The 450,396-nt window shown below is 65.5% G+C and carries 409 protein-coding genes, 7 tRNA genes and 2 pseudogenes (2 of these 418 running past the window's edge); 234 read left to right on the plus strand and 184 right to left on the minus strand.

Annotated features, from left to right (window positions below):
• Positions 1-403, plus strand: partial view of a LysR family transcriptional regulator gene (locus AASM09_RS08285; protein WP_049430092.1) — the 3' end only. Its footprint begins 503 nt before the window's first position; only the last 403 of its 906 coding nucleotides appear in the window; the start codon falls outside the window, past its left edge; the stop codon is at positions 401-403.
• A gap of 50 nt (positions 404-453) precedes the next feature.
• Complete coding sequence (locus tag AASM09_RS08290; RefSeq protein ID WP_049430091.1) at positions 454-954, plus strand: DUF4952 domain-containing protein; 501 nt, start codon at positions 454-456, stop codon at positions 952-954.
• A 98-nt stretch (positions 955-1,052) separates the two neighbouring features.
• Here the strand turns inward: AASM09_RS08290 and AASM09_RS08295 are convergent, their stop codons facing one another.
• The 4 genes from AASM09_RS08295 to AASM09_RS08310 form a co-directional block, all read right to left on the minus strand.
• Positions 1,053-1,454: a DUF3037 domain-containing protein gene (locus AASM09_RS08295; RefSeq protein WP_049430090.1), complete on the minus strand. Its 402-nt coding sequence runs from the start codon at positions 1,452-1,454 to the stop codon at positions 1,053-1,055.
• A complete protein-coding gene (locus AASM09_RS08300; protein ID WP_049430089.1) occupies positions 1,432-2,208 on the minus strand; it encodes a HipA family kinase in 777 nt (258 codons plus the stop codon). Before AASM09_RS08300 ends, AASM09_RS08295 begins: the two co-directional genes overlap by 23 nt.
• A gap of 70 nt (positions 2,209-2,278) precedes the next feature.
• Positions 2,279-3,697: an XVIPCD domain-containing protein gene (locus AASM09_RS08305; RefSeq protein WP_049430088.1), complete on the minus strand. Its 1,419-nt coding sequence runs from the start codon at positions 3,695-3,697 to the stop codon at positions 2,279-2,281.
• A gap of 12 nt (positions 3,698-3,709) precedes the next feature.
• Positions 3,710-4,216 carry a hypothetical protein gene (locus AASM09_RS08310; protein ID WP_238378681.1) on the minus strand — a complete coding sequence of 169 codons (507 nt, stop codon included), beginning with the start codon at positions 4,214-4,216 and terminating at the stop codon, positions 3,710-3,712.
• Between the two features lie 569 nt (positions 4,217-4,785).
• On the opposite strand from AASM09_RS08310, the gene AASM09_RS08315 reads away from it, so the two are divergent.
• The 3 genes from AASM09_RS08315 to AASM09_RS08325 all read left to right on the plus strand — a co-directional run bounded on the left by AASM09_RS08315 (position 4,786) and on the right by AASM09_RS08325 (position 8,254).
• Positions 4,786-5,115, plus strand: a complete 330-nt coding sequence (locus AASM09_RS08315; RefSeq protein ID WP_049430086.1) for a hypothetical protein — start codon at positions 4,786-4,788, stop codon at positions 5,113-5,115.
• Between the two features lie 156 nt (positions 5,116-5,271).
• Positions 5,272-7,734 (plus strand): S9 family peptidase, encoded by a 2,463-nt coding sequence (locus AASM09_RS08320; RefSeq protein WP_100443799.1) that lies wholly within the window; start codon positions 5,272-5,274, stop codon positions 7,732-7,734.
• Between the two features lie 199 nt (positions 7,735-7,933).
• Positions 7,934-8,254, plus strand: coding sequence for a hypothetical protein (locus AASM09_RS08325; RefSeq protein WP_049427564.1), 321 nt, complete (start codon positions 7,934-7,936; stop codon positions 8,252-8,254).
• Positions 8,255-8,267: 13 nt separating this feature from the next.
• Here the strand turns inward: AASM09_RS08325 and AASM09_RS08330 are convergent, their stop codons facing one another.
• Positions 8,268-9,251, minus strand: coding sequence for a hypothetical protein (locus AASM09_RS08330; RefSeq protein WP_049427606.1), 984 nt, complete (start codon positions 9,249-9,251; stop codon positions 8,268-8,270).
• Between the two features lie 138 nt (positions 9,252-9,389).
• Between AASM09_RS08330 and AASM09_RS08335 the strand changes: the two genes are divergently transcribed.
• Both AASM09_RS08335 and AASM09_RS08340 read left to right on the plus strand, forming a co-directional pair.
• A complete protein-coding gene (locus tag AASM09_RS08335; RefSeq protein ID WP_049427566.1) occupies positions 9,390-10,355 on the plus strand; it encodes a DUF2268 domain-containing putative Zn-dependent protease in 966 nt (321 codons plus the stop codon).
• 49 nt (positions 10,356-10,404) lie between these two features.
• Complete coding sequence (locus AASM09_RS08340) at positions 10,405-11,193, plus strand: SGNH/GDSL hydrolase family protein (protein ID WP_049427567.1); 789 nt, start codon at positions 10,405-10,407, stop codon at positions 11,191-11,193.
• Here the strand turns inward: AASM09_RS08340 and AASM09_RS08345 are convergent.
• Positions 11,168-12,052, minus strand: coding sequence for a LysR family transcriptional regulator (locus AASM09_RS08345; RefSeq protein WP_049427569.1), 885 nt, complete (start codon positions 12,050-12,052; stop codon positions 11,168-11,170). The genes AASM09_RS08340 and AASM09_RS08345 overlap by 26 nt on opposite strands.
• Before the next feature lie 105 nt (positions 12,053-12,157).
• Here AASM09_RS08345 and AASM09_RS08350 point away from each other — a divergent pair, with 105 nt between their 5' ends.
• The gene (locus AASM09_RS08350) at positions 12,158-13,291 is read left to right on the plus strand and encodes an agmatine deiminase family protein (RefSeq protein WP_049427571.1); all 1,134 of its coding nucleotides are present in this window, start codon (positions 12,158-12,160) and stop codon (positions 13,289-13,291) included.
• Between the two features lie 6 nt (positions 13,292-13,297).
• Here the strand turns inward: AASM09_RS08350 and AASM09_RS08355 are convergent, their stop codons facing one another.
• Positions 13,298-13,843, minus strand: coding sequence for a thioesterase family protein (locus AASM09_RS08355; RefSeq protein WP_049427573.1), 546 nt, complete (start codon positions 13,841-13,843; stop codon positions 13,298-13,300).
• A 69-nt stretch (positions 13,844-13,912) separates the two neighbouring features.
• Between AASM09_RS08355 and AASM09_RS08360 the strand changes: the two genes are divergently transcribed.
• On the plus strand, positions 13,913-14,488 hold the full coding sequence (locus tag AASM09_RS08360) for a TetR/AcrR family transcriptional regulator (RefSeq protein ID WP_049427574.1): 576 nt from the start codon (positions 13,913-13,915) through the stop codon (positions 14,486-14,488).
• Positions 14,489-14,522: 34 nt separating this feature from the next.
• Here AASM09_RS08360 and AASM09_RS08365 read toward each other — a convergent pair whose 3' ends face one another.
• Positions 14,523-14,846, minus strand: coding sequence for a hypothetical protein (locus tag AASM09_RS08365; protein WP_049427576.1), 324 nt, complete (start codon positions 14,844-14,846; stop codon positions 14,523-14,525).
• Positions 14,847-15,051: 205 nt separating this feature from the next.
• Between AASM09_RS08365 and AASM09_RS08370 the strand changes: the two genes are divergently transcribed.
• The 4 genes from AASM09_RS08370 (at position 15,052) to AASM09_RS08385 (ending at position 18,129) form a co-directional block, all read left to right on the plus strand.
• Positions 15,052-15,831, plus strand: a complete 780-nt coding sequence (locus tag AASM09_RS08370; protein ID WP_049427577.1) for a hypothetical protein — start codon at positions 15,052-15,054, stop codon at positions 15,829-15,831.
• A gap of 52 nt (positions 15,832-15,883) precedes the next feature.
• Complete coding sequence (locus AASM09_RS08375; RefSeq protein ID WP_049427578.1) at positions 15,884-16,729, plus strand: hypothetical protein; 846 nt, start codon at positions 15,884-15,886, stop codon at positions 16,727-16,729.
• Positions 16,729-17,400, plus strand: coding sequence for a hypothetical protein (locus AASM09_RS08380; protein ID WP_152906552.1), 672 nt, complete (start codon positions 16,729-16,731; stop codon positions 17,398-17,400). Before AASM09_RS08375 ends, AASM09_RS08380 begins: the two co-directional genes overlap by 1 nt.
• A 210-nt stretch (positions 17,401-17,610) precedes the next feature.
• Positions 17,611-18,129, plus strand: a complete 519-nt coding sequence (locus AASM09_RS08385; protein WP_049427580.1) for a hypothetical protein — start codon at positions 17,611-17,613, stop codon at positions 18,127-18,129.
• Positions 18,130-18,175: 46 nt separating this feature from the next.
• Here the strand turns inward: AASM09_RS08385 and AASM09_RS08390 are convergent, their stop codons facing one another.
• From AASM09_RS08390 to hutI, 6 genes are all read right to left on the minus strand, one after another.
• The gene (locus tag AASM09_RS08390) at positions 18,176-20,287 is read right to left on the minus strand and encodes a TonB-dependent receptor family protein (RefSeq protein ID WP_049427581.1); all 2,112 of its coding nucleotides are present in this window, start codon (positions 20,285-20,287) and stop codon (positions 18,176-18,178) included.
• Positions 20,288-20,475: 188 nt separating this feature from the next.
• Positions 20,476-21,912, minus strand: a complete 1,437-nt coding sequence (locus AASM09_RS08395; protein ID WP_049427582.1) for a serine hydrolase domain-containing protein — start codon at positions 21,910-21,912, stop codon at positions 20,476-20,478.
• A gap of 200 nt (positions 21,913-22,112) precedes the next feature.
• Positions 22,113-23,780 (minus strand): urocanate hydratase, encoded by a 1,668-nt coding sequence (gene hutU / locus AASM09_RS08400; protein WP_049427583.1) that lies wholly within the window; start codon positions 23,778-23,780, stop codon positions 22,113-22,115.
• Positions 23,777-24,631: an N-formylglutamate deformylase gene (gene hutG / locus AASM09_RS08405; protein WP_049427585.1), complete on the minus strand. Its 855-nt coding sequence runs from the start codon at positions 24,629-24,631 to the stop codon at positions 23,777-23,779. Before hutG ends, hutU begins: the two co-directional genes overlap by 4 nt.
• Positions 24,628-26,169: a histidine ammonia-lyase gene (gene hutH / locus AASM09_RS08410; protein WP_049427587.1), complete on the minus strand. Its 1,542-nt coding sequence runs from the start codon at positions 26,167-26,169 to the stop codon at positions 24,628-24,630. The genes hutG and hutH overlap by 4 nt, the downstream gene beginning before the upstream one ends.
• Positions 26,166-27,389: an imidazolonepropionase gene (hutI, locus tag AASM09_RS08415; protein WP_049427589.1), complete on the minus strand. Its 1,224-nt coding sequence runs from the start codon at positions 27,387-27,389 to the stop codon at positions 26,166-26,168. The genes hutH and hutI overlap by 4 nt, the downstream gene beginning before the upstream one ends.
• 67 nt (positions 27,390-27,456) lie before the next feature.
• Between hutI and AASM09_RS08420 the strand changes: the two genes are divergently transcribed.
• The 4 genes from AASM09_RS08420 (at position 27,457) to AASM09_RS08435 (ending at position 30,261) form a co-directional block, all read left to right on the plus strand.
• Positions 27,457-28,827, plus strand: coding sequence for a formimidoylglutamate deiminase (locus AASM09_RS08420; RefSeq protein WP_049427591.1), 1,371 nt, complete (start codon positions 27,457-27,459; stop codon positions 28,825-28,827).
• A gap of 27 nt (positions 28,828-28,854) precedes the next feature.
• Positions 28,855-29,583, plus strand: coding sequence for a histidine utilization repressor (gene hutC / locus AASM09_RS08425; RefSeq protein WP_049427593.1), 729 nt, complete (start codon positions 28,855-28,857; stop codon positions 29,581-29,583).
• Between the two features lie 94 nt (positions 29,584-29,677).
• Complete coding sequence (locus AASM09_RS08430; RefSeq protein WP_049427608.1) at positions 29,678-29,860, plus strand: type II toxin-antitoxin system HicA family toxin; 183 nt, start codon at positions 29,678-29,680, stop codon at positions 29,858-29,860.
• An 8-nt stretch (positions 29,861-29,868) separates the two neighbouring features.
• A complete protein-coding gene (locus tag AASM09_RS08435; RefSeq protein WP_049427595.1) occupies positions 29,869-30,261 on the plus strand; it encodes a type II toxin-antitoxin system HicB family antitoxin in 393 nt (130 codons plus the stop codon).
• A gap of 119 nt (positions 30,262-30,380) precedes the next feature.
• Here AASM09_RS08435 and AASM09_RS08440 read toward each other — a convergent pair whose 3' ends face one another.
• The 3 genes from AASM09_RS08440 to AASM09_RS08450 form a co-directional block, all read right to left on the minus strand.
• Complete coding sequence (locus tag AASM09_RS08440; protein WP_049427597.1) at positions 30,381-31,415, minus strand: restriction endonuclease; 1,035 nt, start codon at positions 31,413-31,415, stop codon at positions 30,381-30,383.
• Between the two features lie 237 nt (positions 31,416-31,652).
• Entirely contained in the window at positions 31,653-32,144 is a 492-nt protein-coding gene (locus AASM09_RS08445; protein ID WP_049427598.1) for a phasin family protein, read from the minus strand.
• 80 nt (positions 32,145-32,224) lie between these two features.
• The gene (locus AASM09_RS08450; RefSeq protein WP_005417302.1) at positions 32,225-32,500 is read right to left on the minus strand and encodes a polyhydroxyalkanoic acid system family protein; all 276 of its coding nucleotides are present in this window, start codon (positions 32,498-32,500) and stop codon (positions 32,225-32,227) included.
• 125 nt (positions 32,501-32,625) lie between these two features.
• Here AASM09_RS08450 and AASM09_RS08455 point away from each other — a divergent pair, with 125 nt between their 5' ends.
• The 4 genes from AASM09_RS08455 (at position 32,626) to aroA (ending at position 37,370) form a co-directional block, all read left to right on the plus strand.
• The gene (locus AASM09_RS08455; RefSeq protein ID WP_049427599.1) at positions 32,626-33,432 is read left to right on the plus strand and encodes an FHA domain-containing protein; all 807 of its coding nucleotides are present in this window, start codon (positions 32,626-32,628) and stop codon (positions 33,430-33,432) included.
• Between the two features lie 217 nt (positions 33,433-33,649).
• Positions 33,650-34,735, plus strand: coding sequence for a 3-phosphoserine/phosphohydroxythreonine transaminase (serC, locus tag AASM09_RS08460; protein ID WP_049427601.1), 1,086 nt, complete (start codon positions 33,650-33,652; stop codon positions 34,733-34,735).
• Positions 34,736-34,786: 51 nt separating this feature from the next.
• Entirely contained in the window at positions 34,787-35,986 is a 1,200-nt protein-coding gene (pheA, locus tag AASM09_RS08465; RefSeq protein WP_049427602.1) for a prephenate dehydratase, read from the plus strand.
• A 76-nt stretch (positions 35,987-36,062) separates the two neighbouring features.
• Positions 36,063-37,370, plus strand: a complete 1,308-nt coding sequence (gene aroA, locus AASM09_RS08470) for a 3-phosphoshikimate 1-carboxyvinyltransferase (RefSeq protein WP_049427604.1) — start codon at positions 36,063-36,065, stop codon at positions 37,368-37,370.
• A gap of 291 nt (positions 37,371-37,661) precedes the next feature.
• On the opposite strand, the gene AASM09_RS08475 is transcribed toward aroA, so the two are convergent.
• Together AASM09_RS08475 and AASM09_RS08480 are read right to left on the minus strand one after the other, a co-directional pair.
• Positions 37,662-38,234, minus strand: coding sequence for an energy transducer TonB (locus tag AASM09_RS08475; protein WP_049430059.1), 573 nt, complete (start codon positions 38,232-38,234; stop codon positions 37,662-37,664).
• Positions 38,235-38,353: 119 nt separating this feature from the next.
• Entirely contained in the window at positions 38,354-38,992 is a 639-nt protein-coding gene (locus AASM09_RS08480) for an energy transducer TonB (RefSeq protein ID WP_049430060.1), read from the minus strand.
• Positions 38,993-39,105: 113 nt separating this feature from the next.
• Between AASM09_RS08480 and serS the strand changes: the two genes are divergently transcribed.
• Positions 39,106-40,386 (plus strand): serine--tRNA ligase, encoded by a 1,281-nt coding sequence (serS, locus tag AASM09_RS08485; RefSeq protein WP_049430061.1) that lies wholly within the window; start codon positions 39,106-39,108, stop codon positions 40,384-40,386.
• A gap of 249 nt (positions 40,387-40,635) precedes the next feature.
• On the opposite strand, the gene AASM09_RS08490 is transcribed toward serS, so the two are convergent.
• Together AASM09_RS08490 and AASM09_RS08495 are read right to left on the minus strand one after the other, a co-directional pair.
• Positions 40,636-40,992 (minus strand): variant SH3 domain-containing protein, encoded by a 357-nt coding sequence (locus AASM09_RS08490; protein WP_049427676.1) that lies wholly within the window; start codon positions 40,990-40,992, stop codon positions 40,636-40,638.
• Positions 40,993-41,198: 206 nt separating this feature from the next.
• Positions 41,199-41,786 (minus strand): FMN-dependent NADH-azoreductase, encoded by a 588-nt coding sequence (locus tag AASM09_RS08495; protein ID WP_100443801.1) that lies wholly within the window; start codon positions 41,784-41,786, stop codon positions 41,199-41,201.
• A 135-nt stretch (positions 41,787-41,921) separates the two neighbouring features.
• Here AASM09_RS08495 and AASM09_RS08500 point away from each other — a divergent pair, with 135 nt between their 5' ends.
• A complete protein-coding gene (locus AASM09_RS08500; protein ID WP_049429058.1) occupies positions 41,922-42,914 on the plus strand; it encodes a LysR family transcriptional regulator in 993 nt (330 codons plus the stop codon).
• Between the two features lie 54 nt (positions 42,915-42,968).
• On the opposite strand, the gene AASM09_RS08505 is transcribed toward AASM09_RS08500, so the two are convergent.
• Positions 42,969-44,042 carry a DUF4241 domain-containing protein gene (locus AASM09_RS08505; protein ID WP_049429059.1) on the minus strand — a complete coding sequence of 358 codons (1,074 nt, stop codon included), beginning with the start codon at positions 44,040-44,042 and terminating at the stop codon, positions 42,969-42,971.
• 196 nt (positions 44,043-44,238) lie between these two features.
• On the opposite strand from AASM09_RS08505, the gene AASM09_RS08510 reads away from it, so the two are divergent.
• The 6 genes from AASM09_RS08510 (at position 44,239) to AASM09_RS08535 (ending at position 49,877) form a co-directional block, all read left to right on the plus strand.
• A complete protein-coding gene (locus tag AASM09_RS08510) occupies positions 44,239-45,699 on the plus strand; it encodes a site-specific integrase (protein WP_049429754.1) in 1,461 nt (486 codons plus the stop codon).
• 345 nt (positions 45,700-46,044) lie between these two features.
• Positions 46,045-46,560 (plus strand): hypothetical protein, encoded by a 516-nt coding sequence (locus AASM09_RS08515; RefSeq protein WP_049429753.1) that lies wholly within the window; start codon positions 46,045-46,047, stop codon positions 46,558-46,560.
• Positions 46,561-46,916: 356 nt separating this feature from the next.
• Positions 46,917-47,999, plus strand: a complete 1,083-nt coding sequence (locus AASM09_RS08520) for an ankyrin repeat domain-containing protein (protein ID WP_049429751.1) — start codon at positions 46,917-46,919, stop codon at positions 47,997-47,999.
• A gap of 66 nt (positions 48,000-48,065) precedes the next feature.
• Positions 48,066-48,770 (plus strand): hypothetical protein, encoded by a 705-nt coding sequence (locus AASM09_RS08525; protein WP_049429750.1) that lies wholly within the window; start codon positions 48,066-48,068, stop codon positions 48,768-48,770.
• A gap of 51 nt (positions 48,771-48,821) precedes the next feature.
• Positions 48,822-49,055: a hypothetical protein gene (locus tag AASM09_RS08530; protein ID WP_049429749.1), complete on the plus strand. Its 234-nt coding sequence runs from the start codon at positions 48,822-48,824 to the stop codon at positions 49,053-49,055.
• 159 nt (positions 49,056-49,214) lie between these two features.
• Positions 49,215-49,877: a hypothetical protein gene (locus tag AASM09_RS08535; RefSeq protein WP_152906588.1), complete on the plus strand. Its 663-nt coding sequence runs from the start codon at positions 49,215-49,217 to the stop codon at positions 49,875-49,877.
• A gap of 187 nt (positions 49,878-50,064) precedes the next feature.
• Here AASM09_RS08535 and AASM09_RS08540 read toward each other — a convergent pair whose 3' ends face one another.
• Positions 50,065-51,015, minus strand: coding sequence for a DUF6216 family protein (locus AASM09_RS08540; RefSeq protein WP_152906587.1), 951 nt, complete (start codon positions 51,013-51,015; stop codon positions 50,065-50,067).
• A gap of 362 nt (positions 51,016-51,377) precedes the next feature.
• On the opposite strand from AASM09_RS08540, the gene AASM09_RS08545 reads away from it, so the two are divergent.
• A complete protein-coding gene (locus tag AASM09_RS08545; RefSeq protein ID WP_049429746.1) occupies positions 51,378-51,992 on the plus strand; it encodes a hypothetical protein in 615 nt (204 codons plus the stop codon).
• A 529-nt stretch (positions 51,993-52,521) separates the two neighbouring features.
• On the opposite strand, the gene AASM09_RS08550 is transcribed toward AASM09_RS08545, so the two are convergent.
• Positions 52,522-53,535 carry a toll/interleukin-1 receptor domain-containing protein gene (locus AASM09_RS08550; protein ID WP_049429744.1) on the minus strand — a complete coding sequence of 338 codons (1,014 nt, stop codon included), beginning with the start codon at positions 53,533-53,535 and terminating at the stop codon, positions 52,522-52,524.
• 166 nt (positions 53,536-53,701) lie between these two features.
• Here AASM09_RS08550 and AASM09_RS08555 point away from each other — a divergent pair, with 166 nt between their 5' ends.
• Complete coding sequence (locus AASM09_RS08555; RefSeq protein WP_049429743.1) at positions 53,702-54,034, plus strand: GrlR family regulatory protein; 333 nt, start codon at positions 53,702-53,704, stop codon at positions 54,032-54,034.
• 804 nt (positions 54,035-54,838) lie between these two features.
• Here AASM09_RS08555 and AASM09_RS08560 read toward each other — a convergent pair.
• Complete coding sequence (locus AASM09_RS08560) at positions 54,839-55,780, minus strand: LysR substrate-binding domain-containing protein (protein ID WP_049429742.1); 942 nt, start codon at positions 55,778-55,780, stop codon at positions 54,839-54,841.
• 127 nt (positions 55,781-55,907) lie between these two features.
• Between AASM09_RS08560 and AASM09_RS08565 the strand changes: the two genes are divergently transcribed.
• The 5 genes from AASM09_RS08565 to AASM09_RS08585 all read left to right on the plus strand — a co-directional run bounded on the left by AASM09_RS08565 (position 55,908) and on the right by AASM09_RS08585 (position 60,810).
• On the plus strand, positions 55,908-56,468 hold the full coding sequence (locus tag AASM09_RS08565) for a hypothetical protein (RefSeq protein ID WP_049429741.1): 561 nt from the start codon (positions 55,908-55,910) through the stop codon (positions 56,466-56,468).
• A complete protein-coding gene (locus AASM09_RS08570) occupies positions 56,461-56,787 on the plus strand; it encodes a hypothetical protein (RefSeq protein WP_049429740.1) in 327 nt (108 codons plus the stop codon). Before AASM09_RS08565 ends, AASM09_RS08570 begins: the two co-directional genes overlap by 8 nt.
• Positions 56,788-56,796: 9 nt before the next feature.
• Positions 56,797-57,648 carry an MBL fold metallo-hydrolase gene (locus AASM09_RS08575; protein WP_049429739.1) on the plus strand — a complete coding sequence of 284 codons (852 nt, stop codon included), beginning with the start codon at positions 56,797-56,799 and terminating at the stop codon, positions 57,646-57,648.
• Positions 57,649-57,786: 138 nt separating this feature from the next.
• Complete coding sequence (locus tag AASM09_RS08580) at positions 57,787-58,944, plus strand: SMEK domain-containing protein (RefSeq protein ID WP_100459806.1); 1,158 nt, start codon at positions 57,787-57,789, stop codon at positions 58,942-58,944.
• 751 nt (positions 58,945-59,695) lie between these two features.
• Positions 59,696-60,810, plus strand: a protein-coding gene (locus AASM09_RS08585; protein WP_180848931.1) for an IS3 family transposase whose coding sequence is annotated in 2 segments (ribosomal slippage) — positions 59,696-59,948 and positions 59,948-60,810 — 1,116 coding nt in all. Because the reading frame shifts where the segments join, the coding sequence is not laid out codon by codon here.
• Positions 60,811-61,016: 206 nt separating this feature from the next.
• On the opposite strand, the gene AASM09_RS08590 is transcribed toward AASM09_RS08585, so the two are convergent.
• Positions 61,017-62,099 (minus strand): DUF3800 domain-containing protein, encoded by a 1,083-nt coding sequence (locus tag AASM09_RS08590; RefSeq protein WP_049429735.1) that lies wholly within the window; start codon positions 62,097-62,099, stop codon positions 61,017-61,019.
• A 74-nt stretch (positions 62,100-62,173) separates the two neighbouring features.
• Positions 62,174-63,565, minus strand: coding sequence for a site-specific integrase (locus tag AASM09_RS08595; protein ID WP_049429734.1), 1,392 nt, complete (start codon positions 63,563-63,565; stop codon positions 62,174-62,176).
• Between the two features lie 601 nt (positions 63,566-64,166).
• Here AASM09_RS08595 and AASM09_RS08600 point away from each other — a divergent pair.
• Positions 64,167-64,451: a hypothetical protein gene (locus AASM09_RS08600; protein WP_080355038.1), complete on the plus strand. Its 285-nt coding sequence runs from the start codon at positions 64,167-64,169 to the stop codon at positions 64,449-64,451.
• A 131-nt stretch (positions 64,452-64,582) separates the two neighbouring features.
• Positions 64,583-65,341 carry a hypothetical protein gene (locus tag AASM09_RS08605; RefSeq protein WP_152906586.1) on the plus strand — a complete coding sequence of 253 codons (759 nt, stop codon included), beginning with the start codon at positions 64,583-64,585 and terminating at the stop codon, positions 65,339-65,341.
• Positions 65,342-65,347: 6 nt separating this feature from the next.
• Here AASM09_RS08605 and AASM09_RS08610 read toward each other — a convergent pair whose 3' ends face one another.
• The gene (locus AASM09_RS08610; protein WP_049429732.1) at positions 65,348-65,782 is read right to left on the minus strand and encodes a hypothetical protein; all 435 of its coding nucleotides are present in this window, start codon (positions 65,780-65,782) and stop codon (positions 65,348-65,350) included.
• Positions 65,783-65,902: 120 nt separating this feature from the next.
• Here AASM09_RS08610 and AASM09_RS08615 point away from each other — a divergent pair, with 120 nt between their 5' ends.
• Positions 65,903-66,634: an ankyrin repeat domain-containing protein gene (locus AASM09_RS08615; protein WP_049429731.1), complete on the plus strand. Its 732-nt coding sequence runs from the start codon at positions 65,903-65,905 to the stop codon at positions 66,632-66,634.
• A gap of 27 nt (positions 66,635-66,661) precedes the next feature.
• Here AASM09_RS08615 and AASM09_RS08620 read toward each other — a convergent pair whose 3' ends face one another.
• A complete protein-coding gene (locus AASM09_RS08620) occupies positions 66,662-67,291 on the minus strand; it encodes a hypothetical protein (protein ID WP_049429730.1) in 630 nt (209 codons plus the stop codon).
• A 223-nt stretch (positions 67,292-67,514) separates the two neighbouring features.
• Positions 67,515-70,478 (minus strand): TrlF family AAA-like ATPase, encoded by a 2,964-nt coding sequence (locus AASM09_RS08625; RefSeq protein WP_049429729.1) that lies wholly within the window; start codon positions 70,476-70,478, stop codon positions 67,515-67,517.
• A gap of 212 nt (positions 70,479-70,690) precedes the next feature.
• Between AASM09_RS08625 and AASM09_RS08630 the strand changes: the two genes are divergently transcribed.
• The 3 genes from AASM09_RS08630 to AASM09_RS08640 all read left to right on the plus strand — a co-directional run bounded on the left by AASM09_RS08630 (position 70,691) and on the right by AASM09_RS08640 (position 72,891).
• Entirely contained in the window at positions 70,691-71,056 is a 366-nt protein-coding gene (locus AASM09_RS08630; protein ID WP_343368946.1) for a hypothetical protein, read from the plus strand.
• Positions 71,057-71,746: 690 nt separating this feature from the next.
• A complete protein-coding gene (locus tag AASM09_RS08635) occupies positions 71,747-72,715 on the plus strand; it encodes a MobA/MobL family protein (protein WP_080355037.1) in 969 nt (322 codons plus the stop codon).
• On the plus strand, positions 72,715-72,891 hold the full coding sequence (locus AASM09_RS08640; RefSeq protein ID WP_065428079.1) for a DUF3606 domain-containing protein: 177 nt from the start codon (positions 72,715-72,717) through the stop codon (positions 72,889-72,891). Before AASM09_RS08635 ends, AASM09_RS08640 begins: the two co-directional genes overlap by 1 nt.
• Positions 72,892-73,106: 215 nt before the next feature.
• Here the strand turns inward: AASM09_RS08640 and AASM09_RS08645 are convergent, their stop codons facing one another.
• From AASM09_RS08645 to AASM09_RS08655, 3 genes are all read right to left on the minus strand, one after another.
• The gene (locus AASM09_RS08645) at positions 73,107-73,316 is read right to left on the minus strand and encodes a hypothetical protein (protein ID WP_080355036.1); all 210 of its coding nucleotides are present in this window, start codon (positions 73,314-73,316) and stop codon (positions 73,107-73,109) included.
• 86 nt (positions 73,317-73,402) lie between these two features.
• Positions 73,403-73,795, minus strand: coding sequence for a hypothetical protein (locus tag AASM09_RS08650; RefSeq protein ID WP_049429726.1), 393 nt, complete (start codon positions 73,793-73,795; stop codon positions 73,403-73,405).
• 42 nt (positions 73,796-73,837) lie between these two features.
• The gene (locus AASM09_RS08655) at positions 73,838-74,149 is read right to left on the minus strand and encodes a hypothetical protein (RefSeq protein WP_049429725.1); all 312 of its coding nucleotides are present in this window, start codon (positions 74,147-74,149) and stop codon (positions 73,838-73,840) included.
• Positions 74,150-74,278: 129 nt separating this feature from the next.
• Here AASM09_RS08655 and AASM09_RS08660 point away from each other — a divergent pair, with 129 nt between their 5' ends.
• Complete coding sequence (locus AASM09_RS08660) at positions 74,279-74,614, plus strand: helix-turn-helix domain-containing protein (protein ID WP_049429724.1); 336 nt, start codon at positions 74,279-74,281, stop codon at positions 74,612-74,614.
• Between the two features lie 472 nt (positions 74,615-75,086).
• Here AASM09_RS08660 and AASM09_RS08665 read toward each other — a convergent pair whose 3' ends face one another.
• The 3 genes from AASM09_RS08665 to AASM09_RS08675 are packed head-to-tail and all read right to left on the minus strand — an operon-like array spanning position 75,087 to position 81,167.
• Positions 75,087-77,288, minus strand: a complete 2,202-nt coding sequence (locus AASM09_RS08665; protein WP_049429723.1) for a DEAD/DEAH box helicase — start codon at positions 77,286-77,288, stop codon at positions 75,087-75,089.
• Between the two features lie 4 nt (positions 77,289-77,292).
• On the minus strand, positions 77,293-78,591 hold the full coding sequence (locus AASM09_RS08670) for an ATP-binding protein (RefSeq protein WP_100443804.1): 1,299 nt from the start codon (positions 78,589-78,591) through the stop codon (positions 77,293-77,295).
• Complete coding sequence (locus tag AASM09_RS08675) at positions 78,588-81,167, minus strand: TerB N-terminal domain-containing protein (RefSeq protein WP_238378683.1); 2,580 nt, start codon at positions 81,165-81,167, stop codon at positions 78,588-78,590. The genes AASM09_RS08670 and AASM09_RS08675 overlap by 4 nt, the downstream gene beginning before the upstream one ends.
• A 965-nt stretch (positions 81,168-82,132) precedes the next feature.
• On the opposite strand from AASM09_RS08675, the gene AASM09_RS08680 reads away from it, so the two are divergent.
• Positions 82,133-83,086 carry a DUF2971 domain-containing protein gene (locus tag AASM09_RS08680; protein WP_049429720.1) on the plus strand — a complete coding sequence of 318 codons (954 nt, stop codon included), beginning with the start codon at positions 82,133-82,135 and terminating at the stop codon, positions 83,084-83,086.
• Between the two features lie 499 nt (positions 83,087-83,585).
• A complete protein-coding gene (locus AASM09_RS08685) occupies positions 83,586-85,211 on the plus strand; it encodes a MobA/MobL family protein (protein ID WP_049429719.1) in 1,626 nt (541 codons plus the stop codon).
• A gap of 58 nt (positions 85,212-85,269) precedes the next feature.
• Here the strand turns inward: AASM09_RS08685 and AASM09_RS08690 are convergent, their stop codons facing one another.
• On the minus strand, positions 85,270-85,674 hold the full coding sequence (locus AASM09_RS08690; protein ID WP_049429718.1) for an H-NS histone family protein: 405 nt from the start codon (positions 85,672-85,674) through the stop codon (positions 85,270-85,272).
• Between the two features lie 543 nt (positions 85,675-86,217).
• On the opposite strand from AASM09_RS08690, the gene AASM09_RS08695 reads away from it, so the two are divergent.
• The 4 genes from AASM09_RS08695 (at position 86,218) to AASM09_RS22185 (ending at position 90,120) form a co-directional block, all read left to right on the plus strand.
• Positions 86,218-86,814 carry a hypothetical protein gene (locus tag AASM09_RS08695; RefSeq protein ID WP_080355034.1) on the plus strand — a complete coding sequence of 199 codons (597 nt, stop codon included), beginning with the start codon at positions 86,218-86,220 and terminating at the stop codon, positions 86,812-86,814.
• Positions 86,815-87,369: 555 nt separating this feature from the next.
• On the plus strand, positions 87,370-87,819 hold the full coding sequence (locus AASM09_RS08700; RefSeq protein WP_152906585.1) for a hypothetical protein: 450 nt from the start codon (positions 87,370-87,372) through the stop codon (positions 87,817-87,819).
• 1 nt (position 87,820) lies between these two features.
• The gene (locus AASM09_RS08705) at positions 87,821-89,464 is read left to right on the plus strand and encodes an adenylosuccinate synthetase (RefSeq protein WP_100443806.1); all 1,644 of its coding nucleotides are present in this window, start codon (positions 87,821-87,823) and stop codon (positions 89,462-89,464) included.
• 47 nt (positions 89,465-89,511) lie between these two features.
• Positions 89,512-90,120, plus strand: a complete 609-nt coding sequence (locus AASM09_RS22185) for a DUF7002 family protein (protein WP_430523913.1) — start codon at positions 89,512-89,514, stop codon at positions 90,118-90,120.
• A 297-nt stretch (positions 90,121-90,417) separates the two neighbouring features.
• Here AASM09_RS22185 and AASM09_RS08710 read toward each other — a convergent pair whose 3' ends face one another.
• Both AASM09_RS08710 and AASM09_RS08715 read right to left on the minus strand, forming a co-directional pair.
• Positions 90,418-90,675: a helix-turn-helix transcriptional regulator gene (locus AASM09_RS08710; RefSeq protein WP_238378684.1), complete on the minus strand. Its 258-nt coding sequence runs from the start codon at positions 90,673-90,675 to the stop codon at positions 90,418-90,420.
• A 422-nt stretch (positions 90,676-91,097) separates the two neighbouring features.
• A complete protein-coding gene (locus AASM09_RS08715) occupies positions 91,098-91,868 on the minus strand; it encodes an abortive infection family protein (protein ID WP_049429714.1) in 771 nt (256 codons plus the stop codon).
• Positions 91,869-91,955: 87 nt separating this feature from the next.
• Between AASM09_RS08715 and AASM09_RS08720 the strand changes: the two genes are divergently transcribed.
• Positions 91,956-97,613, plus strand: coding sequence for a DUF3320 domain-containing protein (locus tag AASM09_RS08720; protein WP_049429713.1), 5,658 nt, complete (start codon positions 91,956-91,958; stop codon positions 97,611-97,613).
• Positions 97,614-97,749: 136 nt separating this feature from the next.
• Here AASM09_RS08720 and AASM09_RS08725 read toward each other — a convergent pair.
• A pseudogene (locus AASM09_RS08725) lies at positions 97,750-98,124 on the minus strand (integrase); the annotation flags it as partial.
• 424 nt (positions 98,125-98,548) lie between these two features.
• On the minus strand, positions 98,549-101,302 hold the full coding sequence (locus AASM09_RS08730) for a UvrD-helicase domain-containing protein (RefSeq protein WP_049429711.1): 2,754 nt from the start codon (positions 101,300-101,302) through the stop codon (positions 98,549-98,551).
• Between the two features lie 298 nt (positions 101,303-101,600).
• On the opposite strand from AASM09_RS08730, the gene AASM09_RS08735 reads away from it, so the two are divergent.
• Positions 101,601-101,993: an ankyrin repeat domain-containing protein gene (locus tag AASM09_RS08735; protein ID WP_049429710.1), complete on the plus strand. Its 393-nt coding sequence runs from the start codon at positions 101,601-101,603 to the stop codon at positions 101,991-101,993.
• A gap of 88 nt (positions 101,994-102,081) precedes the next feature.
• Here the strand turns inward: AASM09_RS08735 and AASM09_RS08740 are convergent, their stop codons facing one another.
• Both AASM09_RS08740 and AASM09_RS08745 read right to left on the minus strand, forming a co-directional pair.
• Positions 102,082-102,402, minus strand: coding sequence for a hypothetical protein (locus AASM09_RS08740; RefSeq protein ID WP_049429709.1), 321 nt, complete (start codon positions 102,400-102,402; stop codon positions 102,082-102,084).
• A gap of 146 nt (positions 102,403-102,548) precedes the next feature.
• On the minus strand, positions 102,549-103,538 hold the full coding sequence (locus AASM09_RS08745; protein WP_049429708.1) for an MDR family oxidoreductase: 990 nt from the start codon (positions 103,536-103,538) through the stop codon (positions 102,549-102,551).
• Positions 103,539-103,640: 102 nt separating this feature from the next.
• Between AASM09_RS08745 and AASM09_RS08750 the strand changes: the two genes are divergently transcribed.
• The 3 genes from AASM09_RS08750 to AASM09_RS08760 all read left to right on the plus strand — a co-directional run bounded on the left by AASM09_RS08750 (position 103,641) and on the right by AASM09_RS08760 (position 106,404).
• Complete coding sequence (locus tag AASM09_RS08750) at positions 103,641-103,988, plus strand: winged helix-turn-helix transcriptional regulator (protein WP_049429707.1); 348 nt, start codon at positions 103,641-103,643, stop codon at positions 103,986-103,988.
• Between the two features lie 198 nt (positions 103,989-104,186).
• A complete protein-coding gene (locus tag AASM09_RS08755) occupies positions 104,187-105,050 on the plus strand; it encodes a Smlt3025 familytype IV secretion system inhibitor (RefSeq protein ID WP_049429706.1) in 864 nt (287 codons plus the stop codon).
• Between the two features lie 31 nt (positions 105,051-105,081).
• Positions 105,082-106,404, plus strand: coding sequence for a Smlt3024 family type IV secretion system effector (locus tag AASM09_RS08760; protein WP_049429705.1), 1,323 nt, complete (start codon positions 105,082-105,084; stop codon positions 106,402-106,404).
• Positions 106,405-106,473: 69 nt separating this feature from the next.
• Here AASM09_RS08760 and AASM09_RS08765 read toward each other — a convergent pair whose 3' ends face one another.
• From AASM09_RS08765 to AASM09_RS08800, 8 genes are all read right to left on the minus strand, one after another.
• Complete coding sequence (locus tag AASM09_RS08765) at positions 106,474-106,671, minus strand: hypothetical protein (RefSeq protein ID WP_080355030.1); 198 nt, start codon at positions 106,669-106,671, stop codon at positions 106,474-106,476.
• Positions 106,672-106,786: 115 nt separating this feature from the next.
• Positions 106,787-107,164: an EF-hand domain-containing protein gene (locus AASM09_RS08770; protein WP_049429704.1), complete on the minus strand. Its 378-nt coding sequence runs from the start codon at positions 107,162-107,164 to the stop codon at positions 106,787-106,789.
• Between the two features lie 27 nt (positions 107,165-107,191).
• Positions 107,192-107,584 (minus strand): hypothetical protein, encoded by a 393-nt coding sequence (locus AASM09_RS08775; RefSeq protein ID WP_049429703.1) that lies wholly within the window; start codon positions 107,582-107,584, stop codon positions 107,192-107,194.
• 90 nt (positions 107,585-107,674) lie between these two features.
• Complete coding sequence (locus tag AASM09_RS08780; RefSeq protein ID WP_049429702.1) at positions 107,675-109,636, minus strand: MacB family efflux pump subunit; 1,962 nt, start codon at positions 109,634-109,636, stop codon at positions 107,675-107,677.
• Positions 109,633-110,823, minus strand: coding sequence for an efflux RND transporter periplasmic adaptor subunit (locus tag AASM09_RS08785; RefSeq protein WP_049429701.1), 1,191 nt, complete (start codon positions 110,821-110,823; stop codon positions 109,633-109,635). Before AASM09_RS08785 ends, AASM09_RS08780 begins: the two co-directional genes overlap by 4 nt.
• Before the next feature lie 135 nt (positions 110,824-110,958).
• Positions 110,959-111,552 carry a hypothetical protein gene (locus tag AASM09_RS08790; protein WP_343368952.1) on the minus strand — a complete coding sequence of 198 codons (594 nt, stop codon included), beginning with the start codon at positions 111,550-111,552 and terminating at the stop codon, positions 110,959-110,961.
• Positions 111,553-111,672: 120 nt separating this feature from the next.
• Positions 111,673-113,049, minus strand: a complete 1,377-nt coding sequence (locus tag AASM09_RS08795) for a sensor histidine kinase (protein WP_049429699.1) — start codon at positions 113,047-113,049, stop codon at positions 111,673-111,675.
• A complete protein-coding gene (locus AASM09_RS08800; protein WP_049429698.1) occupies positions 113,049-113,723 on the minus strand; it encodes a response regulator transcription factor in 675 nt (224 codons plus the stop codon). The genes AASM09_RS08795 and AASM09_RS08800 overlap by 1 nt, the downstream gene beginning before the upstream one ends.
• A gap of 210 nt (positions 113,724-113,933) precedes the next feature.
• Between AASM09_RS08800 and AASM09_RS08805 the strand changes: the two genes are divergently transcribed.
• On the plus strand, positions 113,934-114,215 hold the full coding sequence (locus AASM09_RS08805; protein ID WP_049429697.1) for a hypothetical protein: 282 nt from the start codon (positions 113,934-113,936) through the stop codon (positions 114,213-114,215).
• 58 nt (positions 114,216-114,273) lie between these two features.
• On the opposite strand, the gene AASM09_RS08810 is transcribed toward AASM09_RS08805, so the two are convergent.
• Complete coding sequence (locus tag AASM09_RS08810) at positions 114,274-116,415, minus strand: TonB-dependent siderophore receptor (protein WP_343368956.1); 2,142 nt, start codon at positions 116,413-116,415, stop codon at positions 114,274-114,276.
• A 74-nt stretch (positions 116,416-116,489) separates the two neighbouring features.
• The gene (locus AASM09_RS08815; RefSeq protein WP_049429695.1) at positions 116,490-117,134 is read right to left on the minus strand and encodes a TetR/AcrR family transcriptional regulator; all 645 of its coding nucleotides are present in this window, start codon (positions 117,132-117,134) and stop codon (positions 116,490-116,492) included.
• Between the two features lie 82 nt (positions 117,135-117,216).
• On the opposite strand from AASM09_RS08815, the gene AASM09_RS08820 reads away from it, so the two are divergent.
• Positions 117,217-118,740, plus strand: coding sequence for an FAD-dependent monooxygenase (locus AASM09_RS08820; protein WP_049429694.1), 1,524 nt, complete (start codon positions 117,217-117,219; stop codon positions 118,738-118,740).
• Between the two features lie 8 nt (positions 118,741-118,748).
• Here AASM09_RS08820 and AASM09_RS08825 read toward each other — a convergent pair whose 3' ends face one another.
• From AASM09_RS08825 to AASM09_RS08855, 7 genes are all read right to left on the minus strand, one after another.
• On the minus strand, positions 118,749-120,452 hold the full coding sequence (locus AASM09_RS08825; protein ID WP_100443810.1) for a hybrid sensor histidine kinase/response regulator: 1,704 nt from the start codon (positions 120,450-120,452) through the stop codon (positions 118,749-118,751).
• Between the two features lie 182 nt (positions 120,453-120,634).
• Positions 120,635-120,883 carry a hypothetical protein gene (locus tag AASM09_RS08830; protein ID WP_005410137.1) on the minus strand — a complete coding sequence of 83 codons (249 nt, stop codon included), beginning with the start codon at positions 120,881-120,883 and terminating at the stop codon, positions 120,635-120,637.
• Between the two features lie 97 nt (positions 120,884-120,980).
• On the minus strand, positions 120,981-121,226 hold the full coding sequence (locus tag AASM09_RS08835) for a hypothetical protein (protein ID WP_049429692.1): 246 nt from the start codon (positions 121,224-121,226) through the stop codon (positions 120,981-120,983).
• Between the two features lie 123 nt (positions 121,227-121,349).
• Positions 121,350-121,643, minus strand: coding sequence for a hypothetical protein (locus AASM09_RS08840; RefSeq protein WP_343368957.1), 294 nt, complete (start codon positions 121,641-121,643; stop codon positions 121,350-121,352).
• An 86-nt stretch (positions 121,644-121,729) separates the two neighbouring features.
• Positions 121,730-122,374, minus strand: coding sequence for a hypothetical protein (locus AASM09_RS08845; RefSeq protein WP_049429690.1), 645 nt, complete (start codon positions 122,372-122,374; stop codon positions 121,730-121,732).
• A 133-nt stretch (positions 122,375-122,507) separates the two neighbouring features.
• Positions 122,508-122,984, minus strand: a complete 477-nt coding sequence (locus AASM09_RS08850; RefSeq protein ID WP_049429689.1) for a membrane protein — start codon at positions 122,982-122,984, stop codon at positions 122,508-122,510.
• Positions 122,985-123,076: 92 nt separating this feature from the next.
• Positions 123,077-124,315, minus strand: a complete 1,239-nt coding sequence (locus tag AASM09_RS08855) for an NADH:flavin oxidoreductase/NADH oxidase family protein (RefSeq protein WP_049429688.1) — start codon at positions 124,313-124,315, stop codon at positions 123,077-123,079.
• An 89-nt stretch (positions 124,316-124,404) separates the two neighbouring features.
• Between AASM09_RS08855 and AASM09_RS08860 the strand changes: the two genes are divergently transcribed.
• Positions 124,405-124,884 carry a MerR family transcriptional regulator gene (locus AASM09_RS08860; RefSeq protein ID WP_049429687.1) on the plus strand — a complete coding sequence of 160 codons (480 nt, stop codon included), beginning with the start codon at positions 124,405-124,407 and terminating at the stop codon, positions 124,882-124,884.
• 16 nt (positions 124,885-124,900) lie between these two features.
• Here AASM09_RS08860 and AASM09_RS08865 read toward each other — a convergent pair whose 3' ends face one another.
• Both AASM09_RS08865 and AASM09_RS08870 read right to left on the minus strand, forming a co-directional pair.
• A complete protein-coding gene (locus AASM09_RS08865; protein ID WP_049429686.1) occupies positions 124,901-126,109 on the minus strand; it encodes an MFS transporter in 1,209 nt (402 codons plus the stop codon).
• Between the two features lie 125 nt (positions 126,110-126,234).
• The gene (locus AASM09_RS08870) at positions 126,235-126,654 is read right to left on the minus strand and encodes an HD domain-containing protein (RefSeq protein WP_012480647.1); all 420 of its coding nucleotides are present in this window, start codon (positions 126,652-126,654) and stop codon (positions 126,235-126,237) included.
• Between the two features lie 130 nt (positions 126,655-126,784).
• Here AASM09_RS08870 and AASM09_RS08875 point away from each other — a divergent pair, with 130 nt between their 5' ends.
• The 20 genes from AASM09_RS08875 (at position 126,785) to AASM09_RS08965 (ending at position 145,978) form a co-directional block, all read left to right on the plus strand.
• Positions 126,785-127,042, plus strand: coding sequence for a hypothetical protein (locus tag AASM09_RS08875; protein ID WP_005410128.1), 258 nt, complete (start codon positions 126,785-126,787; stop codon positions 127,040-127,042).
• Between the two features lie 36 nt (positions 127,043-127,078).
• A complete protein-coding gene (locus tag AASM09_RS08880; RefSeq protein WP_005410127.1) occupies positions 127,079-128,758 on the plus strand; it encodes a type IV secretory system conjugative DNA transfer family protein in 1,680 nt (559 codons plus the stop codon).
• Positions 128,759-129,182: 424 nt separating this feature from the next.
• Complete coding sequence (locus tag AASM09_RS08885; RefSeq protein WP_049429685.1) at positions 129,183-129,629, plus strand: hypothetical protein; 447 nt, start codon at positions 129,183-129,185, stop codon at positions 129,627-129,629.
• A gap of 89 nt (positions 129,630-129,718) precedes the next feature.
• The gene (locus AASM09_RS08890) at positions 129,719-130,765 is read left to right on the plus strand and encodes a virB8 family protein (RefSeq protein WP_049429684.1); all 1,047 of its coding nucleotides are present in this window, start codon (positions 129,719-129,721) and stop codon (positions 130,763-130,765) included.
• Entirely contained in the window at positions 130,762-131,541 is a 780-nt protein-coding gene (locus AASM09_RS08895) for a TrbG/VirB9 family P-type conjugative transfer protein (protein WP_033833167.1), read from the plus strand. Before AASM09_RS08890 ends, AASM09_RS08895 begins: the two co-directional genes overlap by 4 nt.
• Positions 131,538-132,791 (plus strand): TrbI/VirB10 family protein, encoded by a 1,254-nt coding sequence (locus AASM09_RS08900; RefSeq protein WP_049429683.1) that lies wholly within the window; start codon positions 131,538-131,540, stop codon positions 132,789-132,791. The genes AASM09_RS08895 and AASM09_RS08900 overlap by 4 nt, the downstream gene beginning before the upstream one ends.
• A 14-nt stretch (positions 132,792-132,805) precedes the next feature.
• Positions 132,806-133,849: a P-type DNA transfer ATPase VirB11 gene (virB11, locus tag AASM09_RS08905; protein WP_033833165.1), complete on the plus strand. Its 1,044-nt coding sequence runs from the start codon at positions 132,806-132,808 to the stop codon at positions 133,847-133,849.
• A 3-nt stretch (positions 133,850-133,852) separates the two neighbouring features.
• Positions 133,853-134,818 (plus strand): lytic transglycosylase domain-containing protein, encoded by a 966-nt coding sequence (locus tag AASM09_RS08910; protein WP_049429682.1) that lies wholly within the window; start codon positions 133,853-133,855, stop codon positions 134,816-134,818.
• 73 nt (positions 134,819-134,891) lie between these two features.
• On the plus strand, positions 134,892-135,314 hold the full coding sequence (locus AASM09_RS08915) for a TrbC/VirB2 family protein (RefSeq protein WP_033833163.1): 423 nt from the start codon (positions 134,892-134,894) through the stop codon (positions 135,312-135,314).
• The gene (locus tag AASM09_RS08920) at positions 135,307-135,615 is read left to right on the plus strand and encodes a type IV secretion system protein VirB3 (RefSeq protein WP_012480639.1); all 309 of its coding nucleotides are present in this window, start codon (positions 135,307-135,309) and stop codon (positions 135,613-135,615) included. The genes AASM09_RS08915 and AASM09_RS08920 overlap by 8 nt, the downstream gene beginning before the upstream one ends.
• Positions 135,616-135,699: 84 nt before the next feature.
• On the plus strand, positions 135,700-138,147 hold the full coding sequence (locus AASM09_RS08925) for a VirB4 family type IV secretion/conjugal transfer ATPase (protein ID WP_049429681.1): 2,448 nt from the start codon (positions 135,700-135,702) through the stop codon (positions 138,145-138,147).
• A 51-nt stretch (positions 138,148-138,198) separates the two neighbouring features.
• Positions 138,199-138,999 (plus strand): hypothetical protein, encoded by an 801-nt coding sequence (locus AASM09_RS08930; RefSeq protein WP_157805848.1) that lies wholly within the window; start codon positions 138,199-138,201, stop codon positions 138,997-138,999.
• A gap of 74 nt (positions 139,000-139,073) precedes the next feature.
• The gene (locus AASM09_RS08935; RefSeq protein ID WP_049429679.1) at positions 139,074-140,231 is read left to right on the plus strand and encodes a type IV secretion system protein; all 1,158 of its coding nucleotides are present in this window, start codon (positions 139,074-139,076) and stop codon (positions 140,229-140,231) included.
• A 14-nt stretch (positions 140,232-140,245) separates the two neighbouring features.
• Positions 140,246-140,764: a DUF4189 domain-containing protein gene (locus tag AASM09_RS08940; protein WP_238378686.1), complete on the plus strand. Its 519-nt coding sequence runs from the start codon at positions 140,246-140,248 to the stop codon at positions 140,762-140,764.
• 110 nt (positions 140,765-140,874) lie between these two features.
• Positions 140,875-141,420, plus strand: a complete 546-nt coding sequence (locus tag AASM09_RS08945; protein ID WP_080355029.1) for a DUF4189 domain-containing protein — start codon at positions 140,875-140,877, stop codon at positions 141,418-141,420.
• A 32-nt stretch (positions 141,421-141,452) separates the two neighbouring features.
• On the plus strand, positions 141,453-141,995 hold the full coding sequence (locus AASM09_RS22190; RefSeq protein WP_080355028.1) for a DUF4189 domain-containing protein: 543 nt from the start codon (positions 141,453-141,455) through the stop codon (positions 141,993-141,995).
• Positions 141,996-142,172: 177 nt separating this feature from the next.
• Entirely contained in the window at positions 142,173-142,697 is a 525-nt protein-coding gene (locus AASM09_RS08950) for a DUF4189 domain-containing protein (RefSeq protein ID WP_049429678.1), read from the plus strand.
• A gap of 317 nt (positions 142,698-143,014) precedes the next feature.
• A complete protein-coding gene (locus AASM09_RS08955) occupies positions 143,015-143,551 on the plus strand; it encodes a hypothetical protein (RefSeq protein ID WP_010484878.1) in 537 nt (178 codons plus the stop codon).
• Positions 143,552-143,608: 57 nt separating this feature from the next.
• On the plus strand, positions 143,609-144,613 hold the full coding sequence (locus AASM09_RS08960) for an XVIPCD domain-containing protein (protein ID WP_049429677.1): 1,005 nt from the start codon (positions 143,609-143,611) through the stop codon (positions 144,611-144,613).
• A gap of 96 nt (positions 144,614-144,709) precedes the next feature.
• A complete protein-coding gene (locus tag AASM09_RS08965; protein WP_414488771.1) occupies positions 144,710-145,978 on the plus strand; it encodes a hypothetical protein in 1,269 nt (422 codons plus the stop codon).
• Between the two features lie 54 nt (positions 145,979-146,032).
• Here AASM09_RS08965 and AASM09_RS08970 read toward each other — a convergent pair whose 3' ends face one another.
• From AASM09_RS08970 to AASM09_RS08980, 3 genes are read right to left on the minus strand one after another with little or no spacing between them, the layout of a single operon-like run.
• Positions 146,033-147,361, minus strand: a complete 1,329-nt coding sequence (locus tag AASM09_RS08970; RefSeq protein WP_049429675.1) for an XVIPCD domain-containing protein — start codon at positions 147,359-147,361, stop codon at positions 146,033-146,035.
• Complete coding sequence (locus tag AASM09_RS08975; protein ID WP_049429674.1) at positions 147,358-148,011, minus strand: hypothetical protein; 654 nt, start codon at positions 148,009-148,011, stop codon at positions 147,358-147,360. Before AASM09_RS08975 ends, AASM09_RS08970 begins: the two co-directional genes overlap by 4 nt.
• A 43-nt stretch (positions 148,012-148,054) precedes the next feature.
• Entirely contained in the window at positions 148,055-148,726 is a 672-nt protein-coding gene (locus AASM09_RS08980) for a hypothetical protein (RefSeq protein WP_049429673.1), read from the minus strand.
• A 259-nt stretch (positions 148,727-148,985) separates the two neighbouring features.
• Between AASM09_RS08980 and AASM09_RS08985 the strand changes: the two genes are divergently transcribed.
• Positions 148,986-149,492 (plus strand): GNAT family N-acetyltransferase, encoded by a 507-nt coding sequence (locus AASM09_RS08985; RefSeq protein WP_049429672.1) that lies wholly within the window; start codon positions 148,986-148,988, stop codon positions 149,490-149,492.
• Positions 149,493-149,513: 21 nt separating this feature from the next.
• Here the strand turns inward: AASM09_RS08985 and AASM09_RS08990 are convergent, their stop codons facing one another.
• The 3 genes from AASM09_RS08990 to AASM09_RS09000 form a co-directional block, all read right to left on the minus strand.
• Entirely contained in the window at positions 149,514-149,720 is a 207-nt protein-coding gene (locus AASM09_RS08990; RefSeq protein ID WP_005410107.1) for a hypothetical protein, read from the minus strand.
• Positions 149,721-149,778: 58 nt separating this feature from the next.
• The gene (locus AASM09_RS08995) at positions 149,779-150,216 is read right to left on the minus strand and encodes an acetyltransferase (protein WP_049429671.1); all 438 of its coding nucleotides are present in this window, start codon (positions 150,214-150,216) and stop codon (positions 149,779-149,781) included.
• A gap of 68 nt (positions 150,217-150,284) precedes the next feature.
• Positions 150,285-151,052 (minus strand): NAD(P)H-dependent oxidoreductase, encoded by a 768-nt coding sequence (locus tag AASM09_RS09000; protein ID WP_343368966.1) that lies wholly within the window; start codon positions 151,050-151,052, stop codon positions 150,285-150,287.
• A gap of 78 nt (positions 151,053-151,130) precedes the next feature.
• Here AASM09_RS09000 and AASM09_RS09005 point away from each other — a divergent pair, with 78 nt between their 5' ends.
• From AASM09_RS09005 to AASM09_RS09025, 5 genes are all read left to right on the plus strand, one after another.
• Complete coding sequence (locus AASM09_RS09005; protein WP_049429669.1) at positions 151,131-151,490, plus strand: winged helix-turn-helix transcriptional regulator; 360 nt, start codon at positions 151,131-151,133, stop codon at positions 151,488-151,490.
• 76 nt (positions 151,491-151,566) lie between these two features.
• On the plus strand, positions 151,567-152,091 hold the full coding sequence (tadA, locus tag AASM09_RS09010; RefSeq protein ID WP_100443812.1) for a tRNA adenosine(34) deaminase TadA: 525 nt from the start codon (positions 151,567-151,569) through the stop codon (positions 152,089-152,091).
• A gap of 75 nt (positions 152,092-152,166) precedes the next feature.
• Positions 152,167-152,739, plus strand: a complete 573-nt coding sequence (orn, locus tag AASM09_RS09015) for an oligoribonuclease (RefSeq protein WP_049429668.1) — start codon at positions 152,167-152,169, stop codon at positions 152,737-152,739.
• Between the two features lie 106 nt (positions 152,740-152,845).
• Complete coding sequence (locus AASM09_RS09020; protein ID WP_014647556.1) at positions 152,846-153,718, plus strand: EcsC family protein; 873 nt, start codon at positions 152,846-152,848, stop codon at positions 153,716-153,718.
• 171 nt (positions 153,719-153,889) lie between these two features.
• Positions 153,890-155,005 (plus strand): alkene reductase, encoded by a 1,116-nt coding sequence (locus tag AASM09_RS09025; protein ID WP_049429757.1) that lies wholly within the window; start codon positions 153,890-153,892, stop codon positions 155,003-155,005.
• Between the two features lie 89 nt (positions 155,006-155,094).
• On the opposite strand, the gene AASM09_RS09030 is transcribed toward AASM09_RS09025, so the two are convergent.
• The gene (locus tag AASM09_RS09030) at positions 155,095-155,922 is read right to left on the minus strand and encodes a mechanosensitive ion channel family protein (protein ID WP_430523914.1); all 828 of its coding nucleotides are present in this window, start codon (positions 155,920-155,922) and stop codon (positions 155,095-155,097) included.
• 210 nt (positions 155,923-156,132) lie between these two features.
• Positions 156,133-158,511 carry a phosphoenolpyruvate synthase gene (gene ppsA, locus AASM09_RS09035; RefSeq protein WP_049429666.1) on the minus strand — a complete coding sequence of 793 codons (2,379 nt, stop codon included), beginning with the start codon at positions 158,509-158,511 and terminating at the stop codon, positions 156,133-156,135.
• Positions 158,512-158,655: 144 nt separating this feature from the next.
• On the opposite strand from ppsA, the gene ppsR reads away from it, so the two are divergent.
• The 5 genes from ppsR to AASM09_RS09060 all read left to right on the plus strand — a co-directional run bounded on the left by ppsR (position 158,656) and on the right by AASM09_RS09060 (position 162,956).
• Complete coding sequence (ppsR, locus tag AASM09_RS09040; protein ID WP_006452040.1) at positions 158,656-159,477, plus strand: posphoenolpyruvate synthetase regulatory kinase/phosphorylase PpsR; 822 nt, start codon at positions 158,656-158,658, stop codon at positions 159,475-159,477.
• Positions 159,478-159,656: 179 nt separating this feature from the next.
• The gene (locus AASM09_RS09045) at positions 159,657-160,166 is read left to right on the plus strand and encodes a DUF1249 domain-containing protein (protein ID WP_049429665.1); all 510 of its coding nucleotides are present in this window, start codon (positions 159,657-159,659) and stop codon (positions 160,164-160,166) included.
• 42 nt (positions 160,167-160,208) lie between these two features.
• Positions 160,209-160,697, plus strand: a complete 489-nt coding sequence (locus tag AASM09_RS09050; RefSeq protein WP_049429664.1) for an NUDIX hydrolase — start codon at positions 160,209-160,211, stop codon at positions 160,695-160,697.
• A gap of 143 nt (positions 160,698-160,840) precedes the next feature.
• Entirely contained in the window at positions 160,841-161,458 is a 618-nt protein-coding gene (locus tag AASM09_RS09055) for a DUF2239 family protein (RefSeq protein ID WP_049429663.1), read from the plus strand.
• A gap of 133 nt (positions 161,459-161,591) precedes the next feature.
• On the plus strand, positions 161,592-162,956 hold the full coding sequence (locus AASM09_RS09060) for an MATE family efflux transporter (protein ID WP_100443813.1): 1,365 nt from the start codon (positions 161,592-161,594) through the stop codon (positions 162,954-162,956).
• 82 nt (positions 162,957-163,038) lie between these two features.
• Here the strand turns inward: AASM09_RS09060 and AASM09_RS09065 are convergent, their stop codons facing one another.
• Positions 163,039-163,683 (minus strand): class I SAM-dependent methyltransferase, encoded by a 645-nt coding sequence (locus tag AASM09_RS09065; protein WP_049429662.1) that lies wholly within the window; start codon positions 163,681-163,683, stop codon positions 163,039-163,041.
• A gap of 350 nt (positions 163,684-164,033) precedes the next feature.
• Here AASM09_RS09065 and AASM09_RS09070 point away from each other — a divergent pair, with 350 nt between their 5' ends.
• From AASM09_RS09070 to AASM09_RS09115, 10 genes are all read left to right on the plus strand, one after another.
• A complete protein-coding gene (locus tag AASM09_RS09070) occupies positions 164,034-164,648 on the plus strand; it encodes a CDP-alcohol phosphatidyltransferase family protein (protein WP_049429661.1) in 615 nt (204 codons plus the stop codon).
• Positions 164,649-164,670: 22 nt separating this feature from the next.
• Positions 164,671-165,765 (plus strand): class III poly(R)-hydroxyalkanoic acid synthase subunit PhaE, encoded by a 1,095-nt coding sequence (phaE, locus tag AASM09_RS09075; RefSeq protein WP_049429660.1) that lies wholly within the window; start codon positions 164,671-164,673, stop codon positions 165,763-165,765.
• A complete protein-coding gene (locus AASM09_RS09080; RefSeq protein WP_049429659.1) occupies positions 165,762-166,829 on the plus strand; it encodes a class III poly(R)-hydroxyalkanoic acid synthase subunit PhaC in 1,068 nt (355 codons plus the stop codon). Before phaE ends, AASM09_RS09080 begins: the two co-directional genes overlap by 4 nt.
• Before the next feature lie 33 nt (positions 166,830-166,862).
• A complete protein-coding gene (locus tag AASM09_RS09085; protein WP_049429756.1) occupies positions 166,863-167,231 on the plus strand; it encodes a YfeK family protein in 369 nt (122 codons plus the stop codon).
• 67 nt (positions 167,232-167,298) lie between these two features.
• Positions 167,299-167,502, plus strand: coding sequence for a PspC domain-containing protein (locus tag AASM09_RS09090; RefSeq protein WP_014037612.1), 204 nt, complete (start codon positions 167,299-167,301; stop codon positions 167,500-167,502).
• Positions 167,499-167,951, plus strand: coding sequence for a hypothetical protein (locus tag AASM09_RS09095; protein WP_049429658.1), 453 nt, complete (start codon positions 167,499-167,501; stop codon positions 167,949-167,951). The genes AASM09_RS09090 and AASM09_RS09095 overlap by 4 nt, the downstream gene beginning before the upstream one ends.
• A 720-nt stretch (positions 167,952-168,671) precedes the next feature.
• Positions 168,672-168,887, plus strand: a complete 216-nt coding sequence (locus tag AASM09_RS09100) for a hypothetical protein (RefSeq protein WP_005410085.1) — start codon at positions 168,672-168,674, stop codon at positions 168,885-168,887.
• A gap of 207 nt (positions 168,888-169,094) precedes the next feature.
• Positions 169,095-171,482: a Tex family protein gene (locus AASM09_RS09105; protein WP_049427237.1), complete on the plus strand. Its 2,388-nt coding sequence runs from the start codon at positions 169,095-169,097 to the stop codon at positions 171,480-171,482.
• A gap of 208 nt (positions 171,483-171,690) precedes the next feature.
• On the plus strand, positions 171,691-173,880 hold the full coding sequence (locus AASM09_RS09110; RefSeq protein ID WP_049427236.1) for a PAS domain S-box protein: 2,190 nt from the start codon (positions 171,691-171,693) through the stop codon (positions 173,878-173,880).
• 80 nt (positions 173,881-173,960) lie between these two features.
• A complete protein-coding gene (locus AASM09_RS09115) occupies positions 173,961-174,245 on the plus strand; it encodes a hypothetical protein (RefSeq protein WP_238380338.1) in 285 nt (94 codons plus the stop codon).
• Here AASM09_RS09115 and AASM09_RS09120 read toward each other — a convergent pair.
• The gene (locus tag AASM09_RS09120; protein WP_005410081.1) at positions 174,187-174,477 is read right to left on the minus strand and encodes a putative quinol monooxygenase; all 291 of its coding nucleotides are present in this window, start codon (positions 174,475-174,477) and stop codon (positions 174,187-174,189) included. The two genes, AASM09_RS09115 and AASM09_RS09120, sit on opposite strands and share 59 nt — an antisense overlap.
• Positions 174,478-174,538: 61 nt before the next feature.
• Positions 174,539-175,639, minus strand: a complete 1,101-nt coding sequence (locus AASM09_RS09125) for a DUF5694 domain-containing protein (RefSeq protein ID WP_049427234.1) — start codon at positions 175,637-175,639, stop codon at positions 174,539-174,541.
• A 96-nt stretch (positions 175,640-175,735) separates the two neighbouring features.
• Here AASM09_RS09125 and AASM09_RS09130 point away from each other — a divergent pair, with 96 nt between their 5' ends.
• Positions 175,736-176,338, plus strand: a complete 603-nt coding sequence (locus AASM09_RS09130) for a GNAT family N-acetyltransferase (protein WP_238378688.1) — start codon at positions 175,736-175,738, stop codon at positions 176,336-176,338.
• Between the two features lie 255 nt (positions 176,339-176,593).
• Positions 176,594-178,420, plus strand: coding sequence for a methyl-accepting chemotaxis protein (locus tag AASM09_RS09135; RefSeq protein WP_100443814.1), 1,827 nt, complete (start codon positions 176,594-176,596; stop codon positions 178,418-178,420).
• Here AASM09_RS09135 and AASM09_RS09140 read toward each other — a convergent pair.
• Positions 178,417-179,856, minus strand: coding sequence for a GGDEF domain-containing protein (locus AASM09_RS09140; protein ID WP_049427447.1), 1,440 nt, complete (start codon positions 179,854-179,856; stop codon positions 178,417-178,419). The two genes, AASM09_RS09135 and AASM09_RS09140, sit on opposite strands and share 4 nt — an antisense overlap.
• Positions 179,857-180,057: 201 nt before the next feature.
• Positions 180,058-180,143, minus strand: a tRNA-Leu gene (locus tag AASM09_RS09145).
• Positions 180,144-180,275: 132 nt separating this feature from the next.
• Between AASM09_RS09145 and AASM09_RS09150 the strand changes: the two genes are divergently transcribed.
• A complete protein-coding gene (locus tag AASM09_RS09150) occupies positions 180,276-180,656 on the plus strand; it encodes a response regulator (protein WP_049427448.1) in 381 nt (126 codons plus the stop codon).
• Positions 180,657-180,666: 10 nt separating this feature from the next.
• On the opposite strand, the gene AASM09_RS09155 is transcribed toward AASM09_RS09150, so the two are convergent.
• Entirely contained in the window at positions 180,667-181,623 is a 957-nt protein-coding gene (locus AASM09_RS09155) for an SOS response-associated peptidase family protein (RefSeq protein WP_049427450.1), read from the minus strand.
• A gap of 77 nt (positions 181,624-181,700) precedes the next feature.
• On the opposite strand from AASM09_RS09155, the gene AASM09_RS09160 reads away from it, so the two are divergent.
• Positions 181,701-182,117, plus strand: coding sequence for a GNAT family N-acetyltransferase (locus tag AASM09_RS09160; protein WP_049427453.1), 417 nt, complete (start codon positions 181,701-181,703; stop codon positions 182,115-182,117).
• A gap of 140 nt (positions 182,118-182,257) precedes the next feature.
• On the opposite strand, the gene AASM09_RS09165 is transcribed toward AASM09_RS09160, so the two are convergent.
• From AASM09_RS09165 to AASM09_RS09195, 7 genes are all read right to left on the minus strand, one after another.
• Positions 182,258-182,333, minus strand: a tRNA-Glu gene (locus AASM09_RS09165).
• A 47-nt stretch (positions 182,334-182,380) separates the two neighbouring features.
• A tRNA-Ala gene (locus AASM09_RS09170) sits at positions 182,381-182,456 on the minus strand.
• A 45-nt stretch (positions 182,457-182,501) separates the two neighbouring features.
• Positions 182,502-182,577 (minus strand) — tRNA-Glu (locus AASM09_RS09175).
• A 49-nt stretch (positions 182,578-182,626) separates the two neighbouring features.
• Positions 182,627-182,702, minus strand: a tRNA-Ala gene (locus AASM09_RS09180).
• Between the two features lie 184 nt (positions 182,703-182,886).
• Positions 182,887-182,962: transfer RNA gene (locus tag AASM09_RS09185), tRNA-Glu, on the minus strand.
• Between the two features lie 54 nt (positions 182,963-183,016).
• A tRNA-Ala gene (locus AASM09_RS09190) sits at positions 183,017-183,092 on the minus strand.
• 103 nt (positions 183,093-183,195) lie between these two features.
• A complete protein-coding gene (locus tag AASM09_RS09195; protein WP_049430557.1) occupies positions 183,196-183,594 on the minus strand; it encodes a heavy metal-responsive transcriptional regulator in 399 nt (132 codons plus the stop codon).
• A 187-nt stretch (positions 183,595-183,781) separates the two neighbouring features.
• Here AASM09_RS09195 and AASM09_RS09200 point away from each other — a divergent pair, with 187 nt between their 5' ends.
• The 7 genes from AASM09_RS09200 to AASM09_RS09230 all read left to right on the plus strand — a co-directional run bounded on the left by AASM09_RS09200 (position 183,782) and on the right by AASM09_RS09230 (position 193,223).
• Positions 183,782-184,849 carry a GlxA family transcriptional regulator gene (locus AASM09_RS09200; RefSeq protein ID WP_100443815.1) on the plus strand — a complete coding sequence of 356 codons (1,068 nt, stop codon included), beginning with the start codon at positions 183,782-183,784 and terminating at the stop codon, positions 184,847-184,849.
• A gap of 81 nt (positions 184,850-184,930) precedes the next feature.
• Positions 184,931-185,734, plus strand: a complete 804-nt coding sequence (locus AASM09_RS09205) for a TlpA disulfide reductase family protein (RefSeq protein WP_049430553.1) — start codon at positions 184,931-184,933, stop codon at positions 185,732-185,734.
• 30 nt (positions 185,735-185,764) lie between these two features.
• Positions 185,765-186,607 (plus strand): thiol:disulfide interchange protein DsbG, encoded by an 843-nt coding sequence (gene dsbG / locus AASM09_RS09210; protein WP_049430550.1) that lies wholly within the window; start codon positions 185,765-185,767, stop codon positions 186,605-186,607.
• Positions 186,608-187,120: 513 nt separating this feature from the next.
• A complete protein-coding gene (locus tag AASM09_RS09215; protein ID WP_049430548.1) occupies positions 187,121-188,554 on the plus strand; it encodes a DcaP family trimeric outer membrane transporter in 1,434 nt (477 codons plus the stop codon).
• A 76-nt stretch (positions 188,555-188,630) separates the two neighbouring features.
• Positions 188,631-189,983, plus strand: a complete 1,353-nt coding sequence (gene adiC, locus AASM09_RS09220) for an arginine/agmatine antiporter (protein ID WP_049430545.1) — start codon at positions 188,631-188,633, stop codon at positions 189,981-189,983.
• A 20-nt stretch (positions 189,984-190,003) separates the two neighbouring features.
• Positions 190,004-192,292 (plus strand): Orn/Lys/Arg decarboxylase N-terminal domain-containing protein, encoded by a 2,289-nt coding sequence (locus AASM09_RS09225; protein WP_049430543.1) that lies wholly within the window; start codon positions 190,004-190,006, stop codon positions 192,290-192,292.
• A 28-nt stretch (positions 192,293-192,320) separates the two neighbouring features.
• Positions 192,321-193,223, plus strand: coding sequence for a cation diffusion facilitator family transporter (locus AASM09_RS09230; protein ID WP_049430542.1), 903 nt, complete (start codon positions 192,321-192,323; stop codon positions 193,221-193,223).
• A 260-nt stretch (positions 193,224-193,483) separates the two neighbouring features.
• Here the strand turns inward: AASM09_RS09230 and AASM09_RS09235 are convergent, their stop codons facing one another.
• From AASM09_RS09235 to AASM09_RS09270, 8 genes are all read right to left on the minus strand, one after another.
• Positions 193,484-194,197: an energy transducer TonB family protein gene (locus tag AASM09_RS09235; protein ID WP_100443816.1), complete on the minus strand. Its 714-nt coding sequence runs from the start codon at positions 194,195-194,197 to the stop codon at positions 193,484-193,486.
• Positions 194,190-194,990, minus strand: coding sequence for a ChaN family lipoprotein (locus tag AASM09_RS09240; protein ID WP_049429231.1), 801 nt, complete (start codon positions 194,988-194,990; stop codon positions 194,190-194,192). Before AASM09_RS09240 ends, AASM09_RS09235 begins: the two co-directional genes overlap by 8 nt.
• Positions 194,977-197,448 carry a TonB-dependent receptor gene (locus AASM09_RS09245; protein ID WP_100443817.1) on the minus strand — a complete coding sequence of 824 codons (2,472 nt, stop codon included), beginning with the start codon at positions 197,446-197,448 and terminating at the stop codon, positions 194,977-194,979. The genes AASM09_RS09240 and AASM09_RS09245 overlap by 14 nt, the downstream gene beginning before the upstream one ends.
• Before the next feature lie 64 nt (positions 197,449-197,512).
• Positions 197,513-198,439 carry a FecR family protein gene (locus AASM09_RS09250; protein WP_100443818.1) on the minus strand — a complete coding sequence of 309 codons (927 nt, stop codon included), beginning with the start codon at positions 198,437-198,439 and terminating at the stop codon, positions 197,513-197,515.
• On the minus strand, positions 198,436-198,945 hold the full coding sequence (locus AASM09_RS09255; RefSeq protein ID WP_049427146.1) for an RNA polymerase sigma factor: 510 nt from the start codon (positions 198,943-198,945) through the stop codon (positions 198,436-198,438). The genes AASM09_RS09250 and AASM09_RS09255 overlap by 4 nt, the downstream gene beginning before the upstream one ends.
• Positions 198,946-199,124: 179 nt before the next feature.
• Positions 199,125-199,349 (minus strand): hypothetical protein, encoded by a 225-nt coding sequence (locus tag AASM09_RS09260; RefSeq protein WP_049427144.1) that lies wholly within the window; start codon positions 199,347-199,349, stop codon positions 199,125-199,127.
• Complete coding sequence (locus AASM09_RS09265) at positions 199,346-200,047, minus strand: glutamine amidotransferase (protein ID WP_049427143.1); 702 nt, start codon at positions 200,045-200,047, stop codon at positions 199,346-199,348. Before AASM09_RS09265 ends, AASM09_RS09260 begins: the two co-directional genes overlap by 4 nt.
• Positions 200,044-200,817, minus strand: coding sequence for a YggS family pyridoxal phosphate-dependent enzyme (locus AASM09_RS09270; RefSeq protein WP_049427141.1), 774 nt, complete (start codon positions 200,815-200,817; stop codon positions 200,044-200,046). Before AASM09_RS09270 ends, AASM09_RS09265 begins: the two co-directional genes overlap by 4 nt.
• 76 nt (positions 200,818-200,893) lie before the next feature.
• On the opposite strand from AASM09_RS09270, the gene ptsJ reads away from it, so the two are divergent.
• The gene (gene ptsJ / locus AASM09_RS09275; protein ID WP_049427140.1) at positions 200,894-202,180 is read left to right on the plus strand and encodes a transcriptional regulator PtsJ; all 1,287 of its coding nucleotides are present in this window, start codon (positions 200,894-200,896) and stop codon (positions 202,178-202,180) included.
• A gap of 102 nt (positions 202,181-202,282) precedes the next feature.
• On the opposite strand, the gene AASM09_RS09280 is transcribed toward ptsJ, so the two are convergent.
• The 7 genes from AASM09_RS09280 to AASM09_RS09310 all read right to left on the minus strand — a co-directional run bounded on the left by AASM09_RS09280 (position 202,283) and on the right by AASM09_RS09310 (position 210,978).
• On the minus strand, positions 202,283-202,789 hold the full coding sequence (locus AASM09_RS09280; RefSeq protein ID WP_049427137.1) for a hypothetical protein: 507 nt from the start codon (positions 202,787-202,789) through the stop codon (positions 202,283-202,285).
• A gap of 81 nt (positions 202,790-202,870) precedes the next feature.
• Positions 202,871-205,981, minus strand: a complete 3,111-nt coding sequence (locus AASM09_RS09285; protein WP_100443819.1) for an error-prone DNA polymerase — start codon at positions 205,979-205,981, stop codon at positions 202,871-202,873.
• A gap of 6 nt (positions 205,982-205,987) precedes the next feature.
• The gene (locus tag AASM09_RS09290; RefSeq protein ID WP_049429046.1) at positions 205,988-207,397 is read right to left on the minus strand and encodes a Y-family DNA polymerase; all 1,410 of its coding nucleotides are present in this window, start codon (positions 207,395-207,397) and stop codon (positions 205,988-205,990) included.
• Between the two features lie 9 nt (positions 207,398-207,406).
• Positions 207,407-208,021, minus strand: a complete 615-nt coding sequence (gene imuA / locus AASM09_RS09295) for a translesion DNA synthesis-associated protein ImuA (protein ID WP_049429045.1) — start codon at positions 208,019-208,021, stop codon at positions 207,407-207,409.
• Between the two features lie 220 nt (positions 208,022-208,241).
• Complete coding sequence (locus AASM09_RS09300) at positions 208,242-209,249, minus strand: cyclase family protein (RefSeq protein ID WP_049429044.1); 1,008 nt, start codon at positions 209,247-209,249, stop codon at positions 208,242-208,244.
• 35 nt (positions 209,250-209,284) lie between these two features.
• Positions 209,285-209,935: a DsbA family oxidoreductase gene (locus AASM09_RS09305; protein ID WP_049429043.1), complete on the minus strand. Its 651-nt coding sequence runs from the start codon at positions 209,933-209,935 to the stop codon at positions 209,285-209,287.
• 92 nt (positions 209,936-210,027) lie between these two features.
• Positions 210,028-210,978: a LysR family transcriptional regulator gene (locus AASM09_RS09310; protein ID WP_180849033.1), complete on the minus strand. Its 951-nt coding sequence runs from the start codon at positions 210,976-210,978 to the stop codon at positions 210,028-210,030.
• A 141-nt stretch (positions 210,979-211,119) separates the two neighbouring features.
• Between AASM09_RS09310 and AASM09_RS09315 the strand changes: the two genes are divergently transcribed.
• A complete protein-coding gene (locus tag AASM09_RS09315) occupies positions 211,120-211,998 on the plus strand; it encodes a sterol desaturase family protein (protein WP_238378689.1) in 879 nt (292 codons plus the stop codon).
• Positions 211,999-212,007: 9 nt separating this feature from the next.
• Here the strand turns inward: AASM09_RS09315 and AASM09_RS09320 are convergent, their stop codons facing one another.
• Together AASM09_RS09320 and AASM09_RS09325 are read right to left on the minus strand one after the other, a co-directional pair.
• Positions 212,008-212,712, minus strand: a complete 705-nt coding sequence (locus AASM09_RS09320) for an AraC family transcriptional regulator (protein ID WP_100443820.1) — start codon at positions 212,710-212,712, stop codon at positions 212,008-212,010.
• A gap of 166 nt (positions 212,713-212,878) precedes the next feature.
• Positions 212,879-213,313 (minus strand): VOC family protein, encoded by a 435-nt coding sequence (locus AASM09_RS09325; RefSeq protein WP_049429041.1) that lies wholly within the window; start codon positions 213,311-213,313, stop codon positions 212,879-212,881.
• A gap of 337 nt (positions 213,314-213,650) precedes the next feature.
• Here AASM09_RS09325 and AASM09_RS09330 point away from each other — a divergent pair, with 337 nt between their 5' ends.
• Complete coding sequence (locus AASM09_RS09330) at positions 213,651-216,446, plus strand: beta-glucosidase family protein (protein ID WP_080355000.1); 2,796 nt, start codon at positions 213,651-213,653, stop codon at positions 216,444-216,446.
• Between the two features lie 180 nt (positions 216,447-216,626).
• Here the strand turns inward: AASM09_RS09330 and AASM09_RS09335 are convergent, their stop codons facing one another.
• Positions 216,627-217,532: a LysR family transcriptional regulator gene (locus AASM09_RS09335; protein WP_049429040.1), complete on the minus strand. Its 906-nt coding sequence runs from the start codon at positions 217,530-217,532 to the stop codon at positions 216,627-216,629.
• 105 nt (positions 217,533-217,637) lie between these two features.
• On the opposite strand from AASM09_RS09335, the gene AASM09_RS09340 reads away from it, so the two are divergent.
• The 3 genes from AASM09_RS09340 (at position 217,638) to AASM09_RS09350 (ending at position 221,514) form a co-directional block, all read left to right on the plus strand.
• Entirely contained in the window at positions 217,638-218,996 is a 1,359-nt protein-coding gene (locus AASM09_RS09340; protein ID WP_049429039.1) for an MFS transporter, read from the plus strand.
• Positions 218,996-219,382, plus strand: a complete 387-nt coding sequence (locus AASM09_RS09345) for a DUF4440 domain-containing protein (protein WP_049429038.1) — start codon at positions 218,996-218,998, stop codon at positions 219,380-219,382. The genes AASM09_RS09340 and AASM09_RS09345 overlap by 1 nt, the downstream gene beginning before the upstream one ends.
• A 221-nt stretch (positions 219,383-219,603) precedes the next feature.
• Positions 219,604-221,514: a CocE/NonD family hydrolase gene (locus AASM09_RS09350; RefSeq protein ID WP_049429037.1), complete on the plus strand. Its 1,911-nt coding sequence runs from the start codon at positions 219,604-219,606 to the stop codon at positions 221,512-221,514.
• Between the two features lie 122 nt (positions 221,515-221,636).
• Here the strand turns inward: AASM09_RS09350 and AASM09_RS09355 are convergent, their stop codons facing one another.
• On the minus strand, positions 221,637-222,590 hold the full coding sequence (locus AASM09_RS09355) for a helix-turn-helix transcriptional regulator (protein WP_049429036.1): 954 nt from the start codon (positions 222,588-222,590) through the stop codon (positions 221,637-221,639).
• Positions 222,591-223,037: 447 nt separating this feature from the next.
• Between AASM09_RS09355 and AASM09_RS09360 the strand changes: the two genes are divergently transcribed.
• From AASM09_RS09360 to AASM09_RS09390, 7 genes are all read left to right on the plus strand, one after another.
• The gene (locus tag AASM09_RS09360) at positions 223,038-223,796 is read left to right on the plus strand and encodes an SDR family NAD(P)-dependent oxidoreductase (protein WP_049429035.1); all 759 of its coding nucleotides are present in this window, start codon (positions 223,038-223,040) and stop codon (positions 223,794-223,796) included.
• A 126-nt stretch (positions 223,797-223,922) separates the two neighbouring features.
• Positions 223,923-224,375, plus strand: a complete 453-nt coding sequence (locus AASM09_RS09365; RefSeq protein WP_049429034.1) for an MgtC/SapB family protein — start codon at positions 223,923-223,925, stop codon at positions 224,373-224,375.
• A 232-nt stretch (positions 224,376-224,607) separates the two neighbouring features.
• Positions 224,608-226,266 (plus strand): L-lactate permease, encoded by a 1,659-nt coding sequence (gene lldP, locus AASM09_RS09370; protein WP_049429033.1) that lies wholly within the window; start codon positions 224,608-224,610, stop codon positions 226,264-226,266.
• A gap of 53 nt (positions 226,267-226,319) precedes the next feature.
• A complete protein-coding gene (gene lldR / locus AASM09_RS09375) occupies positions 226,320-227,084 on the plus strand; it encodes a transcriptional regulator LldR (protein ID WP_049429032.1) in 765 nt (254 codons plus the stop codon).
• Positions 227,085-227,088: 4 nt separating this feature from the next.
• Entirely contained in the window at positions 227,089-228,228 is a 1,140-nt protein-coding gene (gene lldD / locus AASM09_RS09380) for an FMN-dependent L-lactate dehydrogenase LldD (protein WP_010485059.1), read from the plus strand.
• Positions 228,225-229,925: a D-lactate dehydrogenase gene (dld, locus tag AASM09_RS09385; RefSeq protein ID WP_049429031.1), complete on the plus strand. Its 1,701-nt coding sequence runs from the start codon at positions 228,225-228,227 to the stop codon at positions 229,923-229,925. Before lldD ends, dld begins: the two co-directional genes overlap by 4 nt.
• Positions 229,926-230,035: 110 nt before the next feature.
• Positions 230,036-230,920: a hypothetical protein gene (locus AASM09_RS09390; protein ID WP_100443821.1), complete on the plus strand. Its 885-nt coding sequence runs from the start codon at positions 230,036-230,038 to the stop codon at positions 230,918-230,920.
• A 128-nt stretch (positions 230,921-231,048) separates the two neighbouring features.
• Here AASM09_RS09390 and AASM09_RS09395 read toward each other — a convergent pair whose 3' ends face one another.
• Positions 231,049-231,345 carry a hypothetical protein gene (locus tag AASM09_RS09395; RefSeq protein ID WP_049429030.1) on the minus strand — a complete coding sequence of 99 codons (297 nt, stop codon included), beginning with the start codon at positions 231,343-231,345 and terminating at the stop codon, positions 231,049-231,051.
• A 170-nt stretch (positions 231,346-231,515) separates the two neighbouring features.
• Between AASM09_RS09395 and AASM09_RS09400 the strand changes: the two genes are divergently transcribed.
• On the plus strand, positions 231,516-232,172 hold the full coding sequence (locus tag AASM09_RS09400) for a hypothetical protein (protein WP_049429029.1): 657 nt from the start codon (positions 231,516-231,518) through the stop codon (positions 232,170-232,172).
• A 68-nt stretch (positions 232,173-232,240) separates the two neighbouring features.
• Positions 232,241-233,020 carry a CDP-diacylglycerol diphosphatase gene (locus tag AASM09_RS09405; RefSeq protein WP_049429028.1) on the plus strand — a complete coding sequence of 260 codons (780 nt, stop codon included), beginning with the start codon at positions 232,241-232,243 and terminating at the stop codon, positions 233,018-233,020.
• On the opposite strand, the gene AASM09_RS09410 is transcribed toward AASM09_RS09405, so the two are convergent.
• Positions 233,017-233,616, minus strand: a complete 600-nt coding sequence (locus tag AASM09_RS09410; protein WP_049429027.1) for a GNAT family N-acetyltransferase — start codon at positions 233,614-233,616, stop codon at positions 233,017-233,019. The genes AASM09_RS09405 and AASM09_RS09410 overlap by 4 nt on opposite strands.
• Positions 233,617-233,833: 217 nt before the next feature.
• On the opposite strand from AASM09_RS09410, the gene AASM09_RS09415 reads away from it, so the two are divergent.
• Together AASM09_RS09415 and AASM09_RS09420 are read left to right on the plus strand one after the other, a co-directional pair.
• Positions 233,834-236,560 carry a TonB-dependent receptor plug domain-containing protein gene (locus tag AASM09_RS09415; protein WP_049429026.1) on the plus strand — a complete coding sequence of 909 codons (2,727 nt, stop codon included), beginning with the start codon at positions 233,834-233,836 and terminating at the stop codon, positions 236,558-236,560.
• Between the two features lie 230 nt (positions 236,561-236,790).
• Entirely contained in the window at positions 236,791-237,144 is a 354-nt protein-coding gene (locus AASM09_RS09420; RefSeq protein WP_238378691.1) for a hypothetical protein, read from the plus strand.
• Positions 237,145-237,172: 28 nt separating this feature from the next.
• On the opposite strand, the gene AASM09_RS09425 is transcribed toward AASM09_RS09420, so the two are convergent.
• Positions 237,173-237,814 carry a hypothetical protein gene (locus AASM09_RS09425; RefSeq protein WP_049429025.1) on the minus strand — a complete coding sequence of 214 codons (642 nt, stop codon included), beginning with the start codon at positions 237,812-237,814 and terminating at the stop codon, positions 237,173-237,175.
• A 182-nt stretch (positions 237,815-237,996) separates the two neighbouring features.
• On the opposite strand from AASM09_RS09425, the gene AASM09_RS09430 reads away from it, so the two are divergent.
• Positions 237,997-239,157 carry an amidohydrolase family protein gene (locus AASM09_RS09430; protein ID WP_049429024.1) on the plus strand — a complete coding sequence of 387 codons (1,161 nt, stop codon included), beginning with the start codon at positions 237,997-237,999 and terminating at the stop codon, positions 239,155-239,157.
• A 50-nt stretch (positions 239,158-239,207) separates the two neighbouring features.
• On the opposite strand, the gene AASM09_RS09435 is transcribed toward AASM09_RS09430, so the two are convergent.
• Together AASM09_RS09435 and AASM09_RS09440 are read right to left on the minus strand one after the other, a co-directional pair.
• Positions 239,208-239,645: a DUF3806 domain-containing protein gene (locus AASM09_RS09435; protein ID WP_049429023.1), complete on the minus strand. Its 438-nt coding sequence runs from the start codon at positions 239,643-239,645 to the stop codon at positions 239,208-239,210.
• Positions 239,646-239,860: 215 nt separating this feature from the next.
• A complete protein-coding gene (locus tag AASM09_RS09440; RefSeq protein ID WP_049429022.1) occupies positions 239,861-240,742 on the minus strand; it encodes a LysR substrate-binding domain-containing protein in 882 nt (293 codons plus the stop codon).
• 122 nt (positions 240,743-240,864) lie between these two features.
• Here AASM09_RS09440 and AASM09_RS09445 point away from each other — a divergent pair, with 122 nt between their 5' ends.
• The 5 genes from AASM09_RS09445 to AASM09_RS09465 all read left to right on the plus strand — a co-directional run bounded on the left by AASM09_RS09445 (position 240,865) and on the right by AASM09_RS09465 (position 246,407).
• Entirely contained in the window at positions 240,865-241,566 is a 702-nt protein-coding gene (locus AASM09_RS09445; protein WP_049429021.1) for an ankyrin repeat domain-containing protein, read from the plus strand.
• Between the two features lie 52 nt (positions 241,567-241,618).
• On the plus strand, positions 241,619-243,076 hold the full coding sequence (locus AASM09_RS09450) for an amidohydrolase family protein (RefSeq protein WP_049429020.1): 1,458 nt from the start codon (positions 241,619-241,621) through the stop codon (positions 243,074-243,076).
• Between the two features lie 127 nt (positions 243,077-243,203).
• Positions 243,204-244,259 carry a sensor histidine kinase gene (locus AASM09_RS09455; RefSeq protein ID WP_238378693.1) on the plus strand — a complete coding sequence of 352 codons (1,056 nt, stop codon included), beginning with the start codon at positions 243,204-243,206 and terminating at the stop codon, positions 244,257-244,259.
• Positions 244,256-244,987 (plus strand): LytR/AlgR family response regulator transcription factor, encoded by a 732-nt coding sequence (locus AASM09_RS09460; protein WP_049429018.1) that lies wholly within the window; start codon positions 244,256-244,258, stop codon positions 244,985-244,987. Before AASM09_RS09455 ends, AASM09_RS09460 begins: the two co-directional genes overlap by 4 nt.
• Before the next feature lie 97 nt (positions 244,988-245,084).
• Positions 245,085-246,407 carry an acyl-CoA thioesterase/bile acid-CoA:amino acid N-acyltransferase family protein gene (locus tag AASM09_RS09465; protein ID WP_049429017.1) on the plus strand — a complete coding sequence of 441 codons (1,323 nt, stop codon included), beginning with the start codon at positions 245,085-245,087 and terminating at the stop codon, positions 246,405-246,407.
• A gap of 7 nt (positions 246,408-246,414) precedes the next feature.
• Here the strand turns inward: AASM09_RS09465 and AASM09_RS09470 are convergent, their stop codons facing one another.
• Positions 246,415-247,344 carry a LysR family transcriptional regulator gene (locus AASM09_RS09470; protein WP_049429016.1) on the minus strand — a complete coding sequence of 310 codons (930 nt, stop codon included), beginning with the start codon at positions 247,342-247,344 and terminating at the stop codon, positions 246,415-246,417.
• Positions 247,345-247,437: 93 nt separating this feature from the next.
• On the opposite strand from AASM09_RS09470, the gene AASM09_RS09475 reads away from it, so the two are divergent.
• The gene (locus tag AASM09_RS09475) at positions 247,438-248,628 is read left to right on the plus strand and encodes an MFS transporter (RefSeq protein WP_049429015.1); all 1,191 of its coding nucleotides are present in this window, start codon (positions 247,438-247,440) and stop codon (positions 248,626-248,628) included.
• A 554-nt stretch (positions 248,629-249,182) separates the two neighbouring features.
• Here AASM09_RS09475 and AASM09_RS09480 read toward each other — a convergent pair.
• Positions 249,183-249,836 carry a response regulator gene (locus AASM09_RS09480; RefSeq protein WP_049427795.1) on the minus strand — a complete coding sequence of 218 codons (654 nt, stop codon included), beginning with the start codon at positions 249,834-249,836 and terminating at the stop codon, positions 249,183-249,185.
• Positions 249,829-252,858: a sensor histidine kinase gene (locus AASM09_RS09485; RefSeq protein ID WP_049427793.1), complete on the minus strand. Its 3,030-nt coding sequence runs from the start codon at positions 252,856-252,858 to the stop codon at positions 249,829-249,831. Before AASM09_RS09485 ends, AASM09_RS09480 begins: the two co-directional genes overlap by 8 nt.
• Before the next feature lie 96 nt (positions 252,859-252,954).
• Here AASM09_RS09485 and AASM09_RS09490 point away from each other — a divergent pair, with 96 nt between their 5' ends.
• The 7 genes from AASM09_RS09490 to AASM09_RS09520 all read left to right on the plus strand — a co-directional run bounded on the left by AASM09_RS09490 (position 252,955) and on the right by AASM09_RS09520 (position 259,734).
• Complete coding sequence (locus tag AASM09_RS09490) at positions 252,955-253,287, plus strand: hypothetical protein (protein WP_049427791.1); 333 nt, start codon at positions 252,955-252,957, stop codon at positions 253,285-253,287.
• 50 nt (positions 253,288-253,337) lie between these two features.
• The gene (locus AASM09_RS09495) at positions 253,338-253,781 is read left to right on the plus strand and encodes a helix-turn-helix transcriptional regulator (protein ID WP_053091927.1); all 444 of its coding nucleotides are present in this window, start codon (positions 253,338-253,340) and stop codon (positions 253,779-253,781) included.
• Positions 253,778-254,434: a hydrolase gene (locus AASM09_RS09500; RefSeq protein ID WP_049427787.1), complete on the plus strand. Its 657-nt coding sequence runs from the start codon at positions 253,778-253,780 to the stop codon at positions 254,432-254,434. The genes AASM09_RS09495 and AASM09_RS09500 overlap by 4 nt, the downstream gene beginning before the upstream one ends.
• A 2-nt stretch (positions 254,435-254,436) precedes the next feature.
• Positions 254,437-254,862 (plus strand): DoxX family protein, encoded by a 426-nt coding sequence (locus AASM09_RS09505; RefSeq protein WP_049427785.1) that lies wholly within the window; start codon positions 254,437-254,439, stop codon positions 254,860-254,862.
• A 119-nt stretch (positions 254,863-254,981) separates the two neighbouring features.
• Complete coding sequence (locus tag AASM09_RS09510; protein ID WP_180849041.1) at positions 254,982-256,829, plus strand: amidohydrolase; 1,848 nt, start codon at positions 254,982-254,984, stop codon at positions 256,827-256,829.
• Positions 256,808-258,091, plus strand: a complete 1,284-nt coding sequence (locus tag AASM09_RS09515; RefSeq protein WP_049427782.1) for an alginate export family protein — start codon at positions 256,808-256,810, stop codon at positions 258,089-258,091. Before AASM09_RS09510 ends, AASM09_RS09515 begins: the two co-directional genes overlap by 22 nt.
• Positions 258,085-259,734, plus strand: coding sequence for an MFS transporter (locus AASM09_RS09520; RefSeq protein ID WP_049427780.1), 1,650 nt, complete (start codon positions 258,085-258,087; stop codon positions 259,732-259,734). Before AASM09_RS09515 ends, AASM09_RS09520 begins: the two co-directional genes overlap by 7 nt.
• A gap of 123 nt (positions 259,735-259,857) precedes the next feature.
• On the opposite strand, the gene AASM09_RS09525 is transcribed toward AASM09_RS09520, so the two are convergent.
• On the minus strand, positions 259,858-260,682 hold the full coding sequence (locus AASM09_RS09525) for an alpha/beta fold hydrolase (RefSeq protein ID WP_049427779.1): 825 nt from the start codon (positions 260,680-260,682) through the stop codon (positions 259,858-259,860).
• 186 nt (positions 260,683-260,868) lie between these two features.
• Here AASM09_RS09525 and AASM09_RS09530 point away from each other — a divergent pair, with 186 nt between their 5' ends.
• Positions 260,869-261,264 (plus strand): DUF4124 domain-containing protein, encoded by a 396-nt coding sequence (locus tag AASM09_RS09530; RefSeq protein ID WP_049427777.1) that lies wholly within the window; start codon positions 260,869-260,871, stop codon positions 261,262-261,264.
• Between the two features lie 75 nt (positions 261,265-261,339).
• On the opposite strand, the gene AASM09_RS09535 is transcribed toward AASM09_RS09530, so the two are convergent.
• From AASM09_RS09535 to AASM09_RS09595, 13 genes are all read right to left on the minus strand, one after another.
• Complete coding sequence (locus AASM09_RS09535; RefSeq protein ID WP_012480553.1) at positions 261,340-262,053, minus strand: DUF2968 domain-containing protein; 714 nt, start codon at positions 262,051-262,053, stop codon at positions 261,340-261,342.
• 99 nt (positions 262,054-262,152) lie between these two features.
• Entirely contained in the window at positions 262,153-264,306 is a 2,154-nt protein-coding gene (locus AASM09_RS09540; RefSeq protein ID WP_100443822.1) for a TadG family pilus assembly protein, read from the minus strand.
• Between the two features lie 8 nt (positions 264,307-264,314).
• Entirely contained in the window at positions 264,315-264,773 is a 459-nt protein-coding gene (locus AASM09_RS09545) for a DUF3613 domain-containing protein (protein ID WP_049426682.1), read from the minus strand.
• Positions 264,770-265,660, minus strand: coding sequence for a Flp pilus assembly protein TadD (locus AASM09_RS09550; protein WP_049426683.1), 891 nt, complete (start codon positions 265,658-265,660; stop codon positions 264,770-264,772). Before AASM09_RS09550 ends, AASM09_RS09545 begins: the two co-directional genes overlap by 4 nt.
• On the minus strand, positions 265,660-266,595 hold the full coding sequence (locus tag AASM09_RS09555) for a type II secretion system F family protein (RefSeq protein WP_049426684.1): 936 nt from the start codon (positions 266,593-266,595) through the stop codon (positions 265,660-265,662). The genes AASM09_RS09550 and AASM09_RS09555 overlap by 1 nt, the downstream gene beginning before the upstream one ends.
• A gap of 28 nt (positions 266,596-266,623) precedes the next feature.
• The gene (locus AASM09_RS09560) at positions 266,624-267,580 is read right to left on the minus strand and encodes a type II secretion system F family protein (protein WP_049426685.1); all 957 of its coding nucleotides are present in this window, start codon (positions 267,578-267,580) and stop codon (positions 266,624-266,626) included.
• Between the two features lie 2 nt (positions 267,581-267,582).
• Positions 267,583-268,932 carry a CpaF family protein gene (locus AASM09_RS09565; protein ID WP_049426686.1) on the minus strand — a complete coding sequence of 450 codons (1,350 nt, stop codon included), beginning with the start codon at positions 268,930-268,932 and terminating at the stop codon, positions 267,583-267,585.
• Positions 268,917-270,173 carry an AAA family ATPase gene (locus AASM09_RS09570; protein ID WP_049426687.1) on the minus strand — a complete coding sequence of 419 codons (1,257 nt, stop codon included), beginning with the start codon at positions 270,171-270,173 and terminating at the stop codon, positions 268,917-268,919. The genes AASM09_RS09565 and AASM09_RS09570 overlap by 16 nt, the downstream gene beginning before the upstream one ends.
• A gap of 28 nt (positions 270,174-270,201) precedes the next feature.
• Positions 270,202-271,557, minus strand: coding sequence for a type II and III secretion system protein family protein (locus AASM09_RS09575; RefSeq protein ID WP_049426688.1), 1,356 nt, complete (start codon positions 271,555-271,557; stop codon positions 270,202-270,204).
• 18 nt (positions 271,558-271,575) lie between these two features.
• Positions 271,576-272,613: a Flp pilus assembly protein CpaB gene (cpaB, locus tag AASM09_RS09580; RefSeq protein ID WP_049426689.1), complete on the minus strand. Its 1,038-nt coding sequence runs from the start codon at positions 272,611-272,613 to the stop codon at positions 271,576-271,578.
• 23 nt (positions 272,614-272,636) lie between these two features.
• Positions 272,637-273,113: a TadE/TadG family type IV pilus assembly protein gene (locus AASM09_RS09585; RefSeq protein ID WP_049426690.1), complete on the minus strand. Its 477-nt coding sequence runs from the start codon at positions 273,111-273,113 to the stop codon at positions 272,637-272,639.
• A complete protein-coding gene (locus AASM09_RS09590) occupies positions 273,110-273,655 on the minus strand; it encodes an A24 family peptidase (protein ID WP_049426691.1) in 546 nt (181 codons plus the stop codon). Before AASM09_RS09590 ends, AASM09_RS09585 begins: the two co-directional genes overlap by 4 nt.
• 89 nt (positions 273,656-273,744) lie before the next feature.
• Positions 273,745-273,945 (minus strand): Flp family type IVb pilin, encoded by a 201-nt coding sequence (locus tag AASM09_RS09595; protein WP_049426692.1) that lies wholly within the window; start codon positions 273,943-273,945, stop codon positions 273,745-273,747.
• Positions 273,946-274,638: 693 nt separating this feature from the next.
• On the opposite strand from AASM09_RS09595, the gene AASM09_RS09600 reads away from it, so the two are divergent.
• From AASM09_RS09600 to AASM09_RS09615, 4 genes are all read left to right on the plus strand, one after another.
• Positions 274,639-275,619, plus strand: a complete 981-nt coding sequence (locus AASM09_RS09600) for an AraC family transcriptional regulator (protein ID WP_049426693.1) — start codon at positions 274,639-274,641, stop codon at positions 275,617-275,619.
• Between the two features lie 235 nt (positions 275,620-275,854).
• The gene (locus tag AASM09_RS09605) at positions 275,855-281,401 is read left to right on the plus strand and encodes an ESPR-type extended signal peptide-containing protein (RefSeq protein WP_100443823.1); all 5,547 of its coding nucleotides are present in this window, start codon (positions 275,855-275,857) and stop codon (positions 281,399-281,401) included.
• A gap of 61 nt (positions 281,402-281,462) precedes the next feature.
• Entirely contained in the window at positions 281,463-282,299 is an 837-nt protein-coding gene (locus AASM09_RS09610; RefSeq protein ID WP_049427169.1) for an OmpA family protein, read from the plus strand.
• 122 nt (positions 282,300-282,421) lie between these two features.
• A complete protein-coding gene (locus AASM09_RS09615) occupies positions 282,422-282,712 on the plus strand; it encodes a DUF6959 family protein (RefSeq protein ID WP_014037513.1) in 291 nt (96 codons plus the stop codon).
• Positions 282,713-282,797: 85 nt separating this feature from the next.
• Here the strand turns inward: AASM09_RS09615 and AASM09_RS09620 are convergent, their stop codons facing one another.
• The gene (locus AASM09_RS09620) at positions 282,798-283,625 is read right to left on the minus strand and encodes a class I SAM-dependent methyltransferase (protein WP_049427167.1); all 828 of its coding nucleotides are present in this window, start codon (positions 283,623-283,625) and stop codon (positions 282,798-282,800) included.
• Between the two features lie 63 nt (positions 283,626-283,688).
• Here AASM09_RS09620 and AASM09_RS09625 point away from each other — a divergent pair, with 63 nt between their 5' ends.
• A complete protein-coding gene (locus tag AASM09_RS09625; protein WP_049427164.1) occupies positions 283,689-284,090 on the plus strand; it encodes a MerR family transcriptional regulator in 402 nt (133 codons plus the stop codon).
• Positions 284,091-284,163: 73 nt separating this feature from the next.
• On the opposite strand, the gene AASM09_RS09630 is transcribed toward AASM09_RS09625, so the two are convergent.
• The 3 genes from AASM09_RS09630 to AASM09_RS09640 all read right to left on the minus strand — a co-directional run bounded on the left by AASM09_RS09630 (position 284,164) and on the right by AASM09_RS09640 (position 288,899).
• Positions 284,164-284,880 carry an MgtC/SapB family protein gene (locus AASM09_RS09630; RefSeq protein WP_049427162.1) on the minus strand — a complete coding sequence of 239 codons (717 nt, stop codon included), beginning with the start codon at positions 284,878-284,880 and terminating at the stop codon, positions 284,164-284,166.
• Between the two features lie 102 nt (positions 284,881-284,982).
• A complete protein-coding gene (locus AASM09_RS09635) occupies positions 284,983-286,755 on the minus strand; it encodes a chloride channel protein (RefSeq protein WP_049427174.1) in 1,773 nt (590 codons plus the stop codon).
• A 62-nt stretch (positions 286,756-286,817) separates the two neighbouring features.
• Positions 286,818-288,899, minus strand: coding sequence for a TonB-dependent receptor family protein (locus tag AASM09_RS09640; protein WP_100443825.1), 2,082 nt, complete (start codon positions 288,897-288,899; stop codon positions 286,818-286,820).
• A 135-nt stretch (positions 288,900-289,034) separates the two neighbouring features.
• Here AASM09_RS09640 and AASM09_RS09645 point away from each other — a divergent pair, with 135 nt between their 5' ends.
• Positions 289,035-289,955 (plus strand): M14 family metallopeptidase, encoded by a 921-nt coding sequence (locus AASM09_RS09645; protein ID WP_049427612.1) that lies wholly within the window; start codon positions 289,035-289,037, stop codon positions 289,953-289,955.
• 68 nt (positions 289,956-290,023) lie between these two features.
• Here the strand turns inward: AASM09_RS09645 and AASM09_RS09650 are convergent, their stop codons facing one another.
• Positions 290,024-290,875: a LysR family transcriptional regulator gene (locus tag AASM09_RS09650; RefSeq protein ID WP_100443826.1), complete on the minus strand. Its 852-nt coding sequence runs from the start codon at positions 290,873-290,875 to the stop codon at positions 290,024-290,026.
• 160 nt (positions 290,876-291,035) lie between these two features.
• On the opposite strand from AASM09_RS09650, the gene AASM09_RS09655 reads away from it, so the two are divergent.
• The 4 genes from AASM09_RS09655 (at position 291,036) to betT (ending at position 294,367) form a co-directional block, all read left to right on the plus strand.
• Positions 291,036-291,389 (plus strand): SMR family transporter, encoded by a 354-nt coding sequence (locus AASM09_RS09655; RefSeq protein ID WP_019659945.1) that lies wholly within the window; start codon positions 291,036-291,038, stop codon positions 291,387-291,389.
• Positions 291,389-291,712 carry a DMT family transporter gene (locus AASM09_RS09660; protein ID WP_049428414.1) on the plus strand — a complete coding sequence of 108 codons (324 nt, stop codon included), beginning with the start codon at positions 291,389-291,391 and terminating at the stop codon, positions 291,710-291,712. Before AASM09_RS09655 ends, AASM09_RS09660 begins: the two co-directional genes overlap by 1 nt.
• A gap of 96 nt (positions 291,713-291,808) precedes the next feature.
• Entirely contained in the window at positions 291,809-292,189 is a 381-nt protein-coding gene (locus tag AASM09_RS09665) for a VOC family protein (RefSeq protein WP_049428416.1), read from the plus strand.
• 198 nt (positions 292,190-292,387) lie between these two features.
• A complete protein-coding gene (gene betT / locus AASM09_RS09670) occupies positions 292,388-294,367 on the plus strand; it encodes a choline BCCT transporter BetT (protein WP_049428418.1) in 1,980 nt (659 codons plus the stop codon).
• Positions 294,368-294,474: 107 nt separating this feature from the next.
• Here the strand turns inward: betT and AASM09_RS09675 are convergent, their stop codons facing one another.
• Positions 294,475-297,102 (minus strand): TonB-dependent receptor, encoded by a 2,628-nt coding sequence (locus AASM09_RS09675; RefSeq protein WP_049428470.1) that lies wholly within the window; start codon positions 297,100-297,102, stop codon positions 294,475-294,477.
• Positions 297,103-297,335: 233 nt separating this feature from the next.
• Complete coding sequence (locus AASM09_RS09680) at positions 297,336-298,313, minus strand: zinc-binding dehydrogenase (RefSeq protein ID WP_049428420.1); 978 nt, start codon at positions 298,311-298,313, stop codon at positions 297,336-297,338.
• A 433-nt stretch (positions 298,314-298,746) separates the two neighbouring features.
• Between AASM09_RS09680 and AASM09_RS09685 the strand changes: the two genes are divergently transcribed.
• The 4 genes from AASM09_RS09685 to AASM09_RS09700 all read left to right on the plus strand — a co-directional run bounded on the left by AASM09_RS09685 (position 298,747) and on the right by AASM09_RS09700 (position 303,066).
• The gene (locus AASM09_RS09685; protein WP_049428422.1) at positions 298,747-301,125 is read left to right on the plus strand and encodes a ribonucleoside-diphosphate reductase subunit alpha; all 2,379 of its coding nucleotides are present in this window, start codon (positions 298,747-298,749) and stop codon (positions 301,123-301,125) included.
• Between the two features lie 109 nt (positions 301,126-301,234).
• The gene (locus AASM09_RS09690; protein ID WP_049428423.1) at positions 301,235-302,275 is read left to right on the plus strand and encodes a ribonucleotide-diphosphate reductase subunit beta; all 1,041 of its coding nucleotides are present in this window, start codon (positions 301,235-301,237) and stop codon (positions 302,273-302,275) included.
• A gap of 25 nt (positions 302,276-302,300) precedes the next feature.
• Positions 302,301-302,768: a flavodoxin gene (locus tag AASM09_RS09695; protein ID WP_080354987.1), complete on the plus strand. Its 468-nt coding sequence runs from the start codon at positions 302,301-302,303 to the stop codon at positions 302,766-302,768.
• Positions 302,740-303,066 carry a thioredoxin family protein gene (locus AASM09_RS09700; RefSeq protein WP_049428425.1) on the plus strand — a complete coding sequence of 109 codons (327 nt, stop codon included), beginning with the start codon at positions 302,740-302,742 and terminating at the stop codon, positions 303,064-303,066. Before AASM09_RS09695 ends, AASM09_RS09700 begins: the two co-directional genes overlap by 29 nt.
• A gap of 188 nt (positions 303,067-303,254) precedes the next feature.
• Here the strand turns inward: AASM09_RS09700 and AASM09_RS09705 are convergent, their stop codons facing one another.
• Positions 303,255-304,586: an Nramp family divalent metal transporter gene (locus tag AASM09_RS09705; RefSeq protein ID WP_049428426.1), complete on the minus strand. Its 1,332-nt coding sequence runs from the start codon at positions 304,584-304,586 to the stop codon at positions 303,255-303,257.
• A gap of 117 nt (positions 304,587-304,703) precedes the next feature.
• Between AASM09_RS09705 and mntR the strand changes: the two genes are divergently transcribed.
• On the plus strand, positions 304,704-305,174 hold the full coding sequence (gene mntR / locus AASM09_RS09710) for a manganese-binding transcriptional regulator MntR (RefSeq protein ID WP_006372477.1): 471 nt from the start codon (positions 304,704-304,706) through the stop codon (positions 305,172-305,174).
• 114 nt (positions 305,175-305,288) lie between these two features.
• On the opposite strand, the gene AASM09_RS09715 is transcribed toward mntR, so the two are convergent.
• The 3 genes from AASM09_RS09715 to fabR all read right to left on the minus strand — a co-directional run bounded on the left by AASM09_RS09715 (position 305,289) and on the right by fabR (position 308,913).
• Entirely contained in the window at positions 305,289-305,837 is a 549-nt protein-coding gene (locus tag AASM09_RS09715; protein ID WP_049428428.1) for a thioredoxin-like domain-containing protein, read from the minus strand.
• On the minus strand, positions 305,827-307,986 hold the full coding sequence (locus AASM09_RS09720; protein ID WP_049428430.1) for a TonB-dependent receptor plug domain-containing protein: 2,160 nt from the start codon (positions 307,984-307,986) through the stop codon (positions 305,827-305,829). The genes AASM09_RS09715 and AASM09_RS09720 overlap by 11 nt, the downstream gene beginning before the upstream one ends.
• Before the next feature lie 270 nt (positions 307,987-308,256).
• A complete protein-coding gene (fabR, locus tag AASM09_RS09725; protein WP_049428432.1) occupies positions 308,257-308,913 on the minus strand; it encodes an HTH-type transcriptional repressor FabR in 657 nt (218 codons plus the stop codon).
• Between the two features lie 92 nt (positions 308,914-309,005).
• On the opposite strand from fabR, the gene AASM09_RS09730 reads away from it, so the two are divergent.
• Both AASM09_RS09730 and AASM09_RS09735 read left to right on the plus strand, forming a co-directional pair.
• On the plus strand, positions 309,006-310,076 hold the full coding sequence (locus AASM09_RS09730; RefSeq protein WP_049428434.1) for a ferredoxin reductase: 1,071 nt from the start codon (positions 309,006-309,008) through the stop codon (positions 310,074-310,076).
• An 11-nt stretch (positions 310,077-310,087) separates the two neighbouring features.
• Positions 310,088-311,236, plus strand: a complete 1,149-nt coding sequence (locus tag AASM09_RS09735; protein WP_049428436.1) for a fatty acid desaturase family protein — start codon at positions 310,088-310,090, stop codon at positions 311,234-311,236.
• A 5-nt stretch (positions 311,237-311,241) separates the two neighbouring features.
• On the opposite strand, the gene AASM09_RS09740 is transcribed toward AASM09_RS09735, so the two are convergent.
• From AASM09_RS09740 to AASM09_RS09760, 5 genes are all read right to left on the minus strand, one after another.
• Entirely contained in the window at positions 311,242-311,577 is a 336-nt protein-coding gene (locus tag AASM09_RS09740; RefSeq protein ID WP_049428438.1) for a tetratricopeptide repeat protein, read from the minus strand.
• A complete protein-coding gene (locus AASM09_RS09745) occupies positions 311,577-312,152 on the minus strand; it encodes a flavin reductase family protein (RefSeq protein ID WP_049428439.1) in 576 nt (191 codons plus the stop codon). Before AASM09_RS09745 ends, AASM09_RS09740 begins: the two co-directional genes overlap by 1 nt.
• Complete coding sequence (locus AASM09_RS09750) at positions 312,149-312,778, minus strand: superoxide dismutase (protein ID WP_049428441.1); 630 nt, start codon at positions 312,776-312,778, stop codon at positions 312,149-312,151. The genes AASM09_RS09745 and AASM09_RS09750 overlap by 4 nt, the downstream gene beginning before the upstream one ends.
• A gap of 381 nt (positions 312,779-313,159) precedes the next feature.
• Positions 313,160-314,680 (minus strand): thioredoxin family protein, encoded by a 1,521-nt coding sequence (locus tag AASM09_RS09755; protein WP_049428443.1) that lies wholly within the window; start codon positions 314,678-314,680, stop codon positions 313,160-313,162.
• 119 nt (positions 314,681-314,799) lie between these two features.
• Positions 314,800-315,249 carry a GNAT family N-acetyltransferase gene (locus AASM09_RS09760; RefSeq protein WP_049428445.1) on the minus strand — a complete coding sequence of 150 codons (450 nt, stop codon included), beginning with the start codon at positions 315,247-315,249 and terminating at the stop codon, positions 314,800-314,802.
• A gap of 66 nt (positions 315,250-315,315) precedes the next feature.
• Here AASM09_RS09760 and AASM09_RS09765 point away from each other — a divergent pair, with 66 nt between their 5' ends.
• From AASM09_RS09765 to AASM09_RS09805, 9 genes are all read left to right on the plus strand, one after another.
• Positions 315,316-316,251, plus strand: a complete 936-nt coding sequence (locus tag AASM09_RS09765; protein ID WP_049428447.1) for a TIGR03571 family LLM class oxidoreductase — start codon at positions 315,316-315,318, stop codon at positions 316,249-316,251.
• Between the two features lie 154 nt (positions 316,252-316,405).
• Positions 316,406-316,717, plus strand: coding sequence for a DUF3817 domain-containing protein (locus AASM09_RS09770; protein ID WP_032129991.1), 312 nt, complete (start codon positions 316,406-316,408; stop codon positions 316,715-316,717).
• 153 nt (positions 316,718-316,870) lie between these two features.
• Entirely contained in the window at positions 316,871-318,067 is a 1,197-nt protein-coding gene (locus AASM09_RS09775; RefSeq protein ID WP_049428448.1) for an MFS transporter, read from the plus strand.
• Entirely contained in the window at positions 318,064-319,257 is a 1,194-nt protein-coding gene (locus AASM09_RS09780) for an isochorismate synthase (protein WP_049428450.1), read from the plus strand. The genes AASM09_RS09775 and AASM09_RS09780 overlap by 4 nt, the downstream gene beginning before the upstream one ends.
• Positions 319,254-320,906: a (2,3-dihydroxybenzoyl)adenylate synthase gene (locus tag AASM09_RS09785; protein WP_049428453.1), complete on the plus strand. Its 1,653-nt coding sequence runs from the start codon at positions 319,254-319,256 to the stop codon at positions 320,904-320,906. The genes AASM09_RS09780 and AASM09_RS09785 overlap by 4 nt, the downstream gene beginning before the upstream one ends.
• Positions 320,906-321,538, plus strand: a complete 633-nt coding sequence (locus tag AASM09_RS09790) for an isochorismatase family protein (RefSeq protein WP_049428455.1) — start codon at positions 320,906-320,908, stop codon at positions 321,536-321,538. The genes AASM09_RS09785 and AASM09_RS09790 overlap by 1 nt, the downstream gene beginning before the upstream one ends.
• Positions 321,538-321,795: a phosphopantetheine-binding protein gene (locus tag AASM09_RS09795; RefSeq protein WP_049428457.1), complete on the plus strand. Its 258-nt coding sequence runs from the start codon at positions 321,538-321,540 to the stop codon at positions 321,793-321,795. The genes AASM09_RS09790 and AASM09_RS09795 overlap by 1 nt, the downstream gene beginning before the upstream one ends.
• Positions 321,792-325,682 carry an enterobactin synthase subunit F gene (locus tag AASM09_RS09800; protein WP_343368989.1) on the plus strand — a complete coding sequence of 1,297 codons (3,891 nt, stop codon included), beginning with the start codon at positions 321,792-321,794 and terminating at the stop codon, positions 325,680-325,682. The genes AASM09_RS09795 and AASM09_RS09800 overlap by 4 nt, the downstream gene beginning before the upstream one ends.
• Complete coding sequence (locus AASM09_RS09805) at positions 325,673-326,431, plus strand: 2,3-dihydro-2,3-dihydroxybenzoate dehydrogenase (RefSeq protein ID WP_049428461.1); 759 nt, start codon at positions 325,673-325,675, stop codon at positions 326,429-326,431. Before AASM09_RS09800 ends, AASM09_RS09805 begins: the two co-directional genes overlap by 10 nt.
• 113 nt (positions 326,432-326,544) lie before the next feature.
• Here AASM09_RS09805 and AASM09_RS09810 read toward each other — a convergent pair whose 3' ends face one another.
• The 7 genes from AASM09_RS09810 to AASM09_RS09840 form a co-directional block, all read right to left on the minus strand.
• Complete coding sequence (locus AASM09_RS09810) at positions 326,545-328,002, minus strand: esterase-like activity of phytase family protein (RefSeq protein WP_049428463.1); 1,458 nt, start codon at positions 328,000-328,002, stop codon at positions 326,545-326,547.
• 21 nt (positions 328,003-328,023) lie between these two features.
• Positions 328,024-330,342 carry a TonB-dependent receptor gene (locus AASM09_RS09815; protein ID WP_049428465.1) on the minus strand — a complete coding sequence of 773 codons (2,319 nt, stop codon included), beginning with the start codon at positions 330,340-330,342 and terminating at the stop codon, positions 328,024-328,026.
• A 266-nt stretch (positions 330,343-330,608) separates the two neighbouring features.
• A complete protein-coding gene (locus AASM09_RS09820; protein ID WP_219632098.1) occupies positions 330,609-331,073 on the minus strand; it encodes a YrhA family protein in 465 nt (154 codons plus the stop codon).
• 280 nt (positions 331,074-331,353) lie between these two features.
• Positions 331,354-331,731: a DUF2894 domain-containing protein gene (locus AASM09_RS09825; protein ID WP_049428469.1), complete on the minus strand. Its 378-nt coding sequence runs from the start codon at positions 331,729-331,731 to the stop codon at positions 331,354-331,356.
• Positions 331,721-332,359 carry an OmpA family protein gene (locus AASM09_RS09830; RefSeq protein WP_005409939.1) on the minus strand — a complete coding sequence of 213 codons (639 nt, stop codon included), beginning with the start codon at positions 332,357-332,359 and terminating at the stop codon, positions 331,721-331,723. Before AASM09_RS09830 ends, AASM09_RS09825 begins: the two co-directional genes overlap by 11 nt.
• Complete coding sequence (locus AASM09_RS09835; protein ID WP_100443827.1) at positions 332,356-334,620, minus strand: DUF802 domain-containing protein; 2,265 nt, start codon at positions 334,618-334,620, stop codon at positions 332,356-332,358. Before AASM09_RS09835 ends, AASM09_RS09830 begins: the two co-directional genes overlap by 4 nt.
• 10 nt (positions 334,621-334,630) lie before the next feature.
• Entirely contained in the window at positions 334,631-335,284 is a 654-nt protein-coding gene (locus AASM09_RS09840) for a DUF3348 family protein (RefSeq protein ID WP_049428010.1), read from the minus strand.
• A 146-nt stretch (positions 335,285-335,430) separates the two neighbouring features.
• Between AASM09_RS09840 and AASM09_RS09845 the strand changes: the two genes are divergently transcribed.
• Positions 335,431-336,351 (plus strand): M14 family metallopeptidase, encoded by a 921-nt coding sequence (locus AASM09_RS09845; protein WP_049428008.1) that lies wholly within the window; start codon positions 335,431-335,433, stop codon positions 336,349-336,351.
• Here AASM09_RS09845 and AASM09_RS09850 read toward each other — a convergent pair.
• The 7 genes from AASM09_RS09850 to AASM09_RS09880 all read right to left on the minus strand — a co-directional run bounded on the left by AASM09_RS09850 (position 336,255) and on the right by AASM09_RS09880 (position 342,252).
• Positions 336,255-338,066, minus strand: coding sequence for a phosphoethanolamine transferase (locus AASM09_RS09850; protein ID WP_049428006.1), 1,812 nt, complete (start codon positions 338,064-338,066; stop codon positions 336,255-336,257). The genes AASM09_RS09845 and AASM09_RS09850 overlap by 97 nt on opposite strands.
• A 73-nt stretch (positions 338,067-338,139) precedes the next feature.
• Positions 338,140-338,526 (minus strand): diacylglycerol kinase, encoded by a 387-nt coding sequence (locus tag AASM09_RS09855; RefSeq protein WP_049428003.1) that lies wholly within the window; start codon positions 338,524-338,526, stop codon positions 338,140-338,142.
• A gap of 59 nt (positions 338,527-338,585) precedes the next feature.
• Positions 338,586-339,818 (minus strand): sensor histidine kinase, encoded by a 1,233-nt coding sequence (locus AASM09_RS09860; protein WP_100443828.1) that lies wholly within the window; start codon positions 339,816-339,818, stop codon positions 338,586-338,588.
• On the minus strand, positions 339,815-340,489 hold the full coding sequence (locus tag AASM09_RS09865; RefSeq protein WP_049426806.1) for a response regulator transcription factor: 675 nt from the start codon (positions 340,487-340,489) through the stop codon (positions 339,815-339,817). The genes AASM09_RS09860 and AASM09_RS09865 overlap by 4 nt, the downstream gene beginning before the upstream one ends.
• 118 nt (positions 340,490-340,607) lie before the next feature.
• Entirely contained in the window at positions 340,608-341,138 is a 531-nt protein-coding gene (locus AASM09_RS09870; RefSeq protein WP_049426805.1) for a nuclear transport factor 2 family protein, read from the minus strand.
• A 36-nt stretch (positions 341,139-341,174) separates the two neighbouring features.
• A complete protein-coding gene (locus AASM09_RS09875; RefSeq protein WP_238378696.1) occupies positions 341,175-341,543 on the minus strand; it encodes a hypothetical protein in 369 nt (122 codons plus the stop codon).
• A 115-nt stretch (positions 341,544-341,658) separates the two neighbouring features.
• Positions 341,659-342,252 (minus strand): hypothetical protein, encoded by a 594-nt coding sequence (locus AASM09_RS09880; protein WP_238378697.1) that lies wholly within the window; start codon positions 342,250-342,252, stop codon positions 341,659-341,661.
• A 497-nt stretch (positions 342,253-342,749) separates the two neighbouring features.
• Here AASM09_RS09880 and AASM09_RS09885 point away from each other — a divergent pair, with 497 nt between their 5' ends.
• On the plus strand, positions 342,750-343,067 hold the full coding sequence (locus AASM09_RS09885) for a hypothetical protein (RefSeq protein ID WP_100443830.1): 318 nt from the start codon (positions 342,750-342,752) through the stop codon (positions 343,065-343,067).
• A 49-nt stretch (positions 343,068-343,116) separates the two neighbouring features.
• On the opposite strand, the gene AASM09_RS09890 is transcribed toward AASM09_RS09885, so the two are convergent.
• From AASM09_RS09890 to AASM09_RS09910, 5 genes are all read right to left on the minus strand, one after another.
• A complete protein-coding gene (locus tag AASM09_RS09890; RefSeq protein ID WP_049426764.1) occupies positions 343,117-343,464 on the minus strand; it encodes an RcnB family protein in 348 nt (115 codons plus the stop codon).
• A gap of 134 nt (positions 343,465-343,598) precedes the next feature.
• The gene (locus AASM09_RS09895) at positions 343,599-345,035 is read right to left on the minus strand and encodes an efflux transporter outer membrane subunit (RefSeq protein ID WP_049426763.1); all 1,437 of its coding nucleotides are present in this window, start codon (positions 345,033-345,035) and stop codon (positions 343,599-343,601) included.
• Positions 345,032-345,916 carry a biotin/lipoyl-binding protein gene (locus AASM09_RS09900; protein ID WP_049426762.1) on the minus strand — a complete coding sequence of 295 codons (885 nt, stop codon included), beginning with the start codon at positions 345,914-345,916 and terminating at the stop codon, positions 345,032-345,034. Before AASM09_RS09900 ends, AASM09_RS09895 begins: the two co-directional genes overlap by 4 nt.
• 1 nt (position 345,917) lies before the next feature.
• A complete protein-coding gene (locus AASM09_RS09905) occupies positions 345,918-346,127 on the minus strand; it encodes a DUF1656 domain-containing protein (RefSeq protein ID WP_049426761.1) in 210 nt (69 codons plus the stop codon).
• A gap of 4 nt (positions 346,128-346,131) precedes the next feature.
• A complete protein-coding gene (locus AASM09_RS09910; protein ID WP_238378698.1) occupies positions 346,132-348,093 on the minus strand; it encodes an FUSC family protein in 1,962 nt (653 codons plus the stop codon).
• Positions 348,094-348,163: 70 nt separating this feature from the next.
• Between AASM09_RS09910 and AASM09_RS09915 the strand changes: the two genes are divergently transcribed.
• The gene (locus tag AASM09_RS09915) at positions 348,164-348,958 is read left to right on the plus strand and encodes an AraC family transcriptional regulator (protein WP_049426760.1); all 795 of its coding nucleotides are present in this window, start codon (positions 348,164-348,166) and stop codon (positions 348,956-348,958) included.
• 18 nt (positions 348,959-348,976) lie between these two features.
• A pseudogene (locus AASM09_RS09920) lies at positions 348,977-349,965 on the plus strand (RHS repeat-associated core domain-containing protein); the annotation flags it as partial.
• Between the two features lie 1,000 nt (positions 349,966-350,965).
• Here the strand turns inward: AASM09_RS09920 and AASM09_RS09925 are convergent.
• Positions 350,966-351,145 carry a hypothetical protein gene (locus AASM09_RS09925; RefSeq protein ID WP_152906546.1) on the minus strand — a complete coding sequence of 60 codons (180 nt, stop codon included), beginning with the start codon at positions 351,143-351,145 and terminating at the stop codon, positions 350,966-350,968.
• A 112-nt stretch (positions 351,146-351,257) separates the two neighbouring features.
• On the opposite strand from AASM09_RS09925, the gene AASM09_RS09930 reads away from it, so the two are divergent.
• Together AASM09_RS09930 and AASM09_RS09935 are read left to right on the plus strand one after the other, a co-directional pair.
• Entirely contained in the window at positions 351,258-352,475 is a 1,218-nt protein-coding gene (locus AASM09_RS09930) for a S1 family peptidase (protein WP_065428059.1), read from the plus strand.
• A gap of 697 nt (positions 352,476-353,172) precedes the next feature.
• Positions 353,173-353,508 carry a DUF6984 family protein gene (locus AASM09_RS09935; protein WP_049426758.1) on the plus strand — a complete coding sequence of 112 codons (336 nt, stop codon included), beginning with the start codon at positions 353,173-353,175 and terminating at the stop codon, positions 353,506-353,508.
• Between the two features lie 45 nt (positions 353,509-353,553).
• On the opposite strand, the gene AASM09_RS09940 is transcribed toward AASM09_RS09935, so the two are convergent.
• Positions 353,554-353,928 carry a hypothetical protein gene (locus AASM09_RS09940; RefSeq protein ID WP_049426757.1) on the minus strand — a complete coding sequence of 125 codons (375 nt, stop codon included), beginning with the start codon at positions 353,926-353,928 and terminating at the stop codon, positions 353,554-353,556.
• A 564-nt stretch (positions 353,929-354,492) separates the two neighbouring features.
• Here AASM09_RS09940 and moaA point away from each other — a divergent pair.
• From moaA to AASM09_RS09995, 11 genes are all read left to right on the plus strand, one after another.
• Complete coding sequence (gene moaA, locus AASM09_RS09945) at positions 354,493-355,473, plus strand: GTP 3',8-cyclase MoaA (RefSeq protein WP_100443831.1); 981 nt, start codon at positions 354,493-354,495, stop codon at positions 355,471-355,473.
• Positions 355,474-355,481: 8 nt separating this feature from the next.
• Positions 355,482-356,477, plus strand: a complete 996-nt coding sequence (gene moaCB, locus AASM09_RS09950) for a bifunctional molybdenum cofactor biosynthesis protein MoaC/MoaB (protein ID WP_100443832.1) — start codon at positions 355,482-355,484, stop codon at positions 356,475-356,477.
• The gene (locus AASM09_RS09955; protein WP_100443833.1) at positions 356,477-357,730 is read left to right on the plus strand and encodes a molybdopterin molybdotransferase MoeA; all 1,254 of its coding nucleotides are present in this window, start codon (positions 356,477-356,479) and stop codon (positions 357,728-357,730) included. The genes moaCB and AASM09_RS09955 overlap by 1 nt, the downstream gene beginning before the upstream one ends.
• Positions 357,730-357,990 carry a MoaD/ThiS family protein gene (locus tag AASM09_RS09960; RefSeq protein ID WP_005413671.1) on the plus strand — a complete coding sequence of 87 codons (261 nt, stop codon included), beginning with the start codon at positions 357,730-357,732 and terminating at the stop codon, positions 357,988-357,990. The genes AASM09_RS09955 and AASM09_RS09960 overlap by 1 nt, the downstream gene beginning before the upstream one ends.
• A gap of 3 nt (positions 357,991-357,993) precedes the next feature.
• Positions 357,994-358,482, plus strand: coding sequence for a molybdenum cofactor biosynthesis protein MoaE (locus tag AASM09_RS09965; RefSeq protein ID WP_100443834.1), 489 nt, complete (start codon positions 357,994-357,996; stop codon positions 358,480-358,482).
• Positions 358,483-358,563: 81 nt separating this feature from the next.
• Positions 358,564-359,112: a molybdenum cofactor guanylyltransferase gene (gene mobA / locus AASM09_RS09970; RefSeq protein ID WP_049432823.1), complete on the plus strand. Its 549-nt coding sequence runs from the start codon at positions 358,564-358,566 to the stop codon at positions 359,110-359,112.
• A complete protein-coding gene (locus AASM09_RS09975) occupies positions 359,109-359,474 on the plus strand; it encodes a hypothetical protein (protein WP_049432820.1) in 366 nt (121 codons plus the stop codon). The genes mobA and AASM09_RS09975 overlap by 4 nt, the downstream gene beginning before the upstream one ends.
• A gap of 66 nt (positions 359,475-359,540) precedes the next feature.
• Positions 359,541-360,317: a helix-turn-helix domain-containing protein gene (locus tag AASM09_RS09980; protein ID WP_049432817.1), complete on the plus strand. Its 777-nt coding sequence runs from the start codon at positions 359,541-359,543 to the stop codon at positions 360,315-360,317.
• Between the two features lie 22 nt (positions 360,318-360,339).
• The gene (gene modA, locus AASM09_RS09985) at positions 360,340-361,083 is read left to right on the plus strand and encodes a molybdate ABC transporter substrate-binding protein (protein ID WP_100443835.1); all 744 of its coding nucleotides are present in this window, start codon (positions 360,340-360,342) and stop codon (positions 361,081-361,083) included.
• A 3-nt stretch (positions 361,084-361,086) separates the two neighbouring features.
• The gene (gene modB / locus AASM09_RS09990) at positions 361,087-361,770 is read left to right on the plus strand and encodes a molybdate ABC transporter permease subunit (protein ID WP_019659885.1); all 684 of its coding nucleotides are present in this window, start codon (positions 361,087-361,089) and stop codon (positions 361,768-361,770) included.
• A complete protein-coding gene (locus AASM09_RS09995; RefSeq protein WP_049429305.1) occupies positions 361,760-362,428 on the plus strand; it encodes an ATP-binding cassette domain-containing protein in 669 nt (222 codons plus the stop codon). The genes modB and AASM09_RS09995 overlap by 11 nt, the downstream gene beginning before the upstream one ends.
• An 87-nt stretch (positions 362,429-362,515) precedes the next feature.
• Here the strand turns inward: AASM09_RS09995 and AASM09_RS10000 are convergent, their stop codons facing one another.
• The 4 genes from AASM09_RS10000 to AASM09_RS10015 form a co-directional block, all read right to left on the minus strand.
• Positions 362,516-364,045 (minus strand): diflavin oxidoreductase, encoded by a 1,530-nt coding sequence (locus AASM09_RS10000; RefSeq protein WP_049429304.1) that lies wholly within the window; start codon positions 364,043-364,045, stop codon positions 362,516-362,518.
• The gene (locus tag AASM09_RS10005) at positions 364,042-364,470 is read right to left on the minus strand and encodes a PAS domain-containing protein (protein ID WP_005409905.1); all 429 of its coding nucleotides are present in this window, start codon (positions 364,468-364,470) and stop codon (positions 364,042-364,044) included. Before AASM09_RS10005 ends, AASM09_RS10000 begins: the two co-directional genes overlap by 4 nt.
• Before the next feature lie 227 nt (positions 364,471-364,697).
• A complete protein-coding gene (locus tag AASM09_RS10010; protein ID WP_005409898.1) occupies positions 364,698-365,012 on the minus strand; it encodes an AzlD family protein in 315 nt (104 codons plus the stop codon).
• Positions 365,009-365,740 (minus strand): AzlC family ABC transporter permease, encoded by a 732-nt coding sequence (locus tag AASM09_RS10015; RefSeq protein WP_049429303.1) that lies wholly within the window; start codon positions 365,738-365,740, stop codon positions 365,009-365,011. The genes AASM09_RS10010 and AASM09_RS10015 overlap by 4 nt, the downstream gene beginning before the upstream one ends.
• Before the next feature lie 127 nt (positions 365,741-365,867).
• On the opposite strand from AASM09_RS10015, the gene AASM09_RS10020 reads away from it, so the two are divergent.
• The 16 genes from AASM09_RS10020 (at position 365,868) to AASM09_RS10095 (ending at position 393,908) form a co-directional block, all read left to right on the plus strand.
• The gene (locus AASM09_RS10020; RefSeq protein WP_005409896.1) at positions 365,868-366,332 is read left to right on the plus strand and encodes an Lrp/AsnC family transcriptional regulator; all 465 of its coding nucleotides are present in this window, start codon (positions 365,868-365,870) and stop codon (positions 366,330-366,332) included.
• A 460-nt stretch (positions 366,333-366,792) separates the two neighbouring features.
• Entirely contained in the window at positions 366,793-367,473 is a 681-nt protein-coding gene (locus AASM09_RS10025) for a TonB C-terminal domain-containing protein (RefSeq protein ID WP_049431526.1), read from the plus strand.
• Positions 367,474-367,489: 16 nt separating this feature from the next.
• On the plus strand, positions 367,490-368,020 hold the full coding sequence (locus AASM09_RS10030) for an RNA polymerase sigma factor (protein ID WP_049431529.1): 531 nt from the start codon (positions 367,490-367,492) through the stop codon (positions 368,018-368,020).
• A gap of 69 nt (positions 368,021-368,089) precedes the next feature.
• Positions 368,090-369,070, plus strand: coding sequence for a FecR family protein (locus AASM09_RS10035; protein ID WP_049431532.1), 981 nt, complete (start codon positions 368,090-368,092; stop codon positions 369,068-369,070).
• Positions 369,071-369,128: 58 nt separating this feature from the next.
• Positions 369,129-369,680, plus strand: coding sequence for a hypothetical protein (locus AASM09_RS10040; RefSeq protein WP_049431535.1), 552 nt, complete (start codon positions 369,129-369,131; stop codon positions 369,678-369,680).
• 144 nt (positions 369,681-369,824) lie between these two features.
• The gene (locus AASM09_RS10045; RefSeq protein WP_238378699.1) at positions 369,825-370,382 is read left to right on the plus strand and encodes a hypothetical protein; all 558 of its coding nucleotides are present in this window, start codon (positions 369,825-369,827) and stop codon (positions 370,380-370,382) included.
• 57 nt (positions 370,383-370,439) lie between these two features.
• Positions 370,440-370,877 (plus strand): type II secretion system major pseudopilin GspG, encoded by a 438-nt coding sequence (gene gspG / locus AASM09_RS10050; protein ID WP_049431540.1) that lies wholly within the window; start codon positions 370,440-370,442, stop codon positions 370,875-370,877.
• Positions 370,878-370,886: 9 nt separating this feature from the next.
• On the plus strand, positions 370,887-371,792 hold the full coding sequence (gene gspK, locus AASM09_RS10055; RefSeq protein ID WP_049431544.1) for a type II secretion system minor pseudopilin GspK: 906 nt from the start codon (positions 370,887-370,889) through the stop codon (positions 371,790-371,792).
• The gene (gspL, locus tag AASM09_RS10060; RefSeq protein ID WP_049431547.1) at positions 371,789-372,952 is read left to right on the plus strand and encodes a type II secretion system protein GspL; all 1,164 of its coding nucleotides are present in this window, start codon (positions 371,789-371,791) and stop codon (positions 372,950-372,952) included. Before gspK ends, gspL begins: the two co-directional genes overlap by 4 nt.
• A complete protein-coding gene (gene gspM, locus AASM09_RS10065; RefSeq protein WP_049431550.1) occupies positions 372,949-373,476 on the plus strand; it encodes a type II secretion system protein GspM in 528 nt (175 codons plus the stop codon). The genes gspL and gspM overlap by 4 nt, the downstream gene beginning before the upstream one ends.
• Positions 373,473-375,854, plus strand: coding sequence for a type II secretion system secretin GspD (gene gspD, locus AASM09_RS10070; RefSeq protein ID WP_049431553.1), 2,382 nt, complete (start codon positions 373,473-373,475; stop codon positions 375,852-375,854). Before gspM ends, gspD begins: the two co-directional genes overlap by 4 nt.
• Positions 375,851-377,284 (plus strand): type II secretion system ATPase GspE, encoded by a 1,434-nt coding sequence (gspE, locus tag AASM09_RS10075; protein ID WP_049431556.1) that lies wholly within the window; start codon positions 375,851-375,853, stop codon positions 377,282-377,284. Before gspD ends, gspE begins: the two co-directional genes overlap by 4 nt.
• 7 nt (positions 377,285-377,291) lie before the next feature.
• A complete protein-coding gene (gene gspF, locus AASM09_RS10080; RefSeq protein ID WP_049431561.1) occupies positions 377,292-378,491 on the plus strand; it encodes a type II secretion system inner membrane protein GspF in 1,200 nt (399 codons plus the stop codon).
• Positions 378,492-378,937: 446 nt separating this feature from the next.
• On the plus strand, positions 378,938-380,122 hold the full coding sequence (locus tag AASM09_RS10085) for a substrate-binding domain-containing protein (protein ID WP_049431563.1): 1,185 nt from the start codon (positions 378,938-378,940) through the stop codon (positions 380,120-380,122).
• A 48-nt stretch (positions 380,123-380,170) separates the two neighbouring features.
• Positions 380,171-381,352: a substrate-binding domain-containing protein gene (locus tag AASM09_RS10090; RefSeq protein ID WP_238378701.1), complete on the plus strand. Its 1,182-nt coding sequence runs from the start codon at positions 380,171-380,173 to the stop codon at positions 381,350-381,352.
• A 190-nt stretch (positions 381,353-381,542) separates the two neighbouring features.
• A complete protein-coding gene (locus AASM09_RS10095) occupies positions 381,543-393,908 on the plus strand; it encodes a filamentous haemagglutinin family protein (protein WP_343369000.1) in 12,366 nt (4,121 codons plus the stop codon).
• A 262-nt stretch (positions 393,909-394,170) separates the two neighbouring features.
• Here AASM09_RS10095 and AASM09_RS10100 read toward each other — a convergent pair whose 3' ends face one another.
• The 3 genes from AASM09_RS10100 to gspH are packed head-to-tail and all read right to left on the minus strand — an operon-like array spanning position 394,171 to position 395,587.
• On the minus strand, positions 394,171-394,785 hold the full coding sequence (locus AASM09_RS10100) for a PulJ/GspJ family protein (protein WP_049431585.1): 615 nt from the start codon (positions 394,783-394,785) through the stop codon (positions 394,171-394,173).
• Positions 394,782-395,117: a type II secretion system minor pseudopilin GspI gene (gene gspI, locus AASM09_RS10105; RefSeq protein ID WP_219632006.1), complete on the minus strand. Its 336-nt coding sequence runs from the start codon at positions 395,115-395,117 to the stop codon at positions 394,782-394,784. The genes AASM09_RS10100 and gspI overlap by 4 nt, the downstream gene beginning before the upstream one ends.
• A gap of 23 nt (positions 395,118-395,140) precedes the next feature.
• Positions 395,141-395,587, minus strand: coding sequence for a type II secretion system minor pseudopilin GspH (gene gspH / locus AASM09_RS10110; protein ID WP_049431571.1), 447 nt, complete (start codon positions 395,585-395,587; stop codon positions 395,141-395,143).
• 104 nt (positions 395,588-395,691) lie between these two features.
• Here gspH and AASM09_RS10115 point away from each other — a divergent pair, with 104 nt between their 5' ends.
• Positions 395,692-396,153, plus strand: coding sequence for a general secretion pathway protein (locus tag AASM09_RS10115; protein WP_180848964.1), 462 nt, complete (start codon positions 395,692-395,694; stop codon positions 396,151-396,153).
• A gap of 90 nt (positions 396,154-396,243) precedes the next feature.
• On the opposite strand, the gene AASM09_RS10120 is transcribed toward AASM09_RS10115, so the two are convergent.
• Positions 396,244-396,579: a hypothetical protein gene (locus AASM09_RS10120; RefSeq protein WP_343369001.1), complete on the minus strand. Its 336-nt coding sequence runs from the start codon at positions 396,577-396,579 to the stop codon at positions 396,244-396,246.
• Between the two features lie 201 nt (positions 396,580-396,780).
• On the opposite strand from AASM09_RS10120, the gene AASM09_RS10125 reads away from it, so the two are divergent.
• The 6 genes from AASM09_RS10125 (at position 396,781) to AASM09_RS10150 (ending at position 403,570) form a co-directional block, all read left to right on the plus strand.
• On the plus strand, positions 396,781-398,403 hold the full coding sequence (locus AASM09_RS10125) for a ShlB/FhaC/HecB family hemolysin secretion/activation protein (protein ID WP_049431590.1): 1,623 nt from the start codon (positions 396,781-396,783) through the stop codon (positions 398,401-398,403).
• Positions 398,404-398,440: 37 nt separating this feature from the next.
• Positions 398,441-400,225: a DUF2341 domain-containing protein gene (locus AASM09_RS10130; protein WP_049431576.1), complete on the plus strand. Its 1,785-nt coding sequence runs from the start codon at positions 398,441-398,443 to the stop codon at positions 400,223-400,225.
• Positions 400,226-400,235: 10 nt separating this feature from the next.
• A complete protein-coding gene (locus AASM09_RS10135; RefSeq protein ID WP_005409874.1) occupies positions 400,236-400,649 on the plus strand; it encodes an ExbD/TolR family protein in 414 nt (137 codons plus the stop codon).
• A gap of 39 nt (positions 400,650-400,688) precedes the next feature.
• Positions 400,689-401,354: a cell envelope integrity protein TolA gene (locus AASM09_RS10140; protein ID WP_100443836.1), complete on the plus strand. Its 666-nt coding sequence runs from the start codon at positions 400,689-400,691 to the stop codon at positions 401,352-401,354.
• A 42-nt stretch (positions 401,355-401,396) separates the two neighbouring features.
• Positions 401,397-403,142: a putative porin gene (locus AASM09_RS10145; RefSeq protein WP_049430240.1), complete on the plus strand. Its 1,746-nt coding sequence runs from the start codon at positions 401,397-401,399 to the stop codon at positions 403,140-403,142.
• Positions 403,143-403,240: 98 nt separating this feature from the next.
• Positions 403,241-403,570, plus strand: coding sequence for a hypothetical protein (locus AASM09_RS10150; protein WP_049430241.1), 330 nt, complete (start codon positions 403,241-403,243; stop codon positions 403,568-403,570).
• A 94-nt stretch (positions 403,571-403,664) separates the two neighbouring features.
• Here AASM09_RS10150 and AASM09_RS10155 read toward each other — a convergent pair whose 3' ends face one another.
• On the minus strand, positions 403,665-404,063 hold the full coding sequence (locus tag AASM09_RS10155; protein WP_049430243.1) for an OsmC family protein: 399 nt from the start codon (positions 404,061-404,063) through the stop codon (positions 403,665-403,667).
• Between the two features lie 400 nt (positions 404,064-404,463).
• Between AASM09_RS10155 and AASM09_RS10160 the strand changes: the two genes are divergently transcribed.
• The 9 genes from AASM09_RS10160 (at position 404,464) to AASM09_RS10200 (ending at position 414,863) form a co-directional block, all read left to right on the plus strand.
• Positions 404,464-404,967, plus strand: a complete 504-nt coding sequence (locus AASM09_RS10160; protein WP_049430245.1) for an RNA polymerase sigma factor — start codon at positions 404,464-404,466, stop codon at positions 404,965-404,967.
• An 82-nt stretch (positions 404,968-405,049) separates the two neighbouring features.
• Positions 405,050-406,006, plus strand: a complete 957-nt coding sequence (locus tag AASM09_RS10165) for a FecR family protein (protein WP_049430246.1) — start codon at positions 405,050-405,052, stop codon at positions 406,004-406,006.
• A gap of 182 nt (positions 406,007-406,188) precedes the next feature.
• The gene (locus AASM09_RS10170) at positions 406,189-409,311 is read left to right on the plus strand and encodes a TonB-dependent receptor (RefSeq protein ID WP_049430248.1); all 3,123 of its coding nucleotides are present in this window, start codon (positions 406,189-406,191) and stop codon (positions 409,309-409,311) included.
• A 54-nt stretch (positions 409,312-409,365) separates the two neighbouring features.
• Positions 409,366-410,130, plus strand: a complete 765-nt coding sequence (locus AASM09_RS10175; RefSeq protein ID WP_049430250.1) for a Slam-dependent surface lipoprotein — start codon at positions 409,366-409,368, stop codon at positions 410,128-410,130.
• A gap of 90 nt (positions 410,131-410,220) precedes the next feature.
• Positions 410,221-411,675 (plus strand): surface lipoprotein assembly modifier, encoded by a 1,455-nt coding sequence (locus AASM09_RS10180; protein WP_049430251.1) that lies wholly within the window; start codon positions 410,221-410,223, stop codon positions 411,673-411,675.
• A 136-nt stretch (positions 411,676-411,811) separates the two neighbouring features.
• Positions 411,812-412,216 (plus strand): response regulator, encoded by a 405-nt coding sequence (locus tag AASM09_RS10185; protein WP_049430253.1) that lies wholly within the window; start codon positions 411,812-411,814, stop codon positions 412,214-412,216.
• Positions 412,217-412,225: 9 nt separating this feature from the next.
• The gene (locus tag AASM09_RS10190) at positions 412,226-413,821 is read left to right on the plus strand and encodes a sensor histidine kinase (RefSeq protein ID WP_049430256.1); all 1,596 of its coding nucleotides are present in this window, start codon (positions 412,226-412,228) and stop codon (positions 413,819-413,821) included.
• Between the two features lie 70 nt (positions 413,822-413,891).
• Positions 413,892-414,233, plus strand: a complete 342-nt coding sequence (locus AASM09_RS10195; RefSeq protein ID WP_049430257.1) for a type II toxin-antitoxin system prevent-host-death family antitoxin — start codon at positions 413,892-413,894, stop codon at positions 414,231-414,233.
• A gap of 3 nt (positions 414,234-414,236) precedes the next feature.
• Complete coding sequence (locus AASM09_RS10200; RefSeq protein WP_100443837.1) at positions 414,237-414,863, plus strand: AAA family ATPase; 627 nt, start codon at positions 414,237-414,239, stop codon at positions 414,861-414,863.
• A gap of 97 nt (positions 414,864-414,960) precedes the next feature.
• Here AASM09_RS10200 and proP read toward each other — a convergent pair whose 3' ends face one another.
• Positions 414,961-416,451: a glycine betaine/L-proline transporter ProP gene (proP, locus tag AASM09_RS10205; RefSeq protein WP_049426853.1), complete on the minus strand. Its 1,491-nt coding sequence runs from the start codon at positions 416,449-416,451 to the stop codon at positions 414,961-414,963.
• A 475-nt stretch (positions 416,452-416,926) separates the two neighbouring features.
• Here proP and AASM09_RS10210 point away from each other — a divergent pair, with 475 nt between their 5' ends.
• Positions 416,927-417,343, plus strand: a complete 417-nt coding sequence (locus AASM09_RS10210) for a host attachment family protein (protein WP_010485385.1) — start codon at positions 416,927-416,929, stop codon at positions 417,341-417,343.
• Positions 417,344-417,406: 63 nt separating this feature from the next.
• Here AASM09_RS10210 and AASM09_RS10215 read toward each other — a convergent pair whose 3' ends face one another.
• Positions 417,407-419,350, minus strand: a complete 1,944-nt coding sequence (locus AASM09_RS10215; RefSeq protein ID WP_238378703.1) for an autotransporter outer membrane beta-barrel domain-containing protein — start codon at positions 419,348-419,350, stop codon at positions 417,407-417,409.
• A 690-nt stretch (positions 419,351-420,040) separates the two neighbouring features.
• Between AASM09_RS10215 and AASM09_RS10220 the strand changes: the two genes are divergently transcribed.
• Positions 420,041-422,392, plus strand: a complete 2,352-nt coding sequence (locus AASM09_RS10220; RefSeq protein WP_049426855.1) for a GH92 family glycosyl hydrolase — start codon at positions 420,041-420,043, stop codon at positions 422,390-422,392.
• Between the two features lie 135 nt (positions 422,393-422,527).
• On the opposite strand, the gene AASM09_RS10225 is transcribed toward AASM09_RS10220, so the two are convergent.
• Positions 422,528-423,901 (minus strand): sensor histidine kinase, encoded by a 1,374-nt coding sequence (locus tag AASM09_RS10225; RefSeq protein WP_049426856.1) that lies wholly within the window; start codon positions 423,899-423,901, stop codon positions 422,528-422,530.
• Positions 423,894-424,568, minus strand: coding sequence for a response regulator (locus AASM09_RS10230; RefSeq protein WP_049426858.1), 675 nt, complete (start codon positions 424,566-424,568; stop codon positions 423,894-423,896). Before AASM09_RS10230 ends, AASM09_RS10225 begins: the two co-directional genes overlap by 8 nt.
• A 62-nt stretch (positions 424,569-424,630) precedes the next feature.
• Between AASM09_RS10230 and AASM09_RS10235 the strand changes: the two genes are divergently transcribed.
• Genes AASM09_RS10235 through AASM09_RS10245 form a run of 3 tightly spaced genes read left to right on the plus strand, consistent with a single transcriptional unit; the run spans position 424,631 to position 430,121 of the window.
• Positions 424,631-425,878: a TolC family protein gene (locus AASM09_RS10235; RefSeq protein ID WP_049426860.1), complete on the plus strand. Its 1,248-nt coding sequence runs from the start codon at positions 424,631-424,633 to the stop codon at positions 425,876-425,878.
• Positions 425,875-427,047 (plus strand): efflux RND transporter periplasmic adaptor subunit, encoded by a 1,173-nt coding sequence (locus AASM09_RS10240; protein ID WP_049426861.1) that lies wholly within the window; start codon positions 425,875-425,877, stop codon positions 427,045-427,047. Before AASM09_RS10235 ends, AASM09_RS10240 begins: the two co-directional genes overlap by 4 nt.
• A complete protein-coding gene (locus tag AASM09_RS10245) occupies positions 427,044-430,121 on the plus strand; it encodes an efflux RND transporter permease subunit (protein WP_100443838.1) in 3,078 nt (1,025 codons plus the stop codon). Before AASM09_RS10240 ends, AASM09_RS10245 begins: the two co-directional genes overlap by 4 nt.
• A gap of 165 nt (positions 430,122-430,286) precedes the next feature.
• Here AASM09_RS10245 and AASM09_RS10250 read toward each other — a convergent pair whose 3' ends face one another.
• Entirely contained in the window at positions 430,287-431,030 is a 744-nt protein-coding gene (locus tag AASM09_RS10250) for an SDR family oxidoreductase (protein ID WP_049426827.1), read from the minus strand.
• A gap of 106 nt (positions 431,031-431,136) precedes the next feature.
• On the opposite strand from AASM09_RS10250, the gene AASM09_RS10255 reads away from it, so the two are divergent.
• Entirely contained in the window at positions 431,137-432,060 is a 924-nt protein-coding gene (locus AASM09_RS10255) for a LysR family transcriptional regulator (protein ID WP_049426826.1), read from the plus strand.
• Here AASM09_RS10255 and AASM09_RS10260 read toward each other — a convergent pair.
• The 5 genes from AASM09_RS10260 to AASM09_RS10280 form a co-directional block, all read right to left on the minus strand.
• Positions 432,049-433,416, minus strand: a complete 1,368-nt coding sequence (locus AASM09_RS10260; protein ID WP_049426825.1) for a heavy metal sensor histidine kinase — start codon at positions 433,414-433,416, stop codon at positions 432,049-432,051. The two genes, AASM09_RS10255 and AASM09_RS10260, sit on opposite strands and share 12 nt — an antisense overlap.
• Complete coding sequence (locus AASM09_RS10265; protein WP_049409535.1) at positions 433,413-434,111, minus strand: heavy metal response regulator transcription factor; 699 nt, start codon at positions 434,109-434,111, stop codon at positions 433,413-433,415. The genes AASM09_RS10260 and AASM09_RS10265 overlap by 4 nt, the downstream gene beginning before the upstream one ends.
• A gap of 45 nt (positions 434,112-434,156) precedes the next feature.
• On the minus strand, positions 434,157-435,041 hold the full coding sequence (gene copD, locus AASM09_RS10270; RefSeq protein WP_049426824.1) for a copper homeostasis membrane protein CopD: 885 nt from the start codon (positions 435,039-435,041) through the stop codon (positions 434,157-434,159).
• 10 nt (positions 435,042-435,051) lie between these two features.
• The gene (copC, locus tag AASM09_RS10275) at positions 435,052-435,429 is read right to left on the minus strand and encodes a copper homeostasis periplasmic binding protein CopC (RefSeq protein ID WP_049426823.1); all 378 of its coding nucleotides are present in this window, start codon (positions 435,427-435,429) and stop codon (positions 435,052-435,054) included.
• Positions 435,430-435,544: 115 nt separating this feature from the next.
• Positions 435,545-436,075, minus strand: a complete 531-nt coding sequence (locus tag AASM09_RS10280; RefSeq protein WP_238378705.1) for a helix-turn-helix transcriptional regulator — start codon at positions 436,073-436,075, stop codon at positions 435,545-435,547.
• Between AASM09_RS10280 and AASM09_RS10285 the strand changes: the two genes are divergently transcribed.
• Positions 436,039-436,389 (plus strand): TonB-dependent receptor, encoded by a 351-nt coding sequence (locus AASM09_RS10285; RefSeq protein ID WP_238378706.1) that lies wholly within the window; start codon positions 436,039-436,041, stop codon positions 436,387-436,389. The genes AASM09_RS10280 and AASM09_RS10285 overlap by 37 nt on opposite strands.
• Positions 436,390-436,446: 57 nt before the next feature.
• Here the strand turns inward: AASM09_RS10285 and AASM09_RS10290 are convergent, their stop codons facing one another.
• Positions 436,447-436,920 (minus strand): MerC domain-containing protein, encoded by a 474-nt coding sequence (locus AASM09_RS10290; RefSeq protein WP_049426821.1) that lies wholly within the window; start codon positions 436,918-436,920, stop codon positions 436,447-436,449.
• A gap of 32 nt (positions 436,921-436,952) precedes the next feature.
• Here AASM09_RS10290 and AASM09_RS10295 point away from each other — a divergent pair, with 32 nt between their 5' ends.
• The 8 genes from AASM09_RS10295 to AASM09_RS10330 all read left to right on the plus strand — a co-directional run bounded on the left by AASM09_RS10295 (position 436,953) and on the right by AASM09_RS10330 (position 443,582).
• Positions 436,953-437,486 (plus strand): ZrgA family zinc uptake protein, encoded by a 534-nt coding sequence (locus AASM09_RS10295; protein WP_049426820.1) that lies wholly within the window; start codon positions 436,953-436,955, stop codon positions 437,484-437,486.
• The gene (locus AASM09_RS10300) at positions 437,483-438,178 is read left to right on the plus strand and encodes an ATP-binding cassette domain-containing protein (protein ID WP_049426819.1); all 696 of its coding nucleotides are present in this window, start codon (positions 437,483-437,485) and stop codon (positions 438,176-438,178) included. Before AASM09_RS10295 ends, AASM09_RS10300 begins: the two co-directional genes overlap by 4 nt.
• A complete protein-coding gene (locus tag AASM09_RS10305) occupies positions 438,171-439,424 on the plus strand; it encodes an ABC transporter permease (RefSeq protein ID WP_049426818.1) in 1,254 nt (417 codons plus the stop codon). Before AASM09_RS10300 ends, AASM09_RS10305 begins: the two co-directional genes overlap by 8 nt.
• A gap of 2 nt (positions 439,425-439,426) precedes the next feature.
• Positions 439,427-439,978: a DUF3299 domain-containing protein gene (locus AASM09_RS10310; RefSeq protein ID WP_049426817.1), complete on the plus strand. Its 552-nt coding sequence runs from the start codon at positions 439,427-439,429 to the stop codon at positions 439,976-439,978.
• Positions 439,968-440,588, plus strand: a complete 621-nt coding sequence (locus AASM09_RS10315) for a DUF3299 domain-containing protein (RefSeq protein WP_049426816.1) — start codon at positions 439,968-439,970, stop codon at positions 440,586-440,588. Before AASM09_RS10310 ends, AASM09_RS10315 begins: the two co-directional genes overlap by 11 nt.
• Complete coding sequence (locus AASM09_RS10320; protein WP_049426815.1) at positions 440,588-441,334, plus strand: hypothetical protein; 747 nt, start codon at positions 440,588-440,590, stop codon at positions 441,332-441,334. Before AASM09_RS10315 ends, AASM09_RS10320 begins: the two co-directional genes overlap by 1 nt.
• A gap of 150 nt (positions 441,335-441,484) precedes the next feature.
• A complete protein-coding gene (locus AASM09_RS10325) occupies positions 441,485-443,017 on the plus strand; it encodes an MFS transporter (protein ID WP_049426814.1) in 1,533 nt (510 codons plus the stop codon).
• A gap of 4 nt (positions 443,018-443,021) precedes the next feature.
• Positions 443,022-443,582 carry a TetR/AcrR family transcriptional regulator gene (locus AASM09_RS10330; protein WP_049426813.1) on the plus strand — a complete coding sequence of 187 codons (561 nt, stop codon included), beginning with the start codon at positions 443,022-443,024 and terminating at the stop codon, positions 443,580-443,582.
• 49 nt (positions 443,583-443,631) lie between these two features.
• Here the strand turns inward: AASM09_RS10330 and AASM09_RS10335 are convergent, their stop codons facing one another.
• Positions 443,632-444,513, minus strand: a complete 882-nt coding sequence (locus AASM09_RS10335) for an AraC family transcriptional regulator (protein WP_049426812.1) — start codon at positions 444,511-444,513, stop codon at positions 443,632-443,634.
• Positions 444,514-444,619: 106 nt separating this feature from the next.
• Here AASM09_RS10335 and AASM09_RS10340 point away from each other — a divergent pair, with 106 nt between their 5' ends.
• Complete coding sequence (locus AASM09_RS10340) at positions 444,620-445,156, plus strand: carboxymuconolactone decarboxylase family protein (protein ID WP_049426811.1); 537 nt, start codon at positions 444,620-444,622, stop codon at positions 445,154-445,156.
• A 171-nt stretch (positions 445,157-445,327) separates the two neighbouring features.
• Here AASM09_RS10340 and fdhD read toward each other — a convergent pair whose 3' ends face one another.
• Entirely contained in the window at positions 445,328-446,167 is an 840-nt protein-coding gene (gene fdhD / locus AASM09_RS10345) for a formate dehydrogenase accessory sulfurtransferase FdhD (RefSeq protein WP_049426810.1), read from the minus strand.
• Positions 446,168-446,411: 244 nt separating this feature from the next.
• Here fdhD and AASM09_RS10350 point away from each other — a divergent pair, with 244 nt between their 5' ends.
• Positions 446,412-448,697, plus strand: coding sequence for an FdhF/YdeP family oxidoreductase (locus AASM09_RS10350; protein ID WP_100443839.1), 2,286 nt, complete (start codon positions 446,412-446,414; stop codon positions 448,695-448,697).
• Between the two features lie 482 nt (positions 448,698-449,179).
• Positions 449,180-449,719 carry a DUF411 domain-containing protein gene (locus tag AASM09_RS10355; protein WP_080354973.1) on the plus strand — a complete coding sequence of 180 codons (540 nt, stop codon included), beginning with the start codon at positions 449,180-449,182 and terminating at the stop codon, positions 449,717-449,719.
• Positions 449,720-449,837: 118 nt separating this feature from the next.
• On the opposite strand, the gene blaL1 is transcribed toward AASM09_RS10355, so the two are convergent.
• Positions 449,838-450,396, minus strand: the 3' portion of a protein-coding gene (blaL1, locus tag AASM09_RS10360) for a L1 family subclass B3 metallo-beta-lactamase (protein ID WP_049427757.1). 314 nt of this gene lie beyond the right edge of the window; the window shows 559 of its 873 coding nt (coding positions 315-873); its start codon lies off the right edge, out of view — the gene reads right to left on this strand; the stop codon is at positions 449,838-449,840.

Below are 450,396 nucleotides of genomic sequence, written 5' to 3' on the forward strand. Positions count from 1 at the left end.
GCCAAGCTATCTGGCTTCGCGCCCGGCCATCACCCATCCCAATGACCTGAGCCGGCACGAGTGCCTGGGCTTCGCGCATTCGATCATCCGCACACGCTGGAGTTTCCGCGATGCCGATGGCAGCGTGCTGACCGTGCCCGTGTCCAGCCGTTTCATGGTCAACCAGGCCGAGCCGTTGTTGACCGCCGCGGTGGGTGGGTTGGGGCTGATCCTGCAGCCGCACGAGATGCTGGCCGCCGCACTCGCGCGTGGTGAACTGGTGGAAGTGCTGCCGGCGTTCGTGCCAGTGTCGACCTGGATCAATCTGCTGTACCCGCGTGATCGCCAGCTGACGCCCAAGCTGCGCAGCTTCCTGGATTTCTGCGTGGCACGTTTCAACGAGCAGACGATGGCGCGGCGATAGCGCGGCATCGGTTAGCATTCCTGCCACTGTCTGCGAAGGATCGCCCTGTGATGTCTCTTCCGCTGCCGGAGCTTACCGTTGGCTTCCTGCTGCTGGCGGCGTTGTCCGGCGGCAGCGAGATCGTGGAGCAAACCCCTGCGCAGGCGCTGGCCGAGTGGGAGCTGCAGGGACGTGCTGACGGCCTGGCGCGACCGGACACCCGCTGCCAGGATTTCCTGCAGGCGATGGGGCGGAAGCCTGCAGGCCTGGAATACGTAGGCTGCAGCCAGGACGACACGTCCTACATCAAACCGATGCAAGCCCACTACCGTGTTGCAGGTGCCCGTGCCGAGCAGGTCGAAGCGTATCTGCACACGACATTCGGCATGCCGATGCTGCGTTACACCTGCTGTGGCTGGAGCAATGGCGGGCCCTACAGCTGGCGCGAAGGTGCAGACACGGTGAGGTACCAGATCGGGATGGGCATTGAATCGCTGCCGCATCAGCGGAGCGAGTGGAAGCGCATCGAAGCATTCGACGTAACGGTTGAGGTGCTGCGGCAGAGTCCCTAGCGTGGATGCGGTAGGTGGATCCTTGGTCCAGGATGCGTGCAGCTGCTTCTCTGCACTGAGCTGGCGTATTCGGTTCTGATGGGCACGCCGGATCGACGTTACCCGGTCGGTGCCGGCACCCGTACCATCTTCGTCATCAGATGCTCCACCACGCCTGCAGGATCGGCAGTACGACCGACATGCGTGCTCGACATCTGCACAACCGAGCTGCGCTTGGCGGTGAGGAAATGGAAGCGCGCGCGTGCCGGCAGCTGCGCAATCGGCCCGGCCGTGGCGTCACCGCGGCAGATCGCCACGATCGCATCCAGCCACGGCTGCAATGCCTCCTGGTCCAGCGCCGGCGCGAATGCGCGCAGGCGTGCCGGATCGATCTCGATGGCTGCTTCCAAGTGCCGTGCACCGGGACAGGACACGATCACCCCGACATTGATGAACTCTTCGCGTTCCACCCGCGGTACCACGCGGATGACCGCATAGTCATACGTGTGCAGCGTGGGCACGGATGGCCTCCTGCACGAATACCGCACGCACTTTCAGGCGGTGCTTGAGATAGTCGATGTAGCCCTGCCGATAGGTCTGCGGGCTGTCGAACGCCGGCTCGCCCACCAGCCAGCTGTCCGGCACCAGGCCGACGATGCGCTCGATCTCGGCATCGGTCAGGCGTGCAGCCAGCTCGGCATCGACCTCGGCGATGCGGTTGGCGAACGACAGCAGCACATGGTCGCGGATCAGCACGAAGGGCTTTTCGCAGGCATCGCCGGCGTTGGCCCAGTCGTGATGGAAGTACATCGCCGCACCGTGGTCGATCAGGTACAGCTTGCGGTGCCAGACCATCAGGTTGGGATTGCGCGTGGTGCGATCGACATTGCTGGTGAACGCATCGAACCAGACGATGCGCGAGGCAAGGTCGACATCCACCGGCATCGCTGCCGGGTCGTAGTTGATCGCGCCGGGCAGATAGTCCAGGCCCAGGTTCAGGCCCTCGCTGGCGCGGATCAGCTCCTGGATCTCCGGGTCCGGTTCGGTGCGGGCGAACTCGCGGTCCAGCTCCACGAACAGGATTTCTGGAATCGGCAGACCCAGCGTGCGCGCCATTTCGCCGGCGATCAGCTCGGCGATCAGCGCCTTCGGGCCCTGGCCGGCGCCACGGAACTTGAGCACGGCCATGCCATCGTCGTCGGTCTCGACCACGGCGGGCAGGGAGCCACCTTCCCGTAACGGGGTGATGTAGCGGAGGGCGTGTACGGTGCGCATGGACGCATTCTAGCGTGCTGCCGGGACGGGAGCGCCGGGCAACGCCGCGGCGGCTCCTTGCCATCTGCCCTCAGTGCGACAACGCGCTGCGCTGCTGTTCCTGCACCTGGGTGCGGGTCTGTTCCTGCGAGGCCTGTCGCTGGTTGACCACGGCAAGCGTATCCAGGCTGTCCTGCACCGGGCGTTGCGTGGCCTCGGCGGTGGGCGATGACGCGCGCAGCGAGGCCGGATCGTCCAGCGGCCCCTTCACCACGAAGATGTTCTGCGCGGCGCCTGCACCATCGGTCTGGCGGCTGAGCACCACATGGTCGACCCGGTCCAGCCCGTTTTCGCGGGCCAGCACCAGCAGGCTGGCGCTCAAGCGTTCGCTGGAGGCATCGAAACTGCGTCCATTGGCAGCATCCAGCTCCGCTACCTTGCCGCGGATCTGCTCGTGCAGCGAACGGTCGCGACCATCCATGAGCGGCATCTGCACGCCAGCGCCCGCTGCCGCATGCTGTGCGGTGATGGGCACATGGACGTGTGTGCCCTCGGTGTGGTCGAAGTAGTGCAGCGTCGACGGCGAGGTGCTGGTATCGAAGTAGGGCTGGCGTAGGGGCGAGCCCTCGCCGAGGTTGAGCCCGTTCTGCTCCAGCAGGCGCTCGTCCAGCCCCAGCTTCTTCATGTTCACTTCCATCCGGCTCACACCGTCGGGCGCCGGATTCGCGGCCTCGTATCCGCTGACCAGTTCGATCGCCTGGACGCCGTAGAAATTCTGGTAGTCCGAATTCCCATGATGGCCCAGGCCGGTGCTGACGCCCTGATCGTAATAGTGCTTGGCCATTCCCTCGATGTTGGCTGCGGTGGGGGAGATGGTCAGGTCCGCATTGAGGGTCAGCTCCGGGTGCGGTGCATAGGTGATCGGCGGCCCGGGTCGCGACTGTATGACGTCTGTTGAGCGGGGGCTGGCTTCATACAGGTCGCGCAGGGTAGCGTCCGGGTCGTTGGCGCGTACCTGGCTGACCAGCGCATTCCAGCCTGCGATGTTCGAAGAGGCCTCATCGCGGCGGTTGGCCGCGAGCAGGGTGCCGATCGCCTCGGTGTAATCATGGCTCGTGGTACGGCCTGCGATCTGCTCCACGTCGGCATCGAACTGCACGTAGGCACGCTCGACATCTGCATCGTTGAAGCCGTGCTGGATCTCGTGTCCGAGCACAAAGGCAACCTCGGCCGCGTCGAACCTGTCCGGCGCCGCAGGGGTCGACAGGCTGCTGGCGGGCAGGTTTATGGATTTCGTGCCCGTCTCGTAGGTGCCCCCGGCATTGCTTGCAGCGGGAAGCAGTTCGAAGCGTTCCAGGTAGCCTGCCGCGATGGCTGCGTCCACCTGCTTTGCTAGTACAGGCGAACCCGCGATGACGCTGCGCAGGTTGTCGACCTGGTCGCTGGTGACGTCGGTCTTGCCGGCGAATTCGCCCAGCAGGCGTTCCGTTTCTGCGGAAAGGGTCGTCATTGATGGCTCCCCTTACTGCACGGTGACAAGACGCACGCAGGCATGCGTGGCGTCGCCGAGGGCGTGGGGGTTCTCGGGCATCGTGTCGACCTTGATGCTCAGCTGCGGTCGATCGAAGCGGTCGTAGATCACCCGGCCGTGTTCGCCGCGCACCGTCTCGCGCTTGAAGCCGGCGGCATCCAGTGCCGAGGCGAAGTGGTTGAAGTCGACCTGGCAGATCGCCGCAGCCGACGCCTTGCGGTCGCTGCTGGTATCGATGAAGTTCAGGTCCAATCGCGTGCCGGCTGCACCATCCTGCTTCACTTCCAGGCCATAGCCCCATTCCGGCGTCAGCGTGCCGCCATAGCCGAAGTGGCCGGGCCCGAAGGTCTGCGCCGGTGCCTGCATTGCGGCGGACAGGCGTTCGGCGGTCAGTTCGCGCGTGGACGTCGTTGCCTTGATCAGGTCCAGAAGGCGCGACAACAGTTGCTCGGCATTGAGCGGGGAGGGCGAAGTGGTCTCGGATACGGATGGGGCCATGGTGTCGGTTCCTTGAGAAGTCGGCATGCGGTCGGCGGCATGTGCGCAGGCGCTGAGCGTGGTCACCGTCAGTGCGAGCGTCCACGGTCGTATGAATGCGTACCGGGGCATGAGCGTTCCTTGCAGATGAAGGCTGACCCTAGGGGGCGCTGGGTGAAGCAGAGGTTAAGCGCAAGCGAGGCCCCCGATACGATACAAAAGGTGAACGGGTGCGCATTCTTCACTTGACCCTGCCGCGCGCGATGTCAGCATCAGGTCCGTGGAGCTTCAACCTCGCGTGTGACCTTCAACAGGAGGCCGTCATGCAACAACTGCGCAGCTGTCACGCTTTATCCCGCATGCAATGCAACGCGTGGTGTTGATCCTGGTCTGATACGGCCACTCTGCCGGCACGGATGGCCGCCACCCGCAGTACCTGCCACCGTTCACCCGACGCGGATCCGGCATTCTCGTGCCGGCCCTGCAACACACACATATGCACGCCAGATTGCTCTCTGCGTCGCCGACGGCGGTCGCAGCGCGGAGGCTGGCGTGTCCATGATGATCCTGCAGGCTTTGGAGGTGCACTGATGAGCGACCAATACGAAAGAATGCTGCCGGCCCTGGACGACGCCAAGGTCGAAGAAATGATCGGCAAGCTGGTGCTTGTCGGGGTAACCCGCTACGGCGGCGACGGCCAGGTGCAGGGGCTGGAGCAGTACGCAGGAACGGTACTGCGCATCAGCGCCGATGAAGGCGTGGTGCTGGCCGATGAGAATGATGGCCACGAGCGTTACCTGCCGCCGATGCTCGACCAGTACCTGCCGGCCCAGCCGGGCGAGTACCGGATGAGCAACAGTGGCATGATCGTGATCGACCCGGATTATCTGGCCACTTGGGACCTGCACGCCCAACAGTAGCGCCGGGCCCTGCCCGGCAGGTGCTGCCCCACCAGCGGCAGCGCTTTTGCCCCATCCGGCCACTAGCCCTTCCGGCCCATTCACGACAACCCCTGCGGTGCTAGATTCGGGCCCTTGCCCGTTTCCGGGCTCCCATTCACACCCCAGGGGATAAGGATGCTCATCCGTCGTACCTCTCTGGCGGCGGCCGTTGCCGTTGCCACCTTCGGCCTGCTGGCCACTGGCCCGGCGCTTGCCGATTACGCAAAGCCGCCGGAACGCCTGCTCAAGGTGCTGAAGGCGCCGCCGCCGCCGGCGCCGAACGTGGCCCCGGGCGGCCAGCGCCTGTTGCTGACCACCGCGCAGACCTACCCGTCGATCAGCCGCGTTGCCCAGCCGTACCTGAAGCTGGCCGGTGTGCGCCTGGAGCCGAAGAACCGCAGCCGCCATGACACCCCCGGTGGCTACGGCATTCCGGCCTGCGTGGCTGACTTCACCCTGGTCGATATCGGCAGCGGCAAGGAGACCAAGGTCAACCTGCCGCAGGGCTGCGCCACCGGCGCGCTGTGGTCGGCCGATGGTAGCCACTTCGCGTTCCAGAATGCGGTCGATACCAGCGTGCAGCTGTGGGTGGGCGATGCCGCCACCGGGCAGGTGAAGCAGATCCCGAACGTGCAGCTGAACCCGATCTTTGGCAACACCGTGCAGTGGCTGGGTGGCAGCCAGAACCTGCTGGTGAAGCTGGTGCCGGCCAACCAGGGCCCGGCGCCGTCCAATGGCGGTGTGCCGACCGGCCCGGATGCGCAGGAGTCGCTGGGCAGCAGCGGCGAGAGCAGCACCTATGAGGCGCGCGATACGCTGACCAGCGTGCATGACGAGAAGCTGTTCGCCTACTACGGTGCCTCGCAGTTGGCCGTGGTCGACACCGCCGCCGGCAGCGTGCGTCCGGTCGGGCAGCCGGCGCTGTTCAACGACGTCAGCGCCGCGCCCGATGGCGTGCATGTGCTGACCGAGTCGATCAAGGCACCGTACTCGCATGCGGTGACCTACCAGCGCTTCGCCAACGACGTGGCCGTGCTGGATATCGCCAGCGGCAAGTCCACGCCGATCGCCAGCCTGCCGCTGGCCGACCGCGTGCCGGTGCACGGCGTGCCGGAAGGCCCGCGTGGTTTCGACTGGCGTGCCACCGATCCGGCCACCTTGGTCTATGCCGAAGCGCTGGACAAGGGCGACTGGAAAGTCAACGTGCCGCATCGCGATCGCGTGCTGATGCTGAAGGCACCTTTCAACGGCAAACCGACCGAGATCACCCGCACCACGCAGCGCTTCGAAGGTTTTGCGTGGACCGCCGATCCGGCCGTGGCGTTCCAGTACGAGAACGACGAGAACCGCCACTGGATGCAGACCCGCGTCGTCGATGTGGATCAGCCGAAGAAGGAAGGGCGCCTGCTGTGGGACATGTCCAGCGACGAGCTGTACGCCAACCCCGGCAATCTGGTGTTCACCCGCCTGCCGAATGGCGCCCAGGTCGTGCGCCGTGAGGGCAACCATGTGTTCCTCAGCGGCCGTGGCGCGTCGCCGCAGGGCGATCGTCCGTTCCTGGACCGCCTTGACCTGGGCACGCTGAAGAGCGAGCGCCTGTTCCGCAGCAGTGCCGACGCCTACGAACAGTTCCTCGGTTTCAGCAGCACGCCGGGGCGCTACCTGACCTGGCACCAGTCGGTGATCGATCCGCCGAACGCCTTCATCCGCCAGCAGGGTGAGGCGGTGGCCGACGCGAAGGCCGGCGAGGCGCAGTTCGCGTCCACCGCCACCGCGCTGACCAAGCTGGTCGACCCGACCCCGGAAGTGCGCCAGATCAAGAAGCAGCTGGTGACCTACAAGCGGGCCGATGGCGTGGACCTGTCGTTCACCCTGTACACGCCGCCGGGCTACAAGGAAGGCCAGCGTGTGCCGGCGATCCTGTACGCCTACCCGGCCGACTTCGCCAACGCCGCACAGGCGGGCCAGGTATCGGGTTCGCAGCAGACCTTCACCCGCCTGCAGCCGTACCGCCTGATGCTGCTGGCCGGCTACGCGATCATCGACAACGCCTCGTTCCCGATCGTGGGCGACCCGAAGAACGCCTACGACACCTACCTGGAGCAGCTGGAAGCCGATGCCAAGGCTGCGGTGGACAAGGCCGTGGACATGGGCGTGGTCGACCGCAACCGCATCGGCGTGACCGGCCACAGCCACGGTGGCCTGATGACCGCCAACCTGATCGCCCACACCAACCTGTTCAAGGCCGGCGTGGCGACCAGTGGCTCGTACAACAAGACCTTCACCCCGTTCGGCTTCCAGAACGAACGCCGATCGGTCTGGCAGGCGCAGGACGTGTACCTGAAGGCCTCGCCGTTCTTCTATGCCGACAAGATCAAGCTGCCGCTGCTGCTGGTCCACGGCGAAGACGATGCGAATCCGGGCACCGAGCCGTTCCAGTCGCGCAAGCTGTACCAGGCGATCCGCGGCAACGGTGGTACCACTCGCCTGGTGATGCTGCCGAACGAGCCGCACTGGTACACCGCGCTGGAGTCGAACGAGCAGCTGGTAGCGGAAATGCTGAACTGGTTCGATACCTATGTGAAGAACGCCAAGTAAGGGAACAGGAAGGCCACCTCCGGGTGGCCTTCCTGCATCCTGTAAAGCAGAGCCCACGTTCGGCTGCCCGTTCGCCTGCAAACAGCAGCAAGTGCTCTGCAATCAACTGTGGAGACTCGGTAACGACGTGTTACCGGCACATTCGCATGCCATGCAAATGGTCTAGGCTGAACCTGTAAGTCCGTCCCGGGTCGGTGCAATGAAAGCCATCCTTCTTGCTGCAACGTTGTCGTTGTTCCTGGTCTCAACTGCGGGTGCTCAGTCGCTGCCCGCCGAACTGGCGGAGCTGGGGATCATCGCCGGCATGCCTTACGCCAAGGCCAAGCGCCTGCTGGACGCGGCCGGTTGGCAGGTGAAGCCGGTGGAGGGCGCGCCGGAGTCGCTGGAAGGCTTTCCGGAAGTCGGATGCCAGAAGGGTGGGAAGCAGTGTGCGACGACTTTCGAGAAGGGCGGACAGCAGGTCGCGGTGCGGCTGGGCACTACCCTGGCAGGGCAGCCGTTCGTGCAGGGCGCTGATTGAGCGCCTGCTGCGCTCACGCCAGCGGCAGGCGGTCCTGCGCGTGCGCCAACCGGTCGTGCAGTTCGCGCACGTGCTCGGCCTTCGCATGGATGCGCGTGGTATCACCGAAACTTCGCAGATAGGCGCAGGCGGCAAAGCCAGCGCTCTTCTTCTCGTATTCGGCAATCCAGGCCAGGCGGTCCGGGTTGTTGGCCTGTTCGGCTGACCACGCGGCCACCGGTGGGCGGATGCGGTACTTCAGGCCGACGCGCCACGGCTTCGGTGTCAGTCGCGCACGGAAGCAATGCTGCAGCCGGCACATGCGCGCGTAGAGGGCGTCGGTGCCCAGTGCCTTGAAGAAGGCCTGCAGCTGCTCGTCCTCGGGGGAGAACGTGGCATGCATGGCCAGCACGCGTAGTCCGGCCGGCGTGCGGTACGCGCGCAGATGCCAGTCCGGATGCTGTTCGCTGAAGGTCGCGACCCGCTGCAGCGCTACACCTTCGGCGCCACCGGCCGCGGCCAGGCGCCGCTTGCGCTGCATCAGCATCGCCGTGTTGACCAGCAACACCGCCGCCACCCCCAGTACCAGTCCCACCAGCCAGTGCCAGAGCAGGGTGCCGATGATGGCGCCGGCGAACAGCAGCACTGCCGCGATGATTGCAGGCAGCACGCAACCTGCCGGCGGCTGCGCATGGTCGATGTCGGCGAACAGCACGTCAGGGGTATTGAGGCAGAGCGCACCGTAGCTGTTGCGGGTGATGATGACGTCACCGTCGCGCTGCACGATCTGCTCGCGGATCGGAACGCCTTCCACGCCGTAGTTGCTGCGCACTTCGCGACGCGGCAGCACCTGCCCGGCAAGAATGGCATTGAGTGCTTCGTTGGCACGGCGGTCGGCGTGACCCTGGGCTTGGGCTGGGCCTTCGTCGGACCAGCCAAAGCGGCGCACCACCACCGGCCGGCCACGGAAACGGGCCTGCAGGCGGGCTTCGGCCCAGTACGCGGGAACGATCATCATCGTGCGGTGCTCCATCTTCCATGGCAGGTGCCGAAGCGAGTCTGGCACAGCGCCGGGGCGCCCGCATCCGCCTGCTGCAGTGGGCCGGGCGGAGTGATAGATTGCGCGCTTCGCATGCACTCCACCAAGGACGGAGCGATGTTCATTAACCTGCGCGGCCTGTTAGCCCTGGCCTGTGCCGGGGCGATGGGCGCGGCCACCGCAGCGGTACCGGCAGGGCCGCAGATCCTCACCGAGGATGCCAGTCGTTTCTATGCACTCTATGACAGCGCTGGCGGCAAGCCGAGCGTTGCGCAGCTGCGTGGATACATGGCGGAGGGTTCGGCCGGCCTGGCCGAGTTGGCCAAGGCACGCCGGGTCACTCCGGAGCGGATTGCCGAGTCCATCGCCAGCCAGCCGGAGCTGTATGCGCAGGGGCGGAACTGCCTGGCCGAGCTGCCGGCGGTCAAGCAACGGCTGGTACAGGTGTTCGCCAACCTGCAGGCGATCTACCCGCAGACCCGGTTCCCGCCAGTGACCATCGTGGTGGGCCGCGGCCGTCCTGTAGGGCTGACGTCGAAGAGCGGGGTGATCATCGGCCTGGAAGCGTTGTGCGCGGCCGACTTCATGCATCCCAATGTGCAGGACCGCTTCGTGCACGTGATCGCACACGAATACGTGCACATCCAGCAGACCGGCCTGACCGACTTCGAGCCGGGTGACCCGCAGGCGACGGTGCTGCGTGTTTCGCTGGGGGAGGGCATCGCCGAGTTCATCGCCGAGTTGATTTCCGGCAACGTGGGCAACGGGCGCCACGCGGCTTGGACCCGTGGCCGCGAAGTACATATCGAAAGCGCGTTCGCGCTGGATCTGGACAGCACCGATCTGTCGCCATGGCTGTACAACTACAAGCCGGGCTCGCAGGAGCCTTACGACCTGGGGTACTGGGTGGGTTATCGCATCGCCAAGGCCTATTACCTGCAGGCCAAGGACAAGCGTGACGCGGTGCGAGCGCTGATACAGCAGGACAACCCGAAAGCGATCCTGGCCGCCAGCGGCTGGACGCCGGGCATGTGGATGCCGGCAAAGGTCACGGGTGTGGCGGCGCGTACGGCTGCACGCTGAGCGCAGCACAGGGCGCTAGACTGCTGAAGTTGATTTCAGGAGTACCCGCATGCGTGGACCTGTTGAGCTTGCCGCCGTGGCTGTCGTGACGCTGGGCCTTGCGTTGGTTTCTCCGCTGGGTGCCGCAGAAACTGTCGCAGTCAATCCACTGCTGCTGACGCCTGTCGAGCAGTTGCGCCCCGACGAGGTTCGTTTCATGCAGCAGCGCTTGGCCGACTGGCCGCAGCTGCAGCACTATCGCGACGCCAACGCACGGTTGCCTGCCGCAGTACCCGGGCAGCCACGCGTAGTGTTCTTCGGCGATTCCATCACCGAAGGCTGGGGCAAGGATGGCAGCGCTGGATTCTTCCCCGGCAAGGGGTGGCTCAATCGTGGCATCAGCGGCCAGACTACGGCACAGATGCTGGTGCGGTTTTCCCAGGACGCGCTGGCGCTCAAGCCGCACGTGGTGGTGATCCTGGCCGGCACCAACGACATCGCCGGCAATACCGGCCCATCCACGCAGGGGATGATCGAAGACAACCTGCACGCGATGATGGAGCTGGCCCGTGCACATGGCATCGCCGTGGTGCTGGCCTCCGTGCTGCCGGTGAGTGAGTACCCGTGGATGCCGGGCATCACGCCTGCGCCGAAGGTGCGCGCATTGAATACGGCGTTGAAGCGCTATGCCGAGGCGAAGCAGCTGGTCTATCTGGACTACTACACGCCGATGGCCAATGCGGCTGGTGGCCTCGATCCGCAGCTGGCCGAGGACGGCGTGCATCCCACCGCGAAGGGCTATGCGGTGATGGCGCCGTTGGCCGAAGCGGCGGTCAAGCGCGCGCTGCAGCAGAAGTAGCTCCCGCGGGCAGACTCGCCAGCAGCCACTCGCAGAAACTGATCACCAGCGGATCGGCCGCGCTGTCCTGGTGCACCAGCCAGCTCCAGCGCGGGCCGCGCACGCGCGCCTCATCCAGCGGTAGCAGCAGGCCTTGATCGCAGGCGCGAGCCGCCAACAACTCGCTGACCAGGGCGATGCCCAGCCCTTGGCAGGCTGCATCCAGCAGCTGCCCGGGCTCGGAGAAGTTCATGCCTTCGCGGCGCTGGCCAACATCGGCGCCCCCCTGTACCTGCCACTGGCTCCAATCCATTTCGCGCTCGCCATGCAGGGTCAGGCGTTCATGCACGGGCGTGGCCAGCAGGTCGGGATGGCAGGCCGGAAAGAGGCGATCCTGCAGCAGCACGCGATGCTGGCACTGGGCCTGTGAGTCCAGGTCGTCGCGTACCGCCACGTCCAGCGTCTGCGTGGTCATGTCCGGCGCGTCCTCGCTGGTCAGCAGCCACAGGTCGGCGTCGGGATGCAGGCGATGGAACCCGGCCAGGCGTGGCACCAGCCAATGGCGCGCAAAGGCCGGGCTGGTGTTGACGATCAGTTGATTCGGCTTGCGGTACTGATCGAGCCGGCGGATGCCACTGGCCAGCTGCCGCAGCAGGGACTGGGTGGTTTCCAGCAGGTCGATGCCGGCGTCGGTGAGGGTGACGCTGCGGCCCTGCCGGAAGAACAACGGCTGCTGCAGCGAGGCTTCCAGGCCCCGGATCTGCTGGCTGATGGCCGACTGGGTCAGATGCAGTTCCTCGGCTGCCCTGTGGAAACTACCCAGGCGGGCGGCGGCCTCGAAACCACGCAACGCGTTCAGCGGTGGCCAATGCTTGAGCATTTCAGGTAAGTAAAACTGTTCAATTGATGGCTGAAGCTATCGTTTGTTCTTATGGATGGGCAAGCGCAGCATAGCTTCCATCCCACACCGGCCCTGGAGCCCGTCATGAGCAGCCGTCGTCACTTCCTCACCCAGCTGGCGGGCGCCGCCGGTCTTGGCGGCCTGGCCGCCCTCGGTCTGGCGGGGTTGCCGGCTCGCGTGGCTGCGGCGGGGCCGGGCGCGGGTATCTGGCGGATGCCCGACGAGCATGGCCCCCAGGAGCGCGTCTTCCTGGCCTTTGCTGCGCAACCGCGGGTCTGGGGTGCGCAGGCCGACGCGGTGAACACCGCCGTCGCCCGCCTGGCCCGCACCATCGCCCGCTACCAGCCGGTCAGCGTGCTGTGCCGCCCGGCGCAGCGGAAGCTGGCGCAGGATCGCTGCGGCCGCGACAACATCGAGTTCCTCGAGGTGCCGCTGGATGACATCTGGGTGCGCGACTACGGCGGTTGTTTCGTCACCGATGGCAAGGGCGGGCTGGGCCTGGTTGATTTCAACTTCAACGGCTGGGGTGGCAAGCAGAGCGCACGCAACGATGGCGCGGTGGCGCCGTGGCTGGCGCAGGTGACCGGTGCCACGCTGCTGGAAAGCGATCTGGTGGGCGAGGGTGGTGGCATCGAAGTCGACGGTCATGGCACCGCCATCCTCACCGAGAGCTGCTGGGTGAACCGCAACCGCAATCCCGACTGGTCGCGCGCGGATATCGAGGCCGAGCTGAAGCATCACCTTGGCCTGCGCAAGGTGATCTGGCTGCCCGGTATTGCCGGCGAGGACATCACCGATGCGCACGTGGATTTCTACGCACGCTTCGTGCGCCCCGGCGTAGTGATCGCCAACCTGGACAATGATCCGGAGTCCTACGATCACGACCTGACCCGCGAACATCTACAGATCCTGCGCGAGGCCACCGATGCCGATGGTCGTCGCCTGCAGGTGCACACGTTGCCGCCACCGCTGGACGGGCGCGACAACGTGCATACCCGCCACAACGACGACCTGGCGATGGGCTACGTCAACTACCTGCCGATCAATGGTGCGGTGGTCGCGCCGCAGTTTGGCGACGACGCTGCCGATGGCTACTGCCGTGAACTGCTGGAGGATCTGTACCCCAGCCGGGAGATCGAGCCGGTGGACATCGACGCGATTGCGGGCGGCGGAGGTGGCATCCATTGCGTGACAAAGAACATGCCGAAGGTCGGGTGACGCGCTTCAGGCGTGGTCCTGCTTCAACGCGGCATCGGCCGCCAGCAACGCCTCGGCGGCCGCGCTGAGTGGCGGCGAGGGCGGGGCGACCACGCCGATCGCTTCCATCATCTTTGGCATGCCCAGGAACTGGCGTGAGCGGCGGTCGTAGATGCCGGTGACCAGCAGCGCGCGCGTGGCGATCTTCTGCTCAGCGCCGATCAGTACGCGCTGCTCCATGATGCCGCGCGAACCGACCCAGCCCACCAGGCGCGTTTCCAGGGTGAAGCGCTGGAACGGCTTCAGCTCGCGACGGAACTGGATGGTGCCTGCGCCGACGATCGGTGCCCACTTCTCGCGCAGCGCCACCCGGCCCAGGCCCATGCGCAGGATCAGGTCCAGCCGGCCCAGGTCGAAGATGTTCCAGTAGCGGCCGTTGGTCATGTGCAGGTTGCTGTCCAGATCGTTGGGCAGCACCCGGAACTGCAGGCGAGACACCCCGAACGGGGCCTCCAGCTTGGGCCGGTACAGGCTGCACAGCAGCAGGTGGAGCAGGCGGAACCAGAGATTCATGGCTATGACGACTGTTATAGAACGGCCGGTACGCTAATCTATGACGACTGTCTTAGCAAGGCGATCACCGTGAGCCCACGACCCTCTGATGCCCCGCAACGGGTGATTGATGCCGCAGCACAGATGCTGGCGCGGGTAGGCCTCAATGCCACCAGCATCCGTGAGGTGACCAAGCTGGCCGAGGCGCCGCTGGGCTCCACCTACCACCACTTCCCGGGCGGCAAGCAGGAACTGCTGGCGCGCGCCACCTACATGGCCGGCGACAAGGTGGAGGCGCTTCTCGTCGAGCTGTTGAAGGGCGGGGCCGTGCTGGGCCTGCGGCAGTTCCTGGCAATGTGGCGCGAGCGCCTGCTGCGCTCCGGGTTCCGCGCGGGCTGCCCGGTCCTGGCCGCGGCAGTGGAAGAGCCGGTGGAAGCCGTGCCCAGCCAGCCACGTGTTGCCGCTGCCGAAGTGTTCGCGCGCTGGCAGGGGCATCTCGCCGCAGCCTTCATTGCCGACGGCCACGATCCTGCGGCGGCGGATGGACTGGCCAGCCTGGTGATCGCCAGCGTGGAAGGCGCCGTGGCGATGTGCCGCGCACTGCAGGACATCGCCCCGTTCGACCAGGTCGCAGCGCAGTTGCTGAAGGCGACCGCGCCGCCCTGATCCGGCTATTCGTGTGCGGGAGACGCGCGGCAGGTCATCTGAAGATCACCAGGTAACCCCAGCCGAGCACGATGGGCAGGAAGGCTGCGACGGCCGACGCGCCCAACCAACGAAGGTAGCTGCGGGAGGCGGGCGCTCCCTGCCGCTTGAGGGCCCAGGCATTCGCCGGGAGCACCAGCAACGCCTGCACCGCAAAGGTGACCACGGCGGCAAGCCAGGCCACCAGGACGCCGAGGCAGCCATCGCTGAAGCAGCGGCTACCAAACCACGAACCCCAAGCGGCGAGGCCAATCATTGGAACGAACATCACGAGCGCGGTGGCGCGGGTGAACTGGGAGGCCTGCATGCCGTGGCGCATAGTTCTTCTGGTGGAAAATCATAATCCAGCCGCCGGCGCGCGGGTACAAGGCCGGCGCCAGTCCGGCCCGTGGCAGATGGACCCACGGCCCCATCGCGCTAGAATCCGTCCACCACCGCCTACGCGTGCCCGGCAAGGATGTCCGCATGCAGTATCAGGTTTCTGAGGTCCCTGGCCGCGATGCCTCCCGTCTACGGGTGGCGGCATGAAGAACTCGCGCCATTTTTCCATCAGTGCATTGAAGCTGCCCAGGAGCCGTGGCGGTGAAGTCGTGCGTGCGCGGCGGCACCTGCAGCAACGTGGCTGGCCCCGTCTGCAGATGGCCTTGATCGTTGCGTTGACTGGAGCCGCCGGGTTCCTTGCCTCGCATCTGCTGCGACTGGCTGGCGTCGACGCAATGCTGTTGCGCTACCCGATGGCGGTACTGCAGGCCTACGGCGTGTTCCTGCTGCTGATGTGGATCTGGATCCGTTGGCGCTGGGACGACGTGCTGGATGGCCTGTCGTCGGAGGTGGGTGGAGGCAGCCCATCGGCACACGGCGGCGTCGCCGAATCACCGTGGAGCAGCGTCGGTGGCCGTTCCGGCGGTGGCGGTGCGTCTGCCTCGTGGAATGAGTCGGCACCGCCGAGCGAGGTCGAGGTGAGCGAAGTGCCGCTGGCCGGGCTGGCTGAAGACGAAGCGGGCCTGCCGTTGCTGGCCCTCCTCGGCATCGTCGCGCTGGTGGCCGCCGTCCTGCTGGCCAGCGTGTGGGTGGTGTGGTCGGCGCCGGTACTGATGGCCGAACTGCTGGTGGACGCGGCCATTGCCGGTGGCTTGTACCGGCGCATGCAGGGCATGCAGGTGCAGGGATGGTGGCGGGTATGCGTGACGCACACGATCTGGCTGCTGCTCGGCCTGCTGCTGTTCTTTGCTGTGCTGGGTTGGCTTGCGCAGGAACTTGTGCCGGGTGCGAGCCATCTGCTGCAGGTCATTCAAGCGCTGTAGCGCCAGGTTACCGGCCGATATCCCAACCTGCGTCATCTCTTCCAGGAACTTCATGCGACAGCGCATTGCACGGAAGCGCATCCTGACGACAGCGGTCGTCCTGTTCGTGACTGCTGGCGCAGCGCTGATGGCCAGCGTGCGTCCGCAGTGGCGGCAGGACACCGGCCCGCCGCCGATCAACCTGGGAACTGCACAGATGCAGGCCGAAGTGATGGCAGAGCTCATCGACCTGCGACCGACACCACCAGGAAGTCCGCCCCTACCACCGACTCCAATCAAGGCAGTCTCCTTCCCGATGCTGACCGGTAACAGTGGGTTCGCGACCGCGGCGGTGCCGCTGGACGACGTCGAGCCAGCACACTTCGAGCCGCGCGGCTCGGAGCCCGACATGCCATTTGCCGTGATGGAATGGACTGCGCCTACCTGCGGTGAAGGAGATCCCGCCCCTGTCTGCCAGGTTCGTCACAGCGTCTTCGAGTGGCGCGATGATGACAGCGCGGCGTCCTTTCAACTGCAGCAGCAGCTGGAGTCGATGCTGCAGGTTGTGAACCGTCGGGCTGTGCGGGTACCCGACCTCGCGTTTGAGCTTGCACACGTGCGGGCGCAGCGGATGACGTGGGACGAGCTTCAGCAACGACGCGCGCGCGGTATCGAGGGATGCATGGGCGGACCGGGCAATCCGGATCTGGGCGTTGTCTATCTGCAGCGTCCTGTGTTCAGCCTGGACGGGAACTGGGCAATGGCATCGATCGCCTCGGATCTGTGCAGTGGAGGAATGGCGATGCGCGACCTCCACCTTCTGCACCGCAGGAAGGGCGGATGGGAGCGCATTCGAGTGGAGCCTGTCCGCCATATGAGCTTTGGACACGGCCTGTGGCCCGCGTTGGCGGAGTCGTGATGACAGTTACCTCGTTCAAGCCAGACCGCGACTGCCAACAACGGATCGCCTGGCGACGCATTGCATCGCTGGCGGCGGCGCTGTCGGCTTTGGCTCTCATGGCCGGAATCTGCAGCCTGCGCCCGAGGTGGCAGCAGGAGAGCGGTCCGCCACCGGTCAACCTGGGAACAGCGCAGATGCAGGCGGAGGCGATGGCGCTGGCGATCCGGCAGAGGCCGCCATTTCCCCTTCCACCCGCATTGCCGCAGCCAACGCCAGTTCTGCCAACCTCGCTGAGCGCGGTGCCCACCGCACCGCAGACGCCGTCCACGCGCGTCGATCAATGGCGCCCGCAGGAGCAGCCGCAGTTGACCGACGCGGTGGGGGAGGACATCTACGTGATGGAGCAGACCTTGCCCTATTGCTGGCCGGGCAGCAGTGCCTCCACCTGCCAGGAGGTGGACGATCGGTCCTGCCGCTGGACGACCGGTGGCCGCCGGACATCCATGCGCTGCGGTTGCGCCTGCAGGCGGACCTGGTTCCCGCCAATCGCCGTCCCACGCCAATGCCTGTGGCCGCATTGGCCGGTGCGCAGCGGATGGACGGCGCAGAGCTTCGAGCGCTGCGGGAGCAGGGGTGCGCGGCAACGGTGCATGGGCGGACTCGGACATACGACCACTTCGCCTATCTGACCCGGCCCGTTTTCAGCGTCGATGGGCAGTGGGCTATGATCGCGGTCGCCTGGGATTCGTGTTCCGGCGATTTCGTCTATCGGGAGCTTGTCATACTGCATCGGGAACAGGGACGCTGGATGGCCGAACCCCCGGAACGAGCTCTGGGCGGCGTATGGGACGGCCGCGTACTGCGGCCCTGGACGTACAACCACTGACGAGGAAGAGCGCATGGATGTCGCTGCACGCAGGAACAGGACGTTGTTTCGTTGGATCATGGTGACGCTGCTGGCAGTACTGATGCCGTTTGCAGCACTGGCTGAGCCCGCAGCCGGGCAGGCCGCTACCGCCGAAGCCGCTACCGCCGCGGAGGAGGCGCAATGCCGCGCCTGCAGCTATGAGCGTATCGGGCACAAGGTCGATATCGGGCTGGTTGCACTGGTGTCGCTGCTGGTGGTGGGCCTGCTGATCGCGGCGTCGCGGGAATGGGGCACCACGTCGCAGCGCTGGACCTGCCGCACGCTGTCCCTGTTGCTGGTGGGTGTCGGTGCGGCGTTGCTGTGGTGGGCTGGCAGCGTCGTCTACCTGGGCTACAACCCGTGGCAGGAAATGGCCGCCCCCGTCGATGGCTCGCTCACCTCGACACTGCTCAATACCTCACCGAAGTGGCTGGCGGCGCTGGTGTTGATTGGTTTCGCGCCCTCCATCTGGAAGCGCAGCGAACGCCTGCCGGCCTGGCGTATCGGCTGACCCTGGAATGACGGCGCCGGATCACATCCGGCGCCGCCTGAGGCGATCAGTCAAAGCGCCAGCGCACGCCGGCATAGACGCCACGGCCTTCGCCTGGCGTCGAGCGCGCGACATCCTTGCCGGCGTCGTCGTAGCCCGGCGTGACCGTGGCCGCGTAGTGGCGGTTGCCGATGTTGCGCATCTCCGCCCACGCCTGCCAGCGGCCACCGGGTGCGTCGTAGCCGATGCGGCTGCCGAAGATCACATGGCTGTCGGCCCAGTAGCTGTTGGCGTAGTCCACTGCGATGCGCGAGGCGTATTCGGTGTTCAGTGCAGCATAGAGGCCCGAGGCGTGATCGAAGCGCAGCTCGGCCTGGTAGCTGTGGCGCGGCAGGCCCGGCAGGCGGTTGCTGCCGAAGCGCGCGTCGTGGCGGTAACGGAAATCACTGAAGGTGTACGCCTGGCGCAAGGACAGGCGCCCCGGCGCGGCCTGCCACAGCGTGCTGTCCAATCCGGCTTCGATGCCACGGTGCACGGTGGGGCTGGCGTTGTTCTCTGCGATGAACAGGTTCGGTACCGGTTGCAGCTCCACGCTCAGCAGCTCGTGGTTGACGTGCGCGTAGTAGCCGGTCAGTTCCCAGCGCCCCAGCACAGCGTCGCCGCGCGCACCCAGTTCCAGCGTGGTGGCGGTCTGGTTCTGCATCGGTACCGGCGCGCGCTGGCGGCCGGTGGAGGGGCCATTGCCCGGCCCGAAGTACTGGTTCGAGCCCCAGATCATCGACCACGGATGCGGTGCTTCCACCGAGCGGCTGAGGTTGCCGAACCACTGCGTCTGCGCGCTGTGCTGCCAGGTGAAGCCCAGCCGCGGCGCGTAGTCCCAGTCATGATCGCGCAGTCGACCGCCGCTGTTTGGCCAGGTCACCTGCACGTCGCGGCGGGTGTTGATCAGCGCCAGCCCGGTCTGCATGCGCAGGCGGTCGTTGAAGGTGAGGATATTGCTGACGTGCAGCGTGCTGTCGGTGCCGTGGTGGCGGAAATCACGCGTGCGCGTGCCGGCGGCATAGCCGTTGCTGGCAAAGCGCAGCGACTCGCGCACGTCGGCGTCCAGGTCGTGGGTGACGCGCAGGCCGACCATGGTTTCACTGTCCAGCCCGAACAGCCGGTGGCGGTGGCGATAGTCCAGCGTGGCGTTGAGGTTGGCGTAGTCCAGTTGCTGGCGGTACAGGCTCTCGTTCAAGTCCATCGGGTACGTGTGATAGACCAGGCCGGCCTGCAATGAGGAGTCCTCATCGATCTGCAGCGTGGTGACATTGCCCACCCAGGCGCTGCCGGGTTGCGGGCGGCGCGCATCGATGGCCAGGTTGGCTGGATTGGCCGCATGCGGATCGTTGCGGATCTGGTCGCGGGTCAGGCGCCCGGGCGTTTCGTGGTTGGTTTCGCGATAGCGCACGAAGAAGCGCGTCTGCAGGTCGGGCGTGATCTGCCAGCCGATGTTCGCCATCGCACCTTTACCGTCGCCACGCGCATGGAGCTGGTAGCCGTGGAATTCGGTATCGGTGTAGGCCAGGAAGTAATCGACGTCGCCGCTGACACCGCCCCAGCTGAGACCGCGCTTCTGGTAGCCACGGCTGCCGGCCTCGTAACGCAATTGCACGCCAGCCGAATCACGGCCGTTGCGGCTGACGTAATCGATGGCACCGCCGAGTGCCAGCGCGCCACGTTCGAAACCATTGGCCCCGCGCAGCACCTCCACGCGCGACAGCCACAGCGGTTCCAGCAGTTCGTAGGGCGTGCCGCCCGGTCCGGTCAGCGGCAGGCCGTCGATCGCCACGGCGATGCCCGAGGCATGCGCGCCCGGCCCGCGATTGATGCCCGAGCCACGGATCGAGATCTTGGTGCCCTCGTTGCCCGGCGACTGCGCGCTGATACCCGGTTGGTAGGCCAGTACATCGGCACTGCTGGACAGTCGACTGTCGGCCTTGGCCACGTCGATGACGTTGCTGGCGCCAGGCACGCGGTTCAGCGCCTCGCGCGCCTGGGCACTGGCATCGGCGGCAGCGGTGACCCGTACGGCATCAAGGGTGGTGGCCTGCGGTGCGGCGACGGCAGTGGAAGCCAGGCCGAGGGAAACTGCCAGGAACAGCAGGGACGGGGTGGGGCGGTGAGACGGGAGCGACATGCGGGAATGCTGTAAACCACGAAAGTGGCGCGCAAGTTAACAGGTCGCGGACGGTACGTCACCCATCACCGACGTATGGGGGCGGGTGCGCCTGTAGAGCCGAGCCCATGCTCGGCTATCGCGCGCAGCGCGGGTTTCCTTCGCTCGAAACGAAGAGCAGCCGAGCATGGGCTCGGCTCTACAGAAAGTTACGGCGAGGGCTTGGCCAGCGCTTTGGCCTTTGCATACAGCCGATCAGCCGCTTCTCTTTCGCCCAATGCCGCATGGCACTCAGCCAGGCTGTCCCACGCGTTGGCCGAATCCGGATACAGCTCGGCGTTGAGCGCGAACACTTTCAGTGCTTTGCTGGCACCCAGACTCTCGCGGATGGCATAGCCACTGGCGTTGATCGCACGTTCCAGCTCGCTGCCCGTCACCCGATTGTCATCGCGCAACCAGCTGCGTATCGCCTGGGCACCGCCAGCGTCATCATCCAGCGCATACGCGATCAGCCGCTCGGACAGCACCGCATGCGGAAACTCCTCGGGCGCGACCACCGCCATCGTGCTTTCCACCAGCGTGCTCGACCACACATTGCGCGCACTGCCATTGGTCAGGTACACGAATACCCAGTAGCCATTCGCCAGCGTGCCCTTGTAGGCCAGCCGCGCACGCACTCGGGTGCCGCCATCATGGCCGACCTGGGTGTAGCCGTCGCTGCGGGTGGTGTCCCAGCCGGTGGAGAAGAAATTTCTGCCGCCGCCGGTCAGCTTCTGCGGCTGCCACAGCGTTTCCAGCGTGGCTGTGCGCAGCAGCTTGCCGGTGGCCAGTGCCTGCAGGAAAAGGTTCATGTCACCCACGGTGGTCTGCAGATCGGCATGGCCCCAGCCGTAGTCCGGCCAGGGATCTTCATTGGCCGTCTGTAGTTGGCCGTCCTTGCCAATGTAAGGAACTGCCGCGAGCTGGGCCGGTACGCTGGCCACGCCCCAGGAGGTGCTGGCCATCTTCAGCGGCTGCAGGATGCGCTCGCGCGCGATGGCCGGGAAGGGTTTGCGATAGTGCGCTTCCAGCAACGCCGTCAGCACCAGGTAGTTGGCCTGGGTGTACTGCACACGGCTGCCGGTGGCGAACTGCATCGGCGCGGCCGCGGCGACCTTCAGGGCTGCCGCAAGATCCGGCGCGACGCCACTGTAGCCCTTGCTGATCCAACGGTTGTCGACGCGGTCGTAGTACTCGCCGATGCCCGAACTGTGGTTGAGGAAGTCGCGCACCGGGATCGTCTGCCATGCGGCCGGCAGGTCCGGCACATAGCGGCTCGCCGGCGCATCCAGATCCACCTTGCCCTGATCGACCAGTTGCATCACCAGCGTGCTGGTCAGCAGCTTGGCCATCGACTGCGCGGCGAAGATGGAATCGAGGGTGGCCAGTGCATGGCTGGTGGGATCACGATCGCCGCTGGCGCCCTGGTAGAGCACCTGACCGTTGTGGGCGACCAGCACCGACTGGCCGGCAATGCCGTAGCGCTCGCGATTGGTCTGTAGCTGCGCGTCCAGCTGCGCGGTGAGCCCCCCTGGAACGTCACGGGCCGAAGCGGGCAGGGCGATGGCCAGGGCACAGAGCAATAGGACAGCAAGCGTGCGGTACATCGCGGTGTTCCGTCAGCGGCGATGGCGCATCTTGGTCACGGTGGAAGAGCAGGTCAAGCAGGTAGAGCCGAGCCGATGCTCGGCTGACTTTGGGCCAGACGTCGTGCACTCGGAAAAAATCGAGCCGAGCATGGGCTCGGCTCTACAGGTAGTTCCGGTAGCGCCGGGCCATGCCCGGCGGCAGTCGTGCAGGGATGCGATCAGCCGAGGATTCCCGGCAGATCCAGTCCCTTTTCCTTCGCGCAGTCGATCGCGATCTCATAACCCGCATCGGCATGGCGCATCACGCCAGTGGCCGGGTCGTTCCACAGCACGCGGCCAATCCGCTTCGCCGCCGCTTCGGTGCCATCGCAGACGATGACCATGCCGGCATGCTGCGAGAAGCCCATGCCGACGCCGCCACCGTGGTGCAGTGAGACCCAGGTCGCGCCGCTGGCGGTATTGAGCAGGGCGTTCAACAGCGGCCAGTCGGACACGGCATCGGAACCATCGGCCATCGCCTCGGTTTCGCGGTTCGGCGATGCCACGCTCCCGCTGTCCAGGTGGTCGCGGCCGATCACCACCGGTGCCTTCAGTTCACCGTTGGCCACCATCTCGTTGAAGGCCAGGCCCAGACGATCGCGATCACCCAGGCCGACCCAGCAGATGCGCGCCGGCAGGCCCTGGAACTTGATCTTCTCGGCGGCCATGTCCAGCCAGCGGTGCAGGTGCGGGTTGTCCGGAATGAGTTCCTTCACCTTGGCATCGGTCTTGGCGATGTCTTCCGGGTCGCCACTCAGCGCCGCCCAGCGGAATGGGCCGATGCCACGGCAGAACAGCGGGCGGATGTAGGCCGGCACGAAACCGGGGAAGTCGAAGGCATTGGCCACGCCTTCTTCCAGCGCCATCTGCCGCAGGTTGTTGCCGTAGTCCACGGTGGGTACGCCCAACGCGTGGAAACCGAGCATGGCGCGGATGTGGTTGGCCATCGACGCGCGCGCGGCCTTCTCCACTTCCTTGGGGGCGGACACGCGCTTGTCGTCCCACTGCTCGACGGTCCAGCCCTGCGGCAGGTAGCCGTTCACCGGGTCGTGCGCGGAGGTCTGGTCGGTCAGCAGGTCCGGCTTCACGCCGCGGTTGAGCAGTTCGGCCAGCACGTCGGCAACGTTGCCGAGCAGGCCCACCGACTTCGGCGTTCCGGCCTTGCACGACTCCTCGATCAGGCGCAGCGCTTCGTCAAGATTGTCGGTCCAGGTGTCCAGATAGCCGGTGCGCAGGCGCATGTCGATGCTGCTCTTGCGGCACTCGACGGCCAGGCAGGAGGCGCCGGCCATCACGGCAGCCAGCGGCTGTGCACCGCCCATGCCGCCCAGGCCACCGGTGAACAGCCACTTCCCGGTCAGGTCGCCACCGAAATGCTGGCGGCCCATTTCCACGAAAGTCTCGTAGGTGCCCTGCACGATGCCCTGCGCGCCGATGTAGATCCAGCTGCCGGCGGTCATCTGGCCGTACATGGCCAGGCCCTTCTTATCCAGCTCGTTGAAGTGGTCCCAGTTGGCCCAGCGCGGAACCAGGTTGGAGTTGGCGATCAGCACGCGCGGCGCATCGGCATGGGTGCGGAACACGCCCACCGGCTTGCCGGACTGCACCAGCAGGGTCTGGTCGTCGTCCAGGCGCTTGAGCGTTTCGACGATGGCATCGAAGCTCTCCCAGTCACGCGCGGCGCGGCCGATGCCGCCGTACACCACCAGTTCCTGCGGCCGCTCGGCCACGTCCGGGTGCAGGTTGTTCATCAGCATGCGCAGCGGCGCTTCGGTCAGCCAGCTCTTGGCGTTGAGCGTGGTGCCGGTCGGCGCGGCGATGGTGCGGGACGGGTCGTTGCGGGTCATGCGGCGCTCCGGTTCGTAGCGAATTCAAGGCAGGCGTTGAGCACCTGCGCCAGGGTGTGGCGCAGTGGTGCGGCGTGGTCGGGGTCGAGCGGGGTGGGCCAGCTGTGCTCGTCCACCTGGTCGGGCAACGGTTCGTGCATGTAGCCGCGGCAGGCCAGCTCCATCTGCAGGCTGTGCACGCCGCCGGCGACGTTGCTGTAGTGGCGGGTGATCCAGCCGCCCTTGAAGCGGCCGTTGCGCACCTGGCTCATGCCGCTGATCTTCAGCAGGTTCTCCACCACGTCGCTCAAGGCGTTGTCGCAGGAGGTGTCTGGTGCGCCGGACGGGCCGGCGGTACCGAGGTTGAACTGCGGCAGTTCGCCGTCGAACAGGTGCGGGATGTGCGAGCGGATCGAATGCGCGTCGTACACCACCACGGTGCCGTGGCGTGCACGCAGGCGGGTGATCTGTGCGGCCAGCGCATCGTGGTAGGGCAGGAAATACGTGTCGCGGCGACGGGCGATTTCTGCGTCGTCCGGTTCGCGCCCGGCGTGGTACAGCGGCTGGTTGTCGAAGGTGGTCAGCGGGCACAAGCCGGTGGTGTTCTGGCCCGGGTACAGCGACACGCCGCTGGGATCGCGGTTGAGGTCGATCACCGAACGTGAGATCGCCGAGCGCACTGTGGTCGCGCCCATGCCGCGCACGAAGTCGTACAACTCGTGCACCCACCAGTCGGCGTCGCGGCGTGCCAGCCACGGCGAGTGGTAGTCGCCGATCAGGTCGTGCGGCACCTCGCTGCCGGTATGCGGGAAGCTGACGATCAACGGGGCGTCGCCCTCGTGCACCGTCAACCATTCGGGATGGGTGTTCATGCCTGCGGTTCCACGGTCGGCAACAGGTCGGTCAGGCCACGTGCCAGCGCGCCGCTGCGCACCAGGTGGGTGGCGGTCACCATGTCCGGGTGGAAGTAGCGGTCTTCTTCCAGCGTCGGCACCTGGGCACGCAGGGTGGCGCGCACGTTCTCGAGCGCGGCGCTGGAGCGCAGCGGGGCATGGAAATCACAGCCCTGCGCGGCGGCCAGCAGCTCGATGCCGATCACGTTGGCGGCGTTCTCGGCCATCTGCATCAGGCGGCGTGCACCGTGCGCGGCCATCGACACGTGGTCCTCCTGGTTGGCCGAGGTGGGGATCGAATCGACGCTGGCCGGGTAGGCGCGCTGCTTGTTTTCCGAGACCAGCGCGGCGGCGGTCACCTGCGGAATCATGAAGCCGGAATTCAAACCCGGGCGCGGGGTCAGGAAGGCCGGCAGGCCGGACAGCGCCGGGTCCACCAGCATCGCCAGGCGGCGCTCGCTGATCGAGCCGATCTCGCACACCGCCATCGCCAGCATGTCAGCGGCGAAGGCCACCGGCTCGGCGTGGAAGTTGCCGCCAGACAGTGCTTCGCCGGTATCGGTGAATACCAGTGGATTGTCGGACACGCCATTGGCTTCGATTTCCAGCGTGGTCGCGGCCTGGCGGAGGATATCCAGCGCCGCGCCCATCACCTGCGGCTGGCAGCGCAGGCAGTACGGGTCCTGCACGCGCACGTCGTTGTCGCGGTGCGATTCGCGGATGTCCGAGCCCTGCATCAGCGTGCGGAGCGTGGCGGCGGTGGCGATCTGCCCGCGCTGGCCACGGATGGCATGGATGCGCGGATCGAACGGCGTGTCCGAACCCTTGGCCGCTTCCACCGACAACGCGCCGGTGACCAGTGCCGCCTGGAACACGGTTTCGATGTCGAACAGGCCGGCCAGCGCATAGGCGGTGGAGAACTGGGTGCCGTTGAGCAGCGCCAGGCCTTCCTTCGCGCCCAGTTCGATCGGCTGCAGGCCGGCACGCGCCAATGCGTCGGTTGCGGGCAGGCGTTCGTCACCGATGAACGCTTCGCCCACACCCAGCATCACGCTGGCCAGGTGCGAAAGCGGTGCCAGATCGCCGGAAGCACCCACCGAGCCCTGCGCCGGCACCACCGGCAGCACGCCCTTGACCAGCATCGCTTCCAGCAGCAGCAGCGTTTCCTCGCGGATGCCCGACGCACCCTGCGCCAGGCTGACCAGCTTCAGCGCCATCATCAACCGCACCACGCTGGCCGGCATCGGCTCGCCCACGCCGGCGGCATGCGAGAGCACGATGTTCCGCTGCAGGGTGGCCAGGTCTTCGCGCTCGATGCGCACGCTGGCCAGCTTGCCGAAGCCGGTGTTGATGCCATACACCGGCGCGCCCTTGGCGACGATGGCGGCCACCGCCGCAGCGCTGGCGCGCACCACCGGCAGCGCAGCCGGGTCCAGTGCAAGCGGCGCACCGCGATAGACCTGCCGCCACTGGGCGAGAGTGACATGGCCGGGGCGAAGAACCAGGGTGTTGCTCATGTGTTGCTCCAGGAGGCAGGCAGGTCGGGCTGACCGCGCACCACGCGCGCGTGCAGCGGGTTGAATCCAATGCGATAGACCAGATCGGCGGGGGCGTCGATGTCCCAGATCGCCAGGTCGCAGTCCATGCCGACAGCGAGTCGGCCGATGCGCTCGCCATGGCCCAGCGCGCGCGCCGCTTCACGGGTGAAGCCGGCGATGCACTCGTCCACGGTCAGGCGGAACAGGGTGGCGCCCATGTTCATCGCCAGCAGCGGGCTGGTCAGTGGCGAAGTGCCCGGGTTGCTGTCGGTGGCCAGTGCCAGTGGCACGCCGGCCGCGCGCAATGCAGCGATCGGCGGCAGGGTGGTATCGCGGGTGAAATAGAAGGCGCCCGGCAGCAGCACGGCCACGGTGCCGGCGGCGGCCATCGCGGCGATGCCAGCGTCATCCAGATGTTCAATGTGGTCGGCGGAGAGCGCACCGAAGCCGGCCGCCAGTTCGGCACCGTGCTGGTTGCTCAGCTGTTCGGCGTGGATCTTCACCGCCAGCCCGTTCGCCCTCGCTGCCTCGAACACCTGTCGCGCCTGCGCCGGGGAAAACGCGATGTTCTCGCAGAACACGTCCACCGCTTCGGCCAGGCCTTCGGCAGCGATGGCCGGAATCATCACGTTGCACACCTCGTCGGTGTATTCCTGCGCCTCGCGGCCCGGCGGAATCGCGTGCGCGCCGAGGAAGGTGGTGACCACGTTGACCCGGCATTCCTCGCCCAGTGCGCGCGCAACCTGCAGCTGCTTGCGCTCGTCGGCCAGGGTCAGGCCGTAGCCGGACTTGATCTCGATGGTGGTCACGCCTTCGGCGCGCATCGCCAGCAGGCGTGGCCGGCTCTCGCTGGCCAGCTGCCCGGGCGTGGCAGCGCGGGTGGCGCGCACGGTGGAGACGATGCCGCCGCCGGCACGGGCGATGTCGGCATAGCTGACGCCCTGCAGGCGCTGCTCGAATTCGTTGGCGCGGTTGCCGGCGTAGACCAGGTGGGTGTGGCAGTCGATCAGGCCCGGCGACATCCAGCGACCCTCGCCGTCGATGCGGGTGGTCGGCTGCAGGTGGGTATCGCTGCCGGCGGCACCGACGTGGACGATGCGCCCGTCCGCGCAGGCCAGTACGCCATCGCGGATGACGCCCAGGCCCTCGCCGTCGAGGGTGATCAGGTGGACGTTGGACCAGAGGGTATCGACGTGCATGGCATCCACAACGCGGCTGTGCTTATATGTCTATACAATATAGGCGTCCATTTCGGGTTGTCCAGCCATGTCCGATTCGCGTTCCCAGCTCAGTTTCCATGCCACCTACGCCCTGCTGGCCCAGGGCTGGGCCCGCGATGTCCGGCTGCAGGTCCAGGACGGCCGCATCACGGCGATCAGCATGGGGCAGGGCGCGCAGGACGGTGACACCCGCGTCGGCATCCTGGTGCCGGGCCTGCCCAACCTGCACAGCCACGCGTTCCAGCGCGGCATGGCCGGCCTGACCGAGATCGGCGGCGGCGACGGTGACAGCTTCTGGAGCTGGCGCGAACTGATGTACCGCTTCCTGGCCCACCTGCGCCCGGACGCGGTGCAGGCCATCGCCGCCCAGGCCTACATGGAAATGCTGGAAAGCGGCTTCACCCGCGTCGGCGAGTTCCACTACCTGCATCACGATGCCGACGGCCAGCCGTATGCCGATCGCGCCGAGATGAGTGCGCGCATCGCTGCCGCCGCCGCGCAGACCGGCATCGGCCTGACCCTGCTGCCGGTGTTCTACGCCCACGCCGATTTCGGTGGCGCGCCGCCGAATCCGGCGCAGCGCCGCCTGATCCATGATGTCGAGGGCTTCGCGCAGCTGCTGGACGCGGCGAAGCCGGCGTTGGACGCGCTGCCCGACGCGGTGCTCGGCATCGCCCCGCACAGCCTGCGCGCGGTCACCGGGGAGGAGCTGGACGCGCTGCTGCCGCTGACCGATGGCCCGGTGCATATCCATATCGCCGAGCAGATGCGCGAAGTCGAGGCCTGCCTGGCCTGGAGCGGCCAGCGCCCGGTGCAGTGGCTGTACAACCATGTGCCGGTGGATGCGTGCTGGTGCCTGGTGCATGCCACCCATATCACCGATGACGAGCGCGCGGCCATCGTGGCCAGCGGTGCCGTGGCCGGGCTGTGCCCGATCACCGAGGCGAACCTGGGCGACGGCCTGTTCCCGATGCAGGCCTTTGCGCGCGAGGGCGGCCGTTTCGGTGTCGGCTCCGATTCCAACGTGTTGATCGATGCCGCCGAAGAACTGCGCCTGCTCGAATACGGCCAGCGGCTTACCTTGCGCGGGCGCAACGTGCTGGCCCCGGATGCCACCCGCAGTACCGGTCGTTTCCTGTTTGAAGGCGCACTGCACGGTGGTGCGCAGGCGCTGGGCGTGGCTGCTGGCCTGCAGGTCGGCGCCAGCGCCGATCTGGTTGAGCTGGACGCCGCGCACCCGGCGTTGCAGGCGCGGCAGGATGACGCATGGCTTGACAGCTGGGTGTTCGCCGCACGTAATGGCGCGCTGCGATCGGTCTGGCGACATGGCCGCCAGTGCGTGGCCGAGGGCCGCCACCTGCAGCGCGAGGCGATCACCACCGCCTTCGCCGCCGCCCTGAAGGGCGTGCTGGGCTGATCGCCTCCGCCACCGGGACCCCATTACGTGAAGGCCAGCAAGTCCGCCACGCTCAACCAGCGTATCCGCAGCGATCTGGAAAGCCGCATCCTCAGCGGGGAGTGGGCGCCGGGCTTCCGTATTCCCTACGAGCACGAGCTGATGGAACAGTACGGCTGCTCGCGGATGACGGTGAACAAGGTGCTGACCGCGCTGGCCGAGAGCGGCATGATCGAGCGTCGCCGTCGTGCGGGTTCGTTCGTAGCGCGGCAGCCGCCGCACCTGGAGCAGGTGGCGCTGGAAATTCCCGATATCGCCATGGAGGTCGGCTCGCGCGGCCACCTGTACGGCTACCGGCTGCTGCAGCGCGAGCTGCGCCTGGCCGAAAGCAGCAATGCCGGCGAGGTGGAGCTGGCCGGCCAGCAGCAGCTGCTGGCGATGCGCTGCCTGCATCTGGCCGATGGCCGCCCGCTGGCACTGGAGCATCGCCTGATCAGCCCCGTCGGCGTGCCCGAGGTGCTGGAGGTCGATTTCAGCACCACCGCGCCTGGCAGCTGGCTGCTGCAGAACGTGTCGTGGACGCGCGCGCAGCACCGCATCAGTGCCTGGGGCGCGGACACCGCCAGCGCCCAGCTGCTGGACGTGAAGCCCGGCACCGCCTGCCTGGTGATCGAGCGCCTGACCTGGCGCGGCGAACAGCCGATCACCCGCGTGCGGCAGGTGTTCCTGGGGGATGCCTGGGACCTGGTGGCGCGCTTCGCGCCGGGCGCGCGATAGGGATTCCATCCACGCATGGCGTGGATCAACGGGTCTGGAACGGCTGTCGTCTTGAACTCTGTTGATGCGTGTGTACGATGTGTATCGTCCCTGCATGAAGAGCAGGGACCTCATCCGGGATCTGGAGGCGGCAGGTTGGACCTGTTGCAGGATTCGGGGATCCCATCATGTATTCGTGCACCCGCACCGGTCCCACATCATCACCGTGCCTCACCCCCAAAAGGATCTGGGCAAGGGTCTGGTGCTGGCGCTGCGGAAACTGGCAGGACTGACGTAGGAGGTCCCATGCGCTATCCAGTCTTGATTGAGGCCGGCGATGAACGCACCGCGTGGGGTGTCATCGTTCCCGATCTGCAGGGGTGCTTCTCGGCGGCCGACACGCTTGACGATGCACTCAGTGCGGCCGAGGAATCTGCGCTTGCCTGGATCGATGCGGCCCTGGATGAGGGGCGCTCGATTCCGAATCCTTCTGCGCCACAGAAGATCGTCGCCGAGGCTCCCAGTGGTACGGCCTGGATTCTTGCCTACATCTGCATTGATCCATCCCTGCTGGACGACACCATCGAGCGGGTCAACATCAGCCTGCCGCGTCGCATCCTGGCGAGGCTGGATGCGCAGGCCAGGGCGGCCGGCGAATCCCGCTCCAGTTACATTGCGCATCTCGCGGCGTTGGGCTGAGCAGGCGCCATGTAGAGCCGAGCCCATGCTCGGCTGCTGTTCGCGTGATGGGCGATGAGTCGGGGGATTCGTGCATCGGGATTCAGTAGATCCACGCCATGCGTGGATGCTCGCCCCCATCAATACGTGGCGCATTGCCGCCAGCGTACCGGCTCATTCACGCCGGGGCGGGCATTGAGCTGGATGCGCACGTTGCGCAGCGCGGGATAGCGCAGCACTTCCTCGCACACGCGTGGCCACACGGCTTCCAGTTCACCGGTGCGGTTGATCGCCAGGGTCTGCCGGGTCAGCCAGACACCGCTGGCGATACCAGGCTTGCCGGCCAGGGCGCGGGCCAGATCGGCCTGGAAGCGCTCCAGGGTGGCCGCGTCCGGATTGGGATTGCTGCGCTCATCGGTGGCCGCCGCCGTCGGCGAGGGCGCCGCAGTGATGGGCGATGCAGCCTCGCTCGCTTCGGGTGCTGCGTCGGCTGCGGGGGCGTCCGCTGGCGACGGGGCAGTCTCCACTGGCAACGGGGCAGTCTCCCCCGGCGCTGGGGTAACGGGCGCGGTGTCCTCCACATGCAGGCCCTGCAGGCCGAGCCCGACCAGCAGGCCCAGCGTCACCGAACCCAGCGCGGCGATAGCGATGCGGCGCAGCGCCTCATGCCGCGCACGGGTGCGCACGCGCGATTCGATGTCCGCCGGCAGGTAGGGTTGCAGCAACGGCCACAGGCGGGGGCCATCAAGGACTTCCACCGCCTGCTTCTCGGCAGCGCTGCGGCCATCGCGTTCGATCCGGCCTTCGGTCAGCAGCACGCCACCCTTGGCGCCGGCCAGGCGCGCGGCGGCGCCCAGTTCGTTCACCGCGGCGGTACCAATGCGATAGGCCAGGCCGTGCTTGCACGACACCAGCCAGGTGTTGGGGCCATCGCTGAGCAGGAAGTCGCTGCTGGGCTCGCGTGATTCTTCGGTGGTATCGCTGAGTTCACGCAGGCCGCGCTGTTCGCGCAGCATGCGCTTGACCAGCACCGAGAATTCGCGCCAATGCATGCCGGCCAGCGCCTGCAGGCCCAGTTGCATCTCCTTCTGCCGCCGCTTGATCCACCACAGATAGACAACGGCCAGGGAACAGGTAAGCAGGGCCGACAGCAGGGCCAGGATCCAGGGAAGCATGCAGGAGGTGCGCGGAAGGGGCGAATGCGGAAGACGACAGTGTAAAGGTCGCACTATCCGGCTGGGTCAGGACGTTCCTGACAGGAAGCGTGACGGAACGCTCAGATCGGCATATGGCAGGCACGAAAAACCCGCCAATCCTGAAGCCGTGAGGGGAGGGAACAAACGGCAGCCGAAGCGATTGGCGGGTTGCTCGCGATTGTCAATCAAAATTTATTGCATTGCAACAATCGATGTTCAGGGCACGCTGCCCGGCGACTGATGGCTGCCCGGTGCGGGGGCATCGGCGCCCGAGGCCGCACGGTTTTCCAGCTTGGCCAGCCGCGCGTGCAGGGCGTCGATACGGGCTTCCAGCGCGGTCACCTCGTCGGCAGTGGGCACGTGCAGGCGCTTGAGCACGCCCTGCACCTGGTCGTCGAAGGCCTTTTCGACCTTGTTCCAGGTGCCGGAGGCCTTCTCGCGGGCCTCATCCAGTGAGGTTTCCACGTTGTCGCGCCAGCCCGGACCCTGTTCGCCATTGCGTTCACGGCGGCGGGCTTCCCAGGCTTCGCCTTCCTTCACCAGGCCATCGAAGAAGCGGCTGCCCTCGGCCTGTGCGCGGCCCAAGGCCCCCAGGCCGGCCAGCCAGACCTGCTGGGCCGAGTCACTGAGCTTGCGCGAGAAGCGCTCGGCCTGGTCACCGAACGAGGCGTCGTCGTTGCGGCGGTCATCGTTTTCGTACTGGTTCATCGCACTTCCCGTGGGAGTTGGGCCTGGCCCGAGAGTAGCGCGCGTTGGCGTTGCACGGCCGTGACGGCCGCCGCCGGGGTTCAGCCCAGCTTTTCCTTCAGCACGCGCTGGATCTCGCCTTCGACCATGCCTTTCATCGCCGATAGCAGGAAGCCCAGCTTGGCGGTCACGCGCACAGCGCCCGGCTGCAGTTCGATCGCGCCATCCACGCCGCTGCCGGAAAAGTTCAGCACGTCGGCGGTCCAGGACGACTTCAGGCCGAAGCGCTCGGACAGCTTGGCGGCAACCTGTTCGATCGCGGCGCGTGCCTGTGCGTCGGGCAGGGCGTGGGCGTGGCGGACATCGATGGTGGACATGCGGGCTCCTGGCGCAGGGCGGGGATGATCTATGAGGGCGAGCATTGTGCGCATCGAGGGCCGTCGCGCCAAGCACTCATCGCAGGTTCTTCTTCGTTGGCGGCCAACCTGCTAGGCTGCGCCGCGTGCAGAACCTGCTTGTTCACTTCAGTCAACAACAACAGCCCGACCAGCCGCTGCGGCCCGGGGTGCAACGCATCGTGCGCCAGGCCAACGGCAGCGTACGGCTCGGCGACGCCGGCCACGGCGCCCTGCTGCTGGCGCAGTTCTGCATGGATGATCGCGGCCTCTGGCTGCAGGTCGGCAACGGTATCCGTGGCATCCACGTGAATGGTCGCCCGGTGCGCCGCATGGCCCTGCTGCGTGCGGGCGATGCGGTGTACGTGGACGGCGTGGAAATGGTCCTGCAGGGTGAGGTGGAAAGCCTGCTGCAGGCGCCCGCACCGAAGAACGACGACGGCAACGATGAGCAGCAGCGTCTGCTGCGTGGTGTCGGCGGCCTGCATCATGGCCGCAGTTTCACCCTGTCGCGTGCCCGCCTGGTCGGTCGCGGCAGTGAGGCCGACATCGCCATCGACGACCCGGCCTTCGCCGAACAGCACGCCCGCGTGGAAGTGCACGGTGATCGTGTGTTGCTGCGCGACCTCGGCAGTGCCGACGGCACCCGGGTCAACGGCGTGGCCGTGCGCCACTGCTGGCTGCAGGCCGGCGATCAGGTGGTGTTCGATGGCCAACACCGTTTCGTGCTGGAAGTGCCGCATGATCCACGTCGGCGTCCGCTGCCGGCCGAGGACGAGTCCAGCGAGGACGCGGAACAAGCGCCGGTGCTGCCTGCTGCACCGCGCAGGGTCCGGCGCTGGCCGTGGCTGCTGGCCAGCGCCTTGTTGCTGGCGGCAGTGCTCAGCCTGCTGCTCTGGTTCGGCGCGCGCTGATCCGCATCCGCCGGGTCCGCTCTGGTGGGTGCCGACCTTGGTCGGCACGCTCCTCCGGCGGGCATGACGCCTGACGGCGTACGCCGACCAAGGTCGGCGACTACCGGAGCATTGCTGCGGGCCAATGGATTCCAATGAAACCAAATTTCCCTTGCGCCACAAGGCCGCAAGGCTGGTGCACTGCGGCATACTAGGGGTCTTGCCCCACAGGTGTGACATGACGCGCGCGTTCAACTTCAGTGCCGGCCCTGCAACCTTGCCGGAATCGGTCCTGCGCCAGGCGCAGGCGGAAATGCTGGACTGGCACGGTTCCGGTGCCTCCATTGTGGAAATGAGCCATCGCGGCGCGGAATTCATGTCGGTGGCCGCCGAGGCCGAGGCCGACCTGCGTCGCCTGCTCGATATCCCCGACGACTATGCGGTGCTGTTCCTGTCCGGTGGCGCCACCACTCAGCAGGCGCTGATCCCGCTCAACTTCGCCGCCCCCGGCCAGCGCGCCGACTATGTGGTCAGTGGCCACTGGGGCAAGACCGCGGTCAAGCAGGCCGGTGTCTACGTCGACGTCAACATCGCCGCCAGCAGTGAGGGCGACGGATACCGCACCTTGCCGCCGCGTGCCGATTGGCAGCTCTCGCCCGGTGCGGCCTACGTGCACATCACCGCCAACGAGACCATCCACGGCGTCGAGTTCCGTGATGTGCCCGACACCGGCAACGTCCCGTTGATCGCCGATTTCAGTTCGTCCATCGCCAGCGAGCCGCTGGATGTGCGCCGCTACGGCGTGATCTACGCCGGCGCGCAGAAGAACCTCGGTCCGGTCGGCATCGCGGTGATGATCATCCGCCGTGACCTGCTCGAACGCAGTGGCCAGCCGCGCGCGGACATCTTCGATTACCGCTCGCACGTCGCCCGCGATTCGATGCTCAACACCCCGCCGACCTGGAACTGGTATCTGGCCGGCCTGGTGTTCAAGTGGATGCTGGCCGAGGGCGGCGTGACCGAGTTCGCCAAGCGCAACGCCGCCAAGGCCGCGTTGGTATACGGCGCCATCGACGGCTCCGGCGGCTTCTACCGCAATGAGGTCGCACATGCGGCCCGTTCGCGGATGAACATCCCGTTCTTCCTGCCCGATGCCGAACTCGACGCCCGTTTCGTCGCCGAAGCCAAGGCTGCCGGCCTGCTGGCGCTGAAGGGCCACAAGGTGGTCGGGGGCATCCGGGCCTCGCTGTACAACGCCATGCCGCTGGCCGGGGCCGAGGCGCTGGTCGCTTTCATGGCCGATTTCCAGCAGCGTCACGGTTGAGCAATGAATGGCGCGCACCGTCGGGTGCGTGCCCCGCAACAGGGAATTCCGATGGCAAGCAGCAAATCCAGCAAGAAGGCGCCGAAGAAAGCCGAACCGGCCAAGGACAGCGCGCCCACCAAGGCGAAGGGCAAGGCCAAGGCCGCGTCGAACCCGGCGCCCACCCTGGCGCCGCTGGCGCTGGCCGATGTGCGCTCGAAGATCGACCAGATCGACCGTGACATCCAGAACCTGATCGCCGAGCGCGCGCGTTTCGCCCACCAGGTCGGCAAGGCCAAGGGCAAGCTGGCCGCCGCTGTCGACTACTACCGCCCCGAGCGCGAAGCACAGGTGCTGCGCATGGTGGTCGATCGCAATGAGGGGCCGCTCAGCGACGAGCTGCTGGTGCACGTCTACCGCGAGATCATGTCGGCCTGCCTGGCCCAGCAGGAGCCGCTGAAGATCGGCTACCTCGGCCCGGAAGGCACCTTCAGCCAGCAGGCCGTGCTCAAGCACTTCGGTCGCTCGGCGCTGGGCCTGCCGATGGCCAGCATCGAGGAAGTGTTCCAGGAAGTGGAAGCCGGCAATGCCGATTTCGGCGTGGTGCCGGTGGAGAATTCGGGGCAGGGCACCATCCAGATCACCCTGGACATGTTCCTGACCTCCAACCTGAAGATCTGTGGCGAAGTGGAGCTGCGCGTGCAGCAGTACCTGATGTCGCGCAGCGGCCGCATCGAAGACATCGAGCGCATCTACGCGCACCCGCAGTCGTTCATGCAGACCTCGGCGTGGCTGCGTGCGAACCTGCCGAAGGCCGAAAAGATCCCGGTGTCGAGCAATGCCGAGGGTGCACGCCGTGCGCGCAACGCCGACGACGCGGCGGCCATCGGCGGCGAGAGCGCCGGCCATGTGTACGGCCTGAAGAAGGTGGTCACCAAGCCCATCCAGAACGATGCCGACAACACCACCCGTTTCCTGGTGGTGGGCCGCAACATCTTCCCGACCTCCGGCCACGACCGTACCTCGGTGCTGGTGTTCATCCATGACAAGCCTGGTGCGCTGTTCGACGTGCTCAGCCCGTTCGCCCACCATGGCATCAGCATGAACCGCATCGAGTCGCGCCCGTCGCACCACGGCAAGTGGGAGTACGGCTTCTTCATCGACCTGGCCGGCCACATCGACGACGCGCCGATGCAGGCTGCCCTGGCCGAACTGGAAGCGCACTCGGCGCAGATCAAGGTGCTCGGCTCCTACCCGGTGGCCGTGCCCTGAGTGCTGCTGCGGCGGCAACGGCCGCCGCTCCCTGATGCATCGCCGGCACTGCCGGTGTTTACGGAATGATCGAACGATGAGCAACGCGCAACACTGGATTGCCCGCAAGGGCCAGCCGCTGCAGGGCAGCCTGACCATTCCCGGCGACAAGTCGGTCTCGCACCGCTCGGTGATGTTCGCCGCGCTGGCCGATGGCACCTCGCATATCGAAGGCTTCCTGGAAGGCGAAGACACCCGCGCCACCGCGCGCATCTTCAGCCAGCTCGGCGTGCGCATCGAAACGCCCAGCCCGTCGCAGCGGATCGTGCATGGCGTCGGCGTCGATGGGCTGAAGGCCCCAGACGCACCGCTGGACTGCGGCAATGCCGGTACCGGCATGCGCCTGCTGGCCGGCCTGCTGGCAGGCCAGGCCTTCGATTGCACGCTGATCGGCGATGAATCGCTGTCGGGCCGCCCGATGCGTCGCGTCACCGGCCCGCTGTCGCAGATGGGCGCGAAGATCGACACCCAGGACGACGGCACGCCGCCGCTGCAGGTGCATGGCGGCCAGTCGCTGCACGGCATCGACTTCGCCTCGCCGGTGGCCAGCGCACAGATCAAGTCGGCGGTGCTGTTGGCCGGACTGTACGCGCAGGGCGAAACCCAGGTGACCGAACCGCATCCGACCCGTGACTACACCGAGCGCATGCTGTCGGCGTTCGGCGTGGATATCGAATTCTCGCCGGGCAAGGCGTGCCTGCGTGGCGGCCAGCGCCTGCGTGCCACGGACATCGTGGTGCCGGCCGACTTCTCGTCTGCGGCGTTCTATCTGGTGGCCGCCAGCATCATTCCCGGCTCCGAACTGCGCCTGAAGCAGGTTGGCCTGAACCCGCGTCGCACCGGCCTGCTGCACGCGCTGCGCCTGATGGGCGCGGACATCACCGAAGAGAATCCGGCCGAGCAGGGGGGTGAACCCGTTGCCGATCTGGTGGTGCGCTACGCCCCGCTGAAGGGCGCACGCATTCCGGAAGCGCTGGTGCCGGACATGATTGACGAATTCCCCGCGCTGTTCGTGGCGGCCGCGGCCGCAGAAGGCCAGACCGTGGTGAGCGGTGCGGCCGAGCTGCGAGTGAAGGAATCCGATCGTCTCGGTGCGATGGCCACTGGCTTGCGCGCGCTGGGCATGCAGGTGGACGAAACCGAAGACGGTGCCACCCTGCACGGTGGCGTGCGCTTGGGCAGCGGCACCATCGAAAGCCACGGCGACCATCGCATTGCCATGGCGTTCGCCATTGCCGGCCAGATCAGTGACGGCGAAGTGCGCATCAACGATATCGCCAACGTCGCCACGTCGTTCCCGGATTTCGACGGCCTTGCGCGCAGCGCCGGTTTCAACCTGGCCTGACCGGCACCGCAACCGCCGGGCGTGGCCCGGCGCTACCGGACACGGTGTGGGTAGCGCCGGGCCATGCCCGGCGGATCGCATTCCGCGGTAGCTGCCGACCTTGGTCGGCACGTTCACATCACCCGGTAGGTGCCAACCTTGGTTGGCACGTTCACATCGCCCGGTAGGTGCCGACCTTGGTCGGCACGTTCACATCGCCCGGTAGGTGCCGACCTTGGTCGGCACGCTTTTCCGCATAAAAGGACGGAGGCCGAAGCCTCCGTCTAAACATCACGAACCCCTCGTCCGCGATCAACGCTGCTCGGTACGGAAATCCACCGGGACCCGCACCACGCTGGCGATGGCACGGCCTTCGTGCATCGCCGGCTGGAACTTCCAGTTCTGCACAGTGCTCAGCACTGCGCGGTCCAGATCGCGACTGCGCTCGCCGCTGCGCGAAACGATCGCGGCATTGGCGACGTTGCCGCGGGTATCGACACTCAGGCTGGCGATCACGCTGCCCTGCACGCCACTACGCAGCGCGGCGGCGGGGTAGGTGGGCATGCGGTTGCTGGCCAGCGGCCGGGCCTCACGATTGCGCACTACCGGGGCGGCCTTCCGCGAAGCAGTAGCGGGGGCTGCCTGGGGCGCGGCAGGGGCCGCTGCATCCGTCACCGCTGCCTCCTCGGGGGCGGGAAGCATGCGCTCACCAACTGGCGCCGGTGCCACGTCTTCCTGGTTCGAATGACGCAGCCAGAGCAGGGCGGCCGCAAACATCGCCACGATCAGCGCGATCCACATCCAGGGCGACGTGGGTTTGTGCTGCAGGTTGGAATCTTCCTGCAGATGCGGCGAATGAAGGTCTTCGTGGGTGGTGGCAGCCATCGCTAACTCCTTCCGTCAATGGACGACATGGGAAGTGTTGCGCGAGCCACGGACGAGAAGTGTCAGCATTGCGTCAACGCCACCGGCAGGGTTCAGTTTGCCTGCCGGGAAGCGTTCAGTTACTGCGTCTTGAAGTCGAACGGCACTTCAATGCTGCCGGGGACGGCCTGGCCGTTGCTCTGCGCCGGAGTGAAGCGCCAGCGGCGCACGGCGTCTGTGGCGGCACGGTCGAGCTCGCGTGAACCGCTGCGCTGGATCACCGTGGCGTTGTTTGGATAGCCAGTGGCGTCCACGTCCACCCGCACCACCACGGTGCCGGTCTCGCCAGCGCGCAGCGCGGCAGCCGGGTAGGCGGGTGGCGGCGACTGGCCGGCAATCGGCATCGGCTGGCTGTTGCCGGTGGCCGCCGGCGCAGGGCCCGGTGCGGCCGGGGTTGCTTCAGCGATGGGGGCAGGCGGCGGTGGGGCCGTTTCGACCAGCTTGGGTGCTTCTTCCTCTACCGGGGCCGGCTTGGCATCGGGCATGTCGCTGGAACCGGCCGCAGCGGCCAACGGCTCCGGCAGGGGCTCGATCTGGGCGGTTTCCTGCGGGGTCTGCGCGGCAGGATCGGCGCGGAAGAACTCCTTGTCGCGACCGGTCAGCCAGACCAGCACGAACAGCAGCACGCCCACCCCGAAGGCGATACCGGCGATCTTCAGGGCATTGCGCGGGATATGCACAGTGAACGACTTGGCGGACGACGAGCGGGGTGCAGACATGGACCGGACCAGTACGGAATGGCTCGATTCTGCCACGGCGGGAATGAACCGGGCGGCAGAAATCCGTATAACAAGCGATAATCCCATTCCTGATACCCACCACGACACCTGCCATGCTTGATCCAGCCCTGCTCCGCCACCAGCCCGCCGACCTCGCCGAACGCCTGCGCACCAGCCGTGGCTTCGAGCTCGACGTGTCTGCCCTGGAGTCCCTGGAGGCCGATCGCAAGCGCATCCAGGTGCGGACCCAGGAGCTGCAGAGCCTGCGCAACAGCCGTTCCAAGGCCATCGGCCAGGCCAAAGCCAAGGGCGAGGACGTTTCGGCCATCATGGCCGAGGTTGCCGCCTTCGCCGACGAGCTGAAGGCCTCGGAAGTGGCGCTGGACGAGCTGCGCGAGAAGATCGAAGCGATCTCGATGGGCATTCCGAACCTGCCGGCCGATGACGTGCCGGCCGGTGCCGACGAGAACGACAACGTCGAGCAGGCGCGCTGGGGCACCCCGCGCCAGTTCGATTTCAAGGTGCTTGACCACGTCGAACTGGGCGCCCGCAACGGGTGGCTGGACGGCGAGACCGCGGCCAAGCTGTCCGGCTCGCGCTTCACGGTGCTGCGCGGCCCGATCGCGCGCCTGCACCGTGCGCTGGCCCAGTTCATGGTCGACCTGCACACCGGTGAGCACGGCTATGAGGAAACCAACGTGCCGCTGCTGGTCAACGCCGATTCGCTGCGCGGCACCAGCCAGCTGCCGAAGTTCGAGGACGACCTGTTCAAGACCGCCGTGGGCGACTCCACGCGTTACCTGATCCCGACCTCGGAAGTGCCGCTGACCAACATCGTGCGCGATGAGATCGTCGACGCCGAGCGCCTGCCGCTGCGCATGACTGCCCACTCGATGTGCTTCCGCGCCGAGGCCGGCAGTGGTGGCCGCGACGTGCGCGGCATGATCCGCCAGCACCAGTTCGAGAAGGTCGAGCTGGTGTCGATCAGCCGCCCGGAAGACAGCGACGCCGAACACCAGCGCATGACCCGTTGCGCCGAAGTGGTGCTGGAAAAGCTGGGCCTGCCGTACCGGAAGGTGCTGCTGTGCACCGGCGACATGGGCTTCTCGGCCATCAAGACCTACGACCTGGAAGTCTGGCTGCCGTCGCAGCAGACCTACCGCGAGATCTCCTCGTGCTCGAACTGTGGTGACTTCCAGGCCCGTCGCATGCAGGCGCGCTGGCGCAACCCGGCCACCGGCAAGCCGGAACTGGCACACACCCTGAACGGCTCGGGCGTGGCGGTCGGCCGCGCGATGATCGCGGTGATGGAGAACTACCAGAACGCCGATGGCAGCATCACCGTGCCGGAAGCGCTGCGCCCGTACATGGGTGGGCTGGAAACCATCGCCTGACAACCGGCGCGTTGCGCCGCCGCCGAGCATAGGCTCGGGCGCTACAGATCCATGTAGAGCCGAGCCTATGCTCGGCTGCTCCTGCCCATCGCCAGTCGCATTGATTGTCGGGGCTCCGCGCCGCCGCCCGAGCATAGGCTCGGGCGCTACAGATCCATGTAGAGCCGAGCCTATGCTCGGCTGCTCCTGCCCATCGCCGGCCGCATTGATTGTGGGCGCTCGGCGCCGCCGCCGAGCATGGGCTCGGCGCTACTGGGTCTCTGTTGCCCGCAGCTTCTCCAGGGGTACCCATCCCGGTTCGCCGGTCTCCGGCACGCACCACGCCCAACCATTGAGCGTGCGCAGCCCACGCAGCAACTGCCCGGGATCCACATCCAGTTCCCGCGCGCAGTAATCCTCCGTGGCAAACGCGTCACCCTGCGCATCGCGACCGATCACCGGTGCCGGCACGAATCCGGGCTGCTGCCCCTCGGCCTCGCACAGGAACCAGTCCTTCCAGCCCTCCGGGCCTTCATAGCGTTTGCCCACCGTCAGCGCCTGGCCGCGGCGCAGGGTGATCGGGTGTGGAAATTCGCTGCGGTGCGCAGTGGTCACGATGTAGTTCATGGCCCACTGTACCGTTTCCGCCGGGCATGGCCCGGCGCCACCTTCCGGATCCGATAGCGCCGGGCCATGCCCGGCGGGCGGGAATCGGTCCACAAAAAAACGGCCCCGCAGAGCGGGGCCGTCAGGGTGGGCCGGGATGGGGGAGGGGATCCCGGCCCGCGTTCAGCGCCTCGACGAGGAGAGAGCGGCGCCGAACGCTGGAACGCTTATGCAGCGGCGGCTTCAGCCGCTTCGTGCGACGGCAGGGCCGCCAGCGCGCCGGCGATGGCGTCTTCACGGTGCTGCGGCGAGTAGGCGATGCCCTCGGCGCGCACGAACTCGATGTCGTTGATGCCCCAGAAGGCGAACGTCTGGCGCAGGAACGGCTCTTGGAAGTCGGCCGGCGAATCGGTGTAGATGCCGCCGCGGCTGCTGACCACGATCACGCGCTTGCCGCCGGCCAGGCCGATCGGGCCGTTCTCGGTGTACTTGAAGGTGCGCCCGGCCACGGCCACGCGGTCGATCCAGGCCTTCAGCGTGGACGGGATGCTGAAGTTGTACATCGGCGCGCCGATCACCACGATGTCCGCGGCAAGGAACTGCTCGAGCACCTGTTCAGCATCGGCGGCCTCCACCGCATCCGCCTTGGCCAGCGAACTGCTGCGCAGATGCGGTACCGGATTGGCGTCAAGATCGCGATAATCGACCTGCAGGCCTTCGATCTGCTGCTTGAACCGGGCCACCACGGCGGCGGTCAGGTGGCGGGAGACGGAGTTCTCGCCAAGCACGCTGGCGTCGAGATGCAGAAGCTTCATGGCAGTCACCTATGTTCTTATGTTCTGGAAGGAAGAAGCGGGTAGGCCCCGCCGACGGAGAGAACGATAGGTTGTTGCAAAGGCGGGATAAAGGTGATTGAATGCCACGTATTGTTCTAGATATGGAACTCGGGCATGCATGACCTGAATGATCTGTACTACTTTGCGATGGTGGTCGACCACGGTGGATTTGCCGCCGCCGAGCGCGCGCTGGGCATCCCCAAGTCGCGCCTGAGCCGCCGCATCAGCCAGCTGGAGACCGACCTGGGCGTGCGCCTGCTGCAGCGCTCCACGCGCCGCTTCGCAGTCACCGACGTCGGCACCAGTGTGCACCGCCACGCGCAGACGATGCTGGCCGAGGCGCAGGCCGCCCGCGAAGTGGTCGACCGCCTCAGCGCGGAACCGCGTGGCGTGGTGCGTGCCAGCGTACCGGTGTCGCTGGCGCAGATGCAGCTGCCCAAGCTGCTGCCCAAGTTCCTCGAGCAGTACCCGAAGGTGCGCCTGCAGCTGAACATCAGCAACCGCCGCGTGGACATCATCAATGAAGGCTACGACGTGGCCCTGCGCGTGCGTTCGCGCCTGGACGACGACGGCAGCCTGGTGATGCGCAGCTTCGGCCAGGTGCAGGAACTGCTGGTAGCCAGCCCTAAATACCTGGACCGCGCTGGCCGCCCGAAGGACCCGGAAGAGCTGACCCAGCACGTCACCCTCAGCATCAGCGAAGACGAGGCACGCCAGCGCTGGGAGCTGCATGGCCCGGAAGGCGAAGTGCGCCGGGTCGACCTGCAGCCACGCGTGGCCGGCTTCGACTTCCCGCTGCTGCAGAGCATGGTCAAGGACGGTTTCGGCATCACCATGCTGCCGGAAACCGTGTGCGCCGATGCCGTGCGCAATGGCGAGCTGGAAGTGGTGCTGCCGGACTGGTCGCTGCCGCAGGGCGTGTGCCACGCCGTGTTCGCCTCGCGCCGCGGCCTGTTGCCGGCGGTGCGCGTGTTCATCGACTTCCTGGCTGAGCACCTGCCGCCGCAGCTGGAGGCCTCGCGCCTGCATTGCGATGGAGCCTGTGAGAAGGCCAAGGAGCGCATCAAGGCCAGTGCACTGGGTGCGCTGGCGGTGGATGCGGGCTGAGAGAGCTGAATGGTAGCGCCGGGCCATGCCCGGCGTTGCTGTTTCCGGGGTCGATCACTTCCGCCCGAACAGCCGGCCCCAGAAACTGCGTTGAGGTGCCGGCATCGGCGTGGGGGTGATAGCCACCACCGGCGCTTCCAGTACTGCCATCAGCTCCGCGCTGCGCGGCTTCTTCAGGAAGTGCGCGTAGTCCAGATAGCTGGTCACTTTGCTCATGTGCAGGCGCTCCGGCATCGCCGGCAACGCGCCGCCCTGCAGCAGCACCCGCAACGCCTCCGGGCGGTCCTGCCGGATCGCCTCGAACACCGCGGTGCCGCCGCAGCCCGGTTCGATCTGATTGGCGCGCTGCGGCGCATCCTTCAACAGGTCGCGCAGCGCATCCGCGTCGTCCCGCTCCACGGCCTCCACCAGCCGCGCCAGCGCTTCCGCTTCTTCAGGTGGAAGGTTGTCGCGATAGGCCTGGTCGGCGATCTCGCGCTCGTCGCGCCCGTCACCGCCCTGGATGCACAAGAAATCGGTCACCAGGGCAACTGGAATGCCGGAGGTATCCAGCGCCCAGTAGCTCGGATACACACCGTCGCCCCAGCCGCTGGTGAATACGACCAGGCCGTGTGGCGAGTCCTCGCCCCACGGACGGTACTCGGCGCCTTCATCCAGACCGTCGTGGTCGATCAGCGCATCGGACCACGCGCTGTCTTCGTCGCCATTGGCCTGTTCGATCAGGGCCAGCAGTGCCTGCTGGGTGTCGGTGTCCATGAAACAGCCGATGCCGGCGTCGACCGGATAGCCGATGAAGCTGTCCTCATCCAGGCCGGTCAGGTCCTGCGTGGTCCAGCGCGCCATCTGCCAGTGCAGGGCAGATGCCGTGAGGGCTTCGCGGGGCTTGAACCAGACCACGGCCAGTGCCGGGCGGCCGCTGTGCACGATGATCTCGACCGGATGCCGGCCCAGCGGGGCGGTGTAGTCGGCCAGCGCCGGCGCCTCGGCCTGGACCAGAGGATCGCAGACCACCAGATGCCCGCTGCTGACCGGCAGGTGACCGGCGAACGTGCGGTGCAGGGCCACTGCGGCCAGCTGGGTGTCGTCCAGCAGGGTGGTGCGCAGGTTGGCCAGATCGAGGTGGGCCATGGGGGATCCGATTGCAGTGGAGGCCCCACCGTGCCGGATGCGAAGGGCGGGGGCAAGGGTGGTCTTGGGCAAATGGCCTTCACGTGCGAGAAATCCCACTCTCTCCGCCAACATCCATATAAGCTATTGATTTAATTTAACTTAGTTTGGATTTCTGAGTCTGCCGGCGGGACACAAATCGGGACACATCTCCCGAATGCGCATCCCCCATCACCTCATCCGCACCCCCTCCGGCACCTACGCCTTTCGTCAGCGTGTGCCCAGCGACTTGCATGCCATCATCGGCCGCAAGCTCATCAAGCAAACGCTTCGAACGTCGAACGTAGCGTCAGCCAGACTGCGCGCGATCGTCTTGGCATCAGGCTATGCTCAGGCCTATGGCGTGTTGAGGGATCAACGGGTGGACCGGTTTAGCAAGAAGGATCTGGAGTCGCTCGTCGAGCGATTGAGTGGCGGCGGAGATCGGCGTGATCTGACGCTTCATCGGACGCAGGCTGCGGACGGCACCATCACGGAACGCTGGCAGATCGACAGCGAAAACGATGTCCGTCTGTTCCGGCAAGCGCACAACTTCGCGACGGCGGCAGAGGTGGCGGCCATTGGCATGCTCGACCCCGAGCCGACGCCCGTTCGCGAGCCGCGTCCTCAGGTGAGCGAGACGATTTCGTTGGAGAAGGCGCGCGATGCGTGGCTGGCAAGCATCAAGCCGCGCACGTTGCCCAAGACATACACGATCAAGACAGCCGCAGTAGAGTCGCTCGTTGCGTTCCTGGGGCCTAAGTCAAGGATCCACACTGTCACTAGGCCAGACCTGGCGCGCTGGTATCAACACCTTCGTGACGGCGGGGCGTCGACGCCAACACTGACGAACAAGCAAAGCTATGTGGGAGGAAAGGGCGGCTTCTTTGACTGGGCCATCGCCTCTGGCTACTTCCCAAAGGGTGACAATCCCGCGACCGGGCATGTGAGCTATTCGCTGCGGGAGAAGCGCGCTCGGCGGAAGCTTGGCTTCAAGGCGTACGACCGTGATCAGATCCAAACGATCTTCTCGCCCAGCAACTTCGAGAAGCTCTCTGAGAATGCTCGATGGGCGTCGCTCCTTGGCCTCTACACAGGCGCACGAGCGTCGGAAGTGGGGCAGCTCTTGATTGCAGACATCTTGTTGGAAGGAAAGCTCCCTTGCATTCGAATTTCCGACGAAGGTGAGAACCAAAAGGTCAAAACGGAGGTCAGCCTTCGAACGGTTCCTCTTCATCCGGATCTCTTGGCACTGGGCTTCATGGATTGGGTTGCAACGCGCAAAGCAGTAGGTCACAAGCGTCTGTTTCCCCAGGCGAAGGGCGACGCGCTCAATGGTCAAGGCAATTGGATCACGAAGGCGTTTAGCCGACACTTGGCTACAATTGGCAAGGACTGGCCGAAGGCAAAGCGGGGCTTTCATTCATTGCGAAAGACCTTTATCCAAGAGCTGCAAACGCTCGGTGTGGCATCCGAGCTGCGCGCTCAGATCGTGGGGCATGAGCTCGATGACGAGCATCACGCCACTTACAGCCGCGCATTCACTGCGAAAGAGAAGCTTAACGGCATGGGAAAACACTCGCCAGGACTAGCGTCGTTGAACTACGAGTTGCGTCTGCGAACGCCAGTCAAGGGTTAGTGCCGAACTTTGGGCGTTCTGGGCTCGGAGCAGAGCGAGGCTTACTTGAACGGTAAGGCGATCTTGCAGGGCTTGAAAACGGCCGGCGACATCGAGGCGCTTCGGACCCACGACCTACGTCGTACCTTTGCTACAGTGACCGAGGAAGTGGTTCCTTGCGCGGTCATGAAGCGACTTCTGACTCACCGCAACAGGCGGGAGGTCACACGGGCCGCTATACCGGGGCGGACGATGCGCGGCTGCTGGAATAGATGACGGGTATCGAGCGAGTGATGCTGGGCTCGGATCCGGTGCTGCTTGCCATTTTGACCTAAATACCTAACTAGACCAGTCAAGGAGGAGCCAATGGGAAGCAAGGTTGTGATCGTAAGACTCGAAGTGCCGGATGCCGGCGAAGAGCTTTCTGCTCTTGAGCTGACTTGGGCTCCCGGCACCGACCAAGGGGATGGTTGCGATTTCCAGTTTGTCAGCGACTGGGATGCTAGTCGTCTCGTGCTCGAGACTCCGTTAGAGTGGGTTGCCGGTAGGCAGGTTCAACCGGGTGATGAGTCCGTGGCTGACGCTTGGGATGCATTTGGGAATAAACTTGGCCAAATCAGTGGGAAGCAACTCGAGGTGGTGACCCATCAGTGGGCATCGGCCGACGGGAGCTACATCGTCAGGCGCGTGAGCTTTCTCAAGGGAGGAAAGTGGATACTCCCTAAGACTCGTTTCGTCGTGCTGCCCAGTGCGGGGAGCGGGATTGTAGGTATTTACGCAGAGCCAGCCCTTGCTGTGGCCGAAGCCGAGGCGCAGGCTGAACAGCTAAAAAATTCACTGAGCCTTGAAAGCAATCAAACCAGCGGGCCACAGGGGATCTAGGCTTAGAGGTTGTCAGGCGGAGGCTGGCCGGGCGTCCGATTGGGCAGAGCCTTCGTCACGTCCTGATCCTTCCACATCGTCACGTAGGCCGGCTCCCAATGACGCCGATGCGAGCGCCAATGCTCGATACAAAGTTCAGTGGCAAGATCCGCCTCGCGGCGGGCGTCTCTGGCCGGCAAGCGAGAAAGCGCAGCGATGTATGCGCTGTTCCAAAATTCTTCGATGTTCATAAGTAGTTGAGAAGTTGATGTTCACCGTTTCTAAGGCAAAGCGCGCATCTGTCAAATATTGAACGCTTGGCAGGTCTACTCCTCTTTGAGCCTTGACGAAGTCAATATTGGCGATACGTTGGAAGGATGAGCAGCAAGAACAAAGAACAGTTCTATCGAGGACTTAAGAGGGCGATCCATGCGGGCGATTTGGGCGCGATCGTATCTCTCTGCGAGAAGCAAAAGGATGCAGACGAGGCGGCTCGAAATGCCATTGTCTTGGCGATCAGACTGGATCGTGACAATGTTATTGAGCAGCTCCTGCCGCTGCTGACGGCCTCCTGGCAGAGCGAGCCACTGAACGAAGCCGCTAAGTCTGGCAGGACAGAGTGCGTGGCGAGGCTGTTGCCGTTCTGCAACGTCGAAAGTGGAGATGCGCTTATCCTCGCAGCGAGACATGGGCATGTTGATACCGTCAAGCTGCTTATGCGCTCTTGCAGCCCTTTAGAGGGCGACTCCCAAGCGCTATATGAGGCCTCGCTTCATGGACATGCCGATGTCGTTTTACAATTGGTTTTGTTCTCGAATGCTAAGGCCAGGGGCAGTCGAGCACTGATCGCTGCTTGCAGGGCAGGTCATCTGGAAGTGGTCAGGCACCTTCTACCGTTCTCGTCCAAGATCCAATGCGCGCAGCGGGGACTTGAAGCTGCGGCAGAGCATAATCATGAGGCCGTTATCAAGTTCCTCATCGGCGCCGGACTTCCCGATCCAGAGGACACTTACTCCTTAGGGTTGAACATTTCAGCTGCTAGGGGGCATGCCCCGTTGGTCCGAACTCTGCTTTGGGCTATTGTCCGGACCGGCTTTACCCCACGCGACTTCGGCCAGGAGGCCTTATTCGTTGCAGCCAAGAACGGTCATGCGGAGGTGGTGAAGTCGGTAATGGAGTTTGCGCATAAAACTGCTTATCCCGAAGCGGCCCTATACGCTGCATTGCGCGGTGCACACGATGAGGTGGCCGATTTATTGGTTCGTCGGGTCAGTCTGGACCACGTGCGTGAACTGATCTCAGACGAGGATGTCGAGGTGAGGCTCGATCGATCAATCGCAAGGGCTGGTGCCGCGGCGCAGAAGAAAGAACTGCGATTCAACGAGAAGAGTCGGGAAAGAGAGTGTGACGCGGCGGCGGGAGGCCTGCCCCAAAAGCCCCATCCTGCGCGCAGACTGTGATGCGACCTTTAAGGCATAATTTGCGTGGATTCAGAGTGGTGTTGGGTCCGGGGAGGGCTCGAACTAATGACACTGATTAGCAATCAAGACAGCTTGGAAGAGGGGTTCATTCGCTCTGCCTTAGAGATCATCGCCAACACCGGGAGAAGGTCGGCCATCGTGGCGCGGTCAGACCATCAAACGGTCCGTCAGCTGTTGGATCAGGCGCCAAGCAGCACGCGCTTCACGCAGTCAATGGCTGAGTTCTACTTGACCATCCCGCGGCGGCAATTTGAAGCTCTAAAGCGCGCACATTCCAACCCGTTCGCGCAGAGTGTGGGTCGTCCGAAAATGATCAGCAAAGGCGAGCTTTTGACTTGGTTCGGCCGCGTGAATAAGTCTGTGCATGCCATTGCAGGCGAACTGGAAGGACGTCTTGGCAGAACGCCCAACGGAACTCCCTTTATCGTGATGCGCGACAAACATAAGAAGATCAATCGCATCATCTCGCATGCCGGCATCACAACCCTGGATCTAGACGCGATTGAAGAGGCTTTTGCACACGGCGCGAAGATCGCGGCGCTTGGCGTTGGTCAAGCATTGACTCTGCCGTGGGCTGACCTTGCCGAGAAGCGCCTATGGCGACAAGCCTATCGAATCCATATCGACCGAGCTCATGCAGAAATGGTAGCGCTCTTGGATAGGCAGGAGCTCGATGAAGCAACGGTCATAGGACCTGATCGACCGTCAGGTGGACGGTACGGTTCCGTACTCGATGGTCCAAGGGACTAACTGTAACTTTGTTTCCGAAGCCGGGCAGGGTGTTCGGCAAGGAGAAGTCACATGAAGTACGAAGTCGAGTTCAATGGTCTGGCGCAGTGCGCGCACTATTTGGAAGTCGAAGCTGAAAGTCCGGAAGACGCCTTGAGGATGGCCAAGGAGGCGGTCCTGTCGGATGCGTCATTTGCCATCGAGGAGTGGGTGAATGAGCCCACCATCGAGAGCTTGAGCGAAGATGGCATGCTCATCGCAAGCAACTACGAGTTGGACATCGCGAACGTGGAAGACTACGAATGACCGAGAGGGCTCTTACCCGCATCGGTCCCAAGGGTTGAATTGAAAGCCTTTGCCGTGCATGTCCTCGCGTTGCGGCTCTCTTTTTCCGGCAGGTCGCAGCTTTCAGGGGGGCGCTGGAGCACACGTTGACAGTTAGGGACGTTAAGTTAACGTGGATGAATGGATCAAGCTTCGAATTCCGACAGATCGGCGACTCCGTCTGATCTTGAGCAAGGCCAAGACGAGGAACAACGCCGCCGTCTGTTGATTGCAGTGGTGAGGGGCGACTGTTCTGCTGTGAGGCTGGCGCTGGCATCTCTGTCGGATGGGAGGAGCGTGCAGCATGCGTTGAGAGTGGCCGCAGGTCTGGGCCATGCCAATATTGCCTCAATGATCATTCAAAATGCGCTTCCCGATGCCGCCGATGCCCTGGATGGGGCGTTGGCGGCAGCGATCAAGGACAGTCAGATCGCGACCGGCCGCCAATTGCTTTTCGAGGCATCACGGTTCGCTGAGCGACCTGCGTTGGTGAAATCAATTTATGCCGCTGGAAGTGTCGGGGCTGTGGATTTCATCGATGAGATCATGTTGGCGTATCGTCCGCCCAACAAGTCGCTTGTCTCCGCGTTTCGTGTTGCGCTGCTCGAGAAGAGGTGGCCGGCTGCCGTGCATATCTTCGATGCGGCCGATGCCAGGCTATTTGATCGGTGGATAGCGGAGGACGACCGGAGTTGCATGGATGCGTGCCGCGCACTTCGGCAGTCCGATGCTGTCCGGGAAGAGTTGGATCATTGCACCAAGCCTCCAGTAATAGGGCACAAGCTGCCACAGCGGAGAATTTGAACGGGTCCCCAAAGACGCGTGAGAGGGGCTGCCAGCACTCTTATTACAAGGAGCCGAGGCCGCGCTGGCTCCGCTCTGGTTGACTATGCCGATCGCTGACAGCGCTTCCCTCGAGCGCTGCAGTGGAGGTCACACACTCCCATCGGTACCGTGACGACCGCCCAACAGCCACCTGGGTTGCCTTGAGTCAGTGTCCGCGACGAGCGCCTCCGGCGGGAGGCTTAAGGGTGTCCGTTTTTATGCCAACTCGCCAATCCAGCCATGCTCCGCACTTCAGCAGCATGACCAGCCTATAGCGGCTTCTGCCGGACGGGGCGTCAGTCTGTATTGAGGGCTGTGGCAGGGAACGAGCAAGAGCACGGATTGCAAAAGCGCGCCTGAGTGCGTCGAAAAGCATGAGACAGGTCCACGCCAGAAACGCTGAGGCAAATAAGAAGGTCAGGCGTTGTTCGCGAACTGACTTCATCAGTTCCGCGGACGTTCTCGGATCTGCCCAGATGTCACAGAGGATATCTGGGTCGGCTGGGCGAAATCCACCCGCGCCTTGGTCTTCGTACTTGACTTTCGAGGTATCTGCGCAGGACGCCACGGAGAGGATCGGGCGCTCTCCTGATAGGGCAGGCTTGGCAATCTGTGCTTGGTCCTTCCCGAGCCAAAGCCAAGTTCCGGTGGTATTGAGTGAGACGAGTAGCCTCTGCTCGGTTGCACCGTACGCGAGGATCCACGTGAGCCAGAAGCACGCAAAGAGCATCAGGCCGCAAAGGGCAATACCGATTCCGCGCGGGCGTTTCTTTTCGATGACCGTAAAGTTATCAAGATCGAACGCACTGCCTGCCAAGCCAACTAGGTCAAGCGGCACGTTACGCGCTTGTGCCTTCCCGATGATCTTCTTAGCATCCACCAGCGTTCGGGCAGGAATTCCGTAAGTGAGCCGAAAAACCGCAAGAGCAGAGTAGTCCGAGAGATTTTTCTTAACGAAAGGGTCCTGGATGTCGTCCCGGCTAATGAACAACCTCAGCAAACGATTGTTCAATGGGTGCAGCGAACCAGCTCGCCAGCAAATATGTAGCGCTGCCGCGACTAACCCAAGCGCCGAAAACCACTCTGGTGCTCCAGAGTAAATACTATCCCAATTCATCCTAACGTCCTGTTTGTTTTGCGATTGGAAGGTTTTATCTCCTCCCGCTATCGGCACAGGCCAGGCGGAACTTTAGATCGTTTTCGGGGAGGCGACTGGGGGCGTGGACCGCATGGCCCGGAGAAGGCGATCGTCTTGGCTAGCGTTTTGTGCGTGAGAAAAAGCTTGCCATAGGCCTATGTCCGCCTTTGGCCTTTTCACTTTGGCTCCCCCAGATGAGTGCTTTCTCAACGTGCTCTTCCACGGGTTTCAGTTGGTCGCCAACCGCGCTGATACTACCTAGTAAGAGGACGGAGGCGGATCCGGGTGGACAGCTAAGTTAGCTGGGCGATAGTCTCCGTCTTTTGATCAGTGGCGATCCTATGAGTATTCTCAATGTGTTGCTGCGCCCCGACCAACTCCTTGTTGCGGTCGATACGTGGGCCGAGGACGCGCTGACGCATAAGTCATCAGTGGGCGCCAAGCTGCTGCTGATCCCGCAGCACAACCTGGTGCTGGCCAGTCGCGGCTCCGCCCAGTTTTTCTTGAAGATCTACGAACTCTGCCTTCTAGCCAGCTTCCGTGCCGACTTCACCATGGAGCAGCTCATGGCCGAGCTCGGATTGGTCATGGACCATCTTTGGCCGGACTATGTTCGGGCGGCAGCGGAAGCGGGCATTGCTCGGGACATCTTGCATAGTGAGCTTGTTTTGGGCGGCTGGTCGCCGAAGAACAGCCGGATGATGGCAACGGCCTATGCCAAGGATGTGGGTGATGGTCCGGCACGGGTGCAGCCATTGGAAGGCGGCGTTGCGTCACCTGGGGAGCCACTGCGCGGGCGGCAAGATAGCTTCGAGCTCGGGGCCGTCCTTGAAGCCGGCCGACTGCAAATGGCCTACCTCAACGACAGCGTGGGTCGGACCGTTGCTGGGGGGCGCCTGGTAGTCGCCGATCTTCGTAAGGGGCAAGCGACCATCACCGATTTGGCGGAGCTGTAGTGCCGCCTTATCGCTCGACCAGGGGTTTATGGAGTTCGTTTACCGAGAGGATCCAGGCTGCGCATCAGGGCCCTGTCCGATCTGCCAAAGGACCCGCTTTTCGTATCCGCTGCCGAGAACGACCTGCCACTTTGCGAATCCGGCGGAAAGGCCTCCCGTCGGAGGTAGGTCGCTCTCAAGGACAATGGCATCGAAGCCACCGAACCCTTGAGCTTTCGCCCTCGCCTAGAGGGATGTCCCCTCTCTGACTAGGTTGCCAGGCAAAGCGCGGGAATAGTCTGCGTTGAACACGCTCGTCTCATCGATTTCGATGCGAACTGCAGGAAATACCAGTCCAACCCAGCCGTTCGCACCGTCTGCCTCGAACCAAGTGAAATGGTGGCTACCAGTCAGGATCAGGACAGCTGTGTTGCCCAACTTGGAAGTGCCTATAAGCAGGGCCTCTTCTGAGCGGTGCCTCGGGAGGATGAGCGAAAGAGCGGCGCAGGAACTCGCACTAGATACCGTGAACTCGCTGGTCGATATCATCTCAGCGCCTGTGTGGATGGTTGCTACGGCTTTGAAGGGGGCCAATGAGCTGTTCCCAGAGCATCTCGGCCGCACCCTCTTGAGTCAGCTTTTGACCCCGACTCGACCCATACGCGGACATGCCCATGCTGGTGAGGAACAGGGATTGATCATCGCAGTCAACCGATAGTGATTCGTTGTAAGAATTGCTATCAAGCGTCTCTCCTTGAATGTAGTTGATGCCCCCGAGCATTCCCCCCAGGTAGATCGTTGCCCGAGCAACGTCGTTCCCCTCGTGGTAAATCGTGGAGAAGAAGCGGTTGGCGTCGATTCGACGGAACGAGCCTTCGTAGGCCGGGTTGCGTTCTTGGAGTTCGTCGAGCGAGTTCTCGAAGTGCTTCGCGATGTATTCGAAGGTCTCGGCCTTGAACTTATCTCTGTCCCGCTGAGTGAAGGCCTTGGCGAGACGCAAATTGCTCGACCTCGGGCCATGCTTGCCTTGAGCGCTGCTTTCAGTGCTAGCGGTGCCGGCTGTGACTGGAGAGGCCTGTGCCAAGGGTTTGTTGAACGCAACTGGCTTGATCTGTTTGGCCGCGCGCTGTCTGGCGGCAGCTCGAACGGCTTGGGCCACATCCAAAAATGCTTCGTCGATATCCGCCCATTTTTTCACGGGTTTGCCATCCTTCGGGGTCGCCATTAGCTTCCCAAAAGGTGCGTGGTGCCAGTCGCAGGCTCTGAGGATGACGGGGATGACGGTTGCCTCACCGAGTTCATGCCGTTCCAGGGCCCGGGTCATCTCCTTGTCATAGCAGTAGTCCGACGCAATGAAGTCCGGACTTACAAGAAGAAGGATGATTTCATCGCTATTGATGTGCTCATCGATCGTCTTATCGATCTCCTGGCCGGCATTGATGCGGCGGTCATGCCAGGTCTCAATGATCCCTTGGCGCCTGAGCATTGATAGCTGCTTTTCTAGCTGGTCGCGGAGGTCTTCATCTGTATGGCAATAGGAAAAGAAGACGGTGGGCAAGGTCATGCTCCTCTACGTGCTGGGCGAAGACTCGTGAACTCGATTCTATCCAAAGCGGGGATTTCGGGTCATTGGACTGCTCGATGTGCCTTTCAGTATGGCTGGTGGCAGTCGCGGCTTGTGAGACTGAGCAGTGATCTGATTGCTTTTCCTACCCAGTGGAGGCGCGGCAATGAAAGACGGCATTTACCATGTTCGTTTCTCGTCGAACATGCAGGGAGTGGGCGAAGGCATCGCTGTATTTAAAGGTGGCAGCGTCAACGGCGGTGATTCCGGATACACGTATTCAGGATCCAAGCAGGGCGACGGCGCTGGGTTTACGGCCGAGCTGACCATCAAGCGCTGGGATCCGGGCTCCGAATCCGTGTTTGGCGGGCTCGACCAGTTCGAACTCGAGTTCCGGGGCCATGCCACGGAAGCCGGCTTTAGTGCAAAGGGCAGCATCGTCGGGCGCTCTGAAGCCACCTTGGTAGTGGAAGGGCGCTACTTGACCCCTGCGCTCTGAGCGACACCAACGAGAAAGCCCCCAACCTGAGGGCCTTCTTTGATCTGCCGGAGCTGCTTCGAATTGGATCGCTGTGCCACGAGCGACAGAAGCGTGTGCTTCGTTAGTGGCGAGCATCCGTATTGTCAGTCATTTCGTTCAGCATCAAGCCGGTGATCGATCGGGTGTTTTCCTTCTCTGAAGCGCCTGCTGCGTTCGAGCGGCTTCAGGAAGGGCCATTCGGGAAGGTGGTCGTTCAAATTGCATGACCGTGTGACGCCGATCAGCCAGTGGAAGTTGGCCGGTCCCGACTTCTTTATTGTAGGTGACGTCGCGAATGTGCCCTGGAATTGAGGCGATGAGAGGCAGGCTGCCAATGTGGAAAGCTGTATCCTCACAAGTGCGTTCGGATGAAGCCGGCCGTACAGGACACGCCAAACGCTCAGTAGTTTACGCCGCTTAATCCGCGTTTTAACCGTCAGTGATCTGAGGAGCGCAAGTGATGGCAATCAAGCCTGGCCCCAAGCCTATCGCCAAGTCAACTGGCAAGCCCGATCAGCGTAGAAGGGATAACAAAGCTACGCCGGGAAACACAGACGCCCTTAAGCCTCACAAGCATAAGAAGGGTAGTTGAGCCTGCCGCTCAACCAGTCAGTGTGCGTTCGTTTCGCTTACGCGCGCCCGGCCAGTGGTCGGGCGCGCTTAACGATCCGCGGGCAGCGCTTTGGACCAGGTGTTCCAAGGCACTGGCTGGGATCTTCAACCCCGTTGCGGAGTATTCCCAACCAGGACCGCTACTGGCCTATAGCTGATTGGTAGCGATATTCACGAATGTCCTGCAAGCGCCCTGGTTGCTTGTCCGTCAAGTCCGCTTTCCGTCCGAGCCGTGCGGGCCTCCTCCAGCAACCAGTGCGAAAATGCTAGTAGTGGGCCCGTAGTTAACCCGATTGGCTCTGGCAGCACTAAACAGAACGTCTTGGACACCGCCTCGCCTTGCGGCCATGGCGCCACCAGCTGCCCTTGCACGAGCTCTGCCTCCACATAGAGGCGAGGCACCAGGGCGACCCCGAGGCCTGCAAGCGCTGCTTCAATCAACATCGCATGAAGGTCGTAGCGTGCACCCACCGCTGGGTTGGTGAGGGGTATCCCTGAGGCCTTCGCGTAGCGCCGCCAAGCATCGGGGCTCTGTCGTCGGTGTAGCCGCGGCAGTTGGTCCAGTAAGACGCGAGCCTCTGCGCCTTTGATGAGCGCGGGATGGCACACCGGCACCAGCACTTCCTGCAGCAGCGGGTAAGTGCGCATACCCGCCCAGGCTGGGTGCTCGAAGTGCACGGCTGCGTCGAATCCACTGCCGGCAAGCGCGAACGGGTCAGTGCGCTCGCAAAGGTGCACGGTGATGTTCGGATGCGCGCGGCTAAACGCGGGCAGGCGAGGGATAAGCCATCGCAACGCGAAGGTGGGCGTTACGGCAATGTCCAGGCTTGCAGCGTCCTTCGGTTGGCCCATCAGGTATTGGCTGTCCCGGTCCAAGCGGTCCAGCGACTCGCGGACTTGGGCGGCGTATCGCTCGCCATTGGGCAGCAGGCGGACGCGATTGCCGACCCGCTCAAATAGGGGGACCCCCAGGAAGGATTCCAGCCTGCCGATCTGGCGGCTGATGGCCCCCTCGGTGAGGGAAAGCTCTTCCGCTGCCCGAGCAAAGCTGCCGTGGCGGGCGGCGGCCTCGAAGGCGGTCAGGGAGGTGCTGCTGGGAATCTTCCTGCGCATGGGGATTCAGCGTGATCTTTTGTCACTGAAGCATACCGAAACGTCGATTTGATGTGGGCTAATGTAGGGCTAGCATGACGGGACATCAACAAGGGCAACGCGCACAAGCCGGCCCAGGAGTGTTCCCATGATCTACACCGTCGAATGCAGCTATTCCGACTCCGCCAGCGAGGAGCAATGGAACGATTTCTACAGCCTGCACAAACTGCCTGCGCTCATTTCCGTGCGGGGATTCCACACCTCGCAGCGCTTCAGGGCATGTGGTGCAGCGTGCCCGACCTACCTTGCCCTTCACTCGATAGACGGCATGGAGGTCCTGCAGGGGGACGAGTATGCCCGGAAGGGAGGGGGCAACTTCGCACGCTGGCAGCAGCACATCACCGACTGGCATCGCAACCTATACAGTGGCTTGGATCGGGCCCCCGCCGTCGAACAGGGCGATTACCTACTGGTGAGTCGCGTCGGCCCTGAGCCGCTCATTGAGATGGGGACTGCATTCGAGGCCTTGCATGCGGTTGCGCTCGATCACGCGCCCGCAGCGCTCTGGCTTTCGAGCGTCCCGGCCGGGCAAGTCCCGGTCGTGGAGTCCCTTCCTGGCGGTGTGCACGCTTATACGCCCATGACAGCACAACTCAAGTGCTTGTCCGAGGCAGGCCGGTCAGGGGCGGAGCCGCACCCAAATGCCTAGGCTCTCGATCTACTTCACCGAGGAGCGGATGCCGGCGAAGGACAGTCTGGACGCGCTCACTGAGCGATGCGCGGTGCTGTTCGCGGACGTGCTTGGTGCTGCGTTGGACAATGTCCACATCCTTTACCTGGTTGCGCGTCAGGGGCGGGGCCATCCGGCGTCTGCGGAAATGGCCTACCGACTGGGTCCGGAGAGGACGCCCGAGCTCATGGACGAATTCATGCGGCAGCTCGATCTGGCCATCCAAGACCATGCAGGGCTGACGGCGCGCATCCGTTGCTTTGGCTACGCCAATGATTCCCTTCACGCGCGAAACTGACGAGCGGCCATGAACGCATCCATCATTGAACGGGCTCTGCCCACCCTCCAGATCGGTGACTTCCTGATCCAAGCGATCAGCGATGGCCATCTGACCGCCAGTCTGGATCTGCTCTCCCACATCGATCCGGCCGAGGCCGAGCAGCTACAGCTGAAGGCCGGGGTCAGCGACCCGTCCTCGATCCACGTCAACACCTACCTGGTGCGGGGGAAGGGCCGCACGATCCTCATCGACGCCGGTGCCGGGGGGATCAAGGGCTGGGGAGGGGAGTTGAGGGGCAATCTATTGCGAGCCGGTGTGCAGCCCACGGATGTGGATACGATCTTGCTCACGCATGCGCATCCTGATCATGTTGGCGGTCTACTCGATGCTCAAGGTCACCCCGTCTTCCCCAATGCGGAGCTGCTCATACACCCACGCGAGCTGTCCTTCTGGGAGGACGACGGCAACCTTGCCCGCAGCAATGATCGTGCCCGGGGCAACTTCCTGCTCGCACGGCAGGTGTTCGCCGGATATCGCCGCAACTTGCGCTTGTTGGCCGAGGGCGATGTACTGCCCGGTATCAGTATGGTTCCGCTTTCAGGCCATACGCCAGGGCACACCGGCTATCGGGTGGAATCGGAGGGCCGCAGTGCGTTGATCTGGGGTGACATCGTGCATTTTCCCCACATCCAAATTGCCCGGCCCCACGTATCCATCGCATTCGACCAGGATCCGCAGCGGGCTGCGGCGGCCCGTTCTGCGCTTTTGGATATGGTCAGTGCAGATCAGTTGATGGCGGCCGGCATGCACTTGGGTGAGCTGGGGTTTGTTCGCATTCAGCGCATCGGAAGAGGTTATTCCTTCACATACGCCGGATGAAGAAGGACTGGTTGTTGTAAGGTCTGCGCCGCTCTTGGCCGAAAGCGGCGGCGCCGACGCAAGAGGGCACCACCAGAATGCTAGCGTCCTCTCTCGACCCGTAACGGACACCAGCATTTCAATCCTTTGACCTTATGGATGCTGCGCCAGCTATCAAGTACTCTGCTGCAGAAGATCCAGCCCTACAAGGTAGGCCGGTTGAGTTACGACAGAATTGTAGCCCTGTCACTGAAGAGAGAATCAAGGTGCATTGGAATGATAACTAGGGGTTTCTATATTGGAGAGGTTATCGATGAGCTCTCAGTTGTCGCAGGTCAGGTTTCCATACGCAATAAGCTAGGGCTGACGGACCTATCGACGCTTACTGAGAACTTTTTCCGTGACCTTCTCAATGCAATTCACAGTAGTTCGCTCATCAACCTTAACGAAGAGCGGTCCAACTCGCCTGGCCTCGATCTCGGCGATGACGTATCGGGCCTAGCGATCCAGGTAACAGCCACAGCCAGCGCGACGAAGGTCGAGAAGACACTTGCTAAGATTACCCCCGACCATCAAACGCGATACAAGCGTTTCGTGGTGTTGGTAGTTGGAAAGAAGCAGGGCTCTTACTCCATTGACGAGCAGGCCGCTAAGCGCCTTGGGTTTGCTAAAGAGCGCGACATTTGGGACGTAGATGATCTCGCCCGGCAAATCGTTGCGCTTGACATTGCTCGCCTGGAGGCCGTACACCGGCTGATTCGGAAGGAAGTGGGGAGGCTTAAAGTTGATCTCGAAATCCCGGACGCCGATGGCAAGTACCCCACGAGCGGCTACGATCTCTGGGAGCAGCGAGTTAAGCCAAAAGTAGGTGATGGGAGTGCCTTTCGAACGTTCGTTGCACAATCGGCAGAGGTGAGCGAAGAAGAGATTGAAGCAGATCTGCCTAAGGAGATTAGACTTTTAGCAAAGCGGCTTTCCCGGCTGCCTCGAGTCACACGTGAGTTCTTAGTCATGCTCCTCACGCGCCAGACAAATCGGGATTCAGGGCGGTTCCATCCGCCGTGGATGACGTTACTGTACGACACAGTCAAGCGCGAGTTTCGGGGTGACGATTTAGATGGTGAACTCGGAATCCTCGAGGAAGAGGGGTTCGTTGAAGTGCGGGTTGAGGATCGTCACGAGAATGGTCCGCCTGAGATCGGCGTCCGGTTCCCAAGTAAGTGCGAGGATCTATCGCACTCCCTGCTGAGCTTCATAGATGAAAAGGGCCTCAGCCTGCGCACAGTGATTGGTGAGGTGGACTTCTCTGCTTTTTAATTGCGAGAGGTCTGCGCCGTGCTCTTCGATTGTTGAATCAGTCGTCGCACCGAATGTCCGCTTCTGGCCGATAGTGGACACGGCGGAGGGGTTAGGGCGCTCCCCATGTCATTCACTCAACCTGCGCCGCCAGAGCTAATTTGTGTGGTCAATAAGCCAGTCAGGCTACGGCGCGCAAAGTCCTCCTGGGACCGTTGCGCTTTGAAGGTTCTTCCTCTTATTTGAGCGTGGCTACTTCCCGATGCTCAATGCAGTAGCTGCCCGAAGCCCGACACCGCTCTGCTTGGCTCGCGGTGACCGTCACCGCGGTCACGTCCAGACCAGTGGAGGCGGCTCGGAGTTGCTGAGCGCGAGGTGGGTAAGCTGCTTGCATACAGCACAGTGGATAGAGGGGACGGACTCTGGCCGCACCTAAGTGTGCGCAATCTGATCGAAGAGGTTCGAAGCAGCGAGATGGAAAGTGCGTTGGTGATCGAGCTGTTTAACAAGCGGGGGATTCACACCCGCTCTAGAGACGGAGGGAGGTGATCAGGAGCGAGAGCTCGCAAGAGATGCATCAGACTTGGCGAAAAAATTGCAAGGTAGTTGGCCCCGAACCGCCCAAGTTCTTCGTGAACGCGCCGCGGACTGGATCCGTCATGCAGAATTAGAGGACAAATGGGCTGCCGAGCAAAGGATCCGTAAGCTCCCCCGGCAGCCTGACACCCAATAAGTAGAACTTTCTGGCATCTTTAACTAGCCAGGAGGTTGCATGCGCACATCAAAATTCAGCGAGACGCAGATCATCACGATCCTCAAGCAGGGCGATGCCGGGCTTGCGGTGAAGGATCTATGTCGACAAGCCGGCATCAGCACGGCGACGTATTACCAGTGGAGGAGCAAGTACGGTGGCCTTGAGGCATCCGAACTTCGTCGGGTCAAGGACCTCGAAGCTGAGAACGCTAAGCTCAAACGGATGTATGCGGAAATGGCGCTGGACAACGCGGCGCTGAAGGACCTGATCACAAAAAAACTGTAGGGCCGGGTCAGAAGCGTGAGGCAGTGCGTTTCCTCACCGAGGTGCACGCGCGTCCCCTGAGCCGGTCCTGCGGTTACGTGGGCTTGTCTCGTGCGGCATGGTATGCGCCGCCACTGGACTGGACCGTGCGCGATTCGGAGTTGATCTCGGCATTGGCCAGGCTGGTCGAGGAGCGGCCAAGTCGAGGTTTCTGGAAGTGCAGTGATCAACTGCGCAAGAAGCGGCCAGATTGGAACCCGAAGCGGATCTATTGTGTGTACAAGGCGATGAAGCTCAACCTGAGAAGGGCCGCCAAGCGACGCCTGCCAAAGCGCGAGCGGGTGCCGCTGTATGTTCCCAAGCACCCCGATACCGTTTGGTCCATGGACTTCATGAGTGACGCGCTGGCCTGCGGCAAACGATTTCGAACATTCAATGTGGTCGATGACTTCAACCGCGAGGTGCTGCACATTGAGGTAGATACCTCGCTCAACTCCGGCCGCCTGGTCCGCGTGTTCGAGCAGCTCAAACGTGATCACGGATTGCCGCAGGTTCTACGATCGGACAACGGCCCTGAGTTCCTGGGCGAAGCATTCACTCAGTGGGCCAAACTCAGCGGCGTGGCGCTGCAATGCATCCAACCTGGCAAGCCCAACCAGAACGCCTTCATCGAACGCTTCAACCGCACCTTCCGCGAGGAGGTGCTAGACCAGCACCTCTTCGCTCGCCTCGAGGACGTGCGCGAGGCAGCGCATTGGTGGATGATCGATTACAACGAGATTCGTCCACATGACTCACTCAGCGGCATGAGCCCCGTGGAGTACCGTATCGCCTACGCCAGAAGCTCTACTTTAGAAATGTCTGCTTGACGGGGGCGCTTACGGATCAGCCTTTGACGTGTCCTACTCAGGGAGTACCTTTGTTAGTGCCCTGCTTTGCGCAAAGCAAGGAGGTAACTGGGCTGTGTGAAGCAGGGTCGATCTAGCGCCAAGCGAAGCCATTCATATGCTCACTGTGGCTCTGTAGATTAGCCGCGTTGTCCACCTTGGCTGATGGTCGGCAGGGCAAGTGAAGTTCAGGGAAAAATGCATTCCTTCGTCGGAAGAACTTGGTTGATGCCAAGGGGCACGGCAGGGGTGGTCAAGTCAAAGATCTTCTCAAACGCTAGGCGATGGGCATCGCTCGGTTTCCGGCCAGCCTTACGGTCTCGGTAGAAGCGCATGATCAAGCCCGCGATGATGTCGGCGACTTGAACCCCGGCACTTAGCTTCGAGCTGGAAAATTCGAGTTGGGCGCGTTCCACAAAGCGGTAGTCAGCATAGGGGGTGAAAGGTAGCTTTTTCAGTTCTCCGACTCGCTCGGCCTGTTTGAGACTATCCAGCAGAGTGCGCGCATACTGCTGCTGCTCGTCGTGAACAAGCGTGACGTCTGCGAGTTTCCTTGTAAGCACTAAATTGATTCGGGCATAGAGGTTGGCAAGGGATGTCTGGTTCGGGAGCATCCACACTGGCTGCCTGCGCTTTGCGAGATCCGGTGAGGGTAAGAAATCCAGATGTGCCTGCGGGTTGACGTCTCGCGCAATTTTGTAGCGTATTCCCGCGTCAATGACGACTTCCTTTAGAAAGCGCTCTGTATTAGACAGGCTGGCATCAGCCTTAGATATGAGCGGCTTGAGTAGGCGTCCGAAGAACGTCATAAGCGAATGGTCAGTAGGGCTTATGCAAGCTTCGATAAAGCCTTCTAACGCCTCATCGGAAGCCAGCTCGGAAAGCGCGTCTGCCGCTTGATTGCTGAGTAGGTACGCGCCATGCGGCCCTAGGCCTTCATAGTCATGGCGAGCCAGCGTTGCGATCACCATATGCGTACAAAGGTAAAAGCGCTTGTCTACGACTTCGACAAGGATGGGTGCCTTGTTCATGCAGAGCCAGTCGATCAGCTCACTTACGAAAGCTTCATGATGCAAATGCTCAGAAGACTTGAGTTCACCATTTCCGATCCCGTGTCGCTTCCGGAGCGCCATAAGTTCGCGCTCTAGGTCGCCCTGATCTGCAATGCCAACACTAGCTAGGACGAAGTAGGGTTGTCCAGCAAAGTCCAGGTCAGTCCCGGAATTGACTACGTCGCCAGTGTGGCCACTTTCATCGATGTAGAAGCGCATCTGGCGTCCTCGCTAATGGTGTCGCATTGTAATCGTATGCGATAGGGATGGTCTGCGCGCGTCACTAGTCGAGGTTACGGATACATCCTCGCTTCCTTGCCCAATCGTTCCTTGAACTGACCCTTCAGATAGATAGGCAGCGGCGCCGAGGGCTGGTATTGAGCCAGCGCTTCAACCTGGATCTTCCTGATATTGCTGGCCGACTTGTGCACATAATTGTCCTGGAGCACCGGTGCCTTTTTGTTCAGCGAGTGGCCTGTAATCAAGGCGATGTGCTCAACCGGCACTCCTTTGGCATCGAGCTCAGTGGCCAGCGTATGGCGGAACGCATGCGAGCCGATACCTTTGGCAAACCCGACACCTTTTAGGTAGCTGCCAAACTGATTGACGAAGCCTTGACTGTAGCGTCCGGTGACCTTGCCGGTCTTTTTGGAAACGCTGGCGGATAGGTGTGGGAAGAGGCGGGGGTGTCCACAGGCTTTGATGTCAGCCAAGAAATCCATGAAGCCTGCTTGGATCAGGCTGGCGTGGATTGGGACCTTGCGGATCGCGCTCTTGCCCTTGATGCTCTGGCGACTTCGGCGCCCCGTGCTTTGGGCGAGATCCTCATCCACGGTCCTTTGCACAGAGAAGCACCACACGCCGTGGTCTTGAACGATATCAGCCACCTTGAGCTGGGCGATCTCATTGATGCGCGCCCCTGTATACAACGCAATGAGCGGACACCACCAGCGGTGGGGATATTTCTTAGCCCATGGGAGGAATGTCTCGGGGTTGAAGATCTTCTGGACCTCCCCGGTGGAAAGCAGTCGCTCGGGCTCATCTTGATCGATCAGTAGCTCTTCTCGTGCTGGCTTGAACGCATCCATTGGTGAGTGGGGAATGGCGCGGGCTTTGACTAAGGTGTTGAAGAAGGAGGCTAGGAAGCGGCGATGGAGTTCAAGGGTGGAGTTAGCCGGCTGCGGTCGTCCTTGGCTCTGGCCCTGGGCGATCAGTAGTTCAGGAGTTAAGCCCCTACAGGCAGGGTTTGTCATGAAGTCATGAGGCGCCCAGCGCAGCAGATCCCACATCTGATAGATGTGCGTGTGATCGATCCGAGAGGCAGAAGTGTTGCCGGTCACTCGTTGCAAAATGGCAAGCGTCCGTTGGTAGGCATCGATGGTGGTGGTGCGAAGGTTCTGCCGTTCCTTGTCTTTGAGGAAGTCGTCGACCTCTTCTGAAAGAAGCCTGGCGGGGGTGGCTAAGGGCAGGGGCTCCGGATAGCGGGTACCGTTTCGCCGTAATCGGCGGATCTTCTCACTGTGGTCGTAGGTCGCTTGAACCAGATCCTGCAGATGAAGCGCGCCTGCGCGATCTTGAATCACCATATCGCCAAATTCGACGTTGCCGATACGTATGCTGCGGATATAGAGCTGCCCCGTAGGCTTTTGTAGATAGTGATTAAGTTGAGGGTGTTGAAAGTGCATCTACGATCCAATTGCAGAAGGTAGATCTTTGATAAGGTGGCTCAGATTTCTGTCAATCCAAAATCATGGCAAAAATTTCAAGTTCAAGGACGACTTAGGCAATGCAAAAATGTGTCTCGAAAGTTTCGGGAGTTATGAGGTGAGTTTTGTCTTATTCTTTGGCGGAAGGTTATATGCGACATGGCTTCCGCCTGCGCCTGGTCGGTCAAAACCATATATGCGCGTGTAGTGTTTAAAAGTAATAAATTAGGGGAAATGGAGATATTTCTCTCATTTTTAACTGAGCGACAGATAAACGAAGGGTCGGCTGCCTTAAGTAATTCTTCTTAAGAAGACAGTTAGGCAATCCCAAAGAAGGCACTAGAGTTCCGTACTTAGGGAAACCGAGCGTTCGCTAGCTTTACGACATAACTGCTTGCAAAACTGACCTCGGACGCGTGCGCTAGGCCGGACTCGGACGGAGGGCGTTCTAGCGATGGGGCAAGGGAGTTCTATCCCTACATCAGGTGGACGAGGGGCGGTTCGATACCCTGGTTGATAATCTGCCCGTGCCAGCGATAGTATCGGCATTGCACATGAGTGCAATCAAGGGATGTAGGACATGGCAGTCTTTGTTGTGACTTGGAACTTGAACCGAGAGCGGACGAATTACGATCAGGCGCGTCGTGCATTCGTGACGCACCTCGAACGGCACACAAATCGAGCCGACTCGGGACTCGAGTCGGTAAGATGGATATCGACTTCGTGGACTGCAGAGCAGCTTTACAGCGATCTCGCTCAGAAGCTCGACAAAAATGACCGAATTTTTATTTCAAAAGTGCGTTCGGGTGATTACACAGGATTTTTAGACCAGGCCACCATCGATTGGCTTCTGCCTAAGGTTTGAGCGCTGGCATGGCTGCTTGGGTGCGCCAACACCCGGCCAACGCTAAGTCACCTGCTTGACAATTGCACGTGCTGCGGTAGGTTCGGCTGATGGTCCCTCAGTGCAAAGAAAAGGCGAGCGCGGCATCAGAGTTGAGTCAGGTCGCCTCGGAGTTTAGTTCCAATTATCCCCAACGCTCACCTGTGGGCGTCGCCTGCATGGCGCGGGAGAGTTGGTCGCTTGCAGCACCAGAGGCCTCTAGGCCTTGGAGCGATCCGCGCTACGGTGGCTTTGATATTGAGCCATCCCGCAGCGGTCTGTTGCTTCAACAGGCGTGTCGACGGGGCGAATTGGATGCCGTCATTGCGATGCGCCCTACGGCTTCGCTAGTTGAGGCGTCTTTACACGCTCTTCCGATTGCTGTAAATGCCGGGCACATTGAGGTTGTGCGCGAGCTTCTCAGCTGGCCACTGCCTGACAAAGAGGCCATCCTCATTCGTGTCATCGCGTCCATCGCGGAATCTGGCCAAGCCGAGATGGTGCGTTATCTGGTGCAAACAGCGTTGGAATACGGATATTGCCGTCCGCTCCAACTTAGAACTTTGTTTCAGGCTGTGACGAGCGTTGGGGACCTGGCGCTTTTCTACGAGCTTGCTGATCGAGTTGGGTCCGACGTCGATTGGCTGTTCATCATGTTTGTCGCCGCAGAACGCAAGCATTGGACCTGCGCCGCGCTTGCTTGGGAACGCTGCGAAGATAGAGATCTAGAGGGAATAATCTCAGACAAGCAGACGAGTCAACTGTACGAAGAGCTTGGGCGGCAACAGGCAGCTCGAGACGCCCAAGAGTTGCAGGCGGCTTCGGGGTTCAATGGCATTGGCGCTGGGCAGTTGCGGGTTCGCCGAATTTGAATTAGTTCAAATCCGATATTTCGGGTGGCTCTGCTGGAGGGTGCTAAGCGCTGCGGCAATGTTAGTGGCATCTTTAAGAGAAATTCGGCGATCCAGGAACCCCTCAAAGAGCGTTGAGATATCCTTAATGCTCAGGCCCGCTCGCTGCGCAGCACCGAGGATGTTGAGCCACGCTGACGGTTTTTCTAACCGGTCGATTGACCATTTTAGGAGTCCGAGCTTGAACTCCATCTCCTCATCAAGCTCAGCATCTAGATCAGCCAGACGCTTGAGTGCGTCAAGCCTTTCCTGCTGTTGAGAGTGGCCTCTAATCATCCAATGGATCATAACGGCCGCATGAAAAGACGTGCACTTCCACTCTTCTAGAACTTCCGCAAAATCGCGCCAGCTATCACTCAATCTGGTTCCCAGAAAGGCCTCAACTTCGCTCACGTAGCTCATAGGTCCATCCTTGTTGGGTTCGAAGGAGTGTAGCCTACCAATTTTCCTGGTTTAGCTATGTGAGATGCCTCTCTTAGTTGACAAGCTGTCCGCTTCGGATAGGTTGGCTGCGGAGCCGCCATGCACAATATCCTCATCGATCCCCCGCGAATCGCCTATTTGAAGATCCATCACCAGGAACTTCGCACCTTTCATGATCGGCCCAAATACTGGCCTGCGCTGCGGGATGCGCTCCTTACAAGAGATGAGCCCAAAGCGATGCCGCTACTCGATAACTGGTATCTGAGCTCTTGCGCCCAGGAGACCTTATGGATGGCAGCAACCCTGCGCCTTGAGAACGTTTTTGCCTATGTTGCCAAGGATCATTACCCCGCTATGTGGGGATCGCTGCATCTTTGTATGGCGTGTCTTGCGGGTGACGAGTATGCCGTTGGGCTCCTCGCGCCCTTCACTAAGGGGAGTGGGTGGGATGATCCACTGATTTGTGCGGCGCGAAGTGGCAACGCCGCTCTGGTTCAGTCAATCTTGCCCCAATGCGACGCTCACGCTCATGCAAGCCAAGCTCTTGTGGAAGCGTGTGGCGTGGGTTCACTCGAAGTGGTGCAGCTCCTACTTCCGCACTCGTCGCAGATTGCTGCGGCGGCTAGGGCACTCCCACTTGCTGCGGCGCGTGGAGAGGTCGGCATCGTTGCTGAGATATTGGCCTCGCCGCTGCCCGACCGGCAGACGGCGTGCTATCGCGCCTGGGAGTATGCCGTGAAGTATCGGCAGACCGCCTGCATCGAAATGCTCAACGAGGATGCGAGAGCATTGCCGCACACTGGGCTAGCCGCGTTACGGCCAAGCAAATAAGCCGAAGGATGATGAGCGCGGCTGCTCCTAGCCTCGGGTAGGTCGGCTCATCGCTTCAGCTTTGGCTCGCTTCTTTTCGCCCCGCAAGTGCATGTCCATGAAATCTATCGCGATGGGACTCAGTCCATCTAGCTCAGCAGTATGGCGCTTGAGCTGGTCGAGCAACCGAGCTCCTCTGTCGACGTAGACTTTTACATCGAAGAGGGGTTCGCAGTTATCACGATAGATGGCGATTGCCTCGCAGTATTGGCCAAGGAGAATTGCAAAATCATTCAGAGCCGACCGTGTATCCGGTCCCGAAGAGCTCTCCGGTATGCTTCCATTATTGAGAATGCCGCGAAGCGTCAGCTCGCTTCCATCGTTGCCCTTGATCTTGCGGTCAAGCAGTTCGCCTAGATCACTGTAGATCCCGTCAAGCCACCGCAGATGTTCCCCCGCCATCTTTGCAGACGCGTCTTGCCTAATGGCTTCGGTCTGGTTCCTAAGGGTCGCGACAACGGCCAGAAGAGCCAGAAAGCTAAGCAACGGGCCCGTCGTGCTACCAAAGAAGGCGCCAAACTTATCAATGCTCACAGGTTCGGAGCCTGATAGATAGAAGAGGGTGGGCACGAGGAGACATAGCACTCCCAAGATGGCGAAGCTGATGATGGTTGCCATTACGGGCTTTCCTGTTTCAAATGAGCTCTTATCCTAGGAAACAACCTGGATATCGGGTGGTACGAGACCGCTTCGGATTCTCTGTTGCCAGGCTAGGAACGTGGTCAGCTTCAAAAATGCCAGAGTGAACTTTGCGGCGGCTAACTCAACTCTCCATGGGCCCTTGGGGCGAATCTCGTAGTCACCCTCCGGTTGTCGGTCGAAAGGCACCATCGGGAATGGGCTACCTCTCTAAGCGCACGCGCAATCTCCGGGCTCGCTCCTTGAATGCGGCTTCCCCGCCTTTAAGAATGTCGCATACGGCTTTCCGGATGACTGAGGACTCAAGACCGCCAGTGGTGTAGGTGATTCGGGGAAGCCCTCCTGAGCCGTCATGCTGGGACTCGGCGATGATGACTTGGTCGGCATCGGTGTTGATGACCAGGTTGGCGTTATGCGTGACCATGATCACTTGCCGGGTGGCCTTGGCCTGGACGAACAGCGACACAAGCTCGTCAAACACTGACTTGGGGTCCAGGTTCTCTTCGGGTTGATCGATGATGAGTGGGCGATCATCAGCCTCGTCCAAGGCGAGGTAGAGCAGGAGCAAGACAATGCCCCGGGTCCCCGGAGAGAGCTTTCGGATGTCAATGCCATCGTAGGTGATCTCATAACGAACCCGCAGGTGGTCGGTACTATAAAGCCATCGGGCAAATCGCTTCAGCCACGCCCGGAACTCCTCTGGTGCCTGGGGATTGAAGGGGGCGTGCGCAAGCAGGTTCTTCCAATGAGTCGTGACGAACGTGGTCATGGCTGCGCGGACGTCGGCCGCAGATCCTGTTTCCCACGCGACCAGGAAGACTTCCTTGGCAGTTTTGGTGAAGGCGCCGATTCCTTGGAAGCTTCCCGTCTTACGGCGATCCAGCAATCCTTCCTCTGCTTCGGCAGCCCATGCGTCTACATCGGCAATTCGGCGGACGGAAAGGCCGAGTTTGGCTAATGTGCCGGAGGATGCCGCGAGGCGGGTCAGAAGCGGCGAATAGAGCTGTTCCAAAGCCAGTTGCTCGTTGATGACGGCTTGGATCGCCCGCTCATAAGCGTTTTCTCTCTGGGTTTGAAGGAGCTTCCGGCGATCAGCAGCGCCCTTTGCATCCTCCAGTCGCTGTTCGATACCGTTGAGCGCGGTTTGCTCTTTGCTGATGCGGTCAGTCAACGCGGTATATTGCTTCTGCGTCAGTTGATCGGCGGTAAAAAAGGCCGCAAGCCGGGAAATTTCTGACTCGAGCAGCGCCAATGGGAGGCTGTCGAGCGAGGCATCGTCGGCGATGTAAGGGGCTTGGGGGTCGTGGGGCACCGGCGGCACGCCGGTTAGTTTTGCGATTTCGGTATCTGCCCATGCAATGTAGCCTTGCAAGTCCTGATCGACGTTGCCCTTATGCACGAGAAGGAAGGCGTCCCACTGTGCGTCTCCCATGCCATTGGCAGCATGGCGCGCGCGAAGCTGCCGGAGCAGCTCAGGTGAACCCGTAGCGCGTGTGGACGCCACCTCGCCTTGAAGGGACGTGAACGACCGGCGCTGGTTGCTGAGGTTCTGGATATTGGTTCTCAGCGCCTGAGCAACCCCGCTCAGTTCGGTGTGCCTTTGGAGCTGCGCTTGGGTGTCTTGCAGTGTGAGCTTGCTCCGGTCCGCCATGTAGCCAGCAATGACCTGCTTCTTCTGCTCAACCTGTGCAGTCAGGCTAGCAACGGTAGCTTCCTTTTCCAGCTCCAACGCAACTGCGTCGGAGATCTGAGAAATCGCCAGCTCTTCTCGATCACGTGCTTGCCTAAAGAGCTGTGTCTTCTGATCTCGAAGTTCTGCAAAATCACTCGCGAAGTTGGTTTCGCTCGGGTCGTGAGACTGAAAGACCACGCGTTCAATCTCTTCCACCAAGCCATCCGAGGCACCCGAGGCTGAGCAGAGCTCGTCGACGAACTGCTGAGACAGGTAGCGCGCCTTTGGAAAAGACACAGCGTCAGGCCGGTAGGCGAGGGGCCGTTGATCATTGGACCCGCCTCCCCACGTCAAGTTGACCGATGCCCCGCCAAGCAGGCTTCGCGCCCGCACGAGAAAGGACGCGCTGGCGTTCTCATTAGCGTTCCATCCCTGCACGGGAATCGAATCGCAGCCTGCTGCGATGATATCGGCTAAGGCCGTCTTACCGGAGCCGCGCGAGCCGATGATCGCCACGAGCCCAGGGTTCAGCGGCACTTCGGGCGTTTGGAACCCGGGAGCGCCATGGATGCTGACGTGGGTGATTACATGCGAAGGCATGGCTGACTTGGGCGGTGTCTCCCCAACGTAAGCACGGCCTTCGGGATTGATGCAAGCTTGGCGAAGTGCATCGAACGATGCTGCACCCTTGATCCAGGAGTAGCGGTTGCCCACGGGTTGACCAACGGTGTTCAATGCGTGGGCATCACTGCCATGGAGGCAAGGTTTGCATGCATCGTAGGTGGCGATGATTTGGTCTTTGCTCAGTGCCTTCTGGCCGAGCCAGAACTCGCGTTGAGAGGGGTTGCTTGAGAAGATGATGTGGGCGAACTTCTCGATCTCTCGCCGCACGGTGACGTCGGCCGCTTGGTTCAGCCCACTGGTCCCGTCGCCAGAGGCCCCAGCGACGGCAATCAAGATGTTGTCCTTGGCCCAGGTGCTATCGACGTAAGACTGTCGAAGTTCAACGAAGCTCACCCGGAACTGGATGGCGCCGTTGCGCAACGCAGCCAGGTCGTCCGAGATGCTTGGGTCGGCCTTTCTGCCTAGGCGGATAAGATCTTGCCGGTTACAGCTAAAGCGGTCGCCGTAAGCAGAGAACGTAAGACGTTCCAAAAATCGACCAGCTTCATGGACATGGTCTGGATCGTTAGGACTGATCAACAGATGGGCGTTGACGTAGCCTGACTTGGCATGGACGTCCAGCCGGATTTCAACATTCGGAAAGACGAGGGGGATTTCTACCAGCCTTCCCTGCGCCTTTGCGGCGAGAACGTGCTCGTAGCTATCCAGCAAGTAGTAGTTTGTAACGCCCAAGGCATCGATAGGGGGAGAGGAGGCCTCCAAGGCATCCAAGTAGTTATCCCACGATCCGGAGCCATACTGATCGTTAAGCACCGTGCCAGGCGTGTGGACATGCGGATCCCATCTACGCCACTCAGAACCTCGTTCCATCCCTCTTCCCCTGTTTGGCCACTCCGGGCCCCTATGGGGATCATATCCCTTGCTCGGTGCCAACGGGACCCAGATGGTTAGGGGCTATCCAGCCGCTGGCCCTAAACCGCCGTAAAGGACCGGCAAGCCCATCCGGGGTATCGCCACCTGAGACCGTAGCAACCTAAGCTAGCCACGTCGCTCCCAGATCGGGGGCTTTGAGGGACTCAGGGATGCAGTTGCTGAAGAGAGAGGCTGTGCTGCTGGCGTTGGCGCCGGCCTTGGGCATGCTCGGTGTGTATGCGTATGAGTCAGGCCGTTACCGGTTCCTTAAAGTGCCATCGATGCTGATCGATTTGCCGATCAACCGCCTGCTGATGGGCGGCGTGGCGATCGCAGTGCTCGTGACTCTTTTGCTAATGGTCATTGGGGTGCTGCTTAAATGGATGGTTGGTCGCTCCTGGTTTGCGCGGTTCCTGACGATGTTCTGTGGTCTTCTATATTTTCCTCGGTCTCCCGGCCCTTCTCTATTCAACGACAATGCAAGGGGCCCTGTCTTCGTTGATCGTTCCGGTCTGCTTCGCGCTATCGGGGGTTAGTGAGCCGGAGAAAAAGGTCACAGCGAATGATGAGGACCGGAAGGTGCTTCCATGGTTGCCAGACGCTCTGTTCCTTGCGTTCGGAGCGCTCCTGACATCATGGCTAATTAGTGGGTTCGGGTTCTGGAACGAACGGATGGGAGGAGGCCGGCTGTGCCAAAACGGGTCGTTGGTAGCTGGAGCTTATCGAGACAACCTGATCCTCAAGGCTCTGCCAAGCCCTGGCGCAGAACTGGACGAAACCGTGACGCTCGTTCCAGCAGCTGGCGCTGCGTTGCGTGAGTGCAATCCTTCCTTCATTGGAGGAAGAGGTATTTCAGCTGGTGATCCACCCGGCGATAAGCGCTTGAAGAGTGCGGCTAGGGAGTCGCAAGACAGCGAGTGAGAGAGTCGTCGTTGTGATAGCCGTAACAACGGAAACCGGGAGCACGTGCTCGCGTTGCAGGCGCGAGCTGCATACGTGCGGCCAGCGCACACGCCTTAATAGCGAGGGCTATATGAGAAAATTTGCCTGTGGAGCGTTGTTTTTCGTGATACCGATTCGTGCGTTTTGGTGAGGTTTGCGAACTGAGTCGGCCAGGCAAATGAATCCCTCCTAGGCAACTAAAGCACTTAAAAATAAGGATTTACGAGCTATTGCGCTTCCTAAATCTTGAGCCATAACCAATGGACTAAGACAGAGGAAGCTTCATGACAATCGAACACACACGCATCAAAACGTACAGCCGGGCCAAGGGCCATTCGGCGATCGCAGCCGCTGCCTATCGAGGGGGATTTTTGCTTATTGACCCCAAATCCGGCACCAAGCACGACTACCGAGGCAGGGCTGGCATCATCCAAGCCTGTTGCTTAGCACCGCCACGTTCGCCTGCTTGGGTCCATGACCCGCAGCGCCTCTGGGCCGCAGCAGAGGCAGCAGAGCGTCGCCGTAACAGCACCGTTTGCCGTGATTTCACCATTGCATTGCCGCACGAGCTCGATGACCGCGAGCGTTGGGACCTTGTTCTCGACATTTCGCATGCACTGATCGAGAGATACGGCTTTGCGCTACAAGCGAGCCATCACCGGCCAACCAAGGACGATCCTCGCTACTTCTATGGCCACCTTCTGGTGACGACCAGACGCATGGAAGCCTCTGGGCTGGCTGCGAAGACGCGCGTCCTGGACGGGCGAATCAATGGCTACGGTGAGGTGCTGTGGATTCGAGCAATGATCTCTGAGCGCATCAATGCGCATCTCGGTCTAGGCGGGCCCCAGGTTGAGCGTAAGACCCGGGATCTAGCGGAGGGCCTTGCCACGCGTCGGGGCGAGGGAGTCGTTGGCGACGAGCAAGCGAGCTTTGAGCAACTCTTGGGCCGCTACCGAAAGGAGGGCAAGCTTCTTCCCGTCCCAGCGGGCCACACGGCTGAGCGGGCGCGTGGCGAACAGTCCAGGGCGCTCCCCATGGTTGCCGGTATACCTTCTCCTTCGCTCCCGTACAGCCCTGCCACTGACGCACTCCCGGTGCTACCCAGTGAGCTGCCTGATGCGGCTCCGGAGTCCAATAGACAGGTAGGGGAAGACCTACCCTGCAAAGCGGGCTCACCCGACTGGACGAGCGCAGAAGGCGGAGAGACTGTGGAGCGCCTCACACTTCGGGGCGACACGGAGATTTTTTAATGGCAGATAATCTGGAAAAGCGCGGTCCGCCCGACGGAATCCGCATCAATGTCAACGAAGATTGGGAGCTGCGCGACTGGTCCCGGCACTTCGATGTCACCCCGGCCAAGCTGAAAGAGGCCGTGGCCGCCGTCGGCGTCATGGCCAAGGACGTCAAGCGCTTCCTGGGCAAATAAGTCCCCTTCGCAAAGGTTGGAGAGGAGGGCGGTCTCATCCGCCCTTCTTGCTGCGCCGATGCCGGCATAGTGCCTCAGGAATGAGTGCTGCAACGCCCCAATGACAATTCAGGATCAGCTGCGCCGAAGGGAAGATTCTGCAGCCGCCTCATTCAATTGAACAGAGAACGGCTCTACTTCGACTGAGGCTGTGGTTGACCGCTGCCCTGAGCGTTTCAGTGCAAGTAGGGCCTACGGAGCTCCGCCAAAAGCTCAGGCAGTGCCACAACACCGTCCAAATAGGCATGGAGTGCGTTGGCCATATGCTGGTCCACGCCAAAGCCGGCAGCGTGTTGATCTGCAATCCAGCTTTCCACGTGAGCATGACGCAGTTGAGATTCCTGTTCGTCCAGGAGCGTCGGTGAGCGGGAAAAGTCTTGTTTCATGCGAAGAATCCGATTGGTGTCCTGACCTGATTCGTAGCAGAGAACGTTTTTCCGTCAAGCCCCATTCCACGCCTGCAACCTGAGTGTCACAGCATCGCTCTGTCGTTGATGGCTTGGTTCAAAAGTTCATACCAGCAATTCATCTCGCTCTCGCTAGCAAACTTGATCGTCCACACGGGATGATCAACATCGCGAACGCTAAGCGTCAGCGTGCCTTGGCGCCTGGAGTTGTGCCAGTGTTTTTCCCACGTACGCACATCGCTCAGCGGGTAGATCTTCGTTTCCCGAGTCGTGCGGAGCTTGATCCGGGAGCGGGCCATAGACAGCGCCAGAGCGCTATTGCTATCGAAGTAGGATTGGTCGAACTCCGCCGCGAACGCTGCTTGGTCACCGCGTGACTTGAGAGTCCTGCCCACGGCTACGGCGACAAGTGCGCCGGCGCCCAGCACGAGCAAAAGGAAGAATGTGCCGACAGTCATTTGAGCTCCTCGGATGCAAGGGGGAGATTAGGGGGCAGAGGGTTACTGGCCCCTGCCAGTGATCTTCCATGTGTCGCCGACCTCGGTGAAGGTGTAGACACCATCCATTTGGTTCCCGAAATCCCGCCCCATTGCTTCGATCTGAGCTGAAACATCGCAGTTATAGCTCGGGGCGCCCTCGGCCTTCACGCACTTGCCGCTCCTAAATTCCTGAATCTTCGCCTTGTCGTTGCTGTTGTCCTGAACGTATTGCAAGAACGCGGCTTCCCGTTCGTCCTGGGACGGACCGCTTCCCGAACAAGCGGCAAGGCAGGCAGACAACACGCCGACGACGGCCAGACGGAGCTTGAACATGACGGGTCCTTTTGGTGCGATTGGGGCAGTGCCATAGCCCGGGGTTGCAGGCCGATCAATAATACGATAAACGTAGTATACGGGCAACGTAATTTACGGCGAACGTAGCTTACGTTCATCCTTGAGAGCATGAATGCTCCCAAAGCCCCCAGTGTCCGTGTCGTCTTCGCCGCTCGCTTGAAGGAACAGCGGCAAGCTAACGGGCTCAGTCAAAAGGCCTTAGGAGTGGCGATGGGACTGCCAGAAGATGTGGCCGGGGTACGGATCAACAGATACGAACGCGCGGTACACGATTGCGACAGCGAGACCGCCCAGAAGCTTGCGCAGGCGCTTGGGGTGTCAGTGGCCTATCTTTACGCGGAGACCGACGAACTCGCTGAGTTGATTCAGGAGTTCACGCGCCTGCCCGAGTCGGAGCAGCGGGCGATCGTGCAGGAGCTTAAGAAACGATCTGCCAAGCTCTGACGCGACCAGTGACACCGTCAGACGCCTAGGGGCGAACTGCCTAGGGCGCGTGGCGGCTTGGATCGATAGGCGCGGCAGGCAAAAAAGGCGGCAGTTGGTTGATGTCGGATGGCGGGCTACATCCCTTGCCCCGTCCCTTCAACGCCGTGAGCCAGCTACTGATCACGGTTGCTGCGGCTTCTCTGAAATGCCAATGTCTCTTTAGCAATTTTCCTGGCCCGCACGAAGTGGTGGATGCCTCGATAAGGTATTCCACAGCGAAATCAAAGTTGCCCGCTCGCCGGTTCCTCTAGATCTGGGCATTTTCACGTTGAACCACCCAGAAGCATAGCCAAGTGCCGAGCGCTAGAGGATCCTTGTACCGAGGGCGGCCGCGCCTATGTGAGAGCGCTCCAATCGTGCACGTATTTGGAGCGGAGGAGGCGGACCGAAGCAGCTCGCCATCTCCGCTAGGGGCGGGTGGCATCCGGCCTTACTTCGCTGCCCTGGAATGGGAGCTAAGGTTGAACGTCTTCCCGAGCCATTCCATTGCTTCGTGCAAGTTCAAGTGTAGGCTCGCGTAGGACTTCCTGAGCAGGGTGGGGGACAGGAGTCCGTCCCATTTTTGACTTGCCATGTTCTTGGCATCGGCCAGCAGCGTGTCAATGGTGGGGGCCGGTTCGGCGGCGATCTCTGCCAAGAGCTTCGAGATATCGTCCATGTTCTCCGACCCGCGCTTGATCTCGACTCCAAGTTTTCCTGACTGCGCCCTGAGGCCTTTGGCGTTCAGAAGGCAGGCGATGGCTTCGTTTGCATCATCACCCAGCCAGGTCAACAGCAGCCACTCGCTGCCCTGATTGATCAAGGACGCAGAGTCCAACGTATGCTTCGCATAGGTCACTTGCCCCTCATTCAAGAAGCGTTGCGCAGTGACGTCGAGAAAACGCGGTTCGATCTGCCCTCGGTAGAGGGCGCGCATCGTTTGGCGGATTTTCGTGTGGACGCGCCCGCCGCTGCCGCTGAACAAAGGTGGCGTTCCACCCTTGGAAGGGGCGACATAGATGGACTTATGGGCTTCATCGATCTCCTCGACGAGCCAGGTGCGCCCGCCAAACAAGATGCGTTGGCCGACTGTGAGCATCTGCGAGATGGGCAGTGTCCCAAGCGACTTGCCCCCAGCAATGATCCGGAACTCCTCATCGACGGTAAAAGCGGCGTAGAAAGAGTAGTGGTTGACGATCTTGTCGCCCACGGGGCCGTGAAGCAGAAGTCCCGATCCGTCTTGCATCAGCACGTCTTGTTGGCCTAGATGCCGAAGAAGCTCAATGAACGCGGCCGATGAGATCCCGTCGAAGGGGGCACCCTTGGCGCAGAGCATGCTGTAAGCCTGCGCTGCTTGGAGCCCACCGTACTGGGCAATGACCGACAACAGTTGTTGAATCAACGTAGACATATGCGCCCCGTTGGCGATCGGTGGCTCAAACCATTTCTCGATGAGCAACTGCACGACCGCAATGGCGTGAACGGTATCGAGCCGGAGTCGGGTTGGGAGATCTGACTCGGCGTCTATTGCGTTCTCGACCACATACGCACGCAAGATGGCCGGCTCACCTTCACGGCGCCCGGAACGCCCCATCCTCTGACGCAAGCTGGCAACCGAAGGCGGAACCCCGATCTGGGCGACGCTCTTCACGGCGCCAATGTCGATTCCCAACTCCAAAGTGTTGGTGCAAATGGCTGTGGCGGGCCGCTCTTTTTGTTTGAGTGCGGCCTCTGTGTCTGTCCGGATCTCCTTCGAGAGACTGCCATGATGAGGCCAGAACTCACGCGGCCTATTGGCACCTTCGCTCAGCTCATTGAGCAGGTAAGTGTAGCGCTCAACTTCGCGCCGACTATTGGGGAAAATCAGGTTGCTGCTGCCGGCCAGGTTCGCATAGAGGTGTGCTGCGATTGTCTTGGATGAGCTGTCTCCGCTCTGCGTGCCAGCGTGCGGGATCGGCTCCTCGAAGCCTTTGACAACAAGTTGAAGCTCAGAGCCAGTGCCGGGTGCATCAACGATGGCTGCTTGGCCGTTGGGTCGCAAGAACCGGGCAGCAGAGCTTAGATCCCCTAAAGTCGCTGAAAGCCCAACGCGAGGTACCGTGCGGCCAATCACAAGTTCAATGCGGTGCATCAACGATTGAAGCTGTTTGCCGCGCTCGGTGCCGATAAAGGCATGAAGCTCATCAATGACAAGGCATGAAAGAGACTTGAAGATGCCTGCAACAGCGGTTCCGCGGTTGCAGAGCATTGCCTCGAGCGACTCCGGTGTAATCAGCAGCACGCCAAGCGGCTTCTTGAAAAACCGTTGCTTGCTGGTTGCGCCGATATCGCCGTGCCATGGCCATACGGGGATGTCCAAGTTCTCGCAGAGTCGTTCCAGGCGACCGAACTGATCATTGATGAGCGCTTTCAGAGGACTGATATAGATGATCAGCCCCGGCGCTGGGCATTCCAAGAAATGCGTCAGTGCCGGGAGGAACGCGGCCTCCGTTTTGCCGGACGCGGTGCTCGCCGCGACGATCACATCTCGATCACCTGGAAGGATGAGCGGTATGGCCATTTCTTGGACATCACGCAGCGCCTCCCATTGCTCCGCCCACAAGTAGCGTTGGATTTCTGGATGAAGGAGGTGGAAGGCGCTGGATTGGCTCATGGGGTCAGAGCTTAAACGAGCTTAGCTCGTCATCGGTCTGCACATCCAAGTCAGTGTCTCCTCCGTGGTCTTCCGCAACTTCCACCGAGCCGATCAGGGACTGCCAAGTCACCCCTGGGTTCTGTTCAAGAACTGCGAGGAGGTTGATGAAGGCGGTGATGGTGGTTCGAGGAGTGCGGAAGAAGCTCTCGCCAAGGCGCTTGGAGCAGTGCGCCATAAACTGTTCGATGGCCTCGTTGGGCAGCAAATACTTCGCTTCATCGCCACTGGCGTAGACATGACGGATCTTGGTCAGCAGCACGTAGAAGTCTTCCGCCGTGAGGCTGGAGAGGCGCACAACCGGCCCGCTGAAATCGACAAGCCCGTTGCCGGTGAACGTGTTTTGCGCCAGTCGGCTTTGCAGGGCCTGATAGCTATAGACGCCGCGCCTGGTGTCCATGAGGAATTCCGGCGTCCCACCCAGGACAAAGCCAAGGCCAACCGCCGTTCCTTGGAGAGAGTCATTGAGCATGCGGAGCAGTTGCTCGTAGTTCGAATTGCGCGCCTGTGCGTTCGCGAGCTTGTAGAGGTTGACGAGCTCATCCAGACAAACCAGAAGTCCACTAAAGCCTGCCAAGCGCACGAAACGTCCCATCAGTTTGAGCTGATCATAGACAGAGGCATCGTCAACGATAGTGCGAACCCCAAGCGCGGCTCTGGCGTCTGTGCGGGTGGCGAACTCGCCTCGAAGCCAACGTATGGCATCGGATTTAAGTTGCTCGTTGCCTTCATCAAAGCCTCGGCAGTAGGCGGCAATGACATCGGCAAAGTCATAGCCGTTCACAAGCTCGGTCAATTGTTCGAGCTTGGCTCTGAGGACTTGTTCGGTCGGCACTCCTTGCGCCTTGGCATCGGCCTTTGCGGTGGAGATGAATTTCTCCACCACACCGGCCAGTGCACCTCCCTCAGGCTTCGTTCGCGTCGCGAGATTGCGCATCAGCTCGGCGTAAAGCGATCGGGCCTGTCCGCCGGAGGCGTGGAGGCGCCGGTCGGGGTTGAGGTCAGCGCTGGCCACCACCAGCTTTCGTTCCATCGCAATGGCGCGAACCAAGTTGAGGAAGAAGGTTTTACCAGCGCCATATTCGCCAATGACCAATCGAAATGAGGACCCGCCATCGGCGAGGCGATCAATGTCGCTCACAAGGGTTTCCACTTCACGCGCGCGCCCGACTTGGATGAGGTGTTGTCCAGCACGAGGGACAACACCGGCGCGAAGCGACTGGACCACGGCATCCCGGTCCTTACTGCGAATGGGGCTACTCATTGCTCAATCTTCTCGATGAATTCAGGGTTGATCTCCAAAGGATCATCGCCTTCGGAGAAGGGAAGGTCGTAGGCGTCGAAAGAGGCGTCGTTGATTTGCTCCAACGCGCCATCAAGCATCAACTCCAAGTCCGAAGCGGTATCTTGGAGCTCTGCCCGGGTCCAAGTAGGGCGCGACAACATCAGGCGAAGCAGCGCTCTGTGAGCGTCATCCAGGCCAAGCAAACCGGTTTCCGCTGGCTCTTCCTCGACCACCGTGAGGCCAGGTGGAGGAGCCGCTGGGTCAGGGAGCTCTTCGGCAAAGATGTTGGCCAAGAGGGCGGAGACTTTCGCAGTGTCGCGTTGGAGTGTTGCAATCCTCTCTGGGTCAAGACGAAAACCTGTTGCATCTGGTGCGGCACTTGCTCGGCGAGCAGTAGGTGCATGCACATCGCTAAAGACGCGCTTGGGCTCAACGCCTAAGGTCTTGTAGACCTTCTCTAAGAACCGCACTTCCTCCGGTGAAACCATGCCGTCAACTTGCGCCAAGTTGGCCATGGCTGCGGCGATCGCTTCCTTGGTGTTTTGACCCAACGGATCAAGCTTCTTCTTCAAAGAAGCAAGGTTAATAGGGGCGACCGACAGGAGGAGAAGATGCGCCCGGAGCCTGCGATGGTCCGCGGCACTGAGGTGGCTCCAAGCGTCAATCTCCCCAGTCAGGTGAGCGAGTTCTTCGGTGCTAAACGAGCCGTCCGATTGCGCAACCGTTGACGCCAGTTGTAGAGTTAGGAGCGCCGTCTGGTAGGCGTCAGTGTCCGCCTGGTGCGTTTGGTCGGGCAACATGGCAAAAAGCACCACGTGGTCATCGATACCCGGTATGCGGGCGCCTTCAAGGACATTGGGCTCGATGCCAATGTGCGCCGATTCCAGAGCCCGCGCCAGATCTCGAACCTTTTCCCGTCCGAGCGCGCCTGAAAGGCCTCCGAGACGGTCAAGCACGTCGGACAAGGGAAGTGTGATCGTCGCCTCGCCCGTGTCAGCGTAGAGCTTAGCTAGGGCTATTCGAGGTGACTCCGGCCAGATGCTTGGCGGAAGCAAGAGCAATCCATCTAAGGTGTCTTTTGCCTCGGGCGTTTTGCCAATCAGTCGGCTAAACGATCCGAGTTCCTGGGCGCACTGATTCACAATCGACGTAAGGGTGTTCAGTGGTGCGCGTAGTGCGGTGACATCGGGGATGTCGCCAAAGGACTTGGTGACAGTCGTGCCATAGAGCCCGGGCGAGGTGGCTTGCCTAGCAAATTTCAGCTTGGTCTTGTTCTTAGTAAGGACGAGCCCTGGGCCAAAGAGTTCGCGGTACCGTTCTAAAAAGAGTCGGTCGAATTCGGTCTCACAGCGCGTTGCAGCTGTGCGGATGGAGATGGCAGGATTGAGTCTTGCCCATGCAAGGGCGAGGGGCCCCGGGATGGGGGCGCGATCTACGGAACACTGACCGAGTGCTAGACGGATGGTGAAAGGCAGATCGATGCTGCGCTCGAAGGAGGGCAGCGGCTGCAAGTAGAGCTTTTCTGTTGCGGAATCAAGCTCCATCCAGTCGAGCAGGCTGTTGACTGAGATCCTCAGAGAGCTATGAGTCGTGCCATACACCTTATCGAGCTGGCGCAATGCAGATTTAATCACCGGCCAGTCTCGCTTGCTCCCGCTGCCCACAGCGGCATCCAGTAAGACCCGGCGCTCGATACCATAGAAGAAGAGGTGCACATAGCTGAGGGAGCACTCAGGATCGGTGCGGTCGGACGCAAGCCAAGTTAGATAGCCTCGCCGTTCCGTCGGCGAGAGCTCAGCATAGCTCTGTCGATATCCCGCATTCAGCACGCGATAGCTGCCGGTCGGAGCCACGGCCAGAACGCCGTTGACCAAGCTCGGCTCGTTTCCGCCGTACTTGGTCGGGAGCTTCACCCCCGTATAGAACAACCCACCGCGAATGGTGAGGCCGGCGATTTCGATGCTGTCCTCAGGACCGAGCCAGCGTGTGGTGGCCCATCCCTCGGGCGGACGGGGCACGGAAAACTTGCGCTGCTCCGCCCCCGTCGTCGCTATCCTGTGGAGTTCGTCTTGGCTTGCGCCTGACCTTGGTGCCGCGCTGGCCAGTGCGGCCTGGGTTGACACTGCTGGGAGCGGTGGCGGCATTGGCACAGTCGGAGCTTCCGCCACTGGCAGAGTTTGGCTTTTTTTTGTCTCAGAAGCTGTGGGGGTCTGATGGCCCTCTTTGGGGCGAGGCCGAGTAAAAGAGGGCACAATGATCAAGGGATCCTCGTCGCCGGAAGATTCAGAGCGAGCGACGGCGGAGCTAGCTTGGCGCTCGGCGACAGCTTTCATCGCGACGGCAAGGTTTCCCAAGGTGTCCCTGGCCGGAGCAATGCTACGCATCGCCTCGCGATCGGCCCTTGCCGATTGAGATTGTCTTTCAGTGACCGCGGTCATCGCAGCCGCGAGGTTCCCCAATTCAATTTTTTGCGGGGTTTTTGCGTCCGGCGCCACGTCTGGCTGGACCAGCTGCCGAGTCGATGAAGCGACGTCGCCGACAGTCTTCCCTTCCATCGTACGCCCGCTGTCCTTTGTTCCACGCTCAATGGGGCGTGGCCCCACGTCCCCACCATCCGGGGCCGGTGGCGTGGTGACTGTTGGGGGCAGAGGTTTTCGACGCGGAGGGGTTCGGGTCAGTTCCGCTAATGTCGGCTGGTGGTCTGTGTCTGCCGCCGGGGCGGGCACCTTATTCGATTGCCAGCGAGAGTAGACGTAAAACACGCCCCCGACCAAGGTGACGACGCCGAGCGTGATCCAAACTTCTTTCGGGACGAGAGCGATCAGGACCAAGATGCCAACGATCAAAGCCCCGCCCGATTGCTTCCTTGACGCCATGTGGCCCCCTGCCTCCGGCTTTCCTTCAATCTCTATTGTATGCCTACGGCATTTGAACTCCAGCCTAGCGCTACTGGAGGACGAGCGTTACCTGGCAAAGAGCCTCCAGGGGGGGCGACGAGTGAAAAATGAACGGACTCAGCCGTGTTTCTCGTAGCAAGCGGGCTTGATCAGGGAGCTTAGGCAAAATATACCTGACAATGATAGGCCGAAGGTGCTGGCCTAGACGTGCATTGGACGGAGTCGAGCCCAGACAGGAGACTGCTGCGTGGGCCTCTCTCTTGAATACACGTAGCCAGCGCGGCAGCTGCGTCTCCTGTCTGTGCTCCGAAAGCTGCCCCACAGAGAGATCGAGGGGCCGGCCGCCCTGAACGGCCGCTTTGACGAGCCAGGCCCCAGCCTTCTCGGCGTCCGCCGAATGGATTACCTCGATCTCGTTAACAGAAGTGTGAATGTAAGGCCAGAGCTGGGGGCGGGCAATCTCTGTTTGAGGCCTCAGTTGCCCCGTTTCTCAAGGAACTGATACCGGTGAGGCAAGGGAGCGAATACCGGGCCACGAGTCCCCGCGCGCACGATATGCTTGGTCCGGCTCCCATGTAAAATGGTCTTACTTACTTATGCAGGCAAAGATCAGGGAAAGATATATGCCAAGCGACAACCGGGTTCCCAAGCGGCTTTACAAGTATCGGAGTTTCAGCAACTGGACGCTGTCGATGTTGGTCGACGACAAAATCTACTATGCCGATCCCCGAACCTTCAACGATCCGCTGGATGCAAAGCCGAATCTCGCTCCCGATCTAGACAATGCGGGGCTCGAAGAAGTTCTGGTTAGGCTCATAGAAGGGCGCGTTCATGAGGAGATGAAATCCGCCGCCAACGCCATACGCTACAAAGGGCCAAAGACAATTAGTCACATTGCCCGGCAAAGTCTGAAAGCAGCAGAGAACCGGATTGCTAGCATTCGCTACTATTCAACGGATCCTGAGCTAAAGGGGTGCGATCCGGTTCAGCGACTTCTCGCGCTGGACATTGAGGAGGAACTTCTTCGGATTTATACGAGGGGCATAGTTTCCTTGGCTGAACGCGCGACCTGTCCGCTGATGTGGAGCCACTATGGCGACCAGCATCGAGGGATATGTCTTGGATATTCGGTTCCGGACAGTGCAGTCGATGTCAGAAAAATTCGGTACGGAGGAAGTCGGGCCGTCCTAGCGAGCGATGTCGCTGCAATGCTGGCAGGAGACGACCTTGCTAGACAAAGGGTCGATGAAGCCGTTCTGCTCCGCAAAGCCCGGCCATGGGCATATGAGCGCGAGTGGCGCTTGATCGGAAAGCAAGGCGCGCTGCCATCACCTTTGGAGCTACAAGAGGTCATCTTTGGCATGCGTTGTGATTCTGCTGTGGTGTACGCGGTCATTCAGGCACTTGCCCCGCGTAGTCGACAGGTTCGCTTCCATGAGATCAGGGAACAGCGCAGCAAATTCGTGCTCACCAAGCGGCAGGTTGATGTTGATGAGGTTGCAAACTCTAGGCCGCATCGAAGTCGGGAACTATTGGAGGGTCTCGATGATTTCCAAGTTCAAGCCACTCTGGGGTAGCGGTTGCTCGAATGCTAGAGCTACTCTTGGTGTTCTCAGGTTGTTTTTCATGCTTTCGCAAGCATTCTGCCCATTGAGCATCGATGCGTCTAAGCTGTATGTGGTGCACGCATTTTTCGAGCGGATTGGCTGACGATGCTTCGGCACGTAGCCTGGATTTCGAAATGGTTGATAGCATCCGCGTACAGCTTTGGTTAATTTTATTTTTTCGCATCCCCTAGGTTTTTGTCGAAATGTTCTAGCGCCAAATCCTAAGCGCCAACTGCGTTCTGAACGGGGGACGGCAATAGCGCACTGATGGAATTTTCGATTCTCGAAATTCCGTGCGCTGCCTGCCGGCAGTGCGGCGGCCGCTGGCCTCCTCGTGCCTCGCTCCGCGAGACACAAAGCAAGGCAAAACCCTGTGATTTCGCGCACGAAATCGCCGGTGTTATGAAGGCCTAGACGAATAACGCAAATGGCCTTTTGTTGGCTTCTCCAAAAATGAATAGGAGAAGTTGTGGCAATTTATCACTCACACATGAAGTCGTTTGGCCGAGGGAAGGGCGATAGCTCGGTGGCCGCCGCCGCTTATCGGGCAGGCTTTGACCTGGTCGATGAAGCAACGGGCCTGTCGCACTCTTACTCGCGCCGGCACGGCGTTGATCACGCCCAGATGCTCGCCCCCAAGGGTGCTCCGGCCTGGTGCTTGGACACGCAAAAGTTCTGGAACGCCAACGAGGCCGCCGAGACACGCAAGAATGCCTTAGTCGCCCGGGAAGTAGAGGTGGCTCTGCCACAGAGCTTAGATCAAGCACAACGGAAGGCCTTGGCTCTGGACCTGGGGCAGCTCTTGGTGGATCGCTATCAAGTCGCCGTGTTGGTGGCGATCCACACGCCTAGCCGAAACGGGGACCAGCGCAACCATCATGTGCATCTTTTGATGTCTGCACGGCAAGTTGGCCCAGAAGGCTTTGGCAAGCGCGCAGCTGCTGAATTCGATGGGCGGCAAGGGCAGGGCAGCAATGCCGTCAAGGAGCTGCGCTTAGCGATTGCAGCCACCATCAACAGGCATCTCGACATTGCCGGCATCCAGAAGCGGGTTGATCCTCGAAAGTTGAAGACCCAGGCGCGAGAAGCGGCACTAAAGGGCAACTTTGAACTTGCGAGGGAGTTGACGCGCACTCCAGGCAGGCACAATGGGAAGGTCAAGACAGCCCTAGAGCGAAAGAGCCGCCTCACTTGGTCTGTCCAAGGCCTTGGCGGCAAAGATGCGGCGATGAAGCTTGTCGCCACCATCTCGGCACACCAAGCAGCATTGATAAACGATCCGAAGGTGCCAGAGGGTCATAGCCACGCCGCTGCCTTGCGCGATCGAGCAAATGCGGAAGACAGGCTCAGACCTCAGCAGGGCAGGGCAAGTCACCCGCGTGATGTCGTGCAGAGAGTGCGGGAGCATCTTCTGGATCGCAGGCCTATCGCCGCGCGGAGCTTCGATCAGTACAGCCAGCAAACCCTCCATTTGAGTCGGGTGCAGCGGATCACGAGAGCATCAGGGCGCGATGCCGAGATTCTCAATGCAGAAGCCAAGCTTATTGAAGACTGGCTCGAAGCGCAGCGAGAGGTTGCCCAGGACTCTCTAGAACTCCTTCGGAGCATCCCGGGGATCCAGATCGAGCCTGAGTTCCAAATCGCTCATGCCAGCATCTTGTGTCGGCGTGTCGATGACTACGCAGGCAAAACGTTCACTTTCGAAGACACTGAGGTCCTGGCCCGCTCCTTGGCCAAGTATGCGCACATGATGGCGCGGCCGCATCGGGCGCGGATGGCGCTACTTGATGCTCAGGCGAAGCTATCGGAGCACGCCGATGCACCGAAGACGCAAGTTGCGGCGCGTGCCCGCCAGCGGGTCTACCGCGCGAAGACCCACGTGTCACCGAGGATTGCGGCGATCCAGCGTTGGCGTATTGATCAGGCCAGGAAACGCATGACTGAGGCAAAGGACGTGTTGGACAAGCACTTCATGGATACCATAACGGCAATCTTGCCAAATAATCCACGCCGAGATGTCGCTCCACCGCCCGCTCGCACTGATGAAGCGGGGAACTGGGAGCATAAGATGAAGGGGCGGCGACCGACGTTCTAAGTGGCTTGGAAAAGCACTGGCAAAAAAGATCCCCGGGAATGGGGATCTTTGCTGACTATTAGCCCGGATAAGCGGGGAATTTCTCGTCAGGGTGCTTGGACTTCCACTCTTTGTATGCAGCCGTGCCTTGCCACGCCGCGAACGAGCGAGGGGTGCGGCCTCTGCCCGACCAGGTCTCCTGGGTGTGGGGCAGCCAGTATTTCTGCGCGACCGCCTTTTTTTCACTAAAAGCCCTTTTCTGGCGAGCCGAGCCATTAGAAGAGCTCCCAACCTGGCTAGCAATATCAGCCTTCTGCTTGGTAGTGAGGTGCTGGCCATAGCGAGTCAACAGATCGGAGATTTGCAGGAACGCGTCAGATGCTTCATCTTCAATGAGCTTCGCCTCCTGCTCTTCCAACTTGCGCAGTTCTTCGGTCAGTTTGGCTTTAGCGGAAGCTATTGAATCCAGGGTCGGTTTGCTCATGGTGCCTATCCATTTTAACAAGCAGGCATTGTTCCATTTTCCAGCCTAATCGTAAAGAAGCGCCAAACTCAGGTCCGCCGAGGCATCGCTTTTCGAGTCAAACAGGGATGGTGCGTTTGGGACAACAGCCGTTAATCTGCTTTGAAGAATCGGTGCTCGCAGGCATGTTCTTTCATTCCGCGCTTGGAGCTAGCTGGAGAAGCCCATCCTGCGGCAGCGCGTAGGATATCCATCTCTTCTTCTTGACCTCACCTGAGGTCTGGCTTACACTTCGCGCAAGGAGAAGTCAACATGGTAGCGAAAAAAAAACTAACATCGTTTGCCCTGGAGAACGCGTTGGCCGTCTCTCGGTCCGCGGCGACCGGGAAATTCGTTCGCTTGTCTGACCCGGAGATGGCACCTCGTTTAAAGGCAACCTCCCTGAAGTTGGCGTCCGATAAGGATGCTGCTTTGGAATTTTTGCGCGGGATTGGCGTGAGCACTCCAACAGGCAGGCTTACGAAGCGCTACGGTGGATGAATTTAAAGGGCAAGGAGCGCCTTTATGTGGGAGCTTTACAAGCGCCACTCTTCGTTTGTTCTAGGCTTTCATGGCTGCACAAAGGAAGTAGGTGAGCAGATTCTATCCGGATCTAGTTCACTGAAGAGTAGTGCCAACGATTATGATTGGCTTGGCCCTGGTATATATTTTTGGGAAAATAGTCCTGAAAGGGCCTTTCAATTCGCTTCTGAGGCGGTTGTTCGTGATCCAAGAACGACAAAAGGTTCCATCAAAGAGCCGTTTGTCGTGGGCGCTATTATTGATTTAGGTCTTTGTTTTAATCTTTTGGATAGTGGTGCTTTGTCGGAAATGAAGGTGGCGCACGGCATTTTTAGTGACGCGCTTGTGGCAAGTGGGGCCAAGTCACCGCAAAACGTATCGGGTCCTGATCGTCGGGCGCGATATTTAGATTGCGCAGTCATAAAGACTATGCAGAAGTTGCGGGACGACCAAGGAGTTCCCCCATATGACACACTGCGGGGCGCCTTCTGGGAAGGTCAAGAGCTCTATCCAGGTGCAGGCTTCTCTGAGAAGGGGCATGTTCAGATAGCTGTGGTTAATCCTCGAAGCATCTTGGGCTACTTCAGGCCAATAGCGTAGGCGCGAGAAGTGAATTGAAGAACGCCTGCCGATAAAGCCTGTGCTTTATTTGAATTTCACAAATTTAAAGACTGGATTAAAGCGCTATTTCCAGCGATAGAAAGTTTTTGGTTAATTCCATTCGAAATTGTGCTTCTGGTCGTCAGGAGTTATTTCAGGGCAAGCCTGAGGTGGTATAGATGGGTCGGCTGGTTGTACCCAAGTAGCGTCTGGGCCGACCCGTGGCTTGCTTTGCGCAGTATAGATATGGAGCGCCAGCATGGCGGCTGGCCCAATTGATGGCGCGCCAAATTGCCCTGATGTAGTCAGCGGGTTCCTCTAAGCGCCGGCCGCTTGGAAGCGTGTAGGTTTTTTCCTACGCAACGAAAGCCTTAGTCCATTATCGTTGCTATACCTACAGGTGTCATGGCACGATCGCGTTGCCAAGATTTGGCAGTGGATTGCGACGCGGGGGGCGTCCTAGAGATGGCCAATAGCAAAGTCTTGCTTTTAAGCGGGCCGTTCAGTGTGGGTAAGTCCTCCCTGACCAAGGAGCTTACGGAGAGGCATGCTTTCATGAAGGTCAGCACAAGCAGTTATCTAAACGCGCTTATTCCTGACGCCGTTTCGCTCGATGCAGTAAAGCTGAGGCGTGCACAGCAGATCAAGGGCGACCAACTGGATGACGAGACAGACTTTGGTTGGGTCGTTAGGCCAGTCACTGTCAATGCTTTGCTAGCCAATCCGCTCATCGATAGATGGATCGTCGATGCCGTCCGAAAATCGAGACAAGTCACTCATTTTCGAGACGAATTTGGTGGGGCTGTCTATCACGCCCATCTCCATGCATCGGACGTCTTACTTCGCTCTCGATACGCAGGTTCAGATCAAGACTACGCGGCCGCCGTAGCTCATTCGAATGAGCAAAGCGCCCGCGGCCTCGGCGTCATCGCTGACGTTGTGATAGATGTGGATGGTCTTTCTCCTGCCGACCTCGCTCTACGCATTGTCCAGGAGATGCCTTGACATGAATCAGCATCGAGTTGTCTTGATCACGGGTAAGCTTGGTGCGGGCAAGACAGGCTTGGCTCGAGCGTTGTCAGAGAGATTTAATTTCCAGCTTTTGCCGCCTGACCTGAGCGTGCAAGCAGAGAGGTCTTCCGAAGCTGCGACTTCGCCAGGTGGTGACGAGGAGGGAAACCGGCTCATTGACCGCGTTGTCGCCGCGCTCAGCTCCCTTGACGATGGGCAGCTTGGTATCGTGATAGATGGTGCTCTGTCGTCGCGAGTCGTCAAGCAGCTCCGGTCGCAGTTTAGAAGTCAGCTAACGCACGTACATCTCTATGCATCGTTAGAAAGACTGCATCAGATGTATCTTTCCGGCGAAGGGTCTCTCCCAGGCGCGTTGACCTATGATGAAGTTGATTCACTAGAAGAAGGCGAGGTTGAGCTCCTCAAAGCCGATGCCGATGTTCGAATTTCCACAAACCGATCAGACCATGGAGACACGCTCGTTCGTGTTGCCGCGCACTTGCATCTGCTTACGCCTCCTGACGTCAAGTGTGTGGATGTGCTTGTGGGAGGGCAATATGGGAGCGAAGGGAAGGGCAACATCGTTGCCTACTTGGCCAATGAGTATGACGTCCTCGTCCGAGTCGGTGGCCCAAATGCCGGCCACACGGTCGCGAACGCGGCCGGCAAGGCTGTTCACCATCAGCTTCCGTCTGGCGCGAGCTTCTCGACGGCGCTCCTTGTGCTGGGACCAGGTTTCACCATCAATGTTGAAAAGTTGCTGGAAGAGATCAAAAAGTTTGGTATTGCCGCGCATCGCGTAGCGATCGATCCACAGGCCACGATCATTGAGCAAGACGACATCGATGAGGAATGCCAAGGTGTAGTTGGCGCGATCGCATCGACCGGCAGCGGAAGTGGTGCGGCAAAAGCACGGCGAATAAGGTATCGAGGAGCACTAAGTTCGCCGGTAAGGCTGGCAAGGGACATCCCGGAGCTAGCGCCCTTCATTAGAGCCACCGAGCAGGTCTTAGAGAATGCGTACCGCTCGGGTCACTCGGTATTGCTTGAGGGCACGCAAGGAAGTGCTCTGAGTCTTTATCATGGCGCGTACCCCCATGTAACTTCTCGCGACACCAATGTTGCTGGTTGCTTGGCAGAGGCTGGAATATCACCCAGTCGCGTACGGAGGATTTTGATGGTGGTCCGCACGACACCCATCCGAGTGGCTAATCCGGATGGGGATGAGGGGCGAGTGTCTGGAACCTTGAAGAACGAGACAAGCTTTGAAGTTATCTCGCAAAAGGCTGGTCTTGTCCCAGAGGAGGTCATTGGGGCCGAAATCACCTCTACGACCAAACGGAAGCGCCGTGTCGGTTGGTTTGAGTGGGCTGAGTTCCGACGCGCTTGCAACCTCAATGCGCCGACGGACATAGTTCTCACGTTCGTTGATTACTTGGATGTGAAGAATACTCAGGCGAGGCGGTTCGACCAGTTGGCGGACGACACGATCAAGTTCATTGAAGAGGTCGAGCGGGTTGCACAGGCACCCGTATCACTGATCAATACGCGCTTCCCGCAAAAGGATGCGGACTTTGAAGACCTGCGGTCTATCATTGACCGAAGAAACTGGACTGCTCGTTCTGAGCGAGGCGCATAACTGTGGAAATCAGCCATCTCATAGCTAGGTATCCGCGTATTTTTCATATGGCAAATGCTGGCTCTTGGCCGAGCATTCACGCCAGAGGACTGCTCTCTGCAACTGCCGCGCTGGACAGACTGAATGTCAGTGGCCCTCTACGTGCAAAATTTGAAGATCGGCATCGTCCCGAGATGGCGTCGATACATCCAGGGCTTTCGGATGACATCGTGTTGCGGGACCAGAAGCCGATGCCACCCAGTCGGATCGAGAGGGCATTGCCGCCTGATCTAACTGCCGCTGACTGGTATCGCTTGATCAATGGGAAGGTGTTCTTTTGGGCGCAGAGAGAGCGCTTGCTCCGGTTGCTAAACTCATATGGCGAGTTCGAGCACGACGTGTTGACTGTGGACACTACAAGTCTACTGTCGAGCCATGCGTCACGCGTTCGCCTTTGTCACATGAACTCAGGGAACACTTGGCCGATGCCCCATCCACGTGATGCCTCCATCTTCAAGCCTATTGATGAGTATCCCGTGAGGCCTAGTGGATTGCCGCAAAAAGAGGTTGTGGAATTGGTCATCGAGTATGGCGTTCCTGACATCAAAGATCATGTCTTGGCAGTTACTCGGATGCGAGGGTTGGAAGAGCTTGGATCACTATGGCGGCGCACTTAGGTGAATCATCCAGCCAGGAGGTAAGCTGACTTCCTGAGAAGGCATCTTCACTACGAAAAGCTGACTAGCCATGATGGTCCGCTGGCTAAGGATGTCATCTCCGGATACGTTGCTTTGGCCCGCTCGCCGGTCGTAAACTTGAAGGACACTCACCAGGACACAGTCCGGTTTGAGTTCTGTAGGCAGATCAATGGCTTAGGCTCGGGCACGTTTAGTCCCACTCTCTCCGCCACTGATTTCAAAAGGCCCCTGGACACAGGGGCTTTTCTGTTTCTACGGCCTTCGCTACCCGCCCGCTTACCCATTCACCTGCAAAGATCGATTCTGCACGATCTGCTGCCGAACCCGGCCTTGCGCCTCGGATTGTATCCAGAGTGCGCGGCGTCCGATGCGGATAGAGCGCGGGAAGCGGCCGGCCTTGATCTCTCCGCAGATAAAGGTGGTGTCCATACCGGTCATCTGGCTCACGTGATCAAGCGATAGCAGCTCTTCCAGTCTTTCAGCCGCGCCCATGATGGCCTCCCCAAGCTGGAACTGCAGAACGATGTCGATCATCGGCCAAGGCAATGATAACGCTCAGGCGATCTCAGATCTCAGATCTCAGCACCAAGGTTACCCAGCATGACGAGACGATCACGTCGCAGGCAGGGCTGATCATTGCTTTGCGCAGCGATGTGACCGATGTGGCTGGAAGGACTGCGGCCAACACCACCGCATTGCAGCAGCTGACGACGCGCGTCCCGTCGCCTACTTCCAGGCTGTCAGCGAACCCAGGGCAGAGTCCACCCTGGTGATGGCACGATTGCCCAAGGAAGCACAGGAGGAGCTGGTGCACCGAATGCGCGAGTTCGCTAGAAGGGGGGCGAGAGCTCAGCAAGGTGAGTGTGTCAATCAGTGATAACTGGCGCAGTCTAAGTGGATCTTTCGTCCCAGCCTCTCAACATCAGGCCGCTGACGGTAGACTGTCGGCTGCAGTCCTACGTATTGCGATCAGTCACGATTTTGCTATCTAGGTATTGAATGATGCTGCGGGTTAGATTGATGGCAAGCAGCGCCTCATCGCGTTCGACAAGCTGATCGTTGGCGTGAGCTAGGCTCCCTCTGTTACGGAGCGGATTAAGCGAATCTAGGATATTTCCGATGGAAAAGACAATCTTGCGCATTGCGTCGTCTTGGACGCCCATATCGCGCAGCGCAGGATGGCTTTCTCGCATCAGTTTAAAAACTTGAGTGACTCCAGGATCTGCTGGCAGCGAAGCCAGGTTCAGCCCTGCCGATTGGCATACCGTTTTCAAATAACCATGGAGGGCCGTGTGAACGCGATCCAAGGCACTCACTGGACCCTGCACCTCCAGCAGCGATGCAGCATCGGCCAAGGCTTGACGCACCAGCTCGCTAGCTAACCTGGGTGACGTCGGCTCTACGGCGGCTACTTGGTTGCATCGCTTTGCCATGGCAAGCAGCTTCGAACGTGCATCTAGGGTCCGCTGGACCTCTGACCCCACCGGAAATCGGCGGGCAACGCCTCGCACTATCGCCGCCTGAGTCTGCGGATCGGCGGAAGAGAGCACCGCCAAGAAGCGTTGCCGCGTGGTGCCCGGATAGTCTTCCGGATCGATCGTTAGGTCGCAATAGGCGGCATAGAACTCACGGTGGGATGAATAGGTGAAATCGCCCAGGTAACCGCCTGACACGCCAATGTAGTGGCTGATGATCCAATGTATTTCAGTCGGGCGTAGGCCTTCCATGGATACCTTTGGTCGCCGGCTGGAAGGCCGGCCCAGATGGAGGCACTATAGCCTTGGCGCCCAGTTCCGGGCCATAGGGGGGGAGACATGGATAAGTCGTTTGAGGAAGGGACGGTCGACGCCCCGGAGAGCGGATCTGTGCTCCGGGAGCGAGGCTCGCTGATTGACAAGGTCAATCGGGCCCGCCTCGAGCTGCTGGACCTATCGACCCGCAACCGGTTGCTTAGCGTCCCTAGGTCCGGCCACGCTAAGACGGTGGAAGTGGTCAATGAGCTCGCGAAGGCGATGTATCAGACGCTCGTCATCGATGGAAAGCGCTTCACTTTCGCTGCAGGTAGGGCCGACCCAAAGACAGCCGCAGACGATGCCGTAGGCGAGGAAGGCGATCAGTCCGACTCAGCCGGCGCCGTCCAGGTAAAGGGTGTTGATGCGGAAGCTGACCTCACGCTTGTCGAGGATGAGCTGGACGACCTCGAACTTCTGGCGCAGCCGAACTTAGAGCTGGACGAGCAGGGGCGCCGCGTTAGCCACTGGGACGCCCAGTTGATGACGCGCTTGACACCGACCGGCTTGCAGAAGCGACTCTTAGATCTTTACGTTGATGCCCGCACGCTTCAAGAAGAGCAGGGCATCAACGTGCTCTACCTCGGTATTGGCTATCTAAAATGGCGTGCGCCGACCACCCCTAAGATCGACCGATATGCTCCACTCGTGCTGGTGCCCGTCGCGTTGGAGCGCAGCAACGCAGGCGAGAAATTCCACCTCAGATGGCAGGGTGATGAGATCGTCGCCAACCTGTCGCTCCAGCTCTTCCTGCAACGTCAGTTTGAGATGAAGCTGCCAGAAATCGATGAGTTCGAAAGCCTCGACATCGATGACTACCTGTCCAAGGTTGCGTCCCTGATTGAGGGTAAGCCTGACTGGGCAGTCGTGCCGGACGATGCGGTATTGGGCCTATTCTCGTTTGCGAAGTTCATGATGTATCGGGATCTAGACCCTGCGAGCTGGGAGCAGTCTGGTGGCTTAGGAGCGCTCCCTGCACTTCGGGGCGTAGTTTCGGATGGATTTCCCGGCGCTGCTATTTCGACAAGCGAAGAGGACATTGACGCCACTGTAAGCCCGGAACATATGCGCCATGTCGTCGACAGCGACAGCTCCCAGTCCCTCGTTGTCCATGACGTACTCAAGGGGCGGAGCATCGTCGTTCAAGGGCCGCCGGGAACCGGCAAGTCTCAAACCATCGCGAATGTTATCGCGGGGGCAATTGCCGATAAGAAGCGCGTGTTGTTCGTGGCGGAGAAATTGGCGGCTCTAGAAGTTGTGAAGAGGCGCTTGGACCAAGTTCGACTCGGCGCCGCCTGTCTTGAACTTCACAGCAACAAGGCGAACAAGCGAGCCCTGCTGGAAGAACTTCGGCTCACATGGAACTTGAGCCCGCTGGCCAATGAGGACAGCGGGCCGATCGTTCGTCAGCTCACTGAGCGACGCGATTTGCTTAACGCCCATGCCTCGCGCCTGCACCAAGAAATGCTTCCGTCGAGACTGACGCCCTACGAAGTGTTCGGCAACCTTGTTCGGCTGCGTCGGGAGGGATATGTCACGGCCCGCATCCGGCTTGATTCGCCGCTCGAGTGGGCGTGGGACAGGGTAGAGGAAAACCAGAAGCTGCTTCAGGACCTGTGCGACCGAGTCCTTGCAATGGGTATCCCCGACCAGCACGCCTGGGCCGGTGTCGGGAATGACGCGCTGCTGCCGAACGATCGGGACCGGTTGATTGGGGAGATCGCTGAACTCGCCACTACTCTGGAGGAATGGAGGCAACGCACTGTCGAACTGACCAGCGCTCTCGACCTTACGTTCTCGGACAGCCTAGATGCGCCACAAGCCGCAATTGACCGAACCAAGGTTCTGCTGACGGCACCGGCACTCGGACCCGGTGCACTCGCCGACGCGTCTTGGGAGACTCCTTCGGGCCTCGAGAGCCTGGTCGAAGACGTTCGGCGTGCGCAGGAGCTGCGCCGAACTTGTAACGAATTTGCGGCCGATTCGGCAGTTGAACGCGTATGGGAGCAAACGAGGCAAGAGTTGTCGAGTGTTCCTGGTGACTTCGTCCTCGTCAGGGAACTGTCTGTGATGCGCGATGCGCACCAGAAGCTGTCAGGCATGGGGTCTGACCTAGAACGTCTAGCCCAGTTGGTAGGGGAGCAGCGGCCGCTAACATTCGAGGTAATGGCTCATGTCTGTGCGCTTGCGGAGCGCGCCAGCTCAGCGCCACAGATTGATCGCGATGCTTTGGTTGCTCGTATTTGGGAGCGAGGCGTTGATTCGGTCCAGAACTTGGTCGAATGGGTGCAACAGGTCCAGGCAGCCCGCCGTGAACTAAGTGAGGTGTTCCGCGACTCTGCATGGTCTTCCAACTTTGAGGGCGCTCGGCTGCAAATCGCCAGTCGTACCGGGAGCTTCTTGCGCTTTTTAAGCGGCGAGTGGCGTGCCGCAAATCGGCTGGTCCGCGCGCAGCTGCGAAATCCAAAGCTTCCAGCTGATCATTTGTTGCCAGCACTGGACAAACTCCTTGACGCCCAGGCAGCGCTCCGCCGGCTCGACGAGGGAAATGCTCAGGGTGAAGAAGCGTTCGGCGCCAACTGGGAGCGTGATCGTTCTGATGCCGCTTTCTTAAGAGGCGTTGTAGCTTGGATGCGTGGCATGCGCCCGCTTGGGCTGGGTGCGCGCGAGCAAGTCGCCGCCATTGGTGATAAGGGCTTAGCGGCTGAGTTGGCGGCTCGCCTTGGCCCGGGACTGGCCGAAGTCCAAGCCCTTTTGTCTCCCATACATGAATCATTGCTCACTAGCGGGCAGATGCTGTGGAGCGCGGTAGAGTCCTCGCTTCCAAGGGTCCCGCTGCATCGATTGTTAGACGACACGGCCCCGTTCGAACAGGCAATTTCGGCGTGCGATTCGCTGAATAACGCTAAGGCGATGACCGTGTCACTGGCCCTCGAACGCATCGACGCTCTGACCAGCACTCAGGCGGCACTTGCCGCACTGGCTCAAGTCGACCGGCAAGGCGAAGCCGCGTTCGGTGACCTGTGGCGAGGCTTCGCTTCGGATGCTGCTGCGCTCCAAGATGCTTGTCTCTGGATGACTACCAACGCTGACTTGAGGATGCTGGCCTCGCGCACCGTCGACGCCCAGCAGATGCTTGAGCAGGCGACAAATCAGCTTGAGGAAGCTGAAAGGCTGGACATCGAGCTTTCTGAGCTATTCACTATTTTACGATTTGCAGGCAACGACGAGGTCGCATCGAATACCGCTGACGTCTCCGTGAATGCCGCGATAGGCCAGCTCAAAGCGTGGGAAGCAGATCCGGAAGGGCTCCCGCAATGGGTTGCTTACATAGCTCAAGCAAATGTGGCCAAACGACGTGGACTGAAGAACTTCGTCGATGCGCTGGCGACCGGTGTCTTAACTCCTGATGAGGCTCGGGGCACGTTCGATCTAGCCTATTATGAGGCGGTTCTGTCAGCAATGGTGGCGCGGGCCCCTGAACTGGCGACGTTCGACGGTAAGAAGCAGACCGAGCTTGTCGAGTCGTTCTGCGAGCTAGATCGAAGCCGCATTGACTTGGCTCGGAGGCAGGTTTCCCGCTCGCATCGCGAGCGAATCCCGTCGAAGAACGGGGCGGCGGGCCCTGTGGCGGTGATTCTCGGCGAGATGGCGAAGAAGAGAAGCCACCTCCCTATTCGCCAACTGATGGTGTCGGCGGCGCCTGCCATCCAAGCACTCAAGCCGGTTTTCATGATGAGCCCGCTGTCGGTGGCGCAGTTTTTACCCCCAGGTGCGGTGGAATTTGATCTTTTGGTCATCGACGAGGCTAGTCAGGTCCAGCCAATCGACGCCTTGGGTGCCATTGCCCGCGCCAAGCAACTGGTCATCGTAGGCGACGAGCGTCAATTGCCGCCCACGCGGTTCTTCTCAAGAGCTCTGGGCGATTCGTCCACACATGTGGATGAGTCCGCAGCGCCGGCGGATGTTGAGAGTATCTTGGGACTTTGCCTCGCGCGGGGGCTACCGGACAGAATGCTCCAGTGGCACTACCGAAGCCGCCACCAGTCTCTAATTGCGGTGTCCAATAGTCAGTTCTACGAGAACAAGCTAGTGATCGTGCCAAGCCCATACACGAGTGAGGCGGGCGTGGGTCTGCGGTTCCACCACCTGCCCGACGCCGTCTATGATCGTGGTGGCACTAGCACCAACGCGCGTGAGGCGAAGGCTGTTGCCATGGCGGTCATTGCTCACGCACAAACGACACCGCATCTTACCTTGGGGGCTGCCGCTTTCTCGACCCAGCAACGGCGGGCAATCTTTGACGAAGTGGAGCTGCTGCGTCGCCAACATCCTGAGACCGAAGGTTTCTTCACGGCACACGCCCACGAGCCGTTCTTCGTCAAAAGCTTGGAGAACATCCAGGGCGACGAACGCGATGTCATCTTCATCTCTATCGGCTATGGCCAAGATTCGCGCGGCGGCGTGAGCATGAACTTCGGACCGGTCAGCAGCGAAGGCGGTGAACGACGTCTCAACGTGCTCATCAGTCGCGCCAAACAACGATGTGAGGTCTTTTCGTCCATCACTGACGAAGACATCGATCTCAGTCGAGGCAAGGGCAAGGGCACTGCTGCACTCAAACTGTTCTTGCACTATGCCCGCACAGGGCGCCTCCATATCGCCGACGAGGCTGTCGAACAGCGCAAAAGGACGTTTGAGCAGGAGGTTGCAAAAGCGCTCATCGCTCGTGGCTACGACCTTCACATGCATGTGGGGGTGGCCGGCTTCTTCGTCGACATTGCCATCGCCGATCCGGAGAGGCCAGGGCGCTACATCATTGGTATCGAATGCGACGGAGACTCCTACCGAAGGTCCAACGGTGCGCGTGATCGAGACCGTCTACGTGACCAGGCGCTCCGTGATAAGGGCTGGCAAGTCCACAGGGTATGGAGTGCGGAATGGTTCCTCAGGCCTGCCGCGGAACTTGATGCCCTGGTGCGCGTCATCGAGCGTTCAAAACTGGAGCCGGACCCCTTTGAGGCAGAGACGGTCTCTCGATCACGCGCCGTTCCAGTCAACATCGAGAGCGTGGAACACGACGACTTCGTCGAAGTGGGTCTGGTTAGCTCTGACGAGCTGCCCAGCACCGAGCCTTATGTGGAAGCCAACTTCGCGGTGCCCAGTCAGCAACAGGAGCTGCATGCAGTTCCTGCAATGCGGATGGCAGGTTTTGTGCGCGACTTGGTTCACGTCGAGGGCCCGATCCATCGGTCAGAGGCCGTTGTTCGAATTCGTTCTCTATGGGGCTTGCAACGAGCCGGAGGGCGCATCCAGAGTGCGGTGGATGAGGGCATCCGGCGGGCGGTTGAAGACGGTCTGGTGTTGCAGGATGGGGAGTTCCTCCTGTGGCCCGGTCGCGCTGTTCGAGTGAGGGACAGAAGCTGCGTTCATTCTCTGAGCTTGCGTCGACCTGAGTTGCTTCCACCCATGGAGATGGATGTCGCGATCTTGGAACTGGTGCGCGAGAACTTAGGGGCATCATTGGATGAAGTAGCGCTTCACGTGTCGCGCCGGCTGGGCTTCCGAACGACGAGCGCGCAGCTGCGTGCTGCTCTAGTGGGTAGGGCCGAAACACTTTTGGCGCGCGGTGTCTTGGTCCTGCGGAATGGATTGTTGGCGGAGCGACCTATTCAACAGTGAGCGTGCTGGAGCTGCTGTAAAGAGAGGGGGAAGTAGGCAATGCTGGTCTTAGTCACCCGCCACTGACGGCGGAGCCCAGCGGTGGGAAAAAGGGAGGGCAAAGAGGTCAAGGAAAGAACTTGCTGGAGTCGGTCAATCATTTGGCGAACTGCCCCTCCTGGTATCGCGGCAATTCCACCTTGGGCCGATACAGCTCCATGGCGCTGATCTGCTTGCTCCGGGTCACGTACGGTTTCTTGTGGAGGTAGTGCTTGCGCAGCACCTGGACCCGATCCCGGGGAGCAGTGCTGTGGCCGGTGACCAGCGCAATCTCCCTCTCCGGAGCATCGTTGACATCCAATTCGGTAGCGAGGGTATGGCGGAAGGTATGGAAGCCGATTCCCTTGGCAAAGCCTAAGCCTTTCAGGTAGCGGCCGAAGTCCACCACGAATTGCTGGCCGTAGCGAGCGTTGGTCTCTCCCGTCTTGCGGTTCACGCCGGCAGAGAGGAGGGGGAGCACCCGCGCATGCCCAAGGAGGGCGACCAACGGAGTCATGGCATGAAGATTGGATTCAAGCTTTCTGTTGCTGTTGCGGCCTGTGCGTTGACCTTTGGAATCAGTAGCGCCACGGCGAAAGCCCCTGGCCCTTGTTCCGTCTGCGAGGTCCAATACATTGCATGCGAGGCGTCAGGTACAGACTTGAGTATCTGTATCCGGAACTATATGCAATGCTTGCGTCTGAACGGCTGCATTATCCCGTAATAAGACGCGGCGAGGACGTGTGGGGACCTTGCGATACCCTGCAGCCTCGCCACCATCCAGACAAAAGCCTCGGTCCTGCCGGGGCTTTTTCGTTTCCGGAAACGCCATGCCGCGCATCATGCCGGGGGCGAAACCGAGACGGCGCCTGTGTGCCCTGATGCAGGTAGGCGCATGTGGATGGAGCGGGTTGTATTCATCCCCGGCGCCCACCCTTCGGCTTGTTATGGCACAGCGGATAGCTGGAGCACGATCTGAAAGCCCCGTGCGGCCCATTGCGGTCCACGAACACGCCCACCTTGCACACCGGGCAACGTTCTTCGTGGATGGCCACGCCAGACAGGCTCGTCACTTCCACCGCGCCGTCCCGCATCAGCTCATCGAGGAACGGCGAACGTTTCCCCAGCAGAGTGAACATCGCAACCGACCGCCGCGCTCGCGTCAGCGCCACATAGAACAACCGCCGTTCTTCGCTCAGTGGATAGGTGTCGCCATCCGGCATCGCCAGCGAAAGCACCGGGTCGTCCGACCGCAGGCTGGGGAAGCCTCGGTGGATCATCCCTGGCAGAATCACATAATCCGCCTCGCGCCCCTTCGATCGATGTGCGGTCAGAAACTCCACGTCCATCGTGCTGCCGAAGGCAGTCTTCCAATCCGGTGGCACCGCGCTGCGATCGGCGCGATACCGCCCCAGGATGAATACAGTCGCGCGCCCATTGCGGCCCTGCGGCACCGCGCCTGACAACAGCTGCTGATGCAGCCTGGCGAGGTACTGGCGAACGCCATCCTGCAGCTCCTCGCGACGATTCATCTGGAACGCTTGCAGCACTGGCCCCATTGCCGGTGCGGCAGAACGAACCGCCTTGGCAATCTGCGCTGGATTCCGGCTGACGAAACGGCTGGACGCATCGCAGAGCGCCTGGGGGCAGCGGAATGTCTGCTCCAGTTTCAGCACCTGGCCATGGCCCATCCACTCGCGGAATCGGGTCATCACCGAAACGTCGGCACCGGCGAAACGATTGATCGACTGCCAGTCATCGCCCACCGCAAACAGGTAGCGCCCCGGTTTACTGACCAAGGCGCGGCATAGGCGAGCGCGGGCGCGCGAGGCATCCTGGAATTCGTCCGCCATCACCAGCTCGTAGGGCGATTCATAGCGACCCTGTTCCAGCAGTCCGGCCGCCATGTTGAGCATGTCTTCGAAATCGATGCCGTGCTCGTCAGCCAGTGCGTTGTCCCAGGCCTGGAAAACAGGGCTGGCGATTTCCAGGAAGCGCCGATGCCGTTCCTTGAACTGGTCTTCGGGCATCTGTCGCAGGCGCTCGGCCATATCATCCAGCGTCAGGCAGTTGCTCTTGGCATGGGCAATGAAGGTGCGCATCAAGCCGATCAGGTCCGCGTCCGGCATGGGCTTCGCGCCCTGCTCGGGCAGCTCGCGGTCGGGGTTGGGGTCGAGTTCGACACCGGACTCGCCAAGCCTCTCCGCAAGATTCTGCAGGGCATGTCCACTGCGCAGGCCAAACGAAGTGGTCTCGACAAGGGCCGTGCCGTGCGCCGCATGCTGCTGACGCTTCCAGTGCATGCCTTCGGCGTAATGGGCGAAGTGCGCCGGCGGTTGGTCATCGGCATCCAGCGCAAAGTGCTCGTGATACAGGCCGGCGTCCGGGTAATAGAAGTCGGGGCGATACTGGCGATGGGTGTCGGTTGCCGTATCGAAATCGTAGCGCCGCTCGTAGTCGTACGTCACGCCGTTGTAGAAGAGCCAGTCGGCGATCACGCACTCTTCCAGGCTCTTCACCCGCTCACCCTGCAGGGCGCGGATGTAGGGCGTGCCATCGTGGTCGTAGCCGTCGGCCTCCATTTCCGCGCCGAATGGCGGCAGGTCACGCCCGAACACCAGGCGGAACATGTCCCATTGGGTGCGGAAGTGGGTCGAGCGGTCCTTCAGGTCGTCCACCAGTTCGGCCAGCTTGTTGAAACCCAATGTGGCGTCAGTGGCCCATTCCGGGATATCGGGCTTGCGCCCCGTGGCTTTGACGATGATGGCCAGACCCAGGGCGTGGAAGGTCCGGGCCTCAACCACGCTGTCGCCCATGCCGAGCCGATCGAAAGATCGCTGCGCGCGCTCCTCCAGCTCCTTGGCAGCGTCCTTGTTGAAGGCGAGCATCACGATGCGTTCGGGTTCGACAAAGCCGCGGTCAATGGCGTAAGCGGCCTTGGCGACCATGGTGGAGGTCTTGCCGGAACCGGCCGCGGCCACGACCTGGACTCGGTTGTCGAAGCAGATGACGGCGCGGGACTGTTCCTCGGTCAGCGGCTTGCTCTCGACCCGGTCCAGGAAGTCCTTGGCCAACACCAGCTCACGCCGGGTCATGGCCTCGTTGGCTTCGGCCCAGGCAGCGGACCAATCCAGGTTCCAGTCGCGCAGGGCGTCCAGCGCTGCGCGATGGCTGTCCGCGTGCAGGTCTTCATGCACGTCTTCATCGCGGAACAGCTGCTCCAGCTCCGGCGGATGCAGGGACAGGGCGGAGCGCTTCGCCAGCAGCGCCTGCTGCTGCTCGTGGGTGATCCAGCGGCGACCGGCATTGCCCCGGTCGATGAGGGCGTCCGCGTCGTTCAACCACGACTGGATCTGTTGCAGAACGTTGTCGAACAGGGCCTTGCGCCCACGCGTGGTTCGCGCAAAGAGGACGTGTTGCAGCGCAGCCGCAAGCCGCGACGCTTGTCCGTTGGGGAGCCCGTCTACGCACAGCCCAGAAGCATCGCCGGTCTGGAGCTCGACCCGTGACCAGAAGACCCCTCGCTGGACCTGCACCTTCTGCTCATCATCCACGCGCAGCCGGTACTGCTGGCCGGAGACACTGAGTTCAACGTACTCGCCATCAAGCCGCAGCGACCAATGGGGTGAACGGGTCACACGCCGGCCCCAGCCCGAGGAGCACCATTCCATAGACATCCAGATATTGCCTTGCAAGTGTCAATAGGGCTTATTGAGCCCCTAAGCCCACATGATAAGGGGCTTGGAAGCCGCCTGTGGTCGTCAGCTCGCGGATTGACCTCGGTAAGGGCTTCGCATACGCAGGAAGTGGTCTGTGGAGTCGCGGGGTGTCGCGCTTATCGCGTGCGTCCCGGATGTGCGCTCCGTACGTGCCACTATGCACCTGTGCAATGGTGTGCCACGATCCGGCGGCTCACTGCATGTTGAGTGGAAGCGGTGCTTGGAGAAGGGCTTGGGAGGGAATGCCCCGATGAATGCAGTGGATCCGGAATTGAAGAGGTTGCTGGCAAGGTTCGATGAGTGCCACACCTTCGAAGGCTGCCAGTTGACCAGTCCGGAAAGCCATGGGATCGACGACGATACGCCGCTGCATATAGCGGCGTTCAATAACGAAGTGGATCTACTCAAAGAGTTGATGCCGTTCGTCACCAATATCGACGTACTCGGGGATATTGGATTGACCCCGATGGCGAACGCGGTGATTAGTGAAAGCCTCGAGGCCGTTGTCTACCTTCTCTCCTGTGGTGCGGACCCCATGATCCTGGATGAAGTGGGCGATTCGGTGCTGGAGATCATGAAGAGGAGACCCGTCTTCAATCAGTTGGTTGAGCAGATCGAGAGCGAGCTGCCGGGGGCGGTTTGAGGCGGGCGAGGTGTGGGTGCTGGAGCGCGCTCGTGGCTCCGCAACCTGGGGCAGGCCGAGAAGATCACGGTGCTAGGATCGCGTGCCATCACTCGTAGGCGCGATCCTGCTTCGTTGGCGGTACTTCGACTACATCACCACGCCGGATCAGCTCATCCAGATCCACCGCCGAAGCGGCCAGGGCATCCTGTGCATCGAAATCCCACTTGTCCTTGTACTCGCGTGCCAGCAGGTCGCAGACCGCCTTGGCACGCGGATAGGCATCGTCCTTGCCCTCGCTCTGCTTCAGCGCATCGCGATGGATCTGGCACAGCATGAGCTGGTGCGCATCTTCGGCGCGCTCGCGCTCCCAGGTGATGTCGGGCAGGCCCGAAAGCGCAGCGGCAAGCGCGAATGCGGTCATTGGCATGTCAGGTGTCCAGGCGGCGATGGGAACCCGAGCGTATGCGAGCGGCGTTGGCTTGAGGCCACCGCCGCCCGCGTCGTTTCACTGCGTGTTCACCATTCGCCGCAGCATGGAAACTGCATCAAATGCAGTTGATCCAGACGATCTGCTCACGCATTCACATCCACCACAATCCGCCCACGCACCTTGCCCGGGATGATCTGGTCGTAGACGTCCAGCACCTCGGCAAGCCCGATCAGCTGCACGGTGCTTTCCAGCTTCTGCGGGTCCAGGTCGGTGGCAAGCCGGTCCCATGCACGCTGGCGCACGGCCTGCGGCGCATTCACCGAATCCACGCCAGCAAGCGTCACGTTGCGGAGAATGAAGGGCAATACCGAGCCATGCAGCTCATCACTCTGCGCCAGCCCGCAGGCGGCCACTGCGCCTCGGTATTTCGTCTCGGCAATGGCGTTGACGAGGGTGGGGCCACCCGCCACATCGACCACGCCGGCCCAGCGCTCGGCACTCACGGGCCGCTCGCGCGGTTCTGAAAGCTGCGCGCGGTCGATGATCTCGGCGGCGCCCAGGCTGTGCAGATACCCGGCGTGTTCAGGTCGCCCGGTGGCAGCCACTACGCGATAGCCAAGCTTGGACAGGATCGCCACCGCAATCGAGCCGACGCCGCCGTTGGCGCCGGTGACCAGCACATCGCCCTTCCCGGGCGTCACGCCTGCATCTTCCAGTGCCAGCACGCACAGCATGGCGGTATAGCCTGCTGTGCCGATGGCCATTGCGTCGCGGGTGCTCAGGTTGGCGGGAATCCTGTTGAGCCATTCGCCGCGAACACGGGCACGCTGGGCGAGGCCGCCGTGGTGGCCCATGCTGAGATCCCAGCCGTTCAACACCACGCGGTCACCGGGTTGGAAACCGGCATTGCCCGATTCCAGTACAACGCCAGCCAGATCGATGCCAGGGATCAACGGGAACGTCCGGATCACCGGGCGCGTGCCGGTGAGGGCCAGCGCGTCCTTGTAGTTCAGCGTGGAGTACTCGACCTGCACCAGCACGTCGCCATCCATCAGGTTGGCTTCATCGAAATCGACCAGCTCCGTGGATACGCCGTCGTTGGTTCTGCGCGTCAGCAGTGCCTTGAAACTCATGGTGCGGTCTCACGTTCAGTGGATGAGCCCATGCTAGGCTCGCACCGTTATCGCAACAAGAACGATGATTTTCCGTAGGTACTATGGTTTTCCGGAGTATGCATGCGTAGCAGGCGTTGGGACGGCAAGAGCGGTTGCGCGGTGGAAGTCACGCTGTCGGTGATGGGCGGCGTGTGGAAGCCGATCATTCTGTTTCACCTGATGACAGGCAAGCGACGCTTCATGGAGTTGACGCGGCGTGTGCCCAACGCCACCCAGTCCATGCTGACCAGCCAGCTGCGGGAACTGGAGGCTGACGGCGTGGTGATCCGCCACGTGTACCCGGAAGTACCGCCGAAGGTGGAATACGAGCTTTCCGAATTCGGGCGCACGCTGGTGCCGGTACTGCTTGCCATGCGCGAGTGGGGTGAAACCTATCGCGGCCATAAAGGCACGAACAGCGACGGCTGAGGCGTGAAGCGGCGAGCCGAGCGTCGCCGCCATGGCGCTTGAACCCCTGCAGCATTCCGGAGGCCGCGGCAATAGCCGAAGTACTGCAGGCAGCGCATGTGGAGCGCTGCCTCGCTCCGTGAAGGGCGGTGATGCGGTTCCTGTTCCGTTGACGCCCGGTTCCCTATAGTGGCCCCGGAACCCTGCAATGGAATGCCCATGCACGTGATGTCCCCCAGCCGTTGCCTGACGCTTGCACTTGCCGTCGTAATGAGTGCCGGCGCGTGTGCACGGCCACCGTCCACCGAAAACGAAAGGAATCCCGCCATGTCCGGCGCAACCCAGACCGGCCGCACGATCAACGGTCACACCTATACCGATGCCCCCGTGGACGTGAAGCTCGGGCCGAACACTTTCCGCATTCCGGCCAACTACCTGGACAGCCAGATCGCACCGTGGCCGGGCGAGGGGGTGACGCTTGTCATCGAGTGGCCGGACATGACGCCGACGGCGCCGGGTGCCCGCGCCAATCCGCGCACGAATGATTTCCGGAAGGAGATTCCCATTCGGATCAACTACGTTGATCGCGTTCCCGTCGAAACACTGCTCTCAAGGCTGTCGTCAAATGAAGCCATCACGGAGGAGGGTTCTGTGGAAAGGGAGGATCCCAGGGACCGTCTCGACCAACGCGTCGCACAGCCGGAGACCTTGGGCCTGACGCCCTATGCAATCGATGAAGCGAAGATGGTGGTGTACGCGAAGAAGCATGAGGCGCGGTACGGAAAGCCGCCTGTCCGCAATCCCGCCTACGAGAGAGACTGGTACATCGCACGCCAGGGCGACGGCCGGATCAGCTCGTTCGTCAAATGTGACGGCGAGGAATTCCGACGCGACGGCGTGCGGCTGGAGGGGCGCGAGGTGATCAGTGAGCCTGGGGAAGTAGCAGCCGGCTGCGTTCATTACTTCGTGGACATCGACAACAAGCTGTCCGTCAGCCTGGACTACAAGAGAGCGTTTCTGAAGGACTGGAAGCGCATGGAAGAGGCCGTCAGGGACGTCATCGCGCGCACCCGGTCCAAGTGATCGGTGATTCAAGGAAGAGAAGAGGCAGGGTATGAGTGGATTGACCGAACGCGATCTGAGCGTCCTTGGAAACTATGCCAGAGACGGCAACCGCGAGCTTTACTGGAACTACCTGTCGCAACTGCCGGGAGCCGATGGGTACGGGACACTGGCACTGGGTGTTGTACGCAATGACAGCCTGCCGGGACGCGTCGCGAACACCTATGCACAGAACTATGCGAAGACCCAGCAGGAAGAGGGATCCCGGTTTTCAAATGCACAGTTGACCGAGCGGCAATGGGAGTCCTTTGGGCAGACCCTGCTCGAAAGAGATCTTGAGTTGCGGCAGCAGTGGATGAACGAGCGCCGCCCAGACCTGGCACTGAATCTCCCCGGCAAGGATGTGATGCTGGCCCACGACCGTGCATTTGAACGGCATGAACTCGATCCCAACTGCTGGACGCCGCGCGTGTTGCTGCAGGCGGCTGAACAGAAGAGCGGCCACGAGAAGCTGGAACAGATCTGGACCAACATGCTCAACAACGACTACGCCGGCGGCCCGCGCGTGGGCAACACCAGCGTCGATGCCATCAGCCAGATGGGATGGGCGAAGGGCGGCCAGTACCTGACCCGGTTGAGCGTGCTGGAAGCCACCCAGATACTGGAAGGGCGCTCGGCGGTCGATCCGAACGTCATCGGTGGCAACAGCTACTACGCGATGTACTTCGAGGCGGACAGGAAATGGGCCAGCGTCAGTTCCGGCGGCGGCCACGTGTCGATGCGCGAGATCACCGACCCCACCCGCATCGCCGAGCTCAACGACGCTCGCGACGTCCGCCTGGAGCGACAGGAGAAACGTACCCGGTTCCACCCGGATGACCCGTATCGGACCATAACCCGCAGCCCGCTTACCGCAGCAGTGGACGACATGCCTGATCCCTCGTTGGCACCGACTCGCCTGGCCGACATCCGTCCAGGCCACCGTGAGTACGCACTGATGCAGCAGGTACGCGAAGGCGTGGCCGCGATCGATGCCAGCGCCGGGCGTACCCACGATGAGGACAGCGAGCGTCTTGTGGCGAGCGTGATGGCGTTGGCCCGCCGCAACCAGCTTGAACGTGCCGACCATGTGCTGCTGAGCGCCCAGACCGCCGACAGTCCCGCAGGGCGGAACGTGTTCGTGGTGCAGGGCGGGATGAACGATCCCGCGCACCTGCGCGTCTCGATGCCCACTGACGTGGCGGTGCAGACCCCGGTTGCGCAGTCGCTGCAGCAGATCGAGGCCGCAAGCCTGGACCGCCAACCGGCGGCTGTGCAGCGGCATCAGGACATTGACGTGCAGGCCCGCGAGAGCCCTGGGATGCGGATGGGGTGAAATCACAGCGCCGGGCCGCCAATGCCAGCCCCCGGATGGGGGCCGGCACGCATCACGGCAACGCGTGACTTACGGGATGGTGCAGCCGCTGTTTCTCAGGCAACGTGCAAACGCCGGGTAGCAGACGTTCTCACCATTGCCCGCCGCCAGACAAGCATCGTAGGCGGTGTAGCACGGGGTACAGCGGGACTGCGCGGAGGCACTGCCGATTCCCAGGGTCAGTGCAGCAGCCGCAATAGCAACAGACAGCTTGAATCCAATCTTCATGCTTCACTCCGTTGATAGCCCTCCTTGGGCACCTCGGAGGCTATCGTGGGAAGAGGGTGTATTCAACCCGCACTGCGTCCGGATGGGCATCCATCCTCAGCGCCCCGCCCCGGATTTACTTTGTTGGCGCGTCTGAAGTCTGTGCGGCCACCATGGCCTGCTGCATTTCCTTCAGCGACAGATAGCCATCACCATCGGTGTCCAGGCCCGCAAAGTACTTCGCGATCTCCGGCACCACGGTGGCCTCCTCTTTGCTGATCCTTCCGTCCTTGTTGGTGTCCATGGCAGTGAACGCAGCGTCGATCGAATCCGCCTGCTTGCTGAAGCGTCCCTGCTGGAACTTCGTGTACTCGGCCTTGTCGACGCGTCCATCCTTGTTGGCATCCATCGCGGTGAACGTGGAATCGATGTAGGCCTGTTTCGGGTTGGCCGGTGCGGCCCCGGCAAGCAATGGGGTAGCGCACAGGGCAATCAACAGAGCAGTTCTGGTCATGGGGTGTTTGTCCTTGTTGAGGGTCAATCAGCGGCAGGGATAGGTGTAGCCGTCGGCGCCGCGATAGGTATCGTTGCGGCGGTCGTAGTTGCCGTAGCGGTTCATGCAGTAGTCGGCGCGTTCGCGGGTCTCGCGTTCACGCTTGGCGGCTGCGGCGATCACGCCGGCCACCACCGCCGCACCCACCACGCCCACCACCACGCCGGTGGCTTTGGCGTCATGCCGGCGCTCGCGTTCCCGCTCACGTTCGCGTTCACGACGCTCCCAGGCATCACGATCGCGATCACGGTAGTCCTGGTTCCACTGCGGGGCGTAGCGATCGCCTCGTTGCGCATGGGCGTCGCTGGAGTAGGGCAACAGCACAAGCAGTTGTACGGTTGCTGCCAGCAGTAGTGCGGTTCTTCCTGGTTTCAGAAACATCGTCCAGCTCCTGTGCGGACATTGTTGGTAGCTGCAGTACACATCGCAGACATTGCGCGAACCTGCCGTCACTGCTGGCAGATGCCGTGGCTATCGAACCAGTGCTTCCACCGGGTCCAGCTGGGCAGCGCGGCGTGCGGGCAGGAAGCCGAAGCCAATACCAATCAAGCTGGAACAGGCGAATGCGGCCAGAATCGAATGGACGGAGAACACCAGGCTGAAACCCGCGTCGGCCAGTTCCAGGGCCGCGCCCAGTGCCAGGGCCACGCCGATGCCGAGCACGCCACCGAGCAGGCAGACCAGCACCGATTCGATCAGGAACTGCTGCAGGATGTCGCTGCGGCGCGCGCCCACCGCCATGCGCACGCCTATCTCGCGGGTGCGCTCGGTTACCGACACCAGCATGATGTTCATCACGCCGATCCCGCCGACCACCAATGCGATGGCCGCGATGGAGCTGATCATCATGGTCAGGATGCCGGTGGTCTGTTCGATGGATTCACGGATCTGCGCGTTGTTGCTCATGTAGAAGTCGGTGCTGCCATGGCGCCGCGTCAGCAATCGTGCGATGGCCTGCTCGGCCGCTTCCATGCTGATCGCATCGGAAACGCGTACGGTGATGCTGGACACATGGCTCTGCCCCAGCATGCGTGCCATGGCGGTGGTGTAGGGCAGCCATACCCGCAGCAGTGACGCATCGCCGGCAGCACCGGCATCCTTCTTCACCACGGCCACGATGCGCACAGGCATGTTGCCCAGCAGCAGGGTCTGGCCGATGGGATTGTCCGCAGCAGCGAAAAAGCGGGCGCGGGTATTGGCGTCGATCACCACGACCTGCTGGTAGCCGCTCACACCCGGTGGGCCGAAGAAGGCACCTTCGCCAAGCTTCAGGCCATGCACGCGGAAGTACTGCTCGCTTACGCCCTGCACCTGCACGCTGGCCGAGCGGTTACCGCGCAACGCGGTGCCGGTGGTGGCAACGCCGGGCGTGGCGCTGTCGACGAACGGCTGCCGGGCCAGGGCCACGCTGTCGCCGGGGGTGAGCGTTTCCACGCGCGCCGAGTGCAGGTCGCCAAAGCCGGATCCGGGATAGATCTCGATGGTGTTGGTGCCAAGGGAGGCGATGTTGGACAGGATGGCCTGCCGTGCGCCGGTGCCCAGCGCTACCACCGACACGACCGATGCAATGCCGATGATGATGCCGAGCATGGTCAGGAAGGTGCGCATGCGATGCGCATTCATTGCGCGCAGGGCCATGCGGAAGGCTTCAGCGAACCGGTCCCGCCAGACCTGCCAGCCGCCCGTCGTGCGCTGGGGCACGGCGGGCGTCGCCACGCCCGCTGCCGAAACAGTGCCGGTTGCACGATCATCCACAATCCGACCATCGCGTATCTCGATGATGCGCTGCGCATGTTCAGCTACGGCCATGTCATGCGTTACCAGCACCACGGTATGGCCCTCGGCATGCAGTTCGCCGAGGATCTTCATCACTTCCTTGCCCGAATGTGTGTCCAGCGCACCTGTGGGTTCGTCGGCGAAGATCACCGCGCCGCCATTCATCAGTGCGCGCGCAATCGAGACGCGCTGCTGCTGGCCACCCGACAGTTCACCAGGAAGATGCTGCATGCGCTCGCCCAGGCCAAGCCGCGACAGCAGCGTGGCCGCGCGCGCATGGCGTGCCTCGGCAGGCATGCCGGCGTAGATCGCGGGCACTTCCACATTGCCCAGTGCAGTCAGGTCGGTCAGCAGGTGATAGCGCTGGAAGATGAAGCCGAAATGCTCCCGGCGCAGCTCGGCCAGTTCATCGGGCGACATCTGCGCAGTCTCGCGCCCGTCGATCTGATAGATGCCAGTAGAAGGGCGATCCAGGCAGCCCAGTATGTTCATCAGCGTGGACTTGCCCGAGCCGGACTGGCCGACGATGGCGACCAGTTCACCTGCATGGATGTCCAGGTCGATGCCGTCGAGTACCACCAATGTCTGCTCGCCTGCAGCAAACTCGCGGCGTACGCCGCGAACGCGCAGCAGTGGCTCGGTCGTGGTCGTACTCATTTCGGCTGCACGGGTGCGATGGTGGCTTCGTCGCTGGCCTGCGCCAGCACGACCTGTTCGCCTTCCTTCAGCCCGCTGCGCACTTCTACCTGGATCTGATCGTCCAACCCGGTGGTGATGCGCCGGGTGCTGGCATGGCCGTCGGCGCCACGTACCAGCACGCTGTAGCTGCCATCGGCGGCGCGCGCGCCCAATGCGGCCGAAGGAATGGTCAGTACGTCGTTGGCGCGGCCCAGCACGATGCGAACCTGCGCGGTCATGTAGCTGCGCAGGCGTCCGTCGGCGTTGTTCACGTCGAACTGGCCGTTGTAGTACATGGCCGCGCGGCTGCCGCCCGACGCTGCTGGTGAAGCCAGGCTGGAGCTGTCTTCATTGGTGATCGATTCCGGGGCTGGTGCGATATCGCGCAACGTGCTGCTGTAGCGGCGGCCGGCATCACCCAGGATGGTGAAGAATGCTTCCTGGCCAACCGAGGTGTGAACGACGTCGGCCTCGGAGATTTCCGCGTATACCGTCATCACGTCCTGGTTGCCCAGCATCACGATGGTCGGTGCACTCTGTACTGCGTTCACGGTCTGCCCCTGGCGCGCGACCACGGCCAGCACGGTGCCGTCGGTGGGAGCGGTGATGCGGGTGTACTCCAGATTGGTTTGTGCGATATCCACATCGGTCTGTCGCCGCACAACCTCACCGTCCAGGGCAGCAATCTGTTCCCGGGTGGCATCGACCTTGGCCTTGGCTGCATCGAAGTCGGCGCGGGCCACCAGTTGCGAGGCCACCAGTTGCTGCTGCCGATGCAGTGCCAGCTCGAACTGGCGCAGGTCGGTGGCCAGCGCATCGCGGTTGGCGCGGGCAGTGCGCTGTGCGGCCTGCGCGCTCAGCAATGCATTGCGCTGGGTACGCGAGTCGATATCGGCGATGGGATCGCCTGCTTTCACCTTGTCGCCCAGCTTTACGTGCAGGGTATCGATGCGGCCGGAAACCTGGGCGCCAACGCTTACCAGTCGCGAGGGCTTCAATGTGCCGGTGGCTTCCACCACCTGTTCGATGTTGCCGCGACCGACCGGCGCAACCTGAAGTTGCGGTGGTGGCGCGGGCCGAAACCATGCAAACAGAATCAGTGCGCTGCACAGCAGGGTGGCAGCAACGATGAGCGCACGGCGACGCTTGCGCGGTACGGCGCTCATCGGAGCAGCATCCAGAAGAGACGGTTCATTGGTGGTCCTCGCGACAGAAGAAGCGCACGTCTGTCGTGACAGACGTGGATGGCCGTCGAGTCTCGATGCGCTGGGTTGCGTGAACCTTGCGGGTCTATCGCTGTGTCAGCCTGCGGCAAGAAGGGCAATCAGTGCCATGGCGATGAACTGCAAGGCGCTACCGAGCACCAGCAACGCGTTGCGCAGCCGCTGGCCTGCCATTCGCGCACCGAAGAGTTGACTCACCGTGCCGGCCAGCAGCCAGAAGAACGGTGAAACAGGCAGCTTCGCCATCCCTGCACCGATGGCGATCAGAAGTGAACTGGCGATCATTATTCCGGCGGCGTGGCCATCCAGAAAGCGCACTATCGGCGGAATCGCGTGCGTGGTTGCCGCTCGCCACGCCGCCAACCCATGCAACGCAGCATGCACTGTGACGAACAGGAACACGGCGGCGGCCGCCGCTGCACTGGCGTGCCGATACGTAGAAGCCACCAGCGCAATGCCGGGAAGCAGCAGAAACAAGGCGCCGAACAGCCGCATCAATGCGCCAGCGCGCTCGACGTCGGGAATTGCCCGCAGCCAACGCGGCCAATGTTCCAGGCCGAGCGCGCGGCCATTGCGTGGGCGGCGATTCCATGCAGCAGCCGTGATGTCTGGCGAATTCGGCGGTGGCACGGCGCGGGTGGAAGAGGAGGGTGGAGGAGCTCCCTGGGTCACATGCAGGCTTCCTGTCAGATCGGAATGCGGTGGCACGGCAGCTGCCACTCCCCCGATGCTGTGCAGCGAACATTGCCGCAACCTTGCCTGTCCTCGCGGCCGTCCACGCACGGACAGGCGTCAGTTATCCTCGTGCATGCGACGTTCCCGGTTCTCCGAGGGTGGCGAGTGGGTCACGCCGGGATGCAGTGGAAACTCAACACGGATCAAAGCACCACCGCCAGGAGCATCCAGAATCGTGACGCGGCCGCCATGACGGTCGATCACCTGACGTACGAGGTTCAGCCCCAGGCCCGCGCCTGTCTGTCGTGGCCGCAGCCGCTGGAAGGGTTCGAAGACGCGCTCGCGCTGGTCGAGCGGTATGCCGGGGCCGTCGTCCTCAACCTCCAGGCAGCTGCCCTGCACGCGCACGACGATCTGGCGCCCGCCATGCTCGGCAGCATTCAGTACCAGGTTGGAGATCACACGTTCCACCGCGCCGGTCTCGCCCAGCACCGGGAAGTGGGGTTCCACCGCCACGGCTACGGACTTGTCTGACTGGATCAACAGCGGCGCCAGATCAGCGACCACCCGTTTGGCCACCCGCGCCAGGTTGATGGTCTCCTTCGGCCCGTCCTCATCCATGCGGTGCAGATCCAGCAGCTGCTCTGCCAGCGTCGCCAACCGTGCCACTTCCACGGCCAGGCTGCGCGAGGTGGCATCGTCGGCCGCATCGACCTTTACCCTCAGAATCGCAATGGGTGTGCGCAGCTCATGTGCGGCGGCGGCAATGAAGCGGCGTTGCCGTTCGTGCCCTTCGTCCAGCCGGTCCAGCGCTTCATTCACCGCTGTCACCAACGGAGCGATCTCTACCGGTACAGCGGTTTCTGTCAGGCGGACACCGCGGCGGCTGGCGGAGATGTTGCGGGCTTCCTGCGCGATGCGCTCCACCCCGGCCAGGGCCCGTCTCACGATGACCGGTGTCAGGACGATGGTGGCCAGGCCCAGCAGCAGGAAGATCGGCAGGGTGATGATGTGTGCCGCCAGCGCCATCTGCCAGGTCAGCGTATCGGTTTCGCCGTGGGCCATGATGGTCAGCTTGCCGGCCGGGCCGCTGTGCTGGCGGACCACGACGGCCAGGCCATCGCTGCGATCGCGGCCACGCAGGTCGCCAAAGGGGATGCCATCCAGTGCACCTACCAGCGAGGCATAGGCCGACGGCACAGGTCCGAACGTAACGTGGTGGCCGTGCTCATCCTCGGCGATGAACCATGCGCCGGGAACGGTTTTCAGCAGTTCGGTCAGTTCCGGCGTGTGCTGCACGTACAGCTCGCCATTGCGGTCGCGGTGCACCGCCTCGGCGGCGACCGGCGCGAAGGTCTGGATGCTGTAGTAGCCACCGCTGTCGGCACGTATCAGCACCATCAGCAGCGCGAAGAACGCTACCAGCAATGCCAGCAGCTGATAGATCAGCGTTTTGACGATCAACGGGCGCTTCAGCGATGGACGACGCGCCATTACTTGGCTTCCCGCATCAGATAGCCGACGCCCCGGATGGCGTGTATCTCTACTCCTGCGTCGGCATCGGCCAGCTTGCGGCGAAGGCGCGAGACATGCGAATCGAGCGTGTTGGAATGGATGCCGTCATCGAATCCATACACTGCCATTTCAATCGACTCGCGCAGCACGGTGCGGCCCAGCCGCCGGGCCAGCGCGGTCAGTACACGGATTTCGCGGCGCGGCAGCTCCAGCCGTTGCCCGCCCACGCTGGCCTCGCCCGAGGCGGGATCGAACAGGAGCCGGCCGATGCTTATCGGCTCTACCTGCATGCCGCCCGGCCGGCGCCCTGCAGCGCGGATGCGGGCGAACAGTTCCTCCAGTGCGAAGGGCTTGGCCAGATAGTCGTCCGCGCCCTCATCCAGGCCGGCGATGCGGTCCGGCAGCTGCCCCAGCGCGCTCAGCACGATGATCGGCACCCCAGGGTTGCGATCGCGCAGCAGTGAAATCAATCCCAGGCCGTCGCCGTCGGGCAGCGTGCGGTCCAGCAGCACCAGGTCGTGCGATCCGTACAGGGCCGCTTCGCGGGCCAGCGCCAGGGTGTTGGCCAGGTCCACCACATAGCGCTCGCGCTGCAGGGCGGACTTCAGGGTGGCGGCCAGTTCGGCTTCGTCTTCGATCAGCAGGATGTGCATCGGCAGGGCTTGCGCAGGAAGGGGGCGTGGCCGGGCGGTTCGGCACGCGCCGGCACCGTATTACAGGAACATTGCGTGAACATGGCGTGCCTTCCGGATGCCCCGCAGGTCCCTTGTGCCGCATGAAAAATGGCATCGGCGCAAGGTTCGCGCAATCCGGGCACTCCAGCCTTGGCGCCCTCCCGCCGATCCCCAACCCCTGGAGTACCCATGAAGTTGTTCGTTCCGTTGTTGTTCGTGACCGCGCTGAGCGGCTGCACCACCGCCAGGATGACCGTCACCCCCGATGGCCGGCGTGGCGTCTCCATCGATTGCAGCGGCTCCAGTTCCTGGAGTGGCTGCTACGAGAAGGCCGGGCAGATGTGCCCCGGTGGCTATGTGGTCTTCAGCAAGGATGGCGACGACGGCAACGCGATCGCGGTGGGCAACAAGAACGGCTTCACCTCCACCCAGATGGCCACCCGCTCGATGCTGGTGGCCTGCTCGCACTGACGCCAGCAGGGGAGGTGGGCAGCCACCTCTCCCTGTCATCATGGTTCGCAGCCCTGCCTCAGAAGCTGTAGGCCGCCTGCACATACACCCGTCGTGGCTCGCCGGGGAAATGCCCGTTGCGTTCGATGAAGCCACTGGCCGCATATACCTTGTCGAACAGGTTCTTCACATTGGCCTGGAACTGCCATTGCTTCCACGTCGTCTTCCAGCTCATGTCGAACACCGTGTAGGCCTTCACCGCCTGCCCATCCAGGCTGACACGCTCGCCCACATGGTCTGCTCCGAAGCCGATGGCGGAGTTGATTGCCGGCAGGTCGTAGCGGGTCCACAGGCCCAGCTTGTTGCGGGGCGCATTCGCGAAGCGGTCGCCGGAGGCGTTGGTGATGCCGTTCGGGCCGGCGTCCTTCACCCGCGCATCGTTGTAGCCGTAGGTCAGGTTCAGCACCCAGCGCTCGGTGAGGTCGGCCAGCAGGTCCAGCTCCATGCCGGTACTGCGCACCAGGCCCAGCGCGGCCAGCTGGTTCACGCCACCGATCACTTCGCCGGTGGCCTGCACGATGTTGCTGCGGTCGATCCGGTAGGCCGCCATGTTCAACGTCACGCGGTCGGCCAGCAGGGACTTCATGCCCACTTCCCACTGCTTGCTGCGCTCGGCATTGAACGGTCCGCCGGCCGCCGGATTCTGGTTGGCGGCACTCTGCGGCACGAAACCACTGGCGACGTTGGCGTAGAAATTCATGCCTTCGCGCACGGTGAACGTGCTGCCCAGCCGCCAGCTGATGTCGTTGCCATCCACGCTGCTGCCGGCGATGCGATCCTCATCCTTGAAACCGTCCCAGCGCAGCCCGGCCAGCACATGCCAGCGCGGGCCCAGTGCCAGCTCATCCTGCAGGTAACCGCCATAGCGTTTGCTGCGGGTGGACGTGCTGCGCCAGGGCAGGGCGCCCAGGGTGTAGTCATGCCAGGTGCTGGCGCCGTACACCGGATTGAACAGGTCGATGCCGCGCACCGGCCCTGCGCCGCGCGCAAGGTCAGCGCTGTTGGCGGTCTGTGCAGTGAAATCCGCATCCAGCTGGTACACATCGGCGCCGAACAGCACCTTGTGCTCCACCGCGCCGGTGGTTACCCGCCAGACTGCATTGCCGTTGGCAGTGAACGCCTCGTTGTCACGGATCTGGTTGCGCAGCTGTCGGGTCATCCATTCGGCCACACCATCGCGGTCGCGATCGATCAGGCCCATCGGCTCGTGGTACATCTGGTGTTCGTTGTTGCTGAACCAGCGGGCGGCGAAGTCCACGTCCAGGGTATCGAGCGGCGCGAAGCGATACTGTGCCAGCGCCACCTTGGCGCGCATGTCGAGAAAGTCGCTGGCTTCGTTGTGGTTCCACCGGCGGTCGGTCAGGAACGTGCCCGCATCGTTGACCGGTACGCCGCGCAGGCGGTTGCCGCCAAGATTCTGGGTGATGTCGGTGAACTGCAGCACCAGTTCGCCGGTCCGGCCCCCGTCGAAGGCCAGCGAGGCATCGCCGATCACACTCTCGCTGTCGGTGTTCCAGCGCACGCCCTTTTCATTGTCGGCATAGAGCCCGGCGCGATAGCGCACGCTGCCGGTGGCATTCAACGGCCCGGTACCCTCGATCGATCCGGCACGGAAGTCGTTGTCGCCCAGCTGGATCTCGATGCGGCGCTCGGCAGCGGCTTTGGGCTTGCGGGTCACATAGTTGATGACGCCACCGGCATCTCCGCCGCCATACAGCGCTCCCGCCGGGCCCTTCAGCACCTCCACGCGCTCGATATTGAACAGCTGCGGCACCGAGAAGCCTGCATAGGGATCGCCGCGCAGGCCGTCATACAGCACGTTCTCCTGGCGGAAGCCGCGCAGGGTCACCCCGGCATAGCTGAAATAGCTGATGCCGCTGATGCTGCGATAGAGATCGGTCACCTGGCGCGCGGCCTGGTCGTCGATCAGTTCACGCGGGATGACCTGGACCGACTGAGGGACCAGTTCCAGCGGCGTATCCGTGCGGGTGCCGACTGCGGCATCGTCCACCCGATAGAGCGTCTGTGCACGTCCGCGGACTTCGACCTTGTCCAGGTCCCTGGGTGAGGTCGTCGAGGTGTCGGCAGCCTGGGCGAGGGATGCCAGGGGCAGGGCCAGTGCCAGGCACAGGGTGCGTTTCTGGGTCGTGGGGAGGGGCATGGGCGGAGGTTCGCGTGGATGCAAATGAGAAAGAGTAGCATTTGCAACACTTCGTGACCTATCCCCCGAATGCGTTATGGACGCGCGCCGGGATCGGTATAGGGGGTGCCAGCCAGGGCCACCAGTACTCCGGTGCCACCGCGCACGATCAGCTGCAGCATGGCCTGGCGTGGATCCTCGCCCTGCAGCTGGCTCGCCAGTCCTTTCTCATAGGCTGCCACCACCGAGGCCAGCAGCATGGCGGCGCCCAGGCGCGCTTCGGCGTCGCTCTCCGCTCGCCCGATCGCCTCGGCCATCCATTTCGCCAGATCGTCCGTCAGCTGCGCCTGCAGGCGCCGGGCATGTGCGGTCAGTACCGGGCTGTCAGCGACGGTTGCCCAGAATGCAGCGGCGCCAGCATTGATGCGCAGCAGCGGATGGGCCGCCTCCAGCAACTCGCGCACGAGTGACTGGAAGGCCGCCAGCGGGGTCATGCCGGTGCGCGCCGCCATGCCCTCGCGCAGCAGCGCACGTGCTTCCTCGTCGCGGTCGAAGACAAGGTCTTCCTTGCTGGCGAAGTAATTGAAGACCGTCTTGCGTGATACCCCCGCAGCCTCGGCGATCTCGGACATGGACACGGCCTCGAAGCCGCGCGCGATGATCAGCCCGGTGGCGACGTCGGAAATCGCTTGTCGGGTCTCGGCTTTGCGCTGATCGCGGCGGCCTGGGAGCGGGGTCATGGGCGGTTCACTTGTGAAAACGTACACCGAGTGTAACATTTGACTTGCCGGAGCGCCGGCCCGGCGCTCACGAGGAATCCCCATGCTGTACGACGTCGTCATTGCCGGTGCTGGCCCGGTTGGCTTGTTCCTGTCCTGCGAACTGGCCAATGCCGGGTGTTCGGTGCTTGTGCTGGAACAGGCCGGGTCCGCCGACTCGCCGTTGAAGCGCCTGCCATTCGGGCTGCGCGGCCTGAACACCCCCACGCTGGAGGCACTGGATCGGCGCGGCCTGTTGGACGCAGTCGCCGCGGCGCAGGTGCTCAAGCCCGACAAGGGCGCGCCGCCGCCCGGCACCGCCCATTGGTTGGCACAGCCGCGCGCGCTGGGTGGTCACTTTGCGGGTATTCCGTTCGCGCTGGACAGCGTGGACACCGGGCGCTGGAACTGGCGCCTGCCGACGCCGGTCGGCACCCAGATGGCGATTGAGCTGCAGGCGCTGGAAAGGGTCCTCGCCGAACGTGCGAGCGCGCTGGGCGTCTGCATCGAACGCGGGCGCGCGGTAGAGGCCGTGCAGGCTGGCGAGGCGGAGGTGGTCATTGAGACTGCTGACGGAGTCGTACGCGGTCGTTGGCTGGTCGGCTGCGACGGTGGCCGCAGCACCGTGCGGAAGCAGTGCGGCTTCAGCTTCGTCGGCACCGATCCGGAATTCACCGGCCATTCGCTGCTGGTTGAGCTGGAAGATCCTTCGGTGCTGACGCCGGGCCGGCAGAACACCGCGCAGGGCATGTTCAATTTCAATCCGCCGGGCGTGCTGGCGCTGGCCGATTTCGACGGAGGGGCTGGCCATCGCGCGCCCCTCGATCTGGACGCTGCGCAGGCTTTGCTGCGGCGCGTGTCCGGTTGCGATGCAACGATCACGGCCCTGCATCTGCACAGCACCTGGACCGATGGCGCGCGCCAGGCCAGCGCCTATCGCAAGGGGCGTGTCCTGTTGGCGGGCGACGCTGCGCATGTGCATTCGCCACTGGGCGGACAGGGCCTGAACCTGGGCATCGGCGATGCGATGAACCTCGGCTGGAAGCTGGCCGCCGTGGCGCGGGGCAAGGCCGATGAGGCGCTGCTGGACAGCTATCAGGCTGAGCGCCATCCAGCGGGCGCCAAAGTACTGGACTGGTCACGCGCACAGGTTGCGCTGATGCGTCCCGGGGCCGGTTCGCGCGCGCTGGCAGCGATCATGGCCGACCTGGCTGGCACCCGCGATGGGGCCACGTATCTGGCCGAGCGGATCTGGGGTGTTTCGCAGCGGCTGGATCTTGCTGGAGAGCACCCGCTTGTCGGCAGGAGCGCGCCTGACTTCCGGTTGGCCGATGGCCGCCGCTTGGGCGAATTGCTGAGAACGGGGCAGGGGGCGCTGCTTGTCTTCGACCGGGCATCTTCGTTATCGCAGTTTGCCCAACGCTGGCTGCCTCCCATCGCCTGCGCCGCAAATACTGGAGATGCGGCATCGGGCCTGGGAGCAGTGCTGGTGCGCCCGGATGGCATCGTCGCCTGGGCCTGCGGCGCAGGGGCGGATATGTCCGGCATCGATTCAGTGCTTGCTTCCTGGCCCGGTTCGACGCGGTGATCTGCCGGCTAAAGCGCAGTCACCATCGCCTGTGAGCGGCAACTGGCCTCGGTCATCACCGAGGCCAGCTGCTTCAGGGAGTAGGGCTTGCGCAGCAGCGTGAAACCGTGGCCTGGATCGCGGGCCAGCAGTTCGCTGTAGCCACTGGTGAGGATGATCGGAAGATCGGGCAGGCGGCTGCGGATGGTGCGGGCGAGATCCAGCCCATTGGTCCCGGGCATGACCACGTCGCTGAACACCACGTGGAAACGCGCAGCGTCGCGCGCGAGCTCCGCCAGTGCCTCGTCGGCATTGCGCGCGAGCACGACGTTGTACTCAAGCTCGCGCAGTGCCCCGACTGCAAACTCGGCCACATCCACGTTGTCTTCCACCACCAGTACGCACAATCCGTGGCCATGCAGCAGCCCCTCTTGCGCGGTCGGCAGCTCGATGGTGGCGTTTTCCTGCGCCAGCGGCAGATACAACGTGAAGCGCGTACCGACACCTGCCTGGCTCTGTACGTCCACTTCGCCCTCGGACTGTTTGACGAAGCCGAACACCTGGCTGAGGCCAAGCCCTGTGCCTGCGCCCACTCCCTTGGTGGTGAAAAATGGCTCAAAGATCCGATCCACCACGGATGGATCGATACCGGCGCCGGTGTCGCTGACGCTGATCGCAGCAAAGTCGCCTTTCATCGGCGCCGCGAACCGGACGGAAGGCACCGATGTCAGCTGTTCCACATCGATCGTCACCTTGCCGTGGCCGTCAATGGCGTCGCGCGCGTTCACCGCGATGTTGATCAGTGCGGTGTCGAGCTGGGTCCGGTCCAGCAGCACCGGCAATGGGGCGTCGGGCAGGTTCACCGACACGGAGATGCGTGCACCCAGCACTGTGGTGATGATGTCCGAAAGCGCGCGTACGCTCTCGCAGAGGTCGAACACCTGCGGCGACAGGCTCTGTCTACGCGAGAACGCCAGAAGCTGGGCGGTCAGGCGAGTGGCGCGGTCGGCGGCGGTTTCGATGGCCTGTACATAGCGCAGGCGCGCATCTCCGGCTGGCCAGGTATGCAGCAGCATGTCCACGGAACCGGTGATCACCTGCAGCAGATTGTTGAAGTCGTGGGCAACGCCGCCGGTCAGCTGGCCGATGGCCTCCAGCTTCTGCGACTGCCGCAGCTGTTCGCGGGCGCGTACCAGTTCAAGGTGGGCCTCGCGTGCCTGCTCGGTGATGGCCGCCACCTGGCGCGTGTGCCGGTCGCGCTCGATCACCCGCTCGGTCTGCTCGCTGACGACGCAGATGATGCCGGCCACGCCTCCGCAACCGGCACGCAGCGGCGAGTAGGAGAACGTCCAGAATGTCTCGCGCAACGTGCCATCACGGTCCATCATCAACGGCATGTTCTTGAAACTGCGGCTTGTGCCGCCGAAGGCATCGTTGACAGCATCGACGACTTCGGCCCAGACGTCCGCCCAGACGTCTTCCAATCGGCTGCCCATGGCGCCGTGCAGCTTGCCGCCCAGCATGGGCAGGTAGGCATCGTTGAAGAAGAACGCCTTGTTGTCGCGGCCCCATGCGATCCACAGCGGCTCCGGAGAATCCAGGATCATCGCCAGCAGAGCGCGAAGTTCGGGAGGAGCGTTGATCGCGTCGGTGGAACGGGCCCAGTCGCTGTCCTGCAGCAGTCGGTAGGCGAGTTGATCGGGTGCCGAGACAGGAAGGGGGAAGGGATGCATGGCCGTGCGCGAAGAAAGGTGCCGCAGCTTAGCCGAGGTGATGTCATTGCGCCCTGCACAGCTCCTTTGCCCTGGCTGTCATCGGCCCTGCGCAGCGGACGAGGTGGCTCACGGGGCGCCCTCTGACTGCATCATCATCCCTGCGCCAACAGCCTGCGTCGTGGCACCGTCGTACTGCAGCCTCAGACACCCAGAAGCGAATTCACCTGCCAATCGGCAACCCGCGCATGGCTCACCGCCTGATGACTGCCGCATCCGTCGCAGCGGAACAAGGCGCCGCCCGGCAGCTGGACCAGATTGTCTTCGCTGGCCGAGCGGGTTTCGGAGCAATGCCGGCAGATGACGGTGAGCGCCGTAATGCGCTCCACCCCGCCAGACAGGTCGAACACAGCTTCAAAGGCATGGATGACAGGGTGACCAGTGGCCGGCATCGGGAAAGTCGTCGTGATTGGGAGGCCTTATCCTGCCCCCCCGATCGTGACGGGCTGGTCATCCGCATGCATTGGAGCGATCAAGATGCCCGGCGGCTCAGAGATCCTTCTTCTTGCCGCTCAGGTCGATCGGCCTGTCACTGCCCTTGCGCTCGCTCGACCACACTTCCATGCTCTTGTTGCAGCGGCTCTCGCGGGCAGCCACTTCGGGCGGCAGGTCCTTCAGATGCGGCGACTCCTGGCAGGCCTGGTGCATGTTGCTGTCGTCATACGTGGCGCAGGCGCTGAACGTGACCAGGGCAATGGCGGTGAGGGAGACGCGAAGCAGGGGCTGCAGGTTCATGGGGGTCTCAGGTAGCGCCGGGCTGGCCATGCGATTCAAATCCGCGACCCCGGGCACGAGCAATCCGTCCAACCGCACTTGTTATTCTGTAACATATGCGCGATAGTCCGGCGCCTGCTGCTGTCAGGCGACGCAGATCATCAGGATCATGCTCAGCGCCAGCATCAGCACGAATACGCGCCGGCTCAGCGCAAGGCAGGCCAGGCAGGCGGCCAGTGCCCAGGCAGCCAGCAGCGCGCAGGCCAGCAGCCACAGCCCGATCACGATCAAGGATCCGGTCGCCAGCGCCGACAAGGCGATGGCCTTGTACAGAGCCACGCCCAACACGCTGCCCAGCACGCCCGCCTGCAGGGCGATGGCATCGTGATGTGCGGGTGCGGGTGCGGGTGCGGGTGCGGGTGCGGGCGCGTGAAGCATTGTGACTGGATGGTTCCAAGCGTGAGCGGCGCGCGTACTGTGCCCGAATACACATCCACGCCATGTGTACTTCGCCGACGACGCGATCAGTGACGGCGGCGCGACAGCAATAGCCCAATGCCCACCACGGGCACGATCCCAAGCATCGGTGCTTTGTACAACGGCCAGCCATGCAGTACGCCCGTGATCACCAGTGCCGCCGTCGCCAGCAACAGGCCCGCACCCCAGACGCGTGCGGGCCAGGCACCGAAGAAGTGGCGACGTTGCGGAGCCGCGGCAGCGTTTGCGGGCCGATCTGCGAGCGCCTCTGCCAGTGCGTCCCGGAAGGTTGGGAAATCATGCATCGATGCCCGTGTGCGCTGCAGCAGCACGCTCGGTCCATCGATCAGGATCAGATCGACATGATCGTCCAGGTTGTAGGACCGGATCTGCTTGAACGGGAGAGGAGGACGGTGCTGGAATACCAGACGATCCTGTTCCAGTACCACCCGGTCCCGTTGTGGGGAATAGACTACGAAGCCGAGGATCAGCGGCGACAGCGTGAGAATCGCTGCCGCGCCCAGTGCCGGAAACGGCCCAAGTTCGGGCGCGACGGCGACCAGGAGTATTGCCAGTGGTCCGGCTCCGGCGGCAACGATGGCGTACTGGTGATAGCGCCTGAAGATGCGTACTTCGCTGCCGATTTTCCGCGGCCGGGCGGGGAGACGGGAGCGGGCGGTGGGCAACTTCATGGACTGTGTTCGATCACGGCTTTCCGGCAAGAAAGCGTGGCGTCGCGTTGCAATGAAGTCCATACAACTATTCCGAATCCGCCCTCGCTGGACCTCTATGTGCGTCTTCGCGCGCCTTCTCCCACGCATCTGTTCAGTCGAACTCGCCCTCCGCCGATTCCAGTCGCTGCCGGTACGCCGCCCGGTGCTGGTACAGGCGCTGGCACTCGGCGGACCGGTGGATCCGGCTGGCCGGTTCGTTGGCCACCGAGTCGCACATCCGCGCGATGTGGTTGTTGGCCGCAAGCTCGGTGACGAAGAACACGGCAGTGACGCCGGTGCCGAGCAGCACGACATAGAGCAGGCGGCTGAGCCAGCGCGTGCGCTTGCGCTCGAAGTGCTGCTGGAGGGTCAGGTCGAAGCGGATGATGCTGAGCACGATCCAGATGATTGCGACGAGGAAGCAGATCGTGGGCAGCAGGCCGCGCCAGAGTCCTGCTTCGAACACCGACTCGCTGTAATGGACCGCTGCGCCGGCACCGGCGATGGCGATCGCCAGTGCCCAGTTGCGGCCCAGCGAGAGCAGATCATCGAGCAGCTTTTCGCGGTTCTTGGTCGGTCCTGCTGCCACGGTGGTTCCTTCTGCCTGCTGCGACCGGCGACGGACTGCCGCAGGTCATGCAGATGGTGGAGCATCGCTGCAGTGATGAGAAGCCCGCCCGCTCAGCATCCACCTGCGCGTGCACGGATCCAGCGCCGGTAGCGGCGAGCCCGGCATTTGCCGGCGGCCTGCGCCAGCAACAGCGCCCACGCCGGCGAGACGCCGGGCGCAGTGGGGCGGCGCTGGCTGAGCCGACCCAGTTGGTATTTCACTGCCGCCATGTGTGCGCTGGCCGCCAGCGGCTTGCTGCGCCAGTTGATGTTGCGCAACGCCGGTACCGGGTCGCGGCCCTGCTGCCAGTGCTGCGGCAGATCCGGCTCGATCGCCAGCGCGGTGGCGATGCCGACCATGGCCACGCCGCTGGCCAGCACCTGTTCTGCCACCTCGCGGCGGCGGATGCCGCCGGTGACCATCAGCGGCATCGTCGCCACCGTGGCGATCTCGCGCGCGAATTCGAGGAAGTACGCTTCGCGGGCCACGCTGCGTTCGTCGCGTGCGGCGCCGGTCATGGCCGGCATCTCATAGCTGCCGCCGGACAGTTCGACCAGATCCACGCCGAGGGGCGCCAGCATCTCCACCACGGCGCGCGCGTCCTCGGGCGAGAAACCGCCGCGCTGGAAGTCGGCGGAGTTGAGCTTCACCGCCACTGCGAACGTAGGCGCCACGCTGGCGCGTACGCCCTGCACGATCTCCAGCAGCAGGCGCGCACGGTTGTCCAGGCTGCCGCCCCAGCGATCCTCGCGACGGTTCGACAGCGGCGACAGGAACTGGCTGAGCAGGTAGCCGTGCGCCGCATGGATCTCCACGCCGCTGAAACCGGCGCGTTCGGCCAGCTCGGCGCTGCGGATGAAGCGCGCGATCACTTCTTCAATGTCGGCTTCGCTAATCGCCTTTGGCGGCGCGAACTGCTTGGACAGCGCGCCCATGTCCAGTGGCACCGCCGAAGGTGCAAGGGCCGGTTGGCCAAGCGCGGCCGGCATCTGCCGACCGGGATGGTTGATCTGCATCCACATCTGCGCCCCCCGCGAGCGTGCTGTCCTTGCCCAGGCGCTGAAGCGGTCGAGATGGCGATCATCTTCCAGCACCACGCCGCCGGGGCCGGTCATGGCGCGGCCATCAACCATCACGTTGCCCGTGATGATCAGCCCGGCGCCGCCGTCGGCCCAGCGCTGGTACAACTGCAGCAGCGCTTCGGAGGGGGCGTGGTCGGCGTCGGCCATGTTCTCCTCCATCGCCGCCTTGGCGATGCGGTTGCGGATGAGGGCGCCGGAAGGCAGCGCCAAGGGCGAGAACAGCGACATCGGACAGCTCCAGGACAGGGGAATGGCGCTACGCTAACCTTCAAGTTTTATTGAAGGTCAATGGGTTCCGATGTCGAGGATTCAGGCGGATGAAGATCGGTGAGCTGGCCCGGCGCACGGGCCTGGCGGCGTCACGCATCCGCTTCTATGAGGAGGCAGGGTTGCTGGTCGTCCAGCGGCAGGCCAACGGCTACCGCGACTATCAGGAGCAGGCGGTGCTGCTGCTGGAACTGATTACCGGTGCGCAGCGCGCCGGCTTCAGCCTGGAGGAGATACGCGCCCTGCTGCCGCCAGACATGGGCCAGTGGCAGCACGACGCATTGATCTCGATGCTGCAGCAGAAGGTGGCCGACATCGAGGCGCTGCAGTTGCGGCTGGTACAGAGCCGGACGCACCTGCTGGCCCTGATCGAGGACATCCAGGCGCGGCCGGACGGGATTGACTGCGCGGCCAACTCGCGGCGGGTATTGGACCGTGTGAAACGTGGCGAGCTGGCGCGACCGACGCTTGCAGCCGGCGACGTGGCAATGCTGCGGCCGGGACGCCGCCGCCGCATGGGCAGCGGCTGACGACCCGGCGCCGTGTTCAGTGGCTGCCGGCGGTGGCCTTGCGCTTCCTGTCCAGCATCACCGCCACGCACCACAGCAGCAGGCCGCCGATGGCAGTGGCGGCACCGACATAGCCGGTGCTGGCCGGGCTGAAGCCGGCACTGATCGCCATGCCGCCCAGCCACGGCCCGAGCGCATTGGCGGTATTGAAGGCGGCATGGTTGGAGGCGGCGGCCAGGGTCTGTGCTTCGCCGGCCACGTCCATCAGGCGCGTCTGCAATACTGCGGCCAGCGCGCCCATGGTGCCGACGGTGATGATCATCGGACCGATGGTCCACACCGATTGCGCGGCCAGCGGATACAGCAGCAGCATCACGATCGACCACAGCAGCACCACCGCGGCGGCCTTGAAGTGGAACTTGTCGACCAGCCAGCCACCGGCGATGTTGCCGATGATCGCGCCGATGCCGAACACGCCCACCGCCAGCGGCATCCACGATTCGGCCACGCCGGTGACCTGCACCAGGGTCGGTGCCAGGTAGGTGAACACGCAGAACATGCCGGCGAAGCCAACGGCGCCGATCGCCAGCGCCAGCCACACCTGGGTGGTGTTGAAGGCGCGCAGTTCGCGCATCGGCGAGGTACGAACCTCGTCCGGGTCCGGCAGCAGGAAGCGCGCGATCATCGCCACGGTGGCGACGGCCAGCACGCTGACCAGGGCGAAGGCGGTGCGCCAGCTCAGCTGCTGGCCCAGCCAGGTGGTCAGCGGATTGCCGACCAGGATCGCGATCGACAGGCCCAGCAACACGCGCGACATCGCCTGGCCGCGCTGGCCGGCAGGGCTGATCGCGGCGGCCACCAGCATCGCCACGCCGAAGTAGGCGCCATGCGGCAGGCCGGCGACGAAACGCGCAATGAGCATCGTGCCGTAGTTCGGCGCCAGTGCGCTGGCCAGGTTGCCGACGGCATAGAAGCCCATCAGTGCCAGCAGCAGCTTGCGGCGAGGGAAGCTGGCGCCGACGAAGGCGAGGATCGGGGCGCCGACGACCACGCCGATGGCGTAGGCGCTGATCAGGTGGCCGACCTGGGTTTCGGAAATCGACAGGCCGCGGCTGATCTCCAGCATCAGGCCCATGCTGGCGAATTCACTGGTGCCGATGGCGAAGCCGCCCAGCGACAGGGCAAGGATGATCAGGGTGCGCTGACGGGGCGTCAGCCGCGCAGCCAGGGAAGAGTTGGGGCTCATGCGGGGCGCGATGGGGGCGGGGAGCCGGTCATTGTACTGCTGCACCGCAACAAGGGCAGCAGCACTCAGGGTAAATCAGCGTTTGATCGGTGACACGTTCGCCCACCGGCCACCGCGCGGCGCGATCAGATGCCCAGCGCTGCCCGGGCGTGCGCATACTTGCCGCGCAGGCGCCCGGCCGTCGCCGCGTCGAGCATCGCCAGGCGCTGCGGATCGGCGTTGTCATCCAGATCGGCCTGCTTCACCTTCAGTGCCAGCGGGTGGGCGGCAATGCGCGCGTAGTAGCTGTCCGCGTCGGGGGCCGCGTCGCGGTTGAGCAGGTGCACCGCCTCGCGCAGCGGGGCGGGAAAGACCTCGATCTGTGCGGCAAACGCCGGGCAGTCTTCGGCTACGTCATGCAGCCAGGCCACCACTTCGGCGTCATCGTCGCCGCGCACCGCGGCCGCCACCCGCGCCACATGGCAGATGTAAGGCTGGCCGGCCTTGTCCGTCTGGCCCGCGTGGGCCTCGGTGGCCAGCGTGCGTGCAAGTGCTACCCAGTCCATTGCAGTCTCCTTGGATATCCGCAGACAGTTTCGCGCAGAAACCGTAGCGCTTGTGCATACGCCGATGACACTGCGATGGGCATCATGGCGGGGCAGGGGACGCAGTGTTGCCCCGACAAGGAGGAATGCGATGCAGGAATTCAGGCATGTGCTGGAAACCCGTGGCCGCTATCAGCTGGTAGCAGTGTCCTACGAGCCGGTGTACGCTCCGGGCGATGTGGTCGGCCATGCGGTCGTCGCCGACGATGGGGATCGTCTGACCGACCTGGTATCACTGGCCGAAGCGCGCCAACTGCTGTTGCAGCGGGTGCGTGAAGAGGGCGAAGAGCCCGGGCTGGAGAACGAAAACAACCTGCGGAAGAAGGCGTCGCGCTGGCGCCGCCGCTAGGCCGTCGCGCCCTCGTGCGCATCATGGAGGATTCGGGTGTTGCCCAGTAAGAAGTATCTGCTCATCGCCATCGTCACGCTGGCGACCCTGCTGCTTGGTTTCGTGTTTTCCGGCTACCTGACCCTGTTGTTCCTGGGGTTGGACACCAAGCTGTTCACCTGGAACACGTACTACCAGTACTACCACGCCATCGGCCAACCGCAGGTTGCGCCGTTCGTGGGCAAGATCAAGTGGGCCGGCTACGTGGGCTTCGGCTTGCCGCTGCTGGTCCTGCTGGTGACCGGTCTGGTGCTGCTGCTGAAGAAGGACAAGCGCTCGCTGCATGGCGACGCGCGTTTCGCCACCGGCGCCGACCTGTCCAGGCATGGCATGTTCAAGAAGACCGGCCAGAGCATCGTGGTCGGCAGCCATGGCGGCAAACTGGTGCGGCTGGATGGTCAGCAGTTCGTGATTCTTGCGGCACCCACCCGTTCAGGCAAGGGCGTGGGCGTGGTCATCCCGAACCTGCTGGAATACGGCGAATCGCTGGTGGTGCTGGACATCAAGCAGGAGAACTTCGACCTGACCAGCGGCTGGCGCGCCAGCCAGGGCCAGGAGATCTACCTGTTCAATCCCTTCGCCGAGGATCGGCGCACGCACCGCTGGAACCCGCTCAGCTATGTCTCCGATGATCCGGCATTCCGGGTGTCGGACCTGATGAGCATCGCCGCGATGCTGTATCCGGACGGCGCCGAGGACCAGAAGTTCTGGGTCAGCCAGGCGCGCAACGCGTTCATGGCCTTCACCCTGTATCTGTTCGAAAACTGGGACGACGAGCGCAGCAGCGGCTTCCCGGGCGGCTCGGGCACGCCGACGCTGGGTTCTGTCTACCGGTTGTCATCCGGCGATGGCACCGATCTGAAGAAGTACCTCAAGGCCTTGTCGGAGCGTTCGTTCCTCAGTGGCAACGCGCGATCGGCGTTCGCCAACATGCTGTCCCAGGCCGACGAGACCTTCGCCTCGATCCTGGGCACCTTCAAGGAACCGCTCAATCCCTGGATCAACCCGGTGCTGGACAAGGCCACCAGCAGCAACGACTTCCTGCTGACCGACGTGCGCAAGAAGAAGATGACCATCTACATCGGCATCCAGCCGAACAAGCTGGCCGAGAGCCGGCTGATCATCAACCTGTTCTTCAGCCAGCTGATCAACCTCAACACCAAGGAACTGCCCAAGTCCAACCCGGACCTGAAGTACCAGTGCCTGCTGCTGATGGACGAATTCACCTCGATCGGCAAGGTCGAGATCATCGCCTCGGCGGTGTCCTACATGGCCGGTTACAACATCCGCCTGCTGCCGATCATCCAGAGCATGTCCCAGCTCGATGCCACCTACGGCCGGGAAGTCTCGCGCACGATCATCACCAACCACGCGCTGCAGATCCTGTACGCGCCGCGCGAGCAGCAGGACGCCAACGACTATTCGGACATGCTGGGCTACACCACCATCCGCAAGAAGAACGTCACGCACGCCCGCGAGAAGACCCACAGCTTCACCGAGGAGCGGCGGGCACTGATGCTGCCGCAGGAGCTGAAGGCGATGGGGCCGGACAAGGAAGTGTTCCTGTACGAGGGCATACCGCATCCGGTGAAGTGCGACAAGATCCGCTACTACAAGGATCGCTACTTCACCTCGCGGCTGCTGCCGAAAGTCGACGTTCCAATGCTTAACGTCTAATTCACGTCGTTAAATTTGTGACGTAGATTCATATTCACTGACGTGAAAACGTGAGTTGAGTCAAGAATTCGGCATTTGTTCATAGATTTTCAGACTTGTCTGACATGGAATTGACGCGTGGTTGTGCGACCCTGTGCATGCCGTTCAGAAATGTGTGATGGATGGCAGATGTTGTAGAGCAGGGTGGCCAGGAGTTTGTGCCATGAAACATGGATGGTTTCGACGTTGGTGAGGTATGCGGGTGTGTCGCCGGGAGTGTCTGGCGGCCCCGCGACTTGGTTGGCAGCCGTTGGCTGCAGGGGAGCCGGAGTGGGTGTGCTGCCAGTCAGTGCGTCGCTCCGATTCCGGCGTGCGCGACGCAGCGCCGGACGACCAGGGGACCAATGCTCGGGACTGCTTTTTCGTACGTCAAAGTGAAGCCCGTATGAATCAGGCGTTTATCGCGAAAATGTCCATCGCCGCAGTGGCGGCGTTGATGGTGGCCGGTTGCGCCACCAAGTCCGCTCCCGATTTTGGAGGCCGCTGGAAGCCGGTGAACCGCTTTGCTGCGGAAACCACCGAGATCCCGCTGTACTCCAGCTACGTCTACCAGGCCTCGCCGATGGATGGCACGCTCAAAGCCATGCTCGAGCGCTGGGCCAAGGATTCCGGACGCACGCTGGATTACCGCCTGAGCTCGGACTTCACCCTGTACGGCGCGGTCTCCAACATCGGCACCACCAACGCTCAGCAGGCCGTGATCGATCTGACGGCGGCCTATGCAGCGCAGGGCATCTCCGTCTCCATCGTTGGCAACCAGATCGTTGTGCAGAGCGCTGGCTCGACGCCGACCGCGTCGGCACAGGGCGCTGATTCCAACAGCGGCACCTGAGTCCACCTCGAAATCATCGAACGTGCCGCTCCCCGCGCCTGTCGCAGGGGTGCCACGCCCATTGATGTTTCAGCAGTACGGAAGAATCCATGTTCCGCAAGAAGGATCCCGGCAATAGTCCCAAGGTCGAGCAGTCGGTCGCCAAGGCGGTCAGCTACGAGATCACCGTGGCCGACATGGCGCGTCGTAGTGAGCGCCGTGCCTGGTGGGTCGCCACCGGCTCATTGCTGATGTCGCTGGCACTGGCTGGCGGCTACTACTACATGCTGCCGCTGAAGGAGAAGGTGCCGTTCCTGGTGATGGCCGATGCCTACACGGGTACCGCTACTGTGGCGCGCCTGAGGGGTACGTTCCAGGGCGAGACGATCACCACCAATGAGGCGGTCAACCGCAGCAATGTCGCCCAGTACGTGCTGGCGCGCGAGTCGTACGACTCCGCAGTGATGGGGTTGCGCGACTGGGAGCTGGTGTTCGTCATGTCCAGTGATGCCGTCGCCGCAAGCATGAAGCAGCGCTATGCCAGCAACAATCCGCAGAATCCGTTCGTGATGTACGGCCGGGGCAAGGCGATCAGGGTCAAGATCCTCAGCATTACCCCGCTGGGCGTGCAGGCGAACGGCAGCTTCCGTGGCGCGTCCGTGCGCATCCAGCGCAGCCTGCTCGACAAGCGCAGCGGTGCATCGACCTATCTGGACAACCAGCTGGTCACCATGCGCTTCCAGTACAACCAGAATCTGGCGCTCTCCGAACAGGACCGCGTGCTCAATCCATTGGCGTTCCAGGTCACGGAGTACCGTGTCGACAACGACTATGCGCGCGGCGTGCCCGTGCCGGATGACGGTGCCATGCAGCAACAGGCCCAGGATGCTGCGCAACAGGCACAGCTCGCTGCACAGCAGGCGCAGGGCATGTACGTTCCGAACAATCCGGCCGCTGCCACCATGATCGATCCCGCCACCGGTCAGCCTGTCGCAGTGCCGGCCAGTGGGCAGATGCAGCCGATGCAGGGTGCGCCCATGCAGGGGCAGCCGGTCCAGGGGCAGCCGATGCCGGGGCAGGGCGCGCCGGGACAGCCGGCAATGATGCCGGCACCGAACCATTCCACCGGAAATGCTGATGGAGCAAGCAACCGATGAGTAGTCGAAAAATCAGGGGAAGCGCGTGGGCGCTGCTGTCGTTGCTGTCGCTGGTGTTTTCCAGCGCGGCGATGGCGCAGGCAGTTGACCACTACGAGTATGAGAAGGACCGCATCTACCCGGTTCGCACCGGCCTGGGCCTCACCACCCAGATCGAGCTGAGCCCGAACGAGAAGATCCTCGACTACAGCACCGGCTTCAGCAGCGGCTGGGAACTCACCCGTCGCGAGAACGTGTTCTATCTCAAGCCGAAGAACGTCGACGTCGACACCAACATGATGGTGCGTACCGAGACCCATTCGTACATTTTCGAGCTGAAAGTCGTTGCCACCGACTGGCGCCAGCTTGAGCAGGCCCGTCGCGCCGGCGTGCAGTACAAGATCGCCTTCGTCTATCCGAATGACACTGTGTTCGGGCCTGCCCAGGCAGCGGTCGAGGAAGAGGCGCAGCCGCTGCTGAGCACCGAGCTGGCCAAGGACCGCCAATACAACTTCAACTACTCCTATTCGACCAGCAAGGCGAAGAAGATGGGGTGGCTGATCCCGGTCAACGCCTACGACGATGGCCGTTTCACCTATCTGAAACTGCCCAACTCGCCCGAATACAAGACCGGCATCTTCCCGGCCGTGTTCGGTCGCGAGAAGGAGTACGGCGAGGATTTCGTGGTCAACACCACGGTTGAGGGCAATACGCTGATCGTGCACGGGACCTACCCGTACCTGGTCATCCGCCACGGCGACTTCGTCGTCGGCCTGCGAAGGAATGTGAAGAAATGAGCCAGCAGAACACTCCCGGCAACGATCCAAATCCGTCTCCGTACGGGCAGGGCCCTGCGGCTCAGGAGCCACCGACGAACCCGTATTATGGGCATGCGCAGGCCGAGGCAACCCCGGACCTGGATGCCAGTGCCCCGCAGCTTCGCTCTGCGGAAGAGCAGCGCTTGAACCGCAAGGCGCTGTTGTTCCTCGGCGGCATCCTGGTGTTGTTGCTGGCCATGGGCTTCCTGCTGCTGCGCAAGGGCAAGGAAGACGCTGAAGAAGTCAAGGCGCCGCCGCAGGTTGCACGTTCGAGCACCCCCGACCTGCCGATCATTGCACCCTCCGCGATTCGCGAGGCCGCCCGGGAAGCCGCCGAACCCATTCCGATGCTGCCGCCACCGCCGCAGGAAACGATGGGCCCGACGTTCATTCCTCGTGCCGAACCCGAGCGCGAGGTCGAGCGTGGCCCGAGTCTGCTGGATCGCCGCATTGCCGGTAGTGGTGGCGCAGGCGTGGGCACGGGCGATGCTGGCGGCCAGGCCGCAGCAGGGGACAACGACGATCCCTACATGCAGGCCACGTTGGCTGCGCTGCAGGCGCAGAACGGCAATGCTCCGCCGGCCAAGGTGCGCCGCGGGCCTGACGTGGAGGATGTGTCCAATGCTTCCTACATCCGCAGTCCCGATGCACTGCTGGTGCGTGGCACTTATCTGCGTTGTGTTCTCGAGACCCGCATCATCACCGATCTTGCAGGTTATACGTCGTGCCTGTTGACCGAACCGGTGTACTCGATCAACGGCCGCAGCCTGCTGCTGCCCAAGGGGTCCAAGATCTACGGTGCGTACGGTGGTGGTCCCAAGGGCAAGCGCGTGGAAGTGATCTGGGATCGCATCACCACGCCCAATGGCATCGACGTGGCCATGTCCAGCCCGGGCGTGGATCAGCTGGGTGGTGCCGGTCATCCTGGCCAGTACAGCGCGCACTGGGGCAGTCGCATTGCATCGGCGCTGATGATCAGCCTGATCGCCGACGCCTTCAAGTACGCCGCAGCCGAGCATGGCCCGGAGTCGACGACGGTTTCCAGTAATGGTTTTGCCGTTCGTTCGCCCTATGAAAGCGCCACCGCGCGCACGATGGAGCGTCTCGCCAACGAAGCCCTGACCAGTTCGAATCGCCCGCCGACTGTCACCATCAACCAGGGCACCGTCGTGAACGTCTACGTCGCAAAGGACGTCGACTTCACCAACGTGCTCAACCCGCGCCGGTAACCCGAAGAACAACCATGGACGCCGAAGTGTCACCCCTCGCCCTCGTTTCCAGCGACTTCCTGCGCTATCAGTACGAAGTGCTGGGCATCGCCGAGTACATGACATCCCCGGAAGTGACGGAAATCTGCATCAACCGTCCCGGTGAGCTGTACCTGGAGACCCGGGCGGGGTGGCAGCGGGTGGAGGTGCCGGGCCTGACGTTCGAGCGGGCCCGGCAGTTCTGCACCGCCGTGGTGAACGAAAGCAACACCGGCCAGCGCATCACCGATGCCGATCCGGTCGTCTCGCTCACCTTCCCGACCGGGCAACGTGCGCAGTTCGTGATTCCACCTGCCTGTGATGCCGGCAAGGTCTCGATCACGATCCGCCTGCCGTCCAAGCACACCAAGTCGCTCACCCAGTACCACGAGGATGGCTTCTTCAACCAGATCCTGGAACAGGATGGCAGTCTGAGCGAGCAGGACCGCGAGCTGCTGGAACTGCGCCAGCAGCGCGAGTACGCAGAGTTCTTCCGTCGTGCGGTGATGTACCGCAAGAACATCGTGGTCTCCGGTGCGACCGGTAGCGGCAAGACCACCTTCATGAAAGCGCTGGTCAATCATATCCCGGACAACGAACGCCTGGTCACGATCGAGGACGCGCGCGAACTGTTTCTGACCCAACCCAATGTGGTGCACCTGCTGTACTCCAAGGGTGGGCAGAGCACCAGCAATGTCAGCGCAAAGAGTTGCATGGAAGCCTGCCTGCGCATGAAGCCCGAGCGCATCATCCTGGCCGAGCTGCGCGGTGACGAGGCGTTCTACTTCATCCGCAACTGCGCATCGGGCCACCCGGGCTCGATCACCAGTTGCCATGCCGGTAGCCCGGAGCAGACCTGGGACCAGCTGGCGCTGATGGTGAAGGCCTCGGCCGAGGGTTCTGGCCTGGAGTTCAACGTCATCAAGCGACTGTTGATGATGACCATCGACATCGTCGTGCATATCAAGGCGCATGCCGGCTCGCGCTACATCACCGGCATCGACTTCAATCCTGGGCGTGCCCAGGGGCAGGAGGGCTGACCAATGCTGCCAGGACTGGAAATGATGGCGTGCCCGGAAATGGCCGTCTCGATGGACGTGATGCAGCACGTCATCAACGTGGAATCGTCGCGCAACCCCTATGCCATCGGTGTGGTCGGCGGCGCCCTGGTGCGCCAGCCCAAGGCCCTCGACGAGGCGCTGGCCACCGTTCGCATGCTGGAGGAGAAGGGCTACAACTTCTCCATCGGTCTGGCCCAGGTCAACCGCTACAACCTGGGCAAGTACGGGCTGGATTCCTACGAGAAGGCCTTCCAACAGTGCCCGAACCTGCAGGCTGGTTCGCGCATCCTCGCCGACTGCTACAAGCGCTCCGGTGGTGACTGGGGCAAGTCGTTCAGCTGCTACTACTCGGGCAACTTCGAGACCGGCTTCCGTCACGGGTACGTGCAGAAGATCTACGACTCGATCCGCCGCGGTCAGCAGGTCGCAAGCAATGGCGTCGCGCCGATTGACGTGGTCAGCCGTGGCGAGCGTCGGGTGGTCAGGGTCGAACATCATCCGCAGACAGTCTCGCCGGCCCAGACGCGCATCGTCGCCCAGAGCAGTGCGCCGGTGTACGTACCGTCCAATGACCCGGCCCGGGCCTACACCGTCTACCCATCAACCGGTGCGATGGCCCGCAGCAGCCTGCTGAACATCGCCGACCAGGCGGTATCGCGCGTGGTGCTGGGTTCGGTCGATCGAATGATGCAGCCACAGGCGCAGGGCGGAAACGACATGCCGCAGCAGGCTCCGCAGCAGTATCAGCAGCCTGGTGCGGCTCAGGGTGGGGCAGCCATGCCGCAACAGCTGCCCGGGATGGCTGCTGGCGCGAATGCGCCGGTGATGCTGCGCCCCTGGAACGAGCGCAACGCGCCGGCAGCGGACACCCAGAATTTCTACAACGCACCGGCACCCCGTGCGCCGGTGCAGCAGATTCCCGCAGGGGATGCGGCCTTCGTGTTCTGACGAAGTCGTGGTGCGACCGGTCCCCCGGCTGGTCGATTCAGTTGTGTTAGTCCATCAACAAGGAAATCAATCCATGAAGCGATTCAATCTCGACCTCGTCCAGGCCCAGCGCACGCTGAAGACCATGCTGATGGCCGTCGCATTCGCAGGTGCTGTGTTCGCTCCCCAGGCCCTGGCAGGCGGTACCGACTTCGGCGGCACCGATGGCAAGGTCTGCGGCTTCTTCTCCAACATCAACGGCCTGCTGAACATGGCCTCTATCGCCGTGGTCACGATCGCCGTGATCTTCGCCGGTTACCAGATCGCGTTTGCCCACAAGCGCATCGGTGACGTGGCCCCGATCCTGATCGGCGGTGTGCTGATCGGCGCGGCAGGCCAGATCGCGCGCATGCTGCTCGGCAAGGAGGCTGGCAGCTGCGACAAGGTCGGTGGTGGCGACGGCGCTGGCATGGCGTTTGAAATGATCAAGCACGCCGTCCAGTACTACAGTGCATAAGAACGTCCTGTTCCGGGGATGCACGCGCCCAGCGATGTTCCTGGGCGTTCCCTACCTGCCATTTTTCATGGTGGCGGGCGGGTTGTTGCTGCTGAGCATGTACACGAACTTCTGGTTTCTGCTGACCATCCCGGTGGCCATCTTCATCATGCGGCAGATGGCCAAGCGTGACGAGATGATCTTCCGCCTGCTGGGCCTGCGCCTGATGTTCAAGCTCAAGGTGCGCAACGTGCAGGAGCATGATGGCATGTGGGTGTTCAACCCGAATCACTACCGCAACAAGCCAGCCCCCAGGGATTGAGGGCTGGATCCGGCCAGGCGGGCGTTGAACGCCCGCTTGGCCAACTCCGCATCTTTGCCGGCAGTACCTTTTGGAAGCAGTCGTATGTTCAACCCAGATACCTCCATCAGCGAATTCATCCCCTTGTCGTCGCACGTGGCTCCGAATGTGGTGAAGACCACGGGCGGCGACTACCTGTTGACGTGGCACCTGGAAGGGCTGCCGTTCGTGGGGCGCGAAGAATGGGAGCTTGAGCATCGGCACAACACGTTCAACCGGTTGCTGCAGACGCTGCGCGCGCCGGATTTCGTCAACGTTGCCTTCTGGGTGCATGACATCCGGCGCCGTCGCACGCTGAAGGGAAAGAGCTACTACAAGCAGCGCTTCAACCAGGACGTGTGCGACCAGTACATGGGCATGCTGTCCTCTCAGCGCATCATGCAGAACGAGCTGTACCTGACGATGATCTATCGCCCGGTGGTGGCGGGAAAGCGCTTCGTGGAGAAGTCCGCGAACGTGGACAAGCTGCGCGCCGAGCAGGAGCAGGCTGTCGAGAAGCTGATGGAGCTGGCCGGCAACGTCGAGGCGGTGATCCGCGACTACGCGCCGTACCGGCTCGGCATGTACGAAGCCAAGAACGGCGTGGTGTTTTCCGAAACGCTGGAGCTGTTCGGCTACCTGATCAACCGCATCGATGAGCCGGTGCCGGTACTGTCGGCGCCAGTGAAAGACTATCTTCCGGTCAGCCGGCACATGTTCTCGGCCAAGACCGGCGATTTCGTGATCAATACGCCCAATGGCGTCAATCATTTCGGCGCGATCCTGAATATCAAGGAATATGCCGAGGGGACCTATCCGGGCATCCTCAATGGTCTGAAGTATCTGGACTACGAGTACGTCATCACCCATTCGTTCAGCCCGATGGGGCGCCAGGACGCATTGAAGGTGCTGGACCGGACCAAGGGCATGATGATCTCCTCGGGCGACAAGGCGGTCAGTCAGATCGTCGAACTCGACCAGGCGATGGATCATCTGTCGTCAGGCAACTTCGTGCTGGGCGAATACCACTTCATCATCGCGGTGTATGGCGACAGCCAGGCGAAGCTGTCGCAGAACGTGGCCTCGACCCGTGCCGAGCTGTCCAACGCCGGTTTCGTGTCGACCAAGGAGGATCTGGCAGTTACCTCGTCGTTCTATTCGCAGCTGCCAGCCAACTGGCGCTTCCGCACGCGGCTGGCCAACGTCAGCTCGCTGAATTTCCTCGGTCTGTCGCCGCTGCACAACTTCGCCACCGGCAAGCAGCACAACAACCCGTGGGGCGACTGCGTGACCACGCTGCAGACCACCAACGGCCAGCCGTACTACTTCAACTTCCATGCCACCCATCCATCCGAGAATTCGCTGGGTGAGAAGGCGATCGCCAACACCATGGTGATCGGCAAGTCCGGTACCGGCAAGACCGCGCTGATCAACTTCCTGCTCAGCCAGGTTCAGAAGTATGAGCCGTCACCGACCATCTTCTTCTTCGACAAGGACCGTGGTGCGGAGATCTTCGTGCGTGCCTGCGGTGGCAATTATCTGGCTCTGGAGAACGGTGCGCCGACTGGCTTCAACCCGTTCCAGTGCGAGAACAACGAAGCGAACGTGCAGTTCCTGGCCGACCTGATCAAGGTGCTGGCCGGCAAGCGCGAGTACAGCGCCCGCGAGGAAGAGGACATCTACCGTGCGGTGGAGAGCATGCTCGATACGCCGATGCATCTGCGCAGCATGACCAACTTCCAGAAGAGCCTGCCCAACATGGGCGACGACGGCCTCTATGCGCGCATGCGCCGTTGGACTTCGGGCAATTCGCTGGGTTGGGTCTTCGACAATCCGATCGATACGGTGGATCTGAGCAAGGCCAACATCATCGGCTTCGACTACACCGACATCATCGACAATCCCGAAGTGCGCGTGCCGGTCATCAATTACCTGCTGCACCGCCTGGAATCGCTGATCGACGGTCGACCGCTGATCTATGTGATGGACGAATTCTGGAAGATCCTGGACGGCGAGGGTGGCCTGAAGGAGTTCGCGAAGAACAAGCAGAAGACCATCCGTAAGCAGAACGGCCTGGGCATCTTCGCCACGCAGAGCCCGGAAGACGCGCTGAAGAGTGATATCTCCGCTGCCCTGATCGAGCAGACCGCCACGCTCATCCTGCTGCCGAACCCGAACGCCAGCAAGAGCGACTACATGGATGGCCTGAAGTTGACCGAGGCGGAGTTCAAGGTGGTCACGGCACTGGACGAGCGCTCGCGCTGCTTCCTGGTCAAGCAGGGCCATGCTTCCAGTGTCTGCCAGCTCAACCTGCGTGGCATGGACGACATCCTGTCGGTGATCTCGGCCTCGACCGACAACATCGACATCATGCATCGGGTGCTGCAGACGGCTGCAGTCCGCAATCGGATCACTGTGGACGAACTCACGCCGGAACAGTGGCTGGAGGACTTCTACAAGAACCGAAAGGGCTCTGGTAAAGCCAAGGCCTCTGCCGAAACCGATGCGGCTTGAAAGCCCTGGATCAGACAGCGCCGAATGAAATCCATTCCCCTGGAGAAGAACATGAGCATGACATCCCGAAATCACAAGCGCCACCGCGGTCTGCGTCAGAAGCGCCTGGCAGCCATCCTGCTGGGGAGCATGGTCATGTTCTCCACCACGTCGGTTTCGGCCGGTGGTTACCCTGTCTTCGACCTCAGTAATCTCATGCAGGCACTGAAGGACTTTGCCCAAGGGAAGGCGCAAATGAAGGCTGACGGGCTGGAGTACGCGGCTCAGGTAACTCGGTGGAGAAGGACGTTCCAGGAGTACCAAAATGCGCTTGTCCAGATCCAGGGCATGATCAACAACTTCGGCTTGCCGCCAGGCGCCACATTGGAGCGGGTTCCAGACGACTATATGGTCGCCGACCTCTGCCGTACGTCGGCGGGCTTCAGCGCTGGCAGCCTGCTGAAGAAGTTTGTGCTGGATACCTCCGGTGATCTCTACGCGCAGCAGCAGCAGCTGTGCGTCAACATCCAGATGATGGAAAACCGGAAGCGCAACGAGACGGTGGATTTCATCGAGAAGACCATTCCCAGCATCAACGCGTCGTTGTCTGAGATCATGGGCTGGCGAGGCGGCGCCGATGGCAATCTTGCGGGAACTCTTTCGGCCGTGAACAGTGACTCCCTGCGTACGGCAAACGATATTTCCAAGCTGCAGCAGGAGTGGGAGGCGCGCATGCGGTCCTACGACGCCTATCAGGAGTCAATGAAGGCCAATCAGCGCGTGCTGGCGCGCGTGGCATTGAAGGGCAAGCCGGGCGTCATCTCGCAGCTGGTCAAGACGGCTGCATTGGAAGGCGCTTTGCACATCGACTGACGTCGCTTGGGGCAGGTGCATAGGCACCGGCTCCATGAGGTTGTCCGGTAGGGATACATCAAGGGATTGCGGAAATGATCAGGTCGATTGCCAATTTTGATTTCAATGGCGGATTCCAGGATTTGATGGGGCACGTTGCACGTGTCCAGTCGATCGGGGATTTCGTGTTCTTCAAGTTCATCTTCGACTTCCTGCGAAAGAAGATAAACAAGTTCGGCATCGACATGATGGGGGAAATGATGCAGTGGGTCGGCGGCATCGCCCTCACGCTCATGACCCTGTGGGTGCTGGTGCAGGGCTTCCGCATCGTGACCGGCCGCAGCCGGGACTCAATGATGGTATTGGTGACCAATATGGCGCGTGCGGCGTTGATCGTCAGCGCGGCCACCACGATGGGCGCTTTCGGCACCAACCTGCAGAGCTTCCTCACCCACGACGTCAAGGCAGAAATCACGAAGGTCGTGACAGGCTCGAACGAGTCACCCGAAGCTCAGATCGACAAGAGCCTGGCATGGATGCAGGTGGCGCTTTCCAGTATCGACGCCATCCAGATCATGAATGACGGGGAGCTGCTGGAGGACAAGAAGCGGGCACTGTTCTTCATCGGCATGGGCACCGCAGGTCCAGCCATCACCGCTGGTGCGATGCTGATGCTGTATGAAATCGCCATGGCGCTGTTCATCGGCTTTGGCCCTCTGTTCATCCTCTGCCTGTTGTTCGACCAGACCAAGCAGTTGTTCCAGCGTTGGCTGTTCTACGGCATCGGCACGATGTTCTCCATGGCCGTACTTGCAGCGATGGTCTCCATTGCACTGGATATGGTGGTACGTGTAGCGGCCACTTTCTGGACCACAGCGCTGGTGCAGGAGTTCATCCTCAAGGAAAGCATGTCCGACGGCATGACCAGCCAGGCAATGCAGCAGGGAGGCATGGGCCTGATCCTCACCGCGTTGATCCTGACTACACCCCCAATGGCAGCGATGTTCTTCCAGGGTACCCTGGGCACCTTCATGGCATATTCGCAGATAGGTGGTGGCGCCAGTGCCTCGCCGAGTGCTGATGGTCGTCCGCCGGGCATGTCGGCTCCGCCGCCGGCGGCTCCAGAGGCCGCGTCGGGCCACAATGCAGCAAATCCTCAGAACAGTCTGGGCCGAGTGTTTGACGGCACGGGCGGGGCGGGAGGAACCACACCTGGTCAACGTGGCGCGGCGAACGCCAATCAAGGAAATTAGAGGCTGGACTGACGATGAGCGCCAACGGTTTTCTGAAATATCTTTGCTTGTCTTTCGTGTTTATGGGTTCTGCATACATCAATTCTGCGTTAGCAGAAGGTCGCTGCCCTCCGGGCCAGTATCCGATCGGCGATCAGGGAGTGGGCGGCTGTGCTCCCATCCCTGGTGCAGGCCGGAGCGCGCCTGATGAGAATCCCGGGCACTGGGTTAAGACGTGGGGAGCCGTTGCGGGATCCATGAATGGCGATGCGGGTGCATCGACTGGCCATCAGGCCAAGGCCTCGGCCGAGCAACAGGCGATCGAGCGCTGCGGTCACTGGGGAGCAACTGATTGCAAGGTTCTGTACACCTATTACAACCAGTGCTATGCGTCCATCAGAACCGGCCGGCCGGACAATGGAACGATGTTCAACGCGGGTGCTACCAAGGAACAGGCGCTGGAAAGGGCGACGCAGGATTGTCGGAATTCGGGAAGCCAGGAGTGCACGTTCGTCCACTCGGACTGCACCAAGCCCTTCTTTCAGGAGGGCTGATATGGCAAATCATATTGCCTCCCGTTCTTTGGATGTCGCTTGAAGCACTGCGGAAGGCTTCAAGGAAGATGACGGGTGCGGAGCATCAGACCACCGAGTGATCAACAGTGATGTCCAAAAAGTCTTGGCAATGGCCGGATTCAAGCATCTGGGTAACATTTCTTGGGTTTTTGACGCTGGCGTTTGCCGTGCTCGTCGTTACTGAAAATGCCAATGCCGAAGGCCGTTGCCCTGGGGGCCAGTACCCGATTGGTGGCCAAGGCGTTGGAGGCTGCGCACCCATACCCGGCGCGGCTCAGAGCGCCCCGCAGGAGAATCCCGGGTACTGGGTCAAGACATGGGGTGCAGTCGCCAGCTCGCCTGGAGGAGATGCAGGTTCTGCCACTGGGCATCAGGCCAAGGCTTCGGCAGAGCGCCAAGCCGTCGAGCGATGCCGGCAGGGCGGAGCTACCGACTGCACAGTCGTTTTTACCTACTACAACCAGTGCTATGCGGTTGTCCGGGCTGCACGACCGGACAATGGCATGAGATTCAACACCGGGGCGACGAAAGAACAGGCGCAGGAGCGGGCAACCAAGGACTGCAAGGATTTGGGAAGTCAGGCTTGCTCCGTTTTCCATTCTGACTGTACCAAGCCGTTCTTCCAGCAAGACTGATCGGTTGTGACATCACACGGAGATTCAAGGCAATGGCCGACTTCAAATCTCTGCGTGGTGATTCAGCTTTCGTGATTTCTGCTCTGCTGTTCGCTGCATTACTTGTTGCCAGCAACGCCAGTGCCGAGGGCCGATGCCCTTCCGGCCAGTACCCCATCGGCGATCAAGGGGTTGGTGGGTGTGCCCCGATTCCTGGGGCAGGGGCGACTGCCCGCGACCCCGGGCCCGCGAGTCAGTGGCATAAGACGTGGGGGGCGATTGCGTCGTCCGACGCGACCGCAGATGCGGGTGTTGCAACGGGCCGGCCGAGCAAGGAGAACGCGGAGCAGTTTGCTCTGGCAGACTGCGGTAGGCGCGGTGCTTCCGATTGCCGAGTCATCTACACGTATAGAAACCAGTGCGTTGCATGGTTGGTTCCCAATAGCCAGGGCGGGGCTTCCCGCGCCGGTCTTGCCAGCGCCAAGGACTCCGCCGAAGCGCGGAAGTTTGCCCAGCAGTCGTGCGTCAACACCGATGGAAAGGCGTGTCAGGTTGCATACGAGGACTGTACGAAGCCGGTCTATGAGTCATTCTGACCCGTTGATCGGATTGTCGGACTGGCAGCCAGTGCAACTCGAGATGGCGGCGAAAAGCTTCATGTGTTTGGGTGCAGCTCCGTTTGTTCTCTTGGCTCCAGCATCGGCTGTGGGCAACGATCATCTGCTCAGGCCGTCCCACCTCCCACAATGGGCAGCAAAGGAATGAGTCTCCCCATGAAACGGATCCACCTCGCTTTTCTTCCGTGTCTGCTGACTGCAGGCCTGCTGCCGTTCACTGCGCTTGCCGAAGGCAACTGCCCGCAGGGCATGTATCCCATCGGTGGCCAGGGTGTACAGGGCTGTGCGCCCATTCCGGTGAGCAGCTCAGGATCCCCGTACAACAATCGCCCCAACTGGGCGCAGACCGTGCGCGGCGTGGCGATGGATGCCCGCGGCGACACCTTCATCAGCAACTCGATGCGCTCGCGGGGCAAGGCAAAGCGTGCATCCATGAAGGAGTGCAAGGAGTTCGGGAAAGGCGAATGTAGGTTGGCGACCCTGTTCCAGGCGCAATGCGTGGCGGTCGCCCACGCGGGTCTGGGCACGGAAACCACCAGCGTCGCCACCGCCATGTCCGAACAGGGAGCGGTCGTTGTCGCGATGCAGCAATGCAGCGCGAAGGCGGCATGGAAGCAGCTGCCGCAGGGTCAATGCGGGATCGCCAGAACGGCCTGTACGGCGGATCTGTTCATCAGGTAAGGCGCCATTCACGCTAAGCCCCGTTTTCTGTGATCAATTCCGCTTTTCGATTTCCTCGCACTTCGACGCGGCAGAACACCTCGCGGTAAGCTCCCCGCGCGTCATGAAAATGACGCTCCAGTGCCGCCGAATGCAGGAGTTCTTCCGTCCAATGAGGACGCTGTCAGCCCCTGCATCGGGTGACGCTCGCCATCATCGCGGTCTTGCCGTACGCAAGGCTATGATCCCTGTCCGCGCAGGCGCGGATAAGCCGGAACGCGTTCCGGCTGGGCAGGGAGGCGGGCATCGGCATGACCACATTGAAGGAGTGGGAGGGGATGGAAGACAGGGTTGGCGCACACATGGACGATGCCCTGGCATTCGTTCCGTCCGGTGCGAACCTGCTGGAAGCTGTCAGGGGCGAGCTCAACGGCGATGGCATCGAGTATCAGCTGCTGGTCATCGACCAGCCGACGCCGGAAGGGCTGGTGCCCGGCCAGCACGGACCGAACCGGGTGCTGCTGTTGCTGCGCGGTGACGGGCGCGGGCGTTGGCAGCTGGCCGCGCGCAACGACAAGCTGGTGCCGTGTTCCACCCGAGGTGGCCTGGCCGGCGACCCTTTTGCGTATGCAATGGTCGAGGAAGGCACCTTCAGCGTGATCACCAACGGCGGTAGCCGCGAGCGCTGGAGCAGCACCTACCGGTTCCGCTATGCGCCTGCGGACAAGGCCTGCTGGGTGGATGGGGTGAGACGCAAGGTCGTGGATATCGAGACCGAAGCGACCAACATCCGGGATTACTCGGTGGCGGAGCTGGGCAGGGTGCGGTTCGAGGACTTCGACCCGTCCAGCGTCGCCGAGGTGTCGCTTCCATGAGCCAAGCTCCAACCGGCGGAAGGGAATCCGCGCTGATGAAGATTCAGGAGTTGCACTGTGTCGACCGATAGAGAGTCGCAGCTGTTGCGACAGGCGACCAAAGCCGGCATCGACTCCCCGCTTGAACTGGCCAATTTCATGGCCCAGGCAGGGCACGAGTCGCGCGGCTTGAGCCGGCTCAACGAGAGTTTCAACTTCACCCGGGGAATCTCGCAGATCCCGGTGGAGGCTGCGTGGCGCAATGGCAACGCTGCGCTGGAGAGCGCCCGCCAGGAGGCGCTGCGTGGTCGCCCGGAGAACCTGGCCGAACTGATGTATGGCGGCCGCATGGGCAACGATGCGCCCGGTGACGCGCTGAAGTACCACGGCCGCGGCTATCTGCCATTGGTCGGCAAGGAGAATTACGAGCGTGCCGGCAAGGCGCTGGATCTGGACCTGGTGAATCACCCGGAGCTGGCCGCGCAGCCCGAGTACGCAGGCCGTATTGCCGTATGGCAGTGGCAGACACGGGTGCCGGAGGGGGCGCGCCATGATGTGCGCGAAGCAACTTATGCGCTTAATGGCGCGCTCAATGGCATCGAGGCGCGCCGGCAACGATTTGAGGTCTGGCAGCAGAAGTTGACGCCGGACGTGATGGCGCGACTGGATCGCGGCGAAGTCGGTGCACCGGCGCAGACCGTTGCACGCGACATGTCGCATGCCGGTGAGCCCGGCAATGCGTTGTTCGAGGATGCGCGCCGGCACCTGCAGCAGATGGGGCCACAAAGTGGACTGCGCAGTGCACAGGAGCTCGACAATACCGCTGGCGTGTTGGCGCTGGGCGCGCAGAAGGCCGGCCTGTCGCGCATCGATCATCTGCTGGCGGGCAACGACGGCCGTACGCTGTTTGCAGTGCAGGGCGCGCTGGGTGATCCGGCCATGCTGCGTGCGTCTGTTGATCGGGAGCAGGCCTCCCAGCAGCCACTGGCGCAGAGCAGCCAGCAGTTGGCGGCCAGCGTTGCGCAGCAGGATCCGACGGCCGCGCTCGCGCGCGAGCAGGAGCAGCGTTCTCGATCCCTGTAATGCCGATGCCGGCGGGCAGGGTGCCCGCTGGCGCTTTACGTACGACGCGTGGCGCCCTGTGGCGCCGACATGGAAACCAACCCGTAAGGACACCACATGCGAATCGTTCCCTTGAATGCCCGGCAGGCCGCTGCCCGCTGCAATGCATCCGCGCGCCGCCTGCCGCCGCTCTGGCTGCTGTCACTTGGACTTGCCGCAGCGTCGGCGCAGGCTCAGGAGGCATCGGTACCCGTCGCTGAGGCGCCCCTCGCTGTCGAGGCGCCCGTTGCCCCACCTGCAGGGGCGGCGCCCGTTGCAGCGCCTGTGGCGGCCGAAGCCGTTGTCGCGGCGCCGGCTCCCGAAGTACCAGCTGCCGTGACACCTCCTGCGGCACCTGGGGTGGACGCGCAGCCGGCGCCGGCTGCGGACCCGGCGCCCGCGCCCGTTGCGCCGGCAGTGGCGGCGCCTGTGGCTGTACCGCCTGCCACCGTCGAGCCAGCCGTTCCGGCGGTAGCACCCGCACCGCCCGCATTGGCCATCGTGCCGTTGCCGCCCGAGCAGGCGACCGAGCGCGCGCTTGGCGCCCGCTGTCCCGTGGACCTGGCCGGGCGACTCGCGACCCAGGGCGACCTGCTGATCGGCGCCTGCCAGGGCAGGATGCCGGCGCATCTGGCCGCGCTGCTGGTCGCGCTGCCCCAGCAGGACATCCACCTGCCGCGCAGCTGGCGCGAGCGTGAGGTGCAGCAGAAGGCGTGGTTCAAGGCGGTGCCGGGCTACGGCCAGCGCCCGGACTTCATCGTGCGGATGGGTGACATCTGGGTGCGTTCACTGGAAGGGCGTGACGCCGACAGCACGTTCTACCTGGTGTCGGCGCCGTTCACCTGCAGCGACCGGGTCGCCAACCGCGATGAGTACGGCGCGGAGCCGGTACGCGTGCCTGCGGGGGATTGCCGCGAGGCCTATGTCAGCCAGCGTGTGTACCAGGTGCGTGGCGATGCCGCACCGCGGGACGTTACCGCCGAGGCGATGCCGGCCATGCCGCCGTTGACGGAAGCCGATCGCGCACGCCAGTTGGCGCGCGAGGGCCGGATCACGCTGGATCACAGCAAGCTGCAATATGGCCCGGCCATGCGCTGGTTCGTGCAGTACCCGGAGACCGCCCAAAAGGGTGGCCCGCGTGCGTTCAGTGACTGGAACCGTGAGCACCTGGCATTCGTTGTCTGGACCGGGGACCGATTCGAGTTGCGCGAAAAGGTTCCGCGCAGCCAGTGGCCCTGCGACCCGGTGGCGCCGGGGGATCGCGCTTGTGGCGGCTTCCCGGATTCCGGCCCGGATCTGTTTGTGACGGCCGGTACCTCCGCGCCGATGGCTGCCTCCGGTCCCTGAGCCGGAGTGCCGACGTGCAGCGGGAGCCGGGCTGACCGGCTCCCGCGCAGTCCATCAGGCCTGCATGCTGCGGGTCTGGTTCCGCTGCTGTTCCAGCTGCTGGTCGCGCTCCAGCGCAACGCGCTGGTCGGCGGCCTGCTGGTCGATGCGCTGGCTGCTCTGCTCCAGCGGCGTGTTCATCGCCATGGTCGTGTCCACCGACACGCGCAGGTGTGCCGGGTCGCCGCCCTGGCCCTGCACCGCGAAGCTTCGCGAGGCATCGGCATTCATGACCACCTCGTCGATGCGCTTGCCGCCTGCCGCGTGCATTTCGGCGGCGAGGCTGCCCGCCAGCTGAGTACTCATCACGTCCGGCACGCGCCCGACCCGCACGTCATGAGCATGCACGCCGCGGATCGCGTCGTTGAACAACGGGTTGCCCAGGTGGTTGGCATCGTCCATGCGCAGCATGCTGGTGTGATGGCCGTTCTTCTCCGCTTCGCGGCGTGCCGGTTCACCGGGCTGCAGCGGGCCGCGGATGTGGTCGTACAGATCGATGGCGCCGCCCGGGATGCCGCGTGCCGCGCGGGTGACACCGCGACGCAGTGACTCGACGTCATCGCGGTACTCCTCGATCATCTTGGCGTTGTCTTTCGCCAGCTTCTGCGTTTCCGGATGCTTCAGCACCGAGCCTTCGTCGAGGAAGTTGCCCAGTTTGTGCGCACCGAACGAGCTGCCTGCTGCAATCAGCGGGCTGTCCGGGATCAGGGCGCGCATCGGATGGTTGCTGAAACCGTTTGCGGCGAGTGTCTTGATTTCATCCGGCTTCGCATAGATGCGGACCTGGCCGAAATGCGGCGACGCGGCGCTGACCGGATCGGAGGCCATGACGTGGTTGATCATGGTGTTGCCGCCTTCCGGAATGCGATAGCTGAGGCTGACCGCGCCGTAGGCATTGAAGGTCTCGCCCTTGACGTTGAAGTGGTGCGAGGTGATCTGGGCGAGGGCGCCGCCGAGGGAGTGGCCGGTGACGGTGACTTCGGGTGGACGCTGCCCGAGATCCTGCCCCTCCTTCTTGGCGTAAGCGAGGGCGCGTTGAGTCAGCGCGATGGCGTCCGGAGCCTGCACGTTGGTGCGGGCAACGACCATGCCACCATCGGTCAGAATCGCATCGCGTGCGATTTGTTCGGTGCCGCGATGTGCGACGACAATTTCATTGGTGTCGACTCGCTGGTAGATCGTTCCCTGATAACCGTTCAGTCGATTATCAACGTGCTCGAGAATCTTGTACTTGTGCCCGTTGATCGGGACGATCTCTTCTTGACCAGGTGCACGACGACCGACCGCATAATCCTTGTATGCATCTTCGGACAGCGCTGCATAATCTTGGCTGTTGAGGCTCATTGGCGGACCTCGCTGGCTTCAAGCGAAGCGGAGAACAGCGCATTCCTCAGTTCCGGGCGGAACTTGGTGGGATCTTCCTGGCCGCTTGCGCCGTAATCAGGAATCTCATTCACGCGCGGATAGTCTGCGCGAGGATAGTGGCGAGTCTCGGTCTCGCCTTTGACAAAGGGTGCTGCCTCAATGAACGACAGGAAGCGGGTTTCACCCTCGGCGCCGGTGGCTTTCAGCATCGCGCCGGCGCCGCTGAATTCCCACTTGCAGACGCCACGACCGTAGTAGTCCTCATCCAGCATCCGGTCGAGGTACACGGTGCCGCGATACTCGCCCTCAGCGACCTTGCGCAGCTCCACCGGTTCCTGGCTGGTAATGCGGGCGGCAGTGCCGGTGGCGGGTTCGATGTGGCCGCACTGGTCTTCGTTGGTGACGTCGTACTGCGCCACGCCTTCGACCACCGCGAAATCGCCGGGGGCATCCTTCAGGCGCAGTACCAGTTCATAGGCCTTGCGCGGGCTGGGGTTGAGCTTGGCGAGGCCGCGCCCACCCTGGGCGACATCGGCTTCGGCAGCGGCACGTTCCTGGTTCATGGCGGTCTCCGGGTTGCAGGCGGTCAATAGAAGCAGAGCAAGGCACGGAATCATCTTGTGGCGCAATGTCGGCCTCCTTTGGGGGTAGAGGGATGGTTGAACTGGCAGCTCATTGCACAAGCTTCTGCACAGTGGTGGTGGTTGAGAACAGCGCGTCGCGCAGATCTTCGCTGTACCCCGACGGATCTTCCTCGCCACTGGCGCCAAAGTTGGCGACAGTGTCGGCGCGCGGATAGATAAGGTTTGGGTAATAAAGCGTAAGAGGTGAGTCGCTCTCCATGCGCTCCTTGTCGATGAACGTCAGGAATCGCGTATCCGCCTCGCCGGTCGTAGCGCGCAACATCGCGCCAACGCTCGTCAGTGCCCAGTGGCACGTGCCGCGCCCGTAGTACTCCTCGTCCTGCATACGGTCCAGGTAGAAAGTGCCGCGGTATTCGTTCTCACCGACCTTGCGTAGCTCGACGGGTTCCTGGCTGGTGATGCGCCCTGCAGTACCTGTCGCAGGCAGGATCCGACCACAATCTGCGTAGTTGCTGACGTCGTACTGGGCCACGCCCTCAACGATCGCGAACGGGCCCGGCGCGTCCTTCAGTGTCAGCACCAGCTCATAAGCCTGCTTCGGTGCGGGATTGAGCTTGGCCAGACCGCGTCCGCCCGCGGCGACATCGCGCTCCGCGTCTGAGTAAGGCGAGCACGCCGCCAGTGCCAGCAGCAGGGTCGCCGGCAGCCAGCATCGTGCGCTGCGCGATGGCGTTGCCGTGCTCAAAGCGTGTTCCTGCATCGTGCATCCATGTCCATATATCCTTCCCTGGTGACAGGTTTCCCGATTATGGGGTGCCCGGGAAACCCGGCGCCACCCGCGAGCGGGCATGGGTGCCAGAAATTTGACGCATTCAGGATTGGGCGGTGGCGTGGAAGCGCTTGCGGCACAGTCGATTTGCCGGCATCGGAACGACTGCGCACCGCATTCGACATTCTGCCGCCGTTCTGTGACATCGATCATTAATTCACGCGATCATCACCAAGCGAAGTCTTCCACCATGAACTACACGATCCGCCCCGAATCCACTGCCCACCACGCCGTCATCCATGCGCTCACCGAGGCTGCCTTCCGCCAAGCCCCGCACAGCAGCCACACCGAGCAGTTCATCGTCGATGCGCTGCGTTCGCGTGGGGAACTGAGCATTTCGCTGGTCGCCGAAGCCCAAGGCCAGGTGGTCGGACACATTGCGCTGTCGCCGGTCACCATCAGCGATGGAAGCACAGGCTGGTTCGGCCTGGGCCCGATCTCGGTGCTGCCCGCGTGGCAGGGGCAGGGCATTGGCGCGGCGCTGATGCGCGCGGCACTCGACGCGCTGCGTGGACTGGGCGCACAGGGTTGCGTGCTGCTGGGTGAGCCGGCGTATTACGGTCGCTTCGGCTTCCGTGCCGAGCCAGGCCTGGTGCTGTCCGGTGTGCCTGCGGAGTACTTCCAGGCGCTCTGCCTGCAGCCTCCACTGGCGCAGGGCGAGGTGCAGTACTCGCCGGCCTTCGAGGCGACGGCCTGATCCACGGCGAGCGCGTGCCCGTCAGGGCGCGCGCCAGACGGTGGGTTCGGGTTGTGGCTTTGGAATGCGATAACCGCCGATGTGTTCAAGCAGTTCATTGGTACGGCGCTGCTCGACCAGTACCTCACGCAGCAGGTTGCGCACGGCGAAGATGGCGAATGGCACCAGGATCCAGACCAGGCTGATGCCCAACGCAAACAGGGTCAGCAGGGCTTTTGCACCATCCATGCACGGCGTTCCTTGGTCGAAAGCAGCCACGCTAGCACGTGACCGCTGCCGACGGATGTCAGCCGTTATGCCGAAGATGGATCAGCGGATACGGGCGCCCCTGCGAATCGAGCGGTGAGCGACCGGTTTCGACGAAGCCCATGCGCAGATAGAAGCCCACGGCCTGCGCGTTCTGCGCGTTGACGTCGGTGCTCAGCTGTGGGCAGAGGGTCAACGCGTGCTGCAGCAGTTGGCGACCAACCCCGGTGCCACGCACGTCCGGATCAATGAACAGCGCTTCCATGTGGGTGCCGTCGATCAGCATGAATCCGAGGGGGCGATCCTGTGCGTCGACAGCAACGGTCATCGGCGCCTGCGGCAGGAAACCGGCCACTTCGGCATCGATGGCCTGGCGGTCTTCGGCACTGAGGAAGTCGTGGGTGGCGTCGACGGCGCGACGCCAGAGGTCGACGAGGGCGGCGCCTTCGTCGGCGCGCGAGGGGCGCAGGTTGGTCATGGGTTCACCAAGGTGCTTCGGAAGAGTGCGAAGTATGAGGCTTTCCGGTAACGCCTGCAGGCGAAGATTCATCCCGCGTCGCGGTGGCGGATGAAGGGGCTGTGCGCAGCTGCGTCGGCGCGCAGCACCACCCCATCCTCGAAATCATCGCTGTCGTTGAAGGGCACGGTCGGCCATCGTTGCCAGCGTGCCAGCCGCTCGCGGTAGTCGCTGGTGGCCGCCGCCATTGCTTTGTCGTGCGCCTGCACGCGATCCGCTGGCAGCCCGGAACGCACGCCGTGCACCACGAATGGTTCCATCACTTCGAAGCCGACGTAGCGCAGGCTGTACATCAACGGCCACAGCAGCAACCGGGTGTCGCCCTCGCGGCCGTCCACCGCGCATGCCCGCGCCGACGAGCCGGTGGTGACGCTCAGCAACGTGCGCTTGCCCTGCATCACGCCGTGCTCGTGGCGCTGCCGGCTGTTGTACATCGGCCCGTAGACGAGCACGCGGTCCAGCCAGCCCTTCAGCATGGCCGGAGCCGCGAACCACCACAGCGGGAACTGCAGGATCAGCAGGTCCGCGGCCCGCAGCATTCGCAGATGGCGCTGCACCTCGGCGGGCAGCTGGCCCTGCTCGGCGCTGTGCCGCTGTTCGCGTTGGGCGTCGAAGTGGTCGGGATGCAGGCGATGCGGATGGTGGTCAGCCGCTTCCAGCGGATCGAAGCGATCCGCATACAGGTCGATCACGTCCACCTGCAGGTTCTCATGCCGCAGCTGCTCGGCGGCCTGCGCGGCCAGATGTGCATTGAACGAGCGGGGCTCGGGGTGGGCAAGCAGGATCAGGGCGCGCATGGGGCGAGGGGCTCATGGAGTGTGCGACCATCCTCGCGATGCCGGCCTGCCCCGGCAATTACGCACCTTGAGGTAACCATGGCCTGTCCCGGAGACGTGTATGCCGCCGACTGCTCCGCACGCGATGCGCTTGCGCTGATTTCAGGCAAGTGGGTGATGCTGCTGCTGCCGGCATTGGCGCAGGGCCCGCTTCGTAACGGCGTGTTGCTGCGGAAGATCGAAGGTATCTCGCAGAAGGTGTTGACCCAGACCCTGCGACAGCTGGAGCGCAATGGCCTGGTCGAGCGTTGCGAACGGGGCAGCAGGCCGCTGCATGTGGAGTACCGGTTGACCGAGGTTGCGCGCGGCCTGGTCGACACGCTGGCTGCCCTGGACCGCTGGGCCGAGCACAACTTTCCTGTGCTGGACGCCGCCCGTGAGCGCTTCGACGCGCGTTAGCGGCGCCTGCACGACCCCGGGGCGTACAATGCGGCCCCGGCGGCCATCCTGGCCCAGTTGAAAAGCGAGAACCGCCATGACCGATGTCCTGGGTGTACCGGTGCACGACGCCGATGAACACTGGATGCGCCATGCACTGGCCTTGGCCGAGCGCGCACAGCGTGACTTTGACGAGATCCCGGTTGGCGCGGTGCTGGTAAGCGCCGATGGCCAGCTGCTGGGCGAGGGCTGGAACCTCAATATTGCCTCGCACGATCCCAGCGCGCATGCCGAGATCGTGGCCATGCGGGCAGGGGGGAAGCTGCTGGCCAACCATCGCCTGCTGGGCAGCACCCTGTACGTGACCCTGGAGCCGTGCGCGATGTGCGCGATGGCGGTCGTGCATGCACGGGTATCGCGCTTGGTCTACGGCGCCAGCGATCCAAAGACCGGTGCGTGCGGCAGCGTGTTCGACCTGCTCGGTGATGCCCGCCACAACCACCGGGTCGAGATCCACGGCGGGGTGCTGGCCAAGGAAGCCAGCACGCGCCTGACCAATTACTTCCGTGCCAAGCGCGGCAAGCCGCCGCTGCTGCTGGAAGACCACGTCGGCGAGGGCTGAGGGGCGAACGGGTATGATGGGCGCCTCTTTCCTTCACCGGTAGGCCGCGCGCCTGCCCAGCAACGAGGCGACACAATGGCGGACACCGGCGCGGCCAACGAACGACTTATCTGGATCGACCTGGAAATGACCGGGTTGGACACCGACAACGATTCGATCATCGAGATCGCCACCGTGGTCACCGACGCCCAGCTCAACGTGCTGGCCGAAGGTCCGGAATTCGCCATCCATCATCCGCTGGAAACGCTGGAGGCGATGGATGAGTGGAACCGCAACCAGCATCGTCGTTCGGGCCTTTGGCAGCGCGTGGTGGACAGCACCACCACCCTTGGCCAGGCCGAGGCGCAGACGGTGAACTTCCTGGCCCAGTGGATTCCTGCCGGCCTGTCGCCGATGTGCGGCAACTCGATCTGCCAGGACCGCCGCTTCCTGCACCGCCAGATGCCGCGCCTGGAGAAGTACTTCCACTACCGCAACCTGGACGTGTCCACGGTGAAGGAACTGGCCAAGCGCTGGGCGCCGACCGTGGCCGCCGGCGTCGGCAAGAACAGCAACCACACTGCCCTCAGCGATGTGCATGACTCCATCGCCGAGCTGCGCCACTACCGCCAGTTCATGGGCGCGCTGTCGGGGCTGCCGGTTGCCTGATGCTGTCACTCGTTGGGGTCGGATCCCTTTCCTGCGGAAAGGGCTCTGACCCCTCTGTCGTACCCCGCGACGAACCGTTCAACTCCCTGGCGCTAAGATCGGCGCCATGAACGAGCCCATCCTGCTCCCCCGCGACATCGCCCACGACGCCCGCGACTGGTCCGACCTGCAGCGGGCGGTGGCCCTGCTGGAAGCGCCGACCCTGACCGCGCGCATGGCCAACCTGGTCGGCACGCCGCTGGAGTTCGCGGTGAAGGCGCTGCCCAGCTCGGTCTCCAATCGCATCCATGGTGCCGTGCAGGCGGCGCTGTCCAAGTCCGCGCAGGCCGCGCTGTGGAGCATGGACAACACGCCGGGCAAAGGCGCTTCAACCCGTTGGCACAAACTGGCGGCGGCCACCTCCGGCGCGGTCGGCGGGGCGTTCGGCTTCGCGGCCTTGTTCATCGAGCTGCCGGTGTCGACCACCATCATGATGCGCGCGGTGGCCGACGTGGCCCGCAGCGAGGGCTTCGACCTGTCCGAGTTCAGCACCCGCCAGGCCTGCCTGGAGGTATTCGCGCTGGGTGGCAACTCGCCGCGTGATGACGCCAGCGAGACCGGTTACTACCTGGCCCGCGGCTTCACCACCGACGTGATGCGGCATCTGTCGGCCGAACTGGCCGGGCGTGTGGTGACCGGCCGTGACCTGACCCTGGGCGTGGCGCCGAAGGAAGCCGGCAAGCTGCTGGCGAAGATGGTGGAGAAGGTGGCGGCGCGTTTCGGCGTAGTGGTCACCGAGAAATTCGCCGCGCAGGCGGTGCCGATTGTCGGTGCCGCTGCCGGGGCAACGCTCAATACCATGTTCACCGACTACTACCAGGACATGGCGCGTGGCCACTTCATCGTGCGCCGGCTGGAGCTGAAGTACGGGGAAGATGTGGTGCGCACCTGCTATGACCGGGTGGCACATGGTGGCGTGTTGATCGAGCCGACGCTGTAACCGGCTTTGGGGTCGCTTTTGGGGTCAGAGCCCTTTGCGTTGCCAAGGGATCCGACCCCTGGGCAGGCCATCCTTGCCTGCCGGGCACAACTGTTTTGCCACGACACGCCTGTTGCCTTTCGCAGGCGGTCCCCATTCTTGCTGGCACTCCCCCTGCAAGAGATGTCCGCCATGTTGTTCACCTCCCACCGTCTGGGCCCGCTGACCCTGCCCAACCGCATCGTGATGCCGCCGATGACCCGCTCGCGTGCGGCTGCCGGCAACGTTGCCACCGCCGAGATGGCGACCTATTACGCGCAGCGTGCCGGTGCCGGCCTGATCGTCAGCGAAGGCACCCAGATCAGCCCGCAGGGCCAGGGCTATGCCTGGACGCCGGGCATCCACAGCCCCGAACAGGTAAAGGGCTGGCGGCAGGTGACCGATGCGGTGCACGCCGCCGGTGGCCGCATCTACGCGCAGCTGTGGCACGTCGGCCGCGTCTCGCATGTGGCCCTGCAGCCCGATGGCGCGGCGCCGGTGTCGTCCTCGGCATTGCTGGCCGAAGGCGTGAAAGTGTTCGTCGACCCGACAGGGGCAGGTCCCGAAGCCGGCGTCGGCGAGATGATCCAGCATTCGATGCCGCGTGCGCTGCGCGCCGACGAGATTCCGGGCATCGTCGCCGATTACGCGCAGGCCGCCCGCAATGCGCTGGAGGCGGGCTTCGACGGCGTCGAACTGCATGGCGCCAATGGCTACCTGATCAACCAGTTCATCGACTCGCAGGCCAACCAGCGCACCGACGGCTACGGCGGTTCGCTGCAGAATCGGCTGCGCTTCCTGCGCGAGGTGGTGCAGGCGGTAGTCGCAGTGGCCGGCGGTGATCGCGTTGGCGTGCGCCTGGCGCCGCTGACCACGCTGCAGGGCGCGGTGGACGATACGCCGCAAGCGACATATCTCGCTGCCGCGCACCTGCTCGGTGAGATGGGGGTGGGCTACCTGCACATTGCCGAGGCTGATTGGGACGATGCACCGCCGATGCCGGTGGCCTTCAAGCAGGCGCTGCGCATGGTCTACCCGGGCACGCTGATCTACGCAGGCAAGTACACCGCCGATCGCGCCGGGCAGGCGCTGGCCGAAGGCTGGGCCGACCTGATCGGTTTCGGCCGGCCGTTCATTGCCAACCCGGACTTGCCGGAGCGTCTGCGTCTGGGGGCGGAATTGAACCCGCCGGATCGGGCGACGTTCTTTGGCGGTGGTGCGGTGGGCTTCATCGACTACCCGGCGTTGGAGGAACGCGCCGTCGCCTGATCGGGGAGGTTGCCGGCCAGTGGTCGGCACTACCGGCGCATGGAAATGGGGTGGGTGCCGACCCTTGGTCGGCACTCTCCCGGGATGGATCAGGGCTTGTCGCGCACCAGCGCATCCGCCTCGACCACGCCGCCATCCTTGCCATGCAGGTACAGGTGCATGTCCTGCTGCGGATACGGAATGTTGATACCGGCCTTGTCATAGCCCAGCTTCAGCTGTTCCAGCAGCGTCACCTTGGTGCCGAACCAGTCGGCCGACTTCACGTAGCAGCGGATGCCCAGGTTGATCGCATGCGCTCCGAGTTCGTACACCACCACGTCCGGTGCCGGCGTCTGCAGCACGCGCGGGTCGGCCTTCATCAGTGCCAGTGCGGTGTCGCGTGCCAGCTGGATGTTGTCTTCGTAGCCGATGCCGATCACCAGTTCGACGCGGCGGGTCGGTTCGGCGGTGAGGTTGATGATCGGTGCGGCGGTGATCAGCGTGTTCGGGATGGTCGTGTGCTGGTTGTCGGCACCGGTAAGGACGGTCTGGAAGATGCGCACTTCGCGCACCGTGCCGGTCTGCCCGGCCACGGTCACTACGTCGCCGACACGGAACGGGCGCAGCGTCACCAGCATCACGCCCGAGGCGATGTTGGACAGCGAATCCTTCAATGCCAGACCGACGGCCAGGCCAGCGGTGCCGAGCACGGCCAGCAGCGGGGTGATCTTCACGCCGAGCGTGTCGATGGCCAGCAGCGCCACGATCACCAGTGAGGTGGCATAGACCACGTTGCGCAGGAAGGTGCCCAGCATCGGGTCCACGCCCATGCGCGCTGTGGCGCGCGGCATCGCGTTGGACAGGCGACGCGCCACCCACAGGCCGACCAGCAGCACCACGATGGCGGCGAGCAACGGCACGCCATAGGTTTCCAGCAGGCGTTCCCAGTCGAGCGAGTGGAACCAGGGCGTTGCGGCGGGGGCGGCGGGTGGGAGCTGCTGCGGCGATCATGCGGACATCCTTTGCTGCGAAGGGCAGGGCGTGCGTGCACGCCAGAAACACGAAGCCCCGCAGAGGCGGGGCTTGCGTGCAGCAGCAGTATGGGCTGACGCCGATGAACACGACGTCAGCCTGCGGCCATCAGTGCATCAGCCGTTGGCCTTCAGCTTGGCCAGGCGCAGCCAGGTGTCGACCACGGTGTCCGGGTTCAGCGACACCGATTCGATGCCTTCCTGCATCAGCCATTCGGCCAGATCCGGGTGATCGGACGGGCCCTGGCCGCAGATGCCGACGTACTTGCCCTTGGCGCGCGCAGCCTTGATGGCCATCGACAGCAGCTTCTTGACCGCCGGGTTACGTTCGTCGAACAGGTGCGCCACGATCGACGAATCGCGGTCCAGGCCCAGGGTCAGCTGGGTCAGATCGTTGGAGCCGATCGAGAAGCCATCGAAGATCTCCAGGAATTCATCGGCGAGCAGTGCGTTGGACGGCACTTCGCACATCATGATGATCTTCAGGCCGTTCTCGCCCTGCTTCAGGCCGTTCTGTTCCAGCACCTCGATGACCTTGCGGCCTTCTTCCAGGGTGCGCACGAACGGAATCATGACCCACAGGTTGTCCAGGCCCATTTCGTTGCGCACGCGCAGCACGGCCTTGCACTCCAGCGCGAAGGCGGCCGAGAAGCTCGGGTCGACGTAACGGCTGGCGCCGCGGAAGCCGATCATCGGGTTTTCTTCGTGCGGCTCGTAGTTGCTGCCGCCGATCAGGTTGGCGTACTCGTTGGACTTGAAGTCCGACAGGCGCACGATCACGGCGTTCGGTGCAACCGAGGCGGTGAGGGTGGCGATGCCTTCGGCCAGGCGGTCCACGTAGAAGCTGACCGGATCACCGTAACCGGCGATCTTCTCGTCGATCTTCTTCTTGGTCGCGGCGTCCTGGCGGTCGTATTCCAGCAGCGCATTCGGATGGATGCCGATATGGCTGGCGATGATCATTTCCAGGCGGGCCAGGCCGATGCCGGCGTTCGGCAGCTGGCCGAAGTCGAAGGCACGTTCCGGGTTGGCCACGTTCATCATGATCTTCAGCGGTGCCGGCGGCATGTTGCCCAGATCGGTGGTGGTGCGCTCGAAGCCGAGCTTGCCTTCGTAGATGAAGCCGGTATCGCCTTCAGCGCAGCTGACCGTGACCAGCTGGCCATCTTCGATGACCTTGGTGGCGTTGCCTGAACCAACCACCGCCGGCACGCCCAGCTCGCGCGCGATGATCGCGGCGTGGCAGGTACGGCCACCGCGGTTGGTGACGATGGCTGAAGCGCGCTTCATCACCGGTTCCCAGTCCGGGTCGGTCATGTCGGCGATCAGCACGTCGCCCGGCTGCACGCGGTTCATGTCGTCCAGCGTCTTCACCACGCGGGCCACGCCCGAACCGATCTTGGCGCCCACGGCACGGCCTTCGGCCAGCACGTTGCCGCCCTTTTCGGTCAGCGCGAAGCGCTCGATCTGGGTGGCGTGGCTGCGCGACTTCACCGTTTCCGGGCGTGCCTGCACGATGAACAGCTTGCCGCTGACACCGTCCTTGGCCCACTCGATGTCCATCGGGCGGCCGTAGTGCTTTTCGATGACCAGCGCCTGCTTGGACAGCTCCTGCACGTCCTCGTCGCTGATCGAGAAGGTGTTGCGCAGTTCGACCGGGGTATCCTCGATCTTCACGCGCTCACCGGGGACATCCGAATACACCATGCGGATCGCCTTGCTGCCGAGCGAGCGGCGCAGGATCGCCGGCTTGCCGGCCTGCAGGGTGGGCTTGTAGACGTAGTACTCGTCCGGGTTCACCGCACCCTGCACGACCATTTCGCCAAGGCCGAACGAGGAGGTGACGAACACCACGTCGCGGAAGCCGGACTCGGTGTCCAGGGTGAACAGCACGCCGGAGGAACCGACGCCCGAACGCACCATCAGCTGCACGCCGGCGGACAGGAACACGTCCTCGTGCTTGAAGCCGTGGTGCACGCGGTAAGCGATGGCGCGGTCGTTGTACAGCGAGGCAAACACTTCCTTGACCTTGTGCACGACGTCGTCGGCACCGGTGACGTTGAGGAAGGTTTCCTGCTGGCCGGCGAAGGAGGCATCGGGCAGATCCTCGGCGGTGGCCGACGAACGCACGGCAACGGCTACGTCGCCACCGCCGTTGTCGGCGCTCAGCTTGGCGTAGGCGGTGCGGATGTCCTGGTCCAGCTGCGGCTGCAGCGGGGCATCGATCACCCAGGTGCGGATTTCCTTGCCGGCCGCGGTCAGCGCGTTGACGTCCTCGACGTCCAGCGTGGCCAGCTTGTCGAAGATGCGCTTGGACAGATCGTTGTGCGCGATGAAGTCCTTGAAGGCTTCAGCGGTGGTGGCATAACCGCCCGGCACCGAAACGCCCAGACCGGCCAGGTTGCCGATCATCTCGCCCAGCGACGAATTCTTGCCGCCTACGCGGGCCAGATCGGCCAGACGCAGTTCGTGCAACCACAGGATGTTCTCGTTCAAGCGCGATGCTCCGTTTGGCCATCGCCCGAGGCGGGCTGAGTGGCCGCGTCCGTAGGAAGAAGCCGATATGATGCCGGGCAGAGCACCGTCGGCACAAGCTTGTGCTGGCGGCCTTTTTAAGCTTTGTAGGGGGTAAAAGCGCGCATGTCGACCATCCGTCCGGTGTTCTACGTTTCCGATGGAACCGGTATCACCGCTGAAACCATTGGGCATAGCCTGTTGACCCAGTTCTCCGGGTTCAGCTTCATTACCGACCGGATGTCGTTTGTCGACGACCCCGAAAAAGCGCGTGAAGCCTGTGCCCGGATCCAGGCGGCGGGGGAGCGGTACCAGGTCCGGCCGATCGTGGTGAACTCCTGCGTGGACCAGAGCCTGAGCCTGATCCTGGCCGACAGCGGGGCACTGATGCTGGATGTGTTTGCGCCGTTCATCGAGCCGCTGGAGCGTGAACTGGCCAGTCCGCGCCTGGCCCGGGTCGGCCAGGCCCACGGCATGGTCGACTTCGATACCTACCACCGCCGCATCAACGCGATGAACTTCGCCCTGACCCACGATGACGGCATCGCGGTGAACTACGACGACGCCGACGTGATCCTGGTGGCGGTGTCGCGTGCCGGCAAGACGCCCACCTGCATCTACCTGGCCCTGCATTACGGGGTGCGCGCGGCCAACTACCCGCTGACCGACGAGGATCTGGAAAGCGACCGCCTGCCGCCGCGACTGCGCAACTACCGGCGCAAGCTGTTCGGCCTGACCATCGACCCGGACCGCCTGCAGCAGATCCGCCAGGAGCGCCGCCCGAACTCGCGCTACGCCAACCTGGACACCTGCAAGCGCGAGGTGGCCGCGGCCGAGGTGATGTTCCAGATGGAGCGGATCCCGACCCTGAGCACCACCCACACCTCGATCGAGGAGATCTCCAGCAAGGTGCTGGCCACGCTGGGGCTGCAGCGCGAGCTGTATTGAGGCGCGCGCCCAGTGGATGCTGGGCCCTGTCGAGCCGAGCCCACGCTCGGCTGCCCTTCGGCCAGAACCCGGTGGCCCAGCCGAGCATGGGCTCGGCGCTACAGCGGTGACAGCGACCGGCGGGTTGGCTGTGCCTCGAACCGCCCCCACGTTGAAGCACCAACGTGTAGGATCGACCCATGGCCCGAGCCTTGCCCCGTACCGAACGCATTCCCCGCCTGAGCCGGCTGAGCTGGCTCATGGGCCTGTACGCGGAAAACTACCGCCATCTGGTGCGCCTGTTCGAACCGGCCGGACTGGCGGCGGGCAGCTACATTTCCTCGATCGGCGACGGCCTGGACGTGCGCCTGGACGTGATCGAGTGCCACCGCTACACGGTGGAGCTGCGCCTGACCTACGATCTGGCCGACCCGGTCACCGGCGAACCGGATCCGTCGGCCTATGTGCGCCTGTACCGTGACGCGCGCCAGGCCGAGACCACCCATTGCTACGTCGGCCGCCGCTGGCAGGACACCATGGGCCTTTACCCGCCGCCAGCGGAGCTGATCAGCCACCGCATGCGGATGAACACCTTCCTTGGCAAGTGGCTGGAATACCTGGCCGAGCGCGGCCACGGCGTGGCCACCCTGCGCCGTGATCCCGATGGCGCGGATACGCCTGCCGAACGCCGCCTGTCGCTGGTGCGCTGATCGGCCATAATCCACGGCTGACCTGCTGCTGGATGCTGCCCCATGCCGTATACCCCGATCGTCGCCACCCTGGGCTACGTGCTGTCGCCTGATCGTCGCCAGGTGCTGATGATCCATCGCAACACCCGTCCTGGTGACCATCACCTGGGCAAGTACAACGGCCTGGGCGGCAAGATCGAGGCGGACGAGGACGTGGCCGCCAGCATGCGCCGCGAGATCCAGGAAGAGGCCGGCATCGACTGCACTGGCATGCGCCTGCGCGGCACCCTCAGCTGGCCGGGCTTCGGCAAGCACGGCGAGGACTGGCTGGGCTTCGTGTTCGTCATCGATACCTTCGAAGGTACCCCGCACGGCGGCAACGACGAAGGCACGCTGGAATGGGTCGACCTGGAAAAGCTGGACACGCTTCCGATGTGGGAGGGCGACCGCAACTTCCTGCCGCTGGTGTTCGACGCCGACCCGCGCCCGTTCCACGGAGTGATGCCGTACAAGGACGGGCGCATGGTCAGCTGGTCCTACAGCCGCCTGTGAACCAGGGAATCGGATCGGTGCCAACCATTCCGGTGGGTGCCAACCTTGGTGGGCACGCTCTCCCGGTTTATTAATACCCGGGTGATATTGACGGGCGCAAATTGCCCGGGCAATATTTGTGCATCACCCCTGTTGCCATTGCCATGCCCACGTCCCGACTGCCCCCCTTCAGCTGCTTCGACGGCCATCGCCTGGTCGTTTCCGGTACCCCGGAAGTGGCCGCGCTGGCCCTCAAGCAGCTGCGCGCCGGCAACGCGGCCGGACCATTGCTGGTGTTCGACAACGCCACCGGCCGCACCCGTGATTTCGATACGCGCGGTAGTGACGCAGAGCTGCTGGCGCGAGTGGCCGATGCGCTCCCGTCGGCCGTGGAAGCGGATGCCGAAACCGCTCTCGCAGGCGAACCTGCCGCCCCACGTGGTCGTGGACGCCCGAAGCTGGGCGTGGTCGCACGCGAAGTGACGCTGCTACCGCGCCATTGGGCGTGGTTGGCCGAACAACCAGGTGGCGCCTCCGTGGTCCTGCGCAGGCTGGTGGAAGCGGCCAGCCGTGCGGGTGCCGACAAGGACCGGCAGCGCCGCGATGCCGAGCGTGCCTATCACTTCCTGCAGGCCATTGCCGGTGATCTTCCCGGCTTCGAGGAGGCCATCCGCCTCCTGTTCGCGCATGACCGCGTGGGCCTGGAAGCGGCGTTGCACCGCTGGCCCGGGGACGTGCGCGATCACGCCCTGCAGCTGGCCTTCGATACCCCACCTGTTTAAGTACTGACGACCGACCCAGGGCGCCGTGGTTGAACGGCGGCGCCGCTTGATCGCGGGCGATTGCCCGCTTCCCTCGTGCTTGCTTTGCTGGCGGAAACGCCGGGCAGGGCAGCGCCTTGCCCAGAGAAACCCCATGAGCCCTTCTGCACACGCGACACCTCCGATTGCGCCGCCGCTGTCGCGCACCTACCTGGCCCTGCTGCTGCCCATGCTGTTGACCAATGCACTGCAGCTGGCCGCCGGCACGCTGGACAACGTCTACCTCGGCCATCTGCTCGGAACGCAGGCGGTGGCTGCGGCCGCTGCGTTCTTCCCGGTGTTCTTCCTGCTGATGGCCCTGGTGATGGGTCTGGCAACAGGCGCAATGGTGCTGATCGGCCAGGCTTGGGGCGCCGGCCAACTGCAGCGGGCACGCGCGGTGGCCGGCAGCGCGGTGGCGCTTGCCCTGCTGTTGTCACTGCTGGTGATGGGCGTGGGCGGCGTGTTCGCGCCGCAGATGCTGGCGGCACTGGGGACGCCGGCGCCGGTCCTCGGCGAGGCCATCGTCTATGCGCGGGTGCTGCTGCTGAGTGCGCCGGCGTTCTTCCTGTTGTGGCTGGCGACGGCCGTGAGCCGCGCGGTGGGTGACGCAAAGACGCCGCTGCACGCGCTGTTGCTGGCGACCGCGCTCGGCCTGCTGTGCACGCCACTGCTGATCCTCGGCTGGGGCGGCCTGCCGCAGCTGGGCGCGGCCAGTGCCGCGGTGTCGGCCGCATCTGCCTCGCTGCTGGCGCTGGTCTGGTTGCTGTGGCGCTGGCATCGCCTGGGGCATCCGCTGGCGCCAGGGCGTGAACTGCTGTGGGCCATCCGTTTCGATGGCGCGATCATTCGTTCGATGCTGCGCATCGGCGTGCCGTCCTCGCTGCAGATGCTCAGCCTGGCCATTGCCGAGATCGTGTTGCTCGGCTGGATCAACCGCTATGGCTATACCGCCACGGCGGCCTATGGTGCGGTCAACCAGTTGATGAGCTGGGTGCAGTTGCCGGCCATGTCGCTGGGCATCACCGCCACCATCCTCGCCGCGCATGCGATGGGGGCAGGGCGTGCGGCACGATTGCCCGCCATTGCCCGCACCGGCGTGATGCTGGGCCTGGCGATGCTGACGGTCGTGGTGCTGCTGGTGATGGCGCTGGCGCCGTGGCTGACCGGCCTGATCCTGGCGGCACCGGAGGTGCGTGAACTGGCCACGCTGCAGCTGCGCACGGTGGCGTGGGGCGTGCTGGCGATGGGCGTCACCACGGTGCTGGTCGGCGTGATGCGCGGCAGCGGGACTGTGCTGATGCCGGCGTTGCTGGGCGTGACAGCGGTGCTGCTGCTGGAGCTGCCGTTGGCGATGTGGCTGCAGGCGCGGCACGGGCTGGCCGGCCTGTGGTGGGCGTGGCCGCTGGGACTGGTGGCGATGCTGCTGTTGCAGGCGCTCTGTTTCGCGCGATGGCGGCGACGGACGCAAGGTGGGTAGTGCCGGCCGCTCGATCGGATCGCACCCGGCGATAATCAGCGCCGATTCGGGTCGGGTAGCGCCGGACCATGCCCGGCGGCAATCAGCGCCGATGCGCCAGCAGCAGGTGGAAATGCTTCTCCCGCGTCTGCCCGTCATTGCCGGCGGCGGTTTCGCGATGGCTGCGCCAGGCCGAGACGTTGAATCCCGATACGCGCAGGGCCAGCTCCACTGCGTCCAGCTCATGCAGCTGGAAATCGGCGGCGAACGGCAGGCTGCGCATGAAGGCCGAATCGCCGAACGCCAGGCATAGCCGGCCTCCCCGGCGCAGTACGCGCGCCAGTTCGTCCAGCACCGGGGCCAGGTTGGGCCAGAAGTACAGGGTGTTGACCGCCAGTGCGGCATCCACGGATGCCTCGTCCACCGGCAGCGCATGGGCATCGCCCAGCCGCATCGCCGCCCGGTCGCCCAGGCCGGCACTGGCCAGCCGCTGGTTGCCGGCCTCGACCATGGCGGCGGACAGTTCAACGCCCAGATATTGGCTGCCCGGCGCCTGCATCAGCTGTGGCGCGAAGGCCGCATTGCCGGGGCCGATCTCCAGGATGTGCTCGCCGGCCGCCACCGACAGCAGCCCGATCGCGGCCAGGTTCAGGGCGCTGTTGCTGCGGTTCATCGAGTCGGCCACCGCCAGCGCGGCGTCGCCATGTGGCTGCCGCAGCTGCGCGGCCAGGGTGGAAGCATCCAGCATCGTCGTCGTCCATCGAAGAGATTCGGACGTGGCGGCGGCGGGTCCGCCGGTGACGATAGCGCTGACCTTGCGGCTTGGGAAGTAGGGAAACCCCGCTGCGGGGTGATGAGGAAATGTCCAGCGTCGCAGTCGGTGAGAGCTGGTTGTCCACAGGGGGTGTGGATTACGCGTGGGCAACTTTGTGGATAAGCCGCGACAGGCGCCACCCCCCTAGGCTGTCAAGATGGGTGGCGAAAAATTCACCGCTGGTGAGGGCGGGTGAGGGCATGGTGAAGAATGGGCCTGGCAGGCGCTGTCACCCATGGCGGTGCTCGCGGTAACCTGTGGGCCTTGATGCTCCGTGAGACTCCATGAAACGTCACTTCTCGATGCTGCGCGAATTCCAGCTGGCCGACTGGTTCACCCTGGCCAATGCTTTCTGCGGCACCGGTGCGGTGTTCGCCGCGATGCGTTTCCTGCAGGACGGCGAGCGCGGCTACCTGCTGTTCGGCATGGCGCTGATCCCGCTGGCCTTCATCTTCGACGCCCTCGATGGGCGCATCGCGCGCTGGCGCAAATCCAGCTCCACCCTGGGCCGCGAGCTGGACTCGCTGTCCGACGTGATCTCATTCGGCGTGGCCCCGGCGGCGCTGGCCTATGCATGCGGCATGCAGGGCGGCTGGGACTGGCTGGTGCTGAGCTACTTCGTCTGCTGCGGCGTCAGCCGCCTGGCGCGCTACAACGTCACCGCCGAGGCGCTGGCCGGCGACGAGGGCAAGGTCAAGTATTTCGAGGGCACGCCGATCCCGACCAGCCTGGTGCTGGTGATCGTGCTGGCCATCGCTGCCGGTACCGATGCCATCGGCCAGGACCTCTGGTTCGGCCAGTGGCAGATCGGCCCTTGGCAGCTGCACCCGATGGTGCTGCTGTTCGCCCTGTCCGGGTCGCTGATGATCAGCAAGACCCTGCGCATTCCCAAGCCATGAGCCAGCCCTGCGGAGGCCTGCGATGACCAGCTCGGCCCACGACGCCGGCAGCAGCGATTTCGAAGCCCTGGCCCGGCAGTACTTCGGTGCCTGGGGCGATGCCCTGCGCCATGCGACCACGCCCGGTGCACCGGCCGGTGATGACCCCGGCAGCTGGCAACGGCTGTTCGACTGGTGGGGCCAGCTGCTGCCCGAACAGGGGCAGGGTGCGCCGGAAGATGCCGTGCGCCGTTTCCGCGAACAGGCGGGTAGCTGGTACGGCACGATGCAGGAAGTGGCGGCACGTTTTGCTGGCCGCGACGCCAGCAGCGCCGATGTGGCCCAGGCCTGGCGCGAGGCGGTGCAGGGGCAGGGCGACGGCATGCTGCAGTGGATGCTGCAGGGCGCTCGGGGCAGCACCCACGCCGGCGCCGCCGTACCCGAGTTCGCCGCGTGGCTGCAGCAGTTCCAGCTGCAGGCCGGCCCGTGGCTGCAGAGCCCGGCATTCGGTCCCGGCCGCGAACACCAGGCGCGCTGGCAGGCCCTGCTGCGTGCGCAGGAGGAATACCAGCAGCATTCGCGTGCCTACGTCGAGCAGATCAAGCAGGCGCTGGACGAGGCCTTCGCGTTGTTCGAGCAGCGCCTGGCCCAGCACGAGCAGCCCGGCAGCCAGCTGACCAGTGCCCGCGCGATGTTCGACCTGTGGATTGAAGTGGCCGAGGAGGCCTACGCCAAGGTCGCCATGTCCGAGCCGTTCCAGCAGGTGTATGCCTCGCTGGGCAACGCACAGATGCGACTGCGCGCCGGCCTGCAGCGCGAGGTGGAACAGATGAGTGAGCGTATCGGCTTGCCGACCCGCAGCGAGATGGACGCTGCGCATCGCCGCATTGCCCAACTGGAGCGCAGCCTGCGCCGCCTGCAGGCGCAGGTGGCGGTGCTGGCGGGCACTGCCGCGGTGGATCCGGTGTCGCAGCCGGCACCGGCAAAGGTGAAGCCCGTGGCACGCAAAGCTGCGAAGAAGGTCGCACCGGCGAAGAAGCCGGCCGCGAAGAAGGCGCCGGCGAAGAAAGCATCGGCGAAGAAAGCATCGGCGAAGAAGGCTGCCGCACGCACCACCGCACGGGCGCGTGACCGATGAAAGGACCGCTGGGCTTCAATGCCGATGACCTGATGCAGGAGACCCTGGCCATGCAGCGCAAGCTGATGGAAGGGCTGAAGCTGCTGCCGCAGGTGGAAGACGTGGACTATGGCGTGACCGCCCGCGAGGAAGTCTGGCGCGACGGCAAGGTGGTGCTGTACCGCTTCGTCGGCGAACAGGCCCCGACCCGCCGCACGCCACTGCTGATTGTCTATGCGCTGGTCAACCGGCCCTACATGGTCGACCTGCAGGCCGACCGCTCGCTGGTACAGAAGCTGCTGGCGCTGGGCCAGGACGTCTATGTGCTGGACTGGGGCTACCCGGACCGCTCCGAGCGCTTCCAGACCCTGGAGGACTACCTGCTGCGCTACATCGATGGCGCGGTGGATGCGCTGCGCGCGCGCAGCGGTGGCCCGGTGGACCTGCTCGGCATCTGCCAGGGCGGCGTGTTCGCGCTGTGCTATGCGGCACTGCGCCGGCAGAAGCTGGGCAAGCTGATCACCATGGTCACCCCGGTTGACTTCCAGACCGCCGACAACATGCTCTCGCACTGGGCACGGCAGGTGGATGTGGATCTGCTGGTCGACACGCTGGGCAACATCCCGGCCGATCTGATGAATGCCAGCTACCTGATGCTCAAGCCGTTCCGGCTGAACGTGCAGAAGTACGTCGGTCTGCTCGACATCCTGGATGACAAGGCCGCGCTGGAGGATTTCCTGCGCATGGAGAAATGGATCTTCGATTCGCCGGATCTGGCGGGCGAGGCGTTCCGTGACTTCATCAAGCAGTTCTACCAGGGCAACGGGCTGGTGAACGGCACGGTGCGGATCGGCGAGGAAGCGGTGGATCTGTCGCAGGTGACCCTGCCGGTGCTGAACATCTATGCCGAGCAGGATCATCTGGTGCCGCCGGATGCATCGCGCGCGATGCGTGGGCGCCTGGGCACCGACGACTACACCGAGTCCAGTTTCCGTGGCGGGCATATCGGCATTTACGTGTCCGGCCGCGCGCAGCGCGAAGTGCCGGCGACGATTGATGACTGGTTGAAGGCGCGTGACCTGTAGAGTCGAGCCATGCTCGACTGACCTGGGGGGATGATGACGTACCGGATTCTTTTGATTTTTGCGGCACTGCTGGCAGTGCCGCTTGCCCACGCCGCACCCAGTGCGGATGCACAGCGCGAGATCGCCCAGCTGATCTCCAGCCTTGATGGCTCGCAATGCAGGTTCCAGCGCAACGGCAGCTGGTATGACGGCAGTGACGCGCGTGCGCACCTGCAGCGCAAGTACGACTATCTGCTGAAAAAAAACCAGATCGACAGTGCCAAGCAGTTCATCGAGCGAGCCGCCAGCCAGAGCAGCATGAGCGGCAAGCCGTACCGTATCCAGTGCCCGGGACAGCCTGAACAGAGTGCAGCTGCCTGGTTCGGCGCACGCCTGCAGGCGCTGCGCCATCGCACGCCGTAGATATGGGGGCGGTGTAGAGTCGAGCCATGCTCGACTGGCTCTGCCCGCAAGCTGAGGAGACACCGCCATGAACACCACGCCCAAGACGCTGTCGCGTTCATTGAACGACCGCATGATTGCCGGCGTGATGGGCGGCATCGCCCACCGCTTCGGCTGGAACCCCACGCTGGTGCGGATCGTGTTCGTGCTGGTCTCGATCGGTTCGGCGGCCTTCCCCGGCATCCTGGTCTACCTGATCCTGTGGCTGCTGATGCCGAACGAGGCCGATTGAAGACTGCCCCGGAGCCCTGGCCGATCTGGCTGCGCGCGCTGCAGGTGCTGGGCGCGGTGTGGACGTCACCCAATTCCCTGATCGGCGTGATCGGCGGCCTGGCCGGCATGCTCGGCGGCGCGACATTGCGCTGGAGCGGCCGTGACTGTGCGCTGGTGTTCGACCGCTGGCCATGGGGGCCGGGTGGGGCGATCACGCTGGGCAATGTGATCCTGCACACCGGCCAGGACCTGGGCATTTCGTGCCGGACCTATGCGCATCAGGCGGGGTGGGGCGTGGAGCCGCTGATCCGGCTGGACGACCACGAACGCGCGCACGTCTACCAGTACATGGTGCTGGGGCCGCTGTACCTGCCGGTGTACCTGCTGTGTGGCGGGGTGAGTGCGCGGAATCCATTCGAGCGCGCGGCCGATTATTTCGCCCGGTACGGGCGTGGCTGGTGGCCGTAGTTTCCAGCCAACGGCGCAGCCCCTCGTGACGTGGTCGCGGAATGCGTTTCATGCGATTGGGCCGGGCAGGATGGGTTCGCGGGACACGCCGTAAACCCATCCATGGGGGCTCGATGGCGCCATCCATGGCGCCAACGGTCCCGCGAACCCACCCCGCCCGGCCCCTGACAGTTTCCGTGCGCGTCCAGCCACGGAGAAGAAAAAGAACAGCAGAAGCGGGTCGCGCGCTGCGCTTGCTCGTGTAGAGCCGAACCTGCGCTCGGCTCCACAAAAAGCGGCCAGCCCGGCTGCTTTTGCTTTTGATCTTCTTTTTTCTTCTCCGTGGGTGGCGGCAGGCACCAGGAGCGTGTCAGCGGCCGGGAGGGTGGGTAGGGCGGGGTGTCCGCGGCATGGATGCCGCGGCCAAGCCCCCAGGGACGGGTTCACGGCGTCCCCGGCCTACCCACCTTACCGGCCAGCCCCCAGGAAACCGGCTTTCCGCGACCAACCAAACCACCCACGAGGGGCTGCGCCGTTGGCTAGAATCCCCGCGATTCGTTAGCCGGAGGTTAAAGATCCGTAAGCATTCTGCTGCGATCCCGCCGTCATCTCCATGCAACCGATCGTCATTAGACTTCGTGACGTTCCAGTCAGGTTCGACGCGGTAAGCTCTCCCTCGATGAGCTCGCAGCATCGCTCATCGAGTGCAGTACGCAGTAGCAATTTGGAGGAAGACATCACATGGCAATCGTTCTTTATGTCGGTGGTAGCAAGGATGGCGAGAAGGGCGTGGTGCCCTACGGCTTCAGCAAATCCCGCGCCGACACCGCGCTGGGGCCGGAGTTCTACACGGAGCGGTTCATGGAACTGCAGGGTGTCGGCAAGGTCCGCCTGATGGCCCTGGAAGGCATGCGTGACGAGATCGTCATGCAGCGCGCCGCCCGCCACTACCGCTGACCTCCGCAACACGCGGCAGGGCGCGCCCACCATCGCGCGCCCGCGCCGGCATCCCAGCCCCGGGCCAGTCCGAGCCCGCTCTCCGCCAGGATGCCGGCGTCCAATCCGGCCTCGCCGCTGAACCTTGCCCCCTGTCAATGCCTTGTCCGGCTGCGTCGTCGATTGCCAGAATGGGGTCTTCCCGTAACGCGGCACAGACCTGAAGCAATGCACGACGCCAAGAACGCACAGAGCGCGCTCGCCCAGCAGATCGCCCAGACCATCGCCGACGAGATCGGTGCCCAGTCCGCCCAGGTACGTGCCGCCGTCGGCCTGCTCGACGAAGGCGCCAGCGTTCCGTTCATCGCGCGATACCGCAAGGAAGTGACCGGGGGCCTGGATGACACCCAGCTGCGCAACCTGGAAGTGCGCCTGACCTACCTGCGCGAGCTGGAAGACCGTCGCGCTGCGGTGCTGGCCAGCATCGGCGAGCAGGGCAAGCTGAGCGACGAGCTGCGCAACGACATCCTGGCGGCCGATACCAAGAGCCGGCTGGAAGACCTCTACCTGCCGTACAAGCCCAAGCGCCGCACCCGGGCGCAGATCGCCCGCGAGGCGGGGCTGGAACCGCTGGCCGATGGCCTGCTGGCCGACCCGACGCAGGACCCGCAGGTCTTCGCTGCCGGATTCGTCGACGCCGGCAAGGGCGTGTCCGACACCAAGGCCGCGCTGGAAGGCGCGCGCGCGATCCTGATGGAGCGCTGGGGCGAAGACGCCGCGCTGGTCGGCGAGCTGCGCACCTGGTTGGGCGACACCGGCGTGATCCGTGCCCGTGTGGCCGAGGGCAAGGAAACCGAGGGTGCCAAGTACCGGGATTATTTCGAGCACGCCGAATCGCTGGCGAAGATCCCCTCGCACCGGCTGCTGGCGCTGTTCCGTGCGCGCCGCGAGGAGATCCTGTTCCTGGAGCTGGACCCGGGCAGCGATGCCGAGGCGGGTCACCTGTACGCCGAAGGACGCGTGGCGTGCAAGGCCGGCATCTCCGACCAGGGCCGTGCCGCCGACCGCTGGCTGCTGGATGCGTGCCGCCTGACCTGGCGCGCCAAGCTGCACACCCATCTGCTGCTGGACCTGTTCAACCAGGCCCGCGAGAAGGCTGAGGCTGAGGCCATTGCGGTGTTCGGCGACAACCTGAAGGACCTGCTGCTGGCGGCACCCGCCGGCCCGAAGACCGTGCTCGGGCTGGACCCGGGCATCCGCACCGGCTGCAAGATCGCCGTGGTCGATGCCACCGGCAAGCTGGTCGCCACCGACACCATCTACCCGCACGAGCCGCGTCGCCAGTGGGAGCAGTCGCTGCAGACGATCAAGCAGCTGTGCGCCAAGCACAACGTGGAACTGATCGCGATCGGCAACGGCACCGCCAGCCGCGAAACCGACAAGCTGGCTGGTGAAGCGATCAAGGCCGCTGCCAACCCGAAGCTGCAGAAGGTAGTGGTCAGCGAGGCCGGCGCGTCGGTGTACTCGGCCTCCGAGTTCGCGGCCAAGGAGTTCCCGGAGCTGGACGTGTCGCTGCGTGGTGCGGTATCGATCGCACGTCGCCTGCAGGATCCGCTGGCCGAGCTGGTCAAGATCGAGCCCAAGGCGATCGGCGTGGGCCAGTACCAGCATGATGTGGACCAGTACCGCCTGGCGCGGGCGCTGGACGCACGCGTGGAGGACTGCGTGAACGCAGTCGGGGTGTACGTGAACACCGCCTCGGCCGCGCTTCTGTCTCGTGTGTCCGGCCTGTCGGCCACGGTTGCCGAGAACATCGTGCGGCATCGTGACGACAACGGCCCGTTCAAGCGCCGCAAGGACCTGCTGAAGGTCGCGCGCCTGGGCGAGAAGACCTTCGAACAGTGCGCCGGCTTCCTGCGCATCGCTGACGGTGACCAGCCGCTGGATGCCTCGGCGGTGCACCCGGAAGCCTATCCGGTGGTCGAGCGCATCGTCGCCAGCACCGCGCGCCCGATCAAGGCGCTGATCGGCGATGCTAGCTTCCTGCGCGGACTGAAGGCCGAGCAGTTCACCGATGACACCTTCGGTGTGCCGACCGTGCGCGACATCCTGAAGGAACTGGAGAAGCCGGGCCGCGACCCGCGTCCGGAGTTCAAGGCCGCGCGCTTCGCCGAAGGCGTGGAGGACATCAAGGACCTGCGCGAAGGCATGGTGCTGGAAGGCGTGGTGAGCAACGTGGCGGCATTCGGTGCCTTCGTCGATATCGGCGTGCACCAGGACGGCCTGATCCACATTTCGGCGCTGTCCGATACGTTCGTGAAGGACCCGCGCGACGTGGTCAAGGCTGGCGACATCGTCAAGGTGAAGGTGCTGGAAGTGGATGTGCCGCGCAAGCGCATCGCGCTGACCCGGCGCCTGGACGACACCCCGGGGCAGGCCACCAGCCGCCCTGGCCAGCGCGAGGAGCGCGGGCAGGGCCAGGGGCCGCGCCGTGACGCAGGCGGGCAGAACCGCGGGCCGAACCGGGGCCAGGGCAACAGCGGGCGGCCCGCGCAGTCGGCGCCGCCGGCCAACAACGCCTTGGCCGAGGCCTTCGCCCGGGCCAAGCGCAGCTGAGGTCCGTGCCCCCCGTCACGGTTGATCCGCGACGGGGGACTTGTCGGTTTTCCCCGTGATTGCGCACACTTGCGCTGGAGGGGAGGCGTTCGGCCCCCCCGCTGTCGCTGGGGAGGGCCATGACGCCAGCACGACCCGCCGTCTTCGTTGCACGCTGCAGCGCATTGCTGCGGCCAACGCCTGCCTGCGCGGGCCGGGGGCAGCGTTGATGGCGGGCCAGGGCACCAACGGCAACGGGTTGCTGGAGCGTCGCCTGCAGGAGCTGGCCGAAGAGCGTCGGCGGCTGGCGATGATCATCGATGGCACCGCTGCGGGCACCTGGGAATGGAACGTGCAGACCGGCGAGATGCGGGTCAACGCGCGCTGGGCCGAGATTGTCGGTTACCGCCTGGAAGAGCTGGAGCCGATCTGCCAGAAGACCTTCCTGAAGCTTGTCCATCCCGATGACATAGCGCTGTCCGACGCGGCACTGGACGAGCATTTCGAGGGACGCACCGACAACTACGCGTGCCTGCTGCGGATGCGCCACAAGAACGGCCAGTGGATATGGATCCAGGACCGTGGCCGCGTCTTCGAATGGGACGGGCAGGGCCGGCCGCTGTGGATGGCCGGCGCGCATGCCGACGTGACCGAACTGCAGCAGGCCCGCCATGATGCGGCCGAGACCCGTCAACGCCTGCAGGCTGTGGTCGATGCCTCCGATGAGGTGGCGGTGATCGCCACCGATACCGATGGCACCATCACCCTGTTCAATACCGGCGCGCAACGCCTGCTGGGCTACAGCGCGGCCGAGGTGGTTGGCCAGCGCCGGCTGGATGCCTTCCACGATCCGCAGGAATTGAACGCCTGGCTGCGACCGCTGGCCGATGCCGCTGGCCATCTGCCAGGCGTGTTCGAGGCACTCAGTGCGCGTGCCGATGGCCAGACCTATTCGCGGCAATGGACGCTGCTGCGCAAGGACGGCCAGCCACGCCAGGTACGCCTGTCGATCAGCCGCATGGACGGTGCCGACGGTGCACGCATCGGCTATGTCGGCATGGCCATCGACATCACCGAGATACTGCAGGCGCGAGCCGAGGCACGCTTGTCCGCGGAGAAGTTCGCTGGTGCGTTCACCTCGGCTGCGCTGGGCATGGCGCTGGTGTCGCTGGAAGGGCGATGGCTGGACGTCAACGATGCGCTGTGCCGGATCCTCGGCTATCCGCGGGAAGAGCTGCTGCAGGTGGATTTCCAGCGCCTGACCCATCCCGATGACCTGCAGACCGACCTGTCGCTGGTGCAGGACCTGCTGGCTGGGCGGCGCAGCCACTATCACCTGGAGAAACGCTATCTTGATCGCGACGGCAAGGTGATCTGGGCCCGGTTGTCGGTATCGCTGGTGCGCAACGAGCATGGCGAGCCGTTGCATTTCGTGTCGCAGATCCAGGACATCACCGCCCAGCGCAGCAGCGAGCAGCGGCTGTTCGAAAGCGAACAGCGCAGCCGCATCACCCTGGATGCCGTGGCCGACCTGGTGCTGAGCGTCAGCCTCGATGGCCGTATCGACTACGCCAACGCCGCCGCGGTACGCACGCTGGCCGGCGATGGCGCGTTGTCGCTGGCCGGGCACAAGGTGCAGGATGTGCTGGCGTTGACCACCGAGTATGCGCCGGGTTCGGTGCTGGACGTGTCGGTACTGCTGGATCCGGAAAGCAACGCGGTGGACCTGCATGCCGACCTGCTGCTGCGCCTGGGTACCGCCACGGTGCCGGTGGACCTCACCCGCGCCTGGTTGCGCGATGACGAGGGCCACGTTCGCGGCGCGGTCTGGGTGCTGCGCGACGATACCCAGCAGCGTGCCCGCCAGCGCGAGGCACGTCATCTGGCAGAGATCGACCCGCTGACCGAACTGAGCAACCGCCGTGGCTTCGAGGTGCACCTGCAGCAGGCGATCACCCGCGTTGAACGTACCGGCCAGGCTGCGTCGCTGATGTACATCGATCTGGACAGGTTCAAGCCGATCAACGATACCTGGGGCCATCTGGCTGGTGATGCGGTGCTCTGGGCGGTGGCCAGCGTTCTGCGTCACGGGGTGCGCGATTCGGATGTGGTGGCGCGGCTGGGCGGCGACGAGTTCGCGGTGATCCTGTCCGGCTGCACGCCGCGTCGTGCCGCCCGCATTGGCGGTGAGCTGCTGCACACTCTGGCGTCGCTGTCGATTCCGTGGGACCAGAACCGGTTGCGGGTAGGGGCCAGCATCGGCATCGCGCCGCTGGCCGGCGGGATGAGCGTGGACCAGGCGGTGGCCGCGGCCGATGCCCAGTGTTACCGGGCCAAGGCGATGGGCCGCAACAACGTGCAGGTGCAGGGCGAGGCCAGCGAGCTGCCGGGCGACGATACCGACGCGGCCGAGGGTTGATCTCATCCAGTGAGAAGGCGGGCGCGAATACTCCGCCCACTTCCTCTCGCACAGGTGATCCCATGAATGTCTGGAACCCGATGACGGTGCGCACCTTCGCCCCGGCCATGGTCGGTTGGTGCCTGACCCTGGCCGCCTGGCTGCGGCTGGAGGAGGTGCGTGAAGATCGTCTGGCCCAGGCAATGTTGCCGGTGCTGCAGGGAAGCGTGCTGGCGCTGCTGGCCCTGACCCTGGCGTGCACGATGGTGGCCAGCCTGGTGCTGTGGCGGCACAGTCGGCGGGATCACGGTTGCGTTGATGCCGGCACTACAGAGGCGCAGCATCCATCAGCAGGAACCGGCATGGCGCGCGCTGGAAGGCATTGATCTGCGGCACCAACCGCTGGAAATGCTCGCTGGCGCAGTGGATGTCCAGGGCGGCGCGGTCGGGCCATTGCTCGATGAAGACGAAATGCCCGGGATCCTTCTGGTCCACGAACAGTTCATAGCCAAGGCAGAGCGGCTCGCGCTGCGTGCACGCGACCAGTTCCCGGTACAGCGGAAGCACGGTGTCCACGGCGTCGGGATGGATGAAGTCTTCGGCGATGACCTTGAGCATGCGGGCACCTGTGGATGTGGCCCTGCAGGATAGTGCCGGCAGGTGGCCGGCACCCATCCTGTCAACGCAATACTGCGTCCGCACTGACCAGCTGCACATCGTGCATCTGGTTGAGGTAGGCCTCGTAGTAGCCCTTGTGCGAGGCACCGACAATGGTGAGCATGCGGGTGCCCGGGTGTTGGCCGAGCACGTCGCGCATGTTGGCGACCATGCGCAGGTTGCGGGTTTCCCAGTAGCCGAGGTAATTGCGCCCGAAGGCCTCGGGTGACGGCTCGACCAGGGCCGCGCCGAAGTCGCTGTGGTAGGCGGTCATCGCCGTTTCCGGTGCGTTGTAGTTGCGATAGAGCGCGAGCATTCCATCGGGTTTGGCCAGATTGGCGTGCAGCGGTTCGTCGGCGGCGAACCGCGCCGTGGTTGCCGGGTTGTCCCAGGCCGCCTGCAGGGCCGCGCCATAGGCCTTCTCCTTGTCCTTTGCAGTGGGCGCGTCGGCAGTGTGGTCATCGACCGACCACAGCCGTTCCAGGCCCAGGCGTGCAGCGAGGACGCCGGCGATCATGCCGGCCTCGTCGCGCCTGGCAATGCGCTTGTCAAGGAACTGCACCAGCTCCGGCGTCAGGCTGTCGGCGGCGCGACGTTCGTCGATGGGCAGGCGCAGCCATTGCACCACCGCCGAACCGTTCTCGCCTGCGGCCAGGAACACGGCCGCAAGGCGGCGGCGCTGGGCCGGCGTCGGGGCTTTCGGCCATTGCGCGAGGAGGCGCTCCATCTCGGCATTGGCACTGGGAACGTCCAGCCCGGTCGCGGCCTGGGCCGGTGCCGGGTCGATGCAGTAGGTCTCGACACTGTCAGCGTAGCGGGTGGGGTTGCGGCGCATGAAGTCGCACTGCAGGCCGGACAGGTTCTCCACGGCGATGGCATTGGGCTGCCATGCCTGCAGGCGCTCGAGCAGAGGCTCCAGCAACGGCTGCAGAATGTCCGGTGTGAAGGCCTTCGGCAGGCCGGACAGATGCGGGCTGCCCAGCACCAGCACCTCGTTGGGGCGGCCTGCGGGCGGCCCCTTCAGCTGGTCGGGATGAAAGGCCGGCCGATAGGTGGCATCGGCGGCAAGCGCGCCGGTGCTGCACAGGCCGAGGATGAGGACGCTGGCCAAGCGAACGAACATACGATCTCCTTGTAAACGAACGTCCTGCGGATCGCTGCATGCTCGCCATTTTCGCCCGGCAGGGAACCTCCCGTTGGTCATGCAAACCTTTTTGCCTTGAGTTGCATCGATCTGCCGAGCGATGCTGTACTCCTTGCCCGGGCAATGCAGAACATGACATCCGATCACTGGAGCATCGACAGTCCGCGGCTGTGCCTCCGGCCATTTGCGTCCGGTGACGCTGACGAGGCATTTGCGGGCATCACCCCCGGGCTTACCCGCTACATGGCCTTCGAGCCACCTCCGTCAAAGGAGGCATTTGCCGCCGTCTGGCAGGCGTGGCTGCCTGCCATTGCCGATGGGACCGACATCACGTTCGTGATCCGCAGGCGCGTGGATGGCGTGTTCCTGGGACTGGCCGGCCTGCATCGCACCGTTGATGCAGAGCCCGAACTGGGTATCTGGATCGCCGAAGCAATGCATGGCCATGGCTACGGGCGGGAAGCAGTGGCGGCGGTGTGGTCTTCGGCGTCGCAGCGGCTGTCATGCGCGGCGTTCCGCTATCCGGTGGCCGAGCAGAACCGGTCCAGCCGTTCGCTTGCCGAGTCCCTCGGTGGAGAGCCTGTAGCACGTGAGCAGGGCGTGAAGTACACGACGATCATCTATCGCCTTCCTGCTGCAATGCACGAAGTTGCGACGGACGTCGCGGAATCCCGCTAAAGCGGCCGACCGCATCGCCGATATCCCCTCTGGATCCCGCTCCAGTCGCCCGCTGCAGGACCCCAGGCTGCCCCCGATGGGCGGCCCGCGCTGTGTGTTCCGCCGCTCCCAGATGCCGATCGCACCCGCACCAGACGTTCTTGCCAGCCGCTCGAGAGGTGCCTGCCGGTACCTGTAGTCCTTAGCAACTGAAGTTGCCGCCGGGCATCCTGCCCGTCGGGTCGCAACCCTTTGTCGGACACCGAGGATCAGACAATGCTCATTCCAGGCTTCACGGCGGGCGCGCAGGCGCCGGCCGAGCTGCATACCCGTTGGTCGCCGTGGCGCGCGCTGCTGGGCGCCCTGGCCCCGCAGCATCGCGCCAGCAACGAGCCGGCAGCGACCGACCGTGCCGAACTCGAGGCGCAGGTCGCGGCGCTGCATCGCGTGCAGGCGGTCATCGAGTTCGCGCTCGATGGCACTATCCTGCAGGCCAATGACAACTTCCTGCATGCAGTGGGCTACCGGCTGGAGGACATCCAGGGCAAGCATCATTCCATGTTCGTCGATCCCGAGCAGGCGCGCAGCGCCGAGTACCGTGACTTCTGGGCGCGGTTGGGGCGCGGCGAATATGACGCAGGGCAATATCGACGCTTCGGCAAAGGCCAGCGCGAGATCTGGATCCAGGCCTCCTACAACCCGGTGCTGGACCGCCAGGGGCGGCCGTACAAAGTGGTCAAGTTCGCCACCGACATTACTGCACAGAAGCTGCAGGCGGCCGATTCGGCCGGGCAGTTGGCGGCGATCGGTAAATCGCAGGCAGTGATCGAATTCAGCATGGACGGGCGCATTCTCTCGGCGAACGAGAACTTCCTCGAGGTCACCGGCTACGTTCTCGATGAGGTGCGTGGACAGCACCACTCGCTGTTCGTCGAACCAGGCCATCGCAGCAGTGACGAATATCGCCGGTTCTGGGAGAAGCTCGGGCGCGGCGAATACGATGCCGGGCAATACCGGCGGCTGGGCAAGGGCGACCGCGAGGTCTGGATCCAGGCCTCCTACAACCCCATCCTCGACCTCAACGGCAAGCCGTTCAAGGTCGTCAAGTACGCCACCGACATCACCGCACAGGTGCATGAAAACCAGGCCATGCAGCGCGCCGTGGCGCAGACCCGCGAGGTGGTGGCCGCTGCGAAGCAGGGTGATCTGACCCGGCGCGTGGCGATGGCCGACAAGCAGGGGCCCATCGCCGACCTGTGCGACGGCGTCAATTCGCTGGTCGAGGCGATGGCTGCGATCATCGGCCAGATCAAGTTCGCCGCCGATACCATCGCGGTGGGGGCGACCGAGATCGCGCAGGGCAACAGCGACCTGTCGCAGCGCACCGAGCAGCAGGCGGCCTCGCTGGAGGAAACCGCGGTGTCGATGAAGGGGTTGGCCGAGACCGTGCAGCGCACCGCCACCAACGCGCGCCAGGCCAGCCAGCTGGCCGGCGGTGCCGCCGATGTCGCCGCGCGCGGCGGAAGCGTGGTGCATGAAGTGGTCGAGACGATGGCGGTGATCAACGCCTCCTCGCGGCGCATCGTCGATATCATCGGAGTGATCGATGGCATCGCTTTCCAGACCAATATCCTGGCGTTGAACGCAGCGGTGGAAGCCGCACGCGCAGGCGAACATGGACGAGGATTTGCCGTGGTCGCCACCGAGATCCGCGAGCTGTCCCAGCGCTCGGCCAGTGCCGCCAAGGAGATCAAGCATCTGATCGATGAGTCGGTGGCCAACGTCGGGGCTGGCACCGCCCAGGTGGAAAGCGCGGGCCGCACCATGGACGAGATCGTGACCAACGTCCGCCGGGTCAGCGATCTGATGACCGAGATCAGCACGGCCTCGCAGCAGCAGAGCGACGACATCCAGCAGATGAACCATGCGGTCGACCTGATCGACCAGGGCACGCAGCAGAACGCTGCCCTGGTGGAGGAGGCGTCGGCGGCGGCGCGCAGCATGGAGGAGCAATCGGCACAGCTGCTGCAGACCGTGGCCGGTTTCCGCGTGCAGGATGGTGCAGGGCATCTGCATGGCGGGGCAACCCTGCGGGTCGTCTAGGCAGGCGGGCCGACAGGTTCGTCGGAGGACTGCATGGCCGAGGAAAGGTGCACACGGTTGCGCCCGGCATGCTTGGCCCGGTACAGGGCCTGGTCGGCACGGCCGACCAGGTCTGCCGGCGCGGACTCATCGCTGGCGGGCTGCCAGGCCACGCCCACGCTGATGGTCACATGGCCCTCGGCAGCGGGCAGTGCGGCGCTTTCGACCGCAGCACGCAGGCGTTCTCCCAGATGCAGCGCGTGCATCGCCTCGGGCGATGGCAGGGCTGCGATGAACTCCTCGCCGCCATAGCGGGCCAGCAGGTCGTCACCGCGCTGCAGGCAGCCGTCGAGGATGCTGGCGACGGCACGCAGGCGCCGATCACCTTCCGGGTGCCCGTAGGTGTCGTTCAGCTGTTTGAAGTGGTCGATGTCGATCATCAGTACCGCCAGGCCCTGGCCCTGGCGCCGCGCGCGGCGGTGGGCCCCATCCAGCGACTCATCGAAGCTGCGCCGGTTGCCCAGCCCTGTCAGTGGATCGCGCCGTGCCAGCGTTTCCAGTTCGTCGCGCTGGCGCTGGATCTCGATCTGGCTCAGCACGCTGCGCAGGGCGTAGCCCAGCATCGCACCGATGAAACCTACCGCGGCCAGGCTCGGCTGCAGGCGCGCGACCAGCAGCGCGACCATCATCAGCAGCAAGGGCAGCATCAGTGGTACGCCGGCATCGACGATGCGTCGCAGGCTGCGGGATATCTCCACTGCCGGATAGCGGCGGTGGCTGCCGGCCAGGACGGCCAGCAGCACGAACAGCCCGCTGATCAGCAGGTCGCCCCAGCTGCCGTCAGGTGTCTGCGGCTGGCAGGTGTTGATGTAGAGCGCCAGCAGGAAGTAGCCCAGCGCGTAGATCGCAAGTGTGCGGAAGAAATCGCGGCGGTCGGGATTGTCCTCGGCCAGGAAGCGGATCAGCGCGAAGCAGAACACCAGGCTGTTCTGCACGCTGCTCATCGTGTTCAGGCACTGCGTCCATAGCGCGGTGTTGAGAGGCGCCATGGCCCGCGTATGCAGGTAGTACAGCAGCCAAAGCAGGGCAATGATCGCAAGGTCCACCGCACGGATGAAGCGATTTCCGCCGCCCGGGCTTGCAGCTACGTAGGTCAGGGGGATCCGGTAGAACACGTACAGGATCAGTGTGGAGACGGTCATCTGCGCAGGGGCGAGGCCGGCCACATTGCGGTACAGCAGGGCCAGCAGGGCGAGTGAGAACAGGCCGACGGCCGCGCCGAGCAGCCGCCACTTGCAGGCCGCCTGGCTGACACGTGCGCGCCGCACGCAGGCCAGTGCGGCCAGCAGGGGGGCGGTGATCAGCAACAGGTAGGAGCCGACAGGGTCCTGCGGGCCGACCAAGGCGATGACGAGTGCGTGCGTGACCAGAAAAAACAGTGCAGCACGCAGCGTCATGCATTCCCCCGCCCCCGGATCCGGCGGGATCACGATAGGCAGATGTACGTGAGGCTGGCAAGAAAAGTGTGCACTGCGTCTAGAAGCAATGCTGCCAGCGGTCGCAGTTATGCGTCAGCGCAGTGACACCGGGGCGGCCAAATGGGCATACGTCGCCTGGAAAAGCAAAAGGCCAGGTCATGGACCTGGCCTTTGATGCTGTGGTGCCGGTGAAAGGACTCGAACCTTCATGGGGTTACCCCCGGCTGATTTTGAGTCAGCTGCGTATACCATTCCGCCACACCGGCAGGCAGCGTGTGAGTGTAACCGAGGAGGGCAGGGCTTTCATAGGGGCAAGGCAGATCGAGGCGTTTCCTGTCGGCATCGGCTCTGTGATGGCTATACTGCGCCGGCTTGAATGCCTCCAGGAGCCATAGCCGATGACAGTGTTGCAGGACCTGAGGGTGCTGGTGGTCGAGAACGACGAGATGAGTGCGGCCCTGCTGCAGATGCAGCTGGTGCATGCCGGCGCGACCGTGGTCGGGTTGGCGGCGAGCGTGGCTGAAGCATTGCGCATGCTGGAAGACTCGGCCCCGGATGTGGCCCTGCTGGACTATCGCCTGGCCCGCAACGAGACCAGCGAGCCAGTGGCGGCAGCATTGTCGGCGCGTGGCGTACCGTTCGTGCTCGCCACCGGAATGCTGGCTGAGCAGCTGCCCGAGTCGATGCTGGCCGGAATACTGCTGGTCAAGCCGTATCTGTCGGCGGATCTGACCCGGGCGCTGACCCGTGCGGTGGGCCGTTCCAGCGCAACGGCGTGAGAATGGCGCTTCAGCCGGCCTCCTCGTACACGTAGCGGATGTCCTCGCGGTCGTCGAGGATGCGGTACTGCCCGGCCAGGTTGTCCGGATCGGGATTGAGCCACGCATCGAGATGCTCCCTGCGGATCGGTATCACGCCGCGATCGTGACCGGCCGCGGCGACGTCGCGTGGCGGGGTATCGGTGATCGTGGCGAACGAGAGCAGGCGTCCTTCCGGTCCCTCCCATTCCGCCCAAAGGCAGGCCAGAAGCAGGTCGCGGGGCGGGTCGGGGCGGAACTCCAGCACCACATCCTGTTCCTTTTCCGCGGCGCCAAGCGCGCGCCCTGTGATGGCGTGGCGTGGCACGTGCTCATAGAACGCCCGCACCACCACCACGCCGTGGCGAAGGCCGAACGCACCGCGCCAGTAGCCTTCCAGGCTGTCACGTCGTGCGTTGTAGGTGCCGGGGTAGAGCGCGTCGTTGCGTGCAGGTTTGTCAGGCAGCCGGCACTGGTAGCGCATCGGCTTGATCACGCGCTGGCCGTTCTCTGTGACCATCACCGGCGCGTAGGTACCGGGGAAAATGCGGTTGTCGCGCGGCAGTAGTTGTACCCGGTGCAGGTCTTCGAGCCGGGCCTGGGCGCGCTCAATGCGGTTGCCGGCCACGCGCAGGTCGTTGCGTGCCTTCTGGGTGGGGCGGGTGGCCAGCGTTGCGTGAGCGATATCGCGGCGCTCGCGTTGGCGGGCCAGCTCCGCCTCCAGGTCCTGGCGCTCCTGCGCATGCCATTGCTGGATCTTCGCTACGATGTCACGGCCCTGCTGGGTGCGCGCGCCGGCAAAACCGTCGTCCATGGCCTTGGGGGTTTTCGGTCGCTTCTTGCCGGGGTCGTGCGCGTACAGTTCGGCGAACTCCTCCAGCGACAGGATGGCACCGAACTCGCGGACCAGCGTGGCGTAGTCGGCACGGATCAGGGCGGAATAGCACATGGGAACTCTGCAGGCCTGGGTCGCAGTCGCTGCGACGTGGATGCGGCAGGATAGCCCGACCTACAGGGAGATACCGCATGAATGATTCCGTCAGCTGCCAGTTCCGTGAGGCAGTCCCCACGGTTGAAGACTACTGCCGGCTGCGTGTGCTGGCCGGCCTCAGTGCCAAGAGCCAGGAGGCGGCGACGCGCGCACTGCCCAACACCCTGTATGGCGTGTGTGCCTACCAGGGCAATGAGCTGGTAGCGATGGGCCGCATCGTGGGTGATGGCGGTTGCCACCTGCAGGTCTGCGATATCGCCGTGCTGCCACGGCTGCAGGGACAGGGGCTGGGCAAGGAGGTGATGCGCCGCCTGGATGGCTGGATGCAGGCGAACCTGCCGCCGTCGGCGTACGTCAGCCTGCTCGCCGATGGTGAAGCGCATCGGTTGTACGCTCAGTTTGGTTTCGCGCCGACAGCGCCGGCGTCGATCGGGATGTATCGCCGGTTCTGAGGAGTGATGGCGGTGAGGCCATCCACGCACGGCGTGGATCTACTGCAGCGCCCGGGTAGATCCACGCCATGCGTGGATGGCGCCTTCCCATAAATCGCAGGCAAAGAAAAACCCCGGCCTAAACCGGGGTTTTCAAGAATTGGCGTCCCCACGGGGATTCGAACCCCGGTCGCCACCGTGAAAGGGTGATGTCCTAGGCCTCTAGACGATGGGGACGCACGAAAACTTCAAGTTGTAGATGCTTCGACGGCCTAATGTCGAAGTGGTGGAGCCAAGCGGGATCGAACCGCTGACCTCCTGCATGCCATGCAGGCGCTCTCCCAGCTGAGCTATGGCCCCATTAAACTCCGGATGATCTGCCGGGAGCAGAGTCCGTTTTGAAACTGGCGTCCCCACGGGGATTCGAACCCCGGTCGCCACCGTGAAAGGGTGATGTCCTAGGCCTCTAGACGATGGGGACGCACGAAAAACTTCAAGTTGTAGAACTTTCGACGGCCTAATGTCGAAAGTGGTGGAGCCAAGCGGGATCGAACCGCTGACCTCCTGCATGCCATGCAGGCGCTCTCCCAGCTGAGCTATGGCCCCGTGTTACCGAGCCGCCTATCATACCTGCGTGTTCACGTTTGTGGAAGCTTTTTTTGAACTTTTTTCGTTCCGGTTCAACCGTAGCCACGAGGGCAGGGGAACCGCAACGCCACAACCTGAATGCCGGTAGGCGGTGAACAAAAAAGACCCGGTTATCGGCCGGGTCCTCGTTGTTCGTGATGAGTGGCGTCCCCACGGGGATTCGAACCCCGGTCGCCACCGTGAAAGGGTGATGTCCTAGGCCTCTAGACGATGGGGACGCAATTCTCATCAATGTTCTGTAGCGACCTTTCGACGGCCTAATGCCGAAAGATTGGTGGAGCCAAGCGGGATCGAACCGCTGACCTCCTGCATGCCATGCAGGCGCTCTCCCAGCTGAGCTATGGCCCCACGTCGCTGAGGAGCGAAATAATAGCCTTGCCCCAGGGGGTTGGCAAGCATTTGTTGCACTTTTCTTCACGTGCGTTGCAATGTCGATCTGCGCCAGGGATGTCTATGCGTTGTCGTCGGTCAGCGCCGCCAGGATCGGGCATTGGTCGAGCGTGCCGTGACCGGGGCATGCATCGACCAGCTGCGAAAGCGCGGTATGCATGCGCTGCAGTTCGGCCATCCGTTGTGAAATGTCCTGCAGGCGGGCCTGGGCGGTGTCGCGCACGCTTCCCATGTCCTGCCGGTGGTGATCGCTGAGCGCCAGCAGTTCGCCGATTTCCTCGAGGCAGAAGCCCAGCGCTTTGGCGCGGCGGATGAAGCGCAACCGGCGCAGGTCCGGCTCGCCGAAGATGCGGTAGCCGCCAGCCGAGCGCGCCGCTGTCGGCAGCAGCTGCTGCCGCTCGTAATAGCGGACCGTATCGATCGGCACGCCCGCCTGGCGGGCCAGTTGTCCAATGTTCATGGCAGTTTTCCAGCGGATCCTGCCGATCATTGTGAAGCCTGGAGTCTGGTCTAGAGTCAAGGCTTGAGCCCGGCGCGCGCATTCAGCCCACTTTGCAACTTTCTTCATAGCCCCGCAGATGGGCCTGTTCCTACCCTTCGCCTGAACCGGCCGTTCGATGGCCTGCAACGAACCGAGGAGGTGGTCTGTGGAGGGAGTCAGGAACGAAGCATTCGTCGAGGTTGCGGTGGTCGAATACCCGGGAGGGGACCCCTCCGCCGCCTCGGTGCTGGCCGAAATGGCCCACGTCGCAAACCGCCTGGCCCAGCAGCAGCGCCGACCGTTCAAGCGTGTGCTTGTCACCCGCTGGATCGTGCCCGCCAGCCAGACCGGTGTACATCGCATCGCGGGTGCTGAAATGCTTGACGCCGCCATTCCTGCGGTAATCGCGGTTCCCGGCCAGATCAGCCCTGGAGCCTGCCTGCGCGCCGAGGAGGTCCTGCTGGACTGGTTGCGGGCCCACTATGACGGTGGCAGCCTGCTGGCTGCCGCCAGCGATGGGGTCGGCGTGCTGGCCCGTGCGGGACTGCTGGCTGGAAGAACGGTCAGCGGCCCCGATCTGGGGCGACATCCAGGGTTGCAGGCGCAGGCGGTGAGCTGGGTCCCCAGTGAGCGGGCGCTGGTCGACGACGGTGATCTGCTGACGGTCGGCGGATCGCAGGCCTGGCGGTTCCTCGGCCTGCGTCTGCTGTACCGGCTGCACGGGCAAGGCGTGGCGAGCGCGGTCGCGCAACAGCTCGGGATCGTCGTGCCCGCGGGGATCCAGCAGGATCTTGAGCGGTTCAGTGCCAACTTCGCCCACGGTGACCGCGACGTACTGAAGGCCCAGCGCTGGCTGCATACCACTGCGGCACGAGGAGCCACGCTGGCCGCAATCTGCGAAGTTTCCGGATTGGAACCGCGAACCTTGCAGCGGCGCTTCCTCCGGGCGACCGGTCTGCGGCCGATCGAGTACTGCCAACGGCTGCGCATTGCCAAGGCGCAGACCCTGCTGCAGCAGGGCGCAGGCATCGAAGAGGTGGCCTGGGGTGTGGGCTACGCTGATCAGAGCGCGTTCCGGCGTCTGTTCCTCCGCATCGTGGGCATGACACCGGCCAACTATCGTCGCCACGTCAACTGCAAGCGGCGGGAGCGGCCGTTGATGCCGTCGGTGGCCGGAAGCCTGCGTGGCCTGCAGACGCCCCCCGGCATGCAGTTGGGGCGGAGTGCGGCCTGATGACAGGCGGCGGGCGAGCGCTTGCAACCTGGGCGCGACGCTTTGACCATGCAGGCAAGTGCAACTTGAACAGGTGGGCTGATGTCGAGTGTTGGACCGGTACCGATGCCGGTGGTGTTGATCCTCATGTGCACGTTGCTGGCCATGATCGTTGCCCGTCTTTGGCCGCGCAGGGCAGCAGGAATGCCGCTGCCGTCGGCAGCAAGCATGGTGCTGGACATGCTGCTGATCGGCCTGCTGTGTGGTCGTATCAGTTTTGTGGTGCTGAATTTTGCGCTCTATCGATCGGAACCCTGGAGTATTCTGCAGGTCACCGATGGTGGCTATCACCTGACGGTGGTGCTGGTGGCCGGGCTGGCGTGGGGATCATGGCGTCTGCGGCCGTGGCGTCAGTTGCGTGCACCGGTACTGACAAGCGCACTGGTGGGTGTGCTGCTCTGGGCCGCTGGTGGTCAGCTGCTGTCGGCCTGGCAGGAGCGGCAGATGCCATTGCCGACGCTGCAGTTCGCGGACCTGCAGGGCGGAACGGTTGATCTGCAGCAGTTCCGGGGCAGGCCGGTGGTGCTGAACCTGTGGGCCACATGGTGCGGCCCCTGCCGACGGGAGATGCCGGTGCTCGCAGCGGCACAGCAGGCACATGGCAACGTGCAGTTCGTATTCCTCAATCAGGGCGAAACCCTGGATGAAGTCCAGGTCTTTCTTGCCGGTGAGCGACTGATGCTGGGCAATGTGCTGCTGGATGATGAAGCGGCTGCTTCAACAGTGCTGGGTGTGCAGGCTTATCCTTCGACACTTTTCTTCGATGCCGATGGGCGCCTGCGTGAATTGCACCTGGGCGAGCTGACCGCGGCCGGTCTTGAACACAAACTGCGCCGGCTGCGGTAGCCTGCGCGGGCATCTCACTACGGAGTTCCCATGTTGTCGACTTCCCTGCGCACCGCCCCGGCGGTGCTGTTGCTGCCGGTCATGCTGGCATTGGCCGCCTGCAGCCAGGCACAGACGCCGCCGGGCAAGGCCGCCGCGGCACCGGCGACGAGTGCCCCTGCCTCTGCCGCCAAAGGCGACCGTCCTGCAGTGCTGAAGGGCATCGAAAAGCACGGCTTCGAGGTCGTTGCCGAGTTCGATGCGCCGGGTGGCCTGCGTGGTTTTGCGGGTGTGGTGGGTGGTCAACAGCCTGCAGCGGCCTATGTCACTGCCGATGGCAAGCACGTGCTGGTGGGCAGCCTGTTCGATGCCGAAGGCAATGATGTGGCTGCCGAAGCGGTCGAAAAGCTGGTCGCCACACCGATGTCGGCCAAGATGTGGACCAAGCTCGAAGCCAGCGCATGGGTGCGTGACGGCAAGGCCGACGCGCCGCGCGTGATCTATACCTTCAGCGATGCCAACTGCCCCTACTGCCACAAATTCTGGGAAGCAGCGCGGCCGTGGGTCGATGCCGGCAAGGTGCAGCTGCGTCACATCATGGTGGGTGTGATCCGCGAGGACAGCCCGGCCAAGGCCGCCGCCATCCTCGCCGCGCGTGATCCGAGCGCGGCGCTGCTGGAGAACGAACACCAGTTCGACCGTGGCGGCATCAAGGCGCTGCCGAACATCAGCCGCGAGATCGCAGGCAAGCTTGATGCCAACCAGGTCCTGATGCTGGAGATGGGCTTCCAGGGCACGCCAGGCATCCTGTTCCAGGATTCACAGGGCCAGGTGCAGCGCCGCGCCGGACTGCCGCAGGGCGACGACCTGACGACGGTGCTCGGCCCGCGTTGATCCGTGCCGACATGTTGATGTAGCCCACAGGCCCGCATGGCGACATGCGGGCCTGTTGCGTTCTGTGCCCCAGGCGGACACAGCCGCTTGCGCATGACCTGTTCGAGGTCACGTCTGAATCGTGACTGAGATCAAGCATCGCGCCTTGATTCCAATCAAGGCCAGAAACGACAGGTGGATTAGCCTTTGACGCATGGAATACAGCGTCAACGCGCCATGGATGCCGCGCCAAGGCTGCCCTGATGCGGGCAGTGCGGCACAGCCATTCACGACACTCTCACTCCCTGCTTGTTACCCAGACCGCTGCGGTCGCCACCTCTCTGGCAGCGCGGCCTTGATGGAAGCGACATGGGTGCAGGCAGGGCAGTGTCATCGTCCTGTTGCCTGCCGCGCGCAGGCTGGCCGATGTCGTCGACGCAGTACCCGCATTTCCAGCAACGGCAACGCGAAGCCGGGGCGGCGCATGCGTGCGCTCCGGAACCGTGATGCGAGTGTTCGTCCGGGGAGGATGCAATGCGTTTGGCAGTACTGAGTCTGGCGTGTCTGGGGGCACTGGCGATCACGCCGGCGTACGCCCAACAGGGTGATGCGGGGGATGCGCAGGCATTGCGGCGTGAGATCGCCGCAATGCGCCAGGCGCTGGAAGGCATGCAGCAACGGCTGGACCGGCTGGAGCAGCGCGATGCTGTGCCTGCGCAGGCAACAGCCTTGCCTGAAACGGGGCCGATTGCCTCCGCTGCCCCTTCCGATGTGATCCATCGCACCCAGGTGCCGGGTGTGGCGCAACCGGTACTGCCGCAGCGCGATTCGGTCGCTGATCCGTCCACCGCGGCATCGCGACCGGACAGCGCCGCTGGTCCGACCGATCCAGACCTGAAGGGGTTCTTTGCGATCCCGGGCACCGATACCGTGATCCGCATCGGTGGCTACGCCAAGCTGGATGCCATCGCCGATTCGCGCGCGGCTGGCGACGAGGACCAGTTCATTCCCTCGTCGATGCCGGTGGGCGGCAGCCACCGCGATGTCTCCAACTTCAACATCCACGCCAAGCAGACCCGCTTCAGCTTCGAGGCGCGGCGCCCGACCACGCACGGCAACCTGCGCTTCTACCTGGAGAACGACTTCTTCGGCAGCAGCGACGGCTACGAGTTCCGCCTGCGTCATGCCTATGGCCAGCTCGGCAATACCTATGCCGGTTATGGCTATTCCAGCTTCATGGACCCGGACAGCCTGCCCGACACGCTGGATTTCGCCGGGCCCGGCGGCGCGGGCTATCTGCTGGTGGCCGGCATCCACCACAGCTTCGCGATGGGCAAGGGCAACACCCTGACCGTGGCGGCTGAAGACCCGAAGACCGAACTGGCCGGTGCCAGTGATGAGCGGGCTGCGGTGAACCGTCTGCCGGACGTAACCGTGACCGCACGCATGGAGCGTGACTGGGGCCACCTGCAGCTGGGCGCGGTGGCGCGCAACCTGGCCTATGACGGCGAAGGTGAGCGCGACCGGCGCATGGCAGGCGGCCTGCAGCTGAGCGGCTCGGCATCGGTGGGCGAGCGCGACCTGCTGCTGTTCGGTGCACTCGGTGGCCGCGGTCTCAGCCGCTACACCGCCGACCTGACCGGCTCCGGGCTGGACGCGGTGGTCGGTGCCGATGGCCGTCTCGACGCGCTGGACCTGCACGGCGGCTTCGTTGGCTACACCCATTACTGGTCCGGGCTGTGGCGATCGAACCTGATCTTCGGCCAGCTGACCCTGGAGCGTAACCCCGCATTGGCCGCCGACGCATTCCGGCAGAGCCGCTACGGCGTGTTCAACCTGATCTGGAGCCCGGCGCCCTCGTGGACCATGGGCATGGAGCTGCTGTACGGGCGCCTGGAACAGCAGGGCGGCGCGCGCGGCGACACCGTCCGGGTGCAGGGCAGCCTGCAATACAACTTCATCAAGTAAGCGCCAGCGGCGTTACGCCAGCGCAACCGTCCCCACGCCCGGCCGCACCGGGCTCATGCCAGTACAGGAGATTGTCATGGCAGAAGCAAAGAAAATCGGGGTGGTCGGAGCCACCTTCCTCGTCGCCGGCAACATGATGGGCTCAGGCGTGTTCCTGCTGCCCTCCAGCCTGGCCAAGATCGGTACCGCCTCGATCTGGGGCTGGCTGATCACCACCGCGGGCGCGCTGCTGCTGGCCTTCGTGTTCGCCAAGCTGGGCAAGCTGGCACCGAAGGCGGGCGGTCCGTACGCATACGCGCGTGACTGGTTCGGCCCGTACATGGGCTTCCAGACCAACACCATCTACTGGTTCGCCAACTGGATCGGCAACGTCGCCATCCCGATCGCGGCGGTCGGCTACTTCAGCTACTTTTTCCCGATCCTGTCCGAGCCGCTGGTGCGCTGCATCGCGGTGCTGATCCTGGTGTGGGCGCTGAGCTTCGCCAATGTGATCGGCCCGGCCTTCGTCAGCCGCGTGCAGACGGTCACCACCAGCTTTGCGCTGGTCCCGATCCTGGGCATCGCCATCTTCGGCTGGTTCTTCTTCGATGCCGATATCTTCAAGGGCGCCTACAACGTGTCCGGCGAGTCGAACTTCGGCGCGATCTCCAGCGCTGCGGCACTGACCCTGTGGGCGTTCATCGGCGTTGAATCGGCGTCGGTGACTGCGGGCGTGGTCGAGAACCCGGAAAAGAACGTGGCCCGTGCCACGCTGGCCGGCGTGTTCCTGGCCGCGATCGCCTACATCGCCAGTTCCTCGGTGATCATGGGCATGGTGCCCAATGGCGAGCTGCAGACCTCCGATGCCCCGTTTGCGCTGGCTGCGGCCAAGGCGGTGGGCGGTTGGGGCGGTGCGCTGGTCAGCCTGTGTGCCTTCATCGGTGCGGCAGGCTCGCTCGGCGGCTGGATCCTGCTGACCGCACAGAGCGCCAAGGCCGCCTCCGATGACGGCCTGTTCCCGAGCATTTTCAGCAAGACCAACAAGGACGACGTGCCGGTCAAGGGCGTGCTGATCGTGGCCGTGCTGATGACCCTGGCGGTGCTGGTCACCTCCACTTCGGAAACCGCGTCTGCCCAGTTCGACGTGATCACCTCGGCGGCGGTGGTGCTGACCCTGCTGCCCTACATCTACTCGTGCGTGGCCTGCTACTTCGTGGTCGAACGCTCGCACACGATCATCCATACCGGCGCGTTCTGGACGCTGACCAGCCTGACCGTCGTGTACTGCCTGTGGGCGATCTACGGCTCGTCGGGAACCATCGTGCAGTACGCGTTCCTGTTCGTGCTGTTCATCACCGTGTTCTATCCCTTCTTCAGCGAGGAGCGCCGCCAGCAGCGGCAGCGCGCCCGCGAGGCTTCGGCGATCAGTGCCGGCGCCCAGCGTTCCTGAGTTAGACAAGGAGAATCAACGTGTACTTCAAGTCCCTGGACTATCCGGTCATTGTCATCGACAACGACTACGAGTCGCCGCGCATCGGCGGCATCCTGATCCGTGCCCTGGTTGAAGAGCTGCGCAGCAATGACCAGCGGGTGCTGTGTGGCCTGAACCTGGACGATGCCCGTGCCGGTGCCCGAACCTACGTGGCGGCGTCGGCGGTGCTGATCTCGATCGACGGCAGCGAGGAAGTGGATGGCGAGTTCCAGCGCCTGACTGCGTTCCTGCGCGAGCAGAGCGCGCGCCGCGCCAACCTGCCGGTGTTCCTGTACGGCGAGCGCCGCACCATCGAGAAGGTGCCGAGCAAGCTGCTCAAGTACATCCACGGCTTCATTTTCCTGTTCGAAGACACCAAGAGCTTCATCTCGCGGCAGGTGATGCGCGCGGCCGAAGACTACATGAAGAACCTGCTGCCGCCGTTCTTCAAGGCGCTGATCCACCATGCGGCCGAGTCGAACTATTCCTGGCACACGCCGGGCCATGCCGGCGGCGTGGCGTTCACCAAGTCGCCGGTCGGTCGTGCATTCCACCAGTTCTACGGTGAGAACACCCTGCGCAGCGACCTGTCGATCTCGGTGCCGGAGCTGGGCTCGCTGCTCGACCACACCGGCCCGATCAAGGACGCCGAGAACGAAGCGGCACGCAACTTCGGTGCCGACCATACCTTCTTCGTGACCAACGGCACCTCCACCGCCAACAAGATCGTCTGGCACGGCACGGTGGCCCGCGGCGACGTGGTGTTCGTCGACCGCAACTGCCACAAGTCGCTGCTGCACGCGCTGATCATGACCGGCGCGGTGCCGGTGTACTTCACCCCCAGCCGCAACGCGCACGGCATCATCGGCCCGATCAGCCTGGACCAGTTCACGCCGGAATCGCTGCAGCAGCGCATCGCCGCCAACCCGCTGGCCAGCAAGGCCTACCAGGCTGGCTCCAAGCCGCGCATCGCGGTGGTCACCAACTCGACCTATGACGGCCTGTGCTACAACGCCGAGAAGATCGCCGACGAGATCGGCAGCGCGGTCGACTTCCTGCACTTCGATGAAGCCTGGTACGCCTATGCCGCGTTCCATCCGTTCTACGAGAACCACTACGGCATGGCCAAGGGCAAGCCGCGCGAGCAGGATGCGATCATCTTCACCACGCATTCCACGCACAAGCTGCTGGCCGCGTTCTCGCAGGCGTCGATGATCCACGTGCGCAATTCGGCGCAGCGCGACTTGGATGCCGAGCGCTTCAACGAGTCGTTCATGATGCACACCTCGACCAGCCCGCATTACGGGGTGATCGCGGCCTGTGATGTGGCGTCGAAGATGATGGAAGGCGACGCCGGCCGTTCGCTGGTGCAGGAAATGCATGACGAGGCGATCGCGTTCCGTCGCGCGATGCTGCACGTGCGTGACGACCTTGGCCGCGATGACTGGTGGTTCAGCGTGTGGCAGCCCACCAAGGTCGAACGCAGCCTGGACAAGGGCGATACGCCGGCACCGCTGGTGGCCAAGCGCGAGGAGTGGTACCTGCAGCCGGATGCGCACTGGCATGGTTTCGAGAACCTGGTCGACGACTATGTGCTGATCGACCCGATCAAGGTGACCCTGCTGACCCCGGGCCTGGCGATGGACGGCAGCATGGGCAAGCTGGGCATTCCGGCGGCGGTGCTGAGCAAGTTCCTGTGGGGCCGCGGCATCACTGTGGAGAAGACCAACCTGTACTCGGTGCTGTTCCTGTTCTCGATGGGTATCACCAAGGGCAAGTGGAGCACGCTGGTCACCGAACTGATGGCATTCAAGGAACTGTACGACCGCAACGCGCCGCTCAGCCAGGCACTGCCGTCGCTGGCGGCCGACTATCCGAACGCCTACGCTGGTTGGGGCCTGCGTGACCTGTGCGATGCGCTGCATGCGTTCAACCAGGAGTTCTCGGTGGCCAAGGTGATGCGCGAGATGTACGTGGACCTGCCGACGCCGGTGATGACCCCGGCCGATGCCTACAACCACCTCGTCAAGGGCGAGATCGAGCGGGTCGACATCGAGCAGCTCAGTGGCCGCGTCGCGGCGACCATGCTGGTTCCGTACCCGCCGGGCATTCCCACCATCATGCCGGGCGAGCGTTTCGGCGACAGTGACGAACCGATCATCCAGTCGCTGCGCATCGCCCGCGAGCAGAACGCGCGCTTCCCGGGCTTCGAGTCGGATGTGCACGGGCTGATCATCCAGCAGGACGGCGACGTGACATCGTACAAGGTGGAGGTGCTGAAGGCCTGACCGGCGACGGTCGGCCCTTTGGCGAACGATGGATACCGCGCGCGAGCAACGCATCCTGAAGTTCTCGATCGGGGTCACCATCGCGGTCAGCGCGGTCGGCTTCAGCGGTGGCCTGCTGGTGGGATCGCAGGCCATCCTGTTCGACGGCGTGTACAGCCTGGTCGACGTTGCCCTGACCCTGGTGTCATTGTCGGTGCTGCGACTGGTGGCGCGGGAACAGAGCCCGCGCTTCCAGTACGGCTACTGGCACCTGGAGCCGATGGTCGAGGCACTCGGTGGGGTGATCCTGTCGTTGGCCTGCGTCTATGCGCTGGCCAACGCGGTGATCGGTTTGACCACGGGCGGGCACGAAGTGAAGTTCGGGCCTGCGCTGTGGTGGGCAGCATTGCTGAGTGCCAGCAACCTGGCGATGGCCGCGTTCGTCGCGCAGCGTGCGCGGCGCCTGCGCTCGGCGTTGTTGTGGCTGGACGTGCGTGGCTGGCTGTTGGGTGGGCTGATGAGCCTGGCGGTGGTGCTGGCCTTCGTACTGGCACTGGCGTTGCACGGCGGCGAGTGGCACCACTGGGTGCCTTACCTTGATTCGATCGTGCTGGCATTGATCAGCCTGGCGGTGCTGCCGGTGCCGGCGCGCAGCGCCTGGAAAGCCATGCGCGAGGTGCTGCAGGTGGCCCCGGACGATCTGGACCGGCGCGTGCAGCAGGTGATGCAGGCGTTCGTGGCCGAGCACGGCTATGCCGGATTCACCAGCCATGTGGCGAAGATGGGGCGCATGCGGTTCATCGAGATCCATGTGCTGGCTGACCCGACGACGCCGTTGGGTTCGGTGGGCGCGGTCGATGCGATGCGCGACGAGATCGCGGTACGCCTGGATGCCCGTGGCGGCACGTTCTGGCTGACCATCGATTTCACCGCCGACCCGGCGTGGACGTAGCCCCGCTTCTTTGGCACCGGGGCCTCGCCCGGCCAGGTTCCGTTCCCCTGTAGAGCCGAGCCCATGCTCGGCTGCCGTTCGCATGGAGCAGCCGAGCATGGGCTCGGCTCTACAACTGCCGTTCGCATGGAGCAGCCGAGCATCGGCCCGGCGATACAGCACGCTGCGATCGTTGCGCATGGCGGACTGCTCTGTTGCGCGGGGTGTATTTGACCTCAACCCGGGTTGAGGTCGCAGACTGCCTCGCAGCTCCACAGCGCCTAGCGCAGGTAGTACTCCACCGGTACCACCAGTTCCTGAGGTGCCTTCAGTTCATCGGGAATTGGGGGGAGTGGCTGGGCGCGACGGAAGGTCTGCAGGGCTGCGTCATCGAGCATCGGCTGGCCACTGGACTGCTCCAGCCGCAGGGCCAGCAGGCGACCTTCGCGGTCGATGCTGGCCCTGACCCAGGCAGTGCCCTGCTGCCGGCGCGAGCGCGCGGCGGCGGGGTAATAGCGGTAACGTTCCAGCCGCGCCATCAGGCGGGCTTCCCACTGGTCGCTGGCGGCGCCGGCCTGGAAGTCTGCCGGTGGCGCGTCCGGAGCGGGCGGCGCGGCCGTGATCGATGCCGGTGCGGGACTTGCATCGGTCGCGGCCGCAGGCGGGGCGACCGGCACTGGCTGGCGGCCCGTGCCACCCGTTTCGCTGGCGGCCTGCTCTCCGTCGCGCGCCGCCGTAGACTTGGGCGGCGGCGGTGACTTCGTGGGCTGCGAGGCGCGGGCCTGCTGCGCCTGGCTGGGGGTTTCGGCCTGGCGCTCCTCTACCGGCTGTGGCGGCGTGGCCGGTGCCAGCAGGCGCAGGCTGATGCGCACGTCCTGCTCCGGCGGCGGCAGCATCGGCGGCATCGCGACCCAGTGCACCAACAGCAGCAGTGGCAGCAGATGCAGGACGACGGTGATCGCGATCGCCTGCCAGTGTTGGCCGCGCTCACTCATCGTCCAGCACCCACAGCAGATCGGCATCAGCTGCATCGACGGTTTCACCCGGTGAAGCCAATGCGATCACCAACGCAGGCGTATCCGGTGACAGGTAGCCCGGTACCCCGGTACCGCGCAGTACATGCCAGCGACCTGCTACCAGCAGCGCCGGTGCGGGCGCGTCGAGCAGCACCTGCGCCATGCGCGTGTCGCGGGCCTGTTGTACGGCCAGCATCCCTTCCAGCATCGGTGCCGCGTCTGCGTGCTGGGCCAGCACCACCGCCGACAGGCGCTGGCGGGCAGCGGCCACTGGGAATCGCACGCCCTCGGTCGAGGCCAGCAGCGCGTTGACCTCGGCACGCGACAGGTTGCCACCGAACAACGGCGTGCCTGCATCGGCAGCCTCCCGTACCAGCCCGCCATACGCGGCCCACGGCCAGCGCGCATCCCAGTCCAGCAGATCCTGCAGGCGTGCACCCTCGGCATGGGTGCCCCTGGCCAGCCAGCGCTGCACCCGTTGCAGGCGCGGCTGGCGCTCGCTGGCAATCATCTCCATCACCAGCGCGCCTTGCGGGCGCACCTGTTGCAGGGCATGCAGCAGCCAGCGCTGGGCCGCATGGTCTCCGGCGAGGTCATGGCGTTCACCCAGCAGCAGCCGCTGCGCATTGGCCGCACGCTGCACGAATGCGGCCTCGTCCAGATGCTGGCCGCTGGCCAGGTCGGTCACCGTGCCGGGCATCGACTGGGCGCCAGCCACGCCCGCCAGCGCCAGCAGGCACAGCGGCAACCAGCGACGGCTAGAACGCCACATTGATGCCCATCGAGACGGTGCGGCCACGGCCGTTGCCGCGGTCCAGGATCGGGCTGAAGATGCTGTCGATCGAGGCATTGTTGTCATAGGACTTGTTCTGCAGGTTTTCGATGTTCAGCCACAGCGTGGTATTGGCCTGTGGCTTGAAGCTGGCGTAGAAGTCGAGCAGCACACCGGTGCCGCCGGTCTTGCGGGTCTGGAAGAAGTCGTAGCCTTCCTCGGTGGGCCCGGAGTATTCGGCGCGCAGGCCGGCCTGCACGCGCTGCTGCCACCAGCGGCCGCCCACGTCCAGCGTCCAGTAGCGGTCGGGCAGGGCGGTGATGTCTTCCAGGTTGACGAACTCGATGGCCGGTGCGCTGGTGCGCGAGCGGGTCCAGCTGAGCGTGGCGTGGTAGTGCTCACTGGCGTAGTGCGCTTCCAGCTCGATGCCGCGCATGCGTACAACGCCCGGGTGGTTCATCCAGCGCGTGGTGGTGGTGAAGTCGTCTGCATCCAGCACATCGGTCCAGGCATTGAGCTGCGGATCGCTGTCGATCGGCACCACGAACGGCTCCAGTTCCGGCGGATGCACGATCAGCAGGTACTGCGGCTTGATGTAGTCGCGGATGCGGTTGTCGAAACGGGTGATGCGCAGCTGCGCCAGGTCACCGTCGACCAGCAGCGAATCGGTGCTGAGGTTGGCACCGAACTGCAGGTTGCGTGAGCGCTCGCGGCGCAGGAACGGATTGGCACCTACGCCGTCGGCATCACTCATGCCCTCCAACGGGATCTTCTCGAAGAACATCTCCTGCACACGCGGCGGCCGCGAGGTGCGCGAGACTTCAGCGAACAGCTGCAGCCAGTCGGTGGCCTGCAGTGAGAGTGCCAGGCTGGGGCTGAGCGCGCGCTCGCTGCGGCGCACGTCGATGTCGCCGCCATGGATCTCCGTGCATTGGCCCGGCACGTCGGAACACACCGGGATATGGCCGCGGATGCCGTATCGATCCTGGCGCAGGCCAGCGGTCAGCGCGTAGATGTCGTATTGCAGTTCCAGGGTGCTGAACACGCTGTCGAGCTTGCTGCGGCCCTGTGGGTTGGCACCGCGCAGGATAGGGGTGTCGGCCACGTAGATGTCCGACTGATGCTTGATGCCGGTGTTCCACCGCGCCTGCAGGGCGCCGATATCAAAGCGGCTGGTGTTGTCGACGGTCCAGCTGCTCAGGCTGCTGTGGGTGCGGCGGCCGATGTAGCTCGAATCCTCCACCGGCGGGTAGAACAGCCGGGTCTTGTTGCTGGCGAAGGTGGCACGCAGGTCGATCCACGGCGTATAGGGCGTGTAGTGGTAGCTGGCGCGCTGGTTGCGCGCGGAAATCTGCCACGGGTAATTGTGGTAGAAGTCGTTTTCGTAGCGCATGTGGCTCAGGTCCAGCCGATGCTGGTCGCTGGGCTGCAGGCGGGCTTTCAGCAGCCAGCTGCTGGGCTGCTGGCTGCCCGGGTCGGCAGCGTTCTTCTGCCCACGGGCGGTGGCGTATTCGCTGCTGTGGCTGCTGCTGGCAGCGGCCAGCAGGCCGAACTGGCGATCACCGCCGTCCTCGCTGTGGCGCCAGGCGCCGGCGAAGGTGCGGCCGCTGCCATAGCCGTTGTTGCCATGCCGGTAGCCCGCGCGCAGGCCCCAGTCGCGACCCTCGCCGAGCAGATCGTCGATATCGAGCGTGCGGAAGTTGGCACTGCCGGCCAGCGTACCAGCGCCGTCACCGCCAGCGACCGCACCGCGCTGCACGTCCACACCGGCCAGCAGGAACGGATCGACGTAGGCGAAGGGGCCACCCGAGCCATGGCCGGCATTGTTGCGGAAGGTCTGGGTGACACCGTCGATCATGGTGTTGACCCGGCCGGCACCGGTCATGCCGCGGATGTTGACCTGCAGGCCCGGTTGGCTGCGCGAATGGAAGCTGTGGGTACCGGGCATCGAGCGCAGCAGGCTGTTGCCGTCCTGGCGTTCGGCCATCGCCAAGCGCTCGCTACCGACAGTGGGTGCGAAGCCATCGTGGGTGGCCGGCACGTACTGGCTGGCTCCGCTGCCCGGTGCATTGCCGTGCGCGGTGTCGCCCTGCACACGCAGCGGGCCGGTGCGGCGGCTGCCGTCGCGGCGTTCGGCCGGCGCCGGCTCCAGGGTGGCGCGGCGTGCATGGATGAAGCGCGGACGCAGGCCGCTGCCGGCCAGCAGGTGCGACAGGGCCTGCGCATCGTCGAAGTCGCCGCGCAGCGCGGGCGCGGCATGACCGGCGGGAAGCGCCGCGCCGACGACCAGATCGATACCGGTCAGCCGGCTGTAGGCATCCAGTGCGGCAGGCAGTGGCTGGGCGGGCAGGTCATAGCTGCGCGTGGCGGCCTGTGCATGGGCACTGGTCGGCAGCAGTGGGACGGTGCCGGCGCAGGCCAGCGACAGGGCAAGGACAAGGGGGCGGGGGCACAGCATCGGGGGCTCCAGGGGTTGACGCAGAGCGTCGTCATCCTGGGTAGACGCGGAACGAGGGCCGATGTCAGGGTGCACCGCGTTGTTCCCGTCGCGGCGGCAGCCACACCTGCATTCCTGCGCCGATCCGCAGCACGCGCACATGCAGCTGCGCGGCCAGCTGGTCGCGGTTGCCGGCCGCATCATCAGCACTGCCGAGCAGAGTGACCGGCTGCTGGCGCAGGCGGGCGCCGACAATCCAGGTGCGCCCGCCATGCCAGCGATCCAGGCCCTGGGTCACCTCGGCAAGCGGAGCGGACACCCAATGCAGCCGTCGCTCGCGCCAGGCCATCGCACCTGCATCGGCGGCATGCGGCAGGGCCGCCGTCTTTCCGTCGAAGCGCAGCTGCTGCCCTTCGGTGGCCTGCAGGTTGCCGCTGCCGCCGTCCACGCGCACGCGATGCTCGGTGACCGTGACCACGCTGTCGTCACGCTGCACGGCCAGATCAAACGCGGTGCCCAGCGCGGTGACGGTACCGTGCGGTGTGTGTACCTGAAACGGTCGCGCAGCGTCGACGCTGACCTGGAACCAGGCCTGGCCGCGCTCCAGCTGCAGCTGGCGACGCTGTGCGTCGATGCGGACATGCACTTCGCTGCCCGGCGACAGCAGTACATGCGAACCATCCGCCAGGGTTTCGTCACGGATCTCGCCGGACGCGGTGCGCAATACCTGCGCAGCAGGCGGTGAGGCATGGCGGCTGTACAGGCCGAGCGCACACAGCAGCAGCACCGCAAGGCCGGCTTCACCCAGGCGGCGGCGCTGCCGTCGTTGTTGTTGCCGCTGCAGGCTGGGCATCGTCGCACCGGCCTGCCACAGCTGCTGCAGGTGCAGGTACTGCGCGGCATGGCTTGGATCGGCCCGGCACCATTGCTCGAACGCGTTCTCGTCGCGGTCGCCGTCGTGCCCATCCAGCCACCAGCGGGCAGCTTCGCGCGCAATGGCCTCCTGGCTCATGCGCCGGGTACCTGCTGCAGGGCGACCAGGGCGCGCAGCAGATGGCCATGCGCGGTCTGCCGGCTGATGCCGAGCTGGCGGCCGATCTCGGCCAACGCCATCTGTTCCACGCGGGCCAGCAGGAACACCTGCCGCGCGCGCGGCGGCAACGCGGCGATGATGGCATCGAGATGGCGCAGCTGTTCGGCATCAAGCAGGCGCTGTTCCGGCAGGGGCGCAGGATCGGCGATGGCATGCAGCTGGGCATCCTCCAGCGCCTCTTCGCGACGACGCTGGCGTTGCCGATAGTGGTCGACGATCAGGTTGTGGGCAACGCGATACAGGTATGCACGGCCATTGCTCAGCAGACCGCTGGCGGCGACTTTGACGACACGCAGCCAGGTTTCCTGGACGACGTCATCGGCGTCGCTGCGTTGCGGGAGTTTACGGCGGACATGGGCGTGCAGCGGCCGGTAATGGGCCGCGCACAGATGCGCGACATCCGTCGGTTCGACAGGCGTGGACACGGGGCGGGCGACAACTGGGAAAGGGAACAGCCCGCGGCGGCAAGGGCAGCGGCTGCACCTTACAGCAAAAGAGAATCATTTGCATCCATGTGCGATGTGCGTCGACGGGTGGTGGTTGCCGCGTGGCAAGGTCAGCAGGCTGGAAAATTGGCATGCGGCCAGCACTACCGTGACGATCGTCAGAGATCGCGGTACTGGATCTGCGCGGCCAGCACACGCAGTCCGTCGGCATTGCTGGACAGGATGCGCTCTTCGCCGACCCCCTTCTGCCGCTTCAACTGGAAGCCCTGGTGGGCAGGCAGCTGCGCGGCGATGCTGTCCATGCGCTGCAGGGCATCAGGTCCGCTGCAGTCGAAGTGGCCCCAGTAGGCGCCGTTGCGGTGGATCTGCAACCGGTAGTTCATCGCGGTATCTCCTGCAGGTCCTGCAGCCAGTGGTCGAACATCGCGGTAGCGGCTGCGGCCAGTGGTGCGCCATAGCGGCGTGCCTGCGCGCGCAGGTCGTTGGGGTCGATGCCGGCCTGGGCCAGCTCCAGCGTGTGGCCGATCAGCCAACGCTCGAACTGGCGGGCATCCAGTTCCGGATGGCATTGCAGGGCCAACGCGTGCTGACCGATAGCAAAGGCCTGGTGGCGGCAGGCCGGCGTGCTGGCCAGGCGGCGTGCATCGGCTGGAAGCTCGAACGCCTCGCCGTGCCAGTGCAGTACCGGAATGCCCTGCAGTGCCTGCAGCGGCGAGCGCTGGCCCTCATCGGTGAGCAGCAGGGGCGCGAAACCGATCTCCTTGCCGCCACTGGGGGCAACGCTGGCACCCAGCGCTCGCGCCATCAGCTGCGCGCCGAGGCAGATGCCCAGCGTGGGCCGCTGCTGCTGCAACCGCGCCTTCAACAGCGCGATGCTGTCGTTGAGGAACGGGTAAAGATCAACATCGTTGACGCTGATCGGCCCCCCCAGCACCACCAGCAGGTCAGCCGCTTCGGCCGGATCGAGTGCATCTACACCAGCCTGCAGCACCTGCAGTTGCCAGCCCTGCGCCAACAGCAGTGGCTGCAGGGTGCCGAGGTCTTCAAAGGCAACGTGTTGCAGGACAACCGCGTTCTTCATGCCGGGGCTCCGTTGTTCGGCCAGTAGAAGCTGTCCGGAGTGGCGCGGGCGCCGAAGATGGCCTGGCCGACGCGGACTACGGTGGCGCCTTCCTCGATGGCCACTTCGAAGTCCCCGGACATGCCCATCGACAGCTGCGACAGGTCGATGCCGGGTGGGGCGGTATGCTGCAGCTGGTCGCGCAGTTCACGCAGGCGCACGAAGCACGCGCGCACACGTTCGACTTCGGGAGCGAAGATGGCCAGGGTCATCAGGCCGCGCACGCGTAGCCTGTCGAAGACTGGCAGCTGCTGCACGAAGGTCTCGACGGCGTCGGGTTCCAGGCCGTACTTGCTGGGTTCCGCAGACGTGTTGACCTGGACGAATACATCCAGTGTGCGATTTTCCAGCTGCAGGCGCTGCTGCAGCGCCTCGGCTACGCGCAGGCTGTCCAGCGCCTGGAACTCGCTGGCAAAGCGCGCCACGTAGCGTGCCTTGTTGGTCTGCAGATGGCCGATCACCGACCAGTGCACGCCCAGGTCGGCCATTGTCTCGGCCTTGCGCTGTGCCTCCTGCACCTTGTTCTCGCCCAGTTCGTGGCAGCCGGCGGCCACCGCCATGCGGATGCGGGCGTCATCGACGGTCTTGCTGACTGGCAGCAGGCGCACGCTGGCCGGATCCCGGCCTACGCGGGCACAGGCATCGGCGATGCGTTGTCGCACCGTGACCAGGTTGGCGGCGATCTGTTCAACAGACTGGGCGACGGGCCAGTCGGCGGCGGCAAGGGGCATGCGGGCACCTCCAATGCAGGGCGGCCAGGGTGGGATACACTGGCACAGGACAAGAATTATTTTGGCATAGGACAAAATGAAAATCACCGGGCATAGCGCCGAGTCGATCTTCGACAGCATCCGCGATGGCATCGGCAAGGGCCGTCTGCCAGCCGGCAGCGTGCTGCCGCCGGTGCGCGATCTGGCCGACCAGCTGGGGGTCAATCGCAACACCGTGGCCGCCGCCTACAAGCGATTGGATGCGGCGGGCCTGGCCAGCACCGCGGGCCGGCGCGGCACGGTGGTGCGTGGCCTGCCGCCGACGCTGGCCCGCGAGGGCAGTGTGCCCGGGCTGGCCCTGCATGACCTGGCCGGTGGCAATCCGGACCCGCGCCTGTTGCCCAGTCTGCGCCTGGCGCCGGCCGCGCCACGGCTGTATGGCGTGGGCACGGTCGATCCGCGACTGCAAGCGTTGGCGCGGGCCTCGCTGGATGTGGACTGCCCCGAGGGCTATGCGCTGGAACTGACCCATGGCGCGGTCGATGGCATCGAACGCCTGCTGGCGGCGTGGCTGCTGCCGGGCGATCGCATCGCGGTGGAAGATCCATGCTTCCTCGGCAGCCTCAATGTGCTCAATGCTGTGGGCCACGCGCCGTTGCCGGTGGCGGTGGATGAACACGGCATGCAGGTCGAATCGCTGCGGCAGGCGCTGGAGAGCGGCGCACGTGCGGTGCTGTTGACCCCACGGGCGCACAATCCGACCGGTGCCAGCCTGGATGCGAAGCGGGCACGCGCATTGCGCCAGCTGCTGGCCGCCTATCCGCAGGTGGCGGTGTTGATCGACGATCACTACGCACTGCTCTCGCAGCAGGCCTATCACTCGGTGCTGCCGCTGGATGGCCGGCGCTGGGCGCTGCTGCGCTCGCTGTCCAAGCCGCTGGGCCCGGACCTGCGGCTGGCCTGGCTGGCCTGCGATGAAGAGACTGCGATGCGGCTGCGGTTGCGGTTGGCGTCCGGTATTGGCTGGGTCAGTCACCTGCTGCAGGATGCGGCGACGTCGGTACTGGCGTCGGCGTCGCAACGGGCGAAGATCGTCTCGGCGGGGAAGTGTTACCAGCAGCGGTTGCAGTCGCTGCAGGAACTGCTGCGGGCGCGTGGCGTGCCGACGCCACAGCCGATGGAAGGATTGAACCTGTGGCTGCCGCTGCAGGCTGACAGCCATCCGCAGGTGCTGGCGCTGGCTTCGCGCGGATGGCATGTGCGCGCGGGCGAAGTGTTCGCGGTGGCAGCACCGGGGCATGGCCTGCGCCTCACCTGCGCGGCGCTGGGGGCGGCGCAGCTGCGGCAGCTGGCCGATGATCTGGCGGCGGTGTGTGGGGTGTAGCGTCGAGCCATGCCCGACGTTGCTTCGCCTTTGTAGAGCCGAGCCATGCTCGGCTGCTGTTGATAGAAGCAGTCGAGCATGGCTCGACTCTACACAAGCAGGTCAGGGCGCGGCGTTCGCGCCCGGGCGCACGTAGTAGGACTGGCCACTGTCATCGACGAACATCAGCTCCGGCTTGCCCTGCCAGGACGTGAGCATGGCGCCGGTGTTGTTCTGGTGCTTGACCATCAGGCTGGCGCCACGGTCCGGGTTGGCGACGACCTTGAAGACTTCGGTGGTGCCGGTGGCATCGTCCAGAGTGAGCAGGGCTTCGCCGCCGCGGTCGCTGGTGCCATAACCGCCGCGCTCGGAACCGTCGGGCCCAAGCAGGATCAGGCCGGACAGCGCGGTGGCACGCGGGCCTTGGGTGCGGCCCTTGCTGAGGGGGTCCGGCACCGGCGCACCAAGGATCACCCGCGGCTGGCCGCCTGCGTCGCGGATGACGAGGCCGCGCGCTTCGATGATCCGCTCTGGCGATTGGCTGCGATGCAGGCTCCAGGCGGTCCAGCCGGAAACGAGCAGGGCAAGGGTCGAGACCACCAGGGTGGTCAGCAGCAGCGCACGGGGCATCGGGTCGTCCTTCCTTGGATGTGCCGACGATAGCGGATGCCAGCGGGAAAAGGCCAGTTCGTTGTGTGACGATGTGTATCGTCAGTGGAAATCGCGGCTGTGGCTGCGCAGTCCCTGCAGCAGCTCATCCAGGCAATGCATGCGCTGCACGATGACATGCTGCACGCCATCAACGCGTTCCAGGCGGCCATCGATCTGCATCAGCTGGGTGTCGACCAGCACCCGGTGCTGGCGGTCGGCCAGGTGGCGCCAGACCACCGCATTGACCATGCCGGTCTCGTCCTCGAGGGTCAGGAAGGTAACGCCACTGGCGGTCTGCGGGCGCTGGCGCATGCGTACCAGGCCGGCGATGCGCACGCGGCGGCCATGGCCGTGCCCCGCCAGTTGTGCGGCATCCAGGCAGCCACGGCTGCGCAGCTGCGTGCGCAGGAACGAGATCGGATGGCGGCCGAGGGTGGTGCCGGTGCTGCGGTAATCGGCCTGCATGTCGTCCCATGCGCTGGGCAGCGGCAACGGCACGCGGGCCTCGGCGGTGGCACGCGCCTGGTCGAACAAGGGCAACCGGTTCTCCACGCCGGAGATATCCCAGCGTGCGCGATGGCGATGGCCGCTGAGCCCACGCAGCGCACCGGCATCGGCCAGCAGGCCCTGGTGGCGGCGGTCCAGGGCGGTGCGCTGGCACAGGTCGCCGACGTCCTCGAACGGCCGCCGCGCGCGCTCGCGCATGATGGCCTGCACGGCCGCTTCGTTGCAGCCGTCGATCAGGCGCAGGCCGAGCCGGATCGACGCCGCGCCCTTGCTGAAATCCAGGGTGCAGTCCCAGTCGCTGTGGCGCACGTCCACCGGCAGCACGCGGATGCCATGGCGGCGTGCGTCCTGCAGCAGTTGATCGGGGCTGTAGAACCCCAACGGCTGGCTGTTGATCAGGCTGGCGGTGAACGCGGCCGGGTGGTGGCACTTCAGCCAACAGCTGGCATAGGTGAGCAGGGCGAAGCTGGCGGCGTGGCTTTCCGGGAAACCGTAATCGCCGAAGCCCTTGATCTGCTCGAACAGGTGCTCGCCATACTCGCGGCTGAAGCCGTTCTTCAGCATGCCGGACAGCAGCTTCTCGCGATGCGGTTCCAGCCCGCCACGGCGTTTCCAGGCCGCCATCGAGCGGCGCAGCGCATCGGCCTGGCCTGGTGTGTAATCGGCAGCCACCACCGCCAGCTGCATTACCTGTTCCTGGAACAGCGGCACGCCCAACGTGCGTGCGAACACGCGTTCCAGCCGTGATGGATAGAGCGGATTATCCGGATCGTTCAGCGCATCCGGGCCTTGCTCGCGCAGGATCCTTCGCCGCTCCAGATAGGGGTGCACCATGTCACCCTGGATCGGGCCGGGACGCACGATCGCCACTTCGATCACCAGGTCATAGAACTCGCGTGGCTGCAGGCGTGGCAACATGGCCATCTGCGCGCGCGACTCGATCTGGAATACGCCGATGGTGTCGGCGGCGCAGATCATGTCGTAGGTCGGACCGTCTTCATCGGGGATCGCATCCATGCGTCCTTCGTGCAGGCCGTGCTGCTTGAGCATCGCCAGGCACTTGCGGATGGCGGTGAGCATGCCCAGTGCCAGGCAGTCGACCTTCATCAGGCCGGTGGCATCCAGGTCGTCCTTGTCCCACTGGATGACGGTGCGATCGGCCATCGCCGCGTTCTCCACCGGTACCAGCGTCGACAGCGGATGTTCGGAGATCACGAAACCACCCGGGTGCTGCGACAGGTGGCGCGGGAAGTCGATCAGTTCGGCAGTCAGTGCCAGCAGTCGCCGCATCAGCGGTGTGTCCGGATCGAAGCCGCGCTCGCGCAGGGTCTCCGGCAGCGGTACATGACCGCCCCAATGGTCCATCGCCGCCCCCAGTTCGTTGACCTGGTCCATCGGCAGGCCGAGTGCGCGGGCGACGTCGCGGATCGCGCTGCGGCCACGGTAACTGATCGCCACTGCGGTCAGCGCAGCACGTTCGCGGCCATAGCGCTTGAACACGTACTGCAGCACCTCTTCGCGGCGCTCGTGCTCGAAGTCGATGTCGATATCCGGCGGCTCGTCGCGCTCGGCGGAGATGAAGCGTTCGAACAGCAGGTTGCTGCGCGCAGGATCGATCTCGGTCACGCCCAGCACGAAGCACACCGCCGAGTTGGCCGCCGAGCCACGCCCTTGGCAGAGGATGTCCTGGCTGCGGGCGAAGCGCACGATGTCATGCACGGTAAGGAAGTAGGAGGCGTAGTTTTTCTCCCGGATCAACGCCAGCTCATGTTCGATCTGCTTGCGCTGTGCGTCCTTGATGCCTTCTGGCCAACGCCAGGGAATCTTTTCTTCGACCAGCTCGCGCAGCCAGCTGTCCGGGTCATGCCCCTCCGGCACCAGTTCGCGCGGGTAGGTGTACTGCAGCTGCTCCAGGGTGAAGTGGCAGCGTTCTGCGATGCGCAGGGTCTCGGCCAGCAGTTCGGGCGGGTACAACTGGGCCAGTGCGCTGCGCGGGCGCAGGTGGCGCTCGCCGTTGGGAAACAGGCGCCAGCCGGCTTCGGCCACGCTGCAGCGATGGCGGATCGCGGTCAGCGTGTCCTGCAGGGCGCGGCGGCGTCGCACGTGCATGTGCACATCGCCACTGGCGACCAGCGGCAGGTGATGGCGTTCGCCGAAGGCCTGCAGCTGCTGCAGGCGGCGTGCGTCGTCGTGTTCGTGGTGCAGTTCCACCGCCAGCCACAGTCGATCATTGAAGCCGGCGCGCAGCAGTTCCAGATCGGTGGCGGCCGGTTGCCGGTCCAGCCACAGGCACAGCAGGCCGTCGGGCAGGCCGAGCAGGTCCTCGCGCAGGCAACGGTACTCGCCCTTGGCCGCGCGCCGCCGGCAGGTAGTGATCAACTGGCACAGCCCGGCATAGGCGGCCTGGTCGGTGCACAGCAGGGCCAGCTTGGGTCCGTCCTCGACCTGGAATTCGGCACCGACGATCAGCGCCACGCCATGCGCCTTCGCCGCCTGCCAGGCACGCACGATGCCGGCCAGCGAGCATTCGTCGGTGATCGCCAACGCGCGGTAGCCCTGGCCGGCGGCGCGCGCGAACAGCTCTTCGGCGATCGAAGCACCACGCTGGAAACTGAAGGCTGACAGGCAGTGCAGTTCGGCGTAGCCGGGCAGTTCGCTGTGCATGGCGGCTCAGCCGAACCAGCCGTGCAGCATCCACGGCGCATGCGGGTCATTGCGTGTGCGGAACGCCCAGCCGCGCTGGCCGTGTGCGGTTTCCACCACGTAGTAATCGCGGCGCGCGTCGGCCTGGTCCCACCAGCCCGATTCGATCCGCTCCGGCCCGGCGATGATGCGCAGGCGCGGATCACGCAGTGGTTGCGGGGTGTCCAGCAGCCAGCCTGGGCGCAGTGGCCAGTAAGCGGGCGGTTTGGTCGGGGGCTGGATACCACTGGCGCGTTCAGGGCGATGGTCGGCCTGTACCGCCAGCGGCTGCACGGCGTCATCGCCCAGCCGTGCGCGCAGGCGCTCACGCAGCTGGCTCCAGGGCATGGCCTGCGCCGGCCGGGTATCGAACAGGTCGCGTGCGGCGGGCACGAACGGCGGCAGCTGCTCGGCCTGCAGGCGCAGTGCGCGGCTGCCAGCGGGCAGGGCGAAGGCCTCCATGCGATTGCGCGCGATCTCGAACAGCAGTGTGGGATCGCGTTCGGGTGCCAGCAGGCCGATGGTCAGCACGCTGGCCGGCAGCAGGTCATGCTCGAAATGCAGGTCGAAGCGTTGCACGCCGCCATCGCGCGAGCACAGGAAGGCGGCCAGGTCCAGCAGCAGGCGACGCAGCGGGAACAACAGGGCCTGGCTGGATTCGATCTCGTATTCGAATTCGATGCGCGCATCGAACCGGTCCGGTGGCTGGTAGTAGCGCAGTGGCGCGGTGGGCAGCCCACGCAATGCATCCAGCTGCTGCAGTACCTCGGGGGCGAAGCGCCGGGCCAGGCTGTCGCGCGGCAGTTCGAGCACCGCACCCAGCGTGCGCAGTCCGGAGCGGCCCAGTACGGTCACCGCTTCGCTGGGCAGGCCGCAGCGCGGCAACGGCAGTTGTGCCAGCGCCGCCGGCAGCTGCTGCGCATCGATGCCGAGGCCATCGTGGACGTTGGCCAGCACGCGCGCGGCATGTGGGGTAGGTGCGGCCACCAGACGGTGACGGAAGCCAAGTTCGTGCAGTTCGTTGCGAAGCCGCTGCTGGATCGTCAGCCAGTCGCCGAACAGGGCGCGGCTGGCGCCGATCTCCAGCACCAGCGCATGCGGGAAATCGAGGCTGACCTGCGAGCTGTAAGCGTAGGCCCAGCTGGCCAGCAGCTGTCGGGTGTGCTGTTCGGCGTTGGGGTCGTAATCGTGCAGATGCAGGTCCTGCACCAGCACCTGCGCGGCCGACAGCAGCATGCCCGGGCGCAGCCCCGCTGCGCGGGCGGCCGGGCTGACCGCACGCAGCACGCGACGCTGTGCCGGCCCCTGCAGCAGCACCAGTGGCCGCTGCGGGTCCGGCTGCAGGCGCAGCACGCTGTCCAGCGCCAGCTGCGGCAACAACAGGCAGGCCCAGTGCATGGCGCGACCTCAGTGGACGATGGCCAGCGGCAACGGCTGCGCCGGCGGCAGACCGCCTCGGCACTTCAGCACCCGCACCTGGCCGTGGTCGAGCTGCAGGCGCAGGCTGGCCGGAGAGGGGTTGCGCGCCGCCTGCGCCTCGCGGAACACGAAGCCCAGGCACTGGCCGCTGTCGGCGGCCACCTGCAGGCGGCGCAGGGCGCGGTCGTCGGCCTGGTGTGGCCAGCACAGCACCGCCGCGCAGGCGGCAGAGCGCAGGCACTGCTCGGCGGCCCAGAGCGCTTGTTTCGGTGCGGCGTGGATGATCTGCAGCTGGGCCAGGTCCAGCCCGGCTGCCGCCCAGGCCGGGGCATGCGGGCGATAGGGCGGGGCGACCAGCACGATCGGGCGGTCGCGCTGGCTCAGCTTCGCCAGTGCGGGCCAGACCAGGGCCAGCTCGCCCACCCCGGGCGCGCCCTGCAGTACCTCGCACAGCCCGCTGGCCGGCCAGCCGCCGCCGGGCAGGCGCGCGTCCAGTGCCGGGTGGCCGCTGGCCAGGTGGTCGCTGGCCGGCCCCTGGCGGGCCGGGCCGCGCCACAGCTGGCGGCCGTCAAGCAGCCGGTCGAGGGCGACGACGGCACCCATCAGCCGGCCCTCCAGGGGAGGCGCCGGGCGGGCTGGAAACGGCAGGAACGGGCGGAGACGGCGGGCATGGCGCGAGTATCGACGGGCCGGTATCAGGGGCTGAGACCAGACATGCTACTCGCCTTGTGAGTAAAATTACTAATGAAATCGGAGGGTCCGGTTTCAGGTTGCTGAAGGGTAAAAAGGAGTGCCGACCAAGGTCGGCACCCACAGTTCCCGGTTACGGGCGCACTGGCAATGCCACCGGTCGCAGCGGTGCGGCATCGCCGCCGCGGATCTTCAGCGGGCCGCCGATGAAGGCGAACTCGTAGACCTTGTCGCGGGCCAGTTCGTCCAGCGCCACCAGCTCGATGATCGGCGCGCCCTGCTGGGCCAGCAGGTAGGTGTGCAGCGGCACGTAGTCGTCGGACACCTCCGAGGGGAAGGTCTCGAAGCTGAGGTTGTCGGCACCGACGATCATCGCGCCGCTGTCCTCGACCAGGAAGCGCGCCGCGTCCAGGCCCATGCCCGGCGGGTTGGCCATGTACGCCTTGGGCTGTTCGAACAGGCGCATGCGGCCGGTGCGGATCAGCACCACGTCGCCCTGCTGCAGTTTCACCTTCTGGCGTGCCAGCGCATCCTTCAGGTCCTGGCGGGTGACGCGGTAGCTGTCCGGCAGCATGTCCACGCCCTTGGCGGCGGCCACGTCGATCAGCACGCCCCGCGCGATCAGCGGCGGGAATTTCTCGATGCCGGTGACATTCCAGCCACGGTCGCCAAGATGCTTGTCGGCCTCGAAGCCGTTCCAGATCTTCCCGTGGATGCCGAAATGGTTCAGCGCATCGATGTGGGTACCGGTGTGGCTGTACATCGAGAACGCGGTGCCGGTGTAGCTGCGGGTGAGGTTCATGGTCTCGCCCACGCCCATCGGGTCGTCCATCACCGTGCCGCGCGGGGTGTGGGTCATCCAGAACTGGTAGTGCGGGTCGCCGGCATCCTGCCAGCTGGGCATGCCGACGTAGTACTCGGTGGCCAGGTCATAGGCCTTGCCGCCGCTGACCCGCGACAGGATCGCCGCGCGCGAGGCCTCGGTGATCAGGTTGAGGCGGCCGATCTCGTCCTTCGGCCCCCAGGGGCTGGTGCCGACCTGCTGGCCGGAGGGAACGCGTTCGTGCGCGGACACGGTGGTGGACGCGGCGGCGCCGGCCAGCAGCAGGGCCAGCGCGGTGGCCAGGATGCGTGGGGTCATGGGAAGTCTCCTTGCAGGGTGGGGGAGGGTGCGGCTCAGGCCGCGACCAGGGGCGCCAGGGCCTGGCGCAGGTGTGGCAGCGGCAGGGTCTGCAGGCGCAGGCCGTTGCCGCCGATCACGGTGGGTATGGAACGGATGCCAAGGGCAGCGGCTTCGGCACGATCGTCCTGCACACGCTGGCACACTGCGTCGCTATGCATGTGGTCAGCGAACGCGCCACGTGGGTGGCCCAGCGATTCGGCGATATCCAGCAGTACTTCGGCATCACCGATGTTGCGGTGCTGGTGCAGGTGCGCCCACTGCACGGCATCGAACATCGCGCCATGGGCGTTGTTGCCGCCCATCAATCCGGCGGCCTGGCAGGCCAGTGCGCCGAGCCAGCCGGAGGGATATTCGAAATCCTGTGCGCGCATGCCTTCGATATCGATGCGCGCGGTGTCTTCATGCGCGGCGCAGTCGGTCCAGTGGCGCAGGATGATCGCCTTGGCGCGCTCCATCGAGCCGAACACCTCCACCATCTGCGCGCGCGAGTCCTGCAGCACGAAGCTGCGGTGGCGCACCTGGATGCCGAGTTCGGCCGAGACCTGCTGCAGGCGCGGGGCCAACACGAAGCACCAGCCGCAGACCACGTCGTGGAAGAAATCGACCACCGGCACGGCGGTGGTGGGGGACGGAACGGAAGACATCTGCCTGCCATCGGTGAGAGGGGAGGCGGCAGAGTAGGCAGCGTGGCGTGGCTGAAACAGCGCGCCGCGGGCAGCTCAGTTTTCGCTGGCGGTTACGAATCCAGGCCGGCGCAGCCGGGCAGCTCGGCGTGCAGGAAATCGATGAAGGCACGCACCTTGGGCTGCAGGTGGCGCGAGGTGGGATAGACCGCATGCACGAAGCGCGGCGGATAGCGGTGGTCGGGCAGCACCTGCTGCAGTTCGCCACGGGCCAGCGCCGGTGCCGCCAGGAACGAGGGCAGCGCGCCGATGCCCATGCCGGCCACCAGCAGGTCGCGCAGCAGCAGGCTGTTGTTGACGGTCACGCGCGCTGGCAGGGTGATCGTCACCTGGCCATCCGGGCCGAGCAGCGGCCAGCTGCCGGGTGAGTCGGACAGGCTGTAGGCCAGCACGCTGTGGACCTGCAGATCGTCCACTGCCTGTGGTGCAGGGTGCTGCTGCAGGTAGGACGGCGCCGCGCACAGCACCTGCTGCAGCGAGGCCAGGCGGCGTGCCACCAGCCGTGAATCATCCAGCTCGGCACGCAGCCGCAGCGATACATCGAAACCCTCACCGACCGCGTCGAGCAGGCGGTCTTCCATCACCAGGTCCAGCGACAGCTGCGGATGCTGCTGCAGGAAGCGTGGCAGCAGCGGCGACAGCGTGCTCAGCGCGAACGACTGCGGCGCATTGACGCGCAGGCGTCCGGCCACCTCGCCACGCTGCTCGGCGATGCCGCGTTCCAATGCGTCCAATTCGTCGAGCAGGCGGCAGCATTCGCGGTAATAGGCGTGGCCGGTCTCGGTCAGGCTCATGCGCCGCGTGGTCCGCTGCAGCAGCACCACGCCCAGGTGGGTTTCCAGCGTGCGCAGCTGTTTGCTCAGCCCGGCAGGCGACATGCCCAGGTCTTCGGCGGCGCGGGCCAGCCCGCCGCGTTCGACGATGCGGCGGAAGGCACGCATCAGGTTGAAGGAATCCATGCCGGCCCCGGGCGCGATGAGGGCGCCATTGTAGAGCCGCGCCATGCGTGATGTGGGAAACGCGGCGCCGACCAAGGTCGGCGTCTACCCGGTGCGCGCGGGTTGCGCCGTTTGTTCAAGCCAGCACCCCATACGCGGCGCCAGCATGCAGGCCCCTCACTTTCCGGGTTGCCCATGAAGCACTGGATGCTCCGCCTGTATGCCCCGTTGTTCCTGCTGGGTTTCATTGCCGCTGCCGTCGTCTGGGTCGGCCACTGCCACGGTGACCCGCTGTGGTTGCTGGCCTTGCTGGCGGTCGCCATCGCGGTCTCGTTCGCCGCCGAGCGTGCCTGGCCGTACGACCCCGCGTTCAACCACGACCACGGCGACAGCCTGCGTGACACCCTGCATGCGCTGGTCAACGAAGGCCTGAACCTGCTGTCGATCGCCGCGGTGCCGTTGCTTGCGGCGATCATTCCGTGGCAGTTGTGGCCGGTGCAGTGGCCATTCGCGTTGCAGGTGCTGCTGACCATCGTCTGCGCTGATCTCGGCATCACCTTGGTGCACTACGCCAGCCATCGCATTGGCTGGTTGTGGCGGCTGCATGCGGTGCATCACAGCGTCACCCGCATGTATGGCTTCAACGGCCTGATGAAACACCCGCTGCACCAGGCGGCCGAAGCGGTGGGCGGCGTGCTGCCGCTGCTGCTGGTGGGCCTGCCGATGCCGGTGGCTGCGGTGCTGGCGTTCGCCATTGCCATCCAGCTGCTGCTGCAGCACTCCAACGTGGACATGCGCCCCGGCGTGCTGGGCCGGGTGATGGCCTGGGCGCCGCTGCACCGCTTCCACCACATGCGTTACGGCACCGCGGGCGACGTCAACTTCGGCCTGTTCCTGACCGCCTGGGATCACCTGCTGGGGACCGCCTTCGATGCGCCGGGCTATCGGCTGCGTCAGCACGACCTCGGCATCGGCAGCCAGCCGGACTATCCGCGCGATTACCCCGGGCAGCTGCTGGCGCCGTTCCGAGAACTGCCACATGGCGAGGTGCCGGAGCTGCCCGAAGGCCTGCGCAGGCGCGAATGATCGAACGTGTCAGGCCGCGTGAAGCTGCAGGCCCTGCAGCTGTGCGGCACCGATGCCGAACATGCGGCGCAGGCTGCGCGAGAGATGGGCCAGGTCGGCGAAGCCGGCGGCATGTGCACTGTCGGTCAGGCTGTGCCCCTGCAGGTGGTGCGCGAGCGCGGCACGCAAGCGTTGCCACAGCACCCAGCCGCGCAGGGTCACCGCCAGGTCAGACTGGAAACGCCGGTGCAGCTGGCTGGTCGACAGATGCGCCGCCTCGGCGATGTCGGCGGCCGGCACCGGGCCGGGCAGGTGCTGGGTGATACGGGCCAGCGCTGCCTGCACCCGCCGGTCCAATGGCTGCGCGCGGCTCAATCGCGGCAGCCAGTCCTGCAGTTCCATCGCAGTGTCGGGCAGCGCGTGCAGGTGCTGCTGGATCTGTTCGAGGTCGGCATGCGCCGGCTCAAGGAACACCGTGCAGCCCGCCTCCGGCGCCGACAGGATCGCGTGCGGCTGGAACGAAGGCAGCCACAGCCGCTGGCCCTGCTGGCGCACACCGTCGATTTCGACCCGCCAGGGAACATCCTCGCTCAACAGCAGCTGGTGGGCGTAGTGCGCATGTACATCGCTGTCACCGGCATGGCCCTGCAGCACGGCCACGTGAGCATCCAGCAGCAACGTGCCATTCCAGGGCAGGGCAGGGGAGGACATGGAGGGATTGTAGATCCACGCCATGCGTGGATGAATCTCCATCGAAATCGAATATTCCGAGAGTTGGACGAAGAGCAGCCGAGCATGGGCTCGGCTCTACAGCAGGCCGTCGCCTACCCACAGGAGCCCGGCTGTTGCTTTGGCTTTGGCTGTCGCCTCTGCGGGTGCCGGGCGCCGCCCGGCCGAACCCTCACCGCCCCTGCGGATCCGGCCGGTGATGCACGTACTCGACCACCGTGCCATCGGGATGCACCGCGTTGAACGCCGCCCCGGTGGGTACCACCTGCAACGGGAAGATGATCTCGGCGCCAGCCGCGACCAGTTTGTCGTGATAGGGCCGGACGTCATCGACCAGCAGTGTCCCCGTGGTCGAAGTGAACGGTGCCAGCGCCGCCTCGCTGCCTTCGATCAGCAGGAACGCACCGACCATCGCCAGGCGCAGCCCGGCCTCCGGAAACGGGAACCCCGCATCGGCCACCACGCCCTGCAACTGCTCGTAGAAGGCCACGCTGCGCTCCAGCTCCCCCGGGGCCACGAACACCCGGATCAACACGCGCGGCGCGCGCTGGCTGGAGGTGTCACAGCGGTCGCGCCAGAGATGGTCGAAGTCGCGATGGACGGTCATGGGCTCGGTTCGTGGCCAGGGACCCTCATTATCGGCAGCCTCGCGCGGCGCGCTGATGACCGCCGGTGATGGCCTGATAACCGCTGGCCGGGTTGCCCCTGTGACTTAGGTCCTGTTGACAGGTGTGAACGCCCTCGCACAATCTTCACAGGATTGGGCCGCCCTGCGCGGCCTGGGCAGGCAGGTTGTCACGCCGGGAGGAGGGTCCCGCGCGCAGACCGGCCCGTCCATAGGCCTGCGGGACGTTGCCTGGCAACCCCTGCGCGGCATGAACGCTGCACCCTTCGGCGGCACTTTCCCTGGACCGATTGCCTTGGCAACGGAATTACGCCTGCCGATGAAAACGTTTACAAAGCCGCTTGCACTGTCCCTGGCCCTGTCTGCCGCACTGGCCGCCCCGGCCTGGGCCGACCCCGCCGCGTTCACTGTGCTGACCCTGGAACAGGCCCCGACGGACGAGGCGATGCCGGCCCTGGCCGCCCAGCTGAAGACCCTGCAGGTGGACGCGGTGAGCGTGCGCCAGGTGCAGCGCGGCATCGGCCAGGTCGATCCGCTGCAGGTGCTGGCCGATGGCCTGGGCTACGAGTACCGCTTCATTGCTGCCGGCAAGGACGATGGCCAGACCCAGCGCGGCCAGGCCGTGCTGACCCGACTGCCGATCGCCGCTGAATCCGGCCCCGACCAGCCGGGCCTGAACTACCTGCGCCTGGACGACGGCCGCCACACCGTGGCGGTCTATACCGATGCCGGTGCAGGTGCGGCGCAGCTGCCGGCGCTGGTCACCCGTTCGCGGCTGGGTGCACCGGCGGTGCTGCTCGGCGCGGTGGCCGGTGAATCGGCCAAGGCCGCAGGCTTCGATCCGGCGCGTGTGGCGTTGGAAGCCGATGCCAGCTATTTCAGCGATGGCTTCCAGGCCGCCAGCAGTGCGCCGTTCAAGGTGGAAGGCAGTACCCTGCGCGCCACCCTGCTGACCCTGGCCTATGCCGCCGACAAACATGGCGACAGGCCGTGGATGGACACCACCCTCAACGCCGATGCGCGCGCTGCGCTGCTGCTGAAGGCGATGACCGAGGACGAGAAGTTCCAGATGCTGCACAGCTATTTCGGGCTGGGCAAGGACGGTGGCCCGCTGCCGGAAGGCGCGGTCGGTTCGGCCGGTTTCGTGCCGGGCGTGGCGCGGCTGGGCATTCCGTCGCAGCAATCGGCCGATGCCGGCGTCGGCGTGACCAATCCCGGTGGTATCCGTCCGGGTGACTTTGCCACCGCCATGCCGTCCGGCCCGTCCACCGCCTCCAGCTGGAACCGCGATGTGGCCTTCGCCGGTGGCGCCACGATGGGCCGCGAGGCATGGCAGCAGCGCTTCAACATCCTGCTGTCAGGCAGCGTCAACCTGCAGCGCGACCCGCGCAACGGGCGCAATTTCGAATACGCCGGTGAAGACCCGCTGCTGGCCGGCTCGATGGTTGGCGCGCTGATCCAGGGCGTGCAGAGCCAGCACGTGATCTCCTCGATGAAGCACTTCGCGCTGAACGACATGGAGACCCGTCGCAACTTCCACGACGTGCGCATCGGCGAACAGGCCATGCACGAGTCGGACCTGCTGGCCTTCGAGATCGCGCTGGAGGCTGGCCGCCCGGGCGTGGCGATGTGCTCGTACAACAAGATCAACGGCACCTACGGCTGCGAGAACGGCTACCTGATGAACCAGGTGCTGAAGCAGGAATGGAAGTTCCCCGGTTTCGTGATGTCCGACTGGGGCGGCGTGCACAGTGGTTCGAAGGCCGCGCTGGCCGGCCTGGACCAGCAGTCGGCCGGTGAAGTGTTCGATGCGGCCGTGTTCTTCGATGAACCGCTGCGCCTGGCCGTGCACGGTGGCGTGGTGCCGCAGGCGCGCCTGAATGACATGGTGGCGCGCATCCTGCGCACGATGTTCCTGCATGGCAACTTCGACAATCCGCCGCAGCACCAGAAGGTCGATGCCGAGGCCGGTTTCGCCGTCGCCCAGCGTACAGTGGAAGAAGGCAGCGTGCTGCTGCGCAATGAGGGCAACCTGCTGCCGCTTGCCGACAGCGTGAAGCGCATCGTCATCATCGGCGGCCATGCCGACAAGGGCGTGATCGGTGGCGGTGGTTCGTCGATGGTGGGCGTGACCGCCAAGGGCACCAATGCGGTGCCGGGCGTGCTGCCGACCACCTGGCCGGGCCCGGTGATCTTCCACCCGTCCTCGCCGCTGGAATCGCTGCGTGCGGCGCGCCCGGACGCGACCATCGAGTACGTGGACGGCAGCAATGCCGCCGCTGCGGCCAAGGCAGCCGCGCAGGCCGACGTGGCCATCGTGTTCGCCACCCAGTGGGCCGCCGAATCGGTGGACCTGCCGGACATGCAGCTGCCGGACAACCAGGATGCCCTGATCTCGGCAGTGGCCAAGGCCAACCCGAAGACCGTGCTGGTGCTGGAAACCAACGGCCCGGTGCGCACGCCTTGGCTGGCGCAGGTGCCGGCGATGCTGCAGGCCTGGTACCCGGGCATCCGCGGCGGTGAAGGCATCGCCGCGCTGCTGACCGGCCAGGCCAACCCGTCCGGCCGCCTGCCGGTGACCTGGGTGGTGGACGAATCGCAGCTGCCGCGCCCGCACATCGACGGCCTCGGCTTCAAGCCGGCCAAGCCGTTCGGTGATGTGTTCGATTTCGATATCGAAGGCGCCAACGTCGGCTACAAGTGGATGGCGGCCAAGGGCCTGACCCCGACCTTCGCGTTCGGTCACGGCCTGTCCTACACCTCGTTCGCCTATGAAAACCTGAAGGTGAGCGTGGAGGGTTCGCGCCTGGTCGCCAGCGTCGACATCCGCAATACCGGCAAGCGCGCCGGCGCCGACGTGGCCCAGCTGTACCTGAAGCTGCCGGCCGGCAGCACCACGCCGATCCGCCTGATCGGCTACGACAAGGTGAACCTGCAGCCGGGAGAACAGCGCCGCATCCGCATCGAAGCCGAGCCGAAGACCCTGGCCCACTACGATGCACAGGCGCGCCAGTGGAAGATCGACGGCGGCACCTACCAGGTGCAGCTGTCGCGCAATGCGGCCGAGCCGCTGCAGAGCGTGGACGTGCAGCTGGTGGAGCAGGTGCTGCGCTGATGCCTGAAGACACGGCCCCGGAAGGGGCCGTGTTTGTTTGCAGATTGCCGCTGCGCTCGCCGGGCACGGCCCGGCGCTACCGGATATCTACTGTAGAGCCGAGCCCATGCTCGGCTGTTGTAGAGCGGAGCCGAGCGTGGGCTCGGCTCTACAGAAGGCCGCGCCCGGCGGACGCCGTCATCACCCGGGCGTGCCGGTGAACCACCCGCGCAGGAAATCGATCAGCTGACGCACCTTCGGCGAGGGCTGCGTGCTGTGCGGGTAGACCGCGTACACGCTCTGCTGCGGGAAGCGGTGCTGGCGCAGTACCGGGCGCAGCCGGTCCTGGGCCAGATCGTCCTCGATCAGCCAACGTGGCAGCACGGTGACCCCGGCGCCGGCCACGGCGAAAGCGCGCAGGCTGCTGGCACCATCTACGCGCACTACCGCATTGCCCGGGTTGGTGGCAAACAAGGCGTCGCTGCCATCCGGCGCTACCACCGGCACATCGGCCAGGCGCGGGTAGCCCAGGCGGGGCAGGGTGCCCAGCTGCACGGGGTCATCGGCAGCATCGGCAGAGGGCAGGCGTACGAGCAGGGACGGAGCCGCCACCGCGCACAGTGGATGGCGTTCCAGCTCGCTGGCATGCAGCCCTGAATCCGGCAGGCGGCCGAGGCGGATGGCCAGGTCGAAGCGTTCGGGAATCAGGTCGGCCGGTGCCGGTGAGGTCGACAGGTGCAGCTGCAGGGCCGGGTGCCGCGCACGGAAGGCCTCCAACGCAGGAATCAAGCGTAGCTGGGCGTACTCCGGCGTGGTGGTCAGGCGCAGCACGCCCTGCAGCTGATGCTGGTCGCGGCGCGCGGCATCGATCGCTGCCTGTGCGGCGTCCAACGCCTGCACGCAGTGCTGCAGGAACTGTTCGCCGGCCTCGGTCAGGGCCAGGTGGCGGGTGCTGCGCAGCAGTAGGGTCACGCCCAGCTCCTGCTCCAGCCGCTTCAGGTTGAAGCTGACCACCGCGCGGCTGAGGCCGAGCCGATCGGCTGCTGCGGTGAGGCTGCCGGCCTCGACCACGGCGCGGAAGATATCGAAGCGATCGAGGCTGACCATGGCAATTCATTGTCAAAGTGGATTTGACAGTGTTGCAGTTGCTGTCGTGTTTTTCCAACAAGGCCCGCACGGCATGCTGGCCGCTTCCCTGTTGGAGCGCCGCCGATGCCGTCCCCCCGCCTGCGCCATGAGGCGATCTTCCTGCTGGTATTCGCCCTGGATCTGGGCAACATGTTCATCGCCACGGTGGCCTATCCGGCATTGGCAGCGGAGCTGCACGCCGACGTCAGCACCCTGGCCTGGGTCGGCACGGCGTACATGCTGGGCCTGAGCGTAGTGATTCCGCTGGCGCCGTGGCTGGCCGCGCGCTGTGGCGAGCGTCGCCTGCTGCTGGTGGCGTTGCTGTTGTTCGCGGTCGCCGCTGTGCTGGCTGGCGCAGCGCCAGGAATCGGCTGGCTGCTCGGCTGGCGCCTGCTGCAGGGCCTGGCCGGTGGCCTGCTGATTCCCGTGGCGCAGGCAGCCGCCTATCGACAGTGCACGCCGGGCCAGCGTGGCGCGCTGACCCGCCGCATCCTGCTGGTTGCGCTGCTGGTACCAGCACTGGCGCCCGCGCTCGGTGGGCTGCTGGTGCAGTGGTTGTCCTGGCGCGGTGTGCTCTGGGCCAGCCTGCCGCTGGCCGTGCTGGCGATTGGACTGGTGCTGGCGTGGATGCCGGCCGATGGCGCGCGCAGTGCGCCGCGCCTGCAGGCCTATGCGCTGTCTACCGCGATGCTGGCGCTGGGCGCGCTGCTGCTGGCGCTGACCTGGCTGGGCGAACCCGACCATCGGGCCGCCGGTGCCGCATTGCTGCTGATCGCATTGCTGCTGGCGGCATTCCACCTGCGGCATGCACGACGGCAGGCGCACCCGTTGCTGCGCTGGTCGCTGCTGTCCCATCGCAGGCTGCGGCTGGCAATGCTGGTGTATCTGGCAGTGCCCGGCGTGTTCATCGGCAGTCAGCTGGTCAGCACGCTGCAGCTGCACCAGGCCGGTTACAGCGCCGCGCGCATCGGCGCATTGATGCTGCCGTGGGCGCTGGCCTCGGCCATCGCGATCACGGCCAGCAAGCGCCTGCTGGCCCGGTTCGGCCCGGCCACGGTACTGCGCGTGGGCATGCTGCTGCAGGCCAGTGGGCTGCTATTGATGGCGCTGCTGCCTCAGCCCGCCTTCGCATCGGCCGCGCTGTTGTTCGCGCTGATGGGCGCTGGCGGCAGCCTGTGCAGCAGTACCGCGCAGACGCTGGCCTTCCATGGCGTGGAGGGGGAGGCGCTGGGCGATGCCAGTGCCCTCTGGAACCTCAACCGCCAGCTCAGTTTCTGCCTCGGTACTGCGGCCATCGCGCTGCTGCTGGCACTGGCCATGCAATGGCTGCCGGCCCATGCCACCGGCGTGGCGCTGGGTCTGGCCGCCGTACTTACCCTGCTGCCCCTGGCGCTGTTGCGCCGGCCGCAACAGCTTTCCTTTCCGCAACCCGAGAATGCCTGATGGATACCACCGCAGAACATGAAATCCACCACCTGCACGACAAACTGCAGGGCTGGTTCCGTGCCGACGTCAGCACCGATGCGCTGGATGGTCTGATGGCCCATTTCTGCGCAGACTTCAGCATGGTCGGCATCGCAGGGCGGCGGCTGGATCGCGATGCCGTGCAGGCGCTGTTCGTGGGAGGCCATGGCGCGCGCGCCGGGTTGCAGATCAGCATCGAGGCCGTGCAGGCCGTGGAAGCGCCGTCACCGTTGGCGGTGCTGCGTTATCGCGAAGGCCATTCGATCGATGGCGGCACGCCTGCTTGGCGGGAGTCGCTGGCGGTGCTGCGGCAGGAAGCCGGGTGCTGGCGCTGGCTGGCCCTGCACGAAGTGCCGGCGGCCTGATGTTGTAGAGCCGAGCCCAGGCTCGGCTGGGGCCACCGCAACCTGCCCGAAAAGCAGCCGAGCGTGGGCTCGGCTCTACAGCGTCGGGTCTGCGCACGCCTACCCGGCCGCACATGTGCCATCAGTCCTGCCTGCATCCGCCGCAGAATGCAAAGTCCGCCCACACCTCATGGCTCAAGGCAGGAGTAGGCTTGAGGCTTTCCTGCCGGGAGGGGTTGTCCATGCGTGTGCGTGCCGTCGCTGTAGCCATTGCCCTTTGCCTGTCCAGCACCGTGCTGGCCGCCGATACCCCGCCGATGACCCCGGACATCAGCGGCAAGCCCTTCGTTGCCCCTGATGTCGGTCGTGACTACGACAAGCGCGTGGTGATGGTGCCGATGCGTGATGGCACCAGGCTGTATACGGTGATCGTGGTGCCCAAGGGCGCCCGCAATGCCCCGATCCTGCTGACCCGCACCCCCTACGATGCCGCTGGCCGCGCCAGCCGCAGTGATTCGCCGCGCATGCGCGACCTGCTGCCGCAGGGCGACGAGGTGTTCGTCGACGGCGGTTACATCCGCGTGTTCCAGGACATCCGTGGCAAGTACGGCTCCGAAGGCGATTACGTGATGACTCGGCCGTTGCGCGGGCCGTTGAACAACACCCAGGTCGACCACTCCACCGACGCCTGGGACACCATAGATTGGCTGGTGAAGAACGTGCCGGAGAGCAATGGCAAGGTCGGCATGCTCGGCTCGTCCTACGAGGGCTTCACCGTGGTAATGGCGCTGACCGACCCACACCCTGCGCTGAAGGTGGCCGCACCGCAGAGCCCGATGGTCGATGGCTGGATGGGTGACGACTGGCTCAACTACGGTGCATTCCGCCAGGTCAACTTCAACTATTTCGCGATGCAGACCGAGAAGCGTGGCAAGGGTACGCCACTGCCCAGCCTCGGTTACGATGACTACAGCACCTTCCTGCGCATCGGTTCGGCTGGCGACTACGCGCGTTTCACCGGCGTGGACCAGCTGACCTGGTGGAAGAAGCTGGTCGAGCACCCGGCCTATGACGGCTTCTGGCAGGGCCAGGCGCTGGACGCGGTAATGGCGAAAACACCGTTGAAGGTGCCGACCATGTGGCTGCAGGGCCTGTGGGACCAGGAGGACATGTGGGGTGCCAACCACGCCTACCAGGCGATGGAAGGGCGCGACAGCGGCAACAACCGCAACTACCTGGTGATGGGCCCGTGGCGACACAGCCAGGTGAACTACAGTGGCAGTGAGCTGGGCGCGCTGAAGTTCGATGGCGATACCGCATTGCAGTTCCGTCGCGATGTGCTCAAGCCGTTCTTCGACCAGTACCTGGTGGACGGTGCGCCGAAGGCCGACACGCCGCCGGTGCTGATCTACAACACCGGCGAAAATCACTGGGATCGCCTGAAGGGTTGGCCGCGCAGCTGCGACAAGGGCTGTGCTGCCAGCAGCAAGCCGCTGTACCTGCGTGCCGGCGGCAAGCTGGCGTTCCAGGCGCCGGCGGCGGGCGAGGGCGACTTCGAGGAGTACGTGTCCGACCCGGCCAAGCCGGTGCCGTTCGTGCCGCGTCCGGTCCGCTTCGGTGACCGCGACATGTGGACCACCTGGCTGGTCAAGGACCAGCGCTTCGTCGATGGTCGCCCGGACGTGCTGACTTTCATGACCGAACCGTTGACCGCGCCACTGCGCATCGGCGGCGCGCCGGTAGTGCACCTGCAGGCCTCGACCAGCGGCACCGACAGCGACTGGGTGGTGAAGCTGATCGATGTGTATCCGGACCAGGAGGCCTCGGCGCCGGAGATGGGCGGCTATGAGCTGCCGGTGTCACTGGCGATCTTCCGCGGCCGCTATCGTGAGAGCTTCAGTGATCCGAAGCCGCTGGCGGCCAACCAGGTGCTGCCGTACCGCTTCGACCTGCCCAACGCCAACCACACCTTCCAGAAGGGGCACCGGGTGATGGTGCAGGTGCAGTCCAGCCTGTTCCCGCTGTATGACCGGAACCCGCAGACCTACGTGCCGAACATCTACCTGGCCAAGCCGGGCGATTACCAGAAGGCCACGCAGCGGGTCTGGCACAGTGCGGCGCAGGCCAGCTACATCGATCTGCCGGTGTATTGAGGTTGGTGAGATCCGCCGGGTGTGCGATGCCCGGCGGCTGCGGTAGTGCCGGCCGCTGGCCGGCAACTGCAATGGCGCGAGAGCGTGTCGACCAAGGTCGACACCTACCAAGGCACTGGTCTTCACCCCACCTTCGAGGGGCCCGTGCGCCAGCGGCTGGGGACCAGGCCGAAGCGCTTGCGGAATGCAGCGGCGAAGTTGCTGGGGTGGCGGTAACCACTGGCGGCAGCGGCCTGCTCGACCGTCCAGCCGTCCTCGCGCAGGCCCTGCTCGGCATGGCGCATGCGCTGTTCGTGCAGGTAGTCGAACACAGAGCTTCCGTACTGCTGGGCGAAATGACGGCGCAGCGAACTTGGGCTCATGCACGCCAGCTGCGCCAGCTCGACCAGGCTGTGGGCGTGGCTGGGGTCGTCATGCAGGTAGGCACGCACGCGCTCCAGGCGCTCGCGCTGGCCGGCCCGCAGCGTTCGTACATGGTCGGTCTGCAGATCCTCGGCCTTCAGGCCAACGGCCAGCAGCTGCAGTGCAACGCCCTCGCGCCACAAGGCGTCGATGCCATCTTCCCATGGGCTGTCGAACAACTGGCCGAGTACCGGCAGCAGGGTATGCGGAATGGCCCAGTGGCGGCATTCCAGGTGGCTGTTGAGCGCGGTCTCCAGCTGCGGCAGATGGAACAGATCCGGATCGATCTGGCCGGGCACCATGACGCTGACGCCGCGCATGCGCGTTTCGCCGGGATGCGCACCGGTCATCTCGACCTGCTCGCGGTGGTGCGCGGTCATCGCCGTGCCGGCGCGCAGGGTGAAACCACCGCGTCGCGGAATGCGCACATCGACCTGGCCCTGCAGCATCACGCGGATGGCCAGGCCGGGGCTCTGCTGGGCGGTCGCTACATAAGGAAAGCGATTATGGACGTCGGAGGCGATCAGGCTCATGCCGCCGCGCAGGAATTGCTCGTTGACCTCGCCATGGCCGGCCCACTGGTCGTCGCGCAGGTGTTCCGGGTCAGCGCGGTAATCGAAGCCATGACGGTGGCCAAAGCGGCGGTAATCGGCAAAAGTGAAGTATCGGGACATCGCTCGGCACGTACTTTGGAGGTGGACGCTGGCATTACCTCGCCCACGCGCTCTGCAACGCAGATGCAGATCCGGTCGTTACCCGCGCAGGCATGCTGGGAAGCAGTGGCGTGGGCACTCTGGATGGCTGGGGAAACGCCAGGTTGAATGGAGTGTGTCGAAGAAACTGGAAACGTTTCCCATTGTCGCCTCGATTCGCGCGCTTTTGATTCCAATAGGGTCAAAACGATTGACGATTACGGCCAAAGTGAAAATGCCGCCGAGCATACGCAGGCGTTTTGCATGCATATCCGTACGTAATTCCATACATCAACTTGAGTTGAGGTTTCATGGCTGGAACGATCGCCCGTAGACGCGGTGTCAGCCAGGCCATCACAGGCACGCGCGTAGGGTGGGGCGGTTGGCTGCTGCAGGCCACTTCGATATCCCCACTGATGGAGAACGCAGATGATTGACTACCAACTCACCGGCAAGACCGCGATCGTGACCGGCGGTGTGTCCGGCATTGGTCTGGCCGTGGCGCAGACCCTGGCGGCGTCCGGCGCGCGGATCTCGGTCTGGGACCTGAAGCAGGATGCGGTGGATGCGACCGTGGCGCAGTTGCGCGATGCCGGTGCGCAGGCGATTGGCATCGCGCTGGACGTCACCGACGATGCCGCGGTGGAGGCGGCGGTGCAGCGCACGATCAACGAACTCGACGGCCTGCATGTGGCGGTCAACAACGCCGGTATCGGCGGGCCGGCCGCCAGCAGCGGTGACTATCCGATCGATGGCTGGCAGCGGGTCATCGACGTCAACCTCACCAGCGTGTTCCTGTGCCAGCGTGCGCAGATCCGGGCAATGCGATCCGCTGGAACCGGCGGCAGCATCATCAACATGGCCTCGATCCTGGGCCAGGTGGGGTATGCCGGTTCCACCGCTTACGCGGCGGCCAAGCACGGCGTGGTCGGGCTGACCCAGACAGCCGCGTGGGAACATGCTGCCGACGGTATTCGTGTCAACGCGGTCGGCCCGGGCTTCATCAGCACGCCGCTGCTGGAGAAGATGGACCCGAAGGTGCGCACGACGCTGGAAGGGCGCCACGCCCTGAAACGCCTGGGCACGGCCGAGGAAGTGGCGGCACTGGTGGCCTGGCTGGCCAGCGACGATGCCTCGTTCGCGACCGGTACCTACTACGCCATCGATGGTGGCTACCTGGCGCAGTGAGCGAATGCGGTCAGTAGATCCACGCCATGCGTGGATGACAGCGTGGGGTGAAGAAGGCGTGCCATCGCCTTCACCCCCGTCCCACGATCGCCACGCGACGCTCCGGGAAACTCCCGGAGCCTGCCCATGGAACTCACCCAGGATGTCTCGATCCTGCTGCGCGTAGCCGCAGCGATGCTGTTCGGCGGCGTGCTCGGTGTCGAGCGCGAAATGGGCAAGCACGCCGCCGGCCTGCGCACGCACATGCTGATCGCCGGGGCCGCTGCGCTGATCGTCGGCCTCGGCGACTCGGTCGCCGAACATTTCCAGCAGGAGCGCTATCGCGACCTGTTGCAGGTCGACCCGGTCCGTCTGATCGAAGCGGTGGTGGCCTGTGTCGGCTTCGTTGCCGCCGGCACCATCCTGCGCGGCTCGCGCGAAGACCAGGTCAGCGGATTGACCACTGCCAGCTCGTTGATCATGGCGGCGGCCATCGGGATTGCGGTGGGGATCAGCAAGTACGTGATCGCCATTGGAGTGAGCGTGCTGTGTGTGCTCGTGCTGGCGGTGATGCGGCGGTTGGAGAAGAAGATCTCATAGGGGAGGGGGCGGACGAGGTTGCCAGCCAGCGGCCGGCACTACCACGGGTAGTCATAATGGTAAGACCAATATGTGATCTAGCCCTATGGTCTAATAGGCGCTTCGTCAGTGTGGCGGTTAAATCCGCTCTACGTGGCCTGATCAAGATCGATATTGGTAAGACCAATGATCGACAGGCACGGCGACCCACCGCCTGCGGTGGAGCACATCCCGCCCCCAGTCGAGAGCTTTCATGCAGCCCTGGCAACACCTGTACGACCCCGCCGGCAACCTGTGGTTGTCGAGCCTGATCGCGCTGCTGCCGATCGCGTTCTTCTTCGTTGCCCTGGCCGTGCTGCGCATGAAGGGCTGGCTGGCCGGCACCATCACCGTGGCCATCGCACTTGGCGTTGCGCTGCTGTTCTACCGCATGCCGCTGACCCAGGCGCTGGGTGCGGCTGGCTTCGGCTTCGTCTATGGGCTGTGGCCGATCGCCTGGATCATCATCGGCGCGGTGTTCCTGTACAAGGTCTCGGTCAAGACCGGGCAGTTCGACATCATCCGCGCCTCGATCCTGTCGGTCACCGAAGATCAGCGCCTGCAGATGCTGATGGTCGGCTTCGCCTTCGGTGCCTTCCTGGAAGGTGCGGCCGGTTTCGGCGCACCGGTGGCGATCACCGCGGCGCTGCTGGTTGGGCTGGGCTTCAAGCCGCTGTATGCGGCTGGCCTGTGCCTGATCGTCAACACCGCGCCCGTGGCCTTTGGTGCCATGGGCATTCCGATCATCGTGGCAGGGCAGGTCACGGGGCTGGATGCGTTCGAGATTGGCCAGATGGCGGGCCGCCAGTTGCCCTTCCTCACCATCATCGTGCTGTTCTGGATCATGGCGATCATGGATGGCTGGCGCGGCATCAAGGAAACCTGGCCGGCGGTGCTGGTTGCGGGTGGCTCGTTCGCCATCGCCCAGTACCTGACCTCCAATTTCATCGGCCCGGAACTGCCGGACATCACCGCGTCGCTGGCGTCGCTGGTGTGCCTGACCCTGTTCCTGCGCCGCTGGAAGCCGGTGCGGATCTTCCGCTTCGACACTGAAACCAGCGCCGAAGCGGCCGCCCAGGCACTGGAAGCGCCGCGCTACAGCGTTGGCCAGATCGCCAAGGCGTGGTCGCCGTTCCTGATCCTCACTGCGATGGTCACCCTGTGGAGCATCAAGCCGTTCAAGTCGCTGTTCGCGGCGGGCGGCCCGCTGGAAGGCTGGGTGCTGAAGATTCCGGTGCCGGGGCTGGACCAGCTGGTGCAGAAGATGCCGCCGATCGTGGACGCGCCGCTCAGCTATGAGGCGGTCTATAAATTCGACTGGTTCTCGGCCACCGGGACCTCGATCATCCTCGCGGCGGTGATCGCGATCATCGCGCTGCGCATGCCGGCCCGTTCGGCGCTGCAGACCTTCGGCGAGACCGTGCGTGAGCTGCGCATGCCGATCTACTCGATCGGCATGGTGCTCGCGTTCGCCTTCATCGCCAACTATTCGGGCCTGTCGGCCACGCTCGCCCTCGCGCTGGCGCACACCGGCGATGCGTTCCCGTTCTTCTCGCCGTTCCTGGGCTGGCTGGGCGTGTTCCTGACCGGTTCGGACACCTCGTCCAATGCGTTGTTCTCGGCACTGCAGGCCACCACAGCGCAGCAGATCGGCGTGTCCGACGTGCTGCTGGTAGCGGCCAACACCACCGGCGGTGTCACCGGCAAGATGATCTCGCCGCAGTCGATTGCCATTGCCTGTGCGGCGGTCGGCCTGGCCGGCAAGGAATCGGACCTGTTCCGCTTCACGGTGAAGCACAGCCTGGTCTTCACCACGATGGTCGGCCTGATCACCCTGGCCCAGGCCTACTGGCTGACCTGGATGATTCCCTGAGCCATGCCACGCCGGCCATCCCTCTGCCGCGTGCTTCGGGCCACAATGGCGCCATGAGCATGCAACGCATTTCCGACAAGGTGGCCGCACAGCTGCGCGGCCTGGTGCAGGAACAACGGCTGCAGCCCGGTGACCGGCTGCCGGCCGAGCGCACCCTGGCGGTGCAGCTGGGGGTCTCGCGCACGGCGCTGCGCGAAGCGATCGCGCAGCTGGCCAGCCAAGGCCTGCTGACCGCACGCGTCGGTGGCGGCACCTACGTAGCCGAACCTGCGGCGCGCGCGAGGCAAGCGCTGGATGAACCGCTGGCGCCGTACCTGCCGCTGTTCCAGGGCGACCCGGAATACCGCTTCGACGTGCTTGAGATCCGCCACGCACTGGAAGGCGCCACCGCCTGGCATGCTGCATTGCGCGCCACCGACGAGGACCGCGCGCGCATCGCGCAGGCGTTCCAGACCATGATGGATGCGCACGGCAAGGACGACCCCACCGGCGAGGCCGAGGCCGACGCGGCCTTCCACCTGTCCATCGCCGAGGCCTCGCACAACCTGGTGCTGCTGCAGGTGATGCGAGGCTTGTTCGAGCTGCTGCAGACCAACATCTCGCAGAGCCGCGAGAAGCTCTACACCTCGGCGAGGACCTTCTCGCCGCTGTCCGACCAGCACCGCGAGATGATGGATGCGGTGCTGGCCGGCGACCCGGAACGCGCGCGCGCCGCCGCGCATGCCCACCTCGAGTTCGTGCACACCACGCTGCGCACCCTCGATGACAACGAAGCCCGGCGTGCGCGGGCCTCGCGTCTACCTTCCCCACACGGTTGACCCCATGATCATCTCCGCCTCCACCGATTACCGTGCCGCAGCGCAACGCCGGCTGCCGCCGTTCCTGTTCCACTACATCGATGGCGGCGCGTATGCCGAGCACACGCTGAAGCGCAACGTTTCCGACCTGTCCGACATCGCGCTGCGCCAGCGCATCCTGCGCAACATGTCCGACCTGAGCCTGGAAACCGAGCTGTTCGGCGAAAAACTGGCGATGCCGGTGGCGCTGGCGCCGGTCGGCCTGACCGGCATGTACGCGCGGCGCGGTGAAGTGCAGGCGGCGCGCGCGGCCGACAGCCGGGGCATCCCGTTCACCCTGTCCACGGTGTCGGTCTGCCCGATCGAGGAAGTGGCCCCCGCCATCCAGCGGCCGATGTGGTTCCAACTGTATGTGTTGCGCGACCGAGGCTTCATGCGCAATGCGCTGGAGCGGGCGCAGGCCGCCGGCGTGACCACCCTGGTGTTCACCGTGGACATGCCGGTGCCGGGCGCGCGCTATCGTGACGCGCACTCCGGCATGAGTGGCCCGAACGCCTCGCTGCGCCGCATCGGCCAGGCCATCACCCACCCGCACTGGGCGTGGGACGTGGGCCTGTTCGGGCGCCCGCATGATCTGGGCAACATTTCCACCTACCGTGGCAACCCGACCGGGCTGGAGGACTACATCGGCTGGCTGGGCAGCAACTTCGATCCGTCCATTTCATGGAAGGACCTGGAATGGATCCGCGAGTTCTGGAAGGGCCCGATGGTGATCAAGGGCATCCTCGACCCGGACGACGCACGCGATGCGGTCAAGTTCGGTGCCGATGGCATCGTGGTCTCCAACCATGGTGGCCGTCAGCTCGACGGCGTGCTGTCCACCGCACGCGCACTGCCGGCCATTGCCGACGCGGTGCAGGGCGATCTGAAGATCCTCGCCGATTCGGGCATCCGTACCGGGTTGGACGTGGTGCGCATGCTGGCGCTGGGTGCCGACACCGTGCTGCTGGGCCGCGCGTTCGTCTATGCGCTTGCGGCACAGGGCGAGGCCGGCGTGGCCAACCTGCTGGACCTGATTGCCAAGGAAATGCGGGTGGCGATGACGCTGACCGGCGCGCGCCGCATCGCCGATATCGGCCGCGATTCACTGGTCAGCCTGCCGTGAGTGGCCACGACGCGGTGCTCGCGCAGTTGCGCGACGCGGTCGGCAGCCGCCATGTACTGACCGACGACAAGGCCACGCGCCGCTTCCGTCGCGGCTACCGCTTCGGCGATGGCCCGGTGCTGGCGGTGGTGCGCCCGGGCACGCTGCTGGAGCTGTGGCGCGTGCTGCAGGCGGCGGTGCAGGGTGGGGCGGCGATCATCCTGCAGGCGGCCAACACCGGCCTGACCGGCGGTTCGACCCCGGATGGCAACGACTACGGTCGCCCGATCGTGCTGGTCAGCACGCTGCGCCTGACCGGCATCCAGCTGTTGAACGAAGGGCGCCAGGTGCTGTGCCTGCCCGGCGCGACGCTGGACCGGCTGGAGCAGACACTGGCACCGCTCGGCCGTGAGCCGCATTCGGTGATCGGCTCGTCCTGCATCGGTGCGTCGGTACTCGGCGGCATCTGCAACAACTCCGGCGGCGCGCTGGTGCGCCGTGGCCCGGCCTATACCGAGCTGGCACTGTACGCGCAGGTCGACGCGCAGGGCCGGTTGCAGCTGGTCAATCATCTGGACATCGCGCTGGGTGATACGCCCGAGCAGATCCTGCAGCGCCTGCAGGCCGGCGACTACACGGCGACGGACGTGGGTGACGGCGACGGCCGTGCGGCCTCCGATCCGCGCTACGCGGAGGAGGTGCGCAGGGTCGACGCCGAGACCCCGGCGCGCTTCAATGCTGACCCCAGCCGTCATTACGAAGCGGCCGGTTCGGCCGGCAAACTGGCGGTGTTCGCGGTGCGCCTGGACACCTTCGAGAAGGAAGCTGCCGAGGTCTTCTACATCGGCAGCAACCGCACTGACAGCCTCACCGCGATCCGTCGCCAGCTGCTGACCGGCTTCGAGCGCCTGCCGATTGCCGGTGAGTACATCCACCGCGATGCCTATGACATCGGTGAACGCTACGGCAAGGACAGCTTCCTGCTGATCGACCGCCTCGGCACCGCGCGCGTGCCGGCCGCGTTCGCCCTGAAGAGCCGCGTCGATGGCTGGTTCGAGCGGTTGGGCCTGCGCGGCGTGACCGATCGGGTGATGCAGGTGCTGACGGGCCTGCTGCCTTCGCACCTGCCCAGGCGCATGGGTGAGTTCCGCCAGCGCTATGAGCATCACCTGCTGTTGAAGGTGTCCGCGCAGGACGCAGCGCAGACCGAAGCCTGGCTGCGCGATTTCTTCGCTGGCCACGAAGGCGGCTATTTCCACTGCACGGCGGAGGAGGGACGCAAGGCGTTCCTGCATCGCTTTGCCGTGGCCGGTGCCGCAGTGCGCTACCGTGAAGTGCATCGTGACCAGGTGCAGGACATCGTCGCGCTGGACATCGCGCTGCGACGTGACGACGCCGACTGGTTCGAACAGCTGCCGCCGGAGATCGACGGCCGCCTGCTGCACAAGCTGTACTACGGCCACTTCCTGTGCCACGTGTTCCACCAGGACTACATCGCCCGCAAGGGGGAAGACCCGATGGCGATCGAGCACGCAATGTGGGCATTGCTGGACCAGCGTGGTGCCGAGTACCCGGCCGAGCACAATGTCGGTCACCTGTACCCGGCCAAGCCGGCGCTGGCGGGCTTCTACAGGCAGCTTGATCCGAGCAATACGTTCAACCCGGGCATCGGCCAGACCTCGAAGGCCAAGGGGTGGGGGGGCTGCGACTGCGGATGATGTAGAGCCGAGCCGGCGCTCGGCTGGTATTTGTGGTGAGAAGCAGTCGAGCAGGCTCGACGCCGCCTGGTCAACGGTTACCATCGGAAGCCCATACGCAGGAGCCGTCCATGCCCACCGCTGCCGCCCGCGCCACCCTGTGCACTGCATTGCTGGCAACCCCGCTGCTGGTGCTGGCCCAGGGCGCGATCCTGCCGCAGCAGCGCGATGCCGCCGGCAATGTGATGGAGCCGCTGGGGCAGGTGCTGATCGCGAATGAGACCGGACCGTCGGGGCTTTATGACTGCACGCGGGACGGCAACTGGTGCGTGCGCGTGCAGCCCGCAGCCGAGGAGGGTGATCGGCCCACCCTGCTTGAAGTGCTTGAAAAGGTGCAGGGCCAAGGCAAGCCCCACAGCTATCACGTCAGCATTGACGTGCCGCAGGAAAGCGAGCTGAAGCTCTGGCCCTGGATCGTGCGCCTGGCCCCGGGCGTCGGCAGCGATGAGCCGGTGACCGATCCGCAGCAGCGCGCCCGCCAGAACGTGCTGGTGGGCGGCATCGTCACGTTCAGCACCATGTATTCCGGTGGAGGTGCCGACGCGTCCACGCTGCAGCTGGCACGCGTGCGCCATCTGCAGGACGATATCCAGGTGGACGATGATGTGCTGACCCTGCCATGGCTGGGCAACGCGATGATCCGTGCCTGCTTCAGCGAACAGGACAGCAAGCAGCGCGCAGGTGCCTGCCACGACGAGTACGGCTTTTCGGCAAAGCTGGCGCTGGACGTTGCAGGGCAGGGGATGCCGGTGCTGCGCTACCAGACGGTGGCGACCCGGTTTCCGGCCGGTGTTTCGCGCTTCGAGGATTCGCTGGCCAAGGGGCCGCTGAAGAAGAAGGACCTGCGCACCGAGCAGGATCCGGCGTGCACCTATACGCGGCTGTTCCGTTTCCGCGAGGGCATGTTCCACCCGGACCAGGCACTTCCGGACTGCGCCGGTTATACCGAGCCCTGAGCCCTCAACCCTGGATTGTAGAGTCGAGTCATGCTCGACTCGCGTTTTCTGTAGAGCCGAGCCTACGCTCGGCTGTCACGGAAGCGCAGCCGAGCGTGGGCTCGGCTCTACAAAAACCGAGGCGGCGCTTATTCGCAGCGGGTAGCGGTGATGACGTTGTCCTTGTCCACGAACACGCGCAGGCGGTCCTGGCGGATGTCCTTGGTGGTGATGGTGCTGGGGCCGATCGGGTTGACCAGGCCGGCACCGCTTTCGGCGGACAGGCGGCGGATGTTGGGTTCGTTGGCCGGCTGGCCGATCGCCCAGCCCAACTGGCTGGCATCGCACTGGCCGCTGCCCTTGACCTGCGGGCCGGGCGTGCTGACGCAGGCCGAAAGCAGCAGGGCCGAGGCGGGCAGCAACAGGAACAGACGGAAGGTGGACATGCGAGCGCTCCTGCGCAGGGGAGATGGCGGGAACGATAGCACCCAGCGTGCGAAAGGCGTCAGCATCACGGTCATTGCCGGCAGAGCGTGGCCATTGCATAGTGGGAGGGATGACTGGCAGCACGCCAGCGGGCGAGCCGGGCCATTCCGGTGCAGGTGCTGGACACGGTATGACGGCAGGCAGTTTCCGCGACAAGGGCAGGACGATGATGGCACTGGCGCTGTCCATGCTGGGCATGGCGTTTGCCGTCGCCGCTGCCGAACCGGAACCTGCGTCGGCCGAACCCCCGGTGTTCGGTGCCTGGCGCAACCTGCAGACCGAGGCCGGCTTCGTACCGGCCCAGCGCAACCTGGCCTTCGGCATGCTGCCGCAGGCGGCGAGCCGGGGTGATCGCTTTGCCATTCTCGATCGTGAAGGCAAGCGCACGGTGTGCTGCCTGCAGGTGGCCAGTCCCTCGCTGGGCGTGGCGGCGCTGCATGAGCAGTACCACCTGCCGCAGGCCTGGGTGACCGACCTGAGCAATGGCCGCAGCCCTGCACGCCCCTATGTTCCGCACGTCTACGCGATGCAGCGGGTGGACGAGCTGGCCGACTACAGCTTCGCCGATGTACCGGGCGCCTACAGCGACCTGGGTGGGCTGCTGATACCCGAGGGAGCAGCACTGGACGCCGATGGCAGCGCGGTGCGCCTGGGCGACAGCCGCTATCCGCTGCATTTCCAGCGCCAACCGCACGCCGACGACGATGGTGCGCTGGACCGCTACACCCTGCAGGCAGGCGAGGGCGCCGCCCCGATCGTGGTTGAAGTGCCGTTCGGCACTTACTGATTGCAGCACTCCACTGGCTAGAATGCGGCGCGGCGCCGTCTGCCGTGCCTGTTCCGTGAGCCGTTGCCGTGTCCCTGCGCCCCTTCCTGCTGCCGTCCCTGCTGCTGTTGTCCGCCTGTGCCAGTGCCCCCCCACCGCCACCGGCCCATTCCGATGCGCTGTGGCGATTGATTGAACGTGATTGCCGTGGCGCCGAAGGCCCGCGGGGTGACTGTCTGCAGGTGGACGCTGCGGCGGATCGCCGCGATGTGCTGGTCAAGGACGCGCACGGTGACTACCAGTTCCTGCTGATGCCGCTGGACAAGGTCAGCGGCATCGAGAACCTCGCCCTGTACCAGCGCGGAGCGCCGAATTACTTTGCCGCAGCCTGGCAGGCCCGCAGCCATACCGAGCGGGCTCTGGGCCAACCACTGCCACGCAGCGTTGCCAGCTTGGCACTGAATTCCCCCCACGGCCGCTCGCAGCACCAGCTGCACATCCACGTCGACTGCCTGCGCGCCGATGTGCTGCAGGCCCTGGATGCACATGCCGGTGCCCTGGGCGCCCGGTGGGCGCCACTGCCGGTGCTGCTGCGCGGCCATCAGTACCAGGCCCGGCTGCTGCCGGGCACGGAGTTGACCGCCAATCCGCTCAACCTGCTCGCCTACGACCTGAGCGGCGTGGATGACGTCGGCCAATGGAGCCTGGTGGTGGCTGGCCGGGACAACGTGCAGGCTGGACCGGGCTTCATCCTGCTCGCCACCCGCGTCGACGCGGGTAGCGGCAACGAGGCCAGTGGCGAAGAGCTGCAGGATCACGCCTGTACAGTCCTGACCGGTGCTGGCGACGCGCTGGAGCGGGTGCGCTAACCCGCTGCAAGCTGGTGGCTGCGCCAGATCGGCGCAGTCAGCGCCAATAGCTGGCGGTCCTGCCAGCCCTCCGGACCCAGGTGCTGGTCGCGCAGCACGCCTTCCTGTTCAAAGCCACGGGCGCGAAGCGCGTGGGCAAACGGGGCGCCGCAGTCGGGCGGCAACATCACGAACAGGCGGTGCAGGCCGACATCCTCGAACAGGAACGGGCACAGGGCCCGCAGGGTCGCATCGGTGTGGGGATGCCAATGCTGCAGTGACAGCAGCTCGGCGCAGCGTGAATGCAGTGAATGCAGGCGGACGTGCAACTGGTCCAGCACGGTGCCGTGTTCGTCGTCGAAGACGCCCAGCATCAGCTGGTCGTTGTCCTGCTCAAGGCGCGAGCGGTGCATGTGCGCCAGGAAGCGGGCTTCTTCGTCGATGCCGGGTTGAAGATGCCGGCCGCGGCGGCGGCGGTCGTCGAACAGGCGCCAGCTCGGCAGGTCGGTGCGCTGGAACGGGCGAAGGGTGACCGGAGCCACCTGCAGCTGCAGCAGATGGCGGCGCGACACAGGGCGCAGGGCGGGGAGCACGGATGTGGGATACGGGGTCATCATCCCCGGAACGATGGCAATGCCTGGTTTGCGAGACCATTCAAAAGATTGCAAAAACGCGACGATCAGCGGGCGGAGCCTGATTCGGTTCAGGCATAAGTCCATCAGGGCTGGTCATTTCCGTTGAAACCACCCATTCAGGACACTTTCGTTACGGGATCGTTATGTGCCGCACAGGCCTCCGACCCCGTACCACCCGCCCAACTCCCCCAGGAAGCCCATGTCTGCCTCTCACAAGGCGCTGCGCCCGCGTCCGCTGGTGCTCGCGCTGTCGTCCCTGATGCTGCTCTCGTTGCCGGCCTTCGCGCAGGAAAGCGCACCCACGTCGTTGCAGGAAGTGAAGGTCACCGGCTCGCGCATTCCGCGCGCCAGCGTCGAGGGGCCATCCCCGGTGACGGTGATCAGCCGCGAGCAGATCGACGCGCAGGGCTACCGCAATGCGTTCGACGCGCTGAGCGCCCTGACCGAAAACACCGGCAACGTGCAGGGCGAGGACTTCGGCAACACCTTCACTCCGGCGGCCAACACCATCAATCTGCGGGGGCTGGGTCCGAACCGCACGCTGGTGCTGGTCAACGGCCGCCGCCAGGCCGACTACCCGCTGGCCTACGAGGGCTCGGTGAACGTGGTCAACCTGGCCAACATTCCCAGCGCCCTGATCGAGCGCATTGAGGTGCTCGCCGCGGGTGCGTCGGCGGTGTATGGCTCCGATGCCATCGCCGGCGTGGTCAACATCATCCTCAAGGACCGCTTTGAAGGCGTGGACGTGAACGTGCGCGCCGGCGGCACCCAGCAGGGCGGGGGTGACAACCAGCGCGCGCAGGTGGTCGGTGGCAGTTCCGGCGAGCGTTGGGATGCGCTGTTCGGCTTCGAGTTCGACGTGCGCAAGGCGATCCACGCGCGCCAGCGCGACTTCATGGATTCACTGGACGATGATCCGGCCGGCAAAGCGCCGCAGGCGACCGCGATCGCCTATCGCCGCAATGCTGCCACCGGCCGCAACATCGATCCTGGCGTGAGTGGCTGCGACGCGGCGTCGGACATCTATGGCGGCAGCGTGTTCCGCGCCTTCAACCCGCGTCAGGGCTGGTACTGCGGCAGCAACGAGGCCACCGCCAGCTACTGGACGGTGCAGACCGAGAAGCGCAACCTCAACGGCTACGGCCTGCTGACCTTCCACGTCAACGAGACCACCGACCTGTTCGCCGATCTGGCCGTGGGCAGCGCACGCATCACCAACAACACCCGTGCGCCCACCTGGACCTCGGCCCGCAACTACTTCTACAACCAGACCACCGGCAACCTGGAAAGCTGGTACCGCCGCTTTGCACCCGAGGAAATCGGTGGCCTGCCGCGCAATGCCAACCGTTTCCTGGAAAATTCCTGGTCGTTCAACGTCGGCGCGCGCGGCCAGATCGGTGACAGTGGCTGGGATTATGAAGCGGTCTACAGCCGCTCACGCTACGAAAACCGCACCCGTCGCCCGGTGCTGCTGGCCGGCATCAATGAATACCTGCTGGGCCCGAAGCAGGGCGTGCGCAATGGCGTGGAGGTCTATGCGCCGGACCCGGCGCGCCTGTTCCAGCCGCTGAGCCCGAACGAGTACCAGGACCTGTCCGGCTACCAGGAGAGCCGCAACGCGGCGTGGCTGCAGACCTTCAGCGCCAGCGTCAACGGCCGGTTGTTCGCACTGCCCGGTGGCGACGCCGCGCTGGCTGCGGTGGTCGAGGCCGGCAGCCAGGGTTACCGCAACCGCCCCGACCCGCGCCTGGGCACCGGCGAGTTCTGGAACACCAGCGCCGGTATCGGTGCCGGGGGCGAGCGCGACCGCTATGCCGCCGGCGTGGAGCTGCAGCTGCCGTTGCTGCAGTCGCTGACCACCACCCTGGCCGGTCGCTATGACCAGTACCGTGCCGGCGGCGAGCACATCGGCAAGGCAACCTGGAGCTTCGGCGTCGAGTTCCGCCCGATCGAGAGCCTGTTGATCCGTGGTACGGCGGCGACCAGTTTCCGGGCGCCGGACATGAACTACGTATTCGCCACCGAAACCCGCGGCTACAACCCGGGCATGACCGATTACTGGCGCTGCCGCACCGCAGGCCAGTCGTACGACAACTGCGACTACAACGGCCTGTCGATCGACTACAGCAACCGTGCCAACCCGCAGCTGCAGCCGGAATCGGCCAAGTCCTATGGTTTCGGCGTGGTCTGGTCGCCGCTGGCTGGCCTGGATTTCAGTGCCGACTACTACGACATCCGCATCGACAACGAGGTGACCAGCCTCGATACCAGCCGCATCCTGCGTGACGAGGCCGATTGCCGGTTGGGAAAAACGCTGGGTGGCGAGGCGCGTGACATCGGCTCACCGCTGTGCCAGGACGCGCTGTCGCGGGTGATCCGTAATCCGTCCAATGCCACGGTGCAGCCGGACCAGGTGACCCGCGTGCTGATCAACCCGATCAACGCCGCCTCCGAGTCGGTGCGCGGTCTGGACCTGAAGGGCAACTGGCGTTTCGATGCCGGTCGCTATGGCCACTTCACCACGCGCCTGGCCTACACGCTGGTGCTGGAGCACACGTACCGGCAGTTCTCCGACGACCCCGAGCGCGACATCCGCAATTCGCTGGATGACTACCAGTGGCGCAGCAAGGCCAACGGCAGCATCACCTGGAACCAGGGCGACTGGACCACCACCCTGTACGGCAATCGTTTCGGCTCACTGCCGAAGACCGATGGCAGTGGCCGCATCGCGCCGTACATGACCTACAACGCCAGTGTCTTCCGCCAGTTCGGCGAGAACCTGTCGGTGGGCGTGATCGTCAACAACCTGCGTGACAGCCGCCCGCCGGCTGACAAGAACGGAGGCGGCTGGCCGTTCTACCCTGTTGGCAACTACGACCCGTACGGCCGCCAGTACTGGGTGCAGCTGGATTACCGGTTCCGTTGAACCGGCAGGCGAATGAAAGGCCCGGCAATGCCGGGCTTTTCTTTGTGCACCGCACCGGTGCTGCCGCTGCGCGCATGGCATGCTGTGGCGCTACCCGGAGGAGGATGCGCATGGATGTCAGGGTGTGGAGCGTGATTGCCGTGCTGGCCATTGCCGGTTGCAGCAGCAAGCAGGCGGCCAGCGTGGATGATGCTGCGACCTAAGGTGCACTGTCAGCGGAAAAGAGCGACGTGATCCTGGGCTCGGACAACGCCTTCGCGCAGGCGATCAGCCAGCTCGAGCGGCATGCGGCGGGCCAACCGGAAGTGCAGCACCTGACCAGGCTCTACAGGACGGCCGCGACCCGGCTCATCGGCAGTGACGGCACGCTGGTGTCTTTTGCCTGTGGCTACAGCCTGTGTGTCGGCGAGATCCGAAGCCGTACCGATGACGATTTCAATGCCTGGTCCGAGGCGATCGGCATGGACAAGGCAGCCCCGGTCTACAGCCTGGCGACGGCACCGATGACATGGGGGAGGGACCAGCGTGGTGGGCGCTTCGTATTCTCGGTGGATCCGTCAGCCAACGCGATCTCGAGCCGGTGATCCGGTCGCGCCCCGTCGCGTGCCAGCGTCAGGGCAGCGCCTGCTGCAGGTATGACTCGATGACGTAGCTGAAAGGCTGCTGTTGGCGGTCGCGCAGCAGGGCGCGCACCTCCAGGATCACGCCGTGGTCGCCTTCGCCCCGCGGCGGCCAGAACGTCTGGTCGGCCAGGGTCTGGCGCTGGAAACCGAGCGGGCCGACCACGCGGCCGAACGGTTCGTCGGTGCTGTCCAGCACCTGGTTCATGGCAGGGCTGAGATGCTCCGGCAGGTACCAGTTGTCGGCCTCGGAGAGGACGCGGCTGCCACAGACCAGCTGTACGCGGCGGTAGCGCAGCTCGGCGCCGGGTGCCGCACCCAGTGCCTGCAGTACGTCGGCCGGGGCCGGCTTGTCCTGGCCGTGCACACGCACCGCGCGCACCCGCGCCTGTTCGGCCAGGCCGTGTTCGGCGCACCAGTGTTCCAAAGTGGCGGTGGCGCTCTGCCCGGACAGCACGCGCTGGTGCAGGCGCTCGACCAGTGCAGCAGGGGCGATGCGCTGCTGGCCGGGCGGTGACTGCAGCGGCGCGGCAGCCGCGGCATCGGTGGCGGACAGGCTGGCGATCGGGGCGGCGGCAAGCAGGGACGCGGCCTGCCAGCGGCGGAGACGATCGTGGCGGTCGGACGGGCCCATGCGGCATCACAGCGGAAACAGGCGCCCATGGTACCTGTTCAGGGGTGTGCACGGCGTGGCTGCGACCGTTGTCTCAGGGGTAATCATCGTTCTGGTGAATGTGTGCCATCCAGATATTTCGTTGGCCGATGGCTGTGCCGAGGCGCACGATGGCGCCATTCTTGGCTTTCCGGGAGTTCCCGATGACCCTCCAGTTCGTCCATGGCGGTGTGGACCGCAACGGTATGCCACTGCATTTCCATATCCGTGATGGCCGCATCAGCGGCCTCAATGCAGATGACAGGCCTGCTGATGGGGCGGATTGCATCGACCTGGAGGGTCTCGCGGTCCTGCCCGGCCTGGTGGACGGCCATATCCACCTGGACAAGAGCTTCGTCGGTGACCAGTGGCACCCACACCAGCCTGTGAACAGCCTGCGTGAACGGTTGGCGGTGGAAAAGGCGGCGGTGGCCGGCGCAGCACCGATGGTGGATCGCGCCGAGGCCTTGATCCGCCAGTGCAGCGGCTTCGGCACGGTGGCGATGCGCTGCCATGTCGATATCGATGGCGGCACCGGCCTGCGCCACCTTGAAGCGGTACGCGAGGCAGCACTGCGCTGCGCCGACATCATGCGCATCCAGCTGGTGGCGTTCCCGCAGGCAGGCGTGATGTCCTGTGCGGGCACCGCCGCTGTGCTGGAGCAGGCGATTGCGGCGGGCGTGGAAGTGCTGGGGGGAATTGATCCGACCACCCTCGATGGCGATGCCGAAGGCCAGTTGGCAGTGCTGTTCGGCCTGGCCGAGCGCTATGGCGTGCAATTGGACATCCATCTGCATGAGCCGGGCGAGACCGGTCTGGCCCAGTTGCTGCGCATTGCCGCGCGCACCCGGGCTGCCGGTCTGCAGGGGCGCGTTGCTGTCAGCCATGCCTATTCGTTGGGCGAGGTGCCTCTGGCGCGCGCGCTGCAGGTGGGCGAAGCGCTGGCCACGGCCGGCGTGGCAATCATGAGCAATGCACCCGGCGATCATCCATTCCCACCGCTGCGCGCGCTGCATGATGCTGGTGTGCGCGTGTTCGCCGGCAACGACAACATCCGCGACTGCTGGTGGCCCTATGGCAATGGCGACCTGCTGCAGCGGGCGATGCTGCTCGGCTATCGCTCGGGCTTCTACACCGATGACGACCTGAAGCTGGCGCTGGACATGGTCACCACCCATGCCGCGCAGGTGATCGGTCTGCCGCGCTACGGTATTGCCGAAGGCCTGCCGGCCACGTTCGTGGCGGTGCGCGCCGACCACGGCCCGGCCGCGGTGGCTGCGGTGCCGGTGGAGCGCCGCGTGGTGGTTGATGGTCGCTGGCTGTAGATCCACGCCGCGCCAACCCCCTTGTAGCGCCGAGCCATGCCCGGCGGCATTCAGGCGTAATCGTCGGCGCGGGTAGCGACGAATTCTTCCAGCCATGCCAGCAGATGTGCGATGTCGATGACCTCGCCCTGTTCGACGCGCTTGAGCAGCAGCGTGCTGGCGCCGATCTGCAGGCTGCTGTCGGCATAGCGCAGCACTGCATCGATGCCCCAGGCATCGGTGACCTGCATCCAGGCCAGGCCAGGCACGCGTTGCGCCAGAGTGTCACCGAACGCGACGCCCAGGGCTTCCCAGCCATCGCAGTCGTCACGATCGATCAGCTCGGCATCGACCACGCGCTGCAGGGTTGTGGCCGCCAGCGGCCACTGCACCGGCAACGTCGGGAAGCCCACAGCTACGCGCGCGGCGATCAGCGAGCGCTGGTGCTGCAGATGCGTCTGCAGGGCCGCGGGTAGGGGATCGAAGCGGGTCGAGGGTTGGTCGGACATGGCGAGGCGCCGTGGAGCACGGAAACAACGGGCACTGTACGAGGCGATGATGCCTGCCGTGCGGCAGGATTGATCAGATATCGATGATCAATGCGCGAGATCCACGCATATGGGGTCAGATCCGTTTTCCGTAGGAAAACGGATCTGACCCCACGCCAGGCAATGCGGCTGTCGAGGTTGCCGGCCAGCGGCCGGCAACACCTCAGGTGCGGTGGTCAATCCGGTTCGTGCTGTACCTGCCGCCACAGCTCGCTGGCCAGTGCCCGCACCGCATCATCGGCATCGGCACGATGCAGCAGGCCGATCTCGTAGTTGTCGATCACCGGCAGGTCGCGCTCGCCATCGATGATGCGGTGCTCGCGGGTGACTGCGCGACGCGGCAGCAGGCTGATGCCGATGCCATCGGCCACCGCGCCCTGGATGCCACTCAGCGACGAACTGGTGAAGGCAATGCGCCAACGCAGGCCCAAGGCCTCCACGGCGTGGATCATCTCGTCGCGGTACAGCCCTCGCGGCGGGAAGGTGACCAGCGGCAGCGGCTCCTGCTGCAGGCAGCTGCTGCGCAGGCTGTCGATCCAGTGCATCGGCTCGCGCCGGCAATGCACCGCCTGGCGGCTGTTGCGGCGCTGCTTGACCAGCACCAGGTCCAGCTCGCCGTGGTCGAAGCCGTGCGCCAGGTCACGGCTCAGCCCGCTGCTGATCTCCAGCTTCACCTGCGGGTGGCGGCGGCTGAAAGCGGCCAGCATGCGGGTGGTCTGCGGGTTGACGAAGTCCTCCGGCACGCCGATGCGCACGGCGGTTTCCACCGTTGCGCCGGCCAGGGCTTGGGCCATTTCGTCGTTCAGATCCAGCATGCGCCGCGCGTAGCCGAGCAGGGTGTGGCCGGCGTCAGTGGGGTGCACGTCGCGGTGGCCGCGCTCAAGCAGGCGATGCCCGGCCAGTTCCTCCAGCCGGCGTACCTTCTGGCTGACCGTGGACTGGGTCGAATGCAGGCGCGTGGCCGCCGTGGTGAAGCTGCCGCAGTCGGCGACCATCACCAGCGCCCGAAGCAGGTCCAGCTCGAACAGAGTTCTATTCGATTTGGAACTGTCTTGCATTTGAACATTTCACTTCTGGATACCGAGGCCGACTTCTACCATGCAGGACGGGGGCCGGCAATGCCCGGCTGTTGCTACCGTCACGCTGCGTTCCGTGGCGACGGACATGAGGAGACACTGCCATGCGCTTCCGTCGTTCCCTTCGCTGGCCCGCACCTATGGCGCGCATGCTGCTGCTATGCCTTCTGGCCATGGTCACCCCTGCCTGCACTGCGACCCCCAAGGCTGATGGGGGGATCCGACTGCGCGATGCCGCCAGCCGTGGCGACGCCGATGCCGTACGCGAGGCGATCGAGCAGGGGGCCGATCTGGAGGCGCGTGACGGCCAGGGCCGCTCCGCGTTGTTACTGGCGACCCATGGCAACCACGTGGATGCCGCGCGCGAGTTGATCGAGGCCGGTGCCGACGTCAACGCCAAGGATGCGCTGCAGGACAGCGCCTACCTGTACGCCGGCGCGCGTGGCCTTGACGAGATCCTGGCGATGACCCTGGCGCATGGTGCCGATCTTCGCAGCACCAACCGCTATGGCGGAACCGCGCTGATTCCCGCCGCCGAGCGCGGCCATGTCGCCACCGTGCGCACGCTGCTGCGGGCCGGCGTGGCGGTGGACCATGTCAACCGCCTGCACTGGACCGCGCTGCTGGAAGCGATCCTGCTCGGCGACGGCGGTGCGCGCCATGCACAGATCGTGCAGCTGCTGCTGGAGGCCGGTGCCGACCCGGAGCTGGCCGACGGTGATGGCGTTACACCGCTGGCCCATGCCCGTCAGCGCGGCTATACCGACATTGAAACGCTGCTGCGCCAGCACGGCGCAACGCGCTGATAGAGAGCCCCTTCCACCCCGCACGCTGGTCGTGCCCACCAGGATGCTGTCCATGTTCCGTTCCCGTCCGTTGTCCCTCGCCATCCTTCTTGCGGTGGCACCGCTGTCGGCTTCTGCCGCCGAGCGCGCCGACCTGTTGATCCGCAACGCCACCGTGGTCGATGTCGAGCACGCCAGCACCGTGGCCGGGCAGAGTGTGGTGATCCGTGGCGAGGACATCGTCGCCGTCGGCCCGGACGCGCAGCTGCGCAGCCAGTGGAGCGCCGCCCGCCAGATCGACGCCAAGGGCAAGTACCTGATCCCCGGCCTGTGGGACATGCATGTGCACTTCGGTGGTGGCCCGGCGCTGATCGAGGAGAACAAGGCGCTGCTGCCGCTGTACATCGCGCACGGCATCACCACCGTGCGTGACTGCTCAGGCGACCTGCCCGGGCAGGTGCTGCAGTGGCGTGGCGAGATCGCCAAGGGCACGCTGTTCGGCCCGCGCCTGCTCAGTTCGGGCGCGAAGATCGAAGGCATCAAGCCGGTCTGGAAGGGCACCATCGAGGTGGGCAGTGAGGCCGATGTCGACAAGGCCATCACTCGCCTGCAGCACGACAAGGTCGACTTCGTGAAGATCACCGACAGCACGCTGAAGCCGGAACTGTTCCTGTACTCGGCCAGTGCGGCGCGCAAGGCGGGCTTCAAGGCGTCGGGCCATATTCCGATGGCGTTGACGGTGGAGCAGGCGGTCGATGCCGGCCTGGCTTCGATCGAGCACCTGGACTACGCGTTCAAGGCCGGCAGCAGGGACGAGGCGCAGATCGCCGCCGACTTCGGCGCCGGCCGCATCGACCGCGCCGAAGCCAACCGCCGCCTCGACGCCAGCTTCGACCGGGACACCGCGATGCACGCCTACCGTGATTTCGCCAAGCGCGGCGTGTTCGTAACCCCGACCCTCAACGGTGGCCGCATCCTGGATTTCCTTGACCAGGACGACCATGCCAACGATCCGTACCTGGCCTACATCGGTCCGGGCCTGCGCGCGACCTACCAGTGGCGCGTGGACCGTGCAGCGAAGGCGACGCCGGCACAGATCGAAGCGCGCCACGCGCAGTACCACCAGGTAGCGGCCGTGCTGCCGTTGCTGCAGGAGGCGGGCGTGACGATCATTGCCGGCACCGATGCGGGCTTCCTCAACTCGTTCAACTTCCCGGGCATCGCCCTGCACCAGGAACTGCAGCTGTTCGTGAAGGAAGGGCTGAGCGCGCCGCAGGCATTGTCGGCGGCGACCCGTTCCGGACCGGCCTGGTTCGGCCAGATGGACCGCTATGGTGGTGTCGCGCAGGGCAAGGCTGCCGACCTGGTACTGCTGACCGCCAACCCGCTGCAGGACATCGCCGCCACCGAGAAGATCGACAGCGTGATCCTGCGCGGCAACGTGTATGACCGCGCCGCGCTGGACAGGATGCTGGCTGATACCAAGGCCAAGGTGGCCGCGTGGAATGCCGAGGCTGCCAAGGCCAACTGATGCCCCCGGGGTCGGATTCCTTTCCTTCGGAAAGGGATCCGACCCCGACCGACGCCCTTGCTTCCGGCACGGGAAGGATCGGGCATGGGCGCCTAGCATGGTGGCCGGTTCCCGTTCGACGCCGTGCATGTCCGCTGCCCCCGCCTGTGTGTTGCCTGCCCCCGAAGCACCGTTGTCGTTGCCGCGCCCACGCGTGGTCATGCTGGGATTGTGGGCGCTGCTGATCGCCACCGCGGTGCCGGCGGTGCACCTGAGCCAGCAACCGGGTGGTCTGGTTCCAGCGGCGTTGTTCATCGTCGGTGCCGAGCTGCCCTGGATGCTGGCGACGCCAGCGCTGTGGGCGGCCTGCCGGCGCTGGCCCTTGCCGGGACGGCGCCCCCTGATCGGCTGGTTGTTGCTGGGCCTGCTGCTGACACCGGCATTGACTGCGCTGGGCTGGGGGCTGGGCCATCTGCTGCTGCAGCTGTGGCAGGCGCAGCCGCTGCCGTCGTCGCGCCACGTGGCCCGAGCAATCGGCGTTACCACGTTGTTCGCCTTTCCCACCTTCATCGCAGTGGCCGGTACCGGTCACGGCCTGGCGTGGTTGCAGCGGCTGAACGCGCAATCGCAGGCCCTGCGACTTGCCCGCGAGGTCGCACTGCGACAACACCTCCAGCACCATTTCCTGTTCAACGCACTCAATGCCATCGGTGGCCTGGCGCTGCTGCGTCCACTGGCGGCGGACGCGGCCCTGGTGCAGTTGTCCTCGTTGCTGCGCGACACCCTGCAATGCCCGGCGCAACGTCCGCTGGCGGATGAGCTGGGCGCTGTACAGGATTACGTGTCCCTGCAGTCGCTGTTGCATGACGAGGCGTTGCATCTGCACCTGCAGGCCAGCGCCGAGGCCCTGCACTGGCCGGTGCCGGGGCTGCTGCTGCAGCCGCTGATCGAGAACGCCGTGCTGCATAGTGGCTGGCAGGCGGGGGATCCTCGTCTGCAGATCGAGCTGAAAGCGGAGGTGCAGGGTAGCGGGTTGGAGGTGGCCGTGTTCAATCCCTGCCTGCGTCCTGCGCGCAACGAAGGCCTCGGCAGTGGCCTGGCCACACTGCAGCGCCGGTTGGCGATGATCGGCGGCCATGTGCAGGCCGGCCACAGCGGCAGCGGCTACAGAGTCTGCCTGTTCCTGCCGGAACCGATGGCATGATGCGCCCGTTGAGCGTGCTGCTGGTGGATGACGTGGCATTGGCGCGTCACCGCCTGCGTGAGCTGCTGGCGCACATTCCGCCGGTCAGGGTCGATGCTGAAGCGGCCAGCCTGGACCAGGCACGCAAGCACCTGCAGGGGCGGCGCTTCGATCTGTTGCTGCTGGATCTGGTACTGCCCGATGGCCGCGGCTGGGAACTGCCGGCGCAGCAGCCTGCACTGGCTGCGCACACCATCTTCGTGACCGCACTGCCACAGCATGCGCTGCAGGCTTTCGAGCTGGGGGTGGCCGACTATCTGCTCAAGCCGGTCGCGCTGCCACGACTACAGGAAGCGATCACGCGGGTGCGTCGCCTGGCCGGGCTGCTCGACGATGGGCAGGCCAATACGCAGGTTCTGGCCGTGCCGGCGGTGGGTGGAACACAGTACGTACCGTTGGCGCAGATCGACTACATCGACATGGCCGGGCACTATGCGTGTGTCCACGTCGGGCAGCGCCTGCATCTGCTGCGCGAGACGATCGCGCGGTTGGCCGAGCGCCTGGCGCCGGGCGGCCTGCTGCGCGTGCATCGCTCGGTGCTGGTCAATCCGTTGCGCGTGCAGGGCGTGGTCGAGCGTCACAACGGGGATGCGCTGCTTGAGCTGGCCGGGGGCGCGCAGGTGCCGGTCAGTCGCAGCTATCGCACCGCCTTGGCGTCCGCTCTGGACGCGCGGCTGAAACACCGTTGAGGCCAGCCGCGGCACGGTTGGCACCATCGACGCCGGTTCCTGCGGTACATGCCGCTCCCTCCGGGCACCCTCTCCCTTTTGCGGACGAGGGCAGGACATGCGGAAACGAGCGGGGTGGGGATGGTTGCTGTGTGCGCTGGCGATTCCGGCGATGGCCGATGTCCGCGTTGAGGTTGATGACCAGCACGGGCGTGCCGATCGTATTCCGGTGATCAAGGTCGAGGGCCTTGCCGTCGCCGAGACGGTGCGCCTGCGCCTGTCGATGCAGGACAGCCGGGGCCAGCGCTGGCAGTCAGAGGCCGTGCTGCGTGCCGATCTGCGTGGCCAGGTCGATACCACCGGCAGCGGATCGGAGCAGGGCAGCTACCGGGGCATCGATGCGGGCGGACTGATCTGGTCGATGCAGCCGCAGCAGAGGCGCGCCAGTGCAATGCCGCTGAATTGGCGACGCGCGGCCGATGGCATGGGCTTCCTGCCGCAGACGTTCGAACTGGAGGTTGAGCGGGCCGGTTCGGTCGTTGCACGGCAGACCCTGCAACGTCACCTGATGCTGCCTGGGGTGCGGGTGCAACGGGTCGATATCGGCGGGCGCGAGGCGCGTCTGTACCTGCCAGCGGACAGGCCCGCCCGGACACGAGGGCCGGCGCTGGTGACGCTGGGTGGCGCGGAAGGCGGCTTCGAGGGCGGCGACCAGTACGCCGCCTGGTTGGCCAGCAACGGCTACATCGCCGTGTCGATTGCGTGGTATCGCGGGCCCGGTGTGCCCAAGGATCTGATTGACGTGCCGCTGGAGACCGTTCGTGATGCGGTGCACTGGCTTCAGCGGCAGCCTGGCGTGGATCCGCAGCGGGTCGGTCTGCTGGGCGGTTCCTGGGGCGGGATCGCAACCATGGCCACCGCCGTCCATCTGCCCACGCTGCGCGCGGCGGTGTCCTGGGTTGGCAGCCCGGCTCCGTTCCGTGGCATTGCGCGCGACGTTGCCCCGGCCGATTTCAGGGCCGTGGATCGCTCACCCCTGAGTTGGCAGGGCAAACCGCTGGCGTGGCTGCCGTATCGGGAGGATGTGGACTGGGGACGGCCGGGGCCGCAGTGGGCGCCTGCATTGCAGGCGGCGATGCTGCCGATCGAAACGATCGCTGCACGGACATTGTGGGTGGGAGGCGGCGATGACCGCCTGGGCGACTCCGGCGTGATGATGGCCGTTGCCCAGCGTCGGTTGGCCGAAGCAGGGCGAGGTGATCGCGACCGGTTCCTCTACTACCCCGATGCGGGGCATCTGATCACGCCGATTCTTCAGCCGAGCTCCCATCGCCATGACGTGGGTCCGTTCCTTGAAGTCGGGGGCACCGCCGAAGGCCATGCGCGCGCCGACCGTGAAGTGGGCCCGGCCGTGCTGGCGTTCCTGGCCGAGGCGTTGTGAGCGGGCGCTAATGCGTTGCCGGCCGCATGCCGTGCAACTGCGGAAGTGCGGCCTTCATCGCTTCGATGAAGGCGCGCAGCCGTGGCGGCTGCTGGCGCGCGGCAGGAAACACGACGTGTACCGGCAGTGCCGGCGCCTGCCAGTCCGGCAGCAACTGCACCAGGCGCCCTTGTGCCAGGTCCTCGGCAACCAGCCAGGCCGAGACCACCGCCGCGCCCAGCCCGGCGCGTGCAGCCTGCTGCACCACGAACAGGTTGTCGCTGAGCAGGCGTGGGCTGATCGAAAGGGTGTGCGCACGCCCCTGCGCGTCGTGCAGCAGCAGGCGTTCGCGGTAGTAGGTGACCAGCGAGATCCACGGTAGGGACTGCGCCTGTTCCGGCGTACTCACCGCAGTGTCCTGCACCAGCGACGGCGCCGCTACGACGATGCGCGGCACCTCGGCCAGTGGCAGTGCCACCATGCGCGGCTCGTCGACAGGGCCCACCCGCACCGCGCAGTCGATGCCTTCTGCGATGAAATCCGGGCGACGATCTTCAAGGATCCACTCCAGGCTCAGCTGCGGGTGCTCGGCGAGGAATGCGAGCATGGTCGGCAGCAGCTGCGCCTGGCCAAAGGCGTGCGGCACCATCACCCGCAGGCGTCCGCGCAGCGTTTCTGGTTCGCCCTGGAGTTCGGCCTGCAGCGACTCCCATTCGTCGACCACGCGCTGCGCATGACGCTGGCAGCGCAGCCCGTCCTCGGTCAGTTGCAGGCCATGGGTGGAGCGCTGCAGCAGGCGCAGGCCCAGCTGCCGCTCCAGTGCCTGCAGGCGGCGGCTGACGGTGGGCTGGGTGGTTCCCAGCTGCTCGGCTGCGGCCGACAGGCTGCCGGCATCGACGATGCGCAGGAAGGTACGCAGCAAGTCCAGGCGATCGGCGCCGGTGGCGAGGTCTGTCATGCGCAGGGCGTATGAAGGGTATGCGAATCAGCCTACTACAGACGTTGGGTGAATATGGGCACGATACGCCCACTTCCTCCACCGGACTTCCCCATGTCTACCCCCTCGCTGTCCGTCGCCGCACCCGCGACCGCGCCTTCCACCCCATTGGTGCTGGCGATGGCGGCCGGTGCCGGCTTCTCTGTGGCCTCGCTCTACTACAGCCAACCGATGCTGGGCCTGATCGCCCAGGATCTCGGCGCGGGGGAGCGCGCGGCCGGCCTGGTGCCGACCCTGACCCAGCTGGGGTATGCGCTGGGCATCCTGCTGCTGGCACCGTTGGGTGACCGTTTCGACCGCCGTACCCTGATCCTGTTGAAATCCGCGCTGCTGGCGCTGGCACTCGGCGCGGCAGCGATGGCCGGGCACCTGCCGGGCCTGCTGATGGCCAGCCTGCTGGTGGGGCTGATGGCCACGCTGGCGCAGGACATCGTGCCGGCCGCTGCGGTGCTGGCGCCGGATGCGCAGCGCGGGCAGATCGTCGGCCGGGTGATGACCGGCCTGTTGCTTGGCATCCTGCTGTCACGGGTGGTCAGTGGCGTGGTGGCCGAGGCGTGGGGCTGGCGTACCCAGTTCGTGCTGGCTGCGTTGTCGGTGGCGGCGATGGGCGCGGTGATGGCGCGTGCGCTGCCGCGTTTTGCACCGACCAGCACGCTGCGCTATCCGGCATTGTTGGGTTCGTTGCTGGCGTTGTGGCGCGAGCAGCCGCAGCTGCGCCGTGCGGTGGCCAGCCAGTCGTTGCTGGCGGTGGGCTTCAGCGCGTTCTGGTCGACCCTGGCGCTGATGCTGCATGCACGGTTGGGGCTGGGTAGTGCCGCAGCGGGTGCATTCGGCATCGCCGGTGCGGCCGGTGCGCTGGCCGCACCGTTCGCCGGCCGCTTCGCCGATCGATTGGGGTGCCACGCGGTGGCGCGGCTGGCGATCGCGGTGGCGCTGCTGGGTTTCGGCCTGCTGCTGGCCGAGACCTGGCTGCCGGCCGTCGCGCTGCTGCCGCTGCTGGTGGTGAGCGCGCTGCTGTTCGACTTCGGGTTCCAGTCGGCGCTGGTGGCGCACCAGACGCTGGTCTACGGCCTGGTGCCGCCGGCACGCAGTCGCCTCAATGCGCTGCTGTTCACTGGCATGTTCATCGGTATGGCGGCAGGTGGCGCGCTGGGCAGCCTGGCGCTGGCGCAGTGGGGATGGCACGGCGTGGCCTGGCTGGCGGTGGTGTGTGCGGGCGGCAGCCTGCTGCTGCGTTTGAAGTAAGGGGGGGCGTTCGGCAGGGCTTGCAGCCCTGCACCTGCTGGAGGCAACAGCAACAGCAACAGCAACAGCAACGGCACCAGCAACGGCGGGGTTCCTGTAGGTAGGCGGGATGGGTCCGGTTGCGGGGGACGCCGTGAATCCGTCCATGGAGGCTCGGTCGCGCCATCCATGGCGCTCACGCCCCCGCAACCGGACCCACCCCGCCTTCGACAGGTTCCTGCGGTCTGTTGGAACGGCTCTTGGGGGTCAGATCCGTTTTCCGGAGGAAAACGGATCTGACCCCTGATTGATTTCGATATGCGACAGAAGTGTCGACCAAGGTCGACACCTACCGACAGCCGCAGGAATCTGTCAGAGGTGGGGCGGTGTCGGAGTGCGGGGTGTCCGCGGCATGGATGCCGCGGCCAAGCCCCCATGGACGGGTTCACGGCGTCCCCGCAGTCCGACACCGCCCCGCCATCCCACGGAATCCATGCTCTTGCTGTTGTTGTTGAGGTTGCCGGCCAGCGGCCGGCACTACCGCAGGTGCAGGGCTGCAAGCCCTGCCGCCCCCCCTAATCGTGCCCGCTGTCGTCCAGGCTGATGATGCCGCGCCGCAGTGCCTGGGTGACCGCATGCGTGCGGTCACCGACGCCGAGCTTGTCCATCAGGCTCTTCATGTGCGCCTTTACGGTCTGCTCGGAAATCTGCATGCGCTCGCCGATGCGCTTGTTCGACAGCCCGCCGGCGACATGACGCAGTACCTCGGTCTCGCGGGGCGACAAGCGGTCTTCCACCACGTGCGCGGCGATGCTGGCGGCCACCGCCGGGGGAATCGGTGCGCGCCGGCCGCCGGCGACCATGCGAATGGTGTCGACCAGCTCGTGGCGCAGCATGTCCTTAAGCAGGTAGGCGCTGGCGCCGGCCTGCAGCGCCCGCACCGCGCGCACATCGCCGCGGTAGGTGGTCAGCACGATGATGCGCGCACGCGGGTCCATCGCGCGGATCCGCACGATTGCTTCGACGCCATCCAGGCGTGGCATCTGCAGGTCCATCAGCACCACGTCCGGCTGCAGCTGCTGGTAGCGTGCGATGGCTTCCTCGCCATCGGCGGCCTCGCCGAGCAGGCGCAGGTCGGAATGGGCGCCCAGCAGCGCCGCCAGGCCGTCACGCAGCAACGGGTGGTCGTCGACCACCAGCACGCCGATCGGGGCAGGGTTCTCAGTCATGGTTTGCTTTACTCCAGGGCCAGCGCCAACGTGAGGGGCGGCGGTGATACAGGCGCCGCGCGGGAACCGCCAGCGCTACTTCCGTACCCAGTCCGGGGCGGGTCCACAGCTGCAGCTCGGCACCGAGCCGCTGTGCACGCTCGCGCATCCCCTGCAGTCCCCAATGGCCGTGCCCAGCGTCTTCATCGGTGATGCCGACACCGTCATCCCGCACGTGCAGCAGGAAGCAGCGCGTGCCGTAGGACAGCTCCACTTCGATCGCGCTGGCATTGGCATGGCGCAGCGCATTGCGGATCGCCTCGCGTCCGATCAGGAACACTTCCTCGGCGGCATCGCTCTGCAGCGGCGGCAGCGCACCTTCCACGGTCAGGCGCAACGGATTGGTACCGTGCCCGGCGTACTCGGCATGCACATCGGCCAGTGCCGAAGCGAGGTCGCGACCCGCGAACGGCCCCTCGCGCAGCGCATTGACCCGCTCGCGACCCTCGGCCAGATTGCGTTCGGCCAGTTGCATCGCTGACTCCAGCTGGCCGCGTACCGGCTCCGGGGTCTGGGGTGACTGGCTGATCGCGTGCAGGCGCAGGATCAGGCCCTGGCTTCCCTGCAGCAGGGTGTCGTGCAGGTCGCGCGCGATGCGTTCGCGCTCGCCGTTGCGTTCCTGCAGGCGCGCGCGGAACAGCGCGGCCAGCTGCCCGCTGCGGATGCGTACCGCCATCACCAGCAGCGCGAGTATCGCGGCTGCGCACAGCAGCTTGAACCACACGGTCTGCATGAAGGTGGGCGCGATACGGAAGCTGCGGCTGGCCGGCGCCGTACTCCAGATGCCGTCTTCATTTGCCGCTTCCACTTCGAAGCGGTAACTGCCCGGCGCCAGGTTGGTGTAGTACGCGCGCGTGCTGCTGCCGGCGTCCTGCCAGCCATCATCGACGCCGGACAGGCGGTAGCGGTAGCGGTTGCGCTCCGGGCGGGCCAGGGACAGGGCCACATAATCAATCTGCAGCTGGCTGGTGCCGGCCGGCAGGCGCAGACCGTCCCGCAGGGGCTGCTGCTCGCTGCCGTACAGCACGTCACCGATGCGCACGCTGGGGGCCATCGCATTGATGTGCGAACGGTGGGTGTCCAGCCAGGCCAGGCCCTGGTTGGTGGCCAGCCACAACAGGCCATCGTCGGCCAGGACAGCCGTGGAGATCGGCCCGCTCTGCAGGGCGATACCCGGCATGCCGTCCACGGCATCGAACAGGCGCGGCGCAACCTGCGATCCCGAGCGCAGTGCGCGGCGCAGCAGGTTGCTTTCCAGCCTTACCAGGCCACGGCTTCCATTCAGCCACAGGTGCCCGTGCGCATCGGCGACCATGCCGGTGATGCCTTCGAGCACCCCAGCCATATCGGTGCGTACCGCGGTGAAACGTCCCTCGCCGATGCGAGCGGCCAGCCCGGCTTCGCCGGCGACCAGCAGCAGGTCCTGGTGATGCAGCATCGCCGTGATCGGCCCCACCGACAGGCCCTGGCTGGCATCGAAGTTCTCGATGCGGTTCGCACTCATCCGGCGCAGGCGGCCGTCGGCATAGCCAAGCAGCAGCTGGCCTTGGGCATCCAGCGCCAGCGACGAGCAGGCCTGCTCGGGCAGGCGGATCTCGCGCTGCCACTGGCCGAGCTGGTAGTGCAGCACCCCGCGTTCGCCGGTGCACACCCAGGCCTGCGCGTCGTCGGGGAACAGCAGCGCATGCAGCGGTTGCCCGGTGAACGGCGCCGGCAGCGGGATCAACGAGGTACGGCCGGCGACCGTGCGCGCAAGATTGACCCAGTCGAACTGCCAGATTGGCGTGGCTGCCTGGCGTGCGGCGGACTGCAGTTGCATGGCGCTGCCATCCAGCAGGGTACGTCCCAGGTCGTACGGCTTGAGGTCTTCGCCGTAGCCATACACGCGGCCATCGCTGGCCCGCACCAGCGAGCGGTAGGGATCACTCGGGCCAACCGCCAGGGTGTGCACGCTGCGTGCGCGGAAGCGGTTGAGGCCGAGATTGGTGCCAACCCAGAGATTGCCTTCGCGATCGACGATGATCGGCACCGCCGAGGTGGCGGTCAGTCCGTGCGGTGAATCGAAGCGCTCCATGCGCACGGCCCGGGTGCCGTCGAAGGTGATGCGGGCGACGCCGCCGTGCGGGCTCATCGTGGCCCACAGCGCGCCATCGGCAGTGAACTGCAGGCGCGCAGCAACCAGTTCCGGAAGACGCCGCGCTTCACGTTCGCCAGCCGCCAACAGGCCCTGCGCGTTGGCCAGGGGGGAGGTGCCGCGCACCCGGTCGGCCAGCCACACTTCACCCTGCGGGCTTTCAGCAAGCGTTGCCATCTGCGAGACGGCGATGCCGGTGTCTTCGAACGCGGGCTGACCGGGCGCACGCATCCAGATCTTCAGGTCGGCCAGTACCCAGAACCTGCCCCGGCTGTCGTGCAGCACCCACTGCACTCGGCGCTCGGGCAGGCCGGCAGCGGCCGGCAGTGGCTGCCAGCGTTGTCCGTCAAAGCGGCGCAGTCCGCCATTGATCGCCGCCCACAGCTGGCCCTCGCGATCCTGGCTGAAGTGCGGGACCACGCCGACCGGCACCCCTTGCTCGTGGCCGTAGCTGTGCAGCCGCCCCTGCGCGAACCGGCTGATGCCGGCCTGGAAGTAGCCGATCCACAGGGCGCCATCGCGGCCCTGTGCCAGCGTGACCATGTTGGTGGACGGGAACTGGTTGTCGACGGGCGCCGCCTGCCGTTCGAAACGACGGCCATCGAAGCGGTACAGGCCCGAGCCCGTGGCCAGCCACAGCAGGCCGTCGCGGTCCTGGCTGATGTCCCAGATGTCGCCTGGAGCGCCCTGGCCGACGCGCCAGGCGGTGTGCTCGTAATCGGGCAGCCCGCCGCTCACTGGCGGGCGCTGCACGGCAAGAGCGGGCAGGGCGGTCAACAGCAGCAGGCACGTCAGCAGCGTCGGCAGGCGACGCAGGAACGGGAAGGGGCAGCCTCGCATGGCGCGCATTCTGGCAGGTGCGGGGCAGTCCCGGGTGACCCGAACGGGGTAGGCGCCCGGCGCCCCGGTCGGCTATCACGCCGACATGTTCCCCGGAGCCCGGCCATGCAGCGCCTGTTCGTGATGTTTCCCGATCGTGGCCCGGGCGTCGGTCTGCTGTGGCTGCGGTTGTGCCTGTCTGCGGCACTGTGCATGCCCGGCACGCATGCGGGTGGGTGGTCGGCGCTGTGCCTGCTGGCAGTGCCGATGCTCATGCTGGGTGTATTGACGCCACTGGCGGTGCCGATAGCGGCCGTGGGCATGCTCGTGCAGCAGGCTCCGTGGCCACAGGTGGTGCTGCCGTTAGCGCTGTTGATGCTTGGTCCTGGCGCCTATTCAGTGGATGCGCGGTTGTTCGGGCGCCGTCTGCTCGGCCGTCGGCCTCCCCCATTCGGGTAGGTGCTGGCCTCGACCGACGGGGGTAGGGCATCGCGCGCACGCGCCGCACCATGGGCCACCCCCTCACGGCGTCCTCGATGGCCACCGTCCTTCCACCTGCCCCCCCCGCCGCGTCGCTGGCACCGCAGCAGGCCGCCGCGTTGCAGCGCGCTCTGCGCTATGTCGATGAACACCTGTCACAGCCGCTGCGGGTCACCGAACTGGCGGCCGCCGCCTGCGTCAGTCGCTTCCATCTGGTGCGCCTGTTCCGCAGCGGTACCGGCGCCAGCCCGCTGCGCTATGTACGCCGCCGCCGTATCGAACGTGCGCGCCAGCTGTTGTCGGCCCAGCATCTGCCGATGTCCTGCCTGGCGCAGCAGCTGGGCTTCTTTGACCAGAGTCATTTCGTCCGCAGCTTCCGCGCAGAGACGGGCTGCAGTCCCGGCCAGTACCTGGCCGGTGATGCCGCCCTCCTGCTTCCCCCAGACCTTGATTCCAACGGAGTCCACGCATGAACCTTGCAACCGCCACGCCCGCTCCTTCCCTGCTGTCACCGACCGACCATGCGCTGGTACTGATCGACTTCCAGTCGCAGATGGCCTTTGCCACCCATACCATCGACATCTCCGCGCTGCGCAACAACGTGGCGCTGATCGGCAAGGGCGCCAAGGGCTTCAACGTGCCGGTGCTGTTGACCACGGTGGCCGAAGCCTCGTTCTCCGGCCCGATGTTCCCGGAACTGCCTGCGATCTTCCCGGGCCAGCGTGTGTTCGACCGCACCTCGATGAACACCTGGGAAGACCAGCCGGTGATCGACGAGATCAACCGCATCGGCAAGCGTCGGCTGGTGATGGCCGGGCTGTGGACCAGTGTCTGCATCGTGGGCCCGGCCCTGTCGGCACTGGCGCAGGGCTTCGAGGTCCATGTGATCACCGATGCCTGCGGCGACGTCAGCGAGGAAGCGCACGAGCGCGCGATCACCCGCATGGTGCAGGCCGGTGCGGTGCCGATGACCAGCGTGCAGTACCTGCTGGAGCTGCAGCGCGACTGGGCACGCGGTGAAACCTACGATCTGACCACCGGCATCGCGCGCGATCATGCGGGTGGCTACGGCATCGGCATCCAGTACGCCAAGCGCATGTTCGGCGCGCAGGAAGGCGGGCACTGAGCATGCTGGCCGGCCATGGCCTCGACCTGGCCCTGCTGATGCTGCGCGTGGCGGCAGGAGGCTTCCTGCTGCCGCACGCACTGGGCAAGCTGTTCGGCTGGTTCGGTGGTCCGGGGTTGTCCGGTTTCGGCACCGAACTGCGCGGCTTCGGGTTGCCATCGGCAGCGCCGTTGCCGCTGCTGCTGGCGTTGACACAGGTGGCGTCCGGCCTGGCCGTGCTGCTTGGCTGGCAGACCCGCATTGCCGCGCTGGCGGCAGCGGCCTTCATCGGCTTCACCGTACTGCTGGCCCTGCCCAAGGGCTGGTTCTGGATGCGCGGCGGCACGGAGTACCCGTTGATGTGGACGGCAGTACTGCTGGCCCTCGCCCTGGCCGGGCCTGGCGCCTGGGCGCTGGACGGCCAACATCTTCCGGGAGATCTCGCATGAGTCACGATCCACTCGACCACGGCCGCCGCAACGTGGTGTTGGCCAGCGGCGCCGCCGTGGCGCTGGGCCTGGCCGGCCGCGCCGGTGCCGCACTCGATTCCACTTCCAAGGAGCGTCGCATGAGCACGCTGGTCATCCGCAATGCCCGCATCACCACGCTTGATCGTCAGCAGCCGCACGCGCAGGCGCTGGCCGTACAGGAAGGGCGCATCGTCGCCGTCGGCAGCGACGCGGAGATCATGCGCGACTGGGGCAATGAAGCGACCTTGATCGACGCCCAGGGCCGGCGCCTGCTGCCCGGCCTCAACGACAGCCACACCCACCTGATCCGCGGTGGCCTGAACTACAACCTGGAACTGCGCTGGGACGGCCTGCGCTCGCTGGGTGACGCGCTGGACATGCTGAAGGCCCAGGTCGACCGCACGCCCGCGCCGCAGTGGGTGCGCGTGGTCGGTGGCTTCACTGCCACGCAATTCAACGAGAAGCGCCTGCCGACCCTGCAGGAGCTCAACGACATCGCACCGGATACGCCGGTGTTCCTGCTGCACCTGTACGACCGCGCGCTGCTCAACCGCGCCGCGCTGCGCGCCTGTGGTTACAACAAGGACACTCCCGATCCGCCGGGCGGGCAGATCGTGCGTGATTCGCTGGGCAACCCGACCGGGCTGCTGCTGGCCAAACCCAATGCGCTGATCCTGTACGCGACGCTGGCCAAGGGCCCGCGCCTGCCGATCGAGTACCAGGCCAACTCAACGCGCCACTTCATGCGTGAACTGAACCGTCTCGGCATCACCTCGGTGATCGACGCCGGCGGCGGTTTCCAGAACTATCCCGAGGACTACCAAGTCATCGAGCAGCTTCACCGCGATGACCAGCTGACGGTGCGCATTGCCTACAACCTGTTCACCCAGAACAAGGGCAAGGAAGTGGATGACTTCCGCGGCTGGAGCGAGATCCTGCAGCCGCGCCAGGGCGATGACCTGCTGCGCCACAACGGTGCCGGCGAGATGCTGGTGTTCTCGGCCGCCGACTTCGAACTGTTCAACGAGCCCCGCCCGGAACTGCCGCCGGAGCTTGAGCCCGAACTGCATGACGTGGTGAAGCTGCTTGTGGAGAAGCGCTGGCCGTTCCGCATCCACGCCACCTACGACGAGAGCATCACCCGCATCCTCGATGTCTACGAACAGGTCAACCGTGAGGTGCCGTTCGATGGCCTGCACTGGTTCATCGACCACGCCGAGACCATCACCCCGCGCAACATCGAACGCATCCGTGCGCTGGGTGGCGGCATTGCCGTGCAGCACCGCATGGCCTACCAGGGCGAAGCCTTCGTCGAGCGCTACGGTGTGCAGGCCGCGCGGCACACGCCGCCGGTGAAGCGGATGTTGGCCGAGGGCGTGCCGGTGGGTGCGGGCACCGATGCCACCCGCGTGGCCAGCTACAACCCATGGGTGGCGCTGTCCTGGCTGGTGACCGGGCGCACCATCGGTGGCCTGGCCCTGTATGGCGAGGAAAACCTGCTTGAACGCGAGCAGGCGCTGCGCCTGTGGACCCAGGGCAGTGCCTGGTTCTCCGGCGACGAGGCGGTGAAGGGCACCCTGAAAGCCGGCCAGCTGGCCGACTTCATCCTGCTCTCGGCCGACTTCTTCCGCGTCGACGACGCGCAGATCGCCGACATCACCAGCCTGCTGACCGTGGTTGGTGGCCGCATCGTGCATGCCGACGGCGACTACGCAGGCCTGGCGCCGCAGCTGCCGCCGGCGATGCCCAGCTGGTCGCCGGTCAACAGGTTCGGTGGCTACCATGTCGGGGGCGCCGCCACCGGCTTGGCAGCTGCACATCGCCACCATCACGGCGTGGCCTGCAGCACCCACGGCGCGCACGGGCATGCCGCGCAGCACGCGGCACCCACCGACGATCTGACCGCGTTCTGGGGCGCGATGGGATGCTCGTGCTTCGCGTTCTGAGCCTGGCGCTGCTGGTTGTGCCGACACTGGCGCTGGCCTGCGAAGGTGGCCGTTGCACCGAAGCAGGCGACGGCCAGCTGCAATGGGACGCGTCGCTGCGCGTGCGCGGTCTGTACTACGACCCGACCCGGTTCGGCATCGGCGGCAGCGAGGATGGCTATGGCCTGCTGCGTGCGTTGGCGTCGGCCACCTATGCCCGCGATGACTGGCAGGTGAAAGTGCAGCTGGGTGTCCACGGCGAAAATGGCAGGGCCGGTGGCCCTGGCCGCACCGACCGCAGTGCGCTGGACGTGCAGCAGGCGTACTGGCGTTGGCAACGTGGAGGTTTCCACATGCAGCTGGGGCGGCAGGAAGCCGGCTATGGAAGCTCACGGTTGTTGTCGGTTCGCGATGGCCCGAACATCCGGTTGGCCTTCGATGGCGCACGGGCAGGATGGAAGGGGCAGTTCGGCACGCTTGACCTGATGGCCCTGCGACCGGTGGAGAACCGGCCGGGGGCGTTCGATGATCGCGGTGAGTCCGGGGCGCATCTGTGGGGGGCGTATGCCACCACAGCGCGCGGCCGCTGGCCTGGGCAATGGGACCTGTACCTGCTGGATTACCGTCGCGACGGTGCGCGGTTTGCCGCTGGCTCCGGCAACGAGCGGCGGCAGACACTCGGCATGCGCTGGTTCGGGCAGGCCGGTTCGCTGGACTGGAACAGCGAGCTGGTGGTGCAGGGCGGTGAACTGCGTACCGCTGCCGGCAATCTCGACATCCGCGCCTGGACGCTGGCGACCGATACCGGCTGGCGCTGGAGCGATGTGCCGCTGCAACCGCGCCTGGGGCTGAAGGCCGACATCGCCAGCGGCGATGGCAACCTGCACGATGGACGATTGGGTACCTTCAACGCGTTGTTCCCGAAATCGGCCTACTTCAGCGAAGCCAGCCTGTTGGCGCCCGCCAACCTGATGGACGTGCAGCCTACGCTGGCACTGCGCCTGCACGACGCGGTGACGACGGAGCTGGGCGTACAGATGGCCTGGAAGCATCGTCGCGCAGATGCGGTCTACACCACGCCGGCACCACTGGTGGCATTGCCGGGCAGTGCCGGTGGTGGGCGCCGAATCGGCACCCAGTACAAATCCGAAACCCGCTGGCAGGCCAGCGAACACTGGCAATGGCAGCTGCAGCTGGCCTGGGTCGACGCCGGACCTGCACTGACGCAGGCCGGTGGCCAGGACACGCTGTTCGCCTCGATCGTTGGAGCATGGCAATGGTGAACGCAACCGCTTCGCACCCCCCCGCACAGGCCGCAGGTGCCTGGTCCCCGCTGAAGATCCGGATGTTCCGTTCGATCTGGCTGGCCATCCTGGCCAGCAACATCGGCACCTGGGTCAATGACGTGGCCGCCGCCTGGGTGATGGCCGAACGTACCGGCTCGCCGTTGATGGTGGCGCTGGTGCAGTCGGCCACCACCGTGCCGATCGTGCTGTTGGCGCTGGCGGCCGGAACGCTGGCGGACATCGTCGATCGCCGCAGGTACCTGTTGGCGACCCAGGGCTGGATGCTGCTGGTGGCGGCAGTGATGGCCGCGCTGACGGCGATGGACATGCTGACTCCGCAACTGCTGGTGCTGCTGACCTTCTGCATGGGCTGCGGTGCGGCGATGGCGATGCCGGCGCAGGCGGCGATCGTGTCCGAACTGGTGCCGCAGCCGATGCTTGCCTCGGCGGTGGCATTGAACTCGATCGGCATCAACATCGCGCGCTCGATCGGCCCGGCCATCGGTGGCGTGATCGTCGCCCAGCTAGGTGCGGTGTGGGCGTTCGGATTCAACGCGATCACCTTCGCTGCGATGCTGTTCGTGGTGTGGGGCTGGAAGCGTGATCCGAAGCAGTCCAGCCTGCCGCCGGAAGGTTTCGGCGCCGGCCTCAAGGCGGGCCTGCGCTATGCCAGCCGCGCTGGGCGGTTGCAGGCGGTGCTGATCAAGTCGGTCGGGTTCTTCTTCTTTGCTGCTGCGATGAATGCACTGCTGCCGGTGGTGGTACGCGGGCAGATGCAGGGTGGGGCGGGGCAGTACGGCATGCTGCTGGGCTGCATCGGCATGGGTGCAGTGGGCGGTGCCTTGCTGCTGCCGAAGCTGCGCGCGCAGATGGATCGTGACCTGCTGGTGCTGCTGGCCACGCTCTCACTTGCGCTGAGCCTGGTCGGGCTGGCGCTGACCCGCAGCTGGTACGTGCTGCCATTGGTGATGCTGATCAACGGTTTTGCCTGGATCACCGTGCTGTCGTCGCTGCAGATTGCCGCCCAGACCGCGGTACCCGCGTGGGTACGCGCGCGTGCATTGGCGCTGTACATCATGGTGTTCTCCGCCGGCATGGCGGCCGGTGGCCTGAGCTGGGGCGCGCTGGCTCAGCGCACCTCGCCGGAGCTGGCGCTGCTGGTGGCTGCCGCAGGCGCGGTGATCGGCGGATTGTTGGTGTGGCGCGTGCGCATCGCCGGTACCGAAGACCTGAACCTGCGTCCAGCCGGGCACTGGCCGGCACCGGAACTGTCGGTGCCGGTGTCAAACGATCGAGGTCCGGTGCTGGTCACCATCGAGTACCGCATCGACGATGCAGATCGTGCCGCGTTCCAGGCGCAGATGCGCGCGCTGGGAACGATCCGCCGCCGCGATGGCGCGGTGGTCTGGGGCGTGGTCGAGGATGTGGCCAGTCCGGGCATCCACCTGGAGTATTTCGTGACCCCGTCGTGGCTGGAGCACCTGCGCCAGCACGAACGCATCACCGCCGACGACAAGGCGATCCAGGAAGTGCTGCGTGGGCTGCATCGCGGTGAACGCGCACCGGTGGTGCGTCACTTCGTGGGCGGTCACGATCCGCTGCCCAGGACTGGGGTCCCGCACCACCACAGCGATATCTGAACTGCCCTTGGTAGAGTCGGCCGCTGGCCGGCTGTGCAGATTGCGATGGATTGATCGGGTTGCCGACCAGCGGCCGGCACTACCGAAGGAGCGGCGGCGCCGTTGGGGCGCCGCCGCGGCACATCAGCTGCGTGCGAACGCCAGCAGGTCGGCGTTGAACTGGTCGGCGTGGGTAACGGTCAGGCCGTGCGGCGCACCGGGGTACACCTTCAACTCGGCGTCCTTGATGATCTGCGAGGACAGTTTGGCCGAGGCATCGAACGGCACGATCTGGTCGTCATCACCGTGCACGACCAGTGCCGGCACATCGATCTTCTTCAGGTCCTCGGTGTAATCCACTTCCGAGAACTCGTGCACGCAGTCGTACTGACCCTTGACGCCGCCGAGCATGCCCTGCAGCCAGAACGAATCACGCATGCCTTGGGTGACGCTGTTGCCATCGCGGTTGGCACCGAAGAACGGCGTGGTCAGGTCCTTGAAGAACTGCGAGCGGTCGCCGCCGGTGCCCTTGCGGATGCCGTCGAAAACTTCCAGCGGGGTGCCCGCCGGATTGCCGGCCGTCTTGAGCATCAGCGGCGGTACGGCGCCGACCAGCACCACCTTGGCCACGCGCTTGCTGCCGTGGCGACCGATGTAGTGGGCCACTTCGCCACCACCGGTGGAGTGGCCGACCAGGATCGCATCCTTCAGGTCCAGCGCCTCGATCACCGCCGCCAGATCGTCGGCGTAGGTGTCCATGTTGTTGCCATCCCAGGTCTGGCTGGAACGGCCGTGGCTGCGGCGATCATGGGCGATCACGCGGTAGCCGTTCTGGCCCATGAACAGCATCTGCGGGTCCCAGGCATCGGAGGACAGCGGCCAGCCGTGGGCGAACACGATCGGCTGGCCGGTGCCCCAGTCCTTGTAGAAGATGCGCGCGCCGTCGGCGACGGTGACGAAGTTGCTCATTGCGGTTTCCTTGGCGGAAGGGAGGGGTGGCGCCGGCCAATATGCCGGTACCACCGGCAGTACAACGCACGTCCTGGCGGAGGGCTTGCACGGCTGTGCTGGATTGACCGGGGTGTGACGCGTATCGCTCTGGAACCCGGCCGCTTTCGCGCTGACGATGATGGCCGTCCTGTCCAGGAGCGAGCGATGTCCAGAGTGCGGTGCAGCCCGCTGTTGTGCTTGCTGCTGGCCACGGCGGTTCATGCGCAGACCAACGTCTACAAATGCGTTGACGGTCCGCATCCGGTCTATCAGCAGACACCCTGCCAGGGGCGTGCGGAATGGCGCTGGGAGGTGCCGGAGGAGCAATCGCTGTCGCGCGGACCGGTGACAAAGGCGGCCAGGGCGGGCAGCGCGGTGCTGGCGCCACCGCGTACCGTGCGCTCGGGGCGGGCGCATGCCGTGCTGATACCCATCAGTACAGACCCCAGGGCCTGTGAACGCGCACGCCAGCACCGCGGGAACGTGTTGGCCAGGAACAAGCAACTGCACTTCCTGCAACGCCGTCAGCTGGACGACGCGGTGTACGACGCCTGCCGCTGAGCGTGGTTCGCGAAAGGCCAAAAACGACAACGGCGCCCTGGGGCGCCGTTGTGCGTGGATGCGGAAGGCGGGGCCTCAGCGGCCGTCGCTGGCGGCAGCCGGTGCCGGCGAAGGCACGCTTTCCGGCTTGGGCAGGCTCAGCTCCGGGTTGCCCTGTTCGGCCTGCAGGATCTGGATGCGGCGTTGCAGGGCATCCAGCTGGCTGTTGGTGCTCTGCACGTCGGTGCTGAGGCTGACCGCCTGCTGCTGTGCCTGCTGCAGGGCGGCGCTGACCTGGGCCGACTGCGCCTGCTGTTGTTCCATTTCCTGCTGCAGGGTGCGCAGGCGTTCCTCGTTGTAGGCCACCAGGCGCTCGGTGTAGCGCTTGCCGGCTTCCAGGCGGGTGGTATCGATGTAGACCTGGGCCAGCTGTTCGGACTGCTGGGCAAAGGTACGGTAGACCCGCTCGGCGTTGTCGACGGCATCGGTCTTGATCACCCGCCAGAAGTTCTTCTCCTGGAACAGGGCGACGTAGTAGGTCAGAGTGTTGGCGTTGAACAGCAGGCTGGCGCCGTAGTTGCCGTTGTAGGTCGTGCGCAGCTCGGTCAGCTGGCGCGAATCCATCAGCTGCTTGAGCTCGTCAACGGTGTTGCGCACCACCGGCGCGCTGCGTGCGGCCGGCTCGGCGGCTGCCTCACGGTCGCCACGGGCAGCCATCGCCGCCGGTGCCACCAGCATCATGGCCACGGCCAGCAGTGCCGCGCCGCGCGCGTGCCGGGCGAAGACCGCGCCCCCTGAAGTTTCTCGCATGTCTAGACCATCCACGGATGAGTGTGGGTTGAGATGAAGGTGGTTCCCCGCCGGGAGTCTAGCATGGGCGCGGGCGCCGCCAAGGGCGCCCGTCACGGGTCAGTAGACCAGCTGCGCCGCGCTGCACTGGATCGACTGCACGTTGACGTCGGTGCGGCCCAGTTCCAGGCCCAGCACGCTCGCCAGCAGGTTGGTCAGCAGCGTGCCGACGCTGTTGAGCACCGGCCGCAGGGCGGCCAGGATCGGCTTGAGCAGCGTGCACAGCAGGCCACTGCAGCTCACGCTGCCATCCGGATTGGTGACGCCGGTTCCCCCGGCGCCATCGAGGAAGCCGGCCGGCGCGGTCTGGATGTACGAGGCCAGGTTGTTGCGTACGCAGCCGTTGTAGTCGATCAGGTTGCCGAGCAGGCTGTCGCAGCGGTTGATCAGCAGGCCGCCCACCAGCGATCCGAGCAGCCCATCGAGCACGCCCAGTCCCTGGCCGGTGACGGTCACCTTGAACGCGTCCCAGACCGGACCGTCCTTGTGGCAGGTGGCCAGGTTCAGCAGGCCGCAGGCGTAGGGCAGGCCTCCGGGCACGGTCCAGCTGTTGAGCGGGGCCAGTTGCCGGCTTGCGTCGCCATCGCGCAGCAGTGGAATCAACTTGTCCACCTCATAGCGGGTGTTGGGCGGGAAGGTGGCCTGCAGATAGCGGTCGGCCAGTGCCTTGGCGGTGTCGTTGGCGCTCATGCCCTGCTTGGGCGAGCTGAGCATGCCAGACAGCACGCGCAGCAGTTCATTGACCAGGTCTGACACCGCGTTGCCCACTGCCAGTGGATTGATCCGGGTCGAGGCGGTTTCGCCCGCAGCCAGGGTCAGGCTCTGCGAGCTGGTCAGGGCGGGCAGGGTGATCTTGTCATTGATCAGGGGTTGCCCGAGCAGTTTCAGCAGCTGCTCGTTCTTCAGGGTGGCGTCGCAGACATTGCTCCTGGAAAAGCGCTGCGCCGGATCGACATTGCCGACACAGGCGCGCAGCACCGACGAATCGACCTGGATGGTGGCCTTCTGCGGGCTGGCGCCGCATTGGATGCCAGTCAGCGTGCCCATCGCATTGGCCACATCGACATGCAGTGGCAGGTGCAGTCGCGTGCCGAGCAGGTTCAGCAGCGGGCCCACCGCGAACAGGTTGTTGCTGTCCACGTCCGCCATCAGCCGCACCTGCGCGTTGTACGCGCGGGTACCAACACCACCGATGGCGATCGAGGGCGGCTCGACCACGCCGGCCTGGATGTTGATGCCCAGCAGGTCCAATCCCTTGACCGCCACCCCGTTGCCGTCATTGGCGATGGAGATGGCGGTGCTGATCAGGTTGAGTACGTTGACCTTCGTTTCCAGCGCGCTGCCGACGGTGCCATCCGGCGAGACGACTTCGGCGAACAGGCCACCGCCGCCGGACTGGCTGCCCAGCACGATGTTGAGCTTGTTGATGTCCAGCTGGGTGGCAACCAGATCGGACAGCGCGCGCAGCTGTACGCCCACGGTGGTATCGCGGCCGACCACGGTGGCGGTGGCATCGACCAGCTGTGCCAGCGAGATCTTGTTGACCGACAGCAACCGGTTGAAGTCGGCCACGCTGAGGTTGGCGCTGACCGGGATGTTCAACGCCTTCAGCAGGCCCGACGGGGTGATGTTGGCCTGGGCCAGGCCGTCATAGGAGAGCACGGTGGCATTGGTGACATCCAGGCCGACCAGGCGCAGGGTCGAAAGCAGTACCGAGTCGCCATTGGTGCGAAGCAGCTGCGAACCGACCGCGAACACCGCGGTCGGTTCGGAACGTCGGGCCACCGCCTCCACGCTGACGGTGGGCAGGCGGGTGTTCTGGCCGAAGAACGGCACCACGCTGCGCTGCGCGACCACCTGCACGGCATTGCGTGGGTTGCTGGCATCGACGGTGGTGACGAAGCGGTTCGACGTGCTGCGTGCGGCGCTCCAGTTGCCGCAGCGGATCTGCAGGGTGCCTGCAAACCTGTTCTGGGTGACCGCGCTCTGCCGCGCTGCGCTGTTGTCGCTGTTGTCAGGCGTGCACAGCTCCAGCCGCTGTGCACCGGCCAGTGCGGCGAGGTCTGCGACCTTCTGCGCGTCGCGCTTGGCCCAGAACAGATAGCCGATCTCGATCAGGCCCAACATCGCCAGCAATGCCAGCATGACCAGCATCATGGTGATCGACATGCCGCCGCGCGGGCGGCTGAAACTGAACTGGCGTGGGCGTTTCATGGCCTGTCTCAGCGTCCGGATGAGGATGTTCCCTTGGACTTGGCGACATCGGTTTCGAAGAAGTCCGGGATCTCGTGTTCGAAGCTCTTCAAGTAGCGGGCGTAGCTCAGCGTGGCCTGGTCGCCGAGGATCGGCAGGCGTTGCCCCGCCTGCTGCCCTGATGCCTGCAGGCGGAACAGGTCGCGCGCGGTATCGCCGATCTGCGTGCGTGCAGGGCGGGGCGCGGATGCGACGTGGTCGGTGGCAATGATCGCCGGGGCGGCGGCCGGTGATGCCGACGGAGCAGGGGCTGCAAGGTCCACCGTGGCCAATGCCTCGGACTGCAGCGGCTGCGGGGCCGCTGCCACTGGTGCGCTGCCGCCGAGCATCTGCCCGGTCAGGGGTTGCTGCTGCGCCTGCGCGCCGCCGGCCATCAGCAGGCAGGCCAGTGCAGGCAACAGGCGTCGGGTCAGGGGCATCGCGCTCATGGAGTGTTCCCGTTCGGCTGATCGGAGGTGCTGAAACGTTCCAGCATCGAGGGCGGCAGGCGTTGTGGGTCGCGCGCATCACGGATGTCGCGACGTGGTTCGGCGGCCAGGCGAGTGGTGCTTTGCGGCGCACGGGTAGTGGTACCGGCGATGACGCGGCTGGGCGGGGGCGCCGGCACAACCCGTTCTGCGGCGGCCTGGCGCTGCTGCAGCCGCGTGCGGATCTGCGCGGCCTGCTGCTGGATGCTGTGCTGGGTGTCCTGGTTGAGGTTGGCCTGCTGGACCAGGCGCTCGGCGGTGGCGGCATCCCCGCGCAGTACGGCCCACAAGGCAAGATTGGCGGTGGCCTTGGCATTGCCCGGCGACAGTTCCAGTGCCTTGGCAAGTGGCTCGCGCGCCTGCTCGAAGCGGCCCGCACGCAGGCGCGCGTAGCCAAGATCGCCCAGGTAGTCGGTGTTCAAGGGCTGCAGCTGCGTCGCCCGGGCCAGCGCCTCTTCACTGCCGCTGTCGTCGTCACGGCGGGCAGCGATCAGGCCCAACCCGTGCGCGGCCGCTGCGGCCTGCGGACTGCTGGAAAGTTCCCGGTACAGGGCGATGGCAGCGTCGGCCTGGCCGGTCTCGCGCAGGGCGTCGGCCTGCAGCAGGCGCAGCGCCGGCGGATCGCCGTAGCGCTGGCGGAAGGCATCGACGTGGGCCAGCGAGGCATACCAGGCACCCTGCTGCTGCATGCGCCCGATCAGTTCCAGGTAGGCATTGCGGCTGTCCTGCGGTGCCGGTTCGGGCGCAGCCAGGCTGGGGGCGCGCAGGTACTTCGGCGTGGTCGACGCACAACCACTGGCGACGGCGGCGAGGGCAAGCAACAGGCAGGAGGTGCGCAGGGCAGGCATCAGGGCGATCCCATCTTGGACATGGTGGTGGCCAGCGCGACCAGCGCCGGTCCGGCAAGAACCAGCATCAGCGCTGGCAGCAGGGTCAGCATCATCACCACGGTCATCTTCACCGAGAGCTTGCCGACCTTTTCCTTCAGGGTGTTGCGGCGCTGTTCCCGCAACCGGATGCTGAACTGCCGCAGCGGTTCCTGCACCGCGCCGCCATGTGCGTGCACCTGCAGGATCAACTGCATCAGGCTGGTCAGGTCGTCATCCGCATAGACCTCACTCAGGCGACGCAGGGACTGCGCGCGGGTACGGCCATGGGTGTAGGCGACGTTGGCCTCCTGCAGCTCGCCGCCGAGCACCGGCAACGCATCGCGCAGCTTGTCGCCCAGCGTCTGCAGGCTCTGGTCCATGCTGAAGCCCACGCCTTGCAGCAGGCGCAGCAGGTCGATCAGCAGGGGCAGCTCGTTGTCGACCGCGCGCCGGCGGCGCTTCACCCACGAAGAGAGGATGAACTTCGGCAGCAGCAGGCCTGCCGCGAGCGCACCGATCACGACCATCATCCTGGCCAGCCCCTGGGCACTGCTGAACGCCAGGGCCAGCGCCAGCACCAGTACGCCCAGCAGCAGTCGCACGCCAAGATAGATGGCGGTGCCACGTCGTGTGTTCCAGCCTGCCAGGTCCAGCAGCAGCCGGTCTTCATTGGCCAGCAGCGCGGATTCCAGGCGGCCGCCACTGAGCGCGCGCCCGAAGCGTTCCAGCCAACCCAGCGAATCACGGCGCGCGGCCTCCGGGTCGCGTGCTTCATCCCGCGGTTGCAGCGCGGTCTTCAAGGTGGCCGAGGTGCGCTGTTCGCGGTGGCTGCGTATCCATCCGGCGATGCCCAGCAGGGCAACACCGGCGGCCAGCACCAGCAGGGACAGGGCAAACCAGGTGCTTGCGCTCATCGGGCACCTCCGTGGTGGATTCCGGTGGTCATAGCGACTTGGCCAGGCGATAGAGCAGGAAGGCGCCAAACAGCTCCAGCCCGAGCGCGATCAGCAGGATCTTGTGACCCAGCGGATCGTGCAGCACCGGCTGGAAGAACTCAGGGCTGGAAATCGCCATCAGCACCGCGCTGGCCGGTGGCAGCAGGCCGAGCACCCAGGCCGACATGCGCGTTTCCGACGTGGTCGCGGCCAGCTCCTGCTGGGCCTGCTCCAGGTCGCGCATGAAATCGCCCATGCGCTGCAGGATCTGATCGGAGCGCCCGCCGATGCGCACGCTGACGCCGATCACCACGGACAGTACCTTGAGCACGTCCATCCGGTAGGGTTGCGCCGCCAGGCTCAAGGCACGGTCCAGGTCCATGCCGCTGCGTGCGTAGCGCACGGTGGTGTCCAGCAGTCCGCGCAGCGGCGCGCTGGTCTGCATCGACGCCACCTGGAACGCCGCCTGCAGGCTGTTGCCGAGTGCGGTCAACCGCACCAGGTTGTCGAGGAAGTCGGGCAGCTGGTGCAGCAGCTGTGCACGCAGTTTCGTGGTGCGGCGCATGACCCACAGCCAGCAGCCCAACAGGTACAGCAGCAGGGTCAGGGGGAACATCCACGCCGTGCCGAGCCTCAGCATCGCCACGACCGAGAGCACCAGCCCCGGCACCAGCAGCATGAGGGGCAGCTTCCAGCCCGTCTGCAGGCCCGCACGTTGCAGCAGGCCATCCAGCGGCAGCACCCGGCGCCCGGCACTTGCAGGTCGCGCCGGGTCGTTGGCGGCGGCCACCGATGCCCCGGCCGGTGCTCCGCCACTGGCACCTCCGCGAGCCAGCTGCTGCTCGGCGTGCTGCAGCGAGGCCTGGCGCTGTTCGCGGTTGCTGGCGGTGCCCCACAGCCACACCGCAAGCGCCAGCAGCACCGAGATGATGCTCAGTACACCCAGCAGCAGGCCCGTGCCCATGCTCAGAAGTCTCCGTACAACGATTCGCGCAACTGCTGGCGGAACGGTTCCAGCTTGTGCGAGTGCGGATGGAAGCCCAGTCCGATCCAGCGGTCGGTTTCCTTGCCATTGCCGTCGATCTGCAGTTCGTGACGGAACATCTCCTGGGTCGTGATCAGGTTGTCGCTGACACCGGTGATTTCCGTGATCGAGACCAGCACGCGCCGGCCGCTGCCCAACCGCGATATCTGCACGATGAAGTCGATGGCGCTGGCGATCTGCCGGCGCAGGCTGTCCTCGCTGCCCTGGAACCCGGCGAAACCGGCCAGCATCTCGATGCGGTACAGGCAGTCACGGGGTGAGTTGGCGTGGATGGTTGCCATCGATCCGTCGTGGCCGGTGTTCATGGCCTGCAGCATCTCCAGCACTTCGGCACCACGCACCTCACCGACCACGATGCGGTCCGGGCGCATGCGCAGGCTGTTGCGGACCAGGTCGCGGATGCTCACCGCGCCATGGCCTTCGGCACCACCGATGCGGCTTTCCAGGCGGACCACGTGCGGATGGTTGAGTGACAGCTCGGCTGTGTCTTCGACCGTGATCACGCGCTCGTTGGGCGGTACGTAGCTGGCCAGGGCGTTCAGCAGCGACGTTTTGCCCGAGCTGGTGCCGCCGGACACCAGGATGTTGCAGCGGCCCAGCACCATCGCCTTCAGAAGCGCCTGCATCGGCGCATCGAAGGTGCCCTTGGCCAGCAGCTCGTCGGGGGTGAACGGGTCCTTGCGGAACTTGCGGATGGAGACCATCGGCCCATCCACCGCCAGCGGCGAGATGATCGCGTTGAGGCGGCCGCCGTTGGGCAAGCGTGCGTCGACCATCGGATTGGAGTCATCCAGGCGGCGGCCCAGCGGCGCGAGGATGCGGCGCAGGATGCGCAGCAGGTGGGTGTCGTCGGTGAAGCGCTGGGTGGCGCGCTTGAGCTGCCCTCCCTGCGAGACGTGCACATCCTTGAATCCGTTGATCAGGATGTCTTCGATCGTCGGGTCATGCAGCAGGTCGTCAAGCGGGCCGAAGCCGGTCAGCTCCTTGACCAGTCCTTCTGCGACCACCTGCATCTCCTCCTCGTTGATCGGGATGCGCCATTCCTGGATGAAGCCCACCGTCTGCACCTGCACCCAGCGGGCGATGGTGTCAGGCGCCCAGGAATCGATGTCGATGCGCTCGTCTTCGATGCTGTTGAGCAGGTGTTCGTGGGCGGCCGACAGCACCTTCTGGTACTGCTCGGTCTGCGCGAACGGCAGGTGGCCCGGGGCGCTGTCGGGCAGCACCGGGCGGGTGGCGGCATGCGGGAACGGGGTTACCTTGTCTTCCATTGCGATCCACCCAGGGCAAGGGAGAGTCTTTCCCGCAGGCCATGGGCCTGGACCGGGCAGGCAGCCGGATCCAGGCGCGAGACGAGCGGGGCGAGGGCACGCAGGTAGGGGTCGCGCGGTGCGTCCTGCAGCAGCAGATGCCCCTGGCTGGCCGCCAGGCGCACGCGCGGGCGCTCGGGCAGCGTGGCCAGCAGTGGCACTTCGAATCGGCGCGCGATCTGCTCGGGGCTCATGCCGCTGCTGTCGTCGTGGCGGTTGATCACCAGTTGCAGCCGCTTCTCCCGTTCGCGCTGGCCGGCCAGGTGCTTCAAGGCCTGGTCGAGCGAAACCAGCGTGGCGATCGAAGCGTCCGTGACCAGCCAGATCTCGTCGGCCTGGTCCAGCAGCAGGGGCGGCATCTGCCGCAGCGGGCAGCCACCGGCATCGCACAGCACGCTGGCGAACACGCTGCGCAGGCGCTGCAGCAGTGCGCCCGGGTCCGACGGCGGCACGGCATCACTGCCGCTGGCGCGGTCGAGCAGCACCAGGCCGGTGTCATGGCGGGCCATCGCCGTCCGGGCCAGGGTGGCGTCGATGCGGCTGGCGTTGCGCAGTGCATCTTCGTAGTGGAAGCGGCTGTCCAGGTTGAGGTACAGCGCCAGGTCGCCGGACGGCTGCGCCAGTTCCATCAACAGGCCGTCCTGCTGCAGGGCCTCGCCCTGGGCCAATGCGCGGGTCTGCTGGGCCAGTACCGAAAGATGCGCGGCAAGGGTGCTGGTGCCGACCCCGGCACGCACGCCCAGCAGGACGATCAGGCGCGCCTTGTGCGCGTGCTGGGCGGTGGCGGCTGGACGTGGCGACAGGGCACGACGCAATGCAGCCTCGATGCCGATGTTGTCGCTGTCCAGGTCCAGCACATCGCGCAGGCCGGCACGCAGCGCGATCACCACGCCTTCGACCTGGGCGGCGCTGGTGGCGCCGACGGCGACCAGGGGCAGGTCGGGTTGGGTCTGCTGCAGCTGTTGCGCCAGCAGGCTGGAGGCCGCGGCGTGTTCCGGGCGGAAGTCGAGCAGCACCAGGCTCTGTGGCCCGCGCTGCAGGTCCTGTGCGGAGGTCGGCATGCTGCTGTCCTGCCAGTGCAGGGTGGTGGTCGGCGGCAGTTTCGCCGCCAGCCGGGGCAGCAGTTCGCGATCCATTCCGTACAGGACCAGATTCATCGGCGGTCCTTGCGGATGCAGCGGCTGGGCGGTGGCGTAGGGCATGGGCGTGGTATCGCAGGCATCATGGGAATCAGCGTGAGAAGCCAGGTACCGGATCCTGGCTGATCGGGCCAAGCAGCCACGCCCCCCACTCGGGAAGGTTCGGCCTGGCTTCGCGTTCGCCAGGCAACGGCAGCTCGGTATTGCGCGCCAGCGGCTGCACCAGCCGCGGCGTGACGATGATCACCAGCTCCTTGTCCTGTCGCTTGTAGTCGAAGTTGCGGAAGAACGAACCGATGATCGGCAGGTCGCCAAGCAAGGGAATCTTGCCGACGTTGGAGACGACATTGGAGCTGACCAGGCCACCGATCACGAAGCTCTCGCCGTCACCCAGTTCGACCGTGGTGTCGGCACGGCGCGTGGTGATCGATGGAATCTGCACGCCGTTGAGGGCAATGGCGTTGCTGTAGTCCAGATCACTGGCTTCCGGTGCGACCTTCAGCGCGATGCGGTTGGGGGCCAGCACCGTCGGGGTCACGGTCAGGCCGATGCCGAACGGCTTGTAGGTGATGGTGGTGGTGCCCAGGCCCTGCGGTTCCAGGATCGGCAGTTCGCCGCCTGCCAGGAAGCTGGCGCTCTGGCCGGACAATGCAACCAGGGTAGGTTCGGCCAGCACGCGCGCCATGCCGTTGCTCTGCAGCAGGTCGACATCGGCGTTCCACAGGCCCTTGGTCGAGCCGAACACCAGCCGGAACGCCGAGGAAATGGGCGACTCGGACTCATTGCCGGAGTTGCCTTCCTTCATGCCGGGCAGGATGCCGGTATTGCCCGGCAGCTGGCCGCCCGGGCGGGCGAAGCCGTAGGCGAAGTTGCCATTGCGGTTCTGGAAGCTGATGCCGATCTGCTTCAACGCGGTCTTGTTGAATTCGACCACCTTGACCTCGACCTGGACCACGCCGCCGCTGCTGACCGTCGAGGCGTCGGCAAGCAGCCCGTCCTTGCCCAGCGCCATGGCGGCGGTCTTCTGTTCCTGCATGTGCGAGAGCACGCTGTCGGTGCTTCCCTGCAGCAGGCCCTGGTTGTCCTGCTGGGTGAACACCAGCCCATTCGAGCCCGCGTCTGCCGCGCCCTGCACGGCACTCTGTACGCGCACCTGCAGGCGTTGCGGCTCGGCCTGCTTGCGGTGCCACAGCAGGAGGGTGGTCGTACCCGGCGCCTTCCCGACCAGCAGCGCCTGGCGCTGCCCACGCAGCATCACGATGTCGGCGACGCCCGGATCGGCGATGGCCACCCGTTCCAGGTCGGCCGGGAGGGTCCATGGGCGCTGCTCACGCGCCTGCAGCACGAGATCGTCGGCGGCCACGCTTGTCGCCGGAGCCAGCAGCACCAGCAGCAGGGCCAGCCAGCGCTGGCGAGGGGAGGGGCGTGGGCGGAGGCGTTCGGTCATGGATGCGCTCGATGCAGGTCAAAGGGAACCACGGGGGGCGGAGCTGTCGCCACGGATGATCTCGATGCCCGACGCACGCGGTGCGCTGCGCCGAGTCGGCGGCGCACGCGCCGGGATCCCCGGGGTGCTGCGGGCCGGCGTGTTGCCGCGGCCGGCCAGGGCGTCACCATCGATGCCGGCGAAGGCATGGTTCTCCGGCCGCTGCAGCGCGAGCTGCTGTTCGGCATCGAGTCCACGCAAAGGATCGATCACGCCACGCGCCTGTGGAAACAGTGCAAGGTCGGGTTGCCCCGTATCAGCCGGGTTGCGCAGGGCCAGGAACAGCTTTCCCTGCTGCGCACCCAGCAGCAGCCGGTTGGCATCGGCCACCGGCACTGCCAGCACCGCGCTGCGTGCCGGCTGGGTGGCCTCGTTGCCCGAGCCATGGCTGCTGCCATTGCCGGTGATGTCCGCGGCGCGGGGGTCGTTGCGGGTATCGCCTTCGTTGCCGGCGACGGCATCGCCGGTGACCGGAGCGATGTCCTGTTGGCCGTAGCTGAGCACGCGCAGCCGTGACAGCAGCAGGCGGGTCTGCGCGGCCTCTGCCGGACCGCTGGCGTTGGGCTGGGCATCGCGCAGGTTGAGGAAGACATCGACGAAATCACCCGGCAGGATGCGGTTTCCGGCGCCGACCAGTTCATCCACCGGAACGGCCAGTGCGCGTTCGCCCGGGCGCAGCTGCAGCGAGAATCCCTGTGCCAGGGCGTTGCTGCTGATGGCGGTGCCCTCGGCAATGTCCTGCACTGGTACCTTGCCGACTACGGCAGAGATGCTGGTGGCTGCACCGGCTACTGCCGTGGTTCGCTGCGCCAGGCGCAGGCCGTTGGCGGTGATCGGTTCACCGGCAGGCAGCCGGGCCACGGCTTCGACCACGGTGATCGCCTGGGCTTCGCTGTGCGCGACGGGCGCGGCCGTCGCTGGCGCGGCCGGTTTGCGCCCGATCATCAGGGCGATCACTGCCAGCAGCACGGCCAGCCCGATCAGGGCGACGGCAGCGATGCGGGTCAACTTGAGCATGGAACCGTCTCCTGTACCGATCGTCAGTTGCCGCTGCCGAGGTCGAGCTGGGCGACCGCGACACTACGGATGGGAGCCTGCATCACCCACTTGTAAAGCGTGGCGGTGCCCGGCAGGAAGGGATGGCTGGCGTAGTCATAGCTGACCGTCACCGTCATGCACTGGGCAGTGGCCAGGCCGGCGCAGGGGGCCTGCGCGGAGACCACGATGGCGTTGCTGCCGCCATTGCTGCAGTCGACACCCTGTCCAGAGAATTTCAACAGCCACTGCATCGAACTGCGGGCTGCGAGGCAGGCTGCAGTACGCCGTTCATTGGCGCTGCCATAGCGCAATGAAGCGCGAGCGCCCTCGGCCGAGGCCGTCGCCAACGTCTGTTGCGCGGCCATGATCATCACGCCGGAGAATGTGAACAGCAGCAGTGGCAGTAGGCCCAGCATCAGCATCAGGGCAAATTCGATGCTGGCCACGCCGCGTTGAAGCCGTGGATTGTGGATGCTCATGCCACACCTCCATAGACGCTTGCCAGAACCCAGCCGATGCCGGCGATGGCCAGGTAGGCTGCATAGGGAATGCCCTGTCGTCCCTGGCGGGCGGCCTGCATGTCGCGCAGGGCGGGGTGCGATTGCCATTGGCTGCTGGCGCGGTTGACCTGCATCTGAAGGCCCGTGGGTAGCATCACGCCCAAACGGCGGCCAATAATGATCACTGCCGCGTGCAGGCCGGCCGCGAGACTTGCCACCACCCAGATCGGCAGCAGGGCCTTCCAGCCCAGCATCAGGCCCAGTACCGCGAAGAACTTGACGTCGCCGGCGCCCATCCAGCGGATGGCATAGAACGGCAGCAGGGCCACCAGGCCGAGCGCCGCGCCCGCTGCGTGGTCAAGCCACGGCTGGCGCGGCGCGCTGAACTGTCCCGCGATGATCAATGCGATGGCAATGGCGGATGCAGACAACAGCCAGGCATTGGGCACCCGGCGGGCATACAGGTCGCTGATCGCGATCCGCAGGCACACGCCGATGGCCAATAGTCCCAGCAACGTCATCGCACACTCCGTCGTCCGTCATTGGACAGTCTGCAGTTGCCACCGGGCACATCCCAGCACCGCTGCAGGGACGTGCGATGCACGCAGGCTCAGCCGCCGGTCGCAGGTGCCGACCCGGAGGCCTTGGTGGCAAGGTCGGAGAGGTTCTTGAACAGCGTCTCGAAGAACCCCTTGATCTCCTTGTTGCCGACCGCGATCAGGATGCCGGCGATGACGGCGGCCAGCAGCCCGTACTCGAGCGCGGTGACGCCATCTTCTTCCTTCAGGAACTTGCGGATGGATGCGTTCATGGCCTTGTCTCCCTCTACTTGTTGTCTGCAGATGCAGGACACCTGTTGGGCGGTGGCCCGGCTCCGCCGGGATCGTCCGTGGGCCCCGCACATCCTGGCGGGGTGGCATGGCGGGAATGCCCCGCCGTGCTCATTCTGGGTAATCGGCCCCGGGGAAAATGCCGGCCGCAACGTCGCGACCACGCGGCGCTGCGCCGGTGGTCGAACTGTTCCGCGATACGGTCGTGGCCATGCGCTCCCCCAGGTGTGGTCGTTTTGAAGCGACCGGATCACCGTGTCATCGACTTTGCCTGAATGGCGGTTGGCTGCAACTGGAACCTATATGCAAATTCGGCAGAAACGCGCCGACCCTTAGACTTTCAGGCTGTTTCTGTGACGTATATCCGTTCGCTGGCAAAACGATTCATCGACGTGCAGATAATGTGATGTCGCAAATGGCGCATGCGAAAATCGTGCCACTGGCGACCACATTTTCTTCATCTGTGTATCTATTTTCTTCAATGCAGGGTTCGGGTTTACCTTCGATGATTATCGGGCATACTCGGTTCCAGGTTGCTGCTTTCAATCGGGTTGGTCGTGCGGCACCGGCCGCAGCGATCCCGGCAATGGCGAAGGTTCCTGGAGGAATGGTGTGGCCCTGTCAGGCAGTGGGGGCCGCAGCGTGTTGCGGATCAACGGGGGGACGACACTGTCATGGTCGATGGTGGGGTAGAAGACAGCGACGACAGCGGCCTGCGATCGATTGATCTGGCGACGCTGAGTGGCGTGCTTCGTGTATGCGATGTCGAACTGCTGCTGCTCGATGGCAACGGGCCGCGGGCGGCCTTTGTTTCGCGCGTGCATGAGGAAGCCCTGTTCTGCAGCATCAGTTGCGGCTTCCATTGCCGTGGCCGCTTCATGCTGCCACCTGACTGGGCGATGCTAGGGTATCTGCACGCGACCGATGAAACACTGAGTTGGTGCCACGGGGTGCCGCTTACACCGGGGATGGCGCTGACGGTGATGCCCGAAGGCATCAGCGAGTTCACGCTGAGCCCAGGTACGCACATGACCCTGATGCTGGTGCCGGTCGCACGGGTGCAACGCAAGTTGACCGAACTGAGCCTGCGCAGCACGCCGCCCGCGGGCCAGGCGCTTTCACTGTTCAATCTGGCGAACGATTCGGCACCACTTGCCCATCATTATCAGCAGCTGCATCTTCAGCTCGGCCAGGGTGCTGGCCTGCAGCCGGAAGAAACCGAACGATTGCTGCACGAGCACGTGCAGGCCCTGCTCGGTGCAGGCGCCGCCGATCGCCCTGGTTGCAGCCGCGCGCGGCGCACGCATTATCTGATCGCGCAGCGGGCGGAGAACTTCATGCGGCTCAACCTGCGCCGCAATATCTACATGAACGAGATATGCGACGCGGCGGGTGTCAGCGAACGCGGCCTGCGCTATGCCTTCGAGGATCTGTTCGGAACCTCGCCCAACCGCTATCTGTCCATGCTGCGCCTCTGTGCTGCCTGTCGCAGCCTGTCGATGGCCGATTCCAGCCGCCGTTCGGTGAAGGCGATCGCCCTCAGCTGCGGCCTCTGGGATCTCTCCCGCTTTGCCGACAATTACCGCAAGGTCTTCGGCGAACTGCCGCGCGATACGCTGATGCGCGCTCCCGCGCAGATCGGCCAGCCGGCCTGAATCAAGCGCCGCAAGGGTTTCGGGGTGGTTTCTGCCGGAATTGCCCATGCGCTTGCCGATATCGTTGCCGCTTCTGCATAACCCGCTGCCGATTCCGGCCGTGGATTTGCCGGAATGCGCGATTGCCGTGCCGGAATGAAGTGCGCAGCCGCCGCCGCGAGCGCTGAAATGTCAATCACCTGCCAAACGGCAAGTCCACTGACATTCCAGTTGTTCGCCTACGGGGGAAGTGCTCATGAATCGCATCTACCGGCGTGTATGGAACCGCCAGCTCAATGCTCTGGTCGTGGCCTCCGAACTGGCCACCGGCGACAGCGGTGGCAGTGCCGCGCGGGATCCGCGCGCCTTCCTGCTGATGCCCACCACGCTCGCCCTGGCCCTGCTGTGTGCACTGGCCAGTGGCCACGCAGGGGCCTCCGAATCCAATCAGTCGCTGCGTGATCTGCAGGCACTTGCAGCCAAGTACACCCAGCCCATGCCGGTCAAGGTCGATGCCGAGGTGGCCCTTGCGGCTGCCGCAAGCCAGGCCCAGAGCAGCCCGGCAATCAGCGCGGATGCGCGCGTCGGCCTGCAGTTGAGCACCGCGGCGCTGCCGGTGGTGCGTGACGTGCTGCCGGCCACCGTGCAGGTGAAGCTGGCCGCGAACACGGCGCCGAAGCAGGTCGCCGTCCCGGGGCTTGCTGCGGATGTCCACGCGAAAGCCAACATCGGCCTCGGCGGTGCGCAGGTGGCATCCATCGATACCGGTGCAAAAGCGGCCGCCGGCATCAGCGGCGCGCCGGCTGGTGCACTGCGGGGCCTGAAGGCTTCTGTAGATGGCGCGCTGGATTCGAAGCTGAAAGTGGCGGGCCATCAGATCGACGCCCAGGGCCAGGCGAAGGCGACGGCGGCGATCACGCTGCCCGCCAAGGAGGAACTGCCGGGAGAAACCCACGATCGGGCGATCACTGCCGCATTCGATGCCGGTGCAGCCGGCAAGGTGCGCGTGCAGGCGCCGGATGGCCAGGAAGTGGTTGCCGATCGCAATCTGAAGCTGGCGGGCCAGGCAATGGTTGCGGCGCAGAACAGCGCATTGGGTGTCGGGGGGCTGGTGGGCGGCGTGGTCGGCGCCGCGGGCAACGCCGTCGGTGGCGCGCTCAACGGCACGGTCGGTACGGTCGGTGGCGCGGTCGGCGGAGCCCTCAACGGCACCGTTGGCAGTGTGGGCGGCGCCGTGGGCGGCACGCTCAACAACACTGTGGGCGCCGTGGGTGGCGCACTGAATGGAGCTGTGGGCACGGTCGGCAGCGCGGTGGGCGGAGCCCTGAACGGCACCGTCGGCAGTGTGGGTGGTGCCGTAGGCGGCACGCTCAACAACACTGTAGGCGCCGTGGGTGGCGCACTGAATGGCGCCGTAGGCACCGTCGGCGGTGCGGTGGGGGGAGCCCTCAACGGCACCGTCGGCAGTGTGGGCGGCGCCGTAGGCGGCACGCTCAACAACACGGTAGGCGCCGTGGGTGGCGCACTGAATGGCGCCGTCGGCACGGTCGGTAGCGTCGGTGGTGCAGTTGGCGGAGCGCTCAATGGCACCGTCGGCAGTGTGGGCGGTGCGGTGGGTGGCACGCTCAATAACACCGTAGGCGCCGTCGGCGGCGCACTGAACGGCGCCGTCGGCACCGTCGGTGGTGCAGTTGGCGGAGCGCTCAATGGCACCGTCGGCAGCGTGGGTGGCGCCGTGGGCGGCACGCTCAACAACACGGTGGGCGCCGTGGGTGGCGCACTGAATGGCGCTGTGGGCACGGTTGGCAGCGCGGTGGGCGGAGCCCTCAACGGCACCGTCGGCAGTGTGGGTGGTGCCGTAGGCGGCACGCTCAACAACACTGTAGGCGCCGTGGGTGGCGCACTGAATGGCGCCGTAGGCACCGTCGGCGGTGCGGTGGGTGGAGCCCTCAACGGCACTGTCGGCAGCGTAGGCGGCACGCTCAACAACACTGTGGGCGCCGTAGGTGGCGCATTGAATGGTGCGGCAGGCACTGTCGGCGCGGTCGGAGGCGCTGTTGGCGGAGCTCTCAATGGCACCGTCGGCAGTGTGGGCGGCGCAGTGGGCGGCACGCTCAACAACACGGTCGGTTCCGTCGGCGGCCTGCTTAATGGCGCCACCGGTTCCGGCACGGGCCTGGGGGGCCTGCTGGGCAATACGCTCGGCAACGTCGGCAGCGCCGTGGGCAACCTGCTCAACGGCAACCTCAATGGCACCCTTGGCAATCTGGGCAGCGCGGTCGGTGGCCTGGTCGGTGGCACGCTGAGCGGCCTGGGCCTGACCAAGCCCTCCGCGATTCCCCCCACCAGCCCGAAGGCCCCTGCCGCGGCGGATCCGAATGCGGGCCTGATCATCGGCACCGGTGGCCTGGTCGGCAATGTCGGCCAGCTGATCGGGCCGACCACCACCAGCCTGTTCGGCGGCAACGGCTACCTGAGCAACGGCAACCTCAAGCTCAGCAATGCCAACGTGATGCAGACCTACTCGACGGTCAACGTGCTGGGCCTGCCGGTAGTGAACCTGTCGCCGGTCGGCAGCACCCTCAACGGGCTGGGTGGTGCCGTTACCGGTGGCAGCTCGCACCTGACCCTGATCGGTGGCGTGACCTCCGACAGCTACATCTACAACATCAACAACGGCAATCCGGGCGGCCTGCTGGGCCTGCTGCTGCCGAAGGATTCGCCTGCCTGGGCCGCCAAGTGCCTGGACGTCGCCCTGGCCGACATCTCGTGCTGGGCGGTCAACGCCGCGCAGGACTACCAGGTGCTGATGGGCGACGGTGCGTTCGCCAACGGTTCGAAGGAAGTGGTGATCGGTGCCAACGCACGTCACGAGCTGCCGAAGGTTGATGCCAACGTTGCCTTCCCGGGTGATGGGGTCAACGACCCGAGCAACCCGACCGGTGTGCCGACCGCCGACTACGCTGCACGCATGGGCCATTCGGTGATCGTGGGTGACAGTGCCGTGGGTACCGCCAACGGCCAGACCCTGCTGGGTGCTGAGGCCACCTCCAACCAGGCCAACTCGGTGGCACTGGGCTACCGTTCGGCCGCACTGCGCGGCGCGCAGGCCAGCTACACCGCGTATGGCCTCACTGCGCCGCAGGTCTCGGCCGGTGAAGTGTCAGTGGGCACCGCCGGTGGCGGCGAGCGCCAGATCACCAACGTGGCTGCCGGCAGTGTCAACACCGATGCGGTCAACGTGGCCCAGTTGAAGGGTGCGATCAGCCTGATCAACGGCGTGGCCGATGCCGCGGTGACCTACGACCTGGATGCCGGTGGCAATCCGAACTACCGCCGGGTCACCCTCGGCGCCGGTACCGGCACCACCACCATCGGCAACCTGGCCGGCGGCGCGATCACCGCAGGCAGCCTGGAGGCGGTCAACGGTGGCCAGCTGGCTGGTACCAATGCAGCCATCGCCAGCTTCTTCGGTGGCCGCGCGGCGTTCGACCCGGCCAGTGGTGTCTTCACCGCACCGCTGTTCGAGATCAGCAGCATCTCCACCGGTGGTGCCATCGCCAAGGGCCTGTATGAGAACGCCACCGATGCCTTCGCCGCTGTCGATGGCTCGCTGGTCAACCTCAACACGCAGATCACCGACATCCGTAACGGTGGCACCAAGTACCTGCGGGTGAACTCGACCGGTATCGAGGCCCTGGCCAGTGGCACCGACTCGATTGCAGTCGGCACCAATGCCCGCGCCACCGCCGCCAACAGCATCGCGGTCGGTGCCGGCAGCCTGGCCGATCGTGCCAACAGTGTCTCCATCGGCGCGGCCGGTGCCGAGCGCCAGGTCACCAACATGGCCGCCGGTACAGCGGCGACCGATGCGGTCAACGTGGGCCAGTTGCAGGCTTCCGAGCAGGGCGCCCTGCGCTACGACCTCAACGGCGACGGCAGCGTCAACTACGCCAGCGCCACGCTGGGCCAGACCGGCACCGCGACCACGCTGCGCAACCTCGGCCCGGGCCAGGTCAGTGCCACCAGCAGTGAAGCCATCAACGGTGCACAGCTGTTCGCCGCCAACCAGGCCGTGGCCACCCACCTCGGTGGTGGTGCAGCGGTCAACGCCAGCGGCGTGCTGACCGCACCGACCTACTCGATCAACAACGTGGCCGCCAACGGCACGATCACCAAGGGCAACTACAACGACGTCGGCACCGCCTTCGACGCGGTCAGCAATTCGCTGGCCAACGTCGCCGACCAGACCGGCGAGATCGACAAGCTGGCGGTGAAGTACGACGTCGATGGCAGTGGCAACGTGATCAACAGTGTCTCGCTGAAGGGCACCGGCACCGGTGCGGTGAAGGTGACCAACGTGGCCGCGGGCAGCATCCTGGCCGGCAGCAGTGATGCCATCACCGGCGACCAGCTGTTCAGCACGAACAGCACCATCGCCAACTACTTCGGTGGCACCACCGCCTACAACGGCACCACCAACGTGTGGACCGCACCGAAGTTCAGCATCTCCAGCATCGCCACCGATGGCACCTTCACCAGCGGTGATTACAACAACGTCACCGCCGCATTCACCGCCGTGGATGGCTCGCTGAAGGTCCTCAACCAGCGCATCACCAATGGTGGCGGTGGCAGTGCCTACCTGGCGGTGAACTCGACGGCAGCGGCTGCAACGGCGGCCGGCGCGGAGGCGGTGGCGGTCGGCCCGCAGGCGAGTGCCGCAGGTGCCAACAGCGTGGCGGTCGGCAATGGCGCCAGTGCCAGCGCGGGCAACAGCGTGGCGCTGGGTGCCGGTTCGGTGGCCAGCGTCGGTGCGCAGGCAGGCTACACCGGTGCCTATGGGCAGACCGGTGCCAGCAACTCGGCAGGTGAGGTGTCGGTGGGCAGCACCGGCAGCGAGCGCAAGATCACCCATGTTGCTGATGGCTCCGACGACCACGATGCGACCAATGTCGGGCAGCTGAAGAACGGCGTGAACTACGCCATCGACCAGTCCAAGTCCTACACCGACCAGAAGATCCAGAACATCACCAATGTGGCCGGCAGCTTCCGCGCCAACAACACCAACAACCTGGCCGATCCGTCGGCCAGTGGTGCCAACTCGGCCGCCGGTGGCGCGGGTTCCGCCGCGGCGGGTGCCAACTCGACCGCGCTGGGCAATGGCTCGCAGGCACAGGCCGACAACTCGGTGGCGCTGGGTGCGGGCTCGGTGGCGAACCGTGCCAATACGGTGTCGGTGGGTGCCAGCGGTGCGGAACGCCAGGTGGTCAACGTGGCCGATGGCACGCAAGCGACCGATGCGGTCAATGTACGGCAGCTGCAGGCGTCGCAGCAGGGCACCCTCCGCTATGACACCACCACCAACGGTGCCACCAACTTCAACAGCGTGACCCTTGGCAGCACCACCAGTGGCCCGACCACGGTGCGCAATGTCGCCGCCGGCACCGCCGGCACCGACGCGGTCAACGTGGACCAGTTGAAGTCGGGCATGGCACAGACCCTGGATTGGTCGAAGGCCTACACCGACGAGCGCATGGGTGGCTTCGAGCGCGACCTGCGCAAGACCGACAACCGCGCCTCGGCCGGTATCGCTTCGGCGATGGCCACCGCAGCCCTGCCGCAGCCCAGCGAAGCGGGCCGCAGCATGGCCTCGGTCGCAGCCGGCAGCTACAACGGTGAGTCGGGCGTGGCGATCGGTATCTCCGGAGTCTCCGAAGGTGGTCGCTGGATCTACAAGTTCAGCGGCTCCACCAACAGCCGTGGCGAGGCCGGCGTGGCCGTCGGTGCCGGCATCCAGTGGTGATCCCCGCCGCCGGGTCGCAGGTGCGGCCCGGCATCGCGGAAACGTCTACAGGGGGAACGACATGAAACAGCATCGCATCGCCCGCACCGGCCAGCTGGCCGCTACGCTGGGCCTGATCCTGGGAATGGGGCTGCTGGCCGCGTGCCGCAGCCATGCGCCGGCCGCCGACGGTCCGGCCGAAGCCACCGCCGTCCACTTCCCGGACGCCTCCAAGGCCTCGCTGAAGGAGGGCATCTATCCCGATGTCGCCGACCTGCGCCGCTTCGCGCCGGGCATGAGCAAGCGCCAGCTCTACACCTTGTTGGGCACGCCGCATTTCAACGAAGGCATGTGGGGCGTGCGCGAGTGGAACTACCTGTTCAACTTCCGGACGGCGCAGGGTGCCGAATACTTCACCTGCCAGTTCCAGGTGCGATTCGACAGCAAGGGCATCGCCCAGGGCGGCTACTGGAAGCCGGAATCGTGCGCGGCCGTGCTCGAGCCGCCGCGGCCGCCAGCACCGCCGCCGCCGGCACCGTTACCGGAACAGCCGCTACGACTGTCTGCCGATGCGCTGTTCGGGTTTGACAGCGCCGTGCTCAGCGCAGAAGGCCAGCAGGCGGTGCAGGTGGTGTTGGCGCAGGTGCGCGAGGCCGCGCAGGTGCAGTCGATCCGGGTGACCGGGTACACCGATCGCATCGGCAGCGCCAGTTACAACCAGACGCTGTCGCAGCGCCGCGCCGAGGCCGTACGGAATGCCCTGGTGCAGGGCGGGGTGCCCGCCACCGCGATCAGTGCCGAAGGGCGGGGTGCGGCCGAGCCGATCGTGCAGTGCGAGCAACGCAACCGTCGCGAGCTGATCGCGTGCCTGGCCCCGAACCGGCGCGTGCAGATCGCCGGGATGGCCCAGCCGCGCTGACAGTCCCGCGCCGGGGAGTGTCCCGGTATACCGAGTCCCCCCTGACCGCCGGCAGGACGTGGTTACGTCTCCCCCGTCGACCACGCCTGCCGGCGGCTCAGGTTTTCTCCATGGTGCACGCGATGAATGCCCAATTCCTGCCTCTTTCCATGAAGACGGAAGCCACACTGAGTGTGTATGGCCAGCTCGGCAACCATGCCGTGGTGCGCATTCCCGGGCGGCGCCTGCCAGGGCTGATCCTGCAGGCCGATACCGTGGCCGGGTTCCTGGCGCAGTTGCAAGAGGCCCAGGCATGCCTGCGCAGCGGGCGCGCACAGCGCACCGACGCCGAGCTGGACATGCTTATCGACGTGTTGCAGCAGTGGTATGCGCTGATCGAATCGCGCCTGGCCGACGCCGGCGAGGCGCTGTAGAAGAAAAAGGGGACGGAGGGGATTAAGTCGTTTCCGGCACGGCTGGGGCATTGACGACTTAATCCCCTCCGTCCCCTTTTCTGTGTCATGCGCGTGCGCGGATCAACCAGCAGGCAGCGTCCACGCGGACCCGATCGCCCTCGATGAATGGCGTGAATGCTGCCAGCGCCTTGTCGCGGAGTGCAGCGGCGCGTTCTCCGGGCAGGTCTCGCAGGGCAAGACCCAGTGCACCGAGCTGCCCCACATAGGTCGGCAGTTCATTGCGGGCGAGGGAGCAGGGCAGGGCCACCGCAGTCACTTCGACGTCCTTCCAGCCGGCGGCCTGCAGCAGGTGGTGGATGCGTTCATCGTCGGCGAAGGCGAACTGCCCGGGTGCGCCAGGTCTCCGCGGTGGCAGATCCAGCTCATCACCGATGGCCCGCTCGGCGGTCGTCATGAACGGGTTTTCCTCTGCGCTGCGCCAGGCGATGAAGCGCAGGCCCGAATTCGGCCTGGCTGCACGATGCTGGTTGGCGAACGCGGCCCCGGTATCCTCGAAGAACATCACCCCCAACCGCGACTGGATCCAGTCGAAGTGCCCAGAGGGCAGAGGGTGCTGTTGCGCGTCTGCGACGATGAAGTCAGCGTCCAGCCCCGCCGTTTCCGCGCGCTTGCGCGCCATTGCCAGCATCGGTGCGGAGATGTCCACGCCGGTGCAGTGGGCGGCCGGACGTGCCGCGCCGGCGGCAAGCAGGCTCGCGCCCGTGCCGCATCCGATGTCGAGCAGTTGCGTGACGGTTTCTGGCAACTCGGCGACCAGCAGGTCGGCCATCGGCTGGAACAGGCCATCGAGGATGGCCTGCTGGGCGACCCAGATCTGGCCGCTGGGGCCATTCCAGAGGGTGTTCTGATCAACGGGGGATGTGCTGGCCATGGCCTTGCCTTGTCCGGAAGTGGCCCATAGGTTGCTGCTTGAAGACGACTTGAGGTCAAGCCCATGCGTGAACTGGATATCGGCGAGGTGGTGAAGCGCAGCGGGGTGCCGGCCTCGACCCTGCGCTACTACGAGCAGCTGGGGCTGTTGCAGGCGCTGGGGCGCCGTGGCCTGCGACGGCAGTATGACGAGCAGGTGCTGGAACGGCTGGCACTGATAGGGCTGGGCCAGGCCGCTGGGCTGTCGTTGCAGCAGATCGGGCTGTCATTGCCACGGCAGGGCTGTATCACCCTGGATCGCGAGGCGCTGCTGGCGCAGGCCGAGGTGCTGCAACGGCAGATCACGCAGCTGCAGCGGGTACGGCGGCATCTGCAGCGGGCTGCGGCATGCCCGCAGGCAGAGGATGCCCGGAAGTGCGGTTCGTTCCGGAAACTGTTGCGCGCGCAGCAGCGAATGGGTGGGTGAGAGGAGGGCATCCACGCATGGCGTGGATCTACTGCACCACGGCTTCGGCAGATCCACGCCATGCGTGTATGAATCAATCGCGGGTGCTGACTTCCCACGTGGCATGCAGCACGCCCGGTACGTGCTCCATCCGCGCCAGCACCACATCCAGCTCGTCGGCACTCACAGCGGTACTGACCAGCACGGCGATCACATCGGAGGGCGCGTCGGCATGCTCGACCACCTGCACGTCGCCTACCGGGTACTGTGCCGCTTCCAGCGCGTCGACCAGCCGTTCGCGCACCCGCGGCACGGCTTCGGCATCCACGCTCAGTCGCACTTCATAGGTGGCTTCGGTGGCGGCCTCGTTGATCGGAATGCGGTTGATCGCGTTTACCAGCGGCCGCAGCAGGGTATTGCCGGCGATGATCAGTACGGTCAGCAGCACGCCTTCGGCCAGCATGTCCGCACCGGTGCAGCTGCCCACCGCCGCCGAGCACCACAGGGTGGCGGCGGTGTTGAGGCCGCGCACGTTCATGCCTTCCTTCATGATCACGCCAGCGCCGAGGAAGCCGACGCCGGAGACCACGTAGGAGATCACCCGCACGGCTTCGGCGCTGCCGGCGATGCGCATGCCCAGGTCGACGAAGGCGGCCGCGCCTACGGCCACCAGTACGTTGGTGCGCAGGCCGGCGGTGCGCTGCCGGTATTGGCGCTCGGCACCGATCAACGTGCCCAGGACGAAGGCGGCCAGCAGGCTGACCACGGTGTCGGCGAAGGGACCGGCCTGGAAGGTTTCAATGAAGCGCATGGCCGGAGTCTACCCGGTCGAGGTGACAGTAGATCCACGCCATGCCTGGATTTCGAAAGTGCCAGAAACGACTTGATCCCCTCCGTCCCCTTCTTTGCGGGGTCAGTCGGTGTCCTCCACCCGCTCGCCCATCAGCTCGCGCTGGCGCTTGTCCAGTTCTTCGGCGTAGCGCTTGCGCACGAAGGCTTCGGAGACGACGCCCAGCACCTGGCCGTCGGCGCCGACCACCGCCAGCTCGTCGGCCTGGGTCTGGTCGAAGCGCTGCATCACGCTGACCACGTCGGAGGACGGTGCCAGCGAGACGTCACGGTTCTCGGCCAGTTCGCCGATCAGGGCTTCCGGCTTCACGCCATCGCCGTAGACCCGTGGAATCTGCACGATGCCGGCATAGTGGCCCTCGCTGTCGATCAGGATCACCCGGGTGCCCGAGCCCAGTGGAAAGCGTTGGCGGAAGGAGGCCACATCGAGATCGGCCGGGGCGGTGGCCACGCCCTTGCGCATCAGGCGCCCGGCATTGAGGTTCTGCACCCAGCCGACGTCGCGGGCGCTCTTGATGGTCTCGCCGCGCAGGTGCATGCGCCAGGTCGAGAACGAGTAGCCGAACCATTGCCGCACCAGTGTGCTGGACACCAGCACGGCGCTCATCACCACGCTGGTCAGCAGGAAGTCGTGAGTACCTTCCAGCACCAGCATGGCCATGGTCATTGGCGCACCAACGACGGCGGCGGCCAGTGCGGCCATGCCGGCCAGCGCGGCGGAGGTGGCATCGATCACCGGCACGCCGGTGGCCATGCCCAGCAGGCCGGCGAACAACGCGCCGACCAGGGTGCCCATGAACAGCGAAGCGAAGAACAGGCCGCCACGGAAGCCGAAGCCCAGCGAGATGCCAGAGGCCAGGCACTTCAGGGTCAGCAGGCCGCCGATCCAGATCAGCGGGAGATGCGTGGTCAGGTCCAGGTGCAGCGCGCCGTGGCCGGACGACAGCACCTGCGGGCTGGCCAGTGCCAATGGAATCAGCAGCAGGCCGCCGACCACCGGCCGGCCCCACGCGGGCAGCGGGCTGCGCTTGACCGTGCCTTCGATCGAAGCGATCAGGCGCATGATGGCAATGCCGACCATCGCGCAGCAGCAGCCGAGCAGGCCGTAGATGGCGTAGTCGGCGGCGCGCACGTCGATGGTCGAGGCAGCGGGCAGCAGATAGGCCTCGATCCCGGCCTGGTCGGCCACGAACGCGCCGGCCAGTGCGGCCACCGCCACCGGCGCCAACGCGGCCGGGGTGTAGGCGCCGATGACGATCTCGAACGCATAGAACGCACCGGCCAGCGGCGCACCAAACGCAGCGGCGATGGCGCCGGCGGCACCGGCACCGACCAGGATGCGCACGTCGTTCCGGCGCAGGCGCATCACCCGGCCCAACTGAGAGCCGCTGCCTGCGCCCATCTGCGTATACGAAGCCTCCAGGCCGACCGACGCGCCGCAGCCGTTGGACAGCAGGGTCTGGGTCAGCACGATCAGGTTGTCGCGCATCGACATGCGGCCACCGTGCAGGGCATTGGCTTCGACCGCGTCGAGCAGGGGCCGTTTCAGCCGCGTCGCCGCCAGGCTGACCAGGCCGACCAGCAGGCCACCCAGCGGCAGCACCAGCAGCGCTGTCCAGGTCAGCGCGGGCAGGGAGCTCAGGCGCATCCCTTCATCCAGCCCGTACAGGGAGCCTTGCAACCAACGTGCAATGCCGGACTGCAGCAGGGTCAGGTAGCCGGCGATCAGGCCGACCAGCAGCGCCAGCGCGATGAACCACAGGTCGCTACCGCGCAGCCGCAGGCGCAGGCCCTGGAAGGCCAGATGCAGGCGCGATGGCGAAACAGGCGAAGACATGGTGGCGGCATGATACGCCGCCACCGTGAGCGCCACCGTCACCGCATCGGGCGGCTACCGGCTCAGAAGCGGTAGCGGCCCTGCACGTAGAAGGTGCGCGGCGCGGCCACCATGCGGCCGGCGTTGCCATCGACGTTGCGGGTGTACCAGCGCTTGTCGGCCAGGTTGTTCACGCCCAGTGCGATCTCGCTGTCACCCAGGCCCGGCACCTGCCAGGCCACCTGCGCGTTCCACAGGCGCACGCCCGGCACGCGGCCCACGCGCGCATCAGCGGTTTCTTCCCAGGTGTTGGCGGCATCGGAGAACTGGCCGCTCTGGTGGGTGCTGGAGACATTGAAGGTCCAGCCGGCCAGCGCGTAGCGGGCGCCCACGCTGTCGGTGTCGCGCGAGTAGAACGGCACGTCCAGGCCACGGTTGTCGCCCGACTGCTGGATCGCCTTGGTCCAGGTGTAGTTGGCGTACAGCTCCAGACCGGCCAGCGCGCTGTCCTCGGCGAAGTGGTACTCCAGTGCGCTCTCCACGCCCTTGTGGTCGGTGGCACCAATGTTCTGGAAGGTGGGCGGGGTGATCCCCGGCACCTGCAGGATCTGGTTGTCGAAGCGCATCTTGAACACGGTCACTTCCGCGCGAAGTGCACCGTCCTGCCAGCGTGCGCCCAGTTCGGTGGTCTTTGCCACCTCCGGGTTCAGCGGATTGCTGGCGGTCTGCGAATTCAGCTGGATGTTCTGCACCGGTCCGAACGAGGTGGTGTAGTTGCCAAACACAGTCAGCTGCGGGGTCAGCAGGTAGGCGACGTTGATCGAGGGCAGCGCCTTGTCGTTGCGGCTGCTGAAGGTCGCCGTGCCACCGGCCTGGCGGCGGTCCATGTCGATCCATTCCATGCGCACGCCGGGCGTGATCCGCCACTGGCCGATCGCGATGCGGTCGTCGATGTAGAAGGCGTGCGCGTCGGTGGCGTTGTCGAAGCGGGTGGTGGCACTGGCCGCGCCGGTGCGGCGGGTTACGGTGTAGCTGCGGTCGTTGCCGCGCTCGCGCAGGAAGCGGTAGCCGGCGGTGATGTCATGCACCGTGCTGCCCAAGTGCAGGCGCTGGGTGTAGCGCGGCTCGATGCCAAGCACGCGGTAGTCTCGCGGCTGCACGGTCAGCTGGGTGTTGGCCGCGTTTATCAGCGAGCTGGCGCGGGTGCTTTCGTTGTAATAGGCCAGCACCTCGAACTCGCTGTTGGCCGACAACGTGTTGGTGTAGCCCAGGTCGATGCCGGTGCGATGGCCCTTCCAGAAGTCGGTCGGCCGGGTGTTCTGGAACGGGTCGGTCTTGTACTGCGCGCGGGTCAGGCCGCCCGGGGTCAGTGAGCGAACGTCGTAGTAGGACAGCTTGGCTCGCAGCTCCTGCTGTCCGTCGATGGCATAGGCGAACTTCAGCGCGAGATCGTTGAAGCGGTCATCGCTGCCCTGGCGCCAGCCGCGGCCATCCTGGCCGGAGTAGAGCAGGGCGGCGCCCAGCCCGTTGTCGCCGGTGCCGCCGAGGAAGGCGTTGTACTGGGTGCTGTCACCGCCGCCGTGGTCGTAGGCGGTGTAACGCACCCCGGCTTCGCCGTGCAGGCCGGTCCCGGTGGGAATGGCGCGGGTGCTGAAGTTGATGATGCCGCCCACGTTCTGCGGCCCGTAGCGCACCGCGCCGCCGCCACGCACCACGTCGATCGACTCGATGTTGGACAGGCTGGTCGGTGCGAACGACAGCTGCGGTTGGCCATACGGCGCTACCGCAAGCGGCACGCCGTCCAGCAGTACGGTCGAGCGCGGCGAGTAGCGGCCGGTGAGGCCACGCACGCCGATGTTCAGCGACACCGAGCTGCCGGCGGTGCCGGCGTTGTCGGTGACCTGCACGCCGGGGATGCGTCGCATCGCATCACCGATGCTCGCCGCGCCGCTGGCCTCGATGCGCTGGCGGTCGACTACGGTGCGTGCGCCGGCGAAGCTCCTGACGCTGTCATGCAGGCCGGTGCCCAGCCAGTTGCCGGAGACCTGGATGCTGTCCAGCGTGGTGGCGCTGTCCTGGGCGGAGGCGGTAGCGGCCGGCAGCAGGCACAGGGCAAGGGCGGCGGCCAGCGGCAGGCGGGCCGGTTGCATGGCGTGGGTGGGCATCGGTGCGGGCTGTGGAAGGTGGTAAATGAGAACCGCTTATTGCTGATTCCATTCGCCAATGGAATGCGCCGCCGGTTCACGCTGTTCCCCCGGTGGTAGAGTGGGCGATTGCTTCCTGACTCGCTGAGATCCGCCATGTCCCAAGCCGCCTTCTACCCCGTCGGAATCCCTGGCCAGCCGTGGGGAGCGGCGGAACGGGAGGCGTGGCGTGGCCGCCAGCAGCGCCTGCGCCGCTACGACGAGGAGGTGCTGCCGCGCATCGAGGCGCTGGCCTCCCGCTTCGAGAAGGTGGCCTATGGCCAGCTCGACTACGCTGGCGAGACCTACACCCTGTTCGCCCTGCGCAGCCGCGACTGGAACCCGGCGTTGCCGGCCGCGCTGGTTACAGGTGGCGTGCATGGGTATGAAACCAGCGGCGTGATGGGCGCGCTGGAGTTCCTTGAGAAGCATGGCACCGACTATGCAGGCAAGGCCAACCTGCTGGTGGCGCCGTGCGTGAACCCGTGGGGCTTCGAGCGCATCAACCGCTGGAACTTCGATGCGATCGATCCGAACCGCAATTTCCGCGCCGATGGCCCGGCCCGCGAATCGACCGCTGTCATCGAGCTGATCGCGCCTTACAAAGGCCAGTTCGTGCTGCATATCGACCTGCACGAAACCACCGACAGCGACGAGAGCGAGTTCCGCCCGGCGCTGGCCGCACGTGACGGCAAGCCGTTCGAGCCGGGCCTGATTCCCGATGGCTTCTATCTGGTGGATGACAGCGAGAACCCGCAGGCGGCGTTCCAGCAGGCGGTGATCGCCGCGGTGGAAAAGGTGACCCATATCGCCCCGGCCGACGACAAGGGCGAGATCATCGGTTCGCCGGTGGTGGCCCACGGCGTGATCGAATACCCGCTGGTGAAGCTGGGCCTGTGCGCTGGCATCACCGGTGCGAAGTACACCACCACCACCGAGGTCTACCCGGACAGCCCGCGCGCCACCCCGCAGCAGTGCAACGACGCCCAGGTGGCAGCGGTGTGCTCGGCGCTGGATTACGCGCTCGCCCATCGTTGATCGGTAGTGCCGGCCGCTGGCCGGCAACCGCGGGACACCGGGATTGCCGGCCAGCGGCCGGCACTACCTCATCCAAGCGCGTCGGCCCACCACAGGGCGGCTGGCCCCGGCGGCGTATCGCGACGCCACAACAGATCGCTGTGGATGCGCCGTGGCCAGCCGGGCAGGGTCAGTTCCACCAGCTGCCCGCGGTCGTAGCGCCGTACCAGCGCGCGTGGCAGCTCGGCCCAGCCGATGCCGTCCTCGGCCATCTCCATCACCATCAGGTAGTCGGTGGCGGTCCATGCCAGGCCCGTGGCCGCGCGGGTGTGGTCGACCTCCGCGCTCAACCGCACCTGCCGGTGCCGTGCCAGCTGGGAAGCCGCGCGCCGGCCGGCGTCGGCCAGCAGATGGCCGCGCGCCACATACACCGACAGTTCGCTGTGGTGCGCCAACGGTCGCGCCACCAGTCCGTCCGGATAGCTTTCCTGGCGTGGCAGCAGGCCCAGCGCGGCGCGACCACTGCCGACCAGTTCCAGCACGTCATCGCCTTCGGCATCCAGCCATTCCAGTTCGATCTCGGGGAACGCTTCGGCAAAGCGCTGCAACACGCGCTGCTCCGGATCGAGCTGGTAGACGTCGGAGAACACCACGGTCAGCCGCGCTTCGACCGGGGCGGCCAAGCGAACGCTCAACTGCTGCAGGCGCGCATCGGCGGCAAGGATCTCCTGTGCGTGGCCCAGTACCTGGCGCCCGGCCTCGGTCAGCTGCGGGTAGCGCCCGCTGCGATCAAACAGGCTCACGCCCAGGTCGGCCTCCAGGTGGGCGATGGCGGTGCTGACCGTCGATTGGGTCTTGCGCAGGCGGCGCGCGGCTGCCGAGAACGAGCCCAGTGCGGCCGCTTCGACGAACGCCTGCAGGGATTCAGGGGAGTAGGGCATTGATCCATCGCTCCTGTCGATGGAATCCATTTTGAATCGACCGTAAAAGGCGATGATACTGGCCGCTGTCGCCCCTGTCTGCGGGGTGTTCCGGATCATCCACGCATGGCGTGGGTCCAATGAGGGCGGGGCGCTGTCCCCGTCCCGCAAGGAGTTTCACATGTCCCGTACTGTTCCCGCCCGTGGCGCGCTGGTCGCCTGGGCCTGCCTGACCGTGGCGATCGTTGCCGAAGTGGTCGGCACCTCGTTCATGGCCCATGCCGCCCGCGACGGTGGCTGGACCGGCTACCTGATCATGGCCGGCGCGCTGGCGCTGTCCTACTACTTCCTGGCGCTGTCGGTGCGCCGCATCGCGGTCGGTGTCGCCTACGCGGTGTGGGAAGGCCTGGGCCTGACTCTGCTGACCGTGGTCGGCCTCACCGTGTTCGGCGAGAGCCTGTCGCTTCAGCAGCTGGCCGGTCTGGTGCTGGCGGTGGTCGGCATCGTCTGTGTCACCCTCGGGGAGGCGCACTGATGAATACCCTGGCCCTGTTTTTCGTGATCTGTTCGGCCTTGATCGACGTCGCCGCCAACATGATGGTGGCCAGGTCGGAAGGCTTCCGCCGCTGGCGCTGGGGTGTCGGCGCGATCGTCATGGTCTGGGTCGCCTTCGCACTGCTGGGCCAGGCGGTGCGCTACATGGACCTGGCCACCGCCTATGCGATGTGGGGTGCAATCGGCGTGATCGGTACCGCCACCTGCGGCCGCCTGCTGTTCGGCAACCGCCTGCGCCCGATCGGCTGGGTTGGCATCGCCCTGGTCACGGCGGCGGTACTGCTCCTCAGCACCGCCAAGTAGCAGCATGCCCGGTCGCGAGCGGGGCGGCGATGATGCAGCGATTTGCGAAGTCGCCCGTGCTCATCGACACTGCGGTTTTCCACATGGAGTGCCCGCATGTTCAGCCACATCACCGTAGGAACGAACGACATGGATGCCGCACGTCGCTTCTACGACGCCCTGTTCGCTGCGATGGACGCGCGTGCGGGCGTATTCGACGAGAAGGGACGGCTGCTGTACTTCAAGGATGGGCGGATGTTCGGTGTAACCGCGCCGATCGATGGGCAGCCAGCGTGCCATGCCAACGGTGGCACCATCGGTTTCAGTCTGGGCAGTGCAGAGGCCGTGCGTGCCTGGCAGGAAGCTGGAGTGGCTCACGGTGGTACCGCCATCGAAGATCCGCCCGGCATCCGCAACATGTCCGGTCGGCAGGTGTTCCTGGCCTATCTGCGTGACCCGGGTGGCAACAAGCTGTGTGCGGTGCATGTAATGTCGTGATCGGACAGGATGCGCGTGGCCGCGCCGCAGGCGGTGCGCGCGGCCCGCGCAAGCCAAGGGTGCGCGGGCCGCGCGCGCGTGATACCACGGAATGAGCGGACGGGCCTGCGACCGCAGGCCGCAACTTCATGCTCTGTCCACTGCGGTTCAGCCAGAATCGGTCGGCTAATTCCCTGATCTACCGGAGAACGCCGCCCCATGGATGTACTGGAGCCGCAACAATCCCCGGTGCGCACCCTTCGGCCTGTGTTCGCCTTCGCGGCGATCGTTGTCGTGGCGTTCGCGCTGTTCGTCAGCCTGTTTCCACTCGGTGCGGGCCGCCTTCTGCTGAAGGCGCAGGACTGGGCCGCACTGAATGTCGGCTGGTACTACCTGCTGGCGATGACCCTCTACCTGGTGTTCGTGGTCGGAGTGGCGCTGTCCAAGTACGGCGGCATCAAGCTGGGTGCTGACCATGACGAGCCGGAGTTCAGCTACCTCTCGTGGGCCGGCATGCTGTTCGCGGCCGGCATCAGCATCACCCTGTTCTTCTTCTGCGTCTCCGAACCGCTGACCCACTACCTGCAGCCGCCGCAGGGCGATCCGGCTGCGGGCGAGGCCGGTGCACGGCAGGCCATGCAGCTGTTGTTCCTGCATTGGGGCCTGCACGGCTGGGGCGTGTTCGCACTGGCAGCGATGGCGATGGCCTATTTCGCCTATCGCCACAACCTGCCACTGGCGCTGCGCTCGGCGCTGTACCCGCTGATCGGCAAGCGCATCAACGGCCCGATCGGCTACACCGTGGATGCGCTGGGCATCGTCGCCACCGTGTTCGGCATCGGCGCCGACATGGGCTTCGGGGTGCTGCACCTCAATGCCGGGCTGGCGCACCTGTTCAACATCCCGCATTCCAACCTGGTGCAGATCATCCTGGTGGTGGCGATGATGGGCGCGGCGGTGGCCGTGGCCGTCTCCGGCGTGGAGAAGGGCGTGCGCTGGATGGCCAACATCAACATGCTGCTGGCGATCGCGCTGGTGCTGTTCATGCTGTTCGCCGGGCCGACGCAGTACCTGTTCAGCACCTTGATGCAGAACCTGGGCGACTACCTGGGCAGCGTGGTCGGCAAGAGTTTCGATGTGTATGCCTACGGCGGCCGCCCCGAATGGCTGGGCGGCTGGACGGTGTTCTACTGGGCATGGTGGATCGGCTGGGCACCGTTCGTGGGCTTGTTCATCGCACGCATCTCACGGGGCCGCACCATCCGCGAATTCGTGTTCGGCGTGCTGCTGATCCCGCTGGGCTTCACCCTGGCCTGGCTGTCGATCTTCGGCAACAGCGCGCTGGACCAGGTGCTGCACCACGGCCAGCAGCAGTTGGCACAGCTGGCGGTTGATGATCCACCGACGGTGCTCTACGCGTTGTTGGATGGCTACCCGTGGAGTCGCACGGTGATCGCGGTGACGGTGCTGGTCAGCTTCATCTTCTTCGTGACCTCGGCCGACTCGGGCGCGGTGGTGTTGTCCACGTTGTCGTCGCATGGCGGCGCACCCGAGGACGACGGCCCACGTTGGCTGCGGGTGTTCTGGGGCACCGTGATCGCGGTGCTGACGGCGGGCCTGCTGCTGGCCGGCAGCATCGACGCACTGAAATCGGCGGTGGTACTGGCGTCGTTGCCGTTCTCGGCGATCCTGTTGTTGATGATGTGGGGGCTGACCCGCGCCTTCAGTGACGAGTCGCATCGCAAGCGCGCGCTGCAGTACCGGCCGTCACCGCTGATCGGAGACGATCGCCACCACCAGGGCTGGCGCCAGCGCCTGAGCCAGGCCATGCACTTCCCGGTGCGCGACCAGGTCTACCGTTTCATGGATGACACGGTGAAGCCGGCGATGGAGGCGGTGGCCGAGCAGCTGCGCGGGCAGGGCTGGGACGTGGCCACGCGCTTTGAGGCCGGCGACATGGAGTTGACGGTGAACCACGGCGAGCAGCAGGACTTCCTGTACCGGGTGATCCTGAGTGGCTACCTGACGCCGTCGTTCGCCGCGCAGCAGCTGCGCAACCAGCGCTACTACCGCGCCGAGGTGCACCTGTTCGAAGGCAGCCAGGATTACGACCTGGTCGGCTACAGCCGCAAGCAGATCATCAACGACATCATCAGCCAGTACGAACGACACCTGCAGTTCCTGCACCTGAGCCGGTGATGCGGTCGGTGCGGACCGTGGGTCCGCACCGACCTGTAGAGCCGAGCCCATGCTCGGCTGCGCGGTGCCGAAGAGCAGCCGAGCATGGCTCGGCTCTACAGTGGCAATCAGAACCGGTAACGCGCTCCCAGCGAGACGAACTGCCCGCGCAGGTTGTACTGGCTGATGTCGAAGCCGTTGGAACCGCCAGCCGGATCGAACGGCGGGTCCCTGTCGGTCAGGTTCAGCACCGACAGCGACAGCGTGGTGTTGGGAATCCCTTCGTACGCCACGTACAGGTCCAGCTGGTGATAGGGCTTGACGCGGTCGCGCAGGCCCGGATTGCTGGTCGCGGTCGCCACGCGCTGGTCGTAGCCGCTCACGTACTGCAGGCTCAGCGTGCTGCTCCAGTCACCGACCGCCCAGTTCAGCGATGTGGTGCCGCGGGTACGGGGTAGCGCACCGTGACGGTTATTGCCGGCGCCGTCATACGGTGCCTGCCCGGCCACCAGCGGCTGCTTGAAGCTGAGCAGGTGGGTCCAGCTGCCGGCCACGGTGAAGTTGCCCCAGCCCTCGGTGCGGAAGGTGTGGTTGGCGTCCAGGTCCAGCCCCGAAGTGGTCAGTTCCCCCTGGTTGGCGTACTGGTTGGTGATGAACTGGATGCGCCCCTGCGCATCACGTTGTACACGACCGGGGAACAGCGTCGGGTTGTCGACGATGAACTGCGCACTGTCAGGCTTGACCAGGTTGTCCTGCACGATGCGGTACCAGTCCAGGCCGATGCTGGTATCGCCATCCGGCGACCACACCGCCCCCACATTGAAGTTGCGCGAGCGCTCGGCCTTCAGGTCCGGGTTGCCGGTGCGGATGTTGGTTACGCCACGGCTGCCGCCGGGCTGCAGCGGATCCAGCGGATCGATCACCGAGCCATAGCTGACGGTCTGGCCGGGCGCGATCTCCGGCAACGAAGGTGCGCGGAACCCGCGCGAGAACGAACCACGCAGCAGCAGGCTGTCCAACGGCTGCCAGCGCAGCGCCACCTTCGGCGAGAACGCCTTGCCGAAGTCGTCGTAGTGGTCGCCACGGCCGGCCACCTGCAGTTCCAGCGTGCGGTGCAGCGGCACGCTCAGCTCGGCGTAGGCAGCACTGACCTGGCGCTCGCCGTTGACCACGTTGATCGCCGGGCGCAGTTCGGTGCCCGACAGCACCTGGGCGCTGGTGCGCGCATCCAATGATTCTTTGCGGAACTCCGCGCCCCAGGCGAAGCCGACTGAACCGGCCGGCAGCTCCCACAGCGAGGTCGAGGCCTTCACGTTCAACGCGTGCAGTTTGTACCAGCCCGGGCGCTTGGTCTGCAGGCGCAGGGCATCCAGCGCGCCCGGCGTGCTGGACGGGTTGAGGAAGTTGTAGCTGCCGTCGCGCAGGATCTGCTCGAACGCATAGCGGTTGACGAAGTTGTCGACGTATTCGCGCTGCGCGCTCTGCGAGGTCAGCGCCGCCACTTCCCAGTCCCAGCGCTCGCCACTGCCGCGCACGCCGGCCAGGGCACGGTAGAACACCTGAGTGTTGTCCTTCAGGCGCGGGCCGAGGTCGAAGAAGGTGTACTCGAACGGCAGCGGCGTGCTGCCCGGATTGTTGGGGTGGCCGACCGGCAGCACTGCCGGCACGTCGATGAGCGTGCCGGTGGCCGGGTTGTAGGCACGCAGGCCCGGGCCGACGGTCAGCGGCGCGCTGAAGATCTGGTCGGCCTTGTTGTGGCTGTACAGCACATCGGCGAAGGCCTCGACGCTGTCATTGAAGCGGTAAGTCGCGCTCAACGACGCCTGCAGGCGCTCGGCGCCGGGTTGCAGGGTCTTGAATGGCTGCGCGTTGAAGGCGCAGGCCTGGCCGGGCAGGGTGCTGCCGAAGTCGCTGTACGGGCGCAGCTGGCTGCCATCAGGGCAGTTGCCGAACGGTTGCGGCGCGCGCGGGTTGGACAGCCAGTTGCCACCGGCGGTGGACCAGCCGGCCAGGCGGCCGCCGGGCTTGTCTCGGAAATCGCCGCTGCGGGTGTAGGCGCGCTGATCGGCGTCGAGGCGGTCGCGCTTGAGCAGGTCCAGCCCGAACAGCACGTTCCAGCCCTGCTGTTCCAGGTCGCCGAAGCCGGCCAGCAGGTTGGCCTTGCGTTCGTCCAGGCCGCCCTGGGTGGCGGTACCGAAGCCGCCGCCCACTTCCACGCCCTGGAAGTTCCTGCGCAGGATGATGTTGATGACACCGGCGATGGCGTCGGAGCCATACACCGCCGAGGCGCCGTCCTTCAGCACTTCGATGCGTTCCACCGCGCTGATCGGCAGCGCGTTGAGGTCGACGAAGGTATCCTGGGTATTGAGCGCGAAGCCGAAGTTGGACACGCGGTAGCCGTTGACCAGCACCAGTGTGTTCTTCGGCGACAGGCCACGCAGGCCGATCGAGGCCGAGCCGGCGGCGAAGCTGCCGGTGTACTGCTCGTCGAAGCTGTTGCCGGCATTGGCCGACAGGTTGCGCAGCACGTCGGTAAGGGTGGAGCGGCCGGTCTGCTCGATCTGTTCGCGGCTGACGATCTGCACCGGGTTCGGCCCGGCGGTATCGCTGCGCTTGATGTTGGAGCCGGTCACCAGCACGGTGCCGAGGGTGGTGCTGTCCTTGCCGGTGTCGGCGGTTTCAGCGGCGCCGGCAGCGCCGGCGGTAAGGCCCAGCGCGATGGCGCCGGCAAGCAGGTTCAGGGTGGTGCGGTACATGGAAGCGACAACGCCGAACGGGGGAGGAGCCGTCAGTACCGCATGCAGGTACATGCACCTTCCAATGACGAAAGCGCATTCAGTTATACATCACAGGTTCTTAACGAACCAGCTCGGTGGGTGCGGACCGTTGGTCCGCACGCCCCTGTAGAGCCGAGCCTACGCTCGGCTCCACACACTGGCCGGAAAGCAGCCGAGCATGGCTCGGCTCTACAGAACGCAATGTCAGACGATCACGGCCGCAGCAGCACCTTGCCATTGCGTCCCGACCCAGCACCGGCCTTCGCTGCCTGGGCGATATCGTCCAGCGCGAAGATCTGCTCCACCGGCAGGGTCAATTCACCCTGCGCCGCACGCTTTAGCAGTTCGCCAACCAGCCGGCGCTTGTCCTCCACCGCCATCGCCTGACTGACCTTGCTGCCCCAGAAGCCCTTCACCGTGGCTTCCTTGTAGATCAGGCCGCCAGCGGGAATGCGCATGGGTTCGCCGCTCATCACACCGAACGACACCAGCGTGCCGTGGTGCCCGAGCAGGTCGACCAGGTCACCGCTGGCGTCGCCGCCGATGGAATCCACCGCGGCTGCGGCCTGCGTTTCGCCGGTGGCTTCACGAACGCGATCCTTCCAGCCTTCTACCGAGGTGTCGAATACATGATCGATGCCGAGCGCCTGCAACTGCACCACGGCGGCGGCGTTGCGCACCAGGTTGGCCACATGCACGCCACGCGCCTTTGCCAACATCGCCAGCGACTTGCCGACCGCGCCGTTGGCGGTGTTCTGCACGACCCATTGCCCCGCTTCGACATGCAGGAATTCCAGCAGCATCAGCGCACTCAGCGGCATCGCGATCAGCTGCGCGGCCATTTCGTCGGGGATCGCCTCCGGCATCGGAATCACCATGCGTGCCGGTGCAATGAACGCCTCGGCCCAGGTGCCGTGTACCGAGGCGGCGGCAACCCGCTGGCCGATCTGCAGGCCGTCGACGCCATCGCCGAGTGCATCGACCACGCCCAGTGCTTCACTGCCACCGATCGCCGGCAGCGTCGGCTTGTAGCCATACAGGCCACGCACGGTCAGCAGGTCGTGGTTGTGGATCGAGGCCAGCACGGTGCGGATACGCACCTCGCCGGGGCCGGGCTCGGGCAGGGCGGCATTGGCAATGGTGAGGACGTCGGCCGGGTTGCCGAAGGAGGAGTACTGGGCGGCGCGCATGGGCGGTGTTCCGGTGAAAGTTGATGTTGTACCGAACTGGGGACGCAGGGGATGTCGACAAGGCGTCGCCGCTGCAACACGGCATCCTGCGACTGATCGTCGCGACATGTGTTGATTACCGCATCTTGTGTTGACGGCTCGGGATATCCCCACTATGTTGTGGCCGTCACTCCCGGTCAGCCGCCGCCGCCGGACATGCAGCAAACGTCCCGCGGCCCGCCCCTGAAGGCTTGCCGTGTCGACGCGGCCGCTATCGCGCGGACCCAGATCGCCCCCACGGCCCGGATACCGGCCGCAGGCGCAGGCCATTGCCGACGACCTGGTGTTCCCGCGCTATGGCATCCCACCCCGACCGCCCCGTGCGCCGGTATCGCGTGCAGGGCCGCCACGGCATCGACCGCCAACGCGCGTGCGAGCCTGGAGTTCCACCACCATGACCGACAGTACCTTCCGCGTGGCCGATCTGGCCGGCGCTGGCGACGCCTTGCGCGCCGGTGGCGAGCGTGTGCCGACCTGGATCACCAAGGAGGCCGGCAACCGCCGCCTGCCGTTCGACGCCGAGCGCCTGCAACGCAGCATCGATACCGTGCACGCCGAGTTCCCGCAGCTGGATGTGAGCGACTACCGCCGCGTGGTGCAGGCGATGGTCGAGCGCAAGCCCAGCCTCAGTGCTGATGACCTGGTCGACCTGCTGATCCGCGAGGCCGAGTCGCGCGTGGACCTGGTCGCGCCGGAGTGGGAACAGTTTGCCGCGCGCATCTACCTGCGGCGGCTGTACAAGCGCGCCAGCCGCAACCGCTTCTACGATGTCAGCCTGAAGTACGGCTCCTACGTGGGCCTGCAGGAGAGCCTGGCTGACCGCGGCATCTACAGCAACGACATCCTGCGCTGCTATTCCAAGGAAGAACTGCAGCAGGCCGGCGAGATGATCGACCCGGAGCGCGACCGCCTGTTCGCCTACAACGGCCTGTACCTGCTGGCCACGCGCTACCTGGCCAGCGATCGCAGCCGTGAGGTCTACGAACTGCCGCAGGAGCGCTGGCTGACCATTGCGCTGTACCTGATGCAGGAAGAGGGCGGGGCTGGTGAGAGCGGCCGCGTACGCCGCATGCAGCTGGTCGGCGAGGCGTACTGGGCGCTGTCCAACCTGTACATGACGGTGGCCACGCCGACCCTGGCCAACGCCGGCAAGGTGGGCGGCCAGCTGTCCAGCTGCTTCATCGACACGGTGGATGACAGCCTGCAGGGCATCTATGACTCCAATACCGATATCGCCCGTGTTTCGAAGCATGGCGGCGGAGTGGGTGCGTACCTCGGCTACGTGCGCAGCAGCGGTGCGCCGATCCGTGGCGTGCCCAATTCGTCCGGGGGCGTGGTGCCGTGGATCAAGCAGCTCAACAACACCGCCGTATCGGTGGACCAGCTCGGCCAGCGCAAGGGCGCGGTGGCGGTGTACCTGGATATCTGGCACCGCGATATCGAAGCCTTCCTCGATCTGCGCCTGAACAATGGCGACCAGCGCCTGCGTGCGCACGATGTGTTCACCTCGGTGTGCGTGCCGGACCTGCTCATGGAGGCGGTCGAGCGCCGTGCCGACTGGTACCTGTTCGATCCGCACGAAGTGAAGAGCGCCAAGGGCTGGTACCTGCAGGACTTCTACGATGAGAAGCGCGGATCGGGCAGCTTCCGTGACCGCTATGCGGAACTGGTGGCCGACGAGCGCATCAGCCGCCGCACGGTGAAGGCGATCGACCTGTTCAAGCGGATCATGCTCAGCCAGCTGGAGACCGGCAACCCGTTCCTGTTCTACCGCGACGAGGTCAATCGCAGGAATCCGAACAAGCACGCGGGCATGATCTATTCCAGCAACCTGTGCACCGAGATCCTGCAGAACATGAGCCCGACGCGGATGATCCAGGAGATCGTCAGCGGCGATCAGATCGTCACCACCCGGCGTGCCGGTGACTTCGTGGTCTGCAACCTGTCCTCGATCAATCTCGGTCGTGCGATCAGTGCGCCGGATGACCTGCTGGCCTCCGATGTGCTGGAGCGGCTGATCCCGATCCAGGTGCGCATGCTCGACAACGTGATCGACCTCAACGCGCTGCCGGTGCCGCAGGCCACGATCACCAACCGCAAGTACCGCGCCATCGGCCTGGGCACGTTCGGCTGGCACCACCTGCTGGCGCAGCAGGCGATCCAGTGGGAATCGCCGGACGCCGAGGCGTTGGCCGACCGCCTGTACGAGCGCATCAACTTCCTGACCATCCAGGCCAGCGCACAGCTGGCCAAAGAAAAGGGCAGCTACCCGATGTTCGCCGGCAGCGACTGGCACAACGGCCGCTATTTCCGTGACCGCGACTATAGCGGTGCCGCCTGGGACGGCCTCGCCCGCGAGGTGGCTACACACGGCCTGCGCAATGGCTGGCTGCTGGCGGTGGCGCCGAACATGAGCACCGCGCAGATTGCGGGTTCCACGGCTTCGATCGACCCGATCTACAGCGCGTTCTACTACGAGGAAAAGAAGGACTTCCGGCGGCCGGTGGCCGCACCGGGCCTGTCGCTGGAAACCTGGCCGTACTACGAGAAGGGCGCCTACAAGGTCGACCAGTTCGCCAGCGTGCGCCAGAACGCGCGCCGCCAGCGCCATGTCGACCAGTCGATCAGCTTCAACCTGTACGTGCCCAGCACCATTCGCGCCAGCACGTTGTTGGAGCTGCATCTGACGGCATGGCGTGAGGGTCTGAAGACCACCTACTACGTGCGCTCCAACGACATCGACATCAGCGAATGCGAGTGGTGCGCCAGCTGATCGCGGCCGCCCTGTAGAGCCGAGCCCACGCTCGGCTCAGACGCGAAGAGCAGCCGAGGATGGGCTCGGCTCTACATCCGCAATGCACGTAATGCGAAGGCAAACGACCATGGCAACCCCGCTCGACCGCATCAAGATCCTCGAACCGCGCCACCCGAACCGCAGCACCGGCATCATCAATGGCCGCACCAGCGGCATCCTGAACTGGAACGACATTCCGTACCCCTCGTTCTATCGGGCCTACAAGGAGTTGTCGACCAACTTCTGGATTCCCGACGAGGTGGACATGAAGCTGGATGCGCGCCAGTACGGCGAGCTGTCCGGGCGCGAGAAGAACGCTTACGACTCGATCATCGGCCTGCTGGCCACGCTGGATTCGCCACAGACGCGCTTCATCTACAACGTGGCCGAGTACATCACCGACCCGGCGGCGCATGCCAACGCGGCGATCATCGGCCAGCAGGAGGTGATCCACAACGAGAGCTACAGCTACGTGCTGGCCTCGATCACCGACCTGCCGAACCAGAACCGCATCTTCGAGATCGCCCGCACGCACCCGACCATCATCAAGCGCAACGCGCCGATCATGGGGGCGTATGACGATTTCATGCGCGAAAAGACCGCCGAGACCCTGCTGAAGTCGCTGATCCAGTCGTCGATCCTGGAGGGCATCAACTTCTATTCCGGGTTTGCCTACTTCTACAACATGGTGCGGCAGAACCGCATGACCGGCACCGGCAAGATCATCAGCTTCATCAACCGTGACGAGCTGGCCCACACCAAGTTCATCAGCGAGCTGATCCGCGCCATCATCGGCGAGAACCCGGAGCTGCAGACCAATGAACTGACCGCGTACGTGCACCAGGCGTTCGAGCATGCGATCGAACTGGAGACGCAGTGGTCCTCGGAAGTACTGGACGGCATCGACGGCATCGATGTCGAGGAGATGACGCGCTACGTGAAGTACCGGGCCAACAAGATGGCCGGCATGCTGGGCATCGAGCGCCTGTATAGCGACACCACCGACAACGTGATGCCCTGGATCAAGGCCTACGCCGACAACTTCACCGAGACCAAGACCGACTTCTTCGAGATGCGCAATGCAAGCTACAAGAAGACCAACGTCGACAACGGGTTCGACGACCTCTGAGCCCAGCGCCGCGCTGAGCATCCTGGTGGTGGTTGCCTCGTTGAGCGGCAACACCCGCGAACTCGGCCGGCTGATTGCCAAACGCTGCCGCGCTGCCGGCCATACGGTGCACTGGCAGGAGGCCGACGACCTGCGCCAGGCACCGCCGCTGGCGGCCGATGAGGCCGACCTGGTGCTGCTGGGCTGCTGGACCGACAACGCCGGGCGTACGCCAGCGGAGATGAAGGCGTGGGTGGCCGGTATTGTCGAGCGCGGCGAGCGGCCACGGCAGCTGGCGGTGTTCGGCACCGGCGAAACGCAGTGGGGGCAGGAATACTACTGCGGTGCCGTGCACCGGCTGATCCACTATTTCCGCAGCGACTACCCGCCGCTGGAGATCGAACAGATGCCGCATGGCGTTCGCCACGCCGAGGCCATCAGTGCCTGGACCGATGCGGTCCTGGCCCACTACTGGAGCAACACCGATGCAGATCATCGACGCCACCACGCCTGAGCAGTTCCAGCAGCTGCTGGCCGAGCACCCGCGGGTGCTGGTGGATTTCCACAAGGACCAGTGCCCGGGCTGCCGGATGCTGGAAATGTCCCTGCACCGGGTAGCCACCAGCAGTGCAGGCCAGGGTACCACCCTGCTGCGCGTGCAGCTGGAGGTGCTCGGCGAGGCGTTCTTCCGTGAGCTGGGGCTGCGGCAGACACCGACGCTATCGCTGTTCCGTGATGGTGACGAACGCACGCGACTGGCCGGGTTCCAGTCGCCGCAGCAGATCGAGGTCGCGATCGCGTTGTATCTGTGAGGCCCGGGTGGTTGCATCGGTAGCGCCGGGCCATGCCCGGCAGCCTTTCGCGGGATCCTGATCTCTGTAGAGCCGAGCCATGCTCGGCTGCTGTTCGCGCGGTGCGCGATGAGTCGAGCATGGCTCGACTCTACAAGCGCATCCACGCATGGCGTGGATCTACCGGGGCAGGGGCCGTCCATTTGGCGTCACCCGCCGCTGAAGGTATCCACCAGCAGCTTCACGTTCAGCACCACGATCACCAGCGCGATCACCCAGGCAATCGCACCCAGCCAGCGCGGCGCCACCAGCGCACCCATCGTCACCTTGTCGGTCACGATCCGCACCAGCGGGATGATCGCAAACGGCAGCTGCATCGACAGCACCACCTGGCTCAGCACCAGCAGCTTCACCGCGCCCTGGTCGCCGAACAGCATGATCACCACCACCACCGGAATGATCGCCAGCGCCCGCGTGATCAGCCGCCGCAGCCACGGCGGCAGGCGCAGGTGCAGGAAGCCTTCCATCACGATCTGCCCGGCCAGCGTAGCGGTCACCGTTGAATTCAGGCCCGACGCCAGCAGCGCCACCGCGAACAACGTCGCCGCCGCGCCCACCCCCAGCATAGGCGCCAGCAGCTGGTGCGCCTGCTCGATGTCTTCCACATCGAAGCGGCCATTGGCATGGAACACCGCCGCCGCCAGGATCAGGATGCTGGCGTTGATGAACAGTGCCAGGGTCAGCGCGAGGGTGCTGTCGGTCACCGCCCAGCGCAGCGCGCTGCGACGGCCCTCATCGGTGCGCGGGTAGGCGCGGGTCTGCACGATGGACGAATGCAGGTACAGGTTATGCGGCATCACCGTGGCGCCGATGATGCCGATGGCGATGTACAGCGCGTGCGGATCGGTCACCACCTGGGCGCGCGGAATGAACCCGCCCAGCACCGCCATCACCGGTGGTGCGGCCAATGCGATCTGCACCATGAAGCAGCCGAAGATCACCATCAGCAGCGCGATTACGAACGCTTCCAGTGCGCGGAAGCCGCGGTTCATCAACAGCAGTACCAGAAGCGTGTCCAGCGCGGTGATCACTGCGCCCCAGAGCAGGGGCAGGTCGAACAGCAGCTTCAGCGCGATCGCAGTGCCGATCACCTCGGCCAGGTCGCAGGCGATGATGGCCGCCTCGCACAGCGCCCACAGTGCCAGGTTCACCGGCTTGGGGTAACGCGCGCGGCAGGCCTGCGCCAGGTCCATGCCGGTGGCGATGCCCAGCCGCGCCGACAGCGCCTGCAGGATCACCGCCATCAGGTTGGAAATGAGGATGACAGACAGCAGCAGGTAGCCGAAGCGCGAGCCGCCGGCCAGATCGGTGGCCCAGTTGCCCGGGTCCATGTAGCCGACCGAAATCATGTAGCCCGGGCCGAGGAAGGCCAGCAGGCGGAACCACCAGTGCCCCTTGTCGGGTACCGCCACCGAGGCATTGAGCGCGCCCAGGCTGGCCGGGGTGGGGGCCGAAGGGTCGCGGGGCGCCAGGGTGTTCATGGGTCCGAATATAGCTCCTGCTATAGTCATTAGCAATGTGAAACAATCGTCTTTATCGCGTTACTGGTCCAGAATTCAGTTTCAAACCCGGAGTAGACCGGAAGAACAGGCGCAGGCGTGGGCAAGACCGACGATTCGACATCGCTGAAAAGCACCCCCTTGATCGAGGCCGAGCGCCAGGTCGAGAGCTTCCGCCAAGTGCGCGAGGCGCACCGGATGGAGCTGGTGGAGGACTATGTCGAGCTGATCTCGGACCTGCTGGCCGACGGTGGCGAGGCCCGCCAGGTCGATATCGCCACCCGCCTGGGCGTGGCCCAGCCCACCGTGGCGAAGATGCTGCGGCGGTTGGCTCGTGATGGCTGGGTGGTGCAGCGGCCGTACCGCGGCGTGTTCCTGACCCCGGAAGGCGAGGCGCTGGCGCATGCCAGCCGCCAGCGGCACCAGACCGTGGAGCGTTTCCTGCTGGCACTGGGCGTGGACCCTGATACGGCACGGCGTGATGCGGAGGGTATCGAGCACCATGTGAGCGAGCAGACGCTGGCGCTGTTCGAGGCGTTCGTGCGCAAGGCCGAGGGTGAGGCGCCGTAACGGTAGCGCCGGGCCATGCCCGGCGGCCGTTCGCGCGATCCCGGTTTTTGTAGAGCCGAGCCATGCTCGGCTGCCGTTTGCACGGTGATGGAATGCGTCGAGCATGGCTCGACGCTACAGGTCAGGCGGGCAGCGGGCCTGTACCTGCGCGCACGCCCGTTTCGCCCATTCCTTCAACACCGGCTGCAACCCTTCGTAACGCCGCCCCTGCCAGCCGTTGGCCAGCACCTTGCCGTCGGCATCGATCAGCACCAGATTCGGCGGTGCCAGCCCAGCCAGGGCCTGCAGCGCCGGCATGCGCGCGGCGCGGCGCGGGTCCAGCACCGGCCACGGCATGTCCTGCGCGTGCATGTAGCGGCGCAGCGCGCTCTCGCTCTCATCCAGGCTGACGTACACCACTTCGGTATCGGCGCCGGCCTCGCGCAACGCGTCGCGTACGCTGCGCAGTGTGGGTACGAAGGCATGGCACGGCGCACACCAGTCGGCGCCGAAGTACAGCGCCACCAGCTTCGGCGGCGGCGTCCACTGCATCGGCCGCAGCGAGCGCTGTTCCGGCCGCATCAGCGAGGCCGAGACCTGCGCGTGCAGGTCCGCAGCCATCGCCGGCGCGCCCAGCAGCAGGGCACAGGCCAGCAACAACGCTCGTAGTGGCTCAGAACGCATAACGCCGGTTGACGTACCACGAGCGCGCGAAACGCGGCCCGTAGACATAGTCGCTGTCACGCAGCGCGCCTACCTCCAGATCCTTCTGGCGCTGATCGAACACGTTCTTGACGCCCGCGGCCACCGACACTTCCTGCTGCGCCTGCGCGCCCAGATGGCGGTGCCAGCGCGCACCAAGATCAGTGACCAGGAACGAACGCGTACGGTGCAGCTCGCCCAGCCGGTTGTTCAGTACCGACATCGGGCCGGTATGGCGCAGCGCGACGAAGGTCTCCCACGGCTCGGCCGGCATCCAGCTGAGCTGGGCCAGGCCGGTCCAGCGCGGGGTCTTCAGGTAATCGCGGCTTTCGATGACGGTGTCGCCACCATCGCCGGTATCGTCGAAGATGCGTTGCGGTTCGCGGAAGCGCGAGCGATACCACGAAGCACCGGCGGTCAGGCGCCACTGCGGCGAGGGTTGCCAGCCCAGGTTGGTTTCCGCGCCCAGCACGTTCGAGCCGGAGGCGTTGTAGCGCAGCTGGCTCAGCTGGCCGTCATCGCCGCGCTGGATCTCGCCCAGCGCGAAGGTATCGCGGATGCGTGCATAGGACGCAGTGGCATCCCAGCTCCACACCGGATTGGCCGGGTCCGACCGCCAATCGAAGCCGAACAGGGTGGTCAACGCGCGCTCTTCCTTCAGACCATCGGTATTGCGCACGCGCACCTGTTCGCCGCCGAGCGTATCGACGTGCACATCCTCGACGAAGATCTCCGGTGCACGGAAGCCGGTGGCAATGCCCGCCCGCCATTTCAGGTTTGGCGTGGCCTGCCAGGCCAGCGCGATGCGCGGCGAGAACACCGCGTTGTCCAACTCCGAGCTCTTGTCCACGCGTGCACCCAGCACCACGTCGACGTTGTCGCGCAGGCTCCACTCGTCCTGGATGAAGGCGCCCAGGTTGTGGAAGGTGGCATCCTCCAGCACGGCAAGACGCTGGCCGTCACCGGTGCGATTGTCGTCGCGCAGCGCCTCGTGCTTGTACTGCACGCCGAAGGCCAGCGCGTGCGCACCCAACCGCCAGTTCAACTGGCTGTCGATGTAGTGCAGCGGGTTGTGCGTGCGGCCGTACTGGCGCCACGAACGCGAGGCCGCGCTGCCGGCCACGTTGCGGTCCAGTTGCGAAGGGTCATAGCCGGGCGTGGACGGATCGGTGGCCACGTCACCCAGGCCGCCGTAGAAGCTGTCGCGATCGATGTCGGCGAAGGCGTAGGCCAGGCGGAAATCAACGTCGGCATTGATTTGCTGGTCCCATGACACGCTGCCGTGCCGGTACTTCGTATCCAGCGACTCGGCGATGTTGGCCAGGTATTCCGGTTGATCCAGTCGGTTGCCGCCGCGGCGGGTTTCATCGGTCACCTGCAGGTCCAGGCGCAGCCGCGCGCCGGGACTGGGTGCATACCAGGCCTGCAGCCCGCCCACCTTGAGGTTCTTGCGGGTGATCTCGGTATAGCCGTCGCCGTTGTAGTCGATGCCGTTGTTCCAGTTGCGCTGGGCAATCACTGAAAGCCCGGCGTCGGCGTCCTTCGCCACCAGGTCCAGGCGCACGTCGGCATTCTTCTGCGGCGTGCCCTTCAGCACGTCCACACCGGCCTGCACATGGCCGCCGCTGCGTGCAGGCAGCGGCGGAATCAGGTTGATCACACCGGCGACCGCGCCCGGGCCGTACAGCGCCGAGCCACCGCCCTTGACCACTTCGATGCGGTCGACGAAGCCGGCCGGAATCTGTTCCAGGCCATAGACGCTGCCCAGCGTGGACAGCAGCGGAATGCCATCGAACAGCAGCTGGTTGTAGGCGCCGGGCAGGCCCAGCAGCTGAACTTCGCTGGTGTTGCAGTTCTGGCAGTTGCTCTCCACGCGCAGGCCGTTGATCAGCTCGGCGGCACGCGAGAAGTCGGTGGCCGCGCGCAGCGCGATGTCTTCCTTGCGCAGCACTTCGGTGCGGATCGGGACATCGGAGAGCAGGCGTTCGCTGCGGGTGGCGGTGCTGACCTTGACCTGCACGCGGTCCAGCTCGGTCGGCTTGGGTGTAGCAGCCAGCGCGGGCAGAGGCAGGGTCAGGGCGATGGCGGCGGCCAAGGGCAGCCGACGGAAGAGGGGATTGGCAACGGGCATGGGGGCGTCGTCCTTGGGGGAAGAAATGCGGCGAGGGCGACCTGGCTGACGCATATGAAAGCAGTAGCTTATCAACATAGCAATTGCTATATAACGAAGCCGTAGCCATTCCGTGTGGGGCGGCGGTCGAGTCAGATCATGGGGGTGTTATAACATTACACAAAGCAGCGACAACCCTGCCGGTGGTCATGTCGTTCTGGGGCGCTGCAGAGGGTGGGGGTCAGAGCCCGTTCCTGCGGAAAGGGATCCGACCCCGGGCGCCGGCCTCGATCAGCCGCGGCGGAAGGCGGCGGGGCTTCGGGCGCCGACGATGATCATGCGGATCATCGTGGAGATCTGTTCGACCAGTTCCGGATCCTTCTCCGGCGGCAGGTCCATGGCGGTGGCGCCCATCGCGAACACCAGCCGGGTGATGGCCTTGGCCACCAGTTCCGGGGCGTGCAGCACCGCGCCATCCAGCGCGGCCAGGCGCACCAGGTCGTGCTGCAGTTCTTCTTCGAAATAGTGCAGCTCGCGTTCGACGGCGTGCTTGAAGTCGTCCGAGCCGACCGCGCCTTCGCGCAGCAGCACGTGCAGCAGCTTGTCGTCGGCGCGCAGCTGCTCCATGAAGGTCTCCACGGAAACGCGCACCACGCTGGTGGCGGTGGAGGTGGCGCGCTGGCGGGCCTCGCCGATGATGGTGCGCAGCGAGCGGCCGGCCGCATCGATCAGCGCCACGGCCAGTTCGTCCATGTCGCGGAACTGCCGGTAGAAGCTGTTGGGCGCGATGCCGGCCTCACGTGCCACTTCGCGCAGGCTGAGCGTGGACAGGCTGCGGTGCGGCCCGATCAGTTTCAGGGCGGCGGCAAGCAGATCCTCGCGGCTCACCGTACGGCGGGCCGGGCTGTTGGCATCTTCGGGCGTCGACAAGGCGGTGGCGGCGGCCATGGGGGTTCCGGTGGGGCGAGGCTGAATCATACCCAATCCGGTTCATTATACACATGTATACACAGGTGTATGTGCGCCCGTATAGTGCGCCCATGAGCGCTGTCGTCCGTCCGTCCCTGTTCTCTCCGTACCGCTGGGTCTCGCCGTCGCTGTTCGATTTCTGGGCGGGCCAGCTCAATCCCCTGTGGACACTGCGCGAGCCAATGGCCCGCCTGGTCCGGCGCGAGCCGGCCGGCGAGGGCGCGGCGACCCTGGTCCTGCGCACCAACCGGCACTGGGCTGGCATGCGCGCCGGCCAGCACGTCACCCTGGGCGTCGAGATGGAAGGACGCCTGTGGCAGCGCAGCTACAGCCCCACCGCGTTGGGGCCGCGCGAGCTGGCCATCACCGTCAAGGCGGTAGACGGCGGCCGGGTCAGCCAGCATCTGGTCCACCATGCGCGGCCGGGCGAACTGTTCCGCCTCGATGCCGCCTTCGGCGAGTTCCATATGCCGGCCGCCGCCCCAGTGCTGCTGCTGGCCGCCGGCAGTGGCATCACGCCGATGCGCAGCCTGCTGCGTGAGGCCTGCCAGCGCCCGCTGGCGGCGCCGGTGGACGTGTTCTACTGGGAGCGCACCGCGGCCCATCTGCAGTTCCGTGATGAACTGCAGGCGCTGGCCGCGGCGCAGCCGAACCTGCGCGTGCATCTGCTGACCACCCGCGACGGCGAGGTGCCGGCCGCGCGCATCGATACCCACGATCTGCAGGTCGCGGGCGATGACACGCCGCTGGCGCAGCGCCACGTGCTGGCCTGCGGCCCGGATGGGTTCGTCGCCGCTGCACGTTCGCGGCTGGCGCAGCAGGTCGCCGGCTTCCAGGCCGAAGCCTTCACCCCGCCGGCGCCGCTGGGCGATGCCAGCAGCGAAGGCGAGGTGTCGCTGACGCTTGCGCGCAGTGGCCGCCAGTTGAGCGTGCCGCGTGGCCGCTCGCTGCTGGAAAGCCTGGAAGCGCATGGCATCAAGCCCAGGCACGGTTGCCGCATGGGCATCTGCAACACCTGCACCTGTGATCGCGTCAGTGGCGCTACCCGCCACCTGCGCACCGGCGACCTGCAGTCCGACTCGGCACAGCCGGTGCGGATATGCGTGAGCGCACCGACCACCGACCTGACCCTGGATCTCTGAGGACGCCTGCCATGACCCGCGCTACCGACCGTGCCTTGAGTACTGCCGAGATGCATGCCTTCGGCGAGGAGCTCGACGCGATCCGCGACCGTGTGATCGGCAGCCTTGGCGCCTCCGATACCCGTTACATCCGCCGCGTGGCCGCCGCCGTGCGCTGGTTCGGCGTGGGTGGCCGTGGCCTGCTGTTCCTGGCGGCGTTCTCGCCGCTGTTCTGGATGCCGCTGCTGTGGCCGGCCGCGATCACCGGCACGCTGCTGCTGGCGTTGTCCAAGATCCTGGAAAACATGGAGCTGGGCCACAACGTGATGCACGGCCAGTTCGACTGGACCGGCGACCCCAAGCTCAATGGCAACACCTACGAGTGGGACATCGTTGCCACCGCCGACAACTGGCGCAAGACCCACAATTTCCGCCACCACACCTACACCAACGTGCGCGGCATGGACGATGACATCGGCTACGGCCTGCTGCGCATCTTCCCGGAACAGCGCTGGAAGCCGTTCTACCTGCTGCAGCCGATCATCGCGCCGATCTTCGCGCTGCTGTTCCAGTGGGGCGTGGCCGCGCAGGACCTGCGCCTGGGCCGTTGGCTGAAGGGGCGCATGAGTGCGCGTGCAATGTGGCTGCAGACCCGCCCGGTGGCACGGAAAATGGCCCGCCAGGTGCTGAAGGACTACGTGTTCTTCCCGCTGCTTGCCGGCCCGTTCTTCCTCACCGTGATGCTGGGCAACATGGTGGCCAACGGCCTGCGCAACATCTGGACCTACGTGATCATCTTCTGCGGCCACTTCACCGCCGAATCGGAAACGTTCCCGAAGGAGTGCCTGCGCAATGAATCGCGTGGCCACTGGTACCTGCGCCAGTTGCGTGGTTCGTCCAACATCAGCGGCGGCTTCCTGATCAACGTGCTGTCGGGCAACCTCAGCCACCAGATCGAGCACCACTTCTACCCGGACCTGCCGGCCAACCGCTATGCGGCCATTGCCAAGGAAGTGAAGGACATCTGCCACCGTTACGGCCAGCATTACAACAACGGCTCGTTGCCGCGCCAGTTCGGCCAGGTGGTCTGGCGCATCCTGCGCCACGCGTTCCCGAGCAAGCCGCGCCGCCTGCCGATGTCGGACATCATGTCCGCACCGGCGTCGGCCAACGCGGGCTGATCGACTCAGCCCGCCTTCGCCAGGGCCGCCTGTTCGCGGTCCAGGCGGCGCAGGAACACCTGCATTTCCTTGCGTGCCTGCTGGTCACCCTTGCTGCCGGCCACGCTCAGCCCGCGTTGCCACGCCTCGCGCGCCGCCTGCGGTTGGCCACCGGCAAGCCAGGCTTTGCCGAGCAGTTTCCAGGCGGCCGAGTACTGCGGATCAAGCACCACGCAGCGGCCCAGGTGGGTGGCCGCGCGGACCGGGTTGCCGGCATCCAGCCAGCCCTTGCCCAGGCCGAAGCGCAGCAGCGCGCCGTCCTTGCCGTTGGCAAGCATGCATTCCAGGGCTTCGATGTTCATCAGCGCACCTCGACCAGCAGTTCGGTGGGGCCTGGCTGGAAGCGGCCGCGATGGAACAGCAGCGGCGCGCCGCCGTTCTCGTGCGCCTCGATGATGCGTCCGGCCAGCAGCAGGTGATCGCCCACCGGCCACATCGCGTGGCGGGTACAGGTGAGATGGGCGACCGCACCGGCGATGCGTGGTGCGGCGTCCTCGTCATCATCCAGCAATGCCAGGCCGTCGAAGCGGTTGCGGACCTGCGGATCGGCGAAGCGCCGGGCCAGCGCTTCCTGGTCGGCTGCCAGCACGTTGATTGCAAAGCGGGTGGCGCGCTGGAAGGTGGACAGGCTCTGTGCGTGCAACGCCAGGTTCCACAGCACCAGTGGCGGCTGCAATGACACCGGCACGAACGAATTGATGGTCAGGCCGACCGGCTTGCCCTGTGCATCGCGCGCGCAGACGATGGCCACCCCGGTGGGGAAGTGACCGAGCAGCCGCCGCAGTGCACGCGGCGGCATCTCGACCGACGGCACCGGCGCCGGGGCGGGGAAGACCCCCGCCCACGGCCCGGCGTACGGCAGTGTCTCGCCGCTCATGAGGCCCGGGCCTGGCGGTAGCGCCGGCCGACCTCGGCCCAGTTGATGATGTTGAAGAACGCACCGATGTAGTCGGGGCGGCGGTTCTGGTAGTGCAGGTAGTAGGCGTGTTCCCAGACATCCAGTGCGAGGATCGGGGTGTTGCCGGACAGGCCAACGGCTGCACCCATCAATGGGCTGTCCTGGTTGGCGCTGCTTTCCACCTGCAGGCGGCCATCGCGATCGCTGGTCAGCCAGGCCCAGCCGCTGCCGAAACGGGTCTGCGCGGCCTTGGTGAAGGCGTCCTTGAAGGCATCGAAACCGCCGAGGTCGCGGTCGATGGCCGCTGCCAGTTCATCGTCGGGTGCGCCACCGCTGGCGCTGAGCACGGTCCAGAACAGGCTGTGGTTGGCGTGGCCGCCGCCGTTGTTGCGGATCGCGCCGCGCTGCGCTTCGGGCACGGTATCGAGCTGGGCGATCAGTGCCTCGACCGGCTGATCGGCGAGGCCGGCCTGTTCGATGGCGGCATTGAGGTTGTTGACATAGGTCTGGTGGTGCTTGCTGTGGTGGATCTCCATCGTGCGCGCATCGAAGTGCGGCTCGAGGGCGTCGTAGGCGTAGGGGAGCGGGGGAAGCGAGTACGACATCGAAGCAATCTCCGTGGGGAAGGCCAGGGGGCTGGCCGTGGGGAGATCGTTATCGCACCTCAACATTGGTTGAGGTCAAGGGTCATGGATGGAAGGCGTGCGCTCCCGGCGCTTTGACTGTTCAGCGAGGGCGCGGGCGGATGTGCGTAGCCGGGACACGCCGTGAACCCATCCATGGGGGCTCGATGGCGCCATCCATGGCGCCAACGGTCCCGGCTACGCACACCCCCCCACGCTGGATAGCTCCCTGCGCCGGCGCGGAGACGGAGTCAAAGGCAAGAGCAGGAGCAAAAGCGGAATGGTAGTGCCGGCCGCTGGCCGGCATACAGGCAGGGTCGGGTTGCCGGCCAGCGGCCGGCACTACCAGAACCCGAGCCTTCATCAACTCAACCAATCCTTGCAGGCACCATCCACCTGGTCACCGCAGGCCTGCTGCATCCGCTGCTGCAACCGCGCCAGCGTCTCCGCACCTTGGTGCTTGCCGCTCCACGCCTTCAACTGCCCGGCCAGGCGCTCGAAGCGTTGGCGGGTGCGCTGGTGGTAGCCCGACGGCTGTGCCTCCAGTTCGGCGATCAGCGAGGCGGTCGCCTGCTCGATGCGTGGTGCATCGTCCGGTGCCAGCTTCAGCAGGCCTTCCACATACAGCACGCCCCACTGCACGCGGGTTGCCGGGCCCTGCGCGCCGTCGTAGGCGCGCTTCAGCCACTCCAGCGCACCGGCGGTGTCGCCGCGCTGCTCGGCCAGTTCGGCCAGTTCGGGCATGTAGTAATAGGGCTGCTCGCTGCGCTTCAGTTCCGCCAGCAACAGCGACTCGGCACCGGCGTCGTCACCGACCTGGCGCAGTGCGTAGACCGCGCTGCTGATCGTGGCCTGGCGCGCATGCGCATCAGTGGAGGCCGCGTCTGCAGCAGCCACGCGCTGCTTGACCCGATCAACCAGCGCGGCGGGCAGTACACCCTTCGGCTGCTGCTGGCGGGCAAGGGATACTTCGGTCAGCGCACGCGACAATGCGTCGTCGGCGCGGTCGCCGCGCTCGGCGTCTGCGCGCTCCAGCGCGACGAGCAGCTGCTGCCCCAGCGTGTTGCTGGTGGCCGGCCCTGCACTGGCCTGCTTGACCAGCTGCGCGCCTGCATAGCCCAGCAACTCACGGTTGCGGCGGACTTCGGCCGGCTGCGCCAGCACGGCCTGCAACAGTTCACGCACCTCGGTGGGCGGTGCATCCGGCTTTTCCGCAGTAGCCAGTGCCAGCAGGGCTAAGCGGCGCTGCAGGGCGGCATCCGGTGCGGTCCTGGCAAGCTGGCGCAGCACGTCGGCACTCTTGCGCTCGCCGGCCAGGCGATTGGCGTCCACTTCCCAGCCGTAGTCGCCCAGCACCTGCCAATCCTCGGCGGCCAGCCTGTCCGGCGTGGCGAGCGCGGTGGCCAGCGTAGCGGCGACCGCGCTGCGACGGCCGGCGGCCACGGTCAGTGCACGGGTCAGTTCGGCGGCGTCGTTGCCACCGGCCACACGGGTGATTTCGTTACGCTCCGGGTCGAGCACGATCAGGGTCGGGTAACCACGCACGCCGAAGCGCTCGCCCCAGGCCTGCGCACCTTCCTCGTCGCCATCCAGATAGACCGGCACGAACTTGCCGGTCAGCGCGATGAAGGCGGGGTCCTTGAACAGGCCGGCCTTGAGCTGGTTGCACGGCGGGCACCAGACCGCGCCCCAGTACAGCAGCACCGGCTTGCCGCTGTCGGCGGCCTCAGCGAAGGCATCGTCCACATCGCCCTGGCGCCAGGCGATGGCGGTGGCTGGCGCGGGTGCCTCGGCCGAGTTGGCGGTGGAAACCGGGGCCGGGGTACAGGCGCTCAGCGCCGAAGCCAGCAGCAACACGGAAAGCGCGACGCGCATCGGCAGCATCTCGAAGGGCAGGGTGACAGGCCATTGTAGGAACGACCGGGGAGCCTGCTGATTCAGTTTGCTCATGACGGGCGTGCTGCAGGGCATGACGCCCACCGGGCATTACCGGGCGGATGCCTTCAGGCCGCTGCCCGCATCATCTGCTGATACACCAGCCCATTGAACTCGCCGACATCGCCGTCCCGCACGAAGCCGTAGCGCCGGTAGGTTGGCACTGCATTGAGCGAGGCGCGCACGGTCAGGACCGGCTCGCGCACCAGCGGCAGCACCGCCTCGAACAAGGCATGGCCGATGCCCTGGCCCTGGCAGGTGGGATCGACGAACAGCATCGCAAGATGCCGGCCTTCCTTCAGTTCGATCACACCGACGATACGGTTTTCGTGTTCGGCCACCAGGATGTGGTTGTCGCCCAGCAGGCGTGTGCCGAAGGCATCTGCCGCAGCGATACTGCCGAAGGTGGCAACGCCGGTTGCACTGAGCGAGGGCGCGACCGCCGCGTTGAATGCGGCCAGGCACACCGCGCTGATCGCGGGCAGGTCATCGGCGTGGGCAGGGCGGATCTTCGGCATGCAGTGTTCTTCCCGTGGTGGGCGGCGCGTCATCGTTGCCGCATGCCTGCACGCTAAGCTGCGGGCATGAGTGATTTCAATCCCGCTTACGCTGCCCTGTTTCCGCAACAGGGCCTGAGCCTGGGCCTGATGACGCCCGTGGCAGCACACGGGCTGGCCGATCTGGGCGAAGCCAGGCGCATCGCGCGGCTGGCCGATGACCTCGGCTTTGCCGCGCTGTGGACGCGCGACGTGCCGTTGATGGTGCCGCAGGGACCAGATGCGGCAGCCAGCGCGCTGGACGATCCGTTCCTGTGGTTGGGCATGCTGGCTGCCGCAACCGAACGCATCGCCGTTGGCAGCGCAGCCATTGTGCTGCCGTTGCGCCATCCGCTGCAGGCGGCGAAGTCGGCGTTGAGCCTGGACCGGATCAGCGACGGACGCTTCGTGCTGGGCCTGGGGTCGGGCGATCGGCTGGAAGAGTTCGCGGCATTCGGCGAAGACCTGGAGGGCAGGGCGGCGACGTTCCGTGAGCGTTGGTCGCTGTTGCGTGCCGCGCTGTCCCCCGATGCGGAGGAACGGGCTTCGGTGCGGCAGGCCACCGGCGGCTTCGATGTATTGCCAGCGCCAACCACGCGCATTCCGATGCTGGTGGTGGGTACCGCGCGACAGAGCCTGCAGTGGATCGCGCGCGAGGCTGAAGGCTGGGCCACCTATCACCGCGAAGAGGCCGCGCAGGAGGGACGCATCGGCCTGTGGCAACAGGCGCAGGCGCTGCAGGGCGGACCGGCCAAGTCGTTCGTGCAGTCGATGCTGCTGGATCTGCAGGCCGATCCGCAGGCGCCGCCCGAGCCGTTGCCGCTGGGGCTGAAGGTCGGCCGCGTCGGCCTGCGCGACTACCTGCACCGCGTGCACGCGCAGGGCGTGGCGCACGTGATGTTCAACCTGGTCGACAACGGGCGGCCGATGGACGCGGTGCTGCGCGAGATTGGAGAGCACGTGCTGCCGCATATGCTCCGGTAGGTGTCCACCTTGGTGGACACGCTCTATCGCTGCCACCGCTGCGCTCGCCGGGCATGGCCCGGCGCCACCCGCCGGTGTCCGGAATGTTCGCATCTGCGTACCATTCGCATTTGATATCCCGATGCCGGAGCCCCGTGTGACCCAACGTTCCCCCATGCACCCGACCGGACGCCTGTTTGCCGCGGTCGCTTTCATCGAAGCCGTGACCTGGGCCGGCCTGCTCATCGGCATGTGGATGAAGTATGGCCCCATGGCCAACGTGGCGCTGGTGAAGTTGTTCGGGCCTCTGCACGGCGTGGCCTTCCTGGTGTACGTGGCAGTCACCCTGTTCGCAGCGGTGCGCCTGCGCTGGCCGTGGTGGGCCAGCGCCCTGGCACTGCTGGCAGCGATCCCGCCGCTGGTGACGCTGCCACTGGAATGGTGGTTCAAGCGTCGCGGCCTGCTGGGCCTGCGTGCAATGCGCTGAACCCACTGTTGCGCGCCCATTCAAGAGAATGGGTATCAAATGCAAATACGAGACGTTATCATTTGAAAGTGGCGTCCGGTCCTGAGCAGGGCCGGTGCCGGGTGGGGCGCGCAGGTGCGCCCGGCCATCCTTTCCTGTTACGGCTGGTGTTTCATGCACGCACGTCCCGTCGTTCCCGGCTTGCCGGCGCTGGTGTTGGCTGCCCTGATCGGCACCATGGCGATGATGTCCTTCGTCGCCGTGATCGGTCCGGTGGTCCGCATGCTTGGCCTGTCCGAGTGGCATGCCGGCCTGTCGGTTACCGCCGCAGGCGTGCTGTGGATGCTGGCTGCACGCCCGTGGGGGCAGCTCAGCGACCGCATCGGCCGCAAACGGGTGTTGATGCTGGCGATGAGTGCCTACACCGTGGTCTACATCGCACTGGCCGTGTTCATCGACGTTGCCCTGCAGGCGGTGCCGCCGGTGCTGGTATCGGTACTGGTGCTGGTGGGCGCGCGCGGCCTGATCGGCCTGTTCTACGCTGCGGTGCCGCCCACCGCTGCGGCGCTGATCGCCGACAAGGCGCCAACTGGACAGCGCGCCAGCTTCCTCGCGCGGCTGGGCAGCGCAAACGCATTGGGCATGGTGCTGGGCCCGGCCGCCGCGGGCTGGCTGGCCTATACGAATCTCTCACTGGCGCTGTATGTGGCTGCACTGCTGCCATTGGTGGCGTTGGCGCTGCTGGCCTGGCGACTGCCGGCGACGCCCCCGGTGGCGGCTGGCAACGCACAGCGTCGCACGCCGATGAGCCGCCTCGACCGGCGCCTGCGCCTGCCGCAGCTGGCCGCCTTCATCGCGATGGTCTCGGTGACCATCGCGCAGGTCACGGTGGGCTTCTTCGCGATCGATCGCCTGGGCCTCGATGCGGCGGCCGGCGCACGCATGGCGGGCATTGCACTCACAGCGGTCGGGGTCGGCCTGATCCTGGCGCAGGCGCTGGTGATGAAGCTGGACGTGCGTCCGCGCCGCTGGATCGTTCTCGGTGCACTGATTTCCGGCATCGGTTTCGCATCGGTGGCAGGCGTTCAGCAGGCCTGGCAGTTGCCAGCGGCGTATGCGCTGGCGGCATTTGGCATGGGTTTCGTGTTCCCCTCGTTCCAGGCACTGGCCGCTGACGCGGTGGAAGCGCACGAGCAGGGGGCTGCCGCTGGCACCGTCGCTGCTGCGCAGGGACTGGGCATGGTGGCCGGGCCGATGCTCGGCACGCTGTTGTATCGCGGCGGGCCGAGCCTGCCTTACCTGCTGGTCGGCGCACTGCTGCTGTTGCTGTGCGCGCTGGCCGCAGCGCATCGGATGAAGGAGACCCCATGAACGATTCCCTGATGCAGGGCGCGTGGCCGGAGGCTGCGCCAGCGCCGCTGGACAGCACCGACGACGCGTCGCTGTTCCTGCTGCAGCATGCTGGCCAGCACGTGCACGCACGCGGCTGCCGCGCCGCGCTGCCGGCCGGCGCACTGGCAACGTTGGCAGTGCGCGTTGCGGGCTTCTTCGCGCAGCAGCGCGGTGGACCGGGCCTGCTGGTCGGTGCGGTGCCATTCGAGCCGCGTGCCGACGACGCGCTTTTCCAGCCCGAGCGCCTGCTGCCTGCACTGCCATTGCAGCCGCAGGCCGCGCCGCCGATGGACGGCGCCCTGCTGGCCGAGCCTGTGCCGCAGGACTATGCCGCTGCAGTCGCTGCGGCAGTGCAGGCCTTGCGTGCGCCCGAGCAGAACCTGCACAAGGTGGTGCTGGCGCGCAGCCTGCTGGCCCGCACCCGCCAGGCACTGTCTCCGGATGTGCTGCTGGCACGCCTTGGTGCGGATCCCTCGGTGGCAACCTACGCTGTGCCGTTACCGGTGGAGCCGGGTCAGGCGCCAGCCTGGCTGGTGGGGGCAACCCCGGAGCTGCTGCTGCGCAAGCGTGGCGCCGAGCTGCTGTCGCACCCGCTGGCGGGCTCCGCCCGGCGCAGCGCCGATGCCGCAGAGGACGAGCGTGCCGCGCAGGCGCTGCTGGCCTCGACCAAGGACCATGACGAGCATCGCCATGTGGTCGAGGCCATCGTCGATGGCCTGGCGCCGTACTGCAGCCACGTCGATGCACAGCCGCGCCCGGTGCTGCATGCCACTGCCAGCATGTGGCACCTCGGTACCCGCATCCACGCCACCCTGAAGGATCCGCAGACGTCCGCCGCCGAACTGCTGGCCCGGCTGCACCCCACGCCAGCGGTCTGCGGGACGCCGCAGCTGGCGGCGCTGCAACGCATTCGCAAGCTGGAGCCGGTGCCACGCGGCTTCTATGCAGGGGCGGTGGGTTGGTTGGATGCACAAGGTGATGGCGACTGGTACGTGGCGATCCGCTGTGCGCGACTGCAGGGCACGCAGCTGCGCCTGTACGCCGGTGCAGGCATCGTCGCCGACTCGCAACCCGAGGCAGAGGTTGCCGAAACCGCAGCCAAGTTCGCTGCCCTGTTGAATGCGCTCGGCGTCCATGAGCCGGCGCCCGCCATCGAGCCTGCTGCATGAACGCTTCCCCTGATTCTTCCCGCCTGCCCCTGCAGCAGGTGTGGCCTGATGACCTGGCCGCCCATTACCGCGAGGCAGGGCATTGGCGCGGCGAGACCTTCCCGGCGTTCCTGCGTGAGCGCGCGGAGCGCTACGCCGACGACATCGCGGTGGTCGCCCGTGATGTCCGCCTGAGCTACGCGCAGCTATGGCACGAGGCCGGGCGCATCGGCGCGGGCCTGCTGGCACTCGGCGTGCGGCCGGGCGAGCGGGTGCTGGTGCAGCTGGGCAACAGCGCGGGGTTCATCACTACGGTCTGTGGCCTGTTCCGTGCCGGGCTGGTGCCGGTGTACGCGTTGCCGGCGCACCGCATCACCGAGCTGGTGCACTTCGCCAGCAAGGCCGAAGCCAGTGCCTACATCACGACCGACCTGCATGATGGCTTCGATCACCGTACGTTGGCGCGGGCGCTGCAGGCTGAAGTGCCAGCGATTCGCGAGGTGGTGATCGATGGCGATGCACAGGAGTTCACGGCGCTGGAGATGCTGCAGGGCGATCGCGGCCAATTGCCGGCCGATCCGGATCCGCAGTCGGTGGCGTTCCTGCAGATTTCCGGTGGCAGCACCGGGCTGTCCAAGCTGATTCCACGCACGCACGATGATTACATCTACTCGTTCCGTGCCAGCAACGCTATCTGCGGCATCGACCGCGACAGCGTGTATCTGGTCGCGCTGCCGGCCGCGCACAACTTCCCGATGAGTTCGCCGGGCTTCTTCGGTGCGTTGTACGCCGGTGCCCGCGTGGTGCTCAGCCCCGGCCCCGGACCGGATGCGGCCTTCCCGCTGATCGCACGGGAGCGGGTGACCTGCTGTGGCCTGGTGCCGCCGCTGGCGTTGCTGTGGGCGCAGGCCGCCGCCACCAGCAGGCATGACCTGTCCAGCCTGCAGGTACTGCAGGTGGGCGGCGCCAAGCTGGTGCCGGAAGCCGCGCGGCGGGTGATCGACGGCCTCGGCTGTACCTTGCAGCAGGTATTCGGCATGGCCGAAGGGCTGGTGAACTACACCCGCCTGGATGATCCGGAAGAACTGATCGTGGCCTGCCAGGGGCGACCGATCAGTCCGGATGATGAAGTGCGCGTGGTCGATGACCATGACCAGCCGGTGGCCGAAGGCGAGGTGGGGCATCTGCTCACCCGTGGCCCGTACACCATCCGTGGCTACCACAACGATGCGGTGGCCAATGCGCGCTCGTTCACCGACGACGGCTTCTATCGCACCGGCGACCGCGTACAGCAGCTGCCCGGAGGCTACCTGGTGGTGCAGGGCCGTGCAGGTGACCACATCAACCGCGCCGGCGAGAAGATCTCCGCCGAGGAGATCGAGGACCACCTGCTGGCCCACCCCGGCGTGTTCGACGCCGCCGTGGTCTCCATTCCCGATGAGTATCTGGGCGAGCGCAGCTGTGCGTTCGTGATCGCGCAGGGCGAACCGTTCAAGGCCCCGGCGCTGAAATCCTGGATGCGCGGGCGCGGCTTGGCGGCGTTCAAGGTGCCGGACCAGATCGTGTTCGTCGACAGCTTCGATACCACTGCGGTCGGCAAGATCAGTCGCCGCGAACTGCGCGCGCAGCTGCGTGCGCGTCATCTGCAACAGACAGGAGGAACGCGCTGATGGCGCTGCCCCGTATCACCGACTATCCCTTGCCGACTGCCGCCGAACTGCCGCAGGCGCGTGGACCATGGCGCCCGCAGCGCGATCGTGTCGCTTTGCTGGTGCACGACATGCAGCGCTACTTCCTGGCCGCGTTTGACGCTGGCAACGCCCCGCTGCGGCCGGCCGTGGACAATATCGCACGCCTGCTGGCGCACTGCCGCGCGCACGGTATTCCGGTGTTCTACACCGCCCAGCATGGCGACCAGGACCGCCGTGATCGCGGCTTGCAGGCTGACCTGTGGGGGCCAGGCATGCGCCGCAGTGCCGACCACGAGCCGATCATCGAAGCGCTGGCACCGCAGCCGGGGGAGCACGTGCTGATGAAGCACCGCTACAGCGCCTTCCAGCGCAGCAACCTGGAGACGCTGATGCGGGTACGTGGGCGCGACCAGCTGCTGGTGACCGGCGTGTACGCCCATATCGGCTGTACCGCGACCGTGGTCGAGGCCTTCCAGCGTGACATCGAGGCCTTCATCGCCGCCGATGCGGTGGCGGACTTCTCGCGCGCCGACCACGATCAGGCGCTGCAATGGATCGCGCGCACCTGCGGCGTGCCGATGACCACCGACCAGCTGCTGGAGGTGCTGTGATGACGGCCACCGGTGAGGTGCTGGATCTGGAGCGGATGCGCGCCGACGTCGCGCGCGTGCTGGAGTGCAAGCCGGCCGAGATCGGTGACGACGATAACCTGATCGACCTGGACCTGGACTCGATGCGCATGCTCGGCCTGGTCCTGGCCTGGGGCAACACCGGCCTGCCGCTGGAGTTCTCACAGCTGGCCGAGCACACCACGCTGCGCCAGTGGTGGGGCGTGGTGCAGACGCTGCAGGCCGCACAGAGCGCATGAACGCCGTCGCGCTGGCCACGCCGGTGGCATTGACCGAGGCGCAGGCGGGATTGTGGTTCGCACAGCGGCTGGCACCGGACAACCCGTCGTTCAACACGGCACATGCGGTGTGGATCGATGGGCCATTGGATGTGGCTGCGTTCGTCGCAGCGGCAGACCAGGCCGCAGTTGAGGCAGAGGCCTTCGCGCTGCGCTTTGCCGAGGGCGACGACGGTCAGCCCCTGCAGTGGTACGACCCGGCACATGTGCCACGGCTTTCGGTGAGAGATGTTTCCGCCGAAGCGGATCCCGCAGCTGCGGCGCGTGGCCTGATGCAGGCCGACCGGCTGAGCCCGGTGGATCCCACCCGCGACCGGATCAGCCAGCAGCTGCTGCTTGATCTGGGTAGGCAGCGCTGGGTCTGGTACCTGCGTGTGCACCATCTGGCCGCCGACGGCTACGGCATGGCGCTGTTCACGGATCGCATGTGCGCGTTGTATGCCGGCCGTACCGGTGAGCCGCTGCCGGGGCTGGCGGGCGTGCTGGCCGATGACGTCGCCTATCGTGCCGATCCGCGTCGCGCGCAGGCCGGGCAGTGGTGGCGCGAGCACATGCAGGGCGCACCGGCAGGCGTGGGCCTGGCCGGTACGCATGCGGCCAGTGACGACGCGGTGCGCTGGGTGCAGCCGCTCGATGCGGCGTTCCGTGGGCAGCTGCTGCAGGCCTCGGTGCGTTGGCTTCAGCCCTGGCCGGATGTACTGGCCGCGTTGTCAGCCGAGTACCTGCGACGGATGAGCGCCGCCGATGAAGTGGTGCTGGGCGTGCCCTACATGGGACGCCTTGGCAACGCGTCGGCGCGGGTGCCGTCGATGGTGATGAATGTATTGCCGCTGCGCGTGGCCACCAGCGAGGGCAGTGTCGAGGCCTTCACCCGCGCACTGGGCCGGCAGCTCAGCCAGGGTCGCAAGCACGGCCGTTATCGAGGCGAGCAACTGCGCCGGGATCTGGGCCTGGTCGGCGCGCAGCAGCGTCTGCACGGTCCGATGGTGAATGTGCAGCCGTTCTACAGGCCACTGGCCCTGCCAGGCGTACAGGCGACACTGGAGGTGCTGTGCACCGGGCCGGTGGATGACCTGACGCTGGGCTTCCGTGGTGATGGCCAGAGCCTGCTGGATCTGGAGATCGAGGCCAATCCCGCGCTGTACAGTCGCGAGGATGTCGAGGCGCACGCGGCGCGGCTGCTGCATTTCGTGTCCGCGGCACTGCAGGCTGAAGACATCTCGGCCGTGCCGCTGGCCACCGTCGAAGAAGCGCAGCAGGTGGTGCATGAATTCAATGCCACCGCGCACGGGATGCCACCGACCACGTTGGTTGAACTGCTGCAGCAGGGCATGGACCGTGATCCGCACGCAACCGCGCTGGTCTTCGGTGTTTCCACGCTGGAGCATGCAACGCTGGAAGCGCGCAGCTTCGCGCTGGCGGCACAGCTGCGGACAATGGATGTCGGCCCGGGCAGCGTGGTGGCGGTGGCATTGCCGCGCTCGCTGGAGCTGGTGATCGCGCTGGTCGCGGTGCTGCGTGCCGGCGCCGCCTACCTGCCGTTGGACCTTGCCCATCCGGACGAGCGCCTGGCGCGTATTCTCGCCTCGGCACAGCCGGTATGCGTTCTGGCTGCGGCGGACGTAGCGGCACGCATGGCCGGCGTGCCAGTGCTTGCGCCGGAGCAGTGGACTGCGCTGAGTTTTGCCACACCGTGGGCCGATCCGGCACCTGACGATGCGGCCTACGTGATCTATACGTCCGGTTCGACCGGCGAGCCCAAGGGCGTGGTCGTCGAACACCGCGCCATCGTCAACCGCCTGCTGTGGATGCGCGAGCACTATGGATTCAAGGCAGACGACCGCGTGCTGCAGAAGACCCCGGCCACCTTCGACGTCTCGGTCTGGGAGTTCTTCCTGCCGCTGCTGTGCGGAGCCACGCTGGTGGTCGCCGGGCCGGACGCGCATCGCGACCCCACCGAACTGGCGCGGCTGATCCGCGAGCATGGCATCACCACGTCGCATTTCGTGCCATCGATGTTGGATGCCTTCCTCGCTGCACCGGCCTCCGAAGGGCTGCAGCTGCGACGGGTGTTCACCAGTGGCGAGGCGCTGGATGCTTCGTCCCGCGACCGCTTCCACGCGCGTGTGCACGCCGAGCTGCACAACCTGTATGGCCCGACCGAAGCTGCGGTGGACGTCAGCTACTGGCCGGCGTCGGCGCAGGATCGTTCGCGGCCGGTGCCGATCGGGTTCCCGGTCTGGAACACCCGCCTGTACGTGCTGGACGCCCGGATGCAGCCGGTGCCGGTGGGCGTGCCCGGTGACCTGTACCTGGGTGGCGTCCAGCTGGCGCGTGGCTATCTCGGTCGCGATGATCTGACTGCCGAACGTTTCATTGCAGATCCGTTCCGGGCGGGCGAGCGTATCTACCGCACCGGCGACGTAGCCCGTTGGCGCCGCGATGGTGCGGTCGAGTATCTCGGCCGCAGCGACCACCAGGTGAAACTGCGCGGCCTGCGCATCGAACTGGGCGAGATCGAGGCGGCACTGCGCGAGCTGCCTGGCATGGAGCGGGTGGAAGTGCTGCTGCGCCAGGATGCTCCCGGCGAAGTGCGTCTGGTGGCGTATCTGCCGACCGCGCTTGCCGATGCCGTAACGCTGCGCAGCCACCTGGCCACGCGCGTGCCGGACTATATGGTGCCCTCGGCGTTTGTCGGCGTGGACCACTGGCCGGTGACCGCCAACGGCAAGCTCGACCGCAACGCGTTGCCGAAGCCACCGCAACTTGAAGTTGCCGGCTTGGCGCCGCGCACGCCGTTGGAACAGGAGCTGGCGTTGTTGTTCGCCCAGGCGCTTGGGCGTGAGGCGCCGGTGGCAGTGGATGCAGATTTCTTCAGTCTCGGCGGTGATTCGCTGTCGGCGGTGCACCTGCTGCTGGCGATCGAGCAGCGCTGGCGCTGCGATCTGGGTCTGGGTGCATTGTTTGCGCAGCCCACCGTGGCCGCGCTGGCGGTTCGTATTGCCGAGCCTCCCGCGCTGGCCGATCACGCACTGGGGCCGGTGATCGCATTGGCCGCAACCGACGCCGCCGGGCCCACGCCGCTGTTCGTGCTGCATCCGGCCGGGGGGATCGCCTGGAACTACCGCACCCTGGCCCGGGCACTGCAGCCGGCACGCCCGGTGTACGGCCTGCAGTCGCCGGCACTGGACGCCCGGCAGCCGCTGCCGAGCAGCATCGAGGCGATGGCCAACGACTACGTGCAGCGCGTGGTCGCACTACAGCCGAAGGGGCCAGTGCATCTGGTGGGGTGGTCGGTAGGTGGCATCCTCGCCCAGGCGATGGCGGTGCGCCTGCATGAAGTCGGCCGCGACGTCGGCGAGCTGGTGCTGCTGGACGCGTATCCCAGCGAGTGCTGGCGGGCCGAACCGGAACCCGATCCCATCGCTGCATTGCGGGCATTGCTGGCGATTGCCGGCCACGATCCGGATGCGCATCCGGAACTCGACAGCCGTGAACGCATTCTGGGGTTCCTGCGCCGTGGCGGCAGTGCACTCGGCAGCCTGCCGGATGTGGTGCTCGATGGCGTGGTGCGCGCGGTGACCGGCACCAATCGACTGATCCGCGAACATATTCACCAACCGTTCGACGGCACGCTGGTGCACGTCCGTGCTGGTCGGGATCATCAGGCGCGGCCACAGCTGCAATCGACGTTGTGGCGGACCCACGCGCGCAGGGTGCAGGCGCTGGAACTGCCGTTCCTGCACGCCGAACTGACCGGCCGCGATGCGGTGGCGCAGCTGGCGCCGTGGTTGTCGGCGCGGCTGCGCCAATGGGATGAGCAACAGGAGATCGCAACATGCAGTTGACCGGTTTCGAGGGCCGCGTAGCGTTGGTTACGGGTGCATCCGGCGGCATTGGCGAGGCGTTGGTACGGCTGTTGGCCGAGGCCGGCTGCACCGTGGTAGCGACCGATCGCGAGGCACCGCGCGTGGTAGATACCCGGGTGAAGTCGCTCGCACTCGATGTAACCGACAGCGCCGCCGTGGACGCCTTGGTGGATCAGGTCGAGTCCAGCATCGGGCCGATCATGCTGGCCGCCAGCGTGGCCGGCGTACTGCATGTGGGTGGCGTCACCGGGACCACCGACGACGACTGGCGCCGGGTGTTTGCAGTCAATGCCGATGGCGTGTTCCATGTCGGAAGGGCGTTGGCGCGGGTGATGTCACCGCGTCGGCAGGGCGCGATTGTCACCGTCAGTTCGAATGCGGCCGGCGTGCCGAGGCACGGCATGGCCGCCTATGCGGCCTCCAAGGCCGCTGCCACGATGTTTACCCGCTGCCTCGGGCTGGAACTGGCGCCGCTGGGCATCCGCTGCAACATCGTTGCCCCGGGTTCAACACTGACCCGGATGCAGACCGGCATGTGGCTGGACGAGCATGGTGCCGAGCGGGTGATCGCCGGCAACCTTCAAACCTACAAGGCCGGCATTCCGCTGCGCAAGCTGGCCACCCCGGAGGACATCGCGCACTCGGTGATGTTCCTGCTCTCCGAACAGGCTGGGCATGTGGCGATGAGCGACCTGTATGTGGACGGCGGCGCCACCCTGCGTGGGTGAGCTTTTGTAGAGCCGAGCCCATGCTCGGCTGTTCCTTCAGAGATACGGATGCCTGAAGGAAAAGCAGCCGAGCATGGGCTCGGCTCTACAGAGAGCGTGACATCGGTTCTCGGTCAGGGCAGCGTGAGGCGGTACACCAGCACGCGGTTGTCGTTGTCGTAGGGGCTGTCGCAGGCCTGGCCCTGCATGCGGCAATGGCGGGCGATGAAGTCGTTGTCGTTGCCGATCAGCAGCAGTACGTCGTTCGGGTGCCGTGGGTCCAGCGCCGGCAGCACGTCCATGGCTTCCCACTTCTCTGACAGCAGTCCGGCATGTGGGCCGCGCTTCGTGTCCAGGTCCAGCCCGGCACGGGCCAGCTGCGGGCGGTCCAGCAGGTTCAGCAGTTCGTCGCTGCGTGCTGGCATGATCTCCGGCTTCAGCGCGGTGTCGGTCGGGTGGGCCAGAACCGAGGGCGTGCCGGTTTCATAAGCACTTTCGGCCAGGTTGGCGGCATCGGCCACATCGACCAGCAGCACCGACTTGTAGACGATCGGGTCGTCGCCGTCCTTGCCCAGCCCGTTTCCGTCGCGCGCCAGCAGCAGGAAGCGATGACCGTCCAACGCACGCAGCTCGCTCTGCGCGGCGGTGCGGTCCAGCTTGCCCTTGCCATCGTGCGCGTAAGCGGGCAGGGCCATCACGTAATGGCCGATCGGCTGCTGTGGTGTCGGCGAGGCCGTCACGTCGTAGACCAGCACGCGGGTGTTGATGCGACCGGCCGCGTTGCCCTGCGCGCTGTCCTGCAGGGTCGCGCTCTGCAGGGCCACGAACAGGCGGCTGCCGTCAGGCGACAGTCCCATGCCTTCCACGCCCTGGTTGTTGCGGCGGCCAGTCTGCGGTGGCGCCAGCGAACCGAATGCCGGCCGGCCTTCGCGCTGAGGACGGATGGCAGGCGGTGCCACGATCACGCCCTGCAGCTGGCCCTCTGCATCGAAGTAATAGACGTTGGCGGTGTACTCATCGCCGATGTAGAAGTGGCCATCGGCGGTGAACTGCAGTGATTCCGCATCCAGCGAGACCTTGCCTGCACCGGCGCCGCTGGTAGGCGAGGGCAGCACCACCTCGCGCTGGGTGATCGTATGGTCGCCCGGGTCGGCGCCGGTGAACGGCTGGCCGTTGAAGTCCTTCAGTACCACGCCCTTGTCGGGCGCCATCGTCAGCGTGCCAAGCTCGGGCTTGCCCGGGGAAACGTCGATGCGCAGCTGCATGCGCTCGACGCGGCCGGTGTAGTCGTAGAACAGGCCAGCCCCGGGATCGTTGCGGCCGCGGTCGGGCAGGGTCCACAACACGCCTTCGTAGCCGTTGGCAGTGCGCTTCCAGGTGCCGGGCTGCACCGCCAGCGACGAGAACGATCCCAGCGTGTCACCCAGGAAGTCCACCGTGCCCGCCGACAGCCGCCCGGCGGCGACCAGGCCTTTGTCCACATAGCTGCGACCGCCCAGCTGCAGGGTACGCGGCGCTGCACCCGTTGCCTCATGCGGAGCGGAGTATCCGCTGGCGGAGAGAGTGGCCATCAGCAGGGCGGTCGTGAGCATCAGTGGACTCCGTGCGGTCAATCAGAAGCGAAGGTCGATCGTACCGAACACCTGGCGTGGTGCCGAGGCATGGAACACGTACAGCTTGCCGGCCGGGTCGCTCGGGGCGAACACGCTCGAATCCAGGTTGCTGGCATAGCGCTTGTTGGTCAGGTTGGTCACGTTGAACGACACGCGCATGCCCTTGGCGAAGCCGACCTGGCCGAAGTCATAGCCACCGGCCAGATCGAACACGGTAAAGCCACCGAAGCCCTGGTCGTTGGTGTAGGTGTAGAAGCGCTCGCCGGTGTACTTGCCGCGCAGGCTGACGAACCAGCCGTTGTCGCGCCAGGTGATTTCGGTGGCCAGCAGCTGCTTGGGTGTATCGGTCTGGATCTTGCCCTTGATCTGCTGCTCGACGCCGGCCTGCACGTAGTTCGACGCATAGGTCGAGCGGTTCAGCGAGGCCGAGGTGTACCAGCTGAAGTGCTCGTTCGGGGTCCACAGCACGGTCAGCTCGGCACCACGGCTGTCGACGCCGCCCACGTTGTAGAAGCGGTTGCCGCAGGTCGGGCCGACCGGCTGCCGCGAGTCGCAGGGGTTGTACTGCAGCAGGCGGTTGTCGAAGCGCACGCTGTAGGCCGCGACCGAGGCCTGCAGGGTATCGGTGACGAAGCGGTAGCCGGCCTCCAGCGAGCGGGATTCTTCCGGCTTCAGGTTGCCCTGCGCGTTCCAGGTGGCCTGGCTGACTGCCTGCGGGCCCAGCTTGAAGCCGCCCTGGAACATGGCGATGTTCTCGGCGTAGCTGGCGAATACTTCGTGATGCTCGGCCAGGCGGAAGTTGGCGCCGATGCTGGGCAGGAAGTTCTTGCTGGCCTTCAGTGAGCCGGTGGCGAACTGGTTGTTGGAGGTCGGCGAGATCGGCGCCTTCGCGTCGCCGGGCAGGGCCTGCGCATCGGAGGTGGCATGCGGGCTCTTTGCGCCGAACTCCAGGGTCAGGCGATCATCGAGCAGGCGCCAGGTGTCCTTCAGGAAGAACTGGTGGGTCTTCCAGCGCGTGCGCTGGGCGAACACGCCAACGTCGGAGGGCAGGGTGTTCATGCCGCTCAGGTCGCGCGGGCCGTCCACGGCGGTCTGGTAGCGCTCGGCGCTGCTGGTGTTGCGCTCGTACCAGACGCCGCCTTCGATGCGGTGCGCGCCCAGTTCCCAGTCGAACGACAGCGTGCCGCCATCGCGGTCGATGGTGTAGATGGTGTTGCGGAAGATGATCGGAATCTCCTGCGCCGTGCCCTTGTTCGACCAGGCGCCGCTGTTCCAGTTGTGGCCTTCGCCGCGGTCATCGTGGTGGTAGGCCAGGGCCCGCAGGCTGAAGCCATCGGCCAGGAAGAAATCACCGGCCAGGTAGTACAGGTTGTCATCGCGCAGGATCTGCCCGGCAGTAAAGGCACCGTCGGCATCCTTGTCCGGACCGCTGCTGTCGCACTTCTTCGCATTGAAGCTGGCGGTATTGCAGTAGGCCTTGGCCACGGCCTTGTTCCAGTCCGGCGCGTAACCGCCCCAGTCCCAGCCCAGCCCGCGCGACATCTCGTCCTTGGACAGGTAGAAGTAGTCCGCCTGGGTAGTGCGCGAGGTATCGACGAAGCCGGTGATCTGGCCGCGGCCAAAGTTCCACACGCCCTTGGCGTTGAACTGCTTGGTGGTGGATTTGTTGTAGGCGGTCTGGTCGTTCCACAGATCGGAGACGGCATTCATGCCGGAGATATAGCCGGAGAAACCGTTGTACCCGCCGCTGTCCACACGCACGAAGGTGCGGCGGTTGGCATCGCTGCCGAAGGTCTGCACCACGCGGCCGCCGAGTTCCTGGGCCGGGCGGTCGGAGGTGTACGAGATGGTGCCACCGAGGTTGCTGGTGGATGGCGTACCGAGGCTGCCGATGCCCACCGCCAGCTCGGCGCCGGCCATGTTCTCGCTGATCAGCGCACGGTTGATGGTCAGGCCGTTGTAGTTGTTGTACGCGCCATCGCCCAGCGGCACGCCGTCCAACGTGTAACCGAGACGGGTGGAGTTGAAGCCGCGCAGGCCGAGCGTCATCGACTGCTCGTTGGTGCCCAGCGCATCGGCCGACTGCGCGTTTACGCCCGGCAGCAGGTTCAGGGTCTTCTGCAGGCTGGTACCCGGCGGCAGGATGTCGAGGTTCTCGCGGGTGATGCGCTGCACCTGGCGGGCTTCACCGCTGCCGATCACCGAGACCGCATCAAGGGTGGTGGCGGACGTGCCATGGGAGGTCGGGGCAGCATCCTGCGCCCAGGCCGCGGGAGCAAGCGCGATCGACAGCGCGGCGGCCAACAAAGTCTTCGTCATGTTGCAGACACTCAGGCAGGCACGAGCCACCGCGCTGGCGCGGAGCTCATGGAATTGAAAAGGGGAGACAAGCGATGCGACTGCAGGCGCTGCGGGCGCCGTGGGTCAACGTGAAAATGGTGCGCTAGACAGATGACTGTCTGGTGACACCGCTACACGCGTGGCATGCCGACGCATGCACTGGTAGATGCCAACCTTGGTTGGCATGCGCGACGCCGAATGAATGCTGCGCCACCCTGTTGGAAGAGCTCTCGCCCAGATTGCCGTCAGCAGTGTTGTTCGACCAGATCGAGTATGTGGGAGAGAAGCCCGTCGAAGGACACGAATTCGTGATACACGTTGTCGAACGCCACTTTGTCGCGAACCTGGTACAGGCTGGTTCTGAACTCGAAGACATAGCAGTCCATGTCACTCTCTCCGAGCTCTACATAGCCGTCCATGAATCCCTGGTCGCGTGCAAGGAGATTCATTTCCACCAGCGCATGGGCTGTCCCGCCACCGGGATAGGGGCGTGGAATGCTCGAGTAAAGGAAGACTCCCTCTGTTACCAGACCGTCGTGGCTTGAAAGGAAGTCCAGATAAGACTCTGGCAGGGCGGTGCCTAGCGTAGAAAGCGCCAAGCTCTGAAGTGATTCGATGCCAGAACGTCCGAGTGGAGGGCCAAGGTACATCTCGGCCTCATCGAGGTTCGCGCGGAGTTTAAGAAGTCTGGTTCCAGCTGAAGGCTGCATCTACAGAGGTTGGAGCTCGCGGGTGAGGGAGTCAGGCAGCCAGACATTGGCTGGATTCACCATCCGACGTCAATGCAAGGTGGTCCATACAGGCCAAGGTAGCCAATCAATGACGTGGTTGGCACTCGGCGTCGATTGGACAGCAGTGCGGCTGGGAACCGAAAAGCGCCAACCAAGGTTGGCGTCTACCAGGCGCGCGCATCAGGAGCATCGTATACAGGAGCGCGGAACAGGAGTGTCGTATCCAGGGGCGCCGAACGAAGGCGGCGTCAACGCGCGATCAACCCGTATTACGCGGTTTGCGCGTGCGCTTCGGCTTTGCGGTGTCACTGCCGCTGGCGGCGCCATCCTGCAGTGCCTGCAGCCATGACAACGTGTCCACGTAGTCGATGAAGTGGCGCAGGTAGCCAGGGCTGGTCGCCTGCATCGTGTCCAGCATCCGTTGCACCAGCACCGCCGAGTTCAGCGGGCCGCCGTCGGCGGGGGCTTCAGTGCGCAGCGAGCGGCGCACCTGCAGTTCGCTGCGCAGCTCCGACCATTCGCGCTGCACCTGCTGCAGCATCGGCACCTGCGGGTAATGCGGCAGCGAGCGCGACCCCGCATCGAGGTCGCGCACCAGGGCGCGCAGGCCATCCAGCGCTGGCGGCTTACTTGGCATCCGGGGCCTTGGGCTTGGGAATCGGCGCGATCTCCACGCGACGGTTGCGTGCGCGGCCTTCCTCATTGGCATTGGAACTGACCGGCTGCTCGCTGCCGAAGGCGGCGGCGAACACGGCGTCCGCGGGCACGCCGTCGGCAATCAGGGTGCGGGTCACGGTCAGCGAGCGCTGCGCGGAAAGCTCCCAGTTGTCGGCGAAGCGGCGGTTGCCTTCGCGCACCGGCGCGTCATCGGTGAAGCCGCTGACCATCAGGATCTCTTCGCGGCTGCCCAGGTAAGCGGCCAGCGGTGCGGCCAGGCTGCGCAGCAGCTCCTGGCCTTCCGGCTGCAACTGGTCGGAGTTCAGTGCGAACAGCACGCTGCCGCTGATGCCGATGCGGCCATCGACCAGCGTCACCCGGCCAGCAGCCAACGGGCCGGCCAGTGCCTGTTCCAGGGTCTGCAGGCGCTTGGCTTCGGCCTGGCGCTGCTTCACTTCCTGGTCCAGCCGCTGCGACAGCTCCAGCTGCACGGCGACCACCCCGACCAGGATCAGCACGAACGCGCCCAGCAGCACCGACATCAGGTCGCCGAAGGCGGCCCAGATCGGGGCGTGTGAGCCGCCATCGACCTCCAGCTCGTCGCTCATGCGCTGCCGGCCTTGCCGCGGCGCGTGGCCAGCTGCTGCAGTTCTTCCATCACCTGCTTCTGCGACAGCAGGCTGAGGTCGACCACCTCGCGCGCCTGCGCCACGTAGTAAGCCAGCTGCTCATCGCTGCGGGCCAGCGAGGCATCCAGTGCACCACCGATCTGTTCCAGGCGGCCGGAAAGCTCGGTGGCGGCACTGCCGAACTGCGCGACCGCTTCACCGAAGGCGCCGGCGAGCTGGCCGACGTCACCGGCGCTGCCGTTGAGCGCTGCGGCGATGCCGTCCAGCTTCCCGGTCTCGGCGGCGATATGGTCGGTGAAGCGGTTGCCGACGCGTTCCAGCAGCTCGGCCGAGCCGCCGACCAGCGCGTCCACCGCCGTGCGCTGCTCGTGCGAAGCATGGTTGATCGCATCGAGCAGGGTCTGCACGGTGGCCAGCAGGCGGCCGCGTTCTTCCAGCATCGCGTTGTCGCGCACCAGGCTTTCAGAGAGCGTGCTGCGCAGCTCGTTGATGACGTCGGCTGCGGCCTTCGGTGCGGCGGCAGCGGTCTGCAGCAGGGTGGAGACTTCGGCCAGCGTGGCGCTGGCCTGTGCACGACCGTTCTCGCCGATCTGCTGTGCGGTCGCCGCCAGCGTGTCGCAGACCTGCTGCTGCTGCGCAGCCAGGCGTTCGCCGTTGGCCTGCAGGCGCTCGGCCAGGTCGGAGGAAACGTGCTGCAAGGCATCGCTCCAGCGCTGCAGGCGCTGTTCGTCGCCGGCCTGCAGCTGCGCATGCAGCGCGGCGTGGGCTTGCTGCAGTTCGGCGCCGACCGCGTCCCAGCGCGCCTGGCGCTGCTGTTCGCGAGTGTCCAGGCAGGCCTGCAGTTCGGCGTGTGCGGTTGCGGCGGCAGCCTGGGCGGCCTGCCACTGCTGCGAGCGCTGCTGTTCGTGGTCCTGCAGCAACGACTGGTTGGCGTCGTGACGCTGCTCAAGTGCCCGCAGCAACGCCTGCGCATGCTCGTCCAGCTGCTGGCCGGCCGCCAGCAGCGCCTGCTGCTGGCGCTCGACCAGCGCGCTGTTCAGAGCCTGCTGCTGCTCGATGGCGGCGCGCCAGGCCTCGGCGTTGCCGTTGGCATCGACCTGCAGGCGCTCGCCGATGCGCGCGACCAGCGCTTCGGCCTGCGTGCCCTGGCCATCGCTGAAAGCCTGCAGGTGCTGGCGCAGATCGTCCACCAGGGCCTGCTGTGCCTGGCTCTGTTCACTCACCACCTTGGCCCAGCTGGCTTCGGTCGCAACGCGGCTGCGCTCGAAACCGTCGCTCAGGCCAGCCAGCTGCTGCTGCACGGCCTGCTCGACGCGGGCGTGCAGTGCTTCGCTGTGATGGGCCAGGCCAGCCAGCGTGGTCTCGGCCATCGGCTGCAGCGCACCGCCGATGGCGGCGGCGCTGGATTCGGCGCCTTCGCGCAGCGACTGCTGCAGCGAGACCGCCAAGCGCTCCTGAAGCGCCTGGCTCTGGGTCAGGAACTCGGCCTGGCCGGCCAGCAGGCGCTCGTTGGCGGCCGTGCTGTGCTGTTCAAAGGTCTGTGTCATCGCCTGCAGGCGGTCGACCAGGGCAGGCAGGGCGGCAGACTGTGCCTGCAGCAGGCGCAGCGACTCGGCACGCTGCCAGGCCTGCGAGTACGGATGCAGGTCGCCTGCAATGGCCCGGTCCAGCTGCTGCACGGCCTGCAGGCGGTCGCGGCGCAGCAGGGCGGCCAACAGGCCGAGCATGGCCGAGCTGGCCACACCGGCGATCGAGGTACCGAATGCCACCGCCAGGCCCTGCACCGGCGAGGCCAGCGAGCCGCGGATGGCGGCCATGTCGGTCGCGCTCTGCAGGGCTAGTCCGGTGCCACGCAGCGTGTCCATCATGCCCAGCAGGGTACCGAGCATGCCCAGCAGCACCAGCAGGCCGACCAGATAAGGGGTCAGCACCGGTGCGGGCAGGGCGATGCGCTCGCCTTCCACGCGCAGGCGCACGGCGTTGCGCAGGCCTGCCGGCACGCGCTCCAGCCAGGGGGCGAGGCTTTCCTTCGCGCTGGACAGGTCGTTCAGTGCGGCGCGCAGGCCGTTGCTGGCCTGGCGGTAGCGGTACAGCTCCACGCCACCGGCGATGTAGCAGGCCGCGATGATCGCCGCCACCGCTGCACCCAGCGGATGCACCGAAACGTAGCCAATGCCGATCCAGCACACGGCCAGCAGGCCGACAAGGAAGACAACGACATGGAAAGCAGTTCTGGACATGGTGTTCCGGTCAGTGGGAGCGCAGGGCGTCTTGCAGCCCTTCGATCGGGTGGAAGCGCAGCTGCAGCTCGGCGAGCAGCAGCGTGCGCATGTCATGGCGGAAGGCCGTGCGCCAGCCGGGCTGGCCGTGCACGCGTTCAAATCGGGCGCCGAGCACGGCCGGCGCAGTGGCCAGCAGGCTGTGTTCGCGCGGGGTGAGGGTCTGTTCCATTACCGCGTCGACCTCGGCCAGTCGTGCCAGCTCGGGTGAAACCTGCACCAGCTGGTCGCGCAGGCGGCCGCGCAGGCGCCCGGTGGCAGTCTGGATGGCCTGCTGCAGCACCCGGTAGCGCTGGCGCAGCGAGGCGAAATTGGGGGCGGCGGCGGCTTCGGCCAGGTCCAGCAGGCGCTCGGCCTCGGCATCCTCACTGATCGAGGCGAGCAGGCTGGCGTGCGCCTGGGTGCAGTCGGCCAGTACATCCTCGACCGCTTCGGCGGCTTCACCGGGTTCGGGCAGGCGTCCGCCGAGCGCCCCGGACAGGGCCACGGCACGGCTCCAGTCCACCCACTGGCCGAGGCGATCGGTCAGGGCGGGACTGCTGGCCGGCATCGCGCCGTCGCTGAGACGGGCGAGCAGGCGGAGGAACTCCGGTCCACCCAGGACCGGCTGCGCTGCGTTCGCCATCAAGGGGTGAGGGGCCAAAAACCGTTGATTTTACAACCAGATGACCCGGCCTGGATGAAGGCGGGTCCGGGGGGAGGGCACCCGCAGGCGCGACAGGGCTTAGAATGTCCGGCTGCACCCATCCGTTCGACCCCTGGAGTTCCCCAATGACTGTTGCGCAGTTCTACCCGATCGGCACCCCCGGCCAGCCCTGGGGCGACGCGGAACGCGCACAGTGGCGGGCCCGCCAGCAGCGCCAGCGCAGCTACCACGACGACGTGGTGGCCGCGCTCGAGCGCCTGGACGACAGCTTCGATGTGATCCAGTACGGCCAGCTGGACTATGCGCCGGACCATTACCCGCTGTTCGCCGTGGTCAACCACGACTGGAACCCGGCGCTGCCGACCGCGCTGATCACCGGCGGCGTGCATGGCTACGAGACCAGCGGCGTGCACGGCGCCCTGCAGTTCCTGGAACAGCAGGCCGAGCGTTACCTGGGCCGGCTGAACCTGATCGTGGCGCCGTGCGTCAGCCCGTGGGGCTACGAGCGCATCCAGCGCTGGAACCCGGACGCCATCGACCCCAACCGCAGCTTCCGTGACGGCGGCCAGATCGTGGAAGCCGCCGCCCTGATGGCCTGGGTGGCCGAGCGCAAGCCGAACCTGCTGGTGCACCTGGACCTGCACGAGACCACCGACAGCGACCTGCACGAGTTCGATCCGGCGCGTTGTGCCCGCGACGGCAAGCCGTTCGAGCGCGACACCATCCCGGATGGCTTCTACGTGATCGGCAACAGTGAAGATCCGCAGGCCGAGTTCCAGAAGGCATTGATCACCGCCGTCGCCCCGGTCACCCATATCGCCCCGGCAGACGCCGAGGGCAACCTGGTCGGCCTCCCGCTGCAGTCGCCGGGCGTGGTCTGGGGTGAGTCGCGTTCGATCGGCGCCTGCGCCGGCTTCACCGACGCACGCTTTGCCACCACCACTGAGGTCTACCCGGACAGCCCGCGCACCAGCCCGCAGGAATGCAACGACGCCCAGGTGGCGGCGGTGTGCGCGGGCCTGGATTTCGCCCTGGCGGCGCAGTAACGCGCCACGTTCCGGGCAGCGACCGGCATCAGCCGGCGCCGTTCTTTGGCCGGCGAGGTGGCCATCGATGGCGAAGGCGAGGCGCGGCATCCGGCGAACACATCCAGATCGCGCCGGTACACCGTGCTGTTGACTCCGAACAGGCCCAGCAGCGAGTGGAAGAGGTTGTCGTGGCTGTGCGCCCGGTGCAGGGCATTCTGGTGCAGGCAGGCCAGGTCCAGGCCTGCGTTGCGGCCGAAGTCCGGTGAAAACCACATCACCATCGGCACCTGGGTCTGCTCGCGCGGGGCGATGAAGTAGGGCGTGCCGTGCAGGTACATCCCGCGTTCGCCCAGCGACTCGCCATGGTCGGACACATAGATCAGTGCGACATCACGCTGGTCCGCATAGCCCTGCAGCAGGTCGATGGCCTTGCCCAGCAGGTGGTCGGTGTGGACCAGGGTGTTGTCATAGGTGTTGACCAGCGCCTCGTTGCTGCAATGCTGGATCTGGTTGCTGTCGCAGGTCGGGCTGAAAGCCCGCGACGCTGCGGGATACCGTTCAAAGTAGGTCGGCCCATGACTGCCGAGCTGGTGCAGCACGACCAGGGCGTCACCGTTCATGGCGCCAATGCGTGTTCCGAGCTGATGCAGCAGCACCTCGTCGTAGCAGGTGCCGTCGGCGTTGACGCATTGGCCGGCCACCTTCAGCACGGGCATGTCTTCAGTTGGCACGCGTTCGCACACGCCCTTGCAGCCGCCATTGTTGTTGTTGCGCCAGAGCACGCTGACGCCGGTGCGCTGCAGGATGTCGAGCACGTTTTCCTCGGTTGCTGCGCGTACATCGTCGTACTGGCTGCGGGTCATCTGCGAGAACATGCACGGCACCGAGATCGCCGTTGCGGTTCCGCATGAGGAGACATCATTGAAGCTGATGACGCCTTCCTTGCGCGAGAGCCGGGGATTGGTCGCGCGTGGGTAGCCGTTGAGCTGGAAGTTCTGTGAGCGCGCGGTCTCGCCGACGACCAGGATCACCAGCTTCGGGCGCGGGCCTGGTATTCGCCGTGCGTCCATGCCGATCGCGCGCAGCGGTTGCTGGCGTGTGCTGTAGAGGCTCTTCAGATAACCGTGGGTATGCCGCACCACGTTCAACGGCAGCACCTGGTCGCGGATGTAGCGGTTGTTGCGAAGCAATGACGAATAGTCCTTGTAGAACGCAAAGCCGATCGCCAGCAGCACCATCATGGATACCAGGACGTTGACTGGCCACACCAGCAGCGAACGTATCGAGCCCACCCCGCTGGCGGTGCCCATCAGGACCAGCCCGGTCGCGGGCAGCACGCCCAGCGCCAGCAGGGTCAACAGCAGTGGCAGCGACAGATAGGCGTTCAGCTCGGCCTGGTTGGTCTCGAACAGGTTCTGCACCATGCTGCGGTCGATCAGCACGTTGTAGTGAAGCATGAAGTAGCTGCAGGCGGCGCTGATGACAAGGAGCAGCACCAGCAGCGGCCTGCGCACGAACGGCAGCGCCAGCAGCGGCGTCAGCATCAGGTTGAACAGGCAGAACAGCACCAGCGGCAGGCTGGCCAGGAACAACGCACTGCGCAGGCTGTTGAGGTCGATCAGTCCCCACAGCGACTTCCAGAGGGCGATGTTCCCGATCGTGGTGAAGAACAGTGCGGCAGCCCAGACCAGAATGATCGGATGGGGCCGTGGAAAACGGAGGCATTGGCGCACGAGCAGGTTCCGCGGAACAGGAGTGCGCGCAGTATCGAAACGGCCCTATCAGGAAGTTGTCAGGTTGGGCGGGCTAGCCCAGCAGGATGACGCCCCACACCGCGCCCACCATCAACAGTGCGGTGGTCTGCGCGGCGCTGCCCATGTCCTTGGCGTTCTTGGACAGCGGATGCTGTTCCAGCGAGATGCGATCGACCACCGCTTCGATCGCCGAGTTGAGCAGTTCCACCAGCAGGCTGATGAAGCAGACCGCCAGCACCAGCGCCCGTTCGAGCTTGCTGATGTCCAGCGCGAACGCTGCAATGATCAACAGCGCGTGCAGAAGCAGCAGCTGACGAAAGGCAGCTTCGCCGCGGAAGGTGGCGATGAAACCATCGCGCGAATGGATGAGGGTATGGAAGATGCGGCTCAGGCCGGTCTTGCCGTGCGGGTACTTGCCGCTGTCCTTGGGGTGCTGCATGCCGTTTCCGCCGTGAAGTGAGCAATCCCCAGCATGTGCACGCGCGCGTCAGGAAACCGTCAGATGGGCCACTCCAGGCTGAACCGGCAGCCCTGCTGCGAGGAACACACCGTCATCCTCCAACCGAGGTGCTCGACGATGCGCTGCACGATGGACAGCCCCAGTCCCTCGCCACTGTGCGGGCTGCCGGGCACGAAGCGCTGGAACTGCCGTGGATCGATGCTGGAGGGCAGCCCGGGTCCGGTGTCAGCGACGATGAGTGCAGTGTCGTGGAGGGTGATCCGCACTTCGCCGTTTTCGGTGTACTGGCAGGCGTTGCGCAGCAGGTTCCAGATCACGCTGTGCGCCAGATCCGCGTTGGTGTCCAGCTCGGCGTCATGCCGGGCATCAAGCGCAACGATTACCGGCTTTCCGGAAATCCAGGGCCGGCAGCGCTCCATGCAGGATTCGATCAGCGGACGCAGGGCCACCTTGTTGCGCGGCACGGTACTGGGCGCGCGTGAGAGCAGCAGCAGGCAGGTCAGCTGGCGCTGCATCTCCTGGGTGGTGCGCAGGATGCGCTGCGCGCTGGGAACCAGGTGGCTGTCGGCCGGAAGCTGGCAGGCGAGCGTCTCCGCAGCACCGCCGATGATCGCCAGCGGCGTGCGCAGCTCGTGGCTGGCATCGCCGCTGAAGCACTGTTCGCGATGCAGGAACCGTTCGAGCTCGTCACTGTGTCGGGCGAAGGCGCGGGCGAGTACACCGATCTCGTCGCGCGCGTTCTGGTAGGGAAAGGGCTTCTGGCCGTCCTGCACCGCGTCCGCCAATCGCGTGATGGGCGCGATGACGTGCGTCGCTACCTTCCGGCCGATCAGGAGGGCGCCGAGCACGCAGATCGAAATGACCAGTGCCGCAAAGGCATTGATCAGATGTTCCAGATAGGCATAGTGCGCTGCGTCCTGCAGCAGGTAGTAGCGCTGGCCGCCGCTGTCGAAGACGCTCAGGTGCCACTCGTTGGGCGCCTCTTCGCCGTGATGGCCCGGGCCGTACTGGCGCAGCACGACAGGCGCGTCCTGGGCATCGAACAGCTGGGTCCCCGGTGGCAGGGCTGGGCGTTGGCCACGATCCAGCAAGGCCTGCAGCCTTTGCACTTCGCTGGCCTGGGTGCGCGCGACGACAGCGGCCCGGACCTGGTCGTAGTCGACCTGATCGGCCAGTACGATGAAACCCATGGCACCGGCCATCAACAGCACGAACGAGATCGTGATGCGGGTGCGCAGGCTCAGGCGGCGGTAGAGGCCTGCCGGGGTCACGCCTGCATGCGCCAGCCGACGCTGTGCACCGTAGTGATCAGCGCGCTGTCGAAGCTGCGGTCCACCTGCAGGCGGAGTTCGTGGATGTGGGTCCGCAATGCTCCGCTGTCCGGTGGCTCGTCGCCCCAGACCAGGTATTCCATCTCCTGCTTGCGGACCACGGCGGGCGCCGCCCGCACCAGGCACATCAGCAGCTTGTGCGAAGTGGGCGTCAGCGCAATGCAGCGGCCTTGCCGCCAGGCCTGGGGCGAGCGCGTGTCCACCTGCAGGTCCTTCCACGCCAGAACGCTCTGGACCTGGCGACCCTGTGCCCGTCGTATCAGTGCCTTGATCCGCGCATCCAGTTCTGTCAGCGAGAACGGTTTGACCAGGTAGTCGTCCGCACCCATTTCCAGGCCCTGAACGCGGTCTTCGACCGGGTCGCGCGCGGTCAGCATCAGGATCGGAACCGGATTCTGGAACTCCTGGCGCAGCTTCCTGCACAGGGCCATGCCATCCAGACGCGGCAGCATCAGGTCCAGCAGGATGGCGTCGTAATCATTCTGCGTGGCCCGGCGCAGGCCGCTGACACCGTCGCGGGCATCGTCCAGCACGTAGCCCAGCGGCTCGAAGAAGGCGTACAGATTGGCAACCAGCTCGGGGTTGTCTTCGATGATCAGCAGGCGGGTCATGGCGTGCGTCCTTGCGCGTGGCCGAACTCTGCCCGATCTCTTGCCGGATGCCAATGCCCTGGCTGAATGGATCGCAATCGGCAATCGGCAATCGGCACTCACCGCCCTCAAGCGACGTTCAATCGGCCGGGCTGCGTGAGTCGCGGATCGAATAGATCACCGAAAAGATCTTCCAGCCCTGTTCGGTGCGGATCAGCTGCCACATTTCCTTGCCCCAGTTGGTCTTCACCCCATCGTCGTTGAAGCTGTAGTCGAACGACACCGAGGCCACGTCGCCATCCGTCTCGATCTTGGTGTTGGAGAATGTCTCTTCTTTTGGCTTGGGCGAAGCCACCGCTCCGTCGATCAGCGCGATGAAGTTGTTGGTGGGAATCTGCCGAGCCTTGATCGCATCGGGCTTGGTCTTGCGGATGTCCTGCAGGCGCGCGTCCTCGGAAACATACTGCCAGCCGATGTCTTCCGGCTTGTCCGAGAAGAACAGGCCCATGTAGGTCGGCTTGTCCTTGTTGATCAGCGAGGTGCGGAACGATTCGACCACCTGTTCGATGGCCTTGACGTCGGCGGTGGCGTTCTGTGCGGCATAGGCCGACAGGCACGCCGGAAGCAACAGGGCGAGGGCAGTGAAGCGTGCGCGTGCGTTGGGCATCATGGGGTCCTGAGGGGGGAGTAGGGTGGCGCTGGCGCATCACCGCGCGTAGGTTCGCCAGAAGAGCACGCGGCCTTCGGTCCTGTTGATGGCGACGAAGACTGACTTTCTGGATTCGGGCGCGCAGCGAAAGACGCGGTACGACGCACTGAGCGTCGCGTTGCTAGGCCACCAGTGTCGATTGAATGCAACAGGATTACTGTTGTTGAATGTGGTCGCCTGGCAATCCGCAGGAAGCTGCAGTGGTATCGCAGGGGGCTTGGCGAAGGCCAGCGCGCTGGTGTTTGAGTCGAGGTCGTGCACTTCGCGCAGGTCGGTCGCTTCGTGGGGCACCCAATCGGGAATCCATCCCTTGTTCACCATGTCGGCGTCGATGGCCTGCTGCTGGGTGTCGAACGAACTGTCCATCACCAGGCTGCAGGCGCTGAGCATCGAGCAGACTGCCAGTGCAAGAGTGCTTCTCATCCCGTTCCTGGCAACGGCTGTAACGCTCGTGTTCATGCTGGCATGGGCTGCCATTGAGCTATCGGGTCAGCGCGTCGAACAGGCGATTGCGGTCCGCATCGCTCATCGACCAGCCCTGTCCGAGCGGGGCCATGCGAACGGATTCGGTCCGGCCGCAGGCGCGGTACTGCCAGGTCTCCGAGCCATCGGGCTGGGCTTCCACGTCGATGCCCTCCAGGCGCGCGCACTGCAGCCGGGCCAGCGCCATCGGCGCGAAGTGCAGCATGTAGTGCTGTACCCGGTCGGCCGGCATTGCCGTGCCGGCAGGCAGCGGGTGGGCCGGGCCGTACTCGGCGAGCAGGCCAACGCAGGTCGCTGCGGCGGACAGGGGATTGCGACCGAAGGCGCGGGAGGCATCCCGCTCCACACTCTTTCCCAGAGTCTTGCCTTCCTTGCTGCTGGCATAGACCTCGGCGGCCTGCAGTTGCGCGGCGTCGAGTGTCGATAGCCAGTGCTGACGGCCCTCCTGCAACTGCAGTTTCAGGCCGGGTAGAGTCTTCTGGCAGCGCACTGCGATCGCCTGTGTCTGCACGAAATCCTGCCCACGATCGCCCGGCGTTGCGGTCGCTGTTGCCGCCGCTGGGGCAACAGCGAGGGCCATGCAGGCGATCACCAGATTCCGTCCCATTCCATTGCGCATCCTGCACCTCATGGCGAGTTTGACGGCGCACGCTAGCACGGATGACGGGCGCCGCAACAGGCCGGTTTGACGTTGAGGAAGGTCTGCGAGGATGATGCGCGGGCGCGCGGCGCAGGAGGGGATCTGTCAATGAGGACACTGATGTGGGGGCTTGCCGGCCTGTTCTTGGCGTAGGTGGCCGGTTGCTCGGCGATCTCGGCGTGGCATTCCCACGCGCTTGCCTCGGTCCCGGTCGGGGCGAGCAGGGCCGAGGTACTGCGGGCGCTGGGGCAACCTGACGTGGTGGAGCAGGCCGGTGTTCCCTTTGCGCGCTATGCGAGCAGTGGATGCAGTGGTCGCTGTGCGCAGCGATGGTGGTATGAGAACCGGCTGGGCCTGGATACCGAAGCCTGGTCGGTAGAGCTGGATGCTTCCGATCGCGTGCTCGCAGCGTCGCGCTGGACATCACCGTAGAAGACCGCGACGAGCGCATGCGCATCCACCGTCCTTTCATATTTATCGCAAGCCTGGCCCTGATGGCGTGGTGCACGTTGATGGGCATACTGGTGCTCATCTATGGCTTCGACGGGCAGGGCCTGCGCTGCGGCAGGCTGTGCTCACTGGAGGTCTCCATCCGCCTGCTCTTTGGTGATCGGGGATTCGAAATACTGGTGGCGATGGGGTTATTTGCCACAGCGCTGATGTGCGGGCGTACCGCACTGCGGGAGGGCATGCATGCCGGGCGGCCACGGAGGCAGGCGGGGCGCCGTGGGCGCAAACACCGCCGACCGGGGCGACCCCTGTCGTAAGGTGTCTGCACCGAGGTAAATAGCTCAGTGTGGGACGCTGCAGGTCGCTTCAGCGATGCAGCGCGTCAATGATCAACCCGGTGGCGATCTCCACCAGCAGGTACTCGCTATCGGACTGGCGCACCCAGCGCCGGTCGCGGCCCGGCTCGCGCAGGTCATAGCGCGCGTAGTCGTCCACCCAGTAGCGGCGGTCCACTTCGGCCCAAGGCAGGCGGTCCCCACGACGCCAGGCCTTCTTCTGCCAGCCCGGCGGCGGCGCATCGCGGTTGTGCGGGCCGCCTGCATGCGGCGGCGGGCCGTTGCCGCGGGCGTGGTGCGGCGGATCGGCGAAGGCGGGGGCCGCAGCCAACGCGGTAGCGGTGGTCAAGGCGATGGCAAACAAACGTGTGGTCTTCATGGATGTGCCTCCGTCATGGCCGCAGCATGCGGCGCTGTGGTGGGAATATAGGGCGGAGAGCGTGAATGAATACGGGTGTGCGCGGCACTTTCCTGAACACACGGCGTGACGTGCAGTCGCCGCCCCGGAACGGATCAACGGGCTCCGTCCGGGGCCGGACCCAATGCGCCCCAACCGCCGCCCAGTGACAGGAACAGATCCATCTGGCGATCGACCCGGTCCGCGCGCGATGCGGCCAATGCGGACTCCGCATCTGCCAGTGCGGCCTGAGCCGAAAGCACATCGAGAAAATCGATCCTGCCGAAACGGTAGAGCTGCTGCGCCTGCCCCGCGGCCCGCGCTGCGTCCCCACGCGCCTGCGCCAGGCTGCGCTCGCGTTCAAGCTCCTGCGTGCAGGCAGAAAGCGCAGTCTCGGTCTGGCGCAGTGCCTGCAGCACCGCGCCGTCAAAGGAAGCAAGAGCGGCATCTGCATTGGCACCGGCCGCTGCGATGCGGGCCTTGGCCATGCGGCGGTTGGGCCAGTGCCATGACAGCACGGGACCGATGTTCGCACCAAAGCTGTTGGCCGACAGTAGATGCGCCGGCGTGCCAGCCACGCCCGAAGAGGCGCCCAGGGTGACCCGCGGATAAAGTTCCGCGGTCTCTACGCCGATCATCGCTGTGGCCGCGGCAAGGCTCCGCTCGGCGGCACGTATGTCAGGGCGCCGCTGGAGCAGCTGCCAGCCGTCACCGACCGGCAATGCTTGCTCCAGCTCAGGGGGCTGTGGGCACCCTTCTGCTTCCCTGGGATAATCTGCCGGGACTTTGCCCATCAGTGCGGCCAGTTCGAACAGTGAGGCCTGCTGTTCCGCCAGCAGGTGCGGTATCGCCGCCGCGCTGCGATTGACGGCTGCACCGGCACGGCTGACATCGAAGTCCGTTCCGCGCCCGCCTGCAGCCAGGCGTCGGGTTGCCTCCAGCGTGGCGCGCTGTATCGCCAGCACCTGCCGGGTCGCAGCGAGCGTGTGATTGCTTGTGCAGATCTGGAGATAGGCACGGGTGACGGCAGCAGCGACGACCACGCGGACCTGGTCCCGTGCCGCAGCGACAGCCTCCGCGTCCGCGTTGGCGGCTTCGATGCCGCGGCGGATGCCGCCTGCAAGATCCAGTGGATAGGAGAGGTGGAGACCCAGCGCATACGACTGCGGCGCGGCCGGCGCCTGGGTGTAACCACCGGCATGGGTGAGCGTGCCCGATGCATCCACGTCGGCCTGCAACTCACCGCGTGCGTGATACTCCAGCATGGTTGCGCTGGCGCGCCGAAGGTTGGCATCGGCGGCGCGCAGGTCGGTATTGGCCGCCAGTGCTTCGCGGACGTAGGCGTCAAGCTGGGGGTCGCCATACAGTTGCCACCATCGATCCGGTGGCGCGTGCTGGCTGAACGATGCCTCCTGGCCCGATACGAACGCCCGTGCCGCCCGGGGGGAGGCTGCGACGGCATTCGCAGGGAGGTGATAGTCGGGGCCGGACACGCAGGCGGTCAACGGCAGCAGCAGGGCAAGCAGCCCACCACGTACTGTTCGCAAACTCACTTGCAGGCTCCCTGTGCCGAGGGTGTTATGGTCACATTTGCAGTGCGACCCACGATCAGACGCGTATCCGGCGGAGCATCATCGATATGGATGCGTACCGGGATGCGCTGTGCCAGCCTGACCCAGGTATAGGTCGGCGCCACGGCCGGCAGCAGGTTGTGTGTGCTTGAGCGCTGATCGTCGGCAATGCCGGCGGCGATGGTATCCACGTGTCCGCGGACGTCGTGGTCGTCGCCCATCAGCCGGGCCACGGCGGCATCGCCCTCGGTGATGCAGCCCAGTTTGGTTTCCTCGAAGTAGCCTTCGATACGCAGGCTGCCGGTGTCGATCAGCGCCAGCGCCTGCGCGCCCGGTTGCAGGTAGTCGCCCGCATGCAGGTCCAGGTTGGTGACGATGCCATCGGTGGTCGCGCGCACCTCGGTGCGTTGCACGTTGAGCTGGGCGACGCGCTGTTCGGCCCGTGCCTGCGCCAGGGTGGCCAGCTCGGTATCGACCTTGGCGGCATTGCGTTCGCGCGTTTCCGACGCGACCAGGTTGCCCAGTGCGTTGTCCCGCGTCGATTCGCGACGGGCCAGCGCCAGCGTGGCATGTGCGCTGCTGACCGCTGCGTCGGCCTTCTCAAGCGCGGCAGCGAAGCGCGGTTGATCGAGCACCAGCAGCAGTTGTCCGGCGCTGACCCGCTGGTTGTCGTGCACCAGCACCTGGGTGACCAGTCCCCCCATGTCCGACGCAACGCGCACCACATCGGCGCGCACCCGCCCATCCCGCGTCCATGGGCGTATTTCGTAACGATTCCAGAGGGAGAGCGCGGCAATGGCGGCAAGCGCACACACGGCCAGTGTTGCGCTCCAGCGCCCGATGACAGCAAGCAGGTGTTTCATTTCATTTCTCGAGCAGGGGCGAGAGCCGGGCCATCAGCTCCACCAGGATCACGAACGGGGACAGGACCACCAGGGGCCGCGCGGCGAACAACCGGTACAGACCGAGGCTGGCGAGCAGGCGTGAAGTCAGTATCGACAGCGCCAAGGCGGCAGCGGCCACGGCGAGCAGGCCGGGAATGAGCACGCCATCAATGGAAAGATCAGAAGGCATGAGGTCAGTGCCGATGGGTAAGCGGGGAAACGAGCAGATCGCGGCGCAATCCACAGAGCAGGTGCGACAGATGCTCCTGCTCAGCCCCGCTGCTGGCCGCCGCTGTCTCGCGCATGCGGTCCAGCAGTTCCAGAAGATGGGTGTCGACACTGCGTGCCGCGTGGGCGCGGATCCTGAAATGTGCGGCGACGTGTTCGATCAGCGCCGCATGAAACGCTTGCGTGCGTGGATCGTGCAGACGCGTGTCCAGTGCGCGGAGCTGGTTGGATGCATGTGCCGCGCGAACGTCCGCAAACAACGCCCGCAGGTCGTGTGCTGCGCTGGCACGGCCCTGCAACCTGGGAGCGAGCAGCCCGATTCGATCCAGCATCCGGCTGAGCCAGGCGCGGGTCACATCACCTTGTCCGGCGGCGTGTCGTGCGATGTCCCGGCGGATCGAGCGCTCCAGCCGTGCGCGGTTGCGGCCCGCATCGGCGGTCTGGAAAAGCTGCATGCTGCACAGTGCTACCGTCGTACCCACGAACAACGCAACGCTGTTGTTGAGCGCGCCGACGATGTTAACCGTGCTGGTCGCACCGAGGCCCGCGATGAGCGGGAAGGTCAGTACCACGCCCAGGGCGGCCATGATGAACGGTGGCCGGGCAAGGAACGATCCGCACAGCAGCAGCACCGGCGCGAGCGCGGCAATCAGGCCGGTGATATCGGACAACGCGGGGAAGATCAGCAGACCGTAGAGCAGGCCGACGGCCACGCCGATGCACGATCCCACCAGGTAGCGCATGACATGCGGTGCCGGCGCTTCGATCGTGCCGAACAGCACGCACGCCGTGCCGATGATGGACACCGCCGTGGCGCCCTCCGACCAGCCGGTAGCGATCCATAGAACGCAGCTCAGCAGGATGCCGACGAACGCGCCCAGCGCGCTACGCAGGGCAAGCCGATGATCCCGGTGAAGTACCGCACCCTGCGCATGTCGCACAAGGCGAGCAGGTACATGCCGGCGCCAGTCGGAGCGGGCAGTGCGCAGTTGTGCCTGCAGCACGCGGCAGTCGGCGTGGGCGAGGTCGAGCTCGGTCTGTTGCGCGGCGAGGCCGGCCTGCAGGAGATTGCGCCACCCGGTTGAATCCATCTGCGGTGAACGCAGCCGGTCGATGGAATCTTCCACCGCGCTGGACAGCATCAGGACGTCCAGCATCCGGTCATGCAGGGCACGCAGGATCTGCACCTGCGCCACGCCGTGGGCGCTGTCGAAGGGCAGGTGGATCGACAGCACATGCAGCTCGAGCAGGTCGGCGGCCACTTTCGAGCGGTCCGTCGCCAGCACCGTGTCCGATGCACCGGCCCGCATGTCGCGTGTCCATCGTTCCGTATCATCCAGCACAGCGGCAACCCGCGCGTGCACGCGCATCGAGACCCGGCGCGGCAGCACCAACCCGTGGACCAGCGTTGCGGCCAGGATGCCGATGGCGATTTCCTGCACCCGCGTGATGGCGATGGTGAACACGTCTCCCGGCACCATCACCGCAGGAAACCCAATCAGGCTGGTGGTATAGCCGGCCAGCAGGAACGCATACGCACGCGGCGTGCGGTCGAGCATCGCCAGGTACAGGCACAGCGCCATCCACGCCGCGAGCGCGGCGCTCAGCACCAGGGGGGCATTGGCAAATCGTGGCACCAGTGCGACGGTGGCGAAGGCCCCGCCCACGGTGCCGAGCAGACGGAACAGGCCGCGGCTGAGTGTCGCCCCGGAAAGGGGCTGCGACACCAGATAGACCGTGCCGATCACCCAGAACGGGCGATTCAGGCCGATCCTTAGAGAGACATACAGCCCCAGCGACGCGGCGAGCAGGCATTTGAGCGAGAACAGCACTGCTTCCTGGTCGGTCCTGAGGGCAGGGCTTTTCAACCGGGCAAATGCCTGGCGCATGTAGGGGTGGAACGGGGTGGGGGAGTGCATGCGGCTCATGCTAGTGATCGGCCGCACTGGCGAATTTCGCTACAATGACAACCAATCGCTAAAACCGGTCAATGTGAGAATGGCTCGCATTTCGCTCCCCGGCTTTGACCTGGACCCGGACGAGACCGATCGCCCGGCGGTCGCCAGCCGCCTGCAGGTGGCCGAGCACGACGCCGAGATTCCCGTGCATGAGCACCGCAAGGGTCAGCTCATTCTTGCGCTGCATGGGGCGGTGACCTGCGAAGTGGCCAATGCGTTGTGGATCGTGCCGCCCCAGTGTGGCGTCTGGATTCCGGGTGGCATGCCGCACAGCAACCGCGCCACCGCCAACGCGCGCCTGTGCTACCTGTTCGTCGAGCCCGGCATCGTCGATCTGCCCATGCAATGCGTGACGCTGGCGATCTCCCCGATGCTGCGCGAGATGATCCTGCACCTGGCCGACGCGCCGCTGGACTACCCGCATGGCAGCCACACCGACCGGCTGGCGCGCGTGTTGCTGGACGAGCTGGTACAGATGCCGGCCGAGCACCTGTCGTTGCCGGTCAGCCATCACCCGAAGGTGCGTGCATTGGCTGCGGCATTGTCGGCTGATCCGGCAGACCGCAGCACCATCAGCCAGTGGGCCGTGCGCCTGGCCCTGGGCGAGCGCACGTTGACCCGGCTCATCGAACGGGAAACGGGATTGTCCTTCGGGCGCTGGCGGCAGCAGCTGCACCTGCTCATCGCCATTCGGGAACTTGCCGCGGGTGCACCGGTACAACGCGTTTCCGAGACGCTGGGCTATGAGTCGGTGACGGCCTTCATCACGATGTTCAAGAAAGCGCTTGGCCTTTCCCCGGCGCGGTACTTTGCCGTGCGGCTGCGCGGGCAGTAGCGGGGAACAACGGGGGAAGCCGTTGCCTGGAACGTGCGCGATATCCAGGGCCGCATCAGCCAGATCGGCCTGACCCGGCCCGGCCAAGCCCGCCAGATCGTCGTGAACAACGTGACCTATGCGGCCTTCGGACCGGCGACCGGTTGGACTTATGGCAACGGCCGCCAGTTGCAGCGCCCGCTGGACCTCGACTATTGCCCGCAGGCGGTGCACGACCCGGCGGCAGGCGGCCTGTCGCTGGGCTACGGCTATGACCCGGTCGGCTCGGTCACCGAGCTGAAGAACGGCACGGGCTCGACGGTGCTGGCCAAGTACGCCTACGACACGCTGGGTCGCCTGACCCAGACTCAGGACGGCGCGACCGGCACGCCGATCGAAACCTATGCCTACGACGCCACGGGCAATCGGACCGCGCTGACCACCTCGGCAGGCACCGCCAGCTACACCTATCCCGCAACCAGCCACCGGCTGACCGCCGTGGATGGCGAAGCGCGCACCCAGGACGCGGTGGGCAACACCACCAGCATCGGCAGCAAGACGTTCATCTACAACGATGCGAACCGCATGAACGCGGTGAGGCAGGGTGTGCCGTGCTGGAAAGCTACGGTTACAACCATCGCGGCGAGCGCGTGCTGCGTACTCCAGCCGGTGGCGCAGCTCAGATCACGCTGTACGATGAGGCCGGACAGTGGCTGGGCAGTTATTCCGCCACGGGCGAGGCCCAGCAGCAGGCCATCTGGCTGGACAACTACCCGGTGGCACTGATCAATGTGCCAAGCACTGGTGTGCCGGAGCTGGCCTACGTCCAGTCGGATCACCTAGGTACGCCGCGCGTGGTGTTCGATCGGGTACGGAATGTCTCGATCTGGGAGTGGAGCAACAAGAGCGAGGTATTCGGCACCCAGATTCCGAGTGCCGATCCGGATGGCGATGGTGTGGCGTTCGAACTGGCGTTGCGCTTCCCGGGCCAGCAGGCCACGGATGCGAGCGGGTTGTTCTACAACCATAGTGGTTCGATCAAAACATCAAGGGCGACTCCAGCGCTGACTCCGCTGCGGATCAGCTGGCAAACCGCCTCGGACGATCATCTGGACAAATGAGCCGTACGCGAAGTTGCTCGCAGATGTGCGGGAGCTATCGACCCGGTGGAAACTTCCCTTACTGATGACTCGGATGCCTCAGATGTACGCTCCCCAGCTGCTCCCAATCGTGACGCTGTCAATCGCACTTTCTGGTTGCATGGAAGTTGCCAGCACCGAGTATGCAGACCGCAATCAAGCCGTCTCAAGGCAAGCAATCGGTGAATCCAAATGGTTGCCTTCATGGTTGCCAGAGGATGCAGTCAATATACGCGAGTCGCACGACATTGACACAAATGAATCGTGGCTGGTTTTCCGCCTGACCAGCGGGGCTCTTACTTTGCCCGAAGAATGTAGGCTGGTGAGCAGGCCGGAGGTGTCCGGCGCGCGAGTCATGCGGAGATTTCCACAGTTTGCTCGCAGCGCGTGGTCACGAGAATCAAGCTACTCCGGGATGTTCTATCTGTGCCCGGAGGGTGATGCTGGTCGCTGGGTCATGCGCGATGAAGAACAGGGCCTTGTTTACAGCCGAATAGCGCTATAAGTGGCCGGGCGGTCTCGCCTGGGAAGCGAAATGCGTGGCTGGCACTTGGCGATCTCCTTTCCCGGTGCCTGGTTCGCTACTTTCCGGCCGAGCGTCGAGGTCCGGCATGGGTCACATCGACCTCGTCACTGGCCATGTTCGCGAATGGGAAGGCGCTGTCTGAGCATTGCAGGTTCCGGCAGGTCCTGGGGCGCGTGGCCGTGGTGACGACTGTATGGGAGGGGTTCTGTGATATCGGCTCCATGGCCTATTGTGGCTGCAGCGCAGGCGGCGGGTGGAGGCGAATGGAAATGAAAGACAAAATGAGAGAAAGAGAGGCGCTGTCGCCAACTGGCTTCTATGACCAATACTATGCGGACAGTGGCCTGGATCAGGAAGTACAGCTCATACAACCGGAACGAAGTGGAACGGATGATTGAGCTGTTTTGCACGCAGCAGGAGCGGCTGGGTGTGTACGAAATCCTCAGGCAAGGAACCAATCGCCTGATCCATGAAGTGCTTAAACTCATCTAAAGATGCGCGAACGAACACCACCACAATACAGACACCAGGGTGCACAATCATTCCACTGAGACTTGTGAGCTAGGTCGCGGTGTCGGAGGGTAGACAGTGCTAGGCTCGCGCATCGAGGCATGTGAAAGCCTCGATGATTTGTTACAAGCTCTGGAGATGTCGCATGAAATGGAAGGTTCTAGGATGCTCCGCAGCACTTCTTGTATCCACCTGTGCTTTGGCGCAGGTGCCTGACGCTGACACGCAAGAAGGCAAGGAGATGCAGATTCAGATTCACAGCTATATGAGTGAACACCCCACGGTCTCGATAGACGAAGCAATCACGCGCCTAGCGGTACAAGGTGAGGTGATGTCGGATATTGAAGCGTTGCGTATCGAGTTCGCAGATCGTCTAACGGAGCTGTCGATAAAAGACGCGCCAGATCAACACATCTTGGTTCAACTCAAGGGGCCAGATCCAGTCGCGGATCGAACGATTACCACCGAGAGCGGGACGACCCGTGTGGTGTTCGAGGTTGGTCACAAGTACACCCAGGACGAATTTTACGCGCTCCTTGCTCAGCACAGACCTCTTCTTCACAGCGCCATACCAGGCATCACGGGGACGACTGGGTTCCCAGGCGAAGAACGGGTGCTGATTGACATAAACGGCGACAGCCGCCAAGCAGAAGAGTTGAAGGATACAATCAAGAAGCTTGAAAGAGTCACCGGTCTCAAGATTGAAGTCCGCCCCAACATGCCGAAGTCGGTCAACGCGGAGTATGTTGTTGGCGGCGCCCCCCTCCAATCCAACAATAGCTACTGCACCTCAGGATTTCCGGTTATTCATAAGGCCACTGGACGAAGGGGTATCACCACTGCGGCGCATTGCCCCGACAATCTAATCTATGGCAACTACGCAACCGGCGCAGGGAAGTACACCGTGCCGCTGACGTTCGTGGACCAGATCAATGATGCGAGCCACGACGTTCAGTGGCATACGGTGGGGTCACACACACCGCTACGGGAGGTGTATGCCACCTCCACTTCGGATTACAGTAGGCGCCGCATCATGTACATGTGGACCAACGCTACTCAAGGCCAGAGCATGTGCTTCAGAGGCGTCACCAGCCAATACACCTGCGGAACAGTCGTGAGCATCAAGCACAGGCCCGAGCTCGCATGCGGTCCAACCGGAAACCTTCCCTGCGCGGACGCGTGGATACGCATCGAAGGATCGTCGTTGGCGTGCGGATTTGGAGATAGCGGTGCCGCTATCTTCTTCGGAGACAATGGATACGGCATTGTCGCTAAAGCAAGCCTGAAAGACGGAAGTTGCAAGGGAGTCTCCGCAATGCCTTGGGGCGCAGTCAGCGCATTAGGGCTGGAGGCAGGCGGTTAGTCGCTACAACGAAACGTCCGGCTGAGGATGCTGGCTTTGCATCCTCAACCGGATATCCGCGATCGACTCTTTTTAATTGATTAAGTGAGCACGCCCGGTCCCTCTGGAGTTGAGGCGGTCAAATCGATGCTGGACGTGGTGAAGGAGAAGAATGTTAAGAAGCTGGGCGGGGTCTGATTCAAAGGTTAATCGTCCAGTGCTTCCTGGGTAGCCATCAGCCGCCAAGTGCATGCCGCGTGTCGAACTTTATTGGGGCGGCTCGTCGCTGGCGCGGTGGCGCTGTCTTGGGTTCTAGAATATCTCGATGTGCAGGGCGACGTTTGCGCGTGTCTCGTCGTGATTGCTTTAGATCCTCGGCTTTGTATGTTTCCCGCTACTGTCGCTGGAAGACGTTCTCCATCGATGCGTTGTCATGGCTGTTTCCTATCCGGCTCATGCTGCACAGGATGTCTGCTCGCGCAGAACGCTCTGCCAGTTTTACTGGGGGGAGAGCGAATTGAGTTCGCCAAGGTTGACGATAACGAGCCGAGACTCGCTGATCTTCTTGATCGTTGGAAGGCGGTCGGCTATCCGCTGTCCGGTCTGAAGTGTTTTCGTATCGAGACCAGCTCGACCGGAAGCGTCATTCTGATCTACGCCAGGACATGGCGGATCGAGCATCTGTCGATGGCGGATGCGGTGCCCTGAAGGACATTCCGTGCCCAGATTGCTCACCCCCGACGAGGTCTCCCTCATCCATAGGCTGCTGCCGGAGACGACCGAGCTGTCCGAACGGTTGTTGAAGGATCTGGCGCTCGCCCAGGTGGAGGACGTGGAGGTCGTCGGATTCGGGGGCGTGGTGTTCCTGTCCAGCACGACCCAACGCTTCGGAAGTGACATTGCCACGGCCATGCTCGCCGATGCCGACGGTGTGCCGGTGAGAGTCACCCTGTGCCTGGACAATCACGATCAGCTCTTCGAGCTGGAGCTGTGCAAAGTGGACTTCTCACCGATCATCGGGGTCGATCTGAGGAGCGCTTTCAGCGAGCACTGACACCTGCTGAAAGCGGTCCTCGCCGAAGGGCGCGGCGCATCGCGTTCACCCTTCGGGCTGCAAGCGCCCCACCGCCTGCGCGCACAACGACTGGCAGGCCATGACCAACCCTTCCATGACCCGGTCGCCCACGTACTGCCCGGGTTCGCCGTTCTGCCGGGTGCGTTCGGCCGCCAGCAGCATTTCCAGCACCACCCGCAACCCGGTCAACGCGCAATCGGCGTCGGCCAGGGCCAGGCAGCGCCCGGGCAGCTGATGCCGCTCCGGCCAGGGGTGACCGTCGGCCGCCGCACCGGAGCCGATGCGGTGGAGGTTGGCGATGAAGGTGTTCCTGTCCATGGCAGGCGCAGCCTGTGGCGAACCGTCGTCGCCGGCGGCGCTGCGGTAGGCGTGCAGATGCGGGAAGTCCGATTCGTTCATGGCGAGGCTCCGTGCAGGGCAATCGGTAGCCGCCACCCGAAAGGTGGCGGGCGGTACGTGGTTCGAATCCGGGTTGGCCTCAAGCCGGCGGGCGCGAACGCCCCCAACGCACCGCCCGCCATAGCCGGCAGACGGATTGCCAGCCGGCGCCACGCATGGTGACGCCGGCTGGCAAGCGCACTTACTCAAGGCCAACACGGGATTCGAAGCCCGGCCACCCTTTTCCGGTGGCACGCCATCTGAGCCCCTGGCGCTGTGCAATGCCAATCAGAAGAGTTGTAAACATCACTCGATTGGAGACGCTTTTGACATTGTCCTACGCTGTTAAGCCCCGCCAGTGCTGGCTGGCGTAGTGATCCGCCCGCAACGTGCAATCTGCGACATGTGTCCAGGTTGTCACGGCGAACGGGACGGGCGGGGCGGGCCTTTCACGACAGTCGGCGCCAATTCAGGCTGCGTGCCTCCCGGGTTGACGCTTTCAACGCCCCAGCGCACTCTGCGGGTTGGGGTCGACAACCCGTTCAGGGGCAGGGCTGCAGGGTGGTACCAGGAGGCGGAACAGCCATGAGCCAACTCACCGACAGTTTCGGACGCAGCTTTCCGTACCTGCGCTTGTCGCTCACCGAAGCCTGCAACTTCCGGTGCAGCTACTGCCTGCCCGACGGGTACCAGGCGGATGGCCACCCGCGTTTCCTGCAGGTGGAGGAGATCGGCCGCCTGGTGCGGGCCTTTGCGGCGTTGGGGATGAGCAAGATCCGCCTGACCGGTGGCGAGCCCAGCCTGCGCAAGGATCTGGACGAGATCATCGCCACCGTGGCGGCGGTGCCGGGCATCCGCAAGGTGGCCATCACCACCAATGGCACGCTGCTGCCGCGGCGCCTGCCGGGTTGGCACCGGGCAGGCCTGACTGCGCTGAACGTGAGCATGGACAGCCTGCAGCGCGAGCGTTTCCACACCATCACCGGCCACGACCGTCTGCCAGAGATCCAGCAGGGTCTTGCGCTGGCGCAGGCGCTGGGCCTTTCGGCAATCAAGCTCAACGCAGTGCTGCTGCGCGGCCTGAACGACGACGAGCTCCCGCAGTGGATGGAGTACCTGCGCGATCGCCCCTTCAGCGTGCGCTTCATCGAACTGATGCGTACCGGCGACAACGAAGCCTATTTCCAGCGCCACCACCTGCGCGCCGACGTGGTGATCGAGCAGCTGCTGGCCGCCGGATGGCGCGAACGCCCGCGCGTGGCCGATGCGGGCCCGGCGCGCGAGTTCAGCCACCCTGACCATCGCGGCAGCATTGGCATCATCGCCCCGTATTCGCGTGACTTCTGCAAGGGCTGCAACCGTTTGCGGGTGACCGCCAAGGGTGACCTGCGGCTGTGCCTGTTCGGCGAGTTCGGCGTGCCGCTGCGCCCGCTTCTGCAACGCGACGATGACCATGACGCGCTGCTGGCACGCATCACCACCCAGCTTGGCCTGAAAGCGGCCGGGCATGGACTGCACCAGGGCCAGACCGGGCTGACCCCGCACCTGGCCTCGATCGGAGGATGAGCAACACGATGAGTGGGGAATTGAATGCGGCCTTCCACATGGCCGATGTCCGTAACAAGCGCATCAGCCGCCGCCGTGCGGTGGCGGTGGGCGAGCTGCATGCCGGTCCAGTGGCCTATCCGCTGATCGTCGAGCGCCGCCTGCCCAAGGGCGATGCGCTGGTGATGGCCGAGATTGCCGGCCTGCAGGGCGCCAAGATGGCGTCGATGCTGATGCCGCTGTGCCATCCGTTGCCGCTGGAGCTGGTGCAGGTGTTCTGTGCGCCGGTGCCGGAACGGCAGGCGATCCGCGTGTGGTGCGAGTGCGCGAGCGAGGCGCGCACCGGCGTGGAGATGGAGGCACTGGCCGGCGTCAACGCGGCGCTGCTGACCCTGTACGACCTGAGCAAGCCGGTGGAGCCGGCCCTGCGCATCGAAGGCATCCGCCTGCTGTTCAAGGAAGGCGGCAAGCGCGGGGTCTGGCTGCACCCGGACGGCATGGACGAGGCCGAGCGTGCGCGTTTCAAGCCGCGTGCACCGAAGGGGTTGGAGGGTGCGGCCTGCGCGGTGATCACACTGAGTGATCGCGCCAGCGAGGGCAGTTATGAGGATGTGTCCGGCCCGACCCTGGTGACCGGCCTGAAAAAGCTGGGGGGCGAGGTGGTGGCCGCCGAGGTACTGCCCGATGGCATCGAGCCATTGGCGGGCCGCCTGCAGGCCTTGGCCGCCGAGGGCGTGCGCCTGTGCCTGTGTACCGGAGGTACCGGGCTGGGCCCGCGTGACCTGACCCCGGAGGCGCTGCGTTCCTTGAACGCGCGGCCGGTGCATGGCCTGGCGCAGATGGTGCGGGCACTCAGTGCACAGCACACGCCGATGGCCTGGCTGAGCCGCGCCGAGGTGGTGCAGCTGGGCAACATGCTGGTGTTCGCATTGCCCGGCAGCCCGAAGGCGGCGGCGCAGTGCCTGGACATCCTGGCGCCGGTACTGGGCCACGCCCTGGCGATGGTCGAGGGTGGTGGCCACTGATGATTGCCTACAGCGAAGCCTTGCAGCACCTGCTGGACGCGGCCACGCAGCTGCCGGCCGAGCGCCTGCCGCTGCATGAGGCCGGCGGCCGTACCCTGGCCAGTGACATCCACAGCGGGCAGTCGTTGCCGCCGTTCGACAATTCGGCGATGGACGGCTTCGCGCTGCGCGCCAACGGCGCGACGTTCGAAGCTGGTACCGAGTTCGCTGTGCAGGGCTGGCAGGCAGCCGGTGATGCCGGCGCCGAAGGCGGCGAGGGTGCCTGGGAAATCATGACCGGTGCGCGCATGCCGGCCGGGCTGGATACGGTGGTACCGGTCGAGAACGTGGAGATCCTCGCCAGCGAGGATGGCCGCCCGACCCGCATTGCCCTGAAGGCATTGGTGAAGCCGGGCCAGAACGTGCGCCTGCGTGGCGAGGATGTAAGCGACGGCGAGCGCGTGCTGCAGGCCGGGCAGGTGCTGGACATCAACGCGCGCACCCTGCTGCATGCCATCGGCGTGGGCGAGGTGGCGGTGATGACGCGGCCAAAGGCGGCGGTGATTGCTACCGGCAAGGAGCTGGTGACCGAGGCGGCGCAGACGCTGGCATCCGGGCAGATTCGTGACAGCAACCGGCCGTATCTGGTCGGCCGCCTGCAGGCCGCCGGTGCCGAGGTGGTCTGGCAGGGCACGGTGGGCGATGAGGTGGCGGCGTTCAACGCGGTGCTGGATGAAGCGCTGGACGCGGGTGCTCAGCTGTTGATCAGCACCGGCGCGGTGTCGGCCGGCCGCTACGATTTCATTCCCGACGCGCTTCGCGGCCGGGGTGCGCGCATCGTGTTCCACAAGGTGGCAATCCGCCCGGGCAAGCCGTTGCTGTTTGCGGTGCTGCCCAATGGCGCGCTGTATTTCGGCCTGCCCGGCAACCCGGTGTCGGCTGCGGTGGGCCAGCGCTTCTTCGTCGAGCCGGTGCTGCGCCGCCTGCTGGGGCTGGCACCGGAGCCGGTGCTGACGTTGCCGCTGCAGGCCGACGTGCGCACGCCGCCGGGCCTGCGCTTCCACGCGCGGGCGCGGGTGGAAGTGGACGCGCAGGGCCGCCTGAGTGCGCGCGTGCTGGCCGGGCAGGAGTCGTTCCGTTTGATGTCCATGCTGCAGGCCAACGCCTGGGTGGTTCTGGAAGGCGAGGGCGGTCTGGCCCCTGCCGGCACGCCGGTGCGTGTGCAGGGCTGGGGTCATCAGGACCCGGTGCAGCTGGCGAGCCAGGAGCCGTAATGAGACAGGTAAATCTGCAGTTGTTCGGCGCGTTCTCCGATCTGGATGCCAGCCGCGAGATTGCCGTGGAGGTGGCCGGCGGCACCGTGGCCGATCTGCGCCAGGCGCTGCGCGAGCTGCTGCCGCTGCGTTGGCCGGGTTTCCGTGCCGGGCTGCTGGATTACTCGGCGTTCGCCGACCAGCAACGCGTGCTGCGCGACCACGAGGCGTTGCCCGACGATGGCCGGGTCGCGATCCTGCCGCCGGTGAGCGGGGGCTGAGCGATGAGCGAGAAGATCATCGCGAAGGTGGTGGACCGCGCGCAGGCGGCGATCGATCCGGCCGAGGGCATCTCGGCAGTGTCCGATCCCGGCTTCGGCGGCATCGACGTGTTCATCGGCAAGGTGCGCGATGTCAATGCGGGCCGGCGGGTGACCGGGATCACCTACGATCTGTTTGAACCGTTGGTGCTGAACGAGTTCAAGCGCCTGGCCGCCGAGGTCGAGGCCACGTTTGGTCCGAAGCTGAAGCTGTATGTGGCACACGCCAAGGGCCGGTTGGGCATCGGCGATGTGGCGGTGGTGGTGGCCGCCGGCAGCCCGCACCGTGACGAGGCGTTCCGCGCCTGCCGGCAGTTGATCGAGGTGGTGAAACACCAGTGCCCGATCTGGAAGCAGGAGCATTACGAGGACGGCGACAGCCAGTGGAGCGAAGGTTGCAGCCTGTGCCATGCGGACGATGAGCCTGCGCATGCGCACAGCCACAGCCCGTGACGCCAGTAGATCCACGCCATGCGTGGATAGCGCTCTCCCGGCGCACCCGGCCGACGCAGCCACGCATGGCGTGGCTCTACCATGAATGGAACCATCAACGGCATCGTGTTGGCCGGTGGCCTGTCCAGCAGGATGGGCCGCGACAAGGCAACGCTGCCGTGGCAGGGCCGCACCCTGCTGGAGCACATGCGGGGCCTGTTGACGCAGGCCGGCGCGCGCGAGGTCTGGATCAGCGGCAACTACCCGGCCTTCGGCGGCATCCCCGATCGTGTGCCCCGATGCGGGCCACTGGGCGGGCTCTACAGCGTGGCAATGCAGATGCCTGACGAGCCTGCATGGGTGGTGCCGGTGGACACGCCGCGGTTGAGCGCGGTACTGCTGCAGCGACTGTGCCTGGCAGGAGACACTCCCTGCGTGGTGTTTGCCGACGAACCATTGCCGATGCGGTTGCAGATCGATGATCATTGCCGCCGCGTGCTGCAGGAATTGATTGAAGATCCGAGGGCACGCCGTTCGCTGCGTGCCCTGCAGGAACGCTTGGGCGTGACCCGGTTGCCACTGGCGCCAGGGGATCAGGCGTTGCTGCTCAACTGCAATACCCCATCGGAATGGGAGTCCACCGCACCATGAAAGTCCAGCTGCAACAGCAATCGATGCGCCTGCGCGTGGATGAAGAGGAACTGGCGCGCCTGCTGGTCGGTGAGTCGGTGGAGAACCTGACCCGCTTTGGCGGCAGCGGTGGCTGGGGTGTGGCACTGTCGTTGCATGCCGGCGATCAGGCGGTGCTGCTCGATGGCGGTACGTTCTGCCGGCTGGTGCTGCCGCGCGAAGCCGTGGAGGCACTGGCGGCGCGCCTGCCGTGCCGTGAGGGTCTTGGCTTCGGCATCGCATTGGATGACGACAGCATGCTGCAACTCCAGTTCGACGTGGATGTGCGCGACAGCGTGCGGCAGCGCGGTGCGCAACGGCGTTCGAAGCCTGCGTCGGAGTAGGTGCATTGCGCAGGGGCGGGCGGCATGCTGTCGTATGATGGGGGCCTTCGTTCCTGCGTCGCTGCAATGCCCCTGAACCCCTCTGCTCCTTCTCCGCTGCGACCGGCCACGCCCAATCCTGCGGCGGCCGATGACGGTGATGCGCTGCATTTCTGCAGCACCTGCGCGTTCTCCGATGCCTGCACGTCGCAGGGCTATGACAAGACCGCGCTGGGCGAGCTGCATGTGCTGGTTGACCACATGGGGCCGTTCCAGGCCGGTGACTACCTGTTCCGTGCCGGTGATCCGTTCGATTCGATCGCCGCCGTGCGTGCCGGCATGGTCAAGACCTTTGTCGATGACAGCCAGGGCAACGAGCAGGTGCTGGGCTTCAACCTGCCCGGTGAAGTGATCGGGCTCAATGCCATCCACGGTGCGCGCTTTCCCTGCAATGCCGTGGCGCTGGACACGGTCTATCTGTGTCGCATCTCCTTCCCGCGATTGAGCCTGCTGGCCACCCGCATGCCGGGGTTGCAGGCACGGCTGTTCAGCCTGCTCAGTGCCGAGATCGGCAAGGTCGCTACGTTGGCCGCCAACCATCGCACCGAGGAGCGCATGGCGGCGTTTCTGCTGGATCTTTCCGAGCGCTATGCCCGGCGCGGATTCTCGGCCACCCGCTTCAACCTGAGCATGGCCCGTACCGAGATTGCCAACTACCTGCGGATGGCGCCGGAGACGGTGAGCCGGGTGCTGCGCCGGTTGAGCGACGAGGGTGTGATTGCGGTGAACCAACGTGAGATGCTGTTGCTGCAACCCGAGCGGCTGGCGGAACTGGCCGTGACCCGGGAACCCGGACTGGACTGATCAGACAACCAAAGGGCCGACCATGAAGCGAGTGGGGCTGTTGTTGCTCGGAATGCTGGCTGCAGTTCCGGCCTGGGCGGCCGACCTGACGGTGTCGGCGGCGTCGAGCCTGACCGAGAGCTTCCGTGAACTGGGCGCGGCCTACGAGAAGGCGCACCCGGGCACCAAGGTCGACTTCAACTTTGCCGCGTCTGGCGTACTGCTGCAGCAGATCAGCCGCGGTGCACCGGTGGATGTATTCGCCTCGGCCGACGAAACCACGATGGACCAGGCGCAGCAGCAGGATCTGCTGGCCGCCGGTAGCCGCGAGGTGTTCGCGGTGAATGCGCTGTGGGTGGTGGTGCCGCCGCAGGCCAAGGCGGCGCCGCGTACCTTGAAGGACCTGGCCGGTGCTGGTGTGCAGCGCATCGCACTGGGCAACCCGGACAGCGTGCCGGTGGGCCGCTATGCCAAGGGTGCACTGGAAGTGGCGGGCCTGTGGCCGTCGGTGCAGGGCAAGGCCATCACCACGCAGAACGTGCGCCAGTCGTTGGACTACGTGGCACGCGGTGAAGTGGATGCCGGCTTCGTCTATGCCACCGATGCGCAGGCGATGCCCAACCGCGTGCGCCGTGCCTTCGCGGTGCCGGTGGCAGGGCGCATTGCCTATCCGCTGGCCGTGATCAAGGCCAGCCCACAGCAAGCGGAAGCCAGGCGCTTCACCGCCTTCTTGCGTTCGGCACAGGGCCAGGCGATCCTGGCCAAACACGGGTTCGGCAAGCCCTGAGGCATGGATCTGGACTGGAGCGCATTGGGGTTGTCGCTGAAGGTGGCTGGCTGGGCCACCGCGATCAACCTGGTGCTGGGCGTAGCACTGGGCGCATTGCTGGCGCGGCGGCGATTTCCCGGCCGTGAGCTGCTGGATTCGCTGCTGACCTTGCCGATGGTGCTGCCGCCGACGGTGCTGGGCTACTACCTGCTGGTACTGATCGGTCGCAACGGCCCAGTCGGCGCATGGCTGCAATCGTGGTTCGGCATCAACCTGGTGTTCACCTGGCAGGCCGCGGTGATCGCGGCGGCGGTGGCCTCGTTGCCGCTGGTGTTCAAGCCGGCGCGCGCGGCGTTCGAGGAAGTGGACGGGCAGCTGGAACAAGCCGCACGCACGCTCGGTGTGTCCGAAGCCGCGGTGTTCTTCCGCATCACGTTGCCGCTGGCCTGGCGTGGCATTCTTGCCGGGTTGCTGCTGGCATTCGCACGCGCCATGGGCGAGTTCGGTGCCACGCTGATGGTGGCGGGCAGCATTCCGGGTCGCACGCAGACGCTGTCGATCGCCATCTACGAGGCGGTGCAGGCCGGTCAGGATGGCAAGGCCAATGCGCTGGTGATCCTGACCTCGGTGGTCTGCATCGTGATCCTGTTGCTGGCTGCGCGGCTGGTGGGCGGACGTCGCCGGGAGCTGCGTGATGTGGCTTGACCTGCAGGTGCAGCGCCGCCTGCGGGCGGCCGGCCAGGATTTCGTGTTGGACGTATCGCTGCAGTGCACGCAGCGGCAGGTGGTGCTGTTCGGACCCTCGGGTGCCGGCAAGAGCCTGACGCTGAAGGCGGTGGCCGGGCTGCTGCGGCCCGGGCAGGGACATGTGCGCGTGCAGGGGCAGACCCTGTTCGATGCGGCCAACGGCGTGGATCTGCCGCCGCAGCGCCGCCGGCTGGGCTACGTGTTCCAGGATTACGCGTTGTTCCCGCACCTTAGCGTGCGCCAGAACGTGGCGTTCGGGCTGGAGCGCGGGTGGTTGAATCCGCGCGCGCGCCAGCGCTTGGATGCGGTGGAGCAGTGGCTGCACGCATTCCGCATCGACACGGTGGGCGATCTGCTGCCCGCGCAGGTCTCCGGTGGCCAGCGCCAGCGCACTGCATTGGCGCGCGCCCTGGTGACGCAGCCGCAGGCGCTGCTGCTGGATGAGCCGTTCTCCGCACTGGACCACGACCTGCGCCAGCACCTGCGCCAGGAGCTGGAAACCGTGTTGGACCGGACCGGCATCCCGTTGTTGTTGATCAGCCACGACCCGCAGGACGTGGCGATGTTCGGCCAGCAGGTGGCGCGCGTGGTGGACGGCCGTATCGTCGGGGGGTGACCCGGCACCTGTAGAGCCGAGCCCATGCTCGGCTGCTCTACCGCCAACAGCAGCCGAGCATGGGCTCGGCTCTACAGGATCAACGGATCAATACAGTTCACAGTGCGTGCGGCCTTCGCTCCGCAGCGCGTCCCAATGCCCTTCGCCACCGATGGCATCGATGGCCTCGCGCACCGCGCTTTCCAGGTGGCTCTTGTTGCCGCACAGGTACAGATGCCCACCGCGGGCCAGGACGCCGCGCACTTCGCTGGCACGCTGCTGCAGCACATGCTGCACATAGACCTTGTCGGCACCATCGCGCGAGAACGCGGTATGCAGGCCGGCCAGCACGCCACGCGCGTGCCAGTCCTGCAACTGGTCGCGATACAGGTAATCGTGCTGGCGGTGCTTCTCGCCGAACACCAGGTGCACTTCACGTTCGCAGGCGTTGGCCTGCAGTTCCTGCATCAGGCCCATCAAGGGCGCGATGCCGGTGCCGGTGCCGACCAGCAGCAGCGGTACCTGGCCGGTGTCGGGCAGGTGGAAGCCAGGGTTGGAGCGGCAGTACACATGGGCATGGTCGCCGCCATGCAGCAGGCTGCCGGTGGCAGTGCCGAAGCGCGCGCGGCCGCGCAGGGTGTAGCGCACTTCGCGCACGCACAGGCTCAGCTGGTCCTCGCGCGGGTGCGAGGCAATGGAATAGGCGCGCGGCAGCCGCGGCGACAGCAGTTCACGCAGTCGGGCCAGCGGCACGCTGTCCGGAGTAGCGTGGTCCTGCAGCACGTCCAGCAGGTCCAGGCCGTGCAGGTAGGCGTCCAGCTCGCGCTTCTGGCTGACCCTCAACAGGCCCTTCAGTATATCGCTGCCACCCAGCTTGGCCAGTTCGCGCAGCACACCCTTGCTCAGCAGGCGCAGCTCGCGGTCATGCAGCAGGACCATGGTTTCATCGTCGCCGTACCAGCAGGCCAGCGCCTGCAGCAGCATCGGATCGTTCTCCGGCACCACGTGCAGGGTGTCGCCCGCGCGGTAGGCCATGCCACTGCCGGCAATATCCAGCTGCAGGTGCCACGCCGCCGGGTCGCTGCTGTTCAAACGGCGACGTTCGAGAATGGGGGCGGCAAACGCATTGTCCTCGCCATAGGCGGTGACCTGCAGGCGCAAGTCCTGGCCGGCGCTGAGGTCGCCGTCCAGCACCTGGCCGAGCACCGGCTGCCATTGCTGGAAGAACTGCTCGTAGCCCAGGTCAGCGTCCACGCGCTGCAGCAGCGGCTGCGCCTGGCGCTCACTCAGCGCAGCATCCAGCGCCTTGGTGAAGCCACAGAAGCTGGGGTAGGCGGTGTCACCAAGGCCAAACACCGCATAGCGCAGGCCGCTCAGCGTCGGGGTCTGGCGCAGTGTTTCGAAGAACTGCTCGCCGTTGGCCGGCGGCTCGCCATCGCCGAACGAGCTGGAGATCGCCAGCAGCACATCGCCGTGGCCGAGACTGGCCACGTCGATGTCGTTGAACGGGAGCACCTGCGGCGCGTGCGGCTGCAGGTCCGCGCCCAGGCGCTGGGCCAGAGCGCGGGCATTGCCCGACTCGGACGCGAAACCCACCAGCAGGCGGCTGAAGGGCGCACTGGTCGGGAGGGCGTTCACGCGGCCTCGTAGAAGTCGTCGAACTTTTCCTTGCTGAACTCGACCAGGTCGTAGTTCTGCATCAGGTCGTTCACCACGCGGCGGATGCTGATATAGGAGGTGATGTTGCCGTCGGCGTCGAACAGCGGCTGCACCGTGGTGTCGACCACGTAGAGCACGCCGCCCTTGCCGAGGTTGGGCACGATGCCGGTCCAGGTCTTGCCGGCCTTGATGGTGTCCCACATGTCCTTGTAGACCGCCTTGGGCACATCCGGGTGGCGCACGATGCTGTGCGGCTGGCCGATCAGCTCCTCGCGGGCGAAGCCGGTGAGCGTGCAGAACAGGTCGTTGGCGTAGGTGATGTTGCCCTGCAGGTCGGTGGTGGAGATCACCATGACGTTCTGCATGGCGTTCAGCAGCTGGGCGTTGTCGGGGGTGTAGCTCATCGCAGGGTCCTTATGGATGCCGGTAGCGCCGGCGTGTTCGGGTCCTGCATAGAGATACGCCCGCACGGCGGCGGGCGGTTTGACATTGGTCAAGCGGGGGGCGCGAAGGGCTGCGACGGGGTGTCGCAGGGAGGTTCTCTGTAGAGCCGAGCCCATGCTCGGCTTATGCGGCAAACGGGATTGCCAGTAGCCGAGCGTGGGCTCGGCTCTACAGAAAGGGCAAGGTGTCAGCCCATCAGATAGCGCAGCACACCCGCCGAGACTACGCCGATCAGCACCGTCGGCAGCATCGACAGCCGCGTGGCGGCCAGCAGGGTGATCGCCAGTGCGGCCAGGTCGGCGGGCTTGTCAGCGACGAAGTCCGGGGCGATCACCGAGATCAGCACGCAGCCCGGCGCGGCTTCCATCACCGTCACGGCGCGTTTGCTCAATGTGCGGTTGCGCAGCGCGAGGAAACCGACGATGCGGGTCAGGTAGGTGGCGGCAGCCATCAGCACGATGGTCAGCACCGAGGTCCAGTGGATCAGTCCGTTGAAGATCATGCCGCGTCCTCCGCCAGCAGCCAGGCGGCCGCCAGGCCGGCCAATGCGCCGGTGGCTACGTACCAGGCGCCCGGAATCAGCAGATAGGTGGCAGCGGCCACCACCAGGCTCACCAGCCACGGCCGCGCGGCCTTCACGCCCTGCCACATGCCGCGCAGTAGCACCAGGAACACGGCGGGGAAGGCCATGTCGAAGCCATAGGCGTGGATGTCGCCCAGCATCGGTCCGACGATCGCGCCCAGCGCGGTACAGGCTACCCACACCGTATACAGGCCTGCCGATACGCCCAGGTAGTAGGCCAGGCTGAAGCCAAGTGCGCGGCGTCGCGCATCGGCCACGCCCATCGCCCAGCTTTCATCGCACATGAAGAACAGGGCCGGCAGCACGCGGCGTCGTGGCAGGTGCTGCAGCAGCGGGGCCAGGCTGGCGCCCATCAGCAGGTGGCGGCTGTTGACCAGTGCGGTGATGGCCACGATCAGTGCAATGTGCGGTGGCGAGGTCCACAGTTCGACGGCGGCGAACTCTGAGCCGCCAGCGAAGTTGAGGCCGGTCATCAGCGGCACTTCCAGTGCGCTCAGGCCTTTCTGGGCGGCCTGGGCGCCAAGTACCAGGGCGAAGGGAATGAAGCCGATCATCACCGGCACGGCGGCGCGCAGGCCGCGCAGGAATTCGGCACGCGGCGGGGTATCGCAGGTGTCGGGCAGGGGGAGGGTGGTACGGGCGTCCATGGAACGGCACAACGAGGTGGGGGTGGCCCATGCTAGCGGTCCAATCGCGAAATCGGGTTGCGTTGATGCCACTTGATTCTTGATGATTGATATTTCATGCGGCCATAAGTCAAAGGGGTGAAATCCCATGCAGTACCAGCTCGACAATCTGGATCGTCGCATCCTCGACGCCCTGCAGCGCGACGGCCGCCTGCAGAACCTGGAACTGGCCCGCCAGGTCGGGCTGTCGCCGTCGGCCTGCCTGCGCCGGGTGCGGTTGCTGGAGGAGGGCGGCTACATCGACCGCTATGTGGCTTTGTTGAACGAGGCCAAGGTGGGCCGCGGCTTCACCGTGTTCGTGCGGGTGTGGCTGCGCGGGCAGGACGAGGACACCACCAATCACTTCATCAACAGCATCAAGTCTTTCCCGGAAGTGCTTGAATGCCATCTGATGGCTGGTGACTGCGATTTCCTGCTGCGGGTGGCGGTGGCCGACCTTGATGCCTACCGGCAGTTCCAGATGCAGCACCTGAACCGGATTGCCGGGGTGCAGAACACCAAGACCGAGATTCCGATGCAGCGGATCAAGCAGACGACCCAGCTGCCGCTTTGAGAGGTACGGCCGGGTTGCACCCGGCACCCGCGGTAGTGCCGGCCGCTGGCCGGCAACCTCAGGAGCAACAGCCGAAGCAACAGCCGGCTTGGCGCGGGATGGCGTGGTGGGTCCGGCTGCAGGGGACGCCGTAAACCCGTCCATGGGGGCTTGGCCGCGGCATCCATGCCGCGGACACCCCTGCAACCGGCCCCACCCCGCCTTCGACAGATTTCCGCGATCTGCCGGAACGGCATGGGGCGACACGCTCTGATCGGCACGGGGTCGGATCCCGTTGCTGCGCAACGGGCTCTGACCCCACGCCCGAATGACGTGGTCTGTTCGATCCATTGATTCCTGATTCGTGACCGGCTCCAGCGAACCTGACCCGTCCGTTGGCAGTGCGCGGCAGTCATCGCAATGACATGTGCTCCCGGTACGGTTTGATCCGCTTGCAGCTGCTGTCGCTGCCGAGGGTCATGTGTTCGACGTCAGGGGGCTGAATGGACACCATGCGATCAGAAAGTGGAGGCTGGCCATCGCCGGATGGCTGCTGCTGGCCTTTGCCGCGGCAGCCCAGGACGGTGTCCATGCCTACGACATCCCCGCGCAGCCGCTGGAACAGGCGGTCGAGCGCTTCAGCGTCATCAGCGGCTGGTCGGTGATGTACCCGGGCGAGCTTGCCGCGGGCCGCAACAGTCACGCGCTTCGCGAAAGCCTTGCGCCGCTGCCGGCCTTGCAGGTTCTGTTGCAAGATTCCGGCATCAAGGCCGAGGTGATCGGCGAACAGCGGGTGGTGCTGCGTCGGAGCACGTCCTCGACGGCCGAACCCGGCGTTGGCGCGGAACTTCCCGATACCGAGCGGCGCCGTCGCTACGCTGGCCTGCAGCAACGCCTGCGCGCTGCGTTCTGTGACGATCCCGACCTGGCTCCAGGTCGCTATGCCGCGACCCTGCGTTTCAGCGTTGCCAGTGACGGCCAGGTGCATTCCCCTGAACTGCTTTCCGGCAGTGGCAATGCCGGTCGCGATGCGCGCCTGCTGCAGGCGCTGCAGGCACTGACGGTGGCAGCCGATGCCGCCGCGCTGCCGCAGCCGGTGACGCTGCAGATCCGCCCTTCCGGCACCGACCACGACTGTGGCCGGCGCTCGCCCCTTCCATGATTTCAAGGATTCGAACATGAGCAACGGTACGGCTGGGGCAGTTGACCTGATGGACCACCTTCTGGGCGCCTATGACGAGCTGAAGCGCAGGCTGGTGCGCAAGCTGGGTTCGGAGGAGCTGGCCGGCGATGCGCTGCAGGACACCTGGATGCGCCTGAGTGCGCGCCGTGACCGCCTGGATGCGGTGCAGAATCCGGCGGCCTACCTGCTGCGCATGGCGATGAACACCGTGATTGATCGCCAACGTGCTGACCACCGGTTGCTCAGCCTGGAAGAAGTGGACACGCTGATGGACATGGCCGATCCGTCACCGGGCCCAGCACAGGCGGCCGAGCTGGACTTCGCGCTGGAAGACATGGTCGGGCTGCTGCAGCGCATGCCCGAGCGCCGTCGCCGCATCCTGCTGGCAATCCGCGTCGACGGCCTGCAGCAGCGCGACGTGGCCGATCACCTCGGTGTATCGCTGCGGCTGGTGCAGCGCGAGCTGAAGGCGGCCCAGGACTACCTTGCCGAGCGCAGTGGGCAGGGGCGCCAGGTGCGGTTCTGAGCGGCGGCATCCGTCTACACTTTGACGCCGAGCAGAACCCCGCAGCGTGCGGGTCCGGCATGAGTCCCCATGGATCCTGACGATCGCCCGCAACGCCCGCTGGATGCCGTCGAGCGGCAGGCCCACGCGTGGGTGGTGCGGTTGACCTCGGGCGAGGCCACCGCCGCCGATGGGGACAGGTTCCGCGCGTGGTGTGAGGCCGACCCGCGCCATCGTGAGGCGTTCGGCCGTGCGCGCCGACAATGGGAGCAGGTACGCCTGGCGGGCGAGCAGTTGCCTGCAGAGGCACGGCAGCCTGTCGCGCCGACGCCGACCCAGCGCTGGAGCCGCCGTGCCTTCCTCGGTGCTGCCATCGCGGCGCCGGTCAGCCTGGTGGTGGTGGCGGCGATCCGCCCGCCGCTGGGGTTGTGGCCATCGGTGACGGCGATGGCGGCCGATTTCCATACCGGAACCGGTGAACGGCTGCAGATCGCGCCTTCGCCGCAGTTGAAGATCGAACTGGATACGCAGAGCAGCCTGCGCCGGCGGGCGGATGCAAAGGGCGCAGGCTTCGAGCTGGTGCAGGGCCAGGCCGCGATCGAAACCGGGTCTGGCCTGCGCCTGGCGCTGTTCGCCGGGGCGGGCTGCGTGATTGCCGATGAAGGTGCGGTGCGCCTGGACGTACGCAACACCCTGGGCCAGGTGCGGGTGACCTGCCTGCACGGTAGTGCGCGCATCGAGCACCCGCAGGGCCGGCTGCAGCTGCAGGCCGGCCAGCAGACCCGGTACGACGAGCGCCTCAGTGGCGTGGTGGCCGAGGCCGTGGCCTCGGACGTGAGTGCCTGGACCGAAGGCATGCTGGTGTTCCGCCGCGCACCGCTGCGCGAGGTGGTCGACGAGATCAATCGTTACCGCCGCGGAAAAGTGTTGCTGGGCGAATCGGCGCTGGCACGTGCCCCGGTGAGCGGCCGCTTCCGCATCGATGATCCGGATGCGGCGCTGGAGCAGCTGCGACTGACGATGTCGCTGGATCTGCGTCGCTTTCCGGGTGGCATCGCCGTCCTTGGGTAGATGAAGACGCTGGCCGTGCGCACCGCGCAGGGCTGTTGCAAGCAAGGAGAGGCCAAGGATGCGCAACGAGACCATCGGCGTGCTGGATCTGCGCCGCAATCTGTCGGCGCTGCTGGAAACCACGCAGCGACGCCCCTTGATGGTGCATCGCTATGGCTCGCCGTGGGTGTGCGTGGTGTCCGACGCGCAGTGGCAGCAACAGGCTGTGCTGCTGGACTTCGATCCGCAATCGCATCCGTTGGCGATGCTGCTGCGGCTGCAGCAGCAGCTGTTGCCGTTGTCTGAAAGCGGGGCACTGCCACCTGCGGCGCTTGCGCGCGCGTTGCTGCTGATGGACATGCATGGCGTTGACGATCTCGTGCAGCTGCACGAGCAGGTGCTGCACCACCGGCTGTGGCACTGGTTCGTGGCAGGCAGCCACGGCGTGATGGAGGGCTGGCAGCTGCCGGCGCTGCGCGTCGCGGTGGCATCATGGTGCGATGACGTGGACATGACCGATGCATGGGTTGCATTCGCCGCGCGCAGCGACGTGGCGATGTTGGCCCGCCGCTGCGGCGGTGACGCGCCACGCCTGCAGCGTGAAGCCTGCAAGCGGATGGCGCTGCGATGACGTTGCCGATGAAGCACTAACCAGCGCACAGAGTCACGTTCCCGGTGTCGCTTCACCTGCCTTGCTGACGTCTTCTCCAGAGTACGACGCACTACGCGTCGCGGAGCGTGGGCGACGCAGATGGCAGAAAGTCGCAGGATCAGCATGCTGGAGCTGGATCGCCACCTGAGCCAGTCGCTGGAGCAGGCGCGGCACGCCCCCCTGAACGTGCAGCGCTATGGACGTTCATGGGTCTGGGTGCTGTCCAGTGATGCGTGGGCGGACGCGGCGCGCTGGGCTGCGCTGGACAGCAGTGCGCACCCGCTGCTGGCGCTGCGCAGGGCGCTCGACCTGCAGTTGCGGCCGTGGCCCGAAGCGGCCATGGGCGCGCTGCCGCTTGACGCGGGCGATGCGCGGCTGCTGCAACGTGCGGCCCTGCTGGTGGTCGTGCGTGATCTCAGCGGCGCGCAGCGCGTGTACGACGACCTGCGCTACCACCAGGCATACAGGATGTTCATTGGCCTCGACCACGGTACCGCGTGGTCGCCGATGCAGTGCGTGCGCCTGCTGCAGGCGTGCGTGCATCCGCTGCTGCGGGCGTGCATCGACGAAACGCTGGCCAGTGTGCCGCCGCAACTGATCGAGGCGGCACGGGTGCGGGCTGCACGTGCGTCTCCTCTGGCGCCAGCGCAGCGAATTGCAGGCGGATGTTTATCGTACTGACACATGCACCGCTGACCATGGCGCAGCGGTCTCTTCCAGGATGACGAGGGCGGAACAATGGCAAGGCAGGTTCGCGGTCGCAGGGCTCGGCAGCAGGGCTTCAGCCTGATCGAGATCATGGTGGTGGTGGTGATCATCGGCATCCTCGCCGCGTTGATCGTACCGCGGTTGATGGATCGCCCTGACCAGGCACGCGTGGTCGCGGCGCGACAGGACATCGCGGCGCTGATGCAGGCGTTGAAGTTGTTCAAGCTCGACAATGGGCGCTATCCCAGCGCCGAGCAAGGGCTGCAGGCACTGGTGAAGCCCCCGCAGGGCAGTGGTGCGATGCCGGTCACGCCCTATCTGGACCGCCTCCCGAATGATCCGTGGGGCCATCCTTACCAATACCAGATTCCCGGCACCCACGGCGACATCGATGTGTTCTCGCTGGGTGCGGACGGCAAGCCCGGGGGCGACGCCGGGAACGCGGACATCGGCTCCTGGCAGTTGTGAGGCAGGCCGATGTCAGCCCGGATGCGTTCTGTTTCAAGTGTCCGTCAACGTGGCATGGCGGTGATCGTCGCCCTGCTGGTGGTGGCGCTGGTGGCGGTAATTGCCACGGCACTGCTGACCCGGCAGTCGGCCCAACTGCGCGCGCTGCGGGGCGACCAGCTGCGCGCGCAGGTGCGCATGGCGGTGGACGCAACGCTGGAGCGTGCGGCGCAGCAGCTGCGTGAGGATGTAAAGGAACAGCTGACCACGGTGCGCAGCGGGCGCTGGGCGCGTCCCTTGCAGCTTCAGGCACCGCTGCCGGTGCAGCTGCAACTGGTCGATGCCCAGTCGATGTTCAACCTGCGCAATCTGCTGGCCCATGGCCAGCCGGATCCCGAGGCGCGGCGCGCGTTCATCGCGTTGTGCGTCGGGCAGGGGTTGGGACAGGGTGCCTGTGCCTCGGCGGCGGACCATATCCAGGCACGCCTGCGCGATGGCGACATCCAGGCGCAGGCGCCGCTGCCGCGTGAATCACTGATCGAACAGGCGCTGCCGGGTGCCGATCCGGTGGCGTTGCAGGCGCTGGCGCTTCGCACCGTGGTGTTGCCGGCGCAGACCCTGGTCAACGCCAACACCAGCGACCTGCGCGTTCTGCAGGCGGTGACGCCTGCGGTCGATCCGGCGCGGCTGCAGGCGCTGCTCGGTGAGCGCGACGCTGGCCATTGGCTGCTCAATCGCGGCGACATCGCCAACCGACTTCAACTGAGCAACGAACAGATGGTCGTGCTTCCCCTGGGTATCCATAGCGAGTGGTTCCTGGCCATCGGTCAGGTGCAGGCTGACGGCAGCGCGGTTGATTTTCGCGCGCTGCTCTGGCGCGAGTACCGCGACGATGGCGTGCGTGTGCAACGCGTGTGGACGAGGATCGGCGCATGACCGTGCAGATTCGGGTGCGCCTGCCGGCGCTTGAGCGTCTGCGCGCCGACAGCGCGGTGGACTGGGCGCAGCTGCACAAGGGCGAGGTGCTGGCGCACGGGCGCGACACGCTGGCGGCGCTGGGCCTGCGGCATCCGCAGGCCGCGGTGCATGCCTGCCTCGATCCGAATGACCTGATCCTGCTGGAACTGCAGCTGCCACCGTTGTCCGGGCGCCGCCTGCAGTCGGCGCTGCAGGGTGAGGTGGAGGCGATGCTGCTGGATGACCTGCAGGAGGTGGCGCTGGCCCACGGTGCGCAGGCGGCGGACGGCACGGTTCCTGTGGCCTGGCTGGGCCAGCAGGCGGTCCTGCAGGCCCAGCAGTTGCTGGCTTCGTGTGCACTGCGGTTGCAGGCGCTGTATCCGACGCCGCTGCTGCTGCCCTGGCAGGACGGCCATGCCACGCTGCAGGTCAGCGGCGAGCACCTGCTGGTACGCAGCGGGCGCGATCGGGGTTTCGTTCAATGGTATGGCGGACGGGATGCCTGTGCGGTGATGCAGGCGCAGGCCGTGCGCCTGCAACAGGCCGGCATGCAGGCCGTGCAGTGGATTGATGGTGTGCCGCCGACGTGGCCGGAACGTCTGCCCGCCACTGCCATCCCCCATGAACGGCAGGCCTCTGGCCCCTTGCCAGGCTGGTCATTGCCTCTGCCCGGGGCGGGCCAGAAAGCGCCGCGGCTTGCGATCGGGCTGGCATTGGCGGCGATGTTGCTGGCCGCGCTCGGTCTGCAACTGCAGGTCTCGCGGTGGCGAAGTGAGGGCGAGGCCCTGCAACAGGACATGGCACGCCAGTTCAGCGCACGCTTCCCGGAGATCACCGACGTGGTGGACCCGGTGCTGCAGGCAAGGCGAGCACTGGCCGTGCCACTGCCGGCGCCGCCGTTGCCGCCGCTGCAGCGTCAGGTAGCCGGCATGCTGCAGGTGGTTCCCGAGCTGGCCGGGCAGGTGCGGAGCCTGCATTACCAGCCCGGGCAGCTGGACATGGAGCTGGATGCCGACGCCCAGGCATTGGCCGACGATCCGCAGCGGCTTGAGCATTGGCAGCAAGCGGTCCAGGCGCAGGGCCTGCAGTTGGCGCGCGAAGCCGGTGGACGCCTGCGGGTGAGCGGAGCTGGACAGTGACGACCCGGACCCTGCGGCTGGTCGCGGGAATGACGGGCCTGCAGCAGCGCTGGCAACGCCTGCCACCGCGCGACCGGCTGATGCTGTGGGTGATGGTGGTGGCGCTGCTGGCGGCGGGTCTGTGGATGTTGTGGCTGGAGCCGCTGCTGAAGCAGCGCACGCACTGGCAGGCCGAGCTGCCGCGGCTGCAGGCGCAGGCGCGTGTCCTGGCGCCACTGCTGCAGGCACGCGAGCGCCAGCAGCAGACGCAGGGGCAGCGCCCGACGATGGCCAGGTTGCGTGACGAAATCAAGTCGGCCGGACTCGCCGACGGACTGCATATCGAAGCGCGCGACGGGCATTGGCACCTGCAGGTTCAGGCGGTGCCCGCTGACGCGCTGTGGAACTGGCTGCTGCCCGTGCTGGCCGATCCGGCCATCGAACTGCAGCAGCTGCAACTGACACGCACAGGGGATGCGAACATGCCGGCGGCACGGATTTCCGGAAACATCGTGATGGCGCTCAACGTGGGTGCCCATCCATGAGGGTGATGCCCAGCCTTGCCTGCAGTACCGCACTGGCCCTGATCGTGTGCATGGCCCACGCACCGGCGCCGGTGCTGGCGCAGGACGCCCGCGATGAGCCGGTGCAGTTGAACCTGGTGGATACCGATATCGGTGGCGTGTTGCGCATGGCGGCACGCTTCACCGGACGCCAGTTCCTGGTCGACCCACGGGTGACCGGCAAGATGACAGTGGTTTCCGACGGCCCGGTCAGCCGTACCCAGGCCTACCAGTTGCTGCTGGGCGCACTGCGCATGCGTGGCTTTGCGGTGGTCGAGAACAGCGGGGTCAGCCGGGTGGTGCCGCAGGCCGACGCCAAGCTGCTCGGTGGCCGCGTGGGCAGCGGCGGTGCAGGGGGCGAGATCGCCACGCGCACCTTTGCGCTGCGCTACGAGAACGCGGCTGCGCTGGTGGCAGTGCTGCGGCCGATGATCAGCCCGGACAATCCGATCACTGCCAACCCGGGCAACAACACCCTGGTGATCACCGACTATGCCGACAACCTGGAGCGCATCGCACGGGTGATCGCCAGCGTCGACACGCCGACCGGTATGGACACCGATGTGGTGAAGCTGCAGCAGGGCATTGCCGTTGACGTGGCGGCGATGGTCGCGCCGCTGCTGGATGCGCAGGGCGCCGAGCCTACCCAGAAGGTGGTGGTGATGGCTGACCCGCGCAGCAACAGCGTGCTGCTGCGTTCCAGCAGTCCCGGTCGCACCCGCCTGGCGCGGCAGCTGGTGGAGAAGCTGGACCGCGCGCAGGACGAGTCCGGCAACCTGCATGTGGTCTACCTGCGCAATGCCCAGGCCAACCAGCTGGCCGGTGTGCTGCGGGGCGTGGTGGCCGGGCAGAGCGATGCACCGGCAATGGGGAGCAATGAAGGCATCACACCACTGCCGGGTGACGCCAACCGTTCCACGCCCGCGCAGCCGTCGCAGCCGCAGCAGGCCAAGACTGGAGGCAATGCGCTGGAATCGCAGCGGCTGGACCCTAGCCGGCGCGATCCGATAGATGCGGGAAGCACCGGCTTCAGCCAGAACGGGGTCTCGGTGCAGGCGGACGTGGCCACCAATACGCTGCTGATTTCGGCGCCGGAGCCGGTGTACCGCAACCTGCGCCGGGTGATCGACCAGCTCGACCAGCGCCGGGCACAGGTGCTGGTCGAGAGCCTGATCGTGGAGGTCAACCAGACCGATGCGGCCGAGCTGGGCGTGCAGTGGATGCTGGGCAATGGCCGCACCTTTGGCGGCACCCACTTCGGTGGTGCCACCGGCGGCAGCGGGCTGAGCACCACCGCGCGCACCACGCTGGACGTGCTGCCCAAGGATGGCCTGAAGATCGGCGTGATCGACGGCACCATCAACCTTCCTGGTGTCGGCCAGATCCTCAACATGAAAGCGCTGGCCAACGCGCTGCAGAGCAAGGGCGGCGCCAACATCCTGTCCACGCCGAACCTGATGACGCTGGACAACGAGGCGGCCAGCATCATGGTCGGTCAGACCGTGCCGTTCGTCAGCGGCCGCTACGTGACCGACGGCGGTGGCGGCAGCAACAACCCGTTCCAGACCATCGTGCGCGAGGACATCGGCCTGAAGCTGCGGGTGCGCCCGCAGATTTCCGAGGGCGGCACGGTGAAGCTGGACATCTACCAGGAAGTCAGCAGCATCGACGCGCAGAGCGCGAACAGCACGGCCGGTATCATCACCAACAAGCGCGCCCTGGATACCAGCGTGTTGCTGGACGATGGCCAGATCATGGTGCTCGGAGGCCTGCTGGAAGACAGCGTCAGCCACGGGCGCGATGCGGTTCCAGGCCTGGGCAAGCTGCCGGTGCTGGGGGCATTGTTCCGCAGCGACACGCGCAAGCGCGCCAAGACCAACCTGATGGTGTTCCTGCGCCCGCACGTGGTGCGCGACCCCGCCGCCGGCCAGCGCCTGACCCGCGACCGCTACGACTACATGCGCAACGCGCAGGCCGGCGCGCAGCCGGTTCAGAGTTGGGCGTTGCCAGCGCTGTCCGCACCACAGCTGCCGCCGCAGGACCTGTCTGTCCTCGGCCAGGGCAATGCGCGCGATGGGCAGGGTCAGCCGCTGCAGAACACCAGCCTGGCGGCGTTGTATCCGGCCGGTAACGGCGATGCCCAGCTGGTGCAGTTCGCGCAGGGGCTGGACCCGGCGCGTGCCAGCCAGGTCGTGGCACAGGTGCGGGCACTGGGCCTGCAGGCCTATGCCGAAGCGACGCCCGGCGAGAGCGGGCAACGCCTGCGCGTGCGATTGCCGCGCGATCCGTCAACGCTGGACCCGGCACTGCAGCAGCTGCGCGGGCTGGGCTACACGCCGGAACTGGTGATCGGGCCGTGAGCGCCGTTGTGCCGCTGCCGTACGCGTGGGTGCGCAGCCACGGGGTGATGCTGTCCGAAGCCGGTGGCGAGCCGGTGCTGCTGGGAACGGCCGATACCGCAGCGTGGGCCGTGGCCGAGCTGCGCCGGCGGCATGGCCCGCTACCGTTCCAGACGCTGGATGCGGCAGCCTGGCAGCAGCGCTTGGACGAACAGTATCGTGACGGCGGCGATGCCGCTGCCGTGGTCGGTGCCGCCGAAAGCGAAGTCGATCTGGACCGGCTGATGCAGGACATGCCGGAGGTCACCGATCTGCTGGATGCGCAGGACGATGCGCCGGTGATCCGCATGATCAACGCATTGTTGGCACAGGCTGCGCGCGATGGCGCCAGCGATCTGCACATCGAGCCGTTCGAGACCCATTCGGTGGTGCGCTACCGCGTGGACGGCACCCTGCGCGACATGGTGCAGCCACGCCGCGCCCTGCACGCAGCGCTGGTGTCGCGTATCAAGATCATGGCCCATCTGGACATTGCCGAGAAGCGCCTCCCGCAGGACGGGCGCATCGCGATCCGCGTGGGTGGGCGTCCGTTGGACATTCGTGTCTCCACGGTGCCGACCGGGCATGGCGAGCGCGCCGTGCTGCGACTGCTGGAGAAGGATGCCGGCCGTCTGCAGCTGCAGCGCCTGGGCATGGCTGATGACACCCTGGCCACGTTCACCGGATTGATCCGGCAGCCGCACGGCATCGTGCTGGTGACCGGCCCGACCGGCAGCGGCAAGACCACCTCGCTCTACGCCGCGTTGGGCCAGCTCGACAGCAGCACCAGCAACATCCTCACCGTGGAGGACCCGGTGGAGTACGACTTCGCTGGCATCGGCCAGATCCAGGTCAATGCGCGCATCGGCATGAGCTTCGGCACCGCGCTGCGCGCGATCCTGCGCCAGGATCCGGACACCATCATGATCGGCGAGATCCGCGACCTGGAAACTGCGCAGATTGCCGTGCAGTCGTCGCTGACCGGCCACGGCGTGCTGGCCTCGCTGCATACCAACGATGCGATCTCGGCGGTGACCCGCCTGGCCGACATGGGCGTGGAGCCGTTCCTGCTGGCCTCGTCGTTGCGCGGCGTACTGGCGCAGCGGCTGGTGCGGCGGCTGTGCATGCAGTGCCGGCGTGCCGAGGTGGACGGCGATGGCAGAACCGTGTGGCGCGCGGTGGGCTGCGCGGCCTGCGCCAACAGCGGCTATCGGGGGCGAACCGGCATCCACGAGCTGTTCGTGGTGGACGATCGCGTGCGTGCGCTGATCCATGAAGGGCAGGGTGAGCCCGCGCTTCGCGAGGCGGCGCGGCGTGCCGGCATGCGTACCCTGCGGCAGGACGGCCAGCGCTGCGTCGACTGCGGGGTGACCACGCTGGAAGAGATCCTGCGCGTCACCGGCGACGATTGAGGCCTGCATGGCACTGTTCGACTACCAGGCTGCCAACGCGCAGGGCCGCATCGAGAAAGGGCAGCTGGATGCCGACAGCCCACGCGGTGCTCGGCAGGTGCTGCGTGGGCGCGGGCTGACTCCTGTTCAGGTGAGTGCGGCGCGCAGTGCCGGCAGTGGGTGGGGCGCTCGGCGGCTGTCCGCCAGCGAGCTGGCTTGGGCCACCCGCCAGTTGGCCAGCCTGCTGGCCGCGAGCCTGCCGTTGGAAGGCGCATTGAGTGCGGTGATCGAACAGGCCGAGCGCCCGCATGTTGCGCAGTCGCTTACCGCAGTGCGCGCCGATGTGCGCGGCGGCCAGCGCCTGACCGTGGCGCTGGCCGCGCGACCACGCGATTTCCCGCCGATCTATCGGGCGCTGGTGGGCGCCGGTGAAGACTCCGGCGACCTGGCACGGGTGATGGAGCGCCTGGCCGACTACATCGAAGAGCGCAATGCGCTGCAGGCCAAGGTGCTGACCGCCTTCATCTACCCGGCTGCAATCAGCCTGGTATCGGTGGCGATCGTGATCTTCCTGCTCAGCTACGTGGTGCCACAGGTGGTGACCGCGTTCGTACAGGCGCGGCAGACGCTGCCGATGCTGACCCAGGTGATGTTGGCGGCCAGCGCGTTCGTGCGCAGTTGGGGCGTGTGGGCAGGGCTCGGCATCGCTGCGCTGGTGGTGGCATGGCGGTTGGCGTTGCGCCGGCCCGAGCTGCGCCTGCGCTGGGACGCGATGCTACTGCGGGTGCCGATGGTCGGACGCTTCGTGCTGGGCGTGAACAGTGCGCGCTTCGCCTCTACGCTGGCGATTCTGCTGGATGCCGGTGTGCCGCTGCTGCGTGCACTGGAAGCTGCCCGGCAGACCTTGGGCAATGCGCTGCTGGCGCGCTGCGCCGATGACGTGTCCGCACGCGTGCGCGAAGGGGCTGCGTTGGGTGCGGCATTGAAGGTACAGAAGGTGTATCCGCCGATCCTGGTGCACCTGGTGGCCAGTGGCGAGAAAACCGGTTCGCTGGCACCGCTGCTGGATCGCGCCGCGCAGACGATCTCGCGTGAGATCGAACGTCGTGCGATGGCGCTGACCGCACTGCTGGAGCCGACCATGATCCTGGTGATGGGCGGCGTTGTGCTGACCATCGTGCTGGCCGTGCTGATGCCGATCATGGAAATGAATCAGTTGGTGCAGTAGATCCACGCCATGCGTGGATACGTCGTACGGCCCGCGTGGTGGGTGATCCATCCACGCATGGCGTGGATCTACTGACATCCTCAACCCCTTGGTGCAATGATGCGCAAAGCGCATCACGGGTAGAGTCGACTGTTAGTCGACTAGCGCGCAGAGCGCGTGCTTCGTACTGCTACTGCGGGTGAAGGGTAGTCGACTAACAGTCGACTCTACCCAGTCGGCTCTAGCCGGCCGATTCCATCAGTCGATTCCATCCAGCCGATTCTCCACACAATCCTCCACACCTTTTTTCGATCTTCCACAGGTTTCTTAAGCGGCCTGTCATCGGCGGCGACCAGCATAGCCACGTCGCCGCAGAGTGGGCTGGGAGGCCCTCGGCGGCAGCAGGCGTGTAGTGACCGTTCCTCCCTTGGTGTTTCCCTTCGCAGTAAACCCTTCAGGAGAAGATCATGAACAAGTACAAGACCCTGGCCGCGCTGGTTGCCACCGCGCTGCTCGCCACTGCGGGTGCCGCTTCGGCCCAGCAGTCCCTCGTCAACGGCGGCGGCGCTTCGCTGCCGGCCGATCTGTACAAGGGCCAGGCCGACAGCATCCTGCCGTCGACCTTCAGCTACGCCGTGACCGGTTCGGGCACCGGCAAGAAGGCGTTCCTGGAAAACAAGATCGCGCTGTTCATCCCGACCGGCACCGGCAACGTCCACTTCGCCGGCAGCGACTCGGTGCTGAGCCAGGCCGAAATCGACACCTACAACACCACCTACAACTCCGCGACCTCGACCACCAAGTTCGGCCCGCTGCTGCAGATGCCGTCGGTCGCCACCTCGGTCACCATTCCGTTCAACAAGGCTGGCTCGGCCGTTGACCTGACCGTGGCCCAGGCTTGCGGCATCTTCTCGGGCAAGATCACCGATTGGTCCGGCACCGGCACCGGCCGCACTGGCCCGATCCAGGTTGTCTACCGTGGCGAGAGCAGCGGCACCAGCGAGCTGCTGACCCGCTTCCTGGCCAGCGCCTGCCAGCCGGGCGACGTTGCCGGCACCAACCTGAAGCTGACCAACGGTGCGCCGGCCTTCTCGGTGCAGTCGACCTTCGCCAACCTGTTCACCACCGTGCCGTCGAACTTCGTCGCTGCGCCGGCCACCGGTGGCACCGCGCTGTACAACGCCGTGTACGCCGCTGACGGTCGCATCGGCTATGTGGGCCCGGACGTGATCCCGAACCTGCAGGACGCGACCAAGGTTGCCAAGCTGAAGGGCTATTCGCCGGATGAAGTGAGCGTTGCTGCCACCCTGAACACCATCGCTCCGCCGTCCTCGGCTGCCGACATCGCCAACCCGGCCAAGTGGGTGCCGGTGTTCACCAACCCGTCGGCGGGCTATCCGATCGCTGGCTACACCAACCTGGTGTTCGGCCAGTGCTACCGCGTCGCCCTGGCTCGCAATGCGATCCGCGACTTCCTGCAGAACCACTACAACGTGGGCGCGACCGGCAACAACGATGCCGCGGTGCGTGCGCACGGTTTCATCCCGCTGACCCAGGACTGGCGTGAAGCGGTTGCTGCCAACCTGGTTTCCTCCTCGGCTGCTACCGGCCTGAGCAACCCCAGCACCTGCACCACCGGCGTCGGCCGCTGATCCAGCGGTACTGCTGAAAAGGGCGCCGGCCGCGAGGTCGGCGCCTTCTTGCGTGTCGGCCCGGGCCGGCAAGGACGTGGGTACCCAAGGGAGAGGAAGATGAAACGTACATTGGTTGTGGCAGCGCTGTGCATCGGTGCCTCGCTGTGTGGAACCGCAGCTGCGCAGGTCAAGGTCCTGCCCATCAAGGGCGCGGGATCGGGTGTGCCCGCCAAGCTCTATGCGGAATCGGCGGACAGGATCCTGCCGGCCAACGTGACCTATCGCGCTGTGGGTGATGAACCTGCGCGGCGGGCGTTCCTTGAGAATGTGCCCGAGTCTGCCGGTGAGACCCGGCCGCCCCATTTCATCGCAACCGAATCGGTGCTGACCAGCGCCGAGATCCACGCATACAACACCGTTCATGCAAAGCAGATTGGTGCGCTCGTCCAGGTGCCCGTAGCCGGCCTGGCGATTGCGTTGCCGTTCAACGCGCCCGGCGGCACCCTGGATCTGAGCGTGCCGCAGCTGTGCCGCCTGTTTTCGGGCAAGGTCGAGTACTGGAATGACCTCGATCCTGGCCGTGCCGGCGTGGTCACGGTGGTCTACCGCGCCGAGAAAGGCGGAACCACTGAACTGCTGACCCGCTTCCTGTCCACGGCGTGCTCACGGATGGATACCGAGGGTTCCAGGCTGGTGGGAGGCACGTTCAGGACCACCCGCGATTTTGCTTCGCTGTTCTCTGCATTGCCCACCAACTTCGTGGCTGCAGCCAGCGAGCAGGCACAGTACGACCGGATACTGGCCACCGCCGGTGCCATTGGATACAGCGGTCCGGACATCGCCGCACCGCTGTCCGATCCAACCCGCGTTGCCAAGGTGCGCGGCTACTCGCCCGATGACGCCAGCGTGCGCGCGACCTTGAACTCGATCGCGCCTCCGACCGGCTCTGCGGCAGAGCGACCGGAAAACTGGGTGCCGACGTACAGCTACCCGCCCGTGGGCTATCCCATCGTCGGCACCACCAACCTGATCTTCAGCCAGTGCTATGCCGAGGTCTGGGAAGCGATGTCGCTGCGGGTGTTTCTGATTCCGCATTACGCCAGGCGGAATGATGCGGCCGTCACCGCGCATCGGTTCATTCCGCTGCCCTCCGCCTGGGCCGAAGCCATCCGCAGCCGGTTCGCCGTGGCGGGCGTGCCGACGGGCTTGAACAACCCGAGCACCTGCGCGGGCATCGGTCGTCCGTGACGAGGCGGTGTTGGCGCGATGCCATGAACAGGCGCCGGCGCGATTGCCGGCGCCTTTTTCATTGTGGCGAATGCTTTCTTGATGTCGGCTTCACGCCCCCGGCCTCGTCTAACAGGGGCAGGGCACCCATCGCCCCATCCATCAGACAGTGATGCGGCTGCGGCCGCCCAATCAGGTTGACGAGGTCCAGATGTCGCATCCGCTCACGACCGTTTCCCGTCCGTCCATGCTGCGCCGCAGTCACCCCATGGCGTGGGCCGTCGCAGTCGCGCTGGGTACGGTGGTCGCTCCCGCCAGCCAGGCCCAGCAGGCTTTCAGTCCTGGCTGGTTCGCTGATCGCGGTGCGGCCCAGGGCGCGGCAGCGCAGAGCGGACGGATGCCCAACGGGGTACCGATCCAGTTCCAGCTGCCGGCGCAGCAGCAGGACGCCGCACGCCAGAAGCTGCAGCAATCCATCGACAACCTCGGCACCGCCGCACAGGCCATTGCATTGCAGCAGCGGCTGCAGGAGCAGGCCCGGCAGGCGCGTCGGGAGGCTGGCTTCATCGTGGCCGACGGGCTGGGCAAGGACGGCCTGAAGGTCGATGAAAACCCGCTCACCCGTGGCTGGTTGAATGCGCGCGAGGCGATCCATTCACAGGGCAGCGATGGCCGGGTCCAGGTGAGCGTGGAGCAGACGGCGGACAAGGCAATCCTGAACTGGGAAACCTTCAACATCGGCGGCAACACCACGCTGACCTTCCAGCAGAATGCGGACTGGGCGGTGTTGAACCGGGTCAACGACCCCACTGCCCGGCCCAGCCAGATCCTCGGCCAGCTGAAGGCCAATGGCACGGTGTTCGTGGCCAACCGCAATGGCGTGGTGTTCGGCAACAACAGCCAGGTCAACGTCCGCAACCTGGTTGCCGCTGCCGCACGGATCAGTGATGGGCAGTTCCGCGACAACGGCCTGTTCAGTGCCGACGGCACCACTGCCGCGCTGACCGAGGCCTTCGGCAAGGTGATGGTGGAGCAGGGCGCGCGCATCGCCACCCACGATCCTTCAAGCGCCACCCGTGGCGGCGGCTACGTGCTGCTGGCCGGCAGCAGCGTGGAGAACGCCGGCCAGATCGAGACGCGCAAGGGCCAGGCGCAGCTGGCGGCGGGTGACAGTTTCGTGATCCGTCGCGGCGTCGGCACCGCGCAGAACACCGCGTCGACCACGGCCGGCAACGAGATCGCGCCGCGCTTCGTGCAGGGCAGCAGTGCCGGCGACGTGCGCAACAGTGGCCTGATCCAGGCGCGCGAGGGCGACATCACCCTGGCCGGGCGCAGGGTCGAGCAGGCCGGCGTTGCCGTCGCCACGACCACGCTGGGCCAGCGCGGCACCATCCATCTGCTCAACGCGATCAGCGACCGCCAGGGCCAGGTGACCCTGCAATCCGGTGCAACCACCGCAGTGCTGATCGAAGACGACGGCAAGAGCGCGGTGCTGGACAGCCAGCGCGATGCGTTGATCAAGGCCTCGGCGGAGCAGGATGTGCTGCGTGCGGCAAGCAGCGCTGGCACGTTCGACAACCTCTCGCGGCTGCAGGACCGTCGTGACCAGTCGCGCGTGGAGATCGTCTCCGGTGGCGACATCAATTTCAAGGATGGCTCGTTGACCGTTGCGACCGGCGGCCAGGTGGTCGGCGATGCGGCACGCCGCAGCTACGTGGGCAACGCGGCGCAGGTCGATGTCTCCGGCGCAGTCGGTGTGCGCGTGGCGATGGAGAGCAACAACGTGCAGGTGAAGGTGCAGGGCAACGAACTGCGCGATTCGCCGGACAACCGCGACAATGGCACGTTGATCAGCAGCGAAGTCTGGATCGATCGTCGTGAACTGCAGCGCGTCGCAGCCGGTACCGGCGGTTATGCCGCCGAGCGCTGGTATGCCGGTGGCGGGCTGCTGGAAGTGGGCGGCTATCTGGACAACCAGCGCCACTCGATCGGCGAATGGGCGGCCCAGGGCGGCACCGTGCAGTTGAACGGCAGCGAGGTGGTGACCCATGGCGGGTCGAAGATCAACCTGGCCGGTGGCAGCCTGGATGTGCAGTCCGGCGTGATCAAGCAGAGCTGGTTGCGCGGCACCGATGGGCGGTTGTACCGCTTGGACGATGCGCCGGCGGAGATGCAGTACGCCGGCCTGTACAAGGGGTTCGAGGTTGATCACCAGCGCTGGGGCGTCAATGAGGCGTTCCGCAATCCGTTGGTGGCGCCGGGCGAGCGGGTCGACAACGGCTATACCGTGGGGCGCGATGCCGGCCGGTTGGTGATCTCCGCGCCGACCGCGGTGCTGCAGGGTGACATCAACACCCAGGTGTTCCAGGGCGCTCAGCAGGCCAAAGCACCGGACCAGGGCAAGGACGGCTACGCGCAGGCACAGACCGCGGTGGCCCGCAACGCCCAGCTGTGGCTGGGGCGCTATGACAACGCAGGGCGCAATGCGGTCTTCGACACCCAGGTGCGGATCGCTGATGGCGCGGTGCCCGTGGCTGACTGGACGCTGCAGGCGCCGATCCCGGTACCGCAGCGCAACACCCTGTGGCTGGATGCGGGCCGCCTGAGCGAGCAGCAATGGGGACGCCTGGACCTGGCCACTGCCGGCAGCATCGGCATCGAGGGGAAACTGCGCCTGCAGGATGGCGGGCAGCTGGTATTGACCGCCAGTGACATCCGCCTCGGCGGTGATATCGGTATTGCAGGCGGTCAGCTGCAGGCCGGCAATCTGCTGGCGGTAACCGGCAGCCCGGTGGTTCCGCTGCTGCAGGCCGGGCGTGGACGGGTGGAGATCGCCGATGGCGCGCGCATCGACCTTGCCGGCCGCTGGAGCAATCTGCTGCTGGACCCCGGCGCGGCGCAGGGCCAGGCGTGGAGCGATGGCGGTCGCCTGCAGCTGGAGAACAGCCAGGATGTGGTGGTCGGGCGTGGCAGCGAGCTTAGCGTAGACGCCGGCGGCCGTGTCGACAGCGCCGGCAAGGCGCGCATCGGCAAGGGCGGCAGCGTCGGCCTGCAGGCCAACACGCTGGACACCGGCAGAGGGGTTGTCGGCCTGCTGTCGTTGGCCGACGATGCGCGCATCAGCGCGCTGGGCCAGGGCAGTGGCAGCCTGTCGCTGACCGATGGCGGGCATGTCCGCATCGGTGGCGAAGGCCAGGCCGCCGGCGTGCTGACGCTGCGCAGCGCACTGTTCGGCACTGGCTTCAGCCAGTACGACATCAACGCGCACCAGGGTCTTGAAGTGGCCGATGGTGCGCAGGTGGAAGTGGTCATGCCGGGCCTGCGCCTGGCCAGCGATGCGCTTAAGGCGGTCACCCGCGAGGACGCCGTGCAGGCGTGGCTGGCCCCGCTTTACAGCGCCGATCCGTTGAGCGGCCGCATCAGCCAGCGGGCCGGTGCGGGCCTGTTGCTGCGCTCGCAGTTCGGTAACCGCGGCGGTGATCTGCGCATCGGCAAGGGTGCCAGCGTGCAGGTTGATCCGGCACAGTCCATTGAACTGCGGGGCGCGGGCAACATCGCCGTGGAAGGGCGCCTGCACGCGGCCGGTGGCCGGATCCGGCTGGATGACGTGCGCACGGCCATTGATCTGTTTGACGGGCAACCCAACAGCCGCACCTACCGCATCGCGGACGGGGCGGAACTGGATGTCAGTGGCGATGCCTTCAGCGTGAAGGATTCAGCCCAGCGGCTGCGCGGGGGGGTGCGCAAGGGCGGCAGCATCGAGATTGGCGGTGCCCTGGATTGGGAAGGCGCCGGCGACGTCACTGATCGCCCGGTGGATGCGTTCATCGTGGTCGAGCGGGGTGCGCGGCTGCGTGCCGATGGCAGTTCAACGGCGTTGCATATCGACGGCCAGGGCACCCAGCAGGTGGACAGCGATGGCGGCGAGATCGTGCTGCGCTCGGCCAATGCACTCTACCTGCAGGGCGATCTGCACGCCGCGGCCGGAGGTGCCGGTGCGCGCGGCGGTACCCTGGGCATCGCCTTCGGCGGGGGTGTCTACGCACCCAGCGCAAGTGAGGGCGTGCGTGCCCCCCGATTCCTCGCCCTCAGCCAGAAGCGGGAGGAAGCGTCGACGCCGGCGGCACCCACATATGGCCACGCGACGCTGTCGGTGGAACAGATCCGCGACGGCGGGTTCGACAACCTGTCGTTGTTCACCGCGGTCCGCAGCCAAGGCGACATCGATCTGCGGATGGGGCAGAGCCTGCGCCTGGCAGGTTCCGTCGGCGTGTTGCCGGGCGCTGCGGCGGCCCGATCCATCACGCTGCAGGCGCCCTATCTGAAGCTGTCCGGCCCGAGCTGGGCCGTGATTCCCGGCGAGACCACCGTGGTCAGCGCGGACGTGCCGCTGGCATCCGGGCAGCAGCACCGGCTGCAGGCCGATGCGCAACTGATCGATGTGCGCGACACGGTGCGGCTGGATGGTTTTGACGATGTCGCCCTGCGCAGCAGCGGTGACGTGCGGCTGCTGAAGGGCAATCCGCGCGCAGGTGCGCTCGATACCGAGCTGCTTGCAGCGCGACGCCTGGAGATTACCGCCGCTCAGGTGTATCCGGTGGCCGGCGCGTCCGGTCGGCTTGGCGCCGGGCTGGATCCTGTCGCCGTTTCAGCCGATCCGCGATGGAAGGATGCGGCCGGCCTGCTGCGCATCAATGGGCTGGGGGGCGTCGCACCGGCAACGCCATTGTCGGCACTGGGCAGCCTTATGCTCACCGCGGCGACCGTCGAGCAGGCGGGCGTGGTGCGCGCACCCATGGGCAGCATCGTGCTGGGCGGGACCGACAGCAACAGTGTGCTGGCCTCACGTGTCTCATTGCTGCCGGGGAGCCTGACCTCGACCAGCGGCGCAGGGCTCAGCCTGCCCTATGGTGGCACGCTGGATGGCATCCAATGGCGCCTGGATGGTGCAGTCGTTGAGCCGAGGAATGTGGGCGGTGGCGCGCTGCCGATCGGCGTCCGTCTGGTCAGCAGCGAGACCGACGTGGCACCGGGCGCGGTGCTGGACATGTCGGGTGGCGGTGAGCTGACCGGCGCGGCCTTTGTCAGTGGCCGTGGCGGTTCGGTGGACATCCTGCGCCATGCATTGGCTGATGCGAATCCACGCTATGGCTTCAGCCAGCCGGGCAATGAGGTCTACGCCATCGTGCCGGGCTATGCAGGCAGCGCCGCCCCGCTGGGCCTGTCCGATGGCTCGGCCGATCCGGCCGTGGGCCAGCAGGTCGTGGTGCCGGCAGGCGTGCCGGGCCTGGCAGCGGGCACCTACACGTTGCTGCCGGCCAGCTTTGCGCTGCAACCAGGGGCGTACCGGGTCGAGCTCGGCGCCAGTGGCGCGACCGGCGCCACGACCGCGTTGGCCACCGGGACCGGCTCATGGCGGGTGGCCGGCCATCGGGCCGACGCACTGGGCGGTGCGGTATCACCGTTGCTGACGGACCTGCTGCTGACCCCGGCGGCGACCGTGCGACGGCACTCCGGATACAACGAGACCAGTTACAACGCCTTCGTGACTGCCAGCGCGCAGCGACTGGGCCTGCCACGTGGGTGGCAGACGGTCGATGCGGGCACGCTGCGGCTTGAGCTGGGCGCAGGTGCCGGCCGCCAGGGGGCCTCTGCATTGCGCTTCCAGGGTGAGGCACGCTTCCAGCCCACCGCTGGCAGTGGCGGGATCGGCGGCAGCGTGGAGGTTGCACGGGTCAGCTCGGTGGGCTCGCTGGAGATCATCGCGGCGGGTGGCAACACTGGCACAGACCCGCAGGGGGCGACCATCGAAGCCGATGCGCTCAATGCGCTGCAGCCTTCGCGGTTGGTCATCAATGCACGCCTGCGCTCGGTCGCACCATCCGTCATCGATGTCATGGGCATTGGCCAGGACGTGGTGGTGCGCAGTGGCGCCGTGCTGCGCGCGCCGGAAGTCCTGATTGGTGCGGTTGAAGGTGGGCGCGGCATCGTGGTCGAGGCCGGGGCAGGAATCGACACGATTGGGCTGGGCGCCGCCGGGCTGCCGTCAAGCCTGGGCTATGTCTACCAGGTGGGTGGTGGGCTGCTGGCCGTTTCCAATGACCACCCCGAAGTGCTGGCTGCGGCCACAGGAACGGCCGGAACACGCGTCGACATCGACATTGGCGCCTGTGATCCGGGCGCTACCTGCGCCGGCCAGGCCCGCCTGGTATCGGAGGGCAGCATCAATGTTGCATCCAGTGGGCAGCTGCAGCTGCGCGAGGGCGCCGTGTACGGCACGCGCGAGCTGGCGCTGGGCATGGGCAATATCAACCTGGGCACGGCCGAAGCCATCGCGCGGGCGGCGGGTGCCTCGGCGCTGCCACCGGGCCTGATGCTGAACCAGCAGGTCCTGCGCGATCTCCTGCGTGGTAATACGGCTGTCGGCGCGCCTGCACTGGAGACCCTGCGCCTGAACGCTGCCGAGGCGATCAACGTGTTCGGCAGCGTGGATCTGGACACGCGGGATGCCGCAACGGGCAAGCCGAGCCTGCGCAGCCTGGTGCTGGGCGCGCCGGCGATCCATGGCTACGGCGACAGCAACGACCGCGCACGCATCTTCGCTGCGGAACTGACCTGGTCGGGCCAGCAGGGCGCCACGTCGGTACTGGGGGATGCGAAGACGCAGCCGGTGGGGCCAGCAATCGCCAGCCGGTTGGGAAGCGGGCAGCTGGACATCATCACCGACACGCTGCGGTTGGCACCGTCGACGCGCTCGCGCCCCTCATCGGAAGCCAATGCCGGGCGCCAGGTGCTGGGCTTTGCCGGAGTGAACCTGCAGGCCGCGCGCCAGCTGGTGTTTGCCGGCAGCGGTGACCTGACGGTCTACCAGCGCCAAGGCGATTACGTGGCGGGCAAGGGCTGGGTGTTCAGTGGGGGCAACCTGGATATCGAGGCGCCGCTGATCACCGGCGAGGCCGGGGCCAAGCTGGCGGTGAAGACAGGTGGCACATTGTCTGCGCGCAGTACCACGACCGGTGGCAGCGCAGACGCCCTCGGCGCCGAGCTCGATCTTCGCGCCGGCGACATCGTGCTCGATACACGGTTCGCGCTCGCCTCTGGCAGGTTGTCGGCCAACGCCGACCATTCACTGCGCCTGGGCAGCCGGGCCGATCTGGATCTCTCCGGGCGCAAGGTCAGCCTGTTCGACGTCGACAATTACAGTTGGGGCGGCGACGCGGAACTCACCGCGGGCGACGGCAGCGTGCAGACCGACGCGGCCTCGCGCATCGATCTGTCTGCCCGCAACAATCGTGCCGGCCGCCTGACCGTGACCGCACTCGGTGCCAGTGATGGGCGTGTCGACCTTGCTGGCCGGATCCTTGGCCAGGCGTCGGGCCGTCAGGACGTGGGCGGCAGCGTGGTGCCCTACGACAGTGGCGAACTGCTGGTCCGTGCGCAGCAGTTGCACGATTTCAGCGGTCTGAACCAGCGCCTGACCGGCGATGGCGTGACCGGAGCACGCAGCTTCCAGCTCAAGCAGGGCGACCTGCTGATCGGCGACGAGGTGAAGGCGCGCAAGGTCGATATCAGTGTTGATGGTGGCGCGCTGCAGGTTCGCGGTCGGATCGACGCCAGTGGCGAGCAGGTGGGCAGCATCCGCCTGGCCGCGCGGGACGGCCTGCAGGTGGATGGCACTCTGGATGCACATGGCACCGCGCTGCGCGTGGACAGCTACGGCGGCATCATCGACAGCCCCAACCGCGCCATCGTCGAGCTGGAGAGCCGATCGGGCACGCTGGTACTCGGCCCTGCTGCCAGGGTCGACCTGCGCAGCGGCACCGGGGTCGCGGTGGGCACGGCGCCTGGCCAGAACGATGGCCGGGCGCGCGGTACGCTCGCGTTGAACGTGCCGCGCAGTGGTGGCTCGGATGCAGCGATCCGTAGTGACGCAGGGCTGCAGGTGATGGGCGCACGCGATGTGTTCGTCACCGCGGTACGTCGCTATGAGGATGCGCCGCTGGCGACCACGCCGGATGTGAACGGCCATCGCTCGCAGATGGTCACCCAGGCCTGGCTGGACACCGTGGTGGATCCGGCCAGCACGGCCTGGATGAACGCGGCGCTGGGCAACGCCGATCTGTCGGCGCGCCTGGCGGCGCTGGGCAGCGTGCGCCTGCGGCCGGGCGTGGACATCATTGGTGTTGCGTCGGCCGCCAATCCCGAGGGCGACCTGACCGTCAGTGGTGACCTTGACCTGTCCGGCTATCGCTATGGCCCGCAATCCGACCGCCAGGATCCAGCACGCCGCGGTTTCGGTGAATCCGGTGCGATGCGCCTGCGTGCCGCCGGCGACCTGAATGTCTACGGCAGCATCAACGATGGTTTTGCGCCGCCCCCGGCCAGTCCGGACGACGCGGGCTGGCAACTGGTCGAGGGCGCCGTGTTCGGCCTCGGTGTCACCCCGTTCGGTGCAGACCTGGTGGCTCCCGGCGATGGCGTCGTGCTGGACATCGGCACGCGGTTCCCGGCCAGCGCGGTGCTGAACTACGCCATCCAGGTGCAGGCCGTGAAACTTCCGGCGGGCACGACGCTGCCGGTCGACATGACCCTGACCGGGCCTTTGGTATTGCCCGCAGGCACGGTGCTGGCGGCGGCGGTCAAGCTCGCTGACGGCCAGGTGCATCCGGCGGGCAGCGTACTGGCGCAGCCATTGTCGGTGCCGGCCGGAGCGAAGCTCTCTGCAGGCTTCCAGCTTCGTGGCGAGGCCAACGTGGCCGGCCACACCTGGCCGGCCGGCGTACCGCTGCCGATCGAACTGCGCCTGGCGGCGCGCACGCCGTTGGCGCGCGGTGCACTCATCCCCTCGATGGCCACGGTCAAACTACCGGGTGGCACGCCGATCAAGCTGCGGCCGACCGGCAGTGATGGACGCCAGGGACGCAACTGGGCGTTGGCGCAGATGCTGCCTGAAGGCTCCACTTCCTGGGACGTGTCACTCGTTGCCGGCGCCGACATCGACGCTGCGGACCCGCGTACGCGCCGCTTCGGTGCAAGCGGTGACCTGACCTTGTCCGATACGCACTACGGTGCGATCCGCGATGCCAGCAAGCAGATGAAGTTCATCCGCGACCGGTTGTTGACCGCAGACGGCGCGCAACGGCTGGGGGTTGACGGCTCCTGGGTGGGCCGGACGATCAAGGACCTGGCCGTGCACCTGGGCCGGGAGGAAGATGCACTGTGCAGCGTGGCCGCGAGCTGCATCACCTCGCCGTATATCTTCACCGAGCTGGGCGCGGAGGAACTCGCGGGCGATCCGTCCCTTGCGGGAACCAGCGTCAGGGAATTCGGCGAGATGATCGGCATGACCGAGGAGGCCATCTGTGGGCAGCTCAGCGATGGCTTCTGCCTGATGCCGGGCGAGACGCGCGAGGTCACCACGATGGACCCGCCGCGGCACGGCACACCGATGTGGAGTGTGCTGCGTACGGGCACCGGCGATCTGCAGCTGCTGGCGGCGCGCGATGTGCAGATGCGTTCGGTGTTCGGCGTGTATACGGCGGGCACCCCTGCATCGCTGGGCAACGGCCACGACGAACGCTTCCAGTCCGAGCGCAGTCCCTTGAACGGGCGCAGCACGTTGTTGGGCCTGCAGCAGGCCACCGGTGACTATGATGCGGCCCTGGCTGCCTATCGCGCGTGGTATCCCGACCACGGTGGCAATCTGAGCGTGATTGCCGGCCGGGACGTAATCGGGGCCACCTGGGCGACCTTGTCGTCCGCAGGTACCGATCGTGACAAGGCCGACAGCGCCAGCAGTTCGGTCGGCGGCTGGTTGTGGCGGCAAGGCACGGGCAGTACGCCCGGTGTGGAACCGGTGCCGACCAGCTGGTGGGTCAACTTCGGTACCTATGCGATCACCGGAGTGACGGCCACGTCGACGCCACGCATGGTCGGGTTCACTGGAATCGGCACGCTGGGTGGCGGCAATGTGGATATCGAGGCGGGCCGCAACGCGGGCGTCACGGCGGCCAAGGGCGATGCCCAGGGCGTGCTCGGCGGTGGACGCTATTCCACGGCGATCAACGCGGCGGTGGCGTCGACCGGTCGTGTCGACGATGGCCGCCTGGTGCAGACCGGTGGCGGCGATCTGCGGTTGCGCAGTGCCGGTGCGTTGAATCCGCTGCTGGCGGCTACCTCCTACTCGCAGGCCGAAAACCAGCAGAATCTGGAGCTCAACGGTACGCTGGTGAACCTGCGTGGCCATCTCAGCGTCGAGGCTGCACGGATCGGTGGCAGTGCCGTGGGGCCGAACAACTATCAGGCCATCGCCAGCGGCCTGCGCATGATGGACCCTTATCGATCGACCACCAGTGCGGCCATGGGTGGGCCGGTTCTGGTGCTGGGAGATTCGGTTGCGGATCTGACGGCCCGGGGCGACGTGGTCCTTTCCTCTGCGGCCGATGCCGGCCGGGTGAGGTTGTTCAACGCGAACCGGGTGACCGCAGATGACGGCACGCGACTGCTGGGCGCTGGCGGATTCTCGCTCTGGACACCGTCGACGGCGATCAACCTGTTCTCCGCCGGTGGCGACGTGGTGCCGGTCGCGCAGCGGACCATTGAACGCATCGAGGACGGCCGTGCGGAAGTGACTGCCGGCGGGGCGGCCTACTGGATCTATCCTTCGCGCCTGCAGGCCGTGGCTGCCAGCGGTGACATCAAGCTGTCGCGCGCCGATCCTTCGACCGTGCTGCTGACTGCACCTGGTGCCAACGGCAGCCTGCAACTGCTTGCAGGCGGCTCGATCCTGGCCGCCAGCGATGCACCCGCGATCAGCAGTTCCGGGGCCGACACCCGCTTGCCATCGCCGTTTGATCCGGCCTTCAGTGCCTTCTCTGCCAGCGGTACACTGCGGCTGACCAATCTGTCCCCGGATGGCACTGTGGTGCCTTCCCTGGCGGGTAGTGCGGACCCCACCCCGTTGTTCGCCTTCGCTCCGAATCGACCGATGCTGGCGACGCCGCGCGCTGCTGGGGGGCAGCCAAACCGCTTCTATGCCGGTAGTGGCGACATCATCGGGCTGCGTACCGGCGGTGAGTGGACGCCGGCCTCCCCAGACACGCCGCGCACGGTCGGCACCTGGTACGACGTGGCCGCACCGGTCCAGCTGCGCGCGGGCACGGACATCCTCGGCAGCACGGTGATGGCGCTGAACAACAGTGGCACCGATCTGACCGTGGTAGAGGCTGGCCGTGACATCGTGCACGCCAACGTGACCGTATTCGGTCCAGGCAATGTCGACGTCAGTGCAGGCCGCCAGCTGCGCCAGGAGGATAGCGGCAGCATCGTCAGCCGTGGCGGTCTGATCCAGGGCGACACTCGTCCAGGCGCCAGCATTGCAGTGACCGCCGGCAACCAGAACATCGCGTTCGATGCCGTGCGCGCGCGCTACCTGGATCCGTCCAACCTCGCCGACCCGGCGCAATCACTGGCGTCGCAACCCGGCAAGGCGGCGAAGATCTACGACAAGGAGCTGAAGCAGTGGCTGCAGCAGCGCTTCGGCCTGGCGGTCGATGGCGCGGAGGCCCTGGCGGCGTTCGATCGCTTGCCGAAGGAGCAGCAGCGCATCTTCCTGCGCCAGGTCTACTACGCCGAGCTGCGCGAGGGCGGCCGCGAGTTCAACGATCGGGATGGGCCGCGCTTCGGCTCCTACCTGCGCGGTCGCGAAGCCATCGCCACGCTGATGCCGGACAAGGATGCAACGGGAGCGACGATCCCGCGCACCGGCGATATCGTGATGTACGGTGGCTCGGGCGTGCGCACCGAGGCGAGCGGCAACATCGAGCTGATGGCGCCGGGTGGGCAGATCGTGCTGGGCGTTGCGGGTGAGGTGCCGCCGGCCAGCTCCGGCCTGATCACGCAGGGCCAGGGCGACATCCGCCTGTTCAGCCAGGACAGCGTGCTGTTGGGCCTGTCGCGTGTCATGACGGCCTTCGGTGGCGACATCCTGGCCTGGACCGAGCAGGGCGACATCAACGCCGGCCGCGGCTCGCGTACCACGCTGCTTTACACGCCGCCGCGCCGGATCTACGACAACTGGGGCAATGTGCTGCTGTCGCCGCAGGCGCCGGCCACCGGTGCCGGCTTCGCCACGCTGGCGCCGATTCCCGAAGTGCCGCCGGGCGACGTCGACCTGATCGCGCCGCTGGGCACCATCGACGCGGGCGAAGCGGGTATCCGTGTCTCGGGCAACATCAACCTGGCCGCGCTGCAGGTACTCAACGCGGCCAACATCCAGGTGCAGGGCGAGAGCAAGGGCCTGCCGGTGCTGGCCACGGTGAACGTCAATGCGCTGGCTTCGGCCAGTGCGGCAGCGAACAGCGCCAGCCAGGCGGCACAGGATGTGATGCGCAAGAGCCAGGACGATGCACGACGCAACCAGCCGTCGGTGATCAGCGTGCAGATCCTCGGATTTGGCAGTGGCACCAGCGCCATCAATCCGCCGGCGCGTGGCAACACTGCCAACAGCGGTTATGACGCCAACAGTGCCTTCCAGTTCCCGCAGGCGAGCCGCGACGAGGGCACGCAGCGACGCTAGGCATCTTGCAACCGTGCCGACCAACGGTCGGCACCCACCGTGCATCCACGCCATGCGTGGATGCAGCTGGACCGCAGGAATGGACAGCATCGGGCCAGCCGCCACGGAAGGGTGGCGGCCCCAGCCAGGACGGCACGGAGGGCAGGGAGCGGCCATCAGCGGTGAGGACCACCGACACGGCGCCGCCGGGTGCAGGAGAGCGCCCGGCGGCAGGCTCGGCAGTAGATCCACGCCCTGCGTGGATGCGTAGCGGGGATGCGCCCTAAAGCTCCAGCACCCGTCGGTAGCTCAACGGCCCACGTGCATCGCGCAGGCCCAATCGCAGCTCCAGTCCAGTAGCCGGCAGCACCTCGCCGTCGCTGGGCAACATCGCCCACCCGGCGCCCGGCTGCCACGCTCGCACCTCGAACCGCTGCACATCGTGCGCCACCGCGATTCCCTTTGACGGATCCGGTGCGGGCAAAGGGTAGCGATCCGTTGCAGCGCCGCTGGCCCGCCACAGTGTGTTTCCCTGTCGCCACCAGCGAACACGTTGCCAGCGCAACCCGTCGCTGCCCAAACTGCGGGTGATCTCCAACGCGAAGCTTCCATCCGGATGTCGTTCGCTCACCAATGAAGGGGGTAGCAGGCGCTGCGGACGATCTGCCGGACGTACTGCGCCATTCATCAGCGCATCGTCGGCCCGCATCTCGATATCACGCTGGAACTGTTGCAGCACGCGCAGCGCCGTCGTGGTCTCGGCATCGGCCCGGCGCAGGCGCTGGTCCGTGCTGGCGACACTGTCCAAGGCACGCCAGCAGATCACCGCCAGCACGCCCATGATGGTGATCGCGATCATCACTTCGATCAGGGTGAAGCCACGCACTGTGCGTTTCATGGCGACGCCGTCCATGGTAGCTGCAGACGCGCCAGCGATTGCCTCGGTGCATCTTCAGCTACTACGCTCAGCTCCAGCTGCGGTTGCCCGTCGGCGCCGCTGCCCAGGTGCTGCTGCACCAGGAAACGGGTGCGTCCCTGCAGACACAGCAGGCGAGCATCGCTGGGTGGCAGCGCGGCCAAGCGCAGCTCCTGCCAGCGGTCCTGTGCGCACAGCAGGGCCAGCCGACGGTCACGCAGGCGCGACTGGTCATCGGTCGCCACCGCCACCGAGCGCATCACCGCCGCCAATGCGATGGCCACGATGGCCAACGCGATCAGCACCTCGATCATCGTGAATCCGTGTTGCGTCCGCTTCACTGCATGACCTGCAATTGTCCACTGCCATCATCACGAAGACGCAGTCGACGGCCATCCAACGACAACGCCAGCTCCCACGGCACGCCGATCCATTCGGGGCTCAACTCAATGGCGTTCGTCGGTTGCACTTCAATCCCGCGGGTCTGCCACTGCTGGGGGCGCAACAGGTCATCGCGCTGCAGCTCGACCCAACCTTCGCTGTCGCGACGGCTGAAGCGATAGCCTTCTGCGTTGGCCTGCCAGCGGATTGGCCGACCATCGATGCGTGCTTCATCGCGCGCAACCTGCAGGCGCTGCGCCAACCGCTCCGATTCCTGGCGCAGCTGCCGCGCAGGGTCGAGCAGGCTGCCCAGGCCCAGGCCGATGCCCGCCGTGCAGATGCCGATGATCACCAGCACCACCATCAGTTCCAGCAGGGTGAAACCGCGTGGCCTGCGTTGCATCGGGCATCGCCTCCTGTCCTTGCCGATACCTGCCAGCGTAGGGCGGCATGATGAAACAAAAGCGTCAGCCACAGCTGCTAGCGTAGGTGGACACGACCGTGGCGATGGTGCGGAACATGGATGGCAGGCGCTGGGATCGCAATCGCATGTTGACCCTGCTGGCGGGGACCCTGCTGCTGGCGGTGGTGGCCTATTGGAGCGTCACCCTGTCTGCGGTGGCGCCCATCGCGGCTGCCAGCGAAGCACATGCAGAGCCGCCGGTACGTCCGATGTTCGACGCGATGGCCAGCCTGCCGCTGGTACGGCTGCTGTCCCCTGGGGCAGTGCAGACGGAGGTGGTGGTGCTCGGCGTGATGGCCGGTGAACACGCGCCGCTGGCGTTGCTGTCGGTGGATGGCCGACCCGCGGAGGCGTACGCACCAGGCCAACGCCTCGGACCCTGCACGGTACTGGCCAGCATCAGTGCCAGCGCAGTGGAACTGAACCAGGCCGGTCAATCGCGCAGCTTGCCGGTGCCTGAGTTGCCGCCGGTGCCGACCGAGGGCATCGTACCGGCTGACTTGTAGAGCCGAGCCTACGCTCGGCTGCTCCTGCGCGGCATCGCCGATGAATGCAAAGACAGCCGAGCATGGGCTCGGCTCTACAAAGGCGCTGGCTCAGCGCGCCGGGCGCTGTGGCACCAGGGAACGACCAAAGGCATCGCCCATGCGCTGTCGCGTGCCTTCCAGGTTGTACTGCATCAGCTGGTTGCCGGGCTGTTGCATCAGGCGTTCGGCCTCCGGAAGCGCCGGTGATTTCGCCGCTTTCGATGCCGGCGCAAGTTTGCGCTGCAGGCAGTCCCACGCCGGAATGCGCTCGCCATTGACCTGTACTTCGATGCAGGGCGCGGCGTCTTCCTGCTTCTTCGTCTTGTCAGCGCGCACCGGGGGCAACACCAGCAACAGCGCAAGGGTGAGGGCAGCGCGCAGGCCCGCCATCAACGATTCACGCATCTCGAATCTCCCGCAGCAATCGACGTTCTGCAATGAAGACGTGTGGCGAAGGCAGGGTCCGCCTGCGTGCGTTGCGGCGCTGTCAAAAGATGACAGTGCTGTCACAAAACTGTTGGCGGTTTTGACGCGACGTACACGTCCTGTTGGTAGACCCACGCGCCGCTCCATGGCCATTCCCTTCGATACGACGCGATGCCTTCGATGACTCCTGTTCCGTGCCGAGCCGTCCGCCTTCCCCTGCGCTTGCATCCCCTGGTGCTGGCCCTGGCCGCGATGCCGCTGCCGTTGTTCGCGCAGGAGGCAGCGCCTGCGCCCAGCGTGAACATCAATGAATACATCGTACGCGGCAATACCGTGCTCGATCCGCGCCAGATCGAGCGCGCGGTCGAGCCCTTCCTCGGCCCGGGAAAGACCCTGGCCGATGTCGAGAAGGCACGCGATGCCGTCAGTGCGCTATACCAGCAGGCGGGCTACCAGTCGGTCTACGTGGAGCTGCCCGAGCAGCAGGTCAGTGGTGGCGTGGTGCTGCTGAAGGTACAGCAGACACCGATCGGCCAACTGCGGGTCGTGGGAACGAAGCACGAATCGCCCGAGCGCATCCGCGAACGCGTGCCGGCGCTGGCGGAAGGCAAGGTGCCGGACTTCGACCAAGCACAGAAGGAATTGACTGCGCTGAACGAAGGGGGCCGCCGCCAGGTGATGCCGCTGGTGCGCGAGGGCCAGGTGCCGGGCACGATGGATGTGGACCTGCAGGTCGAGGAGAAGTCGCCGTGGCGCGCCAGTGCGGCGCTCAACAACGACCACAGCGCCGATACCGAGAAGCTGCGGCTGAGTGCATCGCTGGCCCATGACAACCTGTGGCGGCGTGGGCACAGCGCGAGCATCGGCGTGTTCATCGCGCCGGAAGACATGGACCAGGCAAAGGTGTTCTCTGCCTCCTACACGGTGCCCTTCGAGGGCACGCCGTGGAGCCTGGAGGCCTCGGGCTACAAATCCGACAGCCGCGTACTCAATGCGGGTGGTCAAGGCGGTGCAGGCGCGGGTACCGGCACCAATGTGATCGGTAACGGTCATTCGATCGGCCTCAAGCTCAACTACCGCCTGCCCGGCAGCGGTGCCTGGTGGCGACAGCTTAGTCTCGGCGTGGACTTCAAGGACACCGAGGAAGACACGCAGATGGGCAAGGACAGCCTGAAAACGCCACTGAAGTACGCACCGATCACCCTGGCCTTCGTCGGCGTGCGCCAGGGCGAGCAGGATCAGCTGAGCATCAACACCCAGCTGGTGGCTGGCACCCGCCGCCTGTTCGGCTACGGCAGCGACGCCATTGCCTTCGACCAGAAGCGCTACTGGGCCGACCCGAGTTTCGTGGCCTTAAAGGCCGATGTGGCCAACACCCACACCTTCGGCAGCGACTGGCAGTGGTACGCACGCGGCTCGCTGCAGGTGACCGATGCGCCCCTGGTGTCGGCCGAGCAGTTCGCCGCCGGTGGCATGTACACCGTGCGTGGCTACCTGTCGGCCGAGGCGATCGGCGACTACGGCGGCCTGGCCAGCCTGGAATGGCGCACCCCGGCGTGGTCGCTGTGGAGCGGCACCGACCTGCGTGTCTACAGCTTTGCCGACGCGGCCTACCTGCGCCTGCGCCAGCCGCTGCCCGAGCAGCGTGACAAGTACAACCTGGCCTCGGTCGGCCTGGGCGCGCAGCTGCGCCTGGGCGAGCACCTGCAGCTTCGCCTGGACTACGCCTGGCCCTACGCCGATGGCCCGGTCACGCGCAAGGACGACCCGCGCCTGCATTTCAACATCAGCACCAGCTACTGACCCTTCCCTTGAGATGCGTTCTCCGGAGACCCTTTGCATGGACCGTCTGCTTTCCCGAATGTTGCTGCTGCTGGCTGCGCTGATCGCGCTGCCCGCCGCCGCGGCCGATGCCAACTGGTGGCAGGCCGAATGGAAGTACCGCAAGCCGATCACCGTCGACGCCGGCCCACAGGGTGCGGGGTTGGCCGGTAACCCCGGGCGGACACCGCTGCTGCTGCGCCTGCATACCGGCAACTTCGGTTTTGATGGCACCCAGGAGGGCGGCAATGACCTGCGCTTCGTTTCTGCTGACGGACGCACCGTGCTAGCCCATCAGATCGAACAGTTCGACCCGAACCTGGGCCTGGCCCTGGTCTGGGTGGACGTGCCGGCACTGACCGCCAGCGCGCCGCAGACAATCTGGATGTACTACGGCAACCCAAAGGCACCGGCCAGCGGCAATGGCCAACAGGTGTTCGATCCGGACTACACGCTGGTCTACCACTTTGCCGAAGCCAATGCGCCGGCGCGCGATACCACGGCCTACGGCAACACGGCCGGCGCGGTGGTGCCCGCAGCGGAAAGCACGGTGATCGGGCGTGGCGTGCAGCTCGGGACCGGCCCGCTGCCGCTGCCGGCCAGCGCTTCGCTGGCACAGGAAGCGGGCGCGCCGCTCACCGTTTCGGCCTGGATCAAGCCGGGCGCGCTGACCACCGCGCAGGCGATCTATGCCCGGCGTGATGGCAGTGCCGAGCTGGTGGTGGGTATCGACAACCGTGTGCCGTTCGTGCAGCTCAACGGCCAGCGCAGCACGCCGGCACAGCCAATTCCGGAAGGGCAGTGGGCGCATCTTGCGCTTACCGCCGAGAAAGGTTCGTTGCAGCTGTATCTGAACGGTCGCGTGGTGGCCCAGCTCAGTGGTGAACTGCCGGCACTGACCACCGCAGCGGTGGTGGGTGCCGACGCACCGGGTGCGACGCAGGCGCTGGCCAACTTCGATGGCGCGCTGGATGAACTGCGGGTCTCACGCGTCGCGCGCCCGGCGGCACTGCTGTTGGCCGATGCCACCGCGCAGGGCGCCGACTCGCGCCTGATCAGCTACGGTGCCGACGAGCAATCGGCGGGGCAGAGCCACTTCGCCTTCATCCTCAAGGCGATGCCATTCGACGCCTGGGTGGTGGTCGCCATCCTTGGCCTGATGATGCTGCTGTCGTGGGCGATCATGATCGCCAAGGGGCGCCACTTCGGTCGAACCAGCAAGGCCAATGCAGTGTTCACCGAGAGCTTCAGCAAGCTTTCCGGCGTGCCGCTGCGCACCTTGTCCGAGATGAACCAGCAGGGGAAGGTGCCGACGGCGATGCACGACGGTTCGCTGTGGCGCATCTACCAGGTCGCCATCGATGAAATGCAGCAGCGCCACCAGCGCGATGGCAACAGTGGCTACCTCAGTGGCGCCACCATTGCGGCGATCCGCGCCTCGATGGATGCGGTGATGGTGCGCGAGCAGGAATCGATGGCGCGGCGCATGAACTGGTTGTCGACCACCATCGAGGGCGCGCCGTACGTGGGCCTGTTCGGCACCGTGATCGGCATCATGCTGGTGTTCGTGGTGGCGGCGATGGCTGGCGCGGTGGACATCAACTCGGTGGCGCCGGGCATGGCCGCGGCGCTGCTGTGTACGGCGGCTGGCCTCGGCGTCGCGATCCCGGCGCTGTTCGGCTACAACTATCTGGGTGCACGCGCCGAAGCGATAGGCGCGGACATGGCGGTGTTCATCGACGAGTTCGCCGCGCGCCTGGCCGAAGAGCAGGACGGGCGCGGCCCGGCCGCGGTCCAGGGCTGAGGGGCGCGCCATGGGCCAGAAGGCGAAGTTCGGCATCAAGAAGCGCGAGAAGGGCATCAACGTGACGCCCTTCGTCGACGTGCTGCTGGTGGTGCTGGTGATCTTCATCCTGACCAGCAACGCCTCCATCCCCGGCATTGAGGTCAACCTGCCGAAGGCCAGCAACAGCGTCGCGCTGGAGAAGCCGAAGACCAAGGCGATCACCATCGACCCCAGCGGCCAGGTGTTCCTGGATGCCTACCCGGTGACGATGGCCGAGCTGGAAGACCGGCTGCGCACCGAGCGCGCGACCACGCCGGATTTCCCGGTGATCGTGCGCGGTGATGCGCAGGTGCAGTACGCCCGCGTGGTCGAGGTGCTGGACCTGCTGCGGCGACTGGAGCTGGCCCAGGTCGGCCTGGTCACCGGCAAGGCGCAGGGCTGAGGCATGACGGCCCATCAACCCCCTCGGCCGGAGCCCGGCATGCGCGGCCGCCAGCTGTTGGTGACCGTCGCGCTGGTGCTGGCTGCGCTGCTGGTGCTTGGCATTGCCGTGTGGTGGATGCTGTTCAAGGACACCGCCAGCACCCGCAGGCCGGTGGTGCAGCCGCCGATGCTGGCATTGCCACCACCACCTCCGCCGCCGCCACCGCCGCCGGAAAAGCCGCCGGAGCCGGAGACGCCGCCGGAAGAAACGATGCCCGAACCGGAGCCGCTGGATCAGCCGACGCCCGCTGAAGAGCCCACACCGACGCCGGACAATGCAGACCCGGTAACGATGAATGCCGACGCGCAGGCCGGTGGTGACAACTTCGGCATCCAGTCCGGCAGCGGCGGCGGTTCATCCGGCGTCGGCCGTGGCGGCGCCGGCAATGCGACATATGGGCGCTACCTCGGCTACCTGATGCAGCAGGCGATCTCGCGCGACGACAAGGTCAAGCGCCTGGCCTTCCAGCTGCAGGTGAACGTCTGGCTGGCCACGGATGGCCGCCTGGAAGAGGTCGAGCTGGTGCGCGGCAGTGGCAACGAGGAGGCCGACGCGGCCGTGCTCGATGCGCTGCGACGCATCGGAAAGGTTGACCAGGCACCGCCACCGTCGCTCGATTTCCCCGCCCGCGTGCTGATTCAGGGCCGCCGTCCCGGCGCCTGATTCCCGACTTCCGTGATTTCCCTTCTTTGGATGAGAACCGTGATGAACGACCACGACCGCGCACGAACCGATTCCCGCCGCCCGCGGCCGGCCCGACGGGCGCTGCTGTGCTGCGCCGTGCTGCTCAGTCTGGCTGCCCCGACCGGTGCGATGGCCGCTGAAACCACCATGGTCAAGCTGATCAAGGGCCTGATCGCCAGCGGCGCGCTGAAGCCGGAAGATGGACAGGCACTTCTGGTGCAGGCCGAGGCTGAAGCAGCGGCCGAATCGCGCATCGCGACCACTGCACCTTCGGCCGCCAGCGGCGGCGTGGCTCTGGAAGCCGGCGACGTGCGCGTGCCGTACGTGCCGCAGAGCGTGCGCGATGGCATTCGTGACGAAGTGCGCCAGGACGTGATGGCGCAGGCCAAGTCCGAAGGCTGGGCTGCACCGAACGAAGTGGCCGAATGGACCAAGCGCATCAAGGTCACCGGGGACATGCGCGTGCGCAGCGAGTCGCGCTTCTATTCCGAGCGCAACAGCGACATCGTGAGCAATTGGGCGTCGATCAATTCCGGCAACGGCTTCGACACCAATACCAACACCAATCTGCAGTTGCCGCCTCTGCTGAACACCCGCCAGGACCGTCGCAACCTGTGGCGCATCCGTGCCCGCCTTGGCATCGAGGCAACCATCGGCCAGCACACCACGGCCGGCGTACGCCTAGCCAGCGGCAGCAGCAATGGCCCGGTGTCGACCACCGAGCAGCTGGGCGGTGGCCTGAGCAAGAAGGACGTGTGGCTGGACCAGGCCTGGCTGGCCTACAGCCCGGCCGACTGGGTGACAGTGCGTGGTGGCCGCTTCGGCAATCCCTTCTGGACCAGCGACACGCTGTTCTCCAACGACCTCAACTTCGATGGCCTGGCCGCGAACCTGAAGTACGACTTCAACGGGGGGGACGTCGACCTGTTCGGCAACCTCGCGGTGGTGCCGCTGGAGTACACCTCCGACAGCTCGCCCAGCCAGAGCCGGGTCAAGGCCCCGAACGAGAACAAGTGGCTGTCCGGTGCGCAGATGGGTGTGAACTGGCGCTTCAATGACCAGAATTCGTTGCGCGCTGCATTAGGCTACTACGACTTCAAGAACATCAGCGGCCGCCTGTCCTCGCCGTGCGCGCTGTACGCAGGCGCGGTCGGCTGTGACACCGACTGGTCGCGCCCGGCCTTCATGCAGAAGGGCAACACCCTGATGCTGATCCGCGACATCGCGCGCAATCCGCTGGACCCGGCCAACACGCCGACCCCGCAGTATGTCGGCCTGGCCTCGGCCTTCCGCCTGGCTACCTTGAACCTGCGCTGGGACACGCAGCTGGCCCAGGGCATCGCTCTGCGCCTGGATGGCGACTACATCCGCAACCTGGCCTACGACAAGCAGGCCATGTTCAGCCGCGCCAACAACGGCATCGTCAACAACTACGGTGCCGGTGGCACCGCCAGCATCGATACCTTCCGCAGCGGCGACACGGCCTGGATGGTGCAGGCCACCTTCGGCGCCACTGACCTGAAGGAGAAGGGCCAGTGGCAGGCGCTGCTGGGCTACAAGCACATCGAGGCCGATGCGCTGCCGGACGCTTACAACGACCCGAACTTCCACCTCGGCGGCACCAACGCCCGTGGCTACTACGTGGGCGGCGCCTACGCGCTGGACGCGCGCAGCTGGATCAGTGGCAAGTGGATGGCGGCCAAGGAAGTATCCGGTGCGCCGCTGTCGATCGATGTGTTCCAGCTGGAGTTCAACACCGGGTTCTGAGCGGCGGGCGTGATGCGGATCACGTCGTGCGTGGCGGGGGTGCAGCGATGCGCACGTCTAAGGAAAGGAGACCACGCGTTGCACATAAGGAGAAGTGGATGAGCCGTCGCAAGCTGTTCGAGAGTCCCGAACCGTCCAGTCAGTCGCTGGGCATCGGGCCGGCCTACGTCTCGGTGGAGGGGCTGCGCCAGCACCTGGCGGAGTTCCTGCTGTATGCGGGACGGCCGGTGGTGATCATGCGTGGGCGCAGCGAAGTGGGGTATTTCCTGCCGGCGCGCTTCTGGCGCCAGCGTGACGATGATCCGCTGGCAGCGGCTGCCGCCGACCAGCTGCTGGACGCGGCCGGTTTCCAGGCCGAGGACATCCAGCAGGTGGAGCAGGAGTTCAACGCGATGCGCCAGCGCACCGTGTTGCATTCACGGCGCTGAGCGGAATGTAGAGCCGAGCCCACGCTCGGCTGCATGCTGCGGAGCGGAGCATGGGCTCGGCTCTACAGTAGATCCACGCCATGCGTGGACGGGGTTACGCGGCGGCCCCGCGTTCACTGGTGATGCGCGCACCCTCGCGCATCACCAGCGTAACCGGGGTCTTCTCCACGACTTCCAGCAACCGATGCCACTGTGCATCGCTCAGCTCGGCGCTGGCATGCAGCACGCGGTGCACATGGAAGCGTCCATCCTCGTCACGGTCCGAGCGCAGCTCGGCATGGAACTCGCCCAGCTCCCAGCCCTTGCGCTGCGCGTACATGCGCAGGGTGATGGCAGTACATGCCGCCAGCGAGGCCAGATACAGATCGAACGGCGCGAAACCCTTGCCCTGACCGCCCAGCGAGGCAGGCTCGTCCGCATCCACCTCGAATGTGCCGTTGCTGATGTGGTGCAGGTAGTTGTCGGCGCTCGAAACAATGCGTGCGTAGGCCATCGGGATCTCCTGTTGTCTGTAGGGCCGAGTCATGTTCGGCCAATCCCACCGTAGCGTCGAGCCATGCTCGACTGCTTCCGAAGGCGGCGCCAGCCAGAACCGGCGCCGTCACGACGATCGTACGAGAACGGGATGCCGCAGCCTTGCAGGCCAGTACGCGCGTTGATCGATTACCTGGTCGAGCGTTTCGATGCGTTGGACGAGCCGTAGCCTCCCATCCGCGCGTGGCGTGGATCCACTGTAGAGCCGAGCCGATGCTCGGCTGCCTTTGGCGCAGGCACAGCCGAGCATGGGCTTGGCTCTACAAGGCGTGGCTTGCCGCCTGCGGCTGCGCAGCCCACAATCCACGTCCGGACCGTCGCCATCACGCCCATCATTCCCCGGTCCGGCCTTGGCACCTATGTCTCCCAATGCCCTGGCGCTGGTCGAGCTGCTGATCCGCGAGCGCCGTGCGTTGTCCCGCTTCATCGCGCGCTACCTCGACCCAGCCAGTACCGAGGACACCCTGCAGAACCTGTACCTGAAGGCCAGCAGCGTACCCGGCGATCCCCCCATCCTCGAGCCGCGCGGGTATCTGTACCGGATGGCCTACCACCACGCGCTCAACCGCAGCCAGGCTGACGCCCGCGAGCGGCGCGCGATGGCCGAGTACGCCGTCGACATGGCCGATGCACGCCATGATGGCGAGGCCCAGGCGCTGGACCAGGCGCAGCTGCGCGAGATCACCCAGACCATCCTTGCCTTGCCAGCGCAGGTACGCGAGTGCTTCGTGCTCAACCGTTACCTGGGCCTGAGCGAGCGCGAGATCGCCGCGCGCCTCGGCATTTCCAAGAGCGTGGTGGGCAAATACGTACTGCGCGCGGCATTGCTGATCCAGCAGCACCAGCAGGGAACACGCCGATGAGGCGCGATTGCCGTGGGCAGATCGCGCCCGCCGTTGTCACAACAGGAAAGCGCACCCGTTCGCGGTGCGGCAGGCCACAACCATGACCACGTCCGAACCCTCGCCGCGTCAGGCCAGGCAGGCGTTGCGCTGGGTGATACGGTGCAGTGCGGGTCCGCTGCCGGATCGCCAGCAACGAACCCTGCAGCGCTGGCTGCAGTCCGATCCGCGCCATGCGCTGGCATGGCGCCGGCAACAGGCCTTCTGGCAAGGGTTGGATGGCGCTGGGCCCGACGTACTGGCCGCGTTGCCCGGGTTGACGGCTGATCGCGAAGGGCTGCGTCCGCTCGCGCCGCGCCGCCGGCTGCCATGGCTGCTGGCCAGCGCTGCGGCGGTGGTGCTGATGGTTGCCGCTGCGCCACACGCGCTGCTGCTGGCACGCAGTGACCTGCGCAGCAGCGATGCACCGCGCGTGGTGCAGCTGGAGGACGGCAGCACCGCTGTACTCGACGCCGGCGCCGCACTGGCGATTGAATTCAATGGCCAGCAGCGCCGCCTTCGCCTGCTGCGCGGCCAGGCCTGGTTCCAGGTGGCGCACGAGGCGCGCCCGTTCCAGGTGGAGGCGGCGGGCGGGCTGGTCCGTGATATCGGCACTGCCTTCAGCGTGTCGAGGCTGGACACCACGGTCACCACCCGGGTCAGCGAAGGCGCGGTCGATGTGCGTCCGGGCGATGGCAGCGTGCAGCGCCTGCATGCCGGGCAGGCGCGCACGTTCCGCGACGGTCGCTGGCTGCAGCCGGTGCAGCTGGAGGATCCCGAGGCCATGGCGCCGTGGCGGCGTGGCGAGGTGGTGATCGACGATCAACCGGCCGCGCAGGCCATCGCCGATCTGGCGCGCTACCGTCGTGCCCCGGTGTGGGTGCTGGGCGGGCAGGGCGCACGCGTGCGGGTGAGTGGCCTGTTCCACCTGCAGCAACCGGAGACCGCCATCGATGCGGTTGCCGCGCAGGCGGGACTGCGCGTGCAGCGCCTGCCGGGCGGGGCCATGGTGCTGTGGTGATACGGCCCTGGCGCATGGACGAACCGGCCGCACGAAAAAAACATGAAAAAACCGTGGGCAGCCACTGTGCCCTGCTGTCTATAGAGGTATAGCCAGAGCGAAACACCGTTTTTCCTCAAGCCAGACACACCACCGGCACCGGATGTGCCCGTGGTCCCGCCCCGCTTGAGGAGTTCCTGTCCATGCCGTCCACGGCATCCGCCTGTCATCGTCGCGCCACCGTCCTGGCCCTGTCCATCTCCACCGCACTGCTGCCGCTGGCCTGGGTGCCGGTCGTGCACGCGCAACCGGCGATCGTCGCACCGGTGCGCCAGTACGCCATTCCGGAGCAACCACTGGCCGACGCGGTGCGTGCCTTTGGCCGCCAGGCTGATGTGCAGGTGGTGTTCCGCAGCGACATTGTGGAGGGCCGCCGCTCCAGTGCGGTGAGTGGCGAGTACAGCCAGATGCAGGCCCTGCAGCAGCTGCTGCGGGGCAGCGGCGTGCGCGCGCAGCGCGGCATGGACGGCACCTGGAGCCTGCGGGCCGCAGCGGAGGCGGGTGAGGGGGAAGGGGTACGGGTGACCGAGACACTGGACGTGGCCGGTCGCCTGCAGTCGGAAGGGGGAGAGGCCCGTGATCGGCGCGGCTACGATGATGTGTTCGCGCTGGACCTGACCACGGCGTATTCGGGGCGCGACCGGGTAGAGCGTTACCGCGGCTCCAACCCGGCCGATGTGGTCAAGGATCTGGTCGGCGTGTTCAGTGGCGATGCGCGCAACAGCGGCGCGCTGGACATCAACATCCGTGGCATCCAGGGGCCGGGGCGGGTGCCGGTCAGCATCGACGGTGGCGAACAGGCGCTTACGGTCTGGCGCGGCTACAACGGCGTCAGCAACCGCAACTACATCGATCCCAACCTGATTGGTGGCATCCAGGTCATCAAGGGGCCAGGGCTGGTGCGCGATGTGCACAGCGGGATCGGTGGCGCGCTGGTGATCAAGACCATCGATGTCGATGACATCGTTGCGGCCGGCGAGCGCTTCGGCGGGGAGCTGAAGATCGAAGGCAGCAGCAATGCCGTGGCGCCGCGCCTGCCACGCCTGCACACCGGCGAGGACTACCGCATCGTGCGGGGATTCCCGCAGGGCTCGCCGAACTCGCCCTATGACGACCGCACCCTGGTGGTGCCGGTGAAGTCGCGCAGCGGCAACAACCCCTTCAACGGCGAAGACCAGGCCTGGCGCCTGGCACTGGGCTACCGCGGCGATACCGTCGACCTGATGGCGGCCTACGCCTGGCGCAAGCGTGGCAACTACTTCTCCGGCAGCAAGGGAAGTGGCTACTACGACCAGGATCCGCGCGAGCAGTTCGAGTACCAGGGCATCGATTACATCACCACGCTGGCACGCTACTTCAAGCCCGGCGATGAAGTGCCCAATACCTCCAGCGAACAGGAGTCGTGGCTGGTCAAGGGTGGCTGGCAGATCAACGACGACCAGCAGCTGAAGGCCACCTGGCGGCGCACGCTGTCGCACTACGGCGAGATCATGCCCTCGCGCATCCTGTCCGCGCCGGATTACGGGCGCATCCAATGGCCGCTCAGCCGCGTCGCCTCCGATGCCTGGAACCTGGAGTACCGCTTCCAGCCAGCCGACAGCCGTTGGCTGGACCTGTATGCCAATCTATGGCGCACCGAGACGGACAGCGACACCTACACCGCAGGCGGCTTTCCGAACTTCGCGCCAGGCAACCCGGCGTGGAACCCGGACGCCAGCCCGATCCTGCGCAACACCGCGTTGGCCAATGCGCGCAACGACCGCACCGGCCTGACCCTGAGCAACCGCTTCGCGCTGCATTCCACCCTCGACCTGACCGTGGGTGGCAACTGGCAATACGAAAAGCTCGGCTCGCGTGACCCGTACTTCGGTCCCTCCGATGGCTGGCGCATGTACCCGCGCGCCGGCCGCCGCCAGGAAGGCGAGGGCTATCTGAACCTGGAATGGCGCCCGGTCGATTTCCTCACCCTCAATGCCGGCGTGCGCTACAGCCGGTACTGGGCGTTCGACGACTTTCTGCAGGCGCATCCGGAGCTGCTGACCAAGGGCGTGGGCAGCAGGGAGGCGACCTACCGGACCAACGAGCTGCCCGAGCGGCCGGCCAGTCTGCAGGCGGAGATCGACGCGCTCGAGGCCGAACGTGAGTTCTGGGAGAGTATCGGCATGGGTTCGGTGATCGACGATGCATTGCATGGCCTGCTGGCGTACTACGAGACGCCGCAGGCGGTGGAACACCGCATCGCCTGGCAGCCTGATGCCAGCGGCAACTACAGCCGTGCCACCAACCCCTGCCTCAATGGCCATGTGGCGGCGATTCCCGGTGCGCTGCCGCTCTACGCGGGCAGCGACCTGGTCTGCAGCATCGGCAGCACTCTGCAGTCGCGACCGGTGGATGGACGCAATGAACGCCGTCGTGACCATGCCTGGCTTCCCAGTTTCTCGGCCACGGTGAACCTTTCGCCGGCCGCACGCGTCTACCTGCGCTACAGCGAGGCGGCGCGCTTCCCGAGCATGTTCGAAAGCACCATCGCCTTCTCCAGCAGCCTCAACCCGCTGTATGCGCTCAAGCCGGAACACGCCTACAACTACGAACTGGGCTACGTGCACAACCTTTCCGGCCTGTTCGGCAACACCGCCGATGCCGACGTCAAGCTGGCCTATTACGTGCACAAGACCCGCAACGTGATCGAGCGTGATGCGTATTTCATGTTCGACAACATCGACAAGCAGACCATTCGCGGCATCGAGCTGCAGGCGCGCTTCGACAACCGGCGCTTCTTCACCGACCTGGGCATCACCCGCACGCTGGAAAACGAGGTGTGCGACGAAAGTGCGGCCGTGCTGCTGGACGCCAATCGTGGCCTGGTCCCGAACTGCGTGCAGGACGGCTTCGTCAGTGGCTACCTGCTGACCCAAGCGATTCCGAAGCTGTCGGTGAACCTGTCGCTGGGCACGCGCCTGTTCGATGAGCAGTTGGAACTGGGGAGCCGCATCGTCCACTACCAGCGCCACGAGAACCCCGATCTGCAGGCGTACCGCGACCGGCTGCTGGCCGGCGGCAGCAGCCTGCTGTGGCAGAACGTGCCGTTCACCTGGGGCAACATCACCACCGTCGACGCCTATGCGCGCTGGCGCTTCAACCAGCACGCCAGCGTCGAGCTGGTCGGCAGCAACCTCGGCAACCGCTACTACGTCGACCCGGCCACGCGCTCCACGCTTCCGGCGCCGGGCCGCACGATCAAGCTCGGCGTCACCGCGCGCTTCTGATGTATCCGTTTCACGTGTTGTACCCGTAGTTCCCTCAACCCAAGGAGCAATACCATGAAGATGATTTCCCGTTCGGTTCTCGCCGTTGCGGCAACCTTCGCCCTGGCCGGTTCCGCGCAGGCAGCCGATATCGTCGGCGCAGCCAGCCCGGTGACCGATGCCGAGCTGTACGTCGCCGTCGGTGAATCGCAGGTCAACGGCGGCCCGCACCAGGCTGGCAAGGCCGGCATCGGCGTCGGCACCGTCTCCGGCGCCCGCCGTGTCGACTTCCAGGGCCTGTCAGCGTACTCGGTGCCGACCACGGTCAACGGCACCACCGTGCGCACCGTGGCCATGCCGATCACCGGCGCGCCGGGCAGCCACTCGGGCATGGGCCACTTCAACTTCGTCAAGGTCGGCAGCGGCGATGTGTGGTTCGGCGAGTGGTCCAAGGATGGCGCCGCCGGTGGTTTCAACAACCGGCAGGTCTACTTCGTCGGTGATCGCGCCGGCACCACGCTGCCGGCCGGTGTGGCCACCTACAGCGTGGCGGGCCTGAACAAGTTCAACGGCAGCAACCTGCTGTCGGGCACCTTCCGCGCCAACTTCGGGAACGGCACGCTGCTCGGTGGCCTGACCGGTGGTGGCCTGGCAATCAACGTCAACGCCAACATCAGCAGCGCCAACGCCTCGTTCGCGGGCACCGCCACCGCCAACGGCAGCGTTGCCGGCACCACCCAGGGCCAGTTCTTCGGCGCCAACGCGGCCACCCTGGCCGGTATTGCCACCTTCAGCGGCAACAGCCAGTACGACACCGCCTTCGGCGGCAGCAAGAACTGATCGCCACGCCCCTGACGGGGCAGGGCAGGGACAAGCCGCGATCCGCCAGTCCCTGCTTCGGCCCGTTGCACGCCCCACCACGGATCGACCATGCGCCACCCCATCTTCCTACTCGTTCTGCTGCTGGCCGCCGCCGATGTGCGCGCCCAGCAGGACGATCTGCGCCGTGTGCTGGAACAGGGCAGCGAACTACTCCACCAGCGGCAGGACCAGCAACGCCTGCAGCAGGCCGAATCGCAACGGCCGACCATCACCATCGACGGTCAGACCCTGCGCGTGGAGCGCACCGTCGATGACCTCGGCCAGGCCTTGTACCTGTCGTTGCAGCACCAGCAATGGCAGGCCGCCGCCGCGTTCCTGGACGAATACATCGAGCTTTCCGGCCATGATCCACTGCTGCGCCACTATGCGCAGGGCGCGCTGGCCCGGGTGGCCGGCGATCATCATCGTGCGGCCCGTGAATACGAAGCGCTGTTGACCGCGCAGCCGGATTTTCTGCCAGCGCGACTGGAACTGGCGCGTGTCTTTGCCGAAGACCAGCGCGACCGCGAGGCCACGGGGCTGTTTCGCGCGATCGCCTCTGGCATCGATGGCGACGACCCTGCCACGGCCGGCGTGCGTGCGCGCGTCGACGGCTATCTGGCGGCGCTGCAGGCACGGCAACGCTGGAAGGGAGCGGTCGCGGCCGGGCCCGCCTGGAGCGACAACATCAACCGCAGCTCGGCCAGTCGCACCTGCCTGTTCGGCGTGGGCGACGCCTGCATCATCCAACGGAAACTGCCCGACGCCCAGCGCGCGGGGGGGCTCGACTACGACGCCAGCCTGGAACGGCGCTGGGTGCTGCGCGGGCATCATGGACTGTACGTACGCGGTCTCGCCTTCGGTCAGGCATGGCGCGGGCACAGTGCGTACAACGAGCTCAATGCCAACGTGCAGGCGGGTTACAGCTGGCGTAGTGCACGGCAGACCGTGATGCTCGCCCCCAGCTATGACTACCAGGGCCTGGGCAACCATGCGCTGCAGGGCGGCAGTGGCGTGCACGCAGAATGGCAGTACACCCTGGATGCACGCAGCCTGCTCAAGCTGGAGGCTGACTGGAAGCGCCAGCGCTATCGCCAGCACGGCCTGGCCAGCAACTACGATGGCGAGCTGGCGGCGGTGTATGCCACCTGGTTCCGCGCGCTCAATCCACGCTGGTCGGTCTTCGCCGGGTTGGATGTGACCGACAGCAACGCTGCCGACCCGGCCAACGGCTACTGCCAACGCGGTCTTCGGCTGGGCGTGGCACGCCAGTGGAGCGGCACCACCGCCACCGTGTTCGCCTCGTTGCGCGAGCGCGACTATGACGCGTGGAGCCCGCTGCTGGAAGCGCGTCGCCAGGACAGCGAGCAGAACCTGATCGCTATCGTCCGCAGCGAGCGCCTGGCCGTGGCCGGGCTGGTACCCAGCCTGAGCCTGCGCTACGCGCGCATCGACAGCAACGTCGGCTGGCTGTACAGCCACGACCGCAGCCTGCTCAGCCTGAAGTGGGAACGGGCCTTCTGAACGCGCCGTTGCAACGCGGCGGTGAACGTGCCGTGGTCGCGATCTTCATCCATCATCACGCGCTCTTGTAGCCCGGTTCGCGCATCCTGCGGGCGTTGCGGCAGAGGTGGGCCGCGTGTATCGAGGAGCGCCGGTCGTGCTGGAAGCGGGCAACAAACCAGAGGGCCTGAAAGGGCTGCGCGTACTGGTGGCGGAGGATGAATTCGCCATCGCGATGTTCCTGGTCGACTATCTGGAGCTTGAAGGCGCACAGGTGGTGGGGCCTGCCGGTGACCTGCAGGCGCTGGGGCAGCTGGTCGATACCCATCCCATCGATGTGGCATTGCTGGACATCAACCTGGGCGGTGAGCAGGTCTATCCGCTGGCCGATCGGCTGGCCGAGGCGGGTACGCCCTTCCTGCTGACCTCCGGTTACGACGACAACCTGCCCAGCCGCTTCGCCAGCGCGCCGCGCTGTACCAAGCCCTATCACATCGAAACCCTGGTGCAGCAGCTGGCCGGGCTGGTGGCGGCGCCGCAGGTCGCTGCGGGCATCGCCTGATTGCGCGGCATGTCGCGCCGTCCTGAAGGCATCCACGCCGCCAAGCTGCGTGGCCAGATGCCACCTGCACCGCAGCTGCATGTGCGCCACGATGGCATGGCCGCGCGCATCGCCCGCCACGACTGGTCATCCACGCCGTTGGGTGCCTGCGAGCAGTGGCCGCCCCACCTGCGCGCCACCGTCGACCTGATGCTGGCCCATGGTTTCCCGATGATCGTGCTGTGGGGTGAGCAGCTGGTGCAGCTCTACAACGATGGCTATGCCGAGATTCTGGCCGACAAGCATCCCGGCGGGCTCGGCCAGCCGACCCGCGAGTGCTGGCCCGAGGTCTGGCATATCAATGGACCGATCTACCAGCGCGTCTGGCAGGGCGAAACCATCACCTACGAGGACAAACTCTATCCCCTGGCGCGCCGCGGGCGGTTGGAGGATGTCTGGTTCACCATTACCTACAGCCCGATCCGTGGCGAGGAAGGGCGCATCAACGGCGTGCTCGTGACCATGTTCGAGACCACAGCGGCGCATGTGGCCCAATCGGCACGCGAGCGCGAAGAGCAGAAGCGGCGGGAGGCGGACCGGCGCCTGGCATTGGCCTTCAAGGTGCTGCCGGTGGGCGTCTGCATTGTCGACACCGAAGGGCGCCTGCAGCTGTCCAACGACCAGATGCGTGCCTATCTGCCCAGCGGCAAGGTGCCCTCCACGGATGAGGTGAACCTGCATCGCTGGCGTGGCTGGCATGCGGACGGCAGCGCCATCGGGCCGGAGGATTTCGCCATCGCCCGTGCGATGCGCGGCGAGACCGTGGTGCCGGGGCTGGAGTTCCAGTATCTGCATGACGATGGGCGCGCGCGCTGGACCCGGGTCGCGGCCGCGCCCCTGCGCGATGGCGACGGTGAGGTCAGCGGCGTATTTGCCATCGCCGTGGACATCGACGATCTCAAGCGTGCCACCGAGCGCCAGTCTGTATTGCTGGCCGAACTGCAGCACCGGGTGCGCAACATCATGTCGACCATCCATGCCATTGCCTGGCGGACCCGCGAGTCGGTCAGCAGCGTGGATGAATACGCTGAACGGTTGTGCGGGCGACTGATGTCGCTGGCACGCACGCAGAGCCTGCTGACCCGTGGCGCCAATGCCGGGGTCTGCCTGCGTGGCATGATCGATGAGGAGATCGCGGCGCTGAGGCCGGCAGCGGCCGCCTACCGCCTGCAGGGCGAGGACGTGTTGCTGCCGCCGAAGGCGGCCGAAGTGCTGTCCCTGGCGATCCACGAATTGGCGACCAACGCCCTGCGGCATGGCGCACTGAGCCATGAGGATGGCCGGATCGAGGTGACCTGGCACCTGCATGTGCAGGGCGGGCAGCCGTGGCTGGGGCTGCACTGGTGTGAACGCCATGCCGCTGTGGAAGACTGGGAGCTGCCCCGGCAGCGTGGGCTTGGCCGGGCGCTGATCGAGCAGCGCGTGCCCTATGAACTGGCCGGCAGCGGTGAACTGCGCTTCGACCCGCAGGGACTGGATGCCTGGATCCGCTTCCCGCTGCGCGAGCGTGACAGCCTGCTGCAGACCGATGCGCCGTGCGCTGCGGCGGACGGCTCCGGCAGGTAAAGGTTCATTTATATCCAATTTGACCAAATTGGGTATAGTGGCCATTATCCACCCTGCCCGGAGCCGTGCCATGACCCTGCCGCTGGATCTGCCTGGCCTCGAAAAGGCCCCCGCGTCGTCGGTGAAGACCCGCGGCTGGCCGAGCCTGATGCGCACCGTGCGCGAGAAGCAGGCGCTGGTCATCACCAACCACAATCATCCGGAAGCGGTGATCGTGGACATCCGCACCTATCAGGAGCTGCTGGCCAAAGCCGCCGGCAGTGATGCCGGTGAGCGCAGCGAAGAGCTGCTGCGCCTGCGCGGTGAATTCGACCAGACCCTGGCCAGCCTGCAGCGCGGGGAGGGGCTGGGCAAGGTTCTGGGCCAGCCGATCCGCCGCGGTCGCAAGGTCACCGTCGGCCGTCCGCTCTGACCGATGGGGCGGATCCTGGTGTTGGCCGGCGTCAACGGCGCCGGCAAGAGTTCGCTGCTTGGTACCTGGCTGGAAGCCGAAGGGCTGAGCTGGTTCAATCCTGATTCCTTCACCCGTCGCCTGGTGGAGGCCGGCTGGCCGCTGCCCGATGCCAATGCCGAGGCGTGGCAGGAAGGCACCCGCCGCCTGCGCCAGGCCATGGCCGATGGCACCGACTTCGCCTTCGAGACCACACTGGGCGGCAACACCATTCCGCGCCTGCTGCGCGAGGCCTGCGCCCAGCACCAGGTGGCGATCTGGTTCTGCGGGCTGTCGTCGGTGGAGCTGCACATTGCCCGCGTTGCAGCGCGGGTGGCGGCGGGCGGGCATGACATTCCGGCGGAGAAGATCCATGCCCGCTTCGACTCGGCGCGCGAGAACCTGCTAGACCTGCTGCCGCACCTGGCCGAACTGCATGTCTACGACAACAGCGCCCCGGCCGATGCCGAGGGCTGTGCCGAACCGCTGCCGGTACTGGCGATGGCCAATGGCCAGCTGCAGTACCCGGTCTCGGTGGCCGAACTGCTGCACACCCCGGACTGGGCCAAGCCTATCGTGATGCGCGCGATGGAGTTGAACACCTCCCGGTAGATCCACGCCATGCGTGGATGGCGTATCGCCGCTCCCTTGTAGCGCCGAGCCCATGCTCGGCTGAACACCCGAAAAGCAGCCGAGCGTGGGCTCGGCTCTACAGGGCCGGCTTCGCCTGCTCGGGCTCCGCACCCTCCGGCAACGGCGGCAACGCCGGGTCCACCGTCACGGGCACATCGCTCTTCAGCAACGCCGCGGCTTCCTTCTCGCTGCCCACCGCCGGCGGTGAGCCGCGCAGCGGCAGGCCGGCGGTCTCCTTCACGAACAGCATGGTCACCAGCCCGATCACCGCCGCGCCCATCAGGTAATAGGCCGGCACCAGCGGGTCGCCGGTGCGCTCCACCAGCCATGCGGTCACCAGCGGCGTGGTGCCACCGAACAACGACACCGACACATTGAAGGCAATCGAAAGCGCGCTGTAGCGCACCGGCGTATAGAACAGCGCCGGCAGCGTGGACGGCATCGAACTGGTGAAGCACACCAGCGCCAGGCCCAGCAGCATCAGGCCCAGGAAGATCAGCCAATCGTTGCCGCTGCCCACCAGCAGCAGGCAGGGCACGGCCAGCACCAGCAGCGCGATGCACGCGCCGATGATCATCGGCCGACGGCCGAGCCGGTCACTGAACAAGCCGCCGACGATGTTCAACGGCATCATCACCAGCATCACGATGATGATCAGCAGCAGGCCCTTGCTCTCGGCATAGCCCATGGTCACGCTGAGGTAGCTGGGCATGTAGGTCAGCAGCATGTAGTCGGTGACGTTGAACACCAGCACCAGGCCCATGCATACCAGCAGCTGGCGACCGTGCACCTGGAACAGTGCGCCCAGCCCGGGACGATCGTGCTCGCGCTTCTCGGCTTCCTCGGCGAAGGCGCGGAACGCCGGGGTTTCCTCCAGTTTCATGCGCATGTACAGGCCGAGCAGGCCGAGCGGACCGGCCACCAGGAATGGGATGCGCCAGCCCCAGTCCAGCATCTGCTCGCTGTTCAGCACCATGTGCAGTGCGGTCACGGTGCCCGCGCCGGCGATGTAGCCGCCCAGTGTGCCGAACTCCAGCCAGCTGCCCATCAGGCCGCGGTTGCGGTCGGTGGAGTACTCGGCGATGAAGGTCGCCGCACCGCCATATTCACCGCCGGTGGAAAAGCCCTGCACTACGCGCGCGAGCAGCAACAGCACCGGGGCCCATATGCCGATGCGCTCGTAGGAAGGAATCAGGCCGATGGAGAAGGTGCCGAGCGCCATCAGGATCATGGTGAACGCCAGCACCTTCTGGCGGCCATAGCGATCGCCCAGCGGGCCGAATACCAGGCCACCCAGCGGCCGGACCAGGAACGCCACGGTGAATGTCGCGAAGGCAGCGATCACCTGTGCAGTGGGATTGCTGGACGGGAAGAACACCTGGCCGATGGTGACGGCCAGATAGCCGTAGACACCGAAGTCGAACCACTCCATGGCATTGCCCAGTGCGGCGGCACCGACGGCGCGCTTGAGCATGGGCTTGTCGACGACGGTGATCTCGTCGACCTTCAGGTGGCGGCGGCGCTTGAACCAGCCGAAATGGGCATGTGCCTCGGGCGTGTCCTGCATGGGGGCTCCCTTGGAGATGTGGAATGGGAAAGGCAGCACGCGTGGATGCACGCGCACGGCAAAGCACCGCCGTTGCGGCGGAAACATGGCAACGCGACTACGGCGGCGCAGTCAGCGGCCGGGAATCACAGCGATGCGGGAAGTGGCAGGCGAAGTGCCTGCGGGCGTCATCCGCCAGGATCCAGCGCGAGGCGGTGGATGGGCGGAGCAGAAACATGCGTGGCAAGCGAAGCGCCGGTCGGCAGTGCTTTCCACGTAACAGGTGCGCCCGTCACGTAGTGGGTCGTGTCGATCATCGGTTCATCATAACGGCACGCGCGTGAGCGTGCAGCGAAGCGGACTGATCTGCATGCTGTGTTCCACCGTGCTTGTTCATCTTCACGGCGGTGATGACATGCGTTGAACGGAATCTGGCCGCACTGCTCACACGTCGCCCTCTACGTTGGAGGCGAACGCAACAGAGAAGGAGCATCGCATGACCCGTCGCATTCCCGAAGGTACGCTCGTGGTTGTCGCCGATGGTGGCTCGGCCCGTGTATTCACCAACGTTGGCAGTGATCACCAGCTGGCCTTGAAGCAGGAGGGCGAACTGCGGCTGCAGGACATCAGCGAGCAGGGCGTTTCCGGGCAGGGACCGGCCGGTGCGGTGCCGAAGGACATGTCCATCTCCCAGCTCAACGAAGCCACGTTTGCCAAGCAGGTGGCCGAGCAGCTCAACGATGATGCGTTGAACAACCGCTACGCACACCTGGTGCTTGTGGCCGACCCGACCACGCTGGGACGCATCCGCCCGCTGCTGCACAAGGAGACCCAGGCACGCTTGCTGGGTGATATCGCCAAGGACCTGACCAATGCACCGCTGGCGGATATCCAGAAAGCAGTTGCAGCCTGATCCTGCCGGTTCTGCCACAGCGGTTGTGGGGCCGAGCCCAGGTTCGGCCCCACGGTGAAGCGTTCACCAGCTGTAACTGACACCCAGCTGCGCACTGGTCTGGTGGAAGCCACTGGCCTTCTGCAGCGACAGACCGCCCCAGGCGCCCACGCCGTTGGCGAACTTCAACGACGCACCGGCACTGAACTCGCCGCGATTACGCGGAATGCGCGCGTCCACCACCTCATCGTCCATGCGGATCTGCGATTCGCTTCGGGTATGCAGCCAGTTGGCGGCCAGGTACGGCTGTACATCGGTGGTGCCGCTGCCCCATCGGGTCACCCCGGACAGGCGCACCCCCGCACGGCCGAACAGGCCATCGGCATTCTCGGCACTCACCACCGTACCGTTGGTTTCGGCGTGGCGGTAGCTGTCCCAGCGGCTGTAGCCCACCTGCAGCTGCGGCTCCAGATAGATGCCACCATGGCTGGCGCCACCCACGCGGAACGCATAGCCGGTCTCCACCGCACCCTGCCAGGCGCGGCTGGCATAGCGCTCGGTGTCCAGGCCGATGCCTTCCACACGGTTGCGGAACTGTGCGCGCTGCACCGAGCCATCCACGTAGAAACCGGCATACGGGTCGCCATCGTTGCCGCCGCGCCAGGTGCCGTACACGCCCAGGGCTTCGCCCTTCACCTTGCCGCGCGCGTAGTAGCCGGTCAGTTCATTGGTGGAGGTGCTGGTGGCATTGCCGCTGGACAGCATCACGCCTACGCTGCTGCCTGAATCGTGACGCCATAGATCGGCACCGACGGTCAGCGCCTGGCTGTTACCGCGGATGTCAAGCTGGCGGCTGATCGCATCGAAGCCATTGCGGGAGCCATCCACGCGCGCCCAGGCACGGCCTGCGTTCTGGCCGGCATGGCGGTCGTGATAGCCAATGCGGAACATGGTCTGCGCGGCCTGCAGGTTGGCCAGGTAGGCGCCCGGTTCGGGACGCAGCACCGGGTCCGGATCCGGGCCGGGCAGCACCGGGTTGCATTCGGGCAGCGTCGGGTCGGTTTCGCACGGGTCCGGCTGGGTCGGAAGCTGCGAACGCAGGTACCAGTTGCCATCGGCCCCTGTGCCTTTGAACAGGAAGTACTCGTACTGCCCGCCCACGGCACGACCGGCCAGGTTGAACTGGCCATTGGAGGCGCCACCGACCGAGATCAGCTCGATGCCTTGGCGGGTCTGCGCACCGGCACCACCCACGTTGTTCACGCGCACGTTCGCAGTACCAACGGTGTCGCCCTCGATGACCAGCCTGTCAGTGGCGGCACTGTCATCGGCCAGCACGGTGTTGAACACGATCGTGCCATCGTTGCCGATGAAGTCTCCGGCCACGGTGAGGGTGTTGAACGTGCTGCCATCGCCGAGCGACACCGTGCCATTGCCCAGGTCCAGACGGCCCAGGGAGGAATCGCCGTTCATGACCCAGGTGGATGCATCCAGCGCGAGGCTGCTGACGTTGCTCATCGCCCCGGTCAGGCGTGCCTGGTTCTGCAGGCGAACGTGAGTGGTGGCTCCTGCGCCGCTGACGATGTCACCGGCCAGCACGCTGTCGTCCACGGTCAAGCTGACATCGACGTCACCGTTGGTGTCCAGCAGCACGCCGTTGCCCGCCGAGACCGTCGTACCATTGCGGAGCACGATGTCTGCGCCGAACTGCGCCGGGGTCACCCACTCGGTGACATGGATGGCCGAGCCGGTTGAGCTGGCCAGATGCGAGCCGTCGACCGACAACAGGCTCCTGCCCGGAGAAGGGCCGCCGGATCCCCGTGGGTCATTGGTGATGGTCACTGCGTGATCGTCACCCTGGACCAGGCTGCCGCCACTGACGCTTGCCTGAGCGGTACGACGGAAGCTGATTCCCGCTGAACCAAACAGGCTGGAGCCGGATGCCGTCACCCGGGAACCCACAAGACTGAGAATCCCTCCCTCGGTAAGGCGGATCGCATCGCCACTGCCGTTGAACTCGGAATTCATGGCCTGCAGCTCTGAACCCGAGTGCACGATGGCTGCAGCGCCGGATGAGTTGTTAACCAGCGCACTATTGAAGGTTCCAACCGAGCCATCGCTCAGCTGTGCGGTGCCGCTGATGGACGCGCCGTTGACCTGCAGTCGGGAGCCGTTCCCTGCGGTTATGTCTCGTGTCGTCGCGCCCGGCGCGAGCATCAATGTGGCGCCGTTCAGTGTCCAAGCCTCTACAGGATCGCCCGCGTTCACCGTGGCGGACTCACCGGGGATGAGGTTTCCCGCCTGGGCGGACAGTGTGATGCAGAGTGCACTGGCAATTCCCAGGGCGAGCGAACTGCGGACTGAAATGGACATGGCAGACTCCTGTTGATGAGCATTGGTGGCGCGGCCGCATTCACGTTGCTGAGGTGAATAAGACGCGCGCGGAGGGTGAAGGTTGTGTGACCGCGTGGGGCTGCGTGGCAGCGATAAATGGATGAGACCGGATCTCGGTCGGGTTCCGACCCGCCTGCCGCTTTCATCCTTGCTGCTCCATAACGGTCATGGCAGGAGTGTGCTGCCGGCCATTGGATCGATCCATGCAACTTGTTGCATACGATCCCGCCATAGGGTGTCGCTTTCGGAACCATTCAGCTGCAGCGCAACATGCCGCCACGCATGGCCGGTGCTAGCATCCAGTCACCATCTGAATCGATCCAAATGCCGATGACCAGGTTGCACTGTCGTCTCCTGATTGCCTTCGCCGCTACCGCGATGCTTGCCTCTGGTGTGGCCCTTGCGGCCACGCCGAAAACTGCCGCCGAACGTGCCTATGCCGCGGTCGATCCGTTCATCGGTACCGGCGGGGAGGGGCACACGTACCCGGGCGCGACGGTTCCGTTCGGCATGGTCCAGCTCAGCCCGGATACGCGCATCCAGCCGCGCGAGAAGGCCTATGGCTGGGCAGCCGGGTACCGCTACGACGACAGCAGCATCGTCGGCTTTTCGCACACGCATTTCTCCGGCACCGGCCACTCCGACCTGGGTGACATCCTGGTAATGCCGTTCACCGGCAACCCCGGGCTGGAGCGCGGCGACCCGGAAAAGCCGCGCAGCGGCTACGCGTCGCGTTTCCGCCATGACGATGAGAATGCCGAGCCGGGCTACTACGCGGTCACCCTGGACGACTACAAGGTGCGTGCCGAGCTGACCACAAGTGCGCGCGTGGGCGTGCACCGCTATTCGTTCCCGAAAGGCGCCGACGCCAAGGTGCTGCTGGACATGCGCACCAGCATGTACGACTACCCGGGCAAGATCCTGTGGTCGCGGGTACGGGTGCGTTCCGATGGCACGGTGACCGGCTTCCGAGAGACCCGCGGTTGGGCCGCCGGCCGCCAGCTGTACTTTGCGATGCGCTTCTCGCGCCCGCTGTCGGGCCACGAACTGCACAACACCGAGCAGGACATCGTCTACAAGGGCTTCGCGCCCCCCGGTGAGAAGGACCCGAAGCAGCGTGCGCAGATCGAGGGCCGCCAGCTGGTCGGTACCTTCGCATTCGGCAAGCTGGATGCACCACTGGTGGTCCAGGTCGCGATCTCGCCGGTCAGCGAAGTCGGCGCCATTGCCAACCTCGACGCGGAAGTGGCCGACTTTGATTTCGATCGCGTGCGTGCGCAGGCGAAACAGGAATGGACGCAGGCGCTGTCTGTGCTCGATATCGATGCGCCCGAGCACGCGCGCCGCAGCGCATATACCGCGCTGTACCACACCCTGCTGGGCCCGACGCTGTTCATGGATGCCGATGGCCAGTACCGCGGGCCGGACAATGCGGTGCACAAGGCTGATGGCTTCACCCACTACTCCACGTTCTCGCTCTGGGACACCTACCGCGCGCTGCATCCGTTGCTGACCCTGGTGCAGCCGGAAAAGCGCAACAGCGACTTCATCAATTCGATGCTGGCCCACCATGAGCACAGCCCCTACGGCATGCTGCCGGTGTGGTCGTTCCATGGCCTGGAGGACTGGTGCATGATCGGCTACCACGCGGTGCCGGTGATCGCCGATGCCTACGTGAAGGGCATCCGTGGCTTCGACGCCGACAAGGCACTGAAGGCGATGGTGGAGACCGCCAATTACGGCCCGTATGACGGTATCGCGCAATACCGCGAATTCGGCTATGTGCCGATCGACGAAGAAGGCGAGGCCGCCAGCAAGACGCTGGAGTACGCCTTCGACGACTGGACCATCGCGCGCATGGCTCAGGCGATGGGCAAGACCGATGTGGCGGCGACCTTCGACAAGCGTGCCGGCAACTGGCGCAATGCCTTCGACAAGGACACCGGCTTCATGCGCGCGCGCAAGCGCGATGGCAGCTTCCGCACACCGTTTGATCCGAGCGCCAGTGGCTATGGCACCGACTACACCGAAGGCAATGCCTGGCAGTATTCGTGGTATGTGCCGCAGGACGTGGCTGGACTGGCTGCAGCACATGGCGGCAGTGACAAGCTGCTGGCGCGCCTGGATGAAGTGTTCAATGCAAAGGTTGATCCGTCCATCTTCGAGCACATGGAAGACATTACCGGCCTGATCGGCTGGTATGCGCACGGCAACGAGCCAAGCCACCACGTGGCCTACCTCTATTCGTACGCCGGTCAGCCCTGGCGCACGCAGGCGCGCCTGAAGCAGATCATGGACACCCAGTACGCCGATCGCCCCGATGGCCTGGCCGGCAATGACGACGTGGGCCAGATGTCGGCGTGGTACGTGTTCACCGCGCTGGGTTTCTATCCGGTGGCGCCAGGTTCGGGCGAGTACATCCTGGGCCGTCCGTTCCTGCCGAAGACCGCGATGCGTCTTCCGAACGGGAAGACCTTCACCATCGTGGCCGAGGGGTTGGACGACGCGCATACCTATGTGGGCAGTGTGAGCCTCAATGGCAAGCCGCTGCAGCGCACGTTCCTGCGCCATGACGAGATTCTGGGCGGTGGCGAACTGCATTTCACCATGCAGGCCGAGCCGAACAAGGATTGGCCGGGGCAGGGCGCACAGGCACCGTATTCGATGAGCCGGTGATGCGATCCTGGCAGGTGCCAACCTTGGTTGGCACACGGGACGTCAACGGCGCCAAACAAGGTTGGCGTCTACCCAAGCACCGCGCCAACGGCAGCCGAGCGTGGGTTCGGCTCTACAGGGCAGGTTCGGCAACGGTCAGGTGAACCGCAATCCCACCCGCGCGCCACCGATCGGTGCCGTATCAATCACCATAGCCGCGCCGTGCCGTTGCGCGATCTCGGCCACGATCGCCAGCCCCAATCCACACCCATCGCCTTCGCTGCTCACGCGGTAGAAGCGTTCCGTGACACGGCCGCGCTCGGCCTCGGCGATGCCGGGGCCATCATCGTCCACCCACACTTGCACGCGGTCGGCATCCTGCTGCACACCCAGCGTGATCACGCCGCGCACTGCGCCATAGCGCAATGCGTTGTCCAGCAGGTTGCCCAGTGCCTCGCGCAACAGCTGCGGGTCACCCTGCACCGGCACCCCGTCATCGGGCCCGTCGTAACCCAGGTCCACGCCTGCGGCCAGTGCCCGGTCGGCGTAGCGCTCCACGACGCCACGCGCCAATCCGGCCAGTTCCACCGCCTGCAACGGCAGCGCACCGCCGTGCGAATCCTCGGAACGGCTGAGCATCAACAGCTGGTTCACCAGATGCTGCAGCCGCGCCAACCCCGCCAGCGTGCCGGACAAGGCCAGTTGCTGCGCCTGCGGATCATGCTGGCGCAATGAGCTTTCGAGTTCGACCTGCATCGCCGCCAAGGGCGTGCGCAGCTGGTGCGCGGCATTGCTGACGAAACGTCGCTGCGCAGCCTGCATGGCGTCCAGGCGTTGCAGCAGCGCGTTGTAGGCCTCCACCGCAGGCCACAGTTCGCGCGGCGCTTCCTGCGCCGGTTCCAGCGGCGCAAGCGGATCCGGCCGCGGGCTGGCCAATCGCCGCGCGACCTGGTTGGCGTGCCGGGCGGCGGCGCCGGTGCCCGACCAGGCCAGCCATGCGGCCAGTGCCAGGATCGCGGTCTGGAACGGGATGCTGGTCATCAGCAGCTTGCGTTCCAGGCGATGGCGCTTGCGCAGCGTTTCGGCCACGCGCAGGCGGATGTCATGGCCTGGCCCGGCGCTGACCACCACTTCCACCATGCGCACCGCCTGGCCGCGCAGGCGTGCGTCGTAGTAGACCGCGTCGTTGCCATCGGCGGCGACCGTTGGGCGCGGCAATGCTCCGGGCAGATCGCCATACAGGCGCCCGCCCGCGGCGTCGACTACCTCGCCATGCACTTCGTCGGCGGTGTCCCAGGTGAACATGCGCGAGACCGCCGGCGTGATCTCGATGGAAACTTGGTCGTCCTGCACCTTCACCAGTTCGGACAACGACATCGCCGAGTCCAGCAGCCAGCGGTCGTAGACCTGGCCGGCATAGAAGCGGGCCAGCGCGAACGAGCCGACCGCGCTGCACAGCATCAACACCAGCAGCGGCAGCCACAGGCGACGCAGCAGCAGGCCGCGAAGGCTGTGCACTCGCTCAGTCACCACCGGCCTCCAGGCGGTAGCCGAGGCCGCGCAGCATGCGGACGCCAACGCCGGCACGCGCCTGTTCCAGCTTGCGGCGCAGGCGGCTGACATGCACCTCGATCACCGACAGGTTGGCTTCGTGGTCCCAGCTGTACAACGCATCGAACAGGCGCTGCTTGGTGACAGTGCGACCGGGATGCTGCATCAGGGCATCGACCAGCGCCAGCTCGCGCGCGGTCAGTTCGATGCGCTGGCCATCCACCTGTACTTCATTGCGGATGCTGTCGAAGCACAGGCGCCCGAGCCGCTTCTGCGCCGGCGCGTCGCTGCGCCGGCGTGACAACGCGCGCAGGCGTGCTTCCAGCTCACCCAGTGCGAACGGCTTGGCCAGGTAATCGTCGCCACCCCGGTCCAGCCCAAGGATGCGGTCCTCCACGCCGTCGCGTGCCGTCAGGATCAGCACCGGCAGGGTGACGCCATCGTTGCGCAGCCGCGACAGCAGGTCCAGGCCATCGACGTCGGGCAGCGAGAGGTCCAGCACCATCACGTCATACGGTGCGCTGGCCAACGCTGCGGGCGCGTGCAACCCGCGCGAAAGGTGGTCGCATAGATGACCGGCGCCCTGCAGGGCGCGGATCAGTCCATCGGCCAGAGCGGCATCGTCTTCGATCAGCAGGATTCGCATTGCAAGCTTCGTGCAAGGTTGGGGCAAGTTTGGCGCAAGTGCATCACCTTACCGTGACGCGCATGAACTTCACCTCTTGTCTCGTGGCCGTACTCGCCACTCTTTGGTGCGCGCCCTCGGCTTCGGCGTTGTCCCTGCAGGAAGCACAGCGTGCAATGGAAGCACACAACCCGGACCTGCGCGCGGCGGCGCTGGAACTACGCGGGGCGCAGGGCGATGCGCAGACAGCGGCATTGCGCCCGGCCACCGAGCTGTCGATCGGCACCAGCAAGATCAGCCCCAAGCAGGGCATCGGCCCCGGGCGCTGGCAGGACAAGCGGATGGACAGCACCGTGGGCCTGGGCTGGACCTGGGAACGCGGTGGCAAGCGCGCATTGCGCGTCCGCCAGGCGGAAGCGCTGCTGGAGGTGGCCGGGCTGGAGATGCTGGATACCCGGCGCCGACAGCAGGTGGCGCTGCATGAAGCCTACTTCGGCCTGAAGGGCGCACAGGAGCGGGCGCAGATTGCCGATGCCAACCGCCAGAGCTCGGCCGAGCAGATGGCGGCGGCGGCCAAGCAGGTTGCTACCGGCGCGATGGCGCCGGTGGATCGCGCGCGGCTTGCGGTGGACGACCTGGCCGTCGCCGACGCGGCGCGCGAGGCGGCCCTGGATCTGCGCGATGCGCGGCATGCGCTGGGCCTGCTGCTCGGCAGCGACGACAACCACGACCTCACTGCCGATGACCCCTGGCCGGATGCCAACAGCGTGGCCGATGTGCGCGCGTTCGACCCGCTGCAGCGCGCCGATCTGCGTGCGGCGCGTTCGCGCCTGGCCGCCGCCGACGCTGGTGTGGCACTGGCGCGCAGCGAGCGCCATCGCGACATCCAGCTGGGCGTGGAAGCCGAACGCGAGCCGACCGACATCAGCGGTGTGACCTGGGGTGTGTCGTTGACCATTCCACTGGGTAGCCCATCGCGTGCACGCGGCGCGATCCAGCGTGCCGAGGCTGACCGTGACAGCGCAGCGTTGGAGCTGCAGGTGCTGCAGCGCGAAGCGCGGGCCGAGCTGGACCAGTTGCAGGCCGGCGCGCAGTCCGCCGCGCAACGGCGCACCGAGTACGAAGGCCTGCACGCCGACGCCGCGCGCAAGGCGGTGCAGGGCATCGAACTGGCCTACCGCCGTGGTGCCGCCAGCCTGACCGATCTGCTGGATGCGCGCCGCAGCTGGCGCGACTTCGAAGCTGCACTGATCGACGCGCGTGCCGACCATGCCATTGCCCTGGCGCGCTGGGAAGCGGCCACATCCGTTGTTGAAGGAGAGTCCCGATGAAGTCCATCGTCGCCCATCGCCCACGGGCGCGACATGCTGTGCTGCCAGCGCTGCTGGCGCTGGCCCTGCTGAGCGGCTGTGGCCGCGAGCCGGCGTCCTATGCCGAGGGCGCGCCGCAGGTCAGCGCCAGCCAGATCCAGTTTCCCGCCGACAGTCGCCAGCTGGATGTGCTGCGCAGTGAAGCGGTGACCGCTGGCGCCAGCAGCAGCCTGCAGCTGCCGGGTCGGGTGGCCTGGGACGAAACGCGCTCCAGCGCACTGCACACCCCGCTGCCGGGGCAGGTCGCGCGCATCGAGGCGCAGCCGGGGCAGAGAGTGAAGGCAGGGCAGGTGATCGCCTGGATCACCTCGCCGGAGTTCGGCCAGGCCCAGGCCGAGGGCGCGCGTGGCCGTGCCGAACTGCAGCAGGCACGCAAGGAGCTGGAGCGCACCCGCGAGCTGCACGCCGCGGGTGTGGCGTCGGGCCGTGAACTGGATGAAGCCGAAGCGAACTTCGCTGGCAGCCAGGCTGATCATGCGCGTGCGACCGCCTTCGCCAGGGCCTACGGCAATGGCCAGCGCGTCGACCAGCGCCTGCCGCTGCGCGCGCCCATTGATGGCGTCCTGGTGGAGCGGCGGATGAGCCCGGGAATGTCGGTCAGCCCCGACAGTGAACAACCATTGGCGGTGATCGGCGATCCGGACCGCCTGTGGTTGCTGCTGGACATTCCCGAAAGCATGGCAGGGCGGCTGAAGGCCGGCATGCCGGTCAGCGTGTCGGGCGCAGATGGCCAGCCGCTGCAGGCGACCCTGCAGCATGTGGACGATTTCGTCGACAGCGATCGCCGCGTGGTGCAGGCACGCGCCGAACTGGACAACCGGGCTCGCGCATTCAAGGCCGGCCAGTACGTGCGTGCGCAGGTGGCGTTGCCGGCCGAGGGCGGCGTGTCGCTTCCGGATGCGGCGGTGCTGCTGATCGACGGCAAGCAGGTGGTGTTCGTGGAGGAAGGCAAGGGCCGCTTCGTGCGCCACGCCGTGCATGCTGAAGAGCTGGGTGACGGCCGCCTGTGGGTGCGTGAAGGCCTGGCGGCGGGCAGCAGGGTGGTCGTCGAGGGTGGCCTGCTGCTGCAGCAACTGGTCGACAGCGCGCCGGCCGCCGCCAGCGCCGGCACGGGGCATGCCGCCCCATGATCGATCGCCTGATTGCCTATTGCCTGCGCCAGCCGCTGATGGTGATGCTGGCACTGCTGCTGTTCATCGGCGCTGGCATTGCCGCGTTCCGAGTGCTGCCGGTGGAGGCCTTCCCGGATGTGTCCGACACCCAGGTGACGGTGGTGTCGCTGCATCCCGGCCGTGCCGCCGAGGAGGTGGAACGCGAGGTGACCATGCCGCTGGAAGTGGCACTGTCCGGTATACCGCATTCGGTGCGGGTGTTCTCGCACACCCAGTTCGGCCTGTCGATGATCATCCTGTCCTTCGACGACAAGGCCGATGACTATTTCGCGCGCCAGCAGGTGCTGGAACGCCTGCAGGGCGTGGAGCTGCCGGAAGGGGTAACCCCGGAGCTGGAGGCGATGAGCTCGGCGGTGGGGGAGATCTATCGCTATGTGCTGAAAGGCCCGCACATGACGCCGACCCAGCTGCGTACCGTGCAGGAATGGACGATGGAGCGCAGCCTGCGCACTGTTCCCGGCGTGGCCGATGTGATCAGCTTCGGTGGCTTCGCACGCACCTTCCAGGTCAAGCCGGACCTGGACAAGCTGCGTGACCGCGGCATCAGCCTGGGTGAGTTCGCCGAGGCGCTGGAAAAGGGCAGCTCGAATGCGGGAGGCGGCTATGTGGAACGCGGGCAGCAGCAGTTCCTGATCCGTGGCGTGGGCCTGATGCGTTCGCCGGCCGACATTGGCAACGTGGTGGTGGCACAGCGCAGTGGTACGCCGATCCTGGTGCGTGATCTGGCCAGCATCGCCGATACCGGCCTGCCGCGGCAGGGCCTGGTCGGCCAGGACGACAACGATGACGCGGTGTTCGGCATGGTGCTGATGCGCAAGGGCGAGAACCCGTCCGACGTGCTCGACGCCCTGCATTCGCGCATCGCCGAGATCGAAGCGAACCAGCTGCCGGCCGGGATGAGCATCGAGCCGTTCTATGACCGCTCATGGCTGGTCTCGACTACGCTGAAGACCGTGTTCCGCAACCTGCTGGAAGGTGCAGTGCTGGTGTTCCTGGTGCTGTGGCTGTTCCTGTACAACGCCCGCGCCGCGCTGATCGTGGCAACAATGATGCCGCTGGCGTTGCTGTCCACCTTCCTCGGCCTGCACCTGTGGGGCGTGCCGGCCAACCTGCTGTCGCTCGGTGCGATGGACTTCGGCATCATCATCGATGGCGCGGTGATCGTGACCGAGCACATCGTTTCGCGACTATCGAAGCTGCCGCCCAACGCCGACAGGAAGACACGCTTCTCGACCATCCTGTCGGCGGCATCCGAAGTGGGGCGACCGACGTTCTTCTCGATGATGATCATCATCGCCGCGCACATCCCGATCTTCACTCTGCAGCGCCAGGAGGGTCGCATGTTCGCGCCGATGGCGTACTCGGTGACCTCGGCGCTGATCGGTGCCTTGATCCTGGCGTTGACCGTAGTGCCGCTGTTCTGCTTCTGGTGGCTGCGGCGCGACCGCATGCGTGACGGCAATCCGCTGATGGATCGCCTGACCGGATGGTACAAGCCGGTGCTGGAGCGCGCCCTGGCGCGACCGCGCGCGGTGGTGCTGACCGCGGTGGCGCTGCTGGTCGCCACCCTGGCGCTAGGCACGCGGTTGGGTTCGGAGTTCCTGCCGGAGCTGGACGAGGGTTCGATCTGGCTGACCGCCACGCTCGACCCCAGTACCAGCCTGGCCGAGGCACAGCAGCAGTCGCGGCGCATCCGCGAGCTGGTCGGCAGCTTCCCGCAGGTGTCGACGGTGGTGGCCAAGCTCGGCCGACCGGAAGACGGCTCCGATGCCAAGGGCGCCAACCAGATCGAGGCACTGGTAGCACTGAGACCAGAGAAGGAGTGGCCGAAGGGCGTGGACAAGCGGCAGCTCGTGAGTGACCTGCAACGCACCTTGGAGCAACGCATTCCGGGCCCGGAGTTCTCGATCTCGCAGCCGGTGCGCGACAACATCCTGGAGAGCATTTCGCAGATCAAGGGCCAGGTGGTGATCAAGGTCAGCGGCTCGGACCTGGAGGTGCTGAACCGGCAGGCGCAGGCCATCCTGGCCCAGGTGCGCGGCGTGGAGGGCGTGGAGAGTGCCTTCATCGACCGTGATGGCTCGCTGCCGCAGCTGCAGATCGAGATCGATCGCGACCGTGCCGCGCGCTACGGCCTGAACGTGCGGGACGTCGACGAGGTGATCGAGACCGCGCTGGGCGGACGTCAGGTGGGCGAGCTGTGGGAGGGCGACCGCAAGTTCCCGATCACGCTGCGACTGGACGACGCCGACCGTGACCTGCAGCGCCTGCGCACGGTGCCGGTGGGCATCGGCGATGGCCATACGGTGACGCTGTCCGACGTGGCCGACTTCCGCATGGCCAGTGGCGCGATCAATATCTCGCGTGAGAACGCACAGCGGGTAAAGGCGGTCAGCATCTTCATCGCCGGGCGTGACATGGGCAGCGTGGTGGCCGACATGCGCAAGCGCGTGGATGCGAACGTGCAGCTGACGGAGGGTTACCGGCTGGAGTGGTCCGGTGAATTCGAGAACCAGCAGCGCGCGATGAAGCGGCTGGGCTGGGTGATTCCACTGTCGGTGCTGATCATCTTCGTGTTGCTGTTCGATGCCTTCAAGGACATCAGCAGCGCCGCGCTGATCCTGGCCAACGTGCCGTTGGCGATGATCGGCGGCATCCTGGCGCTGTGGCTGACCGGCATTCCGCTGTCGGTGTCGGCGGCGATTGGATTCATCGCCCTGTTCGGGCAGGCGGTACTGAACGGGGTGGTGATGCTCAGTCGATTTGCCCAGCTGCGCGAACAGGGCATGGACCTGCTGCAGTCGGTGGTACAGGGCTCGCTGCAGCGCCTGCGCACGGTGCTGATGACCGCGCTGCTGGCGATGTTCGGCCTGCTGCCGATGGCCACCTCGCACGCGATCGGTGCCGAGACCCAGAAGCCGCTGGCGGTGGTGGTGATCGGCGGCCTGCTGTCGGCGATGCTGCTGACCCTGCTGGTGCTGCCCACGCTGTACTACTGGGTGCATCGCCGCCGCGAGGCCCGTTCCGCCTGACCACACTGTGGAGCCGAGCCCGTGCTCGGCTGGTCGTGGCGCGAAGACCAGAAGCAGCCGAGCACGGGCTCGGCTCTACAGGGGCTCCACGGGCTGCGTGGATACGATGGGCTGCCACGGGTTCCCAGCCAGATCCACGACATGCGTGGATGCCCTCCGCGCGATCTACGCCATCCCGCCGTTGGCGCGCAGCACCTGGCCGTTGATCCACCCGCCATCGGGGCTGGCCAGGAACCCGACCGCACCTGCGATGTCCTCGGGCGTACCCAGCCGTTCCAGGGGATTCAGCTTGGCCAACCGCTCGATCAGCTCCGGCGATTTTCCCTCCAGGAACAGGTCGGTGGCGGTGGGGCCCGGTGCCACTGCGTTCACGGTGATGTTGCGCCCGCGCAGCTCCTTGCTGAGGATCGCGCCCATCGTCTCCACCGCCGCCTTGCTGGCCGCGTACACGCTGTAGTTCTCCAGCTTGATGCCGACCACGCTGGTGGACAGGGTGATCAGCCGGCCACCGTCGCGCACGCGTCGCGCGCTTTCACGCAGCACATTGAAGGCGCCCTTGAGGTTGATGCCGATCACCCGCTCGAACAGGGCGTCGTCGGTGTCGGCCAGTGGTGCCAGCTGCAATACGCCGGCGCTGTTGACCACCACGTCGATGCCGCCGAAACGGGCTTCGATGGCATCGAACAGCCGCCGCACCGCCTGCGGATCGGCGACATCGGCCTGCAGTGCGATGGCCTGCGCGCCGGCTGCATTGAGTTCGGCAGCCAGCGCCTCGGCGTCGTCACGGCGCCCGGCATAGTTGATCGCGACCGCGTGGCCATCGGCCGCGAGCCGACGTGAGATGGCGGCGCCGATACCGCGGGAGCCGCCCGTGACCAGGGCGACGCGGCGGACGGGGGGAGTAGGCATGGTGGATTCCAGCGGGGCACGCCGGAGCGGCGCAGGACCATCTTCGCCACATCGAAGGTCCGGATAATCCTGCATAATCCGCCAACATCATCCGGATACGCGAACAATGGACCGTTTCACGGCAATGCGCGCCTTCGTCCGTATTGTCGAGCGCCGCAGCTTCACGCGTGCCTCCGAAGACCTGGGCCTGCCGCGCGCCACGGTGACCGATGCGATCAAGGCGTTGGAAACGCGGCTGGGCGTGCGCCTGTTGCACCGGACCACGCGGTTGGTGGTGCCGACGCTGGAAGGTGAGGCCTTCTACGGCCGTTGCCTGCGCCTGATCGCCGACATGGACGACGCAGAAGCCGCGTTCCGTGACGTACCCCCGCGTGGCCCGCTGCGAATCGAGGTGCATGGCACGCTGGGGCGACATCTGCTGCTTCCGCACCTGCCGGACTTCCTGCAGCGCTACCCGGAGATCGAGCTGGAGGTCAGCGAGGGCGACCGCTATGTGGATCTGCTGCGCGAGGGTGTGGACGCGGCGCTGCGGGTCGGCGCGCTGGCCGACAGTGATCTGGCGGCGCGACGGTTGACGATGCTGCGTGAGGTCACGGTGGCCTCGCCAGGCTACGTGCAGGACAGGGGCCTGCCGGGCAGCATCGAATCCCTGCTGCATGGCCACGAAATGGTCGGCTATCGCTCCAGTGCCACCGGCCAGCTGATTCCGTTGGAGTTCCAGCAAGGCATGCAGGTGCGCTATGTGCCGCTCCCCGCACGGGTGCGTGTTTCCGGCGCGGATGCGTTCCTGGGCGCCGCGCTGGCGGGGCTGGGAATCATCCAGGCACCGCGCTACCGGATGGACCCGTACATCGCGCGTGGGCAACTGCTCGAACTGCTGCCGGAGGTGCCGCCGACGCCGAGTCCGTTGAACTTGGTCTACCTGCGCAGCCGCACACCATCGCCACGCCTGCGGGTATTCATTGATTGGGTGGCCGGTGTGTTTGACCCGACAGGGGTTGCGGGCCAGCGGCCGGCACTACCGGGCTGAGGTGCTCGGCAGCACCAGCTCGAAAAAGGTGCCGGTGTCATCTGACGCAACACTCACGCTGCCGCCGTGCGCCTGTGCAATCGCGCGGGTGATCGCCAGGCCTAGTCCGGCACCTTCATGGCGGCCACGTTCGGTGCGGTAGAAGCGATCGAACAGGCGCGGCAGCGCTTCGGCGGCGATCGGCGTGCCAAGGTTGTGCACACTGACCCTGCACACGCCATCGGCCACGACCAGCCGCACCCGCACTTCGCTGCCCACGGCTGCGTGCTTCAACGCGTTGGACAGCAGGTTGGCAATCGCCCGGTGCAGCATCAAGCGGTTGCCTTCCACGCTCGCCACACCTTCGCGGCGCAGGGTCAACTGCCGGTCCCCGGCCAGAAGCTCGTAGAACTCCAGCAGCGAATCCACCACCCCATCCAGCGCCACTGGCTCGCGCGAGGGCAGTGCACCCGGCGCTTCGGCCTGCGCCAGGTACAGCAGGTCACCCACGGTCTGCGCCAGCTGCTGCAGTTCCTCGGCGCAGGACGCCAGCGTCTCGCGATAGGCCTCGTTGCTGCGCGGGTGCGCCAGCACCACCTGCACCTGGGTCAGCATGTTGGTGATCGGTGTGCGCAGTTCATGGGCGAGATCACCGGAGAACTCGGTCAGCCGCGCGAAGTCCTGCTGCAGGCGCGCCAGCATCCCGTTGAGCGTCTGCGCCAGCTGTTCCAGTTCGGCCGGTGCACTGCGTGCACTCAGCCGGTGCTGCAGCCGGCCGGCGGTGATCTGCCGGGCCTCATCGGCCAGCGCGCGCAGCGGCCGCAGCGTGCGCCGAACCACGTAGCCGCCGAGCAGGCTGCTGGCCACCGCGGCGCCAATGATGGCGATTGCAAGAAGATGGCGGAAGCTCTGCAGGAAATCGGCATGGCGGTCGTCATCGATGGCCAGCAGGGTGACCAGCCGGCTGCCGTCGGCCAGGGTCTGGCGCAGGTGCAGAGCATGCATGCAGCGGCCATCGGCGAGGATCCAGTCGTGTCGTCGTGGCGCGGCGTCGATCGGCTGGCTGCGTGCATGCTCGCGCAGCAGTGCCGGTGCGGTGGAAAACAGCACCGCGCCGTTCCCATCAACAATGTGGAAGGCGATATCCGGATGGTGGCCCAGTGCCTCCGCCAATCGCTGCCCGCGTGCGGATGCAGGTCCGTTGCCGGCCAGGTCACGGATCAACGCTACCTTGTTCTCCAGTTCGCTGAAGTCCTGGGCCACAAGGTCGTGGCGGGCGCTGACATAGATCGCCACGCCCAATGCGGCCAGCACCAGGGTGGCCACGATGGCGAACAGCAGCGTCAGCCGTAACGCAATGGAACGGCGCAGGCTCATCCGTTGCTCACAGTGCCGTCGTCCGGTGCCTCGAGCACGTAGCCCATGCCGCGCACGGTGACGATCAGCTTGGCGTCGAAGTCATCGTCGATCTTCGCGCGCAGGCGGCGGATCGCCACGTCGATCACGTTGGTGTCGCTGTCGAAGTTCATGTCCCATACCTGCGAGGCGATCAACGAGCGCGGCAGCACTTCGCCGCGCCGCCGCGCCAGCAGTTCCAGCAGGGTGTATTCCTTCTGGCTGAGGGGGATGCGCTGGCCGCCGCGTTCGACCCGGCGGCGCAGCGTGTCTACCACCAGGTCGGCGATGACGATGCGTTCGGCCTGCGGCAGCGCCTGGCCACGACGCAGCAGGGTGCGCACGCGCGCCAGCAGCTCGGCGAAGGCGAACGGCTTGGCCAGGTAGTCATCCGCGCCCAGCTCCAGGCCCTGCACGCGGTCGGCGATGCTGCTGCGCGCGGTGAGGAACAGCACCGGCACCTGCCATCCGGCCTCGCGCAGCCGCGACAGCACGTTCCAGCCATCCAGGCCGGGCAGCATCACGTCGAGGATGACCAGCTGGTACTCGCCGCTGCCGGCCAGGTGCAGCCCGTCGACGCCGTTGCAGGCGAGGTCGACCACGTAGCCGGCCTCGATCAGGCCCTGGCGCAGGTAGTTGCCGGTCTTGGGTTCGTCTTCGACGATCAGCAGTTTCATGGTGTGCCCATCATCGCAGCTTGAGCCCGTGCTGGAACGGATGAATCATGCCAATGGGTCCAGTGTGCCGAGCACCGCTACGCAGGCCAGCACCAGCACGGCGAGCATCGATTCGCAGGCCAGGCTGTGGCGCAGGGAACGCAGCGGCCGTGGTTGCCAGCCGCCATGGATGGAAACCGCCAGTGCCGGCACCAGCCGCCAGCGATGCAGTGCCGCCAGCCCCAGCATGCCGCCCACCAGGGCCAGCTTGAGCAGCAGCCAGCGCCCGTGCGCAGTGCCGGTGAGGGTCTGCACCGAGCCACCGAGATCGATGTAGGTATAGGTGCCGGTCATTGCCAGCGCGGCGACGATGATGGTGCCGGGCACGGCGAAGCTGTGCGCGGCCTGCCACAACTCGTAGGTGCGTTCGCGCAGGCGCAGGCCCTGGCGTCGCAGTGCCAGCTGCAGGATGGCGGCGATCGCACCGACCCAGGCGCCGGCGGCCAACAGGTGGACGATGCCGGTAGCAAGACGCAGCCTGCCAGCGAGCCCATCGCCAGCAGCGGCGTGGCCATTCCAGGCGAGGCTGGCCAGGGTCGCCGCCGAGAATGCCAGCAGCGCCAGACGGCGCAGGCCCTGCACCGGGCGTTTGACTGCCAGCAGCGGCAGCATTGCCAGCAGGGCCAGGATGCGCAGCAGCCCCGCCTCACCCACCGGCGTACCGGTAAGAAACCAGCGCGCCGTCTCGCCATCGATGTCGACCGGTGATATGCCAAGCACGCTGGACAATCGGCTGGCCGCATCGGTGACGACCAGGATCAGCGCAACCACGGCGAGTGCCAGCGAGATGCCGCGTGGCAGCCCGGGTCGGACGAACAGCAGCCGCCCGAACAGCAGCATCAGCACCAGGTACAACGCCAGCCGCAACGCATACGGTGAGAGCCCGGCCACGACGACAGCCTTACTTCACGGTGAAGCGGTAGCTGCCAGTAATCGGATGAGTGTCCTGGCCGACCGCGCGCCATTGCAGTGCGTAGCTGCCTGCGGGCAGCGGCTTGGCGAAACGTGCGCGCAACGTGTGGCCATCTTCGGAAATGTCCTGTGCGGTGGTGGCCATGGCCATCTTCATGCGGCCATGGTCCATGCTCAGTTCGATGCGGGTGGCACGCGGCATCACCTTCTCACTGAACTGCAGCGTGATCTCGGTCGCCGGGGCTACGGTGGCGTCGGCGGCAGGCGTCGAACTCACCAGGCTGGGATGCGCCAGCGCCAGCGGCGCAGCCGCGAGGCCGGACAGGAGAAGAACAAGGGAAACGGAGCGGATCGGGAAACGGGTCATGCGCGGGACACCTGTGGGAGAACTGGCTCTCAGGGTGAAGAGTGGCGCCTTTCGCTGCCCTGACGCGGACATTACCGCCTTGTAATGTTCGTTGGCTGCCGGCCCGCGGCCGGCACTACCGGGTACGTGACTGCGCGATCCATGCAGACGGCGAACAGCCGAGCACGCGGCGGAATGCCGCGCTGAATTTGCTGGGACTGGCATACCCGCTGGCCAAGGCAACATCGGTGACACGGCGGCCCTGCGCGAGTTCGGTGCGCGCCCAGTGCATGCGGCGCTGGGTGAGGAATGCGTAGGGTGGCAGGCCTGTGGCCGCGCGTAGCGCCCGACTGAACGTTGCGGTCTCCATCTGCACTGCAGCAGCCAGCTGTGGGACCGTCAGCGCCCGACCGTGCTGCGCGTCGATGTAGGCCTCCAGTTGTCGCAGCCGTCGTGCCGACAGCGCGGACGTGGTGCCGCGTGCCTCGCGAGGTTGGCCGGCAAGCTGGCGCAGGCGGTGCAGCAGCACCTGCGCGCCATGCTCAAGGAAGCCGGGCAGGCAGGCATCGGCCTGCGTGCTGCACCACAACGCGGTCAGCACCGCGGACACCACCGGATCGCGGTGCAGCCGTGCAGCCAGCGGCTGCAGGTGATGCAGCGTCTGCACGTTACACCGGCTATCTGGCCGCACGCTACCAGTTCGAGTCTGGACTTTACGCGCGGCTGGAATCGCAGTTCACCGGCTCCAGCGCACTTGACGAGCGCAACCGCGCCTTCCAGCCGGCCGCCGCCGTGCTGGGTGCGCAGCTGGGCTACGAAACCGGGCCGTGGAGTGCACGGCTATTCGTGCAGAACCTGACCAACAAGCGTCGCATCAACGGCCTGATCTTCGACAATCTGGCTTTTGGGCGTGTTGGCAACTACTACGGCCCGGTCGACAGCCCGCGCATCTTCGGCGCGGAACTAGGCTACCGCTTCTGATGATAGGTAGTGCCGGCCACTGGCCGGCATTTTCGGGGCGCTGGCTAGCGGCCGGCACTACCGTTTGCGCAGCGCCCGCCGGTTGCCGATGTGAGCGAACGCCAGCAGCGCGCCACCACTGGCGGTCGCTATGCCATGCCAGAGCGGCGATTCCTTCAGCGGCAGGTACAGGGAGGCCGACAGCAGCAGGATGGCGCCGGTGCAGGCCAGCTGCACAGGCCGCCAGCACCCATGCCGATGCACCCCGGCCGAGGTACTCGCCAAGGCCAGCGAGGAGGCCAGCAGCGCGAACAGCCACTCCCAGCGCGACATCAGCAGCAGCAGCGTCATTACGCCATGACCGGGGTGCTGGAACGAGCGCAGCGCCATCATTGCCGCTGGCATGAACGCAAGCAGCAGGGGCAGGGCGATGCAGTGCGCGGTGCAGGCCAGTGACAGCCAGGCGCCGGCGAGGTCGATGTGGGGGTGCCAGCGTGCCGAAGTTGGCGGCTGGGCTGGGGCCCTTGCAGGCGTCGTGGGGATGTGGTCCATAATGTTACATAGTAACAACTGGAGCCCCCCCCATGAAGCTTCCTGCTGCTCTTTTCCTGCTGCTGGCCGCCAGCGCCGCGCAGGCCCACGACATCCGTCAGCACGCACCGCACGTGCATGGCCAGGCGACCGTTGATGTTGCCCTCGATCAGGGCACTCTGGATGTTGCCCTTCAGGCGCCGGGCATCGGCATCCTCGATTACGAGCGACCGCCGGCCAGTTCAGCCGAGCAGGTCGCGCTGGCACGCGCTACGTCGCTGCTGAAGGGCGGCAGCTGGGTAACCCTGCCCACCGCTGCAGACTGCCGTCTGATCAGCAGTAAAGCAGATGCCGAGGGCTTCGATGCGCCTGCCGCCGCGCCATCGGCAGGACAGCATCTACACGCGGGTTTCACTGCCACGCTGCAGTACCGCTGCACGAATCCGGCCGCGTTGCGCGCCATCGTCATGCGGTTGCCCGTGCTGTTCCCGGGCCTGCACGAAGTCATCGTCAACAGTGCGACAGCCAACGGCCAGAATCGCAACGTGCTGACCCCCGACAACCTGCGCGTGGTGCTGGCCCCGTGAGCGCGGCCCCGGTGATCGCCCTGGAAGACGTGCAGTTCGGATACGGCATGCAGCTGGTGCTGGATATCCCGCGGTTATGGGTCGAGCAGGGCAGCAGCGTGCTGCTGCGCGGAATCAGTGGCGGCGGCAAAAGTACCTTGCTGGGCCTGCTGGCTGGTGTGCTGCTACCCGGCAAGGGTCGTGTCGAGGTGGCAGGCCGGGCACTGCAGGACATGGGAGGGGCGGCGCGGGATCGTTTCCGAGCCGACCAACTGGGCGTGATCTTCCAGCAGTTCAATCTGCTGCCGTTCCTCACGGTGCGCGACAACATCGCATTGGGCCTGCGCTTCTCGCGCCTGCGCAGCGCGCGCATCAGTGGGCCGCTGGATGCCGAGATCGCACGCCTGTTGTCAGCCCTGCAGCTGGACCCGGCGTTGATGCAGCGACGCGCGGGTACGCTCAGCGTTGGCCAGCAACAACGCGTGGCGGCAGCACGCGCCCTGATCGGTCGCCCGGCGTTGCTGCTGGCCGATGAGCCCACCTCAGCGCTCGACCGTGAAGCGGCGACCGCCTTCCTGCGGCTGATGTCCGCGCAGTGCCAGGCGGCCGGCACCACGGTGCTGGTGGTCAGCCATGATGACAGCCTGGAGCCGTTGTTCGACCGCACGATTGCCCTGTCGCAGATCAACCAGGCAGGTGCCGGCCATGCTTGAGCTTGCCTGGGCCAGCCTGCGCAGCCGCGCATTGAGTGTCGGCTTGACCGTACTGGTCATCACCCTCAGCGTGGTGTTGCTGCTGGGCGTCGAACGTGTGCGCACGCAGGCGCACGAGGGGTTCGCCAGCACCGTGTCGGGCACCGATCTGATCGTCGGTGCGCGTTCGGGGCCGGTGAACCTGCTGCTGTATTCGGTGTTCCATATCGGCGACCCGACCAATAACGTGTCCTGGCAGTCCTACCAGGAGCTGTCCGCGTTGCCACAGGTGAAGTGGGCGGTGCCGCTTTCGCTGGGCGATTCCTGGCGCGGCTACCGCGTGGTCGGCACCAGCGGTGGCTATTTCGAGCATTACCGCTACGGCGCCGGGCACGCGCTTGCGTTCGCGGACGGTCGGCCGTTCGTTGACCTGTATGACGTGGTGATCGGCGCGGAGGTGGCACGCGCGCAGAAGGTCGGTCTCGGCGACGAGATCGTACTGGCCCACGGTACCGGCGCGGTCACCCTGGCTACGCATGCCGACAAGCCGTTCCGCGTGGCAGGCATCCTGCAGCGCACCGGCACGCCGGTCGATTCATCGGTGCTGGTTTCGTTGCCGGCCATCGAGGCGATCCATGTCGACTGGCGCTCAGGCATGCAGCTGCGCAGCCAGAGCGTCAGTGCCGAGCAGGCGCGCCACCTGGACCTGACCCCGACCAGCATCACTGCCTTCATGCTCGGCCTGAACTCGCGCATCGCCACGTTCTCGGTGCAGCGCAGGATCAACGAATACCCGGACGAGGCGATGCTGGCGATCCTGCCCGGTGTGACCCTGCAACAGCTGTGGCAGTCACTGGGCACCGCCGAGCGGGCGTTGCAGCTGATCAGTGCAATGGTGGTGCTGCTGGGCATGGTCTCGCTGGTGGCGCTGCTGGTCTCGACCCTGCAGGAGCGGCGGCGTGAGATGGCCATCCTGCGTGCCACCGGCGCGCGACCGGGCTACATCGCCGGCCTGCTGGTGGTGGAAGCGGTGGCGACCAGTGCGGTGGCCTGCGTGCTGGCCTTGTCGCTGCTGGCGGCCGCCAGCATTGCCGGTCGCGGCTGGGTGCTGGCCACCTTCGGCCTGTCGATCACCCATGCCTGGCCGGACGGCCGTGAACTGGCATGTGTTGCGGGCGTGCTGCTGATCAGCGCCGTGGCCGGGCTGGTGCCGGCATTGCTGGCTTACCGGCGCACCTTGGCCGATGGCCTTTCATCGGGAGGTTGAGCATGCGCTGGATGCAGGCATTGCCGATGCTGTTGGCGCTGGCCGCCTGCGAGCGGCCGGTGGATACCGGTGTGCAGGCATTGCCTCCCTCGCCGGTGGTCGACCGCGCCGACCCTGCGAATGCGGCAGAGCAGGAACTGGACTGGCTGCAGATGATGCCCAAGGACGAGCTGGCCGCGCTGGAGCGGGGCGAGGGCCCGGAGGTCGAGCACAACGGCAACCGGCGCATGCCGCAGTTCGGTACGTTCCGTACGGTGGAGACGGTGCTGCAGCGACCGGTGCGCCTGCCGGGCTACGTGGTACCGCTGGCCAACGCGCAGGACGGGCGGCTGACCGAATTCCTGTTCGTGCCGTACTACGGTGCCTGCATCCACGTGCCACCACCACCACCGAACCAGATCGTGCACGTGGTGCTGCCCCGGCCGATCGAGATGCCGGACATGTACTCGCCATTTTTCCTGGCCGGCACCCTGCGTGCCGAACGGTTGGATGACGATCTGGCTGGTTCGGCCTACACCATGCGTGACGCACAGCTGAGGCCCTATGAACCGTAGCCACCTGCTGCTCCTGCTGGGATGCCTGTGGTTGGCGGGCTGCACGTCGCCGGGCAGCGATGCCGTGGTGGCCACGCCGCAGGACAAGCCGGCACCCTTGGCCATGGCCGAAGCGCCCGTCGACCGCTGGGATGCACTGCGGCCCGACGAAGTCACCTACCAGCGCCCGCCGCCGCAGATCGGCCTGTCACGCGATGGCATGGACGGCGTGGGCGGCCTGATCGACGACACTGGCTCCGGCACGCCACCGGGGCAGGAGATCGACCATTCCAGCCCGGATCGCGCCAAGCAGTTCGGCTCTTCGCGTGTGGTCGATGCCGTAGACGGCCGCGCAGTGGACCTGGACGGTTACATGGTACCGCTCGGCACCAACGATGCCGGCCTGGTCGATGAACTGCTGTTCGTGCCGTTCTATGGGGCGTGCATCCACGTGCCGCCACCACCGCCGAACCAGATCATCCATGTGACCCTGGCGACACCGATCGCGCTGGGCGACCTGTGGGATCCGTACCGGCTTGCCGGCCGCCTGCAGGTGAAGCGTTTCGATGCGGATATCGCCAGCGCGTCCTACGATGTGGCGGCGGCCACGCTCACGGCGATCCACAACTGATGCGCAGGCGCTGGATCATTGCTGCCGGGGGACTGCTGGCGGCGCTCGCGCTGCTGATGTGGTGGCAACGGCAGTCTGCACCCACCGCGCCGCCGGCGGTGGCGTTTCCGGCACCCGCGCCGGATGCCAGCCAGCGCATCGAACAGTACCTGGGTGACGACAATGCATTCCGCAACGACGTGCTGTTCCTGCTCGCGGCAACCCTGCGTGATCGCTGCCAGCCGGCGCAGGCGGGATTGCTGGCGCGCATGGCCAATCGTGCATCACTGCCGGTGCTGGCGGCGGTCAGCGCGGTGACCCAGCAGGATCCATCGCTGGACCGGCCGATCTACCAGTACATCCAGCATCGCGCCGATGCCACGCAGTGCGGCCAGCCGCTGCAGATGCCATTGGGTGGTGGACGGAGCATGGCGGTGGACATCGAGCAGTACGCGCGCACCTTCCCCGACAGCTATTTCGACCCGCAGCGCAGCAGCGAGCCACGCGATTTCGGTGGGCTGTCGTTGCAGCAGCGCGCCGGCAACGCCTGCAACAGCGTGGTGTACTCGGTGCTGCCGCTGGGTGGTGCCGACTGGCGTTGCAGCAGCCTGCGGGCGAATGCGCGTTCGCGGGTGCGCGGGCTATGCGAAGACGAGCTGCGGCGCCAGCATGGGGGGACTGGTGGGGAGCTGGACATGGCCGTGGGGCAGGGCATGCAGGGGGCGGTGGTATCGGCGATCGCCGCGTTGCCGCAGGACTGCCAATGAAGGTTCCATTCCGCAGAGCGTGGCCCGGCGAGACGTACGCGGGAAGATGAACATTTCCCGCCGGGCAACCTGAATTGCTGTCCGGACAGCCATAACTATACAGGACATCCGGTATAGTTATGGCCGTACTTCACCCCATCAGGTTGTCCCATGGCTCTGTCCCAGCCTTTGGCCGGTGCTCCGGCCCTGTCGCGTGCCCGTCGCTGGGCACTGTTGTTCACCGTCGCTGCCGGCCTGTTGCTGGTCACGCTGGACAACTCCGTGCTCTACACCGCACTGCCCACGCTGACCGAAGAACTCTCGGCCAGTGCCGGCCAGGCGCTGTGGATCATCAACGCCTATCCGCTGGTGATGGCCGGCCTGCTGCTGGGTGCGGGTACGCTGGGCGACCGCATCGGCCACCGCCGCATGTTCCTGATCGGCCTGGTGGTGTTCGGCGTGGCCTCGCTGGCGGCGGCGTTCGCCGACACCGCAGCGCAGCTGATTGCCGCACGCGCGTTCCTGGCGGTCGGCGCGGCAGCAATGATGCCGGCCACGCTGGCGCTGATCGGCCTGAGCTTCCATGAGGAGCGCGAGCGCAACATCGCCATTGCGATCTGGGGCTCGGTGGCCATCGTCGGCGCGGCGCTTGGCCCGATCATCGGCGGCTGGTTGCTGCAGCATTTCTGGTGGGGCTCGGTGTTCCTGATCAACGTGCCGGTGGTGGTGGTCGCCTTCGTGGCCACGCTGCTGCTGGCGCCGGAAGGCCAGCGTGACACCTCGCGGCCCTGGGACCTGGTTTCGTCGCTGCTGGCATTGGCCGCTCTTTCCGGCCTCGTGCTGGCGATCAAGTCGCTGATCGCCACGCCGCCATCGTATGGACTGGGCGCTGGTGCGCTGCTGTTGGCCATGGTGACCGGCGCGGCGTTCGCTCGTCGCCAACAACAGCTGCCGTATCCGCTGCTGGACTTCGCGATCTTCCGCAACCCGGCGTTCCTGGCCGGCACGTTGTCGGCGGTATTCACCCTGTTCGCGATGGCCGGCCTGCAGCTGGTCACCACCCAGCGCTTCCAGCTGGTGGCGGGCTTTACGCCGCTGCAGGCGGGGCTGCTGGTATCGGTGGCAGCACTGGGCAGCCTGCCCAGTGCGCTGCTGGGCGGCAGCATCCTGCATCGGGTCGGCCTGCGTCCGTTGATCTGCGGCGGCCTGGCTGCGGGTGCGCTGGGTGTCGGCGTGGTGGCGTTCGGCTTCCCGCACGGGCTCGGCTGGGTGGTGGCAGGCATGGCGATCACCGGTTTCGGCATGGGTTCGGCCATCTCGGTGGCGTCCACCGCCATCCTCAACAATGTGCCGGCACACCGGGCAGGCATGGCCTCGTCGGTGGAAGAGGTGTCCTATGAGTTCGGCGGCCTGCTGGCGGTGGCGATGCTGGGCAGCCTGAGCGCCGCGATGTACAGCGCATTCCTGCCGGTCTCGGCCGACATGCCTGTACTTGCCCGGGAAGGCTTCACCCAGGCGCTGCATGCCGCGCGCGAGAGCGGGCAGGGCGAGTGGTTCGCATTGGCTGCGGCGGCGTATGACCGTGGCTACCAGATCGTGCTGCTGGTGATCACGGCGGTGCTGGCGCTTGGCGCGACGATCCTGGCGCGCCTGCTGCGCGGCCGCGTTGGCAGCCGCGAGGGCGCGGCCGATCGCGTAAAATGACGCGATGAGAACCAGCAAGCGCGACCGCATCCTCGACGCCGCCGTCAACGTGATCAATCGTGACGGCGTGCGTGCGGTGACCTTCGAGTCGGTGGCGGCCGAGGCCAAGCTGACCCGTGGTGGCCTGCTGTATCACTTCCCGTCGCGCGAGGCGCTGCTGCGCGGCATCGACGAGCATCTGGTGCAGGCCTGGGAGACGTCGATGGAAACGCTGTTGGGCAAGACTGCCGAGCAGGCCACTGCGCTGGAGCGTTACCAGACCTTCGTGCGCGTGTCGGCCCAGAGCGCCACCCGTGCCGAGCTGATGTTCATGCTGGAATCGGCCGACCCTGAAGCGGGCGAGCGTCCGTGGGGCCCGGCGGTCCAGCGCTGGGCACCGTCCGCGCCGGAGGCCGGGAATGTCGACCCGACGACGCTCGACAATTTCGTGGCGCGCTTGGCGGCTGATGGCCTGTGGATCTATGAGGCGATGTACGAAGGGCAGCTGGATGAAGATGTGCGCGCCCAGGTTGCCGAGCGCATCGCCGGGTTGCTGGCGAAGTCTGATGGGTCGCCGCACTTGTAGAGTCGAGCCATGCTCGACTGCTCTTCGGTCAGGCAACGAAACCCCCGCGCTACCCAGCCGGCGCTACGCTCGCGGCCAACCACGCCCGCGGCGAGGCCCCCAACCGCTTGCGGAACGCCTTCGACAGCGAGGCGGTATCGGCAAACCCCACCTCGATCGCCACCTGCTTGACCGCCATGCCGGCCCGCAGCTGCGCGCAGGCCAGACTCAGCCGCCAGTCCAGCAGGTAGCTGGCCGGCGTGGCCTGCATCACGTCCTTGAACACCGCTGCGAACGCACTGCGCGACATGCCGGCGGTCGCGGCCATGCGCGGCAGCGTCCATTCGTCCTGCGGCGCCTGGTGCATCGCCACTAGTGTGCGTGCCAGCCGTGCATCGGACAGGCCGCGCATCAGCCCATGGCTGACGCCTGCTGCATCCGGGTGATCGACCACCCAGCGCAGGATCTGGATCAGCGCCACCTCGAACAGGCGATTGGTCAGCAGCCGGGAACCGCAGCGCTGGCGATCGGCCTCGGCAAACAGCAGCTGCAGGGTGTCATCCAGTTCGCCGATGGCCGCCAGCGGCACCACAATCACCGGTGGCAGCGACTGCACGATCGGATTGCGCGCACCGCCATCGAAATCCAGCGTGGCGCAGGTGAAATCCGGGCCATCCAGCGGTGCGTTGAAGAACACGTGGTGCAGCGGCTGCGGATACAACAGCAGGCTGGGTGTGTCGATCTTCAACCGGGGCAGCGCGATATCGCCGCCGGGATGGCGGACCTCCATTTCACCCTGGCGCAGGATGTGCAGGAAGGCACGACCGGGCTGCGGCTCGAAGACATGGCGCCCGCACAGCGGACCGCTGTGGAACAGCGCGGCCTGCACCCGGAAGCGCTCCAGCAGGGAGGAGAGGCGGTCGGGTGGGGAGGTGTCGGCGGGCGTGCTCATGGATGAATGGACAACAGGTTTGGCTGATTTAGCCTGATTCGTCCGGCGAGTCTACCTAGGATGAGCGGGTCGTCCAATCCCGGGCGCTTTCCCAAGGAAATCCACCATGTCCCGTGTCCCCCTGATCGATGCCGCCAACACCACCGCCAACCGCCAGGCCCTGCTGGGCCAGGTCCACGCCGCTTTCGGCGCCACCCCGGCAATGTTCCGCGCCGTTGCCAATTCCCCTGCCGCTCTGCAGAGCATGTGGGGTTCGTTCGGTGCGCTGGGCGGCGGTCGCCTGTCACCGCTGCTGGGCGAGCAGATCGCTGTGGCCATCGCCAATCGCAATGCCTGCGAGTACTGCCTGGCGGCGCACACCGCGCTGGGCCGCAAGGCCGGTGCCAGCAGCGAGCAGATGGCCGCCGCGCAGATCGGCCAGTCCAGCGATCCGGTTACCGCAGCTGCGCTGGACTTCGCGCTGAAGGTGGTCGAGCAGCGTGCGCGGATCACCGATGGCGATGTGCAGGCGCTGCGGACGGCCGGCTTCGACGACGAGCAGATCGTCGAGATTCTCGCCCACGTGGCGCTCAACCTGTTTACCAATTACGTCAACGTAGCATTCGACGTGCCGGTGGACTTCCCGAAGGTGGCGTTGCGCTGAGATTCGGTTCGGCCCGGGCGGCAGTGGTCGCCGGGGCCGGTCTGAATGGAGCCGGCCGGGTAGAGTCGACTGTCAGTCGACCATCGCGCGCAGCGCGGGGTTTTCGCGGGTCTGAACGAAGAGCAGTCGACTGACAGTCGACCCTACCCGGTCGATTCTACCCAGTCGATGCTACTTGTCGTTTGCCTGCAGTCGCTCGGGATGGGTATACACATTGAACCCGCTTTCCCGTGCGAACCCGACCAGGCACAGGCCTGCACCACGGGCCAGGTCGATCGCCAGCGCGGTCGGTGCCGAGACTGCCGCCAGCACGCTGGCACCGGCCCGCACGGCCTTGCTGACCATCTCGTAACTGGCCCGGCTGGAAATCACCAGCAGGCCGCCCTCGATCGTGTGTTCGTTGTGATGCAAGGCGCCGATCAGCTTGTCCAGCGCGTTGTGGCGACCGACATCCTCGCGCACCCAACCGATGCGGCCGCTGGCATCGGCCCAGGCCGCGGCGTGGGTCGAGCCACTCACCGCATTCATCGGCTGATGCTGCACCAGCGTGGCCAGCGCCCGTTGCAGGGCTGCCGGTGAATAGGTCCGGCGCTCACGCACCTCGGGCAGTGGCCGCAGCACCTCTTCCAGTTGGCGCGAACCGCACAGGCCACAGCCGCCGCGGCCGGGCAGCAGGCGCCCATTTGCCGGATCCAGGCCGGCGCCGGGCGCATCGCCGGTCACCGCCATCTGCAGTTCGATGCCCTCCAGTTGCGGGTGGATGTCGATCGACAGCAGCTGCGAGGGCGTAGCGATCAGACCCTCGCTGAGCGAGAACCCCAGCGCGAAGTCCTCCAGGTCGCAGGGCGTGGCCATCATCACTGCGAAGGCGGCGCCGTTGTAACGCAGCGCCACCGGCACTTCTTCGGCCACCACATCGACCAGCGGCTGTTGCCCCTCGCTGCGCCAGCGCTGCAACGGGCGCTGGGCCGTGCCGGCAGGCGGGGTGTGCGATGTGGGCGAATCAGGCATGCAGCGCGTCCGGACAAGGGAGATACGCAGGTGGTGGACCACCCACGGCATCGAGAATAGCGCAGCGGCCACGCGCTGACGCAGGTGTAACCGTTGTCATGGCAGGCTGCGCTGAAAACAGCGTGCACCCACTGGCGAAGCGGCGTGGGCCGTGCTTGACTGTGGGGCTGGCCGTGCCATCGAACGCGCCGCCGGACCGCGTTGTGCCGATTGTTGCTGCGTTCCTCCCGCCAGGTTCCCGAACATGTCCGAGCAGAAACCGCCGCGTTACAAGCCCTACAACCAGCCCGCCGGTGGCTGGGGTGCCGCCGGCGCCACCGCCAAGGTGCTGCTGCAGCAGAGCGTGATCGGCAAAGGCTCGAAGGCGCTGCTGGCGATGAACCAGCCCGGTGGCTTCAAATGCCCCAGCTGCGCGTTCCCCGATGCCGACGAACGCAAGAAGCTGGAGTTCTGCGAAAACGGTGCCAAGGCGCTGGCCTGGGAGGCCACCCAGTTCCGCGCCGGCCGTGAGCTGTTCGCGCAGCACACCGTTGCCGAACTGATGGCGCAGACCGACTACTGGCTGGAGATGCAGGGCCGGCTGACCGAGCCGATGCGCTACGACGCGGCGACCGACCACTATGTGCCGTGCAGCTGGGACGATGCCTTCGCGCTGATCGGCCGCCATCTGCAGGCGCTGGACAGCCCGCACCAGGCCGAGTTCTACACCTCTGGGCGCACGCCCAACGAAGCCGCCTTCCTCTATTCGATCTTCGTACGCGAGTTCGGCACCAACAACTTCCCGGACTGCTCGAACATGTGCCACGAGCCGACCAGCCGCGGCCTGCCGCCGGCCATCGGGGTGGGCAAGGGCACCATTGTTCTGCAGGACTTCGAGCACGCCGAGGCGATCTTCGTGATCGGCCAGAACACCGGCACCAACTCGCCGCGGATGATGAGCAACCTGGTTGAGGCGCGCAAACGCGGCATTCCGATCGTGGCGGTCAACCCGATGCCCGAGCGTGCGCTGATCCGCTTCGCCGAGCCGCAGGACGTGGTGCAGATGGCCACATTCGGTTCGACCGAGATCACCAGCGAGTTCGTGCACATCCGCATCGGCGGCGACCTGGCGCTGATCAAGGGCATGATGAAGGTGATGTTCGAGCGCGAGGCGCAGGGCGAGCGCGTGCTCGACCATGATTTCCTGGCCGAACACACGGTGGGCCTGGAGGCGCTGCGCGAGGACGTGATGGCGCAGGACTGGGACGAGATCGTGCGGGTCTCCGGCATCACACAGGCGCAGATCCGTCGCTGTGCGGAGATCTACATCCGCTCCAATGCCACCGTGATCTGCTACGGCATGGGGCTGACCCAGCACCAGTACGGCTCGCGCCTGCTGCAGCAGGTGGCCAACCTGCTGTTGCTGCGGGGCAACTTCGGCAAGCCCGGTGCTGGCATCGGGCCGATCCGCGGCCATTCCAATGTGCAGGGCGACCGTACCGTCGGTATTGACGAGAAGCCCAAGCCGGCCTATCTGGACCGCGTGCAGCAGGTGTTCGGCTTCGATCCGCCGCGCGAGCACGGGCACCACGTGGTCGAGTCGATCGAGGCGATGCTGGATGGCAGCGCCAAGGTATTCATCGGCCTGGGCGGCAACTTCATCCATGCCGTGCCTGATACGCCGCGCGCGTACGAGGCCATGCGCGGCCTTGAGCTGACCGTGGGCATCGCCACCAAGCTCAACCGTGGCCACCTGGTGCATGGTCGCGATGCGCTGATCCTGCCAGTGGTGGCGCGCTCGGAGCGCATCGTCACGCCGGCCGGCGAGCAGTTCGTCACCATCGAAGATGCGATGTCGAATGTGACAGCGTCGCGCGGCGTGCTGGAGCCTGCCAGCGCCGACGTGTTGCCCGAGGTCGAGATCGTCTGCCGCATGGCGATGGCAACCCTGCCGCACAGCAGGGTCGACTGGGTACGCTGCATGCACGACTACGGCCCCATCCGTGATCTGATCGCTGCTGTATACCCGGAGATCTACACCGGCTTCAACGAGCGCATCCAGCAGCCGCATGGTTTCCACCTGGACATCCCGCCGCGCCGCCGCGCATGGCCCACACCCAATGGCAAGGCCAACATCCTGGTGATGCCCGGCCTGGACGTGGACGATCCCGTGCACGACCCGGACATGCTGCGCCTGGCCACTGTCCGTTCGCACGACCAGTACAACACCACCATCTACAGCTACAACGACCGCTATCGTGGCGTGTACAACGATCGTATGGTGCTGTTCATGAACATCGAGGACCGGCTGGCACGAGGCCTGGAGAAAGAGGCGCTGGTCAGCCTGGAGACGATCAGCGGCGATGGCGTGCAGCGGCGCATCGAGGGCCTGACCGTACTGGACTACCCGATGCCGCGCGGCGCGCTGGCCGGCTACTACCCCGAACTGAACCCATTGCTGCCGCTGGACTACTACGACCGCATCAGCGGCACGCCCGCAGCCAAGTCGATCCCGGTGCGGATGAGTGCGATGGCGGCGGCGATTGCGTGAGGCGCGCATCGGCTATCATCCGCATGTGAACCTGCCTGGCTTGCTGCTGCGATGGATGCTGCTCGTTGCCCTGGTGCTGAATGCACCGGCGCTGGCGCTTGCTGCAACTTCGTACAGCGGGCCGGCCAGCCAGGACCAGTGCACAGCACCGCACCCGGCCGCGATGGCTGCAGCAGGCTGCTGCGATGATGCAGCCCCGGCAGCCTGCCAGGGCGGTGAGTGCGAATGCCCGCCGGCCAGCCTCGGCATGCTGGCCTCCCTGGGCGGAACGCCCGCCTCGCCATGGCGGGAGGCGCCTTTGCCAGCCAGCGCTCAGCAATGCGCACCGCCGCCGTTGCCGGATCCGCTACGGCCTCCCATCGTGTGATTCCCTGCAGGCATCAAGTGCCTGCCATTGCTGCTCGACTCATTCTCGACTCTGCCTGTGCCTTCGATGCGCAGGCAGCGGGCCGCGTTGCCCGCATCTGCAAAGGAATCACTCAATGAACCGTATTCTCTCTCTTGGCCTGCTGCTGGGCACCGTACTGGCCACGGCTGCCTGCGCGCGTGCCGCCGAAGAATCGCCTGCCACGCCGGTTGCCAGCGAAGCACCGGCGGTGCCGGCCCAGGTCAGCCCGGCCAAGATCGATCCGGCCTTGCCGGTGGCCATCGTGCACAAGACCGCCAGCTGCGGTTGCTGCGGAATCTGGGTCGATCACCTGAAGGCCGCCGGCTTCCAGGTGGATGTGCGTGACACCGACGACATGAACCCGATCAAGGTCCGCCTGGGTGTACCGGTCGGCAAGGCGTCCTGCCATACCGCCGAGATCGGCGGGTATGTGGTCGAGGGCCACATCCCGGCGGAGGACATCAAGCGCCTGCTGGCGGAGCGTCCCACGGCGCGTGGCCTGGTGCTGCCCGGCATGCCGGCCGGTTCGCCAGGCATGGAAATGCCCGATGGCTACGTGCAGCCGTACACCGTCGAACTGGTGCGCGCCGACGGCAGTACCGAGCCGTTTGCCCAGCATGGGCAGGGCGGCTGACACCCAGTGGCGGTGCCGGTCGGCCTGATCGGCACCATCCTACGCGGCCTGTGTAGAGCCGAGCCCACGCTCGGCTGTTTTCTTCCGGCAAGCCGAGCATGGGCTCGGCTCTACAGGATCAGCGGTGTGCCGCAGATTCCTTGGCCAGCTGCGCCTCGAACTTCTTTTCGGCGGCATCCGCGTAAGCCTTGCAGGTCAGTGCGTTGGCACTGGCCTTGCTGCCGGCGGCATAGCTCCAGTTGCTGGCACCCGGATGCGGGGTCAGCAGCAGGTCGCAGGGAAGGCCGCGCACCGTGGCGAAGGTGCGCTTGTAGTCTTCGATCAAGCGCGGATAGCGGGGGTTGTCCTTGAGCTGGTAACCCGGCGCGCTCAAGCTGTCGGCGTAGGCGATGCGCACTGGCTTGCCATCGCGGGTATCGGTCCAGGTCCACGCAGTGCTTCCCGGCGTGTGCCCCGGCATGAAGTGAGCGGTGAAGTCGATGCCGCCGATGGAGACCACTTCGCCATCCATGATGATGCGGTCGGCGCTGGCCGGCGGATAGGTGATGCCGTCGCCAAAGTGCAGGTCGTCGCTGCCACCACGCGCCAGCAGCACGGCCGATTCGGCGTTGGCCACCACTTTCGCGCCGGTACGGCGCTTCAGTTCCGCCACCGGCCCGGCGTGATCGGCATGCGCA

This window comes from Stenotrophomonas maltophilia (genome assembly GCF_039555535.1).
Lineage (GTDB): Bacteria > Pseudomonadota > Gammaproteobacteria > Xanthomonadales > Xanthomonadaceae > Stenotrophomonas > Stenotrophomonas maltophilia_Q.

What these genes read in the sequence shown, in the direction of transcription:
- AASM09_RS08290 (WP_049430091.1), top strand. Translation starts at nt 454, where the DNA reads ATGTCTCTTCCGCTGCCGGAGCTTACCGTTGGCTTCCTGCTGCTGGCG.
- AASM09_RS08300 (WP_049430089.1), bottom strand. Translation starts at nt 2,208, where the DNA reads ATGCGCACCGTACACGCCCTCCGCTACATCACCCCGTTACGGGAAGGT.
- AASM09_RS08305 (WP_049430088.1), bottom strand. Translation starts at nt 3,697, where the DNA reads ATGACGACCCTTTCCGCAGAAACGGAACGCCTGCTGGGCGAATTCGCC.
- AASM09_RS08310 (WP_238378681.1), bottom strand. Translation starts at nt 4,216, where the DNA reads ATGGCCCCATCCGTATCCGAGACCACTTCGCCCTCCCCGCTCAATGCC.
- AASM09_RS08315 (WP_049430086.1), top strand. Translation starts at nt 4,786, where the DNA reads ATGAGCGACCAATACGAAAGAATGCTGCCGGCCCTGGACGACGCCAAG.
- AASM09_RS08320 (WP_100443799.1), top strand. Translation starts at nt 5,272, where the DNA reads ATGCTCATCCGTCGTACCTCTCTGGCGGCGGCCGTTGCCGTTGCCACC.
- AASM09_RS08325 (WP_049427564.1), top strand. Translation starts at nt 7,934, where the DNA reads ATGAAAGCCATCCTTCTTGCTGCAACGTTGTCGTTGTTCCTGGTCTCA.
- AASM09_RS08330 (WP_049427606.1), bottom strand. Translation starts at nt 9,251, where the DNA reads ATGATGATCGTTCCCGCGTACTGGGCCGAAGCCCGCCTGCAGGCCCGT.
- AASM09_RS08335 (WP_049427566.1), top strand. Translation starts at nt 9,390, where the DNA reads ATGTTCATTAACCTGCGCGGCCTGTTAGCCCTGGCCTGTGCCGGGGCG.
- AASM09_RS08340 (WP_049427567.1), top strand. Translation starts at nt 10,405, where the DNA reads ATGCGTGGACCTGTTGAGCTTGCCGCCGTGGCTGTCGTGACGCTGGGC.
- AASM09_RS08345 (WP_049427569.1), bottom strand. Translation starts at nt 12,052, where the DNA reads ATGCTCAAGCATTGGCCACCGCTGAACGCGTTGCGTGGTTTCGAGGCC.
- AASM09_RS08350 (WP_049427571.1), top strand. Translation starts at nt 12,158, where the DNA reads ATGAGCAGCCGTCGTCACTTCCTCACCCAGCTGGCGGGCGCCGCCGGT.
- AASM09_RS08355 (WP_049427573.1), bottom strand. Translation starts at nt 13,843, where the DNA reads ATGAATCTCTGGTTCCGCCTGCTCCACCTGCTGCTGTGCAGCCTGTAC.
- AASM09_RS08365 (WP_049427576.1), bottom strand. Translation starts at nt 14,846, where the DNA reads ATGCGCCACGGCATGCAGGCCTCCCAGTTCACCCGCGCCACCGCGCTC.
- AASM09_RS08370 (WP_049427577.1), top strand. Translation starts at nt 15,052, where the DNA reads ATGAAGAACTCGCGCCATTTTTCCATCAGTGCATTGAAGCTGCCCAGG.
- AASM09_RS08375 (WP_049427578.1), top strand. Translation starts at nt 15,884, where the DNA reads ATGCGACAGCGCATTGCACGGAAGCGCATCCTGACGACAGCGGTCGTC.
- AASM09_RS08380 (WP_152906552.1), top strand. Translation starts at nt 16,729, where the DNA reads ATGACAGTTACCTCGTTCAAGCCAGACCGCGACTGCCAACAACGGATC.
- AASM09_RS08385 (WP_049427580.1), top strand. Translation starts at nt 17,611, where the DNA reads ATGGATGTCGCTGCACGCAGGAACAGGACGTTGTTTCGTTGGATCATG.
- AASM09_RS08390 (WP_049427581.1), bottom strand. Translation starts at nt 20,287, where the DNA reads ATGTCGCTCCCGTCTCACCGCCCCACCCCGTCCCTGCTGTTCCTGGCA.
- AASM09_RS08395 (WP_049427582.1), bottom strand. Translation starts at nt 21,912, where the DNA reads ATGTACCGCACGCTTGCTGTCCTATTGCTCTGTGCCCTGGCCATCGCC.
- hutU (WP_049427583.1), bottom strand. Translation starts at nt 23,780, where the DNA reads ATGACCCGCAACGACCCGTCCCGCACCATCGCCGCGCCGACCGGCACC.
- hutG (WP_049427585.1), bottom strand. Translation starts at nt 24,631, where the DNA reads ATGAACACCCATCCCGAATGGTTGACGGTGCACGAGGGCGACGCCCCG.
- hutH (WP_049427587.1), bottom strand. Translation starts at nt 26,169, where the DNA reads ATGAGCAACACCCTGGTTCTTCGCCCCGGCCATGTCACTCTCGCCCAG.
- hutI (WP_049427589.1), bottom strand. Translation starts at nt 27,389, where the DNA reads ATGCACGTCGATACCCTCTGGTCCAACGTCCACCTGATCACCCTCGAC.
- AASM09_RS08420 (WP_049427591.1), top strand. Translation starts at nt 27,457, where the DNA reads ATGTCCGATTCGCGTTCCCAGCTCAGTTTCCATGCCACCTACGCCCTG.
- AASM09_RS08430 (WP_049427608.1), top strand. Translation starts at nt 29,678, where the DNA reads ATGAAGAGCAGGGACCTCATCCGGGATCTGGAGGCGGCAGGTTGGACC.
- AASM09_RS08435 (WP_049427595.1), top strand. Translation starts at nt 29,869, where the DNA reads ATGCGCTATCCAGTCTTGATTGAGGCCGGCGATGAACGCACCGCGTGG.
- AASM09_RS08440 (WP_049427597.1), bottom strand. Translation starts at nt 31,415, where the DNA reads ATGCTTCCCTGGATCCTGGCCCTGCTGTCGGCCCTGCTTACCTGTTCC.
- AASM09_RS08445 (WP_049427598.1), bottom strand. Translation starts at nt 32,144, where the DNA reads ATGAACCAGTACGAAAACGATGACCGCCGCAACGACGACGCCTCGTTC.
- AASM09_RS08450 (WP_005417302.1), bottom strand. Translation starts at nt 32,500, where the DNA reads ATGTCCACCATCGATGTCCGCCACGCCCACGCCCTGCCCGACGCACAG.
- serC (WP_049427601.1), top strand. Translation starts at nt 33,650, where the DNA reads ATGACGCGCGCGTTCAACTTCAGTGCCGGCCCTGCAACCTTGCCGGAA.
- pheA (WP_049427602.1), top strand. Translation starts at nt 34,787, where the DNA reads ATGGCAAGCAGCAAATCCAGCAAGAAGGCGCCGAAGAAAGCCGAACCG.
- aroA (WP_049427604.1), top strand. Translation starts at nt 36,063, where the DNA reads ATGAGCAACGCGCAACACTGGATTGCCCGCAAGGGCCAGCCGCTGCAG.
- AASM09_RS08475 (WP_049430059.1), bottom strand. Translation starts at nt 38,234, where the DNA reads ATGGCTGCCACCACCCACGAAGACCTTCATTCGCCGCATCTGCAGGAA.
- AASM09_RS08480 (WP_049430060.1), bottom strand. Translation starts at nt 38,992, where the DNA reads ATGTCTGCACCCCGCTCGTCGTCCGCCAAGTCGTTCACTGTGCATATC.
- serS (WP_049430061.1), top strand. Translation starts at nt 39,106, where the DNA reads ATGCTTGATCCAGCCCTGCTCCGCCACCAGCCCGCCGACCTCGCCGAA.
- AASM09_RS08490 (WP_049427676.1), bottom strand. Translation starts at nt 40,992, where the DNA reads ATGAACTACATCGTGACCACTGCGCACCGCAGCGAATTTCCACACCCG.
- AASM09_RS08495 (WP_100443801.1), bottom strand. Translation starts at nt 41,786, where the DNA reads ATGAAGCTTCTGCATCTCGACGCCAGCGTGCTTGGCGAGAACTCCGTC.
- AASM09_RS08500 (WP_049429058.1), top strand. Translation starts at nt 41,922, where the DNA reads ATGCATGACCTGAATGATCTGTACTACTTTGCGATGGTGGTCGACCAC.
- AASM09_RS08505 (WP_049429059.1), bottom strand. Translation starts at nt 44,042, where the DNA reads ATGGCCCACCTCGATCTGGCCAACCTGCGCACCACCCTGCTGGACGAC.
- AASM09_RS08510 (WP_049429754.1), top strand. Translation starts at nt 44,239, where the DNA reads ATGCGCATCCCCCATCACCTCATCCGCACCCCCTCCGGCACCTACGCC.
- AASM09_RS08515 (WP_049429753.1), top strand. Translation starts at nt 46,045, where the DNA reads ATGGGAAGCAAGGTTGTGATCGTAAGACTCGAAGTGCCGGATGCCGGC.
- AASM09_RS08520 (WP_049429751.1), top strand. Translation starts at nt 46,917, where the DNA reads ATGAGCAGCAAGAACAAAGAACAGTTCTATCGAGGACTTAAGAGGGCG.
- AASM09_RS08525 (WP_049429750.1), top strand. Translation starts at nt 48,066, where the DNA reads ATGACACTGATTAGCAATCAAGACAGCTTGGAAGAGGGGTTCATTCGC.
- AASM09_RS08530 (WP_049429749.1), top strand. Translation starts at nt 48,822, where the DNA reads ATGAAGTACGAAGTCGAGTTCAATGGTCTGGCGCAGTGCGCGCACTAT.
- AASM09_RS08535 (WP_152906588.1), top strand. Translation starts at nt 49,215, where the DNA reads ATGGATCAAGCTTCGAATTCCGACAGATCGGCGACTCCGTCTGATCTT.
- AASM09_RS08540 (WP_152906587.1), bottom strand. Translation starts at nt 51,015, where the DNA reads ATGAATTGGGATAGTATTTACTCTGGAGCACCAGAGTGGTTTTCGGCG.
- AASM09_RS08545 (WP_049429746.1), top strand. Translation starts at nt 51,378, where the DNA reads ATGAGTATTCTCAATGTGTTGCTGCGCCCCGACCAACTCCTTGTTGCG.
- AASM09_RS08550 (WP_049429744.1), bottom strand. Translation starts at nt 53,535, where the DNA reads ATGACCTTGCCCACCGTCTTCTTTTCCTATTGCCATACAGATGAAGAC.
- AASM09_RS08555 (WP_049429743.1), top strand. Translation starts at nt 53,702, where the DNA reads ATGAAAGACGGCATTTACCATGTTCGTTTCTCGTCGAACATGCAGGGA.
- AASM09_RS08560 (WP_049429742.1), bottom strand. Translation starts at nt 55,780, where the DNA reads ATGCGCAGGAAGATTCCCAGCAGCACCTCCCTGACCGCCTTCGAGGCC.
- AASM09_RS08565 (WP_049429741.1), top strand. Translation starts at nt 55,908, where the DNA reads ATGATCTACACCGTCGAATGCAGCTATTCCGACTCCGCCAGCGAGGAG.
- AASM09_RS08570 (WP_049429740.1), top strand. Translation starts at nt 56,461, where the DNA reads ATGCCTAGGCTCTCGATCTACTTCACCGAGGAGCGGATGCCGGCGAAG.
- AASM09_RS08575 (WP_049429739.1), top strand. Translation starts at nt 56,797, where the DNA reads ATGAACGCATCCATCATTGAACGGGCTCTGCCCACCCTCCAGATCGGT.
- AASM09_RS08580 (WP_100459806.1), top strand. Translation starts at nt 57,787, where the DNA reads ATGCTGCGCCAGCTATCAAGTACTCTGCTGCAGAAGATCCAGCCCTAC.
- AASM09_RS08590 (WP_049429735.1), bottom strand. Translation starts at nt 62,099, where the DNA reads ATGCGCTTCTACATCGATGAAAGTGGCCACACTGGCGACGTAGTCAAT.
- AASM09_RS08595 (WP_049429734.1), bottom strand. Translation starts at nt 63,565, where the DNA reads ATGCACTTTCAACACCCTCAACTTAATCACTATCTACAAAAGCCTACG.
- AASM09_RS08600 (WP_080355038.1), top strand. Translation starts at nt 64,167, where the DNA reads ATGGCAGTCTTTGTTGTGACTTGGAACTTGAACCGAGAGCGGACGAAT.
- AASM09_RS08610 (WP_049429732.1), bottom strand. Translation starts at nt 65,782, where the DNA reads ATGAGCTACGTGAGCGAAGTTGAGGCCTTTCTGGGAACCAGATTGAGT.
- AASM09_RS08615 (WP_049429731.1), top strand. Translation starts at nt 65,903, where the DNA reads ATGCACAATATCCTCATCGATCCCCCGCGAATCGCCTATTTGAAGATC.
- AASM09_RS08620 (WP_049429730.1), bottom strand. Translation starts at nt 67,291, where the DNA reads ATGGCAACCATCATCAGCTTCGCCATCTTGGGAGTGCTATGTCTCCTC.
- AASM09_RS08625 (WP_049429729.1), bottom strand. Translation starts at nt 70,478, where the DNA reads ATGGAACGAGGTTCTGAGTGGCGTAGATGGGATCCGCATGTCCACACG.
- AASM09_RS08630 (WP_343368946.1), top strand. Translation starts at nt 70,691, where the DNA reads ATGCAGTTGCTGAAGAGAGAGGCTGTGCTGCTGGCGTTGGCGCCGGCC.
- AASM09_RS08635 (WP_080355037.1), top strand. Translation starts at nt 71,747, where the DNA reads ATGACAATCGAACACACACGCATCAAAACGTACAGCCGGGCCAAGGGC.
- AASM09_RS08640 (WP_065428079.1), top strand. Translation starts at nt 72,715, where the DNA reads ATGGCAGATAATCTGGAAAAGCGCGGTCCGCCCGACGGAATCCGCATC.
- AASM09_RS08645 (WP_080355036.1), bottom strand. Translation starts at nt 73,316, where the DNA reads ATGAAACAAGACTTTTCCCGCTCACCGACGCTCCTGGACGAACAGGAA.
- AASM09_RS08650 (WP_049429726.1), bottom strand. Translation starts at nt 73,795, where the DNA reads ATGACTGTCGGCACATTCTTCCTTTTGCTCGTGCTGGGCGCCGGCGCA.
- AASM09_RS08655 (WP_049429725.1), bottom strand. Translation starts at nt 74,149, where the DNA reads ATGTTCAAGCTCCGTCTGGCCGTCGTCGGCGTGTTGTCTGCCTGCCTT.
- AASM09_RS08660 (WP_049429724.1), top strand. Translation starts at nt 74,279, where the DNA reads ATGAATGCTCCCAAAGCCCCCAGTGTCCGTGTCGTCTTCGCCGCTCGC.
- AASM09_RS08665 (WP_049429723.1), bottom strand. Translation starts at nt 77,288, where the DNA reads ATGAGCCAATCCAGCGCCTTCCACCTCCTTCATCCAGAAATCCAACGC.
- AASM09_RS08670 (WP_100443804.1), bottom strand. Translation starts at nt 78,591, where the DNA reads ATGAGTAGCCCCATTCGCAGTAAGGACCGGGATGCCGTGGTCCAGTCG.
- AASM09_RS08675 (WP_238378683.1), bottom strand. Translation starts at nt 81,167, where the DNA reads ATGGAAGGGAAGACTGTCGGCGACGTCGCTTCATCGACTCGGCAGCTG.
- AASM09_RS08680 (WP_049429720.1), top strand. Translation starts at nt 82,133, where the DNA reads ATGCCAAGCGACAACCGGGTTCCCAAGCGGCTTTACAAGTATCGGAGT.
- AASM09_RS08690 (WP_049429718.1), bottom strand. Translation starts at nt 85,674, where the DNA reads ATGAGCAAACCGACCCTGGATTCAATAGCTTCCGCTAAAGCCAAACTG.
- AASM09_RS08695 (WP_080355034.1), top strand. Translation starts at nt 86,218, where the DNA reads ATGTGGGAGCTTTACAAGCGCCACTCTTCGTTTGTTCTAGGCTTTCAT.
- AASM09_RS08700 (WP_152906585.1), top strand. Translation starts at nt 87,370, where the DNA reads ATGAAGGTCAGCACAAGCAGTTATCTAAACGCGCTTATTCCTGACGCC.
- AASM09_RS08705 (WP_100443806.1), top strand. Translation starts at nt 87,821, where the DNA reads ATGAATCAGCATCGAGTTGTCTTGATCACGGGTAAGCTTGGTGCGGGC.
- AASM09_RS22185 (WP_430523913.1), top strand. Translation starts at nt 89,512, where the DNA reads ATGGCAAATGCTGGCTCTTGGCCGAGCATTCACGCCAGAGGACTGCTC.
- AASM09_RS08710 (WP_238378684.1), bottom strand. Translation starts at nt 90,675, where the DNA reads ATGATCGACATCGTTCTGCAGTTCCAGCTTGGGGAGGCCATCATGGGC.
- AASM09_RS08715 (WP_049429714.1), bottom strand. Translation starts at nt 91,868, where the DNA reads ATGGAAGGCCTACGCCCGACTGAAATACATTGGATCATCAGCCACTAC.
- AASM09_RS08720 (WP_049429713.1), top strand. Translation starts at nt 91,956, where the DNA reads ATGGATAAGTCGTTTGAGGAAGGGACGGTCGACGCCCCGGAGAGCGGA.
- AASM09_RS08730 (WP_049429711.1), bottom strand. Translation starts at nt 101,302, where the DNA reads ATGGAATGGTGCTCCTCGGGCTGGGGCCGGCGTGTGACCCGTTCACCC.
- AASM09_RS08735 (WP_049429710.1), top strand. Translation starts at nt 101,601, where the DNA reads ATGAATGCAGTGGATCCGGAATTGAAGAGGTTGCTGGCAAGGTTCGAT.
- AASM09_RS08740 (WP_049429709.1), bottom strand. Translation starts at nt 102,402, where the DNA reads ATGCCAATGACCGCATTCGCGCTTGCCGCTGCGCTTTCGGGCCTGCCC.
- AASM09_RS08745 (WP_049429708.1), bottom strand. Translation starts at nt 103,538, where the DNA reads ATGAGTTTCAAGGCACTGCTGACGCGCAGAACCAACGACGGCGTATCC.
- AASM09_RS08750 (WP_049429707.1), top strand. Translation starts at nt 103,641, where the DNA reads ATGCGTAGCAGGCGTTGGGACGGCAAGAGCGGTTGCGCGGTGGAAGTC.
- AASM09_RS08755 (WP_049429706.1), top strand. Translation starts at nt 104,187, where the DNA reads ATGCACGTGATGTCCCCCAGCCGTTGCCTGACGCTTGCACTTGCCGTC.
- AASM09_RS08760 (WP_049429705.1), top strand. Translation starts at nt 105,082, where the DNA reads ATGAGTGGATTGACCGAACGCGATCTGAGCGTCCTTGGAAACTATGCC.
- AASM09_RS08765 (WP_080355030.1), bottom strand. Translation starts at nt 106,671, where the DNA reads ATGAAGATTGGATTCAAGCTGTCTGTTGCTATTGCGGCTGCTGCACTG.
- AASM09_RS08770 (WP_049429704.1), bottom strand. Translation starts at nt 107,164, where the DNA reads ATGACCAGAACTGCTCTGTTGATTGCCCTGTGCGCTACCCCATTGCTT.
- AASM09_RS08775 (WP_049429703.1), bottom strand. Translation starts at nt 107,584, where the DNA reads ATGTTTCTGAAACCAGGAAGAACCGCACTACTGCTGGCAGCAACCGTA.
- AASM09_RS08780 (WP_049429702.1), bottom strand. Translation starts at nt 109,636, where the DNA reads ATGAGTACGACCACGACCGAGCCACTGCTGCGCGTTCGCGGCGTACGC.
- AASM09_RS08785 (WP_049429701.1), bottom strand. Translation starts at nt 110,823, where the DNA reads ATGAGCGCCGTACCGCGCAAGCGTCGCCGTGCGCTCATCGTTGCTGCC.
- AASM09_RS08795 (WP_049429699.1), bottom strand. Translation starts at nt 113,049, where the DNA reads ATGGCGCGTCGTCCATCGCTGAAGCGCCCGTTGATCGTCAAAACGCTG.
- AASM09_RS08800 (WP_049429698.1), bottom strand. Translation starts at nt 113,723, where the DNA reads ATGCACATCCTGCTGATCGAAGACGAAGCCGAACTGGCCGCCACCCTG.
- AASM09_RS08805 (WP_049429697.1), top strand. Translation starts at nt 113,934, where the DNA reads ATGAAGTTGTTCGTTCCGTTGTTGTTCGTGACCGCGCTGAGCGGCTGC.
- AASM09_RS08810 (WP_343368956.1), bottom strand. Translation starts at nt 116,415, where the DNA reads ATGCCCCTCCCCACGACCCAGAAACGCACCCTGTGCCTGGCACTGGCC.
- AASM09_RS08815 (WP_049429695.1), bottom strand. Translation starts at nt 117,134, where the DNA reads ATGACCCCGCTCCCAGGCCGCCGCGATCAGCGCAAAGCCGAGACCCGA.
- AASM09_RS08820 (WP_049429694.1), top strand. Translation starts at nt 117,217, where the DNA reads ATGCTGTACGACGTCGTCATTGCCGGTGCTGGCCCGGTTGGCTTGTTC.
- AASM09_RS08825 (WP_100443810.1), bottom strand. Translation starts at nt 120,452, where the DNA reads ATGCATCCCTTCCCCCTTCCTGTCTCGGCACCCGATCAACTCGCCTAC.
- AASM09_RS08830 (WP_005410137.1), bottom strand. Translation starts at nt 120,883, where the DNA reads ATGCCGGCCACTGGTCACCCTGTCATCCATGCCTTTGAAGCTGTGTTC.
- AASM09_RS08835 (WP_049429692.1), bottom strand. Translation starts at nt 121,226, where the DNA reads ATGAACCTGCAGCCCCTGCTTCGCGTCTCCCTCACCGCCATTGCCCTG.
- AASM09_RS08840 (WP_343368957.1), bottom strand. Translation starts at nt 121,643, where the DNA reads ATGCTTCACGCGCCCGCACCCGCACCCGCACCCGCACCCGCACCCGCA.
- AASM09_RS08845 (WP_049429690.1), bottom strand. Translation starts at nt 122,374, where the DNA reads ATGAAGTTGCCCACCGCCCGCTCCCGTCTCCCCGCCCGGCCGCGGAAA.
- AASM09_RS08855 (WP_049429688.1), bottom strand. Translation starts at nt 124,315, where the DNA reads ATGTCGCTGTTCTCGCCCTTGGCGCTGCCTTCCGGCGCCCTCATCCGC.
- AASM09_RS08860 (WP_049429687.1), top strand. Translation starts at nt 124,405, where the DNA reads ATGAAGATCGGTGAGCTGGCCCGGCGCACGGGCCTGGCGGCGTCACGC.
- AASM09_RS08865 (WP_049429686.1), bottom strand. Translation starts at nt 126,109, where the DNA reads ATGAGCCCCAACTCTTCCCTGGCTGCGCGGCTGACGCCCCGTCAGCGC.
- AASM09_RS08870 (WP_012480647.1), bottom strand. Translation starts at nt 126,654, where the DNA reads ATGGACTGGGTAGCACTTGCACGCACGCTGGCCACCGAGGCCCACGCG.
- AASM09_RS08875 (WP_005410128.1), top strand. Translation starts at nt 126,785, where the DNA reads ATGCAGGAATTCAGGCATGTGCTGGAAACCCGTGGCCGCTATCAGCTG.
- AASM09_RS08885 (WP_049429685.1), top strand. Translation starts at nt 129,183, where the DNA reads ATGAATCAGGCGTTTATCGCGAAAATGTCCATCGCCGCAGTGGCGGCG.
- AASM09_RS08890 (WP_049429684.1), top strand. Translation starts at nt 129,719, where the DNA reads ATGTTCCGCAAGAAGGATCCCGGCAATAGTCCCAAGGTCGAGCAGTCG.
- AASM09_RS08895 (WP_033833167.1), top strand. Translation starts at nt 130,762, where the DNA reads ATGAGTAGTCGAAAAATCAGGGGAAGCGCGTGGGCGCTGCTGTCGTTG.
- AASM09_RS08900 (WP_049429683.1), top strand. Translation starts at nt 131,538, where the DNA reads ATGAGCCAGCAGAACACTCCCGGCAACGATCCAAATCCGTCTCCGTAC.
- virB11 (WP_033833165.1), top strand. Translation starts at nt 132,806, where the DNA reads ATGGACGCCGAAGTGTCACCCCTCGCCCTCGTTTCCAGCGACTTCCTG.
- AASM09_RS08910 (WP_049429682.1), top strand. Translation starts at nt 133,853, where the DNA reads ATGCTGCCAGGACTGGAAATGATGGCGTGCCCGGAAATGGCCGTCTCG.
- AASM09_RS08915 (WP_033833163.1), top strand. Translation starts at nt 134,892, where the DNA reads ATGAAGCGATTCAATCTCGACCTCGTCCAGGCCCAGCGCACGCTGAAG.
- AASM09_RS08925 (WP_049429681.1), top strand. Translation starts at nt 135,700, where the DNA reads ATGTTCAACCCAGATACCTCCATCAGCGAATTCATCCCCTTGTCGTCG.
- AASM09_RS08930 (WP_157805848.1), top strand. Translation starts at nt 138,199, where the DNA reads ATGAGCATGACATCCCGAAATCACAAGCGCCACCGCGGTCTGCGTCAG.
- AASM09_RS08935 (WP_049429679.1), top strand. Translation starts at nt 139,074, where the DNA reads ATGATCAGGTCGATTGCCAATTTTGATTTCAATGGCGGATTCCAGGAT.
- AASM09_RS08940 (WP_238378686.1), top strand. Translation starts at nt 140,246, where the DNA reads ATGAGCGCCAACGGTTTTCTGAAATATCTTTGCTTGTCTTTCGTGTTT.
- AASM09_RS08945 (WP_080355029.1), top strand. Translation starts at nt 140,875, where the DNA reads ATGTCCAAAAAGTCTTGGCAATGGCCGGATTCAAGCATCTGGGTAACA.
- AASM09_RS22190 (WP_080355028.1), top strand. Translation starts at nt 141,453, where the DNA reads ATGGCCGACTTCAAATCTCTGCGTGGTGATTCAGCTTTCGTGATTTCT.
- AASM09_RS08950 (WP_049429678.1), top strand. Translation starts at nt 142,173, where the DNA reads ATGAAACGGATCCACCTCGCTTTTCTTCCGTGTCTGCTGACTGCAGGC.
- AASM09_RS08955 (WP_010484878.1), top strand. Translation starts at nt 143,015, where the DNA reads ATGGAAGACAGGGTTGGCGCACACATGGACGATGCCCTGGCATTCGTT.
- AASM09_RS08965 (WP_414488771.1), top strand. Translation starts at nt 144,710, where the DNA reads ATGCGAATCGTTCCCTTGAATGCCCGGCAGGCCGCTGCCCGCTGCAAT.
- AASM09_RS08970 (WP_049429675.1), bottom strand. Translation starts at nt 147,361, where the DNA reads ATGAGCCTCAACAGCCAAGATTATGCAGCGCTGTCCGAAGATGCATAC.
- AASM09_RS08980 (WP_049429673.1), bottom strand. Translation starts at nt 148,726, where the DNA reads ATGCAGGAACACGCTTTGAGCACGGCAACGCCATCGCGCAGCGCACGA.
- AASM09_RS08985 (WP_049429672.1), top strand. Translation starts at nt 148,986, where the DNA reads ATGAACTACACGATCCGCCCCGAATCCACTGCCCACCACGCCGTCATC.
- AASM09_RS08990 (WP_005410107.1), bottom strand. Translation starts at nt 149,720, where the DNA reads ATGGATGGTGCAAAAGCCCTGCTGACCCTGTTTGCGTTGGGCATCAGC.
- AASM09_RS08995 (WP_049429671.1), bottom strand. Translation starts at nt 150,216, where the DNA reads ATGACCAACCTGCGCCCCTCGCGCGCCGACGAAGGCGCCGCCCTCGTC.
- AASM09_RS09000 (WP_343368966.1), bottom strand. Translation starts at nt 151,052, where the DNA reads ATGCGCGCCCTGATCCTGCTTGCCCACCCCGAGCCCCGCTCGTTCAAT.
- AASM09_RS09005 (WP_049429669.1), top strand. Translation starts at nt 151,131, where the DNA reads ATGGCCTGTCCCGGAGACGTGTATGCCGCCGACTGCTCCGCACGCGAT.
- tadA (WP_100443812.1), top strand. Translation starts at nt 151,567, where the DNA reads ATGACCGATGTCCTGGGTGTACCGGTGCACGACGCCGATGAACACTGG.
- orn (WP_049429668.1), top strand. Translation starts at nt 152,167, where the DNA reads ATGGCGGACACCGGCGCGGCCAACGAACGACTTATCTGGATCGACCTG.
- AASM09_RS09020 (WP_014647556.1), top strand. Translation starts at nt 152,846, where the DNA reads ATGAACGAGCCCATCCTGCTCCCCCGCGACATCGCCCACGACGCCCGC.
- AASM09_RS09025 (WP_049429757.1), top strand. Translation starts at nt 153,890, where the DNA reads ATGTTGTTCACCTCCCACCGTCTGGGCCCGCTGACCCTGCCCAACCGC.
- ppsR (WP_006452040.1), top strand. Translation starts at nt 158,656, where the DNA reads ATGTCGACCATCCGTCCGGTGTTCTACGTTTCCGATGGAACCGGTATC.
- AASM09_RS09045 (WP_049429665.1), top strand. Translation starts at nt 159,657, where the DNA reads ATGGCCCGAGCCTTGCCCCGTACCGAACGCATTCCCCGCCTGAGCCGG.
- AASM09_RS09050 (WP_049429664.1), top strand. Translation starts at nt 160,209, where the DNA reads ATGCCGTATACCCCGATCGTCGCCACCCTGGGCTACGTGCTGTCGCCT.
- AASM09_RS09055 (WP_049429663.1), top strand. Translation starts at nt 160,841, where the DNA reads ATGCCCACGTCCCGACTGCCCCCCTTCAGCTGCTTCGACGGCCATCGC.
- AASM09_RS09060 (WP_100443813.1), top strand. Translation starts at nt 161,592, where the DNA reads ATGAGCCCTTCTGCACACGCGACACCTCCGATTGCGCCGCCGCTGTCG.
- AASM09_RS09065 (WP_049429662.1), bottom strand. Translation starts at nt 163,683, where the DNA reads ATGCTGGATGCTTCCACCCTGGCCGCGCAGCTGCGGCAGCCACATGGC.
- AASM09_RS09070 (WP_049429661.1), top strand. Translation starts at nt 164,034, where the DNA reads ATGAAACGTCACTTCTCGATGCTGCGCGAATTCCAGCTGGCCGACTGG.
- phaE (WP_049429660.1), top strand. Translation starts at nt 164,671, where the DNA reads ATGACCAGCTCGGCCCACGACGCCGGCAGCAGCGATTTCGAAGCCCTG.
- AASM09_RS09080 (WP_049429659.1), top strand. Translation starts at nt 165,762, where the DNA reads ATGAAAGGACCGCTGGGCTTCAATGCCGATGACCTGATGCAGGAGACC.
- AASM09_RS09085 (WP_049429756.1), top strand. Translation starts at nt 166,863, where the DNA reads ATGACGTACCGGATTCTTTTGATTTTTGCGGCACTGCTGGCAGTGCCG.
- AASM09_RS09090 (WP_014037612.1), top strand. Translation starts at nt 167,299, where the DNA reads ATGAACACCACGCCCAAGACGCTGTCGCGTTCATTGAACGACCGCATG.
- AASM09_RS09100 (WP_005410085.1), top strand. Translation starts at nt 168,672, where the DNA reads ATGGCAATCGTTCTTTATGTCGGTGGTAGCAAGGATGGCGAGAAGGGC.
- AASM09_RS09105 (WP_049427237.1), top strand. Translation starts at nt 169,095, where the DNA reads ATGCACGACGCCAAGAACGCACAGAGCGCGCTCGCCCAGCAGATCGCC.
- AASM09_RS09110 (WP_049427236.1), top strand. Translation starts at nt 171,691, where the DNA reads ATGGCGGGCCAGGGCACCAACGGCAACGGGTTGCTGGAGCGTCGCCTG.
- AASM09_RS09115 (WP_238380338.1), top strand. Translation starts at nt 173,961, where the DNA reads ATGACGGTGCGCACCTTCGCCCCGGCCATGGTCGGTTGGTGCCTGACC.
- AASM09_RS09120 (WP_005410081.1), bottom strand. Translation starts at nt 174,477, where the DNA reads ATGCTCAAGGTCATCGCCGAAGACTTCATCCATCCCGACGCCGTGGAC.
- AASM09_RS09125 (WP_049427234.1), bottom strand. Translation starts at nt 175,639, where the DNA reads ATGTTCGTTCGCTTGGCCAGCGTCCTCATCCTCGGCCTGTGCAGCACC.
- AASM09_RS09135 (WP_100443814.1), top strand. Translation starts at nt 176,594, where the DNA reads ATGCTCATTCCAGGCTTCACGGCGGGCGCGCAGGCGCCGGCCGAGCTG.
- AASM09_RS09140 (WP_049427447.1), bottom strand. Translation starts at nt 179,856, where the DNA reads ATGACGCTGCGTGCTGCACTGTTTTTTCTGGTCACGCACGCACTCGTC.
- AASM09_RS09150 (WP_049427448.1), top strand. Translation starts at nt 180,276, where the DNA reads ATGACAGTGTTGCAGGACCTGAGGGTGCTGGTGGTCGAGAACGACGAG.
- AASM09_RS09155 (WP_049427450.1), bottom strand. Translation starts at nt 181,623, where the DNA reads ATGTGCTATTCCGCCCTGATCCGTGCCGACTACGCCACGCTGGTCCGC.
- AASM09_RS09160 (WP_049427453.1), top strand. Translation starts at nt 181,701, where the DNA reads ATGAATGATTCCGTCAGCTGCCAGTTCCGTGAGGCAGTCCCCACGGTT.
- AASM09_RS09195 (WP_049430557.1), bottom strand. Translation starts at nt 183,594, where the DNA reads ATGAACATTGGACAACTGGCCCGCCAGGCGGGCGTGCCGATCGATACG.
- AASM09_RS09205 (WP_049430553.1), top strand. Translation starts at nt 184,931, where the DNA reads ATGTCGAGTGTTGGACCGGTACCGATGCCGGTGGTGTTGATCCTCATG.
- dsbG (WP_049430550.1), top strand. Translation starts at nt 185,765, where the DNA reads ATGTTGTCGACTTCCCTGCGCACCGCCCCGGCGGTGCTGTTGCTGCCG.
- AASM09_RS09215 (WP_049430548.1), top strand. Translation starts at nt 187,121, where the DNA reads ATGCGTTTGGCAGTACTGAGTCTGGCGTGTCTGGGGGCACTGGCGATC.
- adiC (WP_049430545.1), top strand. Translation starts at nt 188,631, where the DNA reads ATGGCAGAAGCAAAGAAAATCGGGGTGGTCGGAGCCACCTTCCTCGTC.
- AASM09_RS09230 (WP_049430542.1), top strand. Translation starts at nt 192,321, where the DNA reads ATGGATACCGCGCGCGAGCAACGCATCCTGAAGTTCTCGATCGGGGTC.
- AASM09_RS09235 (WP_100443816.1), bottom strand. Translation starts at nt 194,197, where the DNA reads ATGAGTGAGCGCGGCCAACACTGGCAGGCGATCGCGATCACCGTCGTC.
- AASM09_RS09240 (WP_049429231.1), bottom strand. Translation starts at nt 194,990, where the DNA reads ATGTGGCGTTCTAGCCGTCGCTGGTTGCCGCTGTGCCTGCTGGCGCTG.
- AASM09_RS09245 (WP_100443817.1), bottom strand. Translation starts at nt 197,448, where the DNA reads ATGCTGTGCCCCCGCCCCCTTGTCCTTGCCCTGTCGCTGGCCTGCGCC.
- AASM09_RS09250 (WP_100443818.1), bottom strand. Translation starts at nt 198,439, where the DNA reads ATGAGCCAGGAGGCCATTGCGCGCGAAGCTGCCCGCTGGTGGCTGGAT.
- AASM09_RS09260 (WP_049427144.1), bottom strand. Translation starts at nt 199,349, where the DNA reads ATGAACTACCGGTTGCAGATCCACCGCAACGGCGCCTACTGGGGCCAC.
- AASM09_RS09265 (WP_049427143.1), bottom strand. Translation starts at nt 200,047, where the DNA reads ATGAAGAACGCGGTTGTCCTGCAACACGTTGCCTTTGAAGACCTCGGC.
- AASM09_RS09270 (WP_049427141.1), bottom strand. Translation starts at nt 200,817, where the DNA reads ATGCCCCTTGCCGCCGCCGACTGGCCCGTCGCCCAGTCTGTTGAACAG.
- ptsJ (WP_049427140.1), top strand. Translation starts at nt 200,894, where the DNA reads ATGAAAATCACCGGGCATAGCGCCGAGTCGATCTTCGACAGCATCCGC.
- AASM09_RS09280 (WP_049427137.1), bottom strand. Translation starts at nt 202,789, where the DNA reads ATGCCCCGTGCGCTGCTGCTGACCACCCTGGTGGTCTCGACCCTTGCC.
- AASM09_RS09285 (WP_100443819.1), bottom strand. Translation starts at nt 205,981, where the DNA reads ATGCACAGCGAACTGCCCGGCTACGCCGAACTGCACTGCCTGTCAGCC.
- AASM09_RS09290 (WP_049429046.1), bottom strand. Translation starts at nt 207,397, where the DNA reads ATGCACTGGGCCTGCCTGTTGTTGCCGCAGCTGGCGCTGGACAGCGTG.
- imuA (WP_049429045.1), bottom strand. Translation starts at nt 208,021, where the DNA reads ATGGGTGCCGTCGTCGCCCTCGACCGGCTGCTTGACGGCCGCCAGCTG.
- AASM09_RS09300 (WP_049429044.1), bottom strand. Translation starts at nt 209,249, where the DNA reads ATGACCCCACGCATCCTGGCCACCGCGCTGGCCCTGCTGCTGGCCGGC.
- AASM09_RS09305 (WP_049429043.1), bottom strand. Translation starts at nt 209,935, where the DNA reads ATGTCTTCCGTTCCGTCCCCCACCACCGCCGTGCCGGTGGTCGATTTC.
- AASM09_RS09310 (WP_180849033.1), bottom strand. Translation starts at nt 210,978, where the DNA reads ATGGCGCGGCTCTACAATGGCGCCCTCATCGCGCCCGGGGCCGGCATG.
- AASM09_RS09315 (WP_238378689.1), top strand. Translation starts at nt 211,120, where the DNA reads ATGCTCCGCCTGTATGCCCCGTTGTTCCTGCTGGGTTTCATTGCCGCT.
- AASM09_RS09320 (WP_100443820.1), bottom strand. Translation starts at nt 212,712, where the DNA reads ATGGCGTGGATCTACAATCCCTCCATGTCCTCCCCTGCCCTGCCCTGG.
- AASM09_RS09325 (WP_049429041.1), bottom strand. Translation starts at nt 213,313, where the DNA reads ATGACCGTCCATCGCGACTTCGACCATCTCTGGCGCGACCGCTGTGAC.
- AASM09_RS09330 (WP_080355000.1), top strand. Translation starts at nt 213,651, where the DNA reads ATGAAAACGTTTACAAAGCCGCTTGCACTGTCCCTGGCCCTGTCTGCC.
- AASM09_RS09335 (WP_049429040.1), bottom strand. Translation starts at nt 217,532, where the DNA reads ATGGTCAGCCTCGATCGCTTCGATATCTTCCGCGCCGTGGTCGAGGCC.
- AASM09_RS09340 (WP_049429039.1), top strand. Translation starts at nt 217,638, where the DNA reads ATGCCGTCCCCCCGCCTGCGCCATGAGGCGATCTTCCTGCTGGTATTC.
- AASM09_RS09345 (WP_049429038.1), top strand. Translation starts at nt 218,996, where the DNA reads ATGGATACCACCGCAGAACATGAAATCCACCACCTGCACGACAAACTG.
- AASM09_RS09350 (WP_049429037.1), top strand. Translation starts at nt 219,604, where the DNA reads ATGCGTGTGCGTGCCGTCGCTGTAGCCATTGCCCTTTGCCTGTCCAGC.
- AASM09_RS09355 (WP_049429036.1), bottom strand. Translation starts at nt 222,590, where the DNA reads ATGTCCCGATACTTCACTTTTGCCGATTACCGCCGCTTTGGCCACCGT.
- AASM09_RS09360 (WP_049429035.1), top strand. Translation starts at nt 223,038, where the DNA reads ATGATTGACTACCAACTCACCGGCAAGACCGCGATCGTGACCGGCGGT.
- AASM09_RS09365 (WP_049429034.1), top strand. Translation starts at nt 223,923, where the DNA reads ATGGAACTCACCCAGGATGTCTCGATCCTGCTGCGCGTAGCCGCAGCG.
- lldP (WP_049429033.1), top strand. Translation starts at nt 224,608, where the DNA reads ATGCAGCCCTGGCAACACCTGTACGACCCCGCCGGCAACCTGTGGTTG.
- lldR (WP_049429032.1), top strand. Translation starts at nt 226,320, where the DNA reads ATGAGCATGCAACGCATTTCCGACAAGGTGGCCGCACAGCTGCGCGGC.
- lldD (WP_010485059.1), top strand. Translation starts at nt 227,089, where the DNA reads ATGATCATCTCCGCCTCCACCGATTACCGTGCCGCAGCGCAACGCCGG.
- AASM09_RS09390 (WP_100443821.1), top strand. Translation starts at nt 230,036, where the DNA reads ATGCCCACCGCTGCCGCCCGCGCCACCCTGTGCACTGCATTGCTGGCA.
- AASM09_RS09395 (WP_049429030.1), bottom strand. Translation starts at nt 231,345, where the DNA reads ATGTCCACCTTCCGTCTGTTCCTGTTGCTGCCCGCCTCGGCCCTGCTG.
- AASM09_RS09400 (WP_049429029.1), top strand. Translation starts at nt 231,516, where the DNA reads ATGACGGCAGGCAGTTTCCGCGACAAGGGCAGGACGATGATGGCACTG.
- AASM09_RS09410 (WP_049429027.1), bottom strand. Translation starts at nt 233,616, where the DNA reads ATGATGACCCCGTATCCCACATCCGTGCTCCCCGCCCTGCGCCCTGTG.
- AASM09_RS09415 (WP_049429026.1), top strand. Translation starts at nt 233,834, where the DNA reads ATGTCTGCCTCTCACAAGGCGCTGCGCCCGCGTCCGCTGGTGCTCGCG.
- AASM09_RS09425 (WP_049429025.1), bottom strand. Translation starts at nt 237,814, where the DNA reads ATGGGCCCGTCCGACCGCCACGATCGTCTCCGCCGCTGGCAGGCCGCG.
- AASM09_RS09430 (WP_049429024.1), top strand. Translation starts at nt 237,997, where the DNA reads ATGACCCTCCAGTTCGTCCATGGCGGTGTGGACCGCAACGGTATGCCA.
- AASM09_RS09435 (WP_049429023.1), bottom strand. Translation starts at nt 239,645, where the DNA reads ATGTCCGACCAACCCTCGACCCGCTTCGATCCCCTACCCGCGGCCCTG.
- AASM09_RS09440 (WP_049429022.1), bottom strand. Translation starts at nt 240,742, where the DNA reads ATGCAAGACAGTTCCAAATCGAATAGAACTCTGTTCGAGCTGGACCTG.
- AASM09_RS09445 (WP_049429021.1), top strand. Translation starts at nt 240,865, where the DNA reads ATGCGCTTCCGTCGTTCCCTTCGCTGGCCCGCACCTATGGCGCGCATG.
- AASM09_RS09450 (WP_049429020.1), top strand. Translation starts at nt 241,619, where the DNA reads ATGTTCCGTTCCCGTCCGTTGTCCCTCGCCATCCTTCTTGCGGTGGCA.
- AASM09_RS09455 (WP_238378693.1), top strand. Translation starts at nt 243,204, where the DNA reads ATGTCCGCTGCCCCCGCCTGTGTGTTGCCTGCCCCCGAAGCACCGTTG.
- AASM09_RS09460 (WP_049429018.1), top strand. Translation starts at nt 244,256, where the DNA reads ATGATGCGCCCGTTGAGCGTGCTGCTGGTGGATGACGTGGCATTGGCG.
- AASM09_RS09465 (WP_049429017.1), top strand. Translation starts at nt 245,085, where the DNA reads ATGCGGAAACGAGCGGGGTGGGGATGGTTGCTGTGTGCGCTGGCGATT.
- AASM09_RS09470 (WP_049429016.1), bottom strand. Translation starts at nt 247,344, where the DNA reads ATGACAGACCTCGCCACCGGCGCCGATCGCCTGGACTTGCTGCGTACC.
- AASM09_RS09475 (WP_049429015.1), top strand. Translation starts at nt 247,438, where the DNA reads ATGTCTACCCCCTCGCTGTCCGTCGCCGCACCCGCGACCGCGCCTTCC.
- AASM09_RS09480 (WP_049427795.1), bottom strand. Translation starts at nt 249,836, where the DNA reads ATGACTGAGAACCCTGCCCCGATCGGCGTGCTGGTGGTCGACGACCAC.
- AASM09_RS09485 (WP_049427793.1), bottom strand. Translation starts at nt 252,858, where the DNA reads ATGCGCGCCATGCGAGGCTGCCCCTTCCCGTTCCTGCGTCGCCTGCCG.
- AASM09_RS09490 (WP_049427791.1), top strand. Translation starts at nt 252,955, where the DNA reads ATGCAGCGCCTGTTCGTGATGTTTCCCGATCGTGGCCCGGGCGTCGGT.
- AASM09_RS09495 (WP_053091927.1), top strand. Translation starts at nt 253,338, where the DNA reads ATGGGCCACCCCCTCACGGCGTCCTCGATGGCCACCGTCCTTCCACCT.
- AASM09_RS09500 (WP_049427787.1), top strand. Translation starts at nt 253,778, where the DNA reads ATGAACCTTGCAACCGCCACGCCCGCTCCTTCCCTGCTGTCACCGACC.
- AASM09_RS09505 (WP_049427785.1), top strand. Translation starts at nt 254,437, where the DNA reads ATGCTGGCCGGCCATGGCCTCGACCTGGCCCTGCTGATGCTGCGCGTG.
- AASM09_RS09510 (WP_180849041.1), top strand. Translation starts at nt 254,982, where the DNA reads ATGAGCACGCTGGTCATCCGCAATGCCCGCATCACCACGCTTGATCGT.
- AASM09_RS09515 (WP_049427782.1), top strand. Translation starts at nt 256,808, where the DNA reads ATGCTCGTGCTTCGCGTTCTGAGCCTGGCGCTGCTGGTTGTGCCGACA.
- AASM09_RS09520 (WP_049427780.1), top strand. Translation starts at nt 258,085, where the DNA reads ATGGTGAACGCAACCGCTTCGCACCCCCCCGCACAGGCCGCAGGTGCC.
- AASM09_RS09525 (WP_049427779.1), bottom strand. Translation starts at nt 260,682, where the DNA reads ATGAGCAACTTCGTCACCGTCGCCGACGGCGCGCGCATCTTCTACAAG.
- AASM09_RS09530 (WP_049427777.1), top strand. Translation starts at nt 260,869, where the DNA reads ATGTCCAGAGTGCGGTGCAGCCCGCTGTTGTGCTTGCTGCTGGCCACG.
- AASM09_RS09535 (WP_012480553.1), bottom strand. Translation starts at nt 262,053, where the DNA reads ATGCGAGAAACTTCAGGGGGCGCGGTCTTCGCCCGGCACGCGCGCGGC.
- AASM09_RS09540 (WP_100443822.1), bottom strand. Translation starts at nt 264,306, where the DNA reads ATGAAACGCCCACGCCAGTTCAGTTTCAGCCGCCCGCGCGGCGGCATG.
- AASM09_RS09545 (WP_049426682.1), bottom strand. Translation starts at nt 264,773, where the DNA reads ATGAGCGCGATGCCCCTGACCCGACGCCTGTTGCCTGCACTGGCCTGC.
- AASM09_RS09550 (WP_049426683.1), bottom strand. Translation starts at nt 265,660, where the DNA reads ATGCCTGCCCTGCGCACCTCCTGCCTGTTGCTTGCCCTCGCCGCCGTC.
- AASM09_RS09555 (WP_049426684.1), bottom strand. Translation starts at nt 266,595, where the DNA reads ATGAGCGCAAGCACCTGGTTTGCCCTGTCCCTGCTGGTGCTGGCCGCC.
- AASM09_RS09560 (WP_049426685.1), bottom strand. Translation starts at nt 267,580, where the DNA reads ATGGGCACGGGCCTGCTGCTGGGTGTACTGAGCATCATCTCGGTGCTG.
- AASM09_RS09565 (WP_049426686.1), bottom strand. Translation starts at nt 268,932, where the DNA reads ATGGAAGACAAGGTAACCCCGTTCCCGCATGCCGCCACCCGCCCGGTG.
- AASM09_RS09570 (WP_049426687.1), bottom strand. Translation starts at nt 270,173, where the DNA reads ATGCCCTACGCCACCGCCCAGCCGCTGCATCCGCAAGGACCGCCGATG.
- AASM09_RS09575 (WP_049426688.1), bottom strand. Translation starts at nt 271,557, where the DNA reads ATGACCGAACGCCTCCGCCCACGCCCCTCCCCTCGCCAGCGCTGGCTG.
- cpaB (WP_049426689.1), bottom strand. Translation starts at nt 272,613, where the DNA reads ATGCTCAAGTTGACCCGCATCGCTGCCGTCGCCCTGATCGGGCTGGCC.
- AASM09_RS09585 (WP_049426690.1), bottom strand. Translation starts at nt 273,113, where the DNA reads ATGAGCATCCACAATCCACGGCTTCAACGCGGCGTGGCCAGCATCGAA.
- AASM09_RS09590 (WP_049426691.1), bottom strand. Translation starts at nt 273,655, where the DNA reads ATGACGTTGCTGGGACTATTGGCCATCGGCGTGTGCCTGCGGATCGCG.
- AASM09_RS09595 (WP_049426692.1), bottom strand. Translation starts at nt 273,945, where the DNA reads ATGAACGCATCCATCCGCAAGTTCCTGAAGGAAGAAGATGGCGTCACC.
- AASM09_RS09600 (WP_049426693.1), top strand. Translation starts at nt 274,639, where the DNA reads ATGGTCGATGGTGGGGTAGAAGACAGCGACGACAGCGGCCTGCGATCG.
- AASM09_RS09605 (WP_100443823.1), top strand. Translation starts at nt 275,855, where the DNA reads ATGAATCGCATCTACCGGCGTGTATGGAACCGCCAGCTCAATGCTCTG.
- AASM09_RS09610 (WP_049427169.1), top strand. Translation starts at nt 281,463, where the DNA reads ATGAAACAGCATCGCATCGCCCGCACCGGCCAGCTGGCCGCTACGCTG.
- AASM09_RS09615 (WP_014037513.1), top strand. Translation starts at nt 282,422, where the DNA reads ATGAATGCCCAATTCCTGCCTCTTTCCATGAAGACGGAAGCCACACTG.
- AASM09_RS09620 (WP_049427167.1), bottom strand. Translation starts at nt 283,625, where the DNA reads ATGGCCAGCACATCCCCCGTTGATCAGAACACCCTCTGGAATGGCCCC.
- AASM09_RS09625 (WP_049427164.1), top strand. Translation starts at nt 283,689, where the DNA reads ATGCGTGAACTGGATATCGGCGAGGTGGTGAAGCGCAGCGGGGTGCCG.
- AASM09_RS09630 (WP_049427162.1), bottom strand. Translation starts at nt 284,880, where the DNA reads ATGCGCTTCATTGAAACCTTCCAGGCCGGTCCCTTCGCCGACACCGTG.
- AASM09_RS09635 (WP_049427174.1), bottom strand. Translation starts at nt 286,755, where the DNA reads ATGTCTTCGCCTGTTTCGCCATCGCGCCTGCATCTGGCCTTCCAGGGC.
- AASM09_RS09640 (WP_100443825.1), bottom strand. Translation starts at nt 288,899, where the DNA reads ATGCCCACCCACGCCATGCAACCGGCCCGCCTGCCGCTGGCCGCCGCC.
- AASM09_RS09645 (WP_049427612.1), top strand. Translation starts at nt 289,035, where the DNA reads ATGTCCCAAGCCGCCTTCTACCCCGTCGGAATCCCTGGCCAGCCGTGG.
- AASM09_RS09650 (WP_100443826.1), bottom strand. Translation starts at nt 290,875, where the DNA reads ATGCCCTACTCCCCTGAATCCCTGCAGGCGTTCGTCGAAGCGGCCGCA.
- AASM09_RS09655 (WP_019659945.1), top strand. Translation starts at nt 291,036, where the DNA reads ATGTCCCGTACTGTTCCCGCCCGTGGCGCGCTGGTCGCCTGGGCCTGC.
- AASM09_RS09660 (WP_049428414.1), top strand. Translation starts at nt 291,389, where the DNA reads ATGAATACCCTGGCCCTGTTTTTCGTGATCTGTTCGGCCTTGATCGAC.
- AASM09_RS09665 (WP_049428416.1), top strand. Translation starts at nt 291,809, where the DNA reads ATGTTCAGCCACATCACCGTAGGAACGAACGACATGGATGCCGCACGT.
- betT (WP_049428418.1), top strand. Translation starts at nt 292,388, where the DNA reads ATGGATGTACTGGAGCCGCAACAATCCCCGGTGCGCACCCTTCGGCCT.
- AASM09_RS09675 (WP_049428470.1), bottom strand. Translation starts at nt 297,102, where the DNA reads ATGTACCGCACCACCCTGAACCTGCTTGCCGGCGCCATCGCGCTGGGC.
- AASM09_RS09680 (WP_049428420.1), bottom strand. Translation starts at nt 298,313, where the DNA reads ATGCGCGCCGCCCAGTACTCCTCCTTCGGCAACCCGGCCGACGTCCTC.
- AASM09_RS09685 (WP_049428422.1), top strand. Translation starts at nt 298,747, where the DNA reads ATGACCGACAGTACCTTCCGCGTGGCCGATCTGGCCGGCGCTGGCGAC.
- AASM09_RS09690 (WP_049428423.1), top strand. Translation starts at nt 301,235, where the DNA reads ATGGCAACCCCGCTCGACCGCATCAAGATCCTCGAACCGCGCCACCCG.
- AASM09_RS09700 (WP_049428425.1), top strand. Translation starts at nt 302,740, where the DNA reads ATGCAGATCATCGACGCCACCACGCCTGAGCAGTTCCAGCAGCTGCTG.
- AASM09_RS09705 (WP_049428426.1), bottom strand. Translation starts at nt 304,586, where the DNA reads ATGAACACCCTGGCGCCCCGCGACCCTTCGGCCCCCACCCCGGCCAGC.
- AASM09_RS09715 (WP_049428428.1), bottom strand. Translation starts at nt 305,837, where the DNA reads ATGCGTTCTGAGCCACTACGAGCGTTGTTGCTGGCCTGTGCCCTGCTG.
- AASM09_RS09720 (WP_049428430.1), bottom strand. Translation starts at nt 307,986, where the DNA reads ATGCCCGTTGCCAATCCCCTCTTCCGTCGGCTGCCCTTGGCCGCCGCC.
- fabR (WP_049428432.1), bottom strand. Translation starts at nt 308,913, where the DNA reads ATGGCCGCCGCCACCGCCTTGTCGACGCCCGAAGATGCCAACAGCCCG.
- AASM09_RS09730 (WP_049428434.1), top strand. Translation starts at nt 309,006, where the DNA reads ATGAGCGCTGTCGTCCGTCCGTCCCTGTTCTCTCCGTACCGCTGGGTC.
- AASM09_RS09735 (WP_049428436.1), top strand. Translation starts at nt 310,088, where the DNA reads ATGACCCGCGCTACCGACCGTGCCTTGAGTACTGCCGAGATGCATGCC.
- AASM09_RS09740 (WP_049428438.1), bottom strand. Translation starts at nt 311,577, where the DNA reads ATGAACATCGAAGCCCTGGAATGCATGCTTGCCAACGGCAAGGACGGC.
- AASM09_RS09745 (WP_049428439.1), bottom strand. Translation starts at nt 312,152, where the DNA reads ATGAGCGGCGAGACACTGCCGTACGCCGGGCCGTGGGCGGGGGTCTTC.
- AASM09_RS09750 (WP_049428441.1), bottom strand. Translation starts at nt 312,778, where the DNA reads ATGTCGTACTCGCTTCCCCCGCTCCCCTACGCCTACGACGCCCTCGAG.
- AASM09_RS09755 (WP_049428443.1), bottom strand. Translation starts at nt 314,680, where the DNA reads ATGCTGCCGATGCGCGTCGCGCTTTCCGTGTTGCTGCTGGCTTCGGCG.
- AASM09_RS09760 (WP_049428445.1), bottom strand. Translation starts at nt 315,249, where the DNA reads ATGCCGAAGATCCGCCCTGCCCACGCCGATGACCTGCCCGCGATCAGC.
- AASM09_RS09765 (WP_049428447.1), top strand. Translation starts at nt 315,316, where the DNA reads ATGAGTGATTTCAATCCCGCTTACGCTGCCCTGTTTCCGCAACAGGGC.
- AASM09_RS09770 (WP_032129991.1), top strand. Translation starts at nt 316,406, where the DNA reads ATGCACCCGACCGGACGCCTGTTTGCCGCGGTCGCTTTCATCGAAGCC.
- AASM09_RS09775 (WP_049428448.1), top strand. Translation starts at nt 316,871, where the DNA reads ATGCACGCACGTCCCGTCGTTCCCGGCTTGCCGGCGCTGGTGTTGGCT.
- AASM09_RS09780 (WP_049428450.1), top strand. Translation starts at nt 318,064, where the DNA reads ATGAACGATTCCCTGATGCAGGGCGCGTGGCCGGAGGCTGCGCCAGCG.
- AASM09_RS09785 (WP_049428453.1), top strand. Translation starts at nt 319,254, where the DNA reads ATGAACGCTTCCCCTGATTCTTCCCGCCTGCCCCTGCAGCAGGTGTGG.
- AASM09_RS09790 (WP_049428455.1), top strand. Translation starts at nt 320,906, where the DNA reads ATGGCGCTGCCCCGTATCACCGACTATCCCTTGCCGACTGCCGCCGAA.
- AASM09_RS09795 (WP_049428457.1), top strand. Translation starts at nt 321,538, where the DNA reads ATGACGGCCACCGGTGAGGTGCTGGATCTGGAGCGGATGCGCGCCGAC.
- AASM09_RS09800 (WP_343368989.1), top strand. Translation starts at nt 321,792, where the DNA reads ATGAACGCCGTCGCGCTGGCCACGCCGGTGGCATTGACCGAGGCGCAG.
- AASM09_RS09805 (WP_049428461.1), top strand. Translation starts at nt 325,673, where the DNA reads ATGCAGTTGACCGGTTTCGAGGGCCGCGTAGCGTTGGTTACGGGTGCA.
- AASM09_RS09810 (WP_049428463.1), bottom strand. Translation starts at nt 328,002, where the DNA reads ATGCTCACGACCGCCCTGCTGATGGCCACTCTCTCCGCCAGCGGATAC.
- AASM09_RS09815 (WP_049428465.1), bottom strand. Translation starts at nt 330,342, where the DNA reads ATGACGAAGACTTTGTTGGCCGCCGCGCTGTCGATCGCGCTTGCTCCC.
- AASM09_RS09820 (WP_219632098.1), bottom strand. Translation starts at nt 331,073, where the DNA reads ATGCAGCCTTCAGCTGGAACCAGACTTCTTAAACTCCGCGCGAACCTC.
- AASM09_RS09825 (WP_049428469.1), bottom strand. Translation starts at nt 331,731, where the DNA reads ATGCCAAGTAAGCCGCCAGCGCTGGATGGCCTGCGCGCCCTGGTGCGC.
- AASM09_RS09830 (WP_005409939.1), bottom strand. Translation starts at nt 332,359, where the DNA reads ATGAGCGACGAGCTGGAGGTCGATGGCGGCTCACACGCCCCGATCTGG.
- AASM09_RS09835 (WP_100443827.1), bottom strand. Translation starts at nt 334,620, where the DNA reads ATGTCCAGAACTGCTTTCCATGTCGTTGTCTTCCTTGTCGGCCTGCTG.
- AASM09_RS09840 (WP_049428010.1), bottom strand. Translation starts at nt 335,284, where the DNA reads ATGGCGAACGCAGCGCAGCCGGTCCTGGGTGGACCGGAGTTCCTCCGC.
- AASM09_RS09845 (WP_049428008.1), top strand. Translation starts at nt 335,431, where the DNA reads ATGACTGTTGCGCAGTTCTACCCGATCGGCACCCCCGGCCAGCCCTGG.
- AASM09_RS09855 (WP_049428003.1), bottom strand. Translation starts at nt 338,526, where the DNA reads ATGCAGCACCCCAAGGACAGCGGCAAGTACCCGCACGGCAAGACCGGC.
- AASM09_RS09865 (WP_049426806.1), bottom strand. Translation starts at nt 340,489, where the DNA reads ATGACCCGCCTGCTGATCATCGAAGACAACCCCGAGCTGGTTGCCAAT.
- AASM09_RS09870 (WP_049426805.1), bottom strand. Translation starts at nt 341,138, where the DNA reads ATGATGCCCAACGCACGCGCACGCTTCACTGCCCTCGCCCTGTTGCTT.
- AASM09_RS09875 (WP_238378696.1), bottom strand. Translation starts at nt 341,543, where the DNA reads ATGGACAGTTCGTTCGACACCCAGCAGCAGGCCATCGACGCCGACATG.
- AASM09_RS09885 (WP_100443830.1), top strand. Translation starts at nt 342,750, where the DNA reads ATGCGCATCCACCGTCCTTTCATATTTATCGCAAGCCTGGCCCTGATG.
- AASM09_RS09890 (WP_049426764.1), bottom strand. Translation starts at nt 343,464, where the DNA reads ATGAAGACCACACGTTTGTTTGCCATCGCCTTGACCACCGCTACCGCG.
- AASM09_RS09900 (WP_049426762.1), bottom strand. Translation starts at nt 345,916, where the DNA reads ATGAAACACCTGCTTGCTGTCATCGGGCGCTGGAGCGCAACACTGGCC.
- AASM09_RS09905 (WP_049426761.1), bottom strand. Translation starts at nt 346,127, where the DNA reads ATGCCTTCTGATCTTTCCATTGATGGCGTGCTCATTCCCGGCCTGCTC.
- AASM09_RS09910 (WP_238378698.1), bottom strand. Translation starts at nt 348,093, where the DNA reads ATGAGCCGCATGCACTCCCCCACCCCGTTCCACCCCTACATGCGCCAG.
- AASM09_RS09915 (WP_049426760.1), top strand. Translation starts at nt 348,164, where the DNA reads ATGGCTCGCATTTCGCTCCCCGGCTTTGACCTGGACCCGGACGAGACC.
- AASM09_RS09925 (WP_152906546.1), bottom strand. Translation starts at nt 351,145, where the DNA reads ATGATTGTGCACCCTGGTGTCTGTATTGTGGTGGTGTTCGTTCGCGCA.
- AASM09_RS09930 (WP_065428059.1), top strand. Translation starts at nt 351,258, where the DNA reads ATGAAATGGAAGGTTCTAGGATGCTCCGCAGCACTTCTTGTATCCACC.
- AASM09_RS09940 (WP_049426757.1), bottom strand. Translation starts at nt 353,928, where the DNA reads ATGAACGAATCGGACTTCCCGCATCTGCACGCCTACCGCAGCGCCGCC.
- moaA (WP_100443831.1), top strand. Translation starts at nt 354,493, where the DNA reads ATGAGCCAACTCACCGACAGTTTCGGACGCAGCTTTCCGTACCTGCGC.
- moaCB (WP_100443832.1), top strand. Translation starts at nt 355,482, where the DNA reads ATGAGTGGGGAATTGAATGCGGCCTTCCACATGGCCGATGTCCGTAAC.
- AASM09_RS09955 (WP_100443833.1), top strand. Translation starts at nt 356,477, where the DNA reads ATGATTGCCTACAGCGAAGCCTTGCAGCACCTGCTGGACGCGGCCACG.
- AASM09_RS09960 (WP_005413671.1), top strand. Translation starts at nt 357,730, where the DNA reads ATGAGACAGGTAAATCTGCAGTTGTTCGGCGCGTTCTCCGATCTGGAT.
- AASM09_RS09965 (WP_100443834.1), top strand. Translation starts at nt 357,994, where the DNA reads ATGAGCGAGAAGATCATCGCGAAGGTGGTGGACCGCGCGCAGGCGGCG.
- mobA (WP_049432823.1), top strand. Translation starts at nt 358,564, where the DNA reads ATGAATGGAACCATCAACGGCATCGTGTTGGCCGGTGGCCTGTCCAGC.
- AASM09_RS09975 (WP_049432820.1), top strand. Translation starts at nt 359,109, where the DNA reads ATGAAAGTCCAGCTGCAACAGCAATCGATGCGCCTGCGCGTGGATGAA.
- AASM09_RS09980 (WP_049432817.1), top strand. Translation starts at nt 359,541, where the DNA reads ATGCCCCTGAACCCCTCTGCTCCTTCTCCGCTGCGACCGGCCACGCCC.
- modA (WP_100443835.1), top strand. Translation starts at nt 360,340, where the DNA reads ATGAAGCGAGTGGGGCTGTTGTTGCTCGGAATGCTGGCTGCAGTTCCG.
- modB (WP_019659885.1), top strand. Translation starts at nt 361,087, where the DNA reads ATGGATCTGGACTGGAGCGCATTGGGGTTGTCGCTGAAGGTGGCTGGC.
- AASM09_RS09995 (WP_049429305.1), top strand. Translation starts at nt 361,760, where the DNA reads ATGTGGCTTGACCTGCAGGTGCAGCGCCGCCTGCGGGCGGCCGGCCAG.
- AASM09_RS10005 (WP_005409905.1), bottom strand. Translation starts at nt 364,470, where the DNA reads ATGAGCTACACCCCCGACAACGCCCAGCTGCTGAACGCCATGCAGAAC.
- AASM09_RS10010 (WP_005409898.1), bottom strand. Translation starts at nt 365,012, where the DNA reads ATGATCTTCAACGGACTGATCCACTGGACCTCGGTGCTGACCATCGTG.
- AASM09_RS10015 (WP_049429303.1), bottom strand. Translation starts at nt 365,740, where the DNA reads ATGGACGCCCGTACCACCCTCCCCCTGCCCGACACCTGCGATACCCCG.
- AASM09_RS10020 (WP_005409896.1), top strand. Translation starts at nt 365,868, where the DNA reads ATGCAGTACCAGCTCGACAATCTGGATCGTCGCATCCTCGACGCCCTG.
- AASM09_RS10030 (WP_049431529.1), top strand. Translation starts at nt 367,490, where the DNA reads ATGAGCAACGGTACGGCTGGGGCAGTTGACCTGATGGACCACCTTCTG.
- AASM09_RS10035 (WP_049431532.1), top strand. Translation starts at nt 368,090, where the DNA reads ATGGATCCTGACGATCGCCCGCAACGCCCGCTGGATGCCGTCGAGCGG.
- AASM09_RS10040 (WP_049431535.1), top strand. Translation starts at nt 369,129, where the DNA reads ATGCGCAACGAGACCATCGGCGTGCTGGATCTGCGCCGCAATCTGTCG.
- AASM09_RS10045 (WP_238378699.1), top strand. Translation starts at nt 369,825, where the DNA reads ATGCTGGAGCTGGATCGCCACCTGAGCCAGTCGCTGGAGCAGGCGCGG.
- gspG (WP_049431540.1), top strand. Translation starts at nt 370,440, where the DNA reads ATGGCAAGGCAGGTTCGCGGTCGCAGGGCTCGGCAGCAGGGCTTCAGC.
- gspK (WP_049431544.1), top strand. Translation starts at nt 370,887, where the DNA reads ATGTCAGCCCGGATGCGTTCTGTTTCAAGTGTCCGTCAACGTGGCATG.
- gspL (WP_049431547.1), top strand. Translation starts at nt 371,789, where the DNA reads ATGACCGTGCAGATTCGGGTGCGCCTGCCGGCGCTTGAGCGTCTGCGC.
- gspD (WP_049431553.1), top strand. Translation starts at nt 373,473, where the DNA reads ATGAGGGTGATGCCCAGCCTTGCCTGCAGTACCGCACTGGCCCTGATC.
- gspF (WP_049431561.1), top strand. Translation starts at nt 377,292, where the DNA reads ATGGCACTGTTCGACTACCAGGCTGCCAACGCGCAGGGCCGCATCGAG.
- AASM09_RS10085 (WP_049431563.1), top strand. Translation starts at nt 378,938, where the DNA reads ATGAACAAGTACAAGACCCTGGCCGCGCTGGTTGCCACCGCGCTGCTC.
- AASM09_RS10095 (WP_343369000.1), top strand. Translation starts at nt 381,543, where the DNA reads ATGTCGCATCCGCTCACGACCGTTTCCCGTCCGTCCATGCTGCGCCGC.
- AASM09_RS10100 (WP_049431585.1), bottom strand. Translation starts at nt 394,785, where the DNA reads ATGAAACGCACAGTGCGTGGCTTCACCCTGATCGAAGTGATGATCGCG.
- gspI (WP_219632006.1), bottom strand. Translation starts at nt 395,117, where the DNA reads ATGATCGAGGTGCTGATCGCGTTGGCCATCGTGGCCATCGCATTGGCG.
- gspH (WP_049431571.1), bottom strand. Translation starts at nt 395,587, where the DNA reads ATGCAACGCAGGCCACGCGGTTTCACCCTGCTGGAACTGATGGTGGTG.
- AASM09_RS10115 (WP_180848964.1), top strand. Translation starts at nt 395,692, where the DNA reads ATGGTGCGGAACATGGATGGCAGGCGCTGGGATCGCAATCGCATGTTG.
- AASM09_RS10120 (WP_343369001.1), bottom strand. Translation starts at nt 396,579, where the DNA reads ATGCGTGAATCGTTGATGGCGGGCCTGCGCGCTGCCCTCACCCTTGCG.
- AASM09_RS10125 (WP_049431590.1), top strand. Translation starts at nt 396,781, where the DNA reads ATGACTCCTGTTCCGTGCCGAGCCGTCCGCCTTCCCCTGCGCTTGCAT.
- AASM09_RS10130 (WP_049431576.1), top strand. Translation starts at nt 398,441, where the DNA reads ATGGACCGTCTGCTTTCCCGAATGTTGCTGCTGCTGGCTGCGCTGATC.
- AASM09_RS10135 (WP_005409874.1), top strand. Translation starts at nt 400,236, where the DNA reads ATGGGCCAGAAGGCGAAGTTCGGCATCAAGAAGCGCGAGAAGGGCATC.
- AASM09_RS10140 (WP_100443836.1), top strand. Translation starts at nt 400,689, where the DNA reads ATGCGCGGCCGCCAGCTGTTGGTGACCGTCGCGCTGGTGCTGGCTGCG.
- AASM09_RS10145 (WP_049430240.1), top strand. Translation starts at nt 401,397, where the DNA reads ATGAACGACCACGACCGCGCACGAACCGATTCCCGCCGCCCGCGGCCG.
- AASM09_RS10150 (WP_049430241.1), top strand. Translation starts at nt 403,241, where the DNA reads ATGAGCCGTCGCAAGCTGTTCGAGAGTCCCGAACCGTCCAGTCAGTCG.
- AASM09_RS10155 (WP_049430243.1), bottom strand. Translation starts at nt 404,063, where the DNA reads ATGGCCTACGCACGCATTGTTTCGAGCGCCGACAACTACCTGCACCAC.
- AASM09_RS10160 (WP_049430245.1), top strand. Translation starts at nt 404,464, where the DNA reads ATGTCTCCCAATGCCCTGGCGCTGGTCGAGCTGCTGATCCGCGAGCGC.
- AASM09_RS10165 (WP_049430246.1), top strand. Translation starts at nt 405,050, where the DNA reads ATGACCACGTCCGAACCCTCGCCGCGTCAGGCCAGGCAGGCGTTGCGC.
- AASM09_RS10170 (WP_049430248.1), top strand. Translation starts at nt 406,189, where the DNA reads ATGCCGTCCACGGCATCCGCCTGTCATCGTCGCGCCACCGTCCTGGCC.
- AASM09_RS10175 (WP_049430250.1), top strand. Translation starts at nt 409,366, where the DNA reads ATGAAGATGATTTCCCGTTCGGTTCTCGCCGTTGCGGCAACCTTCGCC.
- AASM09_RS10180 (WP_049430251.1), top strand. Translation starts at nt 410,221, where the DNA reads ATGCGCCACCCCATCTTCCTACTCGTTCTGCTGCTGGCCGCCGCCGAT.
- AASM09_RS10190 (WP_049430256.1), top strand. Translation starts at nt 412,226, where the DNA reads ATGTCGCGCCGTCCTGAAGGCATCCACGCCGCCAAGCTGCGTGGCCAG.
- AASM09_RS10195 (WP_049430257.1), top strand. Translation starts at nt 413,892, where the DNA reads ATGACCCTGCCGCTGGATCTGCCTGGCCTCGAAAAGGCCCCCGCGTCG.
- AASM09_RS10200 (WP_100443837.1), top strand. Translation starts at nt 414,237, where the DNA reads ATGGGGCGGATCCTGGTGTTGGCCGGCGTCAACGGCGCCGGCAAGAGT.
- proP (WP_049426853.1), bottom strand. Translation starts at nt 416,451, where the DNA reads ATGCAGGACACGCCCGAGGCACATGCCCATTTCGGCTGGTTCAAGCGC.
- AASM09_RS10210 (WP_010485385.1), top strand. Translation starts at nt 416,927, where the DNA reads ATGACCCGTCGCATTCCCGAAGGTACGCTCGTGGTTGTCGCCGATGGT.
- AASM09_RS10215 (WP_238378703.1), bottom strand. Translation starts at nt 419,350, where the DNA reads ATGAATTCCGAGTTCAACGGCAGTGGCGATGCGATCCGCCTTACCGAG.
- AASM09_RS10220 (WP_049426855.1), top strand. Translation starts at nt 420,041, where the DNA reads ATGCCGATGACCAGGTTGCACTGTCGTCTCCTGATTGCCTTCGCCGCT.
- AASM09_RS10230 (WP_049426858.1), bottom strand. Translation starts at nt 424,568, where the DNA reads ATGCGAATCCTGCTGATCGAAGACGATGCCGCTCTGGCCGATGGACTG.
- AASM09_RS10235 (WP_049426860.1), top strand. Translation starts at nt 424,631, where the DNA reads ATGAACTTCACCTCTTGTCTCGTGGCCGTACTCGCCACTCTTTGGTGC.
- AASM09_RS10240 (WP_049426861.1), top strand. Translation starts at nt 425,875, where the DNA reads ATGAAGTCCATCGTCGCCCATCGCCCACGGGCGCGACATGCTGTGCTG.
- AASM09_RS10245 (WP_100443838.1), top strand. Translation starts at nt 427,044, where the DNA reads ATGATCGATCGCCTGATTGCCTATTGCCTGCGCCAGCCGCTGATGGTG.
- AASM09_RS10250 (WP_049426827.1), bottom strand. Translation starts at nt 431,030, where the DNA reads ATGCCTACTCCCCCCGTCCGCCGCGTCGCCCTGGTCACGGGCGGCTCC.
- AASM09_RS10255 (WP_049426826.1), top strand. Translation starts at nt 431,137, where the DNA reads ATGGACCGTTTCACGGCAATGCGCGCCTTCGTCCGTATTGTCGAGCGC.
- AASM09_RS10260 (WP_049426825.1), bottom strand. Translation starts at nt 433,416, where the DNA reads ATGAGCCTGCGCCGTTCCATTGCGTTACGGCTGACGCTGCTGTTCGCC.
- AASM09_RS10265 (WP_049409535.1), bottom strand. Translation starts at nt 434,111, where the DNA reads ATGAAACTGCTGATCGTCGAAGACGAACCCAAGACCGGCAACTACCTG.
- copC (WP_049426823.1), bottom strand. Translation starts at nt 435,429, where the DNA reads ATGACCCGTTTCCCGATCCGCTCCGTTTCCCTTGTTCTTCTCCTGTCC.
- AASM09_RS10290 (WP_049426821.1), bottom strand. Translation starts at nt 436,920, where the DNA reads ATGGACCACATCCCCACGACGCCTGCAAGGGCCCCAGCCCAGCCGCCA.
- AASM09_RS10295 (WP_049426820.1), top strand. Translation starts at nt 436,953, where the DNA reads ATGAAGCTTCCTGCTGCTCTTTTCCTGCTGCTGGCCGCCAGCGCCGCG.
- AASM09_RS10305 (WP_049426818.1), top strand. Translation starts at nt 438,171, where the DNA reads ATGCTTGAGCTTGCCTGGGCCAGCCTGCGCAGCCGCGCATTGAGTGTC.
- AASM09_RS10310 (WP_049426817.1), top strand. Translation starts at nt 439,427, where the DNA reads ATGCGCTGGATGCAGGCATTGCCGATGCTGTTGGCGCTGGCCGCCTGC.
- AASM09_RS10315 (WP_049426816.1), top strand. Translation starts at nt 439,968, where the DNA reads ATGAACCGTAGCCACCTGCTGCTCCTGCTGGGATGCCTGTGGTTGGCG.
- AASM09_RS10320 (WP_049426815.1), top strand. Translation starts at nt 440,588, where the DNA reads ATGCGCAGGCGCTGGATCATTGCTGCCGGGGGACTGCTGGCGGCGCTC.
- AASM09_RS10325 (WP_049426814.1), top strand. Translation starts at nt 441,485, where the DNA reads ATGGCTCTGTCCCAGCCTTTGGCCGGTGCTCCGGCCCTGTCGCGTGCC.
- AASM09_RS10330 (WP_049426813.1), top strand. Translation starts at nt 443,022, where the DNA reads ATGAGAACCAGCAAGCGCGACCGCATCCTCGACGCCGCCGTCAACGTG.
- AASM09_RS10335 (WP_049426812.1), bottom strand. Translation starts at nt 444,513, where the DNA reads ATGAGCACGCCCGCCGACACCTCCCCACCCGACCGCCTCTCCTCCCTG.
- AASM09_RS10340 (WP_049426811.1), top strand. Translation starts at nt 444,620, where the DNA reads ATGTCCCGTGTCCCCCTGATCGATGCCGCCAACACCACCGCCAACCGC.
- fdhD (WP_049426810.1), bottom strand. Translation starts at nt 446,167, where the DNA reads ATGCCTGATTCGCCCACATCGCACACCCCGCCTGCCGGCACGGCCCAG.
- AASM09_RS10350 (WP_100443839.1), top strand. Translation starts at nt 446,412, where the DNA reads ATGTCCGAGCAGAAACCGCCGCGTTACAAGCCCTACAACCAGCCCGCC.
- AASM09_RS10355 (WP_080354973.1), top strand. Translation starts at nt 449,180, where the DNA reads ATGAACCGTATTCTCTCTCTTGGCCTGCTGCTGGGCACCGTACTGGCC.